At 71.0% G+C, this 446,906-nt stretch carries 438 protein-coding genes, 1 tRNA gene, 1 rRNA gene, 6 pseudogenes and 2 riboswitches (1 of these 448 cut by a window edge); of the genes and pseudogenes, 204 read left to right on the forward strand and 242 right to left on the reverse strand.

Annotated elements, in window-relative coordinates:
* The 3 genes from ACZ4VI_RS04515 to ACZ4VI_RS04525 form a co-directional block, all read right to left on the reverse strand.
* A protein-coding gene (locus tag ACZ4VI_RS04515) for a protein kinase domain-containing protein (protein ID WP_467996531.1) crosses the window boundary here: on the reverse strand, positions 1-1,791 show its 5' portion. 684 nt of this gene lie to the left of the window's left edge; the window shows 1,791 of its 2,475 coding nt (coding positions 1-1,791); its start codon is at positions 1,789-1,791; its stop codon lies off the left edge, out of view.
* Positions 1,788-2,636 carry a hypothetical protein gene (locus ACZ4VI_RS04520; protein WP_467996533.1) on the reverse strand — a complete coding sequence of 283 codons (849 nt, stop codon included), beginning with the start codon at positions 2,634-2,636 and terminating at the stop codon, positions 1,788-1,790. The genes ACZ4VI_RS04515 and ACZ4VI_RS04520 overlap by 4 nt, the downstream gene beginning before the upstream one ends.
* 85 nt (positions 2,637-2,721) lie before the next feature.
* Complete coding sequence (locus tag ACZ4VI_RS04525; RefSeq protein ID WP_467996535.1) at positions 2,722-3,132, reverse strand: winged helix-turn-helix transcriptional regulator; 411 nt, start codon at positions 3,130-3,132, stop codon at positions 2,722-2,724.
* Between the two features lie 97 nt (positions 3,133-3,229).
* On the opposite strand from ACZ4VI_RS04525, the gene ACZ4VI_RS04530 reads away from it, so the two are divergent.
* Together ACZ4VI_RS04530 and rarD are read left to right on the forward strand one after the other, a co-directional pair.
* Positions 3,230-4,090, forward strand: a complete 861-nt coding sequence (locus ACZ4VI_RS04530; protein WP_467996537.1) for an NAD(P)H-binding protein — start codon at positions 3,230-3,232, stop codon at positions 4,088-4,090.
* Between the two features lie 143 nt (positions 4,091-4,233).
* Positions 4,234-5,328 carry an EamA family transporter RarD gene (gene rarD / locus ACZ4VI_RS04535; protein ID WP_467996539.1) on the forward strand — a complete coding sequence of 365 codons (1,095 nt, stop codon included), beginning with the start codon at positions 4,234-4,236 and terminating at the stop codon, positions 5,326-5,328.
* A 118-nt stretch (positions 5,329-5,446) separates the two neighbouring features.
* Here rarD and ACZ4VI_RS04540 read toward each other — a convergent pair whose 3' ends face one another.
* Together ACZ4VI_RS04540 and ACZ4VI_RS04545 are read right to left on the reverse strand one after the other, a co-directional pair.
* On the reverse strand, positions 5,447-5,857 hold the full coding sequence (locus ACZ4VI_RS04540) for an SRPBCC family protein (protein ID WP_467996541.1): 411 nt from the start codon (positions 5,855-5,857) through the stop codon (positions 5,447-5,449).
* Positions 5,854-6,462, reverse strand: coding sequence for a CGNR zinc finger domain-containing protein (locus ACZ4VI_RS04545; RefSeq protein WP_467997256.1), 609 nt, complete (start codon positions 6,460-6,462; stop codon positions 5,854-5,856). Before ACZ4VI_RS04545 ends, ACZ4VI_RS04540 begins: the two co-directional genes overlap by 4 nt.
* Positions 6,463-6,486: 24 nt before the next feature.
* On the opposite strand from ACZ4VI_RS04545, the gene ACZ4VI_RS04550 reads away from it, so the two are divergent.
* Positions 6,487-6,942, forward strand: coding sequence for a VOC family protein (locus ACZ4VI_RS04550; protein ID WP_467996543.1), 456 nt, complete (start codon positions 6,487-6,489; stop codon positions 6,940-6,942).
* Positions 6,943-6,947: 5 nt separating this feature from the next.
* On the opposite strand, the gene ACZ4VI_RS04555 is transcribed toward ACZ4VI_RS04550, so the two are convergent.
* Entirely contained in the window at positions 6,948-7,448 is a 501-nt protein-coding gene (locus ACZ4VI_RS04555; RefSeq protein ID WP_467996545.1) for a DUF1203 domain-containing protein, read from the reverse strand.
* A 460-nt stretch (positions 7,449-7,908) separates the two neighbouring features.
* Between ACZ4VI_RS04555 and ACZ4VI_RS04560 the strand changes: the two genes are divergently transcribed.
* The gene (locus ACZ4VI_RS04560; protein ID WP_467996547.1) at positions 7,909-8,688 is read left to right on the forward strand and encodes a HEAT repeat domain-containing protein; all 780 of its coding nucleotides are present in this window, start codon (positions 7,909-7,911) and stop codon (positions 8,686-8,688) included.
* 170 nt (positions 8,689-8,858) lie between these two features.
* A complete protein-coding gene (locus tag ACZ4VI_RS04565; RefSeq protein WP_467996549.1) occupies positions 8,859-10,169 on the forward strand; it encodes a M28 family peptidase in 1,311 nt (436 codons plus the stop codon).
* 75 nt (positions 10,170-10,244) lie between these two features.
* Here ACZ4VI_RS04565 and ACZ4VI_RS04570 read toward each other — a convergent pair whose 3' ends face one another.
* Together ACZ4VI_RS04570 and ACZ4VI_RS04575 are read right to left on the reverse strand one after the other, a co-directional pair.
* Positions 10,245-11,441, reverse strand: a complete 1,197-nt coding sequence (locus tag ACZ4VI_RS04570; RefSeq protein WP_467996550.1) for a LolA family protein — start codon at positions 11,439-11,441, stop codon at positions 10,245-10,247.
* A gap of 117 nt (positions 11,442-11,558) precedes the next feature.
* Complete coding sequence (locus tag ACZ4VI_RS04575; protein ID WP_467996552.1) at positions 11,559-12,569, reverse strand: polyprenyl synthetase family protein; 1,011 nt, start codon at positions 12,567-12,569, stop codon at positions 11,559-11,561.
* Between the two features lie 251 nt (positions 12,570-12,820).
* On the opposite strand from ACZ4VI_RS04575, the gene ACZ4VI_RS04580 reads away from it, so the two are divergent.
* Positions 12,821-14,818: a CocE/NonD family hydrolase gene (locus ACZ4VI_RS04580; RefSeq protein ID WP_467996554.1), complete on the forward strand. Its 1,998-nt coding sequence runs from the start codon at positions 12,821-12,823 to the stop codon at positions 14,816-14,818.
* Positions 14,819-14,872: 54 nt separating this feature from the next.
* Here the strand turns inward: ACZ4VI_RS04580 and ACZ4VI_RS04585 are convergent, their stop codons facing one another.
* Positions 14,873-16,123 carry an LPXTG cell wall anchor domain-containing protein gene (locus tag ACZ4VI_RS04585; protein WP_467996556.1) on the reverse strand — a complete coding sequence of 417 codons (1,251 nt, stop codon included), beginning with the start codon at positions 16,121-16,123 and terminating at the stop codon, positions 14,873-14,875.
* Between the two features lie 308 nt (positions 16,124-16,431).
* Here ACZ4VI_RS04585 and fahA point away from each other — a divergent pair, with 308 nt between their 5' ends.
* Positions 16,432-17,658, forward strand: a complete 1,227-nt coding sequence (fahA, locus tag ACZ4VI_RS04590) for a fumarylacetoacetase (protein WP_467996558.1) — start codon at positions 16,432-16,434, stop codon at positions 17,656-17,658.
* A 109-nt stretch (positions 17,659-17,767) separates the two neighbouring features.
* Positions 17,768-18,304, forward strand: coding sequence for a hypothetical protein (locus ACZ4VI_RS04595; RefSeq protein ID WP_467996560.1), 537 nt, complete (start codon positions 17,768-17,770; stop codon positions 18,302-18,304).
* A 62-nt stretch (positions 18,305-18,366) separates the two neighbouring features.
* On the opposite strand, the gene nuoN is transcribed toward ACZ4VI_RS04595, so the two are convergent.
* The 14 genes from nuoN to ACZ4VI_RS04665 form a co-directional block, all read right to left on the reverse strand.
* Positions 18,367-20,016, reverse strand: a complete 1,650-nt coding sequence (gene nuoN / locus ACZ4VI_RS04600; protein ID WP_467996562.1) for an NADH-quinone oxidoreductase subunit NuoN — start codon at positions 20,014-20,016, stop codon at positions 18,367-18,369.
* Complete coding sequence (locus tag ACZ4VI_RS04605; protein WP_467996564.1) at positions 20,013-21,602, reverse strand: NADH-quinone oxidoreductase subunit M; 1,590 nt, start codon at positions 21,600-21,602, stop codon at positions 20,013-20,015. Before ACZ4VI_RS04605 ends, nuoN begins: the two co-directional genes overlap by 4 nt.
* 5 nt (positions 21,603-21,607) lie before the next feature.
* The gene (nuoL, locus tag ACZ4VI_RS04610) at positions 21,608-23,548 is read right to left on the reverse strand and encodes an NADH-quinone oxidoreductase subunit L (RefSeq protein ID WP_467996566.1); all 1,941 of its coding nucleotides are present in this window, start codon (positions 23,546-23,548) and stop codon (positions 21,608-21,610) included.
* An 11-nt stretch (positions 23,549-23,559) separates the two neighbouring features.
* The gene (gene nuoK, locus ACZ4VI_RS04615; protein WP_064070011.1) at positions 23,560-23,859 is read right to left on the reverse strand and encodes an NADH-quinone oxidoreductase subunit NuoK; all 300 of its coding nucleotides are present in this window, start codon (positions 23,857-23,859) and stop codon (positions 23,560-23,562) included.
* Positions 23,856-24,707, reverse strand: a complete 852-nt coding sequence (locus tag ACZ4VI_RS04620; protein ID WP_467996568.1) for an NADH-quinone oxidoreductase subunit J — start codon at positions 24,705-24,707, stop codon at positions 23,856-23,858. The genes nuoK and ACZ4VI_RS04620 overlap by 4 nt, the downstream gene beginning before the upstream one ends.
* Positions 24,704-25,282, reverse strand: coding sequence for an NADH-quinone oxidoreductase subunit NuoI (nuoI, locus tag ACZ4VI_RS04625; protein WP_467996570.1), 579 nt, complete (start codon positions 25,280-25,282; stop codon positions 24,704-24,706). The genes ACZ4VI_RS04620 and nuoI overlap by 4 nt, the downstream gene beginning before the upstream one ends.
* On the reverse strand, positions 25,275-26,666 hold the full coding sequence (gene nuoH / locus ACZ4VI_RS04630; RefSeq protein ID WP_467996572.1) for an NADH-quinone oxidoreductase subunit NuoH: 1,392 nt from the start codon (positions 26,664-26,666) through the stop codon (positions 25,275-25,277). Before nuoH ends, nuoI begins: the two co-directional genes overlap by 8 nt.
* A 127-nt stretch (positions 26,667-26,793) precedes the next feature.
* Complete coding sequence (locus tag ACZ4VI_RS04635) at positions 26,794-29,280, reverse strand: NADH-quinone oxidoreductase subunit G (RefSeq protein ID WP_467996573.1); 2,487 nt, start codon at positions 29,278-29,280, stop codon at positions 26,794-26,796.
* On the reverse strand, positions 29,277-30,626 hold the full coding sequence (gene nuoF / locus ACZ4VI_RS04640) for an NADH-quinone oxidoreductase subunit NuoF (RefSeq protein ID WP_467996575.1): 1,350 nt from the start codon (positions 30,624-30,626) through the stop codon (positions 29,277-29,279). Before nuoF ends, ACZ4VI_RS04635 begins: the two co-directional genes overlap by 4 nt.
* Complete coding sequence (gene nuoE / locus ACZ4VI_RS04645) at positions 30,626-31,369, reverse strand: NADH-quinone oxidoreductase subunit NuoE (RefSeq protein WP_467996576.1); 744 nt, start codon at positions 31,367-31,369, stop codon at positions 30,626-30,628. The genes nuoF and nuoE overlap by 1 nt, the downstream gene beginning before the upstream one ends.
* Positions 31,366-32,688: an NADH-quinone oxidoreductase subunit D gene (locus ACZ4VI_RS04650; RefSeq protein WP_467996578.1), complete on the reverse strand. Its 1,323-nt coding sequence runs from the start codon at positions 32,686-32,688 to the stop codon at positions 31,366-31,368. The genes nuoE and ACZ4VI_RS04650 overlap by 4 nt, the downstream gene beginning before the upstream one ends.
* A complete protein-coding gene (locus ACZ4VI_RS04655; protein ID WP_467996580.1) occupies positions 32,685-33,416 on the reverse strand; it encodes an NADH-quinone oxidoreductase subunit C in 732 nt (243 codons plus the stop codon). Before ACZ4VI_RS04655 ends, ACZ4VI_RS04650 begins: the two co-directional genes overlap by 4 nt.
* Complete coding sequence (locus tag ACZ4VI_RS04660) at positions 33,413-33,967, reverse strand: NuoB/complex I 20 kDa subunit family protein (protein WP_467996582.1); 555 nt, start codon at positions 33,965-33,967, stop codon at positions 33,413-33,415. The genes ACZ4VI_RS04655 and ACZ4VI_RS04660 overlap by 4 nt, the downstream gene beginning before the upstream one ends.
* Positions 33,968-33,984: 17 nt before the next feature.
* Entirely contained in the window at positions 33,985-34,344 is a 360-nt protein-coding gene (locus ACZ4VI_RS04665) for an NADH-quinone oxidoreductase subunit A (protein ID WP_030494815.1), read from the reverse strand.
* A gap of 691 nt (positions 34,345-35,035) precedes the next feature.
* On the opposite strand from ACZ4VI_RS04665, the gene ACZ4VI_RS04670 reads away from it, so the two are divergent.
* Positions 35,036-35,857, forward strand: coding sequence for a C40 family peptidase (locus ACZ4VI_RS04670; protein ID WP_467996584.1), 822 nt, complete (start codon positions 35,036-35,038; stop codon positions 35,855-35,857).
* A gap of 70 nt (positions 35,858-35,927) precedes the next feature.
* On the opposite strand, the gene ACZ4VI_RS04675 is transcribed toward ACZ4VI_RS04670, so the two are convergent.
* On the reverse strand, positions 35,928-36,836 hold the full coding sequence (locus ACZ4VI_RS04675) for an NAD(P)-dependent oxidoreductase (protein WP_467996586.1): 909 nt from the start codon (positions 36,834-36,836) through the stop codon (positions 35,928-35,930).
* A 114-nt stretch (positions 36,837-36,950) separates the two neighbouring features.
* Between ACZ4VI_RS04675 and ACZ4VI_RS04680 the strand changes: the two genes are divergently transcribed.
* Positions 36,951-37,925 carry a GlxA family transcriptional regulator gene (locus tag ACZ4VI_RS04680; RefSeq protein WP_467996588.1) on the forward strand — a complete coding sequence of 325 codons (975 nt, stop codon included), beginning with the start codon at positions 36,951-36,953 and terminating at the stop codon, positions 37,923-37,925.
* On the opposite strand, the gene ACZ4VI_RS04685 is transcribed toward ACZ4VI_RS04680, so the two are convergent.
* From ACZ4VI_RS04685 to ACZ4VI_RS04705, 5 genes are all read right to left on the reverse strand, one after another.
* Positions 37,891-39,177, reverse strand: coding sequence for a geranylgeranyl reductase family protein (locus tag ACZ4VI_RS04685; RefSeq protein WP_467996590.1), 1,287 nt, complete (start codon positions 39,175-39,177; stop codon positions 37,891-37,893). The two genes, ACZ4VI_RS04680 and ACZ4VI_RS04685, sit on opposite strands and share 35 nt — an antisense overlap.
* 80 nt (positions 39,178-39,257) lie before the next feature.
* Positions 39,258-39,950, reverse strand: a complete 693-nt coding sequence (locus tag ACZ4VI_RS04690) for a demethylmenaquinone methyltransferase (protein ID WP_467996591.1) — start codon at positions 39,948-39,950, stop codon at positions 39,258-39,260.
* A gap of 49 nt (positions 39,951-39,999) precedes the next feature.
* The gene (locus ACZ4VI_RS04695) at positions 40,000-40,599 is read right to left on the reverse strand and encodes a hypothetical protein (protein WP_467996593.1); all 600 of its coding nucleotides are present in this window, start codon (positions 40,597-40,599) and stop codon (positions 40,000-40,002) included.
* A 7-nt stretch (positions 40,600-40,606) separates the two neighbouring features.
* Complete coding sequence (gene mqnC / locus ACZ4VI_RS04700; RefSeq protein ID WP_467996595.1) at positions 40,607-41,806, reverse strand: cyclic dehypoxanthinyl futalosine synthase; 1,200 nt, start codon at positions 41,804-41,806, stop codon at positions 40,607-40,609.
* Between the two features lie 58 nt (positions 41,807-41,864).
* Positions 41,865-43,529, reverse strand: coding sequence for a serine/threonine-protein kinase (locus ACZ4VI_RS04705; RefSeq protein WP_467996597.1), 1,665 nt, complete (start codon positions 43,527-43,529; stop codon positions 41,865-41,867).
* Between the two features lie 162 nt (positions 43,530-43,691).
* On the opposite strand from ACZ4VI_RS04705, the gene ACZ4VI_RS04710 reads away from it, so the two are divergent.
* Positions 43,692-44,732: an alpha/beta hydrolase gene (locus ACZ4VI_RS04710; RefSeq protein WP_467996599.1), complete on the forward strand. Its 1,041-nt coding sequence runs from the start codon at positions 43,692-43,694 to the stop codon at positions 44,730-44,732.
* A 3-nt stretch (positions 44,733-44,735) separates the two neighbouring features.
* On the opposite strand, the gene ACZ4VI_RS04715 is transcribed toward ACZ4VI_RS04710, so the two are convergent.
* Positions 44,736-45,611, reverse strand: a complete 876-nt coding sequence (locus ACZ4VI_RS04715; RefSeq protein ID WP_467996600.1) for a menaquinone biosynthetic enzyme MqnA/MqnD family protein — start codon at positions 45,609-45,611, stop codon at positions 44,736-44,738.
* Between the two features lie 271 nt (positions 45,612-45,882).
* On the opposite strand from ACZ4VI_RS04715, the gene ACZ4VI_RS04720 reads away from it, so the two are divergent.
* Both ACZ4VI_RS04720 and ACZ4VI_RS04725 read left to right on the forward strand, forming a co-directional pair.
* Positions 45,883-46,086 (forward strand): cold-shock protein, encoded by a 204-nt coding sequence (locus ACZ4VI_RS04720; protein ID WP_003984261.1) that lies wholly within the window; start codon positions 45,883-45,885, stop codon positions 46,084-46,086.
* A 101-nt stretch (positions 46,087-46,187) separates the two neighbouring features.
* Positions 46,188-46,610 carry a DnaJ family domain-containing protein gene (locus tag ACZ4VI_RS04725; RefSeq protein ID WP_467996602.1) on the forward strand — a complete coding sequence of 141 codons (423 nt, stop codon included), beginning with the start codon at positions 46,188-46,190 and terminating at the stop codon, positions 46,608-46,610.
* Here ACZ4VI_RS04725 and ACZ4VI_RS04730 read toward each other — a convergent pair.
* Together ACZ4VI_RS04730 and ACZ4VI_RS04735 are read right to left on the reverse strand one after the other, a co-directional pair.
* Complete coding sequence (locus ACZ4VI_RS04730; RefSeq protein WP_467996604.1) at positions 46,607-46,945, reverse strand: hypothetical protein; 339 nt, start codon at positions 46,943-46,945, stop codon at positions 46,607-46,609. The genes ACZ4VI_RS04725 and ACZ4VI_RS04730 overlap by 4 nt on opposite strands.
* A gap of 53 nt (positions 46,946-46,998) precedes the next feature.
* Positions 46,999-47,637 carry a TIGR03086 family metal-binding protein gene (locus ACZ4VI_RS04735; RefSeq protein ID WP_467996606.1) on the reverse strand — a complete coding sequence of 213 codons (639 nt, stop codon included), beginning with the start codon at positions 47,635-47,637 and terminating at the stop codon, positions 46,999-47,001.
* Positions 47,638-47,689: 52 nt separating this feature from the next.
* Here ACZ4VI_RS04735 and ACZ4VI_RS04740 point away from each other — a divergent pair, with 52 nt between their 5' ends.
* The 5 genes and pseudogenes from ACZ4VI_RS04740 to ACZ4VI_RS04760 all read left to right on the forward strand — a co-directional run.
* Entirely contained in the window at positions 47,690-48,109 is a 420-nt protein-coding gene (locus ACZ4VI_RS04740; RefSeq protein ID WP_467996608.1) for a MarR family winged helix-turn-helix transcriptional regulator, read from the forward strand.
* Positions 48,110-48,236: 127 nt separating this feature from the next.
* Positions 48,237-48,752 carry a mycothiol transferase gene (locus ACZ4VI_RS04745; protein ID WP_467996610.1) on the forward strand — a complete coding sequence of 172 codons (516 nt, stop codon included), beginning with the start codon at positions 48,237-48,239 and terminating at the stop codon, positions 48,750-48,752.
* 154 nt (positions 48,753-48,906) lie between these two features.
* On the forward strand, positions 48,907-51,156 hold the full coding sequence (locus ACZ4VI_RS04750; RefSeq protein WP_467996612.1) for an FG-GAP repeat domain-containing protein: 2,250 nt from the start codon (positions 48,907-48,909) through the stop codon (positions 51,154-51,156).
* Between the two features lie 148 nt (positions 51,157-51,304).
* Positions 51,305-53,530: an FG-GAP-like repeat-containing protein gene (locus ACZ4VI_RS04755; RefSeq protein WP_467996613.1), complete on the forward strand. Its 2,226-nt coding sequence runs from the start codon at positions 51,305-51,307 to the stop codon at positions 53,528-53,530.
* Between the two features lie 230 nt (positions 53,531-53,760).
* Positions 53,761-53,907, forward strand: a pseudogene (locus tag ACZ4VI_RS04760) (DUF397 domain-containing protein); the annotation flags it as partial.
* A 3-nt stretch (positions 53,908-53,910) separates the two neighbouring features.
* Here the strand turns inward: ACZ4VI_RS04760 and ACZ4VI_RS04765 are convergent.
* Positions 53,911-54,309 (reverse strand): SSI family serine proteinase inhibitor, encoded by a 399-nt coding sequence (locus ACZ4VI_RS04765; protein WP_467996615.1) that lies wholly within the window; start codon positions 54,307-54,309, stop codon positions 53,911-53,913.
* Positions 54,310-54,357: 48 nt separating this feature from the next.
* On the opposite strand from ACZ4VI_RS04765, the gene ACZ4VI_RS04770 reads away from it, so the two are divergent.
* From ACZ4VI_RS04770 to ACZ4VI_RS04780, 3 genes are all read left to right on the forward strand, one after another.
* On the forward strand, positions 54,358-54,987 hold the full coding sequence (locus ACZ4VI_RS04770; protein WP_467996617.1) for an HAD family hydrolase: 630 nt from the start codon (positions 54,358-54,360) through the stop codon (positions 54,985-54,987).
* Between the two features lie 1,107 nt (positions 54,988-56,094).
* A complete protein-coding gene (locus ACZ4VI_RS04775; protein WP_467996619.1) occupies positions 56,095-58,050 on the forward strand; it encodes a serine/threonine-protein kinase in 1,956 nt (651 codons plus the stop codon).
* A 112-nt stretch (positions 58,051-58,162) separates the two neighbouring features.
* Positions 58,163-60,418: an FG-GAP repeat domain-containing protein gene (locus ACZ4VI_RS04780; protein ID WP_467996621.1), complete on the forward strand. Its 2,256-nt coding sequence runs from the start codon at positions 58,163-58,165 to the stop codon at positions 60,416-60,418.
* Here ACZ4VI_RS04780 and ACZ4VI_RS04785 read toward each other — a convergent pair.
* Both ACZ4VI_RS04785 and ACZ4VI_RS04790 read right to left on the reverse strand, forming a co-directional pair.
* A complete protein-coding gene (locus ACZ4VI_RS04785) occupies positions 60,394-60,804 on the reverse strand; it encodes a Zn-ribbon domain-containing OB-fold protein (RefSeq protein WP_467996622.1) in 411 nt (136 codons plus the stop codon). The two genes, ACZ4VI_RS04780 and ACZ4VI_RS04785, sit on opposite strands and share 25 nt — an antisense overlap.
* Positions 60,804-61,253: a DoxX family protein gene (locus ACZ4VI_RS04790; RefSeq protein ID WP_467996624.1), complete on the reverse strand. Its 450-nt coding sequence runs from the start codon at positions 61,251-61,253 to the stop codon at positions 60,804-60,806. Before ACZ4VI_RS04790 ends, ACZ4VI_RS04785 begins: the two co-directional genes overlap by 1 nt.
* A 168-nt stretch (positions 61,254-61,421) precedes the next feature.
* On the opposite strand from ACZ4VI_RS04790, the gene ACZ4VI_RS04795 reads away from it, so the two are divergent.
* From ACZ4VI_RS04795 to ACZ4VI_RS04810, 4 genes are all read left to right on the forward strand, one after another.
* Positions 61,422-62,579 carry a flavin-containing monooxygenase gene (locus ACZ4VI_RS04795; protein ID WP_467996625.1) on the forward strand — a complete coding sequence of 386 codons (1,158 nt, stop codon included), beginning with the start codon at positions 61,422-61,424 and terminating at the stop codon, positions 62,577-62,579.
* Positions 62,580-62,989: 410 nt separating this feature from the next.
* On the forward strand, positions 62,990-65,221 hold the full coding sequence (locus ACZ4VI_RS04800; protein ID WP_467996627.1) for an acetate--CoA ligase family protein: 2,232 nt from the start codon (positions 62,990-62,992) through the stop codon (positions 65,219-65,221).
* 9 nt (positions 65,222-65,230) lie between these two features.
* Positions 65,231-66,016: an enoyl-CoA hydratase/isomerase family protein gene (locus ACZ4VI_RS04805; protein ID WP_467996629.1), complete on the forward strand. Its 786-nt coding sequence runs from the start codon at positions 65,231-65,233 to the stop codon at positions 66,014-66,016.
* 78 nt (positions 66,017-66,094) lie between these two features.
* Positions 66,095-66,676, forward strand: a complete 582-nt coding sequence (locus ACZ4VI_RS04810) for a flavin reductase family protein (protein ID WP_467997258.1) — start codon at positions 66,095-66,097, stop codon at positions 66,674-66,676.
* Here the strand turns inward: ACZ4VI_RS04810 and ACZ4VI_RS04815 are convergent.
* Positions 66,673-67,866, reverse strand: coding sequence for an MFS transporter (locus ACZ4VI_RS04815; protein WP_467997259.1), 1,194 nt, complete (start codon positions 67,864-67,866; stop codon positions 66,673-66,675). The two genes, ACZ4VI_RS04810 and ACZ4VI_RS04815, sit on opposite strands and share 4 nt — an antisense overlap.
* Between ACZ4VI_RS04815 and ACZ4VI_RS04820 the strand changes: the two genes are divergently transcribed.
* A complete protein-coding gene (locus ACZ4VI_RS04820; RefSeq protein ID WP_467996631.1) occupies positions 67,865-69,271 on the forward strand; it encodes a recombinase family protein in 1,407 nt (468 codons plus the stop codon). The genes ACZ4VI_RS04815 and ACZ4VI_RS04820 overlap by 2 nt on opposite strands.
* A gap of 59 nt (positions 69,272-69,330) precedes the next feature.
* Here ACZ4VI_RS04820 and ACZ4VI_RS04825 read toward each other — a convergent pair whose 3' ends face one another.
* Positions 69,331-69,942 (reverse strand): helix-turn-helix domain-containing protein, encoded by a 612-nt coding sequence (locus ACZ4VI_RS04825; protein WP_467996633.1) that lies wholly within the window; start codon positions 69,940-69,942, stop codon positions 69,331-69,333.
* A gap of 510 nt (positions 69,943-70,452) precedes the next feature.
* Between ACZ4VI_RS04825 and ACZ4VI_RS04830 the strand changes: the two genes are divergently transcribed.
* Complete coding sequence (locus ACZ4VI_RS04830; RefSeq protein WP_467996634.1) at positions 70,453-71,043, forward strand: recombinase family protein; 591 nt, start codon at positions 70,453-70,455, stop codon at positions 71,041-71,043.
* Between the two features lie 222 nt (positions 71,044-71,265).
* Here ACZ4VI_RS04830 and ACZ4VI_RS04835 read toward each other — a convergent pair whose 3' ends face one another.
* The 7 genes and pseudogenes from ACZ4VI_RS04835 to ACZ4VI_RS04865 all read right to left on the reverse strand — a co-directional run bounded on the left by ACZ4VI_RS04835 (position 71,266) and on the right by ACZ4VI_RS04865 (position 76,317).
* On the reverse strand, positions 71,266-71,640 hold the full coding sequence (locus ACZ4VI_RS04835) for a DUF7848 domain-containing protein (RefSeq protein ID WP_467996635.1): 375 nt from the start codon (positions 71,638-71,640) through the stop codon (positions 71,266-71,268).
* A 180-nt stretch (positions 71,641-71,820) separates the two neighbouring features.
* Entirely contained in the window at positions 71,821-72,654 is an 834-nt protein-coding gene (locus ACZ4VI_RS04840) for a helix-turn-helix domain-containing protein (protein WP_467996636.1), read from the reverse strand.
* Positions 72,644-73,168 carry a DUF6879 family protein gene (locus tag ACZ4VI_RS04845; protein WP_467996638.1) on the reverse strand — a complete coding sequence of 175 codons (525 nt, stop codon included), beginning with the start codon at positions 73,166-73,168 and terminating at the stop codon, positions 72,644-72,646. The genes ACZ4VI_RS04840 and ACZ4VI_RS04845 overlap by 11 nt, the downstream gene beginning before the upstream one ends.
* A complete protein-coding gene (locus ACZ4VI_RS04850; RefSeq protein WP_467996640.1) occupies positions 73,152-73,364 on the reverse strand; it encodes a hypothetical protein in 213 nt (70 codons plus the stop codon). The genes ACZ4VI_RS04845 and ACZ4VI_RS04850 overlap by 17 nt, the downstream gene beginning before the upstream one ends.
* A gap of 343 nt (positions 73,365-73,707) precedes the next feature.
* Positions 73,708-73,902 (reverse strand): annotated as a pseudogene (locus ACZ4VI_RS04855) (MFS transporter); the annotation flags it as partial.
* An 88-nt stretch (positions 73,903-73,990) separates the two neighbouring features.
* On the reverse strand, positions 73,991-74,995 hold the full coding sequence (locus ACZ4VI_RS04860) for a phosphotransferase (protein ID WP_467996642.1): 1,005 nt from the start codon (positions 74,993-74,995) through the stop codon (positions 73,991-73,993).
* 128 nt (positions 74,996-75,123) lie between these two features.
* Complete coding sequence (locus tag ACZ4VI_RS04865) at positions 75,124-76,317, reverse strand: MFS transporter (RefSeq protein WP_467997261.1); 1,194 nt, start codon at positions 76,315-76,317, stop codon at positions 75,124-75,126.
* Positions 76,318-76,420: 103 nt separating this feature from the next.
* Here ACZ4VI_RS04865 and ACZ4VI_RS04870 point away from each other — a divergent pair, with 103 nt between their 5' ends.
* Positions 76,421-77,398, forward strand: a complete 978-nt coding sequence (locus ACZ4VI_RS04870; protein ID WP_467996644.1) for a GlxA family transcriptional regulator — start codon at positions 76,421-76,423, stop codon at positions 77,396-77,398.
* 112 nt (positions 77,399-77,510) lie between these two features.
* Here ACZ4VI_RS04870 and ACZ4VI_RS04875 read toward each other — a convergent pair whose 3' ends face one another.
* Genes ACZ4VI_RS04875 through ACZ4VI_RS04885 form a run of 3 tightly spaced genes read right to left on the reverse strand, consistent with a single transcriptional unit; the run spans position 77,511 to position 80,853 of the window.
* Positions 77,511-78,800, reverse strand: coding sequence for an MFS transporter (locus ACZ4VI_RS04875; protein ID WP_467996646.1), 1,290 nt, complete (start codon positions 78,798-78,800; stop codon positions 77,511-77,513).
* A gap of 59 nt (positions 78,801-78,859) precedes the next feature.
* Complete coding sequence (locus ACZ4VI_RS04880) at positions 78,860-79,915, reverse strand: Zn-dependent alcohol dehydrogenase (protein ID WP_467996648.1); 1,056 nt, start codon at positions 79,913-79,915, stop codon at positions 78,860-78,862.
* Positions 79,912-80,853 carry an SDR family oxidoreductase gene (locus ACZ4VI_RS04885; RefSeq protein ID WP_467996649.1) on the reverse strand — a complete coding sequence of 314 codons (942 nt, stop codon included), beginning with the start codon at positions 80,851-80,853 and terminating at the stop codon, positions 79,912-79,914. The genes ACZ4VI_RS04880 and ACZ4VI_RS04885 overlap by 4 nt, the downstream gene beginning before the upstream one ends.
* Positions 80,854-80,936: 83 nt before the next feature.
* On the opposite strand from ACZ4VI_RS04885, the gene ACZ4VI_RS04890 reads away from it, so the two are divergent.
* Positions 80,937-81,863, forward strand: coding sequence for a cyclase family protein (locus ACZ4VI_RS04890; protein ID WP_467996651.1), 927 nt, complete (start codon positions 80,937-80,939; stop codon positions 81,861-81,863).
* A gap of 20 nt (positions 81,864-81,883) precedes the next feature.
* Here the strand turns inward: ACZ4VI_RS04890 and ACZ4VI_RS04895 are convergent, their stop codons facing one another.
* The 5 genes from ACZ4VI_RS04895 to ACZ4VI_RS04915 form a co-directional block, all read right to left on the reverse strand.
* Positions 81,884-82,975, reverse strand: coding sequence for a ligand-gated ion channel (locus ACZ4VI_RS04895; RefSeq protein WP_467996653.1), 1,092 nt, complete (start codon positions 82,973-82,975; stop codon positions 81,884-81,886).
* A 264-nt stretch (positions 82,976-83,239) separates the two neighbouring features.
* Entirely contained in the window at positions 83,240-83,683 is a 444-nt protein-coding gene (locus tag ACZ4VI_RS04900) for an ATP-binding protein (protein ID WP_467996654.1), read from the reverse strand.
* Between the two features lie 401 nt (positions 83,684-84,084).
* Complete coding sequence (locus ACZ4VI_RS04905; RefSeq protein WP_467996656.1) at positions 84,085-85,038, reverse strand: acyl-CoA dehydrogenase family protein; 954 nt, start codon at positions 85,036-85,038, stop codon at positions 84,085-84,087.
* Positions 85,039-85,054: 16 nt separating this feature from the next.
* Positions 85,055-86,182 carry an acyl-CoA dehydrogenase family protein gene (locus tag ACZ4VI_RS04910; protein WP_467996657.1) on the reverse strand — a complete coding sequence of 376 codons (1,128 nt, stop codon included), beginning with the start codon at positions 86,180-86,182 and terminating at the stop codon, positions 85,055-85,057.
* Positions 86,182-87,372, reverse strand: a complete 1,191-nt coding sequence (locus ACZ4VI_RS04915) for an amidohydrolase family protein (protein ID WP_467996659.1) — start codon at positions 87,370-87,372, stop codon at positions 86,182-86,184. Before ACZ4VI_RS04915 ends, ACZ4VI_RS04910 begins: the two co-directional genes overlap by 1 nt.
* A 134-nt stretch (positions 87,373-87,506) precedes the next feature.
* On the opposite strand from ACZ4VI_RS04915, the gene ACZ4VI_RS04920 reads away from it, so the two are divergent.
* Positions 87,507-89,051: a class I adenylate-forming enzyme family protein gene (locus tag ACZ4VI_RS04920; protein ID WP_467996661.1), complete on the forward strand. Its 1,545-nt coding sequence runs from the start codon at positions 87,507-87,509 to the stop codon at positions 89,049-89,051.
* Here the strand turns inward: ACZ4VI_RS04920 and ACZ4VI_RS04925 are convergent.
* The gene (locus tag ACZ4VI_RS04925) at positions 89,038-89,550 is read right to left on the reverse strand and encodes an EF-hand domain-containing protein (RefSeq protein ID WP_467996663.1); all 513 of its coding nucleotides are present in this window, start codon (positions 89,548-89,550) and stop codon (positions 89,038-89,040) included. The genes ACZ4VI_RS04920 and ACZ4VI_RS04925 overlap by 14 nt on opposite strands.
* 53 nt (positions 89,551-89,603) lie before the next feature.
* Positions 89,604-89,978: an STAS domain-containing protein gene (locus ACZ4VI_RS04930; RefSeq protein WP_467996665.1), complete on the reverse strand. Its 375-nt coding sequence runs from the start codon at positions 89,976-89,978 to the stop codon at positions 89,604-89,606.
* A 199-nt stretch (positions 89,979-90,177) separates the two neighbouring features.
* Here ACZ4VI_RS04930 and ACZ4VI_RS04935 point away from each other — a divergent pair, with 199 nt between their 5' ends.
* Positions 90,178-90,759, forward strand: a complete 582-nt coding sequence (locus ACZ4VI_RS04935) for a sigma-70 family RNA polymerase sigma factor (RefSeq protein WP_467996666.1) — start codon at positions 90,178-90,180, stop codon at positions 90,757-90,759.
* Positions 90,756-92,006, forward strand: coding sequence for a zf-HC2 domain-containing protein (locus ACZ4VI_RS04940; protein WP_467996668.1), 1,251 nt, complete (start codon positions 90,756-90,758; stop codon positions 92,004-92,006). The genes ACZ4VI_RS04935 and ACZ4VI_RS04940 overlap by 4 nt, the downstream gene beginning before the upstream one ends.
* Positions 92,007-92,034: 28 nt before the next feature.
* Here the strand turns inward: ACZ4VI_RS04940 and purU are convergent, their stop codons facing one another.
* Positions 92,035-92,886, reverse strand: a complete 852-nt coding sequence (gene purU / locus ACZ4VI_RS04945; RefSeq protein ID WP_467996670.1) for a formyltetrahydrofolate deformylase — start codon at positions 92,884-92,886, stop codon at positions 92,035-92,037.
* A 46-nt stretch (positions 92,887-92,932) separates the two neighbouring features.
* Positions 92,933-93,379, reverse strand: coding sequence for an SCO4402 family protein (locus ACZ4VI_RS04950; protein WP_467997263.1), 447 nt, complete (start codon positions 93,377-93,379; stop codon positions 92,933-92,935).
* Between the two features lie 203 nt (positions 93,380-93,582).
* On the opposite strand from ACZ4VI_RS04950, the gene ACZ4VI_RS04955 reads away from it, so the two are divergent.
* Positions 93,583-94,857 (forward strand): ABC transporter substrate-binding protein, encoded by a 1,275-nt coding sequence (locus ACZ4VI_RS04955; RefSeq protein WP_467996672.1) that lies wholly within the window; start codon positions 93,583-93,585, stop codon positions 94,855-94,857.
* Positions 94,858-94,872: 15 nt separating this feature from the next.
* Here ACZ4VI_RS04955 and ACZ4VI_RS04960 read toward each other — a convergent pair whose 3' ends face one another.
* Positions 94,873-96,432 carry a hypothetical protein gene (locus tag ACZ4VI_RS04960; protein ID WP_467996674.1) on the reverse strand — a complete coding sequence of 520 codons (1,560 nt, stop codon included), beginning with the start codon at positions 96,430-96,432 and terminating at the stop codon, positions 94,873-94,875.
* A gap of 166 nt (positions 96,433-96,598) precedes the next feature.
* A complete protein-coding gene (locus tag ACZ4VI_RS04965; protein ID WP_467996675.1) occupies positions 96,599-97,981 on the reverse strand; it encodes a transcriptional regulator in 1,383 nt (460 codons plus the stop codon).
* 280 nt (positions 97,982-98,261) lie between these two features.
* On the opposite strand from ACZ4VI_RS04965, the gene ACZ4VI_RS04970 reads away from it, so the two are divergent.
* The 4 genes from ACZ4VI_RS04970 (at position 98,262) to ACZ4VI_RS04985 (ending at position 102,189) form a co-directional block, all read left to right on the forward strand.
* Positions 98,262-98,939, forward strand: coding sequence for a bifunctional DNA primase/polymerase (locus ACZ4VI_RS04970; RefSeq protein WP_467996677.1), 678 nt, complete (start codon positions 98,262-98,264; stop codon positions 98,937-98,939).
* A gap of 63 nt (positions 98,940-99,002) precedes the next feature.
* On the forward strand, positions 99,003-99,848 hold the full coding sequence (locus ACZ4VI_RS04975; protein ID WP_467996678.1) for an ABC transporter ATP-binding protein: 846 nt from the start codon (positions 99,003-99,005) through the stop codon (positions 99,846-99,848).
* Positions 99,845-101,461 (forward strand): transporter, encoded by a 1,617-nt coding sequence (locus tag ACZ4VI_RS04980; RefSeq protein ID WP_467996680.1) that lies wholly within the window; start codon positions 99,845-99,847, stop codon positions 101,459-101,461. Before ACZ4VI_RS04975 ends, ACZ4VI_RS04980 begins: the two co-directional genes overlap by 4 nt.
* Positions 101,462-101,745: 284 nt before the next feature.
* Entirely contained in the window at positions 101,746-102,189 is a 444-nt protein-coding gene (locus tag ACZ4VI_RS04985; protein WP_467996682.1) for an SSI family serine proteinase inhibitor, read from the forward strand.
* A 54-nt stretch (positions 102,190-102,243) separates the two neighbouring features.
* Here the strand turns inward: ACZ4VI_RS04985 and ACZ4VI_RS04990 are convergent, their stop codons facing one another.
* Positions 102,244-103,452, reverse strand: coding sequence for an FG-GAP-like repeat-containing protein (locus tag ACZ4VI_RS04990; RefSeq protein ID WP_467996684.1), 1,209 nt, complete (start codon positions 103,450-103,452; stop codon positions 102,244-102,246).
* A gap of 72 nt (positions 103,453-103,524) precedes the next feature.
* On the reverse strand, positions 103,525-104,070 hold the full coding sequence (locus ACZ4VI_RS04995) for a GNAT family N-acetyltransferase (protein WP_467996686.1): 546 nt from the start codon (positions 104,068-104,070) through the stop codon (positions 103,525-103,527).
* Positions 104,071-104,293: 223 nt separating this feature from the next.
* Here ACZ4VI_RS04995 and ACZ4VI_RS05000 point away from each other — a divergent pair, with 223 nt between their 5' ends.
* Complete coding sequence (locus ACZ4VI_RS05000) at positions 104,294-104,848, forward strand: DUF1062 domain-containing protein (protein ID WP_467996688.1); 555 nt, start codon at positions 104,294-104,296, stop codon at positions 104,846-104,848.
* Here the strand turns inward: ACZ4VI_RS05000 and ACZ4VI_RS05005 are convergent.
* Positions 104,832-105,212 carry a hypothetical protein gene (locus tag ACZ4VI_RS05005; RefSeq protein WP_467996690.1) on the reverse strand — a complete coding sequence of 127 codons (381 nt, stop codon included), beginning with the start codon at positions 105,210-105,212 and terminating at the stop codon, positions 104,832-104,834. The genes ACZ4VI_RS05000 and ACZ4VI_RS05005 overlap by 17 nt on opposite strands.
* Positions 105,213-105,321: 109 nt before the next feature.
* Between ACZ4VI_RS05005 and ACZ4VI_RS05010 the strand changes: the two genes are divergently transcribed.
* The 5 genes from ACZ4VI_RS05010 to ACZ4VI_RS05030 all read left to right on the forward strand — a co-directional run bounded on the left by ACZ4VI_RS05010 (position 105,322) and on the right by ACZ4VI_RS05030 (position 109,202).
* A complete protein-coding gene (locus ACZ4VI_RS05010) occupies positions 105,322-106,140 on the forward strand; it encodes a helix-turn-helix domain-containing protein (RefSeq protein ID WP_467996692.1) in 819 nt (272 codons plus the stop codon).
* Positions 106,137-106,370 (forward strand): DUF397 domain-containing protein, encoded by a 234-nt coding sequence (locus tag ACZ4VI_RS05015; RefSeq protein WP_467996693.1) that lies wholly within the window; start codon positions 106,137-106,139, stop codon positions 106,368-106,370. Before ACZ4VI_RS05010 ends, ACZ4VI_RS05015 begins: the two co-directional genes overlap by 4 nt.
* 203 nt (positions 106,371-106,573) lie before the next feature.
* A complete protein-coding gene (locus tag ACZ4VI_RS05020) occupies positions 106,574-107,905 on the forward strand; it encodes a hypothetical protein (protein ID WP_467996694.1) in 1,332 nt (443 codons plus the stop codon).
* Positions 107,906-107,999: 94 nt separating this feature from the next.
* The gene (locus tag ACZ4VI_RS05025) at positions 108,000-108,215 is read left to right on the forward strand and encodes a hypothetical protein (protein WP_467996696.1); all 216 of its coding nucleotides are present in this window, start codon (positions 108,000-108,002) and stop codon (positions 108,213-108,215) included.
* Positions 108,216-108,326: 111 nt separating this feature from the next.
* On the forward strand, positions 108,327-109,202 hold the full coding sequence (locus tag ACZ4VI_RS05030) for an arginase family protein (RefSeq protein ID WP_467996697.1): 876 nt from the start codon (positions 108,327-108,329) through the stop codon (positions 109,200-109,202).
* Positions 109,203-109,219: 17 nt separating this feature from the next.
* Here the strand turns inward: ACZ4VI_RS05030 and ACZ4VI_RS05035 are convergent, their stop codons facing one another.
* On the reverse strand, positions 109,220-109,792 hold the full coding sequence (locus ACZ4VI_RS05035) for a dihydrofolate reductase family protein (RefSeq protein ID WP_467996699.1): 573 nt from the start codon (positions 109,790-109,792) through the stop codon (positions 109,220-109,222).
* Positions 109,793-109,954: 162 nt separating this feature from the next.
* Here ACZ4VI_RS05035 and ACZ4VI_RS05040 point away from each other — a divergent pair, with 162 nt between their 5' ends.
* Both ACZ4VI_RS05040 and ACZ4VI_RS05045 read left to right on the forward strand, forming a co-directional pair.
* The gene (locus ACZ4VI_RS05040; RefSeq protein ID WP_467996700.1) at positions 109,955-110,269 is read left to right on the forward strand and encodes an ArsR/SmtB family transcription factor; all 315 of its coding nucleotides are present in this window, start codon (positions 109,955-109,957) and stop codon (positions 110,267-110,269) included.
* Complete coding sequence (locus ACZ4VI_RS05045) at positions 110,266-110,688, forward strand: SRPBCC family protein (RefSeq protein ID WP_467996702.1); 423 nt, start codon at positions 110,266-110,268, stop codon at positions 110,686-110,688. Before ACZ4VI_RS05040 ends, ACZ4VI_RS05045 begins: the two co-directional genes overlap by 4 nt.
* 13 nt (positions 110,689-110,701) lie before the next feature.
* On the opposite strand, the gene ACZ4VI_RS05050 is transcribed toward ACZ4VI_RS05045, so the two are convergent.
* Entirely contained in the window at positions 110,702-111,562 is an 861-nt protein-coding gene (locus tag ACZ4VI_RS05050) for an alpha/beta fold hydrolase (RefSeq protein ID WP_467996704.1), read from the reverse strand.
* A gap of 531 nt (positions 111,563-112,093) precedes the next feature.
* A complete protein-coding gene (locus tag ACZ4VI_RS05055) occupies positions 112,094-112,786 on the reverse strand; it encodes a metal-dependent transcriptional regulator (RefSeq protein ID WP_467996706.1) in 693 nt (230 codons plus the stop codon).
* Between the two features lie 150 nt (positions 112,787-112,936).
* Between ACZ4VI_RS05055 and ACZ4VI_RS05060 the strand changes: the two genes are divergently transcribed.
* Complete coding sequence (locus tag ACZ4VI_RS05060) at positions 112,937-113,704, forward strand: SIS domain-containing protein (protein WP_467996707.1); 768 nt, start codon at positions 112,937-112,939, stop codon at positions 113,702-113,704.
* A gap of 240 nt (positions 113,705-113,944) precedes the next feature.
* Positions 113,945-115,954, forward strand: coding sequence for a flavin monoamine oxidase family protein (locus ACZ4VI_RS05065; protein ID WP_467996709.1), 2,010 nt, complete (start codon positions 113,945-113,947; stop codon positions 115,952-115,954).
* A gap of 25 nt (positions 115,955-115,979) precedes the next feature.
* Here the strand turns inward: ACZ4VI_RS05065 and ACZ4VI_RS05070 are convergent, their stop codons facing one another.
* Complete coding sequence (locus ACZ4VI_RS05070; RefSeq protein WP_467996711.1) at positions 115,980-117,308, reverse strand: PAS domain-containing protein; 1,329 nt, start codon at positions 117,306-117,308, stop codon at positions 115,980-115,982.
* Between the two features lie 289 nt (positions 117,309-117,597).
* Here ACZ4VI_RS05070 and ACZ4VI_RS05075 point away from each other — a divergent pair, with 289 nt between their 5' ends.
* Positions 117,598-118,767 carry an RNA-guided endonuclease InsQ/TnpB family protein gene (locus ACZ4VI_RS05075; protein ID WP_467996713.1) on the forward strand — a complete coding sequence of 390 codons (1,170 nt, stop codon included), beginning with the start codon at positions 117,598-117,600 and terminating at the stop codon, positions 118,765-118,767.
* Between the two features lie 630 nt (positions 118,768-119,397).
* On the opposite strand, the gene ACZ4VI_RS05080 is transcribed toward ACZ4VI_RS05075, so the two are convergent.
* The 3 genes from ACZ4VI_RS05080 to ACZ4VI_RS05090 are packed head-to-tail and all read right to left on the reverse strand — an operon-like array spanning position 119,398 to position 121,995.
* Positions 119,398-120,219, reverse strand: coding sequence for an ABC transporter permease (locus ACZ4VI_RS05080; RefSeq protein ID WP_467996715.1), 822 nt, complete (start codon positions 120,217-120,219; stop codon positions 119,398-119,400).
* Positions 120,216-121,190: an ABC transporter ATP-binding protein gene (locus ACZ4VI_RS05085; protein WP_467996717.1), complete on the reverse strand. Its 975-nt coding sequence runs from the start codon at positions 121,188-121,190 to the stop codon at positions 120,216-120,218. The genes ACZ4VI_RS05080 and ACZ4VI_RS05085 overlap by 4 nt, the downstream gene beginning before the upstream one ends.
* Before the next feature lies 1 nt (position 121,191).
* Positions 121,192-121,995 (reverse strand): ABC transporter permease, encoded by an 804-nt coding sequence (locus ACZ4VI_RS05090; protein ID WP_467996719.1) that lies wholly within the window; start codon positions 121,993-121,995, stop codon positions 121,192-121,194.
* A 135-nt stretch (positions 121,996-122,130) separates the two neighbouring features.
* On the opposite strand from ACZ4VI_RS05090, the gene ACZ4VI_RS05095 reads away from it, so the two are divergent.
* On the forward strand, positions 122,131-123,012 hold the full coding sequence (locus ACZ4VI_RS05095) for a winged helix-turn-helix transcriptional regulator (protein ID WP_467996721.1): 882 nt from the start codon (positions 122,131-122,133) through the stop codon (positions 123,010-123,012).
* A 9-nt stretch (positions 123,013-123,021) separates the two neighbouring features.
* Here the strand turns inward: ACZ4VI_RS05095 and pdxH are convergent, their stop codons facing one another.
* Positions 123,022-123,657, reverse strand: coding sequence for a pyridoxamine 5'-phosphate oxidase (gene pdxH / locus ACZ4VI_RS05100; protein WP_467997264.1), 636 nt, complete (start codon positions 123,655-123,657; stop codon positions 123,022-123,024).
* Positions 123,658-123,892: 235 nt separating this feature from the next.
* Between pdxH and ACZ4VI_RS05105 the strand changes: the two genes are divergently transcribed.
* Entirely contained in the window at positions 123,893-125,002 is a 1,110-nt protein-coding gene (locus ACZ4VI_RS05105) for a citrate synthase 2 (protein WP_467996722.1), read from the forward strand.
* A gap of 3 nt (positions 125,003-125,005) precedes the next feature.
* Here the strand turns inward: ACZ4VI_RS05105 and ACZ4VI_RS05110 are convergent, their stop codons facing one another.
* From ACZ4VI_RS05110 to ACZ4VI_RS05130, 5 genes are all read right to left on the reverse strand, one after another.
* A complete protein-coding gene (locus tag ACZ4VI_RS05110) occupies positions 125,006-126,052 on the reverse strand; it encodes an isopenicillin N synthase family dioxygenase (protein WP_467996724.1) in 1,047 nt (348 codons plus the stop codon).
* Between the two features lie 232 nt (positions 126,053-126,284).
* Complete coding sequence (locus ACZ4VI_RS05115; protein WP_467996725.1) at positions 126,285-126,863, reverse strand: TetR/AcrR family transcriptional regulator; 579 nt, start codon at positions 126,861-126,863, stop codon at positions 126,285-126,287.
* A complete protein-coding gene (locus ACZ4VI_RS05120) occupies positions 126,851-127,558 on the reverse strand; it encodes an enoyl-CoA hydratase family protein (RefSeq protein ID WP_467996727.1) in 708 nt (235 codons plus the stop codon). Before ACZ4VI_RS05120 ends, ACZ4VI_RS05115 begins: the two co-directional genes overlap by 13 nt.
* Positions 127,555-129,132, reverse strand: coding sequence for a 4-coumarate--CoA ligase family protein (locus ACZ4VI_RS05125; protein ID WP_467996729.1), 1,578 nt, complete (start codon positions 129,130-129,132; stop codon positions 127,555-127,557). Before ACZ4VI_RS05125 ends, ACZ4VI_RS05120 begins: the two co-directional genes overlap by 4 nt.
* A 498-nt stretch (positions 129,133-129,630) precedes the next feature.
* Positions 129,631-129,831, reverse strand: coding sequence for a hypothetical protein (locus tag ACZ4VI_RS05130; RefSeq protein WP_467996731.1), 201 nt, complete (start codon positions 129,829-129,831; stop codon positions 129,631-129,633).
* Positions 129,832-130,237: 406 nt separating this feature from the next.
* On the opposite strand from ACZ4VI_RS05130, the gene ACZ4VI_RS05135 reads away from it, so the two are divergent.
* Positions 130,238-131,425 carry a helix-turn-helix domain-containing protein gene (locus ACZ4VI_RS05135; protein ID WP_467996733.1) on the forward strand — a complete coding sequence of 396 codons (1,188 nt, stop codon included), beginning with the start codon at positions 130,238-130,240 and terminating at the stop codon, positions 131,423-131,425.
* A 632-nt stretch (positions 131,426-132,057) separates the two neighbouring features.
* Positions 132,058-132,414, forward strand: coding sequence for a hypothetical protein (locus tag ACZ4VI_RS05140; protein ID WP_467996735.1), 357 nt, complete (start codon positions 132,058-132,060; stop codon positions 132,412-132,414).
* Between the two features lie 13 nt (positions 132,415-132,427).
* On the opposite strand, the gene ACZ4VI_RS05145 is transcribed toward ACZ4VI_RS05140, so the two are convergent.
* The 9 genes from ACZ4VI_RS05145 to ACZ4VI_RS05185 all read right to left on the reverse strand — a co-directional run bounded on the left by ACZ4VI_RS05145 (position 132,428) and on the right by ACZ4VI_RS05185 (position 142,411).
* Positions 132,428-133,009 carry a flavodoxin family protein gene (locus tag ACZ4VI_RS05145; protein WP_467997265.1) on the reverse strand — a complete coding sequence of 194 codons (582 nt, stop codon included), beginning with the start codon at positions 133,007-133,009 and terminating at the stop codon, positions 132,428-132,430.
* 176 nt (positions 133,010-133,185) lie between these two features.
* Entirely contained in the window at positions 133,186-133,539 is a 354-nt protein-coding gene (locus ACZ4VI_RS05150; protein ID WP_467996737.1) for a rodlin, read from the reverse strand.
* Positions 133,540-133,596: 57 nt separating this feature from the next.
* Positions 133,597-134,727 carry an acyl-CoA dehydrogenase family protein gene (locus ACZ4VI_RS05155; protein ID WP_467996739.1) on the reverse strand — a complete coding sequence of 377 codons (1,131 nt, stop codon included), beginning with the start codon at positions 134,725-134,727 and terminating at the stop codon, positions 133,597-133,599.
* Positions 134,724-136,622, reverse strand: coding sequence for an acetyl/propionyl/methylcrotonyl-CoA carboxylase subunit alpha (locus ACZ4VI_RS05160; protein ID WP_467996741.1), 1,899 nt, complete (start codon positions 136,620-136,622; stop codon positions 134,724-134,726). Before ACZ4VI_RS05160 ends, ACZ4VI_RS05155 begins: the two co-directional genes overlap by 4 nt.
* Before the next feature lie 9 nt (positions 136,623-136,631).
* Entirely contained in the window at positions 136,632-138,230 is a 1,599-nt protein-coding gene (locus ACZ4VI_RS05165) for an acyl-CoA carboxylase subunit beta (RefSeq protein ID WP_467996743.1), read from the reverse strand.
* On the reverse strand, positions 138,227-139,915 hold the full coding sequence (locus ACZ4VI_RS05170; RefSeq protein ID WP_467996745.1) for an acyclic terpene utilization AtuA family protein: 1,689 nt from the start codon (positions 139,913-139,915) through the stop codon (positions 138,227-138,229). The genes ACZ4VI_RS05165 and ACZ4VI_RS05170 overlap by 4 nt, the downstream gene beginning before the upstream one ends.
* A complete protein-coding gene (locus ACZ4VI_RS05175) occupies positions 139,915-140,703 on the reverse strand; it encodes a TIGR03084 family metal-binding protein (RefSeq protein WP_467996747.1) in 789 nt (262 codons plus the stop codon). Before ACZ4VI_RS05175 ends, ACZ4VI_RS05170 begins: the two co-directional genes overlap by 1 nt.
* 152 nt (positions 140,704-140,855) lie before the next feature.
* Entirely contained in the window at positions 140,856-141,311 is a 456-nt protein-coding gene (locus tag ACZ4VI_RS05180; RefSeq protein WP_467996749.1) for a hypothetical protein, read from the reverse strand.
* A 188-nt stretch (positions 141,312-141,499) separates the two neighbouring features.
* The gene (locus ACZ4VI_RS05185) at positions 141,500-142,411 is read right to left on the reverse strand and encodes an EamA family transporter (RefSeq protein WP_467997266.1); all 912 of its coding nucleotides are present in this window, start codon (positions 142,409-142,411) and stop codon (positions 141,500-141,502) included.
* Between the two features lie 202 nt (positions 142,412-142,613).
* Between ACZ4VI_RS05185 and ACZ4VI_RS05190 the strand changes: the two genes are divergently transcribed.
* Positions 142,614-143,516 carry an RpnC/YadD family protein gene (locus ACZ4VI_RS05190; protein ID WP_467996751.1) on the forward strand — a complete coding sequence of 301 codons (903 nt, stop codon included), beginning with the start codon at positions 142,614-142,616 and terminating at the stop codon, positions 143,514-143,516.
* A gap of 48 nt (positions 143,517-143,564) precedes the next feature.
* Here the strand turns inward: ACZ4VI_RS05190 and ACZ4VI_RS05195 are convergent, their stop codons facing one another.
* Complete coding sequence (locus ACZ4VI_RS05195; RefSeq protein ID WP_467996752.1) at positions 143,565-146,351, reverse strand: FAD-binding and (Fe-S)-binding domain-containing protein; 2,787 nt, start codon at positions 146,349-146,351, stop codon at positions 143,565-143,567.
* A gap of 50 nt (positions 146,352-146,401) precedes the next feature.
* On the opposite strand from ACZ4VI_RS05195, the gene serC reads away from it, so the two are divergent.
* The gene (serC, locus tag ACZ4VI_RS05200) at positions 146,402-147,520 is read left to right on the forward strand and encodes a phosphoserine transaminase (RefSeq protein ID WP_467996753.1); all 1,119 of its coding nucleotides are present in this window, start codon (positions 146,402-146,404) and stop codon (positions 147,518-147,520) included.
* Positions 147,521-147,586: 66 nt separating this feature from the next.
* Here serC and ACZ4VI_RS05205 read toward each other — a convergent pair whose 3' ends face one another.
* Positions 147,587-148,576, reverse strand: a complete 990-nt coding sequence (locus tag ACZ4VI_RS05205) for a WD40 repeat domain-containing protein (RefSeq protein ID WP_467996755.1) — start codon at positions 148,574-148,576, stop codon at positions 147,587-147,589.
* A gap of 178 nt (positions 148,577-148,754) precedes the next feature.
* Between ACZ4VI_RS05205 and ACZ4VI_RS05210 the strand changes: the two genes are divergently transcribed.
* Both ACZ4VI_RS05210 and ACZ4VI_RS05215 read left to right on the forward strand, forming a co-directional pair.
* On the forward strand, positions 148,755-149,270 hold the full coding sequence (locus ACZ4VI_RS05210) for a DinB family protein (protein WP_467996757.1): 516 nt from the start codon (positions 148,755-148,757) through the stop codon (positions 149,268-149,270).
* A 91-nt stretch (positions 149,271-149,361) separates the two neighbouring features.
* A complete protein-coding gene (locus tag ACZ4VI_RS05215) occupies positions 149,362-150,045 on the forward strand; it encodes a GDSL-type esterase/lipase family protein (RefSeq protein WP_467996759.1) in 684 nt (227 codons plus the stop codon).
* Between the two features lie 21 nt (positions 150,046-150,066).
* Here the strand turns inward: ACZ4VI_RS05215 and ACZ4VI_RS05220 are convergent, their stop codons facing one another.
* On the reverse strand, positions 150,067-150,537 hold the full coding sequence (locus tag ACZ4VI_RS05220; RefSeq protein WP_467996761.1) for a carboxymuconolactone decarboxylase family protein: 471 nt from the start codon (positions 150,535-150,537) through the stop codon (positions 150,067-150,069).
* A 38-nt stretch (positions 150,538-150,575) separates the two neighbouring features.
* Here ACZ4VI_RS05220 and ACZ4VI_RS05225 point away from each other — a divergent pair, with 38 nt between their 5' ends.
* Entirely contained in the window at positions 150,576-151,115 is a 540-nt protein-coding gene (locus ACZ4VI_RS05225) for a MarR family winged helix-turn-helix transcriptional regulator (RefSeq protein WP_467996763.1), read from the forward strand.
* 86 nt (positions 151,116-151,201) lie between these two features.
* Entirely contained in the window at positions 151,202-152,194 is a 993-nt protein-coding gene (locus ACZ4VI_RS05230; RefSeq protein WP_467996765.1) for an aldo/keto reductase, read from the forward strand.
* Between the two features lie 150 nt (positions 152,195-152,344).
* Here ACZ4VI_RS05230 and thpR read toward each other — a convergent pair whose 3' ends face one another.
* From thpR to ACZ4VI_RS05245, 3 genes are all read right to left on the reverse strand, one after another.
* On the reverse strand, positions 152,345-152,932 hold the full coding sequence (thpR, locus tag ACZ4VI_RS05235; RefSeq protein WP_467996767.1) for an RNA 2',3'-cyclic phosphodiesterase: 588 nt from the start codon (positions 152,930-152,932) through the stop codon (positions 152,345-152,347).
* A gap of 161 nt (positions 152,933-153,093) precedes the next feature.
* Positions 153,094-154,431: an MFS transporter gene (locus tag ACZ4VI_RS05240; protein ID WP_467996769.1), complete on the reverse strand. Its 1,338-nt coding sequence runs from the start codon at positions 154,429-154,431 to the stop codon at positions 153,094-153,096.
* Positions 154,432-154,458: 27 nt separating this feature from the next.
* Entirely contained in the window at positions 154,459-154,902 is a 444-nt protein-coding gene (locus ACZ4VI_RS05245) for a MarR family winged helix-turn-helix transcriptional regulator (RefSeq protein WP_467996771.1), read from the reverse strand.
* A gap of 131 nt (positions 154,903-155,033) precedes the next feature.
* Here ACZ4VI_RS05245 and ACZ4VI_RS05250 point away from each other — a divergent pair, with 131 nt between their 5' ends.
* Positions 155,034-155,228, forward strand: coding sequence for a ribbon-helix-helix protein, CopG family (locus tag ACZ4VI_RS05250; protein ID WP_467996773.1), 195 nt, complete (start codon positions 155,034-155,036; stop codon positions 155,226-155,228).
* Here ACZ4VI_RS05250 and ACZ4VI_RS05255 read toward each other — a convergent pair whose 3' ends face one another.
* Positions 155,229-156,674: an NCS2 family permease gene (locus ACZ4VI_RS05255; RefSeq protein WP_467997268.1), complete on the reverse strand. Its 1,446-nt coding sequence runs from the start codon at positions 156,672-156,674 to the stop codon at positions 155,229-155,231. It abuts the gene before it with no gap.
* Between the two features lie 181 nt (positions 156,675-156,855).
* On the opposite strand from ACZ4VI_RS05255, the gene ACZ4VI_RS05260 reads away from it, so the two are divergent.
* Positions 156,856-157,155: a DUF2530 domain-containing protein gene (locus tag ACZ4VI_RS05260; protein ID WP_467996775.1), complete on the forward strand. Its 300-nt coding sequence runs from the start codon at positions 156,856-156,858 to the stop codon at positions 157,153-157,155.
* Positions 157,156-157,253: 98 nt separating this feature from the next.
* Positions 157,254-159,662: an HAD-IC family P-type ATPase gene (locus ACZ4VI_RS05265; RefSeq protein WP_467996776.1), complete on the forward strand. Its 2,409-nt coding sequence runs from the start codon at positions 157,254-157,256 to the stop codon at positions 159,660-159,662.
* On the opposite strand, the gene ACZ4VI_RS05270 is transcribed toward ACZ4VI_RS05265, so the two are convergent.
* Positions 159,663-160,646 carry a helix-turn-helix transcriptional regulator gene (locus tag ACZ4VI_RS05270; RefSeq protein WP_467997270.1) on the reverse strand — a complete coding sequence of 328 codons (984 nt, stop codon included), beginning with the start codon at positions 160,644-160,646 and terminating at the stop codon, positions 159,663-159,665.
* A gap of 146 nt (positions 160,647-160,792) precedes the next feature.
* On the opposite strand from ACZ4VI_RS05270, the gene ACZ4VI_RS05275 reads away from it, so the two are divergent.
* Both ACZ4VI_RS05275 and ACZ4VI_RS05280 read left to right on the forward strand, forming a co-directional pair.
* The gene (locus ACZ4VI_RS05275) at positions 160,793-164,560 is read left to right on the forward strand and encodes a S8 family peptidase (RefSeq protein WP_467996778.1); all 3,768 of its coding nucleotides are present in this window, start codon (positions 160,793-160,795) and stop codon (positions 164,558-164,560) included.
* Between the two features lie 252 nt (positions 164,561-164,812).
* On the forward strand, positions 164,813-165,262 hold the full coding sequence (locus tag ACZ4VI_RS05280; RefSeq protein WP_467996780.1) for an SRPBCC family protein: 450 nt from the start codon (positions 164,813-164,815) through the stop codon (positions 165,260-165,262).
* On the opposite strand, the gene ACZ4VI_RS05285 is transcribed toward ACZ4VI_RS05280, so the two are convergent.
* A complete protein-coding gene (locus ACZ4VI_RS05285) occupies positions 165,259-168,414 on the reverse strand; it encodes a sacsin N-terminal ATP-binding-like domain-containing protein (RefSeq protein ID WP_467996781.1) in 3,156 nt (1,051 codons plus the stop codon). The two genes, ACZ4VI_RS05280 and ACZ4VI_RS05285, sit on opposite strands and share 4 nt — an antisense overlap.
* 96 nt (positions 168,415-168,510) lie before the next feature.
* On the reverse strand, positions 168,511-169,431 hold the full coding sequence (locus ACZ4VI_RS05290) for a DUF3027 domain-containing protein (protein WP_467996783.1): 921 nt from the start codon (positions 169,429-169,431) through the stop codon (positions 168,511-168,513).
* Positions 169,432-169,757: 326 nt separating this feature from the next.
* Between ACZ4VI_RS05290 and ACZ4VI_RS05295 the strand changes: the two genes are divergently transcribed.
* From ACZ4VI_RS05295 to ACZ4VI_RS05310, 4 genes are all read left to right on the forward strand, one after another.
* Positions 169,758-171,140 (forward strand): MFS transporter, encoded by a 1,383-nt coding sequence (locus ACZ4VI_RS05295; protein ID WP_467996784.1) that lies wholly within the window; start codon positions 169,758-169,760, stop codon positions 171,138-171,140.
* Positions 171,141-171,467: 327 nt separating this feature from the next.
* Entirely contained in the window at positions 171,468-171,950 is a 483-nt protein-coding gene (locus ACZ4VI_RS05300) for a DUF2771 domain-containing protein (RefSeq protein WP_467996786.1), read from the forward strand.
* Positions 171,951-171,957: 7 nt separating this feature from the next.
* Positions 171,958-172,728: a futalosine hydrolase gene (locus tag ACZ4VI_RS05305; RefSeq protein WP_467996788.1), complete on the forward strand. Its 771-nt coding sequence runs from the start codon at positions 171,958-171,960 to the stop codon at positions 172,726-172,728.
* Complete coding sequence (locus tag ACZ4VI_RS05310) at positions 172,725-173,573, forward strand: 1,4-dihydroxy-6-naphthoate synthase (protein ID WP_467996789.1); 849 nt, start codon at positions 172,725-172,727, stop codon at positions 173,571-173,573. Before ACZ4VI_RS05305 ends, ACZ4VI_RS05310 begins: the two co-directional genes overlap by 4 nt.
* A 36-nt stretch (positions 173,574-173,609) precedes the next feature.
* Here ACZ4VI_RS05310 and ACZ4VI_RS05315 read toward each other — a convergent pair whose 3' ends face one another.
* Positions 173,610-173,993, reverse strand: a complete 384-nt coding sequence (locus ACZ4VI_RS05315) for a cold-shock protein (protein WP_467996791.1) — start codon at positions 173,991-173,993, stop codon at positions 173,610-173,612.
* Between the two features lie 198 nt (positions 173,994-174,191).
* Here ACZ4VI_RS05315 and ACZ4VI_RS05320 point away from each other — a divergent pair, with 198 nt between their 5' ends.
* Positions 174,192-174,461 (forward strand): hypothetical protein, encoded by a 270-nt coding sequence (locus tag ACZ4VI_RS05320; RefSeq protein WP_467996793.1) that lies wholly within the window; start codon positions 174,192-174,194, stop codon positions 174,459-174,461.
* Here ACZ4VI_RS05320 and ACZ4VI_RS05325 read toward each other — a convergent pair.
* Positions 174,449-175,078 carry an HAD family hydrolase gene (locus ACZ4VI_RS05325; RefSeq protein ID WP_467996795.1) on the reverse strand — a complete coding sequence of 210 codons (630 nt, stop codon included), beginning with the start codon at positions 175,076-175,078 and terminating at the stop codon, positions 174,449-174,451. The genes ACZ4VI_RS05320 and ACZ4VI_RS05325 overlap by 13 nt on opposite strands.
* Before the next feature lie 99 nt (positions 175,079-175,177).
* Here ACZ4VI_RS05325 and ACZ4VI_RS05330 point away from each other — a divergent pair, with 99 nt between their 5' ends.
* The 3 genes from ACZ4VI_RS05330 to ACZ4VI_RS05340 are packed head-to-tail and all read left to right on the forward strand — an operon-like array spanning position 175,178 to position 178,055.
* Positions 175,178-176,182, forward strand: coding sequence for a FecCD family ABC transporter permease (locus ACZ4VI_RS05330; protein ID WP_467996797.1), 1,005 nt, complete (start codon positions 175,178-175,180; stop codon positions 176,180-176,182).
* Positions 176,179-177,234 (forward strand): FecCD family ABC transporter permease, encoded by a 1,056-nt coding sequence (locus tag ACZ4VI_RS05335; protein WP_467996799.1) that lies wholly within the window; start codon positions 176,179-176,181, stop codon positions 177,232-177,234. The genes ACZ4VI_RS05330 and ACZ4VI_RS05335 overlap by 4 nt, the downstream gene beginning before the upstream one ends.
* Positions 177,231-178,055, forward strand: a complete 825-nt coding sequence (locus tag ACZ4VI_RS05340) for an ABC transporter ATP-binding protein (protein WP_467996801.1) — start codon at positions 177,231-177,233, stop codon at positions 178,053-178,055. The genes ACZ4VI_RS05335 and ACZ4VI_RS05340 overlap by 4 nt, the downstream gene beginning before the upstream one ends.
* A gap of 17 nt (positions 178,056-178,072) precedes the next feature.
* On the opposite strand, the gene ACZ4VI_RS05345 is transcribed toward ACZ4VI_RS05340, so the two are convergent.
* Entirely contained in the window at positions 178,073-180,196 is a 2,124-nt protein-coding gene (locus ACZ4VI_RS05345) for a transcriptional regulator (RefSeq protein WP_467996803.1), read from the reverse strand.
* Between the two features lie 113 nt (positions 180,197-180,309).
* On the opposite strand from ACZ4VI_RS05345, the gene ACZ4VI_RS05350 reads away from it, so the two are divergent.
* A complete protein-coding gene (locus ACZ4VI_RS05350; RefSeq protein ID WP_467996805.1) occupies positions 180,310-181,125 on the forward strand; it encodes an alpha/beta fold hydrolase in 816 nt (271 codons plus the stop codon).
* A gap of 8 nt (positions 181,126-181,133) precedes the next feature.
* Here ACZ4VI_RS05350 and ACZ4VI_RS05355 read toward each other — a convergent pair whose 3' ends face one another.
* A complete protein-coding gene (locus ACZ4VI_RS05355) occupies positions 181,134-182,174 on the reverse strand; it encodes a hypothetical protein (RefSeq protein WP_467996807.1) in 1,041 nt (346 codons plus the stop codon).
* A gap of 62 nt (positions 182,175-182,236) precedes the next feature.
* Between ACZ4VI_RS05355 and ACZ4VI_RS05360 the strand changes: the two genes are divergently transcribed.
* Positions 182,237-184,936, forward strand: a complete 2,700-nt coding sequence (locus ACZ4VI_RS05360; protein ID WP_467996809.1) for a helicase-associated domain-containing protein — start codon at positions 182,237-182,239, stop codon at positions 184,934-184,936.
* Here the strand turns inward: ACZ4VI_RS05360 and ACZ4VI_RS05365 are convergent.
* On the reverse strand, positions 184,933-185,511 hold the full coding sequence (locus tag ACZ4VI_RS05365) for a Uma2 family endonuclease (protein ID WP_467996811.1): 579 nt from the start codon (positions 185,509-185,511) through the stop codon (positions 184,933-184,935). The genes ACZ4VI_RS05360 and ACZ4VI_RS05365 overlap by 4 nt on opposite strands.
* Before the next feature lie 125 nt (positions 185,512-185,636).
* Between ACZ4VI_RS05365 and ACZ4VI_RS05370 the strand changes: the two genes are divergently transcribed.
* Positions 185,637-187,292, forward strand: coding sequence for a DNA repair helicase XPB (locus tag ACZ4VI_RS05370; RefSeq protein ID WP_467996813.1), 1,656 nt, complete (start codon positions 185,637-185,639; stop codon positions 187,290-187,292).
* Here ACZ4VI_RS05370 and ACZ4VI_RS05375 read toward each other — a convergent pair.
* Both ACZ4VI_RS05375 and ACZ4VI_RS05380 read right to left on the reverse strand, forming a co-directional pair.
* Positions 187,289-188,452 (reverse strand): serine/threonine-protein kinase, encoded by a 1,164-nt coding sequence (locus tag ACZ4VI_RS05375; protein WP_467996815.1) that lies wholly within the window; start codon positions 188,450-188,452, stop codon positions 187,289-187,291. The genes ACZ4VI_RS05370 and ACZ4VI_RS05375 overlap by 4 nt on opposite strands.
* 21 nt (positions 188,453-188,473) lie before the next feature.
* A complete protein-coding gene (locus ACZ4VI_RS05380) occupies positions 188,474-188,899 on the reverse strand; it encodes a hypothetical protein (RefSeq protein ID WP_467996817.1) in 426 nt (141 codons plus the stop codon).
* 108 nt (positions 188,900-189,007) lie between these two features.
* Between ACZ4VI_RS05380 and ACZ4VI_RS05385 the strand changes: the two genes are divergently transcribed.
* Positions 189,008-189,571 carry a DNA-binding protein gene (locus tag ACZ4VI_RS05385; RefSeq protein ID WP_467996819.1) on the forward strand — a complete coding sequence of 188 codons (564 nt, stop codon included), beginning with the start codon at positions 189,008-189,010 and terminating at the stop codon, positions 189,569-189,571.
* An 80-nt stretch (positions 189,572-189,651) separates the two neighbouring features.
* Here the strand turns inward: ACZ4VI_RS05385 and ACZ4VI_RS05390 are convergent, their stop codons facing one another.
* Positions 189,652-189,825: a hypothetical protein gene (locus ACZ4VI_RS05390; RefSeq protein WP_467996821.1), complete on the reverse strand. Its 174-nt coding sequence runs from the start codon at positions 189,823-189,825 to the stop codon at positions 189,652-189,654.
* Between the two features lie 239 nt (positions 189,826-190,064).
* Between ACZ4VI_RS05390 and ACZ4VI_RS05395 the strand changes: the two genes are divergently transcribed.
* On the forward strand, positions 190,065-192,074 hold the full coding sequence (locus tag ACZ4VI_RS05395) for a HelD family protein (protein WP_467996823.1): 2,010 nt from the start codon (positions 190,065-190,067) through the stop codon (positions 192,072-192,074).
* On the opposite strand, the gene ACZ4VI_RS05400 is transcribed toward ACZ4VI_RS05395, so the two are convergent.
* Together ACZ4VI_RS05400 and ACZ4VI_RS05405 are read right to left on the reverse strand one after the other, a co-directional pair.
* Positions 192,071-192,748, reverse strand: coding sequence for an esterase/lipase family protein (locus ACZ4VI_RS05400; RefSeq protein WP_467996825.1), 678 nt, complete (start codon positions 192,746-192,748; stop codon positions 192,071-192,073). The genes ACZ4VI_RS05395 and ACZ4VI_RS05400 overlap by 4 nt on opposite strands.
* 96 nt (positions 192,749-192,844) lie before the next feature.
* Entirely contained in the window at positions 192,845-193,702 is an 858-nt protein-coding gene (locus ACZ4VI_RS05405) for an aminoglycoside phosphotransferase family protein (protein ID WP_467996827.1), read from the reverse strand.
* 83 nt (positions 193,703-193,785) lie between these two features.
* On the opposite strand from ACZ4VI_RS05405, the gene ACZ4VI_RS05410 reads away from it, so the two are divergent.
* Positions 193,786-194,523 (forward strand): SDR family oxidoreductase, encoded by a 738-nt coding sequence (locus ACZ4VI_RS05410; RefSeq protein WP_467996829.1) that lies wholly within the window; start codon positions 193,786-193,788, stop codon positions 194,521-194,523.
* Positions 194,524-194,728: 205 nt separating this feature from the next.
* On the opposite strand, the gene ACZ4VI_RS05415 is transcribed toward ACZ4VI_RS05410, so the two are convergent.
* Positions 194,729-195,307 (reverse strand): TetR/AcrR family transcriptional regulator, encoded by a 579-nt coding sequence (locus ACZ4VI_RS05415; protein ID WP_467996831.1) that lies wholly within the window; start codon positions 195,305-195,307, stop codon positions 194,729-194,731.
* A gap of 92 nt (positions 195,308-195,399) precedes the next feature.
* Here ACZ4VI_RS05415 and ACZ4VI_RS05420 point away from each other — a divergent pair, with 92 nt between their 5' ends.
* Positions 195,400-195,846 (forward strand): anthrone oxygenase family protein, encoded by a 447-nt coding sequence (locus tag ACZ4VI_RS05420; RefSeq protein WP_467996833.1) that lies wholly within the window; start codon positions 195,400-195,402, stop codon positions 195,844-195,846.
* Between the two features lie 98 nt (positions 195,847-195,944).
* On the opposite strand, the gene ACZ4VI_RS05425 is transcribed toward ACZ4VI_RS05420, so the two are convergent.
* On the reverse strand, positions 195,945-196,871 hold the full coding sequence (locus ACZ4VI_RS05425) for a hypothetical protein (protein ID WP_467996835.1): 927 nt from the start codon (positions 196,869-196,871) through the stop codon (positions 195,945-195,947).
* Between the two features lie 185 nt (positions 196,872-197,056).
* On the opposite strand from ACZ4VI_RS05425, the gene ACZ4VI_RS05430 reads away from it, so the two are divergent.
* On the forward strand, positions 197,057-199,429 hold the full coding sequence (locus ACZ4VI_RS05430) for an LPXTG cell wall anchor domain-containing protein (RefSeq protein ID WP_467996837.1): 2,373 nt from the start codon (positions 197,057-197,059) through the stop codon (positions 199,427-199,429).
* Positions 199,430-199,602: 173 nt separating this feature from the next.
* Here ACZ4VI_RS05430 and ACZ4VI_RS05435 read toward each other — a convergent pair whose 3' ends face one another.
* Positions 199,603-200,007 carry an ATP-binding protein gene (locus ACZ4VI_RS05435; protein ID WP_467996839.1) on the reverse strand — a complete coding sequence of 135 codons (405 nt, stop codon included), beginning with the start codon at positions 200,005-200,007 and terminating at the stop codon, positions 199,603-199,605.
* Positions 200,007-200,312, reverse strand: a complete 306-nt coding sequence (locus ACZ4VI_RS05440) for a hypothetical protein (RefSeq protein WP_467996841.1) — start codon at positions 200,310-200,312, stop codon at positions 200,007-200,009. Before ACZ4VI_RS05440 ends, ACZ4VI_RS05435 begins: the two co-directional genes overlap by 1 nt.
* A 239-nt stretch (positions 200,313-200,551) precedes the next feature.
* Between ACZ4VI_RS05440 and ACZ4VI_RS05445 the strand changes: the two genes are divergently transcribed.
* The 9 genes from ACZ4VI_RS05445 to ACZ4VI_RS05485 all read left to right on the forward strand — a co-directional run bounded on the left by ACZ4VI_RS05445 (position 200,552) and on the right by ACZ4VI_RS05485 (position 205,320).
* On the forward strand, positions 200,552-201,403 hold the full coding sequence (locus tag ACZ4VI_RS05445) for a helix-turn-helix domain-containing protein (RefSeq protein WP_467996843.1): 852 nt from the start codon (positions 200,552-200,554) through the stop codon (positions 201,401-201,403).
* Between the two features lie 25 nt (positions 201,404-201,428).
* A complete protein-coding gene (locus ACZ4VI_RS05450) occupies positions 201,429-201,638 on the forward strand; it encodes a DUF397 domain-containing protein (protein ID WP_467996845.1) in 210 nt (69 codons plus the stop codon).
* A 93-nt stretch (positions 201,639-201,731) separates the two neighbouring features.
* Positions 201,732-201,959, forward strand: coding sequence for a hypothetical protein (locus ACZ4VI_RS05455; RefSeq protein WP_467996847.1), 228 nt, complete (start codon positions 201,732-201,734; stop codon positions 201,957-201,959).
* Positions 201,937-202,464 carry a DUF6879 family protein gene (locus tag ACZ4VI_RS05460; RefSeq protein WP_467996849.1) on the forward strand — a complete coding sequence of 176 codons (528 nt, stop codon included), beginning with the start codon at positions 201,937-201,939 and terminating at the stop codon, positions 202,462-202,464. The genes ACZ4VI_RS05455 and ACZ4VI_RS05460 overlap by 23 nt, the downstream gene beginning before the upstream one ends.
* 26 nt (positions 202,465-202,490) lie before the next feature.
* A complete protein-coding gene (locus tag ACZ4VI_RS05465; protein ID WP_467996851.1) occupies positions 202,491-203,339 on the forward strand; it encodes a helix-turn-helix domain-containing protein in 849 nt (282 codons plus the stop codon).
* A 100-nt stretch (positions 203,340-203,439) separates the two neighbouring features.
* Positions 203,440-203,652 carry a hypothetical protein gene (locus ACZ4VI_RS05470; RefSeq protein ID WP_467996853.1) on the forward strand — a complete coding sequence of 71 codons (213 nt, stop codon included), beginning with the start codon at positions 203,440-203,442 and terminating at the stop codon, positions 203,650-203,652.
* A gap of 92 nt (positions 203,653-203,744) precedes the next feature.
* Complete coding sequence (locus ACZ4VI_RS05475) at positions 203,745-203,978, forward strand: DUF397 domain-containing protein (RefSeq protein ID WP_467996854.1); 234 nt, start codon at positions 203,745-203,747, stop codon at positions 203,976-203,978.
* A gap of 75 nt (positions 203,979-204,053) precedes the next feature.
* Positions 204,054-204,521, forward strand: a complete 468-nt coding sequence (locus ACZ4VI_RS05480; protein ID WP_467996856.1) for a hypothetical protein — start codon at positions 204,054-204,056, stop codon at positions 204,519-204,521.
* Between the two features lie 13 nt (positions 204,522-204,534).
* Positions 204,535-205,320 (forward strand): JmjC domain-containing protein, encoded by a 786-nt coding sequence (locus ACZ4VI_RS05485; protein ID WP_467996858.1) that lies wholly within the window; start codon positions 204,535-204,537, stop codon positions 205,318-205,320.
* A gap of 184 nt (positions 205,321-205,504) precedes the next feature.
* On the opposite strand, the gene ACZ4VI_RS05490 is transcribed toward ACZ4VI_RS05485, so the two are convergent.
* Together ACZ4VI_RS05490 and ACZ4VI_RS05495 are read right to left on the reverse strand one after the other, a co-directional pair.
* On the reverse strand, positions 205,505-206,194 hold the full coding sequence (locus tag ACZ4VI_RS05490; RefSeq protein WP_467996860.1) for a copper homeostasis protein CutC: 690 nt from the start codon (positions 206,192-206,194) through the stop codon (positions 205,505-205,507).
* Positions 206,195-206,246: 52 nt separating this feature from the next.
* Positions 206,247-207,194, reverse strand: coding sequence for a hypothetical protein (locus ACZ4VI_RS05495; RefSeq protein WP_467996862.1), 948 nt, complete (start codon positions 207,192-207,194; stop codon positions 206,247-206,249).
* A gap of 162 nt (positions 207,195-207,356) precedes the next feature.
* On the opposite strand from ACZ4VI_RS05495, the gene ACZ4VI_RS05500 reads away from it, so the two are divergent.
* From ACZ4VI_RS05500 to ACZ4VI_RS05545, 10 genes are all read left to right on the forward strand, one after another.
* Positions 207,357-207,647, forward strand: coding sequence for a cation transporter (locus ACZ4VI_RS05500; RefSeq protein WP_467996864.1), 291 nt, complete (start codon positions 207,357-207,359; stop codon positions 207,645-207,647).
* 87 nt (positions 207,648-207,734) lie between these two features.
* Positions 207,735-210,008, forward strand: a complete 2,274-nt coding sequence (locus ACZ4VI_RS05505) for a heavy metal translocating P-type ATPase (protein WP_467996865.1) — start codon at positions 207,735-207,737, stop codon at positions 210,006-210,008.
* Positions 210,009-210,018: 10 nt separating this feature from the next.
* Positions 210,019-210,300: a metal-sensitive transcriptional regulator gene (locus ACZ4VI_RS05510; protein WP_137994181.1), complete on the forward strand. Its 282-nt coding sequence runs from the start codon at positions 210,019-210,021 to the stop codon at positions 210,298-210,300.
* 152 nt (positions 210,301-210,452) lie between these two features.
* Positions 210,453-210,830 (forward strand): BlaI/MecI/CopY family transcriptional regulator, encoded by a 378-nt coding sequence (locus tag ACZ4VI_RS05515; RefSeq protein ID WP_467996869.1) that lies wholly within the window; start codon positions 210,453-210,455, stop codon positions 210,828-210,830.
* Entirely contained in the window at positions 210,827-211,738 is a 912-nt protein-coding gene (locus tag ACZ4VI_RS05520; RefSeq protein WP_467996870.1) for a M56 family metallopeptidase, read from the forward strand. The genes ACZ4VI_RS05515 and ACZ4VI_RS05520 overlap by 4 nt, the downstream gene beginning before the upstream one ends.
* A 125-nt stretch (positions 211,739-211,863) precedes the next feature.
* The gene (locus tag ACZ4VI_RS05525; protein ID WP_467996872.1) at positions 211,864-212,343 is read left to right on the forward strand and encodes a GNAT family N-acetyltransferase; all 480 of its coding nucleotides are present in this window, start codon (positions 211,864-211,866) and stop codon (positions 212,341-212,343) included.
* A gap of 269 nt (positions 212,344-212,612) precedes the next feature.
* Positions 212,613-213,455 carry an SAM-dependent methyltransferase gene (locus ACZ4VI_RS05530; RefSeq protein ID WP_467996874.1) on the forward strand — a complete coding sequence of 281 codons (843 nt, stop codon included), beginning with the start codon at positions 212,613-212,615 and terminating at the stop codon, positions 213,453-213,455.
* Positions 213,456-213,531: 76 nt separating this feature from the next.
* Positions 213,532-213,969 (forward strand): Fur family transcriptional regulator, encoded by a 438-nt coding sequence (locus ACZ4VI_RS05535; RefSeq protein WP_467996875.1) that lies wholly within the window; start codon positions 213,532-213,534, stop codon positions 213,967-213,969.
* Positions 213,970-214,090: 121 nt separating this feature from the next.
* Entirely contained in the window at positions 214,091-215,125 is a 1,035-nt protein-coding gene (locus ACZ4VI_RS05540) for a LuxR C-terminal-related transcriptional regulator (protein WP_467996876.1), read from the forward strand.
* Positions 215,126-215,246: 121 nt separating this feature from the next.
* Positions 215,247-216,299, forward strand: a complete 1,053-nt coding sequence (locus ACZ4VI_RS05545; protein ID WP_467996878.1) for a LuxR C-terminal-related transcriptional regulator — start codon at positions 215,247-215,249, stop codon at positions 216,297-216,299.
* 169 nt (positions 216,300-216,468) lie between these two features.
* Here ACZ4VI_RS05545 and ACZ4VI_RS05550 read toward each other — a convergent pair whose 3' ends face one another.
* From ACZ4VI_RS05550 to asnB, 6 genes are all read right to left on the reverse strand, one after another.
* Positions 216,469-216,666: a hypothetical protein gene (locus tag ACZ4VI_RS05550; protein WP_467996879.1), complete on the reverse strand. Its 198-nt coding sequence runs from the start codon at positions 216,664-216,666 to the stop codon at positions 216,469-216,471.
* A gap of 207 nt (positions 216,667-216,873) precedes the next feature.
* Positions 216,874-218,184, reverse strand: a complete 1,311-nt coding sequence (gene mshA, locus ACZ4VI_RS05555; protein ID WP_467996880.1) for a D-inositol-3-phosphate glycosyltransferase — start codon at positions 218,182-218,184, stop codon at positions 216,874-216,876.
* Between the two features lie 98 nt (positions 218,185-218,282).
* On the reverse strand, positions 218,283-219,848 hold the full coding sequence (locus ACZ4VI_RS05560) for a class I tRNA ligase family protein (RefSeq protein WP_467996881.1): 1,566 nt from the start codon (positions 219,846-219,848) through the stop codon (positions 218,283-218,285).
* A 15-nt stretch (positions 219,849-219,863) separates the two neighbouring features.
* Complete coding sequence (locus tag ACZ4VI_RS05565; protein WP_467996883.1) at positions 219,864-220,607, reverse strand: SDR family oxidoreductase; 744 nt, start codon at positions 220,605-220,607, stop codon at positions 219,864-219,866.
* Between the two features lie 91 nt (positions 220,608-220,698).
* Positions 220,699-221,802: a PrpF domain-containing protein gene (locus ACZ4VI_RS05570; protein ID WP_467996884.1), complete on the reverse strand. Its 1,104-nt coding sequence runs from the start codon at positions 221,800-221,802 to the stop codon at positions 220,699-220,701.
* A 260-nt stretch (positions 221,803-222,062) separates the two neighbouring features.
* Positions 222,063-223,886, reverse strand: a complete 1,824-nt coding sequence (gene asnB / locus ACZ4VI_RS05575; RefSeq protein ID WP_467996886.1) for an asparagine synthase (glutamine-hydrolyzing) — start codon at positions 223,884-223,886, stop codon at positions 222,063-222,065.
* 141 nt (positions 223,887-224,027) lie between these two features.
* Here asnB and ACZ4VI_RS05580 point away from each other — a divergent pair, with 141 nt between their 5' ends.
* Complete coding sequence (locus ACZ4VI_RS05580; RefSeq protein WP_467996888.1) at positions 224,028-224,762, forward strand: PIG-L deacetylase family protein; 735 nt, start codon at positions 224,028-224,030, stop codon at positions 224,760-224,762.
* Between the two features lie 43 nt (positions 224,763-224,805).
* On the opposite strand, the gene ACZ4VI_RS05585 is transcribed toward ACZ4VI_RS05580, so the two are convergent.
* Both ACZ4VI_RS05585 and ACZ4VI_RS05590 read right to left on the reverse strand, forming a co-directional pair.
* A complete protein-coding gene (locus ACZ4VI_RS05585) occupies positions 224,806-226,200 on the reverse strand; it encodes a condensation domain-containing protein (protein WP_467996890.1) in 1,395 nt (464 codons plus the stop codon).
* Between the two features lie 181 nt (positions 226,201-226,381).
* Entirely contained in the window at positions 226,382-227,050 is a 669-nt protein-coding gene (locus ACZ4VI_RS05590; protein ID WP_467996891.1) for a hypothetical protein, read from the reverse strand.
* A 26-nt stretch (positions 227,051-227,076) separates the two neighbouring features.
* Here ACZ4VI_RS05590 and ACZ4VI_RS05595 point away from each other — a divergent pair.
* A pseudogene (locus ACZ4VI_RS05595) lies at positions 227,077-227,241 on the forward strand (IS701 family transposase); the annotation flags it as partial.
* 83 nt (positions 227,242-227,324) lie between these two features.
* On the opposite strand, the gene ACZ4VI_RS05600 reads toward ACZ4VI_RS05595, so the two are convergent.
* Both ACZ4VI_RS05600 and ACZ4VI_RS05605 read right to left on the reverse strand, forming a co-directional pair.
* Positions 227,325-227,654 (reverse strand): WD40 repeat domain-containing protein, encoded by a 330-nt coding sequence (locus tag ACZ4VI_RS05600; protein WP_467997272.1) that lies wholly within the window; start codon positions 227,652-227,654, stop codon positions 227,325-227,327.
* Positions 227,542-227,838, reverse strand: coding sequence for a WD40 repeat domain-containing protein (locus tag ACZ4VI_RS05605; RefSeq protein WP_467996893.1), 297 nt, complete (start codon positions 227,836-227,838; stop codon positions 227,542-227,544). The genes ACZ4VI_RS05600 and ACZ4VI_RS05605 overlap by 113 nt, the downstream gene beginning before the upstream one ends.
* Between ACZ4VI_RS05605 and ACZ4VI_RS05610 the strand changes: the two genes are divergently transcribed.
* Positions 227,837-228,262 carry a PIG-L deacetylase family protein gene (locus tag ACZ4VI_RS05610; protein ID WP_467996895.1) on the forward strand — a complete coding sequence of 142 codons (426 nt, stop codon included), beginning with the start codon at positions 227,837-227,839 and terminating at the stop codon, positions 228,260-228,262. The two genes, ACZ4VI_RS05605 and ACZ4VI_RS05610, sit on opposite strands and share 2 nt — an antisense overlap.
* 102 nt (positions 228,263-228,364) lie before the next feature.
* Here the strand turns inward: ACZ4VI_RS05610 and ACZ4VI_RS05615 are convergent, their stop codons facing one another.
* A complete protein-coding gene (locus ACZ4VI_RS05615; protein WP_467996896.1) occupies positions 228,365-231,628 on the reverse strand; it encodes an Ig-like domain-containing protein in 3,264 nt (1,087 codons plus the stop codon).
* 445 nt (positions 231,629-232,073) lie between these two features.
* On the opposite strand from ACZ4VI_RS05615, the gene ACZ4VI_RS05620 reads away from it, so the two are divergent.
* Positions 232,074-232,685: a hypothetical protein gene (locus ACZ4VI_RS05620; protein ID WP_467996898.1), complete on the forward strand. Its 612-nt coding sequence runs from the start codon at positions 232,074-232,076 to the stop codon at positions 232,683-232,685.
* 251 nt (positions 232,686-232,936) lie between these two features.
* Here ACZ4VI_RS05620 and ACZ4VI_RS05625 read toward each other — a convergent pair whose 3' ends face one another.
* A complete protein-coding gene (locus tag ACZ4VI_RS05625) occupies positions 232,937-233,071 on the reverse strand; it encodes a hypothetical protein (protein WP_467996899.1) in 135 nt (44 codons plus the stop codon).
* 221 nt (positions 233,072-233,292) lie between these two features.
* On the opposite strand from ACZ4VI_RS05625, the gene ACZ4VI_RS05630 reads away from it, so the two are divergent.
* Positions 233,293-236,073, forward strand: coding sequence for a S8 family peptidase (locus tag ACZ4VI_RS05630; RefSeq protein ID WP_467996901.1), 2,781 nt, complete (start codon positions 233,293-233,295; stop codon positions 236,071-236,073).
* 1,335 nt (positions 236,074-237,408) lie between these two features.
* Here the strand turns inward: ACZ4VI_RS05630 and ACZ4VI_RS05635 are convergent.
* Entirely contained in the window at positions 237,409-237,732 is a 324-nt protein-coding gene (locus ACZ4VI_RS05635; protein ID WP_467996902.1) for a hypothetical protein, read from the reverse strand.
* A gap of 183 nt (positions 237,733-237,915) precedes the next feature.
* Here ACZ4VI_RS05635 and ACZ4VI_RS05640 point away from each other — a divergent pair, with 183 nt between their 5' ends.
* Positions 237,916-238,212 carry a hypothetical protein gene (locus tag ACZ4VI_RS05640; RefSeq protein ID WP_467996904.1) on the forward strand — a complete coding sequence of 99 codons (297 nt, stop codon included), beginning with the start codon at positions 237,916-237,918 and terminating at the stop codon, positions 238,210-238,212.
* Complete coding sequence (locus ACZ4VI_RS05645) at positions 238,209-238,880, forward strand: hypothetical protein (RefSeq protein ID WP_467996905.1); 672 nt, start codon at positions 238,209-238,211, stop codon at positions 238,878-238,880. Before ACZ4VI_RS05640 ends, ACZ4VI_RS05645 begins: the two co-directional genes overlap by 4 nt.
* Before the next feature lie 26 nt (positions 238,881-238,906).
* Here ACZ4VI_RS05645 and ACZ4VI_RS05650 read toward each other — a convergent pair whose 3' ends face one another.
* From ACZ4VI_RS05650 to ACZ4VI_RS05740, 19 genes are all read right to left on the reverse strand, one after another.
* Positions 238,907-239,440, reverse strand: coding sequence for a hypothetical protein (locus tag ACZ4VI_RS05650; protein WP_467996907.1), 534 nt, complete (start codon positions 239,438-239,440; stop codon positions 238,907-238,909).
* A 96-nt stretch (positions 239,441-239,536) separates the two neighbouring features.
* Positions 239,537-241,498: a WD40 repeat domain-containing serine/threonine protein kinase gene (locus tag ACZ4VI_RS05655; RefSeq protein WP_467996908.1), complete on the reverse strand. Its 1,962-nt coding sequence runs from the start codon at positions 241,496-241,498 to the stop codon at positions 239,537-239,539.
* A 32-nt stretch (positions 241,499-241,530) separates the two neighbouring features.
* On the reverse strand, positions 241,531-242,169 hold the full coding sequence (locus ACZ4VI_RS05660; RefSeq protein ID WP_467996909.1) for a LysE/ArgO family amino acid transporter: 639 nt from the start codon (positions 242,167-242,169) through the stop codon (positions 241,531-241,533).
* Entirely contained in the window at positions 242,166-242,489 is a 324-nt protein-coding gene (locus ACZ4VI_RS05665; protein ID WP_467996911.1) for a DUF2087 domain-containing protein, read from the reverse strand. The genes ACZ4VI_RS05660 and ACZ4VI_RS05665 overlap by 4 nt, the downstream gene beginning before the upstream one ends.
* A 492-nt stretch (positions 242,490-242,981) precedes the next feature.
* Complete coding sequence (locus ACZ4VI_RS05670) at positions 242,982-246,689, reverse strand: non-ribosomal peptide synthetase family protein (protein ID WP_467996913.1); 3,708 nt, start codon at positions 246,687-246,689, stop codon at positions 242,982-242,984.
* A 253-nt stretch (positions 246,690-246,942) separates the two neighbouring features.
* A complete protein-coding gene (locus ACZ4VI_RS05675) occupies positions 246,943-247,602 on the reverse strand; it encodes a maleylpyruvate isomerase family mycothiol-dependent enzyme (protein WP_467996915.1) in 660 nt (219 codons plus the stop codon).
* Entirely contained in the window at positions 247,602-249,005 is a 1,404-nt protein-coding gene (ahcY, locus tag ACZ4VI_RS05680; protein ID WP_467996917.1) for an adenosylhomocysteinase, read from the reverse strand. Before ahcY ends, ACZ4VI_RS05675 begins: the two co-directional genes overlap by 1 nt.
* A 44-nt stretch (positions 249,006-249,049) precedes the next feature.
* A complete protein-coding gene (gene metH, locus ACZ4VI_RS05685) occupies positions 249,050-252,520 on the reverse strand; it encodes a methionine synthase (protein ID WP_467996919.1) in 3,471 nt (1,156 codons plus the stop codon).
* Positions 252,517-253,500: a carbohydrate kinase family protein gene (locus ACZ4VI_RS05690; protein ID WP_467996921.1), complete on the reverse strand. Its 984-nt coding sequence runs from the start codon at positions 253,498-253,500 to the stop codon at positions 252,517-252,519. Before ACZ4VI_RS05690 ends, metH begins: the two co-directional genes overlap by 4 nt.
* 4 nt (positions 253,501-253,504) lie before the next feature.
* Complete coding sequence (gene metK, locus ACZ4VI_RS05695; protein ID WP_467996923.1) at positions 253,505-254,716, reverse strand: methionine adenosyltransferase; 1,212 nt, start codon at positions 254,714-254,716, stop codon at positions 253,505-253,507.
* Positions 254,713-255,006, reverse strand: a complete 294-nt coding sequence (locus ACZ4VI_RS05700) for an acyl carrier protein (RefSeq protein WP_467996924.1) — start codon at positions 255,004-255,006, stop codon at positions 254,713-254,715. The genes metK and ACZ4VI_RS05700 overlap by 4 nt, the downstream gene beginning before the upstream one ends.
* Before the next feature lie 13 nt (positions 255,007-255,019).
* Positions 255,020-255,460 carry a holo-ACP synthase gene (gene acpS, locus ACZ4VI_RS05705; protein ID WP_467996926.1) on the reverse strand — a complete coding sequence of 147 codons (441 nt, stop codon included), beginning with the start codon at positions 255,458-255,460 and terminating at the stop codon, positions 255,020-255,022.
* 1 nt (position 255,461) lies between these two features.
* Positions 255,462-256,328 carry a class-II aminoacyl-tRNA synthetase family protein gene (locus tag ACZ4VI_RS05710; protein WP_467996928.1) on the reverse strand — a complete coding sequence of 289 codons (867 nt, stop codon included), beginning with the start codon at positions 256,326-256,328 and terminating at the stop codon, positions 255,462-255,464.
* 40 nt (positions 256,329-256,368) lie between these two features.
* Positions 256,369-257,262 carry a diiron oxygenase gene (locus tag ACZ4VI_RS05715; protein ID WP_467996930.1) on the reverse strand — a complete coding sequence of 298 codons (894 nt, stop codon included), beginning with the start codon at positions 257,260-257,262 and terminating at the stop codon, positions 256,369-256,371.
* A gap of 28 nt (positions 257,263-257,290) precedes the next feature.
* Positions 257,291-258,337, reverse strand: coding sequence for a class I SAM-dependent methyltransferase (locus tag ACZ4VI_RS05720; RefSeq protein ID WP_467996932.1), 1,047 nt, complete (start codon positions 258,335-258,337; stop codon positions 257,291-257,293).
* Positions 258,334-259,176: a class I SAM-dependent methyltransferase gene (locus ACZ4VI_RS05725; protein WP_467996934.1), complete on the reverse strand. Its 843-nt coding sequence runs from the start codon at positions 259,174-259,176 to the stop codon at positions 258,334-258,336. The genes ACZ4VI_RS05720 and ACZ4VI_RS05725 overlap by 4 nt, the downstream gene beginning before the upstream one ends.
* A gap of 45 nt (positions 259,177-259,221) precedes the next feature.
* Positions 259,222-259,737, reverse strand: coding sequence for a MaoC family dehydratase (locus tag ACZ4VI_RS05730; RefSeq protein WP_467996936.1), 516 nt, complete (start codon positions 259,735-259,737; stop codon positions 259,222-259,224).
* A 99-nt stretch (positions 259,738-259,836) separates the two neighbouring features.
* On the reverse strand, positions 259,837-261,006 hold the full coding sequence (locus ACZ4VI_RS05735; RefSeq protein WP_467996938.1) for a trans-sulfuration enzyme family protein: 1,170 nt from the start codon (positions 261,004-261,006) through the stop codon (positions 259,837-259,839).
* Positions 261,007-261,095: 89 nt separating this feature from the next.
* Positions 261,096-262,532, reverse strand: coding sequence for an MFS transporter (locus ACZ4VI_RS05740; protein WP_467996940.1), 1,437 nt, complete (start codon positions 262,530-262,532; stop codon positions 261,096-261,098).
* 142 nt (positions 262,533-262,674) lie between these two features.
* Between ACZ4VI_RS05740 and ACZ4VI_RS05745 the strand changes: the two genes are divergently transcribed.
* The 5 genes from ACZ4VI_RS05745 to ACZ4VI_RS05765 all read left to right on the forward strand — a co-directional run bounded on the left by ACZ4VI_RS05745 (position 262,675) and on the right by ACZ4VI_RS05765 (position 266,415).
* Complete coding sequence (locus ACZ4VI_RS05745; RefSeq protein ID WP_467996942.1) at positions 262,675-263,358, forward strand: HD domain-containing protein; 684 nt, start codon at positions 262,675-262,677, stop codon at positions 263,356-263,358.
* Positions 263,359-263,458: 100 nt separating this feature from the next.
* Entirely contained in the window at positions 263,459-263,734 is a 276-nt protein-coding gene (locus ACZ4VI_RS05750; RefSeq protein ID WP_467997274.1) for a type II toxin-antitoxin system Phd/YefM family antitoxin, read from the forward strand.
* Positions 263,731-263,985 carry a Txe/YoeB family addiction module toxin gene (locus ACZ4VI_RS05755; protein ID WP_467996943.1) on the forward strand — a complete coding sequence of 85 codons (255 nt, stop codon included), beginning with the start codon at positions 263,731-263,733 and terminating at the stop codon, positions 263,983-263,985. Before ACZ4VI_RS05750 ends, ACZ4VI_RS05755 begins: the two co-directional genes overlap by 4 nt.
* A gap of 151 nt (positions 263,986-264,136) precedes the next feature.
* A complete protein-coding gene (locus ACZ4VI_RS05760; RefSeq protein ID WP_467997276.1) occupies positions 264,137-265,348 on the forward strand; it encodes a Cmx/CmrA family chloramphenicol efflux MFS transporter in 1,212 nt (403 codons plus the stop codon).
* 44 nt (positions 265,349-265,392) lie between these two features.
* The gene (locus ACZ4VI_RS05765; RefSeq protein ID WP_467996945.1) at positions 265,393-266,415 is read left to right on the forward strand and encodes a hypothetical protein; all 1,023 of its coding nucleotides are present in this window, start codon (positions 265,393-265,395) and stop codon (positions 266,413-266,415) included.
* Here the strand turns inward: ACZ4VI_RS05765 and ACZ4VI_RS05770 are convergent.
* Positions 266,403-266,699, reverse strand: a complete 297-nt coding sequence (locus tag ACZ4VI_RS05770; protein WP_467996947.1) for a DUF4031 domain-containing protein — start codon at positions 266,697-266,699, stop codon at positions 266,403-266,405. The two genes, ACZ4VI_RS05765 and ACZ4VI_RS05770, sit on opposite strands and share 13 nt — an antisense overlap.
* Positions 266,696-267,052 (reverse strand): hypothetical protein, encoded by a 357-nt coding sequence (locus ACZ4VI_RS05775; protein WP_467996949.1) that lies wholly within the window; start codon positions 267,050-267,052, stop codon positions 266,696-266,698. Before ACZ4VI_RS05775 ends, ACZ4VI_RS05770 begins: the two co-directional genes overlap by 4 nt.
* A 133-nt stretch (positions 267,053-267,185) precedes the next feature.
* On the opposite strand from ACZ4VI_RS05775, the gene ACZ4VI_RS05780 reads away from it, so the two are divergent.
* Together ACZ4VI_RS05780 and murQ are read left to right on the forward strand one after the other, a co-directional pair.
* Positions 267,186-268,127 (forward strand): MurR/RpiR family transcriptional regulator, encoded by a 942-nt coding sequence (locus ACZ4VI_RS05780; RefSeq protein ID WP_467996950.1) that lies wholly within the window; start codon positions 267,186-267,188, stop codon positions 268,125-268,127.
* A gap of 18 nt (positions 268,128-268,145) precedes the next feature.
* Positions 268,146-269,066 carry an N-acetylmuramic acid 6-phosphate etherase gene (gene murQ / locus ACZ4VI_RS05785; protein WP_467996952.1) on the forward strand — a complete coding sequence of 307 codons (921 nt, stop codon included), beginning with the start codon at positions 268,146-268,148 and terminating at the stop codon, positions 269,064-269,066.
* 55 nt (positions 269,067-269,121) lie between these two features.
* Here murQ and ACZ4VI_RS05790 read toward each other — a convergent pair whose 3' ends face one another.
* From ACZ4VI_RS05790 to ACZ4VI_RS05805, 4 genes are all read right to left on the reverse strand, one after another.
* Positions 269,122-270,603, reverse strand: coding sequence for an alpha/beta hydrolase (locus tag ACZ4VI_RS05790; RefSeq protein WP_467996954.1), 1,482 nt, complete (start codon positions 270,601-270,603; stop codon positions 269,122-269,124).
* 499 nt (positions 270,604-271,102) lie between these two features.
* Positions 271,103-271,240: a hypothetical protein gene (locus ACZ4VI_RS05795; protein WP_467996956.1), complete on the reverse strand. Its 138-nt coding sequence runs from the start codon at positions 271,238-271,240 to the stop codon at positions 271,103-271,105.
* The gene (locus ACZ4VI_RS05800; protein ID WP_467996958.1) at positions 271,237-271,440 is read right to left on the reverse strand and encodes a hypothetical protein; all 204 of its coding nucleotides are present in this window, start codon (positions 271,438-271,440) and stop codon (positions 271,237-271,239) included. The genes ACZ4VI_RS05795 and ACZ4VI_RS05800 overlap by 4 nt, the downstream gene beginning before the upstream one ends.
* On the reverse strand, positions 271,437-271,652 hold the full coding sequence (locus ACZ4VI_RS05805; RefSeq protein WP_467996960.1) for a hypothetical protein: 216 nt from the start codon (positions 271,650-271,652) through the stop codon (positions 271,437-271,439). The genes ACZ4VI_RS05800 and ACZ4VI_RS05805 overlap by 4 nt, the downstream gene beginning before the upstream one ends.
* A gap of 120 nt (positions 271,653-271,772) precedes the next feature.
* On the opposite strand from ACZ4VI_RS05805, the gene ACZ4VI_RS05810 reads away from it, so the two are divergent.
* Both ACZ4VI_RS05810 and ACZ4VI_RS05815 read left to right on the forward strand, forming a co-directional pair.
* Positions 271,773-272,615 (forward strand): helix-turn-helix domain-containing protein, encoded by an 843-nt coding sequence (locus ACZ4VI_RS05810; RefSeq protein ID WP_467996962.1) that lies wholly within the window; start codon positions 271,773-271,775, stop codon positions 272,613-272,615.
* A complete protein-coding gene (locus ACZ4VI_RS05815; RefSeq protein ID WP_467996963.1) occupies positions 272,596-272,856 on the forward strand; it encodes a DUF397 domain-containing protein in 261 nt (86 codons plus the stop codon). The genes ACZ4VI_RS05810 and ACZ4VI_RS05815 overlap by 20 nt, the downstream gene beginning before the upstream one ends.
* Before the next feature lie 181 nt (positions 272,857-273,037).
* Here the strand turns inward: ACZ4VI_RS05815 and ACZ4VI_RS05820 are convergent, their stop codons facing one another.
* Positions 273,038-273,505 (reverse strand): hypothetical protein, encoded by a 468-nt coding sequence (locus ACZ4VI_RS05820; protein WP_467996964.1) that lies wholly within the window; start codon positions 273,503-273,505, stop codon positions 273,038-273,040.
* Positions 273,506-274,312: 807 nt separating this feature from the next.
* Here ACZ4VI_RS05820 and ACZ4VI_RS05825 point away from each other — a divergent pair.
* Positions 274,313-275,929, forward strand: a complete 1,617-nt coding sequence (locus ACZ4VI_RS05825; RefSeq protein ID WP_467996966.1) for a carbohydrate-binding protein — start codon at positions 274,313-274,315, stop codon at positions 275,927-275,929.
* A gap of 73 nt (positions 275,930-276,002) precedes the next feature.
* Here ACZ4VI_RS05825 and ACZ4VI_RS05830 read toward each other — a convergent pair whose 3' ends face one another.
* Positions 276,003-276,617, reverse strand: coding sequence for a cysteine hydrolase family protein (locus ACZ4VI_RS05830; protein ID WP_467996968.1), 615 nt, complete (start codon positions 276,615-276,617; stop codon positions 276,003-276,005).
* Between the two features lie 106 nt (positions 276,618-276,723).
* Here ACZ4VI_RS05830 and ACZ4VI_RS05835 point away from each other — a divergent pair, with 106 nt between their 5' ends.
* Positions 276,724-277,731, forward strand: a complete 1,008-nt coding sequence (locus tag ACZ4VI_RS05835; protein WP_467996970.1) for a GlxA family transcriptional regulator — start codon at positions 276,724-276,726, stop codon at positions 277,729-277,731.
* Positions 277,732-277,774: 43 nt separating this feature from the next.
* Here the strand turns inward: ACZ4VI_RS05835 and ACZ4VI_RS05840 are convergent, their stop codons facing one another.
* Complete coding sequence (locus ACZ4VI_RS05840; protein WP_467996972.1) at positions 277,775-278,206, reverse strand: DUF2000 family protein; 432 nt, start codon at positions 278,204-278,206, stop codon at positions 277,775-277,777.
* Positions 278,207-278,255: 49 nt separating this feature from the next.
* Here ACZ4VI_RS05840 and ACZ4VI_RS05845 point away from each other — a divergent pair, with 49 nt between their 5' ends.
* Positions 278,256-279,065 (forward strand): helix-turn-helix transcriptional regulator, encoded by an 810-nt coding sequence (locus ACZ4VI_RS05845; protein ID WP_467996974.1) that lies wholly within the window; start codon positions 278,256-278,258, stop codon positions 279,063-279,065.
* A 48-nt stretch (positions 279,066-279,113) separates the two neighbouring features.
* Here the strand turns inward: ACZ4VI_RS05845 and ACZ4VI_RS05850 are convergent, their stop codons facing one another.
* Positions 279,114-282,224 carry an FG-GAP-like repeat-containing protein gene (locus tag ACZ4VI_RS05850; protein WP_467996976.1) on the reverse strand — a complete coding sequence of 1,037 codons (3,111 nt, stop codon included), beginning with the start codon at positions 282,222-282,224 and terminating at the stop codon, positions 279,114-279,116.
* Positions 282,225-282,424: 200 nt separating this feature from the next.
* Entirely contained in the window at positions 282,425-283,030 is a 606-nt protein-coding gene (locus ACZ4VI_RS05855) for a maleylpyruvate isomerase family mycothiol-dependent enzyme (protein ID WP_467996978.1), read from the reverse strand.
* A 71-nt stretch (positions 283,031-283,101) separates the two neighbouring features.
* On the opposite strand from ACZ4VI_RS05855, the gene ACZ4VI_RS05860 reads away from it, so the two are divergent.
* Together ACZ4VI_RS05860 and ACZ4VI_RS05865 are read left to right on the forward strand one after the other, a co-directional pair.
* The gene (locus tag ACZ4VI_RS05860) at positions 283,102-284,064 is read left to right on the forward strand and encodes a LysR family transcriptional regulator (RefSeq protein WP_467996980.1); all 963 of its coding nucleotides are present in this window, start codon (positions 283,102-283,104) and stop codon (positions 284,062-284,064) included.
* Positions 284,065-284,073: 9 nt separating this feature from the next.
* Entirely contained in the window at positions 284,074-284,424 is a 351-nt protein-coding gene (locus ACZ4VI_RS05865; protein WP_467996982.1) for a deoxyxylulose-5-phosphate synthase, read from the forward strand.
* A 73-nt stretch (positions 284,425-284,497) separates the two neighbouring features.
* Here the strand turns inward: ACZ4VI_RS05865 and ACZ4VI_RS05870 are convergent.
* The 8 genes and pseudogenes from ACZ4VI_RS05870 to thrC all read right to left on the reverse strand — a co-directional run bounded on the left by ACZ4VI_RS05870 (position 284,498) and on the right by thrC (position 294,478).
* Positions 284,498-285,655: pseudogene (locus tag ACZ4VI_RS05870) on the reverse strand (RNA-guided endonuclease InsQ/TnpB family protein).
* Positions 285,656-285,821: 166 nt separating this feature from the next.
* Positions 285,822-288,902 carry an FG-GAP-like repeat-containing protein gene (locus ACZ4VI_RS05875; protein ID WP_467996984.1) on the reverse strand — a complete coding sequence of 1,027 codons (3,081 nt, stop codon included), beginning with the start codon at positions 288,900-288,902 and terminating at the stop codon, positions 285,822-285,824.
* A gap of 222 nt (positions 288,903-289,124) precedes the next feature.
* The gene (locus ACZ4VI_RS05880) at positions 289,125-289,676 is read right to left on the reverse strand and encodes a GNAT family N-acetyltransferase (RefSeq protein ID WP_467996986.1); all 552 of its coding nucleotides are present in this window, start codon (positions 289,674-289,676) and stop codon (positions 289,125-289,127) included.
* Positions 289,673-290,149, reverse strand: coding sequence for an SRPBCC family protein (locus ACZ4VI_RS05885; RefSeq protein ID WP_467996988.1), 477 nt, complete (start codon positions 290,147-290,149; stop codon positions 289,673-289,675). The genes ACZ4VI_RS05880 and ACZ4VI_RS05885 overlap by 4 nt, the downstream gene beginning before the upstream one ends.
* A 144-nt stretch (positions 290,150-290,293) precedes the next feature.
* Entirely contained in the window at positions 290,294-291,922 is a 1,629-nt protein-coding gene (groL, locus tag ACZ4VI_RS05890; protein WP_467996990.1) for a chaperonin GroEL, read from the reverse strand.
* A 323-nt stretch (positions 291,923-292,245) separates the two neighbouring features.
* On the reverse strand, positions 292,246-292,449 hold the full coding sequence (locus tag ACZ4VI_RS05895) for a cold-shock protein (protein WP_005315736.1): 204 nt from the start codon (positions 292,447-292,449) through the stop codon (positions 292,246-292,248).
* A 418-nt stretch (positions 292,450-292,867) separates the two neighbouring features.
* On the reverse strand, positions 292,868-293,146 hold the full coding sequence (locus ACZ4VI_RS05900; protein WP_467996992.1) for a MoaD/ThiS family protein: 279 nt from the start codon (positions 293,144-293,146) through the stop codon (positions 292,868-292,870).
* Positions 293,147-293,158: 12 nt separating this feature from the next.
* A complete protein-coding gene (gene thrC / locus ACZ4VI_RS05905) occupies positions 293,159-294,478 on the reverse strand; it encodes a threonine synthase (protein WP_467997278.1) in 1,320 nt (439 codons plus the stop codon).
* Positions 294,472-294,624, reverse strand: a riboswitch (SAM riboswitch). Its footprint overlaps the gene before it by 7 nt.
* Positions 294,625-294,744: 120 nt before the next feature.
* Between thrC and ACZ4VI_RS05910 the strand changes: the two genes are divergently transcribed.
* The 4 genes from ACZ4VI_RS05910 to ACZ4VI_RS05925 all read left to right on the forward strand — a co-directional run bounded on the left by ACZ4VI_RS05910 (position 294,745) and on the right by ACZ4VI_RS05925 (position 299,898).
* Entirely contained in the window at positions 294,745-295,686 is a 942-nt protein-coding gene (locus tag ACZ4VI_RS05910; protein WP_467996993.1) for a glucosyl-3-phosphoglycerate synthase, read from the forward strand.
* Positions 295,687-295,724: 38 nt separating this feature from the next.
* Entirely contained in the window at positions 295,725-296,021 is a 297-nt protein-coding gene (locus tag ACZ4VI_RS05915) for a hypothetical protein (protein WP_467996995.1), read from the forward strand.
* Between the two features lie 65 nt (positions 296,022-296,086).
* Positions 296,087-297,526: an alpha,alpha-trehalose-phosphate synthase (UDP-forming) gene (locus ACZ4VI_RS05920; protein ID WP_467996997.1), complete on the forward strand. Its 1,440-nt coding sequence runs from the start codon at positions 296,087-296,089 to the stop codon at positions 297,524-297,526.
* Between the two features lie 185 nt (positions 297,527-297,711).
* Positions 297,712-299,898 (forward strand): immune inhibitor A domain-containing protein, encoded by a 2,187-nt coding sequence (locus ACZ4VI_RS05925; RefSeq protein WP_467996999.1) that lies wholly within the window; start codon positions 297,712-297,714, stop codon positions 299,896-299,898.
* A gap of 194 nt (positions 299,899-300,092) precedes the next feature.
* On the opposite strand, the gene otsB is transcribed toward ACZ4VI_RS05925, so the two are convergent.
* Genes otsB through ACZ4VI_RS05940 form a run of 3 tightly spaced genes read right to left on the reverse strand, consistent with a single transcriptional unit; the run spans position 300,093 to position 302,486 of the window.
* Positions 300,093-300,935: a trehalose-phosphatase gene (gene otsB, locus ACZ4VI_RS05930; protein ID WP_467997001.1), complete on the reverse strand. Its 843-nt coding sequence runs from the start codon at positions 300,933-300,935 to the stop codon at positions 300,093-300,095.
* A gap of 24 nt (positions 300,936-300,959) precedes the next feature.
* Positions 300,960-301,202: a DUF3263 domain-containing protein gene (locus tag ACZ4VI_RS05935; RefSeq protein WP_467997003.1), complete on the reverse strand. Its 243-nt coding sequence runs from the start codon at positions 301,200-301,202 to the stop codon at positions 300,960-300,962.
* Between the two features lie 12 nt (positions 301,203-301,214).
* Positions 301,215-302,486 carry an ABC transporter substrate-binding protein gene (locus tag ACZ4VI_RS05940; protein ID WP_467997004.1) on the reverse strand — a complete coding sequence of 424 codons (1,272 nt, stop codon included), beginning with the start codon at positions 302,484-302,486 and terminating at the stop codon, positions 301,215-301,217.
* A 183-nt stretch (positions 302,487-302,669) separates the two neighbouring features.
* Between ACZ4VI_RS05940 and ACZ4VI_RS05945 the strand changes: the two genes are divergently transcribed.
* From ACZ4VI_RS05945 to ACZ4VI_RS05955, 3 genes are all read left to right on the forward strand, one after another.
* Positions 302,670-303,617, forward strand: a complete 948-nt coding sequence (locus tag ACZ4VI_RS05945) for an ROK family protein (protein ID WP_467997006.1) — start codon at positions 302,670-302,672, stop codon at positions 303,615-303,617.
* Complete coding sequence (gene nagA / locus ACZ4VI_RS05950) at positions 303,617-304,762, forward strand: N-acetylglucosamine-6-phosphate deacetylase (RefSeq protein WP_467997008.1); 1,146 nt, start codon at positions 303,617-303,619, stop codon at positions 304,760-304,762. Before ACZ4VI_RS05945 ends, nagA begins: the two co-directional genes overlap by 1 nt.
* 85 nt (positions 304,763-304,847) lie before the next feature.
* On the forward strand, positions 304,848-305,774 hold the full coding sequence (locus ACZ4VI_RS05955; protein WP_467997009.1) for a 1-phosphofructokinase family hexose kinase: 927 nt from the start codon (positions 304,848-304,850) through the stop codon (positions 305,772-305,774).
* Positions 305,775-305,830: 56 nt separating this feature from the next.
* Here ACZ4VI_RS05955 and ACZ4VI_RS05960 read toward each other — a convergent pair whose 3' ends face one another.
* Together ACZ4VI_RS05960 and cdgB are read right to left on the reverse strand one after the other, a co-directional pair.
* Positions 305,831-306,793 carry a CBM35 domain-containing protein gene (locus ACZ4VI_RS05960; protein ID WP_467997011.1) on the reverse strand — a complete coding sequence of 321 codons (963 nt, stop codon included), beginning with the start codon at positions 306,791-306,793 and terminating at the stop codon, positions 305,831-305,833.
* A 106-nt stretch (positions 306,794-306,899) separates the two neighbouring features.
* Entirely contained in the window at positions 306,900-308,525 is a 1,626-nt protein-coding gene (cdgB, locus tag ACZ4VI_RS05965; protein ID WP_467997012.1) for a diguanylate cyclase CdgB, read from the reverse strand.
* A gap of 304 nt (positions 308,526-308,829) precedes the next feature.
* Between cdgB and ACZ4VI_RS05970 the strand changes: the two genes are divergently transcribed.
* Complete coding sequence (locus ACZ4VI_RS05970; protein ID WP_467997014.1) at positions 308,830-309,393, forward strand: flavin reductase family protein; 564 nt, start codon at positions 308,830-308,832, stop codon at positions 309,391-309,393.
* 238 nt (positions 309,394-309,631) lie between these two features.
* Here the strand turns inward: ACZ4VI_RS05970 and arfB are convergent, their stop codons facing one another.
* Positions 309,632-310,069 (reverse strand): alternative ribosome rescue aminoacyl-tRNA hydrolase ArfB, encoded by a 438-nt coding sequence (gene arfB / locus ACZ4VI_RS05975; protein WP_467997015.1) that lies wholly within the window; start codon positions 310,067-310,069, stop codon positions 309,632-309,634.
* 108 nt (positions 310,070-310,177) lie between these two features.
* Here arfB and ACZ4VI_RS05980 point away from each other — a divergent pair, with 108 nt between their 5' ends.
* Positions 310,178-310,753, forward strand: coding sequence for a TerD family protein (locus ACZ4VI_RS05980; protein ID WP_467997017.1), 576 nt, complete (start codon positions 310,178-310,180; stop codon positions 310,751-310,753).
* A gap of 80 nt (positions 310,754-310,833) precedes the next feature.
* Here ACZ4VI_RS05980 and ACZ4VI_RS05985 read toward each other — a convergent pair whose 3' ends face one another.
* Both ACZ4VI_RS05985 and ACZ4VI_RS05990 read right to left on the reverse strand, forming a co-directional pair.
* Positions 310,834-312,246: a M1 family metallopeptidase gene (locus ACZ4VI_RS05985; protein WP_467997019.1), complete on the reverse strand. Its 1,413-nt coding sequence runs from the start codon at positions 312,244-312,246 to the stop codon at positions 310,834-310,836.
* A 74-nt stretch (positions 312,247-312,320) separates the two neighbouring features.
* Positions 312,321-312,878, reverse strand: a complete 558-nt coding sequence (locus tag ACZ4VI_RS05990; protein ID WP_467997020.1) for a GlcG/HbpS family heme-binding protein — start codon at positions 312,876-312,878, stop codon at positions 312,321-312,323.
* Between the two features lie 231 nt (positions 312,879-313,109).
* Between ACZ4VI_RS05990 and ACZ4VI_RS05995 the strand changes: the two genes are divergently transcribed.
* The 19 genes and pseudogenes from ACZ4VI_RS05995 (at position 313,110) to ACZ4VI_RS06085 (ending at position 326,489) form a co-directional block, all read left to right on the forward strand.
* Positions 313,110-314,279 (forward strand): sensor histidine kinase, encoded by a 1,170-nt coding sequence (locus tag ACZ4VI_RS05995; RefSeq protein ID WP_467997022.1) that lies wholly within the window; start codon positions 313,110-313,112, stop codon positions 314,277-314,279.
* Positions 314,279-314,899 (forward strand): response regulator, encoded by a 621-nt coding sequence (locus tag ACZ4VI_RS06000; protein WP_467997023.1) that lies wholly within the window; start codon positions 314,279-314,281, stop codon positions 314,897-314,899. The genes ACZ4VI_RS05995 and ACZ4VI_RS06000 overlap by 1 nt, the downstream gene beginning before the upstream one ends.
* Positions 314,900-315,035: 136 nt before the next feature.
* Positions 315,036-316,265, forward strand: a complete 1,230-nt coding sequence (locus tag ACZ4VI_RS06005) for an FAD-dependent monooxygenase (RefSeq protein WP_467997279.1) — start codon at positions 315,036-315,038, stop codon at positions 316,263-316,265.
* A gap of 78 nt (positions 316,266-316,343) precedes the next feature.
* Positions 316,344-316,844: a hypothetical protein gene (locus ACZ4VI_RS06010; RefSeq protein WP_467997025.1), complete on the forward strand. Its 501-nt coding sequence runs from the start codon at positions 316,344-316,346 to the stop codon at positions 316,842-316,844.
* Between the two features lie 155 nt (positions 316,845-316,999).
* The gene (locus tag ACZ4VI_RS06015; protein WP_467997027.1) at positions 317,000-318,178 is read left to right on the forward strand and encodes an NAD(P)-binding protein; all 1,179 of its coding nucleotides are present in this window, start codon (positions 317,000-317,002) and stop codon (positions 318,176-318,178) included.
* Positions 318,179-318,234: 56 nt separating this feature from the next.
* Complete coding sequence (locus tag ACZ4VI_RS06020) at positions 318,235-319,233, forward strand: zinc-binding dehydrogenase (protein WP_467997029.1); 999 nt, start codon at positions 318,235-318,237, stop codon at positions 319,231-319,233.
* 86 nt (positions 319,234-319,319) lie between these two features.
* A complete protein-coding gene (locus tag ACZ4VI_RS06025; protein WP_467997031.1) occupies positions 319,320-319,718 on the forward strand; it encodes a VOC family protein in 399 nt (132 codons plus the stop codon).
* A 43-nt stretch (positions 319,719-319,761) separates the two neighbouring features.
* Entirely contained in the window at positions 319,762-320,058 is a 297-nt protein-coding gene (locus ACZ4VI_RS06030; RefSeq protein ID WP_467997033.1) for a hypothetical protein, read from the forward strand.
* Between the two features lie 713 nt (positions 320,059-320,771).
* Positions 320,772-321,521, forward strand: coding sequence for a DUF5753 domain-containing protein (locus ACZ4VI_RS06035; protein WP_467997035.1), 750 nt, complete (start codon positions 320,772-320,774; stop codon positions 321,519-321,521).
* A 127-nt stretch (positions 321,522-321,648) separates the two neighbouring features.
* Positions 321,649-321,864, forward strand: coding sequence for a hypothetical protein (locus ACZ4VI_RS06040; RefSeq protein ID WP_467997037.1), 216 nt, complete (start codon positions 321,649-321,651; stop codon positions 321,862-321,864).
* Positions 321,861-322,103, forward strand: a complete 243-nt coding sequence (locus ACZ4VI_RS06045; protein ID WP_467997039.1) for a DUF7848 domain-containing protein — start codon at positions 321,861-321,863, stop codon at positions 322,101-322,103. The genes ACZ4VI_RS06040 and ACZ4VI_RS06045 overlap by 4 nt, the downstream gene beginning before the upstream one ends.
* Before the next feature lie 171 nt (positions 322,104-322,274).
* A complete protein-coding gene (locus tag ACZ4VI_RS06050) occupies positions 322,275-322,406 on the forward strand; it encodes a hypothetical protein (RefSeq protein ID WP_467997041.1) in 132 nt (43 codons plus the stop codon).
* Positions 322,407-322,517: 111 nt separating this feature from the next.
* On the forward strand, positions 322,518-322,730 hold the full coding sequence (locus ACZ4VI_RS06055) for a hypothetical protein (RefSeq protein ID WP_467997043.1): 213 nt from the start codon (positions 322,518-322,520) through the stop codon (positions 322,728-322,730).
* Between the two features lie 109 nt (positions 322,731-322,839).
* A complete protein-coding gene (locus ACZ4VI_RS06060; protein ID WP_467997044.1) occupies positions 322,840-323,004 on the forward strand; it encodes a hypothetical protein in 165 nt (54 codons plus the stop codon).
* A gap of 32 nt (positions 323,005-323,036) precedes the next feature.
* Entirely contained in the window at positions 323,037-323,759 is a 723-nt protein-coding gene (locus tag ACZ4VI_RS06065) for a recombinase family protein (protein ID WP_467997046.1), read from the forward strand.
* On the forward strand, positions 323,756-324,484 hold the full coding sequence (locus ACZ4VI_RS06070) for a recombinase zinc ribbon domain-containing protein (protein ID WP_467997047.1): 729 nt from the start codon (positions 323,756-323,758) through the stop codon (positions 324,482-324,484). The genes ACZ4VI_RS06065 and ACZ4VI_RS06070 overlap by 4 nt, the downstream gene beginning before the upstream one ends.
* A 235-nt stretch (positions 324,485-324,719) precedes the next feature.
* Positions 324,720-325,079, forward strand: a complete 360-nt coding sequence (locus ACZ4VI_RS06075; RefSeq protein WP_467997049.1) for a hypothetical protein — start codon at positions 324,720-324,722, stop codon at positions 325,077-325,079.
* A 91-nt stretch (positions 325,080-325,170) separates the two neighbouring features.
* Positions 325,171-325,623 (forward strand): hypothetical protein, encoded by a 453-nt coding sequence (locus tag ACZ4VI_RS06080; protein ID WP_467997050.1) that lies wholly within the window; start codon positions 325,171-325,173, stop codon positions 325,621-325,623.
* Positions 325,624-325,641: 18 nt separating this feature from the next.
* A pseudogene (locus tag ACZ4VI_RS06085) lies at positions 325,642-326,489 on the forward strand (IS5 family transposase).
* Here the strand turns inward: ACZ4VI_RS06085 and ACZ4VI_RS06090 are convergent.
* Together ACZ4VI_RS06090 and ACZ4VI_RS06095 are read right to left on the reverse strand one after the other, a co-directional pair.
* The gene (locus ACZ4VI_RS06090) at positions 326,459-327,223 is read right to left on the reverse strand and encodes a class I SAM-dependent methyltransferase (RefSeq protein ID WP_467997051.1); all 765 of its coding nucleotides are present in this window, start codon (positions 327,221-327,223) and stop codon (positions 326,459-326,461) included. The pseudogene ACZ4VI_RS06085 and the gene ACZ4VI_RS06090 sit on opposite strands and share 31 nt — an antisense overlap.
* A 587-nt stretch (positions 327,224-327,810) precedes the next feature.
* Positions 327,811-328,287: a cupin domain-containing protein gene (locus tag ACZ4VI_RS06095; protein ID WP_467997053.1), complete on the reverse strand. Its 477-nt coding sequence runs from the start codon at positions 328,285-328,287 to the stop codon at positions 327,811-327,813.
* A gap of 1,063 nt (positions 328,288-329,350) precedes the next feature.
* On the opposite strand from ACZ4VI_RS06095, the gene ACZ4VI_RS06100 reads away from it, so the two are divergent.
* From ACZ4VI_RS06100 to ACZ4VI_RS06115, 4 genes are all read left to right on the forward strand, one after another.
* Complete coding sequence (locus ACZ4VI_RS06100) at positions 329,351-330,103, forward strand: DUF6879 family protein (RefSeq protein ID WP_467997055.1); 753 nt, start codon at positions 329,351-329,353, stop codon at positions 330,101-330,103.
* Positions 330,100-330,942, forward strand: a complete 843-nt coding sequence (locus tag ACZ4VI_RS06105) for a helix-turn-helix domain-containing protein (RefSeq protein WP_467997056.1) — start codon at positions 330,100-330,102, stop codon at positions 330,940-330,942. The genes ACZ4VI_RS06100 and ACZ4VI_RS06105 overlap by 4 nt, the downstream gene beginning before the upstream one ends.
* 87 nt (positions 330,943-331,029) lie before the next feature.
* On the forward strand, positions 331,030-331,233 hold the full coding sequence (locus ACZ4VI_RS06110; protein WP_467997058.1) for a hypothetical protein: 204 nt from the start codon (positions 331,030-331,032) through the stop codon (positions 331,231-331,233).
* 508 nt (positions 331,234-331,741) lie between these two features.
* Positions 331,742-331,888: a hypothetical protein gene (locus ACZ4VI_RS06115; protein WP_190344470.1), complete on the forward strand. Its 147-nt coding sequence runs from the start codon at positions 331,742-331,744 to the stop codon at positions 331,886-331,888.
* A gap of 223 nt (positions 331,889-332,111) precedes the next feature.
* On the opposite strand, the gene ACZ4VI_RS06120 is transcribed toward ACZ4VI_RS06115, so the two are convergent.
* Entirely contained in the window at positions 332,112-332,588 is a 477-nt protein-coding gene (locus tag ACZ4VI_RS06120) for a GNAT family N-acetyltransferase (RefSeq protein ID WP_467997059.1), read from the reverse strand.
* A gap of 94 nt (positions 332,589-332,682) precedes the next feature.
* On the opposite strand from ACZ4VI_RS06120, the gene ACZ4VI_RS06125 reads away from it, so the two are divergent.
* Entirely contained in the window at positions 332,683-334,092 is a 1,410-nt protein-coding gene (locus ACZ4VI_RS06125) for an NAD(P)/FAD-dependent oxidoreductase (RefSeq protein ID WP_467997061.1), read from the forward strand.
* A 65-nt stretch (positions 334,093-334,157) separates the two neighbouring features.
* Here ACZ4VI_RS06125 and ACZ4VI_RS06130 read toward each other — a convergent pair whose 3' ends face one another.
* Positions 334,158-335,888 (reverse strand): FG-GAP repeat domain-containing protein, encoded by a 1,731-nt coding sequence (locus ACZ4VI_RS06130; protein WP_467997062.1) that lies wholly within the window; start codon positions 335,886-335,888, stop codon positions 334,158-334,160.
* A 206-nt stretch (positions 335,889-336,094) separates the two neighbouring features.
* Positions 336,095-336,173 (reverse strand) — tRNA-Thr (locus ACZ4VI_RS06135).
* Between the two features lie 250 nt (positions 336,174-336,423).
* Here ACZ4VI_RS06135 and ACZ4VI_RS06140 point away from each other — a divergent pair.
* From ACZ4VI_RS06140 to ACZ4VI_RS06150, 3 genes are all read left to right on the forward strand, one after another.
* Positions 336,424-337,521, forward strand: coding sequence for an ABC transporter ATP-binding protein (locus tag ACZ4VI_RS06140; RefSeq protein ID WP_352190209.1), 1,098 nt, complete (start codon positions 336,424-336,426; stop codon positions 337,519-337,521).
* Between the two features lie 203 nt (positions 337,522-337,724).
* A complete protein-coding gene (locus tag ACZ4VI_RS06145; RefSeq protein ID WP_467997064.1) occupies positions 337,725-338,138 on the forward strand; it encodes a hypothetical protein in 414 nt (137 codons plus the stop codon).
* 114 nt (positions 338,139-338,252) lie between these two features.
* Positions 338,253-338,969 (forward strand): nucleotidyltransferase family protein, encoded by a 717-nt coding sequence (locus ACZ4VI_RS06150; protein WP_467997065.1) that lies wholly within the window; start codon positions 338,253-338,255, stop codon positions 338,967-338,969.
* Between the two features lie 87 nt (positions 338,970-339,056).
* On the opposite strand, the gene ACZ4VI_RS06155 is transcribed toward ACZ4VI_RS06150, so the two are convergent.
* The 6 genes from ACZ4VI_RS06155 to ACZ4VI_RS06180 all read right to left on the reverse strand — a co-directional run bounded on the left by ACZ4VI_RS06155 (position 339,057) and on the right by ACZ4VI_RS06180 (position 345,515).
* Entirely contained in the window at positions 339,057-340,658 is a 1,602-nt protein-coding gene (locus ACZ4VI_RS06155; protein ID WP_467997066.1) for a DoxX family membrane protein, read from the reverse strand.
* Between the two features lie 155 nt (positions 340,659-340,813).
* Positions 340,814-341,773, reverse strand: coding sequence for a 23S rRNA (guanosine(2251)-2'-O)-methyltransferase RlmB (gene rlmB / locus ACZ4VI_RS06160; RefSeq protein WP_467997067.1), 960 nt, complete (start codon positions 341,771-341,773; stop codon positions 340,814-340,816).
* An 88-nt stretch (positions 341,774-341,861) separates the two neighbouring features.
* The gene (gene cysS / locus ACZ4VI_RS06165) at positions 341,862-343,262 is read right to left on the reverse strand and encodes a cysteine--tRNA ligase (protein ID WP_467997068.1); all 1,401 of its coding nucleotides are present in this window, start codon (positions 343,260-343,262) and stop codon (positions 341,862-341,864) included.
* 161 nt (positions 343,263-343,423) lie between these two features.
* A complete protein-coding gene (gene ispF / locus ACZ4VI_RS06170; protein WP_467997069.1) occupies positions 343,424-343,918 on the reverse strand; it encodes a 2-C-methyl-D-erythritol 2,4-cyclodiphosphate synthase in 495 nt (164 codons plus the stop codon).
* Complete coding sequence (gene ispD, locus ACZ4VI_RS06175; RefSeq protein WP_467997070.1) at positions 343,908-344,657, reverse strand: 2-C-methyl-D-erythritol 4-phosphate cytidylyltransferase; 750 nt, start codon at positions 344,655-344,657, stop codon at positions 343,908-343,910. The genes ispF and ispD overlap by 11 nt, the downstream gene beginning before the upstream one ends.
* A gap of 375 nt (positions 344,658-345,032) precedes the next feature.
* Positions 345,033-345,515 (reverse strand): CarD family transcriptional regulator, encoded by a 483-nt coding sequence (locus tag ACZ4VI_RS06180; protein WP_003953493.1) that lies wholly within the window; start codon positions 345,513-345,515, stop codon positions 345,033-345,035.
* Between the two features lie 663 nt (positions 345,516-346,178).
* Between ACZ4VI_RS06180 and ACZ4VI_RS06185 the strand changes: the two genes are divergently transcribed.
* The gene (locus ACZ4VI_RS06185) at positions 346,179-346,823 is read left to right on the forward strand and encodes a DUF461 domain-containing protein (RefSeq protein WP_467997072.1); all 645 of its coding nucleotides are present in this window, start codon (positions 346,179-346,181) and stop codon (positions 346,821-346,823) included.
* A gap of 73 nt (positions 346,824-346,896) precedes the next feature.
* On the opposite strand, the gene phoP is transcribed toward ACZ4VI_RS06185, so the two are convergent.
* Both phoP and phoR read right to left on the reverse strand, forming a co-directional pair.
* Complete coding sequence (gene phoP / locus ACZ4VI_RS06190; protein WP_465270246.1) at positions 346,897-347,568, reverse strand: two-component system response regulator PhoP; 672 nt, start codon at positions 347,566-347,568, stop codon at positions 346,897-346,899.
* A gap of 5 nt (positions 347,569-347,573) precedes the next feature.
* Entirely contained in the window at positions 347,574-348,809 is a 1,236-nt protein-coding gene (phoR, locus tag ACZ4VI_RS06195; protein ID WP_467997074.1) for a two-component system sensor histidine kinase PhoR, read from the reverse strand.
* 263 nt (positions 348,810-349,072) lie between these two features.
* Here phoR and phoU point away from each other — a divergent pair, with 263 nt between their 5' ends.
* Positions 349,073-349,753: a phosphate signaling complex protein PhoU gene (gene phoU, locus ACZ4VI_RS06200; protein ID WP_467997075.1), complete on the forward strand. Its 681-nt coding sequence runs from the start codon at positions 349,073-349,075 to the stop codon at positions 349,751-349,753.
* Between the two features lie 113 nt (positions 349,754-349,866).
* Entirely contained in the window at positions 349,867-350,016 is a 150-nt protein-coding gene (locus tag ACZ4VI_RS06205; protein WP_467997076.1) for a hypothetical protein, read from the forward strand.
* A 76-nt stretch (positions 350,017-350,092) separates the two neighbouring features.
* Here the strand turns inward: ACZ4VI_RS06205 and ACZ4VI_RS06210 are convergent, their stop codons facing one another.
* Positions 350,093-350,560 (reverse strand): GNAT family N-acetyltransferase, encoded by a 468-nt coding sequence (locus ACZ4VI_RS06210; RefSeq protein WP_467997078.1) that lies wholly within the window; start codon positions 350,558-350,560, stop codon positions 350,093-350,095.
* 172 nt (positions 350,561-350,732) lie between these two features.
* Here ACZ4VI_RS06210 and ACZ4VI_RS06215 point away from each other — a divergent pair, with 172 nt between their 5' ends.
* Positions 350,733-350,966 (forward strand): hypothetical protein, encoded by a 234-nt coding sequence (locus ACZ4VI_RS06215; protein ID WP_467997079.1) that lies wholly within the window; start codon positions 350,733-350,735, stop codon positions 350,964-350,966.
* Positions 350,967-351,067: 101 nt separating this feature from the next.
* On the opposite strand, the gene ACZ4VI_RS06220 is transcribed toward ACZ4VI_RS06215, so the two are convergent.
* Both ACZ4VI_RS06220 and ACZ4VI_RS06225 read right to left on the reverse strand, forming a co-directional pair.
* On the reverse strand, positions 351,068-351,442 hold the full coding sequence (locus ACZ4VI_RS06220; protein ID WP_467997081.1) for a VOC family protein: 375 nt from the start codon (positions 351,440-351,442) through the stop codon (positions 351,068-351,070).
* A gap of 780 nt (positions 351,443-352,222) precedes the next feature.
* Positions 352,223-352,981 (reverse strand): phosphoglyceromutase, encoded by a 759-nt coding sequence (locus ACZ4VI_RS06225; protein ID WP_467997082.1) that lies wholly within the window; start codon positions 352,979-352,981, stop codon positions 352,223-352,225.
* Positions 352,982-353,127: 146 nt separating this feature from the next.
* Here ACZ4VI_RS06225 and ACZ4VI_RS06230 point away from each other — a divergent pair, with 146 nt between their 5' ends.
* Complete coding sequence (locus ACZ4VI_RS06230; protein ID WP_467997084.1) at positions 353,128-354,414, forward strand: MDR family MFS transporter; 1,287 nt, start codon at positions 353,128-353,130, stop codon at positions 354,412-354,414.
* Here the strand turns inward: ACZ4VI_RS06230 and ACZ4VI_RS06235 are convergent.
* From ACZ4VI_RS06235 to ACZ4VI_RS06260, 6 genes are all read right to left on the reverse strand, one after another.
* Positions 354,404-354,781 (reverse strand): hypothetical protein, encoded by a 378-nt coding sequence (locus tag ACZ4VI_RS06235; RefSeq protein ID WP_467997085.1) that lies wholly within the window; start codon positions 354,779-354,781, stop codon positions 354,404-354,406. The two genes, ACZ4VI_RS06230 and ACZ4VI_RS06235, sit on opposite strands and share 11 nt — an antisense overlap.
* An 83-nt stretch (positions 354,782-354,864) precedes the next feature.
* Positions 354,865-355,272: a hypothetical protein gene (locus tag ACZ4VI_RS06240; protein ID WP_467997087.1), complete on the reverse strand. Its 408-nt coding sequence runs from the start codon at positions 355,270-355,272 to the stop codon at positions 354,865-354,867.
* 221 nt (positions 355,273-355,493) lie between these two features.
* Positions 355,494-356,582, reverse strand: a complete 1,089-nt coding sequence (locus tag ACZ4VI_RS06245; RefSeq protein WP_467997088.1) for a Kelch repeat-containing protein — start codon at positions 356,580-356,582, stop codon at positions 355,494-355,496.
* Positions 356,583-356,647: 65 nt separating this feature from the next.
* Entirely contained in the window at positions 356,648-358,288 is a 1,641-nt protein-coding gene (locus ACZ4VI_RS06250) for a glycosyl hydrolase family 28-related protein (RefSeq protein ID WP_467997089.1), read from the reverse strand.
* Positions 358,289-358,438: 150 nt separating this feature from the next.
* Complete coding sequence (locus tag ACZ4VI_RS06255; protein WP_467997091.1) at positions 358,439-359,320, reverse strand: hypothetical protein; 882 nt, start codon at positions 359,318-359,320, stop codon at positions 358,439-358,441.
* A gap of 11 nt (positions 359,321-359,331) precedes the next feature.
* Positions 359,332-360,210 (reverse strand): hypothetical protein, encoded by an 879-nt coding sequence (locus ACZ4VI_RS06260; protein WP_467997093.1) that lies wholly within the window; start codon positions 360,208-360,210, stop codon positions 359,332-359,334.
* 147 nt (positions 360,211-360,357) lie between these two features.
* Positions 360,358-360,481, forward strand: a riboswitch (cobalamin riboswitch).
* A 221-nt stretch (positions 360,482-360,702) separates the two neighbouring features.
* Between ACZ4VI_RS06260 and ACZ4VI_RS06265 the strand changes: the two genes are divergently transcribed.
* On the forward strand, positions 360,703-361,146 hold the full coding sequence (locus ACZ4VI_RS06265) for a hypothetical protein (RefSeq protein ID WP_467997094.1): 444 nt from the start codon (positions 360,703-360,705) through the stop codon (positions 361,144-361,146).
* Positions 361,147-361,351: 205 nt separating this feature from the next.
* Here ACZ4VI_RS06265 and ACZ4VI_RS06270 read toward each other — a convergent pair whose 3' ends face one another.
* Both ACZ4VI_RS06270 and mshA (ACZ4VI_RS06275) read right to left on the reverse strand, forming a co-directional pair.
* Complete coding sequence (locus ACZ4VI_RS06270) at positions 361,352-361,849, reverse strand: type III secretion system chaperone family protein (RefSeq protein WP_467997095.1); 498 nt, start codon at positions 361,847-361,849, stop codon at positions 361,352-361,354.
* Positions 361,842-363,185, reverse strand: coding sequence for a D-inositol-3-phosphate glycosyltransferase (gene mshA / locus ACZ4VI_RS06275; protein ID WP_467997097.1), 1,344 nt, complete (start codon positions 363,183-363,185; stop codon positions 361,842-361,844). Before mshA (ACZ4VI_RS06275) ends, ACZ4VI_RS06270 begins: the two co-directional genes overlap by 8 nt.
* A 181-nt stretch (positions 363,186-363,366) precedes the next feature.
* Here mshA (ACZ4VI_RS06275) and ACZ4VI_RS06280 point away from each other — a divergent pair, with 181 nt between their 5' ends.
* The 3 genes from ACZ4VI_RS06280 to ACZ4VI_RS06290 all read left to right on the forward strand — a co-directional run bounded on the left by ACZ4VI_RS06280 (position 363,367) and on the right by ACZ4VI_RS06290 (position 367,005).
* Complete coding sequence (locus ACZ4VI_RS06280) at positions 363,367-364,173, forward strand: class I SAM-dependent methyltransferase (RefSeq protein ID WP_467997099.1); 807 nt, start codon at positions 363,367-363,369, stop codon at positions 364,171-364,173.
* 213 nt (positions 364,174-364,386) lie between these two features.
* Positions 364,387-365,472, forward strand: a complete 1,086-nt coding sequence (locus ACZ4VI_RS06285) for a C40 family peptidase (protein WP_467997100.1) — start codon at positions 364,387-364,389, stop codon at positions 365,470-365,472.
* 204 nt (positions 365,473-365,676) lie between these two features.
* Positions 365,677-367,005: a PP2C family protein-serine/threonine phosphatase gene (locus ACZ4VI_RS06290; RefSeq protein ID WP_467997101.1), complete on the forward strand. Its 1,329-nt coding sequence runs from the start codon at positions 365,677-365,679 to the stop codon at positions 367,003-367,005.
* A gap of 52 nt (positions 367,006-367,057) precedes the next feature.
* Here ACZ4VI_RS06290 and ACZ4VI_RS06295 read toward each other — a convergent pair whose 3' ends face one another.
* The 5 genes from ACZ4VI_RS06295 to ACZ4VI_RS06315 all read right to left on the reverse strand — a co-directional run bounded on the left by ACZ4VI_RS06295 (position 367,058) and on the right by ACZ4VI_RS06315 (position 370,694).
* A complete protein-coding gene (locus ACZ4VI_RS06295; RefSeq protein WP_467997281.1) occupies positions 367,058-367,399 on the reverse strand; it encodes a DUF2516 family protein in 342 nt (113 codons plus the stop codon).
* Positions 367,400-367,499: 100 nt separating this feature from the next.
* Positions 367,500-368,066 (reverse strand): hypothetical protein, encoded by a 567-nt coding sequence (locus ACZ4VI_RS06300; protein ID WP_467997102.1) that lies wholly within the window; start codon positions 368,064-368,066, stop codon positions 367,500-367,502.
* Positions 368,067-368,094: 28 nt separating this feature from the next.
* Positions 368,095-368,493, reverse strand: a complete 399-nt coding sequence (locus ACZ4VI_RS06305; protein ID WP_467997104.1) for a helix-turn-helix domain-containing protein — start codon at positions 368,491-368,493, stop codon at positions 368,095-368,097.
* Between the two features lie 88 nt (positions 368,494-368,581).
* Positions 368,582-370,027 (reverse strand): rifampin monooxygenase, encoded by a 1,446-nt coding sequence (gene rox, locus ACZ4VI_RS06310; protein ID WP_467997105.1) that lies wholly within the window; start codon positions 370,025-370,027, stop codon positions 368,582-368,584.
* Between the two features lie 316 nt (positions 370,028-370,343).
* Positions 370,344-370,694, reverse strand: coding sequence for a winged helix-turn-helix transcriptional regulator (locus ACZ4VI_RS06315; protein ID WP_467997106.1), 351 nt, complete (start codon positions 370,692-370,694; stop codon positions 370,344-370,346).
* Between the two features lie 49 nt (positions 370,695-370,743).
* On the opposite strand from ACZ4VI_RS06315, the gene ACZ4VI_RS06320 reads away from it, so the two are divergent.
* From ACZ4VI_RS06320 to ACZ4VI_RS06330, 3 genes are all read left to right on the forward strand, one after another.
* Positions 370,744-371,667 carry an NAD(P)-dependent oxidoreductase gene (locus tag ACZ4VI_RS06320; protein WP_467997107.1) on the forward strand — a complete coding sequence of 308 codons (924 nt, stop codon included), beginning with the start codon at positions 370,744-370,746 and terminating at the stop codon, positions 371,665-371,667.
* A gap of 40 nt (positions 371,668-371,707) precedes the next feature.
* Positions 371,708-372,193 (forward strand): MarR family winged helix-turn-helix transcriptional regulator, encoded by a 486-nt coding sequence (locus tag ACZ4VI_RS06325; protein ID WP_467997109.1) that lies wholly within the window; start codon positions 371,708-371,710, stop codon positions 372,191-372,193.
* A 101-nt stretch (positions 372,194-372,294) separates the two neighbouring features.
* Positions 372,295-373,749 (forward strand): MFS transporter, encoded by a 1,455-nt coding sequence (locus tag ACZ4VI_RS06330; RefSeq protein WP_467997111.1) that lies wholly within the window; start codon positions 372,295-372,297, stop codon positions 373,747-373,749.
* On the opposite strand, the gene ACZ4VI_RS06335 is transcribed toward ACZ4VI_RS06330, so the two are convergent.
* The gene (locus ACZ4VI_RS06335) at positions 373,746-375,125 is read right to left on the reverse strand and encodes a B12-binding domain-containing radical SAM protein (protein WP_467997112.1); all 1,380 of its coding nucleotides are present in this window, start codon (positions 375,123-375,125) and stop codon (positions 373,746-373,748) included. The two genes, ACZ4VI_RS06330 and ACZ4VI_RS06335, sit on opposite strands and share 4 nt — an antisense overlap.
* A gap of 20 nt (positions 375,126-375,145) precedes the next feature.
* Positions 375,146-376,027, reverse strand: a complete 882-nt coding sequence (locus ACZ4VI_RS06340) for a DMT family transporter (protein ID WP_467997114.1) — start codon at positions 376,025-376,027, stop codon at positions 375,146-375,148.
* A gap of 72 nt (positions 376,028-376,099) precedes the next feature.
* Here ACZ4VI_RS06340 and ACZ4VI_RS06345 point away from each other — a divergent pair, with 72 nt between their 5' ends.
* Positions 376,100-376,969, forward strand: coding sequence for a LysR family transcriptional regulator (locus ACZ4VI_RS06345; RefSeq protein WP_467997115.1), 870 nt, complete (start codon positions 376,100-376,102; stop codon positions 376,967-376,969).
* Positions 376,970-377,106: 137 nt separating this feature from the next.
* Here ACZ4VI_RS06345 and ACZ4VI_RS06350 read toward each other — a convergent pair whose 3' ends face one another.
* The 3 genes from ACZ4VI_RS06350 to ACZ4VI_RS06360 all read right to left on the reverse strand — a co-directional run bounded on the left by ACZ4VI_RS06350 (position 377,107) and on the right by ACZ4VI_RS06360 (position 379,421).
* On the reverse strand, positions 377,107-378,351 hold the full coding sequence (locus tag ACZ4VI_RS06350) for a GNAT family N-acetyltransferase (protein ID WP_467997117.1): 1,245 nt from the start codon (positions 378,349-378,351) through the stop codon (positions 377,107-377,109).
* Between the two features lie 78 nt (positions 378,352-378,429).
* Positions 378,430-378,774, reverse strand: a complete 345-nt coding sequence (locus ACZ4VI_RS06355) for a pentapeptide repeat-containing protein (protein ID WP_467997119.1) — start codon at positions 378,772-378,774, stop codon at positions 378,430-378,432.
* A 68-nt stretch (positions 378,775-378,842) separates the two neighbouring features.
* The gene (locus ACZ4VI_RS06360; RefSeq protein WP_467997121.1) at positions 378,843-379,421 is read right to left on the reverse strand and encodes an RsiG family protein; all 579 of its coding nucleotides are present in this window, start codon (positions 379,419-379,421) and stop codon (positions 378,843-378,845) included.
* Positions 379,422-379,546: 125 nt separating this feature from the next.
* On the opposite strand from ACZ4VI_RS06360, the gene dtd reads away from it, so the two are divergent.
* The gene (gene dtd, locus ACZ4VI_RS06365) at positions 379,547-379,972 is read left to right on the forward strand and encodes a D-aminoacyl-tRNA deacylase (protein WP_467997123.1); all 426 of its coding nucleotides are present in this window, start codon (positions 379,547-379,549) and stop codon (positions 379,970-379,972) included.
* A 3-nt stretch (positions 379,973-379,975) separates the two neighbouring features.
* On the opposite strand, the gene ygfZ is transcribed toward dtd, so the two are convergent.
* The 6 genes from ygfZ to ACZ4VI_RS06395 form a co-directional block, all read right to left on the reverse strand.
* Positions 379,976-380,941, reverse strand: a complete 966-nt coding sequence (gene ygfZ, locus ACZ4VI_RS06370; RefSeq protein WP_467997125.1) for a CAF17-like 4Fe-4S cluster assembly/insertion protein YgfZ — start codon at positions 380,939-380,941, stop codon at positions 379,976-379,978.
* A gap of 10 nt (positions 380,942-380,951) precedes the next feature.
* Positions 380,952-381,389 (reverse strand): Fur family transcriptional regulator, encoded by a 438-nt coding sequence (locus ACZ4VI_RS06375; RefSeq protein WP_467997127.1) that lies wholly within the window; start codon positions 381,387-381,389, stop codon positions 380,952-380,954.
* Positions 381,390-381,458: 69 nt separating this feature from the next.
* Positions 381,459-382,031 carry a heme-binding beta-barrel domain-containing protein gene (locus ACZ4VI_RS06380; RefSeq protein ID WP_467997128.1) on the reverse strand — a complete coding sequence of 191 codons (573 nt, stop codon included), beginning with the start codon at positions 382,029-382,031 and terminating at the stop codon, positions 381,459-381,461.
* Positions 382,032-382,258: 227 nt separating this feature from the next.
* A complete protein-coding gene (locus tag ACZ4VI_RS06385) occupies positions 382,259-383,182 on the reverse strand; it encodes a hypothetical protein (RefSeq protein WP_467997130.1) in 924 nt (307 codons plus the stop codon).
* Positions 383,179-384,021 carry a hypothetical protein gene (locus ACZ4VI_RS06390; RefSeq protein ID WP_467997132.1) on the reverse strand — a complete coding sequence of 281 codons (843 nt, stop codon included), beginning with the start codon at positions 384,019-384,021 and terminating at the stop codon, positions 383,179-383,181. Before ACZ4VI_RS06390 ends, ACZ4VI_RS06385 begins: the two co-directional genes overlap by 4 nt.
* 17 nt (positions 384,022-384,038) lie before the next feature.
* Positions 384,039-384,749, reverse strand: coding sequence for a hypothetical protein (locus tag ACZ4VI_RS06395; RefSeq protein WP_467997134.1), 711 nt, complete (start codon positions 384,747-384,749; stop codon positions 384,039-384,041).
* A gap of 154 nt (positions 384,750-384,903) precedes the next feature.
* Between ACZ4VI_RS06395 and ACZ4VI_RS06400 the strand changes: the two genes are divergently transcribed.
* Positions 384,904-385,266, forward strand: a complete 363-nt coding sequence (locus ACZ4VI_RS06400; protein WP_467997135.1) for a DsrE family protein — start codon at positions 384,904-384,906, stop codon at positions 385,264-385,266.
* Position 385,267: 1 nt separating this feature from the next.
* Here ACZ4VI_RS06400 and ACZ4VI_RS06405 read toward each other — a convergent pair whose 3' ends face one another.
* From ACZ4VI_RS06405 to ACZ4VI_RS06435, 7 genes are all read right to left on the reverse strand, one after another.
* The gene (locus ACZ4VI_RS06405) at positions 385,268-385,531 is read right to left on the reverse strand and encodes a DUF3099 domain-containing protein (protein ID WP_467997136.1); all 264 of its coding nucleotides are present in this window, start codon (positions 385,529-385,531) and stop codon (positions 385,268-385,270) included.
* 106 nt (positions 385,532-385,637) lie between these two features.
* Positions 385,638-385,925 (reverse strand): DUF1416 domain-containing protein, encoded by a 288-nt coding sequence (locus tag ACZ4VI_RS06410; RefSeq protein WP_128977887.1) that lies wholly within the window; start codon positions 385,923-385,925, stop codon positions 385,638-385,640.
* Between the two features lie 35 nt (positions 385,926-385,960).
* Positions 385,961-386,800, reverse strand: a complete 840-nt coding sequence (locus ACZ4VI_RS06415; RefSeq protein WP_467997138.1) for a sulfurtransferase — start codon at positions 386,798-386,800, stop codon at positions 385,961-385,963.
* A 462-nt stretch (positions 386,801-387,262) separates the two neighbouring features.
* Positions 387,263-387,952: an LmeA family phospholipid-binding protein gene (locus tag ACZ4VI_RS06420; RefSeq protein ID WP_467997140.1), complete on the reverse strand. Its 690-nt coding sequence runs from the start codon at positions 387,950-387,952 to the stop codon at positions 387,263-387,265.
* A gap of 96 nt (positions 387,953-388,048) precedes the next feature.
* Entirely contained in the window at positions 388,049-389,086 is a 1,038-nt protein-coding gene (locus ACZ4VI_RS06425; RefSeq protein WP_467997142.1) for a hypothetical protein, read from the reverse strand.
* Positions 389,087-389,096: 10 nt separating this feature from the next.
* Positions 389,097-389,351, reverse strand: coding sequence for a MoaD/ThiS family protein (locus ACZ4VI_RS06430; protein WP_467997144.1), 255 nt, complete (start codon positions 389,349-389,351; stop codon positions 389,097-389,099).
* Positions 389,352-389,396: 45 nt separating this feature from the next.
* On the reverse strand, positions 389,397-390,200 hold the full coding sequence (locus ACZ4VI_RS06435) for an alpha/beta hydrolase (protein ID WP_467997146.1): 804 nt from the start codon (positions 390,198-390,200) through the stop codon (positions 389,397-389,399).
* Between the two features lie 240 nt (positions 390,201-390,440).
* On the opposite strand from ACZ4VI_RS06435, the gene ACZ4VI_RS06440 reads away from it, so the two are divergent.
* From ACZ4VI_RS06440 to ACZ4VI_RS06460, 5 genes are all read left to right on the forward strand, one after another.
* Entirely contained in the window at positions 390,441-391,256 is an 816-nt protein-coding gene (locus tag ACZ4VI_RS06440; RefSeq protein WP_467997148.1) for a response regulator transcription factor, read from the forward strand.
* Positions 391,257-391,280: 24 nt separating this feature from the next.
* Positions 391,281-392,306, forward strand: coding sequence for a LacI family DNA-binding transcriptional regulator (locus tag ACZ4VI_RS06445; protein WP_467997150.1), 1,026 nt, complete (start codon positions 391,281-391,283; stop codon positions 392,304-392,306).
* 99 nt (positions 392,307-392,405) lie between these two features.
* Positions 392,406-393,428 carry a S1C family serine protease gene (locus tag ACZ4VI_RS06450; protein WP_467997152.1) on the forward strand — a complete coding sequence of 341 codons (1,023 nt, stop codon included), beginning with the start codon at positions 392,406-392,408 and terminating at the stop codon, positions 393,426-393,428.
* Positions 393,429-393,448: 20 nt separating this feature from the next.
* The gene (locus tag ACZ4VI_RS06455) at positions 393,449-394,174 is read left to right on the forward strand and encodes a response regulator transcription factor (protein ID WP_467997153.1); all 726 of its coding nucleotides are present in this window, start codon (positions 393,449-393,451) and stop codon (positions 394,172-394,174) included.
* Entirely contained in the window at positions 394,171-395,568 is a 1,398-nt protein-coding gene (locus ACZ4VI_RS06460; protein WP_467997155.1) for a sensor histidine kinase, read from the forward strand. The genes ACZ4VI_RS06455 and ACZ4VI_RS06460 overlap by 4 nt, the downstream gene beginning before the upstream one ends.
* Before the next feature lie 7 nt (positions 395,569-395,575).
* Here the strand turns inward: ACZ4VI_RS06460 and ACZ4VI_RS06465 are convergent, their stop codons facing one another.
* The 6 genes from ACZ4VI_RS06465 to ACZ4VI_RS06490 form a co-directional block, all read right to left on the reverse strand.
* Positions 395,576-396,118 (reverse strand): PIN domain-containing protein, encoded by a 543-nt coding sequence (locus tag ACZ4VI_RS06465; protein ID WP_467997157.1) that lies wholly within the window; start codon positions 396,116-396,118, stop codon positions 395,576-395,578.
* Between the two features lie 15 nt (positions 396,119-396,133).
* Positions 396,134-396,580, reverse strand: a complete 447-nt coding sequence (locus ACZ4VI_RS06470) for a helix-turn-helix domain-containing protein (RefSeq protein WP_467997159.1) — start codon at positions 396,578-396,580, stop codon at positions 396,134-396,136.
* Positions 396,581-396,683: 103 nt separating this feature from the next.
* Positions 396,684-397,550 carry a phosphatidylinositol-specific phospholipase C gene (locus ACZ4VI_RS06475; protein ID WP_467997161.1) on the reverse strand — a complete coding sequence of 289 codons (867 nt, stop codon included), beginning with the start codon at positions 397,548-397,550 and terminating at the stop codon, positions 396,684-396,686.
* A gap of 360 nt (positions 397,551-397,910) precedes the next feature.
* On the reverse strand, positions 397,911-398,390 hold the full coding sequence (locus ACZ4VI_RS06480) for a hypothetical protein (protein ID WP_467997162.1): 480 nt from the start codon (positions 398,388-398,390) through the stop codon (positions 397,911-397,913).
* Positions 398,391-398,412: 22 nt separating this feature from the next.
* On the reverse strand, positions 398,413-400,038 hold the full coding sequence (locus tag ACZ4VI_RS06485) for a vanadium-dependent haloperoxidase (protein WP_467997164.1): 1,626 nt from the start codon (positions 400,036-400,038) through the stop codon (positions 398,413-398,415).
* Between the two features lie 225 nt (positions 400,039-400,263).
* A complete protein-coding gene (locus ACZ4VI_RS06490) occupies positions 400,264-402,078 on the reverse strand; it encodes a bifunctional metallophosphatase/5'-nucleotidase (RefSeq protein WP_467997166.1) in 1,815 nt (604 codons plus the stop codon).
* Positions 402,079-402,348: 270 nt separating this feature from the next.
* Here ACZ4VI_RS06490 and mshD point away from each other — a divergent pair, with 270 nt between their 5' ends.
* From mshD to pstB, 11 genes are all read left to right on the forward strand, one after another.
* Positions 402,349-403,275 (forward strand): mycothiol synthase, encoded by a 927-nt coding sequence (mshD, locus tag ACZ4VI_RS06495; RefSeq protein WP_467997168.1) that lies wholly within the window; start codon positions 402,349-402,351, stop codon positions 403,273-403,275.
* A gap of 116 nt (positions 403,276-403,391) precedes the next feature.
* Positions 403,392-403,775 carry a GntR family transcriptional regulator gene (locus ACZ4VI_RS06500; RefSeq protein WP_467997170.1) on the forward strand — a complete coding sequence of 128 codons (384 nt, stop codon included), beginning with the start codon at positions 403,392-403,394 and terminating at the stop codon, positions 403,773-403,775.
* Positions 403,772-404,617, forward strand: coding sequence for an ABC transporter ATP-binding protein (locus ACZ4VI_RS06505; protein WP_467997171.1), 846 nt, complete (start codon positions 403,772-403,774; stop codon positions 404,615-404,617). The genes ACZ4VI_RS06500 and ACZ4VI_RS06505 overlap by 4 nt, the downstream gene beginning before the upstream one ends.
* Positions 404,614-405,525, forward strand: a complete 912-nt coding sequence (locus ACZ4VI_RS06510; RefSeq protein ID WP_467997173.1) for an ABC transporter permease — start codon at positions 404,614-404,616, stop codon at positions 405,523-405,525. The genes ACZ4VI_RS06505 and ACZ4VI_RS06510 overlap by 4 nt, the downstream gene beginning before the upstream one ends.
* Before the next feature lie 288 nt (positions 405,526-405,813).
* Positions 405,814-408,162, forward strand: coding sequence for an RNA degradosome polyphosphate kinase (locus ACZ4VI_RS06515; protein ID WP_467997174.1), 2,349 nt, complete (start codon positions 405,814-405,816; stop codon positions 408,160-408,162).
* Positions 408,149-409,303 carry a CHAD domain-containing protein gene (locus ACZ4VI_RS06520; RefSeq protein WP_467997176.1) on the forward strand — a complete coding sequence of 385 codons (1,155 nt, stop codon included), beginning with the start codon at positions 408,149-408,151 and terminating at the stop codon, positions 409,301-409,303. Before ACZ4VI_RS06515 ends, ACZ4VI_RS06520 begins: the two co-directional genes overlap by 14 nt.
* Positions 409,300-409,689, forward strand: a complete 390-nt coding sequence (locus tag ACZ4VI_RS06525) for an NUDIX hydrolase (protein WP_467997178.1) — start codon at positions 409,300-409,302, stop codon at positions 409,687-409,689. The genes ACZ4VI_RS06520 and ACZ4VI_RS06525 overlap by 4 nt, the downstream gene beginning before the upstream one ends.
* Positions 409,690-410,052: 363 nt before the next feature.
* Positions 410,053-411,189 (forward strand): phosphate ABC transporter substrate-binding protein PstS, encoded by a 1,137-nt coding sequence (gene pstS / locus ACZ4VI_RS06530; RefSeq protein WP_467997180.1) that lies wholly within the window; start codon positions 410,053-410,055, stop codon positions 411,187-411,189.
* A 114-nt stretch (positions 411,190-411,303) separates the two neighbouring features.
* Positions 411,304-412,281, forward strand: a complete 978-nt coding sequence (gene pstC / locus ACZ4VI_RS06535) for a phosphate ABC transporter permease subunit PstC (RefSeq protein ID WP_467997182.1) — start codon at positions 411,304-411,306, stop codon at positions 412,279-412,281.
* Positions 412,278-413,357 carry a phosphate ABC transporter permease PstA gene (gene pstA / locus ACZ4VI_RS06540; RefSeq protein ID WP_467997184.1) on the forward strand — a complete coding sequence of 360 codons (1,080 nt, stop codon included), beginning with the start codon at positions 412,278-412,280 and terminating at the stop codon, positions 413,355-413,357. Before pstC ends, pstA begins: the two co-directional genes overlap by 4 nt.
* A 27-nt stretch (positions 413,358-413,384) precedes the next feature.
* On the forward strand, positions 413,385-414,161 hold the full coding sequence (gene pstB / locus ACZ4VI_RS06545) for a phosphate ABC transporter ATP-binding protein PstB (protein WP_467997186.1): 777 nt from the start codon (positions 413,385-413,387) through the stop codon (positions 414,159-414,161).
* A gap of 187 nt (positions 414,162-414,348) precedes the next feature.
* Here the strand turns inward: pstB and ACZ4VI_RS06550 are convergent, their stop codons facing one another.
* Together ACZ4VI_RS06550 and ACZ4VI_RS06555 are read right to left on the reverse strand one after the other, a co-directional pair.
* Positions 414,349-415,347 carry an inorganic phosphate transporter gene (locus ACZ4VI_RS06550; protein ID WP_467997187.1) on the reverse strand — a complete coding sequence of 333 codons (999 nt, stop codon included), beginning with the start codon at positions 415,345-415,347 and terminating at the stop codon, positions 414,349-414,351.
* Positions 415,348-415,352: 5 nt separating this feature from the next.
* Complete coding sequence (locus ACZ4VI_RS06555; protein WP_467997189.1) at positions 415,353-415,973, reverse strand: DUF47 domain-containing protein; 621 nt, start codon at positions 415,971-415,973, stop codon at positions 415,353-415,355.
* 194 nt (positions 415,974-416,167) lie between these two features.
* Here ACZ4VI_RS06555 and ACZ4VI_RS06560 point away from each other — a divergent pair, with 194 nt between their 5' ends.
* Complete coding sequence (locus tag ACZ4VI_RS06560; protein WP_467997191.1) at positions 416,168-416,518, forward strand: metal-sensitive transcriptional regulator; 351 nt, start codon at positions 416,168-416,170, stop codon at positions 416,516-416,518.
* 38 nt (positions 416,519-416,556) lie between these two features.
* Here ACZ4VI_RS06560 and ACZ4VI_RS06565 read toward each other — a convergent pair whose 3' ends face one another.
* Both ACZ4VI_RS06565 and ACZ4VI_RS06570 read right to left on the reverse strand, forming a co-directional pair.
* Positions 416,557-416,745, reverse strand: a complete 189-nt coding sequence (locus tag ACZ4VI_RS06565) for a hypothetical protein (RefSeq protein ID WP_467997192.1) — start codon at positions 416,743-416,745, stop codon at positions 416,557-416,559.
* A 109-nt stretch (positions 416,746-416,854) separates the two neighbouring features.
* A complete protein-coding gene (locus tag ACZ4VI_RS06570; RefSeq protein WP_467997194.1) occupies positions 416,855-417,661 on the reverse strand; it encodes an SCO4651 family lipoprotein in 807 nt (268 codons plus the stop codon).
* 338 nt (positions 417,662-417,999) lie between these two features.
* On the opposite strand from ACZ4VI_RS06570, the gene ACZ4VI_RS06575 reads away from it, so the two are divergent.
* Positions 418,000-418,671: a response regulator gene (locus ACZ4VI_RS06575; protein WP_467997196.1), complete on the forward strand. Its 672-nt coding sequence runs from the start codon at positions 418,000-418,002 to the stop codon at positions 418,669-418,671.
* Positions 418,668-419,789, forward strand: a complete 1,122-nt coding sequence (locus ACZ4VI_RS06580; RefSeq protein WP_467997197.1) for a sensor histidine kinase — start codon at positions 418,668-418,670, stop codon at positions 419,787-419,789. The genes ACZ4VI_RS06575 and ACZ4VI_RS06580 overlap by 4 nt, the downstream gene beginning before the upstream one ends.
* Positions 419,790-419,917: 128 nt before the next feature.
* Here ACZ4VI_RS06580 and ACZ4VI_RS06585 read toward each other — a convergent pair whose 3' ends face one another.
* The 7 genes from ACZ4VI_RS06585 to ACZ4VI_RS06615 all read right to left on the reverse strand — a co-directional run bounded on the left by ACZ4VI_RS06585 (position 419,918) and on the right by ACZ4VI_RS06615 (position 425,049).
* Positions 419,918-420,826, reverse strand: a complete 909-nt coding sequence (locus ACZ4VI_RS06585; protein ID WP_467997199.1) for a hypothetical protein — start codon at positions 420,824-420,826, stop codon at positions 419,918-419,920.
* Entirely contained in the window at positions 420,823-421,746 is a 924-nt protein-coding gene (locus ACZ4VI_RS06590) for an ABC transporter ATP-binding protein (RefSeq protein ID WP_467997200.1), read from the reverse strand. Before ACZ4VI_RS06590 ends, ACZ4VI_RS06585 begins: the two co-directional genes overlap by 4 nt.
* Positions 421,743-422,021, reverse strand: a complete 279-nt coding sequence (locus tag ACZ4VI_RS06595) for a hypothetical protein (protein ID WP_467997202.1) — start codon at positions 422,019-422,021, stop codon at positions 421,743-421,745. Before ACZ4VI_RS06595 ends, ACZ4VI_RS06590 begins: the two co-directional genes overlap by 4 nt.
* A 65-nt stretch (positions 422,022-422,086) precedes the next feature.
* Positions 422,087-422,524, reverse strand: a complete 438-nt coding sequence (locus ACZ4VI_RS06600) for a hypothetical protein (RefSeq protein ID WP_467997204.1) — start codon at positions 422,522-422,524, stop codon at positions 422,087-422,089.
* Between the two features lie 68 nt (positions 422,525-422,592).
* Positions 422,593-422,859 (reverse strand): response regulator transcription factor, encoded by a 267-nt coding sequence (locus ACZ4VI_RS06605; RefSeq protein ID WP_467997205.1) that lies wholly within the window; start codon positions 422,857-422,859, stop codon positions 422,593-422,595.
* A 275-nt stretch (positions 422,860-423,134) separates the two neighbouring features.
* Positions 423,135-423,851, reverse strand: coding sequence for a phosphatase PAP2 family protein (locus tag ACZ4VI_RS06610; protein ID WP_467997207.1), 717 nt, complete (start codon positions 423,849-423,851; stop codon positions 423,135-423,137).
* A gap of 169 nt (positions 423,852-424,020) precedes the next feature.
* The gene (locus ACZ4VI_RS06615) at positions 424,021-425,049 is read right to left on the reverse strand and encodes a C40 family peptidase (RefSeq protein ID WP_467997209.1); all 1,029 of its coding nucleotides are present in this window, start codon (positions 425,047-425,049) and stop codon (positions 424,021-424,023) included.
* Positions 425,050-425,225: 176 nt separating this feature from the next.
* Here ACZ4VI_RS06615 and ACZ4VI_RS06620 point away from each other — a divergent pair, with 176 nt between their 5' ends.
* The gene (locus ACZ4VI_RS06620; RefSeq protein ID WP_467997211.1) at positions 425,226-425,873 is read left to right on the forward strand and encodes a hypothetical protein; all 648 of its coding nucleotides are present in this window, start codon (positions 425,226-425,228) and stop codon (positions 425,871-425,873) included.
* Positions 425,874-425,894: 21 nt separating this feature from the next.
* Here the strand turns inward: ACZ4VI_RS06620 and ACZ4VI_RS06625 are convergent, their stop codons facing one another.
* Together ACZ4VI_RS06625 and ACZ4VI_RS06630 are read right to left on the reverse strand one after the other, a co-directional pair.
* On the reverse strand, positions 425,895-426,482 hold the full coding sequence (locus tag ACZ4VI_RS06625; RefSeq protein WP_467997213.1) for a Uma2 family endonuclease: 588 nt from the start codon (positions 426,480-426,482) through the stop codon (positions 425,895-425,897).
* A gap of 73 nt (positions 426,483-426,555) precedes the next feature.
* On the reverse strand, positions 426,556-427,029 hold the full coding sequence (locus ACZ4VI_RS06630) for an ATP-binding protein (protein WP_467997215.1): 474 nt from the start codon (positions 427,027-427,029) through the stop codon (positions 426,556-426,558).
* Positions 427,030-427,240: 211 nt separating this feature from the next.
* On the opposite strand from ACZ4VI_RS06630, the gene ACZ4VI_RS06635 reads away from it, so the two are divergent.
* From ACZ4VI_RS06635 to ACZ4VI_RS06645, 3 genes are read left to right on the forward strand one after another with little or no spacing between them, the layout of a single operon-like run.
* The gene (locus ACZ4VI_RS06635; protein ID WP_467997217.1) at positions 427,241-428,092 is read left to right on the forward strand and encodes a helix-turn-helix domain-containing protein; all 852 of its coding nucleotides are present in this window, start codon (positions 427,241-427,243) and stop codon (positions 428,090-428,092) included.
* A gap of 11 nt (positions 428,093-428,103) precedes the next feature.
* Positions 428,104-428,481, forward strand: a complete 378-nt coding sequence (locus tag ACZ4VI_RS06640) for a DUF397 domain-containing protein (protein ID WP_467997219.1) — start codon at positions 428,104-428,106, stop codon at positions 428,479-428,481.
* A 42-nt stretch (positions 428,482-428,523) separates the two neighbouring features.
* The gene (locus tag ACZ4VI_RS06645; protein WP_467997220.1) at positions 428,524-428,817 is read left to right on the forward strand and encodes a hypothetical protein; all 294 of its coding nucleotides are present in this window, start codon (positions 428,524-428,526) and stop codon (positions 428,815-428,817) included.
* 73 nt (positions 428,818-428,890) lie between these two features.
* Here the strand turns inward: ACZ4VI_RS06645 and ACZ4VI_RS06650 are convergent, their stop codons facing one another.
* The 3 genes from ACZ4VI_RS06650 to ACZ4VI_RS06660 all read right to left on the reverse strand — a co-directional run bounded on the left by ACZ4VI_RS06650 (position 428,891) and on the right by ACZ4VI_RS06660 (position 432,033).
* Complete coding sequence (locus ACZ4VI_RS06650) at positions 428,891-430,018, reverse strand: trypsin-like serine peptidase (RefSeq protein WP_467997222.1); 1,128 nt, start codon at positions 430,016-430,018, stop codon at positions 428,891-428,893.
* Positions 430,019-430,072: 54 nt separating this feature from the next.
* Positions 430,073-431,125, reverse strand: a complete 1,053-nt coding sequence (locus tag ACZ4VI_RS06655) for an RNA polymerase sigma factor (protein WP_467997224.1) — start codon at positions 431,123-431,125, stop codon at positions 430,073-430,075.
* 125 nt (positions 431,126-431,250) lie between these two features.
* On the reverse strand, positions 431,251-432,033 hold the full coding sequence (locus ACZ4VI_RS06660) for an SAM-dependent methyltransferase (RefSeq protein ID WP_467997226.1): 783 nt from the start codon (positions 432,031-432,033) through the stop codon (positions 431,251-431,253).
* A gap of 393 nt (positions 432,034-432,426) precedes the next feature.
* Here ACZ4VI_RS06660 and ACZ4VI_RS06665 point away from each other — a divergent pair, with 393 nt between their 5' ends.
* The 6 genes from ACZ4VI_RS06665 to ACZ4VI_RS06690 all read left to right on the forward strand — a co-directional run bounded on the left by ACZ4VI_RS06665 (position 432,427) and on the right by ACZ4VI_RS06690 (position 439,486).
* Complete coding sequence (locus ACZ4VI_RS06665; protein ID WP_260230621.1) at positions 432,427-432,735, forward strand: hypothetical protein; 309 nt, start codon at positions 432,427-432,429, stop codon at positions 432,733-432,735.
* A 104-nt stretch (positions 432,736-432,839) separates the two neighbouring features.
* The gene (locus ACZ4VI_RS06670) at positions 432,840-433,682 is read left to right on the forward strand and encodes a DUF8175 domain-containg protein (protein WP_467997228.1); all 843 of its coding nucleotides are present in this window, start codon (positions 432,840-432,842) and stop codon (positions 433,680-433,682) included.
* Positions 433,672-435,027: a hypothetical protein gene (locus ACZ4VI_RS06675; protein WP_467997229.1), complete on the forward strand. Its 1,356-nt coding sequence runs from the start codon at positions 433,672-433,674 to the stop codon at positions 435,025-435,027. Before ACZ4VI_RS06670 ends, ACZ4VI_RS06675 begins: the two co-directional genes overlap by 11 nt.
* Positions 435,024-436,577: an SCO6880 family protein gene (locus ACZ4VI_RS06680; RefSeq protein ID WP_467997230.1), complete on the forward strand. Its 1,554-nt coding sequence runs from the start codon at positions 435,024-435,026 to the stop codon at positions 436,575-436,577. The genes ACZ4VI_RS06675 and ACZ4VI_RS06680 overlap by 4 nt, the downstream gene beginning before the upstream one ends.
* 19 nt (positions 436,578-436,596) lie before the next feature.
* Positions 436,597-438,000 carry an ATP-binding protein gene (locus ACZ4VI_RS06685; protein WP_467997231.1) on the forward strand — a complete coding sequence of 468 codons (1,404 nt, stop codon included), beginning with the start codon at positions 436,597-436,599 and terminating at the stop codon, positions 437,998-438,000.
* A 1-nt stretch (position 438,001) separates the two neighbouring features.
* Positions 438,002-439,486 (forward strand): P-loop NTPase family protein, encoded by a 1,485-nt coding sequence (locus ACZ4VI_RS06690; protein WP_467997233.1) that lies wholly within the window; start codon positions 438,002-438,004, stop codon positions 439,484-439,486.
* Here ACZ4VI_RS06690 and ACZ4VI_RS06695 read toward each other — a convergent pair.
* On the reverse strand, positions 439,483-440,049 hold the full coding sequence (locus tag ACZ4VI_RS06695) for a GNAT family N-acetyltransferase (protein WP_467997235.1): 567 nt from the start codon (positions 440,047-440,049) through the stop codon (positions 439,483-439,485). The two genes, ACZ4VI_RS06690 and ACZ4VI_RS06695, sit on opposite strands and share 4 nt — an antisense overlap.
* A gap of 127 nt (positions 440,050-440,176) precedes the next feature.
* On the opposite strand from ACZ4VI_RS06695, the gene ACZ4VI_RS06700 reads away from it, so the two are divergent.
* From ACZ4VI_RS06700 to ACZ4VI_RS06715, 4 genes are read left to right on the forward strand one after another with little or no spacing between them, the layout of a single operon-like run.
* Positions 440,177-441,079, forward strand: a complete 903-nt coding sequence (locus ACZ4VI_RS06700) for an ATP-binding cassette domain-containing protein (RefSeq protein WP_467997236.1) — start codon at positions 440,177-440,179, stop codon at positions 441,077-441,079.
* Positions 441,076-441,849 carry an ABC transporter permease gene (locus ACZ4VI_RS06705; protein ID WP_467997237.1) on the forward strand — a complete coding sequence of 258 codons (774 nt, stop codon included), beginning with the start codon at positions 441,076-441,078 and terminating at the stop codon, positions 441,847-441,849. The genes ACZ4VI_RS06700 and ACZ4VI_RS06705 overlap by 4 nt, the downstream gene beginning before the upstream one ends.
* Before the next feature lie 10 nt (positions 441,850-441,859).
* The gene (locus ACZ4VI_RS06710) at positions 441,860-443,080 is read left to right on the forward strand and encodes a sensor histidine kinase (RefSeq protein WP_467997239.1); all 1,221 of its coding nucleotides are present in this window, start codon (positions 441,860-441,862) and stop codon (positions 443,078-443,080) included.
* Positions 443,077-443,802, forward strand: a complete 726-nt coding sequence (locus ACZ4VI_RS06715) for a response regulator (RefSeq protein ID WP_467997241.1) — start codon at positions 443,077-443,079, stop codon at positions 443,800-443,802. Before ACZ4VI_RS06710 ends, ACZ4VI_RS06715 begins: the two co-directional genes overlap by 4 nt.
* On the opposite strand, the gene ACZ4VI_RS06720 is transcribed toward ACZ4VI_RS06715, so the two are convergent.
* Together ACZ4VI_RS06720 and ACZ4VI_RS06725 are read right to left on the reverse strand one after the other, a co-directional pair.
* Positions 443,738-444,028: a Uma2 family endonuclease gene (locus ACZ4VI_RS06720; RefSeq protein WP_467997242.1), complete on the reverse strand. Its 291-nt coding sequence runs from the start codon at positions 444,026-444,028 to the stop codon at positions 443,738-443,740. The two genes, ACZ4VI_RS06715 and ACZ4VI_RS06720, sit on opposite strands and share 65 nt — an antisense overlap.
* A gap of 54 nt (positions 444,029-444,082) precedes the next feature.
* Positions 444,083-444,343, reverse strand: a complete 261-nt coding sequence (locus tag ACZ4VI_RS06725) for a hypothetical protein (RefSeq protein ID WP_467997244.1) — start codon at positions 444,341-444,343, stop codon at positions 444,083-444,085.
* Positions 444,344-444,360: 17 nt separating this feature from the next.
* On the opposite strand from ACZ4VI_RS06725, the pseudogene ACZ4VI_RS06730 reads away from it, so the two are divergent.
* Positions 444,361-445,107, forward strand: a pseudogene (locus ACZ4VI_RS06730) (transposase); the annotation flags it as partial.
* 76 nt (positions 445,108-445,183) lie between these two features.
* Here the strand turns inward: ACZ4VI_RS06730 and ACZ4VI_RS06735 are convergent.
* The gene (locus ACZ4VI_RS06735; RefSeq protein ID WP_467997245.1) at positions 445,184-446,329 is read right to left on the reverse strand and encodes an SMI1/KNR4 family protein; all 1,146 of its coding nucleotides are present in this window, start codon (positions 446,327-446,329) and stop codon (positions 445,184-445,186) included.
* 335 nt (positions 446,330-446,664) lie between these two features.
* Positions 446,665-446,781 (reverse strand): 5S ribosomal RNA (gene rrf / locus ACZ4VI_RS06740).
* Between the last annotated feature and the right edge of the window lie 125 nt (positions 446,782-446,906).

Below are 446,906 nucleotides of genomic sequence, written 5' to 3' on the forward strand. Positions count from 1 at the left end.
GATGCTCCCGGTCTTGGTCAGGACGTAGTAGGCGAGGGAGGTGCCCGCGATGGCGTGCTGAGGGCAGGCCTGCAGCACCGAGAGCCCTTGGCCTGCGCCCGTGTTGGCCAGCAGGTTCAGCCCGGCCGAGACCGTGATGAGGGGCACGAGCGCTTCGTCGTACGCGGGGAGCGCGGCAAGTCCCGTGTAGTCGGAGGTCGGGCCGAGGACGCCGAGGACGTCGGGGTCGCCGGTGAGGACGCGGGCCGCCGCCAGCGCCCGGTTCTTGTCCCCGGCGTCGTCGGAGACCTTGAGTTCGAGTGTGAAGGGCTTGTCCTTACGGGAGTTGAACTGCTCGACCGCGAGGCGGGCGCCGCGTTCCTGCGCGCGGCCGATGTCCTTGGCGGGGCCGGTCAGGTCCGCCTGGACGCCGATGACCCAGCGCCTTTTCTTCGGCGGCGGGGCGGCCTTCCGGTCCTTGCCGTCGTCGCGCAGGGCGGCCCAGGCGGCGAGGGAGCCGGTGGTGGCGAGGGCGGCTGCCCCTGACGCCAGGAGCAGGAACTTCCTTCTGCTGGGCGCGGGTTGATCGCCTCTGTCCGTTGCGCCGAGCTGGGTGGCCTCGATCTCGGGCAGGGCGAGCATCGCGGCCGAGCGTTCGGCGATGGTCCGGACGACGGGGGCGGGCAGCCAGTCGGCGGCGGCGCCCGGGGTGTCCTCCGTGAGGCGGGCGGCGACCTCCTCGGCGGTGGGCCGGTCGGCGGGGTCCTTGGCGAGACAGGACCGCACGAGGTCGAGGAGTCCGGTCGGTCCGTCCGGTACGCCTGGTACGCCGTCGAGGTCGGGCTCGTCGTGGACGGTGCGGTACAGCAGGGCGTCGACGGCTCCCGTACCGAAGGGCGGGCGGCCGGTCGCGGCGTGGGCGACGAGGCAGCCGAGGGCGAAGACGTCGCTGGGCGGGCCGATCTCGGCGGCGCGGGCCTCGGCCTGCTCGGGGGCGAGGAAGCCGGGGGTGCCGACGACCATGTCGGTGGAGGTGAGCGCGGTCTCCCCGGTCGTCCGGGCGATGCCGAAGTCGATGAGGCGGGGGCCGTCGACGGCGAGGAGGACGTTGCCGGGCTTCACGTCCCGGTGCACGAGACCGGCCTCGTGCACGGCGGCGAGCGCGCGGGCGAGCGCGCCGCCGAGGATCCGTACGCTCCGCTCCGGCAGGGGACCGTGCGCGGCGACCGCCTCGCCGAGGGACGGCCCGGGGACGAAGGCGGTCGCCATCCACGGCTCGGGCGCGTCCGGGTCGGCACCCGTGACGGGGACGGCCCAGGGGCTGGAGACCCGGCGGGCGGCCTCGACCTCGCGGCAGAAGCGGGCGCGGAAGTCGGCCTGGTCGGCGTGGCCGGCGTGGGTCACCTTCACGGCGGCGAGCTCGCCGTTGCCCGTACGCCCGAGGTACACCACACCCATGCCACCGGCCCCGAGGCGCCCGAGGAGCCGGTATCCGGCGAGGGAGGAGGGGAGGAGCGGGTGGGGGGCGGCGGGGTGGGGTGGTGCGGGCTGGGGTGGTGCGGGCTGGGTGCCGGCCTGGGGTGGTGCGGGCTGGGCGCCGGGCTCATGCGCAGGCTCGGGATCGGGCTGGGCGCCGGGCTGAGGAGCCGGCGCGGGATCGGGCTGGGCGCCGGGCTCGGGTGCGGGCTGGGCGCCGGGCTCGGGTGCGGGCTGGGCGCCCGACTCGGGTGCGGGCTCGTGAGCTGCCGTGGGATCGGGCTGGGCGCCGGGCTCATGCGCAGGCTCGGGATCGGGCTGGGCGGTGGGGCTCATGGCTGGACCTCCAGCTCGTCCTCGGCGCGACCGAGCATGGCGACAAGGGCGTGGATCTGCGCGTTGTCGGTCTCCTTGGCGGCGTGGCCCGGCGCACCCTTGACGACGGCGGCGACGGTGACCTGTCCGACGCGGGACTGGTTCCAGGAGTACGTCTGCTCACCCTCGACGGAGTCGTTGACGTACGTCCCCGCCTCGCGGAGCGAATCCACGGCGCTGTAGTTGCCGCCGACGCCGAAGGGGCTGCCGAGGGACATCACGCCGCTGATCCGCTCCCCGTCGCGCAGCCGCTGGTCGGGGCAGCGGAGCGCCTCCTCCAGCGTCTGGGCCATCTCCCAGTCGGCGTCCGCCTCGGTGCGATGGACGGTGACGGTGGCCGAGACCCGCAGCACTCCCTTGCCGGCCCGGGCGGGGATCTCGCTGTAGGCGGTGACGCTGTAGAGCACGGACGCCGGGCGCGTGCCGGTCTCCCACGTGCACTGTTCGCTGAGGACGGGCCAGTAGTCGTCGGGGCTGAGGTGCGGGCTGCGCTCGACGTAGTCCGAGCCCCAGGAGGCGGGGCGGGCGACGACCGCGAGGGCGAGCCGTTTGGCGTCGGCCTCGTTCTTCGGGGCGCGCTTCGGGTCCGGGGTGAAGTCGAGCCCGGTGGGCCTGGGAGTGGGCGTGGGAGCGGGCGGCCTGGTCGGGCTTCCGGTCGGCGGGGCCTTCGGGGTCGAACTCCCCTTCCCCTGAGGCGGTTTGCCGTCGTCGCCCGAACCGGAGCCCGAACAACCCGTCAGGATCAGCCCGCACGCCAGTAACCCCCCGCAGGCGCGCAGCACTCTTCGGTACCCGTACGTCGTCACACAATCCCCCACGCACGCTCACACAATCCCCGAGTGGTGAGCAGATCGTACGACGCGCGGGGCCCAACACGCCCCGGTTACAACATCATTGGGATGATTCCGCGACGGTCTCGCGACGCGCCTCGTCGTAGCGGGCGCGGGCCTCCTGGACCGCCGGGACCCGGGCGTCGGTCCAGCGAGCCAGCTCCGAGACCTGCCGGGCGGCCTCTTCGCCCAGTTCGGTGAGGCTGTAGTCGACGCGGGGCGGGATGACCGGCTTGGCGTCGCGGTGGACGAAGCCGTCACGCTCCAGGGTCTGGAGCGTCTGCGTCAGCATCTTCTCGCTGACCCCGCCGACCCTGCGGCGCAGCTCGCTGAAGCGGTACGAACGCTCCCGCAGCGCGATCAGGATCAGGACGCCCCACCGGCTGGTGACGTGCTCCAGGACGAGCCGGGACGGGCACATGGCTCCATCGACGTCCGCCAGCAGGCTCGGCGGCCTCTCACTTACTCCCATGCCAGTACCTTACTTCAAAGTGGGTACTTTCAAAAGGTTAGCGCCGACCGTACGGTGAGTGCACCGCCCATCGCACCCCACGGAAGCAGGAACCACCATGAGCATCGTCGTCACCGGAGCCACCGGACAGCTCGGCCGTCTCGTCGTCGACGAGCTGCTGAACCGGGTCCCCGCCGAGTCCGTCGTCGCCGTCGTCCGCGACAAGGCGAAGGCCGCCGGCCTCGCCGAGCGCGGCGTCGAGCTGCGGATCGCCGACTACAGCAGGCCCGAGACCCTCGCGGACGCCTTCGAGGCCGGCGACCGGGTGCTGCTGATCTCCGGCAGCGAGGTCGGGCAGCGCGTGGCCCAGCACGCCGCCGTGATCGACGCGGCCAAGGCCGCGGGCGTCGCCCAGCTCGCGTACACCGGCATCCTCGGCGGCCCGGAGGCCGACTTCGACCTGGCCGCCGAGCACAAGGTCACGGAGCAGCTCATCCTCGACTCCGGCCTGCCGTACACGTTCCTGCGCAACGGCTGGTACACCGAGAACTACACCGCGAACCTCGCCCCCGTCCTCGCCCACGGCGCCGTCGTCTCCAACGCCGGCGAGGGCCGGGTCGCCTCCGCCACCCGCGCCGACTACGCCGCCGCGGCAGCCGCCGTCCTGGCCGGCCCGGTCGAGGAGCACGTGAACACGGCGTACGAGCTGAGCGGCGACGTCACCTGGTCGCTGGCCGAGTACGCGGCCGAGGTCGCCCGCCAGACCGGCAAGGAGATCGCGTACAGCAACGTCCCGGCGGAGACGCACGAGGAGATCCTGACCGGCGCCGGCGTCCCGCCGCTCTTCGCCGCGATCCTCGTGGACGTCGACAAGGCCATCGAGCGCGGGGCGCTCGCCCGGCAGACCGGCGACCTGTCGCGCCTCATCGGCCGCCCGACCACGCCGCTCGCCGACACGGTCGCGGACGCCCTCGCCTGAGACCGTCGCCCGAGGCCGTCGCCCGAGACCCTCGCCTGAGACCGTCGCCGAACGGTAATGACCGTATCGCGATACGGGCATGACAGCCTGCCCTGTGCGGCGCTACCTTCGTCAGGACGGCGCGGCGCGGGGCAGGAGGTTCGGTGAAGACGGACAACGAGGGACGAGCAGGTCTCCTCTACGGGATCGGTGCCTACGGAATGTGGGGACTGGTCCCGCTCTTCTGGCCGCTCCTGATGCCGGCCGGGGCGGTCGAGATCCTCGCCCACCGGATGGTGTGGTCCCTGGGCTTCGTCGTCGTCGCGCTCCTCGCGCTGCGCCGCTGGGGCTGGATACGCGACCTGGTGCGCAGCCCGCGCAAGCTCGGCCTGATCACGCTGGCCGCGGCGGTCATCACCGTCAACTGGGGCGTCTACATCTGGGCGGTCAACGCCGGCCAGGTCGTCGAGGCGTCCCTCGGCTACTTCATCAACCCGCTCGTCACCATCGCCCTGGGCGTCCTCCTCCTCAAGGAGCGGCTTCGGCCCGCGCAGTGGGTGGCGGTGGGCGTCGCCGCCACGGCCGTCCTCGTGCTCTCCATCGGGTACGGGCGTCCACCGTGGATCTCGCTGATCCTGGCCTTCTCGTTCGGCGTCTACGGCCTGGTGAAGAAGAAGGTCAACATCGGGGGCCTGGAGTCGCTGGCGGCCGAGACCGCGATCCAGTTCCTGCCGGCCCTCGCCTATCTGCTGTGGCTCGGTACGCAGGGCACGGCCACCTTCGGTGCCGAGGGCGCCGGGCACGCGGCGCTGCTCGCCGCGACCGGCGTGGTGACGGCCGTACCGCTGATCTGCTTCGGCGCGGCGGCGATCCGCGTACCGCTGTCGACGCTGGGGCTGCTGCAGTACCTGGCGCCGATGTTCCAGTTCGGCCTGGGTGTCCTGTACTTCCACGAGGCGATGCCGCCCGAGCGCTGGGCGGGCTTCTCGCTGGTGTGGCTGGCCCTGACCATCCTGACGTGGGACGCGCTGCGGACGGCCCGGCGGAGCAGGGCGGAACTGGCAGCGGCGGAGCGCGCGGCGACGGAGGCGGCGACCGCCGCGTCAGGGGCGGAGGCTGCGTCGGCAGGGTCGGCGACCGCCGGCTCGGAGGCCGTCGCGGCGCCCCCGCGCGGCGCTGCCGCGACCGGGATGCCCACCAAGGGGTCCGTGCCCACGACCGCCTCCACCCCGTCCGCCCAGCCGGCGCAGCCGGCGTAGTCCGCCCGGCCCGCCGCCGACGGCCCGGCCCGCGCCGGCCCGCACGCCACCCGGGGCGGGACACGGACTGGGCCCGCCCGAAGCGGAACACGGGCCCGCCGGGAGCGGGGACTGGCGCCTACCCCACCAGCGCCGCCTCCACCTCCCCCATCACGCGCTTCCAGTGCGCCCGCTGCCGCTCGCGCTCCTCCGCGTCGGCCATTCGCTCCTGATGGAAGCGGAGTACGGACTTGCCGTCGCCGGCTGCCGAGACGGCGACCTGGAGCGTCGTCGTCCCGTACGTGAGCCGGACGCGGTCGCCGGGCCGGTAGCTGCGCACCTCACCGAACTCGTACGACGCGCCCTTCTCCGTGGGCAGTTCGACCCCCGGCCCGAGCCAGAGCGCCACCCCCTCCGGGCTGACGATGAAGTCCCAGACGGCCTCGACGGGCAGGGGCAGGGTCTTGGAGACGCCGATCTCCCACCCGGCGTCCTGGGTCAGTCCAGCGGTCGGTCCCGGGGTCGGTCCCGGGGTCGGTCCCTTGGTCACGATGCCTCTCCCTCCGTGTGTGTACGGGCCCGGTGCGCCCGCACCTTGTGCCGGTTGCCGCACCGCTCCATCGCGCACCAACGGCGGCGCCCGGGGCGGGAGGTGTCCACGAACAGCAGGGCGCAGTCGTCGGCGCCGCATTCGCGGATCCGGTCGGCGTGGGGGCCGGTGAACAGCTCGATCGCGTCGCGGGCGACGGTCGAGAGCAGCGCGGTCGCGGTGGCGCCCGGGGCCCAGCCGCGCGTCCCGTCGGCGGACATGCGCGGGACGAGCGGGGGCCGGGCGGCGGCCTCGTTGACGAGCGCGAGGTCCTCCGGCGCGTAGGCGTGCCCGTACGCGCGGGCCCGAGCGAGCCCCCACAGGGCGTCCCGCACCTCCCGTACGCGCGCCAGCTCGCCCGCCATCACGGTCACATCGAGATCGGGCCCGAGCCGGCACCGCCGGACCCAGTCGAGGAGCCCCTCCGGCGCGTCGAGAACCTCGAACCGCGCGGCCACGGGCCCCGGCCCACCCGTGAGCAGCAGCTCCAGGCAGAGCGCGCCCGCGTCGAAGCGGAAGCGCTGGCCGTCGGGGTGAACGAGGATCATTCCCGTTGTGTCCTGCATCACGTAACCAGTATAAGTGGTTACATGACACCACTCCACTGGAAACTCGTGATCGACACCGCCGACCCGCACGCCCAGGCCGCGTTCTGGGCCGCCGCCCTGGGCTATGTCGACGAGGACCACAACGCCCTCGTCGAGCGCCTCCTCGCCGCCGGCGCGGCGCCGCCCGAGCTGACGATCACGCTCCCGGACGGCCGCCGCGGCTGGCGCGATCTGGCCGCTGTCCGCCATCCGGACGACCCGTACGAGGAGCAGTCGGGCGCCGGCCTCGGCCGCCGCATCCTCTTCCAGCGGGTCCCGGAGCCGAAGACCGTCAAGAACCGCCTCCACCTCGACCTCCACCCGGGCCCGGACACGCGCGACGCGGAGGTCGCCCGCCTGGAGTCACTCGGCGCCTCGGCCCTGCGTCGGGTGTCGGAGCACGGGAGTACGTGGGTGGTGATGACGGACCCGGAGGGCAACGAGTTCTGCGTGCAGTAGCCCACTCAGGCGCGCCGGACCTCGAACTGGAAGCAGCCGTACTCCACGGCCCTGACGTGCACGAGCGCGACGCGCGGGTCCGCAAAGGCCTCCGCGAAGCCCTTGTCGAAGCCCGCGGTCGCCACGTCCGGGATCTCCAGGAGACGCCCGCCGACGATCCGGCCCTGGGCGTCGTAGCGCCGGAGGGTCCGCAGGGCGCCGGGCCGGTCGAAGGGGTACGACTCCGGGTCGCCCGCGGGCCCGCCGCACTCCTCGGCATGGATGAAGACCGGCCCCTGCTCGTCGTACGCCCCGGGCTCGGCCCCGGTCGCGGCCGCCCATCGCCGCAGCGGCGCGTACGAGACGAGGGCGATCCGCTCCCCCGGCTCGAACACCCGCAGACAGCAACGCAGCGGGCTGCCACCGTCGGTGGCGGTGTACGGCACACAGGGCTGCCCGGCGTCATCCAGAACCCGGAGTTCGGCGAGCGCGGCGGGCTCGATGGCGCGTGCGGTGTAGGTCGTCATGCCTCCACCGTCCCGCCCGCCCACCGCACCCCGCTGGCGGAATTCGGACCTGGCGTTCAGGCCGCGAGGGCCCAGGCTCGGGCCCGCGTCGAGGGCGGGCGCGATGCGGTGGGACGCGACATAATGGCCCACCGCCTCACCGCTCTGCTGCCGCCGCCCCTACCCGCCCGGCCGCCGACCCCCGCCCCCCTCCAGACCTGCGACGCCTGCGACCGCGCTTGCAGATCCCCCGAACCAGGCCGCTGCCGCGACTGCCGCGACTCCGGGCACAGCCCGAGGGAGGCGGCCTGAGGTGGAGGGCAACCCGCGCTACGCGCCGCGTGCAGTGCAAGGACTTCTGTTACGGCGAGGACGTGACCATCGCCGACTGGGCGATCTCGACGCAGGGCCTGCCCGGCTACCCGTAGCCGCCCCGCAAACCCGTTGCGGCCGGGGCCGCGTGGGCGCGAGCGTGAGGGGCATGGCCACCTTTCTTCATCTCACCCCCGCCGCGAACGCCCCGCGCATCCGGCGCGGGGGGATCAGGGCCCTCAGCCATGACCGGGGCGTGTACCTGTTTCCCGTACTGCCGTCGTACGCGCTCACCCATCAGTGGCTCCGCGAGCTGTCCCGGCGGCCCGGGCCGCGGGACTTCGTCGGGGTGTATGTCCGGGTGCCGGACGGGGAGTTGGTCACCCTCGGGCGGTACAGCGAGCGGGAGCCGGCCGAGGTGACGGCGGCCGAGGCCGTGCGGCGGGTGCGGGCGCTGGACGATCCGCGTGGGTGGGAGGTGTTCCTGCCCCGGGCCGTCGCACGCGGTGAGGTGCGGCGCGTCAGCGGTGTGCGGCAGGTCAACGGGTGGCGGTACTTCCCCGATGCACACGGTGTCACACCCTGCACCTGCTACGGGTGCCGGGTGCGCGGAGAGTACGGGTCACAGCGGCTGCGCCGGCGCCGGCCGCACCCCATGGACGGGCCGCCGCCCGCGCCCCGGGTGCTGCTCGCGCGTCTCGAGGCGGCCGAGGCCGAGGGGGACGCCGTCGCGTTGTGCGAGGCGCTGCACTGGTACGCGTTGCGGGGGCGCGGGCCGCTGGGGCGGCTGGCGCGGCTCGCCGGGCACCCTGACCCCACCGTGCGTGTCGCGCTCGTCGAGGCCGTCGGGTACTGGGACCGGCCCGGAGTCGGTGATCTGGTACGGGAGTTGAGCCGCGATGCCCACGACGACGTCCGGGAATCCGCCCAGGACGCCCTTGTCCGGTGAGCGAACCGACCTGACCGGTTTCCGCTCTTGACGGGGAGTCAAATTCTCGCCGAACATTCAGCCCACGCACCACCCAGCACCCCGCACAGCTCCAGCGCCCCGTGGCACAGCCGCCCCGGGGCGTCTCGCACGTTTCCGTCCCATCCCCGTTCGGAATCCGGAGCCCCCACATGCACCTCTCCGTTCCCAGACGTGCCATGGCCCTCGGAGCCGTCGCCGCGCTCGCCCTCGCCGGGTTCGCCGGCGTCCCCGCGACCGCCGCGCCCGCCGCGACCACCGCCATCGCCGCGCCCGACGTACCGCTCGCCAACGTCAAGCAGCACCTCACCGACCTCCAGGCCATAGCCAACGCCAACGGCGGCAACCGCGCCCATGGCCGTACCGGTTACAAGGCGTCCGTCGACTTCGTGAAGGCCAAGCTGGACGCGGCCGGATTCACCACCACCGTCCAGCAGTTCACCTACAACGGCACCACCGGCTACAACGTCATCGCCGACTGGCCCGGCGGCGACCCCAACCAGGTCCTCATGGCCGGCGCGCACCTCGACTCCGTCTCCTCCGGCGCCGGCATCAACGACAACGGCTCGGGGTCCGCCGCCATTCTGGAGACCGCGCTCGCCGTCTCCCGGGCCGGCCTCCAGCCCACGAAGCATCTGCGCTTCGGCTGGTGGGGAGCGGAGGAGCTCGGGCTCGTCGGGTCGAAGTACTACGTCAACCAGCTGCCCAGCACCGAGCGTTCGAAGTTCTCCGGGTATCTGAACTTCGACATGATCGGGTCGCCCAACCCCGGTTACTTCGTCTACGACGACGACCCCACCATCGAGCAGACCTTCAAGAGCTACTTCGCCGGCCTCGGCGTCCCCACCGAGATCGAGACCGAGGGCGACGGCCGCTCCGACCATGCCTCGTTCAAGAACGTCGGCATCCCCGTTGGTGGTCTCTTCACCGGCGCCAGCCGCGTGAAGACCAGCGCCCAGGTGCAGAAGTGGGGCGGTACGGCCACGGCCTTCGACCGCTGCTACCACTCCTCCTGCGACACGACCGCGAACATCAACGACACGGCCCTCGACCGCAACAGCGACGCCGTCGCCCACGCGATCTGGACCCTGTCGGCCGGTACGACCACGCCTCCCGGGCCGGTCTTCGAGAACACTGCCGACGTCGCCATCCCGGACAACGGCGCGGCCGTGACCTCCACCGTCGACGTCACCGGCGTCACCGGCAACGCGCCCGCGACCCTCAAGGTCGGCGTCGACATCGTCCACACCTGGCGCGGCGACCTCGTCGTCGACCTGGTGGCGCCCGACGGCTCGGTCTACAACCTCAAGCCGTTCTCGTCCTCCGACTCCGCGGACAACGTCCAGACCATCTACACGGTCAACGCGTCCACCGAGGTCGCCAACGGCGCCTGGAAGCTGCGTGTCCAGGACAAGGCCGCGCAGGACACCGGGTACATCAACAGCTTCAAGCTCACGTTCTAGACACCACAAGAACGCCCGGGTGGGTCGGTGACCATCGCCCCCGACCCACCCGGGGTCCCAATCCGCCGTACGTCGTTACTTCGCGGCGTTCGCCGCGTCCACCAGCGCGTCCTTCGTGACCGCGCCTGCGTAGACCTTGCCGTCGTCCGTCATCAGCACGTTCACGATCTTCGTCTTGAAGACGGTGCCCGAGCCGAACTTTCCGGTGACCTTGTCCCCCAGCGCGTCCAGGAAGCCCTGGACCTCCTTCGGGGCCTCGTCCGTCTTCGGGGCCGCGGCGCCGGTGTCGAACGTCGCGATCGCCGTCCAGCCCTCGCCGATGACGTTCGGACCGTCCGCGCCCGAGCCCTTGCCGTCAGGGCCCATGCCGCCGAAGAGGCCCTCCAGGCCGCCGAACTCCTTCCCGAAGTCCTCCAGCTCCTTCTCGTGCCCCTTCCCGAAGTCCTCGGGCGCGTCCGAGCCCTCGGTCACCTTCGCGCCCTTCGGCGCCGTGAAGTCGAACGTCGAGGCCGCCGGCCTGCCGAAGTCGACCTTCGTGAAGCCCGCGTCGACGACCGGCTTGCCGCCCTCCACCGACGCCAGCGTGAACTTCAGCGGCGTTCCGGTCTTCGCGTCCACGGCGATCTTCACCGACTCGACCATCGAGCCGCTCTGCTTCGGCTTGATCACCAGCTGGTACGCGTCCCGGCCGGCCACCGTCGCCGTCCCGCCCACCGTGATCGACGTGGTGTCGCCGGCCGCCTTCAGGACCTCGTCCGCGAGCTCCTTCGGGGTGCCGGGCAACTCGCTGTCCGGCGCAGGGCCGTCGGAGGCGCCCTTCTCGTGGAACACCTCGTTCGACCTGCTGTCGTACGCCCACACGTCGTCGCCGTTGTGGATCAGGCTGTACTCGTCCGAGCCGTCCAGGATCGTCAGCTTCTGCTTCTCCGGGCCGTCCGCCGCCACCCGCAGGGTGTGCGTGCCCGAGACCAGCTGCGTCAGCCGCTCCTGCGGGTCCACGGACGACGAGCCGCCGGACGACTCACCGCCCGCGAAGCTGTCGGCGAGGCCCGCCACCGACGGCAGCCCCAGGTCCGTGCTCACCTTGAACGTGCCGGACAGTGTCTGGGTGTCCGACGCCGCGATCTTCTCGATCAGCTGCTGTGCCGTGATCTCCGGCAGGTCGGGGTCGCCGGACGCCGCCAGTGCCGGTACGAGTCCGATGGTCGCCGCGGCCACTCCGGCCACCGCGAACGGGACGACGTAGCGGCTCGCCTTACGGGTCTCTGCCATGGTCTGTCCTTACCTCCGTGGTCGATGACTCCATCTGACCAAAGCGGCGGCACGGAATCGTCAGACTCCGGACTCAACCTCGCGTACTGCTCTGGGATGACACACCCTTAGGGCCCCTTAGCCCGCGCGGTGGACCACCGCGTCGCAGAGCTCCTCCAGGGCCGCCTTCGCGTACCCCTCGGGCAGCGGCGCCAGCATCGCGCGCGCCTCCTCGGCGAACCGCACCGTGTCCCGCCGGGCCTGCTCCAGGGCCGGGTGGACGCGCAGCCGCCGCAGGACCTCCGCGTGCCGGGCGTCGTCCGTCAGGTCGCCGTCGATCAGCTCGACCAGCTCCACGTCCTCGGGGCGCCCGTGGGCCGCCGCGGCGGCCCGCAGGTGGAGGACCGGAAGGGTCGGGATGCCCTCCCTGAGGTCCGTGCCCGGGGTCTTGCCGGACTCGTGGGAGTCGGAGGCGATGTCGAGGACGTCGTCGGCGAGCTGGAAGGCGACGCCGAGCCGCTCTCCGTACTGCGTCAGGATGTCGACGACGCTCTCGTCCGCGCCGGACATCATCGCGCCGAAGCGGCAGGAGACGGCGACGAGCGAGCCGGTCTTGCCGCCGAGGACGTCCAGGTAGTGCTCGACCGGGTCGCGGTCGCCCTGCGGTCCTGCCGTCTCCAGGATCTGTCCGGTGACGAGGCGTTCGAACGCCTCGGACTGGATGCGGACGGCCTCGGGTCCGAGGTCCGCCAGCGTGTGCGAGGCGCGGGCGAAGAGGAAGTCACCCGTCAGGACGGCGATGGAGTTCCCCCATCGGGTGTTCGCGCTGTCGACGCCGCGCCGCACGTCCGCCTCGTCCATGACGTCGTCGTGGTAGAGCGTCGCCAGGTGGGTGAGCTCGACGACGACGGCCGAGGGCACGACTCCGGGCGCGTAGGGGTCGCCGAACTGGGCGGCGAGCATCACGAGCAGCGGCCGGAACCGCTTGCCGCCTGCCAGGACGAGATGCTGCGCGGCCTCCGTGATGAACGGGATCCCGCTCTTGGTGGCGTCGAGGAGCCCTGCCTCCACGGCCGCCAATCCGGTCTGGACATCGGCCTCAAGAGCCTGGTCCCGCACGCTAAGACCGAACGGCCCGACGACGGTCACGAGGGGGTCTCCTGTCTGCTGACGCCTGCTGCCACTGCCGACGATCACTCGGATTGTCGATGTGTCGCTCGATTCACTCAAGTCAGCGTATCCGGTCGCCTTTCGATCACCATGGGCGCCTTCCCGCCACCACCGGTATGTTCTTGATCAGCTGATACGACCAGAAATCGGCGTTTTATACGTGAACGGAGCCCTCGCCGTCGCCGCGCCGCACCATGCACCCCGTCCACTGAGGCCCGTGGAGACCCGTCATGCGCATCCGTACCGAGTTCCCGTACGAGACGACCCACGAGGATGTCCGGATCCCGCTCCCGGACGGCACGCGGCTGTACGCCCGGATCTGGCGGCCGGTCACCGACGCGCCCGTCCCCGCGCTCCTGGAGTACCTCCCGTACCGCCTCACCGACTGGACCGCGCCCCGCGACTGGCAGCGCCACCCCTGGTACGCCGGGCACGGCTACGCCTCCGTACGGGTCGACGTGCGCGGGCACGGCAACAGCGAGGGGCTGCCGGGCGACGAGTACGACCCCGTCGAGCTGGCCGACGGCGTGGCGGTGGTGAACTGGCTCGCCGAGCAGTCCTGGTGCACCGGGAAGGTCGGCATGTTCGGGATCTCCTGGGGCGGCTTCAACGCGCTGCAGATCGCCGCCCTCGCCCCCGAGCCGCTGAAGGCGATCGTCACCGTCTGTTCGAGCGACGACCGCTACGACAACGACGTCCACTACATGGGCGGCTCCGTCCTCGCCGTGGACATGCACGCCTGGGCCGCGACCATGCTGGCCTTCGTGTGCCGGCCGCCCGACCCGCGGTACGCGGGCGAGGAGTGGCGGGAGCTGTGGCTGCGGCGCCTGGAGACCGTGGAGCCGCTCGTCCACACCTGGCTCGCCCACCAGACGCGGGACGCGTACTGGCAGCACGGCAGCGTCTGCGAGGACTACAAGTCCATCCGCTCTGCCGTCCTCGCCGTCGGCGGCTGGCACGACCCCTACCGCGACACCGTGCTGCGGCTCGTGGAGCACCTCCCCCAGGACCGGGTGCGCGGGATCATCGGACCGTGGTGCCACCAGTACCCGGACCGCGGCCTTCCGCCGGGCCCGGCGATCGGCTTCCTCCAGGAGACGCTGCGCTGGTGGGACCACCACCTCAAGGGCGCCGACAACGACGTCATGGCCGAGCCGCTGCTGCGCTCCTGGATCAGCGAGTCGCACCCTCCGGCGACGGTGTACGAGGAGCTGCCGGGCCGCTGGGTCGCCGACCCCGCCTGGCCGTCCCCGAACGTCACCCCCGTCACGTACGCCCTCAAGGGCGAGCCGGCCGTCGTCGACTCCCCGCAGCAGACGGGCCTGGACGCGGGGCGCTTCATCCCGTTCGGCAACGACGCCGACCTGCCGCCCGACCAGCGCGACGAGGACGCCCACTCGGCCTGCTTCGACTTCCCCGTGCCGGAGGACGGAGCGCCGATCGAGATCCTGGGCCGGCCGCGGGTGAGCCTCACCCTGACCACCCCCGCCCCGACCGGCCAGGTGATCGCCCGCCTCTGCGACATCGCCCCGGACGGCTCCTCGACCCTGGTGACCCGGGGCGTACTGAACTTCTCCGCCCGCTACGGCCGCGACCGGGCCGTGGAGGCGCAGATCGGGGAGACCGAGGACGTCGTCTTCGAACTGAACGGCATCGGCCACACCTTCCCGCCCGGCCACGGGGTGCGCCTCGCGGTCTCCTCCGCGTACTGGCCGTGGATCTGGCCGCAGCCGGACGCGGGCGGCTTCACGCTCGACCCGCTCACCTCCTACCTCACCCTGCCGGTCCGCCGCCACACGCACGACGCGGTCGAGTGGCAGCCCCCTGAGCAGTCCGAGCCGCTGGGCGTGGTGATCCCGGCGACCCTGGACGAGCCCCGCCCGGAACGCCTGGTGGTACGGGACGTGGCCAAGGGCGAATGGCGGCTCGAAGTGGACCCCCGGTACGGAGGTACGCGGGTCTATCCGGACGGCCTGGAATACACCGAGGACGCGCTGGAGACGTACACGATCGTCGAGGACGATCCGCTGTCGGCCCGCACCCGCTCGGACTGGTCGATCCGGCTGCACCGGCCGGAGATGGCGTGGGACGTGACGATCGATGCGCGCTCGGAGATCTCCTGCGACGCGGAGGTATTCATGACGTCGAACGAGGTCGTCTGCAAGGAGGGCGGCGAAGTCCTCTTCCACCGGACATGGGAAAAGCGAATTCCGCGCACGGCGGGATGAACGGACAAACGCGAAAGGGCCCGCACCCCTCAGGGTGCGGGCCCCTTGTCGGGGTTACGCGTCGGCGCCGGCCTTGCGGCGGCGGACGACGAACATCGCGCCGGCGCCGAGGGCGACGGCCGCGGCGCCCGCGAGGGCGATCTGCGGCATGACGTCGCTGGAACCGGTCTTGGCGAGCGAGCCGCTGCTCGTCACCGGCGTGGTGGAGGTGCCGCCCTGCGGGGTGGTGCCGCCCGTGGAGCCCGTGTCCTTGCCCGGGGCGGGCTTGTCGCCCTTCTTGGCCTCGATCACGAACTCGAGGATGTCGGCCTCCTCACCGAAACCGCAGGAGCCGTCGCTGTTGTCGTAGCCGCCCGCGGAGACGACCGCGGCCTGGCCGGCCGGCGCCTTGGCGTCGACGGTGAGGCGCAGCTTGATGTCGGCCTTGGCGCCCGGCTTCATCGCGCCGACGGAGATGACGCCGAACGCGTCGTCAAGGGGCTCCCACTTCGAGCCGCCGACGGACCACTTCAGGTCCAGGTACGGCTCCTTGCCCTCCTCGCCGGACTCGGTGAAGGCAGAGGCGAAGGCGCTGACCTCGTCGAGCTGCTGGCCCGTGCCGTTGGTGAACTTCAGAGTGAAGTCACCGCTCGTGCCGGCGACGATCTTCTTCGGACCGCTCAGGTCGAGCTTCAGGGTCTCGCTGACGTCCTTGCAGTCCTCGTGCGGGCCCTCCTCCTCGGCCTCTTCGAGCGCCTTCTCGGCGGCCTTGAGGGCCTTGAGGGCGCCCTCCTTGGCGACGCGCAGGCGCTCGCTCTCGGCAGCGGCGGCGACGCGGGCGTCTTCGAGGGCCTTGTGGGCCGTCTTCAGCGCCTCGTCGGCGGTCGTCTTGGCGGTGGCGGCCGTGGCCGCCTTCGTCTTCGCCTCGTCGAGGGCCGTCTGCGCGGCGGTCTTCTCCTCGTCCGTGGTGGCGGCGTCCAGCTTGGCCTGGGCCTCCTCGACGGCCTTGTCCGCCGCCGTCTTGTCGGTGGCGGCCTTCTCCGCGGCCTTCTTCGCCTCGGCGAGAGTGACCTGAAGCGGGTGGTCGGCCTTGTCGAGCGCGTCGATGGCCTTCTGGGAGGCGTCGAACGCGACCACGGCGGCGTCGTACGCCTTCTGCGCGGCGGCGACCGCGAGCTTCAGCTGCTCGATCGTCGGCTTCTGTTCCTGCGTCTGCGCGGGCGCCGTCGGCTTCGTGTCGGCGAACGCCGGGGCGGCCGAGAGGAAGACGACCGGGGTCGTCACGGCGGCGGCCACGGCCGTCGCGAGAATGCGGCGAATCTTCAAGGTGGACCTTTTTCTGATCATGAGCGGTCGGTGAAGACGAAGAAAAAAGAAAGGGGTCGCGCCTGCGGGGACTTCACGCGGCGCGACGTTGCCGAGATCGTATGACCGGGATAAGGGCCTGGAAAAGAGCGAATTGAACGCGCTCAGTCATACGCCTCACCCACAGCCCCCACACAGGACGAATAAAGCGCGCGAACATGGACAGTTGTGCACGGAGGCCTCACTTTCTGTGTGAGCCATGTCATCCGCGCCGAGCGGCCCGCCCCGTAACGTGTCCCCCACACCCGTGGAAAGCGAGGCAAGCACCGATGCCCGAGCAGTCTCCGCTCGACCTGGCCGAGGGCGATCCCTTCGGCCCGCACAACCTTCCGTACGGCGTCTTCTCCCCCGCCGACGAGCCCGACCGGCGGAGGGTCGGCGTCCGCGTCGGCGGTCATGTCCTCGACGCGGGGGCCGCGGCGCACGCGCTCGGTTCGCCGTACGCCGCACTGCTCGCACAGCCCAGCCTGAACCCCCTGCTCGCCGCCGGGCGCACCGCCTGGCGCGACGTGCGCCGGGCGCTGACGGCCTGGGTGACCGTGCCCGCGCATCGGCCGGTCATAGAGCCGCTGCTGCATCCGCTGGACTCCGTCACGCTCCATCTGCCGTTCGAGGTCGCGGACTACGTCGACTTCTACGCGAGCGAGCACCACGCCACCAACGTGGGCCAGATCTTCCGCCCCGACGGCGACGCGCTCACCCCCAACTGGAAGCACCTGCCGATCGGCTACCACGGCCGCGCGGGCACCGTCGTGGTCTCCGGCACCGATGTCGTACGCCCCGCGGGGCAGCGCAAGGCGCCCACCGACCCGGCGCCCGTCTTCGGGCCCTCGGTGAAGCTGGACATCGAGGCTGAGGTCGGCTTCGTCGTCGGCACCCCCTCGACGCTGGGCACGCCCGTCCCGCTGGCCGACTTCCGCGAGCACGTCTTCGGTCTGACGCTGCTCAACGACTGGTCGGCGCGCGACATCCAGGCCTGGGAGTACGTGCCGCTCGGCCCGTTCCTGGGCAAGTCGTTCACGACGTCCGTCTCGGCCTGGGTGACCCCCCTGGAGGCCCTGGACGCGGCCCGTACGGCCCCGCCGGCCCGGGACTTCGACCTGCTGCCGTACCTGGACGACTCCGCCGACGAGGAGCCCGGCGGCTTCGATCTGCGGATCACCGTCGAGATCAACGGCCAGGTCGTCTCCGAGCCGCCGTTCGCCACGATGTACTGGACGGCCGCCCAGCAGCTCGCCCACATGACGGTCAACGGGGCCTCGCTGCGGACCGGTGACCTGTACGGCTCCGGTACGGTCTCCGGGCCCGAGGTGCACCAGCGCGGCTCGCTCCTCGAGCTGACGTGGAACGGCCGCGACCCGCTCGAACTACCCACCGGGAAGCGGACGTTCCTGGAGGACGGCGACGTGGTCACGCTCACCGCGTGGGCGCCGGGGCCGGACGGTACGCAGGTCGCGCTCGGCGAGGTCACGGGCCGGATCGTTCCGGCGCCCTGACCCCTGCGCCCGACCCTCCAATGGGTCACCCCGCGTGCGGTGCCCTCCACCGGCGGCCCATGCTGCTGTCGGTGGGGGGCCCGAATCTCCCATTCCGAGGAGCACGCAGATGCCCGCACGAACCCGTCCTCTCATAGCCGCGCTCGGCCTCGCCGCCGTCACCTCGCTGGCCCTCGTGACGGCCCCTGCCTCGGCCGCGAAGCCGGTCCACGACTGGCCCCATCCGGACCTGGGGAAGGCCTACGACGCCACGGTGAAGTACACGTCTGAGCAGGCCGCCCTGAACGACGGCTACCTCCGGACGGACGACTGCGTCGAGGACCCGACGCTCGGCGGCATGGGCTACCACTACGTCAAACCGGCGCATATCGGCTCCACCGACCCGACCAAGCCCGCCGCCCTGCTCTATGAGGACGACCACAAGGGCGGGCGGAAGCTGGTCGCGGTCGAGTACATCGTCCCGAACACGGGCCAGCCCACCCCGCCGCGGATCTTCGGTCTCGACTTCGAGGGGCCGGACATCCTGCCGCCGGGGGACGTCTACACCCGGCACGCCTGGATCTTCAAGAAGAACCCGAAGGGCGTGCTCACCGGGTACAACCCGAAGGTGACGTGCGACTGCCCGCCGGAGAAGACGGCATCGTAGAGACGCGACAGGGCCCGGCCGCCGCTCGCGCGGGGACCGGGCCCTGAGCTGTCCCGTACGGGCTACCGCACGAACACGCTCGCCTGGCCCGCCAGGTCCAGGAAGTACTGCGGCGCGAGGCCGAGCACGAGCGTGACCGCGACGCCCACCGTGATCGTGGCCGTCGTGAAGGCCGAGGGCACGGCGACCGTGGGGCCTTCCGCCTTCGGCTCGCTGAAGAACATCAGCACGATCACCCGGATGTAGAAGAACGCGGCGATCGCCGACGAGATGACACCGACGACGACCAGCGCGCCCGCGCCGCCCTCCGCCGCCGCCTTGAAGACCGCGAACTTCCCCGCGAAGCCGGAGGTCAGCGGAATGCCGGCGAAGGCCAGCAGGAACACCGCGAAGACCGCGGCGACCAGCGGCGAACGGCGGCCCAGACCGGCCCACTTGGACAGGTGCGTCGCCTCGCCGCCCGCGTCCCGGACCAGCGTGACGACCGCGAACGCGCCGATCGTCACGAAGGAGTACGCGGCCAGGTAGAAGAGCACGGACGAGATGCCGCTGGGCGTCGCCGCGATGACACCGGCCAGCAGGAAGCCCGCGTGCGCGATGGAGGAGTACGCGAGGAGCCGCTTGATGTCCGTCTGGGTGATCGCGACGATCGCGCCGCCCAGCATGGTGACGATGGCGACGCCCCACATGACCGGCCGCCAGTCCCAGGTGAGGCCCGGCAGCACCACGTACAGCAGGCGCAGCAGCGCGCCGAACGCGGCGACCTTCGTCGCGGCGGCCATGAAGCCGGTGACGGGGGTCGGCGCGCCCTGGTAGACGTCCGGGGTCCACATGTGGAACGGGACGGCGCCGACCTTGAAGAGCAGGCCCATGAGGACCATGGCGAAGCCGATGAGCAGCAGGACGTCGTTGCCCATCGTCTGGGCGAGGGCCGGGTCGACCGACGTGACCGTGCCGTCGACGACGTTCGCGATGGTGGCGTACGAGACGGAGCCCGCGTAGCCGTACATCAGGGCGATGCCGAAGAGCAGGAACGCCGAGGAGAAGGCGCCGAGAAGGAAGTACTTGACCGCGGCCTCCTGCGACATGAGGCGCTTGCGGCGGGCGACGGCGCAGAGCAGGTAGAGCGGGAGGGAGAAGACCTCCAGGGCGATGAAGAGCGTCAGGAGGTCGTTGGCGGCGGGGAAGACCAGCATGCCGGCGATGGCGAACAGCACCAGCGGGAACACCTCGGTGGTGGTGAACCCGGCCTTGACCGCTGCCTTCTCCTGGTCGCTGCCGGGGACGGCGGCGGCCTCGGCGGCGAAGGAGTCGACCTTGTGGCCGTGACGGGCCGGGTCGAGCCTGCGCTCGGCGAAGGTGAAGACGGCGACGAGCGAGGCCAGCAGGATCGTGCCCTGGAGGAAGAGCGCCGGGCCGTCGACGGCGATGGCGCCCATGGCAGCGATCTGCGCCTTCGTGGAGCCGTAGCCGCCGGCGGCGAGGCCGACGACCGCGGCGAAGGCGGCGACCAGGGCGAGAACGCTGAGGAAGACCTGGCTGAGGTAGCGGCCCTTGCGGGGCACGGCGGCCTCGACGAGGACGCCGAGGACCGCGGCGCCGACGACGATGAGGACGGGTGAGAGCTGGACGTACTCGATACGGGGTGTCTCGATCTTGCTCAACGGCTCCGCGGCCGTCGTCCACAGGCTGTGGACAGCCGTTGTACTCACTTGGCTGCCTCCGCGTTCTGAATGGGTACGGCGGGCTGGGGGTCCTTCTGCTGGACGTCGGACATGGTGTGGCCGACGGCCGGGTTGACGATGTCCGTCAGCGGCTTCGGGAACACCCCGAGGAGGATCAGCAGGGCGATCAGCGGGGCGACCACGACCAGCTCCCGCACCCGGAGGTCGGGCATGGTCCTGACCTCCTCCGTCACCACCGGGCCCGTCATCGTCCGCTGGTACAGGACGAGGGTGTAGAGCGCGGCGAGGACGATGCCGGTGGTGGCGATGATGCCGGCCACCGGGTACCGGGCGAACGTGCCGACCAGGACCAGGAATTCACTGACGAAGGGCGCGAGGCCCGGCAGCGAGAGGGTGGCCAGACCGCCGACCAGGAAGGTGCCGGCGAGCACCGGGGCGACCTTCTGCACACCGCCGTAGTCGGCGATGAGCCGCGAGCCGCGCCGGCTGATCAGGAAGCCGGCCACCAACATCAGGGCGGCCGTCGAGATCCCGTGGTTGACCATGTACAGAGTCGCGCCGCTCTGGCCCTGGCTGGTCATCGCGAAGATGCCCATGATGATGAAGCCGAAGTGCGAGATCGAGGCGTACGCGACCAGGCGCTTGATGTCCCGCTGGCCGACCGCGACCAGCGCCCCGTAGACGATGCTGACCAGGGCGAGCACGATGATCACCGGGGTCGCCCACTTGCTCGCCTCGGGGAAGAGCTGGAGGCAGAAGCGGAGCATCGCGAACGTGCCCACCTTGTCGACGACCGCGGTGATGAGCACGGCGACCGGGGCGGTCGCCTCCCCCATCGCGTTCGGCAGCCAGGTGTGCAGCGGCCACAGCGGCGCCTTCACCGCGAAGGCGAAGAAGAAGCCGAGGAACAGCAGCCGCTCGGTGGTCGTCGCCATCTCCAGCTGGCCGTTCGCCCGGGCCTCGGCGATCTCGGTGAGGGAGAAGTTCCCCGCGACCACGTAGAGCCCGATGACGGCGGCCAGCATGATCAGTCCGCCGACCAGGTTGTACAGCAGGAACTTCACGGCCGCGTACGAGCGTTGGGCCGCCGCGTTCTCGTCCGTGCCCGCGTGGGCCCGGTCGCCGAAGCCGCCGATGAGGAAGTACATCGGGATGAGCATGGCTTCGAACAGGATGTAGAAGACGAAGACGTCGGTGGCCTCGAAGGAGAGGATCACCATCGCCTCGACCATCAGGATCAGGGCGAAGAAGCCCTGGGTCGGCCGCCAGCGGCTGCTCTTCGTCTCCAGGGGGTCGGCGTCGTGCCAGCCGGCCAGGATGATGAAGGGGATCAGTAGCGCGGTGAGCGCGATCAGCGTCACCGCGATGCCGTCCACGCCCAGTTCGTAGCGGACCCCGAAGTCCTTGATCCAGGCGTGGGATTCGGTGAGCTGGTAGCGGTCGCCGCCGGGCTCGAAGCGGACCATGACGACCGCGGCGAGCATCAGTGTGACCAGCGAGACGAGCAGCGCCAGCCACTTGGCCGCGGTGCGGCGGGCGGCGGGGACGGCGGCGGTCAGGATCGCACCGACCGCCGGCACCGCTGCCGTCACCGTAAGGAGCGGGAAGGACATGGCAGTTACACCGCCCTCATCAGCAGGGTCGCGGCGATCAGCACCGCCGTACCTCCGAACATGGAGACCGCATACGTGCGGGCGTAGCCGTTCTGCACCTTGCGCAGCCGGCCGGACAGACCGCCGACGGAGGCCGCGGTGCCGTTGACCACACCGTCGACCAGGCTGTGGTCGACGTAGACGAGCGAGCGGGTGAGGTGCGTGCCGCCCGTGACGAAGACGGCGTGGTTGAAGTCGTCCTGGAGCAGGTCCCGGCGGGCGGCCCGAGTGAGCAGCGAACCGCGCGGGGCGGTGACCGGTACCGGCCTGCGCCCGTACTGGAGGTACGCGAGCCCGACGCCGAGCACCATGACCGCGACGGTGGCCGTGGTGATCGCGGCCGCGCCGATCGGCGGGTGCCCGTGCTCGAACTCGGTCACCGGCCGGAGCCAGTTGATGAACCGGTCGCCGATGGCGAAGAAGCCGCCCGCGCCCACGGAGCCGACGGCCAGCAGGATCATCGGGACCGTCATCACCTTCGGTGACTCGTGCGGGTGCGGCATCTCGCCGGGCTCCACCTCGACGCCGGGCTCGATGCCGGGCGTCTTGTCCGGGTCGGGCGCGGGCTGCCAGCGCTTCTCGCCGAAGAACGTCATGATCATCACGCGCGTCATGTAGTACGCGGTGATGGCCGCGCCCAGCAGGGCGACGCCGCCGAGGATCCAGCCCTCGGTGCCGCCCTTGGCGAAGGCCGCCTCGATGATCTTGTCCTTGGAGAAGAAGCCGGACAGGCCCGGGAAGCCGATGATCGCGAGATAGCCGAGGCCGAAGGTGACGAAGGTGACCGGCATGTACTTCCGGAGGCCGCCGTACTTCCTCATGTCGACCTCGTCGTTCATGCCGTGCATGACCGAACCGGCGCCGAGGAAGAGCCCGGCCTTGAAGAAGCCGTGCGTGACCAGGTGCATGATCGCGAAGACGTAGCCGATGGGGCCGAGGCCCGCGGCCAGGATCATGTAGCCGATCTGCGACATCGTCGAGCCGGCGAGCGCCTTCTTGATGTCGTCCTTCGCGCAACCGACGATCGCACCGAAGAGGAGCGTGACCGCGCCGACCACGACGACCGCGAGCTGGGCGTCCGGGGAGGCGTTGAAGATGTCGGCGGAGCGGACGATCAGATAGACACCGGCGGTGACCATGGTGGCCGCGTGGATGAGCGCCGAGACCGGGGTCGGGCCCTCCATCGCGTCCCCGAGCCAGGACTGCAGCGGCACCTGGGCCGACTTGCCGCAGGCGGCGAGGAGCAGCATGAGGGCGATCGCCGTCACCGTGCCCTTGGACGCCTCACCGGTCGACTCCAGGACCGGCCCGAAGGCGAAGGTCCCGAAGGTGGTGAACATGATCATGACGGCGATCGAGAGGCCCATGTCGCCGACCCGGTTGACCAGGAAGGCCTTCTTCGCGGCGGTGGCCGCGCTGGGCTTGTGCTGCCAGAAGCCGATCAGGAGGAACGAGGCGAGACCGACGCCCTCCCAGCCGAAGTACAGCAGCAGGTAGTTGTCGGCGAGGACGAGGAGCAGCATCGCCGCGAGGAACAGGTTCAGATAGCCGAAGAAGCGGCGCTTGCGCTCGTCGTGCGCCATGTACCCGATCGAGTACAGGTGGATGAGCGAGCCCACGCCGGTGATCAGCAGCACGAACGTCATCGACAGCTGGTCGAGCTGGAAGGCCATCTCCGCCTGGAAGCCCTCGACGGGGATCCAGGTGAACAGGTGCTGGAACATGGCCCGCTCGTCGACGGGCTTGCCGAGCATGTCGGCGAAGAGGACCAGGCCGATGACGAAGGAGGCGGCCGCGAGCAGCGTGCCGAGCACGGGCCCGGCCTTGTCCAGGCGCCGCCCGCCACACAGCAGGACGGCCGCTCCCAGCAGGGGCGCCGCGATGAGCAGAACGATCATGTTGTCCACAATTCAGCCCCTTACAGCTTCATCAGGCTGGCGTCGTCGACCGAGGCCGAGTGGCGGGAACGGAACAGCGACACGATGATCGCGAGCCCGACGACGACCTCCGCGGCGGCGACGACCATCGTGAAGAAGGCGATGATCTGGCCGTCGAGATTGCCGTGCATCCGGGAGAAGGCGACGAGCGCGAGGTTGCAGGCGTTGAGCATCAGCTCGACGCACATGAAGACCACGATCGCGTTGCGCCGGATCAGCACCCCGGCCGCGCCGATGGTGAACAACAGAGCGGCGAGGTAGAGATAGTTGACGGGATTCACCGCGAGGCCTCCTCTTCGTCCCGGTCCCGGCCGAGCGCGTTCCGGTCCCGGCCGAGCCGCTCCTCGGAGCGCTGTTCAAGCGCCTTGAGGTCGGCGAGTGCTTCCGCCGAAACGTCGCGGATCTGGCCGCGCCTGCGCAGCGTCTGCATCACGGTCAGCTCGGCCGGCGTGCCGTCGGGCAGCAGACCGGCGATGTCCACCGCGTTGTGCCGGGCATAGACACCCGGCGCGGGCAGCGGCGGAACGTGCTTGCCTTCCCGTACCCGCTGCTCGGACAGCTCGCGCTGGGTGCGGGCCCGCTCGGTGCGCTCGCGGTGGGTGAGGACCATCGCGCCGACGGCCGCGGTGATGAGCAGCGCGCCGGTGATCTCGAAGGCGAAGACGTACTTGGTGAAGATGAGGGCGGCGAGGCCCTCCACATTCCCGCCGTACGCGCTGTTGGCCGCGCCGAGTCCGTTGAACTCCGTCAGGGAGGCCTGGCCGATGCCGGCGATCAGCAGGATGCCGAAGCCGAGCCCGCAGGCCGCGGCCCACCAGCGCTGGCCCTTGATGGTCTCCTTCAGGGAGTCCGCGGCCGTGACACCGACCAGCATGACGATGAAGAGGAACAGCATCATGATCGCGCCGGTGTAGACGACGATCTGGACGATGCCGAGGAAGTACGCGCCGTTGGCGAGGTAGAAGACCGCCAGGACGATCATCGTGCCGGCCAGTGAGAGGGCGCTGTGCATGGCCTTCTTCATCAGGACCGTGCCGAGGGCGCCGAGCACGGCGACGGTGCCGAGGACCCAGAACTGGAAGGTCTGGCCGTCGGAGGTGGCGTACGCCGCGAGGTTCTGGGCGCTCATGCGTCCACCTCTTCCGGCTCGCCCTTCTCTCCCTTGGAGGTGGCGACCTGCTGGACGGTGCCCGGGGCGGCCTCGGTGACCAGGCCCCGGTAGTAGTCCTGCTCGTCCATCCCCGGGTAGATGGCGTGCGGCGTGTCGACCATGCCCTCCTCCAGGCCCGCGAGGAGCTGCTCCTTGGTGAAGATGAGGTTCGCCCGCGAGGTGTCGGCCAGTTCGAACTCGTTGGTCATCGTCAGCGCGCGCGTGGGGCAGGCCTCGATGCACAGCCCGCAGAAGATGCAGCGGGCGTAGTTGATCTGGTAGACGCGGCCGTAGCGCTCGCCCGGGGAGTAGCGCTCCTCGTCGGTGTTGTCCGCGCCCTCCACGTAGATGGCGTCCGCGGGGCAGGCCCAGGCGCACAACTCGCAGCCGATGCACTTCTCCAGACCGTCCGGATGACGGTTGAGCTGGTGCCGGCCGTGGAAGCGCGGCGCCGTCGTCTTGCGTTCCTCCGGATACTGCTCGGTCAGCCGCTTCTTGAACATGGCCTTGAAGGTCACGCCGAACCCGGCCACCGGATTCTGGAAATCAGACACTGTCCGTCTCCTTTCCATCACTCTCAGTAGCAGTATCGGGGGCACCACTGACAACCAGTTCGCGGTCGTGGCGTGGCCTGCGCCGTGGGACGGGCGGCAGGGACTGTCCGGGCTTGGGCGGTACGGGGAATCCGCCGGCCATCGGGTCGAAGGCGGGCTCGCCGTCGGCCGGGCCCTCGGCCGCCTTCGCCTTCCGGTCGCGGAACATGTCGGCGATGAAGGAGAGGAGCAGGACGGCGATGACGGCTCCGGCGACGTACAGCACGATGTTCTGGAAGCCGACGTTCTGGTTGCGCAGGGCGCGGACGGTGGCGACCAGCATCAGCCAGAGCACCGAGACCGGGATGAGGACCTTCCAGCCGAGCTTCATCAGCTGGTCGTAGCGGACGCGGGGCAGGGTGCCGCGCAGCCAGATGAAGAAGAAGAGCAGCAGCTGCACCTTGAGGACGAACCAGAGCATCGGCCACCAGCCGTGGTTCGCGCCCTCCCAGAAGGTGGAGACCGGGTACGGGGCGCGCCAGCCGCCGAGGAAGAGAGTCACGGAGACGGCGGAGACGGTCACCATGTTCACGTACTCGGCGAGCATGAACATCGCGAACTTGATGGAGGAGTACTCGGTGTTGAAGCCGCCGACGAGGTCGCCCTCGGACTCGGGCATGTCGAAGGGGGCGCGGTTGGTCTCGCCGACCATCGTGACGATGTAGATGATGAACGAGACCGGCAGCAGGATGACGAACCAGCGGTCCGCCTGCGCCTCGACGATGGCCGAGGTCGACATCGACCCGGCGTAGAGGAAGACGGAGGCGAACGCGGCGCCCATGGCGATCTCGTAGGAGATCATCTGGGCGCAGGAGCGCAGGCCGCCGAGGAGCGGGTACGTGGAGCCGGAGGACCAGCCGGCGAGGACGATGCCGTAGATGCCGACGGAGGCGATCGCGAGGACGTACAGCATCGCGATCGGCAGGTCGGTGAGCTGCATCGTGGTGCGGTGCCCGAAGATCGAGACCTCGTTGCCTGCCGGGCCGAACGGGATCACGGCGATGGCCATGAACGCGGGGGCGGCGGCGATGATCGGCGCGAGGATGTAGACGACCTTGTCGGCGCGCTTGACGACGACGTCCTCCTTCAGCATCAGCTTGATGCCGTCCGCGAGGGACTGGAGGAGCCCCCAGGGCCCGTGCCGGTTGGGCCCGATGCGCAGCTGCATCCAGGCGACGACCTTGCGCTCCCACACGATGGAGAAGAGCACGGTGACCATGAGGAAGGCGAAACAGAAGACAGCCTTGATCGCGACGAGCCACCAGGGGTCCGTCCCGAACATGGAGAGGTCTTCAGCGGCGAGGACGCTGCGCTGGGCGTCCGCGAGTGGGGCGAGGCCCGTCATGAGCGCACCTCCCGTGCGGGGGCGGCCGGGGCTTCGCCCGGCCGGACGGTGTGGGGACGGGGGCGCGCCCCTGCGGGGCCACGGCCCGCGACGGCCTGGGCTTCGCCCGGCCGGGCGAAGGATGCGGTCATGACCGGACCTCCACCACGTCAGTGGCACCCGCCGGGCCGATGCGGACCACGGTGCCTGGGTGGGCGCCTGTGTCGGAGAGGACGCCGCCCGCCGTCGAGTTGAGGGGGAGCCAGACCACGCGGTCGGGCATCTGGGTGACCTGGAGGGGGAGGCGGGTGGTGCCGGTCGGGCCGGTGACGGCGAGGAGGTCGCCGTCCTTGACGCCCGTCTCGGCGGCGGTGGTGGCCGAGAGGCGGGCGACCGCCGCGTGGCGGGTGCCGGCCAGGGCCGTGTCGCCTTCCTGGAGGCGGCCCAGGTCGAGCAGGAGCCGGTGTCCGGCGAGGACCGCCTCGCCCTCGCCGGGGCGGGGCGCGGGCTGTGCGGGCTCGTTGGGCGCGGAGGCCCGCTCGCCGTCCCAGCCGCCGAGCCGGTCCAGCTCCCGGCGGATGGAGCGCAGGTCGGGCAGGGCCAGGTGCGCGTCGAGGGCGTCGGCGAGCATGTGGAGCACGCGCGCGTCCGCCGGCGGCAGCGTCCGGGTCATCTGCTCGGGCTTGAGCGCGGCCTCGAAGAGCCGTGCCCTGCCCTCCCAGTTGAGGAACGTGCCGGGCTTCTCGGCGACCGCGGCGACCGGCAGGATCACGTCCGCCCGCTCGGTGACCTCGCTCGGCCGCAGCTCCAGGGAGACCACGAACGCCGCGTCGAGCGCCTCACGCGCGCGTGCCGGGTCCGGCAGGTCGCGGACCTCGACACCGCCGACGAGCAGTGCGCCCAGTTCGCCGGTGGCCGCGGCCTCGATGATCTGGCCGGTGTCGCGGCCGTAGCCGTGCGGGAGTTCGCGTACGCCCCAGGCGGCCGCGACCTCCTCACGCGCGCGTGGGTCGGTCGCGGGCCGGCCGCCGGGCAGCAGCGTCGGGATCGCGCCGGCTTCGAGCGCGCCGCGCTCTCCGGCCCGGCGCGGGATCCACACCAGCTTCGCGCCGGTCTCCGCCGCCGTCCGCACCGCCGCGGTCAGCCCGCCGGGCACCGCGGCGAGACGCTCGCCGACCACGATGACCGCGCCGTCCCGGCGCAGCGCCTCCGCCGCCCGCGTACCGTCCTCGTCGAGTCCGGTGCGCGAGGTGAGCGCGTCCAGCCACTCCGTCTCGGTGCCGGGCGCGGCCGGAAGCAGCGTGCCGCCCGCCTTCTCCAGGCCCCGGGTCGCGAACGCGGCCAGCGCGTACGTCTGCTGGCCGTGCTTGCGCCAGGCCTTGCGCAGCCGCAGGAAGACGCCGGGCGCCTCCTCCTCGGACTCGAAGCCGACGAGCAGCACCGCCGGGGCGGCTTCGAGCGAGGTGTACGTGACCCCGCTGCCGTCCAGGTCCCGCCCACGGCCCGCGACCTGCGAGGCCAGGAAGTCGGCCTCCTCGCCGGAGTGGACCCGGGCCCGGAAGTCGACGTCGTTCGTGTCGAGGGCGACCCGGGCGAACTTGGCGTACGCGTACGCGTCCTCGACGGTCAGCCGCCCGCCGGCCAGGACGCCGGTACGGCCCCGGACCAGGCCGCGGGCCGCCGCCTCCAGGGCCTCCGGCCAGGACGCGGCTTCGAGGACGCCCGCCTCATTGCGGACGAGCGGCGTGCTCAGCCGGTCGCGCTGCTGGGCGTACCGGAACGCGAACCGCCCCTTGTCGCACAGCCACTCCTCGTTGACCTCCGGGTCCTCCGCCGCGAGCCGCCGCATGACCTTCCCGCGCCGGTGGTCGGTGCGCGTCGCGCAGCCGCCCGCGCAGTGCTCGCACACGCTCGGCGACGACACCAGGTCGAAGGGGCGGGAGCGGAACCGGTACGCCGCCGAGGTCAGCGCGCCCACCGGGCAGATCTGGATGGTGTTCCCGGAGAAGTACGACTCGAAGGGCTCGCCCTCGCCGATGCCGACCTGCTCCAGCGCGCCGCGCTCGAGCAGCTCGATCATCGGGTCGCCCGCGATCTGCTGCGAGAACCGGGTGCAGCGGGCGCACAGCACGCACCGCTCACGGTCCAGGAGCACCTGCGGGGAGAGCGGGATCGGCTTCTCGTACGTCCGCTTCTTCCCCTCGAAGCGGGAGTCGGCCTGCCCGTGGGACATGGCCTGGTTCTGCAGCGGGCACTCGCCGCCCTTGTCGCAGACCGGGCAGTCCAGCGGGTGGTTGATGAGCAGCAGCTCCATCACCCCGTGCTGGGCCTTCTCGGCGACCCGCGACGTCAGCTGCGACTTGACGACCATCCCGTCCGTGCAGGTGATGGTGCAGGACGCCATCGGCTTGCGCTGGCCCTCGACCTCGACGATGCACTGCCGGCAGGCGCCGACCGGGTCGAGGAGCGGGTGGTCGCAGAACCGCGGGATCTCGATGCCGAGCTGCTCGGCGGCGCGGATGACCAGGGTCCCCTTGGGGACGGAGATCTCGGCGCCGTCGATGGTCAGCGAGACGAGATCCTCCGGCGGGACGGCGGCCTCGCCTCCGGCCGGGTTCGACGTGGTGACCGTCATGCCGTCACCTCCTTGTGGTTGTCCGCCCAGGCGGTCGACTTGGCCGGGTCGAAGGGGCAGCCCCGGCCGGTGATGTGCTGCTCGTACTCCTCGCGGAAGTACTTCAGCGAGGAGAAGATCGGGGAGGCGGCGCCGTCGCCGAGCGCGCAGAACGACTTGCCGTTGATGTTGTCGGCGATGTCGTTCAGCTTGTCGAGGTCGGACATCTGGCCCTTGCCGGCCTCGATGTCGCGGAGCAACTGCACCAGCCAGTAGGTGCCTTCGCGGCACGGCGTGCACTTGCCGCAGGACTCGTGCGCGTAGAACTCGGTCCACCGGGTCACGGCCCGGACCACGCACGTCGTCTCGTCGAAGCACTGGAGCGCCTTCGTGCCGAGCATCGAGCCGGCGGCGCCCACGGCCTCGTAGTCGAGCGGGACGTCGAGGTGCTCATCGGTGAGGAGCGGGGTGGAGGAGCCGCCGGGGGTCCAGAACTTCAGCCGGTGGCCCGGCCGCATGCCGCCGCTCATGTCGAGGAGCTGGCGCAGCGTGATCCCGAGCGGGGCCTCGTACTGGCCCGGCGTGGCGACGTGCCCGCTGAGCGAGTAGAGCGTGAAGCCCGGGGACTTCTCGCTGCCCATCGACTTGAACCAGTCCTTGCCCCGGTTGAAGATCGCGGGAACGGACGCGATGGACTCGACGTTGTTCACCACAGTGGGGCATGCGTACAGACCGGCGACCGCGGGGAAGGGGGGACGCAGCCGGGGCTGGCCGCGCCGTCCTTCGAGCGAGTCGAGCAGCGCGGTCTCCTCGCCGCAGATGTACGCGCCGGCGCCCGCGTGCACGGTGAGTTCGAGGTTCAGTCCGCTGCCCTGGACGTTCTCGCCGAGGTAGCCGGCCTCGTACGCCTCGCGGACGGCCTCGTGGAGGCGGCGCAGGACGGGCACGACCTCGCCGCGCAGATAGATGAAGGCGTGGTTCGACCGGATCGCGTAGCAGGCGATCACGATGCCCTCGATCAGGGAGTGCGGGTTGGCGAAGAGGAGCGGGATGTCCTTGCAGGTGCCCGGCTCGGACTCGTCGGCGTTGACGACGAGGTAGTGCGGCTTGCCGTCGCCCTGCGGAATGAACTGCCACTTCATTCCGGTGGGGAAGCCGGCGCCGCCGCGGCCGCGCAGACCGGAGTCCTTGACGTACGCGATGACCTCGTCGGGCGACATCGCGAGGGCCTTCCGCAGGCCCTCGTACCCCTCGTGCCTCCTGTACGTCTCCAGGGTCCAGGAGTCGGGCTGGTCCCAGAACGCCGACAGGACCGGCGCGAGAAGCTTCTCGGGGCTGCTGTTGTTGATCTCGGGTGCCAAGGTCATCACTCCCCCTCCCCACTGGCCGATTCGCCGCGCGGGTGGACGATCTTGTGGTGCGGGGTCTCGCCCTTGGCCAGCCGCAGCCCGACGAGCGAGGCCGGGCCGGCCCCACCGGTGGCCTCGACGGCCCCCTCGCGCTCGTCGGGGAAACCGGCCAGGATGCGGGCGGTCTCCTTGTACGTGCACAGCGGCGCGCCGCGCGTCGGTTCGACCGGGCGGCCGGCCCGCAGGTCGTCGACGATCTTCTTGGCGGACGCGGGCGTCTGGTTGTCGAAGAACTCCCAGTTGACCATCATCACGGGCGCGAAGTCGCAGGCCGCGTTGCACTCGATGTGCTCCAGCGTGACCTTGCCGTCCGGCGTCGTCTCGTCGTTCCCGACGCCGAGGTGCTCCTTCAGCTCCTCGAAGATGGCGTCGCCGCCCATGACGGCGCAGAGCGTGTTGGTGCAGACGCCGACCTGGTAGTCGCCGGAGGGCTTGCGGCGGTACATCGTGTAGAAGGTGGCGACCGCGGTGACCTCGGCGGTGGTCAGGCCGAGGACCTCGGCGCAGAACCTCATGCCGGTACGGGAGACATGGCCCTCCTCCGACTGCACGAGGTGCAGCAGCGGCAGGAGCGCGGAGCGGGACCCCGGGTAGCGGGCGATGATCTCCTTGGCGTCCGCCTCCAGCCGGGCGCGTACCTCGGCCGGGTAGTCGGGGGCGGGGAGCTGGGGCATCCCGAGACTGGTGTGTCCGTCCGTCATCGGTCGACGCCTCCCATCACGGGGTCGATGGACGCGACGGCGACGATGACGTCGGCGAACATGCCGCCCTCGCACATTGCCGCCATGGCCTGCAGGTTGGTGAAGGACGGGTCGCGGAAGTGGACCCGGTAGGGGCGGGTGCCGCCGTCGGAGACGACGTGCACGCCCAGTTCGCCCCTGGGCGCCTCGACGGCCGCGTAGGCCTGTCCGGCCGGGACGCGGAAGCCCTCGGTGACCAGCTTGAAGTGGTGGATCAGGGCCTCCATGGAGGTGCCCATGATCTTCTTGATGTGGTCGAGGGAGTTGCCGAGTCCGTCCGGGCCGAGCGCGAGCTGCGCGGGCCAGGCGATCTTCTTGTCGCCGACCATGACCGGGCCGGGCGCCAGGCGGTCGAGGCACTGCTCGACGATCCGCAGGGACTGCCGCATCTCCTCCAGGCGGATGAGGAAGCGGCCGTAGGCATCGCAGGTGTCGGCGGTCGGGATGTCGAACTCGTAGTTCTCGTAGCCGCAGTACGGGTCGGTCTTGCGCAGGTCGTGCGGGAGGCCCGCGGAGCGCAGGATCGGTCCGGTGGCGCCGAGCGCCATGCACCCTGTGAGGTCGAGGTAGCCGACGTCCTGCATCCGGGCCTTGAAGATGGGGTTGCCGGTGGCGAGCTTGTCGTACTCCGGCAGGTTCTTCTTCATGGTCTTCACGAACTCGCGCACGGCGTCGACGGCGCCGGGCGGGAGGTCCTGGGCGAGGCCGCCGGGGCGGATGAACGCGTGGTTCATGCGCAGGCCGGTGATCAGCTCGTACAGGTCCAGGATCATCTCGCGGTCCCGGAAGCCGTAGATCATGATCGTGGTGGCGCCCAGCTCCATGCCGCCGGTGGCGATGGCCACCAGGTGGGAGGAGAGCCGGTTGAGCTCCATCAGGAGCACGCGGACGACCGAAGCGCGGGCCGGGATCTGGTCGGTGATGTCGAGCAGCTTCTCGACGCCCAGGCAGTACGCCGTCTCGTTGTAGAACGAGGTGAGGTAGTCCATGCGCGTGACGAAGGTGGTGCCCTGCGTCCAGTTCCGGTACTCGAGGTTCTTCTCGATGCCGGTGTGGAGGTAGCCGATGCCGCAACGGGCCTCGGTGACGGTCTCGCCGTCGATCTCCAGGATCAGGCGGAGCACGCCGTGCGTGGACGGGTGCTGGGGGCCCATGTTGACGACGATGCGCTCGTCGTCGGCCTTGGCGGCGGACTCGACGACCTCGTCCCAGTCGCCGCCGGTGACCGTGTAGACGGTGCCTTCCGTCGTCTCCCGAGGGGAGGCAGAGGGGGTGTTCACGAGTACGACCTCCGCTGGTCCGGAGCCGGGATCTGGGCGCCCTTGTACTCGACGGCGATGCCGCCGAGGGGATAGTCCTTGCGCTGCGGGAAGCCCTGCCAGTCGTCCGGCATCATGATCCGGGTGAGGGCGGGGTGGCCGTCGAAGACGATGCCGAAGAAGTCGTACGTCTCGCGCTCGTGCCAGTCGTTCGTCGGATAGACCGCGACGAGCGACGGGATGTGCGGGTCGGCGTCCGGGGCGGACACCTCCAGGCGGATCAGCCGGCCGTGGGTGATCGAGCGCAGGTGGTAGACGGCGTGCAGCTCGCGGCCCTTGTCGCCGAGGTAGTGGACGCCGGAGACGCCCGTACAGAGCTCGAAGCGCAGGGCAGGGTCGTCGCGCAGGGTCCTCGCCACCCGCACCAGGTGCTCGCGGGCGATGTGGAAGGTGATCTCGCCGCGGTCGACGACCGTCTTCTCGATGGCGTTCTCGGGCAGGAGCCCCTGCTCGTCGAGGGCGCCCTCCAGTTCGTCGGCGACCTCGTCGAACCAGCCGCCGTACGGGCGGGCCGCCGCGCCCGGGAGGCGTACGGAGCGGACGAGGCCGCCGTAGCCGGAGGTGTCGCCGCCGTTGTTGGCGCCGAACATCCCGCGCTGGACGCGGACCTCCTCGCCGTGCTCCCCGCGCTGACCCGGAAGGTTCTGCTCGGAGAGGTCCTTCTCGGGGTTCGGTGTCTCGTCGCTCACCGGAGAAGACCCTTCATCTCAATGGTCGGCAGGGCCTTGAGCGCCGCTTCCTCCGCCTCGCGGGCCGCCTCCTCGGCGTTCACGCCGAGGGGGGAGCTCTGGATCTTCTGGTGGAGCTTGAGAATCGCGTCCATCAGCATCTCCGGGCGCGGCGGACAACCCGGCAAATAGACGTCAACCGGCACAACATGGTCAACACCCTGCACAACTGCATAATTATTGAACATTCCGCCCGAAGACGCACACACTCCCATGGAGATGACCCACTTGGGGTTCGGCATCTGGTCGTAGACCTGCCGCAGGACCGGCGCCATCTTCTGGCTGACCCGGCCGGCGACGATCATCAGGTCGGCCTGGCGCGGCGAGCCGCGGAAGACCTCCATGCCGAAGCGCGCCAGGTCGTAGCGGCCTGCGCCGGTCGTCATCATCTCGATGGCGCAGCAGGCGAGGCCGAAGGTCGCGGGGAAGACGGACGACTTCCGCACCCAGCCCGCGGCCTGTTCGACCGTCGTCAGCAGAAATCCGCTCGGCAGCTTCTCTTCGAGTCCCATGGGTGCTCCTCAGCCCCTCAGTCCCATTCCAGGCCGCCGCGCCGCCACACGTAGGCGTAGGCGACGAAGACGGTGAGCACGAAGAGCAGCATCTCCACGAGCCCGAAAAGCCCCAGGGCGTCGAAGGTGACGGCCCAGGGGTAGAGGAAGACGATCTCGATGTCGAAGACGATGAAGAGCATCGCCGTCAGGTAGTACTTGATCGGGAAGCGGCCGCCTCCGGCCGGAGTGGGCGTCGGCTCGATGCCGCACTCGTACGCCTCAAGCTTTGCCCTGTTGTACCGCTTTGGGCCGATTAGCGTGGCCATGACCACGGAGAAGATCGCAAACCCCGCACCCAGGGCACCGAGCACGAGGATGGGCGCGTACGCATTCACGCTCCTCGCTCCTTCCAGTCGTCCTTGACCGTTGGACCGCACGGCCGGGCACAAAGATCGCCCCCATGTGAGGCAGTTCACAAGCCCGACTGCCCCGCATCTTATGCCTGCCCCTCTGTGATCTGCGACACGGGGTACGCCAACGACTTTGTGATCTCCACCACCTGACGAAGGATCATGAAGTCGGATGAGCAGTGATCTTGGTACTCGAAGCGCCCAGGTGATCACCAGTTGTGACATCCGGACCGGAAACCGCTGGTCGGAGCGGTGCCGCACTATCAAGCGGTGGTACTTACAGGCAAATTGGCGACGGACCCGGGTGAGTGATAAAGGACCCGCCCGTCGCCCGGTCGAGGGGCCCGTCGGAGCGAAGTGGACGCGCGTACCGACGCGTGCGCCGATTCACGAGCCGCCCGACCGCCTGATGGACCCCCGGGTGTGACCTGCACCACACGCGCACCCGCCTCAGGAAAGCGGGGCTTGGCCATCGGTGTGAAGAGGTGGTAAGCGGCGGTCAATTCGGACGTTTCGCGGAAAACCCGTGATCAAGGGCCTGATAGGCCGTGCCCGTATTGTCCGTTACGGCGTCAATAAGGGTGCCTGATAAGCGGATTAGGTGATTCCGAACGTAACTGTGGCGCAACCCACGTTTCTTGAAGGGAACCGTGAAGCCCTGATAGCGGTTGTACTCATGTCCCACACCGCTCACATACCCAGCCACCGGAAACCCCGCCGAAGCGCATCGAAGCTCACGCTCCGCGCCGGAGTTGCCGGTGGCGTCCTCAGCACCATCGCGGTGGCCGGTGCTGCCGGGCCGGCGAATGCCGAGCCGGTGACCGAGACCATCGAGATGCCCACGCTCGGCGCGCTCGACGCCGGCCTCGCGAGCGCCGTCTCCGCCTCCGCCGAGGCGTCGCAGCAGGAGGCCCTCGACCTGAGCCTGCAGGCACAGGAGACGGCCGCCCTCGAGAAGGCCGCCAAGGACGCCAAGAAGGCCAAGGCCGAGGCCGACCGCAAGGCCGCGGCCGCGAAGGCCGAGGCCGAGCGCGCCGAGAAGGCCCGCGCCGAGGCCCAGGAGCGCGCCTCCCGCACCCAGGCACGCACCTCGCTCTCCGCGTCCTCCTCCGGCTCCTCGTACGGCGACACGCAGGCCCCCACCGGCTCCGCCGCCGCGATCGTGGCCTTCGCCCGCGCCCAGGTCGGCGACGCCTACGTCTCCGGCGGCACCGGTCCCAACTCCTGGGACTGCTCCGGCCTCGTCCAGGCCGCCTACCGCCAGGCCGGCATCGACCTGCCCCGCGTCTCCAGCTCCCAGTCGTCCATGGGTACGTCCGTCTCGCTGAGCAACCTCCAGCCGGGCGACATCCTGTACTGGGGCAGCCGCAGCGGCTCGTACCACGTGGCCATCTACGTGGGCGGCGGCATGTACGTCGGCGCGCAGAACCCGTCGACCGGTGTCGTCGAGCGCTCCCTGGACTGGGACATGCCGTCGGGCGCGGTCCGGATCCTCTGACCGCCTGATCACCTGACGTACGAAGGGCCGTCACTCCTCGGGGGAGTGACGGCTTTTCTTCGTTCTTGTCCTACTTGCCCCGGAAGGCCTCGATGATCCGGGCGTAGCTGTCCCCGCCGTGCCCCGCGTCGACCGCGCGCCGCATCAGCTCCAGGTGCAGCTCCGGCAGCCGGTTGTCGATGCCGCGCGCCTCCCCCGCGTGCAGCAGATGCCCGATGGCGGCCACGTGGACGTCGATCGTGGCGTCCGCGCCCGGGTACTCCCCCGCGTCGATCTGCTCGGCGTACCCCGTCATGAACCAGGAGACCGTGGGCAGAAAGCGGTTCGCGAGCGCGGTGAAGTCCTTGGCCGCCACCCCGTCCGCTCCCGCGAGGGCGGTCGCGTGCAGCCAGCCGCCGAAGACCGACCACATGAGCCCGAGCAGCCCGGCGTCGTACAGCGAGGCGAGTCCGGCGTCCGGGCCGAGGCCGACCGGGTCGCCGAGCACCGCCAGGGTCGCCCGGTGTGCGGCGAGCAGGTCGGGCGAGCCCGCGTAGAGGATCATGCCGGCGCTGTCGCCGATGCCCTGCGGGGTCGTCATGATGGCGCCGTCCAGGTAGCCGACGCCGTGCGTCGCCGCCCACTCCGCCTCCGCGCGGGCCTGCTCCGGAGAGCCGCTGGTGAGGTTGACCAGGGTCCGGCCGCGCAGCGATCCGGCCACCGGGGCGAGGAGTTCGCGTACGGCGGTGTAGTCGAGGACGCAGACCACGACGAGCTCGCTCGCCGCGACGGCCTCGGCGACGGTGGCGGCGCGGGAGGCGCCGCGGGCGACCAGGGCGTCGGCCCGGCCCGGCGTACGGTTCCAGACGGTGGTGGGGTGGCCGGCGGCGAGGAAGGCGTCGGCGAGGGCGGTGCCCATCTGCCCGAGGCCGATGACGGTGACGGTGACGGTGGCGGTGACGGTGACGGGGACGGGGACGGGGACGTTCTGCTTGTTCATGACGTCCACGCTCGCAGCGGCGGAATCCGGCCGACAGGGGCAGGACTGACGGCGCCCGCACGATTCCTGCCAGGGTGTCAGAGGGGTGTCAGAGGGTGGGCGTACCGTCGGAGCATGAGTGCAGGAGTCGTCGCCATCGCCCTCGTGCCCGACGAGCGGGGCGGGCTGTCCGTGTGGGATCTGTACGAACTGTCCACCGCGTCCATGGTGTTCGGGGTCCCGTACACGGACCTGGCGGATCCCTGGTACGAGCTCCGGGTCTGCGGTCCGGCCCCGCACGGCACACACGGTCTGGACGGGCTGGTGGGCGCGGACACCGTGATCGTGCCGTCGGTGCCGGACGCGATGGCGGAGGGGCGGCAGGAGGTGCCCGCCGAGCTCGTCGCGGCGCTGCGGGAGGCGGACGCGTCGGGGGCGCGCATGGTCTCGATGTGCACCGGCGCCTTCGCGCTCGCGGCGGCCGGGGTGCTCGACGGCCACCGGGCCGTCGTCCACCGGGACTACGCGCCCGCGCTGGCCGCCCGGCACCCGCGGCTCACCGTCGACGCCTCGGTGCTGTACACCGACGAGGGGCGCGTGCTCACCAGCGCGGGCGCCGCCGCCGGCCTCGACCTGCTCCTGCACATCGTCCGCAAGGACCTCGGCGCCGGGATCGCGGCCGAGCTGTCCAACCGGCTGGTCGTCCCGGCGCACCGCCCGGGCGGGCAGCCCCAGTTCGTCGAGGCGCCGCTGCCGCCGAGCGACGTGGACAGTCTGGGACCGGTGCTCCACTGGGCGGTGGAGCGCCTGCACGAGCCGCTGACGGTGGAGGCGATGGCCCGGCGGGCCCGGATGAGCCCGCGGACCTTCCACCGGCGGATACGGGAGGCCTGCGGGACCACGCCGTTGCAGTGGCTGCTGCACCAGCGGGTGGCCCGTGCGCAGGCGCTCCTGGAGTCGACCGACCTGCCGGTGGAGCAGATCGGCGAGCGCAGCGGCCTGGGCACCGCGGCGAACCTGCGGCGCCACTTCACCCGTACGGTCGGGGTGTCCCCGTCCGACTACCGGCGGTCGTTCAGGCCTTCGGGGCCACCTTCGACAGGCCGTTGATGATGCGGTCCATCGCGTCGCCGCCGGTCGGATCGGTCAGGTTCGCCAGCATCTTCAGCGTGAACTTCATCAGCACCGGGTGGGTCAGGCCGCGCTGGGTCGCGATCTTCATGATCTTCGGGTTGCCGATGATCTTCACGAAGGCGCGGCCGAGCGTGTAGTACCCGCCGTAGGTGTCCTTGAGGATCTTCGGGTAGTTGTGCAGGGCCAGTTCGCGCTGGGCCGGAGTCGACCGGGCGTGCGCCTGGACGATGACGTCGGCCGCGAGCTGGCCGGACTCCATGGCGTACGCGATGCCCTCGCCGTTGAACGGGTTGACCAGGCCGCCCGCGTCGCCGACGAGCAGCAGGCCCTTGGTGTAGTGCGGCTGGCGGTTGAAGGCCATCGGCAGCGCGGCGCCGCGGATCGGCGTCGTCATGTTGTCCGGGGTGTAGCCCCAGTCCTCCGGCATCGAGGCGCACCAGGCCTTGAGGACCTCGCGCCAGTCCAGCTCCTTGAAGGCGGAGGAGGAGTTGAGGATGCCGAGGCCGACGTTGGACGTGCCGTCGCCCATGCCGAAGATCCAGCCGTAGCCGGGCAGAAGACGGTCCTGCGGGCCGCGGCGGTCCCACAGCTCCAGCCAGGACTCCAGGTAGTCGTCGTCGTGGCGGGGGCTCGTGAAGTACGTCCGTACGGCCACGCCCATCGGCCGGTCCTCGCGCCGGTGCAGGCCCATGGCGAGGGAGAGCCGGGTCGAGTTGCCGTCGGCGGCGACGACGAGCGGCGCGTGGAAGGTGACCTCGCGCTTCTCCTCGCCGAGCTTGGCGGTCACGCCGGTGATCCGGCCGGTGCGGTCGTCGATGACCGGCGCCTGGACGTTGCAGCGCTCGTAAAGGCGCGCGCCGGCCTTCTGCGCCTGCCGGGCGAGCTGCTCGTCGAAGTCGTCGCGCTTGCGGACGAGTCCGTAGTCGGGGTACGAGGCGAGGTCCGGCCAGTCGAGCTGGAGCCGCACGCCGCCGCCGATGATCCGCAGGCCCTTGTTGCGCAGCCAGCCGGCCTCCTCGGAGATGTCGATCCCCATGGCGACGAGCTGCTTGGTGGCGCGGGGCGTGAGCCCGTCGCCGCAGACCTTCTCGCGGGGGAACGCGGTCTTCTCCAGGAGCAGGACGTCGAGTCCGGCCTTGGCGAGGTAGTACGCGGTCGTGGAACCGGCCGGGCCCGCCCCGACGACGATCACATCTGCGCTGTGCTCGGAGAGGGGCTGCTCGGTCACGGCGGTGTCTCCCGAAGGTCGAGGACGGGACAGGTCGGTTGCAGTCTATTGCCGGGGTTCCTGGGGCCCGGGGGCCGGGCCTAGGCCTTGAAACCCCGGTGGAGGGCGACGATGCCGCCCGAGAGGTTCCGCCAGGCGACCTTCTCCCAGCCCGCCTTCTGGAGCAGCGCGGCGAGGGCCGGTTGGTCCGGCCAGGACCTGATGGACTCGGCGAGGTAGACGTACGCGTCCGGGTTGGACGAGATCGCGCGCGCGACCGGCGGCAGGGCGCGCATCAGGTACTCCTCGTACACCGTGCGGAACGGCGCCCAGGTCGCGTGCGAGAACTCGCAGATCACGACCCGGCCGCCGGGCTTCGTCACCCGGTACAGCTCGCGCAGCGCGGCCTCGGTGTCCTGGATGTTGCGGAGCCCGAAGGAGATGGTGACGGCGTCGAAGACCTCGTCCCGGAAGGGGAGGTTCATGCCGTCGCCGGCGGTGAACGGCATCCACGGGTGCCTCTTCTTGCCGACCTGGAGCATGCCGAGCGAGAAGTCGCAGGGCACGACGTACGCCCCCGCGCGGGCGAACGGCTGCGAGGAGGTCGCGGTCCCGGCCGCCAGGTCCAGGATCCGCTGCGCGGGGCGGGCGTCGACCGCCTTGGCGACCTCCTTGCGCCAGCGCCGGTCCTGACCGAGCGAGAGCACGTCGTTGGTGAGGTCGTAGTTCGCCGCCACGCCGTCGAACATCGAGGCGACTTCGTGCGGCTGCTTGTCCAGGGAGGCTCGGGTCACCCGCCCATTGTGTCAGCCACCCCCTCGGCTGCCCGGGACCGGCCCCGTCTCAGCGGCGGCGGAAGAGGAGACGGCCCTCGATGATCGTGGCTACGCACGTCGACGCGCCGCGGCGGACGAGGGCGGTGTGGTCGGGGACGTCGAAGATGGCGAAGCGGGCCGGGCCGCCCGGGGCCAGGCGGGGGAGGAGGACCAGCGGGACCGGGGAGAAGGACGGGGGCCCCGGCAGCACCTCCGGGCGCCGGCCGACGGCGAGTCCGGCCCGGCGCACCGCGTCCACCGCGGCCCGGCTGCGCAGTTCACCGGCGACGGCGACCGTCCCGTGCGCCAGCATCCGCTGCACGCCGCGCCGCGCGGAGGCGCCCCGCCGCGAGGGGTCGGCGCGGAAGATCTCCTGGGCGCGCTGTCCCGTGATCGGCTGGGTGCCGAACTCCTCGGCCTCCCGCGGATCCGGGTGGTAGGTGCCTTCGAGCAGCTCGGGCGCGTACGGGTTGAGCAGCCCGGGCGTGAGGATGCCGGGCCACCGCCGCACCCGTGCCTCCGGCCGCGCGGCGGCCAGGTCCTCGTACGGGCCGACGGCGGCGAGGCGCGCGCCGTCGACCAGGACCGCGGTCTCGGGCGACGCCTCGGCGACGTGAATCGTGAGCACCACGGCCTCAGTTGGCGTTCAGCAGCTTCAGCTCGGGATGGGCCGTGCCACCCTCGATCGCCGTGGACGAGATGTGCGAGACGACGCGCTCGTCCACCGGGTCGTTCGCCGGGTCCTCGTGCACGAGCAGGTGCTCGTACGTTGTCGCGCGCTGCGCCGGCACCCGGCCCGCCTTGCGGATCAGGTCGATGATCTCCATGCGGTTCGAGCGGTGCTTCGCGCCCGCCGAGGAGACCACGTTCTCCTCCAGCATGATCGAGCCCAGGTCGTCCGCGCCGTAGTGCAGCGACAGCTGGCCGACCTCCTTGCCCGTGGTCAGCCACGAGCCCTGGATGTGGGCCACGTTGTCCAGGAAGAGCCGCGCGATCGCGATCATCCGCAGGTACTCGAAGAGCGTCGCCTGCGTACGGCCCTTGAGGTGGTTGTTCTCGGGCTGGTACGTGTACGGGATGAAGGCCCGGAAGCCGCCCGTCCGGTCCTGCACGTCACGGATCATCCGCAGGTGCTCGATGCGCTCGGCGTTCGTCTCGCCCGTGCCCATCAGCATCGTGGACGTCGACTCGACGCCGAGCCCGTGCGCGATCTCCATGATCTCCAGCCACCGCTCGCCGCTCTCCTTGAGCGGGGCGATCGCCTTGCGCGGCCGCTCCGGCAGGAGTTCGGCGCCGGCGCCCGCGAAGGAGTCGAGACCGGCCTGGTGGATCCGGGTGATGGCCTCCTCGACGGAGACGCCGGAGATCCGGGCCATGTGCTCGACCTCGGACGCGCCGAGGGAGTGGATGACCAGCTGCGGGAAGTCCTTCTTGATGGCCGCGAAGTGCTTCTCGTAGTACTCGACGCCGTAGTCCGGGTGGTGGCCGCCCTGGAACATGATCTGGGTGCCGCCGAGTTCGACGGTCTCCGCGCAGCGGCGCAGGATGTCGTCGAGGTCGCGGGTCCAGCCCTTGGCGGTGTCCTTCGGCGGCGCGTAGAAGGCGCAGAACTTGCAGGCCGTCACACACACGTTCGTGTAGTTGATGTTCCGCTCGATGATGTACGTCGCGATGTGCTCCGTACCGGCGTAGCGGCGGCGGCGCACGGCGTCGGCGGCCGCGCCCAGCGCGTGCAGCGGAGCCGAGCGGTAGAGGTCGAGCGCCTCCTCGGGGGTGATCCGGCCACCCGCGGCGGCGCGGTCGAGAACGGACTGGAGGTCGGCCTTCTCGTTCACCGGATGTGTCCCTTTCGGAGGGGTACTGACAGACCGAACCAGCGTACGCCAGGGGTTCTCACCGCTTCCGCAGGGTGCCGGTGGGGCGGCCGGCCGCGTCCTCTTCGGAGCGGTAGTCGAGGGTGCCGTCAGGGTTGCGGGTCAGCGTGAAGGACGAGCTGCCGGTGGTGCAGAGGCCCGCGGTGCCGGGGCGGTCGGGGTCGGTGCGGTCCGCGATGCGGAGTTCGGTGTCGGTGGCGGAGGTGAGTTTGCCGATGCCGTGACAGCTGACGGTGGTGCCGAGGAGGCTGATGGTGTGGGTGGTGCGTACGACGTCCTGGCCTGCCTTGCCCTGGGTGACGACGGCGGTGAAGTCGCCGTGCGGGGAGCCGTTGCGCTCGGTTGTGGGGCCGGTCCAGGTGCCGAGGAAGGGGGCGGGGACGGGGCCGGGCACGACTGCGGCGGGGGGACTCGTCGTGGACCCGCTGGTCTTGCCCGCGTCGGCGTCCTTCCGCCCGCCCGGCACCAGGTCGAAGAGGAACCCGGCCCCCAGGGTCACGGCGGCGAGCGCACCGGCGACGGCGAGCGCGACGGAGCAGCTCACGCGCCGCCCGGCGGCGAGGGAGAGGGTCGCCTGCCGCCGACGCCCCGGGGCTTCGACGGGGTCGGTGGCGGGGCCCGTGGAGTCGGCGATCGGAGGGCCGAAGACGCCGGGCCCGGCGGTGGGGCGGTCGGACGGAGCCAGGACCGGAGGACCGAACACACCGGACGGCGGTCCGGTCACCGAAGGGGCCGTGAAGGGCACGGGTCCCGAGACGCCCGGCTCCGGGAGCGGTCCCGGGCCCACGCCCGCGTCGAGTTCCAGTAGCTGTACGGCGGTCCGGCTGATCTCCTCCACCAGGGGGCTCGGCAGCCAGCCGGCCGACACCAGGGCCGCCGCACCCGCCGGGGCCAGCGCGGACGCGAGCGCGTACGGGGACGGGCGAGCAGACGGGTCCTTCGCGAGGCAGGCGGTCACCAGCTCCCGCAGCTCCCCCGCGAGCGCGCCGAGCTCGGGCTCCTCGTGGACGACCTTGTAGAGCAGCGTGGCCGAGGTGTCACCGGGGAAGGGCGGTGCGCCGGTCGCCGCGTACGCGAGGACCGCGCCGAGCGAGAAGACGTCGGAAGCGCCGGTCGCGCCGTGCCCGAGGATCTGCTCGGGCGCCATGTAGCCGGGCGAGCCGATGGAGACCCCGCTCGCGGTGAGCGACGCCGTGCCGTCCGTGGCCCGCGCGATGCCGAAGTCGATGAGACGGGGGCCCTCCAGGGTGGCCAGCACGTTGGACGGCTTCACGTCGCGGTGGACCAAGCCGAGCCCGTGCACGCCCGCCAGCGCCTCGGCGAGGCCGGCGCCCAGCGTCCGTACCGTGTGCTCGGGCAGCGGGCCGACCGCCTCCACGGCCCGGGCGAGCGTCGGCCCGGCGACGTACCCGGTCGCGACCCACGGAACGGGCGCCTCGGGGTCCGCGTCCAGGACGGGCGCCGTCCACCGGCCGCCGACGCGGCGGGCGGCCTCCACCTCGCGGCGGAACCGCGCCCGGAACTGCTCGTCCTGGGCGAAGTGCGGGTGCACGATCTTCACGGCGACGGTCCTGCCGCCCTCGTTGCGGGCCAGATACACGCGGCCCATCCCGCCGGAACCGAGCCGGCCGAGAAGCCGGTAGGCGCCGATGGTCCTCGGTTCCCCTGCGTCGAGCGGCTGCATGTCTCCCCGTGTCTCCCCCGCGTTCGGCGCCCCCGCCCTGGGTGGGCCGGATCACCACGATTCGGAACCGTACCCAGCCAACCGATCGCCCACCACACCCCTCCTCCCTTCCGTAATCACCCGCCGTGCCCGATACGCGCCCTAAACACCCGGAGTCGCCCCATGCCCCGCCTCCCCAGGTTCCTCGCCGCCGCCCTCGCCCTCGGTGCGGCGGCCGCACTGGTGACCGGCTGCTCCGAGGAGGGCGCGCCGGTCACGTTCGACACCCCGAAATCGACGGCGGCACCGCGGGCGAAGGGCGGCGACAAGGACACACGGACGGGCACGCGGAAGGGCCCCGAAACGGTTCTCCCCACCGGCCCCAAGGCGAGTTTCACGACCGCCAACACCCTGGAGGACGGCACCAAGATCGGTGTCACCACGCTCGCGGGCGCGAAGTCCGGTTTCACGGGCAAGGTGTGGGTGTGGGCCCCGAAGCAGTATTTCGACCCGAAGTACGCGGACAGCGGCTTCCCGGTCCTCGTGGCCCTGCCCGGCGGAAACGGCTATCCGATGAATTACTGGATGGGCACGGACCTCAAACTCCAGTCGAGCATCAGTACGTGGTCGCAGGAGGGAAAGAGTCTGCCGTTCATTGTCGTGATGCCTGTGCTCAACCCGGACGACACGTACTACTACGACGGCAGCGATATACTGGGGCAGCCGAAAATGGGCACCTGGCTGACCGAGGACGTGCCCGATTTTGTCCGGGCGAATTTCCGCACGTTCGCGTCCCGTGACGGCTGGGCATTCATGGGCTCGTCCTCGGGCGCGTTCGCGGGACTCAAGGCCGTACTCCAGCGTCCGGACAGGTTCAAGGCCGTCATCGCGTCCGGCCCGGACACCGTGCCCGACTCGCCGCTGTGGGCGGGGCACGAGGCCGAGCGGCAGGCGAACAACCCGGAGAAGCTGGCCAAGGCGCTGGGCGCGAAGCCGGACACCGAGAAGAACCGGGTCTATCTCGCGTTCCAGATCGGGACGAAGGAGGGCGGGACGGGCCGCCTGAAGAAGTTCATGAAGGACTACACGAAGGGCCCGGTGAAGACCCGCCTCCAGGTCATCCAGGGCGGCGGGCACAACGCGAAGACCTATGTGGAGGGCATGGGGGACGGTTCGATCACCTGGATCAGCCGGCACATGCAGGGCCCGGTCCCGTCCCCCTGACCGTCACCTCCGGAGGGCGGCGCCGAGCAGTTCGACCCGTACGTCCGCCGGGAAACCGGTCGTCGGACCGGTCCGGCGGGCGAACTCCCGTACCCCCGCCAGCTGCTCGGGCCCGAAGCGGAAGTCCAGGGTCCGGAAGTACCGCTCCAGGAGGTCGACATCGAAGGACTCCCAGCGTGCGGCCTGCTCGGCGACCTTGGCGACCTCGACCAGCGACAGGTCCCGCGAGGCCAGGAACGCCTCGTGGACCTCGCGTACGGTCTCCGGCTCACGGGCCAGGAAGTCCTTGCGCGCCGCCCAGACCGCGAAGACGAACGGCAGCCCCGTCCACTCCTTCCACATCAGCCCCAGGTCATGGACCTGGAGCCCGAGCCGCGGGGCGTCGTGCAGCGAGGCCCGCAGCGCGGCGTCGCCGATGAGGACGGCCGCCTCCGCCTCCTGCATCATCAGGCCGAGGTCGGGCGGGCACGTGTAGTAGTCGGGCCGTACGCCGTACTGCTCGGCGAGCAGCAGCTGCGCGAGCCGTACGGAGGTACGGGAGGTGGACCCGAGCGCCACCCGCGCCCCGTCGAGCTGCTTCAGGGGCCGCTGGGAGACGATCACGCAGGACATCACGGGGCCGTCGCAGCCCACGGCGATGTCCGGCAGGGCGACGAGATCGTCGGCGTTGCGGAGGTATTCGACGAGGGTGATGGGCCCGATATCGAGGCCGCCCCCCACCAGCCGTTCGCTGAGCTTCTCCGGGGTGTCCTTGGTCAGCTCCAGATCGAGGAGCGTTCCGGTGCGGGCCAGCCCCCAGTAGAGGGGGAGACAGTTCAGGAACTGGATGTGTCCGACGCGGGGCCGGCTGCGCTGGTGGTCATCGGTTGCATTGTCCACATCGCGAGGCTAGACCCGTCTCGTACGGTGGACATCGCCGGGGCGCGCGTGGCGCGTCACGTCAGCACATGAGAAGCGCGTCAAACGTGTGGGTGACGTGATCTTTCCCTCTAGTGCCACGCGCACACTGCGTGCTACGCTCACCGCAAGTTGCAGTTTGGTTTCCCTTGCAGTACAGAGCCTGCGGAGCATGTGACCCGCAGGCTTTTGTAGTTTTCAGACTTGTTTGCAGGTTCTGGAGCAGGGCAACCCTTTGGCCCAAGGAGGGCTTATGGCTACCGGAACCGTCAAGTGGTTCAACGCTGAAAAGGGCTTCGGCTTCATCGCCCAGGACGGCGGCGGCCCGGATGTCTTCGTCCACTACTCCGCGATCAACGCCTCTGGTTTCCGCTCCCTGGAGGAGAACCAGCAGGTGAACTTCGACGTCACGCAGGGTCCGAAGGGCCCGCAGGCGGAGAACGTCACCCCGGTCTAAGTTGCCCGGGCCGGCGATCGCGCACGGCTAGAGAAGTACCCAAGGAGCCCTGCTCCGTGCCTTCGGGCACGAGCAGGGCTCCTGCCTTTTAGCCTGGACATATGACCGAACGCAAACCGCCCGGCGTCAGCTTCGAGTCATTCGTGGACAAGCAGATCCGCGAGGCTGCGGAGCGCGGCGAGTTCAGGAACCTGCCGGGCTTCGGCAGACCGCTGGCGGACGACAGCGCCCCATACGACCCGCTGTGGTGGATCAAGAAGAAGATGCACCACGAGGGCGCGTCCGTCCTCCCGCCCGCGCTGGCCCTGCGCAAGGAGGCCGAGGACGCGCGGGAGGCGGTCGACCGGGCCGCCTCGGAGGCGCAGGTGCGCCGGATCCTCGGCGAGATCAACACCAAGATCGCCGAGGCCCTGTCCCGCCCACCCGCCGGCCCGCCCCTGAACCTGAAGCCGTTCGACGTGGAGACGGTGCTGGCGGAGTGGCGGGCGGTGCGGGCGGCGCGGGCGGCGCGGCCGGACAGTTAGCCGGTCGTCGGCCGGAGAAGGGCGCGGGCGCGGGCCCACGTCTCCCCCGGATCGAAGCGTTCCGCCTCCCACGTGGTCGAGGCCAGCGCGCCCCGCCCCCGGTACGCGCACATGATCTCGACGTGCGGCGGCCAGGCGACGAAGCCTCGCAGCGCGGCTTCGTCGCGCCAGACGGCGACGGCACCGCAGCGACGGGCCGTGGGCAGCGCCCAGAGCCACATCCCGTACGCCCCCTCGAGGTCCGTCCAGCGCGCCGCGAGCCGGCGGGCGGCACGGTGGACGCCGGGAAGGTCCGTGAGGCGGTCGAGCGTGAAGTCGGTGACGCTGACCAGCACCTGACCGCGGTCGCCCGGTCGTCCGTCGTCCCGACCCGGCGTCCACGAGGATCTCAGCACGCGGTGCCGCCGGTGGGCCCGTCCGGGGAGCGGCCGAGCGCCGCGAGGATCTGGGTCAGTGTGTCGGCGCCCGGCTCCGTGGCGAGGCCCGGGGCGAAGGGGCTGTCGGGGGCGAGGCGGAAGTCGCCGTCCGGGACGGCACGTGCGATGGGGAGGGCGGCCGCCAGGACGTCGGGGGCGGGGTCGTACGGGAGATCCAGGGCGCGGGCGACGTCCCAGCCGTGAACCACGTAGTCGATGAAGTGGAAGCCGACGGCCCGGTCGGCGGGGAACGTCCGGTCGCTCGCGAACTCGGGCAGCGCGAGGGGGCGGTCGGGCGCGTCCAGGGCCGCGAACGCGGCAAGGACGTCGTCGGCTGCCTCGGCGTACCGGGTGACGGTCGCTGGGTGGACAGACCAGTGGGCGAGGTCCTGCCCGTCGCCGCGTGCGGCGGCCGCGAACCCCTGGTGTTGGGCGGTCATATGGGCGAGCAGATCGGCGAGGTTCCAGCTGGCGCAGGGGGTGGGCCGGGCGAGGTCCCCGGGGGTGACGCGGCGTACGAGGGTGACGCTGTCGCGGACCACGCGCGCGTGGAGGTCGCGTAACCGGTCGAACGTGTCGGCACGTTCCGTACGATCCTGATAGATACGCATGAGCTTACGATCTGCTCACGCGTACGAATTGTCAACGGGTATTTTCGTGGCCATGGAAGAGCCCCGTCCCGATCTCGCGGCGATGGTCGTGCCGCTCGGCCGCGCCCTGATCGCCGCCGAGCAGCCGGTCCTGGACGCCCACGGGCTGACGATGTGGGCGTACGCGGTCCTGCTGCACCTCGACGAGACCCCGATCCGCACCCAGGCCGCCCTGGCGGAGGCCATCCGGGCCGACAAGACCCGGATCATCGCCGTACTCGACGACCTGGAGACCCGCGCCCTGATCCGCCGCCTCCCGGACCCGAAGGACCGCCGCGCGCGCCTGCTCTCCCTCACGCGCGAGGGCCGCGAGCTGCGGGACACGGTGCAGGCCGCGATCCAGGAGGGCGAGGAGCGGTTCCTGTCCCGCCTCCCGGCGTTGGACCGCGAGGCGTTCGTCCGATCCCTGCGGACGCTGACGACCTTCCCCTGACGACCTCCCCCTGACCACCGACCAGGTGAACTCCCCCGGCTCCCGCCCGCCTCCCCGGCCTTTCTGACCGCACCCGGACCTCCTCGATGGCCCACTGAGGGGAACACCGAGCGAGGAGTTGAGGGACATGAGGAGCGCCGACCTGCTGGTGGACGCGTTCGGCCGCGTCCAGGAGGCCGTGCACGAGGCCGTCGAGGGGCTGTCGGAGGACGAACTGACGGTACGGATCGACGAGGACGCGAACTCGATCGCGTGGCTGGTCTGGCATCTGACCCGTATCCAGGACGACCACATCGCGGCCGCGTTCGGGACCGAGCAGCTCTGGACGTCCGACGGCTGGAAGGCCCGCTTCGGACTGCCCTTCTCCGCACGCGCCACCGGCTTCGGCCACTCCAGCAGCCAGGTCGCCAAGGTCCGGGCCCCGGCGGAGCTGCTGCTCGGCTACTACGACGCCGTCCACGCGCGCTCCCTGGAACACCTCGGAGCCCTCACCAACGCGGACCTCGACCGCGTCGTGGACGAGGCCTGGGACCCGCCGGTCACGCTCGGCGTACGCCTGGTGAGCGTGATCGCGGAGGACAACCAGCACGCGGGCCAGGCGGCGTACGTACGGGGGGTGGTGGAGCGGCGCGAAAGATCGTGACGCGTGTCAGCCTGGGTTGCTATTCTCCGGCGATCAGTCCACGCGAGGCGATGATCCGGATGGGGGGAAACCTCCGGCCGCCTCCGTGTCTTCCGACCGCCCGCACGCTGCCATCGGTGTGCGCGCGGTCGCCTCAGGGGAGGGCCGTCCGTCCATGCACCACACTCATGTCCCGCGCCGCAGACTCGGCCTGGCGGTGGCCGTCGCGCTCGCCGCGACCCTGGGCACCGCCCCGGCGGTCGCCGCCGACCCGGCGCCGGTACCCGCTCCGGCCTCCGTCGCCGGGGCCGAGCAGCAAGCGGTGGTGCCGTTCCCGCTCGACGGCCAGCTCGTGAGCGCGGGCAGGACGGGCTTCCTCACCTGGAGCACAGGCCCAACCCTCCGGCCCCGCTGGACGCGCTACGCGGACGGGTCGACCACCGACCTGTCGGCGACCGTCGTCTTCGGCTCCCGCGACTCCGACGCGGTGCTCCACCAGACCGGCCACATCGTCACCCTCCGGGACATGGCAACGGACACCCAGGTACTGACAGTCGACCTGAGCACCCTCAGCGGCAACGCCCAGTACGCCGGAGCCGTCCGCTCGACGCTCTTCGTCAGGGCGACCAACGCAAGCGGGGGCAAGGACCTCCGCCTGTTCGACAATGCCTCCGACGGCACCCCGGCACAGCGCGACGTGACCGGGCTACCGCCGAACGTCACCTCCGTGGGCGTCGCGGGCGTCGCGGGCGAACACGCGCTGCTGCGCTACGCCATCGGTACGGGAACGGCCGCCACGCACCACTGGGCCCTGCTCGACCTCGCCACGGCGACGGTCACCGAGACCCGCGAGATGATCCGTGTCAGCGGGGCGCCCGCTCTCTCCTCCACCCACGTCGCGTGGGTGGAGCAGACCTCCGTCGACATGAAGACGCTCGTCGTCCTCGACCGCGCGACCCGCGCCGTCCAGCGCATCCCGCTGGGCGCGGCGGGCGACCTCGCGATCGGCCTCGTCGGAAACTCGGTCGTCTACGCGCAGACCGGCGGCCTCCTCGAGCACAACCCCCAGCCGCTGTACGCGCTCACAGCCCGCGACCTGACGACCGGAGCCACCCGCAAGCTCCTCGACCACGTGAAGTCCGCCCTCGCTGGTCCGGACGGCACGCTGACCGTCCAGGGCGGGACGGTGGCGCAGGGCGAGGGCCTGTACCGGATCTCCGTCGGCGCAGACGGGGCGCCGGTCGTCGCGCAGGTCGCCGCGAGCGGTGAGCCGACGAAGGTGACGCTGCTCGGGCACAGCATCCCCGCGACGATCGACCTGAGCCGCAACGGCGGCCGGGCGCGGCTGGAGTGGCGGCTCTCGCGCATCAACGTGATCATGACCGTCACCCTGCGCAACACCCGCACCGGCGAGACGCGGAAGGAGGACGTCTACCCCCTCTCCGTGAGCTACGAGGACCCACACCGCGCCTACTTCGACTGGGCGGGAGACGTTGCCTGGAACGGCACGCCTGGCCAGTGGAGCGGGGCGACCTCGGGCCCGTACACCTGGCAGATCGACGCCAAGCCGCTCAACGGCATCGGCCCGAACCTGCGCGCCTCCGGCACGTTCACAGTCACCCATGGGCCCGCGCCGCACGACTACGACAGCGACGGCTCCCCCGACGTTCTCACGCGCGACACGTCGGGACGGCTGTGGAGGGGCGACACGTTCTACGGCGCCGTTCTCGACCGCCTGGACCAGAACCCGGTCGAACTCATCGGCGCCGGCTGGCAGGTGTACGACCGGATCGAGGCCACGGGCAACCTCGGCGGGATGGCGGTCGGCGACCTGGTCGCGCGTGACCACAGCGGAGTCCTGTGGCTGTACCTCGGCAAGGGCGACGGCACGTTCACGTCCCGTACGAGGATCGGCGCGGGCTGGAACACGTACGACAAGCTCGCCGGGGGCAGCGACCTGACGGGCGACGGACGCCCGGACCTCGTCGCCACCGACAAGGCCGGAGACCTCTGGCTCTACAAGGCGACCGGCAGCCATACTTCGCCCTTCTTGGCCCGCAAGAAGATCGGCTACGGCTGGGGCATCTACAACGAGCTCAGCGCCGTCGGCAACATCGCCGGAGCCCCCGCCGGAGACCTCCTCGCCCGCGACCGCAGCGGAGTCCTGTGGCTGTACCTCGGCAAGGGCGACGGCACGTTCGCGTCCCGTACGCGGATCGGCGCGGGCTGGAACGCGTACACCCACCTCCTCGGTGTCGGCGACGCGAACCACGACGGCCGCCCGGACCTGTACGCCGTGAACACGGCCGAACCCCATGGCCCGGTCCTCTACAAGGGCACGGGCGACTGGCGCGCGCCGTTCCGCTCGCGCGAAATGATCGGCGTGGTCGCCAACGCCGTGCGCACGTACAACCACTTCGCCTGACCGACGCCGACCGCCGGGGGAGGCGGGGGCCGATGAGCGTGTCGGCACCCCGTTCTTCCTCTCTTCGTACAACCCTTCGCCCACCCCACGAGTCCCACCCGCAACGGCGGATCACCGCCGCACGCGCACTTCTGGGGGAGGGACCCCTTTGATCCACGTTCGTACACCCCGGCGACGTCTCGCCGCGGCCGTCACGGCCGTACTCGCCGTCACGGCGGCGGGTCTGGCCACCCCGGCCGTCGCGACGACGCCGATGTCCGGCGCCGGAACGACGGCCGCCGCTTCGGCGGAGCAGCAGGCGGGCGTCATCTCGCTGCCGCCCGGCTCGCGCCTCGCCAGCCAAGGCCCGTCGGGATTCCTGACCACCCTGGCGACGTCGGCGGGGACCGAGTACCGCTGGACGCGGTACTCGGACGGCGTCGCGACCGTGCTGCCCCCGGGCCCGTACCTGGGCAGCCTGCGGACGGACCTGGTCGTGAAGTCGGCTGAGGGCGTCCACACGCTGTACGACCTCGGCACGGGCGCCGACCCCGTGGTGATCGACTCCACAGGCCTCGGCCCGAACGCCGATCTCCGCCGGTTGGTCGGCTCCACCCTCGTCATGAGCAGGCCCAACGCCGCCGGCGGCACCGAGGTCCACCTCGTCAGCAAGCCGGCGGACACGGTTCTGGACCGTAAGGTGACCGGGCTGCCCGAGAACGCCGGGGTCTACCAGTACGACATGTCCTCGCCCGACACCCTGATCCTCACGTACAACACGGTGGGCGCGCCCGGGAAGCACCTCGCCCTGGTGGACGTCGCCACCGGCGCGGTCATCGAGGAGCGTGACATCCCCGTCGTCAGCAACGAGGGCGACGCCAGCACGTCCGCCACGCACGTGGCCTGGACGGAGCGGTCTGCCGACGGACCCGTGACCTTGGCGGTGGCCCGGCGGGGCGACACTGCGACCGAGCCCGAGCGCGTCGTCCTGGGATCCGGAAACGTCCGGGCCGAGCTGCTGGGCGACGACTGGGTGACATACGGGGTGAACCCGGCCGGGCAGACCCAGCCCAATCCCCTCTTCGGGCTGACGGCCCGTTCGCTGACGACCGGGCGGACCGTCAAGCTCCTGGACAGCATGCGGGTCGTCCTCAGCGAGGCCGACGGCCGGCAGCTGGTGCGGGGCGGCACGGCCGAGCACGGCGAGGGCGTGTACCGCATCTCCGTCGGTACGGACGGCACCCCCGTCGCCGCCCTCGTGGCGAGCACCGGCGAGCCCACCGCGGTCGGGGCGGTGCTCAAGGAAGTCCCCGGCGTCGTGGACTTCGGGAGCGGTGACGCGGAGTTCTGGTGGTCCTTCGACCGGGGCAACGTGGAGGTGCAGGTCCAGCTGACCCACACCGCGGCCGGGAAACGATGGACCTCCAAGCCCACGTTCCTGGACAGGCCCCATTACAGCGGGGCGATCTGGACCGGCATCTTCGACGACTACACCTCCGCGTACAACGGCGACTACACGTGGCGGATGACGGCACGGCCCACCGACGGCGTCGGCCCGACGCTGGAGAGGACCGGCGCGCTCAAGGTCGCCAACAAGCCCGCCCCGCACGACTTCTCGGACAGCGGCGCCCCGGATCTGCTCGTCCGGGACGAGACGGGACGGCTCGTCGGTTACGACGCGCGCCAGACTCTGTACCACACCCCGACGAAGCGCGAGCGGGTCGACTACGGCACGGGGTGGAACACCTACGACCGGGTCGCGGCCCCCGGGAACATCGGCGGCTCCGTGCACGCCGACGTGATCGGCCGGGACCGGACCGGCGTCCTGTGGCTCCACACGGGCACCGGCAAGGGGTTCGCGCCGCGTACGAAGATCGGCGGCGGCTGGCAGATCTACGACAAGCTCACGGGCGGCAGCGACCTGACCGGCGACGGCCGCCCCGACCTGGTCGCCGCCGACAAGGCCGGTGACCTGTACCTGTACACGGGCACCGGCAACGCCTCCGTCCCCTTCGCACCCCGCAAGAAGATCGGCTGGGGCTGGGGCATCTACAACCAGCTCACCGCCACCGGCAACATAGGCGGAGCCACCGCCGGCGACCTCGTCGCCCGCGACAAGGACGGCGTCCTCTGGCTCTACCTCGGCAAGGGCGACGGCACCTTCGCGAGCCGTACGAAGATCGGCGGGGGCTGGAACCGGTACACCGACCTCGTCGGCGTCGGCGACACCGACAGGGACGGCCGTCCAGACCTGGTCGTGCAAGGCGTCATGGGTGGCTCGTTCGAGACCCTCGCCCTCTACAAGGGCACTGGCGACTGGCGCGCGCCTTTCGGTTCGCGACAGGAGGTCTACAACCCGGAGCCGCTCGGAACGGGGACAGTAACCCTGTTCTGACCGGCATGGGCACAGTCGCCCAGACCGTCTTGCCGACGCAGCGGTCCTTGACGCCCCAGGCGCCGGCGAGGGCGGATACGAGCAGCAGCCCGTATCCGCCCTCGTCCGGTACCGCCACGGGCCTCGGTTCACGGTCGCCCCGCGTGTCGGAGACCCAGAAGAGGCGCGCACCTATGCCGAGCGCTATGGGATCACCGGGCGCAGGCACTCACGCAACATGAGTCCCTCGCTACAGCGGCGGAGAAGGCGGCAACTGCATCGAGGTCGCCGCCCACCCCACCACCGTCCACGTTCGCGACTCCAAGACTCCCGACGGCCCCCAGCTCGCCGTCACCCCCGCCACCTGGGCGTCGTTCGTCTCGTACGCGACCGTGTGAGTGTCAGAACGCGAAGACGGAACCGGTCTTCGCGTTCAGCTCGCAGACGTTCGCGAACGTCTTCGTCCAGTTGACAGGGACCTTGTTGAACGTGCCGATCGCCGTCGCCGTGACCGGGTCGTAGATCTGCGGGCAGGCGCGCTCGGAGGGGTCGACGGCGGTCAGCTTGTCGAGGTCGCCGCCCGCGAGGTGGAGCTCTTCGCACGCCTTCTCGGCGTCGGGGTGGTTTCCGCCGGTGGGGCGACAGCCGAGGTAGACCTCCTCCATGTCGCCGGTCGCCTCGGAGGTAATCGTCAGGAGGATGCGGGTGGCCGGGGTCGGCGCGGCGGCGTCCGCCGTGCCCGTGAGGCCCAGGCCGACGAAGGTCGCCGTGGCCAGGGCGAATGCATGGGTGCTCTTCATGACCCGGCCAACGAGGGCTTCTGCCACCGGTCACTAGGCTCCACCCACATGACCCGGAAGTTCATCCTCTTCGACGTAGACGGCACCCTGATGGACGCGGTCGCGAACCAGCGCCGCGTCTGGCACACCTGGGCCGGCCGTCACGGCCTCGACGGGGACGAGGTGTACGCGGTCGCGCTCCGTACCCGGCCCGTCGAGACGTTCGCCGCCGTCGCGCCCGGTCTCGACCCCGACGCGGGCCTGGCGCTGCTCCACGAGCTGGAGGACGACGACGTACGGACCGGGGAGTACAGCGCCTTCCCCCTTGCCGCCGAGCTCCTCGCCGCCCTCCCTTCCGGCTCCTGGGCGCTCGTCACGTCCAACTACGAGCACCGCGTCCGGGGCCGTTTCGAGCGCACCGGGCTCCCGCTGCCGGACCTGATCGTCGACGCCGCGTCCGTGAGCGAGGGCAAGCCTTCCCCGGCCCCGTATCTGCTGGCGGCCGAGCGCCTGGGCGCCTCCCCCGCCGACTGTCTGGTGGTCGAGGACGCGCCCTCCGGTGTCCGCTCCGGGCTGGCCGCCGGGATGACGGTCTGGTCGGTGAACGCTCCGGCCCCCGCCGTCCCGGGCGCTCACCGCCACTTCCCGACCTTGTCGGGCGCAGCCCCCGGCATCCTGGCCTTTGCCCGGTCGTCCTGACCGTCCCTCGCGAGTCTCTGGCGCGGACCGCCCTCTTTCCGAGAGTCGCGCCTTCCACCGCCGCGTCAAGGGCGCTCCTTCGTCGCGTCGGCTTCGCCGATTCCGCTTCGCTCCACCCTTGACCCGGCGCCTCCAGGCGCGATGAAACTCTCGGAGGGCGGCCCGGGGGGTGGCGGCGCGCCGGGGCCCGTCCGTACTCCCGGCCCGGTGAAGCGCCTGCGGGTGCATGGGTGGATTGCGCGGCAGTGGGATGGGGCGGCCCGGCCCGGCTTGGCGTGTTGCGCCCGGCGGGCGGCGAGGGCGCATGCCCCGCTGGTCACCGTCCGGTGGGTAGGGCGAGATTCGGGCCACTTTCTGTCCCGCTCCCCGGGGCGGCGCGCTCCGCCGGTCGGAGCCTGCCGCGCGCCTGTGGGCGGGGTGTCGGCCCGAGCCGGGGCCGGTGGTCTGGGGTCCGTCGGTCGGTCCGTGCCGTGAGGCATGCGTACGTGAACGTAAGTGCCCGAAGTCGCGCCCCGCCGATCGGTTCAGCCGGAAATGCCCGCTATCTGCGTGGGGTTACCGCGAGTATGGCGCAGTTATGTTCACCCACAAGCCCCCCCCCCGGCAGCCCGCGGCGGAGCCGCTCATGGATATGGACACGGCCGGGAAAGGGCGGGGTGGGGGGATTCTCCCCCCACCGGACGGTGACCAGCGGGGCATGAGGCCCAGCCACCTACCCGCCGTCAGCCGCTGAGCCGGGCCGGGCCGCCCCATTCCACTGCCGCGCAAAACCGCCCACGCACCCGCACGCGCCGATCCCGGACCAGGAACCATCCTGGCTCCGCGTGGCCACGCCCCCCGGCCGCCCTCCGAGTGTGAAAGGGCGACCGGAGGCGGTGGGTCAAGGGTGGAGCGGAGCGGAATCGGCGCAGCCGACGCGACGAAGGAGCGCCCTTGACGCGCCGCCGGAGGTCGCCACACTCGGAACGAGGGCGGCCGAGCCAGAAGCCTGCGAACCTGGTCGACCCCCAGGGCCCCGCACCCGACCCATGCGCGCTCAACCATGCGGCCGGTTCCGTGACTTGGTGACCATTCAGATCGCAGGATAGCTCCGATATCCTGTGCCGCATGCAGGGGGAACTGGAAGACAACTCTCGTTTGGACGGCAGCGGGGCCATGCCCCTGGAGTCGGGGGATCCGCGGCGGATCGGCGCGTTCGGTCTGCTCGGCGTACTCGGATCCGGCGGCATGGGGCGGGTCTATCTCGGCGCCGTGCCCGGGAAGTTCGCGGCGGTCAAGCGGGTGCTGCCCGTGCTGGCCGAGGACCCGGACTTCCTGAGTCACTTCGGGCACGAGCTCGACAACCTCGCCCGGCTCCCTGGCGGGGCCAGTGTGAAGCTGCTCGCGAGCGACCGCACCGCGAAGCCGCCGTGGTTCGCCACCGAGTACATCCCGGGCATCACCCTCAACGAGGCGATCCGCCTGCACGGCGGCCCGCTGCCGGTCGAGGCCCTGTGGCGGCTGCTGCGCGAGGCGGCGGCCGGGCTCCGCTCCGTACACGCCGCCGACATGGTGCACCGCGACCTCAAGCCGTCCAACGTCATGCTCACGGCGGACGGCGTGACCCTCATCGACTTCGGCGTCGCGCGGGCCGCCGACCAGAGCCGGCTGACCAGGACCGGCATGGTCATCGGGACGCCGGCGTACATGGCACCGGAACAGGCCGTCGCCGACCGGGAGTTGACGGGGGCGGCGGACGTCTTCGCGCTCGGCAGCCTGCTGCTGTACGCGGCGATCGGCCGCCCTCCCTTCGGCGACGGCTCCGGGCCCGGCCTGCTCTACCGCGTCGTCCACGGGGAGCCCGACTTCGGGAACCTCGCGGATGCGGCCCCCGACCTGGCGCATCTCGTACGGTCCTGCCTCGCCAAGGATCCGGCGGCCCGGCCGACGGCCGCCGAACTCGTCGAACTCACCGACAGTTACGCGGACGGCGCCGTGTGGCCCTCGGCCGTCATGACGCGGGTCGAGGAGCGTGCCGCCTTCGCCGCGACGGCGCCCACGGCCGAGCAGCTTGCCGAACTCGGAGAGGAAGAGGCGGACGAACTGGCCGGGGACATCGGGACGGTGGCGCTCGCTCCGCGGGGCTCGAACGAGCCCGCGACCGCAGGCCCCGACGCGGCCGCCGCCACCGGGCCCTCCGCGACCGGGAAGCCACGGGAGCGGCGGAATCGGTTCTTCATGCTCGCCGTCCCCGTCGTCGTAGCCACCGGCACGACCCTGACCTTCGCCCTCGGCCCGTACGAGATCGGTCGGCAGGGCGGCCCCGACTCGTCGGCGTCCGGACCGTCCGCCACCACGTCACAGCCGGCGCCCGGAGCCCCCGCGCCTACGACCACGCCCCCGTCCTCCCCGCCCTCCTCCGGTCCGCCCTCCGCCTCCGCCTCGGGATCGCCCTCGGGACAACCGCCCGGCCCCGGCACGGGGGGTGCTGCTGCGGGCGGCGGGGCGGCGGCGGGAGGCACCGGCTCGGGCTCCGGCACCGGCACCGTGCCCGGCGGCGGAGGTGGCGGTGCCGCGAGCGGCGGCGGCTCCGGCGACTCCGGAGGGGGCGGCGGCTCCACCCCCTCCACCCCCAAGACCACGAACCCCGCGCCGCCCCCGCCCACCAGCGGCGGCGGTTCCACGCCCTCGGGGACGTACTCCCTGAAGAACGCGTCCAACGGCAACTGCCTCGCCGAGTTCACGTCCACCTTCAACACCGCCGCCGTCCGCCCGTGCGGCTCCCAGGACAGCGGCGGCGGCACCCTCTCGTACACCTGGACCTTCGCGTCGGGCTCGGGCGGCAGCTTCAAGCTGGTCAACAAGAAGACGGGCCACTGCCTCGAAGCCCGCTCGGACGGCGTCCTGCCCACGTCCTGCAACGGCTCCTCGGCCCAGCTCTGGCGCACGGGCACGACGACGTCGTCCGGGCGGACCATCAAGAACGTGGGCGACGGGAAGTGCCTGACGAACAGCGCCTACGTGCTGACATACGCCTGCGAGGGCGCCTCCACCCAGCTCTGGCGGAACATCTCCCCCGTGTGACCGGTGACTGGTGATCGGTGGTCAGGCAGCCGTACAACCAAAACCTCCCCTCGGCTGTCTGATCACGGATGGCGCGTTCCGCGCCCCGGTTCTTCTCGCCGAAGGAACACACTTGTCCCACGCACACCGCTCCCGTCAGCGGCTCGCCGCCGCGGTCACCGCCGTCCTGGCCGTCACCGCCGGCGCCTTGGCCGTCGCCCCGGCCACCGCTGCCCCCGCGGCCCCCACCGCCGTGCAGGCCGAAAACACCGTGGTGGGCACGGAGTCCGAGCAGCAGGACGTCATCGCACTGCCGCCGCAGTCGCTCCTCGGCGGTGCCGGCACGACGGGCTTCCTGACCGGTGTGCGCAACCCCAGCGGCTCCCCGACCCCCGTCACCTATCGCTGGACGCGCTACGCGGACGGTGCCACGACCGTGCTGCCCGGGGCTCGGTACGTGGGCACCATGTCGGACGTCGTCGTTCTGGCGGAGGGAACCACCTACAAGCTGTACGACATGGCCGCGGGCGGCGACCCCGTGGTGATCGACACCAGCCTCCTGGGTGCCGGCTACAGCGTGCAGCGGGTCGCGGGCTCCACCCTGGTCATGACGCTCGGCAGGCCGAGCGGTGGCAGCGACCTTCACCTCGTCAGCAAGCCCGAGGGCACGCTGCTCGACCGGAAGGTGGGGCTGCCCGCAGACGCGGGGATCATCCGTGTCGGCGCGGGGACGCCCGGCACCGTCACCGTCCTGTACACGACCGCCGTGTCCGGTACACGCAAGGATCGCGTGGCGCTGGTGGATGTCGCCACCAACACGATCGTCGAGGACCGCGAGGCGGACCACGTCGGCGCGTCGTCGGAGGCGTTCGCATCGACGACGTACATGGCCTGGGTCGAGAAGCCCACCAGCACCACCGCGACGCTGGCCGTGGCCCCGCGCGGCGGTGGCGAGGCCCAGCGCATCGAGCTGGCCACTGGGAGCTTCTACCCGACGGTCGGGCTGGTGGGCGACTGGGTGACGTACGCCGTCAAGAACGGGATCGACTCCACCGGCACGAGCCCGTTCCACCAGCTGACCGCGCGTTCCCTGAAGACCGGAACCACCGTCAAACTCCTGGACCACGTCGTGTTCGCCACTCCCGGGCCCGACGGCACCCTGCTGGTGCGGGGCGGCACGGTGGAGCAGGGCGAGGGCGTCTACCAGGTCTCCGTCGACGGCGACGGCAACCCGGTCGCCCGCCTGGTGGCGACCACGGGCGAGCCGACCGTGGTCGAGCTGCTTGGCCAGGACGGCCCGAGCGTGATCGACCTCGACCAGAGCGGTACGGTCACGCCCCTCACGTTCACGTTCAGCCGGAAGAACGTCACCGTGAACGTCGAACTGACGCACACCGTGTCCGGGAGGAAGACCAGGATCGGCGCCCCGGCCGTCTCCTACGGCCCCGGGTCCATAGCCGTCCGTTGGGACGGCAGATTCAGCAACGACTACACCGCCGCGTACAACGGCGGCTACACCTGGCGTATGACGGCGGACCCCGCGAACGGCATCGGCCCCTCCGTGGAGTCGTCGGGCGCGTTCACGGTCGCCCGCAAGCCCGTGGCCCGCGACTACTCCGACAACGGCGCCCCCGAGCTGCTCGTCAGGGACAGTGCGGGCCAGCTGTCCGGCCACGAGGTCTTCGCCAGAGAAGTCACCAAGTCGCTGGCCTCGAAGCTCGGCGAGGGCTGGAACAGCTACAACCAGATCGTCCCCATGGGGAACGTGAGCGGCTCGTCCCACGCAGATCTGGTCTCCCGGGACACCAGCGGGCGCCTCTGGCTCCACGAGGGCACCGGAAACGTCGGCGCCGCCTTCCGGCCCCGCACCTTCATCGGCAGCGGCTGGCAGATCTACGACAAGGTCGTCGGCGGGAGCGAGCTGACGGGCGACGGGAAGCCCGATCTGCTGGCCACCGACACAGCCGGGGTCCTCTGGCTGTACACCGGCACGGGGAACACCAACACGCCCTTCTCGCCGCGCAAGAAGATCGGCGGCGGCTGGGGTATCTACAACCAGCTCACCGCCGCCGGCAACATCGGCGGAGCCGCGGCAGGCGACCTGCTCGCCCGCGACAAGGACGGCGTGCTCTGGCTCTACCTCGGCAGGGGCGACGGCACGTTCACGAGCCGCTCCCGGATCGGCGGCGGCTGGAACACGTACACCCAGATCATCGGGATCGGCGACGTCGACCGGGACGGGCGGCCGGATCTGCTGGGACATTCTCCGAAGGACTACTGGGGAAGCCTCTTCTTCTACAAGGGCACCGGTGACCGGCTCGCCCCCTTCGCAGCCCGCACCTCGGTCGCCAGCCAGAGCCTCGGTCAGTCACCTCGGTTCGTGTACTGACCGAACACCGGCACCCGCAGCTCCCCCTCCGCACGGAACGTGACCTCCAGATCCATCCCGATCCGGAGGTCCGGCTCCGCCACCCCCACCACCTCCGTCATCATCCGGGGCCCCTCCGCCAGGTCCACCACCGCCGCCACGTACGGGACCCGTTCGCCGAAGGGCGGGAGGTCGTTGCGGTGGACGACCGACCACGTGTAGAGCGTGGCGCGGCCGCTCGCCCGCTCCCACTCCACGTCCTCGCTCCAGCAGTGCGGGCAGAACTCGCGCGGGTAGTGGTGCGCCCGGCCGCACGCGCCGCAGCGGCGGAGCAGCAGCCGGCCCTCCCCCGCCGCGTTCCAGTACGGGCGGGTGAAGGCGTCGATGTCGGGGTCGGCGGCGGTCATCAGAAGAGTCCGATCGCGTGGTCGAGGGACCAGGTCTGCCAGGAGATCGCGAAGAGGGCGACGAGCGAGATCAGCGCCATCATCGCGTTCTGGCCCTGCTCGGCCCAGTCGTGGATCATCAGGCCGAGGTAGAGCAGGTTCAGGAGCAGGCCGCCGACCAGGGCGATCGGGGTCAGGAGGCCGACGGTCAGGCCGAGGCCCAGGGCCAGTTCGGCGTAGACGACGACGTACGCCATCAGTCTGGGGCGCGGGGCGACGACCGACTCGAAGCCGCGCTTCACGAACGGCCAGCGGTGCTTGCCGGCGACGTCCGCCGCCCAGGCTATGCCCGTGCCGCGCTCGAACCAGCCCTTCTTGTCCTTGTGGCGCCAGCTCTCCAGCCACCACAGGCCGAGGCCGATGCGGAGGACGGCGAGCCATTCGGCGCCGGTGAGCCAGACGGTCCGCATGGTCGATACCTGCCCTCCCCGAGACTGATCTGACGGTACGTCAGTTCAGCGGACGGGGGCCCTTCTACGCAAGACCCCCGCACACCCCACCCATGCGTGACCGTTTCGCAACCGATTCCCCTCTTGACCGAGACCCAACAAGTGAGCACGCCGTTACGCTGAGCATTCGTGACCAACACCCCCCATTCCAGACCCGATCACCCCGTGTACGTCATCGGGGGCGGACCCGGCGGTCTCGCCGTCGCGGCCTCGTTGCGCGAGCAGGGCGTCCGGGCCGTCGTCCTGGAGAAGTCCGACGCCGTCGGCGCCTCGTGGCGCTCCCACTACGACCGGCTGCGGCTGCACACCACCCGCCGGCTGTCCGCGCTCCCCGGCCTCCCGATGCCCCGCTCCTTCGGGCGCTGGGTCGCCCGCGCCGATGTCGTGCGGTACCTGGAGAAGTACGCCGACGTGCACGACCTGGAGATCGTGACCGGCGTCGAGGTCTCCCGCGTCGAGCGCGCCGGGGACGACGAGTGGCTGCTTCACGCGACGGGTGGGCGACGGCTCACCGGGCGGGCCGTGGTCGTCGCCACGGGGTACAACCACACCCCGCACCTGCCCGACTGGCCGGGCCTTGAGGCGTACGGCGGCGAGCTCGCGCACGCGAGCGCGTACCGGGACCCCGCGCCGTACGCCGGGCGTGACGTCCTCGTCGTCGGCGCCGGGAACACGGGCGCCGAGATCGCCGCCGACCTCATCGAGGGCGGCGCGGCGCGGGTACGGCTCGCGGTGCGCACGGTGCCGCACATCGTGCGCCGCTCGACGGCCGGGTGGCCGGCCCAGCGCACGGGCATCCTGGTGCGGCGGCTGCCGGTACGGCTGGTCGACAAGGCGGGCGAGCTGATGGCCCGTATCGCCGTACCGGACCTGTCGGAGCACGGGCTGCCCCGGCCGGACACGGGGCTGTACTCGCGGGTGCGCGAGGGGGCGATCCCGGTGCAGGACGTGGGCCTGATCGACGCCGTGCGGGCGGGGAAGGTGGAGATCGTGGGCGCGGTCGCGTCCTTCGACGGCGACAAGGTCGTCCTCGCGGACGGCTCCGCGATCACGCCGGACGCCGTGATCGCGGCGACGGGCTACCGGCGCGGCCTGGAGCCCCTCGTCGGGCACCTCGGCGTCCTGGACGAGCGGGGGCGTCCGGTGACGCACGGCGCGCGGACGCCGGGCGAGGCGCCGGGGCTGTACTTCACGGGGTTCACGAATCCGATCAGCGGGATGTTCCGCGAGATGGCGCTCGACGCGGAGAAGATCGCGCGAGCGATCCGGAAGTCGCCGGCCCACTAGCCGAACCAGCTCCCCACGGAGCCTCCCCCAACCCCCGCCACCCCCCCGTGTGGGCAATCGTCCCGCTGGGGCGGGACGGGTGGGCACACGGGACGGCGCCCATGCGGGCGCGTCCGCTCCAAGGTCCCCCGCAGCCCGAGGGCGTTGCACGTGCTGGGCCCTTGGGGTGGACGGGCACGGGGCGGAGGCGCCCGCAAGGGCGCCGTTCCGTTGTGCCCACCCGTTCCGCCCCTGCGGAACGTATGCCCACAACGGGGGGCCGGGGGAGCGGAACGTATGTCCACAACGGGGCGGGGCGGGGCCGCCCCAGATCGGTTCTGCGCGTGCATTCCTGACTGGACGTCAGTTCTGTAATCTGACTGTGCGTCAGGTCAAGACTGTTCAGCGACGAGCAGGGGAGCGGCGGAACGATGCTCGGATCTACTCACGGCACCTTCACCACCGATCTCCGCGCCCGCGTGGTCGCCTGCGGGGAGCATTCCGGGGCGGCCGGGACCGCCGTTCACGGTGTCACCGCCGTGGACGGCGACGTGGACGTCAGCGGGCGGCCCCTGTACGCGCCCGTGCCGGACCTCGACCGGTTCTTCCGGCCCGGGTCCGTCGCCGTCGTCGGGGCCTCCGACGCCGAGGGGCGGCCCAACACCGGGATCACGCGGCAGCTCATCGCCTGGGCCGAGCGGGTCGGCGCCCGGCTCGTGCCCGTGCACCCGACCCGTACGAGCGTCTTCGGGATCGACTGCGTACCCTCCGTCGGCGCCCTCCCCGAACCCGTCGATCTCGCCGTCCTCCTCGTCGCCGATCCGCTCCCCGTGATCGAGGAACTCGCCGAGGCCAAGGTGAAGTTCGCCGTCGCCTTCGCCTCCGGCTTCGCCGAGACCGGCGGCGAGGGGGCCGCCGCGCAGGAACGTCTCGCCGACGCCGTACGCCGCTCCGGGATCCGGCTCCTCGGCCCGAACACCAACCTCAACGCCTTCGAGCGGTTCCGCGAGGACCTCGACGGGCCGGCGATCGCGCTCATCACGCAGTCGGGGCACCAGGGCCGGCCCGTCCACACCCTCCAGGAGCTGGGGGTACGGCTCTCCCACTGGGCGCCGACGGGCAACGAGGCCGACCTGGAGACCGCCGACTTCATCTCGTACTTCGCGACCCGGCCCGAGGTCGGGGCCATCGCCTGTTACGTCGAGGGCCTCAAGGACGGCCGCTCCTTCCTCCTCGCCGCCGACCGCGCCGCCCGCCAGGGCGTGCCCGTCGTCGCGGTGAAGGTCGGGCGGACCGAGACCGGGGCCCGGATGGCCGCCTCGCACACCGGGAAGCTGACCGGCGCGGACCAGGTCGTGGACGCGGCGATGCGACAGTACGGAGTGATACGCGTCGACGGGCTCGACGAACTCCAGGACACCGCCGCCCTGTTGGCCCGCGCGCGCAAGCCGGTCGCGGACGGGGTCGTCGTGTACTCGATCTCCGGCGGCACCGGCGCGCACTTCTCCGACCTCGCCACGGCGGCCGGGCTGCGCCTGCCGACGCTCTCGGAGGCCAAGCAGGCGGAACTCCACCAGTGGATACCGCCGTACCTGAATGTCGCCAACCCCGTCGACAACGGCGGGCACCCGGTCGGCGACTGGCGGGGGCGCAAGATCATCGACGCGATCCTCGCCGACCCGTCCGTGGGGGTCCTGATCTGCCCCATCACCGGCCCCTTCCCGCCCATGAGCGACAAGCTCGCGCAGGACCTTGTGGACGCGGCCGAGGCCACCGACAAGCTGGTGTGCGTGGTGTGGGGCTCGCCGGTCGGGACCGAGGCGGCCTACCGCGAGACCCTGCTCGGATCCTCGCGCGTCGCCACCTTCCGTACGTTCTCCAACTGCATCGGGGCCGTGAAGGCCTACCTCGATCACCACCGCTTCACCACCGCCTACCGCTCCCCCTTCGACGAGGCCCCCCGCACCCCCTCCCCGTCCTTCCGCAAGGCCCAGGCGCTGATGCGGCCCGGCCGGCAGCTCAGCGAGCACGCGGCGAAGCAGCTCCTGCGGGCGTACGGGATCCGGGTGCCGCGCGAGCAGCTGGTGACGAGCGCGGCGGCGGCGGTCCGGGCGGCCGGGCTCGTCGGCTACCCGGTGGTGATGAAAGCGTCGGGCGCGCAGCTCGCCCACAAGACCGAACTGGGCCTGGTGAAGGTCGGGTTGACGTCGGCGAGCCAGGTGCGGGACGCGTACCGGGAGCTGACCGACATCGCCCATTACGAGGGCGTGGACCTGGACGGGATCCTGGTCTGCCAGATGGTCGGGCGCGGCGTCGAGATGGTGGTGGGCGTGACCCGCGACCCGCTCTTCGGGCCGACGGTCACGGTGGGTCTCGGGGGCGTCCTGGTCGAGGTCCTGAACGACGCGGCCGTGCGCGTGCCGCCGTTCGGGGAGCGGGAGGCCAGGGACATGCTCGGCGAACTGCGCGGGCAGGCACTGCTGAAGGGCGTACGGGGGGCTCCGCCGGCGGACGTGGACGCGCTGGTCGAGGTCGTGCTGCGGGTGCAGCGGATGGCCCTGGAGCTGGACGGCGACCTGGCCGAACTGGACATCAACCCGCTGATGGTGCTGCCTCGGGGGCAGGGCGCGGTGGCGCTCGACGCGCTCGCGGTGTGCCGATAGGAGTCACGGATGACCGACGTCCTCCACACCGTCGAGAACGGCGTCTCGTGGATCACGCTCAACCGGCCCGAGGCGATGAACGCGGTCACCTGGGACCAGCGCGAGCGGATCATCGCGCTGCTGGCCGACGCCTCCGCCGATCCGGACGTACGGGCGGTGGTGGTGACGGCGACCGGGCGGGGCTTCTGCGCGGGGGCGGACCTGCGCGGTTCGCCGACCGCTGCGGAACGGGTTGCGGGTGACGTGGCGCGGACCATCCGGCTCGGGGCGCAGCGCTTCATCGGGGCCGTACTGGACTGCGAGAAGCCGGTGATCGCGGCGGTGAACGGGACGGCGGCCGGGATCGGGGCGCATCTGGCGTTCGCGTGCGATCTGGTCCTGGCGGCGGAGTCGGCTCGGTTCATCGAGGTGTTCGTACGGCGAGGGCTGGTGCCGGACGGGGGCGGGGCGTATCTGCTGCCCCGGCTGATCGGGCCGCAGCGGGCGAAGGAGCTGATGTTCTTCGGCGACGCGGTCACGGCGCGGGACGCCCGGGAACTGGGCCTGGTGAACCGGGTGGTGGCGGCGGAGGAGCTGGAGAAGACGGCGCGGGAGTGGGCGGAGCGGCTTGCCCAGGGTCCGACGCGGGCGCTGGCGCTGACGAAGCAGCTGGTGAACGCCTCGCTGGACACCGACCGCGCCACGGCGTTCGCGGCGGAGGCGGCGGCGCAGGAGATCAACATGACGACGCGGGACGCGAACGAGGGCGTGGCGAGCTTCGTGGAGCGGCGGACGGCTGAGTACGAGGGCCGCTAAGGCATACGGGTACGGGCATAGCCCTTCTCATCTGATGGGCCGTCAGCTTCAATGGAGGATGTGATGGGACACGCTGGGATGGCGGCCACCGCCGTCCGATACCTCAGGTCGGCCGGATCACCGACGGCCGTCGAACCGCACCCCCGCCCACGGCTCCGTGCGGTACGGGAGGACGAGCGGCTGCCCGTCGACCCGTCCGAGTTCCGGCGCGTGCTGGGGCACTTCGCGAGCGGCGTCACCGTCGTGACGGCCCTCGACCCCGACGGCCCGACCGGCTTCGCCTGCCAGTCCTTCGCCTCGCTCTCCCTGGACCCGCCCCTGGTGGCCTTCATGGTCGCCCGCACGTCGACGACCTGGCCCCGGCTCGCCCGGGCCGGCGTCTTCTGCGTCAACGTCCTGGGGGCGGACCAGCGGGACCTGTGCCTGGGCTTCGCGAAGAGCGGGACGGACAAGTTCGCGGGTGTGCCGTACGACGCCGCCCCCGCGACGGGCTCCCCCCGCCTGACCGGCGCTCCGGCCTGGATCGACTGCACGATCGCCACGGTCCACACGGGCGGGGACCACCTGATCGTGGTGGGGAGGGTGGAGGCCCTGGGCGCGGCGGATGAGGGCGATCCGCTGCTCTTCCACCGGGGCCGGTTCGGCCGCTTCAGCGGCTAGGCGGCCTGGACCTGGGCGGCCGGTTCGCGACGGCGGATGACCAGGGCCATCAGGGCCGCCGCCGCGCACAGGGCGCCCGAGGCGTACCAGACGACGTCGTACGAGCCGAAGACGTCCCGCGCCACGCCGCCCGCGAAGGCGATCACCGCGGCGCCCACCTGGTGGGAGGCGAGGACCCAGCCGAAGACGATCGCGCTGTCCTCGCCGTAGTGCTCGCGGCACAGGGCGATCGTCGGCGGGACCGTGGCCACCCAGTCCAGGCCGTAGAAGACGATGAAGAAGATCATCGGTGGGTGGACGGACGGGGCGAGGAGCATCGGCAGGAAGAGGAGCGAGATGCCGCGCAGCGCGTAGTAGACCGCCAGCAGCCGCCGCGCCTCGAAGCGGTCCGTGAACCAGCCCGAGGCGATCGTGCCGACGACGTCGAAGACCCCGATCACGGCGAGCAGCGAGGCCGCCGCGGTGATCGGCATCCCGTGGTCGTGGGCGGCGGGCACGAAGTGGGTCTTGACCAGGCCGTTCGTCGAGGCGCCGCAGATCGCGAAGGTGCCGGCCAGGAGCCAGAACGGGCCGGTGCGGGCCGCCTTGAACAGGACCGTGACGGCCCGGCGGGCCGCGCCCGTGACGGGGGCGGGCTTCGGGGCGAACTCCCCGCCGTAGGGGGCGAGGCCCACGTCCGCCGGGTGGTCGCGCAGCAGCAGCCATACGAAGGGGACCACCGCGAGCGCGGAGAGCGCGACGGTCACGGCGGCCGGGCGCCAGCCGTGGTTCTCCACCAGCCAGGAGAGCAGGGGCAGGAAGACGAGCTGGCCCGACGCGCCGGCCGCCGTGAGGATGCCGGTCACCAGGCCGCGCCGGGCCACGAACCACCGGTTCGTCACCGTCGCCGCGAACGCCAGCGCCATGGAGCCGCTGCCGAGGCCGACGAGGACGCCCCAGTACAGGACGAGCTGCCAGGGCGCCGTCATCCACACGGTCAGCACCGAGCCGAGCGCGATCACGCTCAGCGCGACGGCGACGACCCTGCGGATGCCGAACCGGTCCATCAGCGCGGCGGCGAACGGCGCCGTCAGCCCGTAGAGCGCGAGGTTCACCGACACCGCGAACCCGATCGTGCCGCGCGACCAGTCGAACTTGTGGTAGATGTTTGGGGCACCATGAAGGCAGGAACAAGGGGGGCCACCACAGATGGATGTCACCGTCTACGTACGACTCAGCCTCGATCAGCACGGCGACGAACTGGGCGTGAAGCGCCAGGAGGAAGAGTGTCGGGCGTTCGCCGCAGCCCGTGGCTGGACCGTACGGGAAGTGATCGCGGACAACGACGTCAGCGCCACCTCGGGCAAGGTACGGCCAGGGTTCGAGCGGCTGTTGGCGTCCAAGCCGGACGCGATCCTCTGCTGGCACACTGACAGGCTCGTACGCAAGACCGAAGACCTGTTGCGGGTGATCGCGCTCGGCGTCAACGTCCACGCCATCCACGCCGGACATCTGGACCTCGCGACTCCGGCCGGTCGGGCCACGGCCAAGACGGTCACGGCGTGGGCGGAGTACGAGGGCGAGCAGAAGGCACTACGACAGAAGGCGTCGAACCTTCAGGCAGCGAAGAACGGCAAGCCGCACAAGGCGGGCTTGCGAACCTTCGGATACGCCGACGACTACGTGACCGTGGTCGAGGCCGAGGCGGAAGCGATTCGCAAAGGTGCCGAAATGGTTCTTCGGGGCGAGACCCTGGCGGCTGTCGCCCGCTACTGGACCGGCCTCGGTCTGCTCGCTCCCCGCTCGTCGTCCGGCACGGCGAAGGACGAGGCCAAGGGGTGGGGCGTAGGCGGAGTGAAGAAGGTGCTCATCTCCCCTCGCTACATCGCTCAGTCCACCTACCGAGGCGAAGTGGTGGGCGAGGGCCAGTGGCCCGCGATCCTGGACGAGGTGACTCACTACGGCCTCGTGGCGGCACTGACGAACCCCAAGCGGTTCACGGGCGGTGCACGTACCGGTTCGGCCCCTCAGACCCTGCTCGCCGGACTGGCCACGTGTGAGCGTTGCGGAGAGACGGTGCGAGGCGGCATGTACCGAGGGACCCCGGTCTACCGCTGTGGACAGAAGCACGTACGCGTACCCCGAGAGCTGGCTGACAAGCGAGCCGGTAACGCTGTCCTCGCACGGATTGTCTTCCCCGACTTCCTGCCCTGGATCCTCGCTTCTCGACAGGAGCAGGGAGACGACTCGGCCCACCTGCACCAGGAGGCGCAGACCCTGCGGGAACGGCTCGACGGGTTGGCTGTGGCCTACGCCTCGGGGTCCATCACCCTGTCGCAGATGACGGCCGGTACCGAAGCGATCCGGTCCAGGCTCGGTGAGATCGACGAGAAGCTGTCCGGTGTCACCGGTCTGCCCCCGATCGACCCCGTGTCGGGCATCGCTGGCCTGGTTCAGGACTGGCCGGACACTCCGCTCCCCATCCGTCGAGCGTGGGTCAAGTTCGTCACCACCATCACCATGCACTCGAACGGCTTCAGGAAGGCGGCGAAGATGACCGTGGACGACTACATGACCGTGGAGTGGAACCACACCGCCGACGAATCCGACGCGTAGCCTGCCCCACTCGACTCGGGCCCCGCTCTCACCCGAGGGCGGGGCTCCGTCGTGTCCGATCAGAAGGGCGGCTCATGCTCTGCCCCTTGGAGCCGGTCGGGCAAGCTGCCGTAGTCGAAGTCGACCGGCACGGGAGCTGTGTACGGTTCCCCGAACCACTTCCGGCGGCGCTCCCCTTGCTTGACCGTCTCTACGTCTACGAAGGACAAGGAGGGGGCCGAAGGCCCCCCAAGGCCAGCCCCTTCGTCTTCCTTCTGGGGGCCGCTAACGCGGCCCACCTTCGCTGGCTGCTTACGCTCTTCACCTTCGCCCTGTCGGCCCCCTGCCGGGGGCCGCTCTTCGTCTACCGGCTTGCCCTTCGCCGTTGGCCCTTCACCCCTACCGCCGTCGCTCCTGGAGGTAAGTAGGTTGTATGGCTCCTCAGCCATACCCCCCTGCTTCGGCAACGTGAGCTGGTAGATCACCGGACCGTCCGGGACCTTGCCTGTCTTCGTGAGCCAGCCGGCCTTCCGCAGCCTGCCAATGATCTTGTTGACTGTCTGTTCCGGAGCCTTCCCGCCGTAGCCAAGCTCCCTGGCTATCGTCCCGTTGGACGGGCACACGTTCTTCCCCGTGTCGTAGTCCGCGTACAACGCCATCGCTACACCGACCAATTTCTCTGCGGGCTTCATGCCGGAGCGCACCAGCGCACGGCGCCACACGTGTTCCTGTATCTCGAACTCCCCTTCCTGAGACAGGATCCACCCCGTCACCGTCGCGGGGAACTCTCGAATCTACAGGCCAGCAAGGGGAAAACCGCAGGTCATCGCATGTGAGGCGGCTCTCAAGAGGCCCTGAAACCGTGGCAGGATCTGAGCCGCCAAGACTCGGCGGTCGAGCATGACCCCTTCAGGGGGTCATACCCCACCCCCTCGCCGTCACCTTCCCTGTCGGCTCTGCTCTTCGCCGCCGCTCCTCGGCCAGGTGAACGGCTGTGCGCTTCTGTGAGCGGCTGATAGGCCGCACGCCTACGCGAGGGCAAGCGACCGGCCATGAGGCAGGCGCACAGCACCCAGGGGGCGTTCCAGAAACGATGGTTATCGGAACGATCCAGAACGCCACCCAATGCCGTTCCGAAACTCATGCTTCCGATGTTCTGGAACGCTTGACGTTTCGGAACGAGTTATGGAACAGTCCGGCTCATGCCGAAGATCATCACCCCTACGGGTCACCTCATCGGGTACGCACGCATCAGCACCGAGGACCAAGAAGCGCAGCTACAGCGCGACGCGCTGACCGAGGCGGGTTGCGCCCGCATCTTCGAGGACAAGGCCAGCGGGAAGAACGCCGACCGGCCGGAGTTGACGGCCGTACTCGACTACCTCCGTGAGGGGGACACGCTGTGCGTGTGGAAGCTGGACAGGCTGGGCCGGTCGCTCATCGACCTTGTGACGATCGTCGACGGACTGCGCGCCAAGGGTGTGGGCTTCAAGGTGTTGACCGGCGCCCTGTCCTCGGTGGACACCACGTCGGCTGACGGGCGGTTGTTCTTCCAGATCATCGCGTCCATGGCGGAGTTCGAGCGCGCGCTGATCAAGGACCGGACGATAGCCGGACTGGCAGCGGCCAAGGCACAGGGCAAGGTGGGCGGACGCCCGAAGGCCATGGACGCGAAGACAATCGAGCGTGCACGGGAGTTGAAGGCCGGCGGCCAGAGCTACGGTGCCATCGCCAAGGCCCTTGGAGTGGGGCAGGCGACCGTCTACCGGGCCCTTACCGGCACGGCGGGGTAGGAAGAGCCCCCGATCGGGGGCGCCCGTCAGGTGGGCACACACGGACGCGAGACGGGCCCCTCGGCTCATGCCGGGGGCCGCTGTCATGCACGGGTGCGTGGCGCCGCTTGACGGCCTCTCACGATGCTGGCCTCTGCCGACCACGGGGGAAGCCGACAGGGGCCAGCACAGGGGCGCGTCTCGCTCACGCGGCGCCCCTTCCAGCGCACCTCTGGTGTGGTGTTACTCGCCGTCCCTCGGCGCGCCGGGGGTCTCCTCCTCATCAGCCCGAACGACCATGGCAAACGACGTGCACAGGCGCCGGAAGCCCTTGTGTCCGCTCACCCCGGCGTGGGCCATGCAATCCACGTCGACCTCCGCGCCGTCTGTCGAGGGCTTCGCCACCCACCCGCAGCGAAGACATTCCGCCTCGAACGTCACGTCAGTATCCGGATGCTGCGTGATCCGGTGCGTGACGAAGCGCAGGACTGCCCCCGCCATCAGTGGTCCTCGTGTGCCCGCCGAAGGTGCAGGCGCAGAGACACGTTCACGTCCGAAGCCTTCGAGTAGTCGCCCACCGACGTGGCGTTCGCCCGGCTTACCGCGAAGCCAAGGCATTCACGGCACCCCGACACGGGGTCAGGGGGCGAAGGCGGGAGACTCAAGTGCACCGGTCCCGACATCGTCGTCTGCCTGTCGCTCATCTCCGCGCCTCCCCGAACTCGGCCAATCCGTGGAAGTCATGATCCATCGACGCAACAGCAGACCTGAGAAATATTGACGTTGTGGGGTAAAGGATCACGAGCGGCAAGAAGCCGCCCACTCCCTGAGCGCATTCCTTCCTTCGTCGCCGAAGAGCGCGTGACGCTCGTACAAGGAGAACACCTCAAGGTGCTCGGCAATATCCCTGGCGTCCTGGAACACGATGCGTCCCGTGAAGGTCTCAGCGGTTGCTAGGCGTTGGTCGTAGACCGTGAAGGTGTTCAAAGGGCCACGGATCACCGCAGAGCCAATGGGGATCACGCCGATACGCACATTGGCCAGGTGGGACAGTGAAACGAGCCGGTCGATCTGTACGGCCATCGCGGCCGGAGGAACAACTGCCCACCGGACGGCCTGCTCTGTCAACAGGAACGTGAACCGCTTGGTGGGGTCATAGAGAACCGACTGCCGCTCCAGCTTCTTGGCCACCGTCTTGGAGATGTCCCCGGGTGAGTGACCAAGGCTGGCCCTGATGTATTCGGGTGTCGCCAGGAGGCCGGTCACCATCGCAGGCAAAAAGTACCGAAGCGCCGAAGCATCGGCTTCGAGGCCGGCGAGCTCCGCTTGCCGCTTCTCCAAACCTCTACGCCAGGAAGCCCGCTTGCCCTGCCATTCCGTGTTGGCGAGCCTTGCAAGGGCTGTCACTTCCGCGACGAGTTCCGGCGGGGCATGAACGGCTCTGAGGATCAGCTCAATGTCAACAAGGCTTGGGGTGATCCGGCCAGTCTCAATATTGCTCAGCTTGGTCTGAGATATATTGCAGCGCTGAGCGAGCCATACCTGAGTTCGGTTGGCTCGCTTGCGCAGTGTGCGGAGCGTCTCTGCCAGGTCGGCCTTCGACTGACCTAGCTGTCCCGGATCAAAGGTCAATGCCCTTCACGTACTCCTCGAAGGACACGGCGTGCGCTAGGGCGATCCGCTTCCATTCCCGATAGGGCGCAGGGTCACCCTCGTACGTCTCGCGGTTGATCTGCGTACCGTCCGGCCGGAAGTTGAGTTGAGCGATACGGGTTTCGTCGAACATCCACCAGTCCTGGCCGGTGAGCGGCAAGCCGTAGTCGTCATTGGTCACATCCAGGACCCGGATGTCCTCACCGGCCTTGATGTTGCCCGGGATACCCCATGCGAATTGATACCGCTGGTAGTCGGTGAGCGGCTGACACACGACACGGACGCGACCGATAGCGCGGCCGGAGCTGATGTATCCCCTCACCCGCTCATGCCAGCCCGCATTGTGATTCGCAGGCTTCCCTTCACCCCGCAGGAAGCGAGCTACGTTCTCCTGCTCCTTCGGCATGGTGTACGTGGGCTGTGCCTCGAACCGCCACGCCTCCCGCTCGAAGGCGTCGAAGAACTCCCGCCAGCCCTCACCATCCAAGAGCACGAACAGCCTCCCTCAGAACGTGCTCGGGAATCTTCACCAGCGCCTCGCCAGCCGGGGGCTGAAACACTGCGCACTGCTCGCCCTGGACGACGATGCTGCCGTCCGTCTCGTCCCGGTAGACGTTCGGGCAATCGTCGTCGTCGCAGTTCGGCCCGCCAGCCTCGCCGGTAAGTCGGGTCAAATCACCTCGCGCCATCTTGTCCCCGCCTTCCTGCGCAGGGCTGATCCCTGCTGCCAGGACGACGCTAGGGCTGTCACACAGACCCCGTCTATGGCACAACGCCAATATTCGCGTTGTCGGGTAGGCGATCATGGACGGTGAGGCGGCGAAGGCCGCAGGGGTCGGCTGTAGACGCCGCGAATGCCGGTCCGCAGGTCCACCCCTGGGCGCGCCCTAGCGGGCGCGTAACAGCCGGATCTCCCCCGAGCGAGGGGCAAGAGGGGGTACCGACCGTGCGCCGCTGGGCCGCCGTGGAGCCTCTTAGCGGGCAGTCACCTTGACGGCCGACACGGCTTCATGCCCGTTCCCCCAAGCATCACCAGTCGAACTCCCCGTGCAGCGGCTCGATCAGCAGCCCGGGCAGCGACGCGAAGGCCGCCGCCCCGATGATCGTGACGAAGGTGACGACCGCGACGAACCATGCGCGGTGGACTCGGGGCGTACGGGAGTCACGGGAGGAGGCGGGTGCGGGGGTGGTCTCGCCGGGCTCGGTGGTCTCGGTTGTCTGGGTCACGTCACACAGCTTCGCGACCCGGGCCCCCGCCGACCATTGGCCCGGCTGACAGCTTTCGCAAGGATCGGGCCACCGGTCGGTAGGACCCCTACGAGAGCGGCTCCGCGAAGAGTTCCCGCAGCCAGTGGGTGCGGGCGTCGTCGCCCGCCGGTGCCGTGCCCGACGCGGAGGGGAAGAGCCGGCCCCAGGAGCAGGCCCGGCCGATCGCCCCGAGGCGCACGGCCAGGCGCACCGCACGCCTCAGCTCGCGCGCCGTACGGCCGTCCTCGGCCCAGGGTTCGAGGTACGCGTCCCGCAGCCGGGGCAGTGCCTCTGGCCCGTACCGTTCGCGGGCCGCACGGGCGGGGACCAGCAGGCTGCAGTACGGATGGGAGACGGCCGCGTCGCCCCAGTCGAAGAAGGTGACGCGCCCGGATTCCCGGGCGAACATCTGGCTCTCGTGCAGATCGGAGTGGTCGAGCGTGTCGGCGACGCCCACGGCCGCGAGCTCCGCGCACCAGTCCGCGAGGCGGGGCCGCTCGGCGCGCAGCGCCCGGCGGTCGCCCGGGTCGAGCGCGGTGTGCTCCTCGACGATCCGGTCGAAGACCTCCGGGAGTTCGGCCGTACGCGCGCTCGGCACGCCCAGGGCGAGCATCTCCTCCGTGTGCGCGGTGAGCGTGCGCTGCATGGACGCGTACTGGCGCAGCGGCTCCTCCCACGACTCCGGGCCGGCGCGACCGAGGTCCAGTTCGTCGCCGAAGAGCCGGCCGCCGTCGGGGAGCAGGGACCAGCCGCGTTCGGCGTCGACCGCGAGCGGCTCGAGGACGTGCTCCGGCACCCACGCGGCGAGCGCCTTGCCGAGCCCGGCCTCGAACGCCGACGCGGGCGGGTTGGCCTTGAACCACACCGTGCGGTCCCCTGCGACGGACATCCGCACCAGGACGGACCAGGGCCGCAGCCGCACGTTCCGCCGCTCGGTGCGGCCGAGACCGTGGGCGGCGAGCTGCTCCTGCGCCCACGCGAGGGCGGCCTCGCGCCAGTCCCGTTCCTCCCAGGGGGTCCGGGCGTCCTCATACTGCCCGCGGTCGACGGCCTCCGGTACGTCAGGTCTCATGCGCCCATCCCACCACCGCACAGGCCGCGCGCTCACCCGGTTTTCCCGGCACGGAGCCTCCGCGGGCCGGCCGGCCACAGCCCACGGCCCACGGCCCACAGTCGCCGGCCTTAACAGCCGCCGGCCGCTCACGCCCGTGGCAGCGTCCTGATCGGACGGACCGCCAGCAGGGCCACCACCACGAGTACCGCGATCCCCGCCCCCGCCAGCAGCACCTCCTCCGTGCCGATCGCCTCCGCGGCCGGGCCCGCGAGGGTGCGGCCTGCTGCCATCATCAGGAGCGAGCCGGCCACTTCGTACGCGTGCATGCGGTTCAGCGCGTCCTGCGGAACATGCGTCTGGACCGACGTCGACCACATCACCAGCCAGAACGCGAAGGCCGCCCCGCCCAGGAACTGCCCCGCCGCGAGCAGCGGCACGGACGCCCCCGCGCCGAGCAGGGCGAGGTTCACGGGGAGGCCGAGCAGTGCGATCGCGCCCGCCGCGAGCGGGCGGCGGGGGCGCAGCCGCAGGGCGAGGAGCCCGCCGGTAGCGTTGCCCGCGCCGGCGACCGCCATCAGCGCGCCGTACGTGGCCGAGCCGTGGTCCCCGGTCACCAGGGTCGCGGTCAGCGGCACCATCGGCCCCGCGACCGTGAACCCGTACACCGTCCAGATCGCGATCACCCCCCACAGCCAGGTCCGCGCCGTGAACTCCCGCCACCCGACGGCCATTTCGGCCCGCAGCGAGCCGCGACGCACCGAGTCGGCGGGGGCGGCGGGGATGCGCATCAGGGTGAGGCAGACCGCGCTGACGGCGAACGTCGCGCCGTTGAGGCCGAAGGCCGCGCCCGCGCCGCCGGTGAGCGCGACGAGGACACCGGCGACGGCCGGACCCGCCATCGTCATGAGCGACTCGACGACCCGCAGGACGGCGTTGGCGCGCTGCACGTCGGGGGCGATGCGCGGAATCGTGGACGCGACGCCCGGCTGGAAGAGCGCGGCACCGATCCCGCTGACGGCGCTCAGCGCGTACACCGACCAGAGGGGCGGGCTGCCGACGGCGAAGGCGACGGCGAGCACGGCCGCGCCCGGCAGCCGCAGCAGATCGGCGAGGATCATCATCCGGCGGGCGGTGAACCGGTCGGCGAGGACTCCGCCGACGACGACGAACAGCGCGAAGGGCCCGATCCAGGCGCCCAGCGCGTAACCGACGGATGAGCCGGAACGCCCGGCGCCGAGCAGACCGGCGGCGAGGGCGACGGGCACCATGCCCTCGCCGAGGACGGCGACCGCGCGGGCCACGAAGAAGAGCCTGAAGTTACGGTTCCAGAGGGCGGGAATGCGCTCCTGGGCCCCAGCCTTGTACGAATAGTGCTCCGTCTGTTTGTCCGTCACGGACCGGACTTCTAGCAGCAAGTGGTCTGGACCACAAAGGGATTTACTCGTGCCGCACCGTATCGCCGTCCTCGCCCTGCCCGGCCTCCTCCCCTTCGAGCTGGGCATTCCCCACCGGATCTTCGGCCGCGCCAAGGACGCGGCGGGCCGGCCGCTGTACGAGATCGTGACCTGCGCGCCGGTCGCGGGGCCCGTCCAGACGGACGCGGACTTCGCGATCCACGTGGAGCACGGCCCGGAGGCGCTCGCGACGGCGGACACGGTCGTCGTCCCCGCCTCGTACGAACTGGGCCCGGTCTACGAGGAGGGCCGGCTGACCGACGAGCTGGCGGCGGCGCTCGCGCACATCCGGCCCGGGACGCGGCTCGTGTCCATCTGCACCGGCGGGTACGTCCTGGCCGCCGCCGGTCACCTCGACGGGCGGCCGGCCACCACCCACTGGGCCTCGGCCGACCACTTCCAGCGGCTGTTCCCGAAGGTGCGGGTCGACGCGGACGTCCTGTTCGTCGACGACGGGGACGTCCTGACCTCGGCGGGCGTCGCCGCCGGGATCGACCTGTGCCTGCACATCGTGCGCCGGGACCACGGGAGCGCCGTCGCCAACGACGTGGCCCGCAGGACCGTCGTACCACCGCACCGGGACGGCGGTCAGGCGCAGTACATCGAGCGCCCGCTCCCGGCGGACGGGACGGCGACCACGACGGCGGCTCGGGCGTGGGCGCTCGCGCATCTGCACGAGCCGATCCAGCTGCGGGACCTGGCGGTACGGGAGTCGATGAGCGTACGGACGTTCACGCGCCGCTTCCGTGAGGAGGTCGGCATCAGCCCCGGCCAGTGGCTGACCCAGCAGCGCGTGGAACGGGCCCGCCACCTCCTGGAGTCCACGGACCTGGCGGTCGACCAGGTGGCGCGCGACGCCGGTTTCGGCACGCCGCAGTCACTGCGGTCCCACCTCCAGGCGGCGATCGGCGTGACACCGACGACGTACCGACGGACGTTCAGGACGACCGGGTCGGCGGCGAGGTAGCGCGGGGGCCCGAGAGGGTCGCCCCCCGCCGGAGCGGGGGTCGCCCCCCCCGGAGCGGGGTCCCCCCCCGAGCCGGGGTCGGCCCCGGCTCGCGCGGCCTGGTGACACCCGGTCAGTCGGTACGCGAGGGGCTTCGGCTCTCCGCGCCCGCCGGGACGTCCGGCGAGACGTCCGCCGGGACGCCCGGCGTCGCTGCCGCCCCCGCGCCTCCGTCCCGCGCCCGCGGCGCCTCGCGCGTCGCGCGGCGCCACTCCCCCACCGCGCCGATGGCCGTGAGGAGCAGCGTCAGGGCGACGCCCCACAGGATCGCCGTCGACGGGGCGACCGCCTTCAGCAGGCCGCCGGCCAGCGAGCCGCTCGCGGCGTAGCCGGCGCCCACGGCCGCGTACATCACCGAGTAGCCGGCGGCGAGGGCGTTCGGCGGGAGGATCTGGCGGAGGGCCAGGTTGCGGGTGAGCATCGCAGGGGCCTGGAGCAGTCCGGCGAGGACGAGGGCCGTGGCGATGGCGCCCGTCCACGGCAGGACGGCGACCAGCACGACGCCCGCCGAGACGCCCAGGATGAGGAGCAGGCTCTGCACCGGCAGCCGGCCCGGCCAGCCGCCGCGGAGCCCGTACACGAACGCGCCGACCGCCGAGCCGATCGAGAACCCGGCGAGCAGGGGGCCCGCCCAGCCGATGCCGATCGACCGCTGTTCGAGGAGCGCCGGGAGGATCAGCTCGGCGAGCGCGAGCAGGGTCAGGCTCGCCGCGCCCGTGACGTACACGGGCCAGGCCCGGATCAGTACGCGCCGCATCGGCTCGCCGCCCCGGTCCTTCGCCTCGACCTCCCAGCCGGCGGGCAGCGCCCACAGGCCGGCGACGGACGCCGCCATCAACCCGCCCTGGAGCAGCAGCGGTACGCCAGGGCTGACGCCGAGCGCCAGGCCGGTCGCGAGCGCGGGGGCGGCGGCCCAGATGCCGAAGGTCAGCACGGACTCCATGGAGAGCGCCTGCGTGACGGCCTTCTCCGGGACCATGGCGGTCAGCAGCGCTCGCAGGCCGCCGGGCGCGGCGCCCGGTCCGGCGCCCGCGAGGAAGGCGAGGACGCCGAGGACGACCGGGTGGTCGGTCCCGGCGAGCCCGAGACCGAGACCGGTGAAGGCGAGCGCGCCGACCGCGAGCCCGACGGCGAGGTGGGGCCGGGCCCGTTCGGCGTTCATCCGGATGCCGAGGATGGGTGCGGCGACGATCTCGCCGAGGACGTACGCGGCGGCGAGTACGGCTCCGAGGGTGTAGCCGCCGGGCCGCTCGCGTACGAGGAACACCAGGGCGAGCGGCGCCATCGCGACGGGCAGCCGGGACGCGACGGCGACGGCCGCCCAGGCGAGGACGGGGCGGGTGACGATGTCGCGGTAGGCCATGGGCACGACCGTAGGGTGGGGACGGTGGTGTCGGCCAGCGGGTTCTCCGACGAGCAGCTCTAGAAGGTGAGCACGCCCCGCGCGACCTTCCCCTGTTCGGCGTCCTCCGCCGCTTGCGCGAACTCCTCGACGGGGTACGTGGCGGTGACCAGCTCGTCGAGGAGGAGGCGGCCCTCGCGGTAGAGGTCGGCGTAGAGGGCGATGTCCTTCTGGGGGCGCGAGGAGCCGTAGCGGCAGCCGAGGATCGACTTGTCGAGGAACATCGCGGCGGGTGGGAAGCTCGCCTCCGCGGTGGGCGCGGTCATGCCGAGGAGGATCGCCTGGCCGTGCCGGTCGAGGAGGTCGATCGCCTGCCGGACCAGGCCGACGTGTCCGACGCACTCGAAGACGTGGTCGGCGCCGGTGGGGAGGATGTCCCGTACGGCGTCGGTGGACGTCAGGAAGTGACCGGCGCCGAACTGGCGGGCCACGGCCTCCTTGGCCGGGTTGGTGTCGACGGCGACGATCGTGAGCGCGCCGGCGATCCGAGCGCCCTGGAGGACGTTGAGCCCGATGCCGCCGGTGCCGATGACGACGACGGTCTCGCCGCGGTCGACCTTGGCGCGGTTGAGCACGGCGCCGACGCCGGTGAGGACGCCGCAGCCCATGAGGGCGGCGGAGGTGAGGGGGATGTCCGGGGGGATCTTCACGGCCTGGACGGCCTTGACGACGGTCTTCTCGGCGAAGGAGGAGTTGGACGCGAACTGGAAGAGGGGTTCGCCCGTACTGGTGCGGGAGAACGGCTGCTTGGGCATCCCGGTGGCCTTGCGGCACATGGTGGGGCGACCGCGGTCGCAGTCGGCGCAGGCGCCGCAGTTGGCGAGCGTGGAGAGCGCGACGTGGTCGCCGGGGGCGACATGGGTCACCCCGGGCCCGACGGCCTCGACGACGCCGGCGCCTTCGTGCCCGAGGACGACGGGGGCGGGGAACGGGATGGTGCCGTCGATGACGGCGAGATCACTGTGACAGAGCCCGGCGGCACGGATACCGACGAGCACCTCGCCGGGACCGGGGTCCCGTACGACCAGATCGTCGACGACCTGGACGGCCTTGCCGTCGTAGACGACGCCTCTCATCGGTCCTCCCCCTTGGCCGAGTGGGCGGCGTTGGGACGCGCGCCCTCCGACGCCGCGCGCGCCATCTCCTCCAGGTGGGCCAGCATCGGCATCGGGTCCGTTCCCACCGTCCCCGGCAGGAAGTCCGCGATGCGTTCCGGGGTCCAGGCGCCGGACTCCGCGTAGCCCGCCCGCAGTTCCCTCGGCTGGGCCCACACCGCGATCTTGGGGCCGGCGATCGTGTAGACCTGGCCGGTGATCCGTTCCTCCCTCGCCCGGTCCGACAGCAGGTAGACGACCAGCGCCGCCACGTCCTCCGGCTCCCCGATCTCCTTCAGCTCCATCGGGACGTTCGCCGACATCCGCGTCCGCGCCACCGGCGCCACCGCGTTCGCCGTGACCCCGTACTTGTGCAGGCCCAGCGCCGCCGACCGCACCAGCGAGATGATCCCGCCCTTCGCCGCCGCGTAGTTCGCCTGCGCCACCGACCCCTGGTGGTTGCCGCTCGTGAAGCCGATCAGCGTCCCCGACCCCTGCTTCCGCATCACCGCCGACGCCGCCCGGAAGACCGTGAACGTCCCCTTCAGATGGGTCGCGACGACCGGGTCCCACTCCTCCTCCGACATGTTGAAGAGCATCCGCTCCCGCAGGATCCCCGCCACGCACACGACCCCGTCGATCCGCCCGTACTCCGCCAGCGCCGTGTCCACCACCCGCTGTCCGCCCGCCATCGTCGAGATGTCGTCGGCGACCGCGACCGCCGAACCCCCCGCCGCCTCGATCTCCTTCACCACCGACAGCGCGACCTCCGACGTCGGCTCCCCGCCCTCGATGGAGACCCCGTAGTCGTTGACGACGACCTTCGCCCCCTCCGCCGCGCACGCGAGCGCAACCGCGCGCCCGATTCCCCTCCCCGCTCCTGTCACGGCCACGACCTTGCCTGCCAAGAAGTTCCCCACGCCCGGCCCCTTCCCGCGCTTTCTGACGGACCGTTAGATTTAAGGCCGACCGGGTGCGTGAGCACAAGCCCTCAGGAGGTCCCATGTCCCTTCCCGCCGAGTTCCACGAGATCGCCAAGCGCGTGAACAACTGGGGTCGTTGGGGGGCGGATGACGAGATCGGGACGCTGAACCTGATCACCGGGGACGTGGTACGGGCCGCCGCCGGCGAAGTCCGCACCGGCCGCCGCATCCCGCTGGCCCTGCCCCTGAAGGAGGACGGAGTCCAGGCGGGGATGATCCCCGGGCGGATCAACCCCCTCCACACCATGGTCCAGGTCAACCAGGAACTCTTCGGCCCCGGCACGGTCGCCTGCAGCGACGACGCCGTCACCATGGGCCTGCAGGCGGCCACCCACTGGGACGCGCTCACGCACGTCTCCCACTCGGGGAAGATCTACAACGGCCGCCCCGCCGCCACCATCACGGCGCACTCCCGCGCCGAGTTCAGCGGCATCGACAAGGCCACCCCCATCGTCTCGCGCGGGGTCCTGCTGGACGTGGCCCGCGCGAAGGGCATGGACCGGCTGCCCGGCGACCACGCGGTGACCCCCGAGGACCTCCAAGAGGCGGAGGAGTTCGGCCGGGTCACCGTACGGGCGGGCGACATCGTGCTGGTCCGCACCGGCCAGATCCAGGTCTATCTGGCGGGCGACAAGCACGGCTACGGCTTCCCGTCGCCAGGCCTGTCCGTCCGTACGCCGGAGTGGTTCCACGCCCGGGACGTGGCCGCCGTCGCCAACGACACCCTCACCTTCGAGATCTTCCCCCCGGAGATCGAGAACCTCTGGCTCCCCGTCCACGCCCTCGACCTGGTCGAGATGGGCATGCACCAGGGCCAGAACTGGAACCTCGAAGCCCTGTCCACAGCCTGTGCGGAAGAGAGCCGGTACAGCTTCCTGCTCTCCGCGATGCCCGAACCCTTCGTCGGCGGCACGGGCACCCCGGTCGCCCCGGTGGCGATTCTCTAGATGTCGCCTCCCCGAGCAGCTCAGCCCCGGTTCGCGGCCATCAGCACCAGGAGGAGGCTGACCGCCGTATAGACGACGACACTGACCAGCATGCCCGCGTGGTCGAGGCGGGCCACCTTGAGCTCGCTGCCCTCACGAGTGGCCCAGCGCCAGCCGAGCACCGTGATGCCGAGCGCGAACAGCACGAAGCCCAGGGTGAGCAGATGCAGTTGACCCAGCAGCGAGACGCCGGACGTGGCCGGGATGGCGCCACTGGTCTCGGTCATGTTGACCATGATCACGAACAGTGAGGCGCCCAGGATGCCGATCCGGGCCGCGAAGGAGTTCTCCTCGCTCGCCTTCAGCAGGAAGGTGAGCAGCGAGACGAAGAAGATGATGAAGAGCGGCCCGGCCAGTTCCCAGAAGAGCGACGGATTGGCGCTGGTCAGGTCGATCAGGAAGTTCGCCCTGCTGTACTGCTGCTCGCTCTTGGGCACGTCCGTCTCGCCGTAACTGGTGCGGTTCGACTCCTTGTCCGTCATCATGCGGACCCCGCTCACCTTCCACCCGGCGATGCGGATCTCCGGATTGAAGTTGATGTCCGCGGTGTTCGGGTCCGGACGGAACACGAACTTTCCGCTGTTCGTGGGCGCGGTGACCATCACCCTCAGCGTCTGCCGAGTGAAGGGGAAGTCCCGCATGTCGAAGCTCTTGCGGAACTCCCCGTCCAGGCCGATCGAGGTGTACTGGATGTCCCCGATCGGGCGGGAGTAGGGCGGGATCACTGTCGGAGTCCCGTTGGGGAAGGTGGACTTGGGCAACGGGTCGATCTTCTTGTCCGGACAGTGCGTCCACACCCACAGCCGCGCCGAGAACTTGCTCGCGGTCGGATCGATGTCGTACACGTCCTCCAGGTACGCGCCCACGTCGCAGCTCGGGACCGGTCCGGCCGGTTCGGCAGGTCCGGCCGGTCTGGCCGGTCCGGCCGGTCCAGCCGGTCCAGCCCGTGTGCCGACGAGCTCCGCGGGGGAATGCGCCGATGCCGGCGGCGGGGCCATGGAACACAGGGTGAACAAGGCGGCCATCACGCCGAGCGCGGCGAGCCATCTGAAGTATCGGGCGGGAGGGACCATGATCCCATCGTGCTGGTCCGCCCCGGGCGGCTAGGCGCGACGAGCCCGTCTGCTACTCCGTTCCAGCATCTTTCCGCCCCGATGGCTCATACGGTCTCCCGCCCGTACGGCGCGTTTCGCGGGTGGCGGCGCACTCGCGCGCACCCCGAGCACGGCACGACCGCCGCCACCCCGGACACGACCCGCACTCGTCGAGGGCAGGCACCCTCGTCGTCCCCTCACGTCGAATCGCTCACCCCAGGGTGAACAAAACGGCACGAACCGTCAACAGTGCACCGAGACCGTGGGGGTGGACGCCGACGCCGGGGGCGCCGCCGACACCCCGCGGTCCACCTCGCACCAGATGCTCTTCCCGGCGCCCTCGCGCTGCCACCCCCACCGGTCGGCCAGGCCGTCCACCAGCTCCAGGCCGCGCCCGTTGGTGTCCTCGCCCTGCGCGTGCCGGGGCAGCGGGGGCCGGTCGCTCGAGTCGGCGACCTCCACCCGCACCATGGCAGTGCCACCGAACAGCATCCGCAGCACGGCCGGACAGCCCGTGTGCACCACCGCGTTGGTCACGAGCTCGGAGATGAGCAGCACCAGCGTCTCGGCCAGCGGCTCGTCATCCCCTATGCCCGATCCGGCGAGCCTCGAACGCGCCCATCGCCGGGCACGCCCCACCTCCGCCGGGTCCGGCCCGACCTCCAACTGAACCTGAAGCACCTGCACCGCTCACACCATCCGAACCGGCGGACACATCGCCTCGCGCCTCACAGCCATCGACGCCCTCACGGAACGTGATTCCCTTGTGAGACAGCATGGTTGACGTACAGTCACCGCAACAAGCGCTTCGGGCATATTCCAGCGCGAAGGAGTACGCATGGTCCATACTGTGCGACGCACGCTGCGGGGAGTCGAACAGGAGGACGTCCAGCGCCTCCACGGGGCACGAGCGGCGGGCATCGCCCGATCCGGGGCCACCGCTTCGGCGACACCGGGACGATCCGGGCTCACAACCACTCGCATCCCACGGAGAGTACCGGAGCGGGGCGCCGACTCCGGGCCGTGACGGCCCGCCCGAAGGACACAACCCGATATCGACGCTCCGTGAGCGCCCGCGCACGCGCCGCCTACAGGGCGGCCGCCTCCACTTCCTCCGCGCGCGCCTTCGAAAGCCCGCGCTCGGCCCGCACCCAGGCCCGTTTCAGGTGCAGATGCACGTCCGCCTCCCAGGTGAAGCCCATCCCACCGTGCACCTGAAGACAGTCCCGCGCACACGCGACGGCCGCCTCGTCGGCGAGCAACTTGGCCCCGGCGATCTCGACGGGATCCCCGGTGACAGCAGCCCCGTACACGGCCGCCCGGGCGACCTCGGTCCGCACGAGCATCTCCGCACACAGATGCTTGACGGCCTGGAAGGACCCAATCGCCTGCCCGAACTGCTCCCGGGTGCGGGCGTAGCCAACCGCCATCCCGGTGGTCCGCCCCGCACTCCCCAACTGCTCGGCAGCGGTGAGGAGAACATGCGTTGTGGGCCACCCACCCCCGTGTGGGCAATCGTCCCGCAGGGCGGGACGGGTGGGCACACGGGACGGCGCCCCTGCCGGGCCCAGGCTCCCGGCCCCTACGGTGCCCACGGCCCCGGGCAACCGATGCAAGGGCGTAAGCGGATCCACCGACCGCACAGGCTCGGCACCCTGTACGTCCCCCAAGACCACGTCCGCCTCGTCCAGCCACTCGACGTACGGCCCGTCGGCCACGGTGACCACTACCTCGCCTTCGGCCGCACCCTCAATCGCGCCGGCAGCCAGATGCGTCGCGATCAACGGCCCCGGCAACAACACCCTCCCCGCCTCCTCGAAAACGAGCACCGCCTCCGGAAGCCCAAGCCCCACACCCCCCTCCCCCTCCGGCACCCGCAGCGCGAAGAACCCCGCCGCGCCGAGCTCCCGCCACAGGCCCCGGTCCAGTCCGCCGCCCGCATTCACCGCCGCCCGCAGCGCGTCCCGGTCGAAGCGCGCCGCCAACAGCTCCCGTACCCCCGCCTTCAACGCCTTCTGGTCGTCCGTCAGCCGGAAGTCCACGACACCACCACCCCACTCACCGCCCCTTCGGCAGGCCGAGGATCCGCTCGGCGACGATGTTCCGCTGGATCTGACTGGTCCCCGCCGCGATCGTGTACGAGAGCGAGGACAGCCGGTCCAGGTTCCACTCGCGCCCGAGGTCGAGCGCGTCCGGCCCGAGCACCTCCGCTGCCGCCTCGTACAACTCCTGCCGCACATGCGAGTACCGCAGCTTGAAGACCGAGCCCCCCACCCCCGGCACCCCCGCCTCCGCCTCGCTCACGTTCCACTGCGTCAGCCGCCACAGCGCCCGGAACTCCGCGCTCAGCCGACCGAGCCGCCGCCGCACCCCCGGGTCGTCCCACGCGCCGTTCTTCCGCGCCGCCCCCGCGAGTTCGGCGAGCACCCGCCGGCAGGCGACGACCTCGCCGACGAACGCCGTACCGCGCTCGAAGGACAGGGTCACCATCGTCACGCGCCAGCCGTCGTTCTCCTCCCCCACCCGGTTGGCGACCGGCACCCGGACCTCGTCGAGGAACATCTCCGCGAACTCCGTCGACCCGGCGAGCGTCCGCAGCGGCCGTACGGTGATCCCAGGCGCGTCCATGGGCATCGCGAGCCAGGTGATCCCCCGGTGCTTGGGACCTGAGGCGTCCGTCCGTACGAGCAGCTCGCACCAGTCGGCTACCTCTGCGTGCGAGGTCCATATCTTCGAGCCGGAGACGACGTACACATCCCCGTCCCGCACCGCCCTCGTCCGCAGCGACGCCAGGTCCGACCCGGCGTCCGGCTCGCTGAAGCCCTGGCACCACACCTCGTCGCCGCGCAGCACCGGCGGCAGCCAGCGCTCCCGCTGCTCGCGGGTCCCCTCGGCGGCGATGGTCGGCCCCGCGTGCAGCAGCCCGACGAAGTTCGCGCCGACGTACGGGGCCCCGGCGCGCTCGGTCTCCTCCAGGAAGATGAGCCGCTGGGTCGGCGAGGCGTCCCAGTGCACGTCCGCGTACCCGGAGTCGTACAGCCGCCGCTGCCAGCCGCAGTCGTACGCGCGCCGCGCCGGCCAGTCCAGCGGATCGGGCTTCGGCGGCAGCGTGGGCAGGACGGCCGCGAGCCACGCCCTCAGCCGCGCCCGGAACTCCTCCTCCTCTTCGCTGTACGCCAGGTCCATCAGTCGATGCCCAGATCGAGCATGCGGATGGCGTTGCCCCGCATGAGCTTGTAGACCGTCTCGTCGTCGAGCCCCTTGACGTGGTCGAGGGCGACTTCCTTGGTGTGCGGGAAGGTCGAGTCGACGTGCGGGTAGTCGGTCTCGAAGGTGGCGTTGTCCCGCCCCACCACGTCCAGCGAGGCGATGCCGTGCTTGTCGCGGAAGAAGCAGCAGAAGATCTGCCGGTAGTAGTACGTGGACGGGGGCTCCGGGATCAGGTCGCGGACGCCGCCCCAGGCGCGGTGCTCCTCCCACACGTCGTCGGCGCGTTCGAGGGCGTACGGAATCCAGCCCATCTGGCCCTCGCTGTACGCGAGCTTCAGCCTCGGGAACTTCACGAGCACCCCGCTGAAGAGGAAGTCCATCATCGAGGCCATCGCATTGTTGAAGCTGAGCGAGGCCTGGACGGCGGGCGGGGCGTCGGGGGAGGCGGCCGGCATCTGGCTACTGGACCCGATGTGCATGTTGACGACGGTGCCGGTCTCCTGACAGACGGCGAAGAAGGGGTCCCAGTAACCGGAGTGGATGGAGGGAAGCCCCAGATACGTCGGGATCTCCGAGAAGGTGACCGCCTTGACGCCCCGCGCCGCGTTCCGGCGGATCTCGGCGACGGCCAGGTCGATGTCCCAGAGCGGGATGATGCAGAGCGGGATGAGCCGGCCGCCGCTGTCGCCGCACCACTCCTCGACCATCCAGTCGTTGTAGGCGCGGACGCAGGCGAGGGCGACCTCCTTGTCCTTGGCCTCGGCGAAGGTCTGGCCGCAGAAGCGCGGGAAGGTCGGGAAGCAGAGCGAGGCCTCGACATGGTTGAGGTCCATGTCCTTCAGCCGCTCCACCGGGTCCCAGCAGCCGCGCCGCATCTCCTCCCGCGTGATCCCCTCCAGGGTCATCTCGTCGCGGTCGAAGCCGACGGCGGCGATGTTGCGCTTGTACGGGAACTTCAGGTCCTCGTAGATCCACCAGTCGGTGGGCGGCCCGTCCGGGTCCATCGTGATCTGGTACTTCCCGCCGATGTACGCCAGCTCCCCGATCCCGGCGGTCAGCGGCCGGGGTCCACGGTCGCGGTACTTGGCGGGGAGCCAGGTCGTGAAGAGGTGGGCCGGTTCGATCACGTGGTCGTCGACGCTGATGATGCGGGGCAGTTCCGTCATGAACCCACTCCCATTTCTGATGACCCGTCAGATTTCCTTGGGTCTCAGGCTAGCCCCGCACCCCTGGACCGACAAGCAGCGGACCTCTACGCTCTCCGACACGATCTGACTGACCGTCAGTTGGGAGAGTTGTCGTGACCGACACCGCACACGCCCTGGGTGCCTCCCGCACCCTCTGGGAGCTCGTCGACCGCCGCGCCGCCCTCACCCCCGACCGGCCCGTGCTCCTCCAGGAGGACAGGACCCTCACCTTCGGTGAGCTGCGCGACCGCGCCGAGCGGTGCGCCGCCGGGCTGTACGACCTCGGTGTCCGCCCCGGGACCGTCGTGGCCTGGCAGCTGCCCACCCGGATCGAGACCGCCGTCCTCTCCTTCGCGCTCGCCCGCATCGGCGCCGTACAGTCCCCGGTCATCCCCTTCTACCGGGACCGCGAGGTCGGCTTCGCGCTGCGCGAGTCGAAGGCCGAGTTCTTCGCCGTACCGGGCGTGTGGCGCGGCTTCGACCACACGGAGATGGCGCGGCGGCTCGGCGCGCGCGGGATCTTCGAGGTGTACGGCCCCGGCTCGCTGCCCGACGGCGACCCGGCCGTCCTCCCGCCGCCGCCGGCGAACGGCACCGACGTCCGCTGGATCTACTGGACCTCCGGCACGACCTCCGACCCCAAGGGCGTCCTGCACACCGACCGCTCCCTGATCGCGGGCGGCTCCTGCCTCGCGCACGCGCTGCACCTCACCGAGGACGACATCGGCTCGATGGCCTTCCCGTACGCCCATATCGCCGGGCCCGACTACACGGTGATGCTCCTCCTGTACGGCTTCCCCGCCGTGATGTTCGAGCAGTTCGCGCTGCCCGAGGCGCTCGCGGAGTACCGCAGGCACGGCGTGACCGTGGCCGGCGGATCGACGGCCTTCTACTCGATGTTCCTCGCCGAGCAGCGGAAACAGCCCGGGGAGAAGCTGATACCGACCCTCCGGCTGCTCGCGGGCGGCGGTGCGCCCAAGCCGCCGGAGATCTACCACGCCGTCGTACGGGAGATGGGGTGCCGACTCACCCACGGGTACGGGATGACCGAGGTCCCGATGATCACGATGGGGTCGCCGGACGACACGGCGGAGAACCTGGCGACCACGGAGGGTCGGCCGCCCGCCGGGATGGAGATACGGATCGCCGGGGACGGTTCCGGGGACGGTTCCGGGGACGGCGAGGTCCGGCTACGCGGCGAGGCCGTCTGCCAGGGCTACCTGGACCCGGCCCAGACCGCCGCCGCCTTCGACGAGGACGGCTTCCTGATGACCGGCGACGTGGGGCACGTCACCGCGAGCGGCCATCTCGTCCTCACCGGGCGGATCAAGGACATCATCATCCGCAAGGGCGAGAACATCTCGGCCAAGGAGATCGAGGACCTCCTCCACCGGCACCCCGCGGTCGGCGACGCGGCCGTCATCGGGCTCCCGGACCTCGACCGCGGCGAACGCGTCTGCGCGGTGATCGAGCAGCCGCCCGGCGCCGCGCCCCTGACGCTCGCGGCCGTCACGGACTTCCTGCGCGCGGAGGGCCTCTCCGTCCACAAGCTGCCGGAACAGCTGGAGGTGGTGGAGGCCCTGCCCCGTAACGAGACCCTGCGGAAGGTGCTGAAGTACAAGCTGCGCGAGCAGTACTCCGAGGTCACTCCGTCATGAAGTAGCGGGCGAAGGCCGCCACCGCCTCCTCCTCGTCGACCGAGCCCGAGGCGACGGTCGGCAGGGTGCGCGCGCTCAGGGCGGCCGGTACCGCGTCGATGCCGAGGGTCAGCAGGGCGCGCTCCACGTCGGCGGGGGTCGCGGCGATGGCGAGGACGGCGTGCAGGAAGGGCCGGGCGATCTCGGCGAACCGCTCGGGGTGGTCGTGCAGGCGCTTCACCGCGCCGCCGACGAACTCCTCGCGGCTGACCTTCTGGTCGCCGTCGCCGTCGGCGATCCCCGCCATGCCCTGCCAGAAGGCCTCGGCGCCTTCGCACAGCGCCTGCCCCCGGTCGGAGCGGAACGGGACGCCGAACTCCGTCAGGATCCGCTTCGCCGCCGTGCTGAAGTCCTCGCGCGAGATGGTCCCGTCGCCGTCCTGGTCGAACGCGGCGAAACGGCGGGCGATCCGGCGCTGGTAGAGCTCTGCGGGGTCGTGCTCGAGTTCCATGGGCTCCATCCCGGGAGGGTACGACGAGAGGGGCCTCCACGCCGAGAGCGGCGGCACTGCCGTTACGCGGAGAGCGGCCGGCCCTCGTCGTCGACGGCGGCCTCGGCGTCCCCGTACACGTCGAAGAGGCGGCGCACTCCGAGCGCGGCGAGGACCCGGTTGACGTGCGAGGCGTCCTCGGATCCCCGCGCGGGCAGGACGATGCGCAGCCGGCCCTGGCAGGAGCGCATCAGCCGGCGCGCGGCGATCAGCACGCCCACCCCGCTGGAGTCGCAGAACAGCACGCCCGAGAGGTCGAGGACGACGTCGTGCCGCCCGCCCGCGACGGCGTCGTGGACGCGCCGCCTGACCAGGGGCGAGGTCAGCAGATCCAGCTCGCCGCGGATGCGCAGCACAGTCCAGGGGCCCTGCTCGTCTTCGTCGACGTGGAGCATCACGCGTCGTGCCCTTCAAGCGGAGGCTGTCGTTCCCGTCCCCTCCCGCTGCCCCGCCACGACGACTCGAAACCCCTCGCCCCAGGGTTGACGCTTTCCTTACCATCCCTCCCCGCCGTGAGGGCGTACTTGCCGCAAAGGGGAGTGTGCTGTCGGACGGCCCATTACTTTGGAGGGTGAACTCGGGTCGGGAGGGCGACGCATGGCGAAGGACACACCACCGCGCTGGGACCGCAGGATGCAGCAGCGTCTTGCGCGCGGTGAGGCCGCCGCGCTCGGCGAGCTCTACGACCGGTTCGCCTCCCTGGTGCACAGCCTCGCCCACCGGGTCCTCGACGACGACAGCGCCGCCGACCAGGTCACCCGCGAGGTCTTCGGCTACATCTGGGAGAACCCGGACGCGTACGACCCCAAGCAGGGCAACATGCGCTCGTGGGTCGCCAAGCTGACCCAGCGGCAGGCCGTGTACCGGCTGCGGCAGACGGAGGCGACGGCGTACGCGGAGACCGGGGAGGGCTCGGCGGAGGAGCTGGAGCAGAAGGTGCGCCGGGCCTCGGTCGCGGCCCGCGCCGACTACATCGTGACGTCGATGCCGGCGCCGCTGCGGGCCGCGCTTGAACTGGCGTACTTCCAGCGGCGCGACTACCGGCAGACGGCGGCCGACCTCGGGGTGACGGAGGACGAGGCGCGGCGCCGGCTGCGGCTCGGGCTCCAGCTGCTCTCGACGGCGAACACCCGCCCGCTGGAGGGCTCGTCGCCGCCCGGTTACGGACGCTCGCTGTGAACGGGCCCGACGACACTCCCGACGACGTGGCGCGCGCTCCCCGCATACCGGGACCGCGTGCCGCCGCGGACGACCACGCGGACCTGACGGGGAGCCCTGCCGTGACCGAGCCGTCGACCGAGCCGGTGGAGGAGCCCGCTCCTCCCCCTCCCCCGCACAGCGTCCTGAAGTCCCTCCTGGGGGCGTGGGCGCTCTCGGCCTGCTCGCCGGAGGAGACGCAGGCGGTCGAGGACCATCTGACCGTGTGCGCGCCGTGCGCGGACGAGGCGCTGCGGCTGCGCGACGCGGTGGGTCTGCTGCACTCCGAGCGGGACCTGGACCTCGACCCGCTGCTGCGTTCGCGGGTCCTGGAGAACTGCCTGGGCCGACGCCCGGCCCGTATCCCGGTGCCTGCGTGGGCGACTCCGTACGACGCGGAGACGGCCCGGCTCGACGCGCTGCTGCGGGACATCGGCGAGGCGGAGTGGCACGCGCCGGTACGGCTGAAGTGGTTCGAGGGCGAGCGGCGGGTGAGCCGCAAGACGACCGTGGCCGGGGTGATGGGCCACCTGCTGACGGTGGACGGCCTCGTGGCCACGGCGCTCGGCCTGGACGATCCGCTGGGGCCGAAGGCCACGGAGGTGACGCCGACGGAGCGTACGGAGGCGTACTGGCAGGGCTCGTACCATCCGCCGACGCGCGGGGTGCGAGAGCCGTGGCGGGAGCAGAGCCACACCCTGATCCGGACGGTGTCGTTCGCGGGGCGGGGCGTCGCGGACCTGACGGTGACGTACGGCGACTTCGCGCTGCCGATGCGGGACTCGCTGCTTGAGCGGGCGTTCGAGTGCTGGGTGCACGCGGACGACATCGCGAACGCGGTGGCGTACCCGTACGCTCCGCCGAGCGGTGCGCATCTGCACGGCATGATCGACCTGGCGGCCCGCCTGCTTCCGGCGGCCCTGGCCGAGCGGCGCCGCATGGGCCTGGCCGCCCCGCCGCGCCATCTCGTGGCGGCAGGCGCCCCGGGCCGCTCGCTCCACCTGGAGGTCGAGGGCTCGGGCGGCGGCCACTGGTACATCGCCCTGGACTCCCCGGCGGCGGTCGGCTCCCCGGACCACGCGGTGGCCCAGGTGGCGATGGACGGCGTCGAGTTCTGCCAGCTCCTGGCGGGCCACATCCCACCCGAGGAGGCCGCGGCAGGCCAGGACGGCGACCGCGAGGCGATCAGGGACGTCCTCTTCGCAGCAGCCAGCCTGAGCCGGCTGTAACCGCGCGCCGGGGCGCCCCTGCCCGCAACTACGCGAAGACCACCGTGCGGCGGCCGTTGAGGAGGATGCGGCGCTCCGCGTGCCACTTGACCGCGCGGGCCAGCGCCTGGCATTCGACGTCGCGGCCGACCGCCACCAGCTGGTCCGGGGTGACCTCGTGGCCGACGCGCTCGACCTCCTGCTCGATGATCGGGCCCTCGTCGAGGTCGGCCGTCACGTAGTGGGCCGTCGCGCCGATCAGCTTCACGCCGCGCGCGTGCGCCTGGTGGTAGGGCTTGGCGCCCTTGAAGCTCGGCAGGAAGGAGTGGTGGATGTTGATGATCCGGCCCGACAGCTGCTTGCACAGGTCGTCGGACAGCACCTGCATATAGCGGGCCAGCACCACCAGCTCGACGTTCTCCGAACGCACGAGCTCGAGCAGCTCCGCCTCCGCCTCCGGCTTGTTGTCCTTCGTGACCGGAATGTGCCGGAACGGGATGTCGTACGACTTCACCAGCTCGGCGAAGTCCGTGTGGTTCGAGACCACCGCGACGATCTCGACGGGCAGCGCCCCGATCCGGGACCGGAAGAGCAGGTCGTTCAGGCAGTGCCCGAACTTCGAGACCATCAGCACGACGCGCATGCGCTCGTCGGCCCGGTTGATGTGCCAGTCCATCGCGAACGAGTCGCCCACCGCCGCGAAGCTCGCCCGGAGCTTCTCCACGGTCACCGGCTCCTCCGCCGAGAAGTGGACCCGCATGAAGAACAGGCCCGTGTCACGGTCCTTGAACTGCTGGCTGTCCTCGATGTTGCAGCCCGTGATGAACAGGTAGCTCGACACGGCGTGCACGATGCCCTGCTTGTCCGGGCAGGAGAGGGTGAGGACGTACTGGTCGGTCATCCTTGTAGCCTGCCACACCCCGCCCCACCGGCAGGCCGGCCGTCCGTCAGGCGGACCGCGTCATGATACGGAGCACGTCCAGGGAGCGCGGGGGCGTGTCCGGGTCCTCGCCGTCCGCGGACGCCATCCGTACGTGCGCCTCGCGGGCGGCCCGTACGGCCTCCGGCCACCCGTGGTGCTCCATGTACGCCGAGAACGGCGCGTCGGGCCCCACCTGGTGCATGATCCGCAGCACCCGCAGCACGGCCACGTCCACGAGCGCGGCCTCGCCCGAGTCGCGGAAGATCGTCCCGACGTACTTCTCGGCGGACCAGTTGTCCAGCCACGTGTCCTCGACCAGGCGGTAGACGGCGTCGGTGACGTCGCCGTACCCCTCGTGGCCGGTCAGCCAGGTGGTCTCGTGGAACCCGGGGTCGGAAAGCATGTGCAGCGCCGAGCGCACGTTGCTGCGCCAGCGCCACCACGGCAAGTCGTTGAGCGGCATGCCGCCCATGGTGGAGGAGCGACGGCCGCGACGGGAAGAGTTCACCGAACCTGAGACTGGACTGGACACCGTTCGATCGTACGTTCCCCTTCAAGATCGGCCGACCAGCCCCCTCCCCGGCCGTATACGACCCCCGTAATTCACCTTTACGTCACCCGGCGTTGAACTATGCACATGTCTGCGTTACCCGTGAGGCGGAATTGTGCATGGCCATGACCGGTAGGCGACTGACCTCACTTCTCGCGTACGTCACGACGGCAGCGGCCGGGGCTTCGCTGCTCACCGGCTGTGGCGTGCTCCCTGGGACCACGGGGGGATCCAGGGAGCCCGTCACGGTGATGACCTGGGCCCCGGACGGCACCCGCGCCACCAACCAGCCCGGCATGCCCGCCATGGCCCAGGCCTTCGCCCGCTGGGTCAACGCCTCGGGCGGCATCGACGGGCACGAGCTCAAGATCCTCACCTGCAACGAGCAGAACACCTCCGCGGGCGCCGCGGCCTGCGCCCGCCGGGCCGTCCGCGAGGACGTCGTCGCCGTCGTCGGCTCGTACAGCCAGAACGGCCGGGCCTTCATGGCCCCGCTGGAGGCGGCCGAGATCCCGTACATCGGCGGCTACGGCATCTCCGAGGACGAGTTCACCAGCCCGCTCTCCTACCCCGTGAACGGCGGCCTCGCCTCGCTCATGGCCGGCCACGGCCAGCAGCTCGCCGAGTCCTGCCGCAAGGTCTCCCTCGTCCGGCCCGACACCCTCGCCGGCGACAAGCTGCCCGACCTCCTCAACTCCGGACTGAGCAAGCGCAGCCACGCCGGCGCCACCGACATCCCGGCCGTCGAGGACGCCGCCGAGTACACCGCCCAGGCCGACCGCGCCCGCTCCAAGGCGGGCCGCAAGGACGGCTGCGTCGCCGCCGTCCTCGGCGAGCGCACCCAGACGTTCTTCGACTCCTTCCGCCGGCTCCCGGCGGACGACGAAGGAGACGACGAGAAGGGCGCTGAGTACGTACGGATCTCCTCGGTGCTCGGCAGCGTCAGCCAGCCCGTCATCGACCGCACCGGCGGCGCGCACAGCCCCTTCGAGGGCGCATACGTCACCGGCTGGTACCCGGAGGCGAACGACGCGCGCTGGGCTCCGATGCGCAAGGTGATCAAGGAGCACGCGTTCGCCGACAACCGGGTCGACCCGACCGACGCGGGCGTCCAGACGACCTGGATCGCGTACACCGTCCTGAAGAAGGTCATCGAGTCGCTCGACACCGACACGGTCACGGCGGCCGCCGTCGCGCACGCCCTGGACCGGGGCGTGCAGATCGACACCGGCGGCCTCACGCCCGAACTGCGGTGGCGCTACGAGGACATGCTCGGCGCCCCCCGCTTCCCGCGGATCGTCAACCACGAGGTGACGTTCCAAGTGGTCCGCAAGGGGCAGCTCGTGGCGCAGAAGCCCGGCTTCGTCGACGTCGGCCAGACGGTCCTCAGCGCGCCGTAACTCCCGCGCCCCGCCTCACAGCTGGTGGGGCTCCCGCTTCGACAGGCCGAACTTCTGGGCGGTCGGGTTCCACAGCCCGGCCGCCTCGCGCTTGGCGATCGTGGCGTCGGAGCTCTTCTTGCCCGCCTCGACCGTGTGCGTGGTGCTGCGGGCCTTGCCGCCCTTGCACAGCTTCTTGTTGCCCTTCACCTGGTCCGCCCAGGCGGCGTAGTGGTCGTCGGCGGACGCCGAGGCCTGCCACGCCTTGGTGAGGGCGGCGGTCAGGGCCGCGTTGTCCGGGACCTTGTCCACGGTCAGGCCCTGGAGCCGGGTCACCAGCGTGCGCCGCTGGCCGGCGGCGCCCCGCAGATCGGTGGCGGCCTGGTCGAGGTTCTTGCACTGCTTGATGTTCTCGACCGAACGGATCACCGCTTCACGGCTGTTGTTGCTGTCCGCGAGGAGCTTGTCGAGCTCCTTCGCCTGCGGCTCGGCGGGGTCGGCCGCCTGCCCGCTCGGGGCAGCCGACGGGGTGCCGGAGCCGGCGGCCACGTTCTGGGCGGGGTCCTTGTCCTTCTCGTCCCCGCCGCTGAGCAGCGCGCCCGCGCCGAGGCCGACGATCGCGCAGCCGATGACAACGGCGGCGATCAGCGCAAGCGGCGACTTGCGGCGCGGCTCGGGCTCGTCGTCGTACGCGTCCTGATACCCGTCCTGGTACGCGCCCGGGTAGGGGGACGGCGCGTGCGGCTGGGGGGCGTACTGCTGCTGCGGCGGCTGCTGCTGCTGCTGGAACTGCGGCTGCCGGGGCTGCGGCGGCGAGGGCAGGTGCTGCGTGGCGTCGTTGCGGAAGAGGTTGTCGAACTCGGCGGGCGGCTGGCGCTCGCCGGGCGTCTGCGACGGTACGGGGGCGATGTACTGGGTCGCGTCGGAGGCCCCGGCGGGCTGCTGCGGCCGCAGGGGGCCGGTACCGAGGAACTGGGTCTCCGAGCCGCCGCCCTGGGCCGCGACGGGCGCGATGTGCTGGGTCGCCTGCATGTCCCCGGGGGCGGGGACGGGACCGGGCTGACCGTGACCCGGCTGCGGAGCGCCCGGGTGCGCGGCGCCGGGCTGAGCGTGGCCCGGCTGCGGGAGGTGGGCCGGGGCCGCTGGGGGTACCTCCCAGGCCGAAGGCCTAGGGGGAGGGTAGCCGTAGCCGGGCTGGGGCGCGGCGGCGTGGGGGTAGCCGTAGCCGCCGTGGGGCGGCAGCGCGCCCGGTATCTGGCCCGGCGCTCCGGGCATCGCGCCCGGCATCGGACCGGGCATCGGGCCCGGCCCGGCGGCGGGCGGAGGGATCGGCGCGATGTACTGGGTCGCCTGCATGTCCGCGGCCCCGCCCGGCACGGCCTCCGGCGGGAGCGGCTGGGCCGGCGGCAGGGGCTGGGACGGGGACTGGTGTCCCTGCGGCCCTCCGGGGCCCCAGGCGCCGCCCCACGGCTGACCACCGGTCGGGCCCCCGCCCTGACCGGTCTCCACGCCGCCCTCCGCGGGCAGCACGACACCTTCGTGCGTGGGCCGTACCGCCGGATACTGCGGCTCCGGCCCCTGTCCGCTCTGCGTCACCGGGACTCCTACTGATGGACCTACGGAATCGTCGGCTCACGCTACCGGGTGCGTCCAGCGCCGCGCACACGCGTGTGATCCCGGTTACAGACCCACAACGAACCCGTACCCGCACCACCTCCAACTGCCCAGCCTCCAGGGCCCGATCACCACGCGGTGACCCTCGTCACGCCGCGAGCAGGTCCACCCGCGCCCCGAACTCCCGTACCACCGGCTCCCCCGCGAACGGTTCGAGCCGCTCCTTGAGGTCGTCCAGATACTCCGCCCCCCGCGACGACCGCAGCGTCGCGAGCAGTTCGAGCGCCCGCGTCCCGGTGTGGCAGGCCTGCTCCACCTCGCGCCGCTGCACCTGCGCCGAGGCGAGCAGCACCAGGCCGATCGCCCGCCGCCGCGCCCGCGTCTCGGGGTGGCCGCCGAGCGACTCCTCCGCCGCCCGCGCCGCCGCCTCCGCCTGGCCCAGGTCCCGGTGGCAGTGGGCCAGCTCGTCGGCGAGGTACGCCTGGTCGAAGTGGGCGATCCACGACGGGTCGTCCCCCGACTCCGGATCCGACCGCTCCAGGGCCCGTACGGCACGCCCCGCGACCGCCCCGAAGGCGTGGACGTCCCCGAGCAGCGCGTGCCCGCGCGCCTCCGCCGCGTAGAACATCGCCTCCGCGCGCGGTGTCACCCGCCCCCGCGCGCCCTCCTGCGCCGCCCGCGCCAGCTGCGCGATCTCCCGGGGGTTCCCGAGCTGGGCGGCCAGATGACTCATCGAGGCTGCCAGTACGTACCCCCCGTAGCCCCGGTCGCCGGCGGCCTGCGCGAGCCGCAGCGCCTGGATGTAGTACCGCTGGGCGAGCCCCGGCTGTCCGGTGTCCACCGCCATGTACCCGGCCAGCTCCGTGAGCCGCGCGACCGCCGCGAACAGCTGCCGGCCGACCGCCTCCCGGTACGAGCCCGAGAGCAGCCCCGCCACCACGCTGTTCAGGTAGTGCACGACCACCGGACGCACGTGCCCGCTGCCGAACCGCCGGTCCAGGTCGACGAGGGCCGCCGTCATCGCCCGGACCGCCTCCACGTCCGAGACCCCGACCCGCGCCCCGGCCGACCGGGCCACGTGCGCGTCCGCGCCCGTGATCAGCCAGTCCCTGCTCGGCTCCACGAGCGCGGAGGCCGCGACCGTCGACCCGGAGAGGAAGTCCCGGCGCCCCACGTCGCTGCGCCACAGCTCGCAGACCTGCTCGATCGCGCCGAGGACGGTCGGCGCGAACTGGAGCCCGACGCCCGCCGCCAGGTTCCTGCCGTTCGCCATGCCGATCTCGTCGATCGTGACCGTACGGCCCAGCTTGCGGCCCAGCGCCTCCGCGATGATCCCCGGCGCGCGCCCGCGCGGCTGCTGCCCGCGCAGCCAGCGCGCCACCGACGTCTTGTCGTACCGCAGGTCGAGGCCGCGCTCGGCCCCGACCATGTTCACCCTGCGGGCGAGGCCGGCGTTGGAACACCCGGCCTCCTGAATGAGCGCCTGCAGCCGTTCGTTCGGCTGACGGGCGACGAGTGGCCTGGCTGACATGACTACCCCCTGAGGCCGGTGTGCGATCGGTGAGAACTGATCACTGCCCGGCGGATATCCGGTCAATGCCGATGTGAACACGCGAAACCGGACGCATCGGCCACAAGACCTGCTCGGTACCCCGGCCGACACCCCCCACCTCTGGCTACCCCGCCCCCGCTCCCCGGCCCCACGCGCGCCCCCGTCCGTGCACCCATGCGCCCCGCCGTGCAGGATCGATGCTCCACACGACGCGGCGCGCCGCCCGTAACCCCAGGTGACGGCGGGAGTTGAGTTCACCGTGGAAGAGACCATCGGAGTCACGGAAGCCGCACAGATCCCCAAGCAGCGAGGCGAGCAGCTGCTGGACTGCGCCGTGCGGTATGCGGAAGAGCGGCACTGGGACGTGTTCCCCGGGACCTGGCTGGAAGCCGTGGAGGGCAGGGAGCGTTGCTCCTGTGGCGTCGAGAGCTGTGCCACGCCCGGCGCCCACCCGGCCAGGCCCGACTGGTCGACCCAGGCGACCGGCAGCGCGGTCGGGGCGCGGCGCATGTGGTCGAAGCAGCCCAAGGCGTCGATCCTGCTGCCCACCGGCCGTACCTTCGACGCGATCGAGGTGCCGGAGTCGGCGGGCTTCCTGGCGCTGGCGCGGATGGAGCGCATGGAGCTCACGCTCGGCCCGGTGACGTGTACGCCGGACCGCCGGATGTTCTTCTTCGTCCTGCCGGGCGCCGCCACCAAGGTCCCCGATCTCGTACGGAAGCTGGGCTGGGCCCCGGCCTCGATCGATCTGACCACCCGGGGCGAGGGGTTCTACGTGGCGGCCCCGCCCACGCGGGTCGGCGGGCACGGCGCGGTGCAATGGGCGCGGCGGCCCACCCCGGCGAACCGCTGGCTGCCGGACGCCGAGGAGCTGATCAGCCCCCTCGCGTACGCCTGCGGGCGGGAAGCGGCGGCGGCGAGGGCCCGGCGCCCGTGAGAAGTGGCCCTCTAGGGTGTGTGCTCGTACGTAGTACGGGGACGACCAAGGGGTTGACGGAACATGCCTGACCAGGCATTTGACGGAGTGTACGAAGAGGCGGGCATCGCACCGGAATCCGGTGCGATGCCCGCCGTTCGCGTCGAAGGGCTGTGGAAGCGCTTCGGACAGCAGATCGCGGTGAACGGCATCGATCTGGTGCTGCCCGCGGGCAGGTTCATCGGTCTCGTGGGGCCGAACGGCGCCGGCAAGACCACCACGCTCTCCATGATCACGGGCCTGCTCCGGCCCGACGCGGGGCGGGTGCTCGTCGCCGGGCACGACGTCTGGCGCGACCCGGAGTCGGTGGCCGAGGTCAAGGCCCGGATCGGCATCCTGCCCGAGGGGCTGCGGCTCTTCGAGCGGCTGTCGGGCCGCGAACTCCTCGCGTACAGCGGGCGGCTGCGGGGGCTGCCCGGTGCCGAGGTCGACAAGCGGGCCGCCCAGCTGCTCGACGTACTGGACCTCGCGGGGGCGCAGAACAAGCTGGTCGTGGACTACTCGACCGGTATGCGCAAGAAGATCGGGCTTGCGGCGGCTCTGCTGCACAACCCGGAAGTCCTCTTCCTGGACGAGCCGTTCGAGGGCGTCGACCCGGTCTCCGCGCAGACGATCCGGGGCGTGCTGGAGCGGTACACGGCGTCCGGGGCGACCGTCGTCTTCTCCAGCCATGTGATGGAGCTGGTGGAGTCGCTGTGCGACTGGGTCGCGGTGATGGCCGCGGGCCAGATCCGCGCCCAGGGCCCGCTCGCGGCCGTACGGGGCGACGCGCCGTCGCTCCAGGCCGCGTTCCTCGAGCTGGTGGGCGCGAACGGGCGGGAGGCGGCCGGGGACTCCCTGGACTGGCTGGGCGGGGGTACTGCCCGATGACCACGGCCACGGCCTCCGCTTCTCCTTCCCTCACCTCCGTCTTCGTACGGCTCAAGCTGTCGCTGCTGCGCAACGGGCTGCGGCAGTCGGCCGGCCGGACCGCCGCGTACGTGACGTCGATCGTCGTCACCGCGCTCTTCGCGGCGGCGATACTGCTCTCCTTCGTCCTGATGCGGGGCAGCGCGGACGCCGACTCGATCGCGATCCTGATGACCGGGGTCCTCGCGCTGTCGTGGGCGGTGATGCCGCTGTTCGTCCCGAGCGGCGACGAGACGCTCGACCCGTCGCGGCTCGTGATGCTGCCGCTGCGGCCCCGGCCGCTGGTGCGGTCGCTGCTCGTGGCCTCGCTGGTCGGCACCGGGCCCGCGTTCACGCTGCTCATCGGCCTGGGCGCGGCCTTCGCGCTCGCGCGGGGCGCGGCGGGTGTCGTGGCGTCGGTCCTCGCCGTGCCGCTGCTGGTCCTGGTGTGCGTGGCGCTGTCGCGGGCGGTCGCCGCCGCCAACGTACGGCTGCTGACCTCGCGCAAGGGCCGTGACCTGGCGGTGCTGAGCGGTCTGCTGATCGCGGTGGGCATCCAGGTCGTCAACTTCGGTGCGCAGCGGCTCAGCCGCGCCGGCGGCCTCTCGGCGCTCGAACCGGCCGCGGCGGTGGTGGGCTGGCTGCCGCCGGCTTCGGCGATCGCGGCGGTGGACTCGGCGAGCGAGGGCGACTACGCCCTGGCGGCCGGGCAGTTGCTGCTGACGGTCCTCGTCCTCGGGGCGCTGCTGTACTGGTGGCAGCGGAGCCTGGTGCAGCTGATGACGTCCCCGGACGGCTCGACGATCGGCGCGGCATCGGAATCGGGCGGCGGCCGGGAGGGTACGGGCCTCCTGGCTCGGCTGCTGCCGGGCGGTCGTACGGGAACGGTGATGGAGCGCAGCCTGCGCTACGTCTGGCGCGACCCGAAGACGAAGGCTGCGTGGATCACCTCGCTCGCGATCGGCGCGATCGTGCCGCTCTTCAACGCCCTGCAGGGCACGGGCTCGATCTACTTCGCGTGCTTCGCGTCCGGGATGCTCGGCATCCAGATGTACAACCAGTTCGGGCAGGACACGTCTGCGTTCTGGATGGTCGCGCAGACGATCTCGACGCGGGCGGACGCGTACGCCGAACTGCGGGCGCGGGCGCTCGCGCTGCTGCTGATCACCCTGCCGTACACGGTCCTGGTGACGGCGGCGACGGCGGCAGTCCTCGGCGACTGGTCCGCGCTGCCGGAGGCGCTGGGTCTGGGGTTCGCCCTGCTCGGGGCGATGCTGGCGACGGGCGCGGTGACCTCGGCGAACTTCCCGTACTCGATCCCGCAGGACAGCGCGTACAAGAACGTCGCGCCGGGGCAGGGCGGGCTGGCGTGGATCTCGATCTTCGGCGGCATGCTCGGGGGCGCGGTGCTGTGCGCCCCGGTGATCGGGGCGACGGTCTACCTCCACCTCGCGGACGAGGAGTCCCTGCTGTGGCTCCTGCTGCCGGGCGGGACGCTGTACGGCGCCGCGCTGGCCTGGGGCGGCCTGAAGCTGGCGGCACCACGGACGGCGGGGCGGCTGCCGGAGATCCTGGCGGCGGTGAGCAAGGGGTGACGGTGGTCCGGCGCGGGGACCCTCGCCGGAACGGGCTTCCGGTCGAACAGAGGTCCTGGCGACTGCTCCAACGGTGAACGAATTTACCGTCCTTGCAGGTCAGAGGCTCGTTCGAGGTTGGACCACCGACCCGCGGACCACCCTCCGGAGCGCGGCGCACCCCTCCCGAACTGCCCGAACGTTCGGTCACGGCCGGAAAGCGGCGAAGGATTGTGCGATCACCCTCCGCATCGGCAAGACTCCGGCCCGCAACCAGGTCGCACCCGCCTCGAAGGGACACCCCCGTGCGCCGTCTTCTCCGCAACACCGCCTTCACCACCGCGCTCGCCACCGGCCTCGCCCTCATCGGCGTCGCCACGACACCCGGCAACGCCCAGGCCGAGTCCGCCGGCCTCTACCCGGCCTCGGCGCTCGTCCTCACGATCGGCAGGGGCGAGGACGCGGCGACGGCGACGATCGACAGGGCGGTCACCCTCAGCTGCGCGCCCACGGCCACGGGAACGCACCCGGCGCCCGCGTCGGCCTGCAAGGAACTGAGCGCGGTCGACGGCGAGTTCGCCCAGTTGACGATGATGGGCAACAGCAGCCCCTGTACCCACGTGTGGGACCCGGTCACGGTCACCGGCGACGGCGTCTGGGACGGCAAGCGGGTCGCCTGGTCGGCCACGTACGGCAACACGTGCGAGATGAACGTGGGCATGGCCAGGAGCGCGGTCTTCGCGTTCTGACCATCACCTGTGACAAAAGGGCCTCCGCTCGGAAGCGGAGGCCCTCGTCGTGGGTCAGAAGGCGCCGTTGAGGCTCCACCAGTTCCACGACTGCGCTTCGCCCGAGTTCAGGCCGCCGGTGCCGTTGCCGGGGTAGAGGACCATGCAGCCGACTCCCCGGCATCCCTCGCCGCTGTAGTTGGCGTTGGTGACGGCGGCGAGGTCGGGACGGCCATCGCCACCGAAGTCGCCCACGCCGAGGAAGGTGTCCATGACGTTCCAGCCGCCGGACCCGACCAGCACACGGGACCCGACGGCTCCGGCCTTGCCCGGGTAGAGCCAGAGCTTGCCGGTGGAGGCCTCGCGGGCGATCAGGTCGGCGCGGCCGTCACCGTTCATGTCACCCGGCCCGACCAGGGCGTTCATGCTGTTCCAGCCGCCGCTGCCGATCAGCTTGCGGGCGCCGAAGCTGCCGGTGCTGGTGCCCGGGTAGAGCCACAGCTTCCCCGTGGACTTCTCGACGGCGAGGAGGTCGCTCCGACCGTCCCCCGAGAGGTCGCCGAAGGCGGTGAGCCTGGTCATGCTGTTCCAGCCGCCACTGCCGATCAGCTTGCGGACACCCACGCCGCCGGACCCGGTGCCCGGGTAGAGCCACAGCTTCCCGGTGGATGCCTCACGGGCGATGACGTCCTCGCGGCCGTCACCGCTGAAGTCACCGTGCCGGGTGAGTGCGTTCATGCTGTTCCAGCCGCCGGAGCCGACCATCCGGCCGGTCAGGTCACCGGGCAGGAACCACAGGCGACCCGCCTTGTCACGGACGAGAACGTCGGCCCGCCGGTCGCCGTTCAGGTCACCGAAGCCGGACGCCGTGGGCGCGGTGGCGGCGTACCACTCCGGGTAGGCGGGGCCGTAACACTCCCGCGACGTGGGGACGAACTTCAGCGAGCTGACGGAGTTGCTCCCAGGACCTCCCCAATCGGTACCCGCGGGATCGGGGGCCCGTTCGCCGGCGGCGCCTCCGTAGTTCGGGTCGTCGTACGTGCAGAGGTACTGGGACGTACGGTTGACGACCGACCGGAACGCGTTGTCCCAGGAACCCAGCGTCGCCTTGTTCGTGTTCGTCTTGAACATCGTGCCCGTGGCGTTGTCCGTCTTCCAGGCGCAGAAGTAGCCCTTCGGACAGTCACTGACCGCGGCCTGCGCGGGCGCCGTGCCCACGCCGAGAACGCTGATCGAGGCGAGGCCCAGCACGGTGGCCAGGCTTCGCAGAATGGTGGTGCGCAATGCATCCCCTCCCTTTGGGAGGAGGAAGGTACCTCAAGGGTCCCGGGCTCATCGGCGCAGGGTCTCCCGCTCCTACTCCCCCTTCGCGTCCGGCTTCCAGTCCTGGACGAGGAGCCCGAGCAGTACCTCGTCCAGGAACTCGCCCATCACCCAGGCCGAGGAGCGCAGTACGCCCTCACGGACGAAGCCGTTGCGCTCGGCGGAGCGCAGCATCCCGTGGTTGTCCGCCAGCGTCTCGATCTGCAGCCGCTGCATGCCTCGTACGACGAAGCCGTAGTGGCACAGCACCGCCACCACGTCGGTGCCGTAGCCCTTGCCGCGAAAGGACGGCCGCAGCCCGAGGCCGATGTGCGCGGACCGGTGGTGGTTGTCGATGCCCCACAGTGTCGCGGTGCCGACCAGCGCGCCGCCCTCCAACTCCACCACGGAGAACGGGACGCTGCCCTGGTTCGTGTCGTCCACCACCAGCCGCGGATCCTTCGAGCCGGGCGTGATCGGCCGCCACGGCCCGGCTTCGGCCCGCGAGCCGTTGACCACGTCGTCGTAGAGCTCGGTCCGCAGGATCGGGATGTCGTCCTCGTGCCGAGCCCGGAGCCCGACCTTGCTACCTCTCAGCATGCAGGCTTCCTATCCGACCGGGCTCGCCGACGGCAAACAGATAAACCAGTGGAGCAGCGCCGCTGTGCGCCACTACCGTGCTGCCGAACCACGTCGCCCAGGCAAGGACGTCCCGTTGTACACCCTGTGAGACCTCCCGAGAGCTGATCTGTCAGCGCGTCGCGCATGTGCGGCCGCGCTCCTTTTTGCTGCGGACTTCTCACACTGAAACCGGTGTACTTCTGTGCTCACCACCTGGGTGGTCATGCCCACCTGCCTTCCGACCGTCCTCCGCCGTTGCCACGCGTGCGCGTCCGAGCGCTTCCGGGCGAACGGCAAATTCCGCGTCAACGCCAACCACAAGCTCCTCGACGCCTGGCTCCTCGTGCTCTGCACCACGTGCGGGGACACGGCAAAGCTCACGGTCCTGGAGCGGATGAACGTACGCTCCGTACGACCCGAACTGCTGGACCGGATGCACGACAACGACCCTGCCCTGGCAGCAGAGTTGCTTGACGATCCGGTCCTGCGGCGCCGTAATCACATCGCCCTCGACTGGGCGGGCGCCTGGCGCCTCGACACCGGCGGCTCGGACCACCCGGACCGAGAGGTCATCGACGTGTCGGTCCGCTTCGCGGCGCGGATCCCTGTCCGTCCGGTGCGACTGATCGCCGAAGGCTGCGGCCTTTCGCGGGCCGAGGTCGAGCGACTGATCACGGAGGGGAAGCTCGTCTCGGCAGTCCGGCTGAGCGGCAAGCTCTCCGGCGACTTCACCTTCATGCTCAAGCGCTTCGGATAACCATCTCGTACAGCAAGTCCGGTTGCACAAAAGGCTCTTCGTCGGTGGGCCTGGACCTCCAGTCCAGGGGCCAGGTCGCCCCGTCGAGCGCGGGAATGCCGACGAAGGCCTCGCTCCGGCCGTTACGGCTCAGGGCACGGACAGGTGCCGGCCAGGCGTGGGCTGCGGCGGTCTGCGGGGGCAGCAGGAAGTACAGGTTCCGCTCCCCCGTGGCCTCGCGGACGATGGGCCCGGCGCGGAAGTCGGTGAACTCCATGAGCCGGTACGCGACGTCCTCCCCGAGGAACCCCCCGATCCGTACGGCGTCGAAGTGAACGCCCGCGTGACGGAGGGCATGCCCGGTGGCGGGTACCCAAGAAGGCACCCTGTCAAGTGACTTGCGCGAATTCATGACGCCAGCTTCCCGGCGCGGCTCTACTGTGACCAGCGCCACAGGCGGTTTGTGGCGGACTGTGCGATCGGGGAGGTCAGGTGTGAACAAGGTGCACACGGGAGGCCCGGGCGCCGCGAAGGCGTTCGGCAGGCTCCTGCGCTTCTACCGCGAGCGGGCGAAGGTGTCGCAGGAGGCACTGGGCAAGGCGACCGGCTATTCCAAGTCCCAGGTGGCGATGATCGAGCGGGGGCAGAGGAGAGCGAAGGGGGATTTCGTCGCAATCGCGGACAAGATGCTGGGTGCACAAGGTGCACTGCTGGAGGTCGCGGAGGAGGTGACGGCGAGCGGGGTTGCGGCGTGGTTCGAGGATTACTTGGCGGAGGAGCTGAAGGCGACGGGCATCCATAAGTACGACAACCACCTCATTCCCGGGCTGCTCCAGACCCCGGATTACGCGCGCGCCGTCTTCGAGAGCGCCGTCCCGGCGATGGACGAGAACGAGATCGAGCCGCACGTCACCGCCCGCATGGAGCGCCAGAAGCTGTACTTCCGTACGCCTCCGCCGCTGGTCACCTTCGTGCTGGAGAAGGCCGCGCTCACCAAGCCGCTCGGCGGCAAGGACGTCCTCCGCAAGTGCCTGTTGTACGTGTGCGAGTGCGCGGATCTCCGCAACGTCACGATCCAGGTCATGCCAGATGACCGTGAGACCCATGCGGGGCTCAGCGGGCCCTTCACCCTGCTGGAGAGCGATGAGGGCCGGAAGCAACTCGTCTATGTCGAAGGGCAGGTCGGCAGGTACTTTCTGAGCGAACAGCCCGACATGGGAGTCGTCTTCGCCCGCTACAGCATGCTGCGGGCGCAGGCCCTCACGCCGGAGGATTCCGTACAACTGATCGAACAGGTGGCACGATCGCTATGAGCACCGACCTCAACTGGTTCAAGAGCAGCTACAGCAGCGAGCAGGGCGGCGACTGCGTCGAGGTAGCCGTCGCCTGGACGAAGTCCTCGTACAGCGGCAAATTCGAAGACGCCTGCGTCGAAATCGCCGCCTGCCCCCACACCGTCCACGTCCGCGACTCCAAGGACCTCACCCGCCCCTCCTTCGCCCTCTCCCCCACCGCTTGGAGCACCTTCGTCCAAAACCTCTGATTCAGTCGAACGCAGCAGCTCGGCGTGCACATGGCGGGCCGGACGCCGAGCCTGGTCCCATGGGCATACGACCATGGGTAGTCGTCGAGCCACCTGACCGGCGCGGTCTGCGCCGGATCACCATCCACGGCAAGACGGTGGGCAGCGCCTGGTCCCTCCGCGAGTTGCGGAAGGTACTCCGCCGCCTCGGCTACCCCGACGACATGGACCTGGACGACCGTGCGCGCGTCTACTGGCGCGGCGGCGACAGCAGCGTGTGGCCGGACGACAGAGGCTGGAAACGGCGTGTGGTCATCGCCCTCATGCTCGTGGGGCTGCTCGGCTCGCTGGCACTGCACGCCTCCATCGGCTGGGCGGACGCCCTGGGAGCACTGACCTTCGCGCAACGTCTGGTCGGTGTTCTGTTCTTGTTGGCCGGCGCCGTTCAGGGCCTCGCGTTGCCTGCGGTCGTCGACTACTGGGGCCGCCGACAGTTCAAGTTCTCCGGGGCGCTGATCCTTCTCGGCGTGCTCATGACGGTGGCCACCACGACCCTTCTCCTCTTCCTGTGGCTTCAGGAAAAAGAGCTCATACCCGAAGCCCTGGGGTTTCTTGTCTTGTGGCTCTGGTCACTATGGGCTCTCCACATCCTCATCCACGACAAGGTGTGGAGAGGAATACCGCACCCCAGGAAGTTCGCGGCCGGGGTTACCGTCACGGCCATCCTGACCGCGGTCAGCCTGGGCTACTCGATTCTCTATCAACCCATCGCCGCCCCCCTGCACTTCATCCTGAAAGCGGAATTCGGCACGCCACAAACGGACGCCGATTCACCGTATATACACATCCCCCTCAAGCTTTACGCGAAGAACACCGGAGGAATTCCCGTCTACATCGTAGTCGATGATTACGCGGTTCACGGAAATTGGGCCGAGTTCTCCGACTCAGGGGAAGGGATGGAGGGATGGCGGGGCGTTGCCGAGGACGATTGGGCCACCGACGCAGAGCTCTATGAGAGCGAAGTCGACTACGAGACCGTCGCATCCGGGCAGTTCCGGGGCCCGGGAGAAACGCTAGACGCCGGACAGGAGTACGAAATAGAGGAGGTGATCACGCTCCCCAAAGACACCGATTACGAAACACTGGAAGTCGTACTCCAGTTCGCCTACCTGAGGAAGGATCGCGGGAAGCTCGACGACGAGTTCTTTCAGGCCAGACCATCCTGGCTGGAGTCGGCAGGGAAATACTACTGTCCACCCGACACGTGCCCCGGACGTGTCATACATCACGGCAGAGTGCGATACAACGACAACTTGATCAATGTGACGCGAAAGCCGCGATATGTGGCAGCCTTCTGGTCACCGGAAGAGGACCCAGTGGCCCACATCTCCTCATTCAACTTCGATAAGGAGAATAACGGCCAGCCCCTCTACAACATATACGAAGCCATGGATCCCAATGAAGTAAGTAGGGAGGCCGAGAGGTACGGCCTCGGCCAGGGCTGGGTGAACTCGGAAGTGTCCGTCAAGGAACTGCTCAAACAGGCCAGGCCCTGAGCCTCTCCTCGCGCACACCGGACCGACTCGCGCGTGGCGTTCGAAGCGGCGCTTGCCGGGGCTCGATCGAGGCTTACCAGCGCGCCTTCGTCGGATGGCCGACGGATGGCTGGCGAGGGTCGAGGAGCTCGTTGAGCACGTGGGCGCGGCGGGTGCGGAGCATGGCTGGATCGAGCTCATGCAGGCCGCGCGGGAGCCCTACGGGGAGGGCAGGGAGCGACGCCTTCGTGCCGCGCTCGACTGCGCCAGGCAGGTCGCAGACACCGACCTCCGGTTCGCCGCGCTCGCTCGGCTCGCGAGACGCTGGTGATGAGCGCTCATCGTGCTGCGTACGCGCTCGTCTTCCGGCGGCCGAGCCAGAAGCCCGCCGGGGCAAGGTCACGACCGCCCCGGATGCCCGAAGCCGCGGGACCATGAGGGTATGGCGTTGTTCGGGCGTGAGGTCGCCATCGTCGAAGCGCCGTCCGTACTCGGGCTGCGGCCGTCCGGGGTGCAGGATCTGCCGGCGGCGCTGTTCGGCGGGGTGGCGCGGGCCGGGCGGGTCGAGGCGCCCCCGTACGACCCGAGGCGGGACGTCGAGACCGGGGTCCTCAATCCGGGAGGCATCGCGACGTACTCCGTACGGCTGGCCGACGCGGTCGGCCGGGTTCTCGACGGCGGGCGCTTCCCTCTCGTCCTCGGCGGCGACTGCAGCATTCTGCTCGGCAACCTCCTCGCCCTGCGCCGCCGTGGCCGCTACGGCCTGCTGTTCCTCGACGGCCACACCGACTTCTATCAGCCGTCCGCCGAGCCGAATGGTGAGGTGGCGTCCATGGAGCTCGCCCTGGCGACCGGCCGGGGCCCCCGGCTGCTCGCCGATCTCGAAGGACGGGGGCCGCTCGTCCGGGACGAGGACGTGGTCGCGTTCGGGTTCCGGGACGCCGATGAGTCCGCGGCGGCCGGGAGCCAGCCGCTCCCGCCCGGGCTGTACGCCCTCGACCTCGACGACGTCCGCGCGGCCGGGGCCGCCGCGGCCGCTCGCGGCGCCGTCGGCCGACTCACCGAGGGCTACGGGTTCTGGGTCCACCTGGACGTCGACGTCCTGGACGACGCGATCATGCCGGCCGTCGACTACCGCCAGGCCGGCGGCCTGACCTGGTCGGAGCTGGAGAGCGTCCTCGCCACGGCCCTGTCCGACGACCGTGCCGCCGGCCTCGACGTCACGATCTTCAACCCCCGCCTCGACCCCGACGGGACGCTCGCGACCCGCCTGACCGACTGCCTGCGCCGGGCTCTGGCGGCACGCCCCCACGACTGACCCTGCGCGAGCCTTTGTCAGCGGACGACGTCGAACACGTTCTTCTGCACACCGTTGGCGTAGGCCTCGTGCTCGACGAGCTTCAGTTTCTGCGCGTCCTTGTCCGTGGCGCTGAAGAGCCGCTTGCCCGCGCCGAGCAGGAGCGGGAAGACGAGCAGGTGGTAACGGTCGATCAGACCGGCGTCGGACAGGGCCCGGTTCAGGGAGGCGCTGCCGTGGATGATGATCGGGCCGCCTTCGGTCTCCTTCAGCGCGGCGACGTCGTCGATCGAGCGCAGGATCGTCGTCTCGCCCCAGTTCGACACCAGGTCGTCCTCGGTGAGGGTGGTGGAGACGACGTACTTCGGCATCACCTTGTAGTCGGCGAAGTCCTCCATGCCGGGCCACACCGGGCTGAACGCCTCGTAGCTGACTCGCCCCATTAGCATCGCGGTGGCTTCCTTCTGCTCCCGGCCCTTGATCTCGAACGCCTCCGGGAGGAACTCGACGTCCTTGAAGGTCCACCCCGCGTTCCGGTAGCCGGGCTCGCCGCCCGGGGCCTCCACGACGCCGTCGAGCGAGATGAAAGCAGTGCTGATCAGAGTACGCATCGTGGTTCCTCGGTCTCTCGTGTCCTGTGCTGAGCAGTTCCGGCTGGGCCTGTCGCGCACCAACCGTGATCTATGACCGCGGATCACGGAGAAACTCATCGGCGAGCTCGACGTGTCGGGAAAAGTTGACACGTCGGAATCTTCCGACGCATAGTGCTGTGCATGGCGGTAGTCGATGTCTTCAGCGCCCTGTCCAATCCGGTACGACGCCGGCTCCTCGAGGCCCTCAGGGACGGGCCGCGGGCGGCCGGGGATCTGGCCGGGGAGTTCGCGCTGAGCCGGCCCGCGGTCTCCGAGCATCTCGCGGTGCTCAGGAACGCGCGGCTGGTGCGCGAGGAGCCGCGGGGGCGGCATCGGTACTACCACCTGGAGGCCGCGCCGCTGGCCGAGGTCGGCGAGTGGCTGCATCCCTTCGAGCACTACTGGCGCGCCCGGATGCGGGCGTTGAGCGACCTGATCGACGAGGAGAACCCGTGACCCCCACCGAGCCGAACGTCCTCCACTGCGAGCAGTTCATCGCCCATCCGCCCGCCGCGGTCTGGAAGGCGCTGACCGATCCCGAGCTGCACGCCCGCTGGTGGGCCGCCGGTGACGTGCGGGCCGTCGTGGGCCACCGCTTCACCCTGGACATGGGGAACTGGGGGCAGCAGGAGTGCGAGGTGCTCGCCGTCGAGCCCGAGCGTCTGCTCCGCTACAGCTTCGCCCCCGGCACGCTGGACACCACGATCACCTGGGAACTCCGCCCTGAGGGCACCGGCACCCGGCTCTTCCTGGAGCACGCCGGATTCGACCTGGACTCCCCGATGGGCAAGGCGGCCCTCGACGGAATGGGGCGCGGATGGCCGAGCCTTCTGCCGCGCATCGAGCGCGCCCTGGCCGCTTCAGTCGGCCAGTAGGTCCCGGACGACGTCAGGACGTCAGGACACCCTCCAGGAACGGCTCGATCGCCGTGCGCCAGGCCTCCGGGTGCTCGTAGTGGAGGAGGTGGCCGGCGTCCGGGATCTCCGCGTACGCCCCGCGTGGGAGGACCCGGACCATCTCCTGGGCCTCGGCGCGGCCCAACTCGCCGTCCAGGCCGCGCACGACGAGCGTCGGGCAGCGCACCTGGGCGAGCGAGTCCCAGTGGGCGTCGTGGACCCAGGTCTCGCGGGAGGTCAGCATCTGCGCCGGGTCGAAGACCGGGTACCAGCCGTCGGGGCGCCTGGTCATGACCTCCGCGAAGAACTCGCCGCGCGCGGGGTTCGGCCGCTCGACCCAGGGGTCGTCCTCGCCGAACCACTTCCGTACGCCGTCGAGCGAGGCGAAGGGCACCGGCCAGCGGCGGAACCAGTCCTGCCACTCCCTCTGCGAGGCGGCCCCGAGGGCCGAGGCGCGCATGTCGCAGATGACCAGGGCGCGGACGAGGTCGGGGCGCTCGGCCGCGAGCTGCCAGGCGGTGAGGGCGCCCATGGAGTGTCCGACGAGGGTCACGGGGCCGAGGCCGAGCTGCTCGACGGCGGCCGCCGCGTCCGCGACGTACGCCTCGCGCGTGAAGGGGCCCGCGGGCGGCTTGTCGCTGCGGCCGTGACCGCGCTGGTCCAGGGCGACGACCCGACGGCGGCCGGCCAGCCAACGGGCGGTGGGCGCCCAGTGGGAGGCGCGCCCCATGAGGCCGTGCAGGAGTAACACGCCGGACCCGGCCGTCCCTGCCCGCCCTGTCTGCTCTTCCGTGAACTCCCAGGCCGCCAGGCGTACGCCGTCGGCTCCCGTGATGTCGAGACGTCGCACCATGTTCCCTGGCACCCCCTCTTTCCCATCGAGCGTGTCGAGCCCCGTCAGACTATCGAACCCATATTCGAAAATGGGGATCTGCCACGTAACACCCCTCGTTCGAGTGACGGCGCTCAAGGATTGACGGGCGCCGCCGAGGGGAGATCTTCAACGGGAGGCGGACCGCTCGGGGAAATCGGTCCGGGGGGAGGGACCGTGGGAGTTGGGGGCTCGGGGCCAGCACGGGGGGGGACGGCCCCCGCCCCCCGGGGCCCCCGGGGCCCTCTGCGTGTTGGCGCACCGCCCGGAACGACTCCATCGCACCCACCCCTCCCCGGCCGTACGGCTGCCCCCAGCGTGGCACGCCGAGGGGCGCGGGCGTGGCGATTCCGCCGTAAAACGGGCCGGGGGAATGGGACCACGAAACGGCGGGGCTCCCGGAACAGGGCGGGGGCGCCGGGCGCCGGAACCGGCCGGGCGCCGAAACGACGCTCGGCGCGGGGGGAAGGCCCCGCGCCGAGCGTCGTACAGTCCCCTACCCCGCCGTCGTGGTCAGCGCTTCGCGACGAAGACGTGGGCCGCCACCTCGGCGTCCAGCTCGGCCGCCTCGCCGCTGCTGCCGACCAGGACGCCGCCCGCCGACTCCGTCACGCTCACCACGGAACCGGGCTGCACGCCCGCCCTCCGCAGCGTGTACATCAGCTGGGCATCCGTCTGGATCGGCTCGCCGATCCGGCGCACTACCACCGTCTTGCCGTCCGTGCCCGCGTCCAGGTCGGCCAGCGACACCATGGAGTCGTCCAGGAAGGACTCCGCCTCGGCCTTCTCGCCCAGCTCCTCGAGACCCGGGATCGGGTTGCCGTACGGCGACTCCGTCGGGTGCCGCAGCAGCTCCAGAACGCGCCGCTCCACGGCCTCGCTCATCACGTGCTCCCAGCGGCAGGCCTCGGCGTGGACCTGCTCCCACTCCAGGCCGATCACGTCGACGAGCAGACACTCGGCGAGCCGGTGCTTGCGCATCACGCGCGTCGCGAGCCGCCGGCCCTCGTCCGTCAGCTCCAGGTGCCGGTCGCTGGCGACGGCCACCAGGCCGTCGCGCTCCATACGGGCCACCGTCTGGCTGACCGTCGGGCCGCTCTGATCGAGCCGCTCCGCGATCCGGGCGCGCATGGGGACAACACCTTCCTCCTCGAGCTCGAGGATGGTGCGGAGATACATCTCCGTTGTGTCGATCAGTCCGGACATACGTGCCCCTCGATGAGTCGTGCGCTGGCCCTGCCCCAATTCTGACGCATCCCACCGACAACCGTGCCGTGCTGACCAAAGGGCGGTATTGACAGGGCAATGGTCCAGACCGCACGGTGATCCGCGACACGACGACAAGGAGCTTCGGTAATGGGCGACAGCGCGCGCGAGTCCAAGCTGGCGGGGCAGTTCTTCGACGCCGCGATCGGCCTGCTCCAGCAGGTCCGTGACCAGGACGCCGAGGAGATCGCCGCCGCCGGTACCGCCATCGCCCAGGCCGTCGCGGCGGGCGGCCGGCTCTTCGCCTTCGGCGCCGGCCACTCCTCGCTGGCCGCCCAGGACGTCGTCTACCGGGCGGGCGGACTCGCCCTGATGAACCTGCTCGCCGTCCCCGGGACCGTCGGCGTCGACGTCATGCCCGCGACGCTCGGCTCCGCCCTGGAGCGCGTGGACGGCCTCGCCGGCGCCGTACTCGACTCCTCACCCGCCAGGGCCGGCGACATCCTGATCATCATCTCCCTCTCCGGCCGCAACGCCCTGCCCGTCGAGATGGCGATGAACGCCCGCGCCCTGGGGCTGACGGTGATCGGCGTGACCTCGGTGGCGTACGCGACGGAGACGAAGTCCCGGCACGTCTCGGGGACGTACCTGAAGGACCACTGCGACATCGTCCTCGACTCGCGGATCGCGATCGGCGACGCCGAGCTGACCCACGAGGGCATCGAGGCACCCTTCGCCCCGGCCTCGACGGTCGTCACCAGCGCCCTGATGCAGGCCACGATGGCCGCGGCGGCCGAGGGGATGGTCCGCCTGGGCATCGAACCGCCGCTGCTGCGCTCGGGGAACGTCGACGGCGGGCACGAGTGGAACGGCCGCGTGATGACGGAGTACGCGGACCGGATCTTCTACCGGCACTAGCTGTACCAGCGCCTGGGGTACGCCCACCAGGGCCCGGGGCACGCCCACTAGCGCCTGGGGGTACGCCCACCAGGACACCAGGGCCTTGGGGGTACGCCCGCCAGAACACCGGGCCCTGGTGCACGCCCCGGGCGCACGGGGGGCGCATCGGACCGCGTGGTCCCCGGTCGGGTGATCTTGGTCCCCGTCCGTGTGAACGCGCTTCCTCCGCCTCGTTCTGTGGCCCAAGAGTGGTGCGCGATGAGCACACAGGACATGACTCCCCGCACCCCGAACCCCTCTCCCCCGGCGCACGACGCGCGGCCCTCGCGGCGCTCCGTGGTCACGGCGACCGGTGCCTCGGCGCTCGCCGCCGGGCTCACCGCGGCCTCCGCCGTTCCCGCGACCGCGTTCAGCCCCGCCACCGCGCCCTCGACGGCGCCGGCCGCGGCGCCGTCCCTGGCGCCGCCCGGGATCGACAGCCAGGCGTACACCACGGTCGCCCGCGCCATCGTCGTCTACGACGAGCACGACACGTCCCTCGTCCCGACCTACCTCAAGGCCATCGAGAACGGCCTGCCTCCCAGCCGGGGAAGGGCGACGAAGCGGGTCCTGATCGTCGGGGCCGGACCGGCCGGCCTTCTCGCCGCCGACCTGCTCACCCGCGTGGGCCACGACGTCGTCGTGATCGAGGCCAACGGCAACCGCGTCGGCGGCCGTATCAAGACGTTCCGCAAGGGCGGCCACGAGAACGGGACGCAGCCCTTCGCCGACCCCAGGCAGTACGCCGAGGCCGGGGCCATGCGGCTGCCCGACAGCCACCCGCTCCTCATGGCGCTCATCAGGAAGTTCGACCTCGCGCGCCAGGAGTTCCTCCTGGTGGACGTGGAGGTCGACAACCCGACGAAGCGGGCCAACCGCACCTGGATCCACGTCAACGGCGTCCACATGCGCCGGGCCGACTACGAGAAGACCCCCGAGAAGATCAACGACACCTTCGGTGTCACGGGCCCCTACCGTACGAAGACCGCCTCCGCGATCCTCGCGGACGCCCTCGAACCGGCACACCAGCTCATCCGGGGCAAGGAGGGGACGGCCCTCGTCGAGGGGTGGGCCGAGGTCCTCAGGAGGTACGGCCACTGGTCCATGTACCGGTACCTCACCGAAGTCGCCGGGCTCGACACGAGGACCCTCGACCTCGTCGGCACCATCCAGAACCTGACCTCGCGGATGCATCTCTCCTTCCTGCACAGCTTCCTGGGCAGCGCGCTGATCGACCCGAAGACGAAGTTCTGGGAGCTCAAGGGCGGCACCGCGGTGCTCGTCGACGCGCTGTACGCGCCCGTGAAGGGAAAGGTGCGCCTCGACCGGCGCGCCGTACGCATCGAACGCGACGCACGCGACGGCGGCAAGGTCAGGGTCCACACCGTGTCCGAGGACTGCCAGACCGGCAAGGGGGGTGTCACGGAGGTCTTCGAGGGCGACGAGGCGATCGTCACCGTCCCCTTCTCCGGACTGCGCCACGTGGCCTTCGACCCTCCGCTGACGTACGGCAAGCGCCGGGCCATCACGGAACTGCACTACGACGCCGCGACCAAGGTGCTCCTCGAATTCTCCCAGCGCTGGTGGGAGTTCACCGAGGAACAGTGGAAGGAGGCGCTGAACTCCATCGAGGCCAACCTCTACGAGAGGTACAGGGCGGGCCGTGTCAGGGGCGGCGCGTACCTCGGCGCGCACAGATCCGTGACGGGCCTGGGTGTGACGATCCCCCGCGAACTCAAGAAGTGCTTCGCCGCCTTCCGCCCCGCTGTGGGCCGCGACCCCGAGGCCGCCCATGTCCGCGGAGGCGGCTCGGTGAGCGACAACGCCAACCGCTTCATGTTCTTCGAGCACGCCCACCCCATGGAAGGCAGCGACGGAGGCATCGTCCTCGCCTCCTACAGCTGGTCCGACGACGCCCTGAAGTGGGACGCGTACGCCGACGAGGAGCGGTATCTGCGCGCGCTCGCCGGAGTGCAGGCGGTCTTCGGCCGGCGCTGCGAGGTCTTCTTCACCGGCAAGGCCAAGACGCAGTCGTGGATGCGTGATCACTACGCGTACGGCGAGGCTTCCGTGCTCCTCCCCGGCCAGCACGCGGAGCTGTTCCCCGACATCCCGACGTCCGAAGGGCCCCTGCACTTCGCGGGGGACCACACCTCCATCAAGCCCGCCTGGATCGAAGGCGCCCTCGAATCCGCCGTCCGGACGGCGTTGAAGGTCCACACGACCTAGGGGGTGGCCCCTGATCTCGGGGGCCCTACCCCCGCACCGCCGCCAGGTCCAGCGACGTCGCGACCCGTACCGCCACCGCCTCCGCGTACACCGCGTCCGGGCGTTCGAAGGCCGTACGGGACGCGGCGCGCAGGAACGTCAGGGCGCCCACCGTCCTCCCCCGGCTGCGCAGCGGCAGGCACAGCGCGTGGACCGCGTCCCGGGGCCAGTGGCGCTCCGTCGCCCAGTCCTCGGCGGCCTGCGGGCCCGCCACGGCCGGCGCCGACGCCCGTACCGGTCCCGTACGGGAGAGGGCCTGGAGGACCGGGTGGCCCGAGGCGTAGCGCAGCGGGATGCCGCCGCCCGCGACCGGGACGACCGGGCCCGGATCGCCCGCCGGCGTGGCCGCCACCCGCACGAGCCGCCGCTCCCCCGCCGCCACGTCGACCAGCGCGTGATCGGCGAAGCCCGCGAGCGCGAAGTCGAGCAGGACCGTCGCCGCCTCCCTCGGGTCCTCGCACTCGGCCGCCACCACGCCCGCCCGGTGCAACTGGCTGTACCGGAACCGCAGCCGGTCCGCCTCCTGCTCGGCGAGCCGCTCCTCGGTGACGTCCTGGAACAGCCACCCCACACCCAGCGGCACCGGCTCCTCCGCCAGCGGCGACGCCAGCCGCACGAACCCGCTGCGCCAGCACCGGCGCCGCTCGCCCTCCGGCGTCCGCAGCGTCACCCACACCTCGGCGGGCGCCTTCGGGGCACCCTCCGCGAGCACGTGCTCCAGCGCACACTCCAGCTCCTCGACGCCCTGCGCGAGCAGCTCGCCCAGCGGCCGCCCGAGCAGCGTCGTACGGCCGCCGCCCATCGCCCGGGCCGCGTACCCGTTGACGACGGTGGGCCGCAGGTCCACGTCGACGAGGACGACACCCCAGGACGCGTCCTCGAACAGCGCCTCGCTGAGCGCGATCGACCGCTCCAGATCGATCTGCGCGTGCACCTCGCTGAACGCGCAGTACACCCCGGACGGCTTCCCGTCCGCGCCCCGCACCCCGGCCGACTGCGTCCGTACGAGAACGCGCCCCCCGTCCTTCCGTACCAGCGCGAACTCGTGCACCAGGCGGCCCGGCGCCTCCATGGCGGCCATCAGCCGGCCGAGCGCCTCGGCCGCGTCGGCGGGCCGCGCCGCCCACCCCTCGAACCCACGCCGCCCGACGGCCTCCTCTGCCGACCAGCCGAGAATCCGCTCGGCCTCCTTGTTCCAGTGCGTGACGGTCCCGTCGGCGTCGAAGGCACAGAGCGCCGCGTCCATCCCTTCCAGGAGCGCGGCGAGCAGATCAGCCCCCGGCACAGACGTGGTCCCACCCCTGGCAGCACTCATCCCGGCACCCCCTGCAGGACGGTGTACGCGCGTGCACCCGCACGCCCCGCCCAATTGAACTGGAACGTGACGCAGAACACACCCGTTTCATCCGATCCTTACAAAGAATCGCGTGGCTTCGACGGCGGCGAAGAACACATCTCAGGTGGGCGGCGCGAAGCGCCACCATCTCGCTCCCGGCAGGAGTGGAGGACATGATGGACGAACACCTGTACGAGAGATCGCGCAATCTGTTGATTCCACATGAACTCACGCCCGATTTCGCGGGCAGTGAGTAGCGTCGCCGATTGTGAAGCTGACGGTGGCGGTGAAGCTGCTGCCGACGCCCGTACAGGCGTCGGCACTTGAGGCGACGCTACACGTGTGCAATGCGGCGGCGAACTGGCTGTCGGTCAGATCGTTCGAGCATGGGCGGCCTTCGCGGGCGACGCTCCAGGTCTTGGCCTATGCAGAGTTGAAGGCTCGGGGGTTGTCGGCGCAGCCTGCGCTGCACGTGCTACGGAAGGTCGCGGATGCCTACACCACCCTGAGGGCGAACGTGCGCGCAGGCAATCTGGGGCGCCCAGACTCGAAGCGGCGCCTGAAGGCTACGGGCAAGCCTGTCGCCTTCCGGCCCGACGCCGCTCAGCCGTTCGATGACCGGTGCCTGTCCTGGCAGATGGACAGGCAGACGGTGTCGATCTGGACCACTGCCGGGCGAATGAAGAACGTTGCTTTCACCGGGCAGGACGAGCAGTTGGCGGTGCTGGCCGCGTATCGCCGAGGCGAGTCGGATCTGATGTACCGGGACGGGGCCTGGTATCTACTCGCGACCTGCGAAGTCCCCGAGGCCGCGATGAACACCGCGCCGGAAGGGTTCGTTGGGGTGGATCTGGGGATCGCGAACATTGCCACCACCTCCACCGGCACCCGGCACAGCGGGCGCCGGCTCAACCGCCGCCGTGAGGCGGAACGCACGCTGCGCTCAAAGCTGCAGAGGAAGGGCACGAAGTCCGCCAAGCGGCGGGCGAAGCGCCACGCCGGCAAAGAAGCCCGTCGGGCCCGGGATATCAATCACAAGATCAGTAAGCGCATCGTGGCGGAGGCTCAACGCACTGGTCGCGGGATCGCCCTGGAAGAACTGACGGGCATCCGCGAGCGGGTACGGCTCAGGAAGCCCCAACGCGTCACACTGCACTCCTGGTCCTTCCATCAGCTCGGCACGTTCATCGCCTACAAGGCGAAACAGGCTGGAGTCCCGCTGGTGTATGTCGATCCGGCCTACACCAGCCAGGAATGCTCCCGGTGTCACCACATCGACCGACGCAACCGGCCCTCCCAGGCCGTGTTCGCATGCCAGGTCTGCGGCTTCGTTGAGCACGCAGACCTGAACTCGTCCCACAACATCGCCGCCCGCGGCTGGTGGCAGTGGGTCTGCGGGGTCGAGTCAACGGCCCCTGCCCTCAGGCTCACCGGGTAGAGGGCTGGACGCAGCCGGGACACGCCGAAGCCATCGACGACCCGAGCAGCGAACTCGGGACTTCAGTTCCGAGTAGTTGACCTGGAACGTGACCGGAGCTGATCGCCGTGACCAGAGCCCAGGCCGTTTCGTCCAGATCATCTGATGGCTGGTCCGGGTGTGCCGTTGGCTGACGCGCAGTGGGCGCGCATCGAGCCGTTGCTCCGGGACCGGCCGCCGAAGCGGGGTGGCCGGTGGCGGGACCACCGTGGGGCGGCCAGCGTCAGAAGCCAACGGGGTGGGGTGAGCCACAGCCTTCCCGGCACCGAGCGAATAAATAACTTGAGCCCTCGCGGAAGGCTTCCTAGGGTGTGGAGTACACGCGAAAGGAGGTGATCCGAAAAAATGATTTCTTTTCGGACTCGTGAGGTGACTGCGGGCTAACGGCCTGCCGTCGCACTCTGTGCACCTCGGCAGGCCACCTGCCGATATCCAAGCAGTCACCCGACCCGTGGGCCGCCGGTAAGTCCGGCCGGCTCTCGTCCGAACTCGAGCGGACGGGACCAAGGCCCACGGGTCGTCTGCGTTCTCGGGCGTTCTCGGGCGTTCTCCGGCGTTCTCCGGCGTTCTCCGGCGTTCTCCGGGGTCTCCCTACGCCAAGGAGAGCCTGCCCGTGCGCTGGGAGCGGGCCTCGCCCGCGCGGAGGACGACCGCCGCCGCTGCCAGCAGCAGCGCGCTCAGTGCGGCCAGGCCCAGGAGCGCGGGGGCCAGGTCCGTCAGCGTGCGGTGGTCCAGGAGCGCGCCGCGGACCGCGATCAGGCTGCCCGTGAGGGGGAACACCGCGCCCACCAGCTGGATCGCCGTCGGCAGGGCGAAGTGCGGGAGGCGGACGCCCGACACGAACCACAGCGGCTCGTCCAGGATCGTGTAGAGGAACGCCGAGTCGCGCGAGAAGACCAGCAGGCTGTTGAGGAACGCGCCCCACGCGACCGCCGGGACCAGCAGGGCCAGGAAGACGATGCCGTACATCCACCAGGCCGACACCGACAGTGCGCCGAAGCCGGTGAGGGCGGCGACGGTGAAGCAGGTGAGCAGCCAGGCGTTCTGGAGGAGCGCTCCCGCGCCGTTGGCGACCATGAGGGTGAGGCGGCCGGCCGGGGAGAGGAAGAGGAGCTCGAGGGTGCCGGTGGAGCGCTCGAACGAGAAGTGCCAGGCGCTCTGGACGAGCGAGAAGAAGAAGGCGTACGCGAGGGTTCCGGTTGCCAGGAACGCGAGGAGGCGGTCGGGGTCGGCGGCGAGCGGCCAGTTCGCGGCGGCCGGGGAGGCCGTAGCGACCGGGCGCAATGTGTAGTAGGTGGTGGCCAGTTGGAGGACCGGCCAGACCAGCATCGAGAAGACGACCAGCGGCTGGCCGAAGAGGCGGCGGTGCTGTTTCAGGGTCTCCGCCGCGAAGATCCGCAGGGCGTGCCTCATACGAGGGCCTCCTCGCCGGTCTCCGCAAGGGCCAGAATCGCGTCCTCCAGGCTCGCCTCCGCGATCTCCAGGCCGCCGATCGAGCCGCCCGCCCCGACGATCGCGGCCGCCAGCGGGCCCGCCATGTCGTCCGGGTGACGGAGGGTTATCAACTCATCCCCGTCGGCGAGGAGTTCGGACGTCGCGCCGAAGCTCGCCGCCACCGTCGCCGTGGCCTCTCCCGGGTTCGTCACCGTCAGGCGGATCGTACGGTGGCTGCCCGTGGCCGCCTTCAGCTCCGCCGGGCTGCCCTCCGCGAGGTGGCGGCCTGCGGAGATCACGTACACATGGCCGCAGAGCTCCTCGACTTCGGCGAGGTAGTGGGAGGTCAGGAGGACGCCCGTACCCTCCTCGGCGAGGCGGGCCACGACGCGGCGCAGGTCGCGGGCGATCGGGGCGTCGAGGCCGAGGGTCGGCTCGTCGAGGAGGAGGTACGCGGGCCGGTTGATCAGCCCGCGGGCGATGGCCAGGCGCTGCGTCATGCCGCGCGAGTACCGCTCGACCATGGTGTCTGCCGCGTCCGTCAGGCCGACAAGCGCCAGCAACTCGTCGATGCGGGCGCGCAGTTCACGCTTCGGTACGTCGTAGAGCTGGCCGAAGTACCAGAGGTTCTCGCGGCCCGTCATGCGCGTGTAGACCATGCGCTCGCCGCCCGCGATGAGGTTGATGCGGCGGCGTACGGCGCGGGCGTCGGCGACCGTGTCGAGGCCGTCGACGGTGACCGTGCCGGAGGTCGGGCGGAGGAGTGTGGCGAGGATCTTGATGGTGGTGGTCTTGCCGGCGCCGTTGAGGCCGAGGAGGCCGGTGATCCGGCCGGGCGGGATGTCGAGGTCGAGGCCGTCGACCGCCCGTTTGACGACTCTGGCGCCGAAGATGCCTCCGCTCCGTACGGGGAAGTCCTTGTGCAGGGATCGGACCTGAATGCCCGTCACGTCAGTACGTCCTTTCTACGGCGCGGGCCTCGGCCCGCGGCAGGTACAGCAGGCCGAGGGCCAGGTACACGCCGCTGACCACCGCGCACACCGCCAGCCTCGGCAGGAGGTCGGGCAGCGACTGGCCGCCGGTGGTCGCCGCGTGCAGGACGTCCGTCGCCGCGGTCGTCGGGAGGAGCTCGGCGAACCACTGGACGGGCTCGGGCAGATAGGCGCGCGGGAAGGTGAAGCCGCCGACCAGGCCGAGGACGATGAAGACGGTGTTCTGCGAGATGTGCGCCTCGCCCGCGGCGATCATCAGTCCGCCGAGGCCGACCGAGAGCGCGAAGACGGCGCCGACGAGCGCGAGGGCGCCGAGGAGCAGGCCGGCCGCGGAGGACACGGGGACCGGGATGCCGAGCAGGGCGACAACGAGGCCGAGGGCGAGGAACTCGGCCAGGCTGCTGAGGACGGCGAAGGCGGTGAAGCCGGCGAGGTACGGGAAGCGGCTCGCCGGGGCGATGAGGAGGGCGCCGAGCGTGCCCTGCCGCTGCTCGGTGATCAGCGCCTTCGCGGACCAGAGGATGAGGCGGACGGCGAACTGGAAGGCGGTCGCGCCGACGACGATGTAGGCGAGGTACGCCGTGGTTCCGCTGCCCGCTGTGAAGTCGTCGGCGACGGCTCCGCCGCCGATGGCGTGGTAGCCGAGGTACGCCAGCGAGATGGCGAGCGCGGCGGGCAGGACGGTGCCGACGGCGTACGTCCATGGGTAGGCGCGGCGGGTCATCTGCCAGGTGCGCCAGGCGGTTGCCCAGGCTATGGGCATGCGAGCGATCCCTCCCCCGAAGATGAATCTGTGATGAGCTGGTGAGTTCCCTTTCGGAACTTACACTGAGTTTCTATCGGGAACTCACTCGATGACGCAAGATGGAGCCTTGCCTGTTCGACGAGGAGGAGCGCCATGGTCCGCGCCGTGCCCGAGCGCGATGCCGCCTGCGCGATCGCCCAGGCCGCCGCCGTCGTCGGCGACTGGTGGAGCCTGCTGCTCGTACGGGAGACCGCGCGCGGCCGGCACCGTTTCGACGAGCTCCAGAGCGAGCTCGGCATCTCCCGCAAGGTCCTCACCGAGCGCCTGGGCCACCTTGTCGACAGCGGCGTGCTCGACAGGGTTCCGTACCAGGAGGGCCCGGTGCGGTACGAGTACCGGCTCAGCCCGGCCGGGCGCGCCCTGCTCCCCGTCCTGGTCGCGATGCAGGACTGGTCCGACCGCTGGCTGCTCGGCGACGGCACCCTCACCGCGTCCGCCGACGAGCACAGCGCGGAGGCCCACCGCGTCCAGGAGCTGCCCGGCACCCGGCTGCCCCGCCTGACGCTGCCCGCGCACACCGGCGGCGAGCGGGACCCGGTGGACCCGGACGCCGCCGCCACCGTGCTCTTCTGCTACCCTGCGACCGGGCGCCCGGGCCCGCTGCCCGAGGGCTGGAACGACATCCCCGGCGCGGTCGGCTGCACCCTGGAGAACCGGCTGTTCAGGGACGCGTACGGGGACTTCACGGCGGCCGGGATCGCCGTCCACGGGGTCTCGACGCAGCGCCCCGACGAGCAGCGGGCCTTCGCCGCCGCCGAGGAGATCCCCTTCCCGCTGCTGTCCGACATGGACGCGCGGCTCTCGGCCGCGCTCCGGCTGCCGACCTTCCGCGCCGGACAGGCGCTACGGCTCAAGCGCGCGGTCCTGGTCGTGGACCGGGAGCGGACCGTACGGCACACGCAGTTCCCGGTCACGGACATCCCGCACGCCGTCGAAACGGCGCTGGCGCAGGCTCGGGCCGTCTCGACAGAGTGACCCGGCGCCTCACGGTGACAGGCGTTCCACCCGCCACTCGTCGACGCCGTCCGCGAGCCTGACGTACCGCAGGCGGTCGTGCAGTCTGTTCTCGTGGCCCTGCCAGAACTCCACCGTCTCCGGTACGACCCGGAAGCCGCCCCACTCCGGCGGCACCGGGACCTGCTCGTTCTCCGGGTAGCGCGCCGCCAGCTCCTCGTACCGGGCGAGCAGCTCGTCCCGCGACTCGATCACCGACGACTGGTGGCTGGCCCAGGCGCCCAGCTGGGAGCCGTGCGGGCGGGTGCGGAAGTACGCGACCGTCTCGTCCCGGCCGGTGCGGGCCGCCCGGCCCGTGACGATGACCTGGCGGGCCAGCGGGTGCCAGGGGAAGAGCAGCGAGATGTACGGATTGGCGGCCAGCTCGCCGCCCTTGCGGGAGCCGTAGTTCGTGTAGAAGACGAAGCCGGCCTCGTCGTAGTGCTTCAGCAGCACCGTGCGGGAGGAGGGGCGGCCATCGGGCGCCGCGGTCGAGACGACCATGGCGTTCGGCTCGTGGATCGCCGGGTTGGTGGCGGCTACCTTGAACCATCGCGAGAACTGTTCGATCGGTTCGGGGGCGAGGTCGGCCACAGTCAGCTCCGTGGTGCGGTACTGCTCGCGCATGTCGGCGGGATCGAGGGCGTCGAGGGCGTCAGTCACGGGACTCATCCTGCCGCAGAGGCGCAGTCTGCCCGGCACGGCGAGCCGCTAACCCTTCCTCGCCGGATCGGCGCAGTGTGCCGGATGTCACGCTTCCCCGCATCATCGGAACCGTACAGACTCTTGGGCTGGATGACTGTTGCTTCCCCACCAACCCGCCAACCGACGGATGATTGATCATCGATAGAGGAGCCGCCTGATGTCCGACTTCGTACCCGGCCTCGAGGGAGTCGTCGCGTTCGAGACGGAGATCGCCGAACCCGACAAGGAGGGCGGCGCTCTTCGGTACCGCGGCGTCGACATCGAGGATCTCGTCGGTCACGTCTCGTTCGGCAACGTCTGGGGTCTGCTGGTCGACGGGGCGTTCGACCCCGGTCTGCCGCCGGCCGAGCCGTTTCCGATCCCTGTGCACTCCGGTGACATCCGCGTCGACGTGCAGTCCGCGCTCGCCATGCTCGCCCCGGTCTGGGGCCTCAAACCGCTCCTCGACATCGACGCCGAGCAGGCCCGCGAGGACCTCGCCCGGGCCGCCGTCATGGCGCTGTCGTACGTCGCCCAGTCGGCGCGCGGGCAGGGTCTGCCGATGGTGCCGCAGAGCGAGATCGACAAGGCGAAGTCCGTCGTCGAGCGGTTCATGATCCGCTGGCGCGGCGAGCCGGACCCCAAGCACGTCAAGGCCGTCGACGCGTACTGGACCTCGGCCGCCGAGCACGGCATGAACGCCTCCACGTTCACCGCCCGCGTCATCGCCTCCACGGGCGCCGACGTGGCCGCGGCGCTGTCCGGCGCCGTGGGCGCCATGTCCGGGCCGCTGCACGGCGGTGCCCCGTCCCGCGTCCTCGGCATGATCGAGGAGATCGAGCGGACCGGTGACGCGGTGGGGTACGTGAAGAAGGCCCTGGACCAGGGCGAGCGGCTGATGGGCTTCGGCCACCGCGTCTACCGCGCCGAGGACCCGCGCGCCCGCGTGCTCCGCCGTACGGCGAAGGAGCTGGCCGCGCCGCGGTTCGAGGTTGCCGAGGCGCTGGAGAAGGCGGCCCTGGAGGAGCTGCACAACCGCCGCCCCGACCGCGTCCTCGCGACGAACGTCGAGTTCTGGGCGGCGATCGTGCTGGACTTCGCCGAGGTCCCGGCGCACATGTTCACGTCGATGTTCACCTGCGCCCGTACGGCGGGCTGGTCGGCGCACATCCTGGAGCAGAAGCGCACGGGCCGGCTGGTGCGGCCGAGCGCCCGGTACATCGGTCCGGGGCAGCGCAACCCGCAGGAGATCGCGGGCTACGCGGACCTGGCGGCGTTCGCGGGCTGATCTCTAGCCGGCAGCTGTGCTGAGCTGCCGCTCCTCCGCGAGCAGCAGGTCCGCATGGTGGCGGGCCGCGGCCAGCGGGTGGGCGCGCAGCTTGCCCTTCAGTTCGTTGCGGCCGTACTCGGCGAACAGCGGGTTCGCCGGGTCGGTCGTCACGCCGGGCGCCGTGGAGGCGTACGGGAAGGGCAGCGGGGCGACCCGGGCGTCGAGCCGCGGGTTGTAGAAGAACGGGACGGACGTGCGCTCCGTCGCCCCGGGCGGGGAGACCACCCGGTGGTTGGTGGCGAGCAGATAGCCGTTCGTCGCCACTTCGAGGAGTTCGCCGAGGTTGACGACGAACGCGCCCGGCAGCGGCGGTACGTCGTGGAAGGCGCCGTCCTCGCGCTCCACCTGGAGGCCGCCGACGTGGTCCTGGAGGAGCAGGGTCAGGAAGCCGTAGTCCTTGTGGGCGCCGACGCCCTGGTCGGCGCCGTCGCCGGCGCTGCCCGGGTAGCGCACCAGCTTGAGGTGCGGGTGGGCCTTGGCCCCGAAGATGTCGTCGTAGAAGTCCGCGGGCGCGCCGATGGAGACGAGCAGCTCGTGCAGCAGCCGCTGGGCGACGCCGCTGAGGCGCTCGATCCAGTTGAGCGCGGCGAGGCGCAGCTCGGGGAGGGCGGCGGGCCACTGGTTGGGGCCCTGGAGCCACCAGTACGGGGCCTCGCCGGGGCCGGGGACGCGCGCGGGGCGCTCGGCGCCGATGTCGAGCTGGTCGCGCCAGTCGCGGGAGCCGCCGGTGCGCTCGTCGCCGATGCGGGTGTAGCCGCGGAAGTGCGGCGAGTTCGTGGTGTCCAGGGCGTGCCGGTCGGCCTCGGGGAGGGCGAAGAACGCCTTCATGGCGGCGGTGAGGGCGGTCGTCTCGGCTGCGGTGACGCCGTGCCCGATGAGCTGGAAGAAGCCGACGTCGTGGGCGGCGGAGTGCAGCTGGGCGTGGAGGAGGCGCCGGGCCTGGGGGCCGCGGTCGGCGGCGGAGAGGTCGACGATGGGGAGCTGGGAGCTGTACGAGGAGTACGTCATGGTGTGCGTCCGCGGGGTGTTCGTACGGACCCCTGGCCTGCGGGGTCTCCGCGTGCGGCCTCGGGGGTGGGGTGGGCGTCCGGGTCAGGGGTGACGCGGACAGCCCATGCTCGCGACGCGGAGGAAGTCCACGTGGCGACGGCGTACGAGCGAAAGCATGCGACCAGCGTACTGCGGAGCGCCTGTGACGTATGTGGCGCGGCTCACCACGGGGCCCGCGTGGGGAGCCCGCTCAGCCGAGGGCCTCGTCCAGGAGGCGGGCCCACTGGGCCACCACGCGCTTTCGGCGTGCGCTGTCGTCCGTCAGCAGGGTCGCCAGGCCCAGGCCGCGGGCCATGTCCAGGAAGCCCTGGACCGTCTCCCGTACCCCGGGAACGGACTCGTCCGCCGCGAGGAGGGACACCGCCATGCGGTGGGACTCGCGGCCGACGCGGGCCTCCAGTTCCGTGACGCGGGCGTGGAGCTGGGGCTCGTGGGCGGCGGCCACCCAGAGGTGGAGTGCGGCCCGGAAGAGGGGGCCGGTGTAGAGGTCCACGAGCGCCGCGACGGCCTCGCGGCGGTCGCGGGCCGGGAGGGCGCGCAGGGCCTGGGAGCGTTCCTCGGCGACGTACTCGACTGCCGCCGTGAACAGGTCCTCCCGGGTGGGGAAGTGGTGCTGCGCGGCGCCCCGCGAGACCCCGGCGCGCTCGGCCACCACGGAGACGGTGGAGCCCGCCCAGCCGTGTTCGGCCAGGCAGGACACCGCCGCCTCCAGGAGCCGCTGCCGGGTGGCGCGGCTCCTGTCCTGCTTCGGGCCGTTCAGAGCCGCCATTCAGGGTCCCGTCGTTCGAGGAAGGCCGTCATCCCTTCGCGCGCCTCCGCGGAGGCGAAGAGCGAGGCCGACCTCTGGACCAGGTCCTCCGCGTCGCGCTCGAAGGTCTCCAGGACTCTAGCCGTGACCAGGCGCTTCGACTCGGCCAGCCCCTGTGGGGACCCCTTGCGCAGCCCGTCCAGGATCGCGTCCAGGTCCTCGTCCGGCGCCGTGACGAGGCCCATCGCGAGCGCGTCCGCCGTCCCGAAACGCTCGCCCGTCACGTAGTACCGCGCCGCCGCCCGTGGCTCCAGCTTCGGCAGCAGCGTCAGCGAGATGACGGCGGGCGCGACCCCGATCCGTACCTCCGTCAGCGCGAAGTCCGACGTCTCCGAGGCCACCACGATGTCGCACGCCCCGAGCAGCCCGAGCCCGCCCGCCCGTACATGGCCACGCACCACGCCCACGACCGGCTTCGGCAGCTCCACGATCCGCCGGAGCAGGTCCACGAAGGCGTACGGGCTCGGCGGCGCCTTCAGGTCGGCGCCCGCGCTGAACGTCGAGCCGGTGTGCGTGAGGACCACCGCCCGTACCGCCGGGTCCTGCCCGCACTCCGTGAGCGCCTCCGCCAGCTCGGCGACCAGTGCCGCCGAGAGGGCGTTGCGGTTCTCCGGGGAGTCCAGCGTCAGCGTGGCGATGCCACGGTCCAGCTTCATTCGCGATCCCTCAACTCTCGGCGCAGAATCTTCCCCGACGCTGCCCGCGGCACACCGTCGATGAACTCCACCCGCCGGATCTTCTTGTATGGAGAGACTCGGTCAGCCGCATACGCCATCACGTCCTCGGCCGTCAGGTCCGCCGCACTCGGCTGCCGGACGACGTACGCCTTGGGGATCTCGGCGCCGTCCTCGTCCGTCACGCCGATGACGGCCGCGTCGGCGATGCCCTCGTGGGTGAGCAGCAGCGCTTCGAGTTCGGCGGGGGCGACCTGGAAGCCCTTGTACTTGATGAGTTCCTTGACCCGGTCGACGACGAACAGCCAGCCGTCCTCGTCGACGCGGCCGATGTCACCGGTGTGGACCCAGCCGTCGGCGTCGATCATCGCGGCGGTGGCGTCGGGCCGGCCGAGGTACCCCTTCATGACCTGCGGGCCCCGGATGGCGACCTCACCCTCCTGGCCGGGCTCGGCGTCCTTCGACGGGTCGTCGAGGGAGAGGATCCGCATCTCGGTGGACGGCAGGAGCCGGCCGACGGCGCCGGGGGGAGGGTTCACGGCGTCGAGGGGGACGACGTGCGTGCCGGGGGACAGCTCCGTCATGCCGTACGCCTGCCGGACGGGCGGCAGCTTGAGCCGGGCCGAGCACGCCTCGGCGAGGGCGGCGTCGAGCGGGGCGGCGGCGCTGACGATGTACTCCAGGGAGGACAGGTCGTAGTCGGCGACCATCGGGTGCTTGGCGAGCGCGAGGACGATCGGCGGGGCGACGTACAGGCCGTTGATGCGGTGTTTCTGGATGGCGCCGAGGAAGGTGTCGAGCTCGAAGCGGGGCAGGACGACGACGGTGGCGCCGTTCCGCAGCGGCGCGTTCATCAGCGCAGTGAGGCCGTATATGTGAAAAAACGGGAGCACTGCGAGAATTCGGTCACCCGGGCCCATGGGCATCAGCGGGTACAGCTGGTCGAGGTTGGTGGCGATCGAGGTGTGGGTGAGCATCACGCCCTTGGGTACTCCGGTGGTGCCGGAGGAGTACGGGAGGGCGGCGACGTCCTCGTCGGGGTCGAAGGTGACGTCCGGCTCGGGGGCGGTGGAGGCCAGGAAGGACTGGAGGGAACGGCAGTCCTCCCCCTCGGGGGTCTGGTCGCAGAGGAATATCTCCTCGATGCCGCCTGCGAGTTGGGCCGCCGCCCGGGCCGCCGGGAGCAGCGGCGAGACGGTGACGATCCAGCGCGCGGCGGAGTCGCGGAGCTGCTTGGCGAACTCCTCGGGCGTGGACAGCGGGTGGACGGTGGTGACGGAGGCGCCGGCGCGGGTGGCGGCGTAGAACGCGATCGGGAACAGGACGGTGTTGGGGCTGTGCAGGGCGAGCACGTCCCCCTTCCGCACCCCCGCCTCGGCGAGCCCGGCGGCAACCCGCCGGTGGAACGCGTCGACCTGGGCGTACGTGAGTGTCAGCTCGCCGGCCCCGTCGACCAGCGCCGGGGCGTCCCCGAACTCGGCGGCCCGGCCGAGAACGGCCTCGTGGATGGGGAGGGAGACGGTCGGGACGGGCTCGTACTCGCTGTGGAACACCATGCGTGGCCCCCTGGAGAGGTGAAAGGTGAGCGCCAGGATCGCGGGTACCGGTGCGACTTGGGGAGACCCTGTCAGCACCCTGGAAAACAATCAAGCACGCATGCATGGTTCTTGGAAAGGGCTACGGCCCGCCGCCGAATGGGGGGCGGGCCGCGCTCGGCGTGTGTTCGGGTGACCTCAGTGCGACGTGTCGACACTGGAGACCGGATTACTCCTCTCGTCCAGCCACGCAGTCTGAGCCCCTGGTTCCACAGTCAGACCGAACCGCTCAAACCCTGGCCGCCCCTGTTCCACCCACCACAGGTGCGCCGCCTCTGTCTCGTCCCACAACTTCCGCGGACCGGACTGCACCACCTCGAACTCCTGGGCGTCCCGTTCGTAGTCAGCAGATGCCCACGACTTCGTGAGGGTGATGGTGCTGTACTCGACCCCACCAGGGGGCCGGTCTATGGGTACGGAGCCACAGGGCAACGCAGAGCGCGCCCACGGCCACCGCGATCAGGAAGAGGGCCGCGCGGGCAAGGTGCTGATGATCCGTACGGCTCCGCGCGGGGTCAGGCTCTCGCGCTCCTCGGGGCTCGCCATCCAGCACTGCTCAACCGCCGCTTCCCACTCGTAGCCGCTGGGACGGACCAGGGTCAGCACGTTCCCGTGCACGTTCCGGACCTGGCCCGTGAGAGCCCTGGTCGCATCGGTCACGACGTCGCCCTTCCGGTACCTCACCGGGACTCCCGGGCCGCGTGCAGGGCAGCGGTCAGTCGCTTGGCGGCGCTCAGAGGTACGACACCGAGGCCGAACAGGTGCGTGTCGCCACCCGGCCCGCCTCCGGGACGCGATGCAGGAGGCGGGATTCCCCACGAACGGCTTGTACCGCCGCGGAACACCGCGGCGGCTTCGGTCTCGGTGGCGGGGCGGATCGGCGGCGCGGTCGTTGGCCTGCGCATCGTTGCTCGCTTCCTGACGGGCTTCCTTCGGGGTGATGTGACCAGTCAACAACTCTCTGCACACGCGAACTTGCACACGTCTTGCACAAAACATGTACGCGTGTGCACGGAGCCTGTGAGCATGGGACGTGAAACGGTCCCGATGGGGTAGGACTGATCGCATGAGCACGACCAGCGAACTTGCGCCAGGCGCAAACCTCGCGGCGCTCCGCAAGGAACGCGGCCTGTCTCAGGCCCAGCTCGCCCGCATGGCCTCCGTGTCCGTGTCGCTGCTGTCGAAAATCGAGGTGGGGGACCGGACGCTCTCCCCCGCTGTCGCCGCGACGATCGGCAAGGCACTCAACCTGACCATGGCGGAGGTGCAGGGCACGGCCAAGGTTGCGCAGGACGACGAGGAGCGGATCACGGCCCTGCGGTCCGCGATCCGGGACTACGACCTACCCGGACGGCAGCGGGTTGAGGAGACGGCCGTTCTGGCGGCTGTAGGGGCCGTTCGCGAGCATCGCGACGCGGCCCGGGTCCAACAGGTCCTCGCTCAGTTGCCGGGGCTGCTGAGGGAGGCTACGACGCTCGCCCACACGGAGAACACGGCCGAGGCGTGGATGACCCTGTCCGAGGTCTACAGCTCCGTCTACTGGCTCGCCGCCCGACACAGGTGGATGGACATGGCGGAGCTGGCCGTCACCCGGCAGCGGTGGGCCGTCGAGCAGCAGCCCAACCCACTCGGTGAGGCGATCGCCGCACGGGACCGTGCCGGCGCCTATCTGAATGGCGGTGATTTCGAGGGCGGGCTCACGGTCGTCGACAGGGCGATCGCCAAAGCTGAGGCGTCGCTCTCGGGGCAAGAACGCGCCTTCGCTCTCGGCGTGCTGAACCTGCGCGGCATGACGCTGGCCGGGCGCCTGGCCGACAAGGCAGAGGGGAAACGGGAGGCCGAACGGCACATCGCTTCTGCGGCGCGGTCGACCGAGTGGTTCAGCTCCGAGGACTGGAACCGGCACAGCATGATCTTCGGTCCGCAGAACACGACCACGCACGTGCTCGCCACCCGGCTCGACCTCGGTCGGCCCCGTGAGGCCCTGGAGGTGGCGGCGAACCTCGACGCGGTCCTCGACGGTCTACCGGCCACCCGGATCGCGCCGTCGAAGCTGAACGTAGCCCGTGCACACCTTGAGCTGGGGAATCGGGACGCGGCCCTGGAGAGCCTGTCCGAGGCGTGGGAGGCTGCTCCGCAGATGGCGCGGATCCACCCCACGGCCAGGGAGGTGTTCCGGGTGCTGGCTTCCTTGCACCGGAGGAGCAACCCGGAGTTGCTGCGGCTGTCGCAGATGTCGGGGATGCCTCTCTGACCCGTGACGGACGACGCCCCGCACCCCCTGGCGGGGCCGGCCGCCACGTTCTCGCAGGTCAAGCCAGTGGCGCGTATCGCTGCCCTTAAGAACCACTGTCGGAAGACCGTGTGGACTGCCGGCCCGGGAACGTCACCGGTCTCGACCGCCTGGTGCGCCTGCTGCGACCAGGTGCTCTCTACGTCGGAGACGATCTCAACCCCCAGCTGACCTGGCCGAGAGGACGACACGGCCGTGCGCGACGTCCTGGCACCGCTCGGGCATCCGGACACCCACCGGGAGACCGAGGCGGTGCGCACGCTGCTGCACTGTCTCCAGGGGCACTGAAACTCCCCCATCGCGGCCTTCGCCCGGACCGAACCGGGCGGGCGGCTCGATCTGCGGGGGCGGGTGTTCTCTCCGGACGGGAAGGACGTCGTGGACGCCCATGAATGAGGCCGCCAGGCGCAGGCTCTCGGGACGTCGGTGGCGGCCACCTTGATCAGGACGGAGCACTGGAGATCATCCGCGCGATCCCCCACTGACCGCGGATCGGCCTGGCGTCAGGACGCGGGCCGCAGGCGGTCCAGGGCCTGCTGGGAGTCGGTGAACGCGGGCTACCGGGAAATCCCACCACTGCCTACCCTGCCTGCATGGCCTACCTGCTGATCCGTCAGAAGTTCGCCGACTACGCCCGGTGGCGGGAGGCGTTCGACTCCCTCGCCGACCAGCGCGGCGCGCTCGGTCTCGAAACCGTCGCCGTCACCCGGAACATGGCCGACCCGGCCGAGGCCGTCGTTCTGTTCCGCTTCGACGACATCGAACAGGTGAGGAAACACTTCCCTTCGCCCGAACTGGAGGAAGCCTGGCGGCGCGGCGGCGTCATCGAAGGCACCAACCAGGCGACCTTCCTCCAGGAGGAACCCACATCCGCGGTCGCGGGCCACGAGGAAACGCCTTACGACCTGGGGAGCGAGGGGCGCTTGACCGCTCGTGCCCCCAGGTCGTAAGGCCTGGGGGTGGTCAACCCTCCTGATAGGGGAAGCGGGCGAGCGGGGCGTCTTGGGCGAAGAAGGTCTTCGCGCGGATGACCGCCTGTTCGTCGTCGAGGACCTGACCCGGGCGGGAGCCGTTCCCGAGCAGGACGCCCCCGAAGCGCATGCCCATGTAGGCCGCCGAGTGGTTCAGCGTCATCACCAACGGGGCGGCCACCTCCTCCTCACGGTGGGCCAGGGCGGTCACGCCCCAGAGGGTCCGGTCGGCCATCTGCGCCTTGAAGTCCGGGTCGGGGGTGCGCAGCCACCTCGACCAGTAGTCGAGGTAGCGCTTGGTGGAGGAGGAGACCGAGTACCAGTACAGCGGTGAGGCGATGACGATGTCGGTGGCGGCGAGCGTCGCCTGCCGAAGGAACTCCTCGGCCTCGTGGTGGGGCCGGTTGGCCTCGTCGTGGCGGCCGTCGACGAAGTCCGCCAGTCGGTGTTCGGTCAGGTCCAGCCAGCGCTGCTCGGTGGCGGCGGGCAGTTGCTCGGCTGCCAGCCGGGCCAGCATCTCGGTGTTGCCGCCCGCACGCGCGCTGCCGAGAAGGAAGAGGAACGAGCGGGTCACGATGAGGCTCCAGTCGACGGGGACACTGTCCACGGCTGCAACCTCGGCGACCGAGGACCCTATTCCGTTCCATCACCGCTCTGCCCAAGCGCGGGCGACGCCAACCTCGGACACGACAGCGCGAAGCCCCGTCCTCCAGCGCGATCGGAGAGCGGGGCTTCGAGGTGTATTCGGGGTCAGTGGTTGTTCACACCGTTGCTGGACAGGACGGGAATCTTGGAGTTCTCGGTGCACTGCTGGATCTGCGGAGCTGACAGGATCGGGATGTCCTGGACGGCGATGTTCAGGAGGCCGACGAGGGAACCGACGTTGGCCTTGACCGGAAGACCGATGCAGGGCTTGTTCGGCGCGCCCTGGGCCAGGGGCGTCGGGGCGCTGGTGTCGCTGTCGGTCTTCACGTTCCCGATGGTCTGCTCGGCACTGTTGGCACTGAGATTCGTCGTGCCGCCGTGCTCGCCGACGGCCATCGCCTGAGGAGCGATGCCCAGGAAGCCCACTGCGAGCACGGTTGCGACGGTCATCTTCTTCATCATGATCTCTTCAACGCCCTACCAGGGCCTCGGTCACGACGGGCGCGCTGCGAAGGTTCAGTACGACTTGGGCAGTCCCAGGGTCTGGTGCGACACGTAGTTCAGGATCATCTCCCGGCTGACGGGCGCGATCCGGGCCACGCGGGAGGCTGTGATCAGCCGGGCGAGGCCGAACTCGCGGGTGAGGCCGTTGCCGCCGAGGGTGTGGACGGACTGGTCGACGGCCTTCACACAGGCCTCGCCGGCGGCGTACTTGGCCATGTTGGCGGCCTCGCCCGCGCCGATGTCGTCCCCGGCGTCGTACAGGGCGGCGGCCTTCTGCATCATCAGGCGGGCCAGCTCCAGCTCTATGTGGGCCTGGGCGAGGGGGTGGGCGATGGCCTGGTGGGCGCCGATCGGGGACTTCCAGACCTGGCGCTCCTTCGCGTACGCCACCGCCTGGGCGAGGGCGTAGCGGCCCATGCCGATCGCGAAGGCGGCCGTCATGATCCGCTCGGGGTTGAGCCCGGCGAAGAGCTGGAGCAGGCCCGCGTCCTCGTCGCCGACAAGCGCCTCGGCGGGGAGGTGGACGTCGTCTAGGGTCAGCTCGAACTGCTTCTCCTGGGCGGCGAGTTCCATGTCGATGGCGCGGCGGCCGAAGCCGGGGGCGTCGCGGGGCACGATGAAGAGGCAGGGCTTGAGGCTGCCGGTGCGGGCGTCGGACGTGCGGCCGACGATGAGCGTGGCGTCGGCGATGTCGACGCCGGAGACGAAGACCTTGCGCCCGTTGAGGACCCAGCCCTCCTCGGTCTTCGTGGCGGTGGTGGTAATGCGGTGGGAGTTGGAACCGGCGTCGGGCTCGGTGATGCCGAAGGCCATGGTGCGGGTGCCGTCGGCGAGGCCGGGGAGCCACTGGTTCTTCTGGGCGTCGGTGCCGAAGCGGGCGATGACCGTGCCGCAGATCGCGGGCGAGACGATCATCATCAGGAGCGGTGCGCCGGCCGCGCCGGCCTCCTCCAGGACGATGGAGAGTTCGGCGATACCGCCGCCCCCGCCGCCGTACGCCTCGGGCAGGTTCACGCCGAGGTAGCCGAGCTTGCCGGCCTCGGCCCAGAGCGTGGCCCGGTCGAAGCCGGGGCCATGGCGGTGGCCGAGGGCGGAGACGGCGGCGCGGAGGGCGGTGTGCTCGGCGGATTCGATGACACTCATGCGGACGGTTCCTCCTGTACGACGGCGAGCAGGGCGCCGACCTCGACCTGGCGGCCGGGGGCGGCGTGGAGCGCGGTGAGCGTGCCGGAGGCGGGGGCGACGACGCGGTGCTCCATCTTCATGGCCTCCAGCCAGAGGAGCGGCTGCCCGGCGACGACCTCGTCCCCGACGGCGAGGCCCTCGGCGACCCGGACGACGGTGCCGGGCATGGGCGCGAGCAGGGAGCCGGGGGCGGTCTGCTCACGGGGGTCGGGGAAACGGGGGCGTGGGGTGAGGCGATGGGCGCCGACGTGCACGGTGTCGCCGTACCGCGCGACCTCGAAGTCCCGTACGACCCCGCCGACTTCGAGCCGTACGAGGTCGGGCGCGGCACTCACGACGCGAACGCCTTCGGGGGCGGTGACGGCGTACCCGGCGCGGTTCCTGCGGTACCGGACCTCGTGGTCGCCGTACGCCTTGACCTGGTCCTGCGAGGGCAGGTTGCGCCAACCGCCGCCGAACCGGCTCTCCCGCCCGGCGGCGTCCGCGAGCGCGGCGGCCACGGCGGCGTACGCCCCGCCGTCGGGCGCCTTCGTGAGCGCCTCCAGGTTCCGCTCGTAGAACCCGGTGTCGAGGCGGGCGGTGTCATGGAAGTCGGGGTGCCGTAGGGATGCCACGAGCAGGTCGCGGTTGGTGACGGGCCCGTGGACCTGGGCCTGTTCGAGGACATGCGCTAGCTTCCGGACGGCCTCGGCCCGGGTGGGCGCATGGACGACGACCTTGGCGAGCATGGCGTCGTAGTGCACGCCGATGGTGTCCCCGGACGAGTAGCCGGTGTCCACGCGCACCGTTGTGGGCACAACGGAACGGCGCCCTGGCGGGCGCGTCCGCTCCGTGAACTCCAGCGCGTGCAGCACGCCCGCCTGCGGCGTCCACCCCGACGACGGGTCCTCCGCGTACAGGCGGGCCTCGATCGCGTGCCCGCGGGCGGCCGGCGGCTCCAAAGGCAAGGGCCGGCCCTCCGCGACCGCGATCTGGAGCGCCACCAGGTCCACCCCGTACACCTCCTCCGTCACCGGATGCTCCACCTGAAGCCTCGTGTTCATCTCCAGAAAGTGCGCCCGCCCGTCCGCGACCAGGAACTCCACCGTCCCCGCGCCCACATAGCCGACCGCCTTGGCCGCGTCCACGGACGTCGCGTACAGGGAGTCGACAAGGCCAGGCGAAAGCCCCGGTGCCGGGCACTCCTCGATCACCTTCTGGTGCCGGCGCTGGAGCGAGCAGTCGCGCGTGCCGAGCGCCCACACCGTCCCGTACGCGTCCGCCAGGATCTGGACCTCCACGTGCCGCCCGTTCTCCACGTACGGCTCGACGAACACCTCCCCGTCCCCGAACGCGCTCGCCGCCTCCGCCGAGGCAGCCGCCAACTCCACCTCAAGCTCCGCAAGTTCACGGACGATCCGCATGCCACGGCCGCCCCCTCCCGCCGCCGCCTTCACGAGGACCGGCAGGTCGGCCTCGGTCACCGAGGTCAGGGGCGCGATGCCCAGGAGCTCCTTCGCCCGCGTCTTCGACGCCATCGCCTCGATGGCCTCCGGCGACGGCCCGATCCACACCAGCCCCGCATCGAGGACCGCCCGCGCGAAACCCGCGTTCTCCGACAGGAAGCCGTACCCCGGATGCACCGCGTCCGCGCCCGCCGCGAGCGCCGCGCGCACCACCGCGTCCCCACGCAGGTACGTCTCCGAGGGCGCCGCCCCCGGCAGCCGTACCGCCGCGTCCGCCTCCCGTACGTGCAGGGCCGAGGCGTCCGCGTCCGAGTACACGGCGACCGTCCCGATGCCCAGCTCACGGCACGTACGGAACACCCGGCAGGCGATCTCGCCCCGGTTGGCGACCAGCACAGTCGTGATCACGAGAACCCCTCACATCCTGAAGACGCCGAAGCCGCCGCGCGCGCCCTCGACCGGTGCCGTGTGGATCGCGGACAGGCACAGCCCGAGGACCGTGCGGGTGTCGCGGGGGTCGATGACGCCGTCGTCGTACAGCCGCCCGGACAGGAACATCGGCAGGGATTCGGATTCGATCTGCTGCTCCACCATCGCGCGAAGGCCCGCGTCCGCCTCGTCGTCGTACGGCCGCCCCTTCGCCGCCGCCGAAGCGCGCGCCACGATCGACAGCACGCCGGCGAGCTGCTGCGGGCCCATGACGGCCGACTTGGCGCTCGGCCAGGCGAAGAGGAAGCGCGGGTCGTAGGCCCGGCCGCACATGCCGTAGTGCCCGGCGCCGTACGACGCCCCCATCAGCACGCTCAGATGCGGGACGCGCGAGTTCGACACCGCGTTGATCATCATCGCGCCGTGCTTGATGATGCCGCCCTGCTCGTACTCCTTGCCGACCATGTAGCCGGTGGTGTTGTGCAGGAAGAGCAGCGGGATGTCGCGCTGGTTCGCCAACTGGATGAACTGCGCCGCCTTTTGGGACTCCGCGCTGAACAGCACGCCCTGCGCGTTGGCGAGGATGCCGACCGGATAGCCGTGCAGCTCCGCCCAGCCGGTCACCAGGCTCGGCCCGTACAGCGGCTTGAACTCGTCGAAGTCCGAGCCGTCCACGATCCGGGCGATCACCTCGCGCGGGTCGAAGGGAGTCTTCAGGTCCCCCGGCACGATCCCGAGCAGCTCGTCCTCGTCGTACTTCGGTCCTGCCGCCGGGCCCGGATCGGCGTGCGCCTTGCGGTGGTTGAGGCGGGCGACGATCCGCCGGGCCTGGCGCAGGGCGTCGGCCTCGTCCACGGCGTAGTGGTCGGCGAGCCCGGAGGTACGGGCGTGCATCTCGGCGCCGCCGAGCGACTCGTCGTCGCTCTCCTCCCCCGTTGCCATCTTCACGAGCGGTGGCCCGCCGAGGAAGACCTTCGACCGCTCCTTGATCATCACGGTGTGGTCGGACATGCCGGGGACGTACGCACCGCCCGCCGTGGAGTTGCCAAAGACGACGGCGATCGTCGGGATCCCGGCCGCCGACAGCCGGGTGAGGTCTCGGAAGAGCGCGCCGCCCGGGATGAAGATCTCCTTCTGGGACGGCAGATCGGCCCCTCCGGACTCGACCAGGGAGATCACCGGGAGCCGGTTGGCGTACGCGATCTCGTTCGCCCGCAGGGCCTTCTTCAGCGTCCACGGGTTGGAGGCGCCGCCGCGGACGGTCGGGTCGTTGGCGGTGATCAGGCACTCGACGCCCTCGACCACGCCGATGCCGGTGACGATCGACGCGCCGACCGGGTAGTCGCTGCCCCAGGCGGCGAGCGGGGAGAGCTCGAGGAACGGCGTGTCGGGGTCGACGAGCAGCTCGATCCGCTCACGGGCGAGCAACTTGCCGCGCTCACGGTGCCGTTGGACGTACTTCTCGCCGCCGCCCGCGAGCGCCTTGGCGTGCTCGGCGTCGAGGGCGGCGAGCCGCTCCAGCATGGCGGCGCGGTGCGCGGCGTATTCGGGTCCGCCCGTGTCGAGGGCGGAGGCGAGGACGGTCACGGGAGTTCCTCCAGAATGTCCACCGGTACGTCGAGTTCGCGGGCGCGGAGCCACTCGCCGAGGGCCTTGGCCTGGGGGTCGAAGCGGGCCTGGGAGGCGACGCCTTCGCCGAGGAGTCCGGTGACGACGAAGTTCACCGCGCGCAGGTTCGGCAGGACGTGCCGTACGACGCCCAAGTCGGCGGCCTCCGGCAGCAGTTGCTTCAGCCGCTCCACGGTGAGGGTATGGACGAGCCACCGCCATTCCTCGTCCGTACGGACCCAGACGCCGATGTTCGCGTCGCCGCCCTTGTCCCCAGAGCGGGCCCCGGCGACGCGCCCGAGCGGCGCGCGGCGCGTGGGCCCGTCCGGTGGCGGTTCGGGGAGGGCGGGTTCGGGGACGGGCCCCATTACGCGGGTGTGCGCCGGTACGGGGACGGGGACGCGGGTCCCGTCGGGGAGGACGGCCGTGTGCGGGACGTCGGCGGCCGGGATGTGGACCGCCTCGAAGACCCCGTAGGGGGCGCCCCTGCCGGGCGGGGCGGTGACGTGGAAGCCGGGGTAGCTCGCGAGGGCGATTTCGATCGCGGCGCCGCTGAGGGCCCGGCCGACGGGCTCGGGGGCGGGGTCGCGGACGACGAGCCGGAGGAGCGCGCTGGCGGTCTCCTCGGTGTCGGCGTCGCTCCGGTCGGTCCGGGCGAGCTCCCAACGGACCTCGCTGGGACAGGACTTGGTGCGGGCGAAGGCGTCCTCGATCTGGTCCCTCACCAGCTGGGCCTTGGCCTCGACGTCGAGGCCGGTGAGGACGAAGACGACCTCGTTGCGGTGGCCGCCGATCCGGGTGAGCCCGGCCTTGAGCGTGGGCGGCGGGGCCTCGCCCCGTACGCCGTCGATCCGCACCCGGTCGGGCCCGTCCTGGGTGAGCCGTACGGTGTCGAGCCGGGCGGTCACGTCGGGTCCTGCGTAGCGGGCGCCGGACGTCTCGTACAGGAGCTGCGCGGTGACCGTGCCGAGGTCGACGACGCCGCCGGTGCCGGGGTGCTTGGTGATGACGGCGCTGCCGTCGGCGTGGAGTTCGGCGAGGGGGAAGCCGGGGCGGCGGATGTCATGGCCGCGGAAGAAGGCGTAGTTGCCGCCTGTGGCCTGGGTGCCGCACTCCAGGACGTGCCCGGCGACGACCGCGCCGGCCAGCTTGTCGTACTCCTCCGGCCCCCAGCCGAAACGCCACTGCGCCGGGCCGGTGACGAGGGCGGCGTCGGTGACCCGTCCGGTGACGACGACGTCGGCGCCGGCGGCGAGGCAGGCGGCGATGCCGGCGCCGCCGAGGTAGGCGTTGGCGGTGAGGACCCCGTCGGCGGTGGGCAGTCGGTCACCCTCGACATGGGCGATCCGCGCGGGGATGCCGAGCCTTTGGGCCAGGTCTCTGAGCGCCTCCGCGAGCCCGGCGGGGTTGAGGCCGCCGGCGTTGGTGACGATGCGGACGCCGCGCTCGTGGGCGAGGCCGAGTCCTTCCTCCATCTGGCGCAGGAACGTCTTGGCGTAACCGGCGTCCGGGTCCTTCAGGAGGTCGCGGCCGAGGATGAGCATGGTCAGTTCGGCGAGGTAGTCGCCGGTGAGGACGTCGAGTTCGCCGCCTGTGAGCATCTCGCGAACGGCGTCGAAGCGGTCGCCGTAGAACCCGGAGGCGTTGCCGATACGGAGGACCACTAGACCCCCTTGGGCGCGCGACCGGCCCCGGCCGGACCGGCGAAGGCCTGGGCGATGGTGAGCCAGTGCGCCGCGTCCGCGCCCGTCGCTTCGAGGGCGGTGTCGTCGCGGTGGACGCGCTGGGTGACGAGGAGGCAGAAGTCGAGGGCCGGGCCGGTGATCCGCTGGGCGGCGCCCTCGTGTCCGTACGCCCACTTCTGACCGTCGGGGGCGGTCAGCTCGACCCGGAAGGGCTGGGTGGGCGGGGTGATCCCCCGTACGAGATAGGCGTAGTCGCGGGCGCGGACGCCGATCCAGGCGACGTGCCGCAGCCGGGCGGTGGGCTCGCGTACGACTCCGAGGGCGTCGGCGACGTCCTGGCCGTGCGCCCAGGTCTCCATGAGCCGGGCGGTCCCCATCGAGAGGGCGCTCATGGGCGGCCCGTACCAGGGGAAACGGGCGCCGGGCGGGGCGGCCCGCAGGGCGGTCCACAGCCGCTCGCGCCCGAGGCGCCAGCGGCCGAGCAGCTCGGCGGGCGGCAGCGCGGCGCCCTCCGCCGCGCCGTCGTCGACGAACGTCCCGGGCGCGACGAGGGCCTTCTCGGCCTCGGCGGCGAAGCCTTCGGGATCGGTGACGGCGAGCAGGGCGGCCCGGTCGGTCCAGGCGAGATGCGCGATCTGGTGGGCGATGGTCCAGCCGGCGGCGGGGGTGGGAGCGGCCCATCTGCCGTCGTCCAACTCCCGTACGAGCCGGTCGACTTCCTCGCTCTCGCTGCGCAGGTCGTCGAGGACGACGGCAGGATCGGACACGGTGCGCTCCCCTCGGGCCACGGGCGAACCACGGGCGTGTGCCGAGGAGCATGACAGTGGAGGGAGAAACAAGCAAGCGTGCTTGCTTACTTTTCGAGGGCCGGCTGTTTGCGGGGCGGGCGCGCGCGCTCGAGGGCGGCGCCCCCGCCCGCTCATGCTCGGCGCATCGCGCCGACCGTGGCGACGGACCAGCCGACGACCCAGACAGCGCCGACGGCCAGTGCCGCGAATGCCGGGGCCGTCTCGGGCGGCGGGGCCCCCAGCGAGGGGGCCACCCCGGCCGCTCGCGCGCCGAACCCGACGACTCCGGCGCCGATCATGGCGATGCCCGCCCACGAGACGCCGACGGCGCCCCATCGGGCGAACCGGTGGGAGAGCGGCCGCAGGAGCAGGAGCGCGACCAGGGCCATCGCGAGCCCGAGGCCCGCGTTCCCCAACTGGGCGAGCATCACGTCACCGACCCCGGCGTACGCCTCCGGCGACGCGGGGAACCCGGGCATGCCCAGCTCGTCCCGGAGCGCGAGGTCAACCTTGCTCGCGGTGTAGGCGAGGGCGCCGCCGCAGGCGGTGAGGGCGGCGATCCGGCGGGTCTTCGATGATCGGGTCATGCCACGAGTGTCGGCGCGGCCCCGGGCGCCCGGCATCGTCCGGGAGGGCGGACGCCCTCCCCCGCGCGGCGGAGGACGTGCCGCCTCGCACGTCGGTACACGGTCGGCCGGCTCAGGCGACCCGGGGCCGACGCAGGCCGACTCAGACCTGTGCCGACTCAGGCCGACTCAGGCCCGCGCGGGCCCGCTCACGCCTGTGGCGGCACGGCGGTGGCCGCGCGCTTCACCTGCGTACGGACCGCGCCCATGCTCGCCGCGATGACCAGGGCGATGGCGAGCGCGTCCACGAGGGACAGGGCCTGGCTCAGGACGAGGAAGCCGGCGGTCGCCGCGATGGCCGGTTCGAGGCTCATCAGGATGGCGAAGGTGGGGGCGGGGAGGCGGCGCAGGGCGAGGAGTTCGAGGGTGTAGGGGAGGACGGAGGACATCAGCGCGACGGCGAGGCCGATGCCGATCGTCGAGGGGACGAGGAGCTTGCCGCCCGCTTCGAGGATGCCGAAGGGCAGGCTCAGTACGGCCCCGAACGCCATCGCGAGCGCGAGCCCGTCCGCCTGCGGGAAGCGGCGGCCGGTCCGGGCGCTGAAGACGATGTACGTCGCCCACATCGCGCCCGCCGCGAGCGCGAAGCCGGCGCCGAGCGGGTCGAGCCGGTCGAAGCCGCCGCCGCTGAGCAGAAGGACGCCGCCGAGGGCGAGCCCGGCCCAGAGGAGGTTCATGAGGCGGCGGGAGGCGATCACCGAGAGCGCGAGCGGGCCGAGGACCTCCAGGGTCACGGCGGCGCCGAGCGGGATCCGGTCGACGGCCTGGTAGATGAAGATGTTCATGCCCGCCATCGCGGCGCCGAAGGCGACGACGGTGCCCCAGTCGGCGCGGCCGTAGCCGCGGATTCTGGGGCGGCAGACGATCAGCAGGACGGCGGCGGCGAGCACGAGCCGCAGCGTGACGACGCCGAGCGCGCCGGCGCGGGGCATGAGCAGGACGGCGATCGCGGACCCGAACTGCACGGAGAGACCGGCGGCGAGGACGAGCGAGACGGGCCCGAGGCGGGCGGCGCGGGCGGGCTCCGCACCCCTGGTGGCCGGTGCGCCGACGGCGGCGATGTCCTTGACCGGACTGTCCACCGGCTCACTCCCTCACACTCACACGAACCGTGCATGGTTCATCACACTGGACTTACGAGTCCAGGATAGTGGACCCATCAAGCGGCTCCGACACTCACGCTAGGCGTGAAGGGTCACCCACACGAGTGGTCATATGCCAAAAGCACATGCGCGAGCACGGGCGGGCCCTACGTTCCCTCACATGGTCACTTCAACCCACGAGACCTCCCATCGGATCTTCCAGGACCGCCCGGAATTACTGGCCCCGGTTTTCGAGATCCTGGGAGTGCCGCTGCCTGCCAAGGCAGCCATCGAGGTCCTCACCCCCGACACCACCGAGATCCGCCCCTTGGAGCGGCGCGTGGACAGCGTCCTCCGCGTCGAGCCCCCCGACGGGGGCGGCTTCCTGCTCGCCATCGAGGCGCAGGGGCGCCGCGACCCCGACAAGGGGTCGAGCTGGATGTACTACCTCGGCTACCTCCAGGCGAAGTACGACGTACCCGCCCTCCTCCTCGTCGTCTGCCAGGACCGAACCACCGCGACATGGGCAGCCGGCCCCTTCACCTGCGGCTACGGCGGCTGGACCGCGATGAGCACGTACCCGCTCGTCCTCGGCCCCGGCAACGTCCCCGTCATCACGGACCCGGCGAAGGCGACGCAGAATCTCGCCATGGCGGCGTTCTCCGCCATGACCCATGGCAAGCACCCCGAGGCCCCGGCCATACTGGAGGCCCTGGCCCAGGCGCTGGGCACGGCCGACCGGGAATCCCTCTCGTACTACTCGGAACTGCTCGAAATCGGGCTGGGAGAGACCCCGGCCAGGGAAATCTGGAGGAATCTGATGGCTGTAGGCACCTACTTCCCGGGCCGCGGCACGCTTGTCGAGGAGACGTACCTCAAGGGCAAGGCAGAGGGCAAGGCTGAGGGCGAAGCCGAAGGCGAGGCCAAGTCGGTCCTGCGCGTGCTCGCCACGCGCGGCGTCGACGTCCCCGAAGCCACCGCCCAGCGCATCCTCGAGTGCACCGACACCGACACGCTCGACCAGTGGCTGGACCGCGCCATCACCGCCGCGCACGTCGAGGAGCTGTTCGCGCCGGAGGCCTGACGGGCGCGGCGCCCGGTGCGCAGCCGCTGCGCCGGGCGCCGGGCGCCGTCAGTCGGTGCCTCCCCGCACCAGCGCCTCCGCCAGGACCTCCGCCATGTGACGGGCACGGCGGCCCGCAAGGTGGTCGAGTTGGGTGCGGCAGGAGAAGCCGTCCGCCAGGAGGATGGCGGTTTCGTCCGCCGCCGCGATCGCCGGGAGGAGCTGGTCCTCCGCGCAGGCGACCGAGACCTCGTAGTGGCCCGGTTCGAAGCCGAAGTTGCCCGCCAGGCCGCAGCAGCCGCCGCTCAAGTCGCCCTTCAGGCCCGCCCGTTCGCGCAGGCGGCGTTCCGCGGCGTCGCCCAGGACCGCGTGCTGGTGGCAGTGGGTCTGGCCGGCCACCGGGTGGTCCAGGCGCGGCGGGTCCCAGTCCGGGGCGAACTCCTCCAGGGCCTCGGCGAACGTGCGGACCGAGGCGGCGAGGCGGGCCGCCCTGGGGTCGTCCCGTAGGAGCTCCGGCAGGTCCGTCTTCAGCGTCGCCGCGCACGAGGGCTCCAGGACCACCACCGGATGTTCCGGCGCCGTGTCCAGTACGTCCAGCGTCCCGCGCATCACCTTCCGCGCCCGGTCCAGCTGCCCCGTCGACACGTACGTGAGCCCGCAGCACACCCGGCCCGGCGGCAGCCCCACCCGTACCCCCGCCGCCTCCAGGACCCGTACCGCGGACCGGCCCACCCCCGGCGCCAGATGGTTGGTGAAGGTGTCCGGCCACAGCCACACGTCCGACGCCGTCTCAAGCCGCGTACCGAACCACGACACGAACGTCCGCGACGCGACGCGCGGCAGGTCCCGCTCCGGAGTCACGCCGGCGAAGCGGGACGGAAGCATCCGCGCCAGGTTCAGCGCCGGTCCGAACAGCCGCAGCCACTCCGGCAGCCGCCCCATCGTCACGTGCGACCACGGCCGCCGCCGGCCCGCGTAGTACCGGTCCAGGAACTCCGCCTTGTACGCGGCCATGTCCACGCCCACCGGGCAGTCGCTCCGGCACCCCTTGCACGACAGGCACAGGTCGAGCGCCTCCCGGACCTCCTCCGAGCGCCAGCCGTCCGTGATCACCTCACCGAGCGCCATCTCGTGCAGCAGCCGCGCCCGCCCCCGCGTCGAGTGCTGCTCCTCCCCCGTCGCCCGGTACGAGGGACACATCACCCCCGGCCCCGACGTCGGCCCCTCCTCCCGGCACTTGGCCACCCCCACACAGCGGGCCACCTCCCGCGCCTCCACCGGCAGCCCCTCGAACCGCAGCCCCTCGTCCAGCCGCCTCGGCCGCACCAGCATCCCCGGGTTCAGGCCCCCCTCCGGGTCCCACAGGTCCTTCACCTCGCCGAACAGCGCCACCAGCTCGGAGCCGTACATCCTCGGCAGCAGCTCCGCCCGCGCCTGCCCGTCCCCGTGCTCCCCCGACAACGAGCCGCCGTGCGCCACCACCAAGCCCGCCACCGCCTCCGAGAACTCCCGGAACCGGCCCACCCCCGCCTCCGAGTAGAGGTCGAAGTCGATACGGACGTGCACGCAGCCGTCGCCGAAATGCCCGTACGGCGTCCCCCGCAGCCCGTACTCCGCCAGCAGGGCACGGAACGCGCGCAGGTACGAACCCAGCCGCGCCGGCGGCACCGCGCAGTCCTCCCACCCCGGCCACGCCTCGCCCCCGTCGGCCACCCGCGTCGCCGTCCCCGCCGCGTCCTCCCTGATCCGCCACAGCGCCCGTTGCCCGGCCGCCTCCGAGACCACGACGGAGTCCAGCGCGTCCGCCGCCCCGACCAGCTCCCGCGCCGCCGCGAGACCGTCCACCTCCACGAACAGCCAGGCGCCCCCGCGAGGCAGCACCGAAGCCCCCCGCACCAGGTCCGCCGCCATCCCCTCCACCGTCAGCGGGCCGTACGGAAGCAGCCCCGCCGCCGCGTCGGCCGCCGCGCTCTCGTCCGCGTACCCGAGGACCACCAGGACCGGCGCGGCCGGCAGCGGCACCAGCCGTACCGTCGCCTCCGTCACCACCCCCAGCGTCCCCTCGCTCCCGCACAGCAGCCGGGCCACGTCCCCGCCACGCTCCGGCAGCAGCGCGTCCAGGGCGTACCCGGAGATCCGGCGCGGCAGCCCCGGCGGGTACCCGGTCCGCAGCAGCGCCAGGTTCCGGTCCACCAGCTCCCGCAGCCCCGCCGGCGCCCCCTGCCAGTCCCGCCCGAGGCGCAGCCCGGAACCTCCGTACGTACGGACATCGAGCGCGAGCACGTTGTCGGCGGTCGTCCCCCAGGCCACCGAGTGCGCGCCGCACGCGTTGTTGCCGATCATCCCGCCGAGCGTGCAGCGGCTGTGCGTGGACGGATCGGGGCCGAAAGTCAGCCCGTACGGGCGTACCGCGTCCCGCAACCTGTCCAGGACGACCCCTGGCTGGACGACGGCCGTCCGCGCCTCGTGGTCGACGGACACGACCGACCGCATGTGGCGGGTGAGGTCGAGCACGACGCCCGTGCCGGTCGCCTGGCCCGCGATCGACGTGCCGCCGCCCCGCGCGACGACCGGCACCCCGTGCGTACGGCAGACGGACAGCGCCGCCGCCACGTCGTCGGCGTCCCGGGGCGCGACGACACCCAACGGCACGCGGCGGTAGTTGGACGCGTCCATCGTCGCCAGGGCTCTCGCCTTGGTACCGAAGTCGACGTCGCCCGCCACGGCCGCGCGCAGCGCCGCCTCCAGCTCGGTCCGCTCCTGGTGCCGCCCGTGGTGCCCGTGGTGCCCGTGGTGCCCGTGATCGTCCCCGTGGTGTTTTCGCACGAGGTCAGGATGTCTCACCCGTCGTCTCATCCGGCGGACATCGTCGGCCGTGTGCGTTCCGACCCGATACGCTCCGCCTCGTGGCTGAGATCCAGATTCCCGCTGACATCAAGCCCGCCGACGGCCGTTTCGGCGCGGGCCCCTCCAAGGTGCGTACGGAGGCGCTGGACGCCCTGGCCGCCACCGGCACCTCCCTCCTCGGCACGTCCCACCGCCAGGCTCCGGTCAAGAACCTGGTCGGCGAGGTACGTGCCGGTGTGCGTGACCTCTTCTCGCTGCCCGAGGGATACGAGGTGATCCTGGGCAACGGCGGCTCCACCGCCTTCTGGGACATCGCGACCCACGGGCTGATCGAGTCGAAGTCGCAGCACCTCACCTTCGGCGAGTTCTCCTCCAAGTTCGCGAAGGCCGCGAAGCTGGCCCCCTGGCTGGCCGAGCCGACCGTGATCTCCTCCGACCCGGGCACCCACCCGGAGCCGGTGGCCGAGGCTGGCGTCGACGTGTACGCGTACACGCACAACGAGACCTCCACGGGTGTCGCGGCCCCGGTCAAGCGGGTCGCGGGCGCCGACGAGGGCGCGCTGGTCCTGGTCGACGCGACCTCCGGCGCGGGCGGCCTGCCGGTCGACATCACCGAGTCGGACGTCTACTACTTCGCCCCGCAGAAGTCCTTCGCCGCCGAAGGCGGCCTGTGGCTGGCGGCGTTCTCCCCGGCCGCCCTGGAGCGCGCTCAGAGGATCCACGCGTCGGGCCGGCACATCCCGGAGTTCTTCTCCCTCCCGACGGCGATCGACAACTCGCTGAAGAACCAGACGTACAACACCCCGGCGCTCGCGACCCTCTTCCTGCTCAACGAGCAGCTGAAGTGGATCAACGGCCAGGGTGGTCTGGACTGGGCCGTGGCCCGCACGAAGGAGTCCTCGCAGGCGCTGTACGGCTGGGCCGAGGAGTCCAAGTACGCAACGCCGTTCGTGACGGACCCGGCGAAGCGCTCGCAGGTCATCGGCACGATCGACTTCGCGGACGACATCGACGCGGCCGCCGTCGCCAAGGTGCTGCGCGCCAACGGCATCGTGGACACCGAGCCGTACCGCAAGCTGGGCCGCAACCAGCTGCGGATCGCGATGTTCCCGGCGATCGACCCGGCGGACGTGCGGGCGCTGACGGCCTGCATCGACTACGTGATCGAGAAGCTCTGACCTCTGCGCATACGAAGGGCCCGGCACCGGACATGACCTCATGCCCGATGCCGGGCCCTCGTGCGTTCAGCTCTGCCGGCGGCGCAGGAGGCGCTTCGCGCCTACGACAAGGGCGGTCGCGGTGCCGAGGACGATCACGCCGAGGGTGAAGTTCCCCCGCTCTTCGGGGGTGGTCGGCGGCGTGGCCGCGTCCTTCGAGGGACCGCCGGGGGCCTTGGTCTCCTCCGACGGCCTGGCGGCCGGGAGCCGGTCCACGCGGACGACCTTGCTGTGCGCGCCCTCCGAGCCGAACATCAGCGCCGAGCCGTCCTTCGTGTACGTCACCGACTCCGCCTGCCCCTGGAACGGCGCCCCGACGCGCGTGCCGTCGTCCCCGAGGCGGCCGTCCTTCCACGCGTACTCCTCGGCGCTGAAGTAGCCGCGCAGCACGAGCCGGTCGCCGTCGGGCGAGAAGGCGCCGTCGGTCACCCACGGCACGTCGTCGATGCGCCGGAAGACGTTCGCACCGGAGGTCGAGAGCCGCTCCGGGCCCGCGTAGAGGCCACCGGTGTTCTCGTTCTTGCTGGCGATGTAGACCCGCCCGGTCTTCGGATGGACCATCAGCGCCTCGGCGTTGCGCGGCCCGTCGGCGTACTTCACGTCGTACTGCTTCGCCGTGACGGTCTGGTCCTTCAGCTGCTTGGGCTCGGGGAAACGGTAGATCCAGACGTGGTCCCAGGTGCCGTCGCGGTTGTCGCCGATGTCACCGACGTAGATGTCGCCATCGGGGCCGACGGAGATCGCCTCCATGTCGCGGGGCGTCCCGACCCCCTTCATGGTGAGCGTCGCGACGGTCTCGCCGGTACGGGAGTCGATGCCGTAGATCAGCGGCGCGTCCTGGTCGTTGTGCGTCCAGTAGACACCGGGGTGGGCGTGACTGGCGGCGAGACCGCTGGACTCGGTGATCCGGGGATCCTTGATCGTGAAGTCCTCGTCGACCCCCTCGGCGGCGAACGCGCCGGTCCCGGAGAGGAGGACGAGAGCGGCGGCCCCGGAGACACCCAGCAGTGATCGCATGCCGTCCAGCGTGCCATGGGTCCGCAAAGCGCCGCCGCCTCAGGTGCCATCGCAAAGGTCTGACCGGCAGGGCCTTCGCTTCCGGGCGAAGGCCCTCGGACGTGTTGCTGCATGAAGAGCGACGGTGCCCTCTTTAACTGCTCGACACCCGTCCCCGAGCTGAGCCAGACTCCCCCCGATGACTCAACGAACCGATACGCCCCCCGCATGGGACGAGCGCACGCAGCTGGCCACCTTCCTCGACTACGCGCGTGACACGGCGCGAGCCAAGTGTGAGGGCGTCTCCGCGGAAGACGCCCGCAGGGCGCCGCTGCCGAGTTCACCGCTGATGACGATGTGCGGGCTGATCAGCCATCTGCGGTGGGTCGAGCACTGGTGGTTCGACGTGGTGTTCCTGGGCGAGGAGCTCCAGGGGCCGCTCGCGGACGCGACCGACGACGATCCCGATCCCGAGATGCGGACGGCGGTCGATGTCCCGCTGCCTCAGCTGCTCGCCGCGTACGAGGAGCAGAGTGCCCGCTTCCGTCGCCTGGTGTCCGAGCACGACCTGAACACCACGGCCAAGCGCCCCATCAGGGACGGCCTACACGTGGACCTGCGCTGGGTGATGCTCCACCTCATCGAGGAGACGTCCCGCCACAACGGCCACCTCGACGTCATGCGCGAGCTCCTCGACGGACGGACCGGCTCCTAACCGGCCGCCATCGACGGTCCCGCCCACCACATAGGACGAGGTGGTCGGGATCACGTCGCAGGTCACGGGCGGGCTCCGGGATGATGTGGGCATGCGTTTCATGTTCGTCGGCGACAGCTGCACCATCGGACGGGCCGGCGACCACACCTGGCGCTACCGGATGTGGCAGCACCTCGAAACCTCGCTGCCCGGGCGGTACGAGATCGTCGGCCCGCGCACCGAGCTGTACGACTCCGGCGCCGACGCGCCCCTCTCGCACGACTACGCCGACCCCGCCTTTCCCGCCCCCGCCCGCCGCCATCTGGCCGGCTGGGGCGAGGGATGGCTGCACATGGCGCCGCTGATCGGCGAGACGGTGACCGCGACCGAGGCGGACGTCCTGCTGGTCTCCCTCGGCCTGATCGACCTCGGCTTCTACACCAACAGCTCCCAGACGGCCGACAACGTACGCGCCTTCGTCGCCGCGGCCCGCTCGGCGAACCCGCACGTCAGCGCCGTCGTCATGCCGGTCATCCCGAACATCCGCGCCACGTACGACGCGCCCTTCGCCGCCGAGTGCGAGCGCTTCAACGAGCTGCTCGCGAAGGCCGTCGCCGACCTGGACACGGCCGCGTCGCCGCTGCTGCTCGCGACGACACCGGAGACGTACGACCTCCAGACGGACACGTACGACGGCACGCACCCCGGACCGTCCGGAGAGCACAAACTGGCGGCCGCCTTCGCCTCGGCGATGCATCAGGCATGGGGCCTCGGCTCCCCGTACAAGGGCCGCTGACAGCTCCGGAGCGAGGCTGCCTCAGGCCGAGCGGGTCAGCCGGTTCGCCAGCGTCGACAGCGTGTACGCGCCGATTCCGAGCACCACCTCCAGGGCGTTCTGCCGGGTGTAGCCGAAGCCCAGGAAACGCTCAAGCTCCTCGTCGCTCACGGCCCCGGAGGCGGCGAGGACCTGGTGCGTGAACTGCCGTACGGCCTCCAGTCGTTCGAGGTTCTCTGCCGGGCCCAGCTTGGCCATCTTCGCCTCGTGCAGCGCGATGCAGAGGTGGCACTGGTTGCGGGTGGCGACGGTCAGGATGACGGTCTCGCGGGAGTGCGGGTCGAGCGTCGTGGACTCGAACATCGCGCTCATCTTCAGGAAGCCCTCCAGCGCGTGCGGGGACTCGGCCATGCGGGCCACGGCCTGCGGGAGGTGGCCCCAGGCGGCGGCCACGCCCTCCATGGAGCGGCGGGAGGCGGCCGGGGCGGTGTCGACCGTGTGGTCGGTGAACAAGGCGGCTCCTGGGAGAGGGGGAGAGTAGGATCGACAACATGGTTGACCATGTCGATGCGAGAAACGTAAACCAGGTTGTCGATAAGAGCAAGGGGGAATCGGCGGAATCCCCGGGATTCGAGCTGCCCCTGCTCCTCTTCGCGGGCTTCCGCACCCTCATCGACCGGCTCCACCACCAGCTCGCCCGCGAGGGCCACCCCGACCTGCGCCCCGCCCACGGCTTCGCCCTCCAGGCCATCGCCGCAGGCGGCCCCCGCGGGGCCACCGCCAGCGACATCGGCCGGCACCTCGGCGTCTCCAAGCAAGCCGCCGGCAAGACCGTCGACCGGCTCCTCGCCCTCGGCTACGCCGAGCGCGCCGACGACCCCGACGACGCCCGCCGCAAGCTCGTCCGCCTCACGCCCCACGGCCTCGACGCCCTCACCCGCTCGGCCGCGATCTTCGACGACCTGCGCGCCGAGTGGTCCGCGACCCTAGGCCCCGCGCGCGTACAGGACATCGAGACCGCCCTCCGCCAGGTCGTCCCGCCCGAGACCACGTTCCGCCTCGACGCCACGAGCTGGCTCGGCGGCGCGTGATCACCGGCCACGACCGGGTGGCCCCAACGACCGCGTACCGAAGTCCTCTTGCCTTAAGCGCGCTCCAAGGCGTTGGCTTGGGGACCATGAAGTACACGCAGCTCGGACGCACGGGACTCAAGGTCAGCCGACTCGTCCTCGGCACGATGAACTTCGGCCCGCAGACCGACGAGGCCGACAGCCACGCGATCATGGACGCCGCGCTCGACGCGGGTATCAACTTCTTCGACACCGCCAACGTCTACGGCTGGGGGGAGAACAAGGGCCGCACCGAGGAGATCATCGGCAGCTGGTTCGCCAAGGACCCCGCCAACCGGGACCGGACCGTGCTCGCCACCAAGGTGTACGGGAACATGTCCGCCGACGGCGAGTCCGTCTGGCCCAACCACGACAAGCTCTCGGCGCTCAACATCCGCCGGGCGGTCGAGGGCTCCCTCAAGCGGCTCGGCACCGACTACATCGACGTCTACCAGTTTCACCACATCGACCGCCTGACCCCCTTCGAGGAGATCTGGCAGGCGATCGACGTCCTCATCCAGCAAGGCAAGATCCTCTACGCCGGCTCCTCCAACTTCCCCGGCTACAAGATCGCCCAGGCCAACGAGATCGCCGCCCGGCGCGGCGGTGTCGGGCTCGTCAGCGAGCAGTGCCTGTACAACCTCTACGAGCGCCGCGCCGAGATGGAGGTGATCCCGGCCGCGCAGGAGTACGGACTCGGTGTCATCCCCTGGTCCCCGCTGCACGGCGGGCTCCTGGGAGGGGTGCTCAAGAAGCAGGTCGAGGGCGGGCGCCGGGCGAGCGGCCGGGCGGCCGACACCCTCGCCGACGCGTCCGTACGCGCCCGGATCCAGGGGTACGAGGACCTGCTCGACAAGCACGGCCTCGAACCCGGCGAGGCGGCCCTGGCCTGGCTGCTCACCCGGCCCGGGGTCACCGGACCGATCGTCGGGCCGCGCACCGCCGAACAGCTGGAGAGCGCGCTGCGAGCGGTCGAGCTGGAGCTCTCGGAGGAGGTACTGGCCGGACTCGACGAGCTCTTCCCGGGCCCGGGGCCGTCGCCGGAGGCGTTCGCCTGGTGAGCCTGGTAGGTCTGGTGAGCCTGGTGAGCGATGTCGCCCTGTGCTCGGCGGTTACTGGCCGAGCACCGACGACAGCGCGACGATCGCGAACATCAGTACAAGCACACCGGCCATAATCCGGTTACGGGTCTTCGGGTCCACTCATTGAGGTTAACCCGCGGGTTCCGCCGCCCCTCCCCCGCCCAGGGGCCACGCGGCGACCGTCTCGTATCGCGGCTGCTCTCCCGGGACACCCCGTCCCGGGAGGTTGCTGCGGACGAGCGCCAGCTCGGAGACCTGCCAGCGGGAGCCCTCGAAGGGCACGAGCGCGTCCACGAAGGGGCGCAGGTGCACGCCGACGCGGGACCGGGCGATCGTGAGGTGGGCGTGGTAGGCGCGGTGCTCGTCCATGGGCACGCCCGCGCGGCGGGCCGCCGCGTCGGCGCGTTCGGCGAGCAGCCGCAGCTCGTCGAGGTCCCCGGCGGCGCCCGTCCACAGCACCGTCCGCCCGAAGTGACCGCCGCCGTGGAGGCGGAGGCCGAAGGGCGGCGTGCGGTGGGCGGCGCGGGCGAGCCGCGCGTGGAGGTCGGGCAGCAGCTCCTCGTCGACCTCCCCCATGAACGCGAGCGTGAAGTGCCAGCCGGGCCGCGAGGTCCAGCGCAGCGCGCCGGCGCCGGGCAGGTGGGCGAGACGGTCGACGACGTGGGCGAGTTCGGTGAGCTGCTCCTCGGGCGGCAGCACGGCAGCGAAAAGCCTCATGGGGAGAGTCTGTCAGGGCGAGCCCGGTCGGCGGGACCTCTCCGGGGTCCCCTAGGGCGAAGCCCTAGGGGGAGGAACGAATCCCCCCGGGCGGGCGACGCCCCGGCGGCCGACCGGAGTGCCGGCCCCCGGCGTGCGACGCCGGGGGCCCCGGCGGGCTGCTACGCCGCCGTCGCCAGCCGTTCCCGCGGTACGAAGCGGACCTGCGGGTGGCCGTGGTGCCAGCCCAGGGCCATCTTCAGGCCGCCCACGCGCGCCAGGATCAGGCCGATCGCGCCCGCCGCCAGGAGGGAGACGAGGCCGCCCGTCGCGAAGCCGACCCTCGGCCCGTACGTGTCCGTGACCCAGCCGAGCAGGGGCGCGCCGATCGGGGTGCCGCCCGCGAAGACCATCATGTAGAGGCTCATGACCCGGCCCCGCATCGCCGGATCCGTCGCGAGCTGGACGGCCGAGTTGGCGGTGATGTTGACCGTGAGGCCGAACATGCCGATCGGGACCAGCAGCAGCGCGAACAGCCAGAACGACGGCGAGAGCGCCGCCGCGATCTCCAGCACACCGAAGACCACCGCCGCGCCGAGCAGCATCCGCAGCCGTGTGCTGCCGCGCCGGGCGGCGAACAGCGCGCCCGCGAGCGAGCCGGCCGCCATCAGCGTGTTCAGGAAGCCGTATGTCCCCGCGCCCACGTGGAAGATCTCCCCGGAGAACGCCGTGAGCCAGATCGGGAAGTTGAAGCCGAACGTGCCGACGAAGCCCACGAGGACGATCGGCCAGATCAGCTCCGGCCGCCCGGCCACGTACCGCAGGCCCTCCCGCAGCTGGCCCTTGCCGCGCGGCGCCCGCTCCACCTTCTGGAACTCGGCGGGGCGCATCAGCAGCAGGCCGATGAGCGGGGCGAGGAACGACAGGCCGTTGAGCAGGAACGACCAGCCGCTGCCGGCCGTCACGATCAGCAGACCGGCGACGGCCGGGCCGACGAGCCGGGCGGACTGGAAGTTCGCCGAGTTCAGCGAGACGGCGTTGCGCAGGTGCTCGGGGCCGACCATCTCGGAGACGAAGGACTGCCGGGTGGGGTTGTCGACGACGGTGACCATGCCGAGCAGGAAGGCGATCAGGTAGACGTGCCAGACCTGGACGTGGCCGGAGAGCGTCAGGACGGCGAGCGCGAGTCCGCAGAGGCCGAGGGCGGCCTGGCTGATGAGGAGGATGCGCCGCTTCGGGTAGCGGTCGGCGATGACACCGCCGTAGAGGCCGAACAGCAGCATCGGGAGGAACTGCAGCGCTGTGGTGATGCCGACCGCGGCGGCGGAGCCGGTGAGGCTCAGGACCAGCCAGTCCTGGGTGATACGGGCCATCCAGGTGCCGGTGTTGGAGACGATCGCTCCGGTGAAGAACAGCCGGTAGTTGCGTATGCGGAGCGAGGAGAAGGTTTCCCTCCGCCCGCGGGTGTAGGTGTCGGGTTGATGGACGGGTGCGGAGTCTGCTCCGGGTCCCGTACTCAAAGTGCGTCGCCTCCTCGGCTCGTTCGACTAGAGGTGTGCGAGCTTCTCCAGGACGGGGGCGGCTGCGCGCAGCTTGGCCCATTCGTCCTCGTCCAGACCCTCGGCGAGGGAGGCCAGCCAGGCGTTCCGCTTGCGGCGGGACTCTTCCAGCATGGCCTCGGCCTGCTCGGTCTGGCTGACGACCTTCTGCCGGCGGTCGTCGGGATGCGGCTCCAGCCGGACCAGTCCCTTGGCTTCGAGCAGCGCGACGATGCGGGTCATCGACGGCGGCTGGACGTGCTCCTTGCGGGCCAGCTCGCCGGGCGTGGCGGAGCCGCAGAGCGCCAGTGTGCCGAGGACCGACATCTCGGTCGGGCTGAGCGACTCGTCGACGCGCTGGTGCTTGAGGCGTCGGCTCAGTCGCATGACGGCGGAGCGGAGCGCGTTCACGGCGGCGGCGTCGGCGGCGGTGCCGTGGGACAGGTCAGGCATAGTCCTTAGCGTAACTCATTAGATGGGCTAAATACACTCGGAATGTGGGCGACCGAATCTGTCACCCAAACGAGTGAGATGGATCCGGAAAGTGACGCACCGGGCCCGGCGATGCCGCGACTCTGACTGGCATGGGATCGACCGTGCTCAGCCTGCGCATCGACGGTGAGCTGCTCGACCGTCTCAAGGGACACGCCGCCAAACGCGGAATGAGCGTCCAGGACTACGTGGTCCGGACGCTCATCCGCGATGACTTCGACGAACGGTTCAAGACCGCCGTCGACGAGACAGAGAAGTTCTACGGGCTGACGAAGCCCGTTACGTGATCACGTGAGGCCGAGCGCCGGCATCGCGTAATAGAAGACGAACACCGCCGACACGACGTACATGGCCGCCGGGACCTCCCGGCCCCGGCCGGCCGCCAGACGCAGCACGCTGAAGGCGATGAAGCCGATGCCGATGCCGTTCGTGATCGAGTACGTGAACGGCATCATCACCATCGCCAGGAACGCCGGCACCGCGATGGTGAAGTCGCTCCAGTCGATCTCCTTGATCGAACCGGCCAGGATCAGGAAGCCGACCGCGAGCAGCGCGGGCGTCGCCGCCTGGGACGGGACCATCGTCGCGAGCGGCGTGAGGAACAGCGCCACCGAGAACAGACCGCCGGTGACCACCGAGGCGAGGCCGGTACGGGCTCCCTCGCCGACGCCCGCCGTGGACTCCACGAAGCACGTGGTGGCGGAGGACGAGGTCGCGCCACCCGAGGCGACGGCCAGGCCGTCCACAAGCAGGACCTTGTTGATGCTTGGGAGGTTGCCGTCCTTGTCCATCAGCTTCGCCTCGTCGCCGACGCCGAGGATGGTGCCCATCGCGTCGAAGAAGCAGGACAGCAGCACGGTGAAGACGAAGAGGACGCCGGTCAGCATCCCGACCTTCTCGAAGCCGCCGAACAGGCTCACCTCGCCGACCAGGCCGAAGTCGGGCGAGGCCACCGGGTTGCCGGGCCAGGTCGGGGTGGTCAGACCCCAGGACGGGACCTCCGCCACGGCGTTGATCACCATCGCGACGATCGTCATCACGACGATGGAGATGAGGATGGCGCCCGGCACCTTGCGGATGATCAGCGCGAGGGTGAGCAGCGTGCCCAGGACGAAGACCAGGACCGGCCAGCCGGCGAGGTGCCCGTCGGCGCCGAGCTGGAGCGGGACGGTGGTGTGCGCGGCGTCGGGGATACGGGAGACGAAGCCCGAGTCGACAAGGCCGATGAGCATGATGAACAGGCCGATGCCGATCGCGATGCCCTTGCGCAGACCGACCGGGACCGCGTTCATCACGCGCTCGCGCAGCCCCGTCGCCACGAGCAGCATCACGACGATGCCGGCGAGGACGACCATGCCCATGGCGTCCGGCCAGGACATCCTGGGCGCGAGCTGGAGCGCGACGACGGTGTTGACGCCGAGGCCGGCGGCGAGGGCGATCGGGACGTTGCCGATGACTCCCATGAGGAGCGTCGTGAAGGCCGCGGTGAGCACGGTCGCGGTGACCAGCTGGCCGCTGTCGAGCTGGTGCCCGTACATGTCCTTGGCGCTGCCGAGGATGATCGGGTTCAGCACGATGATGTAGGCCATCGCGAAGAAGGTGGCGAAACCGCCGCGGACCTCGCGGGCGACGGTGGAGCCGCGCTCGGAGATCTTGAAGAAGCGGTCGAGTCCGGAGACGGGTGCGTCGGGAGTCTCGGGAGTCTCGGGAGTCTCGGGAGTCTCCGGGGGCATGGCCTTGGCGGGGGCCGTGGTGCTCATGGGGTGGTTCCTCTTCGGGCGTTCTCGGGCGTCCAATTTGGCGGTTCATACGAGACAAACCCGCCAGAGGCAAACCGTTTCAGTATGAACACATGAGCGAGCGAGCATCCATCTCCGCGCGTAGATGTCATTTCCCGGCGCCTAGACTGACCGCATGGCGAAGTGGACCCCCAAGCACGAGGCACCCGAGCCCCTGGAGGGGCCCGTCGTCGCCACCATCACCGGCGGCACGATCCTCTGGTTCGTACTCTTCCTCGTGCAGGTCCCCTTCTACGGCTGGTACGACGACCGGGACGCCACGTGGTGGATCTGGACGTGTCTGGCCGGGGCCGGCCTCGGCCTGATCGGCATCTGGTACGTACGGAAGCGCGAGGCGGCGATCAAGCGCGACGCGGCGATCAAGCGCGCGGAGGCGGCCAAGTCCGACGCCCCGCAGACCCCGCCCGCTCCGTAGTACTCCAGGCCCATTTCGGTCCTCCGCGGTCCTCCCACGGTTTGATGTTCACGCTCCTCGGCGGGTGAACGGCCGCCTCCGGTCGTAACGTCGAAAACATGACTCAGCGGGCGAAGATCGACACGGACGGCAGTGAGAACGCGCCGGACGAACCCCCCGTCGTCCACCGTGTCGCCGGTCTGACCTCCGCGGAGGTCGCCGAACGCGTCGCCCGCGGCGAGGTCAACGACGTACCCGTCCGCAGCTCCCGCTCCACCGTCGACATCGTCCGGGGCAACGTCTTCACCCGCTTCAACGCGATCATCGGCGTGCTCTGGGTGATCATGCTCTTCGTCGCGCCGATCCAGGACAGCCTCTTCGGCTTCGTCATCATCGCCAACACCGGCATCGGCATCGTCCAGGAGCTGCGCGCCAAGAAGACCCTCGACGGACTCGCCGTCATCGGCGAGGCGAAACCGAGGGTTCGGAGGGACGGGATCTCCGCGGAGGTCTCCACCTCCGCGATCGTCCTCGGGGACCTGATCGTGCTCGGCCCCGGCGACAAGGTCGTCGTCGACGGCGAGGTGGCGGAGGCCGACAGCCTGGAGATCGACGAGTCGCTGCTGACCGGCGAGGCCGACCCGGTGGTGAAGAAGCCCGGCGACCGGATGATGTCCGGCTCGTTCGTGGTCGCGGGCGGCGGCGCGTTCACCGCCACCAAGGTCGGGCGCGAGGCGTACGCCGCCCAGCTCGCCGAGGAGGCCTCCCGCTTCACCCTCGTCCACTCCGAACTGCGCACCGGCATCTCCACGATCCTCAAGTACGTGACGTGGATGATGGTCCCGACCGCGATCGGGCTCATCATCAGCCAGCTCGTCGTCAAGGACACCAACTTCAAGGACTCCATCGCCCGGACCGTCGGCGGCATCGTCCCGATGATCCCCGAGGGCCTGGTCCTGCTCACCTCCGTCGCCTTCGCGATCGGCGTGATCCGCCTCGGCCGCAAGCAGTGCCTCGTGCAGGAGCTGCCGGCCATCGAGGGCCTGGCGCGCGTCGACGTGGTCTGCCTCGACAAGACGGGCACGCTGACCGAGGGCGGCATGGACGTCACCGAGCTGCGGCCGCTCAACGGCAGCGACGAGACGTACGTACGGAAGGTCCTCGGCGCCCTCGGCGAGTCCGACCCGCGCCCCAACGCCTCCCTCCAGGCCATCATCGACGCCTACCCCGACGCCGAGGAGTGGCGCTGCACCGAGTCGCTGCCCTTCTCCTCCGCCCGCAAGTACAGCGGCGCCGCCTTCAGCGAGGGCGACGGGGACTCGTCGTCCTGGCTGCTCGGCGCGCCCGACGTGCTGCTGGCGTCCGGCGATCCGACCCTCGCCGAGATCGACCACCTCAACGAGCAGGGGCTCCGCGTCCTGCTCCTGGCCCGCACCACCCGCGAGCTGGACTCCCCCGACGTCGCCCACGAGGCGCTGCCCACCGCCCTCGTCGTCCTCGAACAGCGGCTGCGGCCCGACGCCGCCGACACCCTCGGCTACTTCGCCGACCAGAATGTCGCCGCGAAGGTCCTCTCCGGCGACAACGCGGTGTCCGTCGGGGCGGTCGCGGGGAAACTCGGCCTGCCCGGCGCCGAGAACACCGTCGACGCCCGCCGTCTGCCCACCGAGCGGGCCGCGATGGCCGACGAACTCGACCGCAACGCGGTCTTCGGCCGGGTCACCCCGCAGCAGAAGCGGGACATGGTCGGCGCGCTCCAGTCCCACGGCCACACGGTCGCCATGACGGGTGACGGCGTCAACGACGTCCTGGCCCTCAAGGACGCGGACATCGGCGTCTCCATGGGCTCGGGCTCGGAGGCGACGAGGGCCGTAGCCCAGATCGTCCTGCTCAACAACTCCTTCGCGACCCTGCCGTCGGTTGTCGCCGAGGGCCGCCGGGTGATCGGCAACATCACCCGGGTCGCGACCCTGTTCCTGACGAAGACGGTCTACTCGGTGCTGCTCGCCATCCTGGTGGTCTGCTCCCAGGTCGAGTACCCCTTCCTGCCCCGGCACCTGACCCTGCTGTCCACCCTCACCATCGGCGTCCCGGCCTTCTTCCTCGCGCTCGCCCCCAACAAGGAGCGCGCGAAGCCGCACTTCGTGAGGCGGGTGATGCGGTACGCGATCCCGGGCGGCATCATCGCGGCGGCGGCCACCTTCGCGACGTACCTCGTGGCCCGCGCGTACTACAGCGGCACGGGCGCCCTGGACGCCGAGACGAGCGCCGCCACGCTGACCCTCTTCCTGGTCTCCCTGTGGGTCCTGGCGATCATCGCCCGCCCCTACACCTGGTGGCGCCTCGCCCTGGTCGCGGCCATGGCCGGCGCGTTCCTCCTCGTCCTGGTCGTGCCGTGGCTCCAGGACTTCTTCGCCCTGAAGCTGGTGGGCGTGACGATGCCCTGGACGGCGGTCGCGATCGCGGCGGCGGGGGCGGGGCTCCTTGAGCTGGCGTGGCGGTGGGTGGACCACAGGTTCCCGGCCTGATCAGCCCCGCCTGACCCAGCCCTTCTCGTATGCATGCCAACCCAATTGCAGGCGGGTCGTGACCCTCGCGAGTTTCATCAGCCCCTTGACCCGCCGCTGTACGGTGCTCGGTCCCAGCTCCAGCTGTTTGGCGACGCTCGCGTCGGTCATTCCGGCCAGCAGCAGGGAGAGGATCTGCAGGTCGGTGGTGTCGGGTCCTGGCTGCTGTGCCTCGACGACCTCCTCGCCCTCGCCGAGCCGCAGCGGCAGTGCGTCCCGCCACACGGCCTCGAACAGGCCCGTCAGTGACTCCAACAGCCCGCTCGCATGGACCACCAGGGCCGCGGGCTCGGCGCCCCGCGCGCTGAGCGGCGCCATCGCCACGGTGCGATCCGCGACGACCAGCTTGGTCGGCACGCGATCGACAACCCTGACCTGTTCATCGCGTCCCAGTGCCGCGGTGAGCTCGGTGAACACGCCGGGCAACGACAGCGCCTCGCGCTCCAGCACCGCGCGGTAGGCGACCCCTCGGTTCGCCACCCGCTCCTCGGCCGAGTTGCCCACGGGGGTGACGGCGACGGGTTTCCCGGTGACCAGGACACAGACCTCGTGGGTCGCCCCCAGCTGGAGCTGGAGGAAACGGTGCGAGACGGCGCTCGCGCCGGTCACCACCTCCACCAGGTCGTGCACCGCGGGCTCCGCGGCTTCCGCCCGGTACTCCTCCGCCAGCAGCGCCGCGGCCAGTTCGGCCTGCTCCAGCTCATGCCGCTGACGGGTGAGCAGCGCGCCCAGCGCGACCTCTGGCGGGGGCGCCGTCCAGCGTCCCGCACGTGCCGAGGAGCGGGCGGCGAGGCCCTGCCGTTCGAGCCGGCGCAGCGCACCCTCCGCAGCGGTCTCGGTGAGCGACAGCCGGTGCGCGAGGCCGGGGACGTCGGCGGACCCGAGCGTGACCAGCACGCGGTACGCCAACTCCTGTATCTCGTCGAGGCCTATTGCTCCCAGCACCATCCCTGACCCTTCCGGAGGCAATGCTTCCACGGCACCGTGGCGGGAAACATTCATGGCGCTTTCCCGCCTCGGCGCATCATTCCCGCGCCACCCGCCTCTTTGACAATGTGTCGCCACCGCAGCACGACAATCAAGGGAGAGCGATGCGCCCGATATCGCGTACGGCCCTGGGGGCGGCGACCGCCACCGTCCTGGCCGTCACCGCGCTCGCGCCGTCCGTGGCCGCCCGGCCCCAGGACGACGCATCCGGCACGAGACCACTCGTCGGCAGTGAGACCGCCGATCGGCAGGCGGGCAAGCCCGTCACGGTCACCTTGGTCACCGGCGACAAGGTGCTGGTGAGCACCGACGGCTCCGGCCGCAGCGCGGCCACCGCGCTGCCGCGTGAGGACGGGAGCGTGCCGCTGCTGGAGACCCGTCAGACGGGCGAGGACCTGTACGTCTATCCCGAGGGCGCCGCCGCGGCGCTCGCCGCCGGCAAGGCCGACGAGGAACTCTTCAACGTCACCGGACTGATCCGGCAGGGATACGACGACGCGCACACGGCGGCCCTCCCGCTGATCGCTGTCTACGACTCCTCCGTCGACGTCGCCCGCACCGTGCCCGCCACCCCGCGCGGCGCCGCACGCGGCCCGGTGCTGAAGGCGGCCCGCGGTGTCGCCCTGAAGGCCGACAAGAAGCACAGCGCGGTCTTCTGGGCGGACATCACCTCTCCCCGCTCGCGCTCCGGCTCCGACCTGAAGAAGCTCTGGCTGGACCGCAAGGTCGAGGCCACCCTCGAAAGGTCCACGAAGCAGGTCGGCGCCGACCTCGCCTGGGCCGCCGGATACGATGGCAAGGGCACCAGGGTCGCTGTCCTTGACACCGGCGCGGACGGCGAACACCCCGACCTGAAGGGCCGGATCGTCGCCTCCGAGAACTTCACCAACTCCTCCACCGACGGCGACCGACAGGGCCACGGCACCCACACCATCTCCACCGTGGGCGGCACGGGAGCGGCGAGCGGCGGTAAGAAGAAGGGCGTCGCGCCTGGCGCCGAGCTGCTCAACGGCAAGGTGCTGAACGACTACGGCTCCGGTGCCACCTCCTGGATCATCGCCGGGATGCAGTGGGCCGTCGACAACGAGGCCGATGTCGTCTCCATGAGCCTCGGCAACCCCGCGCCCACCGACTGCACCGACCCGATGAGCACCGCCGCCGAACAACTCGCCCGGTCCAACGACACGTTGTTCGTCATCGCCGCCGGAAACTCCGGCCGGAGGCTCAACAGCGTCTCCTCCCCGGGCTGTGCCCCCAGTGTGCTCACCGTCGGCGCCGTCGACCGCGACGACTCCACGGCGTACTTCTCCAGCCCCGGCCCGGTCCGTGTCACGCACACGCTCAAGCCCGAGATCGCCGCCCCTGGCGTCGGCATCTCGGCCGCCGCAGCCGGTGGGCGCGGGGTGTACGCGTACCGGTCCATGTCGGGTACGTCCATGGCCACCCCACACGTCGCGGGCGCCGCCGCCGTCGTCAAGCAGCGCCACCCCGACTGGACCGCGCAGCAGATCAAGGCCGCACTCGTCTCCTCCGCGAAGGCATCCATACCCGGCGACGTCCGTGAGACCGGCGGCGGCCGCCTCGACGTCGAGGCGGCGATGGACGCCGAGGTCATCGGCGCCCCGGCCGTCCAGGGCGGCACCTTCAACTGGCCGCAGAGCAGCGGAGACCGCACCACCGTCGACGTCCCCTACACCAACACCACCGACCGGCCCGTGGAGCTGGACCTCGCCGTCCAGCGCGTGACCGGCAACGACGGTACGGTCGTACGATCGCCGATCGCCAGGCTCGGTGAGGACAGCGTCACCGTCCCGGCCGGAGCCACCGTCAAGGTCCCGCTAGCCCTCGACCCGGCCGCGCACCTGGAGCCCGGCCAGTACGGCGACATCACCGGCCGGGTGCTGGCCACCGCCGACGGCGTCAGCGTCTCCACTCCGTTCTCCCTGTACGTCCAGCCCGAGACCGTCACCCTGCGGGTCGAGCTCGTCGACCGCCTCGGCAAGCCGGCCGCAGGATCGTCCTCGCTCGACATCGTCAGCACCGACACCTCCACCGGCGAGCGCCGCTTCAACGGGGGCGCCCCGGTCCAGGAGTACCGGCTGCGACCCGGCAGCTACTTCGTGTCCGGCTTCGTCGCCACCCCCGACGCGGGTGAGGGCACGAAGCTGGCCGACTCCGTCACCTACCTGGGCCGTCCGCAGCTGAAGCTGCAGAAGGACACCACCGTCGTCCTGGATGCCCGCGACGCCCACCGGTTGCAGATCCGGACCGAACGCCCCAGCGAAGTGCGCTCCGCCACCCTTGCCTTCGACCGCTCCTGGGACGACACCTGGCAGCACACCGGCACCCTCACCGGCGGCCGCACGATCCGCGGTTACTACGCCTCCGTCGAGGGCGAGGCCACCGACGGTGACTTCGAGTTCGGCAGCTACTGGCGCGCCGCAACCCCGCTGATCTCCGAGCTCGCCGTCGTCGGCGGTGAGGCCCTCCACCCGTTCGTCGCCTCCACCGGTTCGGTCAACCTCGACGGCACGGGCGAGGCGCAACTGGTCGACGCGAAGACCGGCACGCCGGGAGAGCTCGCGGCCGCCGGAGTCCAGGGGAAGATCGCCCTGGTCCGCATCGCCGACAACCAGACGTTCGTCCTCCAGCAGGCCCGCAACGCCAAGGCCGCGGGTGCCAAGGCAGTTCTCGCGTACCACTCCGCCCCCGGGCGCTGGCAGCCGTTGGCCGGCATGGGCAGCGGTGAACTGCCGGTGCTCGCCGTCGAGTCCGCCGAGGCGGCCGTACTGCTGGACCGGCTGGCCGGCGGCGAGGTAACCCTCCGCTGGAAGGCCACCGCGAAGGCGCCGTACACCTACAGCCTCGCCTTCCCCCGGGGCGGCGGGATCGACGAGGAGCTGACGTACCACGTCGACGACGAACGGCTCGGCCGCACGGAGACGACCTACCACGCCATGGGCGTCGCCACCGACTTCCTCGACTTCGTCGGCGCCTCCCGGACGACCGGGACGTGGGTGTTCCTCGGCTTCGACACCGTCCCCGTGCCCGGCACCCGCACCGAGTTCTTCACTCCCGGTGACACGTCCTGGCAACACGCCGTCTCCAGCAGCTTCCCCTGGGGCGAGGCCATGATCGGCCGGACGCGTTCGTACCAGGCTGGTGAGCAGCACACGGAGCACTGGTACGACGGAGTGATCACCCCGGTCGCCCCGCGCGGCGCCGACGGAAAGCCCCTCCTCACCGCCGAGCGCCAGGGCGACCTGATCGGCTTCGCCGCCGCGATGTGGGGCGACAACACCCACCACGCCGTGGACGGTTCCTTCGGCGACATCGGCAATCTGCGGCTGCGCCGCAACGGCGAGGTGATCGGCTCGAGCCCCTACCCCTTCGGGGTCTTCGAGGTCCCGGCCGAGGAGACGGCGTACGAACTCGAACAGAACACCGAGAAAATCGGGTTCCCGGCCAAGGTCTGGCAGCGGTCCACCAGCATCAAGACGGTCTGGAAGTTCCGCTCCGCGCTCGACGAGAACGTCTACTCGCAGAGCATCCCGATCATTTTCACCCGCTATGGACTGCCCGAGGACGGCAACAAGACCCTCGCCGCGGGGGACGGCCAGAAGATCACCCTGACCGCCACCGGCCACGCCGGCTACACCCCGGCCGCCCTGACCGAAGCCAAGCTGTCGTACTCGTACGACGGAGGCGCGACCTGGACCGAGGCCCCGGTCGCCCAGCACGACGGCACCTGGAGCGCCACCGTGGACCACGCGGGCGCCTCCGGCAAGCAGGTCACGCTCAGGTCCGAACTGACGGACGCGAACGGCAACTCCGTCACCCAGACCGTGGTCCGCGCCTACGACGTGCGCTGACCACGAACTGCCCCCGCCCGGTCGTCCTGCTTGTGAGGGAAGGGACGCCCGGCGGGGGCCGCGACCGTGAGCACGGCCTGGGCATCGGCCCCCGGCCCCGGCACGGTGGCCGGGTCTTCGGGGCGGGGGCGCGCGTGGGCGCCCAACGTGACCATGCGGCGACTGTCGGTGCGCCGGGCCTGCGGCGGCCAATGGTCGGCCTCCCCGCCCCGTGGGATCATTTTGTCCCAGGGGCTACCCGAAGGGGGCGTAATGTCCCGCATCGAAGAAACGATCGACATCTCCCGTCGCCCCGACGAAGTCTTCTCGTACTCGACGGATCCGGAGCACATCGCGGAGTGGGAGGAGAGCGCCGCAGCGGTACGCATCCTGAGTGAAGGGCCGCTCGGCGTCGGCTCTCGCTTCCAGGTGCAGCGGCGGATCGGGCCCATGGAGGTCCCCATGACCATGGAGGTCACGGAGTTCGACCCGCCGCGCAGCTGGCACTTCCACGGCGTCGACGGCCCGGTCCGCAGTGACCTTCAGGGCACGATCGAGCCGCTCGACGACGGCGAGCGGTCCCGGCTGACGCTGTCCGTCGACCTCGAGCCGCACGGCATCGGCAAGGTCCTCGTCCCGCTCGTGGTCAAGCCCATGGTCCGCAAGGAGATTCCGCGGGACGAGGCGCAGCTGAAGGAACTGCTCGAGGCGGGCGCGCCCTAGTCGAACCAGCGGTCCCGGGCCAGTTCCGACGTGCGGGAGGGGTCCTCCAGGAGGGCTGCCACCTCGAAGCGGCGGGGCCATTGGCCCGCCGCCCAGGCGAGGCCCGCCGCCACGCCCTCCAGGGTGGCGGCGTGGATCGTGCCGTCGGGGGTCTGGCGCCAGTCCAGTTCGACGCCCCCGGCGCGGAGTTCCTCGTGCTCGACGTACGAGTCCGGGGTCGCCGGGCCGAGGAGGGCGTGGACCGAGAGCGGGACGTCGTGCTCCTCGCCGACCGTGGTGACCTCCGCCTCGACGGACTCGCTCAGCCGCCGCACCTGGAACAGCTCCGCCAGGTCGGCCGCGCGGGACGGGGAGACGGGAAGGAGCGGGATGCCGGTCGCCAGCGGGAGGAGGTCGGGGGCGTCCGCGACCAGGGCCTCGGCGGCGTCGACCACGACGAGTTCGCCGTCCACGACCGCACGCAGCTCGTCGGGGAGGGTGACCTGCGCGGGGTCCTGCCAGGCCAGCGCCGTGTACAGGGCGTGCAGTTGGGCGCCGGACACCTGCCGGTCCGGGTCCGCCAGGCGGGCGAGCAGTTCGGCCGCGCCGCCCGGCTCCTCGAGGAGCGCGGAGACCGAGGTGCGGACGCCCAGGGCCCGCAGGACTTGCTCGTCCTCGAAGCCGGTCGCGTCGGCGGAGTCGTACAGTCCGATCAGGAGCGGGTCCGTGCCCGCCGCCCGCAGGCCCGCCGGGCGGCGGCCGTCCAGGACCGGGTGGTCGCGCAGCCACCAGGCGGTGTACGACCGTACGGTCTCGGTCGTGCCGTCCGGCAGCAGGACCCGTACGGGCTGGGTGAGTGCGTCCCGCAGCGGCGGCCGGGCGAGCAGGGCGAGCGCCTGCGGCCAGGCGTCGTCGTCGACCAGGTCCAGGTCCCGTACGGCGACGATCTCGGTCGCCACCGGCGGCACCGGCGCCTCCGGGAGCCGGTCCAGAACGTCCTCGCACCACACGTCGACGGCGTCGAGCAGCCCGGCGTCGTCGGGCTCGGCGAAGTCGCCCTCGCGGGGCTCCAGTTCGTCCGGGTCGAGGACGAGGTCGGTGGCGCGGACCAGAGCGAAGTTGGCGAGCACCCCGCAGGCGGCGAGGGGCTGTTCGCCCCAGCGCTCGGCCAGTTCGCGGTCGCAGAGGGCGAGTTCGTCCTCGCGCATGACGGCGGCGAAGGCGCTGCCGGGCAGGACGAGTTCGCCGGCGGGCGCGAGCTCCCCGTCCTCGTCGGGGAGGGCCAGCGCGCCGAGCCACGGCTCGTCGCCCGGCTCCAGCTCCGCGTCCCGTACGAGCGCGAGGACCGTCTCGGCGAGCTCGTCGGCGTCCAGGGTGTCCGCGTCCTCGTCCCAGATCTCCCCCGCTTCGAGGGATCCGGCGACCGCCGCCCTTACCTGAGGCGTCGTCAGGACCGCGCGGGGCGAGGCCGGGAGGGCGCCCAGCTTCTCCAGGAGGGGGTGGGCGGCGTCCGGGTGGGCGACCTTGAGGCCGAGGCGAGTCAGCTCGGCGGGCGTGCGGTCCTGGGGCAGGAGCACGTGCCGGGGGCCGATGGTGGTACGGATCCTGGCGTCCTCGGGGGCGTCGGCCGGAGCGGCCAGCGGGACCGGGAGGCCCGTCAGCCGGTCCGGGTCCACGCCCGCGAGGGAGTCGTACAGCCGCCACCACCACGACGGCGGGCGGTCCACCCCGGCGAGCCGGTCGATCGCCTCGGTCAGCGGGACGCGCCCGACGCCGAGCGTCCGCAGCTCCACACGTCGCTCAAGACCGGCGGGCAGCAGGGCCGGGAAGACCTCCGCCAGGACGGCGACGGTCTCGCTGCCCGCCCCCTCGACGACCTCGGCCTCCACCGGCCGCAGCGCGGGCACGTCCTCCGACGGCGCCTCGGGCGCCAGGAACGCGACCCGCGGAAGCCGCTGGAGGATCGCCGCGCGCAGCGCCCCGTCCAGGGCTCCCTTGCCGAGCGGTCCGGGCACCAGGTCGATCGTGGCGACCGTCACCGGCTGCCAGTCCGTGAGGAGTTCGGCGTACGCGTCGGCCGCCCGCTCGACCACGAAGTCGGTGAGCGGCCCGGGCGCGGGGTGGCGCCGGGCGGTGTCCAGCGGGAGGGAGGCGATGAGCAGGGCGGGCAGGCCGAGCGGCTCGTCGGTGGGGGTGGGGGCGTGGACGACGGGGGCGGTACGGGGGTACAGCGGGGCGCCCTCGCTGTCCACCGGTACGGCCCAGGTCACCGACCAGTGCGGGCGCAGCCGCTCCTCGACCGGCCGGTCCTTGAGGAGCGCGGGGTCGAGGGGGCCGCCGTGGGAGACGGTCCGCCAGCGGTGGGTCTCGCGGGTGGCGGTGTCGTCGATGTGGACGTACGCCTCGTGCTGGGCGCGGGTGAGGACCCGTACGCCCTCCGGGGTCTCGACGACGATCTCGGCGAGGCCGGGGAGGGTGAGCAGCAGGGCGTCGTCGATGGAGGCGAGGAGCCGCTCGGCGAGGTCGACGGCGGCGGAGTCCCGGAGCGGGAGGACGACGACGGTGTCGTAGCCGTCGGGGGCGGTGCCCTCGGCGGGCAGCGGGAGACGCAGGAGGGGCACGTGGCCGTCGCGACGGCGCAGCTCGTCCCCGAGGCCGGGGCTGTGCCGGGCGACCTCGGCGGCCAGCTCGCGCGCCTCGGCCAGGGACCAGCGGACGCCGCCGTGGCGGCCGAGGACGGCCGGCTCGTCGGAGACGGCGAGGACGGCGGCGAAGCCGACGCCGAAGCGGCCGACGGCGCCGCGGTCGTGCTCGCGCTTGGCGGAGGCGCGGAGGGTGGACAGCGACTCGACACCGGTCGCGTCGAGGGGGGCGCCGGTGTTGGCGGCGGCCAGGACGGCGGGCGCGTCGGGGCCCGCCTCGTGGAGCGTGAGCCGGAGCCGGCCGGTCACCCCGGCCCGGTGGGCGGCGTCGGCGGCGTTCTGGGCGAGCTCGACGACGAGCCGGTCGCGGTAGCCGCCGAGGGCGAGGTCCTCCTCGGCGTTCGCATCCTCCCGGAACCGGGCGGGCCCGGCCCCCCAGGCATCGAGCACGCCCCTCCGCAGCCGGGCGGTGCCGAAGGGGTCGGCTCCGTCGGTCGACGTCCTGACGCTGACGCTCACGTCTGACTCCACTCTGCGGGGCGGGATTGTTCCAGCTGCCCGAAGGTACCGCGCCCTGCGTGCGGCTTGCGCCGCCCCTCCGTGCGGAGCCCCCGGGCCCCCGGCGGGCTACGAGTGGCCCAGGTCTTCCGACGTGCCGTCCGGTTCCGTCGTCGAGCCCGAGTCCCTCGCCGGCCGAAGCGGGAACTCGTCCGCGCCCATCGAGTCCAGGACCGGCGGCGCCGGCCGCGGCGGCTTCGGCATGACCGCCGCCTCCGAATGGCCCCCGCAGCCGTACGAGAGCGACACGACCCGCCCGTCCGCCGGCGAGAACTCGTTCGCGCAGACGCCGAACGCCTGCTTCAGCGAGCCCGCCAGCGGCACCAGGAAGCCGCAGGACTCGCACGACGCGGGCGCGGCCTGTGCCATCGGGGTCTTCGCACCGAACGACTCGTCCCAGCGGTCCGCCGCCACGTGCAGCCCGTACCGCGAGAGCACCCGCGCACGCCGCATGCCGAGCTCCTCGGCGACCGAGGCGATCGCGCCCCGGGACGGCGTACGGGAGACGATCTCGGCGTCCTCCGCGTCGAGGTGGTCCGCCATCTCCTCCGACACCACGGAGTTCGGCGGCGGCACGTCCTCGCCGCTGTACCCCGGTTCGAGCCGCAGGTCGTCCTGCTCCGTCGGCAGCAGGTCCCCCGGCCCCATGTCTCCCGGCCGCAGCCGCTCGCTCCACGGCACCCACTCGGGCGCCAGGAGGGCGTCGGAGCCGGGCAGCAGGACGGTCTCGTCCAGGGTGACGTTCTTGGCCCGGGACGCACGGGTCACGGTCACGGCCCAGCGCCAGCCGCGGTACCCGGGCTCCTCGCACTCGAAGAAGTGCGTGACGACCCGGTCACCTTCGGCGACGGCCGCCACATGGGCGCCGACAATGCCCGGTGCCGCGGCCTCATCGGCGGCGGCCCGCGCCAGGTCTACCGCCTCGGCGCACAGGCGGTCGGGGGTACGCGGGGTACGCGGGGTACGGCTTCGCGTCGTCGCAGCACTCACAGGTCTCGCTTCTCTCCTACGCCGTCTCACGGGTGCGCCGGCCGAGGAGCGGGAGCGAAGCTACGGGCGGCGGGCGGAGCGGACCAGAGGGCCGCATCGACGTCCGCACCCGACATGTCTCGCGTGTCTCGGGCACACCTATACGTCATCCATTCTGCGGGATGCCGAAGAGGCGCGCGGCCGAGAACTTCCGCCGGTGGCGCGCTACGCACGCTACCCCCTCCGCCGCCCGCCGCCCACCTGCCCGCCCCAAGTGGCCCGGATCGTGGACCGACGGCCCGCCGTGCCACGGTTCGTACAGGACAGGCGTGGGGCACTATGACGGAGTGGCAGCCGCACGGTCGTCCGCACGATCCCACGATCATGCCGGGCCGCTCCGCCGAGCGGGCCGGACGGTGGGGCGCGCCCTGCATCTGCCGTTCACGGGCACGGTCAGGGGCATCCGCAGGGCGACGCACGCGCACGGCGCGGGCGAGTCGGGCCTGGGGAAGCTGATCGAGCTGCACGCCGTGAACGGGGCCGGCGACATGATGATCACGGTCGCGCTGGCGTCCACGGTCTTCTTCTCCGTACCGACGGACGAGGCGCGCGGCCGGGTCGCGCTCTACCTGGCGATCACGATGCTCCCGTTCACCCTGCTGGCCCCGGTGGTCGGCCCGATCCTGGACCGGCTCCCGCACGGGCGGCGGGCCGCGATGGCCGGGGCGATGCTGACCCGGGCGGTCCTCGCGCTCACCATGTCGGGAGCGGTGGCCACCGGCGGCCTGGAGCTGTACCCGGCTGCGCTGGGCGTGCTCGTGGCCTCGAAGGCGTACGGGGTGGTGCGCAGCGCGGTCGTACCGCGGCTGCTGCCGCACGGCTTCTCCCTGGTCAAGGCGAACTCCCGGGTCACCCTGGCAGGCCTCCTTGCCACCGGCATCGCCGCGCCGATCGGGGCGGGACTGCAGCAGATCGGCCCGCAGTACCCGCTGTACGGGGCGTGTGCGCTGTTCCTGCTGGGCTCGTACTGGGCGTTCCGGATGCCGCACAAGGTGGACTCGGCGAAGGGCGAGCGGGTGGCGCACCTGCTCACGCACGGCGAGAAGAAGCCGAGCCTGCGGACGGTGGGTCCTTCGGTGCTGCACGGGCTCCAGGCGAACGCTGCGCAGCGGACGCTGTCGGGGTTCCTGATCTTCTTCCTGGCGTTCCTGCTGCGCGAGCATCCGCTGCCGGGGCAGAGCGCGGCGGTGTCGCTGGCGATGGTGGCGGTGGCGGCGGGGGTGGGGAACGCGTGCGGGACGGCGGTCGGCTCGCTCCTGAAGGAGCGCGGCCACGCGCCGGAAGTGATCATCGCCACGATGATCACGACCGTGTGCGGGGCGGCGGTCCTCGCGGCCGTGTTCTTCAGCGGGCTGATGGTGGCGGTGCTCGGCGCGGTGGCGGGCCTGACGCAGGCGCTGTCGAAGCTGTCGCTCGACGCGCTGATCCAGCGGGACGTGCCGGAGGTGGTCCGCACGTCGGCCTTCGCCCGCTCGGAGACGCTGCTCCAGATGTCCTGGGTGGTGGGCGGCGCGATCGGCATCTCCCTGCCGCTGAGCGGCACGGTGGGCATGTGGGTGGCCGCGGGCATCCTGGCCCTGGGCGCACTCCTGGCGGTCCGGGGCCTGGTCGCGGCGGCGAGAGCGGAGACCCACCGCAAGTCGGACACGGAGGCGGGCACAACGCCGTGAGGACCGCCCCCGGGTGTGGGCAATCGTCCCGCAGGGCGGGACGGGTGGGCACACGGGACGGCGCCCCTGCGGGCGCGTCCGCTCCAGGGCCCCCCGCACCCCGCGGTCGTTGCACGTGCAGGGCCCTCGGGGCCGCCGGGCACACCGGGCAGAGGCGCCTGCAAGGGCGCCGTCCGTTGTGCCCACCCTCCCCCAAGCTCTCGGCTTCGCTCGAGCAGGGGGGACCCCCATCGCCCCAGCGGAACGAATGCCCACAACGGCGGGGCAAAACGCGGCGCGCCGCACCCCCGCGTGGCGGAGTCCGGTGGGCCCGATAGCCTTCGGGCCATGACCGTTGCGTTCTTCACCGGCTCGCGCCGCCGGGCCGCCGTCGCCCTCGGGGCCGTCTCCGCCGGGCTCCTCGTACTCACCGCCTGCGGCGACAAGCCGACTCCGCTCGCGACCCTGACGGTCGGGACCGAATCCGTCCACTCCGAGGCCGCCTGCTACAACGACGGCGACGCCATCAAGGAGTCGCAGATCCAGCAGTGCCTCAACAAGAAGGCCGAGAAGACCATCACGGTCGCCGCGGACGACAAGATCCGCTTCGGCGTCGACCCCGAGATCGCCAAGAAGGGCTGGACCATCTTCCTCGGTGGCCAGAACGCCGAGCCGGAGCCGTACAAGAAGACGTACCGGACCATCCCGGCGAGCGCCTTCTTCTCCTCCCAGACCGGCGAGCCCACCGACAGCACCCAGGTGACCATCGTCGAGAACGACGGCAAGAAGCTGACCGGCATCTGGCAGTTCGAGCTGAAGAAGGAATCCTGATCCTCCGGTGGCCCTCCGGATCCTGATCGTGACGGCCGTGGCGGCGGAGGCCGACTCCGTCGCACGCGGCCTTCCGTCCGACGGGCCGGGCCCGGGCGCCGGGATCGCGCTCCCGGGCGGATACGTCCTGCGCCGCCACGGCAGCGTCGATCTGCTCGCCGGCGGCGTCGGCCCCGCCGCGGCGGCCGCGGCCACCGCCACCGCGCTCGCCCAGGCGGCCACCGGCACCGCCACCGCGCTCGCCCTCACCCAGGCGGCCGCCGACACGGCCCCGTACGACCTCGTCGTCTCCGCCGGGATCGCCGGCGGGTTCCAGCCCTCCGCGCCGATCGGCTCCGTCGTCGTCTCCGACGCCATCGTCTCCGCCGACCTCGGCGCCCAGACCCCCGACGGCTATCTCACCATCGAGGAGCTCGGCTTCGGCCGGTCCACGCACCCCGTGGACGCCGACCTGACCCGGCGGATCTCCGCGGCCCTCACCCGCGGCGGGCAGGCCCACACCGTCGCCCCCGTCCTCACCGTCTCCACCGTCACCGGCACCGCCGAGCGCGCCGCCGAGCTGGCCGCGCGTCACCCCGGCGCCGCCGCCGAGGCGATGGAAGGGTTCGGCGTGGCCGAGGCCGCCACCGCCCACGGCGTGCCCGTGGTCGAAATCCGCGCCGTCTCCAACGCCGTCGGCCCGCGCGACCGCGCCGCCTGGCGCATCGGCGAGGCCATGGACGCACTGCAGTCCACGTTCCAGCTGCTCAGCACCACCGTCTTCGCGGAGCCGACGTGAGAAAACTGAAGATCGCCTACTCGCCCTGCCCCAACGACACCTTCGTCTTCGACGCCTGGGCCCACGGCCGCGTCCCCGGCGCCCCGCGCCTCGACGTGACGTTCGCCGACATCGACCTGACCAACGGCTGGGCGGAGAGCGGCACGACCGACTTCGACATCCTGAAGGTCTCGTACGCCGTGCTGCCCTGGGTCCTCGACGAGTACGCCCTACTGCCCTGCGGCGGCGCGCTCGGCCGCGGCTGCGGCCCGCTGGTGCTCACCCGCGAGCCGGGCGTGGACCTCACCGGCAAGACGGTCGCGGTGCCGAGCGAGCGCTCGACCGCGTACCTCCTCTTCCGACTGTGGGCGGCGGACGTCCTCCCGGGAGGCGTCGAGAACGTCGTCGTCATGCCGTTCCACGAGATCATGCCCGCTGTGCGCGATGGGAAGGTCGACGCCGGGCTCGTCATCCACGAGGCCCGGTTCACGTACCAGAACTACGGTCTGCACGCCCTCGCCGACATGGGCGCGCACTGGGAGGACAGCACCGGCCTCCCGATCCCCCTCGGCGCGATCATCGCCCGCCGCTCGCTGGGCCCGGAGCTGCTGCGGCGCATCGCCGACGCGGCCCGTACGTCGGTACGGATGGCCTGGGACGACCCGGCCGCCTCCCGCCCGTACGTACTCGAACACGCGCAGGAGATGGACCCGAAGGTGGCCGATCAGCACATCGGTCTCTACGTCAACGAGTTCTCGGCCGACCTCGGCGAGGCCGGCTACGCGGCGGTCCGTGGCCTGCTCACGCGCGCCGCGGCCGAGGGGCTTGTACCACCCCTCGGCCCGGACGCGCTGTCCTTCCCCTGACGGGGACTCACACGTCGAGTGTTCCCCTGACGGGCCTCACACGTCGAGCTGGTCCGCGACCGCCCGCAGCAGGCCGGCGATCTTCGCGCCGTGCGCCTTGTCGGGGTAGCGGCCGCGCTCCAGGCTCGGCGTGATGTTCTCCAGGAGCGTCGTCAGGTCCTGCACGATGGACGCCAGTTCGTCGGGCTTACGGCGCTGCGCCGCGGCGACGGACGGGGTGGGGTCGAGGACCGTCACGGAGAGCGCCTGGTCACCGCGCTGTCCCGCGACCACCCCGAACTCCACACGCTGCCCCGGCTTGAGGGCGTCGACTCCGGCAGGGAGCACCGACGAGTGGACGAAGACGTCGCCGCCGTCGTCCCGGGAGAGAAAGCCGAAGCCCTTCTCGCTGTTGAACCATTTGACCTTGCCGGTAGGCACGTCTGTCCTCGTCCTCGTACTCGATGGAATGCGCCGGGAATCCGGCTCTGGAGAGCAATACAGCGGGCGCCGACCCTCCCCCAAGCTCTCGGCTCCGCTCGAGCAGGGGGCACCCCCAGCCACCAAGGCTAATGGGCTTCGGGCTGGTGACAAGACGTCGCCGGTTTGTTCCTACGGCCTGGGAACTACCCTGGCCGAATGCGTAACGAAACCCCTTCCGCCCCGTCGGACGACCGCGCTCCGGGTGACGGGCTCGTCCGTGCCGGTGCGATTGTGTTCATCATCGGGGCGGTGGCCACGCTGGTCACCGTCGCGCCGCTGTTTCTGGGCACCGAGCCGTTCCCGCCGATCGCGTACGCCGTGTGCATGTTGATGGGCGTCGGGTTCCTGGTCGCGGGCGCCGGGGTGTTGCGCTCGATCGGGGCGCAGCGGCGGCAGGCGAGGGCGGCGGCGGCTCAGGGGCGGTAGGCGGCCTGGTAGCCCTGCCACCAGGTACGGAACTCCGTCAGGTCGGGCAGGACGACGTCCGCGCCGGCCGCGCGGAGTTCCGTCTCGTCGCAGGGGCCGGTCGCCACGGCCACCGACAGGGCGCCCGCGGTCGCGGCGCCGCGTACGTCGCCCGTGTGGTCGCCGACGTACACCCCCGCGCCGTACTCGAGCAGGGCTTCCGCCTTGCCCTCGGCCCACAGGCCGCCGATGACGGCGTCGGGGTCGATGCCGAGGTGGGAGAGGTGCAGCTTGGCGTGCGGCTCGTTCTTGGCGGTGACGACGATCGCCCGGCCGCCCGCCTCGCGAACGGCTTGAATCGCATCCCTGGCGCCGGGCATCGCGAGCGAGGGCTCGATCGCGTACGTCGGGTAGAGCGCGCGGTACTGGACGACCCGCTCCTCGATCTCCGCCTCCGGGAACCAGTAGGCCAGCTCGTGGTGCAGCGGCGGGCCGAGCCGGGAGACGGCGAGGTCGGCGTCGATCGGGACGCCGCACTGGGCGGAGAAGGCCTGGAAGGCCGCCTTGATGCCGGGGCGGGAGTCGATCAGCGTCATGTCGAGGTCGAAGCCGACGGTGTAAGGAGGCATGGGGGTCATTGTGCCCCGGGTGTTCGAATCGGGGCGCTGCTTAGACTGGCCCACGCACTGAGCCAAGCCTTACCGAAGTAGCACCTGTACCTCCTCCGATGGGCCTCGATGACCGCCGCTTTCCGTTCCCGACGCGTTCTCGCCACCGTCGTCGCCGTCATCGCCCTCCTCGTCGCGATCCTGCTGAGCCTCGCCGTGGGCGCCCGGGCCATCGCCCCGTCCACGGTCCTCGACGCGCTGCTGCACGGCGGGACGAGCGACGACGCCCAGGTCGTACGGCAGATGCGGGTGCCCAGGACCCTGATCGGGCTGATGGTCGGCGCCACGCTGGCGCTCGCCGGTACGGCCCTCCAGGGCATCACCCGCAATCCGATCGCCGACCCCGGCATCCTCGGCATCAGCCAGGGCGCCTCGGTGGGCGTCGTCCTCGCGATCGCCTTCGCCGGGGTGCACACGCTGACGGGGTACGTGTGGTTCGCCTTCGCGGGCGCCGCGCTCGCCTCGGTCGCGGTGTACGCGATCGCCTCCAGCGGGCGCGGCGGGGCGACCCCGGTGAAGCTGGCCCTCGGCGGCGCCGCGATCAACGCGCTGCTGCTGTCCGTGACGACCGGTGTCCTCACGACAAGGGCGTCGGCGCTCGACGAGTTCCGGTTCTGGCAGATCGGTTCGTTGGATGGGCGGGACGCGGAGGTCGTCGGGCAGATCTGGCACTTCCTGCTGGTCGGCGCGGTCCTTGTGGTGTCCGTCGCGCGGGGCCTGGACGCGCTCGCGCTCGGCGAGGACGTGGCGAAGGGGCTCGGGCAGCGGGTCGCGACGGTACGGATCGTGGGCGGTGTCGGGGCGACCGTACTGACCGGGGCGGGGGTGGCGGCGGCCGGTCCGATCGCGTTCGTCGGCCTCGCGGTCCCGCACATCGCCCGCGCGATCGTGGGCAGCGACCATCGCTGGGTGCTGCCGATGGCGGCGCTCGTGGGTCCCGTGATGCTGCTGGTCGCGGACGTGACCGGACGGGTCCTCTTCCCGCCGGGCGAGGTGCCGGCGGGCGTGATGACGGCGCTCATCGGGGTGCCGTTCCTGGTGACGCTGGTGCGGCGGAAGGCGGTGCCGGCATGACGACCACGTCGGTCAGGCCTGTGGGGTACGGGGTCGTACGCGCCGGGGGCGGATCGTTTCTGCTGCATCGGCGGTCGGTGGTCGTCGCCCTGGGGCTGATGTTCTTGCTGGCGGCCGTTTCGGTCGCTTACCTCTGTGTCGGCGAGAGGTTCGTCGAACCGGCAGAGGTCCTGAAGGTGGTCTTCGGGCAGGATTCGCGGGCCGCGTTCGTCGTCCAGGAGCTGCGGATGCCGCGGCTCGCGGTCGGGCTGATGGTCGGCGCCGCGTTCGGGGTGGCGGGCGCCCTCATCCAGACCGTCGCGCGCAACCCGCTCGCCAGCCCCGACATCATCGGCATCAGCCAGGGCGCGGGCGCGCTGACGGTCGGGGCGATGACCTTCGGCCTCACGTCGTACACCGTCCTGCCCTACCTCTCGATCGTCGGCGGCATCGCGGCCGCCGCGCTCGTGTACGTCTTCGCCTGGCGCGGCGGGCTGCACGCGACGCGGTTCGTGCTCATCGGTATCGGGTTCGCGATCGCGCTGCGGTCGCTGATCACCCTGTTCATGACGAAGGGCGACCACCTGGTCGCCCAGCAGGCCCAGATCTGGATGACCGGCTCGCTCAACGGGCGCGGCTGGGACGAGGCGGCGCCGATCCGCTGGACGCTGATCGTGCTGCTTCCGGCGATCCTGTGGGCGGCGCGGGCGCAGCGGAGCGTGTCCCTTGACGACGACACGGCGACGGCGCTGGGGGTCTCCCTCGGGCGTGTCCGGCTGGGGCTTGTCGTCGTGGGTGTGGTGCTCGCGTCGGTGGCGACGGGGGTGGCCGGGCCGGTGGACTTCGTGGCGCTGCTCGCGCCGCAGATCGCCCGGCGGATGACGCGTACGGCCCAGATTCCGCTGCTGTGCTCTGCCTTGATGGGCGCGTTCATCGTGGTCCTGGCGGATCTGCTGGGGCGGCGGCTGTTCTCGCCGGTCGAACTGCCGGTGGGCGTCCTGACGGCGGCGGTCGGCGCCCCGTATCTGATCTGGCTCATCGTGCGGACCCGAAGCGTGGGAGGAACGTCGTGAGTCGGCTGACGGCGCGGGCACTGACGCTCGCGTACGAGGACCGTACGGTCGTGGAGAACCTGGACCTCGCCGTCCCGGACGGCAAGGTGACCGTGATCGTCGGCCCGAACGCGTGCGGGAAGTCGACGACGCTGCGGGCGCTCGGGCGGCTGCTGAGGCCGGCGGGCGGGGCGGTGCTCCTCGACGGGGAGTCGCTGGCGAAGCTGCCGACGAAGCGGATCGCGCAGTCGATCGGGCTGCTGCCGCAGACGCCCGTCGCGCCCGAGGCGATCACCGTCGCGGATCTGGTGTCCCGGGGGCGTCAGCCGCACCAGGCGTGGTGGAAGCAGTGGTCGGAGGCGGACGAGCGGGCGGTCGTGGAGGCCATGGAGCGGACGGACGTCGCTGCGCTGGCCGACCGGTCGGTGGACGAGCTGTCGGGCGGTCAGCGGCAGCGGGTCTGGATCGCGATGGCGCTCGCGCAGGAGACGGACCTGCTGCTGCTCGACGAGCCGACGACGTACCTGGACATCGCCCACCAGGTGGAGGTCCTGGACCTGGTGCGGCGCCTGAACGTGACGCGGGGCCGGACGGTCGTCGTGGTCCTCCACGACCTGAACCAGGCGGCGCGGTACGCGGACCACCTGGTCGCGATGAAGTCGGGGCGGGTGGTGGCGGAGGGCCGGCCGTCGGAGGTGGTGACGGCGGACCTGGTCCGTGAGGTCTTCGGCCTGCGGTCGGTGGTGATCCCGGACCCGGTGACGGGCTCTCCCCTGGTGATCCCGGGAGAGCCGTGGCGCTCTGCAGAGCGGGAGGACGTGGCGGCGGGCGCGGGCGCCTGACGGGCCCCGGAGAGGACCTAGGTGGACCACGTGGGAGGAACGCGCGGGTCCGGCAGGTAGGCGCAGTAGGTCCCGGTGCGGATGGTGCGGTCGAGGTGGTCGCCCAACGGTGGAGAGGCGTCGCGGAGGCGGCCGATGGCCTTGCGCACGGCTTGCGTCACGGCGGCCCGGGCCCGTTCCGACGCCGCGCCGGCGCGGCGGTCGCGTCCGCCGAGCCCGACCGCCCGTGCGAGTTCGTTCATCAGGAAGTCGCGTTCGAGCTCCGCTTGCGCCTGCCTGGCGAAGTCGTTGTCGGCCCGGGCTTCCTCGATGTCGTCGTCGATCTCGGCGAGGCGGCGACGGTACATCCGCTTGGCACGGTCGTCCAGGAGGGGACCGGCGTCGCCGGTGCGGGCGAGCCTGCCCGCGGCGATGGGGTCGTCGCTGTCGGCGGCGGCGAGGTCGAGTACGTGGAACTCCCGTCCTGGAGCGGCGAGCAGGCGGGCGAGGTGGTGCATGCCTTTGCTGTCGCGGACGGTCACGCGCCGACCATCGAAGACGACCCTCCAGAAATCGGCCTCCCGGACGAACGTGTTCGGCTCCGTCGTGCTCGGATACGTCGTGCTCGGCTCCGTCACGGCCGGCTCCGTCACGGCCGGCTGAGTCATGGCCAGCTCCGCCGTGGCCGGCTCCGTCACGGCCCGCTCCGTCATCGCCGACTGCGCCTGGTCGGCTGCCGGTGTGCCGGCGATCCGTTCGTATGCGATACGGGCCGCCTCCCGTTCGAGCGTCTCGGCTTGGGTGTTGCCCAGGGCGCGGTGGGCGTCCGCGAGGCGAAGCCGGCATGCGGCCGCCTCGTAGGGTGCGCCGATGTCGCTCCAGGCGCGGACGGCGTCGGCAAGCAGCTCCGACGCGCCGGCCGCGTCGCCCTCGGCGAGGAGAACCTCGCCTCGCGCCTGCACGGCCGACGCGGCGAGTGCACTGCTCGCGAAGCGGCCGGCCACCTCCTCGAGCTCGCCGGCCGCGGCCCGCGCCGTCTCCAGGTCGGCGCGGGCGAGGGAGATCTCGACCTGCGCGGCCAGCAGCGGCGCCCGGCGCAGCTCGGTCGTGGGGGGAAGCTCCTTCGAGGGAGTCGGCAGCGGCCGGGCCAGCGCCTCCAGGATCGTGGCGGCTGCCTTGTCGACGTCGCCGCCGGCGAGCCGGACCAGGGAGAGCCCGGGTTCGGGATCCCACCCAAGGCGATGGGCGGCGAGCAGAGCCTCTTCGGCGCCGGTCAGATCGCCCCGCCGCAGCCGGATCCGGCCCAGCTCCGTCAGCGGCCAGCCCAGCTCGCGCCGCACGTAGGGGCGCAGCTCGTCGCACGCGAGCAACACTTGCCGCTCGGCGTCCGCGCAATGGCCCCGCAGACGCAGGATCTCGGCCCGATGCACCCGGCACCGGCCGGGCAGGCTTCCGATCGCGGTCGAGCGCGCCCACCGTTCCATCGCTTCGGTCCACTGCTCGGCCAAGTCGTACTGGGCGAGACCCTGCAGCGCACACACCAGCTCGCAGTAGACGACTCCCGTCGAGAGCGGGTCGAGCTCGCCGGACATCGCCGCGGCACCGGCGTCGTCGAGCAAGGCCAGACCTCGTTCGACGTCACCGCCGAGAATCACCAGCCGAGCCTGGACCACACGCCCGATCGCCGCCGCCGCGGGATCGGTGTCCGAGCCGACCTCGACCGCCCGCCCGGCCCAGTCCCGGGCGAGGTCGAGGTCGCCGCTGAGGAGACGCTCGAAGGCGCGAACCACCGCGAACCATGCGTGCGCGGGAGTGGCCGACGTGGGGTCGAGGAGGCGTTCGGCGCGACGGAGCCACCCCCGCACCGGTGCCATGAGCGCGGTGTCGAACAGCAGGTGCATGGCCACCCGCACGGCGGCTCCGGCCGCGCCGTTGTCGTCCCGGCCGGCCAGCTCGCCGTGGAGCCGTTCCCAGGTCTCGATCGCGACATCGAGATGCCCCGCGGCATACGCGACCCCGGCGAGATCGGCGAGCTCCGCGGGCCCGAGTTCGCCTGCCCCTTGGGCGGCCAGGTAAGCGGTGTAGGCGTCGGCCCACGCGCCATGGGCGGCAGCGTCCCTGGCCCGCTCCAGCGCGGCCCCACCGCCGGCGGCATCGGTCACGAGCACTTCCCTCGATCCGGGCGCGAGGCGGTTACGGCGGTAACAGCCCCGCTTACGCCTCCTTGGTAAGCCATGACCACCGCCGAGGACAACACAGGACATGAGAGGACATCATGGACACCCTCACCGTGAACGGCATCCGAATGGAGTACGAGACGCGGGGATCCGGCGAGCCGGTCCTGTTCATCAGTCCGGTCCTCGCCGACGGGTTCCTCCCGCTCGTCGCCGAGCCGGCCCTCACCGGACGCCGGCTCATCCGGTACCACAAGAGGGGCTGGGAGGGCAGTACCCACACCCCCGGGCCGGTCACCGTCGCCGACCACGTCACCGACGCCGTCGCGCTGCTCGACCGTCTCGGCATCGACCGCGCCCATGTGGCCGGGCACTCGACCGGCGGGGCGGTCGCCGCCCAACTCGTCCGCGACCACCCCGACCGCGTCGCCACGGCAACCCTGCTGGAGCCGCTCCTGCTGACGCTGAGCGCCGCCCCGGCGACCCTGGCGGCAGTGGCGCCGGCGTTCGAGGCGTACGCGAACGGGGAGCACGAACGGGCCCTCGGGCTGTTCATGCCCGTCGTCTGCGGGATGGACTGGGAGCGCTGCCGGACCTTGCTGGAGGAGCGTGTGCCGGGCAGCGTCGCGCATGCGGTCAAGGACGCCGATACGTTCTTCGGGATCGAGCTCGCCGCCCTGGTCGACTGGCGGTTCGGCCCTGACGACGCCGCGGCGATCCGCCGGCCGGTGCTGTCCGTGCTCGGCGGCGACACCCGACCGCTGTGGGTCGAGGTCGCCGAGTTCCTCCGCTCGACCGTGCCCGACGTCGAGGAGCACGTCGTCCCCGGCGTGGGCCATCTCCTCCACATCGAAAGGTCCCAACCGGTCGCCGAGACCATGGCCCGGTTCCTGGACCGTCACCCGATCATGTCCTGACCACGTGGTCAGTGGCGGCGGGAGCGCCAGATCAGGAACAGGGCCGACGCGAGGGCCGCGGCCTTCAGGGTCCAGGGCCAGGTCTCCGAGACGGCCGCGCCCATCGCCTCGCCGCCCGCCGCGACCGGTTCGCCCCAGCGGCCTTCCACACGGCCCCAGAGCCAGACCGCGCCCCCCGTGGCCGCCAGGGCCGGGAGGATGATGACCGCCCACTGGGTCTCCGTACGCGAGAGGCGGCGCGAGGCGTAGGCGAGGAGCCAGCCGCCCGCGAGGGCCAGGAGGGAGCCGAAGACGGCGCCTCCGACCAGGAGGAGTGCGGCGAGCAGGAGGACGGGGTTGCCGAGGCGGACGCGGCGCGCCGGGGCCGGCTCCGCCGTGGCGGGGTCCGCGTCCGGATCCGGGTCGGCGGCGGGTGCGGCGTCGGACGCTGCGGCCTTGCGAGGGCGGCGCAGCAGGCGCTTCCAGCCCGGGCGCGGGGCGTCCTCCTCGACGGCCTCGCGCCCGGCCTCCTCGGCCTCGTCCGTCTCCTCCACGGGCGGCTTGAGCAGTTCCGGGATCTCCACCCCGCCCTTGAACCCCGGCACGAGATCGTCCCCCGGCCGCGGTGTGTCGTCCAGGCGCCACCAGTCCGGTTCGGTGTCGGCCGCCCCGACCTCGTCCGTCCCCGCCAAGTGGGGTGCGGTCGCCCAGGCTTCCGGCCCCGGCCCGGGCCGCGGTTCGGGTTCCGGTTCCGTACGCGGCTTCGGTACGGCTCGCTTCTTCCGCAGCCGCCCCCGCTGCTCCGGCACCTCCGGCCGCTCGGCCGGCGCCGGTACGGGCGGAATCCCCGCCGCCCGGTCCACCACCTCGTCCGGCGTGCCCAGCTCCGCCAGGATGGAGCGGACCGCCGTCGGACTCTCCTGGCCGTACGTGGCGCGCCGACGGTCGATCTCGCCCCGGAGCGACGACACGAGCCGCATCCGCGTGCCCGACGGCAGCTGCCGTTGCTGCGCCAGATCCCCCACCCGGCTCAGATAGTCGAAGACCAACTGGTCGCTCTCGATCCCCACAGTCCCCTCCACGGCCGGTACGCCCCGACGTTAGCGCCCGCGCAGGGGCTAACGTGGGGCGGATGGGGATCGGTGAGCTCGATCGGGAGGCGCACGTGCCCGCAGGAACCGGCGGCGCCGCCGCGCCGCGCACGCTCGCGGAGGCACTGCGCGCGCGGGGCGACGAAGGGCTGGCCGCGCTGCTGCGCGCGCGCCCGGATCTGCTCTCCCCCGTGCCGAACGACCTGACCCAGCTCGCCACCCGCGCCGGCACCCGCGCCTCCGTCGTCCGCGCGCTCGAACGGCTCGACCGGTTCGCGCTCCAGACCGCCGAGGCGCTGGCCGTGGCCCCGGACCCCGCACCGTATCCCGTACTCCTCGCGCTGCTCACCGGCGACGACGGCGACCCGGAGATCGAGGCGGCGCTGCCCCGGGCCGTGGAGGTGCTGCGCGAACAGGCCCTGGTCTGGGGCGAGGAGGACCGGCTGCGGCTCGTACGGACCGCGCGGGAGCTGCTCGCGCCCTCCCCGCAGCACCCGTCCCCGACCGGCCTCGGGCCGACCGTCGCCGAGGCCACGGCGGGGATGTCGCCCGGCCGGATCCAGGAGATCATCGCGGCCGCCGGGCTGCCCGCGACGCACGATCCGGTGTCGGCGGTGGCGGCCCTGACGGAGCTGTTCACCAACCGGGAGCGGATGGGCACGCTGCTCGACACGGCGCCGACGGAAGCGCTGGCGGTGCTCGACCGGCTGGTGTGGGGTCCGCCGTACGGGGAGGTCACGGCGAACCCGGCCCCGCCGGTCCAGTGGCTGCGCGACCGCGGCCTGCTGCTGCCCGCCTCGCCCCGGACGGTCGTCCTGCCCCGGGAGGCGGCGCTGCATCTGCGCGGCGGCCGGGCGCACCGCACGCCCGAGCCGCACGCGCCCGAGCTGACCGTCCTGCGCGAATACCGTCCCCAGGTTGTGGACAACGCGGCGGCCGGGCAGGCGTACACGGCGATCGCGACGGTCGAGGAGCTGCTGAAGGGCTGGGACCAGGGCGGCCCCGCCGTGCTGCGCGCGGGCGGGATGTCCGTACGGGATCTCAAGCGGACCGCCGTCGCGCTGGACGTGACCGAGCAGGCCGCGGCGTTCTGGCTGGAGCTCTGTTACGGGGCGGGGCTGCTGGCCTCGGACGGCGAGGCGGACGAGCGGTACGCGCCGACGCCCGCGTACGACGACTGGCTCGACCTGCCGCCCGCCGAGCGCTGGGCCCGGCTCGCCACGTCGTGGCTGGTGGGGACGCGGACGTCGGGCCTCGTCGGCGGCCAGGACGCGAAGGGCCGCACGCTGTCCGTCCTGGGCCCGGACCTCGACCGGGGCGCGGCCCCGGAGGTACGGCGCCGGGTCCTCACCCTCCAGGCGACGCTGCCGCCGGGGGCGGCGGCGGACCCGGAGGCGCTGCTGGCCAGGCTGCGGTGGGAACGGCCGCTGCGGGGCGGAGGTGCGGGTTCCGGTACGGGTACGGGTATGGGCGCGGCCCCGGGCCGGGGTACGAGCGCCGCGGCGGGCACCGGTACGGGCGCTCCCGGCACGGCGTACGGCACGGCCTCCGGGACCGCAACCGGCGCCCGCACCGCTACGGCGTACGGCACAGGCCCCAGCTCCGCCACCGCCGGTTCCCCCGCCCCCGTCCCCACCGACCTCCGCTCCCGGATCGCCCTGTGGACCCTCACCGAGGCCGAGATGCTCGGGATCACCGGGCGCGGCGCCCTCGCCTCGCCCGCGCGGGCGCTGCTCAATCTGCCCATCGCCGAGGCGGCCGCCGAGCCCGTGGCCGAGCACGGCGTCGAGCTGTCCGTCGCCGCGTCCCGGGCCGCGACCCTGCTCGCCCCGCTCCTCCCCGAGGCCGTCGACCACGTGCTCCTGCAGGCCGACCTCACCGCCGTCGCGCCGGGGCCGCTCCAGCGCCCGCTCGCCGACATGCTCTCCGTTCTCGCGGACGTGGAGTCGAAGGGTGGTGCGACCGTCTTCCGGTTCACGCCCGGTTCGGTGCGCCGGGCGCTCGACGCCGGCCGCAGCGCGTCCGACCTGCACGACTTCCTGAAGGCCCACTCCCGTACGCCGGTGCCGCAGCCGCTCTCGTACCTCATCGACGACGTGGCACGGAGGCACGGCCACCTCCGGATCGGGGCCGCCTCCGCGTACGTACGCTGCGACGACGACGCGCTCCTCGGCGAGATCCTGGCCGACAAGCGGTCCGCGTCGCTGCGGCTGCGCCGCCTCGCGCCGACCGTGCTCGCCGCCCAGACGGACCCGGCGGCGCTGCTCGAAGGGCTGCGGTCGATGGGGTACGCCCCGGCGGCCGAGTCCGCGGCGGGCGACGTCCTGATCACCCGCGCCGACGCCTACCGCACCAGCCCCCGCACCGCGCCCGCCCCCGTCCCCGAGGGCCCGCCCGCCCCGGACGCGACCCTGCTCGGCGCGGCGGTCCGCGCGATCCGGGCCGGGGACCTGGCCGCGACGGCGGTACGGAAGGAACCGGCGGCCCCGATGGCGGCCGGCGAACTCCCCCGCACGTCCCCCGCCGAGACCCTGGCCACGGTCCAGGCCGCCGCGATGACCGGCTCCGCCGTCTGGATCGGCTACGTCAACGCGGAGGGCGCGGCCAGCCAGCGCGTGATCGCCCCCGTCCGCGTGGAGGGCGGCTTCGTGACGGGCTACGACCACACGGCGGACGAGGTCCGCACGTACCCCTTGCACCGCATCACGGGCGTCGCGGAACTGGCGGAGGACCAGGTCTAGGACCTGGGGGCGACGAGAGCGGCCGGATCGACCTCCACCGGGAACGGCTTCTCAATCAGCGTCGTCCGCCCCGCCTCGGCGACCGTCCGCTCCACGTAGCGGCCATCCTGCAGCTCGCATACGACCAAGGTCGGCACCGGCTCCAGTTCGAGCCGCCACAGGTGCTCGATGCCCGCCTCCGCGTAGTACGGCGGCTTGAGCAGCCGGTCGGTCCGGCGGCCTGACGACGACGGCGAGACGATCTCGACGACGAGCAGCACGGCGTCTGCGTCGCACGTCACCGGGTTCTCTGCGGCAGCGGCGGCTTCCACGACCACGATGTCCGGGATGAAGAGCCCGTCGGGCAGGACGAGATTGACCGCCTCAAGGACTTCGGCGGGCGCTCCCGAGGATTGAACTGCGCGATCCAGCAGCATCGCCAGGCGGAGGGACGCCCGCTGGTGCTTGAATCCCGGAGCCGGAGACATCACGAGCGCTTCCCCCATCAATTCACGACGCTGACCACGGTCCTCCCCCAATGCCAGGACTTCCTCTATGGTCCAGGGCCCATAGTGCGGATCGTGCGCGACGCTCATCTCGCCACCTCCCTCTCGTGGAACCGGTCGCCTTCAGTGTGGCAGCCCCCACCGACATCGGCCGGGCCTCAGGCACACTGGATATTTGGCCGTCACCGGAACGGCCCGGAAGGACCTGATCGCGCGTGAACGGACCACTCATCGTCCAGAGCGACAAGACGCTGCTCCTGGAGGTCGACCACGAGCTGGCCGACGCCTGTCGCCGAGCCATCGCTCCGTTCGCGGAGCTGGAGCGGGCGCCCGAGCACATCCACACGTACCGGGTGACGCCGCTCGGGCTGTGGAACGCCCGGGCTGCCGGGCACGACGCCGAGCAGGTCGTGGACGCGCTCGTCGAGTTCTCCCGCTACCCCGTGCCGCACGCGCTCCTCGTGGACGTCGCCGAGACCATGGCACGGTACGGCCGGCTCACGCTCTCCAAGCACCCCACCCACGGGCTCGTCCTGACCAGCACCGACCGCCCCGTCCTGGAGGAGATCCTCCGCTCGAAGAAGGTGCAGCCGCTGGTCGGCGCCCGGATCGACCAGGACACCGTCGTCGTGCACCCCTCCGAGCGCGGGCAGATCAAGCAGACGCTCCTGAAGCTGGGCTGGCCGGCCGAGGACCTCGCCGGTTACGTGGACGGCGAGGCGCACCGGATCGACCTCGCCGAGGACGGCTGGGCCCTGCGCCCGTACCAGAAGCAGGCCGTCGAGGGCTTCTGGCACGGCGGCTCCGGCGTCGTCGTGCTGCCCTGCGGCGCCGGGAAGACGCTGGTCGGCGCCGGGGCGATGGCGCAGGCGAAGGCCACGACGCTGATCCTCGTCACGAACACGGTCTCCGCGCGGCAGTGGAAGCACGAGCTGGTGAGGCGGACCTCGCTCACCGAGGACGAGATCGGCGAGTACTCCGGTACGAGGAAGGAGATCCGGCCGGTCACCATCGCCACGTACCAGGTGCTGACGACGAAGCGGAAGGGGATCTATCCCCACCTGGAGCTCTTCGACTCCCGCGACTGGGGCCTGATCGTCTACGACGAGGTGCATCTGCTGCCCGCGCCGGTCTTCAAGTTCACCGCCGACCTCCAGGCCCGGCGGCGGCTCGGCCTTACGGCGACCCTCGTCCGGGAGGACGGGCGGGAGTCCGACGTCTTCTCGCTGATCGGCCCGAAGCGGTTCGACGCGCCGTGGAAGGAGATCGAGGCGCAGGGGTACATCGCGCCCGCCGACTGCGTCGAGGTACGGGTCAACCTCACGGACACGGAGCGGCTCACGTACGCGACGGCCGAGACGGAGGAGAAGTACCGCTACTGCGCCACGACGGCGACGAAGCGGAAGGTGACCGAGGCGCTGGTGCGGAGGTTCGCCGGGCAGCAGATCCTCGTCATCGGCCAGTACATCGACCAGCTGGACGAGCTCGGCGAGCACCTGGACGCGCCGGTCATCAAGGGCGAGACGTCTAACGCGCAGCGCGAGAAGCTCTTCGACGCGTTCCGGGAGGGCGAGATCAGCGTCCTCGTCGTCTCGAAGGTGGCGAACTTCTCCATCGACCTGCCCGAGGCGACGGTCGCGATCCAGGTGTCGGGCACCTTCGGGTCCCGGCAGGAAGAGGCTCAGCGCCTCGGGCGGGTGCTCCGGCCGAAGGCTGACGGGCACCAGGCGCACTTCTACTCGGTCGTCGCGCGCGACACGATCGACCAGGACTTCGCGGCGCACCGCCAGCGGTTCCTGGCCGAGCAGGGGTACGCGTACCGGATCGTCGACGCGGACGAGCTGCTGGCGGACGACGAGCCGGTCGGTTAGCCGGCGCTGGGGGTCCACTCGTAGCGTCGGGTGCCGGGGACGTGCGCGCAGAGGAGCGCGTAACCCTCCGGGCTGAACTCGAGGTCGAGCTCCTCGCCGGAGGTGCACTCGGCGTACGCCGTGGGGCCTGCGGGGTCCGCCGGGCCGATGACGGTGTCGGCCGGTACGGTCCGGGGCGGCGGGCTGCCCTTCTCGGTTTCGGTGGCCGTCAGCGCGACGGCCACCGCCACGGCGATCAGCGCGGCACCGGCCACGGCGGCGGCCGCCACCCATACACCCGTGGCGCGTCGGCGTCCTCCCGGCACGACCGGCGGGGCGGACGGGAGGGGTGGGGCCGGCGGGGCGGCGGGAAGGGCCGGGGCCGGTGGGGCGTCGGCGAACTGGTCCGGTACGACGAAGGGCTCGTCCGCCCAGATCACCGGCCACCGCTCAGGACCGAGGGCCTGCCGCGCCCGGGCGGTCTCGTCGCGGGCTGCCGCGGCCGACGGACGGTCCTCCGGGCGGTCGGCGAGCATCGCGGCGACCAGGGCGGGCGGGCCGCCAAGGGCGCGCAGGACCAGTCCGGCCGCGTAGACGTCCTGGGCCGGTGAACTGGCCGCCCCGGCGCGGATCTCCGGTGCGAGGTAGTCGGGTGTGCCCGGCACGCACGCGGGCGAGGTGAGCTGGAGGTGCGGGAGGACGCGGGCCACGCCGAAGTCGGCGAGGAAGGCGTGCGGGCGGCCCTCGCCGGTCGCCGCGAGCAGCACGTTCGAGGGCTTCACATCACGGTGCACGAGCCCGACGGCGTGCACCGCCGCCAGCGCGTCGAGGAGTTGCTCGGCTATCAACAGGGCGACGGGCAGGGGCAGTTCGCCGTAGTCGGCGAGCAGTCCCGCCAGGGTGCCGCCGCGCACGAGCGGCAGCACCAGCCAGGCCTCGGCGTCACGGACGAACCAGTCCAGCGGGGCGAGGACGTGCGGGTGCCCGATCCGCACGGACTGCTCGCAGACCAGCCTGAGCAGCGACTCGACGTCCGCGTTCCCGCACATCCCCCCGGGCACCTTCACGGCGACGTCACCGCCGCCATGCGTGTCGACCGCCCGCCAGACCGTGCCCTGCGCCCCACGCGCGACCGGCGCGACGAGGCGGTACCGGTCGGCGAGCATCCCCCCTGCCTCCATGCAGGGAAGGGTATCCCCGGATCAGGAGCCGGCGAGGGTGAGGATGACCAGGTCCCCACTGGTGGTGATCTGCACCGCGTTCGCGCCCGAGGTGGCGGTGAAGGTACCGGCGATGTCCACGACCGTGTAGTCGGCGCCCTCCAGGGCCTTGCGGTACTGGTCCAGGACGGCCTTGGAGTCTTCGGTGCGGTACGTGAGGACATAGGCGCCGGTGTCGCCCGTGACCGACGTCAACTCGCCCTTTGGAAGGGGAAGTCCGGCGGGCAGGTCCTTGGGGGCCTCCACCGCGCCGGACGCGTCTGAGGGCTCAGGGGCGGCGGTGGAGGGCTTGGACGAGGCGCTCGAGCCGGCCTTGGTGTCGGAGCCGACCTCCTGAGAGCAGGCGGTGAGCGTCAGGCCGGCCGCGACGACGACGGCGAGCAGTGAAGAGGTGCGCTTCCAGGGCATGGTGATGACCAATCAGCTAGTGGGGCGCCGGTGGATGCCTTCCACCCGGAGATTGACACATGAAAACTTCTTTTGACAAGTGTCAATCGATCGCCCTAGCGTGAGGACATGGACCAGACCACTACGGCACGCAATCTGGAACTCCAGCGTCAGTGGTACGGAGCCCCCCTGGGGGAGCTCTGCCGGGAGCTGTGCACGCTGTTCGGGGTCACCCAGTCGGGTCTCGCGGAGACCCTGGGGGTCTCCCCGGCCATGCTCAGTCTCGTCATGCGCGGGCAGCGCGCGCGGATCGCCAACCCCGACGCCGCGGCGCGGCTCTCCGCGCTGCTGCACCTGGCCCGCGACGTCCGCGCGGGTACGGTGCCGGCCTCGGCGGTACCGGCCGGCCTCGCCGAGGTGCGCGCCAGCCGGACCCCGGGCCAGGACTCGCTCGGTACCACCGTCACCGGCGACGCGGCCCCCGCGGCCGAGTCCTCGGCGGACGCCGATCTCCGGTTCGTACGACGGCTGCGCGATCTGCTCACCTCGACGGCGGGAGCGGTCGACCTCCTGGATGCGGCCGCCCTGGTCGAGGCCCGGCACCCGGGCCTGGCCGAGATCCTGCGCACGTGCGGGGCGGGGCGCACGGACGAGGCGGTCACCCTGGTGCGCCGGCTGACCCCGCCGGCCTAGGACGGCCGGCGGCGAGAAGGGGACGTCGGTCAGAAGGGACGCCGGTCAGTCCATCAGGGCGTCGGCATGGGGTGTCGTACTCAGTCCGGGCCTCCCACGTACTCGGGGCGCGGGTTCCTCACCCCCGCCTCCTCCGCGTACTCGCCGAGGAGCACGACGCTCACGGCGGCGCCGCCGAAGGCGCGTATCGCTCGGAGGGCGACGCCCAGGGGGTGGGGGATCGTACGGGCCGGGGTGAAGGTCGCTGTGGTCATGTCTCCATGATGGAATTCGGACATTCCGAACACATCCGGCTGGGGGTAGAACTCCCGTCCCCCTCAGGTCGGACGCCATCCCCTACGGGTCCTCCCCCGCGAAAACCATTCGCCTCGCCCGCGCCCCCGAGGGTACGATCTCCGACTTCCCCGCCTCCCCCGTGGAGCGCCGCCGTCCGGTCGGAAACCGGCGGTCGCCCAGTCATGACGCATCTGTACGCATACTCGGAGGCACCGCCATGTCCGACCCACTCGCGCGCGAGCGCGCCCATCTCGCCGACTCGCGCGCCGCGCTGCGCGCGATGCGCGAGGACGTCGAGGCGCTCGACATCAAGGACGTCACCGCGAACTGGGTCAACTCCCTCGTCCTCGGCCGCCAGATCGAGGAGCGGATCAAGGCGCTCGCCGATCTGTCCCACACTCCGCTGTTCTTCGGACGGCTCGACTACCTGCACACCACGCAGGAGGGCCAACGCTTCTACATCGGCCGCCGGCACGTCCACGACGCCGACGGCGACCCCATGGTCATCGACTGGCGCGCGCCCGTCTCCCAGCCGTTCTACCGCGCGTCGAAGAAGGACCCGCAGGACGTCGGGCTGCGGCGCCGGTTCGGTTACACGGGCGGTGACCTCACCGCGTACGAGGACGAGCATCTCTCCGACCCCACCGAGCTGGAGCAGACCAGCAGACTGCTCCAGGCCGAGATCGAGCGGCCCCGCGTCGGGCCGATGCGGGACATCGTCGCGACCATCCAGCCCGAGCAGGACGAGATCGTACGGTCCGGGCTCGCCGGCAGCGTCTGCGTCCAGGGCGGCCCGGGCACCGGAAAGACGGCGGTGGGCCTGCACCGGGTCGCGTACCTGCTCTACGCGCACCGCGAGCGGCTCGCCCGCACCGGCACGCTGGTCATCGGACCGAACCGGTCCTTCCTCCAGTACATCGAGCAAGTCCTCCCCGCCCTCGGCGAGTTGGAGGTGCGGCAGGCGACCGTCGACGACCTCGTCGCGCATGTCGAGGTGCGGGGCACGGACGAAGCGGCCACCGCGGTCGTCAAGGGCGACGCGCGGATGGCGGAGGTGCTTCGGCGGGCGGTCTGGTCGCATGTGACGCTGCCGGCGGAGCCGCTGATGGTGGTGCGCGGCTCGCGGCGCTGGCGGGTTCCCGCCTACGAACTGGAGGAGATCGTACGCGAGTTGCGCGATCGCGACATCCGTTACGGGGCCGCCCGCGAGGCTCTGCCTCAGCGCATCGCGCACGCCGTTCTGGTGCGCATGGAGCAGGCGGGCGAGGCGCCCGACGACCGGGTGCAGGACGCGGTGGCCCGCAACACGGCGGTGAAGGCGGCCGTGAAGGCGGTCTGGCCGCCGGTCGATCCGGCGAAGCTGGTGCTGCGGCTGCTGAGCGACGCCGAGTTCCTCGCAGAGCACGCGGACGGCGTCCTGACGGCCGACGAGCAGAAGCTGCTGCTGTGGGCGAAGCCCGCGCGGTCGGTGAAGTCGGCCACGTGGTCGGTGGCGGACGCGGTGTTGATCGACGAGGCGCAGGACCTGGTGGAGCGTACGCACTCGCTCGGGCACGTGGTCCTGGACGAGGCGCAGGACCTGTCCCCGATGCAGTACCGCGCCGTCGGCCGCCGCTGCACGACCGGTTCGGCGACGATCCTGGGCGACCTCGCGCAGGGCACCACGCCCTGGGCGACCGAGAGCTGGGCGCAGGCCCTGACGCACCTGGGCAAGCCGGAGGCCGTGGTGGAGGAGCTGACCGCCGGTTTCCGTGTGCCGCGCGGGGTCATCGCGTACGCCTCCCGGCTGCTGCCGCACATGTCCCCGGGCCTGGCGGCCGTCGAGTCGGTCCGGGAGAACCCGGGCTCGCTGTCGGTCAGGAAGTCGGCCGACCTCGACGCGGACGTGGTCGCGGCCTGCGTGGAGTCCCTGGAGCACGAGGGCTCCATCGGCCTGATCGCCGCCGACGCCCGGATCGCCCCGCTGGCCGAGGCGCTGACCGCCGCGGGCCTCGCGTACCTCTCCCCCGGCGAGGAGACGACGGCCGAGTCCCGGCTCACGCTCGTCCCGGCCTCGCTGGCGAAGGGCCTGGAGTACGACTACGTGGTCCTGGACGACCCGGCGGCCGTCGTGGACGGCGAGCCGGACGAGCGGACGGGACTGCGGCGGTTGTACGTGGCGCTGACGCGTGCCGTGTCCGGCCTGACGGTCATTCACTCCTCGCCGCTGCCCGAGCAGTTGGGCTAGGAGGCGAGGAAGGCGCGGACTCCCCGGGACACTGCGTCGTCACCGAGCAGCGCATTGTGGTCGAGGCAGCCGGCGGCGTTGTTGGCGGCGCCGGTCAGCGGGACGCTGCTGTCCGGGTTGATGACCTCGTCGCAGTTCGACCACCAGGTGGCGTAGCGGACGGCGCCGGGGGTCTCGTCGCCCTCCGCGAGCCGCTTCTGTACGTACGAGCCCGGGGTCATGTCGCGGCAGGCCTGGTCCCACAGCGCGCAGGCCCATGCGGTGCTGGTGCCGTGGTTGGGGCCGGCGAGGGAGACCCAGTGGGCCACGGACGACTGGCCGGCGCCGTCGAACTTCACGTACCAGCGGGTGACGAGGCTGCCGAAGGAGTGAGCGACGAGGTCGACCCGGCTCGCGCCGGTCCGCCGCTTGACGTCCTCGACGTACGCGGCGAGTTCACCGGCGATGACCTCGTTGACGGAGCGGTGGGTGTCGTAGCCGAAGGAGTACAGCTCGGCGTCGGTGTACCCGTCGGCCTTGAGGTCCTCGCGCAGCGCGCCCCAGACGCCGGGGTCGGCGTTGTAGCCGTGGACGAAGACGACGGGGGTACGGGAGACGGCCTGAGCCGGGGCCTGGGCGAGGAGGAGCGACAGCAGGGCGAGCAACGGAACGATCGCGACACGGAGCCTCAACACGCTTCCCCCTACGAGGTGTTACGTACGAGCAGCACGAGTGGTCGGGAGCATGGTGAGGCCTGGGAGCTGGGATGAACAGCCCCCTGTCAATGCGGGTCAGAACTCGGCGAGCGCCTCGGTCCGGGTGCGGCGGGCGACGGCGGCGAGGACGGGGTTGGTGTCGCGGAAGTACGGCTCCGACACCACGCCGAAGCACAGGGCCCAGCCCCGGCCCCGGGCCCAGGTCGCGTCGTCGACCTCGGCGGCCTCGCGGAACAGCGGGCGGGTCTCGGCGGTGAGGAGCGTCCAGGCCGCGATCATGTCGCAGGCGGGGTCGCCGGTGCCGACGGCGCCGAAGTCGATGACGGCACTGAGCCGGCCGTCCCGCGCCAGCACGTTGCCGGGCAGCAGGTCGCCGTGGATCCACACGGGCGGGCCGTCCCACTGCGGCAGCCGCAGCACCGACTCCCACACGCCGGCCACGAAGTCCGCGTCGAAGACGCCCTCGGCGCCCAGCTCCCGGATCGCGCCCTCCATGGCGCCTTCCGCCCACTCGCTGACATGGCCGCCCCGGAACGACCTCGGGCCGCCGGTCGCGTCCACGCGGCGCAGGGCGGCGCCGAAGCGTCCCAACTCTGTTGCGGCGTGGGCGAGATCGGCGATCGGCTCGTCATAGGCGTTGGCCCCGTCCAGCCAGTCGTACACCGACCAGGGCAGCGCGAAGCCCTCCCCGGGCACGCCGTGGCCCACCGGAACCGGCACGGGCAGCGGCAGATGCGGGGCGAGGTGCGGCAGCCAGCGCTGCTCCTTGGCGATCGAGCCCGCGGTCTCGGCGGTCTTGGGCAGCCGGACGGCGAGGCGCTCTCCGAGCCGGTACATGTCGTTGTCCGTACCGGCCGACGGCACGCGCGTGACGGGCAGCTCCGCCCACTGCGGGAACTGGGCGGCGATCAGTCTGCGCACGAGGTCGACCATGGCGGTGAGGGTAGCCAGCGATCGTCCGGTGCGGCCATCGGATTACGGTGGGTGCGGCGCGACCGCGAGAAGGGTGGAACACCATGTCCCGTACGACTGTCGTCACCGGTGGGAGCCGGGGGATCGGCGCGGCGACCTGCGTACGTCTGGCGGCGGACGGTCACGACCTGGCGCTCGGGTACGTACGGGACGCCGGCGCCGCGGAGGAGACGGCGGCGGCCGTGCGGGCGGCTGGCGCCCGGTGCGTCGTCGTGCAGGTCGACACCTCTGTCGAGGCGGACGTGGAGCGGCTGTTCGACACGGCGGAGGCCGAACTGGGCCCCGTGACAGGCCTGGTGAACAACGCGGGCGTGACGGGCCCGCTGGGGCGGCTCGCGGACGCCACGACGGAGAACCTGCGCCGGGTGGTGGAGGTCAACCTCCTGGGGTACCTGCTGTGTTGCCGCCGCGCGGCGCGGGACATGGCGGGGCGCGGGGGCGGGGCGATCGTGAACATCTCCTCCGCCGCCGCCACGCTCGGCAGCCCCGGCGAGTACGTCCACTACGCGGCGACGAAGGCGGCCACCGACGCGCTGACCGTGGGCCTCTCCAAGGAACTGGGCCCGGACGGCATCCGGGTCAACGCGGTGGCCCCGGGCGTCATCGAGACCGACATGCACGCGACGATGGGCGACCCGGACCGCCCGGCGAAGGCGGCCCTGATCACCCCCCTGGGCCGCCCGGGCCGCCCCGCCGAGATCGCGGGAGCGGTGGCCTGGCTGCTGTCGGACGACGCGTCGTACACGACGGGCACGGTGTTGCGGGTGGCGGGCGGCCGCTGACCGGCCCGACTGGTACCTCCTGACCCCTGGGGCGCGTATCGGGTCGTGATCAATGAGCACCGTGGCTTCCGGGGCGGGTGCCCCGTCGGGGGTACGGGCCCGGCGGTCTGCGGCTGTGCCGTGTGGGCGCGAGTGACCGGAAGCAATGCCGGAGGCAGGCAGCGGGGTCCGGGGACCCAGGCTGCGTGCCCGCTGGGGCGGTGTGTCAGAGCACGGCGAGCCGGTCCACCAGCAGCTCCACCCTGCGCTCGGTGTCCTCCGGCGGGAGCCGTCGCGCCCGGGTCAGGGTGGCCAGTCCGTGCAGGGCCGCCCAGAACGTCTCGGTGAACAGTGCCGGGTGGACGCCGTCCCCGGCGACCTCGCCGAGGTTCTCCAGCAAGGCGGCGAAGGCGTCCTTCAGCGGCTCGGGGGTGTCCTCGCGTGCGAACGCCAGGCCGCCGTCGAGCTGGAACATGGCGTCGTAGACCGCCGGGTTGCGTTCGGCGAAGTCGAGGTAGGCGCGGGCCAGGGCGGTGACCCGGGTGCGGGGGCCGTCTGCGGCGGAGGCCGCGGCCCGCAGCGACGCGGCCATCTCGGCGGCGCCTTTGAGGGCGACGGCGCCGATGATCTCGCGCTTGCCGCGGAAATGGCTGTAGAGGACGGGCTGGCTGTACTCGATGCGCTCGGCGAGCCGGCGGGTGGTGACCGCGTCCCAGCCCTGCTGCTCGGCGAGTTCGCGGGCCGTCGCCACGATGAGGCGCTCGCGCTCCGCCCGTTCGCGTTCCTTGCGTTCCTGTACCGACATGATTCGATCCTAGCACTGCTAGACAATCGAGCGGCGGCAGTACTAGCGTTGCCTCATCGGCTAGCAACGCTAGATCCCTGGAGGGGGTCATCATGGTCAACGCACTCGAGGTGTTCACCACCGTGGTCGTCGGCGTGATGGTGGGGGTGGAGTTCTCCGTCGCCTTCGTCATCAACCCGATCCTCAAGGCACTCCCCGAGGACAGCGGCGTGCTCGGCCGCGCCCACGGGGGCCGGATGCTCGGCGCCGTGATGCCGGTCTGGTACATCACCTCGCTCGTCCTCGTCGCGGTCTGGGCCGTCGCCGGATGGCACCGCCCCGGCGCCGGCCTCGTCGTCATCGCCGGCGCGCTGCTGATCTTGAGCGTGGTCATGTCGCTTCTGCTGCTCGTCCCGATCAACAACCGGGGCAAGACGTGGACCCCCGAGAACCGGCCCGAGGACTGGAAGGAGCAGATGAACCGCTGGGACCGCTTCCACTACGTCCGCGTCGCCGTCATCATCGCCGCCTTCACCCTGCTGGTCGCCGCCCTCGCCTGAGCCCGCGGGCCGACACCGCGCCGGTGGCGCACGATCCCCACTCCCCTGGCGGCGGCGGGCCACCGAACTCCAGGAACGGGTCCGCGGCGACCGGCAGGTCAGCGCTCCTTGTACCAGCTCAGCCGCTCCCGCAGCACCCCCCTCTCGCCCTCCCCCGCCATCACCGCGGCCGCGTACAGCTCCGCCATCGGGGAGGCGATGTTGCCGTCCCGTACCCCCGGCTGGGTCATGTACGGCTTGCCCGCCCAGGTGCTGTCGTGCTCCTCCGGGTCCATGTACGCCCATTCCGCGCCCCGCGTGCGGCGCGCCACCTCTCCTACGTACCAGGCGGCGCCCTGGAGGAACGGCCCCGGCCTCGCCGCCGCGAACTGCTCCTTGCCGGCGACACGCTCCTTGACCAGGTCCTCCAGCGCGTCGAGCGAGGCCGGGGAGAAGTCCCAGGTGTCCGCCGGCCGCCCGGTCTCCTGGACCCAGGCGGCGAAGGCCCGCTCCCGTTCGGCGAGCCAGCCGGTCAGCCAGGGATGGCCCGCCACCCGCGGCTCCGGGTCCACCCCGGGCGTGTGCTCCTTGACCGGTTCCCACTCCGGCCGCTCCTCACGCAGCCCGGCCACGGAGTCGCGCAGCCGTGCCGCGGCGGCGGCGAACTCCTCGCCGGTACGGGTGTCCAGCGCCCGGTCGATCAGCAGCCTCGGCTCCACCGGCGCGAGCCCGAGCGCGGCGTCCGGCACCACGACGGGACGGCCCCCCTGCGCCGTGTCCCACCCCCAGCCTCCGCCCCCCACGCTCAGCAGGACCTCCCCGAGATAGGCCACGGCGTCGTTCACGAGTGCGACGTCGCCGTCCCCCGTCGTCTCCGCGGCCAGCAGGGCTGCTTCCAGCCTGGGCAGCGACTCCACGGTGAAATCCAGCCGCGTCTCTTCGGGAAGCCACTCCTCCCGCAGCCGGTCGATCGCCTCCGGGACGTGATCGATCCACACGATGAGGTCCGGTACTCCGCCGGTGCGCACAGTCTGTCCTCGGGTCATGCCCATGACCCTATGACCCCGCTCCCGCCGCGAACGAGTCAGCCACACCCGGCAGTTACGCAACTCACGCCCCGCGTGGCCCCCTTCGCCATCGGGAAGAGGCTGCCCTAGTGTGTGTCATGGCAGCGTCATGACGGGGGCTATGCGCGCTGCCCGTACTCCTCCCTGCCCCCCAGGGAACCCAGTTGAGCTATCTCACCCGCATACGTACGCGCTTCGGCGTGCGCGCGGCGGTCATCGCCATAAGCGCCGGGCTCCTCGCCGGCGGACTGCCCTTCCTGGACGCCCAGGACGCCACCGCCGCACCGCGCAAGAACCGCTGCGACCAGAAGTACGGCACTCCGGACACCCCGCCGCCGGCCAACACCCTGCCCGGCGCCAACGGCCGGGACGCCACGCCCAACGCCGAGCAGCACGTCTACGACTACGACAACCCGTCCCTCGGCTACGACGGACTCCAGCTCCCCGCCGACCAGGACGAGCTGGACAGCTACGGCAAGGATCCCAAGAAGTGGCCCAAGGACCGCCACAAGCAGATCTACGCGCGCTGGAACCGCAACCAGGCGAACACTGACGTCAGCAAGCGCTGGTCGAAGACCGACTTCGACGGGTGGCTGAAGAGCGTCATCCGCCTCGAGGGCAACGGCAAGCGTGGCGCCGGCTTCGAACGCCAGGTCACCCGGCACTACAAGCTCGGCGGCCCGGACTGGCTGTGCCAGGGCTCGCTCAAGGGCATCGACAAGAAGCTCCACGAGGAGCTGAAGAGGGAGCTCGGCGACAAGTTCCCGAACAAGGACCGCCGGTTCGACGCGGTCAACCCGAAGACCAAGACGATCTACGAGTACAAGGCGGGAGGGCGCTTCGACTACAACGAGATCCACGTCGACAAGGCCCTCGCCCGCCGGGGCTGGAAGGTCGTCTACATCTTCGGCGAGGAGCCCGACGGCCTCACCAAGCGGAAGCTCGCCGAGGTCGACGCCGACGGCAAGGGGAAGATCGGCAGCTACAAGCACGCCGCGACGCCCCAGCCGAAGTACAACAACAACACCGGCTACAACAAGCCCTCCGGCAGCCTGAACCCCGCCTGCCAGACCCCGGGCACCGGCACCGTCGCCCTCGCGGCCGCGGGCGGCATCTGCTCCGCCAACGGCGCCGCCGACCGGACGGCCAACGGCTCCCCGAAGAACCGGGAGCAGGCCCGCCGCATCGCCGCGGCGGAGCGCGCCGACGCCAACGCCTCGCAGCGCATGCGCGGCCCCGGCGGCGTCGACTTCTCCACCCTCGAGCTGCGCTACGTCGGCACCCCGGTCAACGGCAAGGGCCTGGACTACTCGTACAAGGCCGGGATCAACCCGGACGCCGACGAGAACCCCTCCTTCGGAGGGGCGGAGAAGGCCCAGCTCGTCTCGGACTCGTTCTTCACGTGGATGGCGCTCACCCCGGAGAAGTTCTGGGTGAACCTCAACCCGGACGAGCCCAACCGGGTCATGGAGGAGAAGTTCGGCACGACCGACGCCGGACGGGTCCTCCTGGAGGCCGACCTCCAGATGAAGCACGACTACGCGGCGTTCCTGAACCCCAAGGACGAGGACGCGGCCCGGGTCTGGGACTCCCTCGCCCGCGTGGGCGGCGCCCCGTGCCTGCACAGTGTGCGGAACTGGATCGAGCCGAAGCCCGCGCAGGTGCGCGAGCAGGACGGCGGCATCTACATCCTGGACGCCCCGCTGAAGGTGAAGTCGGTGCCGCAGGAGTTCAGCGCCCCCGTCCCGGGCGAGAAGTGCAACCTCACCGAGGCGCAGATCCAGCACAACCAGCGGCTGATCGAGCAGTACGTCATCCCCAAGATCGAAGAGAAGATCAACAAGAGCGACGAGCCGATCTACGCCGACCTGCGCCGCGTCTACACCTCCCGGGTGGCAGCCGAGTGGGTCATGCAGCAGGACCGGAAGAAGGCCGGTGACTACCACCGGATCATCGGCAGCAACGACGTGAAGAGCTGGCCGATCCGCGGCGAGAAGTGGGACAAGAACGACGTATACAAGCGGTACGTGAAGTCCTTCAAGGAGGGCGACTACAAGTTCGAGCGCGAGTACGGCGGCATCGTCTACACGTACAGCGTCGGCGGCGTGGACTTCTCCAAGGCACCGAAGCAGAACATCACCAAGGTGCGCTTCGACGTCGAGAACCCGCGGCTGCCGCAGATCACCGACCGCTCGAAGATCGCACCGCGTGACTACCGCGACACCGGTACGCAGTTGCTGGGCGGCAACACCCACGTCACGCCGTCCGGCGACCCCACGCCGGAGCCGACGCCGACGCCCAGCGGAACCGGTACGCCCGCCCCGACGCCGACCCCGACGGACCGGCCGACGAGCCCGGCGCCGTCCACCCCGGCACCGACCGGAGGCGGCCACACCCAGCCGCCGCGGGCCGACGGCGGACTCGCCGACACCGGTACGCAGATGGGGACGGTGGCCGGCCTGGCAGCGGCCCTCCTCGCGGCCGGCGCGGCCGTGATCGCGTGGAAGAAGCGCCGAAGGACCTCCACGGAGCACTGACCCGCACCACGGAGCACTGACCCGCACCCGCACCTCGGCACAGCACAGGGGCGCCCCCTCGAAGGAGGGGGCGCCCTTGTCGTCACTCTTCCCGAACGCGCCGTACGGACCTGGTGCGACGGACCGGACGCGACGGAACCACCTCTGCGGAAGAGGGGCGGTCCCGGCGGTGCCTATGGCGCCGCTTCGGCCGACAGCTCAGCCCATACGAACTTCCCGGGACCTTCCCAGTCGGACACGCCCCACTTCTCCGACAGCACGTCGACCAGGGGAAGCCCCCAGCCGCCGCCCGCCTCGGCCACAGGAAGCGCCATGAGTGGTCGTACCTCCGACGCGTCGTGCACCTCTAGGCGAAGCCCCCCGTCGATCCGGAGGTAGCGTGTCTCGACGTCCCGGTCGGGCGCGGTTCGGGCGTGCCTGATCGCGTTGGTCAGCAGCTCCGAGAGGACGAGCGAGGCCGCGTCCTCGATCCGGCTCAACCCCCAGGCGCCTAGCGCCGTGCGCAACTCCGCCCGCGCCCGGCCGACGTTCCGGGCTCTGCGGCTCCACCGCAGGACGACCGTGGATGAATGATCCATCAGGCCACCTCCACGCCGTGAATCAGTCGCGGCCCCACGTCGATGCCGTGCACCGCGAGCCACAGCGCTCGTCGACGCTGCCGTTGTGCCCGGCAGGCCTCCCGCTGCTCGTGCGCGGCGAGGTAGGGACGTACGACAGGGCTGTCCTCGCCGTGCAGTACCGGCCAGGACCGGAACGGGCGGATGGCGGGCATCGCGGGGTGCGGGACAGGGCCGGTCCACACGGTCGTTCGACGGCGCCTGCCGGATGGAGGGAAGAGCAGCCGCAACAGCGGCTCGAAGAGGTGGGCGATAGTGTTCGTCACGTTGACGCTCCTCGAAAGCGTTGGCCATGCCCCCGGACCGGTCGCTCGGTCGCGGGGGTCCTTTCATTGATTCGCCGCAGGCCGAAGTCACCCAGCGCTCATGAGGTGTCACGGCGAGCGACCAGAACCAGAGTGCTCCCGCACGTGCTCCATCCGCAACCGAAACAAATGGAAAATGTTCCAACCTCCCGCCACCGCACTACTCTTGGGGGATCCGAGCGGCTCTGAGGGGGCATCACATGGTCGAACTTCGACCAACTGTCCGACGCCGTCGACTCGCGGCGACGCTGGTGCAGCTGCGAGAGGCGGCAGGGAAGACACCTGAGGAAGCGGCCGAACGGATCGGTTGCCACCGATCGAAGATCAGCCGCATCGAGAACGCGCGGCTCGGGATCTCACTCGGTGAACTGCGCGATCTGCTCACGTTCTACGGAGTGGAGGACGCCGCTCTGGTCGAGGGGCTGGTCGGGCTGGCCCGGCGGGGGAGCGAGCCCGGGTGGACGCGTCATCTCGGAGCGACGCTGCCGTCGTACGCGGATCACATCGACTACGAGCAGACCTCCGACTACATCAGGTCGTATCAACCGCTCCTGATCGCCGGGCTGTTCCAGACCCCCGACTACGCACGCGCGCTGTATCGGTCCAACCCGGAGATGTTCAGCCGCGAGCAGACCGAGAAGTTCGTCCAGACGCGCATGCAGCGCCAAGAGGTGCTGGAGAGGGACGATCCGCCGAGGATCGTCGTCATCGAGGGCGAAGCCGCCCTTCGTGGCGAGGTAGGTGGCGGCAAGGTCATGGGCCCGCAGCTCGATCGTCTGCTGGACGTGGCCGAGCGGCCGAACGTCGACATCCAGGTGCTTCCGATCTCCGCCGGGGCTCATGTCGGACTCACTGGCGCCTTCGTCCTCTTCGGCTTTCCGACCCGGGCCTTCTCCGATGTGGTCTGCGTGGAGCACGTCACGGGGACCCTGCACATGGAAACTCCGCAGGAGACCCGTTCCTATACGCTCGCCTTCGACTCGCTGAGATCAGCGGCGTTGAGCCCTGCCGACAGTCTCGATCTGATCCAGCAAGTCAGGCGAGAGCTGTGACCGACAGGAAGTCGAGGTACGAACCGTGATTGCCTCCGAGCATGGCAAGACCGTTTGGCGCAAGAGCAGTTACAGCGGCGGAGGGTCCGGCGGTGGCGACTGCGTAGAGGTTGCCGATCTCTCCTGCGGTGCAGCCGTACGTGACAGCAAGCGCGCGGGCGGTCCTTTCCTGCGCTTCGGCGTCCGATCGTGGCAGGCCTTCCTTGAGGAAGTACAGGCGCCGCGAAGCGCATGACGCTGCAAGTCTGTGCAAGTTCCGTGCGTTCACGGGGGCGTTCGGTGCAAGCTCGGGCCCCAGACATCGTCTGCCTCGAGCAAGGAGGACATTGTGGCTCTGCGCAAGCTTGGCAAGGATCCCGAGAGCAAGGACGGCGGGTCTCCCACGATCTATCTGGACGACGAGACCGACACCTACGTGGTCCAGGGCTACAAGATCAACGACGATGAGCGCCGGTCGCAGATGGACATCCCCGATCACGAGGACGTCATCGAGCTTCCGAGGCGCATGGTCCAGTTCTTCCTGGAGGTGAAAGGTGACGAAGGTCCCGACGTTTGAGGAGCTGCTCAGCTCGGCTCGTCATTCGGCAGTGCATCTGGAGATGCGCGACACGTACATGGAGTCGGACCCGAGCTACGTCGCATGGAAGGCCGGCGTCCGAGACTCCGCCGAGGACAACGACCCCGATCTCAGGCCATGGCTCAAGTGGGTCCGTAATGCTACGGACAGAGGGGTATCGGTCCGTCGCGCCCGGGTCTTCTCGGTGCCGGAGTCGGACTACATCAAGTTCGAGCACCACGTCTCCGAGGCCAACGTCAAGGCGGGAGAGGAGATCCGTTGGCTGCCTCGGAGGAACGCGACTGACATAGCGTTCCCTGGGAACGACTTCTGGGTGTTCGACGACGAACTCGTACTCGTACTCCACTTCGACGGCAACGGTGAGTGTGCGCCGGGCGAATGGATCGAGGTCACGACCGATGCCGTGATCCGCGACCTCTGCATGGGGTCGTTCGAAGCTGTGTGGAATCGAGCCATCCCTCACGCGGAGTACCGGCCGGTCTGATCGCGGACACCGAACAGGCCAGGCCAGTGCCGTCCTCACCGTTCTCCGCCGTCCAGGAGGAACGCGTAGCGCTCGGGCGCCGGCTCCGGGAGATCCGCAGACTGACCGGCATGACGGCACGGGCCTTCGCGGCTCGTGCCGGCTGGAGCGAGTCGAAGGCTTCCCGAATCGAGAACGCGCGTACATCACCCTCGAACGACGACATCCGTCTGTACTGCGAGCTGTGCGGTGTCCCTGAGCTGTACGCAGATCTCGTAGCCAAGTCGCACAACATCGGCGAAATGTACGTCGAGTGGCGCAGGATGCAGCGAGAGGGTCTCCGCAGAGGCCAACAAGCGCACGTACCTCTCTATGAGCGGACCCATCGCTTCCGTGTCTACGAGCCGGGGGTCATCCCAGGGCTCCTGCAGACAGCTGACTACGCCCGGGCGATCATGAGCCGAATCATCGCGTTCCGTCAGATCCCCGATGACGCAGAGGCTGCGGTCAAGGTGCGCGTCGAGCGACAGCACGTGCTCCGCGACGCGAACCGCCGCTTCGGCTTCCTGTTGGAGGAATCCGCTCTGAGGTCCAGGTTCGGCAGCCCCGAGGTAATGGCCGCGCAACTGGGCCACCTTCTCGCCGTCGCGTCTCTGCCGCAGGTGAGCCTGGGGGTGATCCCGATGTCCGCCGATCGGGTCATGTGGCCACTGGAGGGCTTCTGGATCTTCGACGACCAGCAGGTCATCATCGAGCTGGCCACGGCACAGGTCACCGTGAAGCAGCCGAGTGAGGTCGGCACGTACGCGAGGATGTTCGCCGAACTCGCCGCGATCGCCTCCTACGGGCCGCAGGCACGGGCGCTGATCACGGATGCGATCAGCGCCCTGGGGTGAAGATCTGCAAGGGCCTGCAAGTTTGTTGAGCTCGCAGAGCCGCCCAGCCGATCCTCTACGAAACGTCATCGATGCCGTTTCGCCTTACGGAGTGATCGCCATGAGCACTGGTTCAACGCAAGTGGAATGCAAGGACGTTGAAGGCCTCAGGGCCACCGCGGATCTCCGCGCGGCGCTGGCCGCCATCGACATGACTTTCCCCTCGCTCCGCTTCGATGGCCCGGTGGCCGGCGGCGGCGACCTGGTGCACCTCGGCGGATGCTCGGCCGCGATGGCGGCCACGCTCGCCGAGTGGATCGAGAAGCACCGGTGACCAATCCCGGTCGAGGCCGGGCGGCGCAAACGCTTCACGGCGCGGGGACCGTCTCCCCGCACTTCTGGTGTGACTGAGGAGGCCTGCTCCCCATGGACGATCTCTACAACCGGCCCATCGAAGGCGCGGAATTCACGAAGTTCTGCGGCGGCAACCTGGGCGGCGAGCACGAGTCGTGCATCGAGTTCGCGCGGATTCCGGGAACGACCGACGGCTTCGTTCTGCACGACACCAAGCCCGCCGGTGCCGGCCTGGAACTGCGCGCCACCGTGACCGAGCTGGACAACTTCGCTCTCGGATGGGTGAAGCAGCGGCGCCTCGTCTAGCTCATACGGACAGCGCAGGGGCCGCCCCCCCCATGCAGACGGGTGCGGCCCCTCTCACCCAACTGAGAGGTGTCCATGGCCGGGAAGGTGCACTTCCACGGATACGGACCGTGGATCGGCAGCCGAGACGCGTACGGTGTCGAAAGCCAGCGCCGACCGGGTCTCGATCCCAGCGACATGCAGACCAGGGAGTTCCTCTCCTCTCGACTACCGCCCATGCAGGTTCGCCACTGGCTGATGCGCAAGGAGCAGACCACGCGTGAGCGAACCTGGACGCGCGCCGACCACGCGGTGGCATGGCTGCGACGTGTCTATGAGGAGAACCCGCCCTTCATCCGTGACGACTCCGGTCGGGCCTACATCTCGCTCGAAGAGAAGGTGGCCGCCGCCCTGGACACCCTCAGCCATGGATCGGATGCGGTGTGGGTCTACTACACGAAGGCTGCGAGTCTCGCCTCCTTCTCGGTGGTGTCCTGCCCACATCGGATCTTCAGTGAGATCGAGAAGGACTCGGTGATCCCGTGCCCGTTGCCGCCGACCTAGAAGAAGGGACGTCATGTCGCTCCGCCTCCTACTCCCCGAGGAAGGCGTCACCGACCTCGTGAGCGCCTGGCCGGACGAGCCTCGCGTGTACGTGCGCGGCCGTACAGAGCTGGACCGACTGATCAGCTCGGCGGCTCTCACCTCGTATGTCGAGACGGGGTGCGTAACGGCGAACGAGATCGCTGTCGTACGCGCTCCCAACCCTTCCCTGAACCAAAACGCCTACATGACCCACGGCCGTACCGACCCGGTGAAGCTGCGCGAGCTCCACGACTGTGGGCACACGATCCGGCTGGGGAACCTTCAGCGAGTCATCCCGTTCCTTGCCGAGGCCTCCAGGGGCATCCAGCGGGAGACTGGCTATTCGAATTACATCCACGCCTTTCTGACGCCGCCAGGCCGGCAGGGCCTTCGCCACCACTGGGACCAGCAGATGGCCGTGATCGTGCAGACGGCCGGTACCAAGAGGTGGCAGTTGTGGCGACCGCCTGTGGAAGCGCCGATGCGCGAGTTCAACGAGAGCTGGCGGGTCTGGCGTGACGAATACATCCCGGCCTGGGAGACAGCCGGGCCTGACATCGAGGTCGATCTGCACGCCGGGGAATCACTGCTGCTCCCGAGAGGCTGGGTGCACAACCCTCACGTCGTCGACGCGGACGAACCGAGCGTCCATCTCACGTTCGCCATGCGTGAGCGGACGCCCGTGTGGCTGGCGGAGAAACTTATCGCAGGCGTGATCAAGGATCCCGACTTCCGCCGCATCATCCCGCCCGGCAACGTCAAGGGCGCGCCTCGCTGACAGCCTGAGAGGCACCCGAGACGCGCTCGTAAAATACCTCGAAGCCCTGGACATCGGCCTTCTCGCGCCGGCGGTACGAGAGGCTGCGATGACCGAGCTGGAGTACACGACCTGACGGGAGCGACAGCGAGGGGCGCCCCTCCTCCGAGGGGACGCCCCCTGTCGTCGGCGCGTCCTACGCGCCCTAGGTGTCCAGCGCCTCGCGCCACACCCGGACCGCGTCCGCGTCGACCGGGGCCATCCAGCCGTTCGGGCGGGCCGCGCCGCCGATGTGGAAGGCGTCGAGGCCGGCCGCGCGGAGGTGCGGGAGGTGGTCGAGGCGCAGGCCGCCGCCGACCAGGATCCGGGGCTCGTAGCCCGGCTCGCCCGTCCGGGCCGCCTCGGCCTTGAGGACGGGCAGGCCGTCGTCGACGCCGGTCGCCGCGCCCGCCGTCAGGTAGGTGTCCAGGCCCGGCAGGTCCGCGAGCTGCTTGCGCAGCGCGTCGCGGTCGGCCGCGCGGTCGATCGCCCGGTGGAAGGTCCAGCGGCAGCCGTCCAGGACGGCGATCAGCCGCTCCACCGCCACCAGGTCCGCGTCGCCGTCCGCCGTCAGGAAGCCGAACACGAACTCCTCCGCGCCCGCCTCCCGGAGGTCGGACGCGCGGGACACCAGCGCGTCGATGTCGCCTGCCGCGAAGCCGTCCGTCAGCCTGAGCATCACGCGCAGCGGGATGTCCACGGCCGCGCGGATCGCCTCGAAGCCGGTCCGGGACGGGGTCAGCCCGTCCGCCGCCATGTCGGTGACCAGTTCGAGGCGGTCCGCCCCGCCGGTCTGGGCCGCGACCGCGTCCCGCTCGTCGAGGGCGATCACCTCTAGAACCGCACGGTTGCTCATCGAGCCGATTCCTCCATGAATGACGGCAGACAGGTCTAGTCCAATGAACAGACTAGCTGTGCTCGTGCCCGTCCGCACCGTGCGTCGCCTCAGCGGTAGCAGCCGGGGTGGTCGCGTGACCCGCCCCCGCATGCACCGTGAACGCCGCCGTCCGCACCTTCCCGCCGTGCTGGAAGTCGAGGAAGAGGCGGTACGTCCCGGCGCTTGGCGCCGTCGCCGTGAAGGAGACGTCCGGGCCGGGGCCGCCCTCGTTGGGGTGCACGTGCAGGTAGGCGAGGTCGCCGTCGCGCAGGGCGACGAGATGGCCGTACGCCCCGAGGTACGGCTCCAGGTCGGTGACCGGCCTGCCGCCCTTGCTGACCGTGAGCTTCAACTCGCCCGCCTTGCCCGGGTCGAGGGTGCCGCCCAGCTTGACCTCGTAGCCGTCGACGGTCGCGGTCGGCGCGGTGGCCGGCAGCGGCTGCGGGGCGTACGCGCCGGGTACGGCGAGGTCCACGCCGAGCGTGACGCCCTTGGCGTCCTTCCCGGCGGGCTTGAAGTCGGCGAAGGCCTTGTAGGCGCCCGCGGCGGGCAGGTCGACCGGCGTCGACCAGGTGCCGTCGGCCGCGCGCACCGGGTGCACGTGGCGGAAGACCGTGAGGTCGCGCGAGGCCACGATGAAGTGCAGTTCCTTGCCATGCTCGGTGGTGTACGCGGTGACCTTCCTGCCCGCCGCGTCCTTGATCGAGAACTTCAGGACGCTCCGCCCCTGGGCCGGCTTCGGCGTCTCCATGGCCAGCGTGTAGCCGCCCTCGGAGACCTGGAGTCCGCCGGCGGCCGGAGCCTTCGCGGCACCCTCCTCATGACCGGCATGGCCCTTCGCCTCGGCCGCCGCGTGCTCCCCGTGCCCCGCCTTCGCGGGCTCGCCCATGGGGCCGACGCCCTTGCCGACCCCGTACGCGGTGCCGAAGGTCGCGGCGAGTGCGGCGGCGAAGGCGGTGATCTTCACTCCGGTGTTCATGGCAGCTCTCCCGTGCGTGAGTACCGTTCGATGCACTTCACCATACCCCTGGGGGGTATCAAGTCAAGTCGAGGCGGACACTTGCGTCCGATACCACCGGGGGGTATACATGGACTCAGTCGATACCCCCCGAGGGTATTCACCTAGCGAGGAGGAAAGAACATGGGCTCCTGCTGTACTCCTGACGGAAGCTGCTCGACCAACGCCGGCGAGGCCACCACCGCCACCGCTGTCGCCGAGAGCACCGCCACCGTCTACGCCGTGTCGGGCATGACCTGCGGACACTGCCGGACCGCCATCACCAACTCCGTCAGCGCGCTCGACGGCGTCATCTCCGTGGACGTCGACATCGCCGGCGGCCTGGTGACCGTGACGACCGGCGGCGCGCCCGACGACGCCGCGATCGCCGCCGCCGTCGACGACGCCGGCTACGAACTCACCGGCCGCGCCTGACCGTTCGGCCCGAGCCACCCCGGCCGCCGGGGCCCGTCCGTTCATGGGTCCCGGCCCCCGACCTCCCGCTGTACCGAGGAGCAGGAAATGACCTCCACCACATCAGGCGCCGCCCAGGTCGAGCTCGCCATCGGCGGCATGACCTGCGCCTCGTGCGCGGCCCGTATCGAGAAGAAGCTCAACCGCATGGACGGGGTCGAGGCGACCGTCAACTACGCCACCGAGAAGGCCAAGGTCACCTTCGACGCCGACGCCGACATCTCCGTCGCCGACCTGATCGCCACCGTCGAGGCCACCGGCTACACGGCCGCCGAGCCCGAGCCCCCGAAGGCCGACACCGCCGGCGGCGACAGCGGGCCCACCGACGAGGAGAAGGCCGACGAGGAGCTGCGGCCCCTCAAGCAGCGGCTGATCACCGCCGTCGCCCTCGCCGTGCCCGTCATCGCGATGGCGATGGTCCCGGCGCTCCAGATCGAGTACTGGCAGTGGCTCAGCCTCACCCTCGCCGCGCCGGTCGTCGTCTACGCCGCCTGGCCCTTCCACCGGGCCGCCTGGACCAACGCCAGGCACGGCGCGGCCACCATGGACACCCTGATCTCGGTCGGCACGATCGCCGCGTTCCTGTGGTCGCTGTGGGCGCTGTTCTTCGGGACCGCCGGTACGCCGGGCATGACCCACCCCTTCGAGTTCACGATCGCCCGCACCGACGGCGCCGGGAACATCTACCTGGAGGCCGCGGCCGGCGTCACCGCCTTCATCCTCGCCGGGCGGTACTTCGAGGCCCGCTCCAAGCGCAAGGCGGGCGCGGCGCTCAAGGCGCTGATGCAGCTCGGCGCGAAGGAGGTGACCGTCCTCAGGAACGGCCGCGAGGTCACCGTACCGACGGCCGAACTCCAGGTCGGCGACCGGTTCCTGGTCCGCCCCGGCGAGAAGATCGCCACCGACGGCACCGTGGTCGAGGGCTCCTCCGCCGTCGACGCCTCGATGCTCACCGGCGAGTCCGTGCCGGTCGAGGTCGGTGTCGGCGACGCCGTCACCGGCGCCACCCTGAACGCCGGCGGCCGGCTCGTCGTGGAGGCCACCCGGGTCGGCGCCGACACCCAGCTGGCCCGGATGGCCAAGCTGGTCGAGGACGCCCAGAACGGCAAGGCCGCCGCCCAGCGCCTCGCCGACAGGATCTCCGCCGTCTTCGTACCCATCGTGATCGCGCTCGCGCTCGGCACGCTCGGCTTCTGGCTCGGCACCGGACAGGGCCTGACCGCCGCGTTCACGGCCGCCGTCGCCGTACTGATCATCGCCTGCCCCTGCGCCCTGGGCCTGGCCACGCCGACCGCGCTCATGGTCGGCACCGGCCGCGGCGCGCAGCTCGGCATCCTCATCAAGGGCCCCGAGGTCCTGGAGACCACGCGCAAGGTCGACACGATCGTCCTCGACAAGACCGGCACGGTCACGACCGGCCGGATGACCCTGATCAAGGTCCACACCGCGGCGGGCGTGGACGAGACCGACGTACTGCGGCTCGCGGGCGCCCTGGAGCACTCCTCCGAGCACCCCATCGCCCAGGCCGTCGCCACCGGCGCCGCCGCCCGCGTCGGTACGCTCCCCACGCCCGAGGACTTCGCCAACATTCCCGGACTCGGCGTCCAGGGCGTCGTCGAGGGTCACGCCGTTCTCGTCGGCCGCGAGAAGCTGCTCACCGAGTGGGCGATGGAGCTGCCGGGGTCGCTGAAGTCCGCCAAGGACGCGGCCGAGCGGACCGGGAAGACCGCGATCGCCGTGGCCTGGGACGGAGAGGCCCGCGCGGTCCTGGAGGTCGCCGACGCCGTCAAGGAGACCAGCCCCGAGGCCATCCGGCGGCTGCGGCGCCTCGGCCTCACCCCGATCCTCCTCACCGGCGACAACAAGGCCGTCGCCGAGGCCGTCGCCGCCGAGGTCGGCATCGACGAGGTCATCGCGGAGGTCATGCCGCAGGACAAGGTCGACGTCGTCAAGAGGCTTCAGGGAGAAGGGCGTTCGGTCGCCATGGTCGGCGACGGAGTGAACGACGCCGCCGCGCTCGCCCAGGCCGACCTGGGCCTGGCGATGGGCACCGGCACGGACGCCGCCATCGAGGCCGGCGACCTGACGCTCGTACGGGGAGACCTGCGGGCCGCCGCGGACGCGATCCGGCTCTCGCGCAGGACGCTCGGCACGATCCGCTCGAACCTGTTCTGGGCCTTCGCCTACAACGTGGCCGCCCTGCCGCTCGCCGCGGCGGGACTGCTCAACCCGATGATCGCGGGGGCCGCGATGGCCTTCTCCTCGGTCTTCGTGGTCGGCAACAGCCTGCGTCTGCGCGGCTTCCAGGCCGCCGACCGATGAGGAGCCTTCCATGGCCGGTTACGTACAGCACAAGGAAGACATCATCAGGCGGCTGAGGCGGATCGAGGGGCAGGTGAGGGGGGTGCAGCGGATGGTGGACGAGGACGTGTACTGCATCGACGTCCTGACCCAGGTCTCGGCCATCAACGCGGCCCTGCAGTCCTGCGCCGTGGCCCTCCTGGACGAGCACCTCAGCTGCTGCGTCACCGAGGCGATCGCCCAGGGCGGGGACCAGGCGAAGGTGAAGGTGGGCGAGGCGTCCAAGGCCATCGCCCGGCTGATCAGAACGTAACTCCTCAGGAAGTGATCAACCGCCCCTGCGCGACCTTCGCGCAGGGGCGGTTCTCCATGAGGGTCGACATCGAGCCACAGTACCCCTAGGGGGTATACCTTCGCCGAATGAGCGGCCCGTACGATGGGCCGCCCGTAGGGGAGGGGATGCGCGTGCGCCGGCTGGGAGAGCTGGAGGCCGAGATCATGGACCGGCTGTGGGCCTGGCAACGGCCCGCCACGGTCCGCGAGATCGTTGACGACATAAATCTGGGGCGCCACGTCGCCTATACGACGGTGATGACCGTGGCGGACATCCTCCACCGCAAGGGCTGGCTCCGCCGCGAGAAATCGGGCCGAGCGTGGCTGTACGAACCGGTCCGCAGCCGCGAGGAGTACACCGCGGCCCTGATGCAGGACGCCCTCGGCGACAGCGCGGACCGGCCGGCCGCGCTGCTGCGCTTCGTGGAGACCATCTCCGACGAGGACATGCGGGCCCTGGACGCGGCGCTCCGGTCAGCCCGGCGCGCGCAGGGCGGCGGGGCCGGGTGAACCACCACCTCCTGCCGCCGCTCGGACTGGCCCTGACCTCCGGACTCCTGATCCCCTGGCTCCTTGTCCGGGCCCGCTGGGCGCAGCAGGTACCCCGGCTCGCACTGGCGGTGTGGGTGGCGAGTGGCACGGTGTTCGCGCTCTCCGCCGCGCTGCTGCCCGCCCACCTCGTGCTGCCGGCGGAGGGCAGCCACCGGCTGGGCGACGTCTACCTCGGGCTGCGGCTCCCCGCCCCGGAGGCGCTGCTCACCCTCACCGGCCGCGAATACCTGGCCCTGTCCCTGGCCGTCGCCACGCTCGCGCTGCCCGTCGCCGGTTACGTACGGGAGCTCCTGCGGGCCAGATCGGCGCGGCTGCGGCACGCGGGGGTCCTGGGGCTCGTCGGGCGGTACGACCCGGCGCTGCGGGCGACCGTGCTCGATCACGCGCGGCCGGCCGTGTACTGCCTGCCGGGCCGTTCGCGCCGGGTCGTTGTCTCCTCGGGGGCCGTCGACACGCTCACCCGGGCCCAGTTGGCGGCGGCGCTCGCGCACGAGCGGGCCCACATCGCGGGGCGGCACCATCTCCTGGTGGCGGCGGCGGAGGCGTTCGCGGCGGTGTTCCCGCGGCTTCCGCTGGCGCGGCACGGCGGTACGGCGGTGCCCCTGCTGCTCGAAATGGCCGCCGACGACCGGGCGTTGCGGCGCTGCACGCGCGACGCGCTGGCCACCGCCCTGTACGCGCTCGCCGCCGGCCAGGCGCCGCGCGAGGCGTTCGCGGCGGGCGGGCCGTCGGCGGCGCTGCGGATGCGGCGGATCCTCGTGCCGTACAGCGCGGGACATCCGGTGCTGCGGGGGCTGTTGACGATCGGAGCGGCGGCGCTCGCGGTGGCGCCGCTGATCATCGCGTGTTGTTCCTTCCCCAGCTAATTGAACCGGCCGACTACGCAATTACTAAGTGAATTCGTAGATTTCACATCGGTCACACAGCCCTGAATTCATGGCTATCGTGGGTACGTTGACGCTAGGGCTCGGCACATCGAAGGGTACGGACCATGCGGCTGGCTGACGTGCGGACGGCTGCGGCCGGGGACGCGACCACGATATCCAGGCTGCTGGCCGACGCCATTCGGGACAGTTACGAGGAAATACTCGGCGAAATCCCCACGCGGCGACTGGTGTCCACGCAATGCGCGCTTCCCCGTATCCGCGCGGAAATTGAAATTCCTGGCGGCGCGCCGGGCTGGCTGGGCTGGCTGGTGGCCACGGACGCGGCCGGCACGGTCCTCGGCGCGGCGGCGAGCGGGGTACCGGTCCCGGGCGAGGGCGAGCTCTACGCCCTGGCCGTGGCGGAGGGAGCACGCCGCCGGGGCGTGGGCTCGGCCCTGCTGGCGGCGGCGACGGACCGAATGCGGGGGTTCGGGGCGACGGAACAGCGGGTGAGCCTCCCGACGGAAGCGGACCCGTCACTCCCCTTCTACGAATCAAGGGGCTTCACCCCTCTGACCCCGACGCGCCTGTCGCGCGCGCTCTGATCCGACTCCGGGCGAGACCCCGCCCCCCTGGTTGTGGGCCCACACGGGGGGGGTGGGGTGCGGGACGATTGCCCACAACCCGCGTGCGGGCCCACACGGCCGCCCCGGCGCGGCCCTGGGGCTTGGCAGATGAACGCCATCGCGTGTTCACGCCGTCCTGATCGCTGGATCACGCCCGCCCGACCCCGTCAGGATGGTTTCGCGGCGCGGGCCCGGCGGCACGGGACCTCGTCCGGACGGCATGGACCGAGCGAGCCCCTGGAGGAGCGATGCAGAAACAGAGCGGCGCCGCGCTCGCGCCGGTCCTGCCGTCCCGATACGACCTCACCACCGGCACCCTCCCCGGCCTTGAGTCCGTCGCCCCCGGCGACGAGGACTCCGTCTGGCTGTACGACGCCCTCCTCGGCCCCCACAGCGCGGACATCGTGCGCTACCTCGGCCTCGCCCGCGCCACCACCGGCCGCGGCCCCGTCCTCGACCTCGGCTCCGGCGCCGGGCGGCTCGCCGTCCCGTTCGCCCGCCACGGCTTCGCCGTCGAGGCCGTCGACCGGGACGCTGCCGCCCTCGAGCGGCTCCGCACCTGGGCCCGCCGTATCGGCCCCCACGTCGCGGAACTGATCGCGACCACCCGCGCCGACCTCACCGGCCTTCGCCTGCACGGCAGTTACCGGCTCGCGCTTCTCGCCGGCGCCATGGTGTCCGCCGTCCCCCCGCGGGCCCGCCCCGGTCTGCTGCGCGAGATCGCCTCGCACCTGGACACCGGCGGCGCCCTCGCCCTGGACTACACCGCCCATCTGCTCCCGGGCCTCGTCGCCGAACCGCGCCGGACCTGGGCCTTCCAGGTCCCGCGGTTCGACGGGATCGACGAGTGGGTGGTCGCCCGGCAGGTCTTCGACCTGCGCGAGATGAGCGAGCGGATCACGTACTACGCCTCCCGGACCGGCAAACTCTCCACCGAGCGGGCCGTCCTGACCACCGACAAGTGGATCGTCGACCCCGAGCGCCTCGCGGCCGAACTGCACTCCGCGGGCCTGCACATCGAGGGCCGGCAGCGGCACCGTATCGACGAACGGACCGAGAGCGTGCTGCTCGTCTGTCGTGCGGACGACTGACACCGAGGAAGACCAAGAGGTACGATGCCTGCAAAAGTTTGAGCCGACCAGATCGACCGGGTGGCGGGCGGAGAAGATGGCAGTCGTGGATGAGCTGACGGGCCGCGAGGCGGTGATCCAGCGCCTGCGCGATGTCGGTCTGCGGGTCACGGGCCCGCGCCTCGAGGTGCTCACGGTGCTCGCCTCGGCCGGCCATCTCGACGTGGAGGCGATCACCGCCACCGCCCGCGAGCGCCTCGGCACGCTCACCAGCCAGGCGGTGTACGAGATGCTCCGGCACTTCCAGGAGACCGGCCTGGTCAGCAAGTTCGACCGCCCCGGGCTTCCGGCCGTCTTCGAGATCTCCGGGCCGCCCCACCAGCACGCGCTGTGTGTACGGTGCGGCCGGGTGGAGAACGTCGACGCCCCGGCCCCGAAGCCGCCCCGCGGCGCCCTCCCGCACTGGCGGACGAGCGACGCCGAGATCGTCTTCAAGGGCCTCTGCCCCGACTGCGCCGCCGTCGCGGAGGACTGACACCGCGCGCCGAGACCGCGCGCGGGGCTGTTTGAACACCGTGCGTGGCGTTCGATTCTGTGGCAGGGTCTAGCGGGGCGATTCAACGGGGTCCGCAGGGATCCGAGGGGAGTCTGCTGCTGTGTCCAGAAACGCCACCGGGACGCGCACGGGAAGCGACCAGGCACTCGCGGTCTATCTCGAACTCCGTGCCCGGCCCTCCTGCTCCTTCGACGAGGTCGCGGAACTCCTCGCCCTCTCCGTCGAGGAGCGGGACCGATGTCGTGGCGAACTCGCCACCCTCGGCCTGATCGAACCCACCACGCGGCGCTCGGTGATCGACCCCGACGTCGCCCTGGTCCGCCTCCTCCAGCGCGAGCGCGACCGGCTCGAGAGCCGGCTCGCCGAGACCAGCCGGGCCCAGGCCACCCTGGAGACCCTGGCGGGCCCCTTCCTGCGTGCCGGTACCGCCCCCCGCTCCGAGGTCGAGGTCGAGATCGTCTCCGACCCCGGCCGCGTCCGGCAGGAACTGGCCGGCCTCGGCGAGGCCGTGCGCGGCTCGGTGCACTCGCTGCACACCGGTTCGGTACGGCGTGAGGACATGGCCGGGGAGCTGGAGCGCGACCGGCGCTGGACCGCCCGCGGAGTGCGCGTCCGCGCCGTGTACAGCCGCCGGATCAGCTCCGTACCGGACATGTCCCAGCACGTGGAGGAGCGGGCCACCCTTGGGGTGGAGGTCCGGCTCTCCCCCGTCGTACCGATGAACATGGTGCTCGCCGACGAGAACTTCGCGCTGCTGCCCACCGACGCGCACGACCCGGACTCCGCCGCGATCCTCGCGCGCGGCCCCGGCCTGGTCCGCTCGTATCTCGCGCTGTACGAGTACTGCTGGCACGCCGCCACCCGGTACGGCGACGAGGACGGGCCCGAGCGCGGCGGCGACGGGCTCTCCGAGCAGCAGCGGGCCGCGCTGCGGATGCTCGCCTCCGGCATCAAGGACGAGCAGATCGCGAAGAACCTCGGGGTGTCTCTGCGCACGGTGAGCCGGCTGCTCTCCGAGGTGATGCAGGAACTGGGCGCGGCGAGCCGCTTCGAGGCCGGGGTGAAGGCGGCCAGGCTCGGACTCCTGGACGGCGAACCGCGTGAAAACGGCGAACCACGCGAAAGGGGCGCGTGACGCGCAAGCCCGCCCGAGTGCAGGCCGCGGGGATGCGGCCGAGATCGTACGAGGAAATCCGCCGCCCCCTGTGACAGGGTGGGAGAGGGAGACGGGTATCGACGAGGGGGGTCACTGCGCCATGGCCACGACGGACGACGGCACGGCGGAGTCGGCCGCCCTGACCCTTCTGACTCTCTATCAAGAACTGCGCAGACGGGGCGTGTCGAGCTTCGGCGAGGCGTGCGCGGCGTTACGCCTCGCTCCGGAGGAGCACGAGCGATGTCGGGCCGAACTGACCTCGCTCGGCCTGATCGTGCCGACGACCGAGACCCACGCCACGATCGCCGACGTGCGCGACGCCGGCTGGAAACCGGACACGGACACGGTGGCCACCGTCGATCCGGAGATCGCCCTGCTGCGCCTCCTGGAGCGGGAGCGCGAGCGGCTGCGGGACCATCTGGCCGAGGCCGACAAGGCGTACAGCACGCTTGAGACACTTGCGGAAACCTTCCTCCGCTCGGGGGCGCTTGCCCGCTCGGAGATCGCCGTCGAGGCCATCACCGACTACCGCCGGATCCAGCAGGCCCTCGAGGACATCACCGATGTGATGCAGGAGAGTTCGGCCTCGATGCACCCCGGCGGGCCCAACCGGCAGATCCCGGAGCGGATGCTGGACCGGGACCGGCGCCAGATCGGCAACGGGGTGCGTGTTCGCGCCATCTACAGCAGCCGGGACGCGGCGCGGCCCGAGCTCGCGGAGCTGCTGAGCCGGCGTGTCGCGCTGGGCGTGGAGATCCGGCTCGCGCCCGTCATCCCGATGACGATGATCATCGCCGACCAGCAGTTCGCCCTGGTGCCGATCCGGCCGGAGGAGCCCCGCGAGGGGGCCATCCTGGCGCGCGGCTCCGTGCTGGTCCGGTCCTATCTGGGCCTGTACGAGCACTGCTGGCACACCGCGACCCCCTACGGCGACGCCGGGGCGCCGGAGCGGGGCGGCGACGGGCTCTCGGAGCAGCAACGGGCGGCGCTCCAGATGCTCGCCTCGGGCATGAAGGACGAGAAGATCGCCCGGAACCTCGGAGTCTCGCTGCGCACGGTGAGCCGGATGCTCTCCGAACTCATGCAGGAATTAGGGGCGTCGAGCCGTTTCGAGGCGGGGGTCCGCGCGGTGCGCCTCGGCTGGCTCGACTGATCATTCCCCAGCGGATCAAGGAATTCCGCCTCGCCGAACTTCCGACGGAACGGAGAAGCCCCCGCAGTCGCCGGACGGCGACTGCGGGGGGATTTCCCTGTTCTCAGCTGATTACCGCTGACTCCCCAGCTGAATTCAGCTCGATGTCCTCGATGTTCTCGACGTCACGTCAGTTGGTGGGTGCGACCGGCGTCGGGCTCGCCTTCGGCCAGTCGTTCTCCGCGCCGGCCTGCTGCGAGGTGGCAGCCGGGGTGGCGTCGGGAGCGGCGGCCAGCGCGGCGCCACCCGCCACGGCCATACACGCCACCATCGCGAGGGCGAACTGACGGACGGTCTTGCGGACGGCCGAGGTACGAACAGCGGACATGATTCCTCCAGGAGTTGGAATGTGAATTCCGACTTCGGGGGCCCGTGCCGCCGGGCGCTCCCTGAAGACATCTCCATGGTGGCCCGCCCCGGGAAACGGATCCAGGGTTTCTCCATGCGTGGATCTGCCATGGCGTGGATGCGTCAATCCGCCAATGCGCCCGCCCCATAACGGAACTGACCGATCCAGGGCGCTCCATATCTTTGGTCAGACCAAAAGAGATGCTAGGCTCGTGGTGCGGTCCTCTCGTTCCTCCAGGAGAGAGAGGCCGTCGGGGCAGGGGCGTGCCGCCGCCCCTGCCCCATCCCCCAGAGCCGCTCCGTACACCTCGATCGTCCGGGCGGCGGAGGCGCGCCAGCTCTTCCCCCGGGCATGACGGACCGCCGCCTCCCCCATCGTCTCGCGCGCCTTCGGGTTCGCGGCCAGCCACAGCAGCCGACGGGCGTACTCCACCGGGTCGTGCCCCCGGACGAGCAGCCCTGTCACCCCGTCCCACACGGCCGTCGGCAGCCCGCCCACCGCCGCCGCGAGCACCGGCGTCCCGCAGGCCTGCGCCTCCAGGGCCACCAGGCCGAAGGACTCGCTGCGCGAGGGCACCACGAGCACGTCCGCCGCCCGGTACCAGTCCGCGAGGCGCGACTGCGGTACGGGAGGACAGGGCCGCAGCACATCGGTGACCCCGAGCTCGCGCGCGAGCAGCCAGGCCGACCCCTCCCTGGTCGCCCCGGAGTGACCCCCGACGACCGGGACCAGCAGCCGGCGGCGCAGGCCGGGTGCCAAGTGCAGCAGCTCCGCCACCGCCCGTACGAGCACGTCGGGGCCCTTGAGGGGCTGGATGCGACCCGCGTACAGGGGGATGAAGGCGTCGGCCGGCAGCCCGAGCCGCGCGCGGGCCGCCGCGCGCCCGTCCCCCGGCCCGAAGGTGCGCAGATCGACGCCCGGCCGCACCACCTCGGTGCGCGGCGCCGCCGCCCCGTACAGCGCCCGCAGCGCCTCGGCCTCGTCGGCCGTGTTGGCGATCAACCGGTCGGCGGAGTGCACCACTTGGTCCTCGCCACGGATCCGCAGCTCGGGCTCGGGGGCATCGCCCTCCGCGAGGGCCGCGTTCTTCACCCGGGCCAGGGTGTGCGCGGTGTGGACGAGCGGTATCCGCCAGCCGGCGGCGGCGATGCGGCCGGCCTGCCCGGAGAGCCAGTAGTGGGAGTGGACCAGGTCGTAGCGCCGGTCCTCCTTGAGCAGGGCCAGGGAGAACGGCACCACGAGGCCGGGCATGGCCTCCTTTGGGAGCGCCCGGCGGGGACCCGCGTGCAGATGACGGACCCGGACGCCCGGCGCGAGGTCGACGAGCGGGGGGCGGCCCTCGCCGCGGCAGCGGGTGAACAGGTCGACCTCGGCGCCCTGTTCGGCGAGGGCCCGGGACAGCTCGACCATGTAGACGTTCATCCCGCCGGCGTCGCCGGTTCCGGGCTGGTGGAGCGGGGAGGTGTGGACGCTGAGCATGGCGACGCGCAGAGACACGTGGGGCTCCTGTGAGGGCGGGCCACGTGTCCCTGCGTTGCGTCGCGCACGGCCACGCGGCGGGTGGGGATGGAGGAAGGCAGAGTCGTACAGGGGCGTCAGAAACCGAAGACGGGGCCGGACGGTGGAGCGAGCCGGGTGCCCGGCAGGGGCGCGGTCAGGGCGTGCCAGTCGGCCGCCCGCCCCGGCTCGACCCTGAGCGCGGCCGCGAGCCGGTCGGCGCCCTCCGGCATCACCGGCCGCGCCCACGCGGACAGCGCCGAAGCGAACGCCAACTGTGCGGCGAGTGCGGGGAGATGAGGGCACGAGGTGGTGGGCCGACAGCGCTCGTGGGCGTTGACATGGCCGAAGTCGGCCACCGAGCGCACCATCTCGTCGAGGACGGCGACCGCGCGGCGCGGATCGAAGGCGTCGGGGCCGTACGCCTCGCGCAGATCGTCCACGCCCCGGTGCAGCCGGCGCTCCAGGATCTCCCAGCCCGTGCCGCCGGGCAGCGCCTGCGGGGCGAGTCCGGCGCACTCCTCGCGTACGGAGGCGAAGAGCCGTGACAGCCAGCTGTTCCAGTTCTCGTCCAGCTCGCGCCGGGCCGCGGCGAGCCGGTCGCGGTGGAAGACCGTACGGCGGCCGAGCGGGCGGGCCTGGAGGACGTGGCGGCGCAGGGTGTCGGAGCCGTACTCGGTGAGCAGGTCGAGCGCCCAGACGTTGCCCTCCTGGACCCCCTCCTCGATCACGTACGACTCGTTGACGCAGAAGTCCTGCGGCAGCTTGATGTCCTGGGCGAGGAGCAGCACCGGTAGCAGCACGGCGTGGCAGAAGGCGTGCCCGAAGCCGCAGAAGTGGATGGCGCGGCGGGGCAGCGGGCCCTTGGTGTCGTAGCCGAAGAGGTGCATCGCGGCGGCCTCGAAGCAGCCGTCGACGCGGTGGTCGGGGAAGCCCTCGACCGGCACCTGGAGCCCCCAGTCGGCCGGGTGGCCGACGGCGATGTCCGGCAGCCCGTCCTCCACAAGCGACTCGCACAGCGCGGCGAGCCGGGGCGGGAGGCCGGCGGTGGCCCAGTACTCGGCGAGGGTCTCGCGGAAGGGTTCGAGGGGGATGTAGAGGCGGCGGCAGCGGCGGGACAGCGCCGGGGTGTCGCAGAGCGAGCAGCGCGGCGCGATCAGGTCGCCGCCGTCGTTGGGGCGGGCGCACTCGTGGCACATCCCGCCGTCGCTGGCCGCGCCGCAGTGCGGGCAGGTGCCGGTGACGTGCGCGCCGTACAGCCAGCGCTCGCACGGCTCGCAGTACGGCAGGAGTCGGGTGCGGGGGGCGATGACGCCCTGCGCGTACAGCCGGTTGAAGAGGTCCTGCACCCAGCGGCCGTAGCCGCGGTCGCGGCGCGGCCGGACGATGTGGTCGAACTCCACCCCCGAGCGCAGCCAGTCGGCGGTGATCGCCGCGCGGTAGCCCTCGGCGACCTCCTCGGGCTTGCGGTGGTGGCGCAGCGCCCTGACCTCGACGGAGCTGGCGTGGTCGGCCATGCCGGTCGTGAACCGTACGGGCTCGCCCTCGGCGCGCAGGAACCGGGACAGGACGTCGGCGGCGACGTACGGCCCCGCGAGGTGGCCGATGTGCAGTTCGCCGTGGGTGGCCGGAGGGGTCGCGGTGATCCAGACGGGGGTGCTCATGAGACCTCCTGAGCGTCAGCGAGGTTCGAAATGGAAGGAGCGGATGAAGCAGTCACGGGGTTGTTCGACGGCATAGACGATGCACTCGAAAAGGGCCTGGGTGGTCAGCTTCTCGTCCGGTGCCATTCCGTCCGGATTCGTTCCGTCCCATTCCGCGAACCGGGGATCGGAGGTGGAGAAGTCGGGCGGGAAGAGCGAGAAGACCCGGACGCCGGAAGGCCGGAGGCGGCGCGAGAGAATGTCGGCGAAACCCGCCTGCGCGCTCTTCGCCGCCCAGAACGCCTCGTGGGCGGCGCCCGCGACGCCGGAGGCGCCTCCGGCGTCGCGCACGGCGACCATGTTGACGATGTCGGGCCGCAGCGAGCCGCGCAGCAGCGGCAGGAAGTGCTTGACCATCAGGACGGTGCCGCCGGCCGTCGACTCGATCGTCTCCACGATCTGGTCGTCGCTGGCCGCCTCCAGGTCCATGCCGTCGAGCCAGCGGGCGCCGTTGTTCACCAACAGGTCGACCCGGTCGGTGCGTTCGCCGACCCGCGCCGCGAACTCGCGGATCTCGGCGGGCCTGCTGAGGTCGCAGCCGAACGCGTGGATACGGTCCCGGGCGGCGCCCATGACTTCGGTACGGGTGCGTTCGGCGGCCTCGACGGTGCGGGCCGAGACATAGACCTCGGCGCCGAGATGGGCGAATCCGACGGCGAGCGCGCGGCCGAAATAGCGGGACGCTCCGGTCACGACGACACGCAGATTCTCGAATTTCATACTCGTCCGCTCTCCCCATGGATACCGGTTGCCGGTCGAATTCAGCGTGGCAGAGGAATCGGCGCGGGGGCGCGGTGAGAGGGGTGCGCATTCACGCCGTTGCGTGGATACGCCACGGCAGTTCGAGCCGGTCGAGGACGGCCGCGCGCTTGTGGTGGACGGCGACGCCGTGGTGGTCGGCGGAGACGGTGACGGGCCCGCCGGGGGTGTGCACCGGCCCGTCGAGGGCCGGTACGACGGTCCCGGGGAGCGCGCCGGCGGCGGCGAGCGCGGCGGCGCCGGTGAGCGCGAGCCGGGGGTGCCAGCCGCCGACGGTGAGGGCCCGGACCGCGGTCCCGCCCCGCCGCCCGGCCGTGAACGCGGCGATCTTGGGCAGGGCGGAGTGCGGCGCGTATCCGAGCACGCGGGCGGCGTGGGCGCGCAGCGCGAGCAGCCGCCGGAGGGTGCCGTCCCCGGCCCGGAACAGCCCCTCGGCGGTACGGATCCCGAGGTGCGCGGCGTCGACGAAGACGTACGGATTCCCGTACCGGACAAGGGAGACGGGCACGCCGGCGAGCACGTCGCCGAGCACGTCGACGGGTCGGCCGGTGGGGAGGACGGCGGAGTCGTCGGGCGATCGGAGGAAGCGGAGGGTGTACGAGCCCCGGGGCCCGGGCTCGGGCTCGGGCTCGGGCTCTGGCGCGCAGCGGACGACGTCGCCGGTCGTCACGGCTCGGACGGTGACCGGGCCGGGGCGGGCGGCGGCCACCACGCAGGCGAGGAGGGAGTGCCCGCAGCCGGTACGGAAGTCGAAGCCGCCGCCCGGGAGGGCCTGGACGAAGCGGTAGTCGAGGTCGTGGGCGGGGTGGGCGGAGGGCCCGTACAGCGCGATCTTGTTCAACCGCGCGTACGGGGTGCGGGCGATGGCGGCACGCAGCGCGCCGAGCTCCCCAGCCAACGCGAGGGCGCCGGCGGGGAGTTGCCCGAGCTCCACGACGAGGGTGGGCCCGGGCGCGTCCTCGGCCATGACGACGGCGGCGCGGACGAAGCCCGCCGCCCCCGGCGCGGCGAAGGCCGAGGCCTGGGGATCCCCGGCCGCCCCCGGCGCGGCGAAGGCCGAGGCCTGGGGATCCCCCGCCGTCCCCGGCGCGGCGAAGGCCGAGGCCTGGGTATCCGCGGCCGCCCCCGGCGCGCCGCGAGGCGCGGGCGAGAGCACCGCGCGAGCGGCCGAGGCCGGCGCGGATGCCGACGGCCCACCGGCCACCCACCCCGCACGGGCACCCAGGGCCGGGCCCGGTGCGCCGGAAGGCGGGGACGAGGGCGAGAGCACCGCGCGAGCGGCCGAGGCCGGCGCGGATGCCGACGGCCCACCGGCCACCCACCCCGCACCGGCACCCAGGGCCGGGCCCGGCGCGCCGGAAGGCGGGGACGAGGGCCAGGGGGCCGCCCCGCCCCGGCCCACTGGCCCCGACCCCGTCACGCCGCACAACCCACCGGGATCCTCATGCCCTGGACCACGTCCGACCACAGCTCGTGCACGGCCAGGGCCCACAGGGCCAACGCGTCCTGCTGCGAGGGGCGTTCGGTGTGGCGGGCGAGGAGCTTCTGGACGCGGTCGGCGCGGACCTTGCCGCCCAGGACGAGGCGTGCGGGGGAGAGGAGTTCGCGGACGGTGTCGAGCAGCGGGCCGCCCGGGGCCAGCATGGCCGCGATCGGCAGCGTGAAGGGCTGCTTGGGGCGCGTGAGGACCGCGGGCGGCAGCAGGTCCCTCCCGGCCTCGTACAGCGCCCGCTTCCCCCGCAGCGCCGCCGGCGGCAGCGAGCGCGCGTGCGCCACCACCCCCGGCTGGCAGAACGGCATCCGCGCCTCGACCGCCCACGCCATCGACAGGTGGTCCACACGCCGAAGGTGGTACGCGGGCAGCCGCCACCGCGTCTCGAACGCGGTCATCGCCGTCAGCCGGTCCGTGCCGGCGGCCTCCGACGAGCGCAGCTCCTGCTCGATCCGGTCGGCCGCCGAGCCCTGGTCGGCGATGAACGCCCGGTAGGACGACGTGTACAGGTGCTCGCGCAGCATCCGCGGCGCCGCCGACAGCGCGTCCGCGTACGCCCCCGCCCAGTCCGCGCCCTCCGGCGCGTCGAGCGCGGCGCGCATCCGCTCGTACCCGCCGAAGAGCTCGTCCGCGCCGTCCCCCGCGAGGGCGACGGTGAACCCGGCCTCCCGTACCGCCCGGAACAGGGCGTACGTGGAGAGCGCGATGGGGTCGGCGTTGGGCTGGCCGAGGTGGCGGACCGTACGGGTGAGCAGCGAGCCGAGCTCGTCGGGATCGAGCGCCACCTCGTGGTGCGTGGTGCGGGCGCGGCGGGCGACCGTACGGGCGTACGCGGCCTCGGAGTCGGGCCACTTGCCCCGGTAGGTGAGGTGGAAGGTGTGCAGCGGCGGCGCGTCGTTCTCGCGGGCGTACTCGGCGGCGAGCGCGGTGACGAGCCCGGAGTCGAGCCCGCCGCTCGTGATCGCGCAGACGGGCACCTCGGCCCGGGCGAGCCGCCGCACCTCGTGCCGCAGCACGTCCTGGGTGTCACCCACAGGGGCAGCGGTCGGGTGCGGGGCACGGCGCCGCACCACCGGTCGGCACCCCGGCCGTACGACGGCGGTGGCGCCGGGCGCCAGCACCTCGATGCCGTCGAGAGCCGTACGGGCGGAGAACGACGTACGGGTGGCGAGGACCGTGTCGAGGGAGTCCTCGCGCACGGCGATCCGTACCCCCTCGAAGGCGAGGAGCGCGGGGATCTCGGAGGCGAACCGGGTGGTGCCGTCCTCCGGATCGTGATGCCAGTGGACGGGCTTCATGCCCATGTCGTCGACGGCGAGGACGAGTTGGGGGGCGCGGCCGGGCCTGAGGTCGAGGACCGCGACGGCGAACATGCCGTCGAGGTGCTCGGCGAACGCGGGGCCGTACTCGGCGTACAGCGCGGGCAGCACGTTGCCGTCGCAGCGGTCGGGGAAGCGGTGGCCGCGTCCGGCGAGGTGCCGGCGCAGCGCCGCATGGTTGTAGATCTCGCCGTTGAGGACGGCGAGGACGCCGGGCAGGTGCGGCAGCCGGTAGGGCTGCTGCCCGCCGCAGGGGTCGGTGACGGCGAGCCGGTCGCACCCCAGTGACCAGCCGGGGCCGCTGAGCACCTCGTGCTCGTCGGGGCCGCCGTGGCGCTGGCGGGCCGACACGGCCGAGAGCTCGGCCGTGTCGGGGCGGGCCGCGTGGGCCGCGGCCCCGGCGGCGAAGGAGCCGAAAATCCTGCACATCGCGGTCACCCTCCAAGCACGTCACCCAGCAAGCTCAATGATTTGAATCTACCAAGCTTTTGAATGGCGCGTAAGTGCCATGTCCAGTTCACGCCACGACATGGCCTTGCGACGCCCCCGCCACCCCAACAGGCTTGCGGCATGGAGGACTTCGACCCCACCGATCGCACCGCCCCCGAGTCCCTGCTCGTGGTGGCCGCACACCCGGACGACATCGAGTTCTGCGTCAGCGGCACGGTCATGCAGTGGATCGAGCGCGGCACCCGCGTCACGTACTGCATCGTCACGGACGGCGACGCGGGCGGTTACGACGCACGGCTCCCGCGCCAAGCGATGGCGGACCTGCGCCGCGCCGAACAGGTCCACTCCGCCAAGCTCAGCGGCGTCGCGGACGTCCGCTTCCTCGGCTACCCCGACAGCTTCGTGGAGCCGAGCGTGGAACTCCGCCGGGACCTGTGCCGGGTCATCCGCGAGGTGCGGCCGCAGCGGGCGATCATCCCCTCCCCCGAGATCAACTGGGCGCGCGCGGCCGACCTCCACCCCGACCACCGCGCGGTCGGCGACGCCTGCCTCCGCGCGATCTACCCGGAGGCCCGCAACCCCTTCGCCCACGCCTCGCTCCTGAAGGAGGAGGGCCTGGAACCGTGGACCGTCCACGAGCTGTGGCTGATGACCGGCCCGACGCCCAATCAGTACGTGGACGTCACCCCGGTCTTCGACCGCAAGGTCGAGGCCCTGCGGATCCACACCTCCCAGACGGCCCACTTCGACGACCTGGCGGGGCTGCTACGGACCTGGCTCACCGAACACGCGACGACGGGCGGCCTGCCCCCGGGCCGCATGGCGGAGGCGTTCCAGATCGTCCACATCGACTGAGACGTGATCCGGGCTCACGCGGCGGATGGCCACCCGGCCCTGGCTAGGCGGGCACGGCCGCGTCCCGCGCCACCGAGACGATGAGTCCGCGCAGCTCCTCGATGTACCGCCGCATGTTCTTGTAGGCGACCGCCGTGTCCGGGTAGCGGCAGCAGAGGTGCAGGCCGTCATGGTGCCGGGCGACCCACACGCACACCTGGTCGCCGTACGAGACCCGGATCAGCCCGTGCGCCCTCATGTCCTGCCAGCGATCCGATCCCGGAATGCCGCGTGTGTCCACGAACGAGACGATGGAGTACAGGTCCGGAGACGTCGGCCGGAAGTCGTGGCCCAGCAGACGCAGCACGCGGGCGACGGGAATCCGGGACAGCCGCCTGTTCTTGCGCAGTTCGTCGCGGACCATCTCCAGCGCGCTGTCGAAATCCGGCGCCCCCGCGACGGGGACCTCGATCGGGGCGCCGCCCACGTACCAGCCCACCGAGTCCATCCACTCGGACTTCGCCCTGGTGTGGAAGGGCACGACGGTGCGGTACACCTGCTGCCCGCCGATCTCGTGGACGATGCGAGCGGTGGCGGCGAGAATGCCGACCAGACTTCCGCCGTACGGGCGGCAGTGCTCCTCGAAGGCCGCCGCGTCGGCGTCGTCCACGAGCATGTCGCACATGATCTTCTGGGTGGGCAGCGGCCCTTCGGGATCGAGGCCGAGGTCGACGGGGAAGGGCGGCAGCGTGCCGTCGCATGCGGCGACGAACTCACGCCAGCGGGCGACGATCGTGTGCGTGTCGTCGATCTCGTCGGCGTTCGTCCGCTCGATCGCGCAGAAGTCGACGTAGCTGGCGACCGGTGGCGTCTCCACGGCGCGGCCCTGGAGGGCGGCCTCGTACAGTTCGTGGATCTCGGCGGGGATGCGGTAGATCGAGTACGCGTCGACGTTGCTGTGGTCGAACGCCGCGTAGATGCTCGCGCCGTCCTCCCTGAGGACCGCCGCATAGATGAAGTTCGGCCAGCCGAGGGCGTCCGCCGCGACGTCGAAACGGTCCTCCAGGTACCGGATCAGCGTCGTCGCGTCGCCGAAGTCGCCGACGTCCTCGCGGTGCAGTGCGACGGCATCGGCGTCAAGCGTGAACCGCCGCATCTCGTCGCCGACCCAGCGGAAGCCGCTGCGCAGCGTCTCGTGCCGTAGGGTCCAGGTCCGCAGTGCCTCCTGGAGGGCCTCGGTGTCCACCGACCCCTGGATGTCGAACGCCGCGCCGCTCCAGGTCGGCACGAACAAGCCGTCCTCGCGTACGGAACGCGACGTTCGGATGTGTGACTCCTGCACATAGGCGGGCGGCCGGGAATCCTCCGGCAAACCGGCCGCCGCCTCGACGGTGGACGGATGCAGCGTCCACTCCACGAGCCTGCCGGGCCGGACGTCGCAACGGTGGATATCGGTCATTCGCAAGGGACTCTCCGTTCCCGGCATCGCTCGATGCCCACGGGGCCCAACGAGGGATTACTGCAAAAGAGACGCCGGGCGGCGCCAGGGACCTCAACGGCTCAACGGCCGCCGTCGGTCGCGTGTGCGGCGCCGACTACGGCCCGGCACCCGGGGCGGGTGCCGGGCCGGGGCGAGTGGATCACGCGGCGCGCCTGATCCACCTCTGGAGCGCGATGTGGGTGCTGTCGTCCAGGGCGCACAGCGCCTCGATGGCAGCGAGGTCACCCGGCAGCGGTGCGATACCGGCCGTGGTGAGGGCGGCATGCAGCTCAAGCCGTCGCCGGTCCGCCGGCTCCAGCGGCATGGGCAGCCGGCTGCCGGGCGCGGGCGGCGGCAGCGGGTAGTCGCCGGCGACCAGGACGTCGTCCTCGTCCAGGTCGTCGAGGACGATCCCGCGGAAACGATAGGCGTCGAACTCCGTCCGCCCCGTGGGGCTCATCGGAAGTGTCTGCAGCCCGGTCATGAGTGCCTCCTCAGTTGTCGTGCCACTGAGGAGGAGGAGAGCGCGGGGGCCGGGAGCAGTTCCGGTACGCCCTGTTCTCCACCCGAATGCCCCCAATCGCATCTCGTCACACATGAGATGATCGGCGGGCCCGGTGAGGCGGCCGACCGTGACATCGCCGGCCATGACGCTGAGTCGGGCGGCCGCGGCCTCGTCGACCTTGACCGTGGCCTGCTGCCCCTCGAAGACGAGGGCGAGCAGCACGAACACGCCCGCCACCGCCTCCACACCCCTCGGGGCCGCCGTTCCACTTCCACTCTTCAGCGCGCCGCACAGCCCCACGAACCCCAGTACGGCCAACTGCAAGGGACAGCCACCCACGCGCCGAGTACCAGTGGGACGGGGTGCTACCCGTGAGGACGGTGCTGATCGAATGGCCCGCCGGCCAAGCTGTCCCGACCGGATACTGGATCACCAACCTGCCCGTCGGCACCCCCGCCGCCGACCTCGTGCGGTGGGCGAAGATGCGCTGGCGGATCGAGCACGACTACCGCGAACCGGTGCTGGACCGGAACATGCACCACCTGCGGACGCCCCCTGCCCCGCAACAGAACCAGACTCAGAACCTAACGAAGCACTACTAGCCGAGCTCGCTCAGGAAAACCAGGTCCTTGCTCGCCGAGGCGACGGCCTTTCCGTCGGGGCTGAAGGCCACGGCCCACACCACCGTCCCCTGGCCGTGGACGGTCTCCTTCTGGGCGAGGCTCTCGGCGTCCCACAGGTAGGAATTGTTGTCCCGGCCGCCGCTCAGCAGCGTCTTGCCGTCGAGGGCGAACGCGAGGTCATCGAGGCGGGTGTCACCCGCGATCGGGGCGAAACGTGCGGCTCGCGACGGTCCACATCTCGAACGACGACTGCCTCGCGACGGCGAGCTTCCGGCCGTCGGGGCTGAACTCCACCGCGTGCACAGGGCCCTTGGCCGCGAGTTGAGAGTCCTCGAGTTCGACCGGGGCGCTACCGAGCGGGACATCGGTCAGGGTGAGGCGCTGGTCGTAGCTGCCGACCGCGAGGGTCTTCGCATCCGCGCTGAGCGCCATCGCGGTCACCCCCAGCCCATATCCGTCGAGCGTCGCCCTGACGAGGCGGGTCTGCATGTCCCAGAGCCAGACCTTGGTGGTCTTCTCGCCCGCGGACGCCAGCGTCTCCCCCGAGATCAACTGGGCGCGCGCGGCCGACCTCCACCCCGACCACCGCGCGGTCGGCGACGCCTGCCTCCGCGCGATCTACCCGGAGGCCCGCAACCCCTTCGCCCACGCCTCGCTCCTGAAGGAGGAGGGCCTGGAACCGTGGACCGTCCACGAGCTGTGGCTGATGACCGGCCCGACGCCCAATCAGTACGTGGACGTCACCCCGGTCTTCGACCGCAAGGTCGAAGCCCTGCGGATCCACACCTCCCAGACGGCCCACTTCGACGACCTGGCAGGCCTGCTACGGACCTGGCTCACCGAACACGCGACGACGGGCGGCCTGCCCCCGGGCCGCATGGCGGAGGCGTTCCAGATCGTCCACATCGACTGAGACGGCGCTGGACGGCCGAGTGGCCCTGCCCGGTCGTGCCGGGCAGGGCCACTCGTCACTCGTCACTCGTCACTCGTCACTCGACCACTCGCGGTGCGAGCGCTAGTTGTCGAGCGTCACACGCTCCGTCTCCGTGTAGTCGATGCGGGTCTGCGCACCGGTCGTCTGCGGATAGCGGATGTACGCCGAACCCGCTCCGGTGTTCGGACCGCCGGGCACGTTCTGCAACTGGTCCTGGGGCGAGCCGCCGCGGACGATCAGCTGGTCACCCTGCGGGGGCGCGGCCGGGGACGGCTGACCTCCGTTGACGGACAGCAGGGCGCTGACCGTGTCCATGGCGGTGATGTCCACGACGTCCTGGCCGGCCCGCGCGTCGACGCCGATCCGCTCGGTCTCAGCGGTGTTGATCTCCAGGCCGAGCAGGTCCTGTACTCCGAGCAGGGTCAGGAGGTCCACGGTGCCGAAGATCGAGTCGGCGCCGGTGGTGCCGACGAGGGTGACCTCGTCGTCGCCACCGTCCAGATCGATCGCAAGAGGACCGGACACGGCGGTGAAGTTGATCACCTGTGCGGAGTTCGTCCGGGTGAGGCGTCCGGCGTCGGTGCTCGTCGGAGCGAACGTCAACGACTCGTCACCCGCCCCGCCCTGGACGGCCGCGCCGTTGCCCGCCGCATCGAGGTTCACCACGGGGATGCCCCGGATGCCGACGAAGCCGCCCGGGATGCCGGGGTAGCCGGTCACCCTCTCCTGGCCGACGTCGACCAGCAGGTCCGCGGTGGCGCCGGTCAGGGTGAGCGACTGGTTGGCGATGGTCACCGGAAGGGCCGGCGACAGCCCGCTCACATTGCCCGCGAGGTCCTCGAGGCGCACGGCGAAGTCGTATACACCGTCGTCGAGCGGGTCGCTGACCACCTCGTACTCACCGCCGGAGGTGACGGTGTCCTTGCCGACCACGTCCGTGTCCGCGAGGAGCCGCACCAGTGTGTTGGGCTCGACGCCCGAGCCCTTGAAGGCGGGTGTGGTGGTCGTGGTGATGTTGTCGATGTCGTTGCCGCCCGTGTCGCTCGACGCCAGCAGGTCGGGGGCGGTGGCCGGGGCGGCCGGCGCGGTCGTGTCCAGCGTGACCGCCAGACGGTGTGCGCTCTCCTTGCCGGAACCGGTGACGTGTGAGAGGCCGGCGGCCGGGTCATCGGACGGGTCGACGATGATCACCTCCGCGGTGATCAGGTTCTCCCCCTCCTGAAGGACGGGGTCCAGGTCGATCTCGTACATGCCGGGCTTGGTGACCGGGTTCACCGGCGTGGCGAAGCCGACCCGCTGTCCTTCGCGCTCCACGGCCACCTTGAAGCCGGGGAGGTCGTCCACGAGGGTGGCGGTGGGGTTCGGCGGGGACAAGGGGATGCCGGCTGCCCGCAGCTCGGAGTCGTCGACGCGGAGGAGGAGGTTCGGGCCGACGACGTTGGTGACGTCGTCGTTGTCGAACCGGCCCGAGTCGGAGTCCCGCCTGAGGTCGAGACCGAAGGGCTCGGGGGCCTCGCGGTTGGCGATGGCGAGGTCGTAGGCGGCTTGCGGCGGGTCGGTCGGCGAGGCGTCGCCCGGCAGGGTCGGGTCGTTGACGCCGGCGTCGCTGACCACGATGAAGTACGGCTCGTCCTTGACGACCGGGATCGCGAGCCTACGGGTCGAGCTGCCCGGCCTGGTGGTCGCGAGGGTCCCGGCGGCGACCGGGCGGCGGAACTTGTCGTACGCGCGGACCTGGAGCCCGGAGATCTCCTCGTTGAAGGCGATCTCGGCGGTCAGGTGACCGGTGTGGCGGGGCTGGACGCGGAAGAAGTCGACGTCGGTCGCGGTGTGCAGGGTGAGCCGGCGCTTGTTGAACCGGTCGTCCGAGCCGAGTCCGGCGGCCACAGCGGCGTCGATGGACTCGTTCGGCTCGTACTCGTCGGGGAAGGCCCCGAGCACCGAGAGCGTGTCGAAGTAGGTGGTCTGGTTGCCCGCGGCCGTGTTTCCGCCGGTCGGCGGGGTCTGGTTGCCGGTCCAGGAGGCGTAGCCGATCCCGTCGACGGTCCACACGCCGTTGTACTCGCCGATGCGCGTGGTCGGCGTGGCGAGCGGGTCGCCACAGTTGAAGCGGCAGGGGGCGTTGAGGTCGGGGTCGAAGGGGGCGTCGCTGATCCTGAAGTCCTGCGACCAGGTCTGTCCGCCGTCCCGGCTCGCGGTGCCGTAGAGCTCGAGCAGGAAGTTGTTGTTCCCGTTCCGCTGTCCGCCGCGGTTGTCGTACCAGTGGGTGACGATGTTCCCGTCCTGGTCGATGTGCGCAGTGGGCATCACGGCGAGGGTCTGCCCCGGCCCGTGGTCGACCCGGGTGGGCGTCCCGAAGGAGACGCCGTTGTCGGTGGAGCGGGCGATGCGTACGTCACCGTCGTCGCCGTTCCCGAAGTTGTCGTTGGGGTCGTCGTTGGCGACGACGTAGACGTTGCCGGGCCGGGCCGGGTCGGGCAGCACCCACGGCTGCATCGAACCCTGGAGCCAGAAGTCGGTGCCCGGTACGTCATTGGCGCCGTCCTGCACGTTGCAGGTGACGGTCGCCTGTCCAACCCCGAACGCCGCGGTCCGCTGCGGGACGGTGCCGGCGGCGAAGTCGGCCCCGCCGGAGCCGTCACGGAGCACCTGTACGGAGCCCTGGCCCGGCGCCCCGTCGGTCCCCTCGTCGCAGATGTCGGCGTGGTAGGCGACGTAGAGGTCGCCGTTCTGGGCGACGGCCGCGTGGGAGGGCCAGCTGTCGTCGTCCGCGGCCACGGAGAGGGTGGTCGGGGCGGACCAGTTCGCGCCGGCGTTGACGGAGCGGGAGAACTGGATCTGGAACGGGTTGCCGAGGTCCGACCAGACGATGTAGAGGTTGTCCCGGTAGGGGCTGGTGGGGTTGGCGTCGGCCACCAGCCACTGCTTGTCCTGGTTGTTCGGGCTGTTCGCGCTCACCTGGACGGGGGTGTACGTCTGGTTCCCGGTCGTCGTCAGGTCGTTGATCCGGGCCACTCCTACGCCGAAGCGGTTGGGGGTGGAGTTGAAGTCCTGCGACAGATGGGTGACGAACAGACGCCCCTGTGAGTCGAAGGCGAGGGACGGGTCACCGAAGCAGGTGGCGGCCGTCGTCGTCCGCGTGATGGGGAAGCCGTTCTGGCCGTAGTTGTTGTCGATGAAGACGGTGCATCCCCGCATCACGGCGACCTGTGAGGGCCTTCGGGGATTGGCTGTGGCGTTGTGCGGCTCGAAGCCGGTGGTGGCGATCTGCTGGTCGTCGCCCGCCCACGCGGGCGACGACCCGGCGAACACGAGTGTCTGCAGTACGAGGAGAATGCTGCCCACGAAGGTGAGGGCACGCCGTCGACCTGGGGTGGTCAGCATGCGGTCGCCTCTCTGGTTCTACTCATCCCGCTCCTTGGGGGGTGGCCCGGCCACCGCGGCTGGGTCCCGGCGGCCTGTGTCTCACGCCAGCCGACTGTGACACCGCGCGTCCGCCGCCCCCGGGCTCCCCCGGACCAGGTCACGCGAATTCACCAGGACACCCGCGAGAAGCACCCGCCCGGAGCACGGCACAGCCCCTCTGACGGCCGATCAGCGCGAGGGCGCCGAGACCGGCGAGAGCGGTGGCGGTGTGACGTGCGACGCTCCAGCACGTCTGTTCGTTGTCCATCGGGGTGGGCCACGATGTCGGCCGTACGATCCGAGATCGACCCGTTTTCCGGCCATTGGGTGATCGCGCGGCCGAGTCGCAGGCACGGAGCCACCCGGACCCTGTAAGCGATGGACGATGAACCAGCCCACACCGTCCGGCCGGCCCCCGAACCGGGTGATGAAGTTCCTCAGCCACCCGGGCTGGGCCGGGACCGGTGTCATCGTGGCCGTCGTCGCGACCGTCATCGGCATCATCTTGGGCATGCCGGAAGGAGGAGACAAGGGCGACGGCGGCGACGGCACCCGCCCCCGCCCCACCTCGGCCCCACCCTCTCCGAGCCTGCCGCCGACGACCACCGACCGTGCCACCACCGGAAGATGGCGCGGCTCCCGTGGCGACATCACGGTGACCGTGAGCCGGGCCGAGAAGACCTGGGACGACTATCTTCTGCTGTACGTACGGGTCGACAACAAGGCCCCCGAAACCCGCACCCTCCCCGTCACCGGAGGCAACGCCCAGGCCGTGGACGACCTGGACCACACCTACACCCCCTCCGATGCCGCCGGAGAGACCGTATGGCCGGGCACCGCGCCCGCGCGCGGCTCCTTCGCGGGCGTGATCCGCTTCCGCGAACAGACCGCCCCTGCCGCCACCTCGGTGACCCTCACCTTCAAGGCCATCCTCGGCTTCGGCACCCCCACCCCCGCCGAGGGCGTGACGGTGGCCGGGATCGCGCTCCCCGCCTGATCAGGCGAGTTACGCGGGAGGAATCGGAACACCGTGTTGCCCGTGGGGGATCCGGATCGGTCACCGCGACCCGCGTCCGCCTGCCCGGTGCCGCCACGACCCGTACGGTGACCGGGGTCCCCTCCCCCACGTGCAGGATGACGTTCGTCAGCAACTCGCTGACAGTGAGCCGGAGATCGTCCCCCTGGACCATCCTCCGCACCTCCGCCACCTCTTGGGGAGCGCCGGCACCTCCACGGTGAACGGCAGGATCACCCGTCCGCCGCCTTCCGCAGGACGTCGACCAGTTGGCGTGCGGTCGCCGCAGTGCTGTTGCCGAGCGCGACCAACGGCGGCCGCACCGACCGCCCCGCGAGTGCGAGCGGATCGACGCCGAGCGAGGGCACGGCCCCGTCCTCCTCCCCGCCGCCGCCTGGACCTCCTTCGTTCAGGGCCTCAAGGGAGGGCGGCGGCCACGTCCATGCCAAGACCGGGGAAGCGGCGCCGGAGTTCGACGGTGGCTGCAGGGGGCAACTGCCGCCCTCGTCAGGGTGTTCGATACGGTGGCGCACCCCCCACGCGTGATCCATGCGGGCAATCCCCTGTGCCCGCTTGCAGATGGAGTGAAATGAAACGACCTATTTGGTCCGCGGTCGTCACGGCGGTGACGGCCGTGACTCTCGGCGCGATACCCGCCCACGCCGCTGCGGTGAGCGCCGAAACAGCGCCCCCCACGGCTCCCCCCACGGCAGCCGACCCCATCGACCCCGCCCTCGAGGACCGGGTCGCAGACGGCGGCACGGTCCGCGTCAACGTCGTCACCAGGAGCCGTGCGGACCTGCCCGCCGCCGCCCGTGCCGGCACGACGGGCAAGGCCCTCCAGACTCTGTCCGCGGTGCCCGTGACCACGCTGCGCGTGGACAAGGCCGGTCTGGAGGAGCTGGCCGCCCAGCCCGGTGTCGTGAGCGTCACCGAGGACGTGGCCGTACCTCCCACCCTGGATTCGAGCGTTCCGGTCATCGGCGCGGACAAGACCGCCGCCGCGGGCCAGACCGGCACCGGCAACGCCGTGGCCATTCTCGACACGGGTGTCGCCGTCAAGCACCCCTTCCTCGGCAACCGGGTGATCGCCGAGGCCTGCTTCTCGACCAACGACTCCGCCAACGGCGTCGTCAGCCTCTGCCCCAACGGCACCGAGACGCAGGAGGGGCCGGGCTCGGCCGACGCGGAGAGCGGCCCCTGCGCGACGAGCGGCCTGTGCAACCACGGCACGCACGTCGCCGGAATCGCCGCGGGTAACGGGCAGGGCCTGACCGGCGCGCCCAAGGCCGGTGTCGCGCCCGGCGCCGACATCATCGCCATCCAGGTGTTCAGCAAGTTCACCACCGAGGCGTCCTGCGGCGTCGGCAAGGCGCCGTGTGTGCGCACGTACAGCAGCGACCAGCTCGCGGGCCTGGAGAAGGTGCTGCAGCTGCGTCAGGCCGGGACGCCGGTCGTGGCGGCCAACATGAGCCTGGGCGGCAGCCAGCACACGACGCACTGCGACACCGACTCCCGCAAGCTGGTCATCGACAACCTGCGCGCCGCCGGCGTCGCCACGGTGATCTCCGCCGGCAACGACGCGTACGAGAACGCGGTGGGCGCCCCCGGCTGCATCTCCTCGGCCATCACGGTGGGCAGCACCAGCGACACCGACGCGCTCTCCTCCTTCACCAACCGGGGCCCGCTGCTTGACGTGTTCGCGCCCGGCAGCAGCGTCGTCTCCTCGGTTCCCGGCGGCGCCTACGCCAACTACCAGGGCACGTCGATGGCCGCCCCGCACGTGGCGGGCGCCTTCGCGGTGCTGAAGCAGGTGTACCCGCGGGCGAGCGTCGCCGAGCTGGAGACGCTCCTGGAGACCACCGGCAAGCCCGTCTCGTACTCGACCGGCACCACTCCGCGTATCCGGCTCGACCTGGCGCGGGCGCCGCAGATCACGGACTTCAACTGCGACGCCGTGGAGGACACCGCCGTCGGCGCACCGAAGACGACCGTGGGCGGCGACGCCAACGCCGGTGTCGTCCGCGTGGTCTACGGCGGCGGCAAGGGCACCGCCGAGATCAACCAGGACCTCGCCGCCATCTCCGAGGGCGCCGAGCCGAGCGACTGGTTCGGCGAGACCCTCGCCACCTTCGACTACGACCAGGACGGCTGCACCGACCTCCTGGTGGGCGTCCCGGCCGAGGACGTCGGCACGAACACCGACGCCGGTTCCGCCCAGATCTTCTACGGCGCCACCGGCGGCCTGTCCACCGGCAAGGCCCCGCTCAACCTCGTCCAGGGCACCGGCGCAGGCTCGATCCTGAACTCCGCCCCCGAGGCCGGCGACCGCTTCGGCGCCTCCGTGGCCGCGGGCCGCACCAACGGCGGTGAGCCGTACCTGGTGATCGGCGTGCCCGGCGAGGACCTGGGCACCGTCTCCGACGCGGGCAGCGCCCACTACCTGCGCGGCAGCACCAACGTCGCCATCCACCAGGACAAGCCGGGCATGGGCGGCACCGCCGAGGCGGGTGACAAGTTCGGCTCCGCCGTCGCGGCATCCGCCAATCACATCGTGGTGGGCGCACCGGGCGAGGCGATCGGCACCCTGGCCAACGCGGGCGGTGTGCAGATCCTCAAGCACGACCTGAACGCCGACGGCATCCCGACCCCGATCCAGGGCATCAGCCAGGACGACGACTTCGTGTCCGGCGCGGCCGAGGCGGGCGACCAGTTCGGCGCGTCCGTGGCGGCTGTCGCGTACGCCCCCTCCGCTACGGCCGCCTCGACCGACACCGTCTTCGCGGTGGGCTCCCCGGGTGAGGCCCTGACGGTCGGCACCAGCACCGTCAGCCAGGCCGGCGCCGTCCAGACCTTCCGGGTCACCGAGGCCGGTGCGGTCACCCAGGCCGCCAACTTCAACGCCGAGGTCGTGAACGTGCAGGGCTCGGCCGAGGCCGGCGACAAGTTCGGCCAGAAGGTCGCCCTCGCCAACCTGGCGCCGCACGATCCCAGCACCGCGAGCACCCTCGTCCTCGCGGTCGGCATCCCTGGTGAGGACGTCGGCACCGTCGCCGACGCGGGCTCGGTCCAGACCTTCTACCCGTTCGGTGCCCCCGGGGACACCGACTACTGGATCGAGGCCGGCAACGCCTCCGGCCTGGGCGGCACCCCGACCGCCGGCCACGCCATCGGCAACTACCTCGGCGCCACGGCCTCCCGGCTCTACATCGGCGTGCCCAACACCACTCCGTACGGCGCCGTGTACGACCTGCCCTGGAGCAATTCCACCGGCGGCCGCACCGGCACGGTCGGCACGGTCACCGCTCTCCAGCCCGGCCAGAACGGCCTCCCGGCGTCGGGCGGCGGCTTCGGCTGGGCCATCGGCTGATCGCGCGAGCGATCCGGCCATGACCGGACCCGCCTGAAAAGTGCGGCCCCGGAGGACTCCCCTCCGGGGCCGCACCCGTTTCGGCGGCGGTCGCGGGCTGCGACCGTATCCCTCCCTCCAGTCCGGTGATGGCCGTGATATCCCGTCATTTCCGAGTTCATCCCAAGTAAAGGGCATGTCAAATCCCCTGGTAATGCATGGTGTTGGACGGGTGTTCGTCCAGTGGGACCGCCCCGCACTCGGCAAGGGACGGGGACGGCACAGGAAGCCGACCCCGGCAGAGGAACAGGACCAGTAGGAGCAGACTGCCGGATTCACTCGCACCCCGACCGCCTGTGAGGGATGCGCGGTTGAGCCAACGCGTCTGCGAGCTGACTCAAGGCCCGGATGCACAGCAATGTGGCGATGTCCTTGTCGACAGCATCGGGGGGCGAGGCCCCTAATGGCCAACTGCGCGACCATCAGGTCGAAGAACCCGACGATGAGCTCGCGACCCGCGATGAGCTTGCGAAGTTCGGATTGCCGCTTGAACCGGTCGGCGTTCGCCTTGAGCCATCTCTGTAGCTCGCGTTCGAATTCCGCTCGCTGTTCCTGCCGGGCCTCCAGAGACTTCAGGTCGTATCCCTGTGCCACCAGTTTGGCTGCTTCGTCATCGTCGGGGCCAGCCAGCACTGGGCGTTCGGCCTCCCCCTGGAGCATGGACATCAGAGCGCGGAACTCCGTAGTGCCGATCCGCTCTTCCAGCTCGGCGGTGGCATCACCCCGGGGGCTGCGGACCGACAGCTTTCCGGGCATGCCGAGCGCGTGGCCGAAGCCGATCTCCACCAGGCTCATCGGAGCCGGGGCCACGGCGGACGGGCCGAACAGCGACGTGAGCGCAGCATCGATCTCCCGCTCCAGCACTGCACTGGGCGGCCGGAGGGCGGCGTACCCGGTGAGCTCTTCCATCACGGAGGTCACGTCCTGGCGCTGCTTGGGGTCCTCCACGCGTCCGAGTTCCATGTAGAGCTCGGTCGACAGTACGAACAGGCCCCTTTGACCCCGGACTGCATCGCGGCAGACCTCCAAGGCCGTGCAGTACGCCGCACCAGCGGCCAGGCCCCGTAACCCCTACGGCCGCCCCCGTACCGAGTACGGCCCGGCACCCGGGGCGGGTGCCGGGCCGGGCCGGGGGGGGGGGGGGGGGGGGGGGTCCCCCCCCCCCGGCAGCCCGTGGTTTGTTTTTTCCCCCCTCACCCCCCCCCCCCCCCCCCCCCCCCCCCCCCCCCCCCCCCCCCCCCCCCCCCCCCCCCCCCCCCCCCCCCCCCCCCCCCCCCCCCCCCCCGGGCCGGTGGATCAGGCGGCGCGCCTGATCCACCGCTGGAGCGCGATGTGGGTGCTGTCGTCCAGCGCGCACAGCGCCTCAATGGCGTCGAGGTCACCCGGCAGCGGCGCGATACCGGCCGTGGTGAGAGCGGCGTGCAGCTCCAGGCGGCGGCGGTCCGCCGGCTCCAGCGGCATGGGCAGCCGGCTGCCGGCCGCCGGCGGCGGCAGCGGGTAGTCGCCGGCCGCCAGGACGTCGTCCTGGTCCAGGTCGTCGATGACGATCCCGCGGAAGCGGTAGGTGTCGAACTCCGTCCGCCCCGTCGGGGTCATGGGGAAGGTCTGCAGCCCGGTCATGAGTGCCTCCTCAGTTGTCGTGCCACTGGGGAGAAGGAGTGCGGCGAGGCCGGGATCAGTTGCGGTACGCCCTGTTCTCCACCCGAATGTCCCCTATGCCATCTGGTCACACCTGTGATGAACCGACGCGCGCGCCGCTCCGGCCGCAGGGCCCCAAGGCTCCGCGGACCCTACGATCGGGGCATGTCCAAGCTCTCCCTCTGGTCGCGGGACTCCGTGCTGTCGATCGGGTCCGTGGGGTCCGTGCTCTCCATCGGGTCCGTCGGGTCCGTGCTCTCCGTCGGGTCGATCGGCTCCGCCGTCTCCGTGGCGTCCGTCGGTTCCTGGCTGAGCGCCGGGTCCCTGCTGTCCGCCCAGTCCTGCTGGTCGGTCATGTCCTGGCGCTCCCGCAGGGGTGTCATGGCGGCCGGCGCGGTCGCGGTGCTGGCGACGGCGGCCCTGGTGACCGTCCGCGGGAGAGGGGAGACGGGAACGCCATGACCCATCCGCTGCCGACGCGCGCCCTCACCCGAGAAGCCGCGCGGGCCCGGCAGCTCCTGGCCGCCGGGGAGTGGCGTCCCGCCGCGTCGGACGCCGAGGCGGCGGCGGCCGTCCTGGCCCGCCTCACCGCCCCGCTCCCGACCGAGCGGGCCACGGACCGGGACCGACGGCTCCAGCGCATCCTGCGCACCACCCTGCACCACCTCGACGCGGGCGCCGTCAGCCCGCCCACCGTCGCTCTCCTGGCCGCCGTCGCCCGCGCCCTCCTGCCCTGGCACGCCCACCCGAACCCGCCCGCCGCGGCGGCAGCCCCGCGCTACGCATCGGAGGGGGTACCGCCGACCGACGCGGGCGAGGCCCTGCTCCCCGGTCTGATCACGCTGTTCACCGCCGTGGCCGCGCCCACCCCGCCCGGGACCGTCCCGCTCACGCCCGCGGCCGTGCCCTGGCAGGTCACGTACACGGGCCGGTTCCGTCGTCACGGCAGGCCCGCCCCCGGGGTGTGGACGGCCGAGACCGTCGGCTGCGCGAGGTGCGGAGGAACGGCCGGTCCGTGGACGGTGACCTGCGACTGGCGCCTGATCTCGCTGGGCTGCCCGTGTGGGGTGGTGACCCACGAGCACGGCCTCGCCTTCTCCGAGGTCTGGCTCCTCCTGCCGGACTCATGAGGCGGGCTCCGCTTGCTGTCCCGCCGTCAGCGGCACACCGGCACTGGGGTCACACGGAGGACGCCCGCGAGAGGGACGTCCACGGACTGCCCCGACACACGCAACCGGACCGCGCCTTCGCCGCCTGGCCGGAGCGTTCCGCACCACGTGCCCGCCGAGGTCGTGACCTCGACGAGTCCCACCGCATCCGTGGACTCCGCCGGCCGGTCCCGCTCCGGCCACCAGGCCGCCGAGGTGGCGGCGGCCGTCAGGGCCACGGCGACGAAGGTGAGCCCGATGCCGACCCGTAGCCGCCGGGCGGCGCCCGCGTCACCGCCCGGGTCCGAGGCCCCGAGCAGCGGCCAGGCGGTCCGCGCCACCAGGTACGTCGACAGACAGGCGACCGCCAGGGCGAGCAGCACGAGGATGCCCGCCACCGCCTCCACACCCCTCGGGGCCGCCGTTCCACTCCCGCTCTTCAGCGCGCCGCACAGCCCCACGAACCCCAGTACGGCCAACTGCAGGGACAGCCACCCACGCGCCGAGACCTGAAGCCCGTCACCCGGGCCGTCACCGTTCATGGCGTCAGCATGCGGGACGGAACATCGGGTTCCACATCTGGCACGCCGTAGACACGCACATGGCCGTCGCGCGGGGTTCCAGCCCGACGTGCCCGGTTAGCCGAGCTCGCTCAGGAAGACCAGGTCCTTGCTCGCCGAGGCGACGGCCTTTCCGTCGGGGCTGAAGGCCACGGCCCACACCACGTCACCGTGGCCGTGGACGGTCTCTTTCTGGGCGAGGCTCGCAGCGTCCCACAGGTACGCCTTGTTGTCCCGGCCGCCGCTCAGCAGCGTCTTGCCGTCCGGGGCGAACGCGAGGTGGTCGGGGCGGGTGTCGCCCGCGATCGTGTCGTACGTGCGGGTCGCGAGGGTCCACATCTCGAACGACGACTGCCTCGCGACGGCGAGCTTCCGGCCGTCGGGGCTGAACTCCACCGCGTGCACAGGGCCCTTGGCCGCCGGTTGAGGGTCCTCGAGTTCGACCGGGGCGGTACCGAGCGGGACGTCGGTCAGGGTGAGGCGCTGGTCGTAGCTGCCGACCGCGAGGGTCTTCGCGTCCGCGCTGAGCGCCATCGCGGTCACCCCCAGCCCGTATCCGTCGAGCGTCGCCCTGACGAGGCGGGTCTGCATATCCCAGAGCCAGACCTTGGTGGTCTTCTCGCCCGCGGACGCCAGCGTCGAACCGTCCGCGCTGAAGGCCAGCCTGGTGAGGGAGGAGGCCCCCTTGTCCGGGTGGTCCAGCGTGGCGATGGGGCTGTACGTCGTGACGTCCCAGAGTCTGATCTCGGGGCTGCCGCCTGATGAGGCGAGGGTCCTGCCGTCCGGACTGAACGCCAGCGCTCTCGCGTTGTACTTGGGGGCGGCGAGCATGGCCACGGAGGTGCCCGTGGCGACGTCCCAGACGCGGATGGTGCCGTCCTCCGCTCCCGCCGCGAGCGTCTTGCCGTCCGGGCTGAAGGCCAGGCTCTCGACCGGCCTCCCGTGCCCCTGGAGGCTGACATGCTTCCGGGGAGGTTTTTCGTCGTCGCCCTTCGTGGCGAGCCAGAGGGAGGGGGCGGCGATGCCCGCCGCCGCCGTGACCAGTCCGGCGATACCCCAGCCCAGGGCCTTCCGGCGGCTCGGTCCGGGAGCCGGAGACGCCACCGCTTCCGGGGCCGACGACGTCGGAGCGCTCGCCCACCCCGCACGCGAGTCGTCCGCGACCGGCGCCGACCCCGTACTCGGCCCCGCGACCGGGCCCGACACCGCCACCGTGGGCGTGTAGCCCGCCGACAGCGACCGCAGCCGCTCCGCCACCGTCCGCGCGTCCGGCCGGTCGCCCGGGTCCTTGGACATCAGCGCCCCGAGCAGCTCCGCCAGCGGGCCCGCATGCTGGGGCGCGGGGAACGGCTGGGTGAGGACGGAGACGATGATCGCGGTCAGCGATGGGCCGTCGAAGGGCGGGCGGCCCTCCAGCGCCGCGTACAGCGTCGCGCCCAGCGCCCACATGTCCGCCGCGGCCTCCACCGGCTTGCCCTCCAGCTGCTCCGGGGGCATGTACTGCGGGGTGCCGATGATCGTGTTCGTACGGGTCAACTGCTGCGTGGCGTCCAGGAGTCGGGCGATGCCGAAGTCCGTGAGGACGGGGCGGCCGCCGGCCAGCAGGACGTTGTCCGGCTTGAGGTCCCGGTGGACGACCCCGGCCGCGTGCGCGTGTGCGAGGGCGTCCGCCATGCCGGCGGCGAGCGCGGCGGCCCGCTCCCAGCCGAGGCGGCCCTCGCGGGAGAGGAGCGCGCCCAGCGAGGGTCCGTCGGCGAACTCCATGACGATCCAGGGGGCGCCCTCGAACTCCGTCACGTCGTGCACCGTCACGATGCCCGGGTGCCGAAGCCGGGCGGCGGTCCGCGCCTCGCGCTGGGTACGGGCGATCAACTCGGCGCGCAGCTCGGGCGGTACGGCCTCGGAGAGCACCTCCTTGACCGCCACCTCGCGGTCGAGCACCTCGTCATGGGCGCGCCACACGCGCCCCATCCCTCCGCGCCCGACCGCTTCGACCAGCCGGTAACGCCCGCCGACCAGCTGCCCCACAGCCCCCGCCATGCCCAACTCCCCCCGCCTACAGGATATTGCGACTATCCTTTCACGAGGTGGACCGCCAGGCCCACGATGAGCGCGCTCGACACCAGCGCCGTCGCCAGCCGCCCCCGCGGGCCCGTGAGGCCCCGGCCCAGAAGCGCGCCGCCGGAGGCCAGGAAGAGCTGCCAGCTGGCGGAGGCGGCCAGGGCGGCGAGCACGAAGGCCGTACGGTCGAGGGGCGTCGCCGGGCCCGTGGGGCCCGTCGTGAGGATCAGGGCCGCGAAGTAGATCACGGTCATGGGGTTCAGGATCGTGATGCCCAGGAACGTGACGTACGCCCGCAGCGGCGTGAGGGGGCGGCTCTCGGCGCCGTCGGCGCGGGTCGCCCCGGTCCGTGCCCTGTACGCCCGTACCGCCGTCCAGGCCGCACGCACCGCAAGCCCCACCAGGACCACCGCCGAGAGCCACCGCAGCGGGGTCATCACCGGGGCGAGGAGCGGGACGAGCGCCGAGCCGCCGAGGACGGCCACCAGGGCGTACACCCCGTCCGCCGTCGCGACGCCGAGGGCCGCGCCCGCTCCCGTACGCCAGGTCGTGCGCGCCGTGACCGCCACCAGGTAGGCGCCGACCGCGCCGACCGGGATCGCGATGCCGTAGCCGGCCAGCAGGCCGGCCACCACCGCGCCGCCGCTCACGCGACGGACGGGATCGCGCCTCCGGGGGAGCCGGGCTGCTGCTGTCGGCGGTAGCTGGCGCCGTCCTTCGTACGGGAGAGGTGGCTGCCGGTCACGAGGTAGCGGCGCAGGGCCGGGAAGTCCTCGTGGACGGTGAGCAGAGCCTCGTTGACCTCACGCTCACTGTAGGAACGGGCCGGCTCGAAGAGGGTCTCGGCGAGGTGGGCGAGGAGCTGGGCGCGCCGCGGGGCCTTGCGCGGGATCGCCTTCAGGCGGCCATCGGCGGAGAACAGGTCCGCCACCGGGCTCGGTACGGGATGGGGATGGGAATCGGAAGTCATGCGCCGAAGCGTGGCCCTCGCCGCCCCGCCCGGCAACGCGTTTTCCGCGCGTCAGCGCGTGCCGGCGCGTGCCAGCACGCATCCGCCCGCATCCGCCCGCATCCGCCCGCGTCCCCGCGCGTCAGCGCGTATCCGCATGCACCGCCTCATAAATCTTCGGCTCGGGCCGGGGGAATCCGGCCGCCTGGAAGATGGGCATCGCCCTCTCCACGAACTTCTGGTACGCCTCCGCCGACTCCCAGGTGTCCACCACCAGCCAGCCGTTGTCCGCCGGCCCCCCCCCGCGTGGGAGATGAAGCCGGGGGCCTGCCACCACGGGGCGGAATGGATCTCCCGGTAGCTCTGCTCGTACTGCTCCCGCGTGACGCCCGGCATTTCGGAGACGACGATGACCGCCATGGTGGTACCCGCTCTCTGCTGTGTGGGGGGATGCGGCACTCATCAGTCGAGCACCGGGTAAGGAGCACCGCACCACGACCACAGCCATCCGGACTACCGCCCCAGCCGGTACCTGATCTTCTTCACCAGCTCCCGCAGATCCGGCTGCCGCAACAGGCTGTAATGGTCCGCGTCCAGCTCCACCACCGTCGGCGGACGGGCCGACCAGCCCTCGGTCTCCTCCAGGAAGGAGTAGTCGTCACCCCGCGCCTTGAAGATCGTCACCGGGCAGCCGACCTGTCGCTCCATCAGCTCCCGGAAGGTATACGTGAACTCGAAGGTCTCCTCCACGATCGCCGTGATCCGCCCGATCAACTCCGGGTCCAGGGCCGGGAAACGAGCCGCGACGTACGCGACGAACGACGCGCGGTCCGTGACCCCGGGCACCTCCTCCAGCGCGCCCGCGAAGACGGAGTACAGGATCGTCACGAACCCGGGATTCGCGTACGAGGCACCCCCCGCCGCCGATGAGGACCGCACCTTCGGCGAGCCCGGCGCGATCAGGAACAGGTGCTCCACCTGCTCCCCCGCCGCCTCCAGCAGGTGCGCCGACTCGAAGGCGACGCGCGCGCCGAAGGAGTACCCCCAGAGCGTGTACGGACCGGACGGCTGCCGGCGCCGGATCGCCGCGACATCGGCCGCCGCCATCTCCCGGATCGTGGCGTACGGCGCCTCCCCCCGGTTGATCCCGTACGCCTGCACCCCGTAGAAGGGCCGGTCGATGCCGGTCTCCTCGGCGAGGAAGCGCAGGTTCATGGTGTAGCCGCCGAGCCCCGGCCAGCAGTAGACGGGCGACTGGGCGCCCTCCGCGTGCAGCCGGACGAGCCGGGACGCCGGGGCCGCCGCCGCCCCGTCCACGCGGTGGGCGAGCTTCTCGATCGTCGGGCACTCGAAGAGGATCTGCAGCGGAAGCGAGGCGTCGAACGCCCGGTTGATCCTGCTGATGAGCGCGACGGCGATGAGCGAGTTGCCGCCGGACTCGAAGAAGTCGTCCAGGACGGAGACGGCCTCGACCTCCTCGTACTTCAGCGCCGCCGCCCAGATCTCCGCGAGCCGGGACTCGGTCCGGGTGCGGGGCAGCACGTGCGGCCGGCCGTGCAGACCCGCGTTGACCACGGCCAGCTCGCCGAGCGCCTTGGCGTCGACCTTGCCGTTGGCGGAGAGCGGCAGCCGGTCCAGGACCACGACCCGGTTCGGGAGCATGTAGTCGGGCAGTTGACGGGCGAGGTCGTCGCGGATCATCTCCGCCGGGCCCTTCATGTGGACCGTGTCCTCGTACATGCCCTCGCTGCGCCGCTGCTCCTCGCTGACCCTGCCGCCGACGAAGAAGTACGAAGGACCCGTCGGCAGCCCCGCCGCACCGAGGATCTCGTCCATCCGGCGGGCGGCCGGCAGCGGGTTCCCGGACATGGAGCTATAGCCCGAGGACATGAACCCCAGGCCGTGGCCGCCCAGTTGGAGACGCTGGAGGGCGCGTCCGAGGTCGATGTACGAGAGCCAGGGCTCGGACGTCCGGGCGACGACGGTGATGCCGAAGCTCGCTCGCTCGTAGACCGCCTGGTTGATGGCGATGACGTGCTTCTTCTCGACGAGGGAGGGGGAGACCGGGGAGAGCGCGCCGTCCTCGTACCGGTACTGGCCCGCCGCGAGGCCGGTCACCCGGTCCCCGTGCGCCTGCACGTAGACGTCCACCTCCGGCTCCGTCCGGCCCTGCGCGTCGTACGGGACGATCTCGAAGCCGTCCCCGTCGGCGAGCGGCCTGATGTCCAGGCCGTACCGCGGCAGGATCTCCTCGAAGAGGCCGACCATGTGGCCCGTCTCGATCTCCAGGACCTCGCGGATGTTGTTCCGGTAGACCGGCTCGATGGCCGACGTCTTGCCGAGGAAGCCGACGCGGAGGAAGGGTTCCCCGTCCTCGACGGCCGCGGGCTCGGTCAGATGCAGCCGGTGGTGAACCGGGTGGTAGTAGTACGTCCCCGGCTCCAGGCCCGCGATCCCGCGCACCTCCACGTACAGCTGGGTCGCGTAGAGCGCGCCGGGCGAGGCGTAGCCGTACTTGGGGAGCAGCCGCTCCTCGCTCGTGAACTGGCCGAACCAGCGCAGGATGTCGCCGAGGTCGGCGGCGGTGAGCGTGCCCACGGCCCGCGAGCCGATGCCCTCGGGGCGGCGGGCGAGAGCCGCGAGGACGTCGGCGGCGGTGACCTCGCCGCCCTCGTAGAAGCGGTAGGTCTTGCGGGCGAAGACCGCGCGGCGCACGGCCGGGTCGGGGGTGCGGCCGGGCAGTTCGACCACCGGGAGGCCCGCCAGGTCGGCGGCATCGCGGGTGCCGGCGTTGGACAGCTGGGCCTTGACCTGGAGCTTGCTCTCCTTGGACTGGTGGTGGGCGCCGTGATTGCCCTGGTCCATCAGCGCGGCCTCCTTGGGGAAGAGCTCGACGCAGGCGACGAGGTTCTGGAAGCCGGTGCGGGGCTCGTTCTTGACGATGACCGCGGCGCTCTTCACCCAGTCGTGGTCCTCGATGGCGAGGGCGATCTCGTCCAGCTCGACGCGGAAGCCGCGCAGTTTGATCTGGTGGTCCGCGCGGCCGTCGAACTGGACCGTGCCGTCCTCGTTCCAGTGGGCGAGATCGCCGGTGCGGTAGAGGCGCTCGCCGTCCTCGGTGGTGATGAATCGTTCCGCCGTCAGCTCGGGCCGGTCCAGGTACCCCCGCGCCACCTGGACCCCGCCGATGCACAGCTCGCCGTCGCGTATGCGGAACGTGGTGTCGTGGGCGGGCCGGCCGATGGGTATCGCGGCCGGCCCTTCGGCGACGGTCGCGCGGTCGACCGTGTGCGAGGAGGCGTTGATCGTGCACTCGGTCGGGCCGTAGAGATTGACCAGCTCGACCGCGTCCGGCAGCTCGGCGAGGAGCTGGACGGCGAGGTTACGGGAGAGGATCTCACCGCCCGAGAAGACGCGCCGAAGGCTGGTGCAGGACGCGAACCGCTCGGTGTCGAGCAGGGCCTGGAGCAGGGTCGGCACGCACTGGAGCAGGGTCACCCCGTGCGTACGGACGGCATCGATCAGCCCCTCCGGGTCGCGGTACACCCCGGGCGGACCCACGGCGACCCGGGCCCCGACGCCGGGGGCGAGGATCTCCCACTGGGCGGCGTCGAAGCTCATCGGGGTCTTCTGGAGCACCACGGCACCGGGGCCGAGCCCGTGCTCGGCGGCCATCCAGCGCAGCTGCGAGGAGAGGGAACGGTGCTCGACCATGACGCCCTTGGGCTTGCCCGTGGAGCCGGAGGTGTAGATGACGTACGCGAGCCGGCCCGGCGACAACTCCCGGCTCCCCGGACGTGGTTCGTCCCGCGCCGTGCGCCAGGCGTGCTGGACGGCGTCGTCGAGGGTGACGACGGTGGTGCCGGGCGGGGCGAGCTGGGCGACGCGGGCACGGAAGTGCTCCTGGGTGAGGACGATCCGGGCGCCGCTGTCCTCGATCATGTAGCGCAGGCGCTCTTCGGGGTACTCCGGGGAGAGCGGGACGTAGGCGCCGCCGGAGCAGACGACACCCCAGGCGCCGGTCACCAGCTCCAGGGAGGGTTCGACGTGGACGCCCACGCGGTCGTCCTCCGACACCCCGAGCGCACGCAGGTACGCGCCGAGGACGGTGGCGCCCTCGTGGAGTTCGCGGAAGGTGAGGGTGTCGTCGCCGAAGACGACCGCGGTGTCGTCAGGCCGCTGCGCCGCCTGGGCGTGCAGGAGCCGGTCGAGCGTGGGCATGGAGGTCCCTTCGATCTGCGGGCCCGCGGGGCGGGACGGGGGCGAGGGCGGGGGCGGGGGCGGGGGCGGGGCCGAGGTGAACGGGCCGGGCTGGGCACCGGCCCTGGGCCCCGCCCCCGACGGCAAGGCCGCCTCGCCCGCGCCGGCCCCGTGGGCGCCAGGCCCTTGGAGCGGACGCGCCCGCCAGGGCGCCGTCCGTTGTGCCCACCCGTTCCGCCCCAGCGGAACGAATGCCCACAACGTGGGAAGGCTCTCAGCGGTAGATGAGGAGTTCCTGTTCGGTCGCGCCCGTCAGCTCGTAGCGGGTACGCACCAGCGGGCGGCCCGCGTAGACGCGGATCAGCGTCGGCGCGTCGCCGTGGAAGCGGGCCGGCGGGCGGCCGGCGATCTCGTTGCCGAGGGAGACGGGCCCGGGGCGGTCCGCCAGGACGGCGACGAGCGCCGGGGTCTCGCGGCGGCGGCTCGTGACCGACAGGAGGGGGAGGGCGAGCTCCAGGCTCGCCCCGCCGTAGGCGCCGGGTTCGCCGAAGGCCTCCCGTACGTCTCCGGCGTGGACCCACTCCCCCAGCGCCACCGCGTCCAGCGTGCCGTCTTCCGTCGCCGCGATCACCGGGCCGGCCTCGGTGAAGCCGCGCTCCAGCTCGTCGAGGATGCGGCCGAGCGGCCAGGACTCCCGCTCGGCGACGTCGGCCGCGTTGGCCTCCGGCAGGAAGACGCCCTCCTCCAGGCGGCCCTCGACGATCCTCACGAGGGCCGCCGCGCAGTGCGCGAGCACCTGCCGGGCCGTCCAGCCCGGACAGGCGGTGCGCAGCTCGAACGAAGCCTCGGGGGTGCGCCGCAGCAGGGGCATCAGCGCGTCCCGTTCCGTCCGCAGCAGACGGTCGGGGAGCCACGGATCACGTGTGTACGGCATCAGTAGCGGTAGTGGTCGGGCTTGTACGGACCCTCCACCGGGACGCCGATGTACGACGCCTGCTCGGGGCGCAGCTCGGTGAGCTTGACGCCGAGGGCGGCGAGGTGGAGACGGGCGACCTTCTCGTCCAGGTGCTTGGGGAGGACGTACACGTCGGTCGGGTACTGCTCCGGCTTGGTGAACAGCTCGATCTGGGCCAGGGTCTGGTCCGCGAACGAGTTCGACATCACGAAGGACGGGTGACCGGTCGCGTTGCCCAGGTTCAGCAGTCGGCCCTCCGAGAGGACGATGACGACCTTGCCGTCGGGGAACGTCCAAGTATGGACCTGCGGCTTCACCTCGTCCTTCACGATCCCCGGGATCTGAGCGAGCCCTGCCATGTCGATCTCGTTGTCGAAGTGGCCGATGTTGCCGACGATCGCCTGGTGCTTCATGCGGGCGATGTCGGACGCCATGATGATGTCCTTGTTGCCCGTCGTCGTGATGAAGATGTCGGCCGTCTCCACCACGTCCTCGAGGGTGGTGACCTGGTAGCCGTCCATCGCCGCCTGGAGCGCGCAGATGGGGTCGATCTCCGTGACGATGACACGGGCGCCCTGGCCGCGCAGCGACTCCGCGCAGCCCTTGCCCACATCGCCGTAACCGCAGACGACCGCCGTCTTGCCGCCGATCAGGACGTCCGTAGCGCGGTTGATGCCGTCGATCAGCGAGTGCCGGCAGCCGTACTTGTTGTCGAACTTCGACTTCGTCACCGCGTCGTTCACATTGATCGCGGGGAACAGGAGCGAGCCCGCCTGGTGCATCTCGTACAGGCGGTGGACACCCGTCGTGGTCTCCTCCGTCACGCCGCGGATCTCGGCCGCAAGGGCCGTCCAGTCGATCGTCGTGCTCTTCAACAGCTCCAGAATGACCCGCAGTTCGTCATTGTCCGCCGTCGACGGGTCGGGAACCTCGCCCGCCTTCTGGTACTCCACACCCTTGTGGACGAGCAGGGTGGCGTCGCCGCCGTCGTCCAGGATCATGTTGGGCCCGGCAGCGTCAGGCCAGGTCAGCGCCTGCTCCGTGCACCACCAGTACTCCTCCAGCGTCTCGCCCTTCCACGCGAACACCGGAATCCCCGCCGCCGCGATCGCCGCCGCCGCGTGGTCCTGGGTCGAGTAGATGTTGCACGACACCCACCGCACCTGCGCACCAAGCGCCACCAGCGTCTCGATCAGCACCGCCGTCTGGATCGTCATGTGCAGCGAACCCGTGATCCGCGCACCCGCCAACGGCCGAGCAGCCGCGTACTCCCGCCGGATCGACATCAGGCCCGGCATCTCATGCTCGGCCAGCGTGATCTCCTTCCGGCCGAACTCCGCCAACGACATGTCCGCGACCTTGAAATCCGTGAAGTCGGGCATCTGCAAAGCTCCTTGAGTTCGGATGGTGTTCAGAATGGTGGGGGTCAACGCCGGCCGCCCGCGTTGAAGTAACTCGCCTCGGGGTGGTGCACGACGAACGCGTCCGTCGACTGCTCCGGGTGCAGCTGGTACTCCTCCGACAGCTCGACCCCGATCCGCTCCGGCCGCAGCAGTTCGGCGATCTTCGCCCGGTCCTCCAGGTCGGGGCAGGCGGGGTAGCCGAGGGAGTAGCGGCAGCCCTGGTACTCGGTGCGCAGCATCCCCTCGATGCCCGTCGGCTCCGAGGCGCCGGCGATACCCCACTCCGCGCGCACCCGGGCGTGCCAGTACTCGGCCAGGGCCTCGGCCAACTGCACGGACAGACCATGCAGTTCGAGGTAGTCGCGGTAGCGGTCGGCGGCGAAGAGCCGTGCCGTCTCCTCGCCGATCCGCGAGCCGACCGTGACGACCTGGAGCCCGATCACGTCCACCTCCCCCGCGTCCTCGGCGCGGAAGAAGTCGGCCAGGCAGAGGCGGCGGCCCCGCTGTTGGCGGGGGAAGGAGAAGCGGGTCCGCTCGCCTCCGTCCTCGTCCAGGACGATCAGGTCGTCGCCCTTGGACACACAGGGGAAGTAGCCGTGCACCACGGCCGCTTCGAGGAGTTGCCCGGTCTGGAGCCGGTCCAGCCAGCCGCGCAGCGCGCGCCGGCCCTCCGACTCGATCGTCCCGGCGTCCTTGAGCCCCCACTGGCCCTTGAACAGGGCGTTCTCGTCGAGCCAGGACGCGTACTCGTTGAGCTGGATGCCCTTGACGACCCGGGTGCCGAGGAACGGCGGCTCGGGTACGGGGTTGTCGGTGGCCACGTCGGAGCGGCCGGCCGGCTCGGGCTCCCGTACCTCGAGTACCGGAACCGCCCGCTGGACCACCCGGCGCTGCTTCAGCTCCGGGAGTACGGCCCCGGGCACACCCCGCTTGACCGCCATCAGCGCGTCCATCAGCCGCAGGCCCTCGAACGCATCCCGGGCGTACCGCACCTCGCCTCCGTACAGCTCGTGCAGGTCCTGCTCGACGTACGCACGCGTCAGGGCCGCGCCGCCCAGGATCACGGGGAACTTCGAGGCGAGACCCCGGCCGTTCAGCTCCTCCAGGTTCTCCTTCATGATCACCGTGGACTTGACCAGGAGTCCTGACATGCCGATGACGTCGGCGCGGTGCTCCTCGGCGGCGTCCAGGATCGCGGAGACCGGCTGCTTGATCCCCAGATTCACCACGTTGTAGCCGTTGTTGGACAGGATGATGTCCACGAGGTTCTTGCCGATGTCGTGCACATCGCCCCGCACGGTCGCGAGGACGATCGTGCCCTTCCCGTCCGCGTCGGACTTCTCCATGTGCGGTTCGAGGTACGCCACCGCCGTCTTCATCACCTCGGCGGACTGGAGCACGAACGGCAGCTGCATCTGCCCCGAGCCGAACAGCTCGCCGACCGTCTTCATCCCGTCCAGCAGGACGTCGTTGACGATCTCCAGGGCCGGCCGCTCCTCCAGGGCGGAATCGAGGTCGGCCTCCAGGCCGTTCTTCTCGCCGTCCACGATCCGCCGCTTCAGGCGCTCCTCCAGCGGCAGCGCGAGCAGCTCCTCGGCCTTCCCGGCCTTCAGGGACTTCGCCGTCGCGCCCTCGAAGAGTTCCAGCAGGCGCTGGAGCGGGTCGTACCCCTCCCTGCGTCGGTCGTGGATCAGGTCGAGCGCGACCTCGACCTGCTCCGGTTCCAGGCGGGCGATCGGCAGGATCTTCGAGGCGTGCACGATCGCCGAGTCCAGGCCCGCCTTCACGCACTCATCCAGGAAGACCGAGTTGAGCACGATCCGCGCGGCCGGGTTGAGGCCGAAGGAGATGTTGGACAGGCCCAGCGTGGTCTGGACGTCCGGGTGGCGGCGCTTGAGCTCGCGGATCGCCTCGATGGTGTGGATGCCGTCGCGCCGGGACTCCTCCTGTCCGGTGCAGATGGTGAACGTCAGGCAGTCGATCAGGATGTCCGACTCCCTGATGCCCCACTTCTCCGTCAGGTCGGCGATGATCCGCTCCGCGATCGCGACCTTCGCCTCGACCGTCCGCGCCTGCCCCTCCTCGTCGATCGTGAGGGCCATCAGCGCGGCCCCGTGCTCCTTCGCGAGCGCCGTGACCTGCGCGAACCGGGACTCGGGCCCGTCGCCGTCCTCGTAGTTGACCGAGTTGACGACCGCCCGGCCGCCGAGCTTCTCCAGACCGGCGCGCAGGACCGCCGGCTCCGTCGAGTCGAGGACGATCGGCAGCGTGGAGGCCGTCGCGAACCGCCCGGCCAGCTCCTGCATGTCGGCCACACCGTCACGGCCGACGTAGTCCACGCACAGGTCCAGCATGTGCGCGCCCTCGCGGATCTGGTCGCGGGCCATCTCGACGCAGTCGTCCCAGCGGCCCTCCACCATCGCCTCGCGGAACTTCTTCGACCCGTTGGCGTTGGTCCGCTCCCCGATCGCCATGTACGAGATGTCCTGGCGGAAGGGCACATGGCTGTAGAGCGAGGAGGCGCCCGGTTCGGCGACCGGGGTCCTGGCCGGCACGGCCGCGCCCCGGACGCGTTCCACGATCTCGCGCAGATGCTCCGGGGTCGTACCGCAGCAGCCGCCGACGAGCGCGGGCCCGTACTCCCGTACGAACCGCTCCTGGGCGTCGGCCAGTTCGGCCGGGGACAGCGGATAGTGGGCGCCGTCCGAAGTGAGCACCGGGAGACCGGCGTTGGGCATCACGGACACCGGGATCCCGGCGTGCCGCGACAGATAGCGCAGGTGCTCGGCCATCTCGGCCGGGCCGGTCGCGCAGTTAAGACCGATCATGTCGATGCCGAGCGGCTCCAGGGCGGTGAGCGCCGCCCCGATCTCCGAGCCGAGCAGCATCGTCCCCGTCGTCTCCACCGTGACCTGCACGATCAGCGGCAGGTCGAGCCCGCACCAGTCCAGGGCCCGGCGGGCGCCGACGACGGCGGCCTTCGTCTGGAGCAGGTCCTGCGAGGTCTCGATCAGCAGGGCGTCGGCGCCGCCCCTGAGCAGCCCCTCGGCGTTCTGCTGGTAGGCGTCGCGCAGCGGCTCGTACGTGATGTGGCCGAGGGTCGGCAGCTTCGTACCGGGTCCCATCGAGCCGAGGACCCAGCGGGGCCTGCCGTCACGGGCCGAGTGGGCGTCGGCGGTGATACGGGCGATCCGGGCGCCGGCCTCGGACAGCTCGTAGACGCGGTTCTCGATGCCGTACTCCCCCAGCGCGGAGAGATTGGCGCCGAAGGTGTTGGTCTCGACGCAGTCCACGCCGACGGAGAAGTAGGCGTCGTGGACGGAGGCGACGATGTCCGGCCGCGTCAGGTTGAGGATCTCGTTGCAGCCCTCCAGGTTCTGGAAGTCGTCCATCGTCGGGTCGGCGGCCTGGAGCATGGTGCCCATCGCCCCGTCGGCGACGACGACCCGGGTGGCGAACTCCTCCCGCAGCGATCGACTCGTGTGCGCGCTCATGACAACCCCCTCAGATGCGTCACGAGCGAGGCCGTGCAGCCGACGCCGTACGTCGTCCTGATCCGGTCCAGGAGCGGCTCCCGGTGCAGCCGGTACTCCTGCGTCCCCACGTAGTCGAGGACGGTGGCGGCGACCGCGCAGCCCAGCTGCGCCGCGCACCGCTCCTGCACGCCCCACGCCGTCCCGGCGAGGAACCCGGAGCGGAAGGCGTCCCCGACGCCGGTCGGGTCGACGACCCCGGGGACCGCCACGGCCGGCACGGCCAGGGTGTCGCGGCCCTCGCCGCGGATGCGGACGCCGGCCTCGCCGTGGGTGGTGACCCAGGTGCCGACGCGGCGCAGGATCTCCGCCTCCGGCCAGCCCGACTTCTCGCCGAGGAGAGCCGTTTCGTACTCGTTGGAGAACAGCCATCGCGCGCCGTCCACCAGCTCCCGCACCTCGTCCCGGCCGAGCCGCGCGAGCTGCTGCGAGGGGTCGGCGGCGAAGGGGATCCCGAGCTCGCGGCAGGTACGGGTGTGCCGGAGCATGGCCTCGGGGTCGTCCGGCGAGACCAGGACCAGGTCCAGACGCCCGGACCGGGCGACGACCTCCCGCAGATCGATCTCGCGGGCCTCGGCCATCGCTCCGGCGTAGAAGGTGGCGATCTGGTTCTGCGCCCGGTCGGTGGTACAGACGAACCGGGCGGTGTGGAGCGACGCGCTGACGCGCACCGAGTCGGTGTCCACACCGTGGTCCTTCAGCCAGATCCGGTACGGCTCGAAGTCGGCGCCGACCGCGCCCACGAGGACCGGGCGCAGTCCGAGGACCCCGAGTCCGAAGGCGATGTTCGCTGCCACTCCGCCACGCCTGACCTCCAGGTTGTCGGCGAGGAACGACAGGGAGACCCGGTCGAGCCGGTCGGCGAGCAGCTGCTCGCTGAACCAGCCGGGGAAGGTCATCAGATGGTCGGTCGCGATGGATCCCGTGACAGCGATACGCATGACGTCAGACCCCCGCGGCCTTCTTCAGAGCCTCCACCCGGTCCGTGCGCTCCCAGGTGAAGTCCGGGAGCTCACGCCCGAAGTGGCCGTACGCCGCCGTCTGCGCGTAGACCGGCCGCTTGAGGTCCAGGTCGCGGATGATCGCGGCCGGCCGGAGGTCGAACACGCTCGTCACGGCGTCCTGGATCCGCTCGTCCGGCAGCGTGCCCGTGCCGAAGGTCTCCACGAACAGGCCCACCGGCTCCGCCTTGCCGATCGCGTACGCGACCTGCACCTCGCAGCGCCGCGCCAGACCCGCGGCCACGACGTTCTTGGCGACCCAGCGCATCGCGTACGCGGCGCTGCGGTCGACCTTCGACGGGTCCTTGCCGGAGAACGCGCCGCCGCCGTGGCGGGCCATCCCGCCGTACGTGTCGATGATGATCTTCCGGCCGGTCAGGCCCGCGTCGCCCATCGGGCCGCCGACCTCGAACCGCCCGGTCGGGTTCACGAGCAGCCGGTAGCCATCGGACTCCAGGTTCACGCCCTCCTCGGCGAGCGCCTTCAGCTCCGCCTCGACGACGAACTCCCGGATGTCCGGGGTCAGCAGACCCTCCACGCTGATGTCGGCCGCGTGCTGCGACGACACCACCACCGTGTCGAGCCGTACGGGCCGGTCGCCGTCGTACTCGATGGTGACCTGCGTCTTGCCGTCGGGCCGCAGATACGGGACGGTCCCGTTCTTGCGGACCTCCGTCAGCCGGCGCGAAAGCCGGTGGGCCAGCGCGATCGGCAGCGGCATCAGCTCGGCCGTGTCGTCGCAGGCGTAGCCGAACATCAGGCCCTGGTCCCCCGCGCCCTGCGCGTCCAGCGCATCGGCGCCGCCCTCGACCCGGCTCTCGTACGCCGTGTCCACGCCCTGCGCGATGTCCGGCGACTGCGCGCCGATGGACACCGACACCCCGCAGGAGGCGCCGTCGAAGCCCTTCGTGGAGGAGTCGTAGCCGATGTCGAGGATGGCCTCGCGCACCAGCTTGGCTATCGGGGCGTACGCGGTGGTGGTCACCTCGCCCGCGATGTGCACCTGACCGGTGGTGATCAGGGTCTCCACCGCGACCCGCGCGCCCGGGTCCTCGGCGAGCAGCGCGTCGAGGATGGTGTCGCTGATCCGGTCGGCGATCTTGTCGGGATGTCCCTCGGTCACCGACTCCGAGGTGAACAGACGCCGGCTGCTCATGCCCCGCCCACCTCCGCCGTGGCGCCCGACGTCGCGTCCGACGTCGCGTCCGCCGTCGCGTCCGAGAAGAAGTGGTTCTCGATGGCGGCGAGGGTCCGGATCTCGTCGACCTCCAGGGTCTCCATCTGGATGGACCGGCCACACTGCTGCTCCAGCAGGAAGACGAACTCGACGAAGGACAGCGAGTCGATGAGCCGGTTCTCGATCAGGTCGAGGTCGGGCGCGATGTCCTCGCGCTCGGGGTGACGCTCCAGGATCCAGTTCTTCACCTGCTGCAGGCCGTCGGCCATGGTGCTTCTCCTTCTAGTTACTGGGTGGGGAAGTGGGGGCGATGATGGGGGCGGCCACCGCCACCGCGTAGTCCACGTCGTGGCTGATGGACACGGTGATCTCGGTGATCCCGGACCCGGCGGCCATCTCGGCCGCCGAGCGGTGCAGTTCCACCAGGGGCCAGCCGCCCTCGGAGCGCCGTACGACGATGTCGGACCAGGGCAGGAACCTGCCCCTGACCCGGAGGGTCTTGAAGGCCGCTTCCTTGGCCGCGATCCGTCCGCACAGGCTCAGCACGTCGAGCCCGGTGGAGGTGCGGCAGTCGGCGAGTTCGCCGGGGGTGAGCATCCGCTCGAAGAACACCTCGCCGTACTGGGCGAGGAGTGCGCGGACACGGTTGACGGACACGATGTCCATGCCGAGGTTCGCCCAGCCCAGGCCGCCCGCCGGCGGGGCGACGGCTCGGGCCGGCACGTCAGATCACCGGCCCGGCCGCGTCCCGTACCGCCCGGGTGGCCGCTTCCCAGCTGCCGTGGCGCCGGGTCAGCGCGGACAGCCAGCGCTCAAGACCGAAGGCGACACAGCTGGTGAACGCGGGTCCGCCGGTCGACGCGAGCGTGATCTCGCAGCGCTCGCCGAAGAAGTTGCGGTGCGTGTTGACCGAGGCGATCGCCAGGTCCTCGTACAGGAACTCGTGCTTCACCGGGGTGAGGCGCTGGAGCACCGCCTTGGATCCGCCCTTGTCGAAGAACGGGTCGCAGGCGGCCTCCCGGCGCAGCGGCAGGTCGAGCGCGGCGGCGAAGGCGTGGATACGGTCGGTGAACTCGGCGAGATGCGTCTCGGCGTGCTCGCGCGCGCCGATGGCGACGATCTCCCGCATACGGAAGCCGAGTTGGCGCCGCATGCCTTCGTAGTGGGTCTCCTTGCGGAAGCACCAGGAGCAGACGGTCACCAGCGTGTCGTCGGGGACCTCGCGGCCCTGGTGGTCGAGGTAGACGGCGTAACAGGACGCCGAGGGCAGCCCGAGCGCGGCGGGTTCGAGCGCGTCGCACGGAAAGCAGCCGGTGTCGGTGTGGAAGGGCGCGGTCTCGCGGCGCTCCAGGTCGAGCGGGGCGGCGACGACGGCCTGGTGGGGGAAGTTGTCGTAGTAGTCGAGCCGGGCCAGGTCGGCGGCCGGCAGCAGCGGGGGCATGGTCATCGGGCGGGCGCCCGCGCTCACTCCCCAGCTCTCGAAGGTGTCGTCGAGGAGCCGCAGCAGCGTGGTGGCCTCGGGGCCGAGGGACGGCAGGCCCCTGGTTGCCCCGGGGGCCGCCCCGACGTTCGCGGGGGTCGTCACGGTCATGGTCTCTTCACCTCTCGGGTGATCTGTCGAGCGGGCGCGCTCAGACGACGGGCAGGACGTCGTCGGAGAAGATCCCGGTCTTCAGGAAGAAGGCGAGCGGCTTGCGGATCGCCTTGCGCTCGTACGGGCGGCGGCGCTCGTCGGCGACCAGCGCGTTGCGCAGGGCGAGCGGGTCGGCGACGCCGGCGTCGCGGTAGACGTGCGGGTTGTAGAGGGAGTTGATGCTGTAGACGACGTACCGCTTGAGGTACGCCTCGACCTCCGCGACCCGCTCGGCGGGGACCGCCTCGCGCATCCGGGCGAAGAGCAGCGAGACGAGCTCGCGGCCGAAGGCGATGTGGCGGGACTCGTCCTGGTGGTGGATGCGGTTGACCTCGCGGATGGTGTGGCACAGGGAGTCGTCCTGGGCCATCCGCATGTTGTAGTGGTCGACCAGCTCCTCGAAGAACAGGATGCGGGCGAAGACCAGGAAGTTCTCCACCTCCGGCTCCCAGGCGGAGTCGGCGCGCATCGCGGTGGAGCCGTAGATCTTGTTGCCGTAGCGGCGGCAGAACTCGGCGAAGAACCACATGTGTTCGTTCTCTTCGCCGATGAAGTGGTGGAAGAAGTCGGAGGGGACCTCGAAGCCCGGCATGTGGATCCGGCCGACGACCTCGATGAGCAGCTCGCGGATGCCGTGCACGTTGAGGCTGTAGAAGTTGATCGACTCCCACTTCGACAGCTTCTGGATCGTCTCCTCACCCAGCTCGTCGAAGTACGGCGTGCCGTAGACGGTGAGCAGCTCGGGCGTCATCCACAGCTGCTTCTCGTCCAGCCGGTCGGGCCAGTCGAACTGCTGGTAGGGGTTGTAGTACTCCTCGATGGAGCGGGAGCTGAGCCGCTCCAGGACTTCCATGAACCGGTCGGTGACGGGCAGGGGGGCGCTGACGCCCATGGTCAACTCCTCGCAGATGAAGGGGTGTTCAGGGCCGGACTTCGTAGACCGCGTTGACCGGGGTCTCGGTGGCGCGGCGCCAGCGGGTGAAGCCGGCCTCTTCGGCGATGGCGCGGAAGGCCTTCTCGCCGGAGTGGTTGCCGAGCGCGTGCGGGCCGCGCTGGGCGACCGCGACGGGCAGGCACATCACGGCGGACAGGGCCATGAACATGCGCGCGGCGGGGGTGTTGGTGTCGATGTCGGCGGGCGAGACGTTCGACTCGACGAGCATCCAGGTGCCGTCCCCGTCCAGGGACTTGTGGACGTGCTGGGCGGCGGCGACCGGGTCGCCCATGTCGTGCAGGGCGTTGAAGAAGCAGACCAGGTCGTAGCCGGAGCCGGGGTAGTCGTCGGCGGAGGCGACCTCGAAGACGACCCGGTCGGAGAGGCCGGCCTCCTCGGCGAGCTGCCGGGCGATCGAGATGGCCTCCTCGGAGTAGTCGAAGCCGTGGACCGTGGCCTCCGGGAACGCCTTGGCGATCAGCAGCGTGGTGTGGCCGACGCCGCAGCCGACGTCGGCGACGGTGCCGCCGTTCTTCAACTTGTCCGTGACCTGGTGCAGGGACGGCAGCCAGTCCGGTACGAGCTTGTGCTCGTAGGTGGGCTGGAAGAAGGAACCCATGCCTGTGTCGAGGGCCGCGTCGTGCTCGGCCCAGCCGACGCCGTCGCCGGTGCGGTACGCGTCGACGAGCAGGTCCTCGGTCGCGTACAGCGCCTTGAGGGCGGTGAAGAACCCGGCGGCGAAGGTGACGGCCTTCGGGTCGGCGAGGACCTCGACGTGGTCGGCGGGGAGCGTGTACGTGAGCGAGCTCGGGTGGCGCTCGACGTAACCTGCGGAGAGCTGGGCGTGCAGCCACTCCTCGATGTAGCGGGGGTTGGTGCCGGTCCGCTCGGCGAGCTGCTCGGAGGTGAGCGGGCCGGCCTCGGCCAGCGCCCGGTACAGCCCGAGCCGCTCCCCGAGGGCGACGGTCAGGCCACGGACGGCCGCGCCGGCGTCGGTGATGACCTGCTGGTGGAAGTCGTGGGCGGAGCTCATGCGGCCTTCCCTTCCTCGTACGCGGGCAGGTCGCAGGTGAAGAGGAACGACCTCGGGACGCGGGGCACGGTGCGCGGCGGGACCGGGTAGGGCCAGCGGTCGAAGTCGGCGCCGTCCTCACCGGGCTGCTTGACCTCCCGTACGGCCCAGCCGCAGTCGGCGAGCAGCGCCTCGGGCTCCTCGGTGCCGAAGAGCCACGGATTGCCGTCGTCCTTCAGGGCGTTGAGGAACGGGCGGGAGAGCGGGTTCTCCAGGGCGGCACGGGAGATGACGTCGCCGAGCAGCACGGAGCCGGGCGCGGCGTGCGCGGAGAGCGTCGAGATGAGGGTCCGTACGGCCTGCTCGGGCAGGAAGAACAGCAGGCCCTCGACCACCCACAGGACGGGCTCGTCGCTCTTCCAGCCGGCCTCCTTCAGCGGGCCGGTCCAGTCCTGGGTCAGGTCGACCGGGACGGTGATCCTCGTCCGGCCGGCCGGCTGGGGCTCGTCGGCGAGCATCTTCGCCTTGGCCTCCAGGAGCGCCGGGCGGTCCAGCTCGTAGACGGTGACGTCGTCGGGCCAGGGCAGCCGGAAGAAGCGGGTGTCCATGCCGGCGGCGAGGAAGACGACCTGGCGGATGCCGCGCTCCTCGACCGCCTCGACGATGGCGCGGTCCAGATAGGTGGTGCGGATGGCGAGGAAGGGCACGGTGCCGGCCCCGGCGTAGCGCTCGAGCAGTTCGAAGCCGATCTCGTCGGCGACGGTGCGCGCGTAGGGATCGGCGAACAGCCGGTCCTCGCGCTCGGTCTCCAGGGCGCGCGCTGCGGCGGTCCACTGGGCGGTGCGGGATACGGCCTCCACAGGAGGTCCCCCTTCACTTGGTGGGAAAGGTACGGACGGCCGTGCTCAGGCACTCACACGCGCACAGGCAACGGGGTCCTCGGCCGCGGGCATCGACGACAGATGGCCGGCCTCGGATCCGGCGGGACGGCGCCGGAAGATGCTGTGCAGGATCATGCTGAACACGGCCGTCCCGTCGGCGGCCACGAGCGTGCACCGCGGCTTGACGGTGCCGGTGGCGGGGTTGAACGGCGACGGGGTGGAGCCAAGGATCTCCACGCGGGCGGTGAGGACGTCGCCGGGGCGTACGGGACGCAGATAGCGGACCTCGTCGATGCCGGGCGAGCCCATGCAGGCGCTGTAGGCGAGCAGCCCGTCCACGTAGCGCCGCATGAACAGGGCCTGGGTGTGGAAGCCGCTCGCGATCAGCCCGCCGAACTGCGAGCGGGCGGCGAGCTGCTCGTCGGTGTGGAAGGGCTGCGGATCGAAGCGCCTGCCGAACTCCAGCACCTCCTTCGTGGAGACGGTGACGGTGCCCAGTTCATGGATGTCGCCCGGCTGGAAGTCCTCGAAGTAGCGCATCACGCGCCCCCCTTGACCTAAAAGGTGGTCGTTCCCTGGCATCAACCAATCTACGAATCGCTCATTTATTTTGTCAACCCAAAAGAAGCCCGGATCGCCTTACGCGTCGAGCGCTTGCTCGAAGTCCCCCCACAGGTCCTCGACGTCCTCGATGCCGACCGACACCCGCACGAGACCGGCGCCTATGCCCGCGGCGCGCAGGGCCACTTCGCTCAGCTCCCGGTGGGAGGTGGACGCGGGGTGGGTGACGAGGGTCTCGACACCGCCGAGGGAGAGCGCGAGCCGGGCGATCCGTACCCGCTCGATGAAGGCCCGGCCCGCCTCCCGGCCGCCGGCAAGCTCGAAGGAGAGCAGCCCGCCGCCCCCGGAGAGCACCTTCCGGGCGGTGTCGTACGAGGGGTGGGCGGGGAGCCACGGGTAGTGGACGGCCGCCACGTCGGCGCGCCCGGCGAGGCGCTCGGCGATCACCTGGGCGTTCGCGCAGTGCTCCCGCATCCGCAGCGGCAGCGTCTGGATCCCCCGCAGGGTGAGCCAGGCGGCGAACGGGTCGGCGCAGGCGCCCAGTTCGACCGTCCGGGGCCATACCGCGCGGCGCAGCGCGTCGTCGGCGAAGACGGCGGCGCCGCCGAGGACGTCGGAGTGGCCGGAGAGGTACTTGGTGGTGGAGTGGACGACGATGTCCGCGCCGAGCTCCAGGGGGCGGCAGAGGACAGGCGAGGCGAGGGAGTTGTCGACGAGGGAGGTGATCCCCAGGCGCCGGGCGGCCGCCAACAAGCCGGGAAGGTAGGGCACTTGCCCGGTCGGATTGGCGATGGTCTCCAGGACGAGCAGCCGGGCCCCGCGGGCGGCGGCCTCCTCGAACTCGGCGACGTCGTCACCGGATATGTACGTGACGTCGATCCCGTACCGCGTCGAGAGGTCCGAGAGCACCGCGTAGGTCCCCCCGTACAGGCACCGCTGTGCCACCACCCGGTCGCCGGGCCGCAGCAGGGCGAGCAGGACGCCGCTGACGGCGCCCATGCCGGAGGCGAAGGCGAGGGCTCCGGCGCCGTGTTCGAGCCCGGCGAGGGTCTGTTCCAGGGCGCGTACGGTGGGATTGCCGCGCCTGCTGTACACGTACCGGCCGTCGGGTCCGGCCATCGCCTCGGCGAGCGCGTCGGCCGAGTCGAAGGCGAAGGCGGAGGACTGCACGAGGGGCACGGAGAGCGGCCGGCTTCCGGGCGGGGGCGGCTCGTTGACGACGTGTACGGCCTGAGTGCGGATGTCCATGCGTGTCTTCCTCTCATCAGGGCGTCAGAGAAAAGGGGCCGCCCGATGTCCGGGTCGGACATCGGGCGGCCCCTGGTGCGTGCCGGGTTTCACACGGAGACCTTCGCGCCCTGCGACGGGGCGGGGGCGGGCTCGGCGGCGAGGGCCTTGTCGCTCTTCATGACGAGGAGCGTGATCACACCGCCGACGGCTGCGATGATCGCGGCGCCGATGAAGGCGGCCGAGAAGCCGTCGGTGAGGGCCGGCAGGTCGCCGATCTTGTCGGCGCCCTGGGACATGGCCACGGCGGTGAGCGCGGCCAGGCCGAGGGCGGAGCCCACGTTGTAGGTGGTGTTGACGATGCCGGAGGCGAGGCCGGCCTGCTCCTGCGGGGCGCCGGACATCGCGGCGATCATCGCCGGGATGTAGGCCAGGGACATGCCGAGCGCGGCGACCAGCGAGGCGGGCAGGACGTCGACGACGAAGGTGCCGGTCGGCGGGACGGCCGCCAGCCAGACGAGCCCGGCCGCGAGGACCAGCAGACCGCCGGCGATGAGCGGCTTGGCACCGAACTTGCCGAGCAGCTTCGCGGTGATGGCCGTCATGAAGATCATCAGCAGGACGGTCATCGGGAGCAGGGCCGCACCGGAGGCGAAGGCGCCGTAGCCGAGGACCTGCTGGAGGTACAGGTTGAGGAAGTACCACATCGGGATCCACGCGGCGCCGAGCAGCGTCATCGCCAGGTTGGCCGAGCCGAGGCGTGGGACGCGCCACACGCTGAGCGGCATGAGCGGCTCGCGGACGGACTTCTGGATGACGAAGAACAGGCCGAGGAGAACGACCGCGCCGACCAGCTCCAGGATGGTGGCGGTCGCGCCCCAGCCGACCTCGGGGGCCCGGACCACGGCGAACACGGCGAGCGCGAGGCCTGCGGTGACGGCGACGGCACCGAGGACGTCGACGGAGCCGCGGCGGGACTCGACGGCCGGGAGCAGCTTGGTGGCGGCGAGGGTGGCGAGGCCGATCGGGATGTAGATGATGAAGACCCACTGCCAGCTCATCCACTGGGTGAAGACACCGCCGAGGAACACGCCCGCGGTGCCGCCGGCGGGAGCGGCGGCGCCGTAGAGCGCCATCGCCTTGCCGAGCTCCTTCGGGTCGTGCATGAAGAGCATCATCAGCAGGGTCATGGCGGACGGCGCGATGAGCGCACCGCCGACGCCCTGGACGGCGCGGCCGGCGATCTCGACCCAGGCGGTCTGCGCGGCGGCGGCGAGCACCGAGCCGGCGATCATGACCGCCCAGCCGGAGACGAAGATCTTGCGGGCTCCGACGAGGTCGGAGAGGCGGCCGCCGAGGAGCAGCAGCCCGCCGAAGACGATGACGTAGGCGTTGAAGATCCACTGGAGCTCGCTCTGCGAGAAGCCCAGGTCCTTCTGCATCTCGGGGAGCGCGACCCCGATGATCGAGGTGTCCATGATGACCATGAACTGGGCGGCGGCGAGCACGACGAGTGCCCACCAACGCCGGGGATTGACGGCTGACATGGCCCTGCTCCTTCTCTCGCACATACCCCTAGGGGGTACCTTCGCGGAGCACCGTAGCATACCCATGGGGGGTATGTAAGAGCGAGACGAGGAAGCCATTGGAAGGGACGCCTCCGGCCGCGGACGCGGCACAATGCCTTGCATGACCGCCGACATGACCGCCGAAGAAGGCCGCTCACCCGACCGCGAGTTGCTGGAGCGCTGGACGTCGACACTGCTGGCGGCCCGCGCCGGCCGCGAGGGCCCGGATCCGGAGCCGTACGGCCGGAACCTGCTGGCCCGCTGGGCGGAGCCGCAGCGCAGGTACCACACGGTCGACCACCTGCGGGCGGTCCTCAGCCGCATCGACGAACTCGCCGAACAGGGCGGCGAGGGCGGGGAGCTGGAACTCGTACGCCTGGCGGCCTGGTTCCACGACGCCGTCTACCGCCCGGACCGCTCGGAGAACGAAGAACGCTCGGCGGCCCTGGCCGAAAAGGCCCTGACGGAGGCGGGCCTGACACCCCACGAGGTGGCGGAGGTGGCCCGCCTGGTACGCCTGACGGAGACCCACGACCCGTCGGACGACGACATGAACGGCGCGCTCCTGTGCGACGCGGACCTGGCGATCCTGGCGACGGACGAGGATACGTACGGGGGGTATGCCCGGGCGGTCCGCGAGGAGTACGCCTTCGTCCCGGACGACGCCTTCCGCGAGGGCCGAGCAGCGGTCCTCCACCAACTCCTCTCCCTACCACGCCTGTTCCGCACGCGATACGGCGCGGCGGCGTGGGAGGCGGCGGCACGGAGGAACCTGGAGCGGGAGCTGGAGAGCCTCCGGGCCTGACGGCGGCCGGGCAAGACACGCACGGCGCACTCGCGACCGAACTGGTACGGTATTGCCGTACGACTAGTTGGGATATCCAGGCATGCTCGGAGGTCAGACCGTGTCGATCTCGGCGAACGAGGCCCGCCAGCGTTTCTATCCGCTGATCAAGCAGGTCAACGAAGATCACCAACCGATAGAGGTCACCTCCCGCGAGCACGGGGACATCGTCATCATGTCCGCCGAGGACTTCCGCTCCTGGCAGGAGACGGTCTACCTCCTGCGCTCGCCGCGCAACGCGCAGATCCTCATGGAGTCCATCGCGGAGCTGGACGCCGGCCGCGGCCAGGCCAGGGAGCTGATCGACACAGATGACGCGGAAGGGTCCGCCGCGTGAAGGTCGTTTTCTCCAGCCGGGCGTGGGACCAGTACACCTACTGGACAACAGCCGACCCGAAGATCCTCAAGAGGATCAACCGGCTGATCAAGGAAATCCAACGAACGCCGTTCGAGGGCGCCGGCAAGCCGGAACCGCTCAAGGAGAACCTCTCAGGGTGGTGGTCCCGTCGGATCACCGACGAGCACCGCCTGGTGTACCGCGTGCGGGATGAGGCCGTGGAGATCGCCCAGGCCCGCTACCACTACTGATCCACAACGCCCGGCGCCCAGGCGACCGGCACACCGTCCACATGCCAAGACACCCCCGTACCGGGGAATGTCAGGCACAAACCACCCGTTGACGCATGTCATGCCGTCAACGCCTGCCGAGCCCACCGCACCCGCACCCGCCCCCACCCGCATGCCCCTGGCCGTCTACATCCTCGGCCTCTCCGTCTTCGCGCTCGGCACGAGCGAATTCATGCTGTCCGGCCTGCTCCCACCCATCGCCGACGACATGAACGTCTCCATCCCCCGCGCCGGCCTCCTCATCTCGGCCTTCGCGATCGGCATGGTCGTCGGCGCCCCGCTGCTGGCCGTCGCCACCCTCCGGCTGCCCCGCAAGACGACGCTCGTCACCCTGATCACCGTCTTCGGCCTCGGCCAGGTCGCCGGCGCCCTCGCGCCGAACTACGCCGTCCTCTTCGCCTCGCGCGTCGTGAGCGCCCTCGCCTGCGCCGGGTTCTGGGCGGTCGGGGCCGCCGTCGCCATCGCGATGGTCCCCGTCGGCTCGCGCGCCCGCGCGATGGCGGTCATGATCGGCGGCCTCTCCATCGCCAACGTCCTCGGCGTCCCCGCCGGCGCCTTCCTCGGCGAGCACCTCGGCTGGCGCGCCGCGTTCTGGGCCGTCGGCGTCGCCTCCGCCATCGCGCTCGTCGGCGTGGTCACCCGCATCCCGCACATCCCGCTCCCCGAGACCAAGCCCCGCCTCAAGCGCGAGCTGCTGATCTACCGGGACCGCCAGGTACTGCTCTCGATCGTGATCACCGCGCTCGCCGCGGGCGGCGTCTTCTGCGCGTTCTCGTACCTCGCCCCGGTCATCACGGACGTCGCCGGGATCGACACCCGCTGGGTCTCCGCGATCCTGGGCCTCTTCGGCATCGGCGCGCTGGTCGGTACGACGATCGGCGGCCGGGTCGCCGACGCCCACCTCTTCGGGGTGCTGCTGAGCGGCATCACGGCCTCGACGGTCTTCCTGGCCGCCCTGGCCCTCTTCGCCTCCAGCCCGGTCGCCGTGGTCGCCCTCTCCTTCCTCCTCGGCGTCTCGGCCTTCTACACCGCGCCCGCGCTCAACGCCCGCATGTTCAACCTGGCCGGCGCCGCCCCCACCCTCGCGGGCGCCACGACCACGGCCGCCTTCAACCTCGGCAACACGGCCGGCCCCTGGCTCGGCGGCACGGTCATCGACGCCCACTTCGGCTTCGCGGCGACGGCCTGGGCGGGCGCGGCGATGACGGTCGTGGCCCTCGGAACGGCCGCGCTCGCCCTGCGGTTGAGCAAGCCCCGCTCCTTCCGCGTAGTGATCGGCGCCTCCGCGCAGGAGCCGGAGATGCCCCGCGTATCGTCGCGCTGACCCCGACCGACGGGGTCCACGCGCATGAAGGACCAGGGAATCCAGTGATACGCAGCAGGATCCGGGCCGCCGGGGCGGCGGCCGGAGCGTTCGTACTCGCCCTCGCGGGACTCGCGGGAACGGTGTTCGGCGCCTCGCCCGCCGCCGCGGTGTCGGCGGACTTCACGTACGAAGTGACGCGGAACGCCGACACGTACAACGACGTGCCGGGCACCGAGATCGCGTTCGACGCGCTCGCCGGAGAGAGGTCGTACCTGTGGTCGAGGTACTTCTCCACCGACCCCGTCGACACGCTCGCGGCCGGTGACAACATCGGCAACACCTTCGCCATCCGCTGCCGCAACGCCGACGGCACCGCGCTGCCGACCGGCACCGAGGCCGGGGTGTACTGGGCCGCGAACCTCGTGCCGCCGGGCGAGAGTTCGCTGACCGCCGCCCTGCGCTGGGTGTTCGTCGCGCCCGCGGACGGCAGCTACACCTGCCGCCTGTCGATCGTCTCGTACTCCTCGATCATCGTGAACGGCCGTACGGTCACCATGCGCGTCCCCGCCGGCGCCGAACTGGCCCGCCAGACCGAGCCCGTCTACACCAACATGCCCCGCTGGACCCTGCTCGCGGGCAGCGGCACCACGGTCGCCCGGGGCACCACCGCCACCACGCTCGGCTACACGGTCACCCCGACCGCCGGCAACCATCTCTCGATCTACCAGGACGCGGCCCTTTCCACCTGCGCCGCCGGCTCCTCGATCTGCTCCGGCGGCACGACCGCCTACACCGGCACGGTCGTCGAGACCTGGGTCGAGGCCCAGCCCCGCAACCCGGACGGCTCCCTGTGCGGCGGCCCGATCGCCGGCCCGGTCTCGCGCTGGAACATCACCAACGCCAAGCACCACCAGACCGCGGCGAACACCCTCACCCTGACCACCCCCCAGCTCGGCGGTTGCACCCAGGTCCGCACGACGCTCAAGGTCCGCAACGTCGACGGCAACCCCGTCAAGATCCACGACGGCTACGCCTCCGGCACGATCGCGGCCACGCACGGCGCGGCGATCACCTACACGTCGTAGCGCGGCAGGGCCTCTCCGGGCGCCGGCCGTCCCTTCGGCCGGCGCAGCCCCGCCTCCGTGATGAGCCGTACGAGTTCCTTCGAGCCGATCTCGACGGCGCCCGCCGCCACCGCGTCCGCGTAGCGGTCCGACGGGATGTCGTAGTGGTCGCGCTCGAAGGCGCGGGTCGGGGCGCCGATCGAGGCGGCGAAGGCGTGGAGTTCCTCGTGCGAGACGTCGCTGACCAGGTGCGACCACATGCGGCCGTGGCCCGGCCAGGTCGGCGGGTCGATGTAGAGGGTCACGTCAGACCGCCCAGCGGCGCGACCACGACGCCCGCCTTGCCGCACACCCAGTGCGGGTCCGGGCCGAGCTCGGGTTCGACGTCCAGGGCGTGCGGGTCGCCCGTGGCACAGACCGGGCACAGCGGCCAGCGGCCGTACCGCACCAGGAGCGCGTCCTGGACGTCCTGGGCGACGAGTCCGGCGACGTACGTGATGCCCTCGGGCCACTGCTCGACCCACCAGCGCCGGTGGGTGACGGCGTCCTCGACCAGCGACACGACCTCGGCCGCGGCCACGTCTCGTGCCGCCAGATCGGCGAGGACCAGGGCGCGGGCGGCGTGCAGCGCCTGCTCCAGCGGGTCGATGGCGTCCATGCACACATTCTCACCCGACAAGCGTCAGGGGCGAAGGCCCGTCCCGCATCCGGGACGGAAGGAGACACCTCAGGGGTCTTGACGCTCCCCGGGGGTCTTGACGCCCCCGCCGGCCCGAAAATATCTTTCACATGTGACCAATGATGTGAAGGAAAGTTTCAGCGGCCAGGTGGTCGCCCAGGCGAGCGGCGCCGCCCCGCCCGCCCCCGCCGCCCTCGCGGCCAAGGTGCGGACCCTCGCGCCGTCCATGACCCGCTCCATGCAGCGGGTCGCCGAAGCCGTCGCCGGCGACCCGGCCGGCTGCGCCGCCCTCACCGTCACCGGCCTCGCCGAGCTGACCGGCACCAGCGAGGCGACCGTCGTCCGCACCGCCCGCCTCCTTGGCTACCCCGGCTACCGCGACCTGCGCCTCGCCCTCGCCGGCCTCGCCGCCCAGCAGCAGTCCGGCCGCGCGCCCGCCGTCACCGCCGACATCGCCGTCGACGATCCCGTGGCCGACGTCGTCGCCAAGCTCGCCTACGACGAGCAGCAGACCCTCGCCGACACCGCCGCAGGCCTGGACACCGTCCAGCTCGGCGCCGCCGTCGCCGCCCTCGCCGCCGCCCGCCGCATCGACATCTACGGCGTCGGCGCCTCCGGCCTCGTCGCCCAGGACCTCGGCCAGAAGCTCCTCCGCATCGGCCTGCTCGCGCACGCGCACAGCGACCCGCACCTCGCCGTCACCAACGCCGTACAGCTCCGCTCCGGCGACGTCGCCATCGCCATCACCCACTCCGGCTCGACCGGAGACGTCATAGAACCCCTCCGCGTCGCCTTCGACCACGGCGCCACCACCGTCGCGATCACCGGCCGCCCGGACGGACCGGTGACGCAGTACGCCGACCACATCCTCACCACCTCCACCGCCCGCGAGAGCGAGCTGCGCCCCGCGGCCATGTCGTCCCGCACCAGCCAACTCCTGGTCGTGGACTGCCTGTTCACCTGCGTCACGCAACGTACGTACGAGACGGCGGCCCCGGCCCTCGCGGCCTCGTACGAAGCCCTGGCCCACCGCCACTCGCCCCGCACCCGGTAAACCGCGAAAGAGCCGCACGTGTCTGCTACGTACTCCGAACTGCGCGCCCAGCTGGCCGCCCTCACCACCGAAGCGTTCCGTCCGGAACTGGCCGAGATCGACCAGCTCCCCACCGCCGAGATCGCCGCGCTGATGAACGCCGAGGACCAGACCGTCCCCGCCGCCGTCGCCGCCCAGCTCCCGGCGATCGCCGCCGCGATCGACGCCACCGCCGCGCGCATGGCACGCGGCGGCCGGCTGGTCTACGCGGGCGCGGGCACCGCCGGCCGGCTCGGCGTCCTCGACGCGAGCGAGTGCCCGCCCACCTTCAACACCGACCCCTCCGAGGTGGTCGGCCTGATCGCGGGTGGCGCGCCGGCGATGGTGAAGTCGGTCGAGGGAGCGGAGGACTCTCGCGAACTCGCGGCAGCCGACCTCGACGGGCTGGGCCTCACCCCCGAGGACACGGTGGTCGGGATCTCCGCCTCCGGCCGCACTCCGTACGCCATCGGGGCGGTCGAACACGCCCGCGCGAAGGGCGCGTTGACGATCGGCCTTGCCTGCAACGCGGACAGCGGGCTCGCGGCCGCCGCCGAACACGGCATCGAGGTCGTCACGGGCCCCGAACTCCTCACCGGGTCCACGCGGTTGAAGGCGGGTACGGCGCAGAAGCTGGTCCTCAACATGATCTCGACGATCACGATGATCCGGCTCGGCAAGACGTACGGAAACCTGATGGTCGACGTCCGCGCCTCCAACGACAAACTCCAGGCGCGGTCCCGGCGGATCGTGTCCCTGGCGACCGGCGCGCCGGACGAGCAGATCGAGGCGGCACTGGAGGCGGCGGACGGCGAGGTGAAGACGGCGATCCTGATGATCCTGGCCGACATCGACGCCAAGACGGCCGACCAGCGCCTCCACGACTCCCAGGGCCACCTACGCGCCGCGCTGACCCCCTGATGGGCGGCCACCCCCACGCCGGCGAGGGTACGGCCAGTGCAGTGCACATCCCAGGTCACTCACCGTCGCAGTACGTGTCGGCGGCCGGCCGCACCCCCATACGCAGGAACTCCGTCACCGCCCGGTCCCCGCACGCGTTCCCGTTGCCCAGGTACATCCCGTGCCCGCCCTGGTCCACCGTGACCAGTCGGGCGCGCTCGCCCAGGGCCGCGCGCATCTTCAGACCGCTGGAGTGCGGGGTCGCGGGGTCGCGGAGGCTCTGGATCATCAGGATGTTGGAGGGGCCTTCGGACGTGACCCGCGTCGGCTTCTCCCCCGGTGCCTTCCAGAAGGAGCAGGGGGTGATGTTGGCGGGCAGTCCGGCCGTGAGCGGGTGGCGGGCCCGGTCGGCGGCGACGGCGCGCTCGTGGGCGCGTACGGAACGGGGCCATGCCACGTCGTTGCAGATCACGCCGATGCTGATCGCCGCATCCGACTCCGGCAGGGCCACGGCCAGCGCCCCGGGCAGGACGGGCGTGCCGTCCTGGTCCTGGGCGGCGCGCACAAGCTGGGCGAAGGACGCGAACGCGCCATCGGAGTAGAGGGCGTTCTGCAGCGCCTGCCGGAACATGTTCCCGGTCAGCGGTACGCCGGGGGTCCTGGTCTCTTTGGGCTCCCTGTCCAGACGGGCGGCGAGGTCCAGGACCAACGGCCGTACGTCCTCGGCCCGTTCGGCCAGCCGCAGTTCCCCCCGGGCGGGGTCCGCCGCCCAGTCGGCGAAGTCGGGGAACCGGTCCTCCGCGCCCTTCGCCATGTCCGCGAGCCAGCCCCGCGCGACCCGCTTCGGGTCCGGGTCGGCGCTGCTGTCCAGGACCCAGCGGTCGGTGCGGTGCGGGTACTTCTGGGCGTACTGGGCGGCGACGTACGTCCCGTACGACACCCCCCAGGCGGACAGCTTCTCCTCCCCCAGCAACTGCCGGAGCCGGTCCAGGTCGCGGACCTGGTTCGCCGTGGTGAAGCTGAGCAGCCGCTCCCCGCCGTTGCGCAGACAGGCCTCGGCGGTCCGCCGGGACCGCTCGACGTTCGCGTCGACCGACCCGTCGGCGGCGGGCCACGACCGCAGGTTCACCAGCCGCCGGTCGTCCTCGGCGAGCCCGCAGCGCGCGGTCGAACTCCCGCCCACCCCGCGCGGGTCGAAGGCCACGAGGTCGTACGCCCCGCCCATCTCCCTGGCCAGCGCCGCCCCCTTCTGCGTGAGCCGCTGCACCCCGGAGCTCCCGGGACCGCCCGGGATCACCATGAGCGTCCCGCGCCGCACCTCTGGCCGCGCGCTGCGGATCCGGGACACGGCGAGCGAGAGCCGCGGCCCGCCGGGGTCGCCGTAGTCCTGCGGAACGGAGAGCGTGGCGCACTCCTGCCCCAGCCCCTCGGGCCCGCACGCCGTCCAGCCGAGCCCTCCGGTCCTGGCGGGGCCTGCCGCGTGGGCAACAGTGAGGGAGGCCGCCACAGCGGCGGCGGAGAGAGCGAGAACGAGGCTGGTACGTCCGTAAGTCGTCATGGGCGCAAGCCTCTTCGATCACCCGCCGCCGCCCCATCCGGCGGGCAGGCGGGTAGCGGGTGGGGCCAACCCCCGTACGTACGGGGGGAGTCCACCGCATCCCCTCCTGCCCGGGCTCACCCCGGCCCACACGATTCAGACCAGGCCAGAGAGGACCGTCGAAGACATTCAGCTGCCGCAACTCGACGGCGAAACGTGCTGCCGTCACGAAGTCCTTGTCGTCGTGCAGGACGACGAGATCGTGATGAGCCGCAGTCGCACAGACCTGGAGATCGACGGCCGTCAGGGCCTGGCTGCAGTCCCCCGATCCACTGAGCCGCGGCCTTGGGGACCGCGACGTCCTCGTACTGCTTCAGGTCGCGCGCCGATCTCAGGAACTCCGCCCGTTGCGGGTAGCACGCCCGGATGTCGCCGTCCATCGTCGTCTCGCGCCACAGGGCCGCAAGGTCGCCGTCCCGCAGAATCCGCCATAGCGCCGAGCTGTCCAGCAGGTAGCGCGTCACCGCCGGTGGGCCTCCTGGTCGGCCCGGTGCGCCGCGTCGGCACCCTCGACATCCCAGTCCCGGCCGAGCTCGAGGAACCGGTCATAGGCAGCACCCCGGAGAAGCCGCACCGCGCCCCCGTACGCGGCGTTCAAGGCAGCCGGCCTTCGCGGTTGATCGCTCGCACCCGGGCGCGGAGCACGTCCGCCACCGACGCAGGACTCAACGCCTCGGCCGGGCAGTCCCACTCCCGCCCACCACCGGGCGGTCTCAGCTGCACATAGGGCCCTACGCGCCCCATGACCCGACCGATCCGCCCGTCGCGGGAGTCGATGACGTACGCCCCGATGTTCACCGCCGCGCCTCCCCGAGCACGGCGAGAAGCCGCAGGGCGGTGTCGAGGTTGCACCGACCGAGCTCGACGAGCGGGTACGTGTCCACGGCGCCGGCCATCGTGAGCGGATCGACGCCGAGGGAGGGCAGACCGACCCCGAGGGCGTCGAACTCGCCCTTGAGTCGGCTGACGACTTCCTGCGCGGCTTGCAGACGCTCAAGTGAAGTGGGCATTTTACGGGCCTTTCCACTGTGTGTATCGATTTCGCCTCCACCGAGTGTCCGGATGGAGAAGACTGGGGAACAGTGGTGGAGCCCCAACAACCCCATATGTGCAAGCGGGAGTTGATGTCCATGACCGGACAGCGGAAGCCGGACCCGTCGACCTCACCCAGGGCGATAATCGGCGCGGAACTGCGCCACGCACGCGAACGGAAGGGCCTGAGCCAGGAGGCCCTGGGCGAGTTGCTGTTCGTGAGCGGCTCGTACATCGGCCAGATGGAGGCGGGCACGAGACGAATCCGCCCGGAGATCGCGTCCCAACTGGACGAGGTGTTGGACACGGGCGGCTTCTTCGCGCGGAACTGTGGGGCGGCGAACAAGTCCAAGTACCCGGACCACTTCGCAGAGGCGGCGGAGGCGGAGGCCCGGGCGGAGTCCATCAAGGAGTTCGCACCGCTGCTGATTCCGGGCCTGTTGCAGACTCCGGCGTACGCGAGGGAGGTCTTCCGCGCGTACCAGCCGACGGCCCTCGACGAGACCATCGACGAACTCGTGGTGGCGAGGCTGGAGCGCGGCAGGCTCCTGGACGACCCAACAAAGCCGTTGTTGTGGGTGGTGTTCGGGGAGGCGGTACTGCGGCAGGAGGTCGGCGGGAGGGAGGTGATGGCGGAGGCGTTACGGCATGTGGCCGAGCTGGCGAGGCGGCACAGGGTGATCGTGCAGGTGCTGCCGTTCGGTGCAGGAGCGTACGGCGCGATGGAGGGCTCGCTGAAGCTGATGACCTTCGAGGACGCACCGCCGCTGGCATACCTCCAGGGCCTGAACGCAGGCCTGTTGGAGGACGATCCGGCAACGGTCGCACACCACACGCTCACCTACGATCTGCTCGGGGCTGCCGCGTTGTCACCGCGCGACTCCCTGGCCCTGATCGAGTCCGTGGCGGAGGATTACGCCCATGAAGATCGACATCTCTGAGTACGACCTGAGCACGGCCGTCTGGTTCAAGTCCAGCTTCAGCGGCGGCAGCGGTGGCGACTGCGTCGAGGTCGCCACCTGGCGCAAGTCCTCGTACAGCGCGGGCGACGGCAGCAACTGCCTCGAAGTCTCCGACGAGCGCCCCGGCATCGTCCCCGTCCGTGACTCCAAGGCTCCCGAGGGGCCGAAGCTCGTTTTCGGCACCGCCTCTTGGGTCACCTTCGTGGACGGCCTGAAGTAGGCACCGTAGGACCGCCCTCTCGCGGAGGGCGGTCCACGGCACTGCTCCACAGAAGGTGAGCCAGGACCTGAGAAACAGGTCCTGGCTCACCCTTGCGGCGGGCTTGCCTGACGCCGGCGCAGCGCGCACGAGTCACGGCCCCCTCGGTGCCCCGCCCGCGCCGCCGAGGCGGGGCGGCGGCTCAGAGGTTGAAGCGCTCGATCCTGAGTACCCAGTTCTGGACGCCGCCGCTGCCACCCGCCACCCTGAGCTTGACCCGAGCAGTGACGTCCCGGCCGGTGAAGTCAGGCTCGAAGCGCGCGACGCGGATCAGGGTGTGGTTGGACCACTCGGGGTTGCCCCGGGCGGTGATGTAGCGGTGGTTGTTGCTCAGAGGCTGGGACTGCTCGTCGCCGAAGAAGACGGTCGCCTGCAACAGGCCCTGCCCGTCGCCATCCGTGTCCGACGACAGGGCCTCCGCGCTGAAGGTCGCCACGAAGATCGCCCCGTAGGAGGGAGCGCCCTGCCCCAGCCGGAGGTCGACCGAGGCACCGGGCACGTCGATCCAGGACGTGCTCGTCGTCTCGAAGCGGGTGGTGTCCCACGCGGCGTAGTTGATGTTGGGTGCCTGGGTGATGCGGAAGGACTGGTCCTGCGCCGGAGTGCTCACTTGGTTTCCGCCCTATCTGCTCGGTCGACCCTCGGGTCGACTCCATGACGTGTTCAGACGGTTACTTTCCGCATTGTCGTTCTGTACGCCAAATCCCCTTCAACTGGCAGGAACTAGCCATTCCGCAACCTCGCCACCAGGGCGGCGCCGCTTCACCTCACAAGGAGGCGCGGCCACAAGCCCAGACCGGCTCCCGGCCCCGGCAGGGTTTCGAGAAAGGGTGGGCCGGGGACTCACCACCCCGCCAAGGGTGACCAGCGGGGCATGCACCCCCACCACCCACCCGCCGTCAGCCGCTGAGCCGGTGCCGGGCCGCCCCATTCCACTACCGCGCAACCCCACCCACGCGCCCGCAGGCGCCGAGCAGAGCCGCACCGCCCCGGCCTGGACGCGTGGCCACGCCCCCCGGCAGCCCTCCGAGTGTGAAACGGCGACCGGAGGCGGCGGGTCAAGGGGCGGCGGAGCCGATCGCGCAGCGACGCGACGCAGGAGCGCCCTTGACGCGCCGCCTCCGGTCGCCACGCTCGGAACGAGGGCGGCCGAGCCAGAAGCCCGCGGAGAGCCCGGACCGCGACCGGCCCGGAAACCAGAAGCCCACAAGGGCGGATCCGCGAGGGCGGCCGGCGCCAGAAGCCCGCGACCCCGGGCACACACAGGACCCCGCCCCGGCACCCTCACGTTCAGCCACCTGAACAGCCTTCACGTACAAGGCTATTGACGCGTCCGCGACGGCAGCCCTAACTTCGCCAGAAAGCGCTTTCTCATCCAGTCCCGGAACGCCGTCCATCCTCTTCTGGAGACCCCACGATGCACCTGCGATCCGTCACGACCACAGCCACAGCCACAACCGCAGCCACCGCCTGCGTCAGCCTCCTTGCCGGCACGCTCGTCGCCCTGTCCGGAGCCACGGCCCAAGCCGCCACCTCCACCCTCTACGAGGCCGAGGCCTCCCCCGCCGTCTGCACCGGCACCATCGACTCCGACTGGTCGGGCTTCTCCGGCAGCGGCTTCTGCAACGGCACCAACACCACTGGCGCGCATGCGCAGTTCACCGTCAACGCCCCCGCCGCCGGAACGGCGACGCTCGCCGTCCGGTTCGCCAACGGCACCACCACCGCCCGCCCCGCCGGCCTCGTCGTCAACGGATCCACCGTGCAGACGCCCTCCTTCGAGGGCACGGGCGCCTGGTCCACCTGGGCCACCAAGACCCTGACCGTGACCCTGAACGCGGGCAGCAACACCATCCGGCTCAACCCCACCACCGCCGCCGGCCTGCCCAACATCGACTCCCTCAACGTCACGACGGCCGACGCCGACACCCCACCCCCGACGGGCAGCACCGCCCTCTACGTCGCCCCCAACGGCACCGACGGCGCGTCCGGCACACAGTCCGACCCGACCACCCTCACCTCGGCCGTCAGCCGCGTCGCCGCCGGCGGGACGATCTACCTCCGTGGCGGGACGTACAACCACGCCACGACGATCACCATCCCTCCCACCAACAACGGCACCGCCTCCGCCCGCAAGAAGCTCTCCGCCTACCCCGGCGAGACCCCGGTCCTGAACTTCTCCCCCATGGCCGAGGACCCGGCCAACCGCGGCCTCGCCGTGAACGGTTCGTACTGGCACGTCAACGGCATCACCGTCGAGCGCGCCGGCGACAACGGCATCTACGTCGGCGGCAGCAACAACGTCATCGAGCGCACGGTCACCCGCTTCAACCGCGACACCGGCCTCCAGCTCGGCCGCATGGCCTCCACCACCCCCCGCGAGCAGTGGCCGTCCAACAACCTGATCCTGAGCGCCGAGTCGCACGACAACGCCGACTCCGACGGCGAGGACGCCGACGGCTTCGCCGCCAAGCTCACCGTCGGCTCCGGCAACGTCTTCCGTTACGCCGTCGCCCACCACAACATCGACGACGGCTGGGACCTCTACACCAAGACGGACACCGGCCCCATCGGCCCGGTGACCATCGAGGACTCCCTCGCGTACGACAACGGCACCCTCAGCGACGGGTCCCAGGCCGGCGCCGGTGACCGCAACGGCTTCAAGCTGGGTGGCGAGAGCATCGCGGTCGACCACGTGGTCCGGCGCACGATCGCCTTCCACAACGGCAAGCACGGGTTCACGTACAACAGCAACCCGGGCACGATGACGGTGTCGAACAACATCAGCGTCGACAACGCCCAGCGCAACTTCTCCTTCGACGCGGGCACTTCGGTCTTCCGGAGCAACACCTCCTGCCGCAGCACCAGCAGCGGGACGAACGACCGGACCATCGGTGACGTCGACGCCACGAACCAGTTCTGGTCCGGCACGAACGGCTCCCGCTGCTCCTCGTACAGCGGTGCCATGACCTGGTCCTTCGCCTCGGACGGCCGCCTCGTCGTGGCCTTCGGCGGCCGTACGGTCACCTGGTGACCGACGTAAGGTGACTGCCCCGTCGGCCTCAGTGCATCCCCGCACTGAGGCCGACAACGTCGTTACGGCTCCGTCAGCCCAGCTCCGCCCCGGACACCACCACGACCCCGTACAGATCGGCGATCGTCGCGAGCGCGCTCCGGTGGATCTGCTCGGCGGACAGATCGGCGACCACCGTCCCCAACGGCCGCGTCGCACACGCGTCGGCGACCACCGTGGGCCGGTTCCCGCGCAGGAACGCGCCCTCGGCGGTGAACGTCACGCACATGTGGGTCATGAACCCGGCGACGATGACGTCCTTGTGCCCGGCGGCGTCGATGTGCTCGCCCAGGTCAGTCCCGACGAAGGCGTTCGGGACCGCCTTGACCACGACCGGCTCGCCCTCGATCGGCGCGACGCTCGGGTGGATCGCGCCGATGTCGGCCCGGATGTCGTACGGCGTGCCCTCGCCACCGTCGTTGACGACGTGGATGACCTTCGCGCCGGCCTTCCGCGCCCGCCCGAGAAGCGCCGCGGCGGAGTCGAGCGCGGCCTCCCAGCCGTCCAGCTCCATCACACCGCGGGTGTAGGTGTTCTGGTAGTCGACCAGGATCAGGGTCGCGTCGGCGAGCGACGCGGGCGTCTGGTCGAGACCGTTCAGTTCACGCAAGGTCGTCGTACGCGTCGTCGTACGTGTCGTCGTACCCACGGAAGGAATACCCCCTGGCTCGGCTGCAATTCAGTACGTCTGAAACGCTATGGCCGCCCACGACACGTCGGCAATGTCGCCCAACTTGCAGATACGGACATCAAGCATGAGCTCGCCGGAACGACTCGAACGACTCATCGTCATCGTCCTCTTCGACGGCGTCGACCTCCTCGACGTCACCGGCCCCCCGGAGGTCTTCGCGCTCCTGCGCCGCGAGACCGACGACGCCTCCGGCTACCGCGTCGTCCTGGCCGCCGAGACCACGGCCCCGGTCACCACCTCGGCAGGCGTACGGATCCTCCCAGACATCACGTTGGCCGAGGCGGCCGCAACGGTCGGCATCGACACCCTCCTCGTCCCCGGCTCGGTCGAGGTCGACGGTGAGCGCCGCGTCCACGCCCTCGCCGATCCGACGGTGGTCGACCGGGTGAAGACCCTCGCCGCCCGGACGCGCAGGGTCACGTCCGTCTGCGTGGGCGCGCACATCCTGGCGGCGGCCGGCCTGCTCGACGGCAAGCGCGCGACCACCCACTGGTCGACCGCGCGGCAGCTCGCCGCCGACCATCCGCTGGTCGAGGTCGACGCGGATCCGATCTTCATCCGCGAGGGGGACGTGTGGACGGGCGCCGGGATCAGCGCCTGCCTCGACCTGTCACTCGCGCTCGTCGCCGAGGACTTCGGCGAGACGATCGCGCTGCGCGTCGCCCGGCAGCTCGTGATGTACCTCAAACGCCCCGGCGGCCAGAGCCAGTTCAGCGTCCCCCTCGAACCGGTCTCCACGACACGGCGTATCGAGGAACTCCGGCACCACATCACCCGCCACCTCGCCGAACCGCTCACGGTCGACGACCTCGCCGAGCACGCCCACGTCAGCAGCCGCCAACTCACCCGGATCTTCAAGGACGAACTGGGCGTCACCCCGGGCGCCTACATCGAAGCGGCGCGCGTCGAACGGGCGCGCACCGCCCTGGAAACCACGGACGCCACCCTGGACCGGATCGCGACGGCCTGCGGTTTCGGCACACCCGACACCCTGATCCGGGCGTTCCGCCGGAGACTCGACACGACCCCGACGGAGTACCGCCGCCGCTTCCATACGAAAGCTTCCGTATGAAAGCTTCCGTATGAAAGCTTCCGTATGAACGAACGCTACGGATCTACGGATGCATCCGGGCCCCCTTGAGCACCTTGTCGACCGCATTGCGCGGCCCGTACACGGCGAGCCCCACGACATCCAGCTGATCCCCCGACACCGCCCGTACCGCCGCGCGGTTGTCGCGGTCGTTGCCGGTGGCGAAGAGGTCGGAGGTGAACACCGCGCGGGGCAGCGAGCTGGACAGGGCGCGGCCGTGCGCGGCGGTCAGGACCTCCTTCGTCCCCTCGAAGACGAGGACGGGCTGGCGGAACATGGGCAGGTACGGGGTGCCGTCGGCGTCGGCGTACGGCTCGCCGATCACCTCGGGGAGCTCGGAGCCGAGCCCGCTGACCAGGAACGCGGTGACGTTCAGCCGCTGCCAGGTCTCCAGGTCCTCGCGCAGGAGGACCGCGATCTTGGTGTCGAACCGTACGGGGCCACTCTCAGTCGTCATGCCCCGAGCCTGCCAACCACCATGCGGCCACTTCTTGTACGTTCTTTGCATGGTGGCACGCACGGCGGCACGGCAGGAGGTCTCCGCGTGGCGCCCGCGGATCCCGGGTGTCGTGGAGGTCTTCCACGCCCGTTTCACCGAGCACGTGTACCCGATGCACGTCCACGACGTGTGGACGCTGATGATCGTCGACGACGGCGCGGTCCGCTACGACCTGAACCGACGCGAGCACGGCACCCCGCACGACACGGTGTCCCTGCTCCCACCGCACGTTCCGCACAACGGCTCACCGGCCACCGCGCACGGCTTCCGCAAGCGGGTGCTCTACCTGGACCTGACCCAGCTGGACGAGAGCCTCATCGGCGCGGCGGTGGACGCCCCCGACATCGTCGACCCGCTGCTGCGCGGACGGCTGGGACAACTGCACGCGGCCCTCGCACACCCCGGCGACGAACTGGAGGCGGAGAGCCGCCTGACCCTGATCGCCGAGCGCCTCCGCACCCACCTCCGCCCCCGCCTCGCCGCCCCCACACCCGGACCCCCCGCCCGCGGCGTGGCCCACGCCCTACGGGACCTCCTGGACGAACGCCTGCCCGCCGCCCTGCCCCTGACCGAGGCGGCGAAACTCCTCCACACCCACCCCACCCACCTGGTACGGGCGTTCACCACGACCTTCGGCATCCCCCCGCACCAGTACGTGACGTCCCGCCGCATCACCCAGGCCCGCCACCTCCTCCTCACCGGCCACGCCCCGGCGGACGTGGCAACGACGACAGGCTTCTACGACCAGCCTCACCTGACCCGCCACTTCAAACGCCACGTGGGCACCACCCCGGGCCGCTACGGGACACACGCCTGAGGGCCCGGCCGTCATGGCCGGGCCCTCAGAACATGGGGCTGCAGGGGATCAGTACAGGCCCTTGAAGCCGTTCCAGCCGCCGCTGCCGATGAGCACGCGCGGGTTGTACATGCCGGTGCCGGTACCGCTGTAGCGCCACAGCCGGCCCGACGTGTCGCGGGCCACCAGGTCCGCGCGGCCGTCGCCCGACAGGTCGCCTACGCCAACCAGGGAGGAGTAGATGCCCCAGCCGCCGCCGACCTTCACCCGGGCCGTCACGCCACCCGTCGCCGTACCGTGGTAGCGCCACAGCACACCCGACGCGTCCACGCCCAGCAGGTCGCCCCGGCCGTCACCGTTCAGGTCGCCCGCGCCGACGATCTTCGTGTACGCCTTCCAGTTCGCGCCGATCTTGACCCGGGCCTTCAGCCGGTGGTCCGCCGTACCCGCGTAGAAGTAGACGTCACCCGTCGAGGCCTGACGTGCGACCAGATCGACGAACCCGTCACCGTTCACGTCCCCGGAAGACGTCAGCACGTCGTAGCCGCCCCAGCCCGAACCGAGCAGGGTGTACGGAGACGAGGCCGACACCACGTTCCCGCACCCCGGCCGGTACGACCGCAGCTGGTCGCCCACCCGGACGAGGACGTCGACGCACCGGTCCCCGTTCACGTCACCGGCCGGCACCAGGACCGACGTCGTCGGGAACTTGGCGCCCGTACCGGCGATCCGCGCCGACACGGCACCCGTACCGGTACCCCGGTACATCGACACCAGACCCGCCGTGTCCATCACCAGCAGGTCACCGAAGCCGTCGTCCCCGGCCAGGTCCCGCCACACCGCGGCGCCACCGGACACCGAGACCGCCCCGGACGCCGACAGGTCGGCGTCCTGGCCATCGGCGGGCTTCACGTTCAGAGTCCACGTGTAGGCACCGTTCGCGACGAGCTTCCCGGCCGCGTCCTTGCCGTCCCACACGGGCGCGACCAGCCCTCGGGCCTCGCCACCGGAAAGGGTCCGGACCACCGTGCCGTTCGTCTTCCGCTTCAGCGTCAGCGTCCAGGAGGCGGCGGGCTTGGACAGCGACCAACGCGGCTTCCACACACCGGTCTTCAGGCTCACCGCGGCCGCCACATCGGTGTCGACGGCGGTCAGTGTGCTCGTCGCTCCGCCGAGGCCGACGACGCGGATCGTCTGCTGGGCGTTCACGTAGGCGACCGCCCCGCCGAAGCGGTCGACAGTCCAGCCCTGCCCGTAGTTGGGCAGCTCGGAGGCCACCTTGCCGAGCGTACGGACCACGGACGTGCCCGAGCGGACGTCGGCCACGGTCAGCGTGCCGTCCGCGCTGGTGGAGTAGGCGAGGAAACCGTCACCGAGGTGAGGCTGCACAGAGCGGGGGATCTGAAAGTCGACCGAGGTCTTCTTCACGCGGTCGTACACCGTCGCCGAGGTCCCGTCGGGGCAGCGGGAGAAGATCCACTTGCCCGTGACCTCGAAACCGGAGGACCGGCAGTCGGTGCCCAGGTCGATCGTCTCGACGGTCGCGCCCGTGCGCAGGTCGATCGCGGAGACGGTGTCGTCCGTCGTGGAGGCGACCCAGAGCCGGTTGCCCCACAGCGACTCGTTCGTGTTGTCGGAGAGGCGGAGCACCTTCCCCGCCTCGATGTCCGCGACGACCGAGCGCACCCCGAAGTCATCGGTGCCGAGGAAGTGCACGTACCGACCCGAGGCGCTGAAGAAGCGCACGGGCTTGAGCTTGCGGGCGGTCTCCAGCGTGACGGTGCGGGTGGTCGCGCCGGGCTCGGCCGAGGTCACCTGAGCCGTGACGACGCAGCTGTAGCAGGGCCCGAATCGGTCCGACCAGCCGTCGGTCGTACCCAGAGTGACCAGGCGGCCGTCGCCGGTGTCGACCCAGCGGGCCCCAGAGATCGCCGAGTCGGGGTGGGGCGGGCAGTTCGGGGCGTCGCCGGTCACCGAGCAGCTCCACGCCGGGGCGGCGGTACGCGGCTCGGTGAGGGACAGGTCGTACGCCTGGAGCTTCCGGTAGCCGTCCGCGTGCTCGGTCGTGACCCTGCCGTGCGCGAGGGTCAGACCGGTCCGCTTGAGGGGATTGGGCGGGGTGCTCAGGACCTCCTTCGTGACCGGCGTACCAGTAGCGGTGTCGAGGGAGATCTGCCGAATGCCCCAGTGGCTGGAGTCGGTGCCGCCGACGACGTACAGGTTGCCGTCCGTGCCGGACCTGATGTCGGCCTCGACGCCGCCGCGGACCGCCAGGTCAATGGTGTCACCGCTGGTGAGCGATGTGGCCTTGAGCGGGTTGGCCGTGTAAGAGTCGCCGTAGTGGCCGACGATCCAGTCGCCGAGGATGGCGAGCCACCCGCCAAGGCTGTACGCCGTGTTGGGCAGCTTGACGATCCTGCCCGGGTCGTCGGCGTTCTTGCGGGAGACGAGGAGCGCCTCCACGGTGCTGGACGCGTTGTACAGGACGATCCAGTCGGCGCTGAGGGCTGCCTTGACGCGATATGGCGCGCCGGGGATGTCCGGCAGGCGGACGAGTTCGCCCGCGGCGAAGTCGACCAGGCCGACGGTCCAGGTCGAGCCGACCTGGTACCGGAGGAGGGCACCCGCGTCGTCGAAGGCCAGGACCTCGGGCCGTCCGACGACCTCCTCCGTCGTCCGGACGACGGTGTCCGCCGACGCGTCCGGACCGATACCCAGCAGGTGCAGGGTCAGCACGAAGTTGCCGTCGTCGGTGTAGCTCAGCAGCCGGTTCGCGCCGAAGACCCGCAGCCAGGTGTGGCCGGCGGGCAGGGAGCGAGCGACGGTGGTGCCGGTGGTGTAGTCGTGCACCGTGACCTCGGGGTTGCCGAAATCACCGCCGCAGCCGACCTTGTCGCCGTGGGCGGCGATCCAGTCGGACGAGTCGCAGGTGGGGTGGTGGGCGACGCGCCCGTCGCTCAGGCTCTGCCAGCGCAGCTTCCCCTCAGCGGCGTCGTAGGTCTGGAGGCCGGTTCCGGCACCATAGAAGGACTGCGTCGGCGGTGTGCTGCTGGGCGGCGCGTCGATCGCCACCTCGTACGGTGTGTCGGTCGCGGCCACGGCGACGGGTGTCGCGGCGGCCAGACCGGCGATCGCCAGCGTCGCGCTCAGCGCGAGCGCGACGGCTCTTCGGACGGACAAATACGTGTCCCCTCATACGGGCATGTCATACAGGCGTGCGTGAAATCGGAAGCCACGATGTGGGAGGCGAGGACGGCGCAGTGCGTACGACAACACCCGCCGCGGCCTGGAGCCGGCTCGGTTCCCCCCCCCACTACCGGCAGCCGGATCGTACAACCGTGCAAACTTCCGGCGCCACCAGGTAGAAAACGGCCCGAGGCTCACGCTGCCTTCTCTCTCTTGAGCTCGCGCCCGTACGCGAGCAGCAGGATTTCCTGAGCGGGACGGGCCACCACCCGATCGCCCGTGCCGTACGACCAGTCCAGGTCCGTGGCCCGCAGTTCGGCGCCTTCGAGGTCTGCGCCGAAGAAGCGGAACGTCCTCGGGGCGACGGTCGTCAGCACCGTTCGTAGGCGGTCTTCGGGAACCTGTCGTCCGAGGCCGAGGGCGACGGTGATGTCCAGGCCGTGGATCACGTCGTGGCCGAGCGCCGCCGCGAGGCCGCCCACCGGCGGCTTCCAGGGGTGATGGGCGTTGTCCCGCAGGGCCGCTGCGAGTTGGCGCGGGGAGAGCGCGGCGGCGTCGCGGCGCGCGAGGCGGTCCGTCATACGGTGGAGGTTGCCGCCCGCGCGGGCGAGTTCCCACGCCGTCCTGCCGAACGAGTACCGGAATCCCATGCTCATGTGGGCGGCGACCTCCCGCACACGCCAGCCCCCGCACAGGGTCGGCGCGTCCCACTGCTCATCGGTCAGTCCGTCCAGAACCTCCGCCAGTTCGCGCCTCTCGGCCGCGATCTGCGTACGCACCTCCGCCGCTGCACTCTCCATGATCCCCAGCGTGCCGACGCAGATTCCAGAAGTCCAAGAGCGAGCAATTCCCGTCACTAGAATCCCTGGTTATGGAGCTCCGCCAGCTGCAGTACTTCCTCGCCGTCGTCGAGGAAGCCAACTTCACTCGCGCTGCCGCCCGCCTCCACCTCGCACAGCCGGGGGTCAGCGCCCAGATCCGGCAGCTGGAGCGGGAGCTCGGACAGCCGCTGCTCGACCGCTCGGGCCGGACGGTCACCACGACCGCCGTCGGCGAGGCGGTCGTTCCGCTGGCCCGGGCCGCGCTCGCGGCCGTCGAGGGGCTCCGGCAGACGGTGGACGAGTTCACCGGACTGGTCCGCGGGAAGGTCACCGTCGGACTCGTCTCGGGCGCGGCCGGCGACGCGTTCGATGTGGCGGCCGTACTGGCCGACTTCCACGACGACCACCCGCAGATCGAGATCTCCCTCACCGAGGACACCTCGGAACGGATGCTCACCGCTCTGCGCGGCGGTGAACTCGACCTGGCCGTGATCGGCCTCGCCGACGAGGAACCCCCGCCGGGCGTCAGCCTCCAGGTCGTCGTCGACACCCCGCTGGTCGCCGCCATGGCCCCGGACGACCCGCTGCTCACCCCGGCCGGCCGCGACGCGATCCCGCTGGCCGCGCTTGCGGGCCGCCCTCTGATCAGCCTGCCGCGCGGCACGGGTCTGCGCGGTGTACTCGAACGTGCCTGCGCGCAGGAGGGTTTCCAGCCCTCCGTCGTCTTCGAGGCCGCCGCGCCGCCACTGCTCGCGCGGCTCGCCGCCCGCGGCCTCGGCGTGGCCGTCCTCCCCGAGATGCCGCCCGAGGCGGCAGCCGAGCTGGACCTCCGTACCCTCCCCATCACCGCCCCCGGCCTCCGCGGCCGAGTAGCCCTGGCCTGGCCGACGGACGGCCCGACCGCCCCGGCGGCGAAGGCTCTCCTCACCCGCATGCGCAAGGCCTTCCCCACGGCGCCACCACCAGAGACGAGGCCGGGAAATCCGTGGAGCCTACCGTCCCCAGGTGCGTAACCTGGCCGCATGTATGGCTCCTACAGCAGGACTTCGTTCGTGTGCCTGCCCTGTCGGGCCTCGTACAAGCAGCCCTACGGCGACCAGGACAGCCGTGCCGAGCGGCGCTGCCCGCGCTGCGCACAGCCGCTGATCCACGTCGGCTCCGCCTTCGCCCCGCCACGCAGACGGGACTTGGCCGCTTGGCGCACGCTCTCGGTGCTGCTGAACGCGGGAGTGCGGTTCCACAAGAGCTGCTGCGGTGGGCCGGGGTACCGGCCCCGGACGCTCAGCGAGGTCCGGGAGCGGATGGCGTACGCACGGAAGACGGGCGAGCCGTTCGCTCAGACGCTGGTCCGCCGCGACGTGCAGTCAACTTGACCCGGCCCTAAAGGACCGGGTTTGGAGGTAGCGCCCAGCTGGCTGCTGGGTTGGCTCCTCCGTCCAGACACCCCTATGGGGTGGCAGGGACGCGTGACTCACGCCCCGCAGTCCACACGGTCTCGCCCTTGCGGCCGATGTTGTGGGACGCGTTGTCGTCCGCGTGCATGAGGGCCCCGCAGGACCGGCAGGCGAACGTCGCTTGTGACTGGCGGTTGCGCCGGTCGATGTGACCGCACTCGCAGCACTGCTGGCTGGTGTACGCCGGATCGACGTACACCAGCGGCACCCCAGCCCGCTTGGCCTTGTACTCGATGTACTGGCCAAGCTGGTGGAAGCTCCACGAATGCAGAGACGTCCGCTGGTCCTTGCGGAGCCGTACCCGGCTTCGGATGCCCGTGAGGTCTTCCAGGGCGATACCGGAACCGGTGCGTTCAGCGGTGGTGACGATGGTCTTGGAGACGATGTGGTTGACGTTGGCAGTGTGCCGGGCTTCCTTGCGGGAGCGCCTCTTGAGGAGGCGCTTCGCGGACTTGGTGCCCTTGGCCTGGACCTTCTTCCGCAGATCGAGCTGTCGCTTCCGGTGCCGGTTCAGGCCGCGCCCGGCAGCCCGGTAGCCGGTGGAGGTGGTAGCGATGTTGGTGATCCCGAGGTCGACGCCGATGAACCCACTGGGCTCGTACTGCCCGGCCTCGGGGACATCACAGACGGCGATCAGGTAGAACACGCCCTCGCGTTCGATCAGGTCGGACTCCCCCTTGCGGTGCTCACGGAGCATCTTGAGCGCGTCCGGGGAGCAGGCGAAGCGAACGCCTCTGAGCCGTCCGGCAGTTGTCCAGATCGACACCGTGCCGGCGTCGTACTGCCAGGACAGGCACCGGTCGTCCTACGGCTGCGCGGCCTCGGGCCGGAACGTGATCGGCTTCGACACCGCCTTGACCCTACGCTTCGACCCCGGCTTGCCCAGGTTCCCGGCGCGGATGTTCGCCTTCAACGTGGCGTAGGCATCACGCGTCTTCTTGATGACGTGCTGGGCCGCCTGCGCCCCCAGCCCCCGCGCCTTCAACTCGGCGTAGGTGTACTTCCGCAGCTCGTACTCACGCGGCACATCGCGCTCGAACGCCACACCGGACACCCAGCACGCGGCCTCATTGACCGTACGCAGGGTCGCGAGAAGCGCGGCGGCCTGGTCAGCCTCCGGCATCAGCTTCACCCGCGTCACGATCTTCATACACGTGATCGTAGCATTACTCTATGTCACCACGCTGGGCCAAACCTCAATACCCGCAGGGGTCGTACGGTCGCCTACCGCTCTCTGTCCCGAGCTCAAAGAAGGCATGGCCTCTCTCCGTAGTACGGAGAAAGACCACACCCGGTCGAAAGCAGAGCCTCCCGGCTCAGTACAGCCCCTTGAAGACGGACCAGCCGCCCGCCCCGATCAGTACGCGAGAGGCGTACTGGCCGTTGCCCAGGCTGCTGTAGCGCCACAGCCTGCCGCTGGTGTCCCGCGCGACCAGGTCCGTCCGCGCGTCGCCTGTCAGGTCGCCGACGCCGACCAGGGAGGTGTACACGCCCCAACCCCCACCCACCTTCACGCGCGAAGTGAGACCGCCGGTCGGCGTCCCGTAGTAGCGCCACAGGACGCCCGAGCCGTCCATGGTCATCAGGTCGCCTCGGCCGTCGGCGTTCAGGTCACCCGCACCGATGATCTTGGAGTAGATCTTCCAGCCGGTGCCGACCTTCACTCGCGACTTCAGGCGGTGGTCGGCCGTGCCGGCGTAGAAGTAGAACTCTCCGGTGGAAGCCTGACGGGCGTACAGGTCCACGTACCCGTCGCCGTTCACATCGCCGGGCGAGGTCAGCACGTCGTACCCGCCCCAACCCGAGCCGATCGTCGTGTAAGGCGAGGACGCCGAAAGCACCGTCCCGCAGGTCGGGCGGTAGGCCCGCAGGTCGTTGCCCACGCGGACGAGCACGTCGGTACAGCGGTCGCCGTTCACGTCACCGACCGGCACGAACACCGACGCCGTCGGGAACTTCGCACCCGTACCGGCGACGCGCGACGTGAGTCCGCCCGTGCCAGTGCCCTTGTAGAGCGAGACAAGACCCGCACCGTCCATGACCAGCAAGTCGCCGAAGCCGTCCTCGCCGCCAAGGTCACGCCACACCACCGCCGCGCCCGTGAGGGAGAGCGATCCCGATGCGGTGAGATCGGGGCCGTCGCCGTCGGCCGGCTTCGCGGACAACGTCCAGGTGTACGCCCCGTTGGGGACAAGTCGACCGGAGCCGTCCTTGCCGTCCCAGACGGTCTTGAGAACTCCCCGGGCCTCGGCGCCGGACAGCGTCCGCACGACGGCCCCGGTCGCCTTGCGCTTCAGCGTCACAGTCCAGGAGACGGCAGGCTTGGACAGCCACCACCGCGGCTGCCAGGCAGCCGACTTGAGGTTCGCGGAGGTCGTGGCCGCAGAGTCGGTCACCTTCAGCGGCGAGGTCGGGACCCCGCTGTCCACCAGGTGGATCGCGCCCTGAGCGTCGGACCATGCGATGGTGCCGGTGGCCGGGTCGACCGTCCACTGGGTCGACCCCGTGATCCCCTCGGCGCCCGTGTCGTGGACCGCGCCGGTGGCCAGCTCCCTGACCAGGAGGCGGTTCCCGGAGACGTACGCGAGGAACCCGTCACCTAGTTCACTCCGGGCGTCGAAGTCGAGGTCGAGGGGTGTGCTCGTGCGCGTCTGGAGGTCGTAGACGCCCAGCCCCCGGTTCAGGCAGGACCAGCGCAGCCAGCGGCCGACCACCTCGGCGCTCTCCAACGAACAGCTGGGGATGTACGCGCTGTTCAGACTCGCACCGGACCTGATGTCGTAGCCGGTCAGGTCGGAGCCGTCGCGCGTCCACAGCGTCGTGCCGTCGAGGGAGACCGGCTCGACCGGCAGCTTACGGACGACCTTCCCGGTGTCCGTGTCGATCACGCGGCTCTCGGGGGTCCATCCGGGCAAGGTCGCGCCGACGACGGCCCAGCGGCCCGAGCCCGCGACGAACCTCTGGAGGCCCGTGCCGGCGTCGATCGCGTCGCCGGGGAGCCGGGAGCTCTCGTTCACGCGTCGCAGCGGGACGGCATCGTAGAAGTAGTTGTGCCCGCCGTAGAGCAGGCGGCCGTCTCCCGTCTCGTCGATGGCCGGGCAGCCGTAGGCGGCCTGGCACCCGTCGGGCAGGTCGGTCGGGATGAGGCCCCGGTCCTGGCGGTCGTCGTAGCCGAGGGAGGGTGTCGCGCCGCCCGTGGCGGTAATCGGGCGCGTGTACACGCCGGTCCGACCGCTCGCGGCGACGCCCTCCACACTGGTGAGACGGCCCTGCTCGAAGGTGAGCCGGTGCACCGTGTTCGGCACTTCCGGCGCGGCCACGACACTGTCGCGTTCTGCCCACGCGCGGCCGGTGCTGTCCGCGGTCACGCGCTGCACGCCGTAGTCGGCGGTGCTGGGGCCGCCGTCGACGAGCAGACCGCCGTCGGGCGTGCCGATGGCGTTGCCCCTGGACCGCGCGAGCAGGACGCGGGGCGTGCCGCCGGAGAGCGGAACCGCCTCCACACGCAGGGAGGCGATGCGGTCGTCCAGGATGCCGAGCGCCGGGTCGTGGCGGGCTATGACGACGTCGTCACCGACGAGCCCGAGAATCCGGCTGCCCTTCTCGTCCGTGACCGGCACCTTGAGCGGCGCCTTGGCGAAGTCGGCGCGGTCGTAGACGAAAAGCTCGGTGCCGCTGCGGACCAGCAGCCGCTCGGGAGTGAGGGCGAAGTCGTACGCCGAGAGTCCGGTGGGTATGGAGTCCAGCACTGTGGCACGCGCCTGGGTGGTGTCCACCCAGTACAAATGCCCGTAGTAGCCCATGAGGACGCCGTCGGCGTCGCCCAGCCGAGGAGCGGTGGTCCTGACGCCGTACGGGCTCTCCAGGATGCCGTCGACCAGCCGGTCACGGAGCTCCCCGGATCGCGTGTCGAGGACGTGCAGCGACCTGGTGCCCGCCGTGTTGCCCGCGGCCAGGACGTTCCAGCCGAACACGCCGACGGGGTCGTGGCCCTGGGGCAGGGTCACGACCCCGGACTCCCCGGTCACCATGTTCCTGAGCGTGAAGACGCGAGTGTTCTCGTCATAGCGGGCGACGACATCGGAGCCGGTGCCGTACATGTAGGACCAGCCGAACCACTCGTTGCCCGGGTCGACCGTGACCGGCTTCTCGGCACCGCCGTACGTCCGCCAGGTGGCACCGAGTCCCCGCTCGCTGTGCAGATACCCGTGCGGGCCCGCACTCAGCACGCTGTTCCACACCGGAACGGCGCTCGTGGCGCCGGGTATGACCACCTCTGCCCCCGCATCCGTGGCCGTCGCCGCGTGCGCCGGCGGCGCGACCGGGCCGAAGACCGCCCCGGACACACCCAGGACAGCGGCGGCAAGCAGGCTGCTCAGGGGTCTCTTGCGGTACACGAATCTCCTCGGGTCGTCGTCCTCGTCCCGGGAGAGAGATCGCAGGCGCTTACGGCGGCAGGCAGGAGCACGCACCCATGGGTGCGCGTTCGATCTGCGACGATGCGCCGGATTGGGCGTCGGGAAGACGACGGCCCCAGTGCCCCCCACTGCCGGTAGCCCGGATCGTACAAGGCCGTTGATCGCCCCGTACACCTGGATACGTGTGTCAGACGGGCGAGATCAAGGGCTGCCGCCACCTCCCCGCACCCGCCCGTACATCACCATGTCCACCCGCTCCCCGCCCACCTCCTGCCACGACCGCAGCAGGCCCTCCCGTACGAAACCCGCCCGTTCCGCCGTCTTCGCCGAGGCTTCGTTCCAGGGTTCGACGAGCAACTGGAGGCGGGGGATGCCCAGTTCGCCCATGGCCCAGGCGCTCACCGCCGTCAGTGCGGCCGCTGCCGCGCCCTCGCCTCGGCAGGAGGGGGCGACCCAGTAGCCGAGGGACGCGCGGCCCTCCTCCAGGTCGCGGAGCCAGAGGCCGATCATGCCCGCCGGGCGGTCGTCGCGGCGGCGGACGATGACGAAGGGGTAGCCGGCGCCCGACTCCGAGCGGCTCCACTGGCGGCGGATGTACGCCTCGCCCTGCGACTCCGAGTACACCGACGGGACCGTGTTCGTCAGCGGGATGTACGGGTCCGTCGACGCCTCCTCCACGAGCGGCAGGTCCGCCCGCTCCCACGCGCGCAGCTCGTACGCCCCCGCCTCCAGCCGCGGCACGACCAGGCTCACGTCGTCTCCATCGTCTCCAGATAGGCCGCCAGACGGTCGTACTCCTCCTTGACCCCCGCCTCCATCCCCGTCGCCAGCGCCTGGTCGCGCAGCTCCGTCGACGGCCAGAGCGATGTACTTGTCAGCGCCGTGCCGCCGTCCGGGGTGTCGTCGAAGGTGAGGGTGACGTGGACCGGCGGGCCCGGCATGAGTTCGAAGACCTCGGTGTAGACGAGGCGCTCGTTCGGGACGATCTCCTCGTACGTGCCCGAGAAGACGATCTCCCGGCCGTCGGGGGCCTTCTGGCCCCAGCGCCACGTGCCGCCGACCCTGAGGTCGATGTCGGAGAACACCGTGGGCATGGCGGCCACGCCGTACCACTGGCGTACGTGCTCGGGCTTGGTCCACGCCTCCCAGACGCGGGCCGGCGGGGCGTCGAAGGTCCGGGTGATGACCAGCTCGCGGTCGGACGGTGTCGTCAGCAGCGTGATCATGGATCGCTCCCGCCGGTGAGGGGTCCTCCCACCAGCATCACCCCGAACGCCCGAGGGCGGCACCCCCAGCAGGGAGTGCCGCCCTCAGTCGCGTAGAGCGTCGCGTACTGCGTCGCGTACAGCGAAGAACTACCGAGCCGAGGCTCAGAAGTCCATGTCACCGCCCGGCATGCCGCCGCCGGCCGCCGCGGCGGCCTTCTCCGGCTTGTCGGCGATGACGGCCTCGGTGGTCAGGAACAGCGCGGCGATGGAGGCCGCGTTCTGCAGGGCAGAGCGCGTCACCTTCGCCGGGTCGATGATGCCCTCGGCGATGAGGTCCACGTACTCGTTGGTCGCGGCGTTCAGGCCGTGGCCGACGGGCAGGTTGCGGACCTTCTCCGCCACGACGCCGCCCTCGAGGCCGGCGTTGACGGCGATCTGCTTCAGCGGGGCCTCGAGCGCCAGCTTGACGATGTTGGCACCGGTGGCCTCGTCGCCCGTCAGGTCCGCCTCGAGCTTCTCGAAGACGTTGGAGGCCTGGAGCAGGGCCACGCCACCACCGGCGACGATGCCCTCCTCGACGGCCGCCTTCGCGTTGCGAACGGCGTCCTCGATGCGGTGCTTGCGCTCCTTGAGCTCGACCTCGGTCGCGGCACCGGCCTTGATGACCGCAACACCGCCGGCGAGCTTCGCCAGGCGCTCCTGCAGCTTCTCGCGGTCGTAGTCGCTGTCCGAGTTCTCGATCTCGGCGCGGATCTGGTTGACGCGACCGGCGACCTGGTCGCTGTCACCGGCACCGTCGACGATCGTGGTCTCGTCCTTGGTGATGACGACCTTGCGGGCGCGGCCCAGCAGGTCCAGGCCGGCGTTCTCGAGCTTGAGGCCGACCTCCTCGGAGATGACCGTGCCGCCCGTGAGGATGGCGATGTCGTTCAGCATGGCCTTGCGGCGGTCGCCGAAGCCCGGGGCCTTGACCGCGACGGACTTGAAGGTGCCGCGGATCTTGTTGACGACCAGGGTCGACAGGGCCTCGCCCTCGACGTCCTCGGCGATGATCAGCAGCGGCTTGCCCGACTGCATGACCTTCTCCAGGAGCGGAAGCAGGTCCTTCACGGAGGAGATCTTGGAGTTGACGATCAGGATGTACGGGTCGTCCAGGGACGCCTCCATACGCTCCATGTCGGTGGCGAAGTACGCCGAGATGTAGCCCTTGTCGAAGCGCATACCCTCGGTGAGCTCCAGCTCCAGACCGAAGGTCTGGGACTCCTCGACGGTGATGACGCCTTCCTTGCCGACCTTGTCCATCGCCTCGGCGATGAGCTCGCCGATCTGGGTGTCGGCGGCGGAGATGGAGGCCGTGGAAGCGATCTGCTCCTTGGTCTCGACATCCTTCGCCTGCTCGAGCAGGGCGCCGGAGACGGCCTCGACGGCCTTCTCGATGCCGCGCTTGAGGGCCATCGGGTTGGCGCCGGCCGCCACGTTGCGCAGGCCCTCGCGGACGAGCGCCTGGGCGAGGACGGTCGCGGTGGTCGTACCGTCACCGGCGACGTCGTCCGTCTTCTTGGCGACTTCCTTGACCAGCTCGGCGCCGATCTTCTCGTACGGGTCCTCGAGCTCGATCTCCTTGGCGATGGACACACCATCGTTGGTGATCGTGGGGGCGCCCCACTTCTTCTCGAGGACGACGTTCCGGCCCTTGGGGCCAAGGGTGACCTTGACGGCGTCGGCGAGCTGGTTCATCCCGCGCTCGAGACCGCGCCGTGCCTCCTCGTCGAACGCGATGATCTTGGCCATGTGAAGTGGTCCTCCCGGACATGGGGTGGATAACGCTCCAGGACCGCGCCGACGCCCGCGACGGACGGCCTGCGCACCCGGCGGTTCCTTGCCCCACCTGGCCGCGGACCTCGTCTGCCCGATCCTCGTAAGCACTCTCACCTGCAGAGTGCTAACGCAATGATTAGCACTCGACCCATGCGAGTGCAAGCGACTCTCATGGATCGAGAGGGGCCCACGGAAGCACTCCGGACACGCACGAGGGGTCCGCATCCTGGTCAGGATGCGGACCCCTCGGCGATGAGAACGCGTGAGTGCGTACGTGGTGGCCGATCGCGCCGTGCTCAGACGGCGAGCTTGACCATGTCCGCCTGCGGACCCTTCTGGCCCTGCGAGATCTCGAACTCGACCCGCTGACCCTCTTCAAGGGTGCGGTAACCGTCCATCTGGATCGCGCTGTAGTGGACGAATACATCCGCACCACCGTCGACCGCGATGAAGCCGTAGCCCTTCTCCGCGTTGAACCACTTGACGGTGCCCTGAGCCATGCCTAACTCCCCTATTACTGGCCCTTGCGCGGGACCGCACTTCGCGGACCCGGGTCAGACCCTGCGCCGGAACGCGTCGACCGCGGCTGAATGTATCTGCCCAACTGCCCTCTGCAACAGGTCAATCGGACGAGAATTCTGGGCACGCCGTAAAGGAGAATTCAGGAGGATTGACTGAATTCCGGGGCAAGTCGGGCCCGGCAAAGCGTGCAGAAGGTACACAACACTCGAGCACTTTGGCTGCATCTTGTCGGATGCGGACGCATTCTCATATGCGCCTGGCATGAGCAGCGAAGGGAAGCCGGGGGGACTTCCCCAACTCTACCGCGCTCAACCATGCAGAATTGCCCCCTCCGCTTCTTGAAGCGTAGGGGGCAATTCGGTTGCGCCGGGTAAGGCGAAGGCTCTCAGGGGGCGCTCAGCAGCCGCCCGCGACCGCCGGGATGATCGAGACGCCCGCGCCGTCCGGCGTCGCCGTCTCCAGGCCCTGCTCGAAGCGGACGTCGTCGTCGTTGACGTACACGTTCACGAAGCGGCGCAGCTTGCCCTGGTCGTCCAGGACGCGGGCCGCGATGCCCGTGTGGTTCTTCTCCAGGTCGGCGATGACCTCGGAGAGCGTGGCGCCCTCCGCCAGGACCTCGGCCTGGCCGCCCGTGTAGGTGCGCAGGATGGTGGGGATGCGGACCTTGACGCTCATGTCACTTACCTTTCAGTGGGCGAGGCCGGCGTCGCGGAACGCGTCCAGGCTCGGGGGGATCGTGGCGGTCGCCTGCGAGGTGTCGGCCACCGCGTCCAGCGTCTTGAGGCCGTCGCCCGTGTTGAGCACGACCGTCGTGAGGGTCGGGTCGATGAGGCCGGCCTCGACCAGCTTCTTCGTCACGCCGACCGTCACCCCGCCCGCCGTCTCGGCGAAGATGCCCTCCGTGCGGGCCAGGATCTTGATCGCCTCGACGACCTGCTCGTCGTCGACGTCCTCCACCGCGCCGCCCGTGCGGCGCGCGATGTCGAGGACGTAGGGGCCGTCGGCCGGGTTGCCGATGGCGAGCGACTTGGCGATGGTGTTCGGCTTCTGGGGCCGTACGACGTCGTGACCGGCCTTGAAGGCCGCCGACACCGGCGAGCAGCCCTCGGCCTGGGCGCCGAAGATCTTGTACGGCTTGTCCTCGACCAGGCCGAGCTTGATGAGCTCCTGCAGACCCTTGTCGATCTTGGTGAGCTGCGAGCCGGAGGCGATCGGGATGACCAGCTGATCCGGGATCACCCAGCCCAGCTGCTCGCAGATCTCGTACGCGAGCGTCTTGGAGCCCTCGCCGTAGTACGGGCGCAGGTTGACGTTGACGAAGCCCCAGCCCTCGCCCAGCGGGTCGCCGATGAGCTCGGAGCAGAAGCGGTTGACGTCGTCGTAGTTGCCCTCGATGCCGACGAGGTCACCGCCGTAGACCGCGGCCATGACGACCTTGCCCTGCTCCAGGTCGTGCGGGATGAACACGCAGGAGCGGAAGCCGGCGCGGGCGGCCGCGGCGCCGACGGCGCCGGCCAGGTTGCCGGTGGAGGAGCAGGAGAGGGTGGTGAAGCCGAAGGCGCGGGCGGCCTCCAGGGCCTGGGCGACGACGCGGTCCTTGAAGGAGTGCGTCGGGTTGCCGGAGTCGTCCTTGACGAAGAGCTTGCCGGGCTCGACGCCCAGCTCGCGGGCGAGGTTGTCGGCCTGGACGAGCTTGGTCCAGCCGGGGTTCAGGTTCGGCTTCTCGGCGACGTCGGCCGGGACGGGCAGCAGCGGGGCGTAGCGCCAGATGTTGGCGGGACCGGCCTCGATCTGCTTGCGCAGCGCCTCGGGGTCGCCGAGCGGGAGGTCGTAGGCGACTTCGAGCGGGCCGAAACACAGCTCGCACGCGAAGATGGGACCGAGAGAGAACTTCTCACCGCATTCACGACAGGAAAGTCCGGAAGCCGGACCGAGGTCGACCGTCGGAGCGTCGGTGGCGGGGGAAACAGTCTGTACAGCCATGGAGGCGAGGCCCTTTCTCCTCATCTTTCCCATGACGAATGTCGCCATGAGACGGATTTGGCACCTTCCCTAGCCGGGAGCCTCGCTGCCGCGTGTGTCGCGGACGAGAACCGACTGGAGGGTTGCCGGGGCTTCAACGGGCCGTTTCCCTCTGCCCCTCTGGATGAGCGGTATTCGGTTGTAGGACGCGGGCGGCACCCCGACATGCATCGGGCATCCGCGTTGTTCAAGACTGTAACCGAAGGCATGGACGGTTGAGATGGCCGTCCGAACCGCGAGATGGAGATCACGTGCTGGAGGAAGTGGAGCGCTGGCTGGCCCGGCGGTCCTGGTCCGTGGCGGACCGTTCGCTCGACCGCATCCTGGCGGCGAAGCACGGGACGACGGTCAGTGTCGTCCTGCCGGCGCTGAACGAGGAGGCGACGGTCGGCGACATCGTCACCGTGATCCGCCGCGAGCTGATGACCGAGGCGGTCCCGCTCGTGGACGAGCTGGTGGTGATCGACTCCGGTTCCACCGACCGTACGGCGGAGGTCGCGGCGGCCGCCGGGGCGCGGGTCGTGGCGCGCGACGCGATCCTGCCCCGAATACCGGCCGTGCCCGGCAAGGGCGAGGTGCTGTGGCGGTCACTGATGGTGACCGAGGGGGACATCGTCTGCTTCGTCGACGCGGATCTGCGGGACTTCTCCGCGGACTTCGTCACCGGCATCGTCGGCCCGCTGCTCACCGACCCGGACGTCGACTTCGTGAAGGCGATGTACGACCGTCCGCTCGGTGACACCCCTGGTCAGGGCGGCCGGGTGACGGAGCTGGTGGCGCGGCCGCTGCTCAATCTGCACTGGCCGCAGCTGGCCGGCTTCGTGCAGCCGCTGGGCGGCGAGTACGCGGCGCGGCGCTCGCTCCTCGAGCGGCTGCCGTTCCCCGTCGGTTACGGAGTGGAGCTGGGCCTGCTCGTGGACGCTCTCCACACGGTCGGTCTGGACGCCCTCGCGCAGGTCGACGTCGGGGTGCGCAAGCACCGCCACCAGGACGGGCAGGCGCTCGGCCGGATGGCGGCGGCGATCTACCGGACGGCGCAGCTGCGGCTGTCCCGGGGCCATCTGGTGCGGCCCCGGCTGACGCAGTTCGAACGCTCCGAGACGGGCTTCACACCGCGGACGTACACCGTGGACACGGAGGAGCGGCCGCCGATGATCGACATCGCGGAGTACGCGCACCGCCGCGTGGCGTAACGCCGCATCATGATGCTTCTTACCTAAATTTCCGTTTCATGGGGTTCACCTATCGAATGACCACGCTGCTGGCGGTGCTCGGCCTCGCCGCGGCCGGACCGGCCGCGGCGGATGGGGAGGTCGCGGCCGGCCGGACGGCCACGATCACGTACGCGGTCACGGCCGACGCCCCGACGACCCACCCGCCGCGCCCCGCCCCACACGGCCCCGGCGGATCGATGGCGCAGACCGGCTCCCACGGCGAGCGGCTGTGGCTGCTCGGCGGCCTCGCGCTGGCCCTGGCGGGGACGGGCGCGGTGGCCAAGGCGGCACTGCGCGGACGCGGCGAGCACTGAGGCATGGATTCGCCACATTCGTATACGTACGTTTGAGCGTTTACGTGACGGGCTAGGTTCGCCACATGGCTTCTGTGCTCGTCGCGTCCAATCGGGGTCCGGTCTCGTACGCCCTCGCCGCCGACGGCACGCTCGATGCCCGGCGCGGCGGGGGCGGTCTCGTCTCCGCGCTGAGCGCCGTGCCCTCCGAGGGCGGTGTCTGGGTGTGCGCGGCGCTCGGGGACGGCGATCGCGTGGCGGTCCGGCGCGAGGTCGCCGAGCCCGGCGTACGGATGCTGGCTATCGAACCGGCGGTCTACGCCGACGCGTACAACGGGATCGCGAACTCGGTGCTGTGGTTCCTGCACCACCACCTGTGGGACGTGCCGCGCGAGCCGGTCTTCGACGGGGAGTTCCGGCGCCGGTGGGAGTCGTACCGCACCTACAACCGGGCCTTCACCGAGGAGCTGGCCGCCCAGGCGGACGAGGGTGCGGCCGTCCTGGTGCACGACTACCACCTGGCGCTGGTGCCGGGGCAGCTGCGGGAGCTGCGCCCGGACCTGCGTATCGCCCACATCACGCATACGCCGTGGGCGTCGCCGGACTACATGCGCATGCTTCCGGAGGACGTCCGCGAGGAGCTGCTCTGGGGGATGCTCGGCGCGGACGAGCTGGGTTTCCACACCTGGGAATGGGCGGAGTCGTTCGTCGCCGGCTCGCACATCGACAGCGCGAGTGGCACGACCGAGGGGGTCTGGCGGAGCGGCGATCCCTGGCGCGGGGTGCACCACCGCAGGGCGGGCGGCGAGCCGCGCCGCACCCGGGTCCAGGTGTATCCGCTGGGCGTGGACGGGGAGGAGCTGCGCAAGCAGGCGCACACGCCCGAGGTGGACGGCCGGCTGGCCGCGCTGCGCGCCGAGGTGGGCGACCGGAAGACGATCGTGCGGGTGGACCGCACGGAGCTGTCGAAGAACGTGGTGCGTGGCCTGCTCGCGTACCGGGAGTTTCTCCGGGAGCGCCCGGAGTGGCGCGACCGTGTCGTCCACCTGGCCTCGGCGTACCCGTCCCGCCAGGACCTGGCGGTCTACCGCGACTACACGGCGTCGGTGGCGGAGCTCGCGGAGGAGATCAACGCGGAGTTCGGCACGGACGACTGGCGGCCGGTGATCCTGTCGGTGAAGGACGACTTCGCGCGCTCGCTCGCGGCGTACCGGATGGCGGACGTGGCGCTGATCAACCCGATCCGCGACGGGATGAACCTGGTGGCCAAGGAGATCCCGGTGGTGTCGGAGGCGGGATGCGTGCTGGTGCTCTCGACGGGCGCGGGGGCGTACGCCGAGTTGCGCGAGGACGCGCTGACTGTCAGCCCTTACGACGTGTCCGAGACGGCGCGGGCGCTGCACGACGCCCTGTCGATGGGCCCGGCCGAGCGCGCGGACCGCACCAAGCGCCTGGCCGCCGCGGCGACGGCGCTGCCGCCCCAGCAGTGGTTCCTGGAGCAGCTGCACGCCTTGCGCCAGGGCTGAACCACCCGCACCGGATTGCGTGCCGGTAAAACCCGGAATCCGGCGGCGGATTTGCGCGATCGACCCCTCCTCTCCGCGACTCCTTCCGTGTCAGACTCTGCCGCGATCGTTCCCCCAGACGATCCACAGGCGACAAACAGAACCACGCGAACCATGTGACGCATGCATGCGAAGGGATCGCAGACGTGAAGAGATTTGTCGTGGGCATGACCCTAGGGTCGGCGCTCACCGCGCTCCTCGCCGCGGGGCTACAGCCCGCCGCCGCGCAGGAGCCCCGGGACACCGCGCAGGGGGCCGCCTCCCCGCGCAGCGACAACCGTCCCGGACCGCTCACCAAGCAGCGCACCGAGCTGCGCGAGCAGGCGATCGACAAGATCGCCAAGGGGAAGGCGAGGGCGGACGCCCGCGGCGTGGTCGAGGTCGCGCCCGGCAAGTTCGTGGAGACCGTGACCACCACGGCCGTACGCCAGGAGAAGATCTTCACGATCCTCTCCGAGTTCGGCGAGCAGAGCGCCGGACGGTACGGCTCCACCCCCGGCCCCCTGCACAACCAGATAGCCCAGCCGGACCGGAGCGTGGACAACTCCAACGCCTGGACGGCGGACTTCGACAAGGCGTACTACGAGAACCTCTTCAACGGCCCCGGCGAGTCGATGAAGACGTACTACGAGAACCTCTCCGGCGGCCGCTACTCGGTCACCAACACCGTCGAGGACTGGGTCAAGGTCCCCTACAACGCCTCCTTCTACGGTGACAACGCCATCGAAGACACCGGCGGTTCGTGGGCCTTCGTCCAGGACACCGGCGACGCCTGGTGGAACGCGCAGATCGCGGCCGGCAAGACCCCGGCCGAGATCGACGCGCACCTCGCCCAGTTCGACGTCTGGGACCGCAACGACTGGGACCACGACGGGAACTTCGACGAGGCCGACGGCTACATCGACCACTTCCAGGCCGTCCACGCCGGCATGGGCGAGGACGCCGGCGGCGGCGCGCAGGGCGAGGACGCCATCTGGTCGCACCGCTGGTACGTCAACGGCGACGACTACGGCCTGACCGGACCGGACGTCTCCGGTACGCAGAACAAGGCGGGCGGCGCCCGGATCGGCCAGTCGAAGTACTGGCTCGGCGACTACACCACCGAGGGCGAGAACGGCGGACTCGGCGTCTTCTGCCACGAGTTCGGCCACGACCTCGGCCTGCCGGACTACTACGACACCAACGGCGGCGAGAACTCCACCGCCTTCTGGACCCTGATGAGCTCCGGCTCCTGGCTCGGCCACGGCGCCGCCGCCGGCGCGGGCATCGGCACCCACCCGGGCCTGATGGGCGCCGAAGAGAAGCTGTTCCTCGGCTGGCTCGACTACGCCAACGCGCCGCTCGGCGCCTCCGGTTCGTACACCCTGAACCCCGCGCAGCTCCAGGTCACCGGCAAGGAGCAGGCGGTCCGCGTCGCGCTCCCGGACAAGACGAGCAGCACGAGCTACGCCACCCCCACCTCCGGCACGCACGCCTGGTGGACCGGCTCGGCCGACGGGCTCAACCAGTCCCTCACCCGGTCCGTCCCGGCCGCCCCGCGCGTCACCGTCACGGCGAGCGCCTGGTACGAGATCGAGGCCGACTTCGACTACCTCTTCGCCGAGTACTCCCTGGACGGCGGGACGACCTGGGCCCGCGCGGGCGCGGCCGTCGACGGCTCCTCCGCCGGCAGGTGGACGACGCTGCGGTACGCGTACGACTCCCAGGGCAAGGCCTCGCTGTTCCGCTTCCGCTACCAGACCGACGGCGGTGTCCACTTCGCCGGCGCGTTCCTGGACGACATCACGCTGTCCGCCGGCGGCACGACGCTGGCGAGCGACGACGTCGAGCAGGGCGTGGGCGGCTGGACCGCCGACGGCCGCTGGAAGATCTCGACCGGCACGGAGACGGACACGTACCCGCGCTACTACCTGGTGGAGAACCGCGAGTACGTCGGCAGCGACGCGCTGCTCGCCGAGGGCCCGTACCAGTTCAGCAAGGGCGTCACGGCGCCGGACTGGGTGGAGTTCTTCCGCTACCAGAACGGCATGCTGGTCTGGTACGTCGACCGGTCCTACGACGACAACAACGTCAGCTCGCACCCGGGCGGCGGCTCGGCCATGGCGGTGGACGCCCGTCCGACGCCGTTCCGGTACGCCGACGGCACCGCGCCGAGCAACCGCCGTCAGCCCTTCGACGCGACCTTCGGCCTGGAGGCCACGGACGCGACCTGCCTCCACAAGGAGGCCCTGTCGGGCAAGGGCCAGAGCCAGACGGTCGTGACGATGGCGGCGTGCGCGCCGTCGGTCCCGGGGATCGCGGTCTTCGACGACACGGACCCGAACGCGTACTAAGACACGGCCGCCCCGCAGGCCAGCGTCAAGGTGGCGGGCCACGGCGTGAAGGTCACGGTCACCGGGGACGCCGGTGACGACCTGACGATCAGCGTGGTCAACCCGGCCGCGCACTGATCGTGTAGGGCGGGCGGTACGGGCGGTCCCTCAGCGGGCCTCCCGTACCGCCCTCGCCAGTTCGTCAGGAGCCGGCCTCAGGCCTCCCGTACCGCCTCCGCCAGTTCCGTCAGGAACCGCACCACCCCCGGCGGGCCCGCGACCGACAGGTCGGCGCGGTCGGACAGCTCCTGGACCTCTGTGGAGCCGCTGCACACCAGCAGGCCCGGGGTGCCGTCCGAGCGGAGCTTCTCCACGGCCGCGAAGGCCGGCAGGTCGCCCAGGTCGTCGCCCGCGTACAGGACGGACCCGGCGCCCACCTCCCGTACGTACTCCGCGAGCGCCACGCCCTTGTCCATGCCCGGGGGGCGCAGTTCGAGGACCATGCGGCCGGGTTCGAGGACCAGGCCGTGGCGGGCGGCGAGGCCGGCGAGCGGGGCCTTCAGCGCCTCGAAGGCCGCCTGCGGGTCGGTGGAGCGGCGGGTGTGGACGGCGACCGCGCGGCCCTTCTCCTCGATCCAGGTGCCCGGCCAGGCGCCGACGCTCTCCAGAAAGCCGGGGAGTTCGGCGCGCACGGAGGCCACGCCCGGGTGGACGGCGGAGGCCTTGACGGTGCCGGTGCGCGCGTCCCAGCGCTCCGCGCCGTAGTGGCCGAGGACGACGAGGTGTTCGAGGCCCGGGACGCCGGCGAAACCGCCGTACCGCACCGCCACGCCCGCCGGCCGGCCGGTCACCACCGCGACGGAGGCGATCCTCGGGGCGAGGGCGGAGAGCGCGGGGACGGCACCGGGGTGGGCGCGCGCCTGCTCGGGGTCGGGGACGATCTCGGCGAGCGTCCCGTCGAAGTCGAGGGCGACGACGGCCTTCTCCGGCCGCGCGAGAAGCGCGGCCAGGCCGTCGCGGCCTGCGGATGTGGTCGGGTGCGGAAGGCTGCTGACCATAACGACGACCCTACCGACGCGGGCTCAGCGGCGCTGCTCCTTCTCCGCACGGACCCGGCGCAGCCGGTTGACGGTCACCGGGTCGTGTTCCAGGGCGCGCGGGTCGTCGAGGAGGGCGTTGAGGAGCTGGTAGTAGCGCGTCGCGGACAGGCCGAGCTGCTCGCGCACGGCCCGCTCCTTGGCGCCGGGGCCGGGCCAGGAGCGGCGTTCGAGAGCGAGTACGGCCCGCTCCCGTTCGCCGAGTCCGAAGTCGCTCGTGTCGGTCATACGAACAACCTATTACTCCGCGCTCTCGGCCGCCGTCGCCTCACGCGCGATCTCCCCCAGGACCTCGGAGGGCTTGGCGCCCGGGGCCACGGCCTTGCCGATGTTCTGCTTGATGTTGTCGCTGACCTGGGCCCAGGAGGTCTTGCCGACCGGCGGGAGCTGCGCGTTCGGCAGCTCCGTGAGGAACTCGCGCAGGTTCTTGTGCTCCTCCTCGCTCCTCATACGGGAGGACGCGCTGACGGTCACCGGCAGCAGGTCGTTGTCGCCGGCGAACCTCAGCACGTTCTCGTCGCTGAAGACGAAGTCGAGGAAGTCGCCGATCTCCTCGCGGTGGCCGTTCTGCTTGAAGCCCATGATCCAGTCGGCGACGCCCATGGACGACTTGGCCCTGCCGGTCGCGCCCGGCAGCGCGACCTTGCCGACCTTGACGCCCTTCTTCTCGGCCTCCTGCATGAGCGAGGGGTGGCCGTTGAGCATGCCGACCTCGCCGCGCGTAAAGGCGGCGAAGGCGTCCTTGCGGTTGAGCTTGCCGGGGGCGACGGGGCCGGTGAGCTTCTTCTGGACCAGGTTCGTCTTCAGCCAGTCGAACGTCTTGACGTTCTGCTCGGAGTCGATCCGGTAGCGGTCGGTGCCGTCGGTGTAGCCGTCGCCGCCGCTGAGCAGCCACATCATCGTCTCGGCCTGCGCCTCCTCCGGCCCGAGCGGCAGCGCGAAGGGGTACGTCACGTCTTCGTTCTTCAGCTTCTCGGCCGCGGCGGCCAGCTCGTCCCAGGTGGCGGGCGGCTTGCTGATCCCGGCCCGGTCGAAGAGGTCCTGGTTGAAGAAGAGCAGCCGGGTGGAGGCGACGAACGGCAGGCCGTACTGGGTGCGCTTGTGCTCGCCGGCGGAGGCGAGGGGGGCGAGGAAGTTCGCCTGGACGGGTATGGAGAGCAGCTCGTCGGCGGAGTAGAGCTCGCCGGCGGCCGCGTAGTCGGCGTAGGCGCCGATCTGGGCGATGTCGGGGGCCTGGTCGGCCTTGACCAGCTCGGCGACCTTGCGGTCGACGTCGTTCCAGGACTCGATCTGGACCTCGACCTGGACGCCGGGGTGCTTGGCCTCGTAGGCGGCGGTGAGCGCGTCCCAGTACTTCTTGGTGGTGTCGCCGCCGTTCAGGTCGTAGTCGGCGGCGACCAGCTTCAGGGTCACGTCGCCGGAGTCGTCGCCGGTGAGTCCACAGCCGGCGAGACCTGCGGTCAGGCCCAGCGCGGCGATCGTCGCGGTCAGTCCAGGAAATCGCCGCTGCACAGCGTTGCCCCACCCTCTTGCTCGTCGTTGAGCTGTGATTTTCACAGAGGAGGAAGCATAAGGTCTAAACCACTCAGGGAGCCCCTCGGCGACGGCCATATCCACGACCCGCATTTGTATCCACGCGCAACAATATCGGCGAGTGGACTAGACCTTTCGCGCAAGCGCAGCGAGACTGTTCCCGTGAGACACGTCATCGCCCTCGATGTGGGCGGCACCGGCATGAAGGCCGCCCTCGTCGGGGCGGACGGCACCCTCCTCCACGAGGCACGGCGCGCCACAGGGCGCGAGCGCGGCCCCGAGGCCGTGGTCGAGACCATCCTCGGCTTCGCCGCCGAGCTGCGCGCGTACGGCCTGGAGCGGTACGGACAGCCCGCCGCGGCCGCCGGAGTAGCCGTCCCCGGCATCGTCGACGCCGAGAACGGCATCGCCGTCTACGCCGCCAACCTCGGCTGGCGCGACGTCCCGATGCGCACCCTGCTCAGCGAGCGCCTCGACGGCATCCCCGTCGCCCTCGGCCACGACGTCCGCACCGGCGGCCTCGCCGAGGGCCGCATCGGCGCCGGGAACGGAGCCGACCGCTTCCTCTTCGTGCCGCTGGGCACCGGGATCGCCGGCGCCATCGGCATCGGCGGCACCATCGAGGCGGGCGCCCACGGCTACGCCGGCGAGATCGGCCACATCGTCGTCCGCCCCGGCGGTACGGAGTGCGGCTGCGGCCAGCGCGGCTGCCTGGAGCGGTACGCCTCCGCCTCCGCCGTCTCCCTCGCCTGGGCCGCCGCCTCCGGCGACCCGGACGCGGACGCCGCCGACTGCGCCAAGGCCGTCGAGTCCGGCGACGCCAGGGCCGTACGGGTCTGGCAGGAGGCCGTCGACGCGCTCGCGGACGGCCTGGTCACGGCGCTCACCCTGCTGGACCCCCGCACGCTCATCATCGGTGGCGGTCTCGCCGAGGCGGGGGAAACCTTGTTCACACCACTGCGCGCCGCGGTGGAGGAACGCGTCACGTTCCAGAAGCTGCCCGCCGTCGTCCCCGCGGCCCTCGGGGACACCGCCGGATGCCTGGGCGCGGGCCTCCTCGCCTGGGACCTGCTCTCCCTCGACTCCCCCGACTCGGAGGTATCCGCCTGATGGCCGTTTCCACAGTTCTCGCCGGTGCCCGTGTGGTGCTGCCGACCGGCATCGTCGAGAACGGACGGGTGATCGTCGACGGCGGTCGTATCGCGGGCGCCGCGCCCGCCGACGCGCCCTCGCTCGACCTCACGGGCCACTGGGTCGTCCCCGGCTTCGTCGACATGCACAACCACGGCGGCGGCGGAGCCTCCTTCACCTCCGGCGGAGTGGACGAGATCCTCAAGGGCGTCCACACCCACCGCCTGCACGGCACCACCACCACTGTCGCCTCCTTCGTCACCGGCGAGATGGACTTCCTCACCCAGCGGGCCGGATTCCTCTCCGAACTCGCCGAGCAGGGCGACATCGCCGGCATCCACTTCGAGGGCCCGTTCATCTCCCCGTGCCGCAAGGGCGCGCACGACGAGACGCTGCTGCGCGACCCCGACCCGGCCGAGGTCCGCAAGCTGATCGACGCCGCCCGCGGCCAGGCCCGGATGGTCACCCTCGCGACCGAACTGCCCGGCGGCATCGACTCCGTACGGCTGCTCGCCGAACACGGCGTGATCGCCGCCATCGGCCACACCGACGCGACGTACGAGCAGACCGTCGAGGCCATCGACGCGGGCGCCACCGTGGCGACCCACCTCTACAACGCGATGCCCGGCCTCGGTCACCGTGCCCCCGGCCCGATCGCCGCGCTCCTGGAGGACGAGCGGATCACGGTCGAGCTGATCAACGACGGCACGCATCTGCACCCGGCCGCGCTTGAGCTGGCGTTCCATCACGCAGGGCCGCGGCGGGTCGCGTTCATCACGGACGCGATGGACGCGGCCGGGTTCGGCGACGGCATGTACGACCTCGGCACGCTGGCCGTCGAGGTGAAGGACGGCGTCGCGCGGCTGGTCGAGGGCGGCTCCATCGCGGGCTCGACCCTCACCCTGGACCGCGCGTTCAAGCGGGCCGTGACCATCGACGGGCTGCCCGTCGAATCCGTGGTCCAGGCCATCTCGGCCACCCCGGCGCGCGTGCTTGGCATCGACGACCGTGTCGGATCCCTCGAGCCCGGCAAGGACGCCGACCTCGTCGTGCTGGACGAGGACTTCGACGTCAAGGGCGTGATGCGCAAGGGCACCTGGGTGGTGGAACCCCGACTGACCTGAGCGGGCCGGGGGACTGGGCCAACCGCCGTCTGTTTGGCATGATCGGGACGCGCTGACGGCTGTTCCAGGAACGGGGGCACGGCAGGTGATTCTCACGGTCACCCTCAACACGGCACTGGACCTCACCTACCGGGTCCCCGCCCTCACCCCGCACGCCTCCCACCGCGTCACCCAGGTCATCGAACGCCCCGGCGGCAAGGGCCTCAACGTCGCCCGCGTCCTCGCGGCCCTCGGTTACGAGACGGTCGTGACGGGCTTCGCGGGCGGCGCCACGGGCGAGGTCCTCCGCGCCCACCTGGCGCCGAGCGCCGTCGTCGACGAACTGGTCGAGTCCGCGGGCCCCACCCGCCGTACCGTCGCGGTCGTCGACGCCGCGACCGGCGACACCACGCAGCTGAACGAGCCGGGCCCGCCGATCCGCCCCACCGAATGGTCGGCGCTCACCGCCCGCTACACCGAACTCCTCGCCGGCGCCGAAGCGGTGGCGCTGTGCGGCAGCCTGCCGCCGGGCATCCACGTCGGCGCGTACGCGGAACTGATCCGGCTCGCCCGCACCGCCGGCGTCCCGGTCCTGCTCGACACCAGCGGCGAACCCCTGCGGCGCGGCATCGCGGCCCGCCCGGACGTGGTCAAGCCGAACGCCGACGAGCTCGCCCAGCTCACCGGCTCCCGCGAACCGCACCGCGCCACCCGCGACGCCCGCCGCCGCGGCGCGCACGCGGTGGTCTCCTCGCTGGGCCCGGAAGGCATGCTGGCCGCAACCCCGGACGGCCTGTGGCGCGCGGCCCCGCCGGCCGCGGTCAAGGGCAACCCCACCGGCGCCGGCGACTCGGCCGTGGCGGGCCTCCTGTCAGCCCTGGTCGACAACCTCCCCTGGCCGTCCCGCCTGACCCGCGCGGTCGCCCTCTCGGCGGCGACGGTGCTTTCCCCGGTGGCCGGCGAGTTCGACCGCGAGGCGTACGAGCAGCTGCTCCCGCGCGTGACGGTGACGGAGCAGGCCGAGGCGGCATAGCAGAAGCCCCGCGGAACCGGCTGGTTCCACGGGGCCTGTCACATGAGCCGTACGGCTCAGAGCTCACCCTCGCTGATCTTCACCCAGTCGAAGATCACGTCGCACTGGTTCCCCTGCTCGCAGGAGAGCATGATCGTGTTCTGGCCCTTCTGGAGTGAGACCTGCGACCACGTGGTCTGCCAGTTCTTCTCCAGGTTCGGGTCCGAGGAGTTGATGAAGTTCTTCAGGTTCATCGGACCCGTGTTCGCCTTGCCGTTGACGGTCACGGTGGCGTTGGCGTCCTTGGCCGGGATCGCGTAGCGCACGTACATCCGGTACGTGCCCTCCTCGGGCACCTCCGTCTGCCAGGTGACCGACGAGCCGACCGCGTTGAAGCCGGTGACGTAGGCGCCGTCCGCGCCCTCCGCGCCCTTGATGTCCTTGGCGAGCAGCGCCGTGCCGCCGAGCTTGAGCGTGGCCGCGTCCTGCTGCGGCAGCTCGGCCTGGGTCTGATCGGGGCTGGGCTGGGTGCTCGGCTCCTCGGTGACCTGCGAGGATCCGCCGGTCGGCTTGCCGCCCGCGGCACCGCCGTCGGGGTTCTCGTCACCGCTGTTGGTGATCACGGCGGCAGTGATACCGATCACGACGACCGCGACGACCGCGATCGCGCCGATCAGCAGACCGCGCGTGTTCGGGCCTCGGCCGCCACCACCGCCGCGCTGGGCCGGGATCGGCGACTGCCGGGTCTGCGCGCCGCCGGGGTACGTCTCCGGTGCGGCGTACTGCGGGTGCGGCTGGCCGTACTGCGGCTGGCCACCGAAGGGCTGCTGCTGCGGAACGCCGCCGTACTGGCGCTCGCCGACCGTCCTGACCTGGTTGTACGAGGTCCGGGGCACACCCGGCTGCGCGGCCGGTCCGGGGTAGCCGTAGCCACCGGCCTGACCGGGCGGCTGGGCGCCCGCCGCCTGGCCGTCCGCGTACAGGTAGCCGAACGGATCGTCGTTTTCGGGCGCGTTCGCGCCGTCGTTACCGGCAGCCATCCGGTCACTCCTATCCATGCTCGCCAGCCGTCGCCGACCGGCCGAGCCTACCCCGAACGGGGAAGCCGACGATCCGGCCCTTGACAGGGAAGCGGGGCGTAGGCCCCTATCCGGCGCGGCGGTGGACCTTGGCGCGGGACCGCTTCTCGACGTACATCCGCTGGTCGGCGGAGTTCAGGACCTCTTCGACGGTCATGCCGCACTCGGCCCAGCCGATGCCGAAACTCGCCCCGACCCTGACCGCCCGCCCGTCGACCCGGATCGGCGGAATGATCGCGTTGCGAAGCCGTACGGCGAGGTCGGCGGCGTCGGCGGCGCCGAGGCCGTCGGCGAGGACGACGAACTCGTCGCCGCCGAGGCGGGCGACGGTGTCCCCGTCCCGTACGCCGGTGGTGAGCCGCCGGGCGACCTCGATGAGGACGGCGTCGCCGGTGTGGTGCCCGAAGCGGTCGTTGATGGACTTGAAGCCGTCGAGGTCGCAGAAGAGGACGGCGAGCCCCTTCGTCCCGTCGTCGATGTCGCCGCCGGCGGGGGCGACGCTGTGGACGTGGTGGTCGTACGGGCCGCCGGCACCGGGCCCGGCGTCGAAGCCGAAGCCGTGCTCGTGGCCGTACGGCGCCTCGTAGTCGGCCTCGGGGGTGGCGGCGTGCGGGCGCTCGCAGATACGGGCGCTGAGCCGGGAGCGCAGCTCGGCGCTGTTGGGGAGGCCGGTGAGGGCGTCGTGCGAGGCGCGGTGGGCGAGCTGGAGCTCGTGGCGCTTGCGCTCCTCGATGTCCTCGACGTGGGTGAGGAGGAAGCGGGGGCCGTCGGCGGTGTCGGCGACGACGGAGTTGCGCAGGGAGACCCAGACGTACGTGCCGTCGCGGCGGCCGAGCCGCAGCTCGGCGCGGCCGCCCTCGGCGGAGGTGCGCAGCAGGGTCCCTATGTCCTCGGGGTGGACGAGGTCGGCGAAGGAGTAGCGGCGCATGACGGAGGCGGGCCGGCCGAGGAGGCGGCACAGGGCGTCGTTGGTGCGCAGGAGCCGGCCGTGCTGGTCGCCGCCCATCTCGGCGATGGCCATGCCGGAGGGGGCGTACTCGAAGGCCTGCCGGAACGACTCTTCACTGGCGCGGAGCGCCTGCTGTTCGCGCTCCAGGCGGACGAGGGCGCGCTGCATGTTTGCTCGCAGCCGGGCGTTGCTGATCGCAATCGCCGACTGGGACGCGTACATCTGCAGGGCCTCCTGGCCCCAGGGTCCGGGGTGCCGACCGTTGCGCGGGCGGTCGACGGAGATGACGCCGAGCAGTTCCCGTTTGGAACCGGAGGCGTACATGGGGGCGTAGAGGCGGTCGTGGGGGTGCCACTCGTCCTCGAAGCGGGGGGCGGGGCCTTCGGTGTGCCACTGGGGGACGTCGTCCTCGATGAGGACCCAGCCCTCGGTGTGCGGGATGAACCGCAGGTCACCCCAGGCGACACCCATGGAGAGGCGGCGTTCCCAGGACTCGCGGGAGCCGACACGGCCGGTGATCAGCGCTTCGGCGGCGGGGCTGCCGGCGAAGGCGGCGACGACGAGGTCGCCGTCGGGGCGTACGAGGTTGACGCAGGCCAGCTCATAGTTGAGACCGGCGACGATGCCGTCGGCGACGGTCTGCAGGGTGTCCGCCAGACTGCGGGCTGTATTGAGGTCGGCCACGACCTGATGCAGCTGCCGCAGGGTCGCAAGACGGACGTACGGCTCCGACTCGGTCTCCATCGCTCGCTCTCCCCGAGACCTCGACAGCAACTCCAGGGTTCTCATCGGCTCTCGTGCTGCACTGTCTCCGCCACTGAATCACAGCGAGCTGTGCACCCGGTACACAGGGTCAACAAATACTGCGCTGTGTGACTCAAGTCACAACAGGTGATGAAGGCATGGAGGGGCTGACGGAAAGCGCATCCTGTCTTTCTTGAACGCAAAGGGAGCGTGGGAAAGCGACGGGGTCCTAGGACCGGCGAGGGGGCCGGTCTGGTTCCCGGGGCCGATGTGACGCGCCCTGGGGCGGAGCTAGCGTGCGGGTGTGCTGACGACGACCCACGCCTCACCCCCCACCTCGGATCTGGAGATCCCTCATGCTGAGGGGGTGAGCAACGACGAGTTCCGGGCGGCGATGTCCCGCCTCGCGGCGGGCGTGGTCCTGGTGACGGCCCATGACCCGGACGACGGCCCGCGCGGCGAGGACGTCGGTATGACGGCGACCGCGTTCATGTCGGTCTCCCTGGACCCCCCGCTGGTCCTGGTGAGCCTGCGCAACGGCTCCCGCATGGACGACCTGCTGGCCGAGGTCCCGGTCTGGGCGGTCTCCGTCCTCGCCGACAGCCAGCGGCACGTCGCGGGCCGCTTCGCGATGAAGGGCCGCGTGAGCGACCGCCTCCTCTTCGCGGACATCCCCTTCACTCGGGGCGAGGAGAGCGGGGCGCCGCTGATCGACGGCGCGCTGGCGACCCTCGAATGCCGGACCGAGAACCGCGTGGTGGCGGGCGACCACACGCTGGTCGTGGCCCGCGTCCTGACGTCGTCCGTCCGCTCCTCGGAGGACGCCCCCCTGACGTACTTCCGCGCGAAGTACCGCCGGCTGGCGTGAGGCTCCACCCCGTTGTGGGCATTCGTTCCGCTGGGGCGGAACGGGTGGGCACAACGGAACGGCGCCCTTGCAGGCGCCTCTGCCCCTTGTGCCCGGCGGCCCCGAGGGCCCTGTACAGCGCAACGGCCTCGGGGTGCGGGTCGGGCCCATGAGCGGAACGCGCCCGCATGGGCGCCGTCCCGTGTGCCCACCCGTCCCGCCCCAGCGGGACGATTGCCCACACGGGGGGCCCAAACCCCTAGCCCCAGTCGCGGCCCTGGCGGCCGCGCTTCGTCTCCGAGCGGTGCTTCTTCACCCGCAGCCGGCGCTCGTTGATCCCCCGGGGGATCTTCGTCGCCCGGCGCGGCTTCGGCGGCGGGGCCGTCGCCTCCGCGAGCAGCGCCGCGAGGCGCACCGCCGCCGTCTCGCGGTTGCGCCACTGCGAGCGGTGCTCCGACGCGCGGACCGTCACCACCCCGCCGACCATCCGCGAGGCCAGCCGTTCGAGGGCGCGCGCCTTCCAGACCTCGGGCAGTGCCTCCGTCGCCGCCAGGTCGAAGCGGAGCTCCACCTGGGAGTCGCTCGTGTTGACGTGCTGCCCGCCCGGCCCCGACGACCGCGAGAAACGCCACATGAGCTCGGCCTCGGGCAGCGAGACGGAGCCGCGGATGAAATACGGACCGGACATGCCGTCCATGTTCCCCGGAAGGGGCCCTGCCCGTCATCCTGTTTTGGAACCAGGGCGGCCCCGTCCGCGTTATCCCCGGTGACGACATCACGAAGAGCACGACGAAAGGGACTTCCCATGGCTGTAAGCCTGTCCAAGGGCGGCAACGTCTCCCTGACCAAGGAGGCTCCGGGCCTGACCGCCGTCACCGTGGGCCTCGGCTGGGACGTCCGTACGACCACCGGTACCGACTTCGACCTCGACGCGTCCGCCATCGGTGTCGACACCATGGGCAAGGTCGCGTCCGACGCGCACTTCGTCTTCTTCAACAACAAGTCCACCCCGGACCAGACCATCGTCCACACCGGTGACAACCGCACCGGCGAGGGCGGCGGCGACGACGAGCAGATCAACGTCAACCTCGCCGCGCTGCCCCCGAACGTCGACAAGATCGTCTTCCCGGTCTCCATCTACGACGCGGTCAACCGCTCGCAGAACTTCGGCCAGGTGCGGAACGCGTACATCCGCATCATCAACCAGGCCGGCGGCGCCGAGATCGCCCGCTACGACCTCTCCGAGGACGCCGCCGTCGAGACCGCGATGGTCTTCGGCGAGCTGTACCGCAACGGCGCGGAGTGGAAGTTCCGCGCGGTCGGCCAGGGTTACGCCTCCGGCCTGGAGGGCATCGCCCGCGACTTCGGCGTCAACCTCTGACGTACGTACGCTGACGTACGGAACCCCAAAAGAGCCCCGGCGCGACGCCCGCGCCGGGGCTCTGCCGTTGCGATGCGGTTCTAGTTCGGGCGCTCCGGCTTCCCGTCCCCGTACAGCCACACGTCCCACACCTCGTCGTCGAGGTCCTCGCCCGCCACGTCTTCCACGTAGGCGGTGAAGTCGTCGGTGGTGGCGTTGCCGTGACGGTGCGTCGCGGGCCAGCCGGCCAGGATCTTGTAGAACGTCTCGTCGCCGACCGCCTGCCGGATCTTGTGCACCACCATCGCGCCCCGCTGGTACACGGGCGGGTCGAAGAGGTTCTCCGCCGTGGGCGGTTCGGCGGGCGGGAAGGCCCAGTTGGCGTCGGCCGCGAACGCCGCCTCGAAGCTGCGCTGCGCCGGGGTGTCCTCGAAGTCCTCCAGGTACAGCCACTCCGCGTACACCGCGAAGCCCTCGCTGAGCCAGATGTCCTTCCAGGTGGCGGGCGTGACCGAGTTGCCGTACCACTGGTGCGCCAGCTCGTGCACGAGGATCTCCGGCGTGAACGCGTCCTGCGGGAAGACCGGCCGGGTCTGGGTCTCGAGCGCGTAGCCCGCGTCCCCGGTCCGCTCGACGATCGCGCCCGCGGCGGAGAAGGGGTAGGGGCCGAAGTTCTCTTCCTGCCAGGCGAGGAGTTCGGGGATACGGGCCAGCAGCGGGCCGCTCTTCGCGGCGACGGACGGGTCGGCGGCGGTGAGCACGGGCAGCCCGGACGGGGTCGCCGAGGCCTTCGTCGCGTACCGGCCCACGCCCACGGTCGCGAGATGGCTCGCCATCGGCTCGGCGACGTGCCAGACGGTCGTGGTCCGGCCGTTCGCGGTCCGCTCCGAGGTCCGTACGCCGTTGGTGAGCGCCTGCGTCCCGGCGGGGACGGTGAGGGTGATGTCGTACGTCGCCTTGTCGGCGGGGTGGTGGTTGCCGGGGAACCAGGCCATGGAGCCGGTCGGCTGGCCGAGCGCGATCGCGCCGTCCTCGGTCGGCAGCCAGCCCTCCTTCGATCCGTCCGCGTCGGTGATCGTCCTCGGCTCGCCGGCGTACGTCACCTTCGTACGGAAGACCTCGCCCTTCTCGATGTCCTCGCGGGGCCGGAGCGTCAGCTCGTTCCCGGCCCGGTTGACGGCGGCCGGGGCGTCGTCAACGGAGGCGGATGCGACGGTGAGCCCGGCGAGGTCGAGGTTGAAGGAGCTCAGGTCCTGGGTGGCGCGGGCCGTGATCATGGCGGTGGCGTCGAGCCGGCCGCGCTTCGGGTCGTAGCGGAGGTCGAGCGCGTAGTGGGTGACGTCGTAGCCGCCGTTGCCAAGCTTGGGGAAGTACGGGTCGCGCAGCCCGGCCGCGCCGGGGGTGCCGCGCACCCCACCGACGTCGACGCCGCCGTCAGCGGCGGTTCCGGTGCAGCCGGCGAGGAGCAGCAGCGCGGTGACGGCTCCGAGGGCGGCGCGGGTACGTGGTTCCACTCGCCGATCTTAGGCACGTGGCGCCCGGCGGGTGTCCGGGCGCCACCTCACTCCGTCTACTCGGTGAGTGCCGCTTACTCGGCGAGCGCCGCGACACCCGCCTGGGCGAACTTCTCGTCCAGGTCGCCGCTCGGCGCACCGGCGACACCGATGCCGGCGATCGGCGCACCCTTGACGGTCACCGGGACGCCGCCGCCGAGGAAGAGGGTGCCGGGGATGTCCTTCAGGTTCGGGGCCTGGGCGAGGCGGCCCACGAGGACGGAGGTCGGGGCGTTCCAGGAGACCGCGGTGAACGCCTTGCGCTCGGCCGACTCGTAGGACTGCGGGCCCGCGCCGTCGCCGCGCAAGGTCACGATGGTGTTGCCGTTGCGGTCGACGACCGCGACCGAGACGCGCTGGTTCTCGTTCTCGGCTGCGTCCAGGGTGGCCTGCGCGGCCTTGGTGGCGGCCTCGATCGTCAGGTGGGTGGTCTGGCGCAGGTTGTCGTCGCCCGCGTCGGCCTTCTTGGCGGGCGCGGCGGCCGGGGCGGCGGCGGAGGCGGCGGCCGGGGACGAGGCACTCGCGGAGACGGCACCGAAGGTTCCGGCGGCGACGACGGCGGCGGTGGCGGCACCGATCAGGATCTTCTTCATGACAAGGCTCCAGGGTGAGGCGGGCGGGGGTTTGGCTCTGCCATCGATCCTCCGGCCGGTTCCGGCCCCGTACGGTCCACGGACCGGCTGCCGCCGTCGCGCATGATGGACGACGGGGGTGTCAGCCGATCGGTTGATGCCCCTCTGGTCCTCGTGGGCCAGGATGGATACGTATCCCCAGGTCAGAACCCCGTACAGGACCCCCTGCAGGACCCCTCGGAGAGGCACGTGATGGCGCAGGACCCGGACGAGGACCCGGACGCGCGCTGGCTGGCGCGGGTCATGCACCTCGCCTTCTTCCTCCTCCTCGGCGCGTCTCTGGTCCGCTTCCTGCTGCGGCACCCGTGGGAGGACCGCAGCCCCTGGATCGTCGCCCTCTCCGGCGCGCTCGCCGCCCTCTACCTCCTCGGCCCCGTGCTCGGCACCCGCGCCACCCCGCGCCGGATCGCCTGGCTGTTCACGGTCGTCGCGGTGTGGATGATCCTGGTGGTCCTCGCGCCGAGCTTCGCCTGGTGCGCGGTGCCGCTCTTCTACACCGGCCTGCGCACGCTGCCACCCCGCGCCGCCCTCGTCCTCGTCACCCTCCTCACCGCCTTCGTCGTCATCGCCCAGGTCCAGCTCTCGGACGGCGGTTTCGACCCCAACCTCGTCTTCGCCCCGCCGGCCGTCGCCGCGATCGCCACCGCCGTCTTCGTCCACGCGCAGCGGCAGGCGGAGCGGCAGCGGGCGCTGATCGACGACCTGATCCGCACCCGGCGCGAACTGGCCGCGATCGAGCGCCGCGAGGGGACGCTCGCCGAGCGCCAGCGGCTGTCGATGGAGATCCACGACACGCTGGCGCAGGGCCTGTCCAGCCAGCAGATGCTGCTCCAGGCGGCCGACCGCACGTGGGACAGCGATCCGTCGACGGCCCGCCGCCATGTCCGTACCGCCGAGTCCATCGCCGAACGCAACCTCGCCGAGGCCCGCCGCTTCGTCCACGACCTGGCCCCGGCCGACCTCGCCGAGGGCGGCGGCCTGGAGGAGGCGCTGCGGATGCTGGCGGGGCGCGAGTCGGCCGCGTTCCGGGTCGACGGGGCGGCCGTCCCGCTGCCCGAGCGCGTGCAGTCGGCGCTGCTGCGCATCGCGCAGGGTGCGCTCGCGAACGTCCGCGAGCATGCCGACGCCACCTCCGCCGCCCTGACCCTGACCTACCTCGACGACCAGGTCGTCCTCGACATCGCCGACGACGGCCGCGGCTTCGAGCCGTCCGCCCCGCGCGAGGCCGGGGGCGTACGCGGCCACGGCCTGCCCGCGATGCGGGCGCGGGTGCGCCAGCTCGGCGGCACGCTGACGGTGGAGTCCACCCCGGGCGAGGGCACGGTGCTCTCCGCCGCGATCCCCCTGCCTCTGGAGTCCTGATGTCCGTACGGATCCTGCTGTGCGACGACCACGCCGTCGTACGCGCCGGGCTGCTCGCGCTGCTCGGCAGCACCCCCGACATCGAGGTCGTCGGCGAGGCGGGCAGCGGCGAGGAGGCCGTGGCGCTGGCCGCCAAGCTGCGGCCCGACGTGGTCCTGATGGACCTTCAGCTCGGGCCGGGGATCGACGGCGTGGAGGCGACCCGCCGGATCGCCTCTCCCGATGTGCACGTCCTGGTCCTCACGACGTACGACACGGACGCGGACATCACCCGCGCCATCGAGGCGGGCGCGACCGGGTACCTGCTGAAGGCGGAGCGCCCCGAGGAGCTGTTCGCGGCGATCCACTCCGCCGCCCAGGGCCGTACGACGCTGTCGCCGCCGGTCGCCAGCCGGGTCATGGACCGGATGCGGGGGGCCGCAGGGCCCACCCTCACCGACCGCGAGCGGGACATCCTCGGCCAGCTCGCGCAGGGCCTCGGCAACCGCGAGATCGCCCGGGCGCTCTTCATCAGCGAGGCGACCGTGAAGACACACCTGGGGCGGATCTACGCGAAGCTCGGCGTGGACACACGTGCGGGGGCGGTCGCCGTGGCGAAGGAACAGCGCCTGCTGCCGTAGCCGGGGCCTCACCCCGGCTCACCCGGGCTCACCCGGCCGAGCGTCCCGCCCCCGCTTTTCCCTTCCCCACAACGCGCGTCCTGCTACCCTGCGTTGCCGTTCCAGCGCACTGTGTCATCTCCTCGTGGGGGCGTACGTGAAGATCACCGTCGTCGGCGGCGGGCCCGCCGGCCTGTACTTCTCGATCCTGATGAAGCGGCAGGACCCGTCCCACGACATCACCGTCTACGAGCGGAACCCGGCCGGCTCCACGTACGGCTGGGGCGTGACGTACTGGGCCGGGCTCCTGGACAAGCTGCGGGCGGGCGACCCGGAGTCGGCGCGCGCCGTCGACGAGGCCTCCGTCCGCTGGACCGACGGCGCCGCGATCGTCCGCGACGAGCGGACCGTGCACCGCGGCGACCAGGGCTTCGGCATCGGCCGGCGCCGGATGCTCGCCCTCCTCGCGGAGCGGGCCGAGGCGCTGGGCGTCCGTATCGAGTTCGAGCACGGGATCGCCGGCCCCGACGCCCCGGAACTGGCGGACGCCGACCTGGTCGTCGCGGCCGACGGGGTGAACAGCGCGCTGCGCGAGGCGCACGCGGGCCACTTCGGCGCCGAGGTCGCCACCGGCCGCAACCGCTACATCTGGCTGGGCACGGCCAAGGTGTTCGACTCCTTCAGCTTCGCCTTCAAGGAGACGGAGCACGGCTGGATCTGGTGTTACGCGTACGGGTTCAGCGGCGAGCAGTCCACGTGCGTGGTGGAGTGCGCGCCGGAGACGTGGACGGGGCTCGGTCTGGACGGGATGTCGGAGGCGGACACGCTGAACCTCCTGGAGAAGCTCTTCGCGGACCTCCTCGACGGGCAGGCTCTGATCGGCCGGGCGCAGGCCGACGAGGGGGCGCAGTGGCTGAACTTCCGTACCCTGACCACCCGCGTCTGGCACCGCGACAACCTGGTCCTGCTCGGCGACGCCGCCCACACCACCCACTACTCGATCGGCGCGGGCACCACACTCGCCCTGGAGGACGCCCTCGCCCTCGCGGACGCCCTGCGCGGGGGCGGGGACCTGGACGCGGGCGGAGGCCTGGACGCGGCGCTCGCCCGCTACGGCAGGCGGCGGCGCGCGGAACTCCTCCCGGCCCAGAGCGCGGCCCGCTACAGCGCGCGGTGGTACGAGAACCTGCCCCGCTACATGCGGCTGCCCCCGGCCCAGATGTTCGCGCTCCTGGGCCAGCGCCACTCCCCACTCCTGCCCCACATCCCACCCCAGCTCTACTACCGCCTCGACCGCGCGGCCAACACCCTCCAACCCCTCCGCCACCTGAAACGCCGCCTGGGCCCAAAACTGGCTAGCACACTGCAGGCACGGTCCCGGGGCTGAGGGGGCGCCCTGGTCGCGGGGACGGGGCAGTCCGCCCGTAGGTCCGAGTCCCACCCCACCCATGGGACCATCGTCTCCGTGCTCGACATCGGCTACTCCCTCTCCCGTCGCTTCCCCGACCCCCCGCAGACCGACTACCGCCGCGCGGACGTCCACGCCCTGCGCCACGACCTGTTCTGCGGGGACGTGTACCTCGCCGACCCCGAGGCCGACCGTGAGGTGTCCACAGCCTGGGGATGGGTGCCGGTACTCGACTTCGCGTGGGCGCTGTGCGACATCGTCGAGCAGCTGGACCGCGACCCGCGCGGCAGCCGTTCCTCGCAGCCCCAGTACGCCGAGCTCGACTTCACCGAGTCCTCGGACCGCATGCTCTTCGAGCGCCGCTTCGGCTGGGTGGACGTCGAGGCCGACTGGATGCCGGGCGACGAGCCCCCGCTCACCTTCAGCCACGCCGAACTCCGCCGCGAGGCCCGCGACTTCCTGCACGACCTGATCGCCGACCTCACCGACATGCACGAGGGCCTCGCCGACAACCCGGCGATCTGGGACCTCCAGGCCCGCTTCCCCCGCCTCCCCTGACGTACTCCCCCGGACGCGCGCACTGCTCAGCCGCGATCTCCTCCCTTCCCGTCACCATGCCCTCATCGTGACGTACGCCACTGACAACGCCCCGATGTCACATCCGACGCCCCCTCGGCCGTCCCATACGCGGAACCGACACGAGGGAGTGCGCAATGCAGCGGAACAGCAGGACCCACATCACCGTCATCGGCGGCGGATTCGCCGGACTCACCGCGGCGATCACCGCCGCCGAGGCCGGAGCGGGCGTCACCCTCCACGAGGCGCACCACACGCTCGGCGGCCGCGCCCGCACCGCCGAGGGGCCGTACCGCACCAACGAGGGACCCCACGCGATCTACAGCGGCGGCCCCCACTGGACCTGGCTCAAGCAGCGCGGTCTCCTCGGCCCGCTCGCGCCCCTGCCGCCGCGCGAAGCCATCCGCTTCCGCATCCACCGGGCCGGCACGCTGCGCCGCACCCCGCCGCTCGGCTTCCTGCGCCACACCCTCCGTAAGCCCGAACAGGCCCCCGTCGACACCGACTTCCTCACCTGGTCCACGCGGGTCGCCGGCCCCGAGGCGGCCCGTCAGGCCGCCGCGTACAGCGGTGTCGCCCTCTTCCACCACGACCCGGGCGCGCTCTCGGCCCGCTTCGTGCAGGAACGGCTGCACCGGGCCGCCGCACTGCCGCCCGAGGCGCACTACATCCGGGGCGGCTGGGGGCGGCTGATCGACCGCATGGCCGTCCGGGCGCGGGAGCTGGGCGTACGGATCGAGACCTCCTCCCGCGTCGGCGAACTGCCGCTCGCCGACGGCCCGGTCGTCGTCGCGACCTCACTCGCGGCCGCGGCCGGGCTCCTCGGCGATGCGACGCTGCGCGGGGAGAGCGGCCGCACGGTCCTGTTCGACCTGGCGCTGCGTACCGGCCACGGCGACCCGTTCGTCGTCTCGGACCTGGACGCGCCCGGCTGGATCGAGCGCTTCACCGCGCAGGACCCGTCCCTCGCCCCGGCCGGCGAGCAACTGGTCCAGGCCCAGCTCCCCATCGGCCCGGACGCGTCCAAGGCCGACGGCGTCGCCCACGCCGAACGCCTGCTGGACCTCGGTTTCCCCGGCTGGCGCGAGCGCGAGGTCTGGCGCCGCGAGGCGGTCTCCCACGGTCGTACGGGAGCGGTCGACGCCCCCGGCACGACCTGGCGCGACCGGCCTGCGATCGACCGCGGCGACGGCGTCTACCTGGTGGGCGACCAGGTCGCGGCGCCGGGGGTGCTGTCGGAGGTGTCGTTCACGAGCGCGGTGGAGGCGGTGTCGATGGCGCTCCGGACGAGGACCCTTGACCTCAAGTCCACTTGAGGTTGAAAGCTCATACCCGTAACCCGTCACCGCACCGACTCTTCGGGGAGCCCACCATGCACGCGATCCGCCTCCACGCCTTCGGCCCGGCCGAGAACCTCACGTACGAGGAGGTCGAGGACCCGGTCCCCGGCCCCGGCCAGGTACGGATCGCCGTCGCCGCGGCAGGCGTCCACCTCCTCGACACCGCCCTGCGCCTGGGGCAGACCGGACCGTTCCCCGCCCCCGCCGAACTGCCCACGATCCCCGGCCGCGAGGTCGCGGGCACGGTGGACGCCCTCGGCGAGGGCACGGACGAGTCCTGGCTGGGACGTCGCGTCGTCGCCCACCTGGGCATGGCGCCGGGGGGCTACGCGGAGCTGGCCGTGGTGGACGCCGCGAAGCTCCACGCCCTGCCGGACCACCTCGGCGAGGCGGAGGCGGTCGCGATGATCGGCACGGGCCGCACCACGCTCGGCATCCTCCAGTTCACCGACCTGGGCCCGGACTCGATCGCGATCGTCCCGGCTGCGGCGGGCGGCATCGGCACCCTCCTCGTCCAGTACGCGAAGAACGCCGGCGCGACGGTCATCGGCCTCGCCGGCGGCCCGGAGAAGGCGGCCCGGGTGAAGGAGAACGGCGCGGACCTCGCGGTCGACTACAAGCTCCCGGACTGGCCGGAGCAGGTCCGCGCCTTCCTGGGCCCGCGCACCGCCACGGTCGTCTTCGACTCGGTCGGCGGCGACACAGGCCGCGCGGCGGTCGACCTCCTGGGCAAGGGCGGCCGGCACATCGTCTTCGGCTGGTCGAGCACGGGCCTCACCGACGGCGAACCCCTCACCTTCACGGACGAGGAACTCGCCGCCCGGGGCATCACCTCGGAGTCGGTCCTCGGCCCGGCGATGCTCCGGAAGGCGGGCGGCAACATCCGCACCCTCGAACTCGCCGCCCTCACCGCCGCCACCACCGGCACCCTCCGCCCAGCGGTCCACCGCTTCCCCCTCGCCCAGGCGGCAGCGGCCCACCACGCCCTGGAAACCCGGGGCACGATCGGCAAGGTGGTCCTGATCCCCTAGGCCCCGGCGAACCGTGCACCATACACGGAGTACCGCGCGGCGTAGAATCGGAACACAGAGCGCACCGCCGCGAGGAGGTGACGTCAATGCCCGAAATCCCTGGAATCGGGCACATCACTCTGACGGTCAGCGACGTGAGACGAAGCGCGGACTTCTACAACCGCCTGTTTGACACTCAGACAGTTCTCGATGTGGAAGACGAGTTCGGTCCCTTCATGGCCGTCGCCTCCCCCGCCTTCGTCCTCGGCTTCCGCAACCACGCGACGACGCCCCGGACGGACGTCTTCGACCCGGCACGGGTCGGCCTGGACCACTTCGCCTTCCACGTCGCCGACCGGGCCACGTTGGAGTCCTGGGAGTCCCGACTGGACGAGCAGGACATCACCCACTCCGGCATCGTCGAGGACCCTTCCGGACTCCACCTCAACTTCAAGGACCCGGACAACATCGCGCTGGAGTTCTACCACCCGACCCCGCCGGCCTGACTCCCACGGCCGAAGGGGCGCAGCGCAGGGACGAGGAGGACCCATGTACGTCGTGGCCCAGCACAAGATCTTGGAACCCGAGACAGCATTTCCCCGCGGCCAGGCCCTCATCGACGGCATCGGAGCACCCGATGGCGCCCGGGTGCTGCAGTTCTACCCGCACGTCGAAGGATCCGCCGTGACGTGCCTCTGGGAGGCACAGTCCGTCGAAGACATCCAGCGCTTCGTGGACACGACTCTCGGGGACTCGAGCGTCAACATCTGCTACGAGGTCGACTCGGAGAAGGCATTCGCCGAACGCCCGGACGGCCTGAGGCCGTCGTCAGCTCCTGCCACCTGAGAGGGCTCACCCCACCCGACCTCCTACACCCCCCGTCCCCAGCTCCCGCAGCGCCCCGTCCGTCAGCCGGTACACCGACCACTCGTCCTGCGGCCTCGCGGGCCGTGGCATCGGCAGAGGGGCCGGTGGGCCGCCATGACCGTGGAGGAGCTGACGGCCACCCCGCCCGTGTGGCAGCGGGAGCGCCTGGCCCGCAACCACCCGGGGAGCCAGGACCGCCGAGACCTCCGGCGCATCGAACTGAGGGAGAGCGCGGCGGGCCGTGTGGTGTCCGCCCTACCGACACCCTTCCGTCTGCCCGTACATCGGGTCCACCCTTCTGGTGGCCTCGCCCGGGGCGTCGCTCTTCACCCCCCATGTGGGCTGTGGACGGCTGGGCTCGACGGCCCGCCAGGAGGCCCAAGTACCGGTGCTCCTAGGACCTCTCCGGCCGATCACGTGCTGCTACTGGTTGTCCGAATCGAGAGGTCCACCACCCACATCAGGCTTCGCATCGCGACCACGACAGGTGGCGAACCGGTCCAACAACCGGATCGCCATGTCGTGGTTGTAACAGTGGGCCATGTCGTAGGCACTTTCGCCGTCGAGGGTTACAGCCGGGTCTGCGCCGTATGCAAGAACGATCGCGGTAAGGGCGCTGTCGACCGGTTGTCCTGACTGGAGAGCTGAGTCCCCTTCCAGGTCGATGGCGTGCATCAGCAGGGGAGGCCCGGGTGGCCCTCGGCGCGCGGCTCCGTGAGCTGCGCGCCGCGGAGACGGGGCGCCAGACCGCCACAGCCGACGACCTCCAGGCATGGGCCCAGGCAACAGGACACCCGGACGCCACCGATGAACTGATCACCCGCCTGCGGACCCTGGAGTCCCGGTCCCGCTCCTGGCGGCGCCAGCTCGCCGCCGGGCACAAGCCCGTCCAGGACGCTCTCACCGTCGAGTACGAGCGGTCCAGAACGCTCCGGGCCTGGGAGGGCTCCATGGTCGTCGGGATGCTCCAGACACCCGACTACGCCCGCCACGTGTTCAGCCGGTACGTCGACCTTCACCAGTCCGTCCGGGATGTGGAGGAGGCTGTACGGGCCCGCGTGAGGCGCCAGGAAATGCTCTACGAGCCGGGGAAGACCTTCCACATCATCATGTGGGAAGCCGCTCTCCACGCCCTGGTCTGCCCGCCGCCGGTACTGGCTGCCCAACTCGACCGGCTCATGGGTGTGCTGGGGCTCGACACCGTCACCCTGGGAATCGTCCCGCTGGGCGCCCCCCTCAAGCTCCCGCCGGCCAATGCGTTCTGGCTGTACGACGACCGCTTGGCCATCGCTGAGGACTGGCACGCGGAGCTGTGGCTGGACGACTCCGCGACCGTCGGCGTGTACCAGCGGGTCTGGCAGACACTCGCGGACTCCGCCGTCTATGGGGCGGAAGCCCATCGCGTGATCACACGCGCCCGGCGGGCACTCGACCTCAGCTGAGAATCACCCCGAAGAAGCCCCGGCGTCGCTCGAATCAAGACGAATCAGGGCCGCCAAGCAGCACCCGGAGCTCATACCGTCCCGGTGTGGTCCGAGGCATTCGGAGCGCTGGAGGGGACGGTGAGGCATGGCCGAGAAGTGGGGACCGACCGCCAGTCGGTACGCGGTGGACCGTAACGGGCCGCTGGGTCGGGTGGACCGCCGATACGAGGGCGTGTACCTGCATCCGCCGGGCGGTGGCCGGGAGTGGGCGATCCCGCCGGAGGAGCTGCGGGAGCCGACCCCGGAAGAGCTGGCCAAGGCCCGCTTGTTCGCCACCCCGGTGTCGGTGGTGGAGCAGTGACGGTCCGGACGGTTCTCCGGTTCGTGACGCACCGCATCAAGCGTCACCCGGAGTCGGAGGCCACGGCGTCGGCCCACTGCCTGTACGGCGGGTGCGATTGGGAGGCCCGGCCGGACACTGACGTGAACAAGGTGGACGACCAGTGCATGGAGCACACGGGCCGCCACAGGCACCACACGACCTTCGCCAGGAGATGCGAGGACGTGGCCCTGGTGGAGCGGCTGGAGGGCTCCCCGTGAGGTGGCTCCGGGCCCTGGCCGTCACCCTCGCCGGCGCGGTCAGTGTCGCTTGGGAACCGCCGGAGGGAACGTCCGCCCCGGGGTGGGACGGCCCGCGTGGGTCGCCCGGGCGGACACCGCATCAAGCGGGTGCCAGAACGCAATGCACAACCGAGAGGAGCACGGCATGGGATGGGATGGGGAACGGGTAAGGGCGGGAGCGGAGGCAACGGACGGCACTCGGGCAACAAGGACCCGGGCACGTCCAAGCCGTCGTCGGACACGGCCAAGCCGAAGGACCCGCCGAAGCACAAGAAGGACTAGTGCACATGACGACAACGGATCTCGCAGCGTCCGAGCAGATCGCCATGCGCGATCTGCTCGGCGCGGTGAACAACGACGTGGTTGCGGGCCGCCTACACCAACGATTCCGTGGTGACGCAGGTCAACGACGGACACGACCACGGCGACGGTGAGCGCTGGGCGTCGTCGTCCGCATCGGCCCCGGACATCGTGTTCCGCATGCTCAACATGCTGGCCCTGGCCGATGTGACGCCCTACCCGCCCGCCCCCAGCCTGTGGAGCGCGTCGTCCGTCAGCCGGTTCACGGTCCACTCGTCCATGGACACCGCCCCGAGCGACTTGTAGAACTCGCGGGCCGGCACATTCCAGTCCAGGACGCAACACCGCTGTTTCTGTGCCCCGTAACGGGCCTCAGTCCACGGATGCGACTCCTCGCAGACGTTGGAAGGGCCCCATGCCAAGCACACTGGCGCACGCCGTCTCCGTCATCTACCTGCGGCTTTCGCACGAGACGTTCGTCTCCGACTGCCTGGAGGGCCAGGAGGCGGACTGTGTCCGCAAGGCCAAAGAGCTCGGCGCGACGGAGGTTGTGATCTTCCGGGAGGTCATCACGGCCTAAAGGCGAAGGTCCGCCGTCCCGAGTTCGACGCCATGGCGGAGTACGTGAAGGCGCACCACCCCCAGTTCCTGGTGGCCTGGAAGTGGGACCGCGTGTCCCGCCAGGGCATCCGCCAACTTGCCGACGTGGTGGAGCTGGTCGAGGACACGGGAGTCCGGTTCGTATCCCTGAAGGACAACCTGGACTCCGCCAACCCCGGCTGGGTCACCCTGGCGTCCTTCCTCGCGGAACAGGCGAAGGAGGAGGCCAAGAACATCCAGATCCGTGTCTCCGCCCGCCAGCTCCGGGACCGCGAGAAGGGGCGCTGGATGAAGGAGCGCCCGTTCGGCTTCATCGTCAACAGTGACCGGCACCTGGAACCCCACCCCGTGGAGGCGAAGATCGTACGGGGCATGGTGGAGGAGTTCTTGGCGGGCGGCACCCTCCGCGGCATAGCGGTACGCCTAGCGGCCGACAAGGTCCCGACCCTCCGCTACACCAAGCGCGCGGAACTCCTGGCACGACTGCGCAGCGCAGACCGCCACGAGGAGGCCCACCTCCTGGAGACGGAGTCCCCCATCCGCTCCCGGAACTCATGGGGCCTGACGACCGTGCGCCACATCCTCACCTCCCCGGTGACGGCCGGGTACATGGTCCACGAGAAGAAGATCGCGGAAGACGCCGAAGGCGAACCCATCCGCGTGGGCGAGGGAATCGTCACGGACGTGGAGCACCGCCGCATTCTGGCCCGGCTCAGTGCCGCAAGGGCACGGTGAGCAAGCGGACCGGCAAGGGCGGCTCCCCCGGCCGCCCGGTCACCTTCCTGCTCGCCGGGTTCATCCGGTGCGGAGACTGCGGCGGCGCCATGGCGGGCAACCGCCGCAAGCCCCCGCGGCGCTCCTACTACCGGTGCGGCGCATCAACGCACGGCCACCCATGCACACAGGGGAGCCACGGCGCCCAGAACCTGGAACGGCTGGTGGCGGACCGAGTCCTCTCCAGGCTTTCGGCACTGGATGAGGACGACCCGCTCCTCCAGGCCGTCGCGCAGCGCTGGCTGACGACGTACGCGCCGGAGTACGACGCCGAACGAACGGGATTCGACAGCAAGGTCCAGACGCTCCGCGCCCGCCTGGAGGCTCTGGAGGGAGCCCGCTGGGAGCGCGGCGAGTTCGACGACGCCGAGGGGCCCGCGCGCTACGAACGGCTCCGCTCCCGCATCTCGGAGCAACTGGCGGCGGTGGAAAACGCCCTGTCCAAGCTGCCTCAGCCCGTCATCGACCTGTCCATGCTGCTCGACCCGGAGGAGGCCATAGAAGCGCTGTCCGCCGGACACGGGCGCAACTTGGAATCACGTCGGGACGTACTGGGCCTGATCCTCCGGCGCGCGTACGTAATCGAGGGCGGCCAGAACATCCACCCTGTCTGGGTCGGCGAGGAGGACACCTACGCCCCGACCCGCAAGGGCGAAACCGCCGGTGGCGCGCTCGCTACGGCGTAGCACCCCACGCAACATCCGGGCCCGTCTCTCCCGTCGGGGAGAGACGGGCCCTTTCGCGTGTTCAGACACGGCGCTGGGACCCCACATCTCGCCGTTTCTCATCCACCCGCCAAGCAGAGCGGGCCTGTAACGGCGCTCAGTACATGGGCACTGGGCGAACCGCCCCCTGGGCGGGACCTGAGCCGGGCGCCGGCCAGGACACCCGGACACAGACCACCGCTAGAAGGAGCACTCCGTGAACGAACGCGACGAACGCGACAAGCAGGCATTTCGCTTGAGGGATCTCCTCTCCACGTACGGACGCACGCGAAAGCACCTGCCCCAGGCCCCCGCACGGGTGCATGAGGCATGGCGGAAGGTCCGGGAGCTGGCCGACGCAGCCACCGACGCACTGGACGCCTGGGCCATGCTCGAAACCGAGGCCCAACGCCTGACCCGAGCCCGTCAGGCAGAGCACCGGGCATTCCTGGCCGGTGAAGGTCCCAAGCCCAAGGGCGCCTACAAGCCGATGGATGTCGCGGCCCGGCGCGCTGACCAACTTCTGGAGTGCTCGGCACGGGTGGATCTCGTCCTGACCGCACGGTCGGCGTTATGAGGACCTGCTGGCCGACCAAGCGGTCGCAGAGGAAACCCGAGCCACCCTGATTGCGGAGTTCGACGGCCTTCAGGACAAGGCACGGGAGGCGGTGGAGCTGGCGTCAACCACCTTCTACCAGTGGTTTCGGATACGCGAGGCGCTGTGCCAGGTCACGGCAGACCTCGGGCTGGCGGGTGGCCCGACGGGTGAGGTTCCGAGCATGGGCAACGAGCTGCATCGATGGTTCTCGGAAGCGCAGGATGCATGGCCGACCTTGGAAAGGCTGCTGGGCTCCAACGATCCGATCGGCTCGGGTCGCTGGGCGGCCATGACCGGGGAGAAACTGGAAGCGGAGCCGCCCCTCTGGGCCCGCGAACGCCTGGCCCAGAACCACCCTGGCAGTGCGGATCGGAAGCAACTCCGCCGTATCGAAATGAAGGAGCGGGCTACCGGCCGACTGGTGTCCGCACTTGAGGTACCGGCCGACATGACTCAGGAGGAAGCCAGGGAGTTGCTGCCAGAGGTCGGTATGCCTACTAAGACGTCGTTTCTTATGGCGTGATCGTTCGTTGAACCGTGCATGACGGATCTCGTTGAGCGGCTGGTGCCGGACGAGTTGTGGGTGTTGTTCAGGCGGGTGGTGCCGCCGACAGTGGTCACGCGTCCGCAGGGCGGTGGCCGACGCCGGGCCGGTGACCGTGAAGCCCTGGCTGCGATCATCTTCGTGGCGACCTCGGGCTGCACGTGGCGGCAACTGCCGCCGGTGTTCGGCCCCGCCTGGCCCACGGTCTACCGCCGGTTCGCTCAGTGGAGCCGGGACCGAGTCTGGGCCAGGCTGTATCGCGTGATCCTCGACGAGCTCGGGGCGCGGGGCGAGTTGGACTGGTCGCGGTGCGCGATCGACTCGGTCAGTCTGCGGGCCACAAAAGGGGGCCATTGACGGGACCGAATCCGACCGACCGCGGCAAGTTGGGATCGAAGATCCACCTGATCACCGACAGGAACGGACTACCGCTGTCCCTGGGCATCTCCGGCGCGAACATGCACGACAGTCAGGGCCTGGAGCCACTCGTGCGTGGCATCCCGCCCATCCGGTCGCGCCGCGGACCTCGGCGTCGGCGGCCGGCGAAACTGCACGCGGACAAGGGCTACGACTATGACCACCTGCGCCGGTGGCTCCGTCGGCGGGGTATCCGTCACCGCGTTGCCCGCAAGGGGGTCGAGCCTTCACAGCGGCTGGGCCGCCACCGGTGAGTGGTCGAAAGGACAGTGTCCTGGTTGGCTGGCTGCCGACGTCTGCATCGCCGTTATGAACGCAAGGCCGAACACTTCCTGGCCTTCGTCGGCATAGCCGCAACCCTCATTGCCTACCGCCGACTGAAGCGACGAAGCGCCTGTCACAAGCGGGAGAACACGGCCACGTCGTAGCGTTCGAGGACTGGCCGGGGCTCGCCCAACGCCTCGCTCCCAGCCGCGGCCTTCAAGCGGACAAGGCCCCGGCGGAACTCCTCATCGGTGAGATGGGTGAACTTCGACTGCGGCCGACTGACCAGCCGGGCGTGGTACTCCGCCAGGCTCGCTGCGACCGGCTGGGCAAAGGAGGTGACCTCGTCCAAGGTGAACCCGGCAGAGACGAAGTCGGCGACCACTTCCTCTTCGCCTGGGAAACGCCGCTCGTCGATCACCCGGAGCTGCGGCCAGTAGTCGTACACCAGCGCATCCAGCCGTTCGCGGAACGTGGTGCGGACGACCACTCTCCCGCCGGCGCGCAGCACGCGGACCAGTTCCCTGGCTGCTCGCGCGCGGTCGGGGATGTGATGGATCACGCGAGACATCAAGGCCAGGTCGAAGATGCCCACAGCGGCGGGCACCGCCTCTGCCTCCCCCGACAGATACCGCACCGCGGGATGCGGATGATGCCGTCGGGCCTCGGCGAGCATCACCTCGGACGCATCGAGGGCCGTCACCTCGCTTCCCTCGATCCAGCGAGCCATCGCGGCCGAGAAGACGCCCGTTCCCGATCCGATCTCGACGATGGACGGCGATGACCGCTGCACGTAGGAAGCGATCAGCTCGACCCAGGCCCGCAGCGAGGCCTCGGGCATCTCGTTGCCACGCTCGTAGGCGCCAGCCAGTCGCTCATCGTCATAGACACGGCTCATGGAACCGATCCTCACCCAGGGATCACACTCAAACAAGAACGCCTCCGCACGCCACAGATACCAAAGGAAACGACGTCTAACTGACGGCGCCGGACCGAGTGAGGTCAACTCTCCGGATCTCCCTCCGCGGGCTGTGTGTCGGCGCCGAAGAACCGACCCCCTCTTGCGCACTCCACGTAACTGTCACGGGCGCGGACGGTCACATCTGAGGCATTGAGAAGCAAGAAAGCTGCTTCCCAGCCCTTCTTCCCCTATGTGTGTGACAGGGAAGAAGGAGCGGGAAGCAGCTTTCTTGCTTCCCGGGACGCGAGAGCGTGCTGGGCCGACTAACAGCCCTGTAACGCGGATCAGTTGGGCGGCCAGAATAACGTTCCGCGACGATGCCTGGTGAGGTTACGGAAGCAGAGTACGGACCGCTACCCGCATAAGGTTCGACCGCCCGCCGCCGGAGCCGTCGGCTCGTTCGTTTAGCAACAGCGTCAGGACACTTCCGGTGCGGCTCGGCTGAGCATCACCGGAAAGGCCCCGAAACATGCCCCACCCGCCAGGTGTTCGAGGCGGGTGGGGCATGCCGTGGACGGGCATGATCATCCCTCCGGCATCGGCCTCATCTGGATGCCGTGCTGCGTGGCGATCGCCATGAGGCGCTCGGTGTCCGGCGGTTCGGTGGACGGAGTGGGCAGTTCATTCGCTGTGGCAGGCTCGCCGGCCTCGGCGAAGAACTCCTCCATATACCCACCCGGCGTGTAGACGACGAGGAGGCGCGACGTCTCAAGAGGCTCGAACCTTTCCCAGGTTCCCTCGGGAATGTGGAAGAAGGATCCCGGACCGGCTTCGATCGTCTCCTCGTTGATGTGGTAACGGATCCTGCCCTCCAGAACATGGACGCTCTCGGTTCCGGGGTGGGTGTGGGGCGGCGGGCCCCCGCCCACGGGAATCGTCATCTCCACGACGGTCAACGCACCACCCGTCTCGTCGGCGGATGCCTTCACGGTGTACAGGCCGTTCAGCGCCCAGAACGACCTGCCCTCGCCCTGCTTGAGTGCCACGGTCTTCTCTGCCATGGGAAAAGCCTCCTCGCCCTGATCTCCCTCCTTCCAGCGTCTGACTTGCGACTACTCGCCGCAACCCCGACGCGGGGTACCAGGGCTACTTGGACCGGGCGTGTTCAGCCCCTACGTCGCCGCCGGACACAGCGGGGTCCGGTCCGAGCGAGGTGCCGACGGACCTTTCGCACCTGGCGCGCATGTCACCCAACGTAACCATGCGGCGGCTGCATGACTCCCCCGTCAAGTGACCGCCAGTGGGGAATCACAACTGGCCACTAACACCCCTGACCAGCCAACGCAGCCGCGATGGGGGATAGACCAACTACGGACGTCGGCGCGGAGCTGGCCCCACGTTTTCATATCGGGAGGGCACCGTGGCATGGGAGACCAGCGACCGGCGGTCACGCCTTCCCAGTGACTGGCCCCAGCGTCGGGCCACCGTGTTGAAGCGCGACGGGTACCGGTGCGTGACCCTCCTGGTGGAGGGGGCGCGGTGCCCCGAGCCCGGGACGGATGTGGACCACATCGTCCGCGGGGACAACCACGACGTGACCAACCTTCAGGCTTTGCGCGGCTGGCACCACCGGCGTAAGACAGCACGGGAGGCGGCGGAAGCCCGAGCGGCCATGGTCCGTCCGACCGTCCGCCGGCCGGAGCGTCCGCACCCTGGAGACCTCTGATCTGATCTCCGTTCGTCGCCGGAATCGCTGTAACTCTGAGTGATTCCGACCTGGGGGAGGCCCCCCGGATCGAGCCGAGACGGATCGAAGCGTGATAGCAGTCCGGAATCTGTACGGGTTCCAAGGTCCGCGTGACGACCCAACGGACACTTACTAGGCGCCTGACCTGCGATTACCTACCTGCAAAAGGTCCGCGTGGCCCCTCCGAACCAGCGCTAACCGCCTTTTCGGCTCACCGTTCGTCGCAACCAACCTGGCCTCCTGTTCCTCGGCACGCGCCGGGGAGCCGGGGGCCTTTTTTCGTCGGTCCCGAGAATCATTGCGAATCACGCAGGACAGGGAAGCAGTGCCCGCCCCATCCTGGTCGGGACTTGTCCGCTGGTGGGAGGGGAACGGCAATGGCACGGCGACTCCGGTTCATCGGTACCAACTCCGGCAACGACGGATGCCCGACCCTGTACGAGGACCTGGACACCGGGGAGGTCCTGGTCCAAGGCGACGCGGTGACCGACCCCCAGGACGTGGCGCAGCTCCGGAACGTCAAGGATGGGGAGGGGTTCGTGGTCGTCCCGCGCGTGCTCCTGGCCGACTTCGCGCCCCGGGACGCGGAAAGGACGCCCGTGCTGATCGGCTTCGAGGAGTTCGCCGGGATGTTCCGGACCTTCGCGCACACGGCCTGGCGCCTGGAGACCCGGCGTCGCTACCAGTCGGACGAGGAGACGGAGACCTACCAGCGGTTCGTCCGGGGCGAGGACGCCGGCTGGGACCTGAACGACCCCTGGTGCGTGTCCCGGCGTGAACAGTCCGCCCTGGGCAAGCGCTTCGAGCGGGTACGGATCGCCGACAACCCGCCCACCCCCGGTCAGCGCTACCTCCTCGACAACGCCCGCCGCAACAGCGCAGTGGGCGAAGACATCCGCAACCTGTGGCGCTCCGATGCCGAGCGGCTCCAACTCCCCGACGACGACTTCTGGCTCTTCGACTCCCGGGTGATCGCCCGGCTCCACTTCGATGACGACGACCGGATGACCGGCGTCGAACTGGTCACGGACCCTGTCGAGGTCGCCCGCGCCTGCCAGGTACGGGACGCCGCGTGGCACCACGCCGTCCCGTACGAGACGTTCGCGGAACAGGTGCCGTCCGCCGAGTGAGCACCGACTTCCAACAAGCAAGAGTTGCCCTCGGTGCGCGGCTGCGCGAGCTGCGCACCGATCGGCGGCTCACGGGCCGCCAGTTGGCGGTTCTGCTCGGCTGGCCCCAGTCCAAAATCAGCAAACTGGAGACCGGCCGCCAGACCGCGACGGCGGACGATCTGCTGGCGTGGGCGGACGGCACCGGCCATCCGGAGGCAGCAGAGGAGCTGATCACCCGGCTTTGGAGCCTGGAGTCCCGCTCCCGCGCCTGGCGCAGACAGCTCGCCGCGGGCCACAAGCCGGTCCAGGACACGCTGACGGCCGAGTACGAGCGCACGAGGACGTTCCACGTCTGGCAGGGCTCCACGGTCGTGGGGATGCTCCAGACCGCCGAGTACGCCCGCCACGTCTTCACCCGCTACGCCGACCTCCACCAGTCCGTACGGGACACCGAGGAAGCCGTACGGGCCCGCGTGAAGCGTCAGGAGATGCTGTACGAGCCGGGGCGCACGTTCCACATCGTGATGTGGGAGGCCGCGCTCCGGGCTCTCGTATGCCCTCCTCCCGTGCTGGCCGCCCAGCTCGACCGCCTGGCGGGCGTCCTCGGGCTGGACACCGTCTCCCTGGGCATCGTCCCCTTCGGCGCCTCCCTGAAGATCCCCCCGGCCAACGGTTTCTGGCTGTACGACGACCGCCTGGTGATCGCGGAGGACTGGCACGCGGAGCTCTGGCTGGACGACGCGGACAGCGTCGGCGTCTACCGGAAGGTGTGGCAGGCACTCTCCGATTCCGCGGTCTATGGTGCCGACGCCCACCGCGTGATCGCTCGCGCCCGGCGGGCTCTCGACGCTCCTTGAGAATCCACCGGAAGATCACGGACCAGCCCGAGAATCCCGGCGAATCAGCCCCCACAGAGCCGGGCACCCGGCCCTAGCGTCCCTCTCATGGACAGCTCGCACGAACTGGAGACAGTGACCCCGAGCACGGTCGTGGAGTCGCTGCGCGAATCGCTGATGGCCGCTGGAATCGTTCTCCCCTCACTGGGCATCGACCCGGCACCGCCGGGCCCCGGACTGGTGAGGCTGGGAAGTGTCCGCCCCGACGTGGCCATGAAGCTGGCGCAGGTCGTGAAACGGGGCAACGCATGAACACCCGGGACAGCCAGGGAAGCCGTACGGAATCCGGTTGGGTGCGGTTCGAGGGCCCGGACCTGAGTCCCGGCAACGCCTTGAAATGGCGTCCGTGCGAGTGCGGCCGACCGGTCTGTCCCGAGTACCGCCCGGCCACTGGCAGCACCCAGCGGCTGACCGCCAAGGTGACCGAAGCGAACCGGCGGAGTCGGGGGACGGCGCGGTGAGCGCCCTACCGGAACCACCGCCAGAGTCCCGGGACGACATAGCTGCCCAGCTCCATGACCTTCGAGAACGCGGCGAATGGGTCGCCCAGCTCTCGCGCCACCTGACTCCGGGGAGTCCCCTCCTGGAATTCCTGGCGGAGGCTGGAGAGCAACAGATGCAGGCCGCACTGCGCTCCCAAGGCCCTCGCTCGCGGGTCGGGCTGACCCTCACCCTCACAGACTCCGCCCCGGTGACCGATCCACCGTTCAGCCGGGGCGGCCCACACCACCATTCATCCATCACGAGAAGGAGCACGTTCATGGGCGGACAGCACGGCGGAGGCACCGGCTCGGGCCAGGGCGGAAGCCAGCAGGACGACGGCCAGTCGGGCGCCGGGCACGGCGGAGGCGGCTCGGAGGGCCAGGACTCCGGTCACAGCGACACGAAGGGCAGCGGCACCAAGTGACCGAACGCGCCACGACGGAGGCCGGCCCCCAGCGAACTCACGGCCGCCCACGCCTGGTGGGACGACCAGGGCCGCCCGGACTTCGAGCGGTTCGGGCTCACCGTGAACCCCGACGGCACCGCCTGGGCCTGGTCCCCGGAGCACCCGGTCCCGGCCGTCGGGTAGCCGGACAGCCCACCCGCCCGGTTCCGCCTTCTCGCGGTCCCGGGCAGGCGTCCGGCGGCTACTCCGCCCCGCCCAGCTTTCGGAGCGCGTCGTCCGTCAGGCGGTTCACGGTCCACTCGTCCATGGACACCGCCCCGAGCGACTTGTAGAACTCGCGGGCCGGCACATTCCAGTCCAGGACCGACCACTCCAGGCGCTCGTACCGCCGCTCCACACAGATCCGCGCCAACTCCGCCAGCAGAGCCTTCCCGTGGCCGCCGCCCCGGCTCGAGGGGCGGACGTACAGGTCCTCCAGGTAGATCCCGTGGACACCGCGCCACGTCGAGAAGTTCAGGAACCACAGCGCGAAGCCCACCGGCTCGCCGTCGTCCGTCTCCGCGATGTGGGCGAAGGCGGCGGGCTGGGGGCCGAAGAGGGCCTCGTGGAGCTGCTCAGGAGTCGCGCGGACCTCGTGCAAGGCCTTCTCGTAGTCGGCGAGCTCGCGGACCATCGCGTGGATCACGGGGACATCGGCAGGTATGGCGGTACGAATCATGGGGCCACCCTGCACCCGATCCCCCCGCGCGTGCCAGCAGCGTCGCCGCCGCCCCCACCCCGATACGAGGGCCCCGTCCAGTACCCTCCCGCCCATGGTCAGCAGGAGCAGCACGGTCGGCACGGTCAACGGCGGCATCTCGTTCTGGTTCGCCCAGCAGGGCGCCCCCGCCCCCCGCGAGCCCCTCCCCGGGGACGCCACGGCCGACGTCTGCATCGTCGGCGGCGGCTACACCGGGCTGTGGACCGCGTACTACCTCAAGAAGGCCGTCCCCTTCCTCAACATCACCGTCCTCGAAGCCAAGTTCTGCGGCTACGGCGCCTCCGGACGCAACGGCGGCTGGCTCTACAACGGCATCGCCGGCCGCGACCGCTACGCCAGACTGCACGGCCACGACGCCGCCGTACGCCTCCAGCACGCCATGAACGACACTGTCACCGAGGTCATCGACGTCTGCGCCGCCGAAGGCATCGACGCCTGCATCCACCGCGGCGGCGTCCTCGAAGTCGCCCACTCCCCCGCCCAACTCGCCCGCCTCAAGGCCTTCCACGCCGTCGAGATCGCCTTCGGCGAGAAGGAACGCGAGCTCTACGGCGCCCGCGAGACCGCCGACCGCATCCGCATCGCCGGCGCCGTCGGCTCTTCCTGGACCCCGCACGGCGCCCGCCTCCACCCCGTCAAGCTCGTCACCGGACTCGCCGACGCCGTCGAGGCCCTCGGCGTCACCATCCACGAGTCGACACCCGTCACCGAGATCAAGCCCAAGCACGCCATCACCCCGTACGGCACCGTCCGCGCCCCGTACGTCCTGCGCTGCACCGAAGGCTTCACCGCCTCCCTCACCGGCCAGCGCCGCACCTGGCTCCCGATGAACTCCTCCATGATCGCCACCGAACCCCTCACCGACGCCCAGTGGGACACCATCGGCTGGAACGGCCTCGAAACCCTCGGCGACATGGCCCACGCCTACATGTACGCCCAGCGCACCGCCGACGGCCGCATCGCACTCGGAGGCAGGGGCGTCCCCTACCGCTACGGCTCCAAGACCGACAGCGACGGACGCACCCAGCCCCAGACCATCGACGCCCTGCGCGACATCCTCATCCGCTTCTTCCCCTCCCTCGCCGGCATCGGCATCGACCACGCCTGGTCCGGCGTCCTCGGCGTCCCCCGCGACTGGTGCGCCACGGTCACCCTCGACCGCTCCACCGGCCTCGGCTGGGCAGGCGGTTACGTCGGCTCCGGCGTCGCCACCACCAACCTCGCGGCCCGCACCCTGCGCGACCTCATCCAGCAGGACTCCGGCCAGTCCGGCCCCACCGACCTCACCGCCCTCCCCTGGGTCAACCACAAGGTCCGCAAGTGGGAGCCGGAACCCCTGCGCTGGCTCGGCGTCCAGACGATGTACGCGGCCTACCGCACCGCCGACCGCCAGGAACTCACCACCCACACCGCGGAAACCTCCCGCATCGCCGCGATCGCCGACAGACTCTCCGGCCGCTGACAGAACGAGAAAGGGGCCCGGACCGGCAACCGCCGACCCAGGCCCCACTTCCGTACTACAGAGCGTCAGAACAGAGAGTTGTACGAACTGCCCGCGACCCCGCCCCAACCCGTCCCGAGCCGCGCGCGAGCGGCATACGGCGCCGCCGCGTTGCCCGTACCCCGGTACAGATAGAAGACACCGGAACCGTCCCGCGCGACCAGATCGGCCCGGCCGTCGTCGGTGAGGTCACCCGGCGCGGTCACCAGCGGGTACACACCCCAGCCGCCACCGACCTTCGTACGCGCCGCGAACGGCGCCGCCGCGTTACCCGTACCCCTGTACAGCCACAGCGCACCGGCCGAATCCCGGGCGATCAGGTCTGCCTTGCGGTCACCGGTCAGGTCGCCCGCCCCGGTCACCTGGTTGTAGATCTGCCAGCCGGCGCCGACCTTCGTACGCGCCGCGAACGGCGCGGTGTTGCTGCCCGTGCCCCTGTACAGCCACAGCGCACCGGCCGAGTCCCGGGCGATCAGATCCGCCTTGCCGTCACCGGTCACATCGGAGACGCCCGTCAGCGAGTTGTAGACGCCCCAGCCGCCGCCGACCTTCACGCGCGCGGCGAACGGCGCGTACTCGTCGCCGGTCGTCCGGTAGTACCAGAGGACACCGGCGCCGTCGCGGCCCACCACACCACCGCCGGTGGCCTGGACCGTGATCGGCGAGAGCTTGGTGAGCGCGTTGTAGATCTGCCAGCCGCGGCCGACGCTCTCGACCCAGTCGGCGAACGGCTCGGCGGCCCTGCCCGTGCCATGGTGCCAGTACAGCAGGCCGTTCTTGTCCCGGGCGATCATCGCGTGGTGGGTCGGCACCGGACGCGAGCTCTGGATCGAGAAGGTGCTGCTCGTCTCGGGGTTACCGGTTCCGAAGCTGTACACCTCGTACGTGGCGTAGGTGTCGATCTTCCACGCGGCGGCCGCAGCACCGGCCTTCAGGGTGTAGGAGACGGTGACGTCCTTCGGCGCGTCGCCCGGGTCGACGTCGCAGTAGACGCCGCCGTACCCGATGTCCCCGTAGCTGTGCTCGCAGGAGGCGATGTCCGAACTGACGGAGACGCCGGTGATCTCAACCTGGCTCTCGTCCTCCTCCCACCACCGCTGCCCCTCGGCCGGCATGAACCCGATGTCGAGCCTGCCCTTGTCCACCGCGTGCAGGGTGACCGACTGGGTGACCGTGCCACCGGCCGGCAGCCCCGGCGTGTTCATGGCCAGCGTGTTCTGCGCGACGTGCTCCGCCGACTTCACCGTCACCGTACGAGCGGCATGCCGACCGTCCTCGGGAACACTGCCGACGATCTGAGCCTCCTTGACGGCCTTCGCAAGGTCCGCGCCGCGCGGGGCATAGACGACGCCGTAGTGAAGCGTGGTGCCGTGCGCCGCCGACGCGGCAGCCGAGACGTCGATCCCCGGGAACGGGCTGTTCTCGTTGACGGGGCACGTGTACACCCCGGTGACACCGGCCCGCGGCGCGCACGACTCCTCGTACAGCTCCAGCGCCATCCCACTCGGCAGACCCGCCTCCGTCCAGGCCGGGTCGGTCAGCGGAGCCTTGCTGAGGGCGTAGACGAGAGTGCCGTCGACGGTCCCCTCCACGCCGCTAGGAGCAAGCTCGGCCCAGCCCTCCCCGGGCTGGAGCACCTTGTCCTCGACGGTGAACCCGTAGAACTCGTCGGCAGCGACAGCCGTACCGGCCGTACCGGTGACCAGGCCGGCCACCAGCAGAGCGGCCGTCCCCCCGAGAGCGAAGATTCTTCGCACGAAATCAGTCCCCTGTGATGTTCGAAGAACGAGAGAGCGCGCGTCGGCCGTCCACGGCCGCGGCGACGCCAGGCCAAGATCCCCCCTGGACGCGACCGCAACGTACCCCACACACCCCGGGGCCGCGCATGAGTGCGCGTACTCACGTCAGCCGCCCTCTCACACACAAGTGTCCCGGACCTGAGTGGTCCGGGACACGAGATCGCTGGAGCCCCCTGTCGGATTCGAACCGACGACCTGCTGTTTACAAGACAGCCGCTCTGGGCCGGACTGAGCTAAGGAGGCATTGCACGCATTCACCCGCGCGCGAGGCCCTCCCACTCTACACAGCAGCGCGAACGACCAACCAGGAACCGGACTTCCGTTCCGACCAGCCGGCGAAGCAAACAGAAAAAATCTCTCCGCCTCCGGCTGCTGACAGATCGGACACCGTCAAGGTAGCGTCACGGGAAGTTCACTCCGGTGGACTAGACCCATCACTTCCTTCCACTACGGATCGTCCGGCACGTTCCTGCCGGTGAAGGGACACATCACCATGGCTTCTGTCACTTTCGACAAGGCGACCCGGCTCTACCCGGGTTCCGACAAGCCCGCCGTCGACCAGCTCGAGATCGAGATCGAGGACGGCGAGTTCCTCGTCCTCGTCGGCCCGTCCGGCTGCGGCAAGTCGACCTCCCTGCGCATGCTCGCCGGTCTTGAGGACGTCAACGGCGGCTCCATCCGGATCGGTGACCGCGACGTCACGCACCTGCCGCCGAAGGACCGGGACATCGCCATGGTGTTCCAGAACTACGCGCTGTACCCGCACATGACCGTCGCCGACAACATGGGCTTCGCCCTCAAGATCGCCGGCGTCAACAAGAGCGAGATCCGCGCCAAGGTCGAGGAGGCCGCGAAGATCCTCGACCTCACGCCGTACCTGGACCGCAAGCCGAAGGCGCTCTCCGGTGGTCAGCGGCAGCGTGTGGCCATGGGGCGCGCGATCGTGCGTGAGCCGCAGGTCTTCCTCATGGACGAGCCGCTGTCGAACCTCGACGCCAAGCTGCGCGTGTCCACCCGTACGCAGATCGCGTCGCTCCAGCGTCGCCTCGGCATCACGACCGTGTACGTCACCCACGACCAGGTCGAGGCCCTCACCATGGGCGACCGCGTCGCCGTCCTCAAGGACGGGCTGCTCCAGCAGGTCGACTCGCCGCGCAACATGTACGACCGTCCCGCCAACCTCTTCGTCGCCGGCTTCATCGGCTCCCCGGCCATGAACCTGGTCGAGGTGCCGATCACCGACGGCGGTGTGAAGTTCGGCAACAGCATCGTCCCTGTCTCCCGTGACGCGCTCTCCGCCGCCTCCGCCAAGGGCGACACGACCGTGACGGTCGGCATCCGCCCCGAGCACTTCGACGTCTCGGGCGCCACCAGCAAGGAGGGCCTGGCCGTCTCCGTGAACGTCGTCGAGGAGCTCGGCGCCGACGGTTACGTCTACGGCTCCGCCCGCGTCGGCGGCGAGGACAAGGACCTGGTCGTCCGCGTCGGCGGCCGCGCCGTCCCGGAGAAGGGCTCCACGCTGCACGTCGTGCCCCGCCCGGACGAGCTGCACGTCTTCTCCACCTCGACCGGTGAGCGGCTCTCCGGCTGAGTAGCCTGCGCTTCCGAACGGCCCCGTATCTGTTGCTGATACGGGGCCGTTCGCGTACCCACCCCGCATGTCGACAAATACCCCGGCAGAACAGCCAATTCAGACACCCGCGTCAACACGGGATTCGAAAAGTCGCCTCGAACCATCCCCCGCGAGAGTGACTAAATGTCGCCATATCTTCACTGACCGCTACGCTCGCCTGCGTGACGCACACTGCCCGCCGTATCGGCCGCTCTCTCGCCCTCGTCCTGCCCGTCGTCCTGGTGCTCTCCGGAACGCTCGCGGTGTCCACCGTTCCGTGGGCCGGCCAGGGCTCCGACACCCAGATGCTCACCGCATCCTCGGAGGACGTCTCCGTCCCCGCCAAGTCCCGTGCCCCGCAGGATATTCTGCGCGACCGGCTCCTCGCAGAGCTTCAGGAGAAGGACCCCGGAACGGCGCTGACCCACCTCCAGCGCGAGGTGGAGAACAGCCCGTCCCTCGCCAAGCACTGCATGTCCATCGCCCGCGCCCTGGGCAAGGCGGCCGTCCGCCACTACGGCCCCGCCCGCGCCCAGTCCTACTCGCGCCCGGTCTGCGACACCTCGTTCGCGACCGGCGTGATGTTCGCGAGCTGACGCCACGTCCCTGACACGTCCCTGACACGTCCCTGACACGTCCCTGAAGGGCCGCGATGCGACCCCGAAGGGCTCCCACGGGCCGCCTCGCGAGGTGCGCATATCGTTCCCGGTATGGATACCTTCCCGACGCAGGCCGTGGTCCTGGCGGGCGGCCAGGGCTCGCGCCTGCGCCCGTACACCGACGACCGCCCCAAGCCGATGGTCGAGATCCCCGGCACCGGGACCCCGATCATCGGCCATCAGCTGTCCTGGCTCGCCGCCGAGGGCGTGACGGACGCCGTCGTGTCCTGCGGCCATCTCGCCGAGGTGCTCCAGGAGTGGCTCGCCTCCGCCGATCTGCCGCTGCGCGTGAAGACCGTCGTCGAGCCGGAGCCGCTCGGCCGCGGCGGCGGCCTCAAGTACGCCGCCGCGCACCTGCCCGAGCCCGGACAGCCCTGGTACGCCACCAACGGCGACATCTGGACCCGCTTCTCCCTGCGTGAGATGGCCGCGTTCCACACCGAGCGCGACGCCACCGCCACCCTCGCCCTCGCCCGCCCCCGGATCCCGTGGGGCGTCGTCGAGACAGACGCCTTCGGGCACATCACCGACTTCATCGAGTCGCCGCCGTCGCCATACCTCATCAACGCGGGCGTGTACGTCTTCTCCGCCGCGTTCACCGAGCTTCTCCCCGAGCGGGGCGACCACGAGCGCACCACGTTCCCCCGCCTTGCCAGGGAGCGCCGCCTCGCGGGCTTCCCGCTGCCCCAGGGGGCCTACTGGCGGGCGATCGACACGGCGAAGGACCTGACCGAGGCGGCGAAGGAGCTGGCCTCTCAGAGCGCCTGACAGCCCTTCGTACGAGAGTCAAGGGACGTACGAGAAGGGCGGCACCGCATCCGCGCGGTGCCGCCCTTTCCCGTAGAACCAGTTACGTCAGCCCAGCAGGCCGCCGATCGGGTTCCGGTTGCCGCCCGACGTCGAGCCGCCGCTCGGGGGCTCGCTCGTGCCGCCACCGCCGCCGCTCGTCCCGCCCGTGCTCGTCGGGCCGGAGCTGGTGGACGGCGGGGCCGCGGGCCGCGACTGGGTCGGCGTACGGGTGCCGGTGCCCTGCGTGGCGGTCGGCCGGCTCTCCTCGATCCGGCCGGTCTCCCGTACGGTCTCGCTCGGCGAGGCCTTCTCGTCGTCCTCGCTCGCGCCGTCCGCGCCGGACGTCGCCGACGGCTTGGGCCGCGTGGAGGTGGACTCGGACGGGGTGCGGTCGCCGGGCTCCTGCGGGAGGGGCTGGCCGGGAAGGTGGTTGATCGGGTCGTCGTTCGGGCCGGGCACGGTGACCATCTCGGTGGACCGTACGGCCCCGCCGAGCACCGAGCCGGTGAGCAGCGTGAGGCCGACGACGACGGAGGCGACGAGCGTGCCGCGGCGCAGGACGCGGCGGCGCAGCTCCCACAGCTCGGAGCGGGGTCCGAGAGTGCGCCAGGCCTCGCCGGCGAGGCGGCCGTCGATGGAGTAGACGGGGGCGCCGGCGATGATCAGCGGGGACCAGGCGGCGAGGAAGATGATGTCGGCGGAGTCGTAGACCGGGACGGTCTTCCAGCTGACGGTCAGGAGCAGCGCGGCCGACAGCAGGGCGCCGATGACGGCGGCGACCCGCTGCCAGAGGCCGAGGACGGTCAGGACGCCGACGACGACCTGGAGGAAGGCGACGGTCAGTCCGGCGCCGACGGGGTGCTGGAGGGCGAAGTCGCGCAGCGGTTCGGCGAGGGCCCAGGGGTGGAGCGAGTTGAGCCACTTGACCATGGAGCCGCGCTCGCCGCCGTCGAAGTAGACGGGGTCGCAGAGCTTGCCCATGCCGGCGTAGATGGAGATGAAGCCGAGGAAGACGCGGAGCGGGAGGAGGACGACGCCGAGGTTCATCCGGCGCCCGGGGTAGTAGGCGTGCCGGACCGGGTCCGCGCCGTGGCGGTTGGCGGGGGCGCGGTAGTCGTCGTCCCCGTCCTGGCCGGCCTCGTGTCCGTCCGCGTAGGCCGCCTCGTGGGGCCCGCCGTACGGACTGCCGTCGTACCGGCCGTCGTACCGGCCGTCGTACGGGCTGCCGCCGTGCGGCCCGTCGTAGGCGCCTTCGGCGCGCCGCATGGGCGGCAGGAGCGGAGGCCCGTCGGCGGGGACAACGGGGGTCGGCATGGTGTCGTCGATGCGCGGGATGGCCTGGGTGATCCCCGCGTCCAGCGGTTCCAGCGTGGAGACGGAGGACTCGCGTACGGCCTGGAGCAGTCCCGTGGCGCCGGGCGCGGACTTTCCGGTCCATACGACGGGCCGGCGACGGCCCGCGGCCGCACCCGCCTCTGTACCCGCCGGGGTTCCCATGGCGGAGAGCCGGGAGGCGGCGGCGAACTTCGGCTGCTGGGCCGGCGCGAGCCGCACACGGAAGCTGGCGTGGTTCACGATGACCTGCGCGGGATCGGAATCCACTTTGAGCATGCTCAGCGCGGGCTGATCGTCGAACCCCGGCCGGGGCGTTCTGGTGTCCACACTCATCTAACCGAGTGACGCGGGGTTTGGACACTGCCTTGACGGTCGGGAAATGTCCGAGACCCGTCAAGATCGCCTGCTATGGGCCGGGGGACGGGCCCGGGTACGGGCAAGGGCCCAGCTCAGCGAGCTGGGCCCTTGCCCGTGACGGTGCTGCGAGATCAGTTCGCGCGGCGGCGGGCGACCTCGTAGAGGACGATGCCCGCGGCGACACCGGCGTTCAGCGACTCGGCGCCACCGGGCATCGAGATACGGACGCGGTAGTCGCAGGTCTCGCCGACCAGGCGGCCCAGGCCCTTGCCCTCGCTGCCGATGACGATGACGACCGGGCCGTCGAGCGCCTCCAGGTCCTCGACCGTGTGCTCGCCGTCGGCGGCGAGGCCGACGACCGTGAGGCCCTCCTTCTGGAAGCCCTCCAGGGCCCGGGTCAGGTTGGTGACGCGGGAGACCGGGGTACGGGCGGCGGTGCCGGCCGAGGACTTCCAGGCGCCCGCGGTCATCCCGGCCGCGCGGCGCTCGGGGACGACGACGCCGTGACCGCCGAAGGCGGAGACGGAGCGGACGATCGCGCCGAGGTTACGGGGGTCGGTGACGCCGTCGAGGGCGACGATCAGCGGGTCCTCGTGGGCGTCGTAGGCGGCCGCGGTGAGGTCCTCGGGGTGCGCGTACTCGTACGGCGGGACCTGGAGGACGAGGCCCTGGTGGTTCAGGCCGTTCGTCATCCGGTCGAGCTCCTGGCGCGGGGCCTCCATCAGGTTGATGTTGCCCCGGTCACCGGCGAGCTTCAGCACGTCGCGGACGCGCTCGTCGTTGTCGATGAACTGCTGGACGTAGAGCGTGGTCGCGGGGACGCCGTCGCGCAGCGCCTCGAAGACCGGGTTGCGGCCGACGACCATCTCCGAGGTGCCCTTGGGGCCGCCGCGGCGCGGGGCGGGGCGGCGGGCGGCGGCGTGCTTGGCCTGGGCGTTGGCGATGCGGTTCTTCTTGTGGCCCTTGCGGGCGGAGGCGGGCGGCGTGGGGCCCTTGCCCTCGAGGCCCTTGCGCCGCTGGCCACCGCTGCCGACCGTAGCGCCCTTCTTGTTGGACGTGCGGCGGTTCCTGCGCTGGCTGTTCCCGGCCATGACTACCTAATCCTCGGTGTTGCGTACATCGGTCTGTACATAGGTCTGTAAGTGAAGTGTGCCGCCCGGCTGGCCGAGCGGCACATCATCAGCGGTTGCCCAGCGTCCAGCGGGGGCCGTCGGGGCTGTCCTCGATGGCGAGGCCGGACTGGCTCAGCTGGTCGCGGATCGCGTCCGCGGTCGCCCAGTCCTTGCGCTCGCGGGCCGACTCGCGCTGCTGGAGCACGAGCCGTACGAGGGTGTCGACGACGCCGTGGAGCTCCTCGCCGCGGTCGGTCTCCTCGGCCCAGTGCGGGTCGAGGGGGTCCAGGCCGAGGACGCCGAGCATGGCCCGGACCTCGGCGAGGCGGGCGATCGCCTCGTCCTTGTCGTCGGCCGCGAGTGCGCTGTTGCCCTGGCGGACGGCGGTGTGGATGATCGCGAGCGCCTGCGGGACGCCCAGGTCGTCGTCCATCGCCTCGGCGAACGCGGGCGGCACCTCGGCGGCGGGCGGGACGGGCTTGCCTGCCTTCTCGGTGGCGCGCTGGACGAAGCCCTCGATGCGCGCGAACGCGGACTCGGCCTCGCGCAGGGACTCCTCGCTGTACTCGATCATCGACCGGTAGTGCGGGGTGCCCAGGTAGTAGCGCAGGACGATGGGCCGCCAGTTCTTGACCATTTCACTCACGAGCACCGAGTTGCCGAGCGACTTCGACATCTTCTCGCCGCTCATGGTGACCCAGGCGTTGTGCACCCAGTACGAGGCGAAGTCGTCGCCGTACGCCTGGGCCTGGGCAATCTCGTTCTCGTGGTGCGGGAAGATCAGGTCGAGGCCGCCGCCGTGGATGTCGAAGGCGGAGCCCAGGTACTTGTGCGCCATCGCCGAGCACTCCAGGTGCCAGCCGGGCCGGCCGCGGCCCCACGGGGTCTCCCAGTCGGGCTCGCCGGGCTTGGTGGCCTTCCACATGGCGAAGTCGCGCGGGTCGCGCTTGCCGGTGATGCCTTCCTCGGCGGGCTGGCGCAGGTCGTCGATGTCCTGGTTGGAGAGGGAGAGGTAGCCGGGGAACGAGCGCACGTCGAAGTAGACGCTGCCGTCAGCCTCGTAGGCGTGGCCCCGCTCGATGAGCCCGCGCATCATCTCGACCATCTCGGTGACATGGCCGGTGGCGCGGGGCTCATAGGTGGGCGGCAGGCAACCGAGGGCGTCGTAGCCGGAATTGAAGGCGCGCTCGTTCTCGTAGCCGATGGCCCACCAAGGGCGGCCCTGGTCGGCGCCCTTGGTGATGATCTTGTCGTCGATGTCGGTGACGTTGCGGATGAACGTGACGTCGTAGCCGCGGTACGCGAACCAGCGGCGCATGATGTCGAAGTTCAGCCCCGACCGGATGTGCCCGATGTGCGGGGCGGCCTGCACGGTGGCACCACAGAGGTAGATCGAGACACGGCCCGGTGTGAGCGGGATGAAGTCACGGATCTGCCGGGCGCTGGTGTCGTACAGGCGAATAGTCACCACTCCAGGGTAGTGGGCGTGTGGTAGTGCCCCGCGACCTATTCGGCGTCGCGGGGCAAATTGTGCCCGGTGTGGGCATACGTTCCGCTGGGGCGGAACGGGTGGGCACACCCCACGGGGGCGGTGCGCGTTCAGGGATGGGTGCCCACGGGCCCCGCCCGTCAGGCCGTACGGACCACCAGCGCCGTCGCGATCGCAGCCAGCCCCTCCGCTCGGCCGGTAAGCCCGAGCCCGTCCGTCGTCGTGCCCGAGACGGAGACGGGCGCGCCGACCGCCGCGCTCAGGGCCTTCTGCGCCTCGTCGCGGCGCTTGCCGACCTTGGGGCGGACGCCGATGACCTGGACGGCGACGTTGCCGATCTCGTACCCCTCGGCGCGGACGATCCGGGCGGCCTCGGTCAGGAGCGTGACGCCGGAGGCGCCGGACCACTCGGGGCGGGAGGTGCCGAAGTGGGCGCCGAGGTCGCCGATGCCGGCGGCGGAGAAGAGCGCGTCGCAGGCTGCGTGGGCGGCGACGTCGCCGTCGGAGTGCCCGGCGAGCCCGTACTCCTCGCCCTCCCACAGCAGCCCCGCGCACCACAGCTCGCGCCCGCGCTCGAAGGCGTGGACGTCGGTGCCGATGCCTACCAACGGCATCACGGGGCGCTCAGAAGCCATCGTTGGCCCTCCGGCGGGCGAGTACGGCCTCGGCGAGTACGAGGTCGAGGGGGCGGGTCACCTTGAACGCCTCCTCGTGGCCGGGCACGACCACGACGGGCGCGCCGAGCCGCTCGACCATGCCGGCGTCGTCGGTGGCGCCGTCACCGGTGAGGGCGACGGTCGCGTGGGCGTTGACGAGGGTCTCGTAGTCGAAGCCCTGCGGGGTCTGGACGGCGCGCAGCCGGGAGCGCTCGGGCGTGGCGACGACGCTCTCGGGGTCACCCTTCCGCTCCGCGGGCTCGACCTCCTTGACGGTGTCGGCGACCGGCAGGGCGGGGACGACGGCGACGGCTCCGTCCCGTACGGCCTCGATGACCGCGTCGACGGTGTCGACGGGGACCAGCGGCCGGGCGGCGTCGTGGACGAGGACGGTGGTGACGCCCTCGGGCAGCGCTTCGAGGCCGAGGCGTACGGATTCCTGGCGGGTGTCGCCGCCGGGGACGACGAGGTAGTCGGTGCGCTCGGGCAGCGCGTGGGCGTCGAGGAGGTTCTTGACCTCGGCGGCGCCGTCCGCGGGGGCAACCACGACGACGAGGGAGACGGCGCGGGAGGCCGCCATCGCCCGGACGGCGTGGATGAGCATGGGGGTGCCGTTCAGCGCGCGGAGCGCCTTGGGGGCGCCCGGGCCGAGGCGTACGCCCCGGCCCGCCGCGGGGATCACCGCTGCGGTGCGCGCGGGACGCGTTTCGTCTGTCATCGGTTGCACTCCGGCAGGTTTGTTTCCTCGGCCGACATGGGTATGGCCTGAGCGTCTGGACGCGACGCCTTGGCCGGGCCCTTTCCGTGACGACGGTCGGGGCGTTGCGCGTGACACCGGGGCCGTGGGATGCGAGGGGGCAGGGGTACGGGAGCTTGCGTCGACGGACGCGCGTCACGAGACGACAGCGTCACCTCACCCGGAGACGACAACGTCACCTCACCCCGGCCCGGAGGACACCCCGGCACGAGACGGCACGAGCCCCGGACGCCGGGGGCGAGATCTGGGGCGGCATGAGACGAAACATGCCGCAGCGCCCGGCGACAGCGCTGTGTGTGGCACAGCACGTCAACGGGCACCGCGGCATCGCTTCGCTCAGGACGCGAGGACCTCGTCAAGGAGAGCCTCGGCCTTGTCCTCGTTCGTGTTCTCCGCGAGAGCCAGCTCGCTCACCAGGATCTGCCGAGCCTTGGCGAGCATGCGCTTCTCACCTGCGGACAGTCCGCGCTCGCGCTCGCGGCGCCACAGGTCGCGGACCACTTCGGCAACCTTGATGACATCGCCGGAGGCGAGCTTCTCCAGGTTCGCCTTGTAGCGACGGGACCAGTTGGTGGGCTCCTCGGCATACGGCGCGCGCAGCACCTCGAAGACCCGGTCCAGCCCGTCCTGACCGACCACATCGCGAACACCGACGAACTCCGCATTGTCCGCCGGCACACGAACCGTCAGGTCGCCCTGGGCGACCTTGAGCACCAAGTAGGTCTTGTCCACGCCTTTGATCTGGCGAGTTTCGATGGCCTCGATCAGCGCGGCCCCGTGATGGGGATAGACCACGGTGTCGCCAACCTTGAACGTCATGTGACAGGTACCCCTTCCGTGGCTATCCAGGGTAACACGGATACGGCATCTTCTGAATGGCGTTTTCGCAGGTCAGGGCATATCTCGGGGCTTGACAACAGCGGAGCGGACGTGCTGCGGAGGGCTTCCGGGGGGCGGTATTCGCAGGTCGGAGCGGCTGTGCGGACGGAGAGAAACCTGCACGTTACGCCCACCCGGAGGCCTCCAGGGGAGGCTGGATGTCCCGTTTTGCCGGGTTCGGCGCGGTCATCTTCACGTACTCCGTTCGAGGATCGGTCACCCGTACGGATGCTTCCCGGACCGAATCCCGAATTGATCACCCGACGGTGTGACGCGGGTTTTCTTGTGAGGCGGGCGGCGGAATGCGCGGACGGCCGTCGAATTGATCAAGTCGGTTATGTGAACGGAGCGTCAATACGACGTGATCCGGCCATCGGGGGCGCAGCCGTGAAGGTGACCGCGACGACGGTCGGGAAGACGGTCATGGCGGGCGTGGCGAGCGCCGGGTGCGCGAAGGGGCGGGTCGGGTGCGGGACGGGGAGGGTGGCTCGGTAACCTAAGCCCGCTGACGCACCTTTAGCTCGTCCTTAGCCGGTTGGTCCTCAGCTCGACCCCAGCCGGCTCGTCCATGCCCGTCCGTACGTCCTAGGAGTTGCCGCCGCCGTGAGCCGCAGCCTTCGACGCGGCGCCCTCGCCGCCTCCGCCATCGTGATCTCGATCGCCTCGCTGTCCGCCTGCGGCGCCGGCAATGACGCGGAAACGCTCAGCGTCCGGCCGGACAACGCCGCCGTCACCGTGGACGACGTCAAGATCCAGAACGCGCTCGTGATCACCCAGCCGACCGCCGGTGCCCCCGGCCCGGCCGTCGTCTCCGCGACCGTGTTCAACAACGGCCGCGAGCCGCAGACGCTCGACTCGATCACGCTGGCCGGCTCGCCCGCGCCCGTGAAGCTCAAGGCCGCCGAGGGCTCGGGCCCGATCACGATCCCCGCGGGCGGCTCGGTCGTCATCGGTGGCAAGGGCAACGCCACCGCCACGATCGAGAAGGGCCACGAGGCCGTCGAGGACGGCGGCGCGCAGGAGCTCGTCTTCAAGCTGAGCCGGACCGGCGACGTGAGCATCGACGCCTTCGTCGTCCCGGCGGCCGGCTACTTCAAGGAGTACGGCCCGACCGAGATCCCGCAGCCCCCGGCCGCCAAGCCGACCGGGACCGCCACCGCGACCCCGACGGGCGAGGCGGGCCACGGCACCGAGGCGGGCTCCACCGCGACCCCGACGGGCGAGGCCAGCCACGCGGCGGGTCACTGACGCACGCATACGCGAAGGGGCGCCCCACCGGATACTCCGGCGGGGCGCCCCTTGGCATTCGTACACGTACGGTTTACGGCTCGAACTTGTAGCCCAGGCCCCGCACCGTCACCAGGTACCGCGGCGCGCCCGGGTCGGGCTCGATCTTCGCCCGGAGGCGCTTCACGTGGACGTCGAGGGTCTTGGTGTCGCCGACGTAGTCCGCGCCCCAGACCCGGTCGATCAGCTGCATACGGGTCAGGACACGGCCGGCGTTGCGCAGCAGCATCTCCAGGAGGTCGAACTCCTTGAGCGGGAGGTCGACCTTGCCGCCGGAGACCGTGACGACGTGGCGGTCCACGTCCATCCGGACCGGCCCGGCCTCCAGAGCGGCGGGGGTGACCTCCTCCGGCTCACCGCGGCGGCGCAGGACCGCGCGGATGCGGGCGACCAGCTCCCGCGAGGAGAAGGGCTTCGTCACGTAGTCGTCGGCTCCTATTTCCAGCCCGACGACCTTGTCGATCTCGCTGTCCTTGGCGGTCACCATGATGACCGGGACGTTCGAGCGTCCGCGCAGCTGGCGGCACACCTCGGTGCCGGGCAGCCCCGGCAGCATCAGGTCGAGGAGGACGAGGTCCGCCCCGTTGCGCTCGAACTCGTCGAGGCCGTCGGGCCCGGTCGCGGCGACCGCGACCTCGAAGCCTTCCTTGCGGAGCATGTACGACAGGGCGTCGCTGAAGGATTCCTCATCCTCGACGACAAGCACTCGGGTCACGGAAGGACCTCCGGGGCAGGGAGCGGTTCGGTCATGAGATCGGGGGTGGGGGACGAAGCCTCGGACGAGCGGCGGTCACGTACCGCGCCCGCCTCGGGCAGCCGCAGGGTGAAGGTGGAGCCCTGGCCTTCGGTGCTCCACACCGTGACCTCCCCGCCGTGCGAGGCGGCCACGTGCTTGACGATGGCCAGGCCGAGCCCCGTACCTCCGGTGGCGCGGGAGCGGGCCGGGTCGACGCGGTAGAAGCGCTCGAAGATGCGCTCCTTGTCCTTGTCGGGGATGCCGATGCCCTGGTCGGTGACCGCTATCTCGATGAGGTCGCCGCCGGGCGCGGCCACGCGGCGGGCGGCGATGCCCACCCGCGTACGGGCTGGTGAGTAGTTGACGGCGTTCTCGACGAGGTTGCCGAGAGCGGCGGCGAGCTGGCCGCGGCTGCCCCAGACGCGCAGGTCGGCGGTGCCTCCGGAGACCATGGTGATCTGCTTGGTGGAGGCGGTGTGCCGGGAGCGGTCGATGGCCTCGGCGACCAGTTCGTCCACCCGTACCGGCTCGGAGTCCTCCAGCGGGTCGTCGTTCTGCACCCGGGAGAGGTCGATGAGCTCCTGTACGAGGTTGGTCAGCCGGGTCGCCTCGATCTGCATGCGGCCGGCGAAGCGGGTGACCGCCTCGGGGTCGTCCGAGGCGTCCATGACGGCCTCGGAGAGCAGCGAGAGCGCACCTGTCGGAGTCTTGAGCTCGTGACTCACGTTGGCGACGAAGTCCCGTCGTACCGCTTCGATACGGCGGGCCTCGGTCAGGTCCTCGACGAGGAGCAGCACCAGGCGGGAGCCGAGCGGTGCCACCCGGGCGGAGACCGCGAGGGCCTCGCCGCGTCCCGTACCGCGCCGGGGCAGGTCGAGCTCGACCTGGCGTATCTCGCCGTCGCGGCGGGTGTCGCGGGCCATGTTGAGCATGGGCTCGACGGCCAGCTTTCCGCCGCGGACCAGGCCGAGGGCGTACGCCGCCGAGCTGGCCTTGACCACGGAGTCGCTCTCGTCGAGCACGACCGCGGAGGAGCGCAGCACGGAGAGCACGGTGTCGACGCCGGGCGGGAGCACCGCGTCGGTGTGCAGGGAGGTCCGGGTGGGCCGCGCCTGGTCGCGCTCGCTCCAGCGGAACGCCAGCATGGCGATCACGCCGGTGCACACCCCGGCGATCGCGGCCAATGCGGCGACCGCCGCGTTCACGTCCATGCCATCCAGGTTATGCGGGACGACAGACTCTCTCCCAGCCGTCCGAGTGGCTGCTCGAACAGTCGTCGCCCAGAGTTCACCATGGGGACTGTGGGGGTTCATTTGAACCGAGCGGAACGGCCGCCCGCGTCGCCCAGAGTTCACCGAGGAGAAAGGGCTCATTCACTTCAGGTGGAGACGCCGGACGCGTAGGGGCCCGAACGTGGGAGCGTGGGGGTCCGAGTCCGACTGGGACCCCAAACATCTGTGAGAGAGGGACATCGATGCGGGACGCGTACCACGAGGAACTTGACTCGATCGGCGAGGGCCTGGTCGAGATGGCCCGCCTTGTCGGGTCGGCGATCGGGCGCGCCACGACGGCCATGCTCGACGCCGACCTGAAGCTCGCGGAGAGCGTGATCGCCGCGGACCAGAAGGTCGACGACCTGCAGCACGACCTGGAGGCGCGGGCGATAGCGCTGCTCGCGCGCCAGCAGCCGGTGGCCACGGACCTGCGGATCGTGGTGACCTCGCTGCGGATGAGCGCGGACCTGGAGCGGTCGGGCGACCTGGCGCAGCACGTGGCGAAGCTGGCGCGGCTGCGGTTCCCGGACACGGCGGTGCCGCGTGACCTGCACGCGACGATCCTGGAGATGGGTCAGCTCGCGCAGCGCCTGATGGCGAAGGCGGCGGAGGTCATCATCACGAAGGACGTCGACCTGGCGCTCCAGCTGGAGCAGGACGACGACGAGATGGACCTGCTGCACCGGACGCTGTTCCAGCACCTGATGGACGACCGCTGGAAGCACGGTATCGAGACGGCGGTCGACGTGACGCTGCTCGGCCGGTACTACGAGCGGTTCGCGGACCACGCGGTGTCGGTGGCGAAGCGGGTCGTGTACCTGGTGACGGGTGAGTACGCGGACGAGCTCCAGCAGAGCGACGCGCCGGTCGAGGGCGCGTAGCCCGTAGCCCGCGCGGGCGGCGTTCGCACTCCTGTGCGCCGTTGATGCGCCCGGTGGGGTGGGCATGCAATGGGGTAGGCGACGTACGCCTTCGAGGAACCCGGAGGAACCCCATGGCCGAATCCGCCACCACCGACACCCCGCAGGAGACCCCGCACGACGCGGTCTTCCTGCCCGTCCTCGGCGCCTGCGGGTGCGGCTCGGGCTGCGGCTGCGGCTGCCAGTCCGGCGGGCCGTGCCAGTGCGGGGGCTGCTCGGGATAGAGCGCGACGGAGGGGCCCCGCCGGGATCACTGGGATCACCGGGCGGGGCCCTCGCCGCCGGCATCCGACGTCGGCATCAGACGTCGAGGACGCCGACGGGCTGGTTCCCGGTGGTCTCGCCGGTCGGGCGGAAGCCGAGCTTGCGGTAGAAGTCCCCGGGCCCGTCCTCCCCGTCCTCCCACGACACGTACATCAGAGTGCCGCCGCGCCGCCGTATCTCCTCGCGGACGGCCTCGACGGCGAAGCGTCCGTACCCCTTGCCCTGGTGGCCGGCGGCGATGTTGAGGCGCCAGAGGCCGCTGCGGTAGTCGTCGGGGTCCTTCTTGGGGGCCCACTGGATGTCCAGGAAGGCCATCAGGAAGCCGACGAGTTCGTCACCGTCGAAGATGAGCCGGGGCCAGGCGGGTTCCCCGAAGGCGTACGCCTCCGCCAGTGAGGTCGCGACGGGGGCGACGTTCTTCTCTTGGTGAGGGTGAACACGCAGGTCGAGCGCGGCGTCGACGTTGTCGGGGGTGATCTTCTCGAGGCGGAGCGCGGTGGTCATGCGCGGACCCTACCGACGAGTCACCCTGGCGGTCGCGCCAATAAAACTGCCTTGTACTACTGGGTAGTTCGTCCGTTCATTCGATCCTTGTCCGGATTGCTTGACATCTGCCCATGCACCCGAGAAGCGTGGCCAGAAGGTTGAACCTGGAAGGTCGAACGACATCATGACAATGACCAGGAAGAGAATAGGAACGGCGCTCGGCGCGGCCATAGCGGCCTGCGCCCTTGGCTTCGGCACCGCCGGCACGGCCGCCGCCACGATCGAACCGGTGGACATCTCCTGCGAGAACAAGGGCGGCGGCGAACCTGGCGGTCACCAGCCGACCTGTAAGAACGACACGCACACGCAGGAGAAGGAGTTCCGTAACCCTGCGGGTAACGCCCCGGGTGGATGGAACAAGTGAGGTAACCACACACTCTCGACACCACACTCTCGACACCCGAACAGCACGACCCCCTGCCCGGGATTTCCGCGGACAGGGGGTTTTTCGCGCCTGGGCCGGATTTACAGGTAGGGGCGGGTGATCAGCTCGATCGCGTGCCCGGCGGGGTCCTTGAAGTACACCCCGCGACCGCCGTGCCCGTTGTTGATCTCACCGGGGCGCCGCATCTGCGGATCGGCCCAGTGCTCGACGCCGCCCTCGCACAGCCGCTGGTACGCCCGATCGAACAGCTCGTCGTCGATCAGGAACGCGTAGTGCTGCATCTGGATATCCACCGGCGGCTCGGCGAACTGGAGCAGCACGCCGTCGGTGAGCTGGATGTTGAGGAACGGCCCCCAGGACGGCGCTTCGGGAAGCTCCAGCAACTCCCGGAAGAACCGGGCCGACTCGTTGCGGTCCTTGGCGGCGATGATGGTGTGGTTGAAACTGACTGCCATGCGGCTGACCTCGCTGTTGTTCGACACGAAAGAAGGAAGGGACTCGCGGTGCGGAAAGCACCGAGGGAGGTCCACGTGCCGAACGAAGGGGGTCGCGTAAGCACCCCCACGAGGCGGTCAGCCGTCCACCGGCTGACCCATCCGTGTGTGGCGCAACAACGCCGATCCGGTGTTCACACAGGCGACCCTATGTGACCCCCAGGGCCAGCAACAACGGCTTAACCAGGCGGACTTACCCTCTTCGGCTGGCCGACTCCCCTGGGGCAAGCACGACAGCCGGGTGAGCGTGTTCGACCTCCCCCAGCAGACCGCGAGGCCCGCGGCGAACGCCGCGGGATCCTCTGACCTGCGGTTCCGCCGTCAACTTCCTCTGAGACACGTCACTTCCGCCGCTTGCTCGCCTTCGCCGTGCGCTCGGCTTCCTTGCGTTTCTGGACGGTGTAGGAGGACCAGTCGCCCCGATGTCGATCGCACCTCGATGCCCCGATCATGGCGAGGCGCTGACACCGGGTGCCCTTCAGCGTTACCGCTCCACATTTGGACTGCGTACGAGCCACGATCCCCACCCCTGGTCTCGACTGACGTACGGACCAATCCAGGGTCGCCAGCTGCGCCCAGCCCCGGAAGGCGCACGCCCATACGAACCGATGCACACCGGCTTTCCCGAGGTGCATGGGGGGCGGAAACGGCGGCGCGGGCCCAGATCACGTTTGTGCCGCAAGAACAAGGCCCTCACCCAGCGACAAAGTCGCCAGGTGAGGGCCTTGATCACGCGTCGTTCTACTTCTTGCCCTGGTTCTTCACGGCCTCGATCGCCGCCGCCGCCGCGTCCGGGTCGAGGTACGTGCCGCCCGGGTTGAGGGGCTTGAAGTTCTCGTCCAGCTCGTAGGTCAGCGGGATGCCCGTCGGGATGTTCAGGCCCGCGATGGCCTCGTCCGAGATGCCGTCCAGGTGCTTGACCAGCGCGCGCAGGCTGTTGCCGTGGGCGGCGATCAGGACCGTGTGGCCGTCCAGGAGGTCCGGGACGATGCCGTCGTACCAGTACGGCAGCATGCGCACGACGACGTCCTTCAGGCACTCCGTACGCGGGCGCAGCTCCGGCGGGATGGAGGCGTAGCGCGGGTCGTCGGACTGCGAGAACTCCGTGCCGTCCTCGAGCGGCGGCGGCGGGGTGTCGTACGAGCGGCGCCAGAGCATGAACTGCTCCTCGCCGAACTCCGCGAGCGTCTGCGCCTTGTCCTTGCCCTGCAGCGCACCGTAGTGGCGCTCGTTCAGACGCCAGGTGCGGTGGACCGGGATCCAGTGGCGGTCGGCGGCCTCCAGCGCGAGCTGCGCCGTGCGGATGGCGCGCTTCTGGAGGGAGGTGTGCAGTACGTCGGGCAGCAGGCCGGCGTCCTTGAGCAGCTCACCGCCGCGGACCGCCTCCTTCTCGCCCTTCTCGGTGAGGTTGACGTCCACCCAGCCGGTGAACAGGTTCTTCGCGTTCCACTCGCTCTCGCCGTGGCGGAGGAGGATCAGCTTGTACGGTGCGTCGGCCATGTGTCCAAGCCTAATCGACGGCCGACGCGGCCCGCTCACCGCCGGACGCTTGACGGTCCCCGTCAATTCGGTGGCGCCCGGGAAGCCCCTGCCCGTAAGTTACGGATCTGGTTAGCGGCACTTACACGCAGGGGGACCGGCCACACATGTCCATCGACTCGCTCAGACGATCAGCCCGCGCGACCGTCTCCGGTCTCCCCCACGGCTTCTGGTGGCTCTGGCTCTCCACCCTCGTCAACCGGACCGGTGCCTTCGTCCTTACCTTCCTGTCCCTGTACCTCACGCAGGAGCTCGGCACCTCGGCCTGGTTCGCCGGACTCGTCATCGCCCTCCACGGCCTCGGCGGCGTCGCCGGTTCGCCGCTCGGCGGCACGCTCACCGACAAGTGGGGCCGGCGGCCCACGATGGTCACCATGCACCTGGTGACGGCCTCCTGCGCCGCCGCCCTCGCACTGGTCTCCACCGCCTGGGGCGTCGCCGCCGTCGTCCTGCTGATGGGCGTCTCCATGCAGGCCGTCCGGCCGTCCATCCAGGCGACCATCACCGACATGGTCCCCGAGCACGACCGCCGCCGGGCCTTCGCCCTCAACTACTGGGCCCTCAACCTCGGCTTCGCCGTCGCCGCCTTCGGCGGTGGCGCCGCGATCTTCCTCGGCTACCGCACCCTGTTCGTCATCGAGGCCGTCGCGGTAACGCTCTGCGCCCTGATCGTCTTCCTCCGCCTCCCCGAGACCCGCCCAGAGGCCCGCCGCAACACGGCCGGCGAGATCGTCGAGAAGGACCGCGTCAGCGTCCTCGACGTCCTGCGCGACGCCCCCTTCCGTACGCTCGTCCTCCTCAACCTCCTCGTCTGCCTCGTCTTCACCGCCCCCTGGGTCGGCCTGCCCCTCTCGATGGCGGCGGCCGGTCTGGAGCCCGGCGCGTACGGCGCGGTCATCGCCGTCAACGGTGTCGTGATCGTCGCCTTCCAGCTGCTGGTCAACAAGGTGACCGACAAGCGCTCGCCGGCGATGCTGCTCACCGTCTCCTCGCTGCTCTTCGCCCTCGGTACGGGTGCCACCGCGCTGGCCGGTACGCCGCTGGTGTTCGCCGCCACCGTCGTCGTATGGACCATCGGCGAGATGGTCCACGTCCCCACCAACGCCGCCGCCACCGCCAAGCTCGCCCCCGAGCACGCCCGCGGCCGCTACCAGGGCGTGATGGGCATGTCCTGGGCGCTGTCCGGTTTCCTCGCCCCGATCCTCGCGGGCTGGGTCGTGGACGGCCCGGGCCCGGACGTGCTGTGGATCTCCTGCGGGGTCATCGGCTGCATCGCCGCCCTCGGCTACACCACCCGCCTCCGCAAGGCCCTCGCCGACGACGAGCCGACGGACGACACGCCCCCCTCGCCCGCCCCCGACAAGGCCGACGCCCCGAAGTCCGTCAGCGCCTGAAGCCCGCCACCTCGGTGTGGAGCGTGACGGTGCCGCCGCCCAGCAACTCGGCCTTCCGGCGCACCTGCTCCACGACCGCGGGGCTCGGCCGACCGTAGACGTCGATGGATCTCATGCGGATGAGCGGACCGAAGGCGCGGAACTTCGGTCCACCGAGCTCCATGTGAAGCTCCATCGACGCCGAATCGGGGTGGACGGCCACCGTCGTCATCGTGGACTCGGACTCGTCGATGAAGAAGTGGTACGCGAGCAACCGCGGCTCACGCTCCTCGACGAACGCGGCGAGGTCCCGCATCAGCTCCCTGACCTCCGCGAGGCTGCCCTCGCGGAGGTCGGAGCGGTCGACGTAATAGATGGGTTCCGCCATACCACCGAAGCTAGCGCCGCCCACCCCTCCGGGCCCGCCGACCACGCGCTAGCCGAGCGCGTCCGCCCTCTCGGCCAGTCCCCTCAGCTCGGACGGGGCACCCTCCCAGCCATCAGCATCAGTTCACGAATGGCCTCGCGGGTCGCCGTGTGCCCGCGGATCACGTCGGGGGCGATCTCTTCGGCCTTCAGCAGACAGTCGAGAGCGGCCCCGAACTGGCGCCGCTGGACATGGGCGCGCCCAAGGTCCATGAGAAGCCGCGACCGCCGCTCGGCGGACAACTCTCCAGCGTCCAGGTCCTTGGCGATGTCGAGCGCCTCACCGGCATCGCCCAGGTCGACAGCAGTGGAGACGGCCTGGACCTCGACGTTCGTCGGACCGAACTCCAGGTTGAAATCGTTCCGCTCCACCCCGATCCGCGCGGCCACCACCCTGGCCTTGTCGATCTGCTGCCGAGCCTCCGCCCGTTCGCCGGCGCGAGCGTGAACCACCGCCAGTGCGGCTCTGCCCGGCATCACTACGGTGGGACGGCGAGCCGGTCCGCGTCCTGGACCTCAACTCCTGATGTCGTAGCCGGACACCGTCCTGTGGTCCCGCCCTGATTCCGGTGGCGCCACAGGACGGCCGCGCGGACAGGACTCCGAGGCTGACCAGTCGGACGCCCTGGGCTAGCGCCTTTGTCCGTGTTCGACGGCGAGTGCCTCCGCTGAGCTCAGGGCGGCTGTGGTAGCACCGCCGATGGCGTACACGCAGATCTTCTTCGACCTCGTCGCGTCCTTCCTGGGGCAGGGTGCGGTCGCCCCGGCCAGTTCGAAGCGGGGGTGCCCAGCGACGGCAGCGTCCGCCACGTGTTCGTGGCCGGGCTGTAGGCCTCCACCGAGTTCAGGGCTCCGTCGGTGAAGTTGAAGCCGCCGATGGCGTACACGCAGGTGCCCTTCAAACCGTCGACGTCCCTCGGGCAGGGCGCGCTCGCCCCTCCGAGGGCCACCCGGACCGTGCCAAGAGACGGCACCGTCTTCCACTGGTTGGTGGCCGGGCTGTAGGCCTCCGCCGTGTTCAGGACTTCGTCGGTGAAGTTGAAGCCGCCGATGGCGTACACGCAGGTGCCCTTCAAACCGTCGACGTCCCTCGGGCAGGGCGCGGTCGCCCCCGCCGGGGCGTCGCGGGCGGTGTTCAGCGACGGCAGCGTCCGCCACGTGTTCGTGGCCGGGCTGTACGCCTCCACCGCGTCACCGAAAGCACCGCCGACGGCGTACACGCAGGTTCCCCTCAGGCCTTCGCCATCCTTGGGGCAGGGCGCCGTCGTCGCTGCCAGGAAGCTGCGGGCGGTGTTCAGCGACGGCAGCGTCCTCCACGTGTTCGTGGCGGGGCTGTACGCCTCCACCGTGCTCGTGTCGAAGGCAGGGTCCGGCCACGCGGGACCGGTGAAGCCGCCGATGGCGTAGACACAGGTTCCCCTCAGGCCTTCAACGTTCTTGGGGCAGGGCGCGCTCGCCCCCGCCAGCGCATAGCGAGCGGTCGGCAGATCGGGCAGCGTCCTCCAGGTGTTCGTGGCGGGGCTGTACGCCTCCACCGTGTCCAGCGTGGAGGCATCGCTGTTCTGGCCACCGAAGGAGTACACGCAGGTGCCCTTCAGCTCCTTGATGTCCTTGGGGCAGGGCGCGGTCGTCGCCGCAAGGCCGTTGGCGGGGGTGGACCGCTCGGGCACCGCCTGCCACCCGTCCTGTGCGTGCGCGAGTGTGGTCGTCAGGGCGAGCAGGGCCGTCAGGACTGCCACGAGCAGCCCACGCGAGATCTTCATGTGCCCATATGAGGCACCGGTACGGCCTCAGGGCGATGCGGACGGACCCGCTCGGGCGACCTCATTCACCTGTACGTGGCGGCGCGCTGTGCCTCGTACAGGTTCCGGGGGCGGACCGCCCCCGGACTCCCGTACGCCTCCACGCGCGCGTGGAGGTCGCCCGCGAAGTCCGGTACGTCGATCTGGTCGAACTCCCGCACCTCGCTGATGCCGGCCGTCGCGCTGTACGGGGCGATCGTGTCGATCTTGACCAGGCCCGCGCGGCCGTTCGTCACCGTCACGTTCCAGTGGGTGAAGCGGGCGCCGTACAGCGGGCCGGCCGAGGCGTCCCCGCCGTGCCGGCCGTTGTTCTCGACCGTGATCTCCGTCCGTACGTTGGCGAACGGCATGCCCCGGTGGGTGTCGAAGGTGCCCATCTCCATCACCCCGCGCGACCAGACGTTGTAGCTGGAAAGGCCCTCCACGTTGATGCCGTGGAGCTGGGTCCCGGGCCGGGCGGGCGTCGTGCGGGCCGCGATCGCGAAGTCCTCGATCAGGTTGTCGTGCGCCCCCTCCCGGCAGAAGTACGGGTGGTGGGAGCCCCGCCCCTCGACCCGGGTGCGTCGCAGCGTGCAGGCGGAGGCGGCGACGAGGCCGAAGCCGTTGTCCACGTGCCGTACGACGATGTCCTCGGCCCAGCAGTCGTACGCACACTGGAACGTGACGCCGTTGTAGCCCTTGTCGAGGAGGTGGACCGACTGGGGTGTCTCGACCGCTTCCAGCGTCAGGCCCTCCACGCCCGAGCCCGTCAGCGGCTCCGCGAGCGTCGTCAGGCGCGGGTCCCACTCCGGGCGGACGTCCAGGGGGAGGGGGCGTTCGAACGTGACCTTCCGGCCGACCACGGACACCACCCGGACCGGCCACTCGTACGGGACGTAGCTCGTCAGCTTGGTCTTGTCGTCCCAGTTGTACGCCTCCGGGCCCGCGCCGCCGCCCGCCATGTGCTCCAGGAGCGTGTGGCCGACGTCGTCGGACAAGCGGAGGAGGACGATACGGCCCCGGCGCAGCCCTGACGGGTCGTCGACCGTGACCGACCAGTCGCCGCGCCGCGCCGGGCGGACCGTGGTCAGCGTCTCCCACTCGTCCCGCTTGTTGCCGGTCCAGCCCTCGAAGGGCCAGGCCCGGGCGCGGATCGCCGCGACGAGCGAGGCGTGCCGGGCGTGCGGGGCGAGCCAAATGAGGCCGCCGGCCCAGGACCAGGCGGACTTGTCGCCGCCGTAGCGGGAGCCGTACTCGCCGATCAGTTCGGTGAGGCTCTTCGTCGCGACCAGTTTCGTACGGGCAGATCCCGCGCCGCGCAGCACCACACCGCTGTGGCCTATGTGGAGGAAGCCGTCGATGCGGTACGTCCCGGGCGGGACGAGCACCGTGCCGCCGCCGCGCTCCCCCGCCTCGGCCAGCGCCCGGTTGATCGCGGGGGCGGAGTCCGTCGAGCCGTCGGGCGTGGCTCCGTAGGAGAGGACGTTTGCGACGACGGGTGGCCGGGCGGGACGGGTGGCGCCGCGGCGGGCGCCGGCGCGGCCGACGTAGGGGATCTGGGGGTGGGTGTACGGGGCGTCCGTGTACTCCTCCCAGAGCGTCGCCGAGCGGGCCGGTGCGAAGCCCGTCGTCGCCGCCACCCCGACCGCCACCGCGCCGCCCACGAACTGCCTTCTGCTGATTCCCATGAGCCCGCCCACCCTCCCAAATTCATGGATGTGAACCATGTTCAGATTCGCGTCGGCGGCGAGCATGGCACGGCCGGGCAGGGGACGGAAGGGGTCGTGCGCGCCTAGCGTTTCTGGGTCAGATGCCTGAACGCGTCGAGGGCGCTCGGCTCAGCTCCCGGCGGAGGGCGGCGGGCACTGGGCGCGTGGCGTCGGCTCGGTGGCCCTGGGCCGTACCGTCATCGTGAAGTCGTCCGTCTCGTACGCCGCGGTGTTGGAGTTGGCCGGATCCTGGAACGACCCGTCCGTGTCGTCGCAGAACACCCGGGCCAGCTGGGTACCGGGTTCGGCGAACACCCGGCCCTCCGCCGATCCGAGCCGCACGTTGCGGATGCCCGGGTTGCCGTCGATCACCATCCAGCCGTTCGGGTTGGTGCTGAAGTGGCGCAGACGGACCAAGGGGATCGGCCCCAGAAGGGGGCGGCCGACGGTGGCCTCGATACGGAAGGGGGACGGTGTCGGGGCCGGGGCTTCGAACGTGAAATGGGCGTGGGTCTGGGTGGGGCCGAAGGCCAGATCCCAGCGCAGGTTCGGGACGTGGACGGCTCCGCGTGTTTCTTCGCCGCCCTCGTCGCGCAGGGCCTGGACCAGGTCCCGATTGTCCGCCACCAGCCACAGCTGATAGGTGAAGATGTCCGCCGCCGCCGGCTCCTCGCCTTGCGGTGCTGCCACCGGGACCCGGAACGCGGCATAGGTCGTCTCCCGGGGAGTCGAGGGCTCCCCGTTCGATCGGGTGACGGTCAGCGTCTCGCAGTGGATGCCGCCGATGCCCAGCGGGACGACCTGACGGGTCGGATCGGCGGGATCGGGCTCGGTCTGGAGGATGAAGTCCTCGGGTACGAGTGGGCGGATGTTCTCTTCCGGGACCTTCGGGTTCGCGCTGACGGAGACGCAGTTCTCCGCGTGCCCGAAACCCGTGGGCGGGTCCTGCGCTCCGGCTTCCGGTACGCCGCCGAGAGTCGGCAACGACATGACGACCACCGCTACCGCCACCACCAGCCTCCTCATGGCTGGACCTGGGGGTGGGGGTAGAAGAAGCTGACGCCCACATCTGGGTCCCATCCGGGGATCGCGGCACGGTGGTTGAGAATCGAGACGGCCAGGGCGTCGTTCCTCGGTTCGCCGTCGTCGGCGAGCCAGAAATGGATGTCCCACAGCCGCCCGTGCTGGATACCGGCCGGACAAGGTTCGGGGGCACACTCGGTCGGGAGGATCGGTTCCTGGCCGGCGGCCTCACCCTGGACGTCCTCGTCGGGTGGCACGGGGATGTTCTGCCAGGTGTCGTACGGATGGATGCTCCGTTCGTGGACGAACCAGTCCGACCGGACCATGCACCTGCCGCCGGTGCCGTCGAGCCCCGCCGGATGCACGCCCGGGGTGTAGCTCTTGGCGTACGCCCAGCCGACGAGCCGGTACGGGAAGTCGGGACCCTCCGGGTCGATCGCCTCCTCCTGCGTCACCCCGCGGCGCGGTGCGTAGAACAGGACGGAGGGCTTGCCCGGGACGACCACATCGGGTGGGAAGGCCACAGCGTCGACGATGCCGACCCCCGTTCCCTCGGCGCTGGCGAACAAGTGGTCCAGGAGGTTGTAGGCCGTGCCGCTGCCCGGGTCGGGAGCGCCCAGGGCGGCCAGCTCGGCCTCGTTCTCCAGGATCGTGTGATCCGTATCGGGCAGGCCGGCCAGCTCCTGACCTTCGTTGAGCCGGTTCAGTACGTCGTTCCGCTCGGCGCGCAACGCGGCTCGCCGTTCGGTTCCTGTGCAGCGTTCGGACTGGGCGGTGGTGGCATCCGCCGGAACGGTGGCGGTCAGCGTCAGCAGCAGGCCCGCAACTGCGGCTGCGGCCAGGCAGCGCCTCGGTACTGCCCCTCGCGATGTAGCCATGAGTTACTCCTCCTGCACAGACCGTACAGAAGTTCCTGGTGATCGGCTCGACGGAAGAGGCGCCCAGCGCGTTGAGAGTGTGATCACACATGCGGCCGCAGGTGTGGTGCTGCTGGCAGGATGGCCGCGACCCAAGCGATGGCGACCGAGGAAGCCGGTGTGAATCCGGCGCGGTCCCGCCACTGTGACCGGGAAGCGACTCCCACGCATGGCCACTGCCCCACGGGGTGGGAAGGCCGGGAGAAACGATGATCCGGAAGCCAGGAGACTCACGTCGTCGCTACCTCGCCGACACCGGGGCGGATTTCCCCGGAGGAGAGTGGTGACCTCGCCATGTCCGCAGTGCTGAGCACGCCTGATATCCGTTCCGCCGAAGAATCCACGGGCGGAGCGCGCGTAGGACTCATACCCCAACCGGCCTGGCGGGACGACGCCGCCGCCGCACTCGCATGCATCGCCCTGTGGGCGTTGTGCGTCTGGACGTCGACCCACGTGCGAGCCGACCAGGCGCTCCACACCGCCGCGTTGTTCGGCCACTTGGCCTCCCTGGTCATCGGATTCGGCGCCGTCCTGGTGATCGACTACATGGGTCTTCTCTGGCTGCTCGGCAAGCGCAGCCTGCGCGAGGTCCTCGCGCTCACCGCGTGCCTGCACCTGCCGGTGTGGTCGGGAACGGCGGGCCTTCTGTTCACCGGCGTCTTCCTGCATCCGGATCTGAGTTCTCCGCTCACCTGCGCGAAGCTGGCCGCCGTGCTGGTCATAGCCCTCAACGGCGTGTGCGCGTGCGCGCTCCATCGCCGACTGACCCGACTGACCCGATCGCAGGACGACAGACCGGCGGCCCGGCTGCTCCTTCGAGGGGCCGCCGCAGCCGGCGTGTCGCAGGTCGGATGGTGGGCGGCCGTCGTCATCGGCTTCCTCAACAGTCGAAGGTGATCAGTCCCGCCGCAGTCTCCGACGAAGGAGCCCCATACGCCCGCTCCGCTCTGGCGCCGCCGCACGTGAGCCAGACCCAGGCTGCTCCAACTTGATCGCGGGGGCGGAGTCCGTCGAGCCGTCGGGCGTGGCCCCGTTGGAGAGGGGTGGGTGTACGGGGCGTCCGTGTACTCCTGGGAAGGGGTACGGAAGGAGTCGTGCGCGCCTAGCGCTTCTGGGTCAGATGCGTGAACGCGTCGAGGTTCCGCGTCGACTCGCCGCGCGAGACCCGCCACTCGTACTCACGCCGGATCGCGCTCGCGAAACCCAGCTCCAGGAGGGTGTTGAACGAGCCGTCCGCCGCCTCCAGAACGGAGCCGAGCAGCCGGTCCAGCTCCTCCGGCGTGACGGCGGCCAGCGGCAGCTTGCCGGTCAGATAGATGTCGCCGAGGCCGTCGACCGCGTAACTCACCCCGTACAGCTTGAGGTTGCGCTCCAGGAGCCAGCGGTGGACGCCCGACTCGTTCTCGTCGGGGTGCCGGATGACGAAGGCGTTCAGCGAGAGGGAGTGGCGGCCGACCTTGAGCGAGAGGGTCGTGAAAAGCTTGCGCGTGCCGGGGAGTTTGACGACGTACGAGCCCGGTTCCGGGGACTCCCACTCCAGTTCCGCGTCCTTGAACGTGTCCTCGATGACCCGCCGTACGTCCTCAGCTCGCTCAGCCATGGTGCGAGCGTACGCGACGGCGGTGATCGTGCATCGCCGCCGTGTACACGTCCGCCGTGCCCGAGGCCGCCGTGTCCCAGCCGAAGGACTCCGCGTGCCGGGCCGCCGCCGCACCCATACGGGCGGAGAGCGACGGGTCGGCCACGAACCGCCCGAGCGCGCGGGCGTAGTCGGCCGGGTCGTGGCCCTGGACGAGGAAGCCGGTGACGTCGTCCCGTACCGCGACCGGAAGGCCGCCCACCGCCGCCGCGACGACCGGGGTGCCGGCCGCCTGCGCCTCGATGGCGACCAGGCCGAAGGACTCGCTGTACGAGGGCATGACCAGCACCGATGCCGCCCGGAACCAGTCCGCGAGCCGGTCCTGGCGCACCGGCGGGTGGAAGCGGACGACGTCCGCGATGCCCAGCCGGGCGGCCAGCTTCTGCAGCCCCTCCGGCTTGGCGAGGCCGCTGCCGCTCGGGCCGCCGACGATCGGCACGAGCATGCGCGAGCGCAGGGAGGGGTCGCGGTGGAGGAGCTCGGCCGTGGCGCGCAGCAGGATGTCGGGGGCCTTCAGCGGCTGGATACGGCCCGCGAAGACCGGGACGAAGGCGTCCTGCGGCAGTCCGAGGCGCGCGCGGGCGGCGGCCTGGCCGTCCGCGGGGCGGAAGTGGTCCAGGTTCACGCCCGGGTGGACGACGGCGACCTTCCCCGGCTCGGCGTCGTAGAAGCGGACGAGCTCGTCGGCCTCCTCGGCCGTGTTGGCGATCAGCCGGTCGGCGGCGGAGACGATCTGCGTCTCGCCGATCACCCGGGCCGCGGGCTCGGGCGTGTCGCCCTCCGCGAGCGCCGCGTTCTTGACCTTGGCCATGGTGTGCATGGCGTGGACGAGCGGGACGCCCCAGCGCTCGGCGGCGAGCCAGCCGACGTGGCCGGAGAGCCAGTAGTGGGAGTGGACCAGGTCGTAGTGGCCGGGGCGGTGGCCCGCCCAGGCCTGCATCACGCCGTGCGTGAAGGCGCAGAGCTGGGCCGGCAGCTCCTCCTTGGCCAGACCCTCGTACGGCCCGGCGTCCACATGCCGTACGAGAACGCCCGGCGCGAGCTCGACGGCCGGGGCCAAGCCGCCGGTGGTGGCCCGGGTGAAGATCTCGACCTCGATGTTGATCGCGGCCAGGCGCTTCGCCAGCTCGACGATGTACACGTTCATGCCGCCGGCGTCGCCGGTGCCCGGCTGGTGGAGCGGCGAGGTGTGGACGCTGAGCATGGCCACCCGGCGCGGGGTCCGGTGACGTCCGGGGAGCCGGAGTCGGGACGGCGTCGCCAGGGAGCCGGCGAGCCGGGAGACGTACTGGCTCACGTCGACGGTCCTTCCGCTGAGTGGGGGCGTAGCGGGCACAGCAAGACAGACGCACGGCGCCTTGCTAGCGGGACAACACCGGAATGCGGCGATCCATTTCCGTTTTGCCAATTCATTGCCGTGCCGTCGGGGAGTACAGCGCCCTACCGTCGTGGGGCGCAGCGCCCCGTACCCTCGTTCCATGGCCCCGCGCACCACCCGACCCGCCCCGACCCGCCCCGTCGGCACGGCGACCCGCGGGACCACCAACCCCAACCGGCTGCGCCGCATGGACCGCTGGATCGCCGCCACCCACGGCGCGGCCCTGCGCCGCTCCGTCACCCCGCCCGTCGCCGTCGACCTGGGCTACGGGGCCGCCCCCTGGACCGCCGTGGAGCTGCTGACCCGGCTGCGGACGGCCGATCCGCGTACCGAGGTCGTCGGCATCGAGATCGAGCCGGCCCGGGTCGCCGCGGCCCGGCCGTACGAGCGCGCGGGGCTGACCTTCCTGCACGGCGGCTTCGAGGTGCCGGTGCCGGGCGAGGTCGCGCTGATCCGGGCCGCGAACGTGCTGCGGCAGTACGACGAGGACGAGGTCGCCGCCGTGTGGGCGCGGCTGTGCGCGCGGCTCGCGCCCGGGGGGCTGCTCGTCGAGGGGACCTGCGACGAGATCGGGCGGCGCCATGTGTGGGTGGCCCTGGACCGGACCGGCCCGCGAACGGTGACCTTCGCGACCCGGCTCGGCTCGCTCGACCGGCCCTCGGACCTCGCGGAGCGGCTGCCGAAGGCGCTGATCCACCGCAATGTGCCGGGCGAGCCGGTGCACGCGTTCCTGCGGGACTTCGACCGGGCGTGGGCGGCGGCCGCTCCGTACGCCTCGCTCGGCGCGCGGCAGCGCTGGATCCGGGCCGTACGCGATCTGGCGGCGGACTGGCCCCTGACGGACGGCCACCGGCGGTGGCGGCAGGGGGAAGTGACGGTGCGCTGGGAGGCGCTGGCGCCCCGCTGAGAGGCGGATGTACGCCAACTGCGGGTGAATTTCGTGTGCGTCGGGAACGCGACACGCCCCTCACCCGTCCCCTGTGGGGGAAAGTGACCCGACAGGACCCGGTATCCCCTGTTGCTTTCACGTTTCGCATGGCACTATCGCGAAGGTCACCACGAAGTTACTGACGGTAAATCAGATTCCGCTGCCGGGTGCGGTCCGTACGAGGGGGAGCTTGTGAACCGACGCCGCTGTGTCAACGCCGCGATCACCGTGGTCTGCGCCCTGACGGTGCTGGCCTCGCCCGCCCTGACACTCCAGGCCTCCGCGGCCCCATCGGCGCCATCCGCCCCGCACGCACCGTCCGACCCGCTGCCGCCCGCGCTCCCGAAGAAGACGCTCGACGAGGTACGCAAGGAGATCGACGGCCTGTACCGGCAGGCCGCCGTCGCCACCGACGCGTACAACCTCGCCGAGGAGCAGACCAAGGAGCAGTCCGCCGAGATCGTGCGGCTGGCCCGGATGATCGTGGCCGGCCGCGAGAAGATCGACGCGCTCAAGGCGCAGGCGGGCGCGGCGGCCCGCGCCCAGTACCGCAACGGCGGACTTCCCGACACTGCCCAGTTCGTCCTCACCGACGACCCGCAGCTCTTCCTGGACAACGCCGGCCGGTTCCAGGAGGGCCAGAAGGCCACCAAGGACCTGCTCGCCGAAATGGACCGGACCCAGGCCCAGTTGACCGTCTACGCCAAGGACGCGGGCGCCAACTGGACCAGGCTGGAGGCCAACCGCGTCAAGCAGGCGGCGGCGAAGAAGGACATCAACGACAAAATAGCGGCGGCGAAGAAGCTCGAGTCCGAGCTGGCGGCCGAGGAGCGGGAGCGGCTGCGGCGCCTGGAGGAGCAGGAGCAGTACCGGGCGCAGACCGCCTGGCTGGACACCGGCGTCCTCAAGGGCCTGAACGCCACGGCGACCCCGCAGGGCAAGCGGGCGGTGGAGTTCGCGACGGCGCAGATCGGCAAGCCGTACGTCTGGGGGGCGGAGGGGCCGTCCTCGTACGACTGCTCGGGGCTGACCCAGCGCGCCTGGGACGTGGCGGGCCGGTCCATCCCGCGCACCTCGCAGGAGCAGTGGCGGCTGCTGCCCAGGGTGGACATCAAGGACATGCGGCCGGGCGACCTGATCGTCTACTACAAGGACGCCAGTCATATCGGGATGTACGTCGGGAACGGGGCGATAGTGCACGCGCCGCGGCCGGGACGGGACGTGACGCTCGCGGGTGCGGGCTCGATGGAGATCCTGGGAGTCGTCCGCCCGGAGTGACGCCGGTCACCGCCTCGGCGTGATGTTCGTCATGGGTCGGCGGGCAACAACCTCCCCATGCGCGGCATATGCCAACGGCTCATCGGTGCTCATGGCGTGATCGCCATTCCGTTGCGCGCCGGGGTACCGCTATGGTCCCGGTCTGGCGGGACGTCGTTCGTCGTCCTGCCGCGCCCTCGGGGGGAGGGAAGGAAACCGCGACCGATGCCCGTACCCGTACCGCGTCAGAGAATCGTCTCTGCTGAAGCGCCCGGCGCTGTCACCGCTGCGCACGGTGCGACCACTGCGACCACTGCGACCGCTGCGACCGCTGCGACCAGTGCGGCCACTGCGACCACGGTGACCGCTGCGACAGGCACCGATCTCACCCTGCTGGTCGTCGAGGACGACCCGGCGGGTGCCCTCGCCGTACCCGAGATGCTCGACGCCGTGGACGGGACCCGCGTCCGGATCCGTACCGCCCGGAACCTCACCGAGGCGGAGCGGCTGCTCACCGACGACGTCCACTGCGTCCTGGTCGACCTGGCCCTGCCCGCCCCCCGCGCGACCGGCGACGACCCGCTCGCGCCTCTGCGCCACATCCTGCGCCTCGCGCCGCGCCACGCCGTCCTGGCGCTCGCGGCCTCGGCCGACGCGGAGCTGGCGGCGGAGGCGGTACGGGTCGGGGCGCAGGACCACCTCTTCCGCGAGGAGCTCGACGGCCGGCTCCTCAGCCGGGCGATCCGGTACGCGGTCGAGCGCAAGCGGGCCGACGCGGTGCAGGTGAAGCTGACCGAGTCACGGCTGCGGGCCCAGGAGAACGCCCGGCTTGAGCGCGGGCTGCTGCCCACCCCGCTCCTGGAGGGCTCCGACCTGCGGTTCGCCGCCCGCTACCGGCCCGGCCGGTCCCGCGCCCTGCTCGGCGGGGACTTCTACGACACCGTCCGTACGCCCGACGGCACGGTCCACGCGATGATCGGCGACGTCTGCGGGCACGGCCCGGACGAGGCGGCGCTGGGCGTGGAGCTGCGCATCGCGTGGCGGGCGCTGACCTTCGCGGGCCTGTGCGGGGACGAGCTGCTCTCCACCCTCCAGCAGGTCCTGGAGCACGAGCGGGAGAACGAGGAGATCTTCGCGACGCTCTGCACGGTCGACATCGCCCCGGACGGGCGCCGGGCGGGCCTCTGCCTGGCCGGACACCCCACCCCGCTGATCGCCCGCAAGGGCCGCCCGGCGCGGCTGCTCCCGTACGAGGACGGCGGCCCGGCCCTCGGCCTGCTGCCGCGCGCCCGCTGGCCGCGGCGCCAGGTGGAGCTGGGCGGGTCGTGGAGCCTGCTGATGTACACGGACGGCCTGATCGAGGGCCGCTCGGCGGGCCCCGGCTCGCCGCGGCTCGGCCAGGACGGGATGGTCGAGATGATCAACCGGCAGCTGGCGGAGGGCCTGCGGGGCGAGGAGCTCCTGGAGGCGGCGGTGGCGGAGGTGCGGTCACTGAACGGCGGGGAGCTGACGGACGACGTGGCGGTCCTGGCACTGGAAAGGGCCCGGGGATAGCCCCGGGCCCGTTTCCGCGCTCTGTCTGCTCTGTCGGTCTGCGCGCTGTCGCTCAGCGTCCGCCGTTGTAGGGACCGTACGGACCGTCGCTGCTGGAACCGCCGCGGCGGCCGCCGCCTCCGCCCGAGACCTGCTTGAGCGCGGGCCGGACGTCGACCATGAAGACGATGGCGGCGATGAGGCCGGCGATCTGCAGGAAGAGCATCGGCAGCAGCAGGTTCAGGGCCAGGTTGATGCCCAGGATGATCAGCCAGAACTTCTTGGTCTGCTTGTCGGCGGCACGGTAGGCGTCCTCGCGCGCCATGGCCGCGAAAACGAGCGCGGCGACCGCCATGCCGATGAAGACGAGACCGATCACCAGCCAGAGGATGGAATCGAATCCGTTGGCCAACATACTGAGCACCGCCTAGTGAGTGAGTGAAGCGCCTCGCGGCCAAGGTACCCGGTACAACGCACCGGCCACCCTCTTTGGTGCCCCGGATTACTTCTCGGGACTACTTCTCGGTGGCTGAGACCGTCTTCTTGGCGGGGGCCTTGCGGGCGGCGGGCTTGCGGGCGGCGGGCTTGGCAGCCTCGGCCTTCTTGGCCTCGGGCTGCGCCTCCTTGGTCTCCGCCTTGGCCTCCGGCTCCGGCTCGACGACCACGGCGATCTCGGTGATCTCCTCGGCCACCTCACCGCGCCACGCCTTCACGGCCTCCTCGCCGTGCGCGGCGACCTCCTCGTACTTCTCGCGCGCCTTGACCGCGTACTCGGCGGCGACGCCGACGCCGCGCAGGGCCAGGTCCTGGGCGGTCTCGCCGAGCTTCTTGAGGTCGGTGTCGAGGCTGCCGACGACCTCGGCGAACTTCGACTGCACGGTGGCCTGGGCCTCCTTGGCCCGGTCCGCGACCTTCTCCTGGACGGCCTTGGGGTCGGTCTTGCGCACGGCGTCGATGCGCGCGGGCGCCTCGGCGGCGATCTGCTCGATCAGCCCGGGGACCTTCTTGGCCTGCTGGACGGCGAGGTCGGCGGTACCGGCGGCGAAGTAGAGGGGGGTACGCAGTTCGTCGATGATGGCCATGGTGGTGGTCCTCCCGGATGTGTACGTACTAGCTCGCGGTGGGTTCGGCATCGGGAGTGGCGTCGTCCCCGGCGACCGCCTCGGCGGCGTTCTCCTTGCGGAAGGAGTCGTAGATCTGGAGCAGTACCTGCTTCTGCCGCTCGTTGATCGAGGGATCGGCGAGGATGACGGCACGCGTCTCCAGCTCCTCCCGCTCCTTCTCGTCGAGGATCCCGGCCCGCACGTACAGCGTCTCGGCAGAGATCCGCAGCGCCTTGGCGACCTGCTGCAACACCTCGGCGCTGGGCTTGCGCAGACCGCGCTCGATCTGGCTCAGATAGGGATTGGACACCCCGGCGGCCTCCGCGAGCTGCCGCAACGACAACTGCGCGGTGCGCCGCTGCTCACGGAGATACTCGCCAAGATTGCCGACGTTGAGTGATGCCATGCGGCGACGATCCCACCCCGCGCTAACTATTGCAAGCAGGCGCTTGCAATAGTGTCGCGTGTCACGGGGCGCCTGTCTGTACCAGGGCTCAGTCGGCGGCAGGGGCTCCGAACCACTTCGGCAGCACGGCGAGCAGATCCTGCTGGTCCTCGCCGGCCCAGGCCACGTGGCCGTCGGGGCGCAGCAGTACCGCCGGTGCGTCCAGTTCCTCGCTGACGTCCACGACGTGGTCGACGCGGTCCGCCCAGCCCGTCACCGAGAGGCGGCCGGTCTGGTCGAGGAGGAGGGCGCGGCCGGTGTGCATCAGCTCGTAGAGGCGGCCCTGCTTCAGGTGCACGTCCCGCAGGCGGCGGCCGAGGAGGTCGTGGCCCTCGCCGAAGTCGTAGCGGACGTCGACCGCGGTGATCATCCCGGTCACGTACCGGTTCACCTCCTCGAAGTCCATCAGCTTCGAGAACAGTTCGCGCAGCGCCGTCGCACCCGGGTCGGTCCCGAGGAGGGTGATCTGCGCGCGGGTGTTGTCCAGCACACGGGCGGCCACCGGGTGCCGTTCGGCGTGGTAGCTGTCGAGCAGCCCCTCCGGTGCCCAGCCGTCGACCGCGGCGGCCAGCTTCCAGCCGAGGTTGAACGCGTCCTGCACGCCGAGGTTGAGGCCCTGTCCGCCGGTCGGCGGGTGGATGTGCGCCGCGTCGCCGGCCAGCAGCACCCGGCCGACCCGGTAGCGCTCGGCCTGCCGGGTGGCATCGCCGAACCGGGACAGCCAGCGCGGCGCGTGCGCGCCGAAGTCGGTGCCCGCGACCGCCCGCAGCTGCTGCTTGAACTCCTCGAGGGTCGGCGCCGCGCGGTCCTCGGACACGCCGTCGGCGGGGACGATGAGGCGGTACGAGCCGTCCGCCTGGGGGACGGCGCCGAACCGCAGCTGGGTCTTCTGGACCTCCTCGACGACCGCGGCGACGGTCGCCGGATCCTCCGTCAACTCAATGTCACCCAGCAGCGTCTCGACGGTTGCGGGCTGACCGGGGAAACCGACCCCCAGCAGCTTGCGCACCGCGCTGCGGCCGCCGTCGCACCCGACGACGTAGCGCGAGCGCAGGCGCGTGCCGTCGACCAGCTCGACGGTCACCCCGGCCCCGGCCCCATCCTCGTCCTGGCTCAGCCCGACCACCTCGCGGCCCCGCCGGATCTCGGTACCGAGTTCGAGCGCATGCTCGTTGAGCAGCCACTCGGTGACCGGCTGCGGGGTGGCCAGGCCGTACGGGTGCGCCGTGTCCAGCCGGTCGGGCCACGGCTTCATGATGCCGCCGAAGAGACCGCCGGCCTGGAACTGCTCACTGACCGCACGGAACCGGTCCAGCAGGCCGCGCTGGTCCATCACCTCGACGCTGCGCGCGTGCAGGCCCTGCCCTCGGGACTCCTTGGTCGGCTCGGTCAGCTTCTCCAGCACGACCACGTGCACGCCGTGCAGTCGCAGCTCGGCGGCCAGCATCAAGCCGGTCGGTCCGCCGCCGACCACGATCACGTCTGTGTCGAACATGAAATCCCCCATTGCGCGCGGAGCTACTTGTTTTCGCTCGGTTCCGGCCTAGGCCGACGATTCTGCATCGCACCGGGGGCCTTGCCGCAAGGCCCCCGGTGCGCTATACGTTGGGAGTGGCAAGGAGTGGTTTTTCTCCTTGCCCTTTTTCGTTTCTCGGGGGCCGCGTTCGTTTCTCGATGGCCTTACGTACGCGCCATGTAGCCACTTTTTTGTGGGTACTTGGCGCCGGGCGGCGAGGCGGCGAACCTGGTGGAGGGCGGTCGCCGGGCCGCTTGGATCCCGGGAAGACGGAGGGGGTGACGGTGCGGATGTGTCAGGAGACCGAGCGGGCCTCGGTGAGCTTCTCCAGACGGCGGTGGCCCCACTCGGAGAGCGGAGCGAGCGCCTCCGCGAGTTCCCCGCCGAACTCCGTCAGGGTGTACTCGGTCTTCAGCGGAAGCGTGTCGTACACCTCGCGGTGCACCAGTCCGTCGGTCTCCATCTCACGGAGCGCCTGAGTCAGCACCTTCTCGCTGAGGCCGGGCAGCCGACGGCGCAGCTCGCCGGGACGTTGCGGACCGGATTCCAGGAGCCAGAGCAGGGCCGTCTTCCACTTTCCGTCGATCACGGCGATCGCGGCGGTCACTCCACAGACGTTCGTGTCCTGGGCCCGACTGCGCGTCACCCTCGCCCCATTTCTCACCAATCATCATCATTCTTACGGGAGTTGGACCATGTCCTCACACATCGATCAGCCCACCGTCCCCTCCGTCACCGTACTCGGTCTCGGACCCATGGGACGGGCCCTCGCGGGCGCCTTCCTGGACGCCGGGGTGCGCACCACCGTCTGGAACCGGACACCGGGCCGGGGCCGGGATCTGGTCGCGCGGGGTGCGGCAGGCGCCCCGTCGGCCGAGGAGGCGGTCGCGGCGAGCGGGCTGACCGTGGTCTGCGTCGTGAACTACGACGCGGCGGACGCCATTCTGCGGCGCGACGCGGTCACCGACGCGCTCAAGGGGCGCACGGTGGTCAACCTGACCGCCGACACGCCGGACCGGGCCCGGGACACCGCCGCGTGGGCGGCCGAGCACGGCGTCCGTTACCTGGACGGTGCGATCATGACGCCGACGGGCACTATCGGGACGCCGGAGGCGGTGTTCATCCACAGCGGCCCGGAGGAGCTCTACCGCGAGCACCGTCCCGTACTGGACGCCCTCGGGGGCACCCACACCCACCTCGGCGAGGAGATCGGCCGGGCGGCGGCCTACGACATCGCGCTGCTCGACATCTTCTGGACCGCCATGTCGGGGTACGCCCACGCCCTCGCGGTCGCACGGGCGGAGGGGATCACCGCGCGGGAGCTGGCACCGTTCGCGCGGGGCATCGGCTCGATCCTCCCGCCGATCTTCGACGCGACCGCCGAAGAGGTGGACAACGGCACCTTCTCGGGCGCGGACAACCCGCTCACCTCGGCGGCGTCGTCCATGGCCCACATCGTCCACGCCTCCGAAGCCCACGGCATCGACGCCGGCGTGATGCGCGCGGCCGAGGGCCTCGCGCGCCGCGCCATCGGGAAGGGCCACGGCGACGACGGGTTCATCCGGATCACCGAGCTCCTGGGCCGGGGTCCGAGGTACAGCATGTCGTCCGCTTCCTGATAATCCACGACGGATCGAGTCCGGTCGTACCCTGGCTGACATGACAGCCATGGCACCCACCCGCACCGAACCGGACCTGTCCTTCCTCCTGGACCACACCAGCCACGTCCTGCGTACGCAGATGAGCGCCGAGCTCGGGGAGATCGGGCTCACCCCGCGGATGCACTGCGTCCTCGTCCACGCCCTGGAGGAGGAGCGCACCCAGGCGCAGCTCGCCGAGATCGGGGACATGGACAAGACCACGATGGTGGTGACCGTCGACGCCCTGGAGAAGGCCGGGCTCGCCGAGCGCCGGCCGTCCAGCACCGACCGGCGGGCGCGGATCATCGCGGTCACGGAGGAGGGGGCGAAGGTCGCGGCGGAGAGCCAGAAGATCGTCGACCGGGTGCACGAGAGCGCCTTGACCTCCCTGCCCGCCGAGGAGCGCGAGGTGCTGCTGCGTGCACTGAACCGCCTGGTCACCGGGCATCTGGAGACGCCGGTGGAGGGTGCGAGGCCGGCTCGCAGGGCGCGTCAGAAGGGGTAGCGACCCGCGACCCAACGACCTCGATCCGTAAAAGATAGTCTGCAACAGAACTATCTGTTACGGTCTTTCCTGTTGCCTCGCCCACGACAGGAGAGACCGCAATGCCTGCCACGCCCAAGCCCTCCCTCGCCCTCGGCGTCCTGGCCACCGGGATGCTGATGACGATCCTCGACGGCAGCATCGTCACCGTCGCCATGCCGGCCATCCAGAGCGACGTCGGCTTCACCCCGGTCGGACTCAGCTGGGTCGTCAACGCCTACCTCATCGCCTTCGGCTCGCTGCTGCTCCTCGCGGGCCGCCTCGGCGACCTGATCGGCCGCAAGCGGATGTTCCTCGCGGGCACAGGGGTGTTCACCGCCGCCTCGCTCCTCGCCGGCGTCGCCGCCTCCCCCGGCATCCTGATCGCCGCCCGCTTCCTCCAGGGCGTCGGCAGCGCGATGGCCTCCGCCGTCAGCCTCGGCATCCTGGTCACGCTCTTCACCGAGCCCCGTGAACGCGCCAGGGCCATCGCCGTGTTCAGCTTCACCGGCGCGGCCGGCGCCTCCCTCGGGCAGGTCCTCGGCGGCGTCCTCACCGACGCGCTCACCTGGAACTGGATCTTCTTCATCAACCTCCCCATCGGCATCGCGACCCTCCTGGTCGCCCTCCTCGCCCTGCCCGGAGACCGCGGCCCGGGCCTGAAGGCGGGCGGCGGCGCGGACGTCGTCGGCGCGTTGCTCGTGACCGCCGGACTGATGCTCGGCATCTACGCGGTCGTCAAGATCGAGGAGTACGGCGCCGCTTCCGCCCACACCCTCGGCCTGGGCGCCCTCTCGCTCGCCCTCCTCGCCGCCTTCGTCGTCCGCCAGGGCAGGACCGCGAACCCGCTGATGCCGCTGCGGATCCTCCGCTCGCGCAGCGTCGCGGGCGCCAACCTCGTGCAGATGCTGATGGTCGCCGCCCTCTTCTCCTTCCAGATCCTCGTCGCGCTCTACCTCCAGAAGGTCCTCGGTTACGGCGCCGCCGAGACCGGTCTCGCGATGCTGCCGGCCGCGGCCGTCATCGGCGTGGTGTCCCTGGGCGTCTCGGCCCGCCTGATCGCCCGCTTCGGCGAGCGCGCCGTCCTGCTCACCGGCCTCGTCCTCCTCGTCGGCGTCCTCGGGCTGCTGACCCGCGTGCCCGTGCACGCCTCGTACGTCACCGACCTGCTGCCCGTGATGCTGCTGGCCGCCGGGTTCGGCCTCGCGCTCCCCGCCCTCACCTCGCTCGGCATGTCCGGCGCGAAGGAGGAGGACGCGGGCCTGGCGTCCGGCCTGTTCAACACCACCCAGCAGATCGGCATGGCGCTCGGCATCGCGGTCCTCTCCACCCTGGCCGCCTCCCGCACCGAGTCCCTCACCCGGGCCGGCCGCCCCGCCGCCGAGGCCCTGACCAGCGGCTACCACCTGGCCTTCGGGGTCGGAGCCGGTCTCCTCCTCGCCGCCCTCGCGGTCGCCTTCACCGTCCTGAAGGCCCTGAAGACCCCGAAGACCGACCCGCACAAGGTCGCCCGCCAGGAGGTCTCCCTCACTCCCTAGACCGGTTTCCGCCCGCCGAACGCCGACAGGGTCCGCTCCAGCGCCGGCATCGCCCGGACCACCCGCCGGGAGCGGATCAGGGCGTCCCAGGCGGGTTCGAGCTTCTTCCAGCCGCCCGCGTACGCGAGATGACGCATCCGCTCGTGCGGGCCCGGCTGGGCGGCGGCGCCCCTCCAGATGTTGCTCCAGCGGTAGAAGTCTCGGTACGCGCGCCAGTAGCCGTCCTCCAGTTGGCGCGGGGTCATGCCCACCGGGCGGTAGACCACGTGGCGGGTGTCGTAGAGGTCCCAGTCGCGGTGCACGATCCGGCCCTCCGCCTCCATCTGCTTCCACAGACCTGTGGACGGATACGGCGTCATGATGTGGAAGGTCGCCGTCTCGATGCCCTGCTCCACCGCCCACTCCACCGTCCGGTCGAAGACGTCCGGCCCGTCGTGGTCCAGGCCGAAGACGAAGCTGGCGTTCACCATCACGCCCACGTCGTGCAGCCGCCGGACCGCCGCGTCGTAGTCCCGTCCGATGTTCTGGTTCTTGCGGCGCTCCGCGAGGTTCGCGTCGTTCACCGTCTCGAAGCCGACGAACAGGCTGCGCAGCCCCGCCTCCGCCGCCTTCTCCAGCAGGTCCGGCTCAAGGACCGACTTCACCGTGCCGGCCGCCTGCCACAGCCGGCCCATCCCGCGCATCCCGTCGAACAGCGCCTCCGCGAACCGCCGGTTGCCAAGGAGATGGTCGTCCAGGAAGTACAGATGCCGCCCCGGCAGCCGCTCGATCTCGGCGAGCGCGTCGTCCACCGCCTGCGTGTAGAACGACTTGCCGCCCTCGAAGAACGCATCCTTGTAGCAGAAGTCGCAGTGGTGCGGGCAGCCGCGCGAGACCACGATCGAGTTCGGCACGAGGTAGAGGTGACGCTTGATCAGGTCCCGTCGTACGGGCGGCAGTCCGGCGAGCGTGCGCGTCCTGGAGTCATACCGGCGCAGCGGCGCCCCGTCCCGGAAGTCCTTCAGGAACAGCGGCCAGATGTCCTCACCCGGCCCGGTGAAGATCGTGTCGGCGTGCTGCGCCGCCTCCTCGGGCAGCGAGGTGACGTGCAGCCCGCCCATCGCCACGTGCACGCCGCGTGCGCGGAAGTGGTCGGCGATCTCGTAACTCCGGCGCGCGGAGGTGATGTACGGCTGGAGCACGAGCAGGTCGGGCGTGGGCAGGGACTCGATGTCGATCCGCTCGACGTGCTCGTCGTACAGGGTCACCTCGTCGTCCGGGTCGAGGTACCCGGCGAGCGTCGCGAGGCCCAGCGGCGGGAAGAGCGAGTACTTGATGGGCCGGAACAGCGGGCTCGTGGCCTCGGTCAGGGCGGGCAGGATCATCGTTACGCGCATGACAGCCCAGACTCGAACGGCTACGCGACTGGTTCCAGGACGCGCGGGACCCTCCGCGTCAGCCCCACCCCCACCAGCACCACGACCATCCCCGCCACCACCCGTACCGTCAGCGGCTCGTCGAGGACGAGAGCCCCTAGCGTCACCGACACCACCGGCAGCAGGTAGCCGACCGTCGCCGCGCTCGTCGGGCCCTCTTCCGCGATCATCCGGTAGTTGAGGTGGAAGGTGAGACCGGTCGCGAAGATCCCGAGGACGACGACCGCCCCCACCCCCGTCCACGTCGGCCGGCTGTCGCCGCCGGACGCCAGGGCGGGCAGGCTCAGGACCGTCGCCGCCAGCAGCTGCGCGGCGGAGAGCGCGAGCGGCGCGGTGCCCCGGCCGGCGAGCCGGCGGGCCATGTACGCGAAGGCCACCGCGTAGCTCGCCGAGGCCGCGAGCAGGGCGAGGGCACCCCGGCTCATCAGGCCGGCCCCGCTCCACGGGGCGAAGATCAGCAGGACGCCGGCGAAGCCGAGGACCAGACCGCCGAGCCGGGCCGCGGACAGGCCCCGGCGCTCCGTACCGAGCCCCAGGCCGATGAGCAGGGACCAGAGCGGGGTGGTGGCGTTCAGGACGCCCGCGACACCGCTGTCCACGGTCTGCTCGCCCAGGCTGAACAGGAAGAACGGCAGGGCGTTGCAGAAGAGGGCCGCGACCGCCAGCCGCCCCCAGGTCGCCCGGTCCCGGGGCAGCCGCTGCCCGGCCGCGTACGCGAGCGCGAGGAGCACGCCCGCGCCGAGCAGGCACCGTACGACGGTGATCCACCCCGGGGTGAGGCCGTGGTCGAGGGCCAGCTTGATCCACAGGAAGCCCGAGCCCCAGAGCAGGGCGAGCACACCCATCCGTAGCGCCGACGTCATGGCCTCCACGGTCCTCGCCCGGACTCGACAGGACAAGCGAAGGATCGTGCATCCAGCGTTAAGCTGTGCTACATGCTGGATGTGAGACGCATGCAGGTGCTCCGGGCCGTCGTCACCAGCGGCTCCGTCACCGCCGCCGCCGCGAACCTCGGTTACACCCCCTCCGCCGTGAGCCAGCAGATCGCGGTCCTGGAGAAGGAGGCCGGCATCGCCCTGCTCGAACGTTTCGGCCGGGGCGTCCGGCCCACCGCCGCCGGGCTGCTGCTCACCGAGCACGCGGCCGTGATCGGCCGCCAGGTCGCCGAGGCCGAGACCGCCCTCGCCGATCTGCGGGCCGGGCGCACCGGCCAGGTGACCGTCCGCTACTTCGCCACCGCGGGCGCCGATCTCGTCGCCCCCGCCCTGGCCCGCTTCCGTTCCGAACACCCGGGCGTACGGGTGGACTTGAGGATCACCGAGGGCGCGACGCGCGACGAGGAGGCGGACCTCACGCTCGTGGTACGCCCCCGGGGCGCGGCGGCCGACGGCGGCTTCCGCCTCGTCCATCTCCTCGACGACCCCTACCGCGTCGTCCTCCCCAAGGGCCACCGGTTCGCCGACCGCCGGCTCGTCGACCTCGCCGACCTCGCCGACGAGCCCTGGGTGGGCAGCGAGCGCCCCGGGCCGTGCCTCGACGCCGTCCTGGAGGCGTGCGCGGCGGCCGGGTTCACGCCGGACATCGCGGTGGAGTGCGAGGAGTACGCCACCGCCCAGGGCTTCGTCGCGGCCGGGCTCGGCATCAGCCTCATCCCCCTGACGGGCCTGGGCAGCCGCCACTCGAACGTGGTCGTCCGCCGCGTGCGCGGCCCGGAGCCGGTCCGCTCGATCCATGCGGCGGTACGGGAGTCCTCGCTGGCCCTGCCCGCCGTACGGGGTCTCCTGACCGCCCTTCAGGAGGCGTAAGCGCTCAGGCAGTCAGGCAGCGGCTCGCTGTGGACGACGTCGAGGCGGCAGACGGCCCGGGTGAGGACGACGTACAACGAAGTCCTGGCGGTTACGGCAGCGCCCAAGAGCCTGTTCCGGCGTCGAACCGCATGACGTCAGAATATGTCGGGGCACCACGGCCGGCGCGAGGCCCGCAGCAGCACGTCCGCACGGGCGGCGGCACCCGCCGTCAGCTCCTCGGCCCGGCCGAGCGCCGCGAGCCGTACGACCGACTCGTCACCGAGCGAGAGCGTGCCCAACTCGGCGATGTCCAGCGTCAGATCGGCCGGCTCGGTCGTACGGGAGCACTCCGCGCCCTCCGGAGAGGCGTCCAGCCGGTAGCGCCCGCCGGCCAGGCCGTCCGCGTCCCGCAGCTCCAGGACGAGGCTGCCGGAACCCGCGTACGTACGCCCCTCGAGGACCTTGGCGACATCCAGGACCCTGACCCACAGCATGTCGGCGTGGCTGAGGACCCTGGCCGCGCGCGGGTCGGGGAGGAGCAGGGGGAGGAGGTCGTCGGGGGCGCGGTAGCCGGACCTGACCCTCGTCACCCAGTCGATGGAGCACAGGTACCGCCACAGCGCCCGCTCGGCGGCCGGGGTGCAGGCGATCAGGTCCCGGACGGTCGCCGTGTTGACCGGCTGCTTGCCGTCGTCCCACTTGTCGTCCGACCGGTAGGAGGCATAGCCCTCGACCGCGCCGGACTCGGAGCGGTAGACCGCGTAGAACGGCTCGGTCCAGGGTTCTCCCTGGTAGCCGAGGCCGGTGCCGCGCTCCCAGTCCTTCGCGTCCCGGTTCGGGACGCCGGCCCGCACGCGGGCCAGGCGGCGGTGCACCTCGGGGCCGATCTTGCGGATCTCGGCGCCGTCGGAGAGGTCGATCGAGCCGCCGTCCTCGGGCCGCCCGGTACGGCGCGGGTCGAGCCCCGCGCGCGTCACGTCGACGTCCCACTCGGTGCCCCAGGTCGCGGGACCGAAGCCGTACCGTCCGTAGATCGGGTACTCGGCGGCGATGAGCGTGGCGACGGCGTCGCCCCGCTCCTTCGCGGCGGCGAGATCCGCCGCCATGACCCGGCGGAGCACGCCGCGCCGGCGGTGGGACGGCGAGACGGTCACCTGACTGACGGCGTCGGCGACGAGCGAGCCGCCGCCGACCGTGGACAGCTCCTGCGTGAACGTACGGAAGGTCGCGACGATCCGGCCCCGGTCGAAGACACCGAGCGTGCGGGAGAGGTCGACGTGCGCCAGCCACCACTCGACCTCCTCGTCCGTGACGACCGGCGGCCGGAGAAACCCGGTCTTGAGCGCCCGCCGCCAATCACCGAACTCGGACTCGCCCACCGGGCGTACCTCAAGACTCATACGGGCGAGGCTATGCGCGCCGAACGCCCCCCGCACCCGAGTTTCCCGGGAGGGGCGGGCGGGTCGGGGCCGGGTGGTTCAGGCCGGGCTCAGGTGGGCGACAGGCAGGCGCGGCTCAGGCCGACACGGATGCGGCCTGCACAGCTCCTGCCCGCGCAGCTCCCGCCCGCGCAAGTCCAACCCGCGCAGGTCCGGCCCCCGCAGCCCCGGCACGCGCAGGTCCCGCCCGCGCAGCTCCTGCCCGCGCAGCCCCGGCACGCGCAGCTCCCGCCCGCGCAGGTCCGGCCCCCGCAGCCCCGGCACGCGCAGCTCCCGCCCGCGCAGCTCCTGCCCGCGCAGCCCCGGCACGCGCAGCTCCCGCCCGCGCGAGTCCGGACCGCGCAGGTCCCGCCCCCGCAAGTCCCGCCCCCGCAAGTCCGGCACCCGCAGGTCCCGCCCCCGCAGCCCCGGCACCCGCGGGTCCGGCACCCGCAGGTGCCGGGGCTGCGCGGTCAGGCCAGCAGGTCGTCGACCTGGGCCTCGCCCTCGCGGTAGCGGCGGGTGATCTCCGCGCTGCAGTCGTCGGCCGTCCGCTGGAGCTCCTGCCGCCGCCGCGAGATCTGCTGCTCGTACCCCGCGAGCCGCCCCATCGCCGCGTGCAGCTCGTCGTCCGTCCGCGCCCCGAGATCGGACAGTTCGACCTCCGAGAGCATCTCCGCCGCGAGCCGCCGGTACTCCTCGCTCCGCGGCGTCGACAGCGTCACGTGCCGCGCCGACGAGCCGCGCCGCGACGGCGCGTCCGCGAGGATCTCCGACAGCCGGTCCAGGACCGGCGACTCCGGATCCGTCCGCCGGGCCAGCTCCGCCCGCAGGATGTCGATACGGCCCTGCAGCATCCGCCGCACATAGCTGAGGTCCGCCTCGTCGCCCTGCGCGTCCCGACGCAGCGCGCGCAGCTCCGGCAGCCGCAGGGCGGCGATGTCCGGCTGCCGCCGCTCCGGCAGCGCGGGCGCGCCGGCCGTCCGCTGCGCGGGCGGTCGTACGCCTACTCCCAAACGGGCCGGCGTCTGCCCGGCGCCAGGTGCACTCATGTGAATCGTCCCCTCGACCGGTGCGGAGCGCACCGCCTCCAGGCATGGTGCCACTCCCACACGCGCGCGTGCAGGCGCTCTGCACCCGTTCAGCCCCTATGCGCCGGGTCGGTAGGTTGGTGTTTATGCGTGCAGTGGTGCAGAGGGTGGACGGCGCAAGCGTCGTCGTGGCGGGCGAGACCGTCGGCGAGATCGTCGGCGAGGGGCTGTGTGTGCTGGTGGGAGTCACCCACGACGACACCCCGGAGAAGGCGGCACAGCTGGCCAGAAAGCTGTGGTCCGTCCGGATTCTGGAGGGAGAGAAATCCTGTTCGGACGTTAATGCGCCCTTGTTGGTGATTTCTCAGTTCACCCTCTACGGGGATGCCCGCAAGGGCCGCAGGCCCACCTGGAACGCCGCCGCGCCCGGCTCGGTCGCGGAGCCGCTCGTCGACGAGGTCGTGGCGCGGCTGCGGGAGATGGGCGCGCACGTGGAGACGGGCCGGTTCGGAGCGGCGATGCGCGTCTCGCTCACGAATCACGGCCCGTTCACGGTCCTGATCGAGGTCTGAGGCCTACGGCTCGACGACCGTCTCCTGCGCGGCGGCCGTCTCCCCGGCCATCAGCTCCGCGTCCACCGGCACGTTCCGCTTCACCAGCGCCAGCGCGATCGGCCCCAGCTCGTGGTGGCGGCCAGAGGTCGTGATGAAGCCCAGCTGGCGGCCCTCGGCGCCGTCCGACGCGAGCCGGATCGGGGTGCCGTGGCCCGGCAGATGCACCTCGCTGCCGTCCAGGTGCAGGAAGACGAGCCGGCGCGGCGGCTTCCCCAGGTTGTGGACGCGCGCGACGGTCTCCTGCCCGCGGTAGCAGCCCTTCTGCAGATGGACCGCGCTGCCGATCCAGCCCAGCTCGTGCGGGATGGTCCGGTGGTCGGTCTCGAAGCCGAGCCGCGGCCGGTGCGCCTCGATCCGCAGAGCCTCGTACGCGAGGATCCCGGCGGCCGGCCCGTGCGTAGCGGCGAAGGACTCCAGCTCCGCGCGCGGCAGGAACAGATCGCGGCCGTGCGGGGTCTCCCGTACGAGAACACCCTCCGGCACCCCGGCGATGGAACCGGCCGGCAGATGGACGACCGCGAACTCGTCCGTACGGTCGGCGACCTCGACCCGGTAGAAGAACTTCATCGACTCCAGATAGGCGATGAGCTCGTCCTGCGTGCCGGGCTCCACATGCGCCCAGACCGTCTCGCCGTCGTCGACGAGGTACAGCGCGTGCTCGATGTGACCGTGGGCGGAGAGGATCAGCGCCTCGGTGGCCTGTCCGGGCGGCAGCTCGCTGACGTGCTGGGTGAGCAGCAGATGCAGCCAGCTCAGCCGGTCGTCCCCGGAGACGGTGACGACACCGCGGTGCGAGAGGTCGACGAAACCGTCACCGGCGGCGAGGGCGCGCTGCTCGCGGAACAGGTCGCCGTAGTGCGCGGCGACGCCTTCGTCGCGGCCTTCGGCGGGGACGGCGCCGGGCAGGGACAGCAGAGGGCTCTTCATAGGGGAAAGCCTACGACTGCGAACCGGCGTCCTTGTTCGAGCAGTCCTGGCACCGGCCGAAGATCGCGAAATGCTTCATGTCCGTCTCGAACCCGAAGGTCTCCCGGAGCTTCGCCTTGAACTCGGCCGCGATCTCGACATCCGCCTCGATGACGTTCGTACAGTCCCGGCAGACCAGATGGAGGTGGTGGTGCCGGTCGGCAAGGTGGTACGTCGGCGCGCCGTGCCCCAGGTGGGCGTGGCTGACCAGACCGAGCTCTTCCAGGAGCTCCAGGGTCCGGTACACGGTGGAGATGTTCACACCGGAGGCCGTCTTGCGGACCTCGCCCAGGATGTCGTCGGGCGTCGCGTGCTCGAGCGTGTCGACAGCCTCCAGGACAAGCTGGCGCTGGGGCGTCAGCCGGTAACCACGCTGCCGCAGGTCGCTCTTCCAGTCGGTGCTCACCACGCCCCCCAGTGTATGGAGGGCGTGGCGGAATCCCGAGCGGTCTCGAGGTCTTGCTTGATGCTCGACGTCTTACTTGAAGAAGGCGATGCCGTCGTCCGGCAGATCGCCCAGGCCGCGCGCCATCTCCGCGACCTCCTCGGGCGTCACGACCTTCTTCAGGTGCGCCGACATGTACGGGCGCAGCGGGACCTCGGGGGTCGCCTTCTCGCCCACCCACATGAGGTCGCCCTTGACGTAGCCGTAGAGCCGCTTGCCGCCGCTGTACGGGCCGGAGGCCGCGGTGCGCGCCACGGCGTCCGTCACCAGGTCGATCTGCGGCTTCTTGTCGGCGAGGTCGCCGTACCAGATCTCCACGATGCCCTGGTCGCGGACCATCACGATCTCGACCTTGCGGTCCTTGTCGACCCGCCAGTAGCCGCTCTCGCTCTCCAGCGGGCGGATCTGGTTGCCGTCGTTGTCGAGGACCCAGGAGTGCGAGCGGTACTCGATGAAGTCACGGCCGTCGTGGCTGAACGTCACGGACTGACCGAAGTTGCACTTCTCGGCACCGGGGAAGTCGGCCACGCCCGCGCCTTCCCACGTCCCGAGGAGGAACGCGAGGGGGACGAGGTCCGGGTTGAGGTCGGACGGGATCTGGATCATCAGCAGCTCTGTCGATCTGTAGAGGTGATTAGCGCTGGCCCTGGTACAGCTTCTTCACGGCCAGACCGGTGAACGCGAGCACGGCGACACAGACCAGGGCCAGGAGAACTTCGAAGAAGATGATCACGGGTGTGCTCCTCGAATGAGCGTGAAGGCAGAACGGGCCGGACCCCAGCTTACTGGGCGGGGGCCCGGACCGTTCTGTGAGGTGGGACAAGGTCTGCGGATCAGCCCAGGAGCTGGGCCTGCAGGGCGACGGTCTGCTGGAACGGGACCGTGAGCGCCTCTCCCTTACGGGACTGGGTGACCAGCGCCAGGGTGTCGCCGGCCTGGATGTAGGCCCAGCGGGTCTGCTCGGGGCCGTAGGGCTTCGGCTCCTCGTACGCGTACGTGTCGGTGTACGGCACCGTGACCTGGGTCGCCAGCTCGTCGTAGATGTCCGCCGCCTCGACGCCGTCCAGGAGGGTCTCGTCGGTCTCGCCGAAGTTCAGCCCGTAGTCCTTGAAAGCCTCGGCGAAGGCCACCGAGTTGAACCGCAGCAGGTGGATCCGGGTCGTGGTGCCGTCCGGAGTCGTCCAGCCGCGGGCGGCGATGTGCCGCAGGGCGGAGTCGGCCAGTGCGTCCTTCAGCTCGGCGCGGCGGTCCTTGCCGTAGAGGGAGAGGTACTGGTCCACGGTGACCCAGCCGCCGTTCAGCTTCGGATCGGCGGTGGCGCCGGCTGGGGCGGGCAGGAGGAGCTTGCGCGGGTCCGCGTGGTGGACCTCGCCCTCATTGCCGAGCGTGTAGGGGCGCGGCGTGCCCTCGGGGAGGGCGGGGAGGCTGAGCTTCGGGTAGTCCCAGCGGCCGTCGTGCTCGGTGGCGAGACCGGGCACGTCGGTGCGCTCCATGGACGTGATGCCGAGCGCGGTTCCGGCCCCGACGCCTCCGCAGACCACGACGGCGGCGGTCCAGCGGGCGACGGCCCACAGGAGGGGGCGGCGGGAACGCGGGGGCGCGGGCGCCTCGGCGTCGGGGGTGGCCGCCTCGGGCGCGGGGGCCTGGGCGTCGGGGGCGACCGCCTCGGGGGCCTCGGACACGAGGGCCCCAGACACGGGTGCCTCGGGGGCCTCGGGCGTCTCGGGCACGGGGGCCTCGGTCGTCTGCTCGGTCATACGTACTCCCCCGGGGACGTGATGTGGTCGAGCTGCTTCTTCACCAGACCCGCGACCTCGGACCTGTCGAGCGGCTTCCCGCCCATGGCGCTGACCGTGACCAGGTTCTCGGCGTCGTACGCCACGCAGAACATCCCGTCCAGCTCCTCCTCCGCCTCCTCCTTGTTCTTCTCCTTGCTCTTGGGAGCGAGGAAGCAGGCGGAGTTCTTGTGCCCGGCGACCTTCGGGCCCTTGGGCAGCTCCAGGAGCTCGGCGAGTTCCGTACGGAGCTCGTACATGTCCCGGATCAGCTTCTTGTCCTTCATGCGCGCGACCGTCACCGTCACCACAGAGCTCTCGTCCATGCCGACGAAGGAGCGGGCGGCGACCCCCTTGAGGCCGATCTTCTCGACCCGCTTCTCGAACTCACGCCGCTTCTTGCCCGCGAGCCCCTTGCCCTCGGCCTTGAGCTGGGCGACGGCCTGCGCCTCGGACAGCTCGGAATCGTTGCCGTACTCGTCCATGTCAGGGCCGAGCCGATAGCCGTCCGGTACCGGGAGCAGCAGCTTGCTCAGCTCCGTCGTCGCCCTGCCGCGGGTGACGGCGGTCTTCGCCGGGTCCTCGCCCTGCGACTTCGGCTCCTCCCAGACGATCGTCGGCGCACTGCGGTCGGCGGAGGAGACGGTCACGCCGGTGTACGTCAGGCCACCGCCGACCGTGCCCACGACGAGGACGGCGGGCAGGACGACGGTCAGCAGCTTGCGCCCGCGGACGCGCTTCTTCGGCTCCTCGGCGGACACGTCATCGGTCACGTCGTCGGACACGTCATCGATCACGCCGTCGGCCAGATCGTCGGTCACGGTGCTCCGGTCCTCGCTCACAGGCGCCCCAGCTGCTGCTCGGCCACCGAACTGATGTCCTTCTTGGAGATCTTCTTGGTGTCGTACATGAAGATCGCGACCATGACGTCGCCGCGCTGGAAGTAGGCCCTGGCCTCGTAGCGATCCAGGTAGCCCGCCTCCTTCTCCACCGGGAAGACGTAGAAGCGGCCGTTGGTGGAGCCCCTGAGTGCGTCGCCCCCGTAGCCGGCGTAGTCCTCGTCCGGCATGTAGTCCATCTGGCTTTCGGCATGGTCCAGCGCGCCCTGCTCGGCGCTGGGCCGGTACTGCACGAGGCGGATCTCGGTGGAACGGTGCTCACCGGTCGTCCACGCGGTGACGGCGACGCGCCGGATCCCCTGCTCCAGCTGGTACGACAACGCCCTTTGGGGCGAGTTGAACTCGGAGGCGTACTCGGTGGCCGACATCCAGCCGTCACCGATCGGGAACTCCGGAGCCTTCGCGCCGGCCGGCTTCGGGAGCAGCAGCTTTCGCAGGTCCCCGTCCGTCTTGACCTTGCGGTCCTCGGCGGCCGTCAGCGGCTCCAGGACCTGCCCCTTCGGCAGCGGCTTCGGGTACGCGAGGTCCGGCTGGTTCAGGGCGGGCAGCGGCGTCGGCTCACGCTCGGCCTGGATTCCGTATCCGACCGCCGTACCGCCAACAGCGCCGAGTACGGCGGCGACGGCGATCAGCGCGACCGTGCGCCCCACTCTCCGCTTGGGAACGGATTTCGGATATTGGATACTTTCTTGGGTATTCAAGGCCCCCCCACGAGACCGTAACGGCGGATTCCGTTAATCCGCGCACCCACCTGACAGGTGAGTGGTACATGAGGTTGCACTGCTTCGCATTACAGTTCGGTACATGGCGAAGAAGCTCGTGATCAAGGTGACCGCCGGGGCCGACGCCCCCGAACGCTGCTCCCAGGCCTTCACCGTGGCGGCCGTCGCCGTTGCCAGTGGGGTCGAGGTCTCGCTCTGGCTGACGGGCGAGTCGTCGTGGTTCGCGCTCCCGGGCCGCGCGGCCGAGTTCGAACTCCCGCACGCCGCCCCGCTCCCGGACCTGCTCGGCTCGATCCTGGCCGCCGGCCGGATCACGCTCTGCACCCAGTGCGCGGCCCGCCGCGAGATCACGGAGAAGGACGTCCTGGAGGGCATCCGCATCGCCGGCGCCCAGGTCTTCGTCCAGGAAGCCATGACGGACGACACCCAGGCCCTGGTGTACTGAGTCAGCTCTCCCGACGCTTCTTCCCGTCGAGCTCGTCCCACCACTCATCGGACTGCGGATCCCCGGACGGATCGTCCCACCAGCGGTCCTCCGGTCCCCGCCGGTTCGCGATCATCGCGGCGACCGGCGGGATGAGCATGGCGACGACGCACATCCCGATGGCCACGGGCATCGAGAACAGCCGCACAACGGCCCAGGCCCCGACGAACAGCACCAGGCAGACGCCCATCATCCAGAAGTAGGCGTGCCGACGACGCGCATACATACATCCAGGTTATGCCGGGGCAGACCAAAGGGCCGTGCCTCTAAGTCCCGGATGGCGTCCAACCCCCCAGGAGGCACGGCCCTTCGGCCGGTTCAGCGGTGCGGTGTCACACCGCGATGGCGACCTCCGCGAGGCCGCCCTTCTGGGCCACGACCTGGCGGTCGGCGGTGCCGCCGGGGACCAGGGCGCGGACGGTCCAGGTGCCCTCGGCCGCGTAGAAGCGGAACTGGCCGGTGGCGGAGGTGGGGACCTCGGCCGTGAACTCGCCGGTCGAGTCCAGGAGGCGGACGTAACCGGTGACGGGCTCGCCGTCCTTGGTCACGTAGCCCTGGATGGTGGTCTCACCGGGCTTGATCGTCGAGGCGTCGGGGCCGCCGGGCTGCGCTCCACACATGATTTCTGTCCTTAAGTCCGTGCGTCCGGGTGGTCTTACTTGTTGGCGCCGAGCTCGATCGGCACACCGACGAGGGAGCCGTACTCGGTCCACGAGCCGTCGTAGTTCTTGACGTTCTCGACGCCGAGCAGCTCGTGCAGCACGAACCAGGTCAGCGCGGAACGCTCACCGATGCGGCAGTACGCGATGGTGTCCTTCGCCAGGTCGACCTGCTCGTCCTCGTAGAGGGCCTTGAGCTCGTCGTCCGACTTGAAGGTGCCGTCGTCGTTGGCGTTCTTCGACCACGGGATGTTGCGGGCGCTCGGCACGTGGCCGGGGCGCTGCGACTGCTCCTGCGGGAGGTGGGCCGGGGCGAGCAGCTTGCCGGAGAACTCGTCGGGCGAGCGCACGTCGACGAGGTTCTGGGCGCCGATCGCGGCCACGACGTCGTCGCGGAAGGCACGGATGGAGGTGTCCTGGGGCTTGGCCCTGTACTCGGTGGCCGGGCGGGCCGGGACCTCGGCGACCAGGTCGCGGGAGTCGAGCTCCCACTTCTTGCGGCCGCCGTCGAGGAGCTTCACGTCCTGGTGGCCGTAGAGCTTGAAGTACCAGTAGGCGTAGGAGGCGAACCAGTTGTTGTTGCCGCCGTAGAGGACGACCGTGGTGTCGTTCGCGATGCCCTTCGCCGAGAGGAGCTTCTCGAAGCCCTCCTGGTCGATGAAGTCGCGGCGGACCGGGTCCTGCAGGTCCTTCGTCCAGTCGATCCGGATCGCGTTGCGGATGTGGTTCTTCTCGTACGCGGAGGTGTCCTCGTCGACCTCGACGACGGCCACCTGCGGGTTGTCGAGGTTCGCCTCGACCCAGTCGGCGTCTACCAGGACGTCGCTGCGGCTCATGCTGTTTCTCCTCCGGGGCAGTGTTCGGCGGTGTGGTGCGGTGCTGCGGTGGTGCCTGCGGTGTCGCACGGGGTGGTGCGGGTACGCGTCAGTGCGTGCGTACGGCTACACGGGGTGGCCCCGACGGAGTGTCGAAGGGCCTCGGGGATACGGGACGTGAGCGTCCCGCTCAGATGGGGCGACAGAGCATGGCGGCGATGCGGCACAGGTCTACTGCCCGCCGCTTCGTGAGATCCGCCTGTCGCTTCATGCCCACGATCGTAGGGACGGACAGGCGGCCGTGTCACCGGTGTGTCGTATTTTGAGACGCGATCGTCCGAGATGCGGGACGCGATCGCAGAGAAGCGGTGTGCCGCCCGGGTCCGGGGTGGTCCGGTGGTGTGGTCTTTCTACGCATCGGACAGTGCCGTCTCAGTATGTGGCGGGGCGCGGTGGAGGTCGCGTGGTCGTACGGGCCCCGCTTCACCCCGCCAGCGCCACGTCCGAGCCCGTCACCTCGATCGCCACGCCGTCCTCGCGGGCCTCGATCTTCTGGAGCTTCATGCCCGCGGGCAGCCCGCCGATCTCACGGTCGAAGTCGGTGCGCTGCCGGATCCGGGACTCCACTACCGGAATGCCCTCGCCCGGCACCTCGTCGGCCCGTACGCGGATCGTGTCGCCGTCGACCAGGGTCACCGAGGAGACGACGCTGCGGGTGACCGTACGGCCCAGGATCTCGATCCCTCCCGTGACCTTCAGCTTGCCGTCGCCGCCGTAGGCGATCTTCACGTCACGGTCGGCGGCCGCTGTCAGGTCCGCGTACGAGATCAGTGCGGTCCCGGTCAGGGTGCGCGCGCGGGCGCTCGTGAACGCGTCGTTCACCGTCACCTCGTGGAGCGCGGCGGTCAGCTCGCTGATGCGGATCTTCCGGTCGCCGGCCGTGGCCTCGACGCCGGTCAGCACCACCTCGACCTCGTCGAGCCGCTTGTCCATGACCTGGGTCAGGAACGGGAAGCCCTTGATGTCGACGTCCGTCGAACCGGCCCGCGCGGGGCCGAGCCGCACCCGGTCGGCGGCCTCGGACTCGGCGTAGGCGACCGCGAGGCGGTCGACGCCCACGAAGATTCCGCCGAGCACGACGGCCACGATCAGCAAGATGCGCAGTGCTCGCATGGCCTGCCGCCCCCCATGAGATGTCTCCGGCCCCCGACACGAAGATCGACGTGCCGCGGGGCCGGATGGTTCCCGGACGTACTCAGGCGGACGTACTCAGGCGAGCGCACGCCCGAGGAGATACACGGCGGGGGCCGCGGCCGTCAGCGGCAGCGCGACGCCGGCCGTCATGTGCACGAAGCGGGACGGGTAGTCGTAGCTCGCGGCCCGCAGGCCGACCAGCGCGCACACCCCGGCCCCCAGGCCGAGCAGCGCGCCGGAGGTGCCCAGGTCGGTGAACCCGCCGGCCGCGATACCGGCGCCCGCGGCGGCGAGGAGCGCCACGACGACGGAGACCGGGCCGGGCAGCGGGAGGGCGCGGGCGACGACGGTGGCGGCGACGGCGAGGCCGCCGACGACCACGGCGTCGGGCGCGGCGCCGAGGTGCCCGGTCGCGACGATCGTCAGCGCGGCCGAGGCGACGGTGGCCATGAGGCCGTACATCCGCTCGTCGGGGTCGGCGTGGCTGCGCAGCTGGAGGACGAGGGTGAGCAGCACCCAGACGCCGAGGGTGCCGATGATCGCGGCGGGCGCGTTCTCCCGGCCTGCCGCGAGCAGGACGACGTCGGCGGTCAGGCCGCCGGCGAAGGCGAGGGCGATGCCCTGCCGGGCCGGCCACATGCCGTTGAGCCGGAACCAGCCGGCGGCGGTGACGGCCTGGAGCAGGACGAGCGGGACGAGCAGCCCGTACGAGCCGAGCGCGGCGCCGCCGGCGAGCAGGACGCCGAGCGCCGCGGTGAGGGCGGCCGGCTGGAGCCCGGGCTCGATGATCGGCGAGCGGCCCTCGGCCCGGGCGCGCTGGGCGTCGGTGAGGCGGGTGTGGCCGGAGGTGGTGGGTGCGGAGTACACGGGCGCGGGCGCGGGATCCGCCGGACCCACGGGGGCCTCGGGCGGCAGCGCGTGCGCGGGCTGCGACGCCAGATACGCCGGGTCGTACGCCACCGGCTGCACTGCCTGCTGGGGCGCCTGCTCGACCACCGGCTGGTACTGCGTGTCCCAGGTCTGGCCCTCCCACGTCTGGGTGACGTGCGGGTCCTGGTACTGGGGCTGATACCCGTACGGATCGGGGTACGGCTGCTGCTGATCGCTGCTCATGCTGTGCGGTTCACCCTCCTGCGAACGGCGGGAGCACCTCGACCGTGCCGCCCTCGGCAAGGCGTACGGTCTCATGCGCGCGGGTCCCGACGGGGTCGCCGTCGATGAGGAACGAACACCGCTGGAGTACGCGGACCAGCTCGCCCGGGTGCTTCGCGCGGGCGGCCTCCAGCGCCTCGGCCAGCGTCTCGGCGGTGTACGGCTCCTCGGCGACACCGGCGGCGGCCTTGGCCGCGGCCCAGTAGCGGATGGTTCCCGCTGCCATAGCGGCGCTCCCTTCGTTCGTGTGCGCGCCGCTGTCCATCATGGGCTATCCGCGCGTGAGCCAGTGCCCCAACCGGCGCAGCAGCTCCTCGTCCGCCGCGTTCTCGGCGTGGCCCATGCCGCGCTCCAGCCACAGTTCGCACCCGGCCGCCTCCGCCAGCGTCCGCGGGTGGTCGACGGGGAAGTACGGGTCGCGGTCGCCGTGGACGATCAGCAGGGGCGTCGGCGCGATCAGCGGGGCCGCCTCGACGGGCGACAGCGGTACGGGATCCCACGCGCGGCTGTCGATGCGGGTGCCGAGGCCGTAGCGGCCGACCAGGCGCCCCATCGGGCGGGTGATCACCCAGTGGACGCGGCGCATCGGAGGCGTACCCCGGTAGTACCAGCGGGCGGGCGCGCTCACGGCCGCGACGGCGTCGGCGTGGCCGCCGGTGTCCCGTTCCAGGGCCGCGTGGCGCAGGACGATCGAGCCGCCCATGGAGAAGCCGAGGGTCGCCACGCGCGCGTGGCCGAGCTCGCGGGCCCAGCGCACCGCCGCCGCGAGGTCGAGGACCTCGCGGTCGCCGACGGTGGAGCGGCCACCCGATCGGCCGTGTCCCCGGAAGGAGAAGGTGAGGACGGCGGCGTGCCCGGCGAGGGCACGGGCGGCGCGGCGGAGAGCGGGCCGGGCGGCCGAACCGGTGAAGCCATGGGCGACAACCAGCGCCGTATCCGCGACCCCGCGCGTACACGGTTCGTAAACAGCCTCGATACGGACGCCGTCTTCGGTGAGCAAAGTGGCACGCTGGAAGCCGGGTGTGGTCGAGGAAACATCCACGATGTGAAATCGACCCTCTGCCTCGGAACTCATGTGGGCTATTCTGCTTGGCAGAGGATCCGGGCGACGTAGCCCCCGGGTCCTTTTGCGTTTCCGGACCGTTGTTACGGACGGATGAACAAAGGCTCTCAGGGCGCGAGAGCCGGCAGTGAGCAACAGTGATCGAGCAGTGAGCAAGTGCCGCAGTAGTCCTCGCAGGGACCGAGGAGGAACCGACGTCATGGACGAGCGAAACAAGCACGACCGAACGACGACCCAGGCAGGTGGGGCGCGATGAGTTCACTGCTGCTCCTGACCAACGCCCTCCAGCCGTCGACCGAGGTGCTCCCCGCACTCGGCCTGCTGCTGCACAACGTGCGGGTGGCCCCCGCCGAGGGCCCCGCGCTTGTGGACACCCCCGGCGCGGACGTCATCCTCGTCGACGGCCGCCGCGACCTCCCGCAGGTGCGCAGCCTCTGTCAGCTGCTGCGCTCCACCGGGCCGGGCTGCCCGCTGATCCTCGTCGTCACGGAGGGCGGTCTCGCGGCCGTCACCGCCGACTGGGGCATCGACGACGTGCTGCTCGACACCGCGGGCCCGGCCGAGGTCGAGGCCCGGCTGCGGCTTGCGATGGGGCGGCAGCAGATCGTGGCCGACGACTCCCCGATGGAGATCCGCAACGGCGATCTCTCGGTGGACGAGGCGACGTACAGCGCGAAGCTCAAGGGCCGGGTCCTGGACCTGACCTTCAAGGAGTTCGAGCTCCTGAAGTACCTCGCGCAGCACCCGGGCCGGGTCTTCACCCGCGCCCAGCTCCTCCAGGAGGTCTGGGGGTACGACTACTTCGGCGGCACCCGTACGGTCGATGTCCACGTACGGCGGCTCCGCGCCAAGCTCGGCCCCGAGCACGAGTCCCTGATCGGCACCGTCCGTAACGTCGGCTACCGCTTCGTCACCCCGGAGAAGGTCGAACGGGCGGCGGAGGAGGCGCGGGCGAAGGAAGAGGCACGGGCGAAGGAAGAGGCCCGGGTCAAGGGTGCCGCGCGCGATGTCACCCCCTCGGAGGACACGAACGTGGCGGAAGCCACAGTGCGACCTGCCGGTAGGTAGGTCACCCCGCGTAGACTGCCGCGCGTGGCCAAGGTGACGCGGGATGACGTAGCGCGACTGGCGGGTACTTCGACCGCGGTCGTGAGTTACGTCATCAACAACGGACCCCGGCCGGTAGCCCCGGCCACGCGCGAGCGTGTCCTCGCCGCCATCAAGGAGCTGGGCTACCGCCCCGACCGGGTGGCCCAGGCGATGGCGTCCCGCCGTACGGATCTCATAGGCATGATCGTCCCGGACGCGCGCCAGCCGTTCTTCGGGGAGATGGCGCACGCCGTCGAACAGGCCGCCGCCGAGCGCGGCAAGATGGTCCTGGTCGGCAATTCGGACTACCGGGACGAGCGCGAGGTCCACTACCTCCGGGCGTTCCTCGGGATGCGGGTCTCCGGTCTGATCCTGGTCAGCCAGGGCATGAGCGAGCGGGCCGCGAGCGAGATCGAGGCCTGGGACGCGCGCGTGGTGCTGCTGCACGAGCGGCCCGAGGCGCTGGACGACGTGGCCGTGGTCACGGACGACATCGGCGGCGCGCAGCTCGCGACCCGGCACCTCCTCGAGCACGGGCACGCGTACGTGGCGTGTCTCGGCGGCGTCCCGAACACCCCGGCGGTCGGCGACCCGGTCGCGGACCACGAGGAGGGCTGGCGGCGGGCGATGCTGGAGGCGGGCCGCTCGATCGAGGGACGGCTCTTCCAGGCCCCGTACAACCGCTACGACGCGTACCAGGTGGCGCTGAAGCTGCTCTCCGGGCCTGACCGGCCGCCGGCCATCTTCTGCGCGACGGACGACCAGGCCTTCGGCGTGCTGCGCGCGGCGCGCGAGCTGCGGATCGACGTGCCGACGGAGCTGGCGGTGGCGGGCTTCGACGACGTGAAGGAAGCGGCGCTGACGGATCCGCCGCTGACGACGGTCGCCTCGGACCGGCCGGCGATGGCCCGGGCGGCGGTGGATCTCGTCCTGGACGACTCGCTGCGGGTGGCCGGCTCGAAGAGCGAGCGGGTGAAGCAGTTCCCGTCGGCGTTGGTGGTCCGCCGCTCCTGCGGCTGCGACGGCTGACCCCTTGGGCTGAGCCCTTATATCGGGCATACAGGCTTCTGTCGGGCTTCTCAGGCCGTCCTCAGGAAGCTCTCATGTACGGCTCCGAGAGTCGTATCCATGACGGACTACCAGCCCCAGCCGCAGCAGCCGTACTACCCGCCGCGTCCCCCGTACGACCCCACGCAGCCGGTCACGAACGACCCGGGTACGACGATCTGGCCGTCCGGCGGTCAGGCGCCCCCCGCCCCCGCCTCCCGCCGCCGGGCCAAGCGGGGCGTAGGGCTGATGGCGGCGGTGGCGATCGCCGCGGCCGCGGTCGGCGGCGGCACGGCCACCCTCGTCCAGCAGCTGACCGCGGACAGCGCGCCCACCGCGTCCGGCGTCAACGGCACGAACGTCTCCGCGAGCAGCAAGGGCACGGTCGCGGGCGTGGCCGAGGCCGTCTCTCCCTCCATCGTGGAGATCTCCGCGACCTCGGCCTCCGGCAAGTCCACCGGCTCCGGCGTGATCATCACGGGCGACGGCGAGATCGTCACCAACAACCACGTGATCTCCGGCGCCTCCTCGATCGGCGTGCAGCTGTCGAACGGGAAGACGTACGAGGCAAAGGTCGTCGGGACCGACCCGGACAAGGACCTCGCGCTGATCAAGCTGGAGGGCGCGTCGGGGCTGAAGGCGGCCACGCTCGGGAACTCCGACCAGGTGAAGGTCGGCGACGAGGTCGTGGCGATCGGCTCGCCCGAGGGCCTGACCGGCACGGTCACCAGCGGCATCGTCTCCGCGCTCGACCGCGATGTGACGGTGGCCAAGGACGACGGCGGCCAGGGCCGGCAGCAGCGGCCGCAGTACGACCCGCGGCAGGGCTGGCCCTTCGAGTTCGGCGGGCAGGAGTTCAACGGGGACACGGGCTCGTCGAAGACGACGTACAAGGCGATCCAGACCGACGCCTCGCTCAACCCGGGGAATTCCGGCGGCGCGCTGATCAATATGAACGGCGAGATCATCGGGATCAATTCGGCCATGTATGCGCCGAGTTCTTCGAACGGTTCTTCGGCCGGCAGCGTCGGTCTCGGATTCGCCATCCCCGTGAACACCCTCAAGGCCGACCTGGACAACCTCCGGGACGGCGGCTCGAACTGAACGCGTGCGAGGCTGGCACCATGACTGGCCCGGTGAACGAAGGCGACCGCATCCTCATCGTCGACGACGAGCCCGCCGTGCGGGAGGCGCTGCGGCGCAGTCTCGCCTTCGAGGGGTACGGGACCGAGGAGGCCGTCGACGGTGTCGACGCGCTCGCCCGCATGGAGTCGTACGCCCCCGATCTCGTCGTGCTCGACGTGCAGATGCCCCGGATGGACGGGCTGACGGCGGCGCGCCGGATCCGGGCGTCCGGCTCGACCGTGCCGATCCTGATGCTGACGGCGCGGGACACGGTCGGCGACCGGGTGACGGGGCTCGACGCGGGCGCCGACGACTATCTGGTGAAGCCCTTCGAGCTGGACGAACTGTTCGCCCGGATCCGGGCGCTGCTGCGGCGCAGCTCGTACGCGGCGGCCACGGAGGCGGCGCCCGAGGGCGACGTGCTGACCTTCGGGGATCTGCGGATGGACCTGGCGACCCGCGAGGTGACGCGGGCCGGGCGGGCGGTGGAGCTGACGCGCACGGAGTTCACGCTCCTGGAGATGTTCCTGGCGCATCCGCGCCAGGTGCTGACCCGCGAGCAGATCCTGAAGGCGGTGTGGGGCTTCGACTTCGAGCCGAGCTCGAACTCGCTCGACGTGTACGTGATGTATCTGCGGCGGAAGACGGAGGCGGGCGGCGAGCCACGACTGGTGCACACGGTGCGGGGCGTGGGCTACGTCCTGCGCGGCGGAGGCCCGGAGTGAGCGGTCCTGTGACGTGGTTCCGCTCGCGTCCACTGCGGTCGCGGCTCGCGCTGCTCACGGCGACGGCGGTCGCGGTGGCGGTCGCGGCGGTGTCGCTGGCGTGCTGGTTCGTGACGCGGGCGCAGCTGGAGGCGGAGCTGGACTCGTCGCTGCGCAGCAGCCGACTGGACGCGGGGTCGGTGCAGGCGCTGCTTGCGACGTGCCGGGCGCAGAGCGAGACGCCGGTCCCGACGGCCGGTTCGTACACGGTCCAGATCATTCTCACGAATGGGACGGTCTGCACGTCCGGGGCGTCGCCGGTGCCGGCGCAGGAGAGCGATCTGGCGGTGGCGCGCGGGCAGGTGCCGTACGCGCTGCACACGACGAAGGCCGACGACGGGACCGAGATGCGGGTGTACACCTACCCCGCGCAGCAGGGCCCGATCGGGATCGGCATCTCCGTCGCCCGGCCGCTGTCGGAGATCGACAACTCGATGTCCACGCTCGCCTGGGTGCTGCTCCTGGTCTCCGGGATCGGCGTCGTCGGCGCGGGGGCGGCCGGTCTGTGGGTGGCGCGGACCGGGCTCGAACCGGTGAACCGGCTGACGGGCGCGGTGGAGCACGTGGCCGCTACGGAGGACCTGACGGTACGCATCCCGGCGGAGGGCGAGGACGAGATCGCCCGTCTCTCGCGCTCCTTCAACGCGATGACGGCCGCGCTCGCGGTCTCCCGGGACCGCCAGGCGCAGCTGATCGCGGACGCGGGCCACGAACTCCGTACCCCCCTCACCTCTCTCCGCACCAACATCGAACTCCTCGCGCGCAGCGAGGAGACGGGGCGTGCGCTGCCGCCGGAGGACCGGCGGGCGCTGATGGCGTCGGTGAAGGCGCAGATGACGGAGCTGGCGGCGCTGATCGGCGACCTCCAGGAGCTGGCTCGCCCGGACGCGGTACAGCCGGGCCCCCTGGAGGTCGTACCGCTCCACACGATCCTGCGTTCGGCGCTCGCCCGGGCGCGGCTGCGCGGCCCCGAGCTGACCTTCGTCACGGACCTGGCGCCCTGGTACGTCCGGGCGGAACCGGCGGCCCTGGAGCGCGCACTGGTGAACGTCCTGGACAACGCGGTGAAGTTCTCGCCGCCGCGGGGCACGGTGGAGGTGACCCTGATGCGCGGCGAACTGACGGTCCGCGACCACGGCCCGGGCATCGCGCCGGAGGAACTCCCCCACGTCTTCGACCGCTTCTGGCGCTCCCCCTCGGCCCGCAGCCTCCCCGGCTCGGGCCTGGGCCTCTCGATCGTCGCCCGCACGATCCACCAGGCGGGCGGCACGGTGACCCTGACGGCGGCCGAGGGCGGCGGCACGTCGGCGGTCGTCCGCCTCCCGGGGGCACCGACGCCCCCGCCCGGAAGCTGACCAAACCTCAGATCCGGCGGCGGACCTCGGCTGCGAACTGGGTCGCGCCGCCGGCCGCGAGCCTGTCGAGCAGCCCGTGGACGTCCCGGGGCTCGCGCCGGTAGCGCGCGACCTGATGCCGAAGGACCGACAGGACGAGGACGGGCTCGAGGTCGAGGACGTCGAGCAGGAAGTCGTCGGGGTGCAGCACTTCGACGTCGTACGGGGCGGTGGACTCCTCGGGGAAGTCACGCACGTTCAGCGTGACAACGGCCTGGGCCTCGCCCCGCACGGCGGCGGCCAGGACGTGGCGGTCCTTGGGGTCATTGCTCATGACCGGCACGAGGGCTTCGTAACCCGTCACGAGGCTGTCGGGGAAGTGCCGGGTCAGGTTCTCGACCAGGTACTTCGCCGTCTCCTCGTTGCGCTTCTCGGCGATGTTCCGCCGAAGTTCTTCCAGAATGTCGGCCGACCAGAGCGGCTCGTAGATCTCGGCCTCGGTCAGCCGCAGCAGGGTGTCCCTCAAGTAGTTCGGAAAGAGGACACAGGTGTCCAGAACGACGCGCAGCACATCTCTCCCGGAAGATCAGTCGCCGTACAAGCCGGCTTCCTCTGTCAGTTCGACCAGCTCGTCCAGGCCCGTACGCCGCCTGGATCGGCGTAGCTCGCGGTAGGCCAGGACATCCGCCAGCAGGACGCGGCGGTGCCGGCCCGGCCTGGCAAAGGGGATGTCCCCTTGGTCCAGGAGCTTGACGAGCGTCGGGCGACTCACGCCCAACATGTCGGCTGCTTCCTGAGTGGTGAGAGTGGTCTGCTTGGGGGCGACGGTCACCGCCTTCCCCTCGGACAGCGCGTGAACGACGACGAGAAGGGCTTCGTACACCTCTGCGGGCAGCGCCTTGGTCGTGCCGTCGGGGCCACGCAGGAGGGCCGGCTCGGACGCGCTCGGCGCCTTGTCGAGAAAGGCCCACAGCTCCGCGATCTCGGCCCGGTGCTCCGGGAGGAGGGTCTTGTCTTCGGCTGTGCTGTGCATGGTGTCGTCTCCTTCGAGGCTCGTTCCAGCATGAGGCATATTCGAAAGAAACGCAAGCAACGAAAGAACCGAAACCCCTGGAGCAGGTACGACGCCCCCGCCGTCAGTTGTGGCGGAGGAGGGACTCGACCAGGCCTGAGCGGGTGTTCGGGAAGTCCATCGGGACGATGCCGAGGGCCTTCCAGGTGGTTGCCGGGCCGTCCAGGAAGCTGTGGACGCGGGGGTTGAGGTTGTCAGAGTTCCAGCGGGGTGGCAGGGACGCGGATGTGCTGACGAAGTTGATGTACAGCTTGCCGGGCTGCTCGACGGCCTTGCGGAAGTGCGCCTCGATCTTGGGGTACTTGGCGTTCGGCAGGGCGTTCCAGTCGTCCTGGATCGCGATGGCCCCGCCGTCCCACCACTTGAGGCCGGGCAGTCCCCCGTTGTCGGCGATGAGGACGACCTTGCCGCGGGCCTCGCCCAGGGTGGGGACCGTGGCGCCGATGCGGAAGAGGGAGCGCCAGCCCCGGTTGTCGAGGTAGTCGGTGAAGATGGCGCCGAAGGTGGCGTCGGAGTCCGACGAGTATTCCTGCTTGACCCGCATCAGGACGGTCTCGGAGGGGTGGGCGGCCAGGAAGTCGCGGCAGGCGATGAGCACGTCGCCGAACATCATGTTCTGGTACGAGGCGCCGTGGTGGATGGCGAAGGAGCCGCCGGTGACCCGGCAGCGGATGTCGAGGAAGCGGATTCCGGAGGCGAGCTGCTGGGCGATGGTGGTGTTCTGGCACTCGGACCAGAGGCCGCCGAAGCGGGCGCCGGAGTCGTGGGTGCCGGGGATGGTGAGCTTCTGGAGCGGGGTGGGGTCGCCGTGGCCGGCCATCCAGTCCTGGAGCCCGAGGGCTCCCTGGGTGCACGCCCGGGCGGGCGCGGCTCCGATGAGGACGGTGGCGCCGGCTGCCGCGGCTCCCGCGAGAAGGCTTCGTCGGTCCATGCGCGGAGTATGGCGCGTACGCGTCAAGTTTGCCCAGAGGTACGGGGGTACGCGAAAGGGCGGCGGCCGTCTTGCACGACCCGCCGCCCCCTCACCCTACGGACTACTTCACGACCGTGATGCGCCGTCGCCAAGGAGTTCGCCGCCAGGTACGCGTTGAACAGGTCCAGGACCGAGGCGCTGACCCGCTTGTTGCTGCCCTTCGCCAGCGCCGCGAAGCCCGTGATGCCGGCGGACTGCAGGATCTTCGGCGAGCTGGCGCCGATGTCTCCGGGACAGTGACCCGGCCGAAGGCCGGTTCCCGACGGGGAACCGGCCTTCTTGACCATTCAGGTGAGATTCACGCGCACATGACGTGGGTCACTGAGTGACGGTGAACGCGCACCAGGGTGTCCAGGCCGAGACCTGGTTGCCGCCGACCGTCTGCAGGCGGAACTGGTATGCACCCGGCTTCAGTTCGCCCGCAGCGAGAGCGAGGTTGAAGACCATGCCGTTCGGCCAGATCCGCTTGGTCTTGGTGATGAGCGCGGCCTCGCCCGGCTTGGCGACCTCGAAGGTGGCCCGCAGGGAGTGGTAACTCCTGTTCTTGCCCGCGTCCTTGCCGAACTCGGTCGGCGAGGCGGCGAGCGCGCCGCCGCGCGCGCCGGAGAGCACCGGGGTCGGGCCGCCCTCGCAGAACTGCGCCTGCTCGTACGGTCCGGCGAAAACCCGGAGAGTCCCCGGCACGCTGGGGTCGGCCTGCGATCCCGTCGCGTTCGCGCTGGCGACCGCGACGAAGACGAGCGCGGCGATCACACCGGCGGTCGCGACGCCGACGCGTCGGAGATGCTTTCTGGTCACGGGAAGACCGTCCTTTCCGGTACTAGCGCGGAACGTAGTAGAGGTGCGTGGAGCCGTCGTAGCCGTTCGCACAGCCGTAGGAGTTCCAGATGAGCTGGCCGTAGGTGTTCTCCGCCCCGTAGTCGTCACACCAGTACCAGGAAGCGTGGGAGCCGTCATACAGGTTCCCGACGGTCGTGGCACCCATGGGTTTGATCAGCCATTCCTTGCCCACGGTGGTGAGACGGGGGCTGCTGTACACGGGTGTCTTGTCGTTGTAACTCGTCGGGCCGTAGGAGTTGTTGATGATCTGGGCGGCGGCCTTCCGGCCTGTCGCGACGCCGAGGTCGCCGTCCCACTGGTAGTGCACACCGAGGTAGACCCGGCTTCGGGCGTTCTCGGTGGCCGCCGCGCTGAAGTTGGGGAAGGTGCGGGAGACCCCGACCGCATGCGGATCGTCGGTGGTGCCCGTGAAGGAGATGTTGTCCGTGCCGAAGAACTGCTTCATCGACTCGGCCCATGCTCCGGCGAAGGTCGCGTGCCCGGAGATGTAGGCGGGGAAGGGCGGGCTGAAGCGGTTCCCGGCTTCGTCGGCTGAGAGCGGTTGCCAGGAGCTGTTCTGCGGTGTGTCCGGGTTGCCGTCCGAGTCGGCCAGCTGGATGGCGCTCTCGGGCCGCCACAGATCGATGGGGGTCTGGTATTTCTGGTCCCAGGCGGAGATCCCCGCGTCCGCCATCGCGCCCGCGACCAGTGCGAAGAGCCGGACGTTGGCGAGCTGGTCGAGTCCGCGCTGCGCGGAGACGATCCGGGTGTGCTCGAAGAGCTGACCCGGCGGCTTGTATGTGCCGTTCAGGTCGTTGGCCCAGAACCAGGCTATCTGGGTCTGCTCGGCGGTCCGTGTCGTGCTGTTGGCCGCGCCGAGCTCCGCCACCTCCTTGAACTGGGCCGTGTAGGCAGGGCTCGTCAGCAGCTCGGGCATCGTCGCGAACCCGCCGGGCTGCTGCGGACGCAGGTCGGCCGCCGTGGTCTTGAACTGCGTCCACGGATAGTCGCCGTAGTCGATGAACTTCTTGACCTTGCCCCAGTTCGGAGTCGCCGCCGCACCGGAGCCCGTCGGCCGCCACTGGCCGGGTTCGGTGCTCGGGGTGTACGGCGTGGCATCCGCGGATCCGTCGCCGGTACGACGGGCGATCATCGCCGCGGCGGCCTTCTCGCCGACGCTCTGGCCCTCCGTGGTGGTGGCGTCGACCGGCTCGCCCGTGCGGGCCGCCGTGAGGTAGGGGGTGAAGTCGAGTGCGGGGAAGGCGGATTTGAGGACGTTGTAGGCGGCGTGGTCCATCGCTGCCTCGACGTTGGGAGCGACGCCGGCCTTCACGCTGATGCCGGGGGTGTAGAGCGCCCCCAGGCAGTTTTCCGGCTTGAAGCCGCCGCTGCTGTGGCAGCGGCCGGCGTTCGCGGCGTCGTACATGGCCAGATGCATCATGGCCCCGGCCCGTGCCAGGGGTCCCGGAGCGCCGCCCGTGGTCACGTAGGCGTCGATCAGCGCCTGGTTCCAGTAGAGGACTCGGTCGCCTGTGGTTGAACTGGCGTGCGCGGGCGCCGATATGCCCATGCATGCCAGAAACAGCGCCAGGACGACGGTGATGGAGCGTCTGGCAGGATGTTTCACAGTCTTGCCCCTCCAGAGATCCCAGAGATCATAGAAACTGATCGTGTCGACAAGATCACATGCAGCATACGATCAGCGTCCGCCCGGGTTGCCGGTCCGGAATGAAAAATGCCGCGTGAACATGGCTGGATCACGTCCAGACGTCTTCGCCTGTTGAGCCCGAAGTGGCCTCCGGACACGGCGAAGGGTCCGGGGGCAGCGCCCCCGGACCCTTCGCGCGGTCGGTTACTTGATGACGTTCACCCGGTCCGCCGCAGGCGCCTGCAGCGGGCTGGTCTCCGTGGAGTTGGCGGCCAGGTAGGTCTCGAGGGCCATCAGGTCGTCCTGGCCGACATGCAGGTTCGCGCCCTTGGCCAGCTCCGAGAAGCCGTCACTGCCGCCGGTGAGGAAGGAGTTGGCGGCGACCCGGTAGGTCTTCGCCTGGTCCAGCGGGGCGCCCGCGACGCGGATGGAGTCGGTGACGATCCGGTCCGCGCCCGTCTTGGTCATGTCGAGCGTGTACGTCAGACCCGACGGGGCCAGGATCTTCGGGGCGGCCGCGTTGGCGCCGGAGACCTGCTGCTGGAGGACGGTGAGCAGCTGGGCGCCGGTGAGGTCGACCAGGTTCACCGTGTTGCCGAAGGGCTGCACCTTGAAGGCCTCGCCGTACGTCACCACGCCGTCGCCCTCACCGGCCGGAGAAGCCGCGTGGACCAGGTCGGCGCGCACGCCGCCCGGGTTCATCAGCGCCACGGACGCGGCCGGGTCCACGGTCTTGGCGTACGCCAGCTGGGCGTCGGCGATCAGGTTGCCGAGCGAGGAGTCGTCGAACTCCAGGGTGGTCTTGATGTCCGAGGCGATGTGACCGATCGGGCGGTTGGCGATGGGGGCCGCCATGGTCTGGTAGCGGCTGATCAGCGACGTCATGTCCGGGGCCGCGTTGTTCCGGTACACCACGTGGTTGGCGGACTTCACCGTCGTACGGACGATGTCGCCGGTGCGGCGGTCGTACGTCAGCGACGTGTCGGTGTAGAGCCGGCCGAACGAGGCGGCGGAGGTCACCGTGCGCGGGTTGCCCTCCGGGTCCGGGATGGTGCACGCGTACGCCGTGTGCGTGTGGCCGGTGACCAGCGCGTCGACCTTGGCCGTGACGCCCTTGGCGATGTCGACGATCGGGCCGGAGATGCCGGAGCCCGCGCCGGCGGCGTCGCAGTCGTAGTTGTACGCCCCCGAGGCCGGGAAGCCGCCCTCGTGGATCAGGGCGACGATGGACTTCACGCCCTGGCGCTGGAGCTTCGTGGCGTAGTGGTTGATCGTCTTGATCTCGTCGTGGAACGTCAGGCCCTTGATGCCGTCAGCGGTGACGATGTTCGACGTACCCTCCAGGGTGACGCCAATGAAACCTATCTTCACGCCGTTCTTCTGCCACACGTACGTGGGGTCGAGGATCGGCTTGCCGGTCTTGTCGTCGGTGACGTTGGCGGCCAGGAACGGGAATTCGGCGCCCTCGAAGGTGCGGCCCTCCGCGTAGCAGCCCTCCTTCGGGTGGCAGCCGCCGTTCTGCATGCGCTCCAGTTCGGTGCGGCCCTCGTCGAACTCGTGGTTGCCGACGCCGGTGACGTCCAGGCCGAGGCCGTTCATCGCCTCGATGGTCGGCTCGTCGTGGAAGAGCGCCGAGGTGATCGGGCTGCCGCCGATCAGGTCGCCTGCAGCCGCGGTGATCGAGTAGGGGTGGCCCGAGCGGGCCGTGCGCAGCGAGTCGGCCAGGTACTCGACGCCACCGACGCCGTTGATGGTCTTGACGGTGCCGTCGGGCTGGATCTCCGTGAGCCGCGCCGAGGAGCTCGTGGGAGGCTCGAGGTTGCCGTGGAAGTCGTTGAAGGACAGCAGCTGGACGTCCTGGTAGCGGCCGGACTGCTTGCCCGAGCGGCCGGCCTCGCCGGCGCTCGCGGTGCCCGGCAGCGCTGCTGCGAGCGCTCCCACGGTGGCGAGGCCGGCCACAGCCGCGAGGAGCCGGTGCGTACGGCGTCTGCGGTGCTGGTGCTGAGGAGTGGTAGGCATGCGCCCCCCTGTGGTGCATGTGAAGTGAAGTCTCGGTCCGGGCGCAGCCTAGGGTCAACGCGCGTAGCGCAACAGGGGGTCACGGGTTACGAGCTGATTGCCTTTGTCACTCCGCGCGGCGTACGCCCCGCCCGGCGACCGCCGGAGCCGCACCCGACCGCCGTCCGTCCACCACCCGTCCGCCACCCGTCCACCACCCGTCCGCCGTCCACCTGACGGTCTCCGGGTGATCTCCCACGGGCCGAAGCGACACGGCCGTAGGCTCGGAGCATGACTCCTGACCCGACACCGGCCCTTGAACCCGGACGGCAGATCCACACCCTCGACGAGCTCTCCCCCGAGCAGGTCCAGGACGTCCTCGACCTGCTGGAGGCGGCCGACCGCGCGGACGGCGTCCACGCCGTCTCCGAGCAGGGACGGCTGTATCTGCGGCACGGCCGGCGCGAGGGCGTACGGCACTTCCTGCTCACGGTCGGCCCGCACCTCTACGGCTACGCCCAGCTGGAGGACACCGACCCGGTGGAGGCCCCGGCGGCCGAACTGGTCGTGCACCCCTCGCACCGCGGCCGGGGCCACGGCCGGGCGCTCGGGACCGCGCTGCTCGCGGCCTCGGGCAAGCGGCTGCGGGTGTGGGCGCACGGTGGGAAGTCGGCGGCCCGGCACCTGGCCCAGGTGCTCGGCCTGACCCTGTTCCGCGAACTGCGCCAGCTGCGCCGCTCCTTGGCGCCGCTCGACATCCCCGAGCCGGTCCTGCCGGAGGGCGTCACGGTCCGCACCTTCGTACCCGGCCAGGACGACGCGGCCTGGCTCGCCGTGAACGCCGCCGCCTTCGCGCACCATCCCGAGCAGGGCTCGCTCACCCAGCGGGACCTCGACGACCGGATCTCCGAGCCATGGTTCGACCCCAAGGGCTTCTTCCTCGCGGAGAAGGAGGGGCGGCTGATCGGCTTCCACTGGACGAAGACGCACGCCGAGGATCAGCTCGGCGAGGTGTATGTGATCGGGATCCTGCCCGAGGCGCAGGGCAGCGGCCTCGGCAGGGCGCTCACGGCGATCGGGCTCCGCCACCTGGCGGCGCAGGGGCTGCCGACGGCGATGCTGTACGTGGACGCGGACAACACGGCGGCGCTGACGGTGTACGAGCGGCTGGGCTTCGTCACGCACGAGGTGGACCTGATGTACCGCACGGAGTCGTGAACACGGTCTGAGCGGGGGGCGGTTGACACCGTCTGAGCAGGGGGCGGTTGACACCGCCCCCTGCTTTCCACCACCCTTTCACTACTTGATTAGTGAAAGGGTGGTGGAAGAACGACATGCTCGAGTACCGCATCGACCGGCGCAGCGGCGTCGCCACCTACCTCCAGATCGTCCAGCAGACCAAACAGGCCCTCCGTATGGGCCTGCTTGAACCGGGCGACCGGCTGCCCACCGCGCGCGAGGTCGTCGAGGCGACGGCCATCAACCCGAACACGGTCCTCAAGGCCTACCGCGAGCTGGAACGCGAGGGCCTCGTCGAGGCCCGCCGGGGCCTCGGCACCTTCGTCCGCGCGACGCTCGGGACCAGCCCTGCGGACTCGCCCCTGCGGGGCGAACTCGCCGACTGGGCGCGCCGGGCGCGGGAGGCCGGCCTGGAGAGGGACGACGTGGCCGCGCTCTTCACTTCCGTACTGAAGGAATTCTTCGAGGGGGACGCATGACCAGTGGTACGGCCCTGAGCACCGAGGGCCTCGGCAAACGGTACGGAGGACGGGGACCCGGCTGGGCCCTGCGAGACTGCACCTTCGCTCTCCCCGCCGGCCGCGTCTGCGCGCTCGTCGGCCCCAACGGCGCCGGCAAGTCGACGCTCCTGGCCCTCGCGGCGGGTCTGCTCAGGCCCACCGAGGGCACGATCCAGGCCCCCGCCCGCGAGAACCTCGCGTACGTCGCCCAGGACAAGCCGCTCTACCCGCAGCTCACCGTCGCCGAGACGCTGCGGATGGGCCGCGAGCTCAACCCCGGGCGCTGGGACGGTGCCGTGGCCGAGCGGATCACCGGCGAGCTCGACCCCGGCGCCCGCGTCCGCAGCCTCTCCGGCGGCCAGCGCACCCGCGTCGCGCTCGCCCTGGCGCTCGGCAAGCGGCCCGACCTGATGCTCCTCGACGAGCCCATGGCCGACCTGGATCCGCTCGCCCGCCACCAGCTCATGGGCGTCCTGATGGCCGACGCGGCCGAGCGCGGCACGACGGTCGTCATGTCCTCGCACATCCTCGGCGAGCTGGAGGGCGCCTGCGACCACCTGCTCCTCGTCGACGGCGGCCGGATCCGCCTCGACGGCGCGATCGAGGACCTCCTCGCGGCGCACACCCTGCTCACCGGCCCGGTCGCGGACCTCGCCCCGCACACGGTCGTCGAGTCCCGTACGACGGGCCGTCAACTGACCGCCCTGGTACGGAGGGAGGGCCCCGTCGAGGGCCCGTGGGACACCACCCAGCCATCCCTGGAGGACCTCCTCCTGGCCCACCTCCGCGCCACCCGCACCCCCGAAGGAGCCTCCGCATGAGCAGCCTCGCGTTGAAGGGCCCGTACTGGGTGACGGTCCGCCAGCACCGGCGGGCGCTGTGGGTGGCCGCGGCGACCGTCGCCCTAGGCCTGGTCTGCGTGGGAGGCCTGCGCTTCTGGGACTCCCGCGTCCCGGGCACCAACCAGGACAACGGCTACGCCCTGCTCCGGATCGGCATGGAGTACTTCGCCGTGGGCATGGTCCTCCTCCCCCTGCTCGTCGGCGCCTTCGTCGCGGGCCCGATGGTCGCCCGCGAGCTGGAATCGGGGACGTACAAGCTGGCCCTGACCCAGTCCGTCACCCCGGCCCGCTGGCTCGCCTCGAAGCTGCTGACGGCCGCCGCGGTGACGGTGGTGGGCACGCTCGCGCTGATGGCCGTCTACGGACTCGGCCTCCCCCGGGTGGCGGGTGACTGGCAGTTCACCTGGGAGGAGCGGGGTACGTACGAGGCGACCGGCCCCCTCCTCGTGGCGCAGGCCCTGCTCGCGCTCGCGGTCGGCGCGCTCGTCGGCCAGCTCGTGCGGCGCACGGTCGTGGCCATGGCGGCGACGGGGGTGACGGTGGGGGCGGTGCTGCTCACGCTGAGCGCGCTGCGCTGGGATCTCCTGCCGGTGCAGACGATCACGGGCCCGTACGGTCCCACGCTCTGGGTGCCCGACGGCGGCTTCCCGACGGAGTCCGGACTGCTCTCCACCACCGGGCAGCGGCTGCCCCTCTGGTACTGCCCCGAGCCGCTGAACGGGAGCGGGGTGTGCCGGGCCGACGAGGGCATCGCCGCCCAGTACGTGGACTACCACCCGGCCTCCCACTTCTGGCCCACCCAGCTCATCGAGACCGGCATCGTCCTCGCCCTCGCCGCCCTCGCCCTCCTCGCCGCCTTCCGGGTCCTGCGCACCCGGCACCCGTAGCACCCCGGCACCCGTAGCGGCCAGCACCCGTAACGCCCGGCACGGGTAACGTACGGATCGAGCCACCGAAAACCGGTCGGCGGGGCCTTCAGGGGCCCCGCCCCCGATTCCCGCACGTCATGTCGTTGTTACCAGCCATTCAGACGCGCTTGCGACGCTCACGCAATGCAGCCCGCCGTGCCTCCTCGTGCCCAGGGGCGCCCCCAGGGGCTCCCCAAAGGGAGACTTCCCGCGCCCACGGCCCGCTCCGACGCGCCTGACCACCCCTTCGCGCGGAAGAATGGGGCCATGAGCCACCAGCCCGCCGAGGTCCCGGTCCAGCCCTCCGCCACGCCGTCCGCGAAGAACGCGAAGAACGCGAGGACGTCGCCGAAGGCGTCCCCCAAGACGTCCGCGAAGAAGCCCGCGAACGGGCTCCCGAACGGCGAACCGGCCACGCAGCAGAACGCGCAGCCCACGGTCGGTTCCATAGCCGCGCACCGCCCGTACGCCGTCCACCCGGGCCCGGCCTCGGACCTGGCACCCGAGCTGGACACCGACGTCGACGCGTACGTGGACGAGGGCACTGCCGGAGAACTCCCCCAGGGCCGCTTCCTCGACCGCGAACGCAGCTGGCTCGCGTTCAACGAGCGCGTCCTCGAACTGGCCGAGGACCCCAACACGCCCCTCCTCGAACGGGCGAACTTCCTCGCGATCTTCGCGTCGAACCTCGACGAGTTCTTCATGGTCCGCGTGGCCGGTCTCAAGCGCCGCATCGCCACCGGCGTCGCCACCCGCTCCGCCTCCGGGCTGCAGCCCCGCGAGGTCCTGGAGCTGATCTGGACCCGCTCGCGCGAGCTCATGGCCCGGCACGCCGCCTGCTACCAGCAGGACGTCGCCCCGGCCCTCGCCGACGAGGGCATCCACCTCATCCGCTGGCCCGACCTCACCGAGAAGGAGCAGGCGCGCCTCTTCACCCTGTTCCGCCAGCAGATCTTCCCGGTCCTCACGCCGCTGGCCGTGGACCCCGCGCACCCCTTCCCGTACATCTCCGGCCTGTCCCTGAACCTGGCCGTGGTCGTACGCAACCCGGTCAGCGGCCACCGGCACTTCGCCCGCGTCAAGGTTCCGCCCCTGCTCTCCCGCTTCCTGGAGGCCTCCCCGCAGCGTTACGTCCCGCTGGAGGACGTCATCGCGGCGCACCTGGAGGAGCTCTTCCCTGGCATGGAGGTGCTGGCCCACCACATGTTCCGGGTGACGCGGAACGAGGACCTGGAGGTCGAGGAGGACGACGCCGAGAACCTGCTCCAGGCCCTGGAGAAGGAGCTCCTGCGCCGCCGCTTCGGCCCGCCGGTCCGCCTGGAGGTCGAGGAGTCCATCGACCCGTACGTCCTCGACCTGCTCGTCCGCGAGCTGAAGGTCTCCGACGCCGAGGTCTACCCGCTGCCCGGCCCGCTCGACCTGACCGGCCTCTTCGGGATCGCCTCGCTCGAGCGGCCCGAGCTGAAGTACCCCAAGTTCGTCGCCGGCACCCACCGGGACCTCGCCGAGGTCGAGTCAGCGTCCGCGCCCGACATCTTCATGGCGCTGCGCGAGCGGGACGTGCTGCTGCACCACCCGTACGACTCCTTCTCCACCTCCGTCCAGGCCTTCCTGGAGCAGGCGGCCGCCGACCCGGACGTCCTCGCGATCAAGCAGACGCTGTACCGGACCTCCGGCAAGTCCCCGATAGTCGACGCCCTGATCGACGCCGCCGAGAACGGCAAGCAGGTCCTCGTCCTCGTCGAGATCAAGGCCCGCTTCGACGAAGGGGCCAACATCAAGTGGGCGCGCAAGCTGGAGGAGGCCGGCTGCCATGTCGTCTACGGCCTCGTGGGCCTGAAGACGCACTGCAAGCTGTCGCTGGTCGTCCGGCAGGAGGGCGACGTGCTGCGCCGTTACTCGCACGTCGGCACCGGCAACTACCACCCGAAGACGGCCCGGCTCTACGAGGACCTCGGCCTGCTCACCGCCGACCCGCAGGTCGGCGCCGACCTCTCCGACCTGTTCAACCGGCTCTCCGGCTACTCCCGCCGCGAGACCTACCGCCGACTGCTCACCGCCCCGAAGTCCCTGCGCGACGGTCTGGTCTCCCGGATCCACAAGGAGATCGCCCACCACCAGGCGGGCCGGCCGGCGTACGTCCGGATCAAGGTCAACTCGATGGTCGACGAGGCGGTCATCGACGCCTGCTACCGGGCCTCGCAGGCGGGCGTCCCGGTCGACATCTGGGTCCGCGGCATCTGCGCGATCCGCCCGGGCGTCCCCGGCCTCTCCGAGAACATCCGGGTCCGCTCGATCCTCGGCCGCTTCCTGGAGCACTCCCGGATCTTCGCCTTCGGCAACGGCGGCGAGCCCGAGGTCTGGCTGGGCAGCGCCGACATGATGCACCGGAACCTCGACCGGCGCATCGAGGCCCTGGTCCGGGTCTCCGACCCGGCCCACCGGGCGGCCCTGACCCGGCTCCTGGAGACCGGAATGTCCGACACCACCTCCTCCTGGCACCTCGGCCCGGACGGGAACTGGACGCGCCACGCGACCGACCCCGAGGGCCAGCCGCTGCGGCACGTCCAGGAGATGCTCATCGACGCGCGGAGGCGCCGGCGTGCAAAGCCCTGACCACCTTTCCGCCACTGCGGGCGTCACGGCGGGAGAGGTCCTCTCCCCCTACCTCCAGGCGCGGGCCGGAGACTTCCTGCGCGCTCTCCGCCTGCACACGGAGAGCGGCGCGGACACGGCCGGCGCGGCGGAGGCCGCCCGGTCCCTGCGGGCCGCCGCCCGCCGCATCGGCGGGACGCTGCACACCTTCCGGCCGCTGCTCGACGCCCCCTGGGCCGACCAGCTCCGCACCGAGCTGACCTGGCTCTCCGGCACCCTCGCCCTGGAGCACGCCTGCACGGCACGCCTCATCCGCCTGGTGGACGCCCTGTCCCGCCTGTCGAACGGCGGGCAGGGTCCCGTCCCGGCGCCGCGGGGTACGGAGGGGAGCAGCGGGGGCCCGGTCCCGGCAGCGCGCGGTACGGAGGGGAGCCCCGGCCTGCCGAGCGGGAGCGGTCCCGTCCCCGGGGCGCGCGGTACGGAGGCGGGCCCCGGTCTGCCGAGCGGCGGGAGCCCCGTCCCGGCAGCGCGCGGTACGGAGGGGGGCCCCGGATTGTCGGTCGGTGCCGCCCGGGCCGGTGCCCTGCTCGAACGCCAGCTCACCCTGGCCCGTACGCGCGCCCACTCCGCCGCGCTCCAGGCGCTGGGCTCCTCCCGCTTCCACGCGGTCGCGGACGCGGTCGCGCTCCTCGCCTCCGAGGTGCCGCTCGGGCCCGCCGGGTCGGCCCAGGCCCTCGAGGTCCTCGACGCACCGGCCGCGGTCGTCGAGCGCCGCCTCATGGAGGCCGTGTCCGGCCTGCCGCTGGCGCGCGCGGCCCACCCGTACAACGCCGACGCGCTCGCCCTCGCGGCCGGCGAGGCGCAGGACGTCCCCTGGCACCAGACCCGGCTGCTGCTGCGGCTGCACCGGTACGCGTGCGAGGTCCTGCACGGCGGCGCCGCCCCCGACCCGGTCCTCGGCGAGGCCGGCCGGGCCCTGGACCGCCACCGCGACGCCTCCGAGGCGGCCGCCGCCGCGGCCGCGGCCGCCCGCACGCCCCGTATAGCCCCGGCCACCGCGTACGCACTGGGCGTCCTCCACGCGGACCAGCGCCACGAGGTCGAAGCGGCCCGCTTCGCCTTCCAGCGCGCCTGGCAGCACGCCACGGCGCCGGTGCCGTGATCCGGGCGGCGGGCTGCGTCCTCTGGCGCCCGGCCCCCTCGGGCCAGGGCATCGAGATCGCTCTGGTTCATCGACCGAAATACGGCGACTGGTCGCACCCGAAGGGGAAGCTGAAGCACGGCGAGTCGGCCGAGGAGTGCGCGGTACGGGAGGTACGGGAGGAGACAGGCCAGTCCTGCATCCTCGGCCCGCGCCTCCCGACGGCCCGCTACCTGGCGGACGGCCGCCCGAAGGAGGTCGCGTACTGGTCGGCCGAGGCCCTGGGCGGCACATTCAAGCCATCACGGGAGATCGACCGCGTCGAGTGGTTCACGCCGACGGAGGCCTGCGCCCGCCTGACCCAACAACGAGACCGCGAGCTGGTCGACGCACTCCTCTCGCACTAGTCGCGGGCAACCTTTCCGCTGCCCCACCCGCCCACTCCCGTGTGGGCAATCGTTCCGCTGGGGCGGAACGATTGGGCACACGGAACGGCGCCCCTGCGGGCGCGTCCGCCCCGTGCCCCCGGCGCCCACGTGCCCCGCGCCCTTGCCCGGTCGGCCGCCCGCCCAAGGGCCCCGCACCGCGCCTTACGACACGGTTCACTTTCCGTTCACCCTCTCCCGTCGGCCGCTTCACCTGTTCTGCCTAATTTCGGTCGTACAAGGTGCGCAACCCCAGCGCTGCGCCCCCAACCCCGACACACGCCGCCGTACAACGTTCAGGACACCCGGTCCGCGGCAGGCGGCTTCTGGAAGGAACACCCGAAAGTGAAGCTTTCGCGCAAGAACGGGCTTCGCGCCTCCGCGATCGGTGCCCTCGTCGTTTCCGGCGCCCTCGTCCTGTCGGCGTGTGGTTCGGACAACAACACCGGCGAGACGCCGAACGGCGAGAAGACCACGGCCGCCGCGTCGAACATCAAGTGCGACGGCGCCAAGGGCCAGCTCCTCGCGGCGGGCTCCTCCGCGCAGAAGAACGCGATGGACCTCTGGGTCAAGAACTTCCAGGAGGCCTGCTCCGGCGTCGAGGTCAACTACCAGGCCATCGGCTCCGGCGGCGGTATCACCAAGTTCAACCAGGGCCAGGTCGCCTTCGCGGGCTCCGACTCCGCCCTGAAGGACGAAGAGGTCGCCGAGTCGCAGAAGATCTGCAAGGGCGGCAAGGGCATCAACCTGCCGATGGTCGGTGGCCCCATCGCCATCGGTTACAAGCTGGACGGCGTGGACAACCTGGTCCTGGACGCCCCCACCATCGCCAAGATCTTCAACACCGACATCAAGAAGTGGAACGACCCGGCGATCGCCAAGCTGAACCCGGGCGTCAAGCTGCCGGACACCAGCATCCAGGCGTTCCACCGCTCCGACGAGTCGGGCACCACCCAGAACCTGGGCAAGTACCTCTCCACCGCCGCCCCGGCCGACTGGAAGCACGACCCGAAGACGAAGTCGTGGCCCGCCCCGGGTGGCCAGGCCGCCAACGGTTCCTCCGGTGTCGCCACCGCGGTCAAGGACGCCGAGGGCTCCATCGGCTACTTCGAGCTCTCCTACGCGACCGCCAACAAGATCTCCACGGTCAAGGTGAACACCGGCGCCTCCGCCCCGGTCGAGGCCACCCCGGAGAACGCGTCCAAGGCCATCGCCGCCGCGAAGGTCAAGGGCACCGGCTCCGACATGGCCCTCTCCCTCGACTACGCCACCAAGGCCGAGGGCGCCTACCCGCTGATCCTCGTCACCTACGAGATCGCCTGCGACAAGGGCAACAAGGCGGAGACCCTGCCGACCCTGAAGGCGTTCCTCAACTACACCGTCAGCGAGGAGGGCCAGAAGGTCCTCGCCGATGCCGGTTACGCCCCGCTCCCGGCCGACATCGCGACCAAGGTCCGCGCGATCGTCCCCACCCTGTCCTGATCCCCGGCCGGGGCCGGTCCGTCGCCCACGAGTGACGGACCGGTCCCGGCATCCGGTGCACCGCCGCCAGGAGCCCGTACATCCGTACCGGCTCCGCAGACCGGAGAAACCAGAATGGTTACGACAACCACACCACAGATACGAAACAGCCGGCGCGCCAAGAGCGCGACGCGCCCGGGCGACCGGGTCTTCCTCGGGCTGTCCCGGGGATCCGGCATCACCCTCCTGGTGATCATGGCCGCGATCGCGGGCTTCCTCACCTACCGCGCGGTCCTCGCGGTCTCCCAGGACTCCACGAACTTCTTCACCACCTTCGAGTGGAACCCGGCGGCCAACCCGCCGGCCTTCGGCATTGCCGTCCTCGCCTTCGGCACGGTCGTCTCGTCGATCATCGCGATGGTCATCGCCGTGCCGGTCGCCATCGGCATCGCGCTGTTCATCTCCCACTACGCCCCGCGCAGGCTGGCCAAGCCGCTCGCGTACGTGGTCGACCTGCTCGCCGCCGTGCCCAGCATCATCTACGGCCTCTGGGGCGCGATCTTCCTCGTGCCGTACCTCGACGGGCTCAACCAGTGGCTCGACGAGTACATGGGCTGGACGTACATCTTCGACAAGGCCAGCGACGGCGTCGCCCGCAACCTCTTCACCGTGGGCATCCTGCTGGCGATCATGATCCTGCCGATCATCACCAACGTGACCCGCGAGGTCTTCCTCCAGGTCCCGCAGACGCAGGAAGAGGCCGCCCTCGCCCTCGGCGCCACGCGCTGGGAGGTCATCCGGATGTCGGTCCTCCCCTTCGGCCGCTCGGGCATCATCTCCGCCTCGATGCTGGGCCTCGGCCGCGCGCTCGGCGAGACGATGGCCGTCGCCGTCGTGCTGTCCCCCAGCTTCGTCTTCTCGGGCCACCTGCTCGACCCGGGCGGCGGCACGTTCGCCCAGAACATCGCCGCGAAGTTCAACGAGGCCGACGAGTTCGGCCGGGACGCCCTGATCGCCTCCGGTCTCGTCCTCTTCGTCATCACCCTGCTGGTCAACGGCGCGGCCCGGTGGATCATCGCCCGCCGCAAGGAGTACTCGGGGGCCAACGCATGAGCCACAACGCCGTACAGGACCGTCCTCCCGTGACCGTCGCGGTGAAGCACGATCCGCTCAAGCACTCCCGGCTCCCCCGCTGGACCCCCTTCGCCACCGCCGTAGGGTCGATCGCCGCCGCTGTCGGCCTCGGACTCGGCGCCGGCTGGCACAGCAAGATCCAGTGGGGCCTGATCGCCGCGCTGTTCTTCGTCCTCGCGACGTACGCGATCACCTCCAAGGTCGAGGGCACCCGCCAGGCCAAGGACCGGGTCGCGACCAGCCTCGTCTGGGTCTGCTTCATCCTGGCCGTCGTCCCGCTGCTCTCGCTCGCCTGGGTCACGATCAGCAAGGGCATGGAAGCCCTCGACCCGTACTTCCTCACCCACTCGATGAACGGCGTCCTCGACGCCGAGGCCGGCGGCGGTGTCTACCACGCGCTGCTCGGCACGATCGAGCAGGTCGGCATCGCGACCCTGATCGCCGCGCCGATCGGCCTGCTGACCGCGGTCTACCTCGTCGAGTACGGCGGCGGGAAGCTCGCCCAGGCCGTCACCTTCTTCGTCGACGTCATGACGGGCATCCCGTCGATCGTCGCGGGTCTGTTCATCCTCGCCACCTGGAATCTGATGCTGGGCTTCGGGCCCTCCGGATTCGCCGGCGCGATGGCCCTCGCGATCCTGATGATGCCGGTCGTGGTCCGCTCCACCGAGGAGATGCTCAAGCTCGTCCCGAACGAGCTGCGCGAGGCCTCCCTCGCGCTCGGCATCCCGAAGTGGCGCACGATCCTGAAGGTGGTCCTGCCCACCGCGATCGGCGGCATCACCACGGGCGTCATGCTCGCGGTCGCCCGCATCACCGGTGAGACGGCCCCCGTCCTGCTCCTCGTGTTCGGTACGAAGCTGATCAACCCGAACCCCTTCGAAGGCGCCCAGTCCTCGCTGCCGCTCTACGTGTACGAGCAGTACGCGGTCGGCACCGACGCCGCCGTGTCCCGTGCCTGGGCCGCAGCGCTCGTCCTGATCGCCTTCGTCATGATCCTCAACCTGGTGGCCCGCGGCATCGCCCGCTGGAAGGCCCCCAAGACCAGCCGCTGACCGCGGCCACCCTGGAAGTGAATTGATATGGCCAAGCGAATCGACGTCAGCGGCCTCTCCGCGTACTACGGCGCCCACAAGGCGATCGACGACATCTCCATGACGGTCGAGCCCCGCTCGGTGACGGCCTTCATCGGCCCCTCCGGCTGCGGCAAGTCCACGTTCCTGCGCACCCTGAACCGCATGCACGAGGTCACCCCCGGTGGCCGCGTCGAGGGCAAGGTCCTCCTGGACGACCAGGACCTGTACGGCGCCGGGGTCGACCCGGTCGCCGTGCGCCGCACGGTCGGCATGGTGTTCCAGCGCCCGAACCCCTTCCCCACCATGTCGATCTTCGACAACGTGGCGGCGGGCCTGCGGCTGCAGGGCAGCTACAAGAAGGCGCAGCTCAACGAGATCGTCGAGCGCTCCCTCAAGGGCGCGAACCTCTGGAACGAGGTCAAGGACCGCCTGAACAAGCCGGGCTCCGGCCTCTCCGGCGGTCAGCAGCAGCGTCTGTGCATCGCCCGCGCGATCGCGGTCGAGCCCGACGTCCTGCTGATGGACGAGCCCTGCTCGGCGCTCGACCCGATCTCGACGCTGGCGATCGAGGACCTGATCGGCGAGCTGAAGGAGCGCTTCACGATCGTCATCGTGACGCACAACATGCAGCAGGCCGCCCGCGTCTCGGACCGTACGGCCTTCTTCAACCTGGCGGCCGTGGGCCAGCCGGGCAAGCTGATCGAGCTCGACGACACGGAGCGCATCTTCTCCAACCCGAGCGTCCAGGCGACCGAGGACTACATCTCCGGCCGCTTCGGATAAACGCTCCCCCACACGTCCTGCGGTGCTGCATGGCGGTGCCACCGCAAGACGAAATGGGCCCGGCTCCCCACAGGGAGCCGGGCCCAACCACGTTGTGGGCATACGTTCCGCAGGGGCGGAACGGGTGGGCACAACGCCACGAGGGCGGCGCCCCTTCAGGCCCGTACACCCCAGGGGCCTGGGCCCGTCACCCGAAGAACAAGCGCACCACGTAGAAGCTGAGCGCCGCGACCACCGCGGCGGCCGGCATCGTGATGAACCACCCCAGCACGATGTTCTTCGCAACCCCCCACCGCACCGCGTTCACGCGCTTCGTGGCGCCCACGCCCATGATCGCCGACGTGATCACATGCGTCGTGGAGATCGGCGCGTGGAACAGGAACGCCGAGCCGAACATGATCGACGCCCCCGTCGTCTCCGCCGCGAACCCCTGCGGCGGATCCAGCTCGATGATCTTCCGGCCGAGCGTCCGCATGATCCGCCAGCCACCCGCGTACGTACCCAGCGAGAGCATCACGGCGCACGCGATCTTCACCCACACCGGGATCTCGTCGCCCGCCTGCTGCACATCCGCGATGACCAGCGCCATCACCACGATGCCCATCGTCTTCTGGGCGTCCTGAAGACCGTGACCGAGCGCCATGCCCGCCGCCGACACCGTCTGGGCGATGCGGAAGCCGCGCTTCGTCTTGTGCGGGTTGGACTTGCGGAAGATCCACATGATCAGGCACATGACCAGGTAACCGGCCAGCAGACCGACGACCGGCGAGATGAACATCGGGATGACGACCTTGTCGAGCACGCCTCCCCAGAGCACCTCCGTACCACCGGCGAGTGCCGCGCCCACCATGCCGCCGAACAGCGCGTGCGAGGAGGAGGACGGCAGACCGAAGTACCAGGTCACCAGGTTCCAGATGATCGCGCCGACGAGCGCGGCGAAAAGGATGCCCATCCCCTTGTCACCGTGCGGCGTCTCGATCAGGCCCTCGCTGACGGTCTTCGCGACCCCGCTGCCGAGGAACGCTCCGGCGAGGTTCATCACCGCGGCCATCGCCAGCGCCGCTCGCGGGGTCAGCGCCCGCGTCGAAACAGACGTGGCGATGGCATTGGCCGAGTCGTGGAACCCATTGGTATACGTAAAACCGAGCGCGACACCGATGGTCACGATCAGCGCAAAGGTGTCCACGAAGCTCAGGACTCCTTGACCGCGATGGTCTCCACCGTGTTCGCCACGTGCTCGAATGCGTCGGCCGCCTCTTCGAGGACGTCCACGATCTGCTTGAGCTTGAGCACGTCCATGGCGTCGTACTTGCCGTTGAAGAGGTGGGCGAGCAGCTTGCGGTGGATCTGGTCGGCCTGGTTCTCGAGCCGGTTGACCTCGATCCAGTACTCGGTGAGGTGGTCCATCGTCCGCAGGTTCGGCATCGCCTCGGCGGTCAGCACGGCCGCCCGCGCCAGCACCTCGATCTGCTGCTCGACGCCCTTGGGAAGCTCTTCGACGTTATAGAGGACGACCAGGTCGACGGCCTCCTCCATGAAGTCCATGATGTCGTCGAGGGAGGACGCGAGGGAGTAGATGTCCTCGCGGTCGAAGGGCGTGATGAAAGAGGAGTTGAGCTGGTGGAAGATCGCGTGGGTCGCATCGTCACCGGCGTGTTCCGCTGCCCGCATCCGCTCCGCGATCTCGGCCCGGGCGGAAGGCTCCGCCCCGAGCAGTTCCATCAGGAGCTTGGAGCCCGTGACGATGTTGTCCGCGGATGCGGCGAACATGTCGTAGAAGCTCGTCTCCCTGGGGGTCAGACGAAATCGCACGTGGGGTCCTCGGGGTGCTGGGTTTCGGTCAGGCTGATGCTAGGCGCATCATCCGGCCACGGCTAACCGGCGTCCCTTCAGTGTCGCCCATCAGGCACAGTGAACTGCCACGGGCCCCCGCGCGGATCGGCGGGGATCGGTACCATATACCCACGAGGGGTATACACACCCTTTCTGGACAACGGGAGTACGCGATGACGACCACCGATGCGGCCGAGCTCACCCCCGACACCGCCGCACCCCTGACCGACCACGACCACGGCGTGCACGGCTACCACAAGCAGAAGGACGAGCACCTCAAGCGACTGCGCCGGATCGAGGGCCAGATCCGCGGTCTGCAGCGGATGGTCGACGAGGACACTTACTGCATCGACATACTCACGCAGGTCTCGGCCTCCACGAAGGCCCTGCAGTCCTTCGCGCTCCAGCTCCTGGAGGAGCACCTGCGGCACTGCGTCGCCGACGCCGCGACCAAGGGCGGCGACGAGATCGACGCGAAGGTCGAGGAGGCCACGAAGGCCATCGCGCGGATGATGCGTACCTGAGAGAACCGGGGCCGAGGACGACGGCCCCGGTTCTCAGGTCAGCAATGGTCGGCCCGCTCCATCGCGGCCCCGACCCTCAGCACCTCGTCGATACGGTCCGCGCTGAGCCGCTCCCCCTCGACAGCCGATGCCGCGATGATCAGCTCACCGCACAGCTCGATCTCGGCGAGAGCGACGTAGTCCTGGTCAGTGGGCACTGTCGCGGTACTGGGCGGAGCCACGCGCATTCACCTCTTCCTGCCGGCGTCGGTCTCCCAGCGTAGGGAGCGGGCCACGCACCGCGCATGACACGTCCGGACCATTTGGGAATGGCCTGCGGGTGGCTTCCGGTGACCGCTACACCTTGATCTTTCCGGCGTAGATGTCCTTACGGTTCGGCAGCCGTACGTCGACGGGGGTGCCGAACCCGTACAGCAGCGTCGTCGACGCGACCGCGACCGTCCGCCCCTGGTTGGCGAAGCTGAACTGGTGCCGGACCTTGCGCAGCCGCCCTTCCCCGTCCAGATACGCGTCGAAGGGGACGGTGTCCTTGGCGAACCCTTTCGCCGCCGCGGCGAGCGCCCCCCGCACCTGCGGCGAGGCGGCACGCGCGGCGACCGCGATGTCCGTCACTCCGCGATAGTGGCTGACTTTCACCCCTGCCAGATCGACCTCGCCGACATACGTCACGCGCTGCGCACCGCGCAGCAGCTCGGCGGCGGCGGCCGGGTCGGTGGCCCCGTTGGTGACGAGGTTGCCGTCGTCCAGGGTGGTGACGTCCACCCGTACCCACTTGTCGGCGGGCACGCCCGCGCCGCGGTTCTTCATATAGAGCGCGCCGGGGGCGAGAAGCTCGGTGATGGGCCGGTGCTCGCTGGCTCCGGCGGCGTCCTTGGGCAGGACGACCTGGAGGCGGCCGGTGCGGCGGCGGAAGTCGTAGCCGCCCTCGCCGCGGATGGTCACGCGCGTCCCGCCGGCCGCCATCTCCATGCTGGTGCTGGTCTTGGAGGTCCCGGCCCGGGTCAGCACCTCGGCCGCGCCCCGTACGGTCGCGGTCGGGTCGCCGCCGGGCTTGGCGTCCTCGGGGCCGGCGCATCCGCCGGCCATCAGTGCTGCGGCGACGGCCCACGCCCCGCCCCTGCGCCCGTACCGCTGCACCACCATCGCCTGCCAACCCCCAACGCCGTACCACTGCTTGTCCGGGACCCGCCCGATCCGCATAACGACGGCCTGGGCGACCCGTCACGCGCAGTACGGTGGATACGTGCACCAGCAGGCCCCGCATCACACGACCACGACGGAACGCGGCTCTTTCGCCGTCGCCCGGTGCAGCTGCGGCTGGACGGGCCCGGCCCGGAGATCACGCGGCAGGGCGAGGACGGACGCGGCGACGCACACGGAGGACGCGCGGCGGACTGCCTAGGCCCGCGCGGGAGCTTGGTCCCCGGCGTCACCGGTTGTTATGTTCGACCGGAATGGACCAGCCAACGGGGGATGGTTGCGTGATCCGGGCCCTGATCGTCGACGACGAGATCCTGCTGCGCACCTGTATGCAGCAGATCCTCGAATCGGAGCCGGACATCCATGTGCCGGCGACCTGCGACGGCCCGGACGCCGTCGCCGCGGTCGCGGCCCACCGCCCCGACGTGGTGCTGCTCGACCTGCGGATGCCAGGCACCGACGGCCTCACCGTGCTGAAGGCCCTGCGCGCCCAGGAGGCTCCGCCCGCCGTGGCCGTGCTGACCACCTTCTCCTCCGAGGAGGACGTCACGGGGGCCCTCAGCGCCGGAGCCGCGGGCTTCCTCCTCAAGGACACCGCACCCGACGAACTGATCCATTCGGTACGACTGATCGCGGCCGGCGGCACTGTGCTGTCGGCGCCGGTCGCCCGGTCCGTCGTCCAGGGATTCCTCGCCCAGGGCCCCGCCACCGCCGCTGCCCACGACACGGCCCGGCCGGACGCGCTGACCGCGCGCGAACGCGAGGTGCTCGCCCTGCTGGCGGACGGGCTCCCCAACACCGACATCGGCCGCCGCCTGGGCCTGAGCCCGGCCACGACCAAGGACCACGTCAGCGCGATCCTCGGCAAGCTCGGCGTGGCGAACCGCGTCCAGGCCGCGGTCTACGCCCACCGGTCGGGGCTGGCGAGCACGGCACCCTGGACGTCCGCATGAGGTTCCCGCCCGCCGCGCAGACCGCGGTCGTCCTCGGGGTCTCGACCGCCGAGGTCGCCACGACGTGGCGCGCGAGCGCCCCATGGGAGCTCGCGCTGTACGGGTTCACCTGCGGAGCGGTCGCCCTCAGCACCCGGTGGCCCACCCTCGCGCACCTGGCCACGCTGCCGGTCGCGTGCACCGGCTATCTGCTGCTCGCGCCCATGCTCACCATGTACCGGGCAACCTACGCGGCCCGTTCCCGCGCGACGATGCTCACCTGCGCGGTGCTCCTCTTCCTCGCTGCCCTCGTCTCCTGGAACCCGGCGCGGCTCGACGAGCCGCTGTCCTTGGAGTTCGCCCTGGCGGCCTTCATGTACTCCGCACTCGTCAGCGCCGGCCCGACCGCGCTCGGCTCGCTCGGGCGGGCCAAACGGGAACTGTCCACGCACATCGCGGACCTGGTCGCGGCGCAGGAGCGCGAGCGGCTGCTCCTCGCCCGCACGGCGGTGGCGGAGGAACGGGCCCGGCTGGCCCGCGACATGCACGACTCGGTCTCGTACCACGTCAGCCTGATCGCCGTACGGGCCGGAGCGCTGGAGCGGACCGCGCCGGACCCGGAGAGCAGGGCGGCGGCCGCCGACATCCGGCGCCTCGGGGGTGCGGCGATGACCGAACTGCGGCGTCTGGTCGGCCGGTTGAAGGCCGGACCGGGCGACGCCGGAGACCGGCCCGGGCTGCGGGAGGTGCCCGCGCTGATCGAGGAGAGCGGGCTCGACGTGTCGGCGGAACTCGGGCGGGCGGCGGCGGGCGAATGGCCGCCGACCGTGCAGGAGGCCGCGTACCGCATCGTGCAGGAGGGGCTGACCAACATACGGAAGCACTCCCCTGGTTCGCCGACGACGGTGACACTCACCGCCGCGCCGGCGCCCGGCCCGGCGGCGCTGCTCGTCGAGATCCGCAGCGGCCTGCCCCCGGAAACGCCCGCCCCGGCCCCGGAACCGCTGCCGGGCAGCGGCCTCGGCCTCGCCGGCCTGCGGGAACGGGCGAGCGCGCTCGGCGGCCGCCTGGAGACGGGCCCGACGGACGACGGCGGCTTCCTCGTCAGCGCGACCCTGCCGTGCCCTGCGGGCGACTGAGCCCGGACGGGGCGGGGGTGGGTGAGCCGGTATGGGCAGGCCGTACGGGCCGGGTCGTAACGGCCGGGTCGTAACCGTCCGGCGATGACGGTCGCGCAGGTCCGTCCGTAGGGGCCCGGCGGTCCCGGTCAGGCGGTTTCGCGCCGGCGGTAGGCCCAGGCGCCGACCAGTCCGAGCAGCAGGGTGAACACCCCGTACACGGCGAGCCCGGCCCACGGCGTGAGGTCGCTGCCGAGCATCGCCTGCGCGAACGCGGCGTCCTCGGACGTCAGAGAGCCGTCCGGGGCGCCCGCCATCGCGGCGCGGGAGGCGGCGAACGGCAGCCATCCGCCCAGCCCCTCGACGTCGAGGAGTCGGCCCGCCAACAGTCCGGTGAGGCGTTCGGCGACCAGTGGCCACACGACGAGGACGAGGACGGTCCCGGCGCGGTTGCGCACCAGCGCCGCGACCGCGCCGGCCACCACCGGCCAGCAGGCCATGACCAGCACGAAGCGCAGCAGCGCGGGCAGCGCCTGCCCCCATGCGGGCTGGGGCACTCCGGCCACGGCGAGGGACAGCGCGGCGGAGACTCCGGCGAGCAGGGCGGAGGCCGCCGCGACGGCGGCGATGAACACGGCGCCGACGCCGAGCTTCGCGCCGTACGCCGTCGTCCGGGAGGCGGCGGTCAGCCAGGCGGTACGGGCGGCGCCCCGCGCGAGGTCGGTGCTGACGGGCCCGGTGGCTACCGCCATGAGGAGGAGGGCGAGCATCGGCACCTGGGTGGCGGCGGGCGACCACTGGAGGGCGTCCGCGACGGCCGCGGGCGTCGGGGCGGCTCCCGGCTCGGCCGACAGGAGCAGCGCCACGCCGTTGCCTACGGCCAGGACGGCCACGACCGCGAGCAGGATCCAGGTGGACCGCAGGCCACGCAAGTGGCGCCACTCGTAGGCGGCGGCGCGGCGCAGGGCCGTGACCGCCGACGGGGAGACGGGCGGCGGGGCGAGCGGGGACGAGGACGCGAGCGGAGAAGCGACCGGGGATGCGGACGGCAAGGTCATCGGATCTGGAACTCCTCGTACGCCACGGAGAGGTAGAAGTCCTCCAGGGAGGGGGGTCGTTCGTCGAGCCAGCTCAGCACCACCGACTCCGCGGCGGCCAGGGCTCCCACCCGGAACCGGTCGAGGCCCCGGATCGCGATCCGGCCGCCGTCCAGCGGCTCGGTCGTCCCGCCCGCCCGCTCCACGAGCTCCGTCAGCCGCTCGGGCTGCGGGCTCTGCGCGGTGACCGTCCCGGTCCGCGCGCCGATCTCCTCGACGGTCGTCTCGGCGACCACCCGGCCCTGGGCGAGGACGATCACACGGTCGGCGAGCTGCTCCGTCTCCCCCAGCAGGTGGCTGGAGACGAGGACGGCCCGGCCTTCCCGCGCGAGAGCGCGCAGGAACGTGCGCAGCCAGAGCAGCGCGTGCGGGTCGAGGCCGTTGGCCGGTTCGTCGAGGACGAGGACGCGCGGATCACCGAGCATCGCCTGGGCGATGCCGGCCCGCTGGGCCATGCCGAGGGAGAGCGCACCCAGGCGCAGTCCGGCGGCTTCGCCCAGACCGACCATGTCGAGCACCTCGTCGACCCGGCGGCCGGGCAGGCCCATGCCGGCGGCGACCATGCCCAGATGGGTCCGCAGCCGGTGCGCGGGGTGGCCCGCGACGCCGCCGAGGACCGCGCCGACCACCTGCCCGGGGGACTTCCAGTCGGTGAGGGGCCGACCCAGGAAGTAGGTGCGTCCCTCGCCCCGGATGAGGCCGAGCATCAGCCGGATCGCCGTGCTCTTGCCGGCTCCGTTGGCGCCGAGAAATCCCGTCACCGAACCGGCCGGGACGTTCAGGGAAATGTCGTGGAGGACGGTTTTCCGTCCGAATTCGCGGCGCAGGGAATGGGCGGTCATACCGGTCTCGTCCACGGATATCGCTTCGGCGGTGTTCACCAGGGCCATCCGTGCGTGTTCCAGGCGGCGAGTCCGATGACGACGAGGGCGACGGCACAGCTGCCCCCGCCCCAGCTCGGGCTCTTCTTCGCGACGGCGCAGTAGAGCATTCCGCCGAGGGTCAGCAGAAGTCCCGCCCCGTACAGCAGCCAGCCGGCGTTGCGCCCGTTCTCCCCGGACACGAAGAAGAACGCCGGAAAGGTCAGCGCGAGCAGAACCATGGGTACGGCGAAGAACGAGTCCACCGGAGTGGATCCGGATTTCCTTGAGGTCATGTCGCGCCTTTCGTGTCTGTGTGGGGGGTGGGCCGCCCCCGGGTCTCGGGGGCGGCCCGGTCTGATCAGCCGACCCAGTTCAGGAGCTGCTCCCAGACCCAGGCCTGGGTGCCGGCGCCCAGCGCCCACCAGGCGGCCCGGACGGACCAGTGCTGGTCGCCCATCCACCGGTTGAAGGCCGCCTGGCCTTCCTTGGCCTTGGTCGCGGCCTTCTTGAACAGGCCGCCGGTCCGCTTCAGGAGCTCCAGGAACGCCTTCCCCTTGGAGCTGCCGGCCGCTGCCATCCGAACGCCCGCGACGTCGGCGGACGCGGCCGCCGGCATCGCGGCGGAGCCGCCGAACGCACCGACGGACGCCACCGAGCCGGTCGGCGTGTACGTGGCGACGGCGGCGACCGGGGCGGCCGGAGCGGCGGTCTGGGCCGCGCTGGCCGCCGGGGCCGCCACGCCGATGGCGAGGGCCGCGACGATCGAAGCGGTGGCTATACGGACTGACTTCTTCATTCTGGTGTCTCTCCCTGAGCGAACATCACTTACGGGAGACAACTCTCGTCAGCCCAAGGACCCTTTCTCTATTGTCTGTTAGGGAGGGTCAGACTTCCGTGGACCTCCGCGTGCCGGAGAATGGAGAGGGCCGTCGCGTCGCCGCGCGAGCGGAGTTCGAGTTTGGCGACGATGCTCGCCACATGCGCTTTGACGGTGCGTTCGGAAATTCCGAGCCTGCGGGCCAGCAGCCGATTGCTCTCACCGAGTCCGAGGAGGTGCAGCACCTCCTTCTCCCGGCGGGTCAGCTGGTCGATGTCGGGAGCCGCCACGGACAGGACGTTCGACGGCCCCAAGTGGCATGCATGAAAAGAGTCCTGGGTGCCTTGGGAATCGGGTCCCCGTGATGCTGCTGCCGGCAAGGCCATGAGTTTTTTCCCCGTGATCAGTCGCGAACAAGCGGTCGCGGCCCTCCCGTGGTCGGCGGAAGGACCCCGTCCCGCCATACTTCCATCCGCCGGATCGGCCGGTTTCATCCGCGGGGAGGGCCCCGGACGCACGCCACCCCCGCCGGATGGCGGGGGTGGGTCCCGCCGGACGGCGGGGGCGGAGCCTCTGGAGGGCGTTCGGGTCAGGCGGCGAGGTCGTTCTCGCCCGGGCCGGAGCCGATCCGGGGCTCGGGGATGTCGAGGGTCTCGGGGAGCGCGGACCGCGCGGCGGCACTGCGGGAGCGGACGAGACGGGCGCCGTGCCGGGAGCGGGCGACCGCGGAAACGATCGGGGTCAGCAGGGCGTGGGCAAGGGGGGCGAGGAGCAGCGCCACCGCCGTACCGAGGGCAAAGCCGCCGATGACGTCGGTCGGGTAGTGGACCCCCATGTAGACCCGGCAGAAGCCTTCGGCGAAGGCGAGGGCGATGGCGACGAGGCCGAGCTTGCGGTGGGCGACGAAGAGACCGACGCCGATGGCCATCGCAAGGGTCGCGTGATCGCTGACGAAGGAGAAGTCGGTCTTGCCGGCGACGAGGACGTCGAGGCCCTGGTGGTCGTTGAACGGCCGGGGCCGCTCGACGAACCCACGAATCGGGACGTTGACGAGCAGGGCGACGCCGGCGGCCAGCGGAGCCCAGACGAGCGCGGCGACGGCGGAGACGGAGTCGGTGAGGGTGCCGCGGCGGCGGACGCTCCACCAGCACCAGAGCGCGACGAGGACGAGGCCGAGCATGATCCCGTACTCGCCGACGAAGCCCATGACACGGTCGAACCAGGGCGGGGCGTCCTGCGCCAGCCCGTTGATGTCGTAGAGCAGGCTGACATCGGGGTTCGAACCATCCGATGCGAGTCCAGCCACTGCGGCCCCTTGCCTTGTCATGATCGGTCGAACGAACCGCCTGAGGCGGGCGTTCCGTTCTTCCTCGTAGATCACCCTGACGTTACCGAAGAGTGACGCGTCATCGCAGCTCAGGGCCTGCGCTTGACGGAGAGTTCCGGCCAGGACGCCGACGTCGGGCGACGGCCCGTCAGGCCTGCGGCAGATGCGTGGGAAGCGCCGCGGCCCCGTCCTTCGTCACCCTGGTGGCACCAAAATAGTCAGGCGTGTCGATCTTGTCGAAGCGGATGACGGCGCCGGTGCGCGGCGCGTCGATCATGTAGCCGCCGCCGACGTAGATGCCGACGTGCCTGATGGCGCGGGAGTTCGTCAGGTCGTCGGAGAAGAAGACCAGATCGCCGGGGAGCAGCTCGTCGCGCGAGGGGTGCGGACCGGCGTTGTACTGGTCGTTGGCGACGCGCGGCAGCTGGATCCCGACGGACTCGTACGAGGCCTGGGTCAGCCCGGAGCAGTCGAATCGGCCATTTTGAGCCGCGGTTCCGGTGCCGCCCCAGAGATAGGGGGTCCCGAGCTTCTGCTGCGCGTAGTAGATGGCACCCGCGGCCTGCCGGGAAGGCTCGACGCGCCCGACGGGCCGGGCGAAGCTCTTCTCCAGGGACCGGATGATCCTGACGTAGTTCTGCGTCTCGCTGATCCGGGGCACGCCACCGGACTTGATGACCCGGTAGGCGCCCGCGTTGTACGCGGCGAGCATGTTGTTCGTCGGATCGCCGGGCACGTCCTTCACGTAGCCGGCGAGCTCGCAGTCGTACGAAGCGGCCGACGGGATCGCGTCCTTGGGATCCCACACGTCCCGGTCCCCGTCCCGGTCTCCGTCGATGCCGTGCCCGGCCCAGGTGCCGGGGATGAACTGGGCGATGCCCATGGCGTTGGCGGGCGAGACGATCCGCGGGTTCCAGCCGCTCTCCTGGTAGAGCTGGGCGGCGAGCAGGGCCGGGTTGATGGCGGGGCAGAGGTTCCCCCACTGCTGCACCAGCCCCTGGTACGCGGCGGGCACGGCCCCCTTGGCGAGCGCCACGGTCCCGTTCTTGGCGTCCCCGGCGCCCCCGATGAGCCCGGCGGCCGCGGAGTACGTCCCAACGACGAGCAGCGCGACGAAGCTCAGGCACACGCCGAAGACCCCACCGGCCACCAGCCACGCCTTGCGCGCCCTACGCACCGTCAACCACCTCTGGGGTCTTGGCAGTCCTTCGAGCGACAAGTCTAGGTGCGGCGCCCGTCCGACGGGTGGGCGGACTGTTACCCGTTTCGGACAAAGTCCCGCAACCCCGGCCGGTATTCGGGGCGTCTCTGGTCGCGTCGTACAGCTGGATACGGCCACACAGAGGGATGACCATGAACCACAAGAGGACGGCAAGACTGGCAGTCGCGGCCCTGACGGCGACCCTGCTGACCGCCTGCGGCCCGGACGACGGCGGTCCCGACGGCGCCCCGGGGGCCCCGAGCCCTACGTCGGCCGCGCCGACTGCCCGGCCGACCGCTCCTCCCACCACCCGACCCACCGCTGCCGCGCTGACGTGCGATCAGCTCCGGAACGCCTACGTGCAGACCGCCCGCGTCAAACTGCCCGACTACCCCCTCGACTCGATGCGGCTGACCGACGGCCACTGGGAGGGCGAGGACGGCGTCCAGGTCGACCTGGTGGAGCCCCCGTGCGCGACCGGCCAGCTCGTCGGGGACGACGCGGCCGACGCCGTGGGCGTCGTGAAGGTCACCGCTGACGGCACGGGCCGCTTCTTCACCCTGGTCGTGTGGCGGAACGACCACGGGACGCCGGTCCCCTTCGCCACGGAGTCCTTCGGCGACCGCACCCCGGTCGTCTCGGTCACGGTGACCGGCCCCGTCGTGACGGTCGTCTACCGCACGCGCCGCGACACGGACCCGCCGGTGGCCAACACCCTGACCCGTACGGCCGTCTACCGCGTCGTCGGCACGGACCTCCAGGAAGTCAGCCACGTCGACACCCCGTACGTCGGGGGCTGACGGAAAGGGGGCGGGTCGGCGTCACTCCTGCCGGGCCGCCCCGTACACCGGGAGCCCCTCCGTGGACAGACGGAGCGAGAGCGGCGCGGGCAGGACGACCTCCTCGCCGTACTTGCCACGGCACACGTCCTGATACCCACCGCCCTCGGGCCGGGTGTGCAGGGCCCAGGTGCCGTGCCGGGGGTTGATGACGAGGAGGGCCTTGACGCCGGCCACGGCGTACCAGTCGTCCTTCTGGGAGATGTCCCGGGCCTTCTCCGAGGCGGAGAAGACCTCGACGGCCAGCTCGACGTCAAGGGGGGCGAGCAGCCAGTCGTCGGACTCCAAGAAGTCCGCGGGACAGACGGTGAGATCCGGCGTCACATAATCGTCGGGGTCACCCGGCATCTCGATCGAGGCCATCTCCACGGCGACGAGGGCTTCCGGCAGGCTCGGCGTGAGTGCCTGGTCCAGCCGGCGGATCGCACCGACGTGCTTCCCCCTCCGAGGCGGGGCCACCACGAGACTTCCTCCCACGATCTGCACGCGCAGACCGGTCGCTTCCTCGATCCGCTCGGCAACCTCGCGCAGCCGCCCGGGAACAGCTCGCAGGGAACGGGGTCCGAACATGGACAACCTCCGTGCGTGGGCCTCGGACATTACGGCCTCCCGTCGCACATCGACATCATTAGCCTACGTAAAGTCACAGTAGATCGCCCCACTGACAGTCGGGCTTCCGCGCGCACTCGACCCAGAGCAGCTTGCCGCCGGTCCCGTGCAGCCCGCCCTGGAGCTCGTACGCTCCCCAGTTGTCCGCGCAGAGCTGTACGAGGAACAGCCCGCGCCCGCGCTCGGCGTCACCGTCGGGCGGCTGGGCCAGCGGCCCCCGGAAGGGCGGCGGGATGACGGGATTCGCGTCCCAGACGCTGAGCCGGAGCCGCTCGGGGCCGTGGAGGGCGCGGAGGCGGAGGGTGTACGGCTCTGAGGAGTAACGGTGCGCGTTGGTGACGAGCTCGCCCGCGAGGAGCTCGGCGGTGTCGATGAGCCCGCCCCCCATGCCGTGCGCGGCGAGGACGGTACGGAGCGTACGGCGGGCGACACCGGGGGCACGGGGGTCGTTCGGGAGTGTGAGCGTGTAGGCCCAGGGTGCGGTGGGCGGGGATACGGTTGCGGTCATGGAAGTCTCCGGTCGGGGAGGGAAGTTGGATGACGTCGTGATGGGGCCTGGTGACGAGGCCGCTCCGTCGAGCGGGGTACTTCCAGGCGGGTGGCCTGTTAAGACGGTAGGGCGATTTCAAGGATTCCTTGCCTGATTCCAAGGAATCCGCCCCATCCTTCATCCGTGTGAGTGACCGGACACCACCCCTTCCCCACCAAGGAGTTGCGACATGACGCGCAGGGTCGCCCCTTCCGCCCGCCGCGTGCGCCTGGCCACCGAACTGCGCAAACTGCGCGAGCGCGCCGGCATGACGTCGACCGAGGCCGCCCGCCTGATCGGCACGAGCGCAGGTCAACTGAGCAACATCGAGACCGCCCGCTTCGGCGCGAGTCCTGACCGCGTCCGAGCCCTCGCACACGTCTACGGGTGCGCCGACCAGCTCTACATGGACGCGCTCGCGAACATGGCAGCCGAGCGGATGCGAGGGTGGTGGGAGGAGTACCGCGAGCTTCTCCCGGCCGGCCTGCGCGACCTCGCTGAACTGGAACACCACGCGCAAGCGCTGCGCACCGCGTACACCGCCCACATCCCGGGACTCCTTCAGACCGCCGAGCACGCACGCGAGGTGTTCCGCCAGGTCGTGCCCGAGCTGTCGCCGCCCGAGATCGAGCATCGCCTCTCGCACCGGATGAAGCGCCAGGACGTCATCTTCCGGGCCACCCCCATCCCGTACTCGACGATCATTCACGAGGCCGCACTCCGCATGAAGTTCGGCGGCCCGGAGGCGGCCCACCGCCAGCTGGACCACCTGCTTCGCATGAGCGAGCGCCCCCATATCTCGGTGCAGGTCATTCCCTTCGACGCGGGGGCATTCCCCGGCTCTGGGCAGTCGGTCTGTTACGCGTACGGACCCGTACCTCAGCTCGACACGGTCCACCTCGACCAGTCGCACGGCCCGGCGATGCTCGACACGGAGGCACAGTTGGACAAGTACCGCACCCTCCTGGACCGCATGGAAGCCGTCGCCCTGAGCGAGACGGCCTCGCGGGAACTCATCCACGCCATCGCCAAGACCCTGTGAGAGGAACCGCCATGGAAACCCTGCCCGGCTGGCAGAAGTCTTCGTACTGCGGCGAGGGCGACGCCTGCGTCCACGTCACCGCCGCGCCCGACGGCCACGTGAGACTGACGGAGAGCGCCGACCCCACCGGCTCCATACTCACCGTCACCCCCGACCGCTTCCGCGCCCTGCTCGACGCCCTGAAGGCGGGCTCCCCGGCGGCCGGCGTCACGGTGGCCCATGGGCCAGGGGACGCCGTACGCCTCCGTGCAGACGACGGCACCGCCACCGTCACGACTGAGGCCCGGAAGTGGGACGCGTTCGTGCGCGGCGTGCGCGACGGGGAGTTCGATCACTTTGCCGATCGGCACCGACGCCGGATCGTGAGGCGCGGGCGGGTGCGTCAGTGATCCTCGGATGCGAGAATCCGGCCGTCGAGAGGAGCACACCCCATGGCACGCACAGGCGCACGGCGCAGGAGAAGGCCGGATGCCAAGCCGGCGCGGCGGGTTGTCGTCGTGGCCGCGGGAGTGGCTGCGGCTGTGGCGGTGGCCACCGCGGCGTTCGCCGTCCAGGGCCAGGACGGCGGCGAGCGCGGCGTCGTCAAGAACGACGGCGAGGTCGTCGAGTACGGCGTGACCGAGGACGAGAGCCGCAAGCAGCAGGAGTACTGGACCGAGGAACGCGTCCGCGAGGCGGTGCGCGACTCCAAGCCGCTCGGGCCTCTCGGGATCGAGCGCGACTGAGGGCGACGGCCGTGAACAGTGCGGCGGGCGCCCACCAGGAGGTGAACGCCCACCGCTGCTGTGCCCGTGGGCGTCAGCTGTTGATCTTGTAGATCAACGACCTCGCTTCGGAGCCGTGCTCGGAGGAGAACATGTAGTTGTCCGACCAGTTGCCTGCGCTGTCGACGTGGCGGTGGCTGTTGACGCCCACGATCTGGATGTTGCCCGAGGCCACGCCCGTGACCATGGGGCCGCCGCTGGAGCCGTGGCCCATGTCGCAGGTCAGCCGCAGCCGCTCGTCCAGCAGATCCCAGGGGCCGCCGTCCACGGTGTTGCCCCGGCAATACATCATGTACTCGCCGTCGTTGAAGTCGGAATCAGGACGGTTGTAGCCGTCGAACGGGTAGCCGAAGGAGTGCACATCGGTGTGCTCGGGCCCGTTGCTGAAGTTGTATCCGTAACCGCCGACGAAGTCCTGAAGATTGCCGAGCGCAAGGTCCTTCTTGACGATGATGGCGCCCATGTCCGATGAGTAGTGGTCGCTGTAGTCGACCCACTTCGTCGGGACCATGACCCGGTCCTGGACCCACCAGTGGAGTTGGGCGAGCTTGTTGTAGCCGGGAAGGAACACGAAGTTCTTGTAGAAGGCGCCGCCCTTGCCGCTGTGGAGGCAGTGAGCCGCCGACCATACCGCGTTCTTGGTGTCGGACACGATCACCGAGGCGCTGCAGTTGGCCGTGCCCTTGGGCGTCTCGAAGATCAGCTTCCCGGTTGCGCGGTACGGCCACGTCAGCTCGTTCGAGACACGCACGGAGCGGGACACGGTCGGTGCGGCGGCCGTCGTGGAAACCGCCTCAGGTCCGGTGCTGCCCGTGCTCGTGTCCTTCGGCGGCACCGCGTTCGCCGATACCGGCTGCGCCTCGGGGCCGGTCGTGGTGGTGCTCGTGGTGGTGCTCGTCGCGGAAGCCGGGGCCGGGTCGGCCGTCGGGGTGTCCAGCGGGTTGGCCAGGGCCGTCCTGACGCGCTCCGGAGTCCAGAAGTCGCGTATCTGCTCCGGGGTGCTGGTGGCGACCTGTTCGGTCACCACCGAGGAGGGCTCCGAACCGGAGCCGGAGACGTTCGCCGTGGCGGGGGGCGCGGTGAACACGCCGAGGCCGATGGTGGCGGCGGCGAGCGCCGCTGCTGTGCCGTGCTGGAGTCGGCGCAGGCGTCGAGACGCCATGGTCGTGCTCCTCTCACTGTGAGAAAAGTCGGGACTGACGACTCCTCTACGCGGTCAGGGCACCAGCCCCGCGCCACAGTTGAGTGATCTGGAGCACATAGCCGGAAGGAGCGTCGGGCCGACAGGCAGATCGACGACGGGTGGGAGTGCCGACGTCGGCAGGTCAGGAGCCGCGGGCACGGCCGACAGGTCCGGCAGCTCCGGCAGCTCCGGCAGCTCCTGGACCGGGTCGGCGAGCACGGTCGACGGTTCCGGAGCGGGCACGACCACCCGCGTCGTACTGCTGTCCGTACGCCGATGGGCCGTTGGTCGACTCGACGGCCGCAAGGAGCCGGGCGCCGCATCCGCCCCGGCGGAGAGGGGAAGCCCCTGTGGGTCGTCGTACCCAGCGGTGCGGGCAACCGGGCCGGACCCGCGTGGCTGCGGCGGGGCGGCCGCTCCGTCGCCCTCGGAGGGCGCCACCAGAACCAGCCCCGTGATGACCAATGTCGCCGCCATGGAGGCCAAGGCGACGGCCGACGGACCGCCTTCCGCACGTGGACGCCCGCGCCACAGTCCCACGGCGACGGCCAGTGTCCCGGCCAGCACCGCACGCAGCGTCCGCCGGGCCCTGGCCAGTAGCGACTCGACGGCCTTGCAGGTCAGGCCCATCCGCTGGGCAACCTGAGCCACGTCCAGGTTCTCCGCCTTGAGTCGCAGCGCCTCCGCCTGGCGGCCGGGCAGCTCTACGCTCTTGAGGGCGAGCCACTTCGCCTCGGCCACATCACACACGGCGTCCTCGGGGGACACAATCCCGGAGGCGGTCGGCATCGAGCGGACACGCAGGGCCACCCGGGCATCCCGGCTCAGCTGCCGGTACCGATCGACACACAACCGGATGGTGACCGATGTCAGCCAGGCGGCAAGTCGTTCGCGGTCCACGTTCGGATGTTCCGCCGCCCGGACCATTGCCTCGTGCACCGCGTCCTCGGCGTCCTCGATGCTGGCGGACCGCCTTCGTGCCACCCTCAGCAGCTGTTCACGGTGGCTCCACACCTGCTGCCAAGGGTCCACCGATCCCGCACAGGGCCGGCCGGAACTCACAGGGTCGATCGTGGGCAACCGCATGCCTCTCTCGTTGCCGCGATCAGAAACCGGGGGCGTGGTGAGAGGCCCCTGAGCGGACTCGTATGTGCGTGCGCACTATACGAGCAGAGGTGCACCGGACCACCCACCACCCCGAACCGCCGCCCTTACTTACGGGCGACCCCCGCGTACATCGCGACCTCGTCCGCCGGTGACTCCGGGCGCCACCGCGAACAGGAGACGACGCCCGGGGCCAGGAGTTCCAGGCCGTCGAAGTAGCGGGCGATCCCTTCCGGGGTGCGCTGCGTCAGCTTCGGGGTGCCGTGTTCGTTCCAGAACGCCACCGCCGCGTCGACGTCAGGCATCGCCGGGTGCTTGACCGTGTGGGACAGGACGAGGTGGCTGCCCGGTGCCAGCGCGCCCATGAGCCGACGGACGATGTCGTACGACTCCTCGTCGTCCTCGATGAAGATGACGACGCCGAGCAGCATCAGAGCCACCGGCTTGTCCAGATCCAGCGTCTTCGCCGCCTCTGCCAGGATGGTGTCGACGTCCCTCAGGTCCGCGTCCAGGTAGTCCGTCCGCCCCTCGGGCGTACCGACGAGCAGCGCCCGCGCATGCGCCAGCACCAGCGGGTCGTTGTCCACGTACACCACCCGCGAGTCGGGGGCGACGCGCTGGGCGACCTCGTGCGTGTTGTCCGCGCTCGGCAGAGCCGTACCGATGTCCAGGAACTGACGGATCCCCTCCGCCTCCGCCAGGTGCCGTACCGCCCGCCCCAGAAAGAGCCGGTCGGCCCGCGCGTAGTCGCCGATCCCGGGGTGCAGCTCCCGGATCCGGTCGCCGGCCTCCCGGTCGACGGGGTAGTTGTCCTTGCCGCCGGTCCAGTAGTTCCATATCCGGGCCGTGTGCGGCCGAGACGTGTCGATCCGCGATTCGATGTCTGTCACGGCACCAACGTAGAACACCCTCTTGCCCAACTTCCTGACCAGGCAGGCCTCTTCGGGTTCCGGACATGACCCGTCAACCACCTTCGACCCCCCAGTCGCGGACAGGCTGCTCCATTCGGGCCGATCGCCACCCGAATCGCGGCCCGAGGTGTAACAACGACAGTCATTGCCCGGAGTCACCCTCCGTGATACACAGAGTGACCATACGCTTCTTCGCATCGAAACCGGCCAGACCTCCGCAGGTCAAGACGGTCGGATCGGCCACGTGTGCGGGAATCGGGTAAAGAGAGCCGTCAAGCCGTCACACGCGAGCGGTTTCATCAGCGAAGATAGGGCGATGACCCATGCCATCCGGTAGGGGCGACGAACTACCCAACAGGGGCGGTGAGTTATATGTACCTGGCGGCCGAAGAGGGCGACATCACCACCATCATCGGTGGAATCGCTCCGAACTGGGGGCCTTTCGGGAGCCTTGGCAACGAAGCCAAGGTGATGATCGAGGTCGTGATGGCCGTGGCCATCCTGCTCTGTCTCGGCATCGCCATCTGGGGAGCGGCCAAGCAGCGTATCGGCGCGACCGCCCTCCGGGACACGTTCAGCGCGGAACAGGGCAAGGGCCTGATCGTGGCCGGCCTGACCGGCGTCTTCATCATCGGCTCGCTGGGGACGCTGTTCACAATCGTGTACGGGATGGCCGTCTAAACACCGAGGTCACGTTCCCTGATGTCCAGTCACCACACCGCGCCCGCGCGGAGACCAGCACGGCTTCTGTCGTACCCGCGAACGGTTGAGGGGGCGTACCCGTCATGAGCCTCGGCGACGACAACGACGGCTTCGGGGGCGGCATGGGCGGCTCCGGCCACACCCGTACGCGCCTCCCGGAGGGCGGCACGGGCGACCCGTACGACGGCACCCGCCGCCCGGCCCGCACCTCGCGCTCGCTCATCACGGTGGTGGGTGTGGTGGTCCTCCTGATCGCCGCGATCGCCTTCGCGAACAGAGGGGGTGCGGACGGCGAGTCGGGCGAGAAGTCCGGCTCCGCGAACCCCTCGGCCAAGCAGGCCCCAACGGCGGCGACGGGCGTCAGCCCGGTGGCGGGCAAGAACGGCGCGATCCCGATGGGCTTCGCCCAGGACGAGCAGGGAGCGCAGAGCGCGGCGACGAACTACGCGGTGGCGCTGGGTTCTGACGGGATGTTCAAGACTGACAGTCGCCACCAGATCGTGGACACGGTGTACACGCCGGAGGCGGCGGCGCGCTTGAAGGGCCCCCAGGATGCGGCGTACTCCGCCGACTTCCTCAAGAAGCTGGGCCTGGACGCGGGGGGTAACCCTCCGTCGGGCAACACCTTCGTGTCGCGGACCATCCCCGTGGGGACCAAGGTCGAGAGTTTCGACGGCAACACTGCCAAGGTGTCCGTCTGGTACACGGGCCTGATCGGCATGTCGGGACCCGGGTCGACGGACCCGGTCAGCACCACCTGGAAGACGTGGACGTTCGACCTGCGCTGGACGAACGACGACTGGAAGATCTCCACGGACACCCAGACGGACGGGCCCGCACCCGTACCGGGCGACGTCGCCGCCTCTACCGCCGACGAGATCAGCAAGGCCGTGGAGGAGTTCGGAGGCTTCACCTATGCCCGGTAGCCCTCGCCCCGTTCGCTCCGTCGTCGCGGCGCTCGTGGCCGTGCAGACGGCAGCCTTCATGTTCGCGGCCCGCGCCACCGCCGCACCGACGCCCACGCCGTCACCGAGCACGAGCAACGATCCGTGCGATCTGCTCATCGGCCCGGCCAAGGAGTACTGCACCAACGGCCAGAACGGCGGCTCCGGCGGTGGCCGCACCGCCCCCGACCCCACCGCCGCCCTGGACCCCCTCGCCTCCCTCGCCCGCGGCTGCGCCGACGCCGCCGTCGCGATCGTCGACGCGCTCTCGCAGGCCGTCAAAGAGACCGCCGACGTCGACTTCACGAACATGGCCTTCCTCGGCCGGTACGCCATCGTCTTCGCCGCCGCCACCTTCCTCACCCTCCTCCTCTGGCTCCTCGCCGTCGCCAAGCGCGCCATGCGCGGCGTGCCCCTCACCACCGCCATGTCCGAGGCCATCGGGTTCCTCTGGCTGACCGTCCTCGCCTCCGCGTTCACCCCGCTCATCCTCTACACCGTCGTCAACGCCACCGACGCCGTCACCGAGGTCATCGCCTCCGGCACAGGACAACAGACCGACGTCTTCTTCGGCAGCTTCAAGGAGGCCCTCCAGAAGGGCGACGCCATCGGCGGCGGGCCGATCATGCTGATCATCGTCTCGCTCGTCAGCATCCTCGCCGCCGGCGTGCTCTACCTCGAGCTCTTCCTGCGCGCCGTCATGCTCTACGTCGGCGCCCTCCTCGGCGTCGTCGTCTACTCCGGCCTCGTCGACAAGAACATGTGGGGGCACGTCCGCCGCTGGGCCGGGATCATGATCGCGATCATCCTCGTGAAGCCGGTCATCGTCATCGTCCTCGGCCTCGCCGGAGCGCTCTCCTCCGGGACCGGGCCCGACTCCTTCTCGGCCGTCGTCTCCGGGCTGGCGATCATCCTGCTCGCCATCTTCGCGTCCGCGATGATCTACCGCTTCGTCCCCGGCTTCGGCGACGAGGTCATCGCCTCTCGCAACAACCGCCTCCACCGCGCCGGCGAGAACGCCGCCGCCGCCGTCATCTCCTCCCCCGCCTCCCTCGTCTCCCAGGGCATCAAGACCCACAGCAGCCGCGGGGACGGCGGCAACAGCGGAAGCCAGAACGGCGGCGGCAGCGCCCCGCGCCCCGCCAACCCGCTCTCCGGTGGCGTCGCCGCGCACAGCAGCCGCGGCGGCTCCGGGGGCGCCGGGGGCGGCGGCGGATCTGTCCCCTCCGCCGCACCCCCGCCGCGTAGCAGCAGCCCGACATCGGGCACCCCGCACAGCAGCCGCAAGAACACAGGCACAGGAAGCACAGGAGGTGGAGGGCGTTGACGACCCAGTCCCAGCCGGTCGCGCCCCGCCGTACGTATCTCATCGGCCGCGCCCGGCCGAACGCGATCGTCGGCAAGAACCGCGAGACGGGCGAGATCGCCCTGATCATCGCCGGCGCGTTCCTCGGCATGATGAGCGGACTCCTCGTCCCCGCCCTCACCCTGCGGATCGTGCTGCTCGTCGGCTTCCCCGTCCTGGCGCTCGCCGCCGTGTACGTCCCGTACAAGCACCGCACCTTCTACAAATGGTTTGAAATCAACCGCAGTTACAAGCGGTCCCTCAAGCGAGGCACCGCCTACCGCTCCGCCGCCGCCGAGGCCGGCACCCGGCTCGACGGCCGCGAGGTCGAGGTCGGCCCGCCGCCCGGCATCGGCCGGATCAACTGGCTCGCCGCGCCCTTCGGCCCCGACGAGATCGCCGTCCTCCTCCACGCCGACCGCCGCACCGTCACCGCCGCCATCGAGATCGAGGGCCCCGGCGTCGGCCTGCGCGACAGCGAGGACCAGGAAGCGCTGGTGGACCGTTTCGGCACGCTCCTGAAGCACGTTGCCAACGGGGACGGCTTCGTCACCCGCCTCCAGATGCTCGCCCGCACCCTCCCCGCCGACCCCGACGCCCACGCCAAGGACGTCGCCCAGCGCGGCGACCCGCAGGCCCCCGGCTGGCTCCAGGAGTCGTACGAGCAGCTCCAGTCGATGGTCTCCACCTCCAGCGAGCAGCACCGCGCCTACCTCGTTGCCTGCATGCACTACACCCGCGAACTCGCCGCCGAGGCCAACGCCATGGCCCGCGCCGCCCGCCACACCTCCGGCGCCCGCAAGCTCGACCGCGACGCCGGCCTCGCCGTCGTCATGGCCCGCGAGCTCACCGACATCTGCGCCCGCCTCGCCGAGGCCGACATCCGCGTACGGCAGCCCCTCGGGCAGTCCCGGCTCGCGTCCCTCGTGCACTCCATGTACGACCCGGACCACCCCATCGACCACATCCAGGCCATGACGAAACGAAACGCTTGGCCCGCCGAACTCGACGCCATGGAACCCACCTACCTCCAGGCCAAGACCCGCGAGTCCTCCACCCGCGCCCCCTGGTGCCACGCCACCGCCTGGGTGAAGGAGTGGCCGATGACCCCCGTCGGCGTCAACTTCCTCGCCCCGCTCCTCGTCCACACCCCGGACGTGATCCGTACGGTCGCGGTGACCATGGACCTCGAACCCACCGAGGTCGCCATCGAGCGCATGCTCACCGAGAAGACCAACGACGAGGCCGAGGCCTCCCGCCAGGCCAAGATGAACCGCACCGTCGACCCACGCGACATCGCCGCGCACGGCCGGCTCGACCAGCGGGGTGAAGATCTCGCCAGCGGCGCCGCGGGCGTCAACCTCGTCGGGTACATCACCGTGTCGTCCCGCTCGCCCGAAGCCCTGGCCAGGGACAAGCGCACGATCAGGGCCTCCGCCGGCAAGTCGTATCTGAAGCTGGAGTGGTGCGACCGCGAGCACCACCGGGCCTTTGTGAACACCTTGCCGTTCGCGACCGGCATCCGCCGCTAGCGCCCGAAGGGGCCACCCCATGCGAGATCCACTCTCCGCCCTCACCGAAGCCTTCACCTCCTTCCTCTTCGGGAAGGTGGAGACGACCCGCCTGCCCGTCCGCACCTCCACCGGCCAGGCCCAGGCCGTCTACCTCCCGACGGCCGCCCCCGGCCTCGGCGACTCCGGCGTGATCATCGGCCGCGAGGTCTACAGCGGCAAGGGCTACATCTACGACCCCTTCCAGCTGTACGGCCAGCAGCTCCCGGCCCCCCACTGGCTGGTCCTCGGCGAGTCCGGCAACGGCAAGTCGGCCCTTGAGAAGACGTACGTGCTCCGCCAGTTGCGGTTCCGCGACCGGCAGGTCGTCGTGCTCGACGCCCAGGGCGAGGACGGCGTCGGCGAATGGAACCTCATCGCGCAGGAGCTGGGGATAACTCCCATCCGCCTCGACCCGATGGTCGCCGTCGACGCCGGCATCCGGCTCAACCCGCTCGACCCGTCGATCACCACGACCGGGCAGCTGGCCCTGCTCCGTACGATCATCGAGGTCGCGATGGGCCACGGCCTCGACGAGCGCTCCGGCTTCGCGCTCAAGGTCGCCCACGCGTACGTCGTCGAGCACATCACCGACCGCCAGCCGATCCTCACCGACATCGTGGAGCAGCTCCGGCACCCGGAGGCGGAGTCGGCGGAGGCGATGAACGTCGACATAGACGACGTACGCGCCTGGGGTCTGGACGTGGCGCTCGTCCTGGACCGGCTGGTCGACGGCGACCTGCGCGGGATGTTCGACGGCCCGACGACCGTCGGCATCGACCTCGACGCGCCGCTGATCGTCTTCGACCTGTCCCACATCGACCGCAACTCCATCGCCATGCCCATCCTCATGGCGATCGTCGGCGTGTGGCTGGAGCACACCTGGATCCGCCCCGACCGGAAGAAGCGCATCTTCCTGGTCGAGGAGGCCTGGCACATCATCAACAGCCCGTTCGTGGCACAGCTGTTCCAGCGGCTGCTCAAGTTCGGGCGCCGGCTCGGCCTGTCCTTCGTCGCGGTCGTCCACCACCTCTCGGACGTCGTGGACGGGGCGGCGGCCCGGGAGGCCGCGGCGATCCTCAAGATGGCCTCCACCCGCACCATTTATGCCCAGAAAGCCGACGAGGCGAGGGCGACGGGACGGGTGCTCGGCCTGCCACGGTGGGCGGTCGAGATCATCCCGACCCTCACGCCCGGTATCGCCGTCTGGGACGTCAACGGCAATGTGCAGGTGGTCAAACACCTCATCACCGAGAAGGAGCGACCGCTCGTCTACACCGACCGCGCCATGACGGAGTCGTCCGTCGACCCGTCCGTCGACCCGGAACTGGAATGGGAGACGGAACAGCGCGCGGCCCTCATCGAGCAGCAGCTGAACGACCCGTCACGGTCCACGGTGGCGTGAGATGAGCACGAAGTCTCAGGGGTCTCGGGAGCGGCAGCAAGGGGGGATCCCCGACGGGCTCGTACTCGCCCTGGTCGGCATCCCCGTCGGCCTGACGGTGCTCGTGTGGACGGCGACCGGCCTGGCGGCCCTCCTCGCGAAGGGCGCCTGGCCGGAGGGGGTCGCCTTCACCCGTACCCCCATGGCCGTCCGCGCCCTGCTCGGCCGGCCGCAGGACCTGGCGGGCGCGTGGCCGGACACCCCAGCGGCCGAACTGTCGGGGTACGGGCTGTTCTGGGGGCTGCTCATCGGCGAGCTGATGGTGCTGGTGGTGCTGGTGGTGTTCGTGGTGGGGACGCTGGCGCGCTGGAGGACGGTACGGGCGGGGAGGCGTCGCGTTCCGTCGTACGGTACGAGGGCGGCCACGCGGGCTCCGAAGGCGGAAGCCGAGGCGGAGGAGGCGGAGGCCGAGGCGGAGGAGGCGGCGGAGGCGAAGGCCCCACCCGCTCCCCGGAAGCCCCCGAAAGAGACGGCCACCCCTCAAGCCCCGGAGGCCCCTGAGACTCCTGAGACTCCTGAGGCCTCCGCCGGAATCGTCTACGGCACCCCCGCCACCCGCCGCCCCGCCGCCGTCCAGGCCGTCCAGGACGCCGAAGGCCCCGTCCTCGTCGTCACGTCCGACCCCACCCTCTGGGCCGACACCAAAGACGCCCGCGCCAAACTCGGCCCCGTCCTCGTCTACGACCCCGGGCACCTCTGCGACACCCCCGCCCGCCTCCACTGGTCCCCGTCCGCCGGCTGCGAGGACCCGGCCACGGCCCAGGAACGGGCGGTCGCCCTCCTCGCCCCCGTACGCCCGCCGTCCCGCCTGGACGCCGCCGTCGCCGACACCGCCGAAACGCTCCTGCGCTGCTGGCTGCACGCCGCCGCCCTGGACGACCGCGCCTTCAAGCAGGTCCACCGCTGGGCCCAGGGCATGGGCGCCCACGAACCCGTACGGATCCTCCGCACGCACCCCAAGGCCGCCGCGGGCCACGCCGGACTCCTGGAGTCCGCGCTCACCGCGCATCCCGAACGGCGCGACATGGCCCAGGAGCTGACGGCCCGTACGCTCTCCGCGCTCTCCTCGGTCCACATCAGGGATGCCTGCACCCCAAATCGAACTGATTCGCTGTCGCTGGAATCTTTCGTCGCCGAAGGGGGCACGCTCTATGTGGTCGGTGAAGCCATCGAGGACCCGCGCACCCGCCCCGGCGCGATGCCTCTGCTCACCGCCCTCGCCGCAAGCGTGGTCGAGCACGGCCGCCGCATGGCCGCACGGTCATCCGACGGTCGGCTCGACCCACCACTGACGCTCGTCCTCGACGACGTCGCCGCCGTGGCTCCCCTTCCCCGGCTCCCGGAGCTGCTGGCAGGCGGCCAGGACCAGGGACTCCCGACCCTGGTCCTGCTCCGCTCCCGGGAACAGGCCCGCGCCCGCTGGCCGGAGGCGTCCCTCAGCCCCTAGTTGCCCACGGGCCGCAGGATCTCGTACTCCACCTCGCACGCCGTGTCGTCCCCCGCGATCGCCACCGTCTCCCCCGTCGCGACGAACCCGAACCGCCGGTAGAAGGCGGCGGCCCGCGCGTTGTCCTCGTGGACGTACAGCCGCACCCGCCGGATCTCCGGCTCCGGCAGCGACCAGGACCACTCCACACCGGCCCGGAACAGCGCGTCGATCACACCCGTACCACGCGCCTCCGGCCGCACGTACACGCCCACGATGTGCGTCTGGTCGATCTTCGCCGGCTCCCCGAACCGCACCTCCTCCGACGGCCGCTCCACCAGCAGCGAGATCGTGCCCACCCAGCTCCCGTCCGCGGCCTCGGCCACGAACTGCCGGACGCTCGTCCCGCTCTCGGAAGCGCCCTCCGCCCGCTCCCGCCAGTAGGACTCGGGCCGCTTCACGGCGTCCTCGTACGTGTCCAGGAAGGCGATGTGCGCCACGGGGTCCTGGAGGGCGGCGAGCCGGATGTCCCGCGTCTGCTCCCACTCGTCGGCGCGGATGGTACGTATCAGATAGTCGTCCATCCCCCGATCCTCCCCGCCACTCCCCACCCCCGACAAACCCTTTCTCGTACCCCGGTACTACGCCCCACCACCGCTTCCCGCCCACGGTCGGACGATCCCCCGCCCCCCGCTCCGTAGCGTCGTGGACATGATCCGAGCTCACGAACTCACCAAGCGGTACGGAGCCAGGACCGTCGTCCAGGACCTCAGCTTCACCGTCCACCCGGGCACGGTCACCGGCTTCCTCGGCCCCAACGGCGCCGGAAAGTCCACCACCCTGCGCATGCTCGTCGGCCTCGACGCCCCCACCCGCGGCCGCTCCACCATCGGCGGCCGCGCCTACGCCACGCACCCCGCACCCCTCACCCAGGTCGGCGCTCTCCTGGAAGCCCGCTCGCTCCACCCCGGCCGCAGCGCCTTCCACCACCTCATGGCACTGGCCCACACCCACGGCATCCCACGCTCCCGCGTCGAACACGTCCTCGGCCTCACCGGCCTCACCGAGGTCGCCCGCCGCCGGGTCAAGGGCTTCTCCCTCGGCATGGGCCAGCGCCTCGGCATCGCCGCCGCGCTCCTCGGCGACCCGGCCACCGTCGTCCTCGACGAGCCCGTGAACGGCCTCGACCCCGAGGGCGTGCTGTGGATCCGTACGCTGCTCAAGTCCCTTGCCGCCGAGGGCCGTACGGTCCTCGTCTCGTCCCATCTGATGAGCGAGATGGCACTGACGGCCGACCACCTCATCGTCATCGGCAAGGGCCGGCTCCTCGCGGACACGACCGTCGACGCGCTCGTACGGGAGTCCGGCGGCGCCTCGGTCAAGGTCGTCACCCCGGACCCGGCGCGGCTGCGCGCGTTGCTCCCAGAGGCCCGCATCACCGAGGAGTCCCCCGACACCCTCCGTATCACCGGCATGGACTCCGTACAGATCGGTCGCACCGCCGCCACTCACGGCATCCCCCTCCACGAACTCACCCCGCAGACCGCCTCGCTGGAGCAGGCGTTCATGGACCTCACCCACGACTCGGTCGAATACCAGGGAGCAGCCGCGTGACCACCGCGTACAAAGTCACCCCCACCCGCGTCCTGCGCTCCGAATGGCACAAGCTGTGGACGGTCCGCTCGACCTGGATCACCGTCCTCACCTCGGTCGCCTTCCTCCTCGGCGTCGGCATCCTCATGGGCGCCACCTACACCGCCGACGGCGGCGACTCCGACGTCGACACGATCGTCCTCACCCTCTACGGCTCCCAGCTCGGCGGTATCTGCCTCGCCGTCCTCGGGATCCTGGTCACAGCGGGCGAGTACTCGACCGGCCTGATCAGAGCCTCACTGACCGCCGTACCGCGCCGGCTCCCCATCCTGTGGGCGAAGGCCACGGTCTTCACGGCGGTCGTCTTCACGGTCTCCTTCGTGGCCGCCCTGATCACCTTCCTCACCGCGCAGATCTTCCTCTCCGACACCGACCAGGCGGCCTCCCTCGCCGACGACGGCGTCCTCGCCGCCATCGTGGGCAACGCCGCCGGAGTCACCCTGCTCAGCCTCATCGCCCTGGGTCTCGGCGCCGCGCTGCGCTCGGTGCCGGGCGCCATCGGCGCCTTCATCGGCGGCGTGCTGATCCTGCCGGAGGTCCTCGGCATGCTCCCGTACGATGCCGTCGAGACCGCGATCCGGTACTTCCCCACCCAGGCGGCCGGCGTCCTCGGCTCCGCCGACCCGATGTCGAACGCGGCCTCCCCCGGCGGCGCACTGCTCGCCCTGTGCCTGTGGGCGGCCGCATCCTTGATCGTCCCGGCGCTGTTCCTCAAGCGGCGGGACGTATGAGGATGACCGGGTGACCACGGACAAGCCTGATGTCGGGGAGGCGCTCAGCCGGTACCTCCAGCGGCAGACCCAGCGCGTACGGGCCTTCGACGCGCGCCGCCCCTGGGTCTGGGACATCCTGCTCACCGCCTTCTGGACGGGGGTGGCCCTGGTCGACGCGGCGGGCGGCTGGCGGAACATCGCCCGCAACCCGTCCGTCCCGGTCTGGCTGGTCGTCGCCATGACCCTGACGCTCTCGGTCCCGCTGCTGGGGCGCCGCCGCCGGCCCATGGCCGTCCTCGCCGTGATGGCCTGCGCCTCACTCGTCAGCAACTGGACCGGGGCCTTCCTCCAGGCCGGCTTCCTCCAGTCCATCGCCGTCTTCGGCATCGCTCTGCGGCTGCGCCTGCGTACGCTCCTGTGGACGCTCGCACTGATCACCCCACCGATGGTGGTGGGCGCGATCCGCTACCCCGTGGGCAGTTGGGACCAGCAGATCGTCCCCACCCTGTGGGCGTACGCGATGGTCGCGCTCCTCGGCATCGCGGTCCGCTCCCGCAAGGACTACACGGCCGCCCTCGTCGACCGGGCCCGGCGCCTCGAAGTCGAGCGCGACCAGCAGGCCCAGCTGGCGGCGGCGGCCGAACGCACCCGGATCGCCCGCGAGATGCACGACATCATCGGCCACAATCTCTCCGTCATCACCGGCCTCGCGGACGGCGGCCGGTACGCGGCGGCCAAGAGCCCCGAGCAGGCCGCCCAGGCCCTCGACGCCATCGGCACCACCAGCCGCCAGGCACTCGCCGAACTCCGCCGCCTCCTGCGCGGCGAGGCCGTACGTGATCCCCAGCCCACGCTCGCCGACCTGGACGAGCTGATCGCCGGGGTACGGACGGCGGGGCTTTCCGTACGCCTGGAGATCCGCGATAAGCCCGCACCCGAGGCCCAAACCCTGGCGACGGGCGCACAGCTGACGGTCTACCGGATCGTCCAGGAAGCCCTGACGAACACCCTCAAGCACGCGGGCCCCGGGGCCGAGTCCTCCGTCCTCCTGTCGTACGGCCCAGAGGAGCTGACGCTCGAAGTGACGGACACGGGCGGCCCGGGGAACGACACCATCGGCACCGGGCAGGGAGTTACGGGCATGCGCGAGCGAGCCGCCCTCTATGACGGCACACTCGAAGCGGGCGCGCTGCCGACCGGCGGCTGGCGTGTACGACTCCGACTCCCCCTGGAGGATTCCCCCTCGTGACGACGGTGCTCATCGCGGACGACCAGCCGATGCAACGCTTCGGCTTCCGCATGCTGTTGGAGAGCCAGGACGACATGACGGTGGTCGGCGAGGCGTCGAACGGCACCGAGGCGATCCGCCTGGTGGACCGGCATCACCCCGATGTCGTCCTGATGGACATCCGGATGCCGGGCCTCGACGGCATCGAGGCCACACGCCGCATCGTCGCCGCGGGCGCCCGAACCCGCGTCCTGATCATCACGACCTTCGACCTCGACGAGTACGCCTACGACGGCCTCCACGCCGGCGCCAGCGGCTTCCTCGTCAAGGACGCCCAGCCGGAGGAGCTGCTGTCCGGCATCCGCGCGGTCGCGAGCGGCGACGCGGTGGTGGCCCCGAGCCTGACCCGCCGCCTCCTGGACGCGTACATCCACCACCTCCCGACCACCGCCGGCCCGCCCCGGGAGGATCCCCGCCTGTCGACCCTCACGGACCGGGAACGCGAGATCCTCACGGTCATCGCCCAGGGCTGGACGAACACAGAGATCGCCGAACGCCTCCACCTGGCGGAATCGACGGTGAAGACCCACGTGAGCCGCATCCTCGCCAAAACACGCGCCCGCGACCGAGTCCAGGCGGTCATCCTGGCCTACGACACGGGCCTGGTGACCCCTGGCGTCAGTGGTACGGATTCAGCCGTGTCAGATCGAGATCGAACCCGAAGGGCTCCGGGATGCGGATGATCTCCCCGAACTTCCGGTCGGTCCGGGTGTGGTACCTGTCGTGGTTCGGTTCGGAGAACAGAGTGGCCGTGGAGTCACGGGCATCGACGATCAGGTACAGCGGAATCCGCATCACGGCGTAGTCGGACAGCTTGGCCACCCAGTCGTTCTCCGGGTTCGAGGGCGAGACGATCTCGACAGCGATCAGCGCCAGATCCGCCGTGGCCGTGTTCCCCTCCTCCTCCATGATCTCCTCAAGCAGGTAGGTGAGGTCCGGGTTACGGAGCTTCGCCGTGTACGGCTATCCGAGGTTCGTGTTCTCCGTCGGCACACAGCCGCTCGGGCTGTGGGCGTCGAACTGCCGTCGCAGATGGAACAAGTTGCGCTGGTGGATCATCGTCGGCACGGCCTGCATGATGATCGTGCCGTCGCTGTACTCCACCTTCACGCCCTTGGGGGCGATCCACTGAGCTTCTTCGAGTTGGCCACCGATCGGGTGATGGGCCGTGAAGCGCAACGAAGCCCCCGAGCTGTTGATCGAGATGTCTGACGTCTCAATCACGTTGCTCGGGGGCCTCGTTGGTCATCCATCCTGCAGCACTCGACCTGCCGCATGCGCTCGTGGAGTGGGTCACCATGCTGGTTGTCACCCGTGAGGGCGACCGGCGCTGCAAGCTCCGTCCGTCTCAGCGGGCGATGGTGGCACTGGTGTACCTACGAGAGCACACCACTCTTGCGAAGATCGCCGCCGGGTTCGGCATCAGCGAGTCCACCGCCCACGCCTACACCAGCACGGTCGTCGACCTGCTTGCCGAACGAGCACCGGGTCTGCTCAAGACGCTGCGCGAGCACGATCCCGACTTCATCCTGCTCGACGGCACCCTCGCCGAGTGCGACCGGGTCGGCGACGGCCGGGCCGACTACTCCCACGAACACCGGCGCCACGGCGTGAACGTGCAGGTCGTCACCGACCCCGGAGGCCGGCTGCTGTGGCTCTCGCCCGCCCTGCCGGGCCGCACACACGACCTGACCGCCGCCCGCACCCACCGGATCATCCGGATCTGCGAGCGCCAGGGCGTTCCCATTCTGGCCGATCTCGCCTACCAAGGTGGCGGACCGTGGCTGACGACCGGCATCAAACGCAAGCCACTCCAGGAACTCACTCCCACCGAAAAGACCCTCAACCGGGCGCTGGCCGCAGCACGAGCGCCCGTTGAACGCGGTGTCGCGATCCTGAAGTCCTGGCGGATCTTCCGCAGGTCCCGGTGCAGCCCGAACCGCATGACGTCAATCGTCAAGGCCATCCTCACGTTGGAGCGGCAGCGCTGGAGAAGCTCAGTGAGCGCTTCGTCTGGCGATGACCGCCGCATGAAGCGCTCACGCGGAACCGAAACCCCTGGGGTCAGTCCTGATCTTGGGTGTACTGAGCCGCGTACCAACTGGAGTCGATGGCGGGGTTGCGCAGCGCCCCCCAAAATCGGTCGTCAGGTATCGGTGGCAGTGGCGGATTGCCCAAGTCCGCATGCAGATCCGCACGCCAGTCGAGAGTGAAGTGGCTCCGGGTCTCCGCGCTCTCGCACACGGATCTATAGGGGGATCCCCAGAGCCCGAGGGCCATCTTCTCCGCGGCCCACCTGCGAGTGACGTCTCGGCCGGTGTCAGCCTGTGCGAGCACCGCGCGGAGTCGCAAGGCGAGCGGGCCGGTTTGGTCCGGCCGCGGTAGGGCCACACCACGCTCCCACGCGTCCAGGGCTGCCTTGACCTCCGGGTAGTTGTTCAGCCCCGTTTCGACCGCCAGTCTGCGCAGCTGCTTCCGCGCGGCCTCAACCACCTGCTCATACGGCAGGACTGCGATCAGTGCACCGAGTTCCTCATGTCCGTCCAGGTGGCTCACGTGGAGGAGGTCGGTGGGATTGTGGGACAGGTCCAGCTCTGGCAGCTGCTCATCCGGTGCGGGAAGGGGCTCGTCGGCACTGCACTCCGGCCTGGCAGGCAGAGGCGCCTCCCAGAACAGTCGGCCGTTGAAGGTGACGACACCAGCCTCCTGGCCGCACTCAAGCGTGTCGGCCAGTTCGGCCAGATACCCACCCAGCGAGTCGGCCTGCCCAAATCTGGTGCCGGTCTCGTCGAAGAACCGTCCGATCGCACCGAAGGAGTCCCGCTCAGTACGGCAATCCATCAGAAGACCGTCCGACGTCACGTCGTAAGAACCGAACTTCACGTAGTCGTGAAGCCAGTAGCCCTCGGTCTCCCCGTCGAGGCCCTGGTCGATGCCGCGCATGAACGCGGTGTCCCCGAGGATTCCGCTCACTCCGAGCAGCCGGTCGCCCGTACTGAACCGGAAAGCCTCAGGTCCCTCCAGCGCCCCGTTGTGCCGTTGGAGTGAAGCGACCAGGTCCGGAGGAAAGGTGACCCCCAGTTCCTGTTGCGCTGCTGCGATCTCCTCGTCTCCTGCGGGCGGCCGAAGCGTGGCAAAAGTGCGGGGCGCGTGCTCGCGCAGCCACGCGCCGATGCGAGTCCATGAGTCCTGGACCAGGTCTGATGTCATAAGGCCGACCTTAGAGCCAGCGGCTGACAACAGCTTGATCGTCGCTCACCGGCCTTGCCGCCGGGTTGGCGTTCAGGCCGGCAAGCTCGAGTGGACCCTTGTCCCGGCTCACCAAGCTGCTGGCACCGGACGGTGCAGCCGCCCACTCGACACTGAAGCGCTCAGTCGCATTCACCCGATCGGTGGCCAACTCGAAGAAGCTCGCTGAGCTTCTTCGAGGAGGGGCAGGTGCTGCGGCTTGATGGTCACGGTGTCCTCCAGAGGGTCCCCGAGCCAACGTATCGGAACGCAGAAAAGCCCCGCACCAGAAGGTGCGGGGCTTTCCCACAATGATTGTTCGGCGGCGTCCTACTCTCCCACAGGGTCCCCCCTGCAGTACCATCGGCGCTGAAAGGCTTAGCTTCCGGGTTCGGAATGTAACCGGGCGTTTCCCTAACGCTATGACCACCGAAACACTATGAAGTTGGAACTCCAGCCGGCAAGGCGAGTTCGTTACTTCAGAACTAACACAGTGGACGCGAGCAACTGAGGACAAGCCCTCGGCCTATTAGTACCGGTCAGCTCCACCCATTACTGG

Source organism: Streptomyces sp. NPDC029169 (assembly GCF_055563935.1).

Bases quoted from the DNA above. Each gene is read 5' to 3' on its own strand.
- ACZ4VI_RS05710 (WP_467996928.1), bottom strand. From the start codon at position 256,328: ATGACCGTGACGACCCCCGCGAACGTCGGGGCGGCCCCCGGGGCAACC.
- ACZ4VI_RS05835 (WP_467996970.1), top strand. From the start codon at position 276,724: ATGAGCTCGCCGGAACGACTCGAACGACTCATCGTCATCGTCCTCTTC.
- ACZ4VI_RS05360 (WP_467996809.1), top strand. From the start codon at position 182,237: ATGGGGATCGGTGAGCTCGATCGGGAGGCGCACGTGCCCGCAGGAACC.
- ACZ4VI_RS04595 (WP_467996560.1), top strand. From the start codon at position 17,768: ATGCCCGCACGAACCCGTCCTCTCATAGCCGCGCTCGGCCTCGCCGCC.
- ACZ4VI_RS06385 (WP_467997130.1), bottom strand. From the start codon at position 383,182: ATGACCGAGCAGACGACCGAGGCCCCCGTGCCCGAGACGCCCGAGGCC.
- ACZ4VI_RS05415 (WP_467996831.1), bottom strand. From the start codon at position 195,307: ATGTCGGTACAGGAACGCAAGGAACGCGAACGGGCGGAGCGCGAGCGC.
- ACZ4VI_RS04635 (WP_467996573.1), bottom strand. From the start codon at position 29,280: ATGACGGTCACCACGTCGAACCCGGCCGGAGGCGAGGCCGCCGTCCCG.
- ACZ4VI_RS05675 (WP_467996915.1), bottom strand. From the start codon at position 247,602: ATGCCGTACACACGTGATCCGTGGCTCCCCGACCGTCTGCTGCGGACG.
- ACZ4VI_RS05730 (WP_467996936.1), bottom strand. From the start codon at position 259,737: ATGCGCTACTTCGAGGACTTCCAGCCGGGCGACATCCATGAACTGGGC.
- ACZ4VI_RS06030 (WP_467997033.1), top strand. From the start codon at position 319,762: ATGTACGTCGTGGCCCAGCACAAGATCTTGGAACCCGAGACAGCATTT.
- ACZ4VI_RS06260 (WP_467997093.1), bottom strand. From the start codon at position 360,210: ATGGCTACATCGCGAGGGGCAGTACCGAGGCGCTGCCTGGCCGCAGCC.
- ACZ4VI_RS06425 (WP_467997142.1), bottom strand. From the start codon at position 389,086: ATGAGCAGCGATCAGCAGCAGCCGTACCCCGATCCGTACGGGTATCAG.
- ACZ4VI_RS05610 (WP_467996895.1), top strand. From the start codon at position 227,837: ATGTCCCAGAGCCAGACCTTGGTGGTCTTCTCGCCCGCGGACGCCAGC.
- ahcY (WP_467996917.1), bottom strand. From the start codon at position 249,005: ATGCCCGACTTCACGGATTTCAAGGTCGCGGACATGTCGTTGGCGGAG.
- ACZ4VI_RS06065 (WP_467997046.1), top strand. From the start codon at position 323,037: ATGGCGGAGTACGTGAAGGCGCACCACCCCCAGTTCCTGGTGGCCTGG.
- ACZ4VI_RS04555 (WP_467996545.1), bottom strand. From the start codon at position 7,448: ATGACGACCTACACCGCACGCGCCATCGAGCCCGCCGCGCTCGCCGAA.
- ACZ4VI_RS05300 (WP_467996786.1), top strand. From the start codon at position 171,468: ATGACCGTTGCGTTCTTCACCGGCTCGCGCCGCCGGGCCGCCGTCGCC.
- ACZ4VI_RS04660 (WP_467996582.1), bottom strand. From the start codon at position 33,967: ATGGGACTCGAAGAGAAGCTGCCGAGCGGATTTCTGCTGACGACGGTC.
- ACZ4VI_RS06155 (WP_467997066.1), bottom strand. From the start codon at position 340,658: ATGAGTGTGGACACCAGAACGCCCCGGCCGGGGTTCGACGATCAGCCC.
- ACZ4VI_RS04620 (WP_467996568.1), bottom strand. From the start codon at position 24,707: ATGAGCGCCCAGAACCTCGCGGCGTACGCCACCTCCGACGGCCAGACC.
- ACZ4VI_RS05995 (WP_467997022.1), top strand. From the start codon at position 313,110: ATGGCGCAGGACCCGGACGAGGACCCGGACGCGCGCTGGCTGGCGCGG.
- ACZ4VI_RS06020 (WP_467997029.1), top strand. From the start codon at position 318,235: ATGCACGCGATCCGCCTCCACGCCTTCGGCCCGGCCGAGAACCTCACG.
- ACZ4VI_RS05535 (WP_467996875.1), top strand. From the start codon at position 213,532: ATGGCAGTCGTGGATGAGCTGACGGGCCGCGAGGCGGTGATCCAGCGC.
- ACZ4VI_RS06665 (WP_260230621.1), top strand. From the start codon at position 432,427: ATGTACCTGGCGGCCGAAGAGGGCGACATCACCACCATCATCGGTGGA.
- ACZ4VI_RS05790 (WP_467996954.1), bottom strand. From the start codon at position 270,603: ATGACGACTTACGGACGTACCAGCCTCGTTCTCGCTCTCTCCGCCGCC.
- ACZ4VI_RS05980 (WP_467997017.1), top strand. From the start codon at position 310,178: ATGGCTGTAAGCCTGTCCAAGGGCGGCAACGTCTCCCTGACCAAGGAG.
- ACZ4VI_RS05070 (WP_467996711.1), bottom strand. From the start codon at position 117,308: ATGAGTGCTGCCAGGGGTGGGACCACGTCTGTGCCGGGGGCTGATCTG.
- ACZ4VI_RS04765 (WP_467996615.1), bottom strand. From the start codon at position 54,309: ATGAAGAGCACCCATGCATTCGCCCTGGCCACGGCGACCTTCGTCGGC.
- arfB (WP_467997015.1), bottom strand. From the start codon at position 310,069: ATGGACGGCATGTCCGGTCCGTATTTCATCCGCGGCTCCGTCTCGCTG.
- ACZ4VI_RS05210 (WP_467996757.1), top strand. From the start codon at position 148,755: ATGACTCAACGAACCGATACGCCCCCCGCATGGGACGAGCGCACGCAG.
- ACZ4VI_RS05135 (WP_467996733.1), top strand. From the start codon at position 130,238: ATGAGCACGACCAGCGAACTTGCGCCAGGCGCAAACCTCGCGGCGCTC.
- ACZ4VI_RS06090 (WP_467997051.1), bottom strand. From the start codon at position 327,223: ATGAGCCGTGTCTATGACGATGAGCGACTGGCTGGCGCCTACGAGCGT.
- ACZ4VI_RS05810 (WP_467996962.1), top strand. From the start codon at position 271,773: ATGACCGGACAGCGGAAGCCGGACCCGTCGACCTCACCCAGGGCGATA.
- ACZ4VI_RS05825 (WP_467996966.1), top strand. From the start codon at position 274,313: ATGCACCTGCGATCCGTCACGACCACAGCCACAGCCACAACCGCAGCC.
- ACZ4VI_RS06245 (WP_467997088.1), bottom strand. From the start codon at position 356,582: ATGAAGATCTCGCGTGGGCTGCTCGTGGCAGTCCTGACGGCCCTGCTC.
- ACZ4VI_RS04545 (WP_467997256.1), bottom strand. From the start codon at position 6,462: ATGCAGGACACAACGGGAATGATCCTCGTTCACCCCGACGGCCAGCGC.
- ACZ4VI_RS06150 (WP_467997065.1), top strand. From the start codon at position 338,253: ATGGATACCTTCCCGACGCAGGCCGTGGTCCTGGCGGGCGGCCAGGGC.
- ACZ4VI_RS05510 (WP_137994181.1), top strand. From the start codon at position 210,019: ATGGCCGGTTACGTACAGCACAAGGAAGACATCATCAGGCGGCTGAGG.
- ACZ4VI_RS06340 (WP_467997114.1), bottom strand. From the start codon at position 376,027: ATGACGTCGGCGCTACGGATGGGTGTGCTCGCCCTGCTCTGGGGCTCG.
- ACZ4VI_RS04950 (WP_467997263.1), bottom strand. From the start codon at position 93,379: ATGGGCGGCATGCCGCTCAACGACTTGCCGTGGTGGCGCTGGCGCAGC.
- ACZ4VI_RS05090 (WP_467996719.1), bottom strand. From the start codon at position 121,995: ATGCCCATAGCCTGGGCAACCGCCTGGCGCACCTGGCAGATGACCCGC.
- ACZ4VI_RS05155 (WP_467996739.1), bottom strand. From the start codon at position 134,727: ATGAGTGTCATCGAATCCGCCGAGCACACCGCCCTCCGCGCCGCCGTC.
- ACZ4VI_RS06645 (WP_467997220.1), top strand. From the start codon at position 428,524: ATGGCACGCACAGGCGCACGGCGCAGGAGAAGGCCGGATGCCAAGCCG.
- ACZ4VI_RS05580 (WP_467996888.1), top strand. From the start codon at position 224,028: ATGGAGGACTTCGACCCCACCGATCGCACCGCCCCCGAGTCCCTGCTC.
- ACZ4VI_RS06025 (WP_467997031.1), top strand. From the start codon at position 319,320: ATGCCCGAAATCCCTGGAATCGGGCACATCACTCTGACGGTCAGCGAC.
- ACZ4VI_RS06685 (WP_467997231.1), top strand. From the start codon at position 436,597: ATGCGAGATCCACTCTCCGCCCTCACCGAAGCCTTCACCTCCTTCCTC.
- ACZ4VI_RS05550 (WP_467996879.1), bottom strand. From the start codon at position 216,666: ATGTCCGCTGTTCGTACCTCGGCCGTCCGCAAGACCGTCCGTCAGTTC.
- ACZ4VI_RS04525 (WP_467996535.1), bottom strand. From the start codon at position 3,132: ATGGGAGTAAGTGAGAGGCCGCCGAGCCTGCTGGCGGACGTCGATGGA.
- ACZ4VI_RS04740 (WP_467996608.1), top strand. From the start codon at position 47,690: ATGGAAGAGCCCCGTCCCGATCTCGCGGCGATGGTCGTGCCGCTCGGC.
- ACZ4VI_RS06305 (WP_467997104.1), bottom strand. From the start codon at position 368,493: ATGGCATCACTCAACGTCGGCAATCTTGGCGAGTATCTCCGTGAGCAG.
- ACZ4VI_RS04850 (WP_467996640.1), bottom strand. From the start codon at position 73,364: ATGGCGCGAGGTGATTTGACCCGACTTACCGGCGAGGCTGGCGGGCCG.
- ACZ4VI_RS06015 (WP_467997027.1), top strand. From the start codon at position 317,000: ATGCAGCGGAACAGCAGGACCCACATCACCGTCATCGGCGGCGGATTC.
- ACZ4VI_RS06470 (WP_467997159.1), bottom strand. From the start codon at position 396,580: ATGCACAGCACAGCCGAAGACAAGACCCTCCTCCCGGAGCACCGGGCC.
- ACZ4VI_RS04875 (WP_467996646.1), bottom strand. From the start codon at position 78,800: ATGGCCTACCGCGACATCGTCACCCGCCCCGTCCTCGCCTGGGCGGCC.
- ACZ4VI_RS05230 (WP_467996765.1), top strand. From the start codon at position 151,202: ATGAAGTACACGCAGCTCGGACGCACGGGACTCAAGGTCAGCCGACTC.
- ACZ4VI_RS05335 (WP_467996799.1), top strand. From the start codon at position 176,179: ATGACGACCACGTCGGTCAGGCCTGTGGGGTACGGGGTCGTACGCGCC.
- phoR (WP_467997074.1), bottom strand. From the start codon at position 348,809: ATGGACGTGAACGCGGCGGTCGCCGCATTGGCCGCGATCGCCGGGGTG.
- ACZ4VI_RS06635 (WP_467997217.1), top strand. From the start codon at position 427,241: ATGACGCGCAGGGTCGCCCCTTCCGCCCGCCGCGTGCGCCTGGCCACC.
- ACZ4VI_RS05620 (WP_467996898.1), top strand. From the start codon at position 232,074: ATGAACCAGCCCACACCGTCCGGCCGGCCCCCGAACCGGGTGATGAAG.
- ACZ4VI_RS06215 (WP_467997079.1), top strand. From the start codon at position 350,733: ATGACCAGGAAGAGAATAGGAACGGCGCTCGGCGCGGCCATAGCGGCC.
- ACZ4VI_RS06435 (WP_467997146.1), bottom strand. From the start codon at position 390,200: ATGAGTTCCGAGGCAGAGGGTCGATTTCACATCGTGGATGTTTCCTCG.
- ACZ4VI_RS05760 (WP_467997276.1), top strand. From the start codon at position 264,137: ATGCCCCTGGCCGTCTACATCCTCGGCCTCTCCGTCTTCGCGCTCGGC.
- ACZ4VI_RS05260 (WP_467996775.1), top strand. From the start codon at position 156,856: ATGGCGAAGTGGACCCCCAAGCACGAGGCACCCGAGCCCCTGGAGGGG.
- ACZ4VI_RS05320 (WP_467996793.1), top strand. From the start codon at position 174,192: ATGCGTAACGAAACCCCTTCCGCCCCGTCGGACGACCGCGCTCCGGGT.
- pstA (WP_467997184.1), top strand. From the start codon at position 412,278: ATGAGCCACAACGCCGTACAGGACCGTCCTCCCGTGACCGTCGCGGTG.
- nuoH (WP_467996572.1), bottom strand. From the start codon at position 26,666: ATGACGGGCCTCGCCCCACTCGCGGACGCCCAGCGCAGCGTCCTCGCC.
- ACZ4VI_RS06655 (WP_467997224.1), bottom strand. From the start codon at position 431,125: ATGCGGTTGCCCACGATCGACCCTGTGAGTTCCGGCCGGCCCTGTGCG.
- ACZ4VI_RS06720 (WP_467997242.1), bottom strand. From the start codon at position 444,028: ATGGAGGAGGAGGGGAACACGGCCACGGCGGATCTGGCGCTGATCGCT.
- ACZ4VI_RS04785 (WP_467996622.1), bottom strand. From the start codon at position 60,804: ATGACCGCCGCCGACCCCGACATCGACGCCTTCACCCGCCCGTACTGG.
- ACZ4VI_RS06115 (WP_190344470.1), top strand. From the start codon at position 331,742: ATGGGCGGACAGCACGGCGGAGGCACCGGCTCGGGCCAGGGCGGAAGC.
- ACZ4VI_RS05435 (WP_467996839.1), bottom strand. From the start codon at position 200,007: ATGGATCATTCATCCACGGTCGTCCTGCGGTGGAGCCGCAGAGCCCGG.
- ACZ4VI_RS06230 (WP_467997084.1), top strand. From the start codon at position 353,128: ATGTCCATCGACTCGCTCAGACGATCAGCCCGCGCGACCGTCTCCGGT.
- ACZ4VI_RS04810 (WP_467997258.1), top strand. From the start codon at position 66,095: ATGGCGGCCACCGCCGTCCGATACCTCAGGTCGGCCGGATCACCGACG.
- ACZ4VI_RS05935 (WP_467997003.1), bottom strand. From the start codon at position 301,202: ATGACCGACACGAGCGACTTCGGACTCGGCGAACGGGAGCGGGCCGTA.
- ACZ4VI_RS04750 (WP_467996612.1), top strand. From the start codon at position 48,907: ATGCACCACACTCATGTCCCGCGCCGCAGACTCGGCCTGGCGGTGGCC.
- ACZ4VI_RS05645 (WP_467996905.1), top strand. From the start codon at position 238,209: ATGACCCATCCGCTGCCGACGCGCGCCCTCACCCGAGAAGCCGCGCGG.
- nuoF (WP_467996575.1), bottom strand. From the start codon at position 30,626: ATGACCTTGGCACCCGAGATCAACAACAGCAGCCCCGAGAAGCTTCTC.
- ACZ4VI_RS06225 (WP_467997082.1), bottom strand. From the start codon at position 352,981: ATGGCCGACGCACCGTACAAGCTGATCCTCCTCCGCCACGGCGAGAGC.
- ACZ4VI_RS04935 (WP_467996666.1), top strand. From the start codon at position 90,178: ATGGCGAAGGACACACCACCGCGCTGGGACCGCAGGATGCAGCAGCGT.
- ACZ4VI_RS06510 (WP_467997173.1), top strand. From the start codon at position 404,614: ATGAGCAGCCTCGCGTTGAAGGGCCCGTACTGGGTGACGGTCCGCCAG.
- ACZ4VI_RS05215 (WP_467996759.1), top strand. From the start codon at position 149,362: ATGCGTTTCATGTTCGTCGGCGACAGCTGCACCATCGGACGGGCCGGC.
- ACZ4VI_RS05690 (WP_467996921.1), bottom strand. From the start codon at position 253,500: ATGCGTATCGCTGTCACGGGATCCATCGCGACCGACCATCTGATGACC.
- ACZ4VI_RS06400 (WP_467997135.1), top strand. From the start codon at position 384,904: ATGGCGAAGAAGCTCGTGATCAAGGTGACCGCCGGGGCCGACGCCCCC.
- ACZ4VI_RS06625 (WP_467997213.1), bottom strand. From the start codon at position 426,482: ATGTTCGGACCCCGTTCCCTGCGAGCTGTTCCCGGGCGGCTGCGCGAG.
- ACZ4VI_RS05900 (WP_467996992.1), bottom strand. From the start codon at position 293,146: ATGAGCGTCAAGGTCCGCATCCCCACCATCCTGCGCACCTACACGGGC.
- ACZ4VI_RS06250 (WP_467997089.1), bottom strand. From the start codon at position 358,288: ATGGGAATCAGCAGAAGGCAGTTCGTGGGCGGCGCGGTGGCGGTCGGG.
- ACZ4VI_RS05485 (WP_467996858.1), top strand. From the start codon at position 204,535: ATGTCGCTCCGCCTCCTACTCCCCGAGGAAGGCGTCACCGACCTCGTG.
- ACZ4VI_RS06505 (WP_467997171.1), top strand. From the start codon at position 403,772: ATGACCAGTGGTACGGCCCTGAGCACCGAGGGCCTCGGCAAACGGTAC.
- ACZ4VI_RS05350 (WP_467996805.1), top strand. From the start codon at position 180,310: ATGGACACCCTCACCGTGAACGGCATCCGAATGGAGTACGAGACGCGG.
- ACZ4VI_RS04830 (WP_467996634.1), top strand. From the start codon at position 70,453: ATGCCGAAGATCATCACCCCTACGGGTCACCTCATCGGGTACGCACGC.
- ACZ4VI_RS05895 (WP_005315736.1), bottom strand. From the start codon at position 292,449: ATGGCTCAGGGCACCGTCAAGTGGTTCAACGCGGAGAAGGGCTACGGC.
- ACZ4VI_RS05150 (WP_467996737.1), bottom strand. From the start codon at position 133,539: ATGAAGAAGATGACCGTCGCAACCGTGCTCGCAGTGGGCTTCCTGGGC.
- ACZ4VI_RS06220 (WP_467997081.1), bottom strand. From the start codon at position 351,442: ATGGCAGTCAGTTTCAACCACACCATCATCGCCGCCAAGGACCGCAAC.
- ACZ4VI_RS06650 (WP_467997222.1), bottom strand. From the start codon at position 430,018: ATGGCGTCTCGACGCCTGCGCCGACTCCAGCACGGCACAGCAGCGGCG.
- ACZ4VI_RS05410 (WP_467996829.1), top strand. From the start codon at position 193,786: ATGTCCCGTACGACTGTCGTCACCGGTGGGAGCCGGGGGATCGGCGCG.
- ACZ4VI_RS06000 (WP_467997023.1), top strand. From the start codon at position 314,279: ATGTCCGTACGGATCCTGCTGTGCGACGACCACGCCGTCGTACGCGCC.
- ACZ4VI_RS06280 (WP_467997099.1), top strand. From the start codon at position 363,367: ATGGCCCCGCGCACCACCCGACCCGCCCCGACCCGCCCCGTCGGCACG.
- ACZ4VI_RS05720 (WP_467996932.1), bottom strand. From the start codon at position 258,337: ATGAGCTCCGCCCACGACTTCCACCAGCAGGTCATCACCGACGCCGGC.
- ACZ4VI_RS06350 (WP_467997117.1), bottom strand. From the start codon at position 378,351: ATGAGTCTTGAGGTACGCCCGGTGGGCGAGTCCGAGTTCGGTGATTGG.
- ACZ4VI_RS04955 (WP_467996672.1), top strand. From the start codon at position 93,583: ATGACCGGTAGGCGACTGACCTCACTTCTCGCGTACGTCACGACGGCA.
- nagA (WP_467997008.1), top strand. From the start codon at position 303,617: ATGGCCGTTTCCACAGTTCTCGCCGGTGCCCGTGTGGTGCTGCCGACC.
- ACZ4VI_RS05805 (WP_467996960.1), bottom strand. From the start codon at position 271,652: ATGCCCACTTCACTTGAGCGTCTGCAAGCCGCGCAGGAAGTCGTCAGC.
- ACZ4VI_RS06475 (WP_467997161.1), bottom strand. From the start codon at position 397,550: ATGGACCGACGAAGCCTTCTCGCGGGAGCCGCGGCAGCCGGCGCCACC.
- ACZ4VI_RS05775 (WP_467996949.1), bottom strand. From the start codon at position 267,052: ATGGACGCCATCGACCCGCTGGAGCAGGCGCTGCACGCCGCCCGCGCC.
- ACZ4VI_RS05845 (WP_467996974.1), top strand. From the start codon at position 278,256: ATGGTGGCACGCACGGCGGCACGGCAGGAGGTCTCCGCGTGGCGCCCG.
- ACZ4VI_RS06670 (WP_467997228.1), top strand. From the start codon at position 432,840: ATGAGCCTCGGCGACGACAACGACGGCTTCGGGGGCGGCATGGGCGGC.
- ACZ4VI_RS05380 (WP_467996817.1), bottom strand. From the start codon at position 188,899: ATGCCCTGGAAGCGCACCTCTTCACTGCTCGCCGTCGTCGTCGCGGCC.
- ACZ4VI_RS06110 (WP_467997058.1), top strand. From the start codon at position 331,030: ATGGACAGCTCGCACGAACTGGAGACAGTGACCCCGAGCACGGTCGTG.
- ACZ4VI_RS06450 (WP_467997152.1), top strand. From the start codon at position 392,406: ATGACGGACTACCAGCCCCAGCCGCAGCAGCCGTACTACCCGCCGCGT.
- ACZ4VI_RS05105 (WP_467996722.1), top strand. From the start codon at position 123,893: ATGTCCGACTTCGTACCCGGCCTCGAGGGAGTCGTCGCGTTCGAGACG.
- ACZ4VI_RS04735 (WP_467996606.1), bottom strand. From the start codon at position 47,637: ATGCGTATCTATCAGGATCGTACGGAACGTGCCGACACGTTCGACCGG.
- ACZ4VI_RS06380 (WP_467997128.1), bottom strand. From the start codon at position 382,031: ATGATCCAGATCCCGTCCGACCTCAACCCGGACCTCGTCCCCCTCGCG.
- ACZ4VI_RS06565 (WP_467997192.1), bottom strand. From the start codon at position 416,745: ATGCGCGTGGCTCCGCCCAGTACCGCGACAGTGCCCACTGACCAGGAC.
- ACZ4VI_RS04980 (WP_467996680.1), top strand. From the start codon at position 99,845: ATGACCACGGCCACGGCCTCCGCTTCTCCTTCCCTCACCTCCGTCTTC.
- ACZ4VI_RS06585 (WP_467997199.1), bottom strand. From the start codon at position 420,826: ATGACCTTGCCGTCCGCATCCCCGGTCGCTTCTCCGCTCGCGTCCTCG.
- ACZ4VI_RS06360 (WP_467997121.1), bottom strand. From the start codon at position 379,421: ATGAGTGCACCTGGCGCCGGGCAGACGCCGGCCCGTTTGGGAGTAGGC.
- ACZ4VI_RS05885 (WP_467996988.1), bottom strand. From the start codon at position 290,149: ATGATCACGCTGCTGACGACACCGTCCGACCGCGAGCTGGTCATCACC.
- ACZ4VI_RS05445 (WP_467996843.1), top strand. From the start codon at position 200,552: ATGGTCGAACTTCGACCAACTGTCCGACGCCGTCGACTCGCGGCGACG.
- ACZ4VI_RS04890 (WP_467996651.1), top strand. From the start codon at position 80,937: ATGTCCCTTCCCGCCGAGTTCCACGAGATCGCCAAGCGCGTGAACAAC.
- ACZ4VI_RS05525 (WP_467996872.1), top strand. From the start codon at position 211,864: ATGCGGCTGGCTGACGTGCGGACGGCTGCGGCCGGGGACGCGACCACG.
- ACZ4VI_RS05495 (WP_467996862.1), bottom strand. From the start codon at position 207,194: ATGAACACCGGAGTGAAGATCACCGCCTTCGCCGCCGCACTCGCCGCG.
- ACZ4VI_RS05365 (WP_467996811.1), bottom strand. From the start codon at position 185,511: ATGAGCGTCGCGCACGATCCGCACTATGGGCCCTGGACCATAGAGGAA.
- ACZ4VI_RS05375 (WP_467996815.1), bottom strand. From the start codon at position 188,452: ATGGAGGCAGGGGGGATGCTCGCCGACCGGTACCGCCTCGTCGCGCCG.
- ACZ4VI_RS05565 (WP_467996883.1), bottom strand. From the start codon at position 220,607: ATGAAATTCGAGAATCTGCGTGTCGTCGTGACCGGAGCGTCCCGCTAT.
- ACZ4VI_RS06125 (WP_467997061.1), top strand. From the start codon at position 332,683: ATGGTCAGCAGGAGCAGCACGGTCGGCACGGTCAACGGCGGCATCTCG.
- ACZ4VI_RS05280 (WP_467996780.1), top strand. From the start codon at position 164,813: ATGTCCCGCATCGAAGAAACGATCGACATCTCCCGTCGCCCCGACGAA.
- ACZ4VI_RS06580 (WP_467997197.1), top strand. From the start codon at position 418,668: ATGAGGTTCCCGCCCGCCGCGCAGACCGCGGTCGTCCTCGGGGTCTCG.
- ACZ4VI_RS04580 (WP_467996554.1), top strand. From the start codon at position 12,821: ATGCGCATCCGTACCGAGTTCCCGTACGAGACGACCCACGAGGATGTC.
- ACZ4VI_RS05605 (WP_467996893.1), bottom strand. From the start codon at position 227,838: ATGCAGACCCGCCTCGTCAGGGCGACGCTCGACGGATATGGGCTGGGG.
- ACZ4VI_RS05035 (WP_467996699.1), bottom strand. From the start codon at position 109,792: ATGCGTACTCTGATCAGCACTGCTTTCATCTCGCTCGACGGCGTCGTG.
- ACZ4VI_RS06060 (WP_467997044.1), top strand. From the start codon at position 322,840: ATGCCAAGCACACTGGCGCACGCCGTCTCCGTCATCTACCTGCGGCTT.
- ACZ4VI_RS06440 (WP_467997148.1), top strand. From the start codon at position 390,441: ATGAGTTCACTGCTGCTCCTGACCAACGCCCTCCAGCCGTCGACCGAG.
- ACZ4VI_RS04725 (WP_467996602.1), top strand. From the start codon at position 46,188: ATGACCGAACGCAAACCGCCCGGCGTCAGCTTCGAGTCATTCGTGGAC.
- ACZ4VI_RS06335 (WP_467997112.1), bottom strand. From the start codon at position 375,125: ATGCGCGTAACGATGATCCTGCCCGCCCTGACCGAGGCCACGAGCCCG.
- ACZ4VI_RS05245 (WP_467996771.1), bottom strand. From the start codon at position 154,902: ATGCCTGACCTGTCCCACGGCACCGCCGCCGACGCCGCCGCCGTGAAC.
- thrC (WP_467997278.1), bottom strand. From the start codon at position 294,478: ATGAGGAGAAAGGGCCTCGCCTCCATGGCTGTACAGACTGTTTCCCCC.
- ACZ4VI_RS06420 (WP_467997140.1), bottom strand. From the start codon at position 387,952: ATGCGAGCACTGCGCATCTTGCTGATCGTGGCCGTCGTGCTCGGCGGA.
- ACZ4VI_RS04975 (WP_467996678.1), top strand. From the start codon at position 99,003: ATGCCTGACCAGGCATTTGACGGAGTGTACGAAGAGGCGGGCATCGCA.
- ACZ4VI_RS06050 (WP_467997041.1), top strand. From the start codon at position 322,275: ATGGGATGGGGAACGGGTAAGGGCGGGAGCGGAGGCAACGGACGGCAC.
- ACZ4VI_RS06295 (WP_467997281.1), bottom strand. From the start codon at position 367,399: ATGTTGGCCAACGGATTCGATTCCATCCTCTGGCTGGTGATCGGTCTC.
- ACZ4VI_RS06095 (WP_467997053.1), bottom strand. From the start codon at position 328,287: ATGGCAGAGAAGACCGTGGCACTCAAGCAGGGCGAGGGCAGGTCGTTC.
- ACZ4VI_RS05920 (WP_467996997.1), top strand. From the start codon at position 296,087: ATGGCTTCTGTGCTCGTCGCGTCCAATCGGGGTCCGGTCTCGTACGCC.
- ACZ4VI_RS04805 (WP_467996629.1), top strand. From the start codon at position 65,231: ATGACCGACGTCCTCCACACCGTCGAGAACGGCGTCTCGTGGATCACG.
- ACZ4VI_RS06120 (WP_467997059.1), bottom strand. From the start codon at position 332,588: ATGATTCGTACCGCCATACCTGCCGATGTCCCCGTGATCCACGCGATG.
- phoU (WP_467997075.1), top strand. From the start codon at position 349,073: ATGCGGGACGCGTACCACGAGGAACTTGACTCGATCGGCGAGGGCCTG.
- ACZ4VI_RS05055 (WP_467996706.1), bottom strand. From the start codon at position 112,786: ATGTCCGGACTGATCGACACAACGGAGATGTATCTCCGCACCATCCTC.
- ACZ4VI_RS05025 (WP_467996696.1), top strand. From the start codon at position 108,000: ATGGCCGACGGATGGCTGGCGAGGGTCGAGGAGCTCGTTGAGCACGTG.
- ACZ4VI_RS04825 (WP_467996633.1), bottom strand. From the start codon at position 69,942: ATGAAGCCCGCAGAGAAATTGGTCGGTGTAGCGATGGCGTTGTACGCG.
- ACZ4VI_RS05080 (WP_467996715.1), bottom strand. From the start codon at position 120,219: ATGAGGCACGCCCTGCGGATCTTCGCGGCGGAGACCCTGAAACAGCAC.
- ACZ4VI_RS06500 (WP_467997170.1), top strand. From the start codon at position 403,392: ATGCTCGAGTACCGCATCGACCGGCGCAGCGGCGTCGCCACCTACCTC.
- ACZ4VI_RS04820 (WP_467996631.1), top strand. From the start codon at position 67,865: ATGGATGTCACCGTCTACGTACGACTCAGCCTCGATCAGCACGGCGAC.
- ACZ4VI_RS05490 (WP_467996860.1), bottom strand. From the start codon at position 206,194: ATGAGCAACCGTGCGGTTCTAGAGGTGATCGCCCTCGACGAGCGGGAC.
- ACZ4VI_RS05915 (WP_467996995.1), top strand. From the start codon at position 295,725: ATGGGGTTCACCTATCGAATGACCACGCTGCTGGCGGTGCTCGGCCTC.
- ACZ4VI_RS06695 (WP_467997235.1), bottom strand. From the start codon at position 440,049: ATGGACGACTATCTGATACGTACCATCCGCGCCGACGAGTGGGAGCAG.
- ACZ4VI_RS06320 (WP_467997107.1), top strand. From the start codon at position 370,744: ATGTCCTCACACATCGATCAGCCCACCGTCCCCTCCGTCACCGTACTC.
- rlmB (WP_467997067.1), bottom strand. From the start codon at position 341,773: ATGGCCGGGAACAGCCAGCGCAGGAACCGCCGCACGTCCAACAAGAAG.
- ACZ4VI_RS05740 (WP_467996940.1), bottom strand. From the start codon at position 262,532: ATGTCAGCCGTCAATCCCCGGCGTTGGTGGGCACTCGTCGTGCTCGCC.
- ACZ4VI_RS06600 (WP_467997204.1), bottom strand. From the start codon at position 422,524: ATGAAGAAGTCAGTCCGTATAGCCACCGCTTCGATCGTCGCGGCCCTC.
- ACZ4VI_RS05425 (WP_467996835.1), bottom strand. From the start codon at position 196,871: ATGACCCGAGGACAGACTGTGCGCACCGGCGGAGTACCGGACCTCATC.
- ACZ4VI_RS05865 (WP_467996982.1), top strand. From the start codon at position 284,074: ATGTATGGCTCCTACAGCAGGACTTCGTTCGTGTGCCTGCCCTGTCGG.
- metH (WP_467996919.1), bottom strand. From the start codon at position 252,520: ATGAGCGCGCACACGAGTCGATCGCTGCGGGAGGAGTTCGCCACCCGG.
- ACZ4VI_RS06300 (WP_467997102.1), bottom strand. From the start codon at position 368,066: ATGGCCATCATCGACGAACTGCGTACCCCCCTCTACTTCGCCGCCGGT.
- ACZ4VI_RS06100 (WP_467997055.1), top strand. From the start codon at position 329,351: ATGGCACGGCGACTCCGGTTCATCGGTACCAACTCCGGCAACGACGGA.
- ACZ4VI_RS04530 (WP_467996537.1), top strand. From the start codon at position 3,230: ATGAGCATCGTCGTCACCGGAGCCACCGGACAGCTCGGCCGTCTCGTC.
- ACZ4VI_RS05275 (WP_467996778.1), top strand. From the start codon at position 160,793: ATGCGCCCGATATCGCGTACGGCCCTGGGGGCGGCGACCGCCACCGTC.
- ACZ4VI_RS06640 (WP_467997219.1), top strand. From the start codon at position 428,104: ATGGAAACCCTGCCCGGCTGGCAGAAGTCTTCGTACTGCGGCGAGGGC.
- ACZ4VI_RS04720 (WP_003984261.1), top strand. From the start codon at position 45,883: ATGGCTACCGGAACCGTCAAGTGGTTCAACGCTGAAAAGGGCTTCGGC.
- ACZ4VI_RS04860 (WP_467996642.1), bottom strand. From the start codon at position 74,995: ATGAGACCTGACGTACCGGAGGCCGTCGACCGCGGGCAGTATGAGGAC.
- ACZ4VI_RS05855 (WP_467996978.1), bottom strand. From the start codon at position 283,030: ATGGAGAGTGCAGCGGCGGAGGTGCGTACGCAGATCGCGGCCGAGAGG.
- ACZ4VI_RS06455 (WP_467997153.1), top strand. From the start codon at position 393,449: ATGACTGGCCCGGTGAACGAAGGCGACCGCATCCTCATCGTCGACGAC.
- ACZ4VI_RS06560 (WP_467997191.1), top strand. From the start codon at position 416,168: ATGACGACCACCGATGCGGCCGAGCTCACCCCCGACACCGCCGCACCC.
- ACZ4VI_RS06675 (WP_467997229.1), top strand. From the start codon at position 433,672: ATGCCCGGTAGCCCTCGCCCCGTTCGCTCCGTCGTCGCGGCGCTCGTG.
- ACZ4VI_RS05255 (WP_467997268.1), bottom strand. From the start codon at position 156,674: ATGCCCCCGGAGACTCCCGAGACTCCCGAGACTCCCGAGACTCCCGAC.
- ACZ4VI_RS06410 (WP_128977887.1), bottom strand. From the start codon at position 385,925: ATGTGTGGAGCGCAGCCCGGCGGCCCCGACGCCTCGACGATCAAGCCC.
- ACZ4VI_RS05480 (WP_467996856.1), top strand. From the start codon at position 204,054: ATGGCCGGGAAGGTGCACTTCCACGGATACGGACCGTGGATCGGCAGC.
- ACZ4VI_RS05030 (WP_467996697.1), top strand. From the start codon at position 108,327: ATGGCGTTGTTCGGGCGTGAGGTCGCCATCGTCGAAGCGCCGTCCGTA.
- ACZ4VI_RS05670 (WP_467996913.1), bottom strand. From the start codon at position 246,689: ATGCCCACGCTCGACCGGCTCCTGCACGCCCAGGCGGCGCAGCGGCCT.
- ACZ4VI_RS06205 (WP_467997076.1), top strand. From the start codon at position 349,867: ATGGCCGAATCCGCCACCACCGACACCCCGCAGGAGACCCCGCACGAC.
- ACZ4VI_RS05110 (WP_467996724.1), bottom strand. From the start codon at position 126,052: ATGACGTACTCCTCGTACAGCTCCCAGCTCCCCATCGTCGACCTCTCC.
- asnB (WP_467996886.1), bottom strand. From the start codon at position 223,886: ATGTGCAGGATTTTCGGCTCCTTCGCCGCCGGGGCCGCGGCCCACGCG.
- ACZ4VI_RS04670 (WP_467996584.1), top strand. From the start codon at position 35,036: ATGTCCCACACCGCTCACATACCCAGCCACCGGAAACCCCGCCGAAGC.
- mshD (WP_467997168.1), top strand. From the start codon at position 402,349: ATGACTCCTGACCCGACACCGGCCCTTGAACCCGGACGGCAGATCCAC.
- ACZ4VI_RS06735 (WP_467997245.1), bottom strand. From the start codon at position 446,329: ATGACATCAGACCTGGTCCAGGACTCATGGACTCGCATCGGCGCGTGG.
- ACZ4VI_RS05470 (WP_467996853.1), top strand. From the start codon at position 203,440: ATGAGCACTGGTTCAACGCAAGTGGAATGCAAGGACGTTGAAGGCCTC.
- ACZ4VI_RS06345 (WP_467997115.1), top strand. From the start codon at position 376,100: ATGCTGGATGTGAGACGCATGCAGGTGCTCCGGGCCGTCGTCACCAGC.
- ACZ4VI_RS05700 (WP_467996924.1), bottom strand. From the start codon at position 255,006: ATGGCCGACGGCCTGCAGCAGGTGAAGAACTGGATCCTGGAGCGTCAC.
- ACZ4VI_RS05060 (WP_467996707.1), top strand. From the start codon at position 112,937: ATGGGCGACAGCGCGCGCGAGTCCAAGCTGGCGGGGCAGTTCTTCGAC.
- ACZ4VI_RS05745 (WP_467996942.1), top strand. From the start codon at position 262,675: ATGACCGCCGACATGACCGCCGAAGAAGGCCGCTCACCCGACCGCGAG.
- ACZ4VI_RS04710 (WP_467996599.1), top strand. From the start codon at position 43,692: ATGCCCCGCCTCCCCAGGTTCCTCGCCGCCGCCCTCGCCCTCGGTGCG.
- ACZ4VI_RS05120 (WP_467996727.1), bottom strand. From the start codon at position 127,558: ATGAAGCTGGACCGTGGCATCGCCACGCTGACGCTGGACTCCCCGGAG.
- ACZ4VI_RS05190 (WP_467996751.1), top strand. From the start codon at position 142,614: ATGGTCACTTCAACCCACGAGACCTCCCATCGGATCTTCCAGGACCGC.
- ACZ4VI_RS06620 (WP_467997211.1), top strand. From the start codon at position 425,226: ATGAACCACAAGAGGACGGCAAGACTGGCAGTCGCGGCCCTGACGGCG.
- ACZ4VI_RS04800 (WP_467996627.1), top strand. From the start codon at position 62,990: ATGCTCGGATCTACTCACGGCACCTTCACCACCGATCTCCGCGCCCGC.
- ACZ4VI_RS05640 (WP_467996904.1), top strand. From the start codon at position 237,916: ATGTCCAAGCTCTCCCTCTGGTCGCGGGACTCCGTGCTGTCGATCGGG.
- ygfZ (WP_467997125.1), bottom strand. From the start codon at position 380,941: ATGAAGAGCCCTCTGCTGTCCCTGCCCGGCGCCGTCCCCGCCGAAGGC.
- ACZ4VI_RS05530 (WP_467996874.1), top strand. From the start codon at position 212,613: ATGCAGAAACAGAGCGGCGCCGCGCTCGCGCCGGTCCTGCCGTCCCGA.
- ACZ4VI_RS05040 (WP_467996700.1), top strand. From the start codon at position 109,955: ATGGCGGTAGTCGATGTCTTCAGCGCCCTGTCCAATCCGGTACGACGC.
- ACZ4VI_RS04745 (WP_467996610.1), top strand. From the start codon at position 48,237: ATGAGGAGCGCCGACCTGCTGGTGGACGCGTTCGGCCGCGTCCAGGAG.
- ACZ4VI_RS06415 (WP_467997138.1), bottom strand. From the start codon at position 386,800: ATGAGCCGCAGCGACGTCCTGGTAGACGCCGACTGGGTCGAGGCGAAC.
- ACZ4VI_RS05505 (WP_467996865.1), top strand. From the start codon at position 207,735: ATGACCTCCACCACATCAGGCGCCGCCCAGGTCGAGCTCGCCATCGGC.
- ACZ4VI_RS05405 (WP_467996827.1), bottom strand. From the start codon at position 193,702: ATGGTCGACCTCGTGCGCAGACTGATCGCCGCCCAGTTCCCGCAGTGG.
- groL (WP_467996990.1), bottom strand. From the start codon at position 291,922: ATGGCCAAGATCATCGCGTTCGACGAGGAGGCACGGCGCGGTCTCGAG.
- ACZ4VI_RS06290 (WP_467997101.1), top strand. From the start codon at position 365,677: ATGCCCGTACCCGTACCGCGTCAGAGAATCGTCTCTGCTGAAGCGCCC.
- ACZ4VI_RS06210 (WP_467997078.1), bottom strand. From the start codon at position 350,560: ATGACCACCGCGCTCCGCCTCGAGAAGATCACCCCCGACAACGTCGAC.
- ACZ4VI_RS05330 (WP_467996797.1), top strand. From the start codon at position 175,178: ATGACCGCCGCTTTCCGTTCCCGACGCGTTCTCGCCACCGTCGTCGCC.
- ACZ4VI_RS04705 (WP_467996597.1), bottom strand. From the start codon at position 43,529: ATGCAGCCGCTCGACGCAGGGGAACCGAGGACCATCGGCGCCTACCGG.
- ACZ4VI_RS04895 (WP_467996653.1), bottom strand. From the start codon at position 82,975: ATGGTCCCTCCCGCCCGATACTTCAGATGGCTCGCCGCGCTCGGCGTG.
- ACZ4VI_RS04675 (WP_467996586.1), bottom strand. From the start codon at position 36,836: ATGAACAAGCAGAACGTCCCCGTCCCCGTCCCCGTCACCGTCACCGCC.
- ACZ4VI_RS06140 (WP_352190209.1), top strand. From the start codon at position 336,424: ATGGCTTCTGTCACTTTCGACAAGGCGACCCGGCTCTACCCGGGTTCC.
- ACZ4VI_RS04835 (WP_467996635.1), bottom strand. From the start codon at position 71,640: ATGCCTTGGCTTCGCGGTAAGCCGGGCGAACGCCACGTCGGTGGGCGA.
- ACZ4VI_RS04570 (WP_467996550.1), bottom strand. From the start codon at position 11,441: ATGGCAGAGACCCGTAAGGCGAGCCGCTACGTCGTCCCGTTCGCGGTG.
- ACZ4VI_RS05015 (WP_467996693.1), top strand. From the start codon at position 106,137: ATGAGCACCGACCTCAACTGGTTCAAGAGCAGCTACAGCAGCGAGCAG.
- ACZ4VI_RS04560 (WP_467996547.1), top strand. From the start codon at position 7,909: ATGGCCACCTTTCTTCATCTCACCCCCGCCGCGAACGCCCCGCGCATC.
- ACZ4VI_RS05545 (WP_467996878.1), top strand. From the start codon at position 215,247: ATGGCCACGACGGACGACGGCACGGCGGAGTCGGCCGCCCTGACCCTT.
- ACZ4VI_RS05020 (WP_467996694.1), top strand. From the start codon at position 106,574: ATGGACCTGGACGACCGTGCGCGCGTCTACTGGCGCGGCGGCGACAGC.
- ACZ4VI_RS06330 (WP_467997111.1), top strand. From the start codon at position 372,295: ATGCCTGCCACGCCCAAGCCCTCCCTCGCCCTCGGCGTCCTGGCCACC.
- ACZ4VI_RS05065 (WP_467996709.1), top strand. From the start codon at position 113,945: ATGAGCACACAGGACATGACTCCCCGCACCCCGAACCCCTCTCCCCCG.
- ACZ4VI_RS04910 (WP_467996657.1), bottom strand. From the start codon at position 86,182: ATGGACCTGGCGTACAGCGAAGAGGAGGAGGAGTTCCGGGCGCGGCTG.
- ACZ4VI_RS05655 (WP_467996908.1), bottom strand. From the start codon at position 241,498: ATGGCGGGGGCTGTGGGGCAGCTGGTCGGCGGGCGTTACCGGCTGGTC.
- ACZ4VI_RS04965 (WP_467996675.1), bottom strand. From the start codon at position 97,981: ATGTCAGCCAGGCCACTCGTCGCCCGTCAGCCGAACGAACGGCTGCAG.
- ACZ4VI_RS06700 (WP_467997236.1), top strand. From the start codon at position 440,177: ATGATCCGAGCTCACGAACTCACCAAGCGGTACGGAGCCAGGACCGTC.
- ACZ4VI_RS05840 (WP_467996972.1), bottom strand. From the start codon at position 278,206: ATGACGACTGAGAGTGGCCCCGTACGGTTCGACACCAAGATCGCGGTC.
- ACZ4VI_RS05990 (WP_467997020.1), bottom strand. From the start codon at position 312,878: ATGAAGAAGATCCTGATCGGTGCCGCCACCGCCGCCGTCGTCGCCGCC.
- ACZ4VI_RS05385 (WP_467996819.1), top strand. From the start codon at position 189,008: ATGGACCAGACCACTACGGCACGCAATCTGGAACTCCAGCGTCAGTGG.
- ACZ4VI_RS05860 (WP_467996980.1), top strand. From the start codon at position 283,102: ATGGAGCTCCGCCAGCTGCAGTACTTCCTCGCCGTCGTCGAGGAAGCC.
- ACZ4VI_RS06690 (WP_467997233.1), top strand. From the start codon at position 438,002: ATGAGCACGAAGTCTCAGGGGTCTCGGGAGCGGCAGCAAGGGGGGATC.
- ispF (WP_467997069.1), bottom strand. From the start codon at position 343,918: ATGGCTTCTGAGCGCCCCGTGATGCCGTTGGTAGGCATCGGCACCGAC.
- ACZ4VI_RS05195 (WP_467996752.1), bottom strand. From the start codon at position 146,351: ATGAGACGACGGGTGAGACATCCTGACCTCGTGCGAAAACACCACGGG.
- ACZ4VI_RS05225 (WP_467996763.1), top strand. From the start codon at position 150,576: ATGGTTGACCATGTCGATGCGAGAAACGTAAACCAGGTTGTCGATAAG.
- ACZ4VI_RS04770 (WP_467996617.1), top strand. From the start codon at position 54,358: ATGACCCGGAAGTTCATCCTCTTCGACGTAGACGGCACCCTGATGGAC.
- ACZ4VI_RS06325 (WP_467997109.1), top strand. From the start codon at position 371,708: ATGACAGCCATGGCACCCACCCGCACCGAACCGGACCTGTCCTTCCTC.
- ACZ4VI_RS05050 (WP_467996704.1), bottom strand. From the start codon at position 111,562: ATGGTGCGACGTCTCGACATCACGGGAGCCGACGGCGTACGCCTGGCG.
- otsB (WP_467997001.1), bottom strand. From the start codon at position 300,935: ATGGTCAGCAGCCTTCCGCACCCGACCACATCCGCAGGCCGCGACGGC.
- ACZ4VI_RS05140 (WP_467996735.1), top strand. From the start codon at position 132,058: ATGGCCTACCTGCTGATCCGTCAGAAGTTCGCCGACTACGCCCGGTGG.
- ACZ4VI_RS06595 (WP_467997202.1), bottom strand. From the start codon at position 422,021: ATGACCTCAAGGAAATCCGGATCCACTCCGGTGGACTCGTTCTTCGCC.
- ACZ4VI_RS05095 (WP_467996721.1), top strand. From the start codon at position 122,131: ATGGTCCGCGCCGTGCCCGAGCGCGATGCCGCCTGCGCGATCGCCCAG.
- ACZ4VI_RS05735 (WP_467996938.1), bottom strand. From the start codon at position 261,006: ATGGACATCCGCACTCAGGCCGTACACGTCGTCAACGAGCCGCCCCCG.
- pstC (WP_467997182.1), top strand. From the start codon at position 411,304: ATGGTTACGACAACCACACCACAGATACGAAACAGCCGGCGCGCCAAG.
- nuoE (WP_467996576.1), bottom strand. From the start codon at position 31,369: ATGACGGACGGACACACCAGTCTCGGGATGCCCCAGCTCCCCGCCCCC.
- ACZ4VI_RS06570 (WP_467997194.1), bottom strand. From the start codon at position 417,661: ATGGTGGTGCAGCGGTACGGGCGCAGGGGCGGGGCGTGGGCCGTCGCC.
- ACZ4VI_RS05560 (WP_467996881.1), bottom strand. From the start codon at position 219,848: ATGAGCACCCCCGTCTGGATCACCGCGACCCCTCCGGCCACCCACGGC.
- ispD (WP_467997070.1), bottom strand. From the start codon at position 344,657: ATGACAGACGAAACGCGTCCCGCGCGCACCGCAGCGGTGATCCCCGCG.
- ACZ4VI_RS05395 (WP_467996823.1), top strand. From the start codon at position 190,065: ATGTCCGACCCACTCGCGCGCGAGCGCGCCCATCTCGCCGACTCGCGC.
- ACZ4VI_RS04790 (WP_467996624.1), bottom strand. From the start codon at position 61,253: ATGCGGACCGTCTGGCTCACCGGCGCCGAATGGCTCGCCGTCCTCCGC.
- ACZ4VI_RS05630 (WP_467996901.1), top strand. From the start codon at position 233,293: ATGAAACGACCTATTTGGTCCGCGGTCGTCACGGCGGTGACGGCCGTG.
- pstB (WP_467997186.1), top strand. From the start codon at position 413,385: ATGGCCAAGCGAATCGACGTCAGCGGCCTCTCCGCGTACTACGGCGCC.
- ACZ4VI_RS04775 (WP_467996619.1), top strand. From the start codon at position 56,095: ATGCAGGGGGAACTGGAAGACAACTCTCGTTTGGACGGCAGCGGGGCC.
- ACZ4VI_RS06270 (WP_467997095.1), bottom strand. From the start codon at position 361,849: ATGGCTGAGCGAGCTGAGGACGTACGGCGGGTCATCGAGGACACGTTC.
- thpR (WP_467996767.1), bottom strand. From the start codon at position 152,932: ATGAGGCTTTTCGCTGCCGTGCTGCCGCCCGAGGAGCAGCTCACCGAA.
- ACZ4VI_RS05475 (WP_467996854.1), top strand. From the start codon at position 203,745: ATGGACGATCTCTACAACCGGCCCATCGAAGGCGCGGAATTCACGAAG.
- ACZ4VI_RS06430 (WP_467997144.1), bottom strand. From the start codon at position 389,351: ATGGCAGCGGGAACCATCCGCTACTGGGCCGCGGCCAAGGCCGCCGCC.
- ACZ4VI_RS04550 (WP_467996543.1), top strand. From the start codon at position 6,487: ATGACACCACTCCACTGGAAACTCGTGATCGACACCGCCGACCCGCAC.
- ACZ4VI_RS04680 (WP_467996588.1), top strand. From the start codon at position 36,951: ATGAGTGCAGGAGTCGTCGCCATCGCCCTCGTGCCCGACGAGCGGGGC.
- ACZ4VI_RS05650 (WP_467996907.1), bottom strand. From the start codon at position 239,440: ATGAACGGTGACGGCCCGGGTGACGGGCTTCAGGTCTCGGCGCGTGGG.
- ACZ4VI_RS06490 (WP_467997166.1), bottom strand. From the start codon at position 402,078: ATGCCTACCACTCCTCAGCACCAGCACCGCAGACGCCGTACGCACCGG.
- rox (WP_467997105.1), bottom strand. From the start codon at position 370,027: ATGTTCGACACAGACGTGATCGTGGTCGGCGGCGGACCGACCGGCTTG.
- fahA (WP_467996558.1), top strand. From the start codon at position 16,432: ATGCCCGAGCAGTCTCCGCTCGACCTGGCCGAGGGCGATCCCTTCGGC.
- ACZ4VI_RS05585 (WP_467996890.1), bottom strand. From the start codon at position 226,200: ATGACCGATATCCACCGTTGCGACGTCCGGCCCGGCAGGCTCGTGGAG.
- purU (WP_467996670.1), bottom strand. From the start codon at position 92,886: ATGACCGACCAGTACGTCCTCACCCTCTCCTGCCCGGACAAGCAGGGC.
- ACZ4VI_RS05960 (WP_467997011.1), bottom strand. From the start codon at position 306,793: ATGGCTGCCGGTAACGACGGCGCGAACGCGCCCGAAAACGACGATCCG.
- ACZ4VI_RS04995 (WP_467996686.1), bottom strand. From the start codon at position 104,070: ATGCTGAGAGGTAGCAAGGTCGGGCTCCGGGCTCGGCACGAGGACGAC.
- ACZ4VI_RS05420 (WP_467996833.1), top strand. From the start codon at position 195,400: ATGGTCAACGCACTCGAGGTGTTCACCACCGTGGTCGTCGGCGTGATG.
- ACZ4VI_RS05390 (WP_467996821.1), bottom strand. From the start codon at position 189,825: ATGACCACAGCGACCTTCACCCCGGCCCGTACGATCCCCCACCCCCTG.
- ACZ4VI_RS04915 (WP_467996659.1), bottom strand. From the start codon at position 87,372: ATGACGGAACTGCCCCGCATCATCAGCGTCGACGACCACGTGATCGAA.
- ACZ4VI_RS06515 (WP_467997174.1), top strand. From the start codon at position 405,814: ATGAGCCACCAGCCCGCCGAGGTCCCGGTCCAGCCCTCCGCCACGCCG.
- ACZ4VI_RS05325 (WP_467996795.1), bottom strand. From the start codon at position 175,078: ATGACCCCCATGCCTCCTTACACCGTCGGCTTCGACCTCGACATGACG.
- ACZ4VI_RS06040 (WP_467997037.1), top strand. From the start codon at position 321,649: ATGGCCGAGAAGTGGGGACCGACCGCCAGTCGGTACGCGGTGGACCGT.
- ACZ4VI_RS06235 (WP_467997085.1), bottom strand. From the start codon at position 354,781: ATGGCGGAACCCATCTATTACGTCGACCGCTCCGACCTCCGCGAGGGC.
- ACZ4VI_RS06180 (WP_003953493.1), bottom strand. From the start codon at position 345,515: ATGACGTTCAAGGTTGGCGACACCGTGGTCTATCCCCATCACGGGGCC.
- ACZ4VI_RS05815 (WP_467996963.1), top strand. From the start codon at position 272,596: ATGAAGATCGACATCTCTGAGTACGACCTGAGCACGGCCGTCTGGTTC.
- cdgB (WP_467997012.1), bottom strand. From the start codon at position 308,525: ATGGAGACCGAGTCGGAGCCGTACGTCCGTCTTGCGACCCTGCGGCAG.
- ACZ4VI_RS05635 (WP_467996902.1), bottom strand. From the start codon at position 237,732: ATGACCGGGCTGCAGACCTTCCCCATGACCCCGACGGGGCGGACGGAG.
- metK (WP_467996923.1), bottom strand. From the start codon at position 254,716: ATGAGCAGCCGGCGTCTGTTCACCTCGGAGTCGGTGACCGAGGGACAT.
- ACZ4VI_RS04605 (WP_467996564.1), bottom strand. From the start codon at position 21,602: ATGTCCTTCCCGCTCCTTACGGTGACGGCAGCGGTGCCGGCGGTCGGT.
- pdxH (WP_467997264.1), bottom strand. From the start codon at position 123,657: ATGCGCGAGCAGTACCGCACCACGGAGCTGACTGTGGCCGACCTCGCC.
- ACZ4VI_RS05665 (WP_467996911.1), bottom strand. From the start codon at position 242,489: ATGACTTCCGATTCCCATCCCCATCCCGTACCGAGCCCGGTGGCGGAC.
- ACZ4VI_RS05125 (WP_467996729.1), bottom strand. From the start codon at position 129,132: ATGGTGTTCCACAGCGAGTACGAGCCCGTCCCGACCGTCTCCCTCCCC.
- ACZ4VI_RS05180 (WP_467996749.1), bottom strand. From the start codon at position 141,311: ATGACCCGATCATCGAAGACCCGCCGGATCGCCGCCCTCACCGCCTGC.
- ACZ4VI_RS05205 (WP_467996755.1), bottom strand. From the start codon at position 148,576: ATGCGATCACTGCTGGGTGTCTCCGGGGCCGCCGCTCTCGTCCTCCTC.
- ACZ4VI_RS05500 (WP_467996864.1), top strand. From the start codon at position 207,357: ATGGGCTCCTGCTGTACTCCTGACGGAAGCTGCTCGACCAACGCCGGC.
- ACZ4VI_RS05265 (WP_467996776.1), top strand. From the start codon at position 157,254: ATGACTCAGCGGGCGAAGATCGACACGGACGGCAGTGAGAACGCGCCG.
- ACZ4VI_RS04925 (WP_467996663.1), bottom strand. From the start codon at position 89,550: ATGGAGCCCATGGAACTCGAGCACGACCCCGCAGAGCTCTACCAGCGC.
- ACZ4VI_RS06630 (WP_467997215.1), bottom strand. From the start codon at position 427,029: ATGACCGCAACCGTATCCCCGCCCACCGCACCCTGGGCCTACACGCTC.
- ACZ4VI_RS05715 (WP_467996930.1), bottom strand. From the start codon at position 257,262: ATGGGCGTCAGCGCCCCCCTGCCCGTCACCGACCGGTTCATGGAAGTC.
- ACZ4VI_RS04880 (WP_467996648.1), bottom strand. From the start codon at position 79,915: ATGAGAGGCGTCGTCTACGACGGCAAGGCCGTCCAGGTCGTCGACGAT.
- ACZ4VI_RS06405 (WP_467997136.1), bottom strand. From the start codon at position 385,531: ATGTATGCGCGTCGTCGGCACGCCTACTTCTGGATGATGGGCGTCTGC.
- dtd (WP_467997123.1), top strand. From the start codon at position 379,547: ATGCGTGCAGTGGTGCAGAGGGTGGACGGCGCAAGCGTCGTCGTGGCG.
- ACZ4VI_RS05115 (WP_467996725.1), bottom strand. From the start codon at position 126,863: ATGGCGGCTCTGAACGGCCCGAAGCAGGACAGGAGCCGCGCCACCCGG.
- ACZ4VI_RS05250 (WP_467996773.1), top strand. From the start codon at position 155,034: ATGGGATCGACCGTGCTCAGCCTGCGCATCGACGGTGAGCTGCTCGAC.
- ACZ4VI_RS04565 (WP_467996549.1), top strand. From the start codon at position 8,859: ATGCACCTCTCCGTTCCCAGACGTGCCATGGCCCTCGGAGCCGTCGCC.